This is a genomic window from Neobacillus sp. DY30, from assembly GCF_030123065.1.
In the GTDB taxonomy this organism is placed as follows: domain Bacteria; phylum Bacillota; class Bacilli; order Bacillales; family Cytobacillaceae; genus Neobacillus.
In genome coordinates, this window is the sequence record NZ_CP126093.1 from 1,182,401 (window position 1) to 1,643,773 (window position 461,373).

The 461,373-nt window shown below is 38.4% G+C and carries 476 protein-coding genes, 18 tRNA genes, 3 rRNA genes, 4 pseudogenes, 3 riboswitches and 1 other annotated feature (2 of these 505 only partly in view); of the genes and pseudogenes, 367 read left to right on the plus strand and 134 right to left on the minus strand.

All coding sequences use genetic code 11. The features are described 5' to 3' along the window. From QNH29_RS05585 to QNH29_RS05600, 4 genes are all read left to right on the plus strand, one after another. Window positions 1-911: the 3' portion of an ABC transporter ATP-binding protein gene (locus QNH29_RS05585; protein WP_283863852.1), read on the plus strand. It extends 829 nt beyond the left edge of the window; only the last 911 of its 1,740 coding nucleotides appear in the window; its start codon lies off the left edge, out of view; the stop codon is at window positions 909-911. Further along, window positions 908-2,698, plus strand: a complete 1,791-nt coding sequence (locus tag QNH29_RS05590) for an ABC transporter ATP-binding protein (protein ID WP_283863853.1) — start codon at window positions 908-910, stop codon at window positions 2,696-2,698. The genes QNH29_RS05585 and QNH29_RS05590 overlap by 4 nt, the downstream gene beginning before the upstream one ends. Window positions 2,699-2,846: 148 nt before the next feature. After that, on the plus strand, window positions 2,847-4,121 hold the full coding sequence (locus QNH29_RS05595) for an L-cysteine desulfidase family protein (protein WP_283863854.1): 1,275 nt from the start codon (window positions 2,847-2,849) through the stop codon (window positions 4,119-4,121). 90 nt (window positions 4,122-4,211) lie between these two features. Continuing rightward, window positions 4,212-4,385 (plus strand): hypothetical protein, encoded by a 174-nt coding sequence (locus QNH29_RS05600; RefSeq protein WP_179602618.1) that lies wholly within the window; start codon window positions 4,212-4,214, stop codon window positions 4,383-4,385. A gap of 43 nt (window positions 4,386-4,428) precedes the next feature. On the opposite strand, the gene QNH29_RS05605 is transcribed toward QNH29_RS05600, so the two are convergent. Further along, entirely contained in the window at window positions 4,429-6,102 is a 1,674-nt protein-coding gene (locus QNH29_RS05605; protein ID WP_349654891.1) for an ABC transporter substrate-binding protein, read from the minus strand. A gap of 73 nt (window positions 6,103-6,175) precedes the next feature. Between QNH29_RS05605 and QNH29_RS05610 the strand changes: the two genes are divergently transcribed. From QNH29_RS05610 to QNH29_RS05630, 5 genes are all read left to right on the plus strand, one after another. Then, window positions 6,176-7,420 carry an MDR family MFS transporter gene (locus tag QNH29_RS05610; protein WP_283863856.1) on the plus strand — a complete coding sequence of 415 codons (1,245 nt, stop codon included), beginning with the start codon at window positions 6,176-6,178 and terminating at the stop codon, window positions 7,418-7,420. Between the two features lie 13 nt (window positions 7,421-7,433). Beyond that, a complete protein-coding gene (locus tag QNH29_RS05615; RefSeq protein WP_283863857.1) occupies window positions 7,434-7,979 on the plus strand; it encodes a GNAT family N-acetyltransferase in 546 nt (181 codons plus the stop codon). 121 nt (window positions 7,980-8,100) lie between these two features. Then, on the plus strand, window positions 8,101-8,874 hold the full coding sequence (locus QNH29_RS05620; RefSeq protein WP_283863858.1) for an amino acid ABC transporter substrate-binding protein: 774 nt from the start codon (window positions 8,101-8,103) through the stop codon (window positions 8,872-8,874). Window positions 8,875-8,938: 64 nt separating this feature from the next. Next, on the plus strand, window positions 8,939-9,598 hold the full coding sequence (locus tag QNH29_RS05625) for an amino acid ABC transporter permease (protein WP_283863859.1): 660 nt from the start codon (window positions 8,939-8,941) through the stop codon (window positions 9,596-9,598). A gap of 15 nt (window positions 9,599-9,613) precedes the next feature. Next, the gene (locus tag QNH29_RS05630; protein WP_283863860.1) at window positions 9,614-10,360 is read left to right on the plus strand and encodes an amino acid ABC transporter ATP-binding protein; all 747 of its coding nucleotides are present in this window, start codon (window positions 9,614-9,616) and stop codon (window positions 10,358-10,360) included. 55 nt (window positions 10,361-10,415) lie between these two features. On the opposite strand, the gene QNH29_RS05635 is transcribed toward QNH29_RS05630, so the two are convergent. The 4 genes from QNH29_RS05635 to QNH29_RS05650 all read right to left on the minus strand — a co-directional run bounded on the left by QNH29_RS05635 (window position 10,416) and on the right by QNH29_RS05650 (window position 14,548). After that, on the minus strand, window positions 10,416-10,844 hold the full coding sequence (locus QNH29_RS05635; protein ID WP_283863861.1) for a VOC family protein: 429 nt from the start codon (window positions 10,842-10,844) through the stop codon (window positions 10,416-10,418). Between the two features lie 127 nt (window positions 10,845-10,971). Next, window positions 10,972-12,093, minus strand: a complete 1,122-nt coding sequence (locus tag QNH29_RS05640) for a Ger(x)C family spore germination protein (RefSeq protein ID WP_283863862.1) — start codon at window positions 12,091-12,093, stop codon at window positions 10,972-10,974. Beyond that, window positions 12,090-13,184, minus strand: coding sequence for a GerAB/ArcD/ProY family transporter (locus QNH29_RS05645; RefSeq protein ID WP_283863863.1), 1,095 nt, complete (start codon window positions 13,182-13,184; stop codon window positions 12,090-12,092). The genes QNH29_RS05640 and QNH29_RS05645 overlap by 4 nt, the downstream gene beginning before the upstream one ends. Continuing rightward, window positions 13,181-14,548 (minus strand): spore germination protein, encoded by a 1,368-nt coding sequence (locus QNH29_RS05650; protein ID WP_283863864.1) that lies wholly within the window; start codon window positions 14,546-14,548, stop codon window positions 13,181-13,183. Before QNH29_RS05650 ends, QNH29_RS05645 begins: the two co-directional genes overlap by 4 nt. A 92-nt stretch (window positions 14,549-14,640) precedes the next feature. Here QNH29_RS05650 and QNH29_RS05655 point away from each other — a divergent pair, with 92 nt between their 5' ends. The 11 genes from QNH29_RS05655 to QNH29_RS05705 all read left to right on the plus strand — a co-directional run bounded on the left by QNH29_RS05655 (window position 14,641) and on the right by QNH29_RS05705 (window position 21,511). Next, window positions 14,641-14,766, plus strand: coding sequence for a hypothetical protein (locus QNH29_RS05655; protein ID WP_283863865.1), 126 nt, complete (start codon window positions 14,641-14,643; stop codon window positions 14,764-14,766). A 27-nt stretch (window positions 14,767-14,793) separates the two neighbouring features. Beyond that, on the plus strand, window positions 14,794-15,297 hold the full coding sequence (hpt, locus tag QNH29_RS05660; protein WP_481858820.1) for a hypoxanthine phosphoribosyltransferase: 504 nt from the start codon (window positions 14,794-14,796) through the stop codon (window positions 15,295-15,297). A gap of 32 nt (window positions 15,298-15,329) precedes the next feature. Then, window positions 15,330-15,560 (plus strand): hypothetical protein, encoded by a 231-nt coding sequence (locus QNH29_RS05665; protein ID WP_283863867.1) that lies wholly within the window; start codon window positions 15,330-15,332, stop codon window positions 15,558-15,560. Between the two features lie 147 nt (window positions 15,561-15,707). Beyond that, entirely contained in the window at window positions 15,708-16,628 is a 921-nt protein-coding gene (gene cyoE / locus QNH29_RS05670; protein ID WP_283863868.1) for a heme o synthase, read from the plus strand. A gap of 173 nt (window positions 16,629-16,801) precedes the next feature. Beyond that, window positions 16,802-17,305 (plus strand): hypothetical protein, encoded by a 504-nt coding sequence (locus tag QNH29_RS05675; protein ID WP_283863869.1) that lies wholly within the window; start codon window positions 16,802-16,804, stop codon window positions 17,303-17,305. Next, a complete protein-coding gene (locus QNH29_RS05680; RefSeq protein ID WP_283863870.1) occupies window positions 17,287-17,436 on the plus strand; it encodes a hypothetical protein in 150 nt (49 codons plus the stop codon). Before QNH29_RS05675 ends, QNH29_RS05680 begins: the two co-directional genes overlap by 19 nt. A gap of 13 nt (window positions 17,437-17,449) precedes the next feature. Then, window positions 17,450-17,917 carry a cytochrome c oxidase subunit II gene (locus QNH29_RS05685; RefSeq protein WP_283865544.1) on the plus strand — a complete coding sequence of 156 codons (468 nt, stop codon included), beginning with the start codon at window positions 17,450-17,452 and terminating at the stop codon, window positions 17,915-17,917. 14 nt (window positions 17,918-17,931) lie between these two features. Then, window positions 17,932-19,608, plus strand: coding sequence for a cbb3-type cytochrome c oxidase subunit I (locus tag QNH29_RS05690; protein ID WP_283863871.1), 1,677 nt, complete (start codon window positions 17,932-17,934; stop codon window positions 19,606-19,608). A gap of 68 nt (window positions 19,609-19,676) precedes the next feature. Then, entirely contained in the window at window positions 19,677-20,309 is a 633-nt protein-coding gene (locus QNH29_RS05695; RefSeq protein WP_283863872.1) for an SCO family protein, read from the plus strand. Between the two features lie 3 nt (window positions 20,310-20,312). Further along, window positions 20,313-20,870, plus strand: a complete 558-nt coding sequence (locus QNH29_RS05700) for a hypothetical protein (protein ID WP_283863873.1) — start codon at window positions 20,313-20,315, stop codon at window positions 20,868-20,870. Window positions 20,871-20,902: 32 nt separating this feature from the next. Further along, on the plus strand, window positions 20,903-21,511 hold the full coding sequence (locus QNH29_RS05705; RefSeq protein WP_283863874.1) for a methyltransferase: 609 nt from the start codon (window positions 20,903-20,905) through the stop codon (window positions 21,509-21,511). 37 nt (window positions 21,512-21,548) lie between these two features. On the opposite strand, the gene QNH29_RS05710 is transcribed toward QNH29_RS05705, so the two are convergent. After that, window positions 21,549-22,667 (minus strand): GIY-YIG nuclease family protein, encoded by a 1,119-nt coding sequence (locus QNH29_RS05710; protein WP_283863875.1) that lies wholly within the window; start codon window positions 22,665-22,667, stop codon window positions 21,549-21,551. Between the two features lie 274 nt (window positions 22,668-22,941). On the opposite strand from QNH29_RS05710, the gene desA reads away from it, so the two are divergent. From desA to QNH29_RS05730, 4 genes are all read left to right on the plus strand, one after another. Then, the gene (desA, locus tag QNH29_RS05715; RefSeq protein ID WP_283863876.1) at window positions 22,942-23,973 is read left to right on the plus strand and encodes a Delta(5) desaturase DesA; all 1,032 of its coding nucleotides are present in this window, start codon (window positions 22,942-22,944) and stop codon (window positions 23,971-23,973) included. A gap of 146 nt (window positions 23,974-24,119) precedes the next feature. After that, entirely contained in the window at window positions 24,120-25,253 is a 1,134-nt protein-coding gene (locus QNH29_RS05720; RefSeq protein WP_283863877.1) for a sensor histidine kinase, read from the plus strand. Window positions 25,254-25,256: 3 nt separating this feature from the next. Next, window positions 25,257-25,856 carry a response regulator transcription factor gene (locus QNH29_RS05725; RefSeq protein WP_283863878.1) on the plus strand — a complete coding sequence of 200 codons (600 nt, stop codon included), beginning with the start codon at window positions 25,257-25,259 and terminating at the stop codon, window positions 25,854-25,856. Between the two features lie 291 nt (window positions 25,857-26,147). Next, complete coding sequence (locus QNH29_RS05730; RefSeq protein ID WP_283863879.1) at window positions 26,148-26,912, plus strand: MerR family transcriptional regulator; 765 nt, start codon at window positions 26,148-26,150, stop codon at window positions 26,910-26,912. Between the two features lie 109 nt (window positions 26,913-27,021). On the opposite strand, the gene QNH29_RS05735 is transcribed toward QNH29_RS05730, so the two are convergent. Next, complete coding sequence (locus QNH29_RS05735) at window positions 27,022-27,609, minus strand: YdcF family protein (protein ID WP_283863880.1); 588 nt, start codon at window positions 27,607-27,609, stop codon at window positions 27,022-27,024. Between the two features lie 273 nt (window positions 27,610-27,882). Here QNH29_RS05735 and argC point away from each other — a divergent pair, with 273 nt between their 5' ends. The 12 genes from argC (at window position 27,883) to QNH29_RS05795 (ending at window position 42,852) form a co-directional block, all read left to right on the plus strand. Then, complete coding sequence (gene argC, locus QNH29_RS05740; RefSeq protein WP_283863881.1) at window positions 27,883-28,920, plus strand: N-acetyl-gamma-glutamyl-phosphate reductase; 1,038 nt, start codon at window positions 27,883-27,885, stop codon at window positions 28,918-28,920. Window positions 28,921-28,983: 63 nt separating this feature from the next. Further along, window positions 28,984-30,210 (plus strand): bifunctional glutamate N-acetyltransferase/amino-acid acetyltransferase ArgJ, encoded by a 1,227-nt coding sequence (gene argJ / locus QNH29_RS05745; protein WP_283863882.1) that lies wholly within the window; start codon window positions 28,984-28,986, stop codon window positions 30,208-30,210. Between the two features lie 14 nt (window positions 30,211-30,224). Next, window positions 30,225-31,019, plus strand: coding sequence for an acetylglutamate kinase (argB, locus tag QNH29_RS05750; RefSeq protein ID WP_283863883.1), 795 nt, complete (start codon window positions 30,225-30,227; stop codon window positions 31,017-31,019). After that, window positions 31,019-32,218: an acetylornithine transaminase gene (locus tag QNH29_RS05755; protein WP_283863884.1), complete on the plus strand. Its 1,200-nt coding sequence runs from the start codon at window positions 31,019-31,021 to the stop codon at window positions 32,216-32,218. Before argB ends, QNH29_RS05755 begins: the two co-directional genes overlap by 1 nt. A gap of 5 nt (window positions 32,219-32,223) precedes the next feature. Next, window positions 32,224-33,300, plus strand: a complete 1,077-nt coding sequence (locus QNH29_RS05760) for a carbamoyl phosphate synthase small subunit (RefSeq protein ID WP_283863885.1) — start codon at window positions 32,224-32,226, stop codon at window positions 33,298-33,300. Beyond that, the gene (gene carB, locus QNH29_RS05765; protein ID WP_283863886.1) at window positions 33,287-36,523 is read left to right on the plus strand and encodes a carbamoyl-phosphate synthase (glutamine-hydrolyzing) large subunit; all 3,237 of its coding nucleotides are present in this window, start codon (window positions 33,287-33,289) and stop codon (window positions 36,521-36,523) included. The genes QNH29_RS05760 and carB overlap by 14 nt, the downstream gene beginning before the upstream one ends. Next, the gene (argF, locus tag QNH29_RS05770; RefSeq protein ID WP_283863887.1) at window positions 36,507-37,484 is read left to right on the plus strand and encodes an ornithine carbamoyltransferase; all 978 of its coding nucleotides are present in this window, start codon (window positions 36,507-36,509) and stop codon (window positions 37,482-37,484) included. The genes carB and argF overlap by 17 nt, the downstream gene beginning before the upstream one ends. A gap of 77 nt (window positions 37,485-37,561) precedes the next feature. Then, entirely contained in the window at window positions 37,562-38,773 is a 1,212-nt protein-coding gene (locus tag QNH29_RS05775) for an argininosuccinate synthase (protein ID WP_283863888.1), read from the plus strand. A 61-nt stretch (window positions 38,774-38,834) separates the two neighbouring features. Next, window positions 38,835-40,211 carry an argininosuccinate lyase gene (gene argH / locus QNH29_RS05780; RefSeq protein WP_283863889.1) on the plus strand — a complete coding sequence of 459 codons (1,377 nt, stop codon included), beginning with the start codon at window positions 38,835-38,837 and terminating at the stop codon, window positions 40,209-40,211. A 410-nt stretch (window positions 40,212-40,621) separates the two neighbouring features. Continuing rightward, on the plus strand, window positions 40,622-41,482 hold the full coding sequence (locus QNH29_RS05785) for a carbon-nitrogen hydrolase family protein (RefSeq protein WP_283863890.1): 861 nt from the start codon (window positions 40,622-40,624) through the stop codon (window positions 41,480-41,482). A 17-nt stretch (window positions 41,483-41,499) separates the two neighbouring features. Continuing rightward, window positions 41,500-42,168: a GNAT family N-acetyltransferase gene (locus tag QNH29_RS05790; RefSeq protein WP_283863891.1), complete on the plus strand. Its 669-nt coding sequence runs from the start codon at window positions 41,500-41,502 to the stop codon at window positions 42,166-42,168. 15 nt (window positions 42,169-42,183) lie between these two features. Beyond that, window positions 42,184-42,852 carry a GNAT family N-acetyltransferase gene (locus QNH29_RS05795; protein WP_283863892.1) on the plus strand — a complete coding sequence of 223 codons (669 nt, stop codon included), beginning with the start codon at window positions 42,184-42,186 and terminating at the stop codon, window positions 42,850-42,852. A gap of 312 nt (window positions 42,853-43,164) precedes the next feature. On the opposite strand, the gene QNH29_RS05800 is transcribed toward QNH29_RS05795, so the two are convergent. Beyond that, window positions 43,165-43,353 (minus strand): YfhD family protein, encoded by a 189-nt coding sequence (locus QNH29_RS05800; protein WP_063254529.1) that lies wholly within the window; start codon window positions 43,351-43,353, stop codon window positions 43,165-43,167. Between the two features lie 94 nt (window positions 43,354-43,447). After that, a complete protein-coding gene (locus tag QNH29_RS05805) occupies window positions 43,448-43,582 on the minus strand; it encodes a YfhE family protein (protein WP_082799616.1) in 135 nt (44 codons plus the stop codon). 142 nt (window positions 43,583-43,724) lie between these two features. Here QNH29_RS05805 and recX point away from each other — a divergent pair, with 142 nt between their 5' ends. Continuing rightward, entirely contained in the window at window positions 43,725-44,534 is an 810-nt protein-coding gene (recX, locus tag QNH29_RS05810; protein ID WP_283863893.1) for a recombination regulator RecX, read from the plus strand. A 9-nt stretch (window positions 44,535-44,543) separates the two neighbouring features. Here recX and QNH29_RS05815 read toward each other — a convergent pair whose 3' ends face one another. Continuing rightward, the gene (locus QNH29_RS05815; RefSeq protein WP_283863894.1) at window positions 44,544-45,218 is read right to left on the minus strand and encodes an SDR family NAD(P)-dependent oxidoreductase; all 675 of its coding nucleotides are present in this window, start codon (window positions 45,216-45,218) and stop codon (window positions 44,544-44,546) included. A gap of 83 nt (window positions 45,219-45,301) precedes the next feature. Here QNH29_RS05815 and QNH29_RS05820 point away from each other — a divergent pair, with 83 nt between their 5' ends. After that, the gene (locus QNH29_RS05820; RefSeq protein WP_283863895.1) at window positions 45,302-45,625 is read left to right on the plus strand and encodes a YfhH family protein; all 324 of its coding nucleotides are present in this window, start codon (window positions 45,302-45,304) and stop codon (window positions 45,623-45,625) included. A gap of 40 nt (window positions 45,626-45,665) precedes the next feature. Here the strand turns inward: QNH29_RS05820 and QNH29_RS05825 are convergent, their stop codons facing one another. Next, on the minus strand, window positions 45,666-45,845 hold the full coding sequence (locus QNH29_RS05825) for a small, acid-soluble spore protein K (protein WP_283863896.1): 180 nt from the start codon (window positions 45,843-45,845) through the stop codon (window positions 45,666-45,668). 136 nt (window positions 45,846-45,981) lie between these two features. On the opposite strand from QNH29_RS05825, the gene QNH29_RS05830 reads away from it, so the two are divergent. Next, complete coding sequence (locus QNH29_RS05830; RefSeq protein ID WP_283863897.1) at window positions 45,982-46,251, plus strand: YfhJ family protein; 270 nt, start codon at window positions 45,982-45,984, stop codon at window positions 46,249-46,251. Between the two features lie 15 nt (window positions 46,252-46,266). Here the strand turns inward: QNH29_RS05830 and QNH29_RS05835 are convergent, their stop codons facing one another. Next, window positions 46,267-46,614 (minus strand): hypothetical protein, encoded by a 348-nt coding sequence (locus tag QNH29_RS05835; RefSeq protein WP_283863898.1) that lies wholly within the window; start codon window positions 46,612-46,614, stop codon window positions 46,267-46,269. Between the two features lie 111 nt (window positions 46,615-46,725). Further along, entirely contained in the window at window positions 46,726-47,706 is a 981-nt protein-coding gene (locus tag QNH29_RS05840; RefSeq protein ID WP_283863899.1) for a metal-dependent hydrolase, read from the minus strand. Window positions 47,707-47,827: 121 nt separating this feature from the next. Here QNH29_RS05840 and mutY point away from each other — a divergent pair, with 121 nt between their 5' ends. Then, a complete protein-coding gene (mutY, locus tag QNH29_RS05845) occupies window positions 47,828-48,922 on the plus strand; it encodes an A/G-specific adenine glycosylase (RefSeq protein WP_283863900.1) in 1,095 nt (364 codons plus the stop codon). A gap of 35 nt (window positions 48,923-48,957) precedes the next feature. Here the strand turns inward: mutY and QNH29_RS05850 are convergent, their stop codons facing one another. Continuing rightward, complete coding sequence (locus tag QNH29_RS05850; protein WP_283863901.1) at window positions 48,958-49,182, minus strand: mother cell protein YfhS; 225 nt, start codon at window positions 49,180-49,182, stop codon at window positions 48,958-48,960. A gap of 112 nt (window positions 49,183-49,294) precedes the next feature. On the opposite strand from QNH29_RS05850, the gene fabL reads away from it, so the two are divergent. From fabL to QNH29_RS05875, 5 genes are all read left to right on the plus strand, one after another. Continuing rightward, window positions 49,295-50,044 (plus strand): enoyl-[acyl-carrier-protein] reductase FabL, encoded by a 750-nt coding sequence (fabL, locus tag QNH29_RS05855; RefSeq protein ID WP_283863902.1) that lies wholly within the window; start codon window positions 49,295-49,297, stop codon window positions 50,042-50,044. Between the two features lie 76 nt (window positions 50,045-50,120). After that, window positions 50,121-50,435, plus strand: coding sequence for a gamma-type small acid-soluble spore protein (locus QNH29_RS05860; RefSeq protein WP_063254539.1), 315 nt, complete (start codon window positions 50,121-50,123; stop codon window positions 50,433-50,435). Between the two features lie 176 nt (window positions 50,436-50,611). Then, on the plus strand, window positions 50,612-50,869 hold the full coding sequence (locus QNH29_RS05865; RefSeq protein WP_283863903.1) for a YgaB family protein: 258 nt from the start codon (window positions 50,612-50,614) through the stop codon (window positions 50,867-50,869). A gap of 193 nt (window positions 50,870-51,062) precedes the next feature. Continuing rightward, window positions 51,063-51,593 (plus strand): nucleoside tri-diphosphate phosphatase, encoded by a 531-nt coding sequence (gene ntdP, locus QNH29_RS05870; protein WP_179602571.1) that lies wholly within the window; start codon window positions 51,063-51,065, stop codon window positions 51,591-51,593. Window positions 51,594-51,705: 112 nt separating this feature from the next. Then, the gene (locus tag QNH29_RS05875) at window positions 51,706-53,481 is read left to right on the plus strand and encodes an ABC transporter ATP-binding protein (protein WP_283863904.1); all 1,776 of its coding nucleotides are present in this window, start codon (window positions 51,706-51,708) and stop codon (window positions 53,479-53,481) included. 82 nt (window positions 53,482-53,563) lie between these two features. Here QNH29_RS05875 and QNH29_RS05880 read toward each other — a convergent pair whose 3' ends face one another. The 3 genes from QNH29_RS05880 to QNH29_RS05890 form a co-directional block, all read right to left on the minus strand. Further along, window positions 53,564-54,637: an FUSC family protein gene (locus tag QNH29_RS05880; protein ID WP_283863905.1), complete on the minus strand. Its 1,074-nt coding sequence runs from the start codon at window positions 54,635-54,637 to the stop codon at window positions 53,564-53,566. Window positions 54,638-54,829: 192 nt separating this feature from the next. Continuing rightward, window positions 54,830-59,299, minus strand: a complete 4,470-nt coding sequence (locus tag QNH29_RS05885; protein ID WP_283863906.1) for a glutamate synthase-related protein — start codon at window positions 59,297-59,299, stop codon at window positions 54,830-54,832. Between the two features lie 298 nt (window positions 59,300-59,597). Beyond that, window positions 59,598-60,893 (minus strand): glutamate-1-semialdehyde 2,1-aminomutase, encoded by a 1,296-nt coding sequence (locus QNH29_RS05890; RefSeq protein ID WP_283863907.1) that lies wholly within the window; start codon window positions 60,891-60,893, stop codon window positions 59,598-59,600. Between the two features lie 174 nt (window positions 60,894-61,067). Between QNH29_RS05890 and QNH29_RS05895 the strand changes: the two genes are divergently transcribed. Continuing rightward, complete coding sequence (locus tag QNH29_RS05895) at window positions 61,068-61,472, plus strand: ion channel (RefSeq protein ID WP_349654892.1); 405 nt, start codon at window positions 61,068-61,070, stop codon at window positions 61,470-61,472. 65 nt (window positions 61,473-61,537) lie between these two features. Further along, the gene (gene bcp, locus QNH29_RS05900; protein WP_283863908.1) at window positions 61,538-62,008 is read left to right on the plus strand and encodes a thioredoxin-dependent thiol peroxidase; all 471 of its coding nucleotides are present in this window, start codon (window positions 61,538-61,540) and stop codon (window positions 62,006-62,008) included. A gap of 82 nt (window positions 62,009-62,090) precedes the next feature. On the opposite strand, the gene QNH29_RS05905 is transcribed toward bcp, so the two are convergent. After that, the gene (locus tag QNH29_RS05905; RefSeq protein ID WP_283863909.1) at window positions 62,091-62,852 is read right to left on the minus strand and encodes an IclR family transcriptional regulator; all 762 of its coding nucleotides are present in this window, start codon (window positions 62,850-62,852) and stop codon (window positions 62,091-62,093) included. Window positions 62,853-62,940: 88 nt separating this feature from the next. On the opposite strand from QNH29_RS05905, the gene QNH29_RS05910 reads away from it, so the two are divergent. Further along, the gene (locus QNH29_RS05910; protein WP_283863910.1) at window positions 62,941-63,798 is read left to right on the plus strand and encodes an MBL fold metallo-hydrolase; all 858 of its coding nucleotides are present in this window, start codon (window positions 62,941-62,943) and stop codon (window positions 63,796-63,798) included. 471 nt (window positions 63,799-64,269) lie between these two features. Next, on the plus strand, window positions 64,270-64,707 hold the full coding sequence (gene perR, locus QNH29_RS05915; RefSeq protein WP_179602546.1) for a peroxide-responsive transcriptional repressor PerR: 438 nt from the start codon (window positions 64,270-64,272) through the stop codon (window positions 64,705-64,707). 17 nt (window positions 64,708-64,724) lie between these two features. Here perR and QNH29_RS05920 read toward each other — a convergent pair whose 3' ends face one another. After that, window positions 64,725-65,090 carry a YgzB family protein gene (locus QNH29_RS05920; protein WP_283863911.1) on the minus strand — a complete coding sequence of 122 codons (366 nt, stop codon included), beginning with the start codon at window positions 65,088-65,090 and terminating at the stop codon, window positions 64,725-64,727. Window positions 65,091-65,238: 148 nt separating this feature from the next. Between QNH29_RS05920 and QNH29_RS05925 the strand changes: the two genes are divergently transcribed. The 20 genes from QNH29_RS05925 to QNH29_RS06020 all read left to right on the plus strand — a co-directional run bounded on the left by QNH29_RS05925 (window position 65,239) and on the right by QNH29_RS06020 (window position 73,103). After that, complete coding sequence (locus QNH29_RS05925) at window positions 65,239-66,114, plus strand: nucleotidyltransferase-like protein (protein WP_283863912.1); 876 nt, start codon at window positions 65,239-65,241, stop codon at window positions 66,112-66,114. Window positions 66,115-66,383: 269 nt separating this feature from the next. Beyond that, a 16S ribosomal RNA gene (locus QNH29_RS05930) occupies window positions 66,384-67,933 on the plus strand. Window positions 67,934-68,231: 298 nt separating this feature from the next. Further along, a 23S ribosomal RNA gene (locus tag QNH29_RS05935) occupies window positions 68,232-71,169 on the plus strand. 127 nt (window positions 71,170-71,296) lie between these two features. Further along, a 5S ribosomal RNA gene (rrf, locus tag QNH29_RS05940) occupies window positions 71,297-71,412 on the plus strand. Together the 16S, 23S and 5S rRNA genes with 16 tRNA genes alongside form the textbook arrangement of a ribosomal RNA operon. A 17-nt stretch (window positions 71,413-71,429) precedes the next feature. Next, window positions 71,430-71,504 (plus strand) — tRNA-Asn (locus tag QNH29_RS05945). A gap of 9 nt (window positions 71,505-71,513) precedes the next feature. Beyond that, window positions 71,514-71,605, plus strand: a tRNA-Ser gene (locus tag QNH29_RS05950). Window positions 71,606-71,630: 25 nt separating this feature from the next. Further along, a tRNA-Glu gene (locus QNH29_RS05955) sits at window positions 71,631-71,705 on the plus strand. Between the two features lie 38 nt (window positions 71,706-71,743). Continuing rightward, window positions 71,744-71,819 (plus strand) — tRNA-Val (locus QNH29_RS05960). Between the two features lie 155 nt (window positions 71,820-71,974). Next, window positions 71,975-72,048: transfer RNA gene (locus QNH29_RS05965), tRNA-Met, on the plus strand. A gap of 3 nt (window positions 72,049-72,051) precedes the next feature. Further along, window positions 72,052-72,128, plus strand: a tRNA-Asp gene (locus tag QNH29_RS05970). 29 nt (window positions 72,129-72,157) lie between these two features. Next, window positions 72,158-72,233 (plus strand) — tRNA-Phe (locus tag QNH29_RS05975). A gap of 25 nt (window positions 72,234-72,258) precedes the next feature. After that, window positions 72,259-72,334 (plus strand) — tRNA-Thr (locus QNH29_RS05980). A gap of 24 nt (window positions 72,335-72,358) precedes the next feature. Continuing rightward, a tRNA-Tyr gene (locus QNH29_RS05985) sits at window positions 72,359-72,443 on the plus strand. A gap of 5 nt (window positions 72,444-72,448) precedes the next feature. After that, a tRNA-Trp gene (locus tag QNH29_RS05990) sits at window positions 72,449-72,522 on the plus strand. A 15-nt stretch (window positions 72,523-72,537) separates the two neighbouring features. Next, window positions 72,538-72,610 (plus strand) — tRNA-His (locus QNH29_RS05995). Window positions 72,611-72,647: 37 nt separating this feature from the next. Continuing rightward, window positions 72,648-72,722: transfer RNA gene (locus QNH29_RS06000), tRNA-Gln, on the plus strand. Between the two features lie 4 nt (window positions 72,723-72,726). Further along, window positions 72,727-72,801, plus strand: a tRNA-Gly gene (locus QNH29_RS06005). 6 nt (window positions 72,802-72,807) lie between these two features. After that, window positions 72,808-72,878: transfer RNA gene (locus QNH29_RS06010), tRNA-Cys, on the plus strand. Between the two features lie 35 nt (window positions 72,879-72,913). After that, window positions 72,914-72,999: transfer RNA gene (locus tag QNH29_RS06015), tRNA-Leu, on the plus strand. A gap of 23 nt (window positions 73,000-73,022) precedes the next feature. Continuing rightward, window positions 73,023-73,103: transfer RNA gene (locus QNH29_RS06020), tRNA-Leu, on the plus strand. 283 nt (window positions 73,104-73,386) lie between these two features. On the opposite strand, the gene QNH29_RS06025 is transcribed toward QNH29_RS06020, so the two are convergent. Continuing rightward, the gene (locus QNH29_RS06025; protein ID WP_283863913.1) at window positions 73,387-74,070 is read right to left on the minus strand and encodes a TetR/AcrR family transcriptional regulator; all 684 of its coding nucleotides are present in this window, start codon (window positions 74,068-74,070) and stop codon (window positions 73,387-73,389) included. Between the two features lie 180 nt (window positions 74,071-74,250). On the opposite strand from QNH29_RS06025, the gene QNH29_RS06030 reads away from it, so the two are divergent. From QNH29_RS06030 to QNH29_RS06050, 5 genes are all read left to right on the plus strand, one after another. After that, window positions 74,251-75,789, plus strand: a complete 1,539-nt coding sequence (locus QNH29_RS06030; protein WP_283863914.1) for a BCCT family transporter — start codon at window positions 74,251-74,253, stop codon at window positions 75,787-75,789. 45 nt (window positions 75,790-75,834) lie between these two features. Next, window positions 75,835-77,883: a CocE/NonD family hydrolase gene (locus QNH29_RS06035; protein ID WP_283863915.1), complete on the plus strand. Its 2,049-nt coding sequence runs from the start codon at window positions 75,835-75,837 to the stop codon at window positions 77,881-77,883. A gap of 103 nt (window positions 77,884-77,986) precedes the next feature. Continuing rightward, on the plus strand, window positions 77,987-79,120 hold the full coding sequence (locus tag QNH29_RS06040) for a M24 family metallopeptidase (RefSeq protein WP_283863916.1): 1,134 nt from the start codon (window positions 77,987-77,989) through the stop codon (window positions 79,118-79,120). Window positions 79,121-79,148: 28 nt separating this feature from the next. Further along, window positions 79,149-79,685, plus strand: a complete 537-nt coding sequence (locus QNH29_RS06045) for a DUF2179 domain-containing protein (protein ID WP_283863917.1) — start codon at window positions 79,149-79,151, stop codon at window positions 79,683-79,685. Window positions 79,686-79,884: 199 nt separating this feature from the next. Further along, a riboswitch (glycine riboswitch) is annotated at window positions 79,885-79,965 on the plus strand. 155 nt (window positions 79,966-80,120) lie between these two features. After that, window positions 80,121-81,485 carry an amino acid permease gene (locus tag QNH29_RS06050; protein WP_283863918.1) on the plus strand — a complete coding sequence of 455 codons (1,365 nt, stop codon included), beginning with the start codon at window positions 80,121-80,123 and terminating at the stop codon, window positions 81,483-81,485. A gap of 109 nt (window positions 81,486-81,594) precedes the next feature. Here the strand turns inward: QNH29_RS06050 and QNH29_RS06055 are convergent, their stop codons facing one another. Continuing rightward, a complete protein-coding gene (locus tag QNH29_RS06055) occupies window positions 81,595-81,984 on the minus strand; it encodes a DUF5661 family protein (protein WP_283863919.1) in 390 nt (129 codons plus the stop codon). A gap of 205 nt (window positions 81,985-82,189) precedes the next feature. Here QNH29_RS06055 and QNH29_RS06060 point away from each other — a divergent pair, with 205 nt between their 5' ends. Together QNH29_RS06060 and QNH29_RS06065 are read left to right on the plus strand one after the other, a co-directional pair. Further along, complete coding sequence (locus QNH29_RS06060) at window positions 82,190-82,621, plus strand: MarR family winged helix-turn-helix transcriptional regulator (RefSeq protein WP_283863920.1); 432 nt, start codon at window positions 82,190-82,192, stop codon at window positions 82,619-82,621. After that, a complete protein-coding gene (locus QNH29_RS06065) occupies window positions 82,614-83,804 on the plus strand; it encodes an MFS transporter (RefSeq protein ID WP_283863921.1) in 1,191 nt (396 codons plus the stop codon). The genes QNH29_RS06060 and QNH29_RS06065 overlap by 8 nt, the downstream gene beginning before the upstream one ends. A 292-nt stretch (window positions 83,805-84,096) precedes the next feature. Here QNH29_RS06065 and ald read toward each other — a convergent pair whose 3' ends face one another. From ald to QNH29_RS06080, 3 genes are read right to left on the minus strand one after another with little or no spacing between them, the layout of a single operon-like run. Further along, a complete protein-coding gene (gene ald, locus QNH29_RS06070) occupies window positions 84,097-85,230 on the minus strand; it encodes an alanine dehydrogenase (RefSeq protein ID WP_283863922.1) in 1,134 nt (377 codons plus the stop codon). A gap of 43 nt (window positions 85,231-85,273) precedes the next feature. Next, entirely contained in the window at window positions 85,274-86,698 is a 1,425-nt protein-coding gene (locus tag QNH29_RS06075; protein ID WP_481858779.1) for an aldehyde dehydrogenase family protein, read from the minus strand. 14 nt (window positions 86,699-86,712) lie between these two features. Then, entirely contained in the window at window positions 86,713-88,032 is a 1,320-nt protein-coding gene (locus QNH29_RS06080; RefSeq protein ID WP_283865546.1) for an aminotransferase family protein, read from the minus strand. Between the two features lie 204 nt (window positions 88,033-88,236). Here QNH29_RS06080 and QNH29_RS06085 point away from each other — a divergent pair, with 204 nt between their 5' ends. Then, window positions 88,237-89,637 (plus strand): sigma-54 interaction domain-containing protein, encoded by a 1,401-nt coding sequence (locus QNH29_RS06085; RefSeq protein WP_283863924.1) that lies wholly within the window; start codon window positions 88,237-88,239, stop codon window positions 89,635-89,637. Between the two features lie 104 nt (window positions 89,638-89,741). Here QNH29_RS06085 and QNH29_RS06090 read toward each other — a convergent pair whose 3' ends face one another. Beyond that, window positions 89,742-90,191 carry a hypothetical protein gene (locus QNH29_RS06090; RefSeq protein ID WP_283863925.1) on the minus strand — a complete coding sequence of 150 codons (450 nt, stop codon included), beginning with the start codon at window positions 90,189-90,191 and terminating at the stop codon, window positions 89,742-89,744. Window positions 90,192-90,531: 340 nt separating this feature from the next. On the opposite strand from QNH29_RS06090, the pseudogene ltrA reads away from it, so the two are divergent. The 3 genes and pseudogenes from ltrA to QNH29_RS06105 all read left to right on the plus strand — a co-directional run bounded on the left by ltrA (window position 90,532) and on the right by QNH29_RS06105 (window position 94,347). Beyond that, a pseudogene (ltrA, locus tag QNH29_RS06095) lies at window positions 90,532-91,792 on the plus strand (group II intron reverse transcriptase/maturase). Window positions 91,793-91,980: 188 nt separating this feature from the next. Beyond that, window positions 91,981-94,059 carry a DUF4179 domain-containing protein gene (locus QNH29_RS06100; RefSeq protein ID WP_283863926.1) on the plus strand — a complete coding sequence of 693 codons (2,079 nt, stop codon included), beginning with the start codon at window positions 91,981-91,983 and terminating at the stop codon, window positions 94,057-94,059. A 214-nt stretch (window positions 94,060-94,273) separates the two neighbouring features. Beyond that, a tRNA-Gly gene (locus QNH29_RS06105) sits at window positions 94,274-94,347 on the plus strand. 88 nt (window positions 94,348-94,435) lie between these two features. Here the strand turns inward: QNH29_RS06105 and QNH29_RS06110 are convergent. Then, window positions 94,436-95,107 carry a B3/B4 domain-containing protein gene (locus QNH29_RS06110; RefSeq protein ID WP_283863927.1) on the minus strand — a complete coding sequence of 224 codons (672 nt, stop codon included), beginning with the start codon at window positions 95,105-95,107 and terminating at the stop codon, window positions 94,436-94,438. 105 nt (window positions 95,108-95,212) lie between these two features. Between QNH29_RS06110 and queG the strand changes: the two genes are divergently transcribed. From queG to yhbH, 6 genes are all read left to right on the plus strand, one after another. Continuing rightward, a complete protein-coding gene (gene queG, locus QNH29_RS06115) occupies window positions 95,213-96,346 on the plus strand; it encodes a tRNA epoxyqueuosine(34) reductase QueG (protein ID WP_283863928.1) in 1,134 nt (377 codons plus the stop codon). A gap of 87 nt (window positions 96,347-96,433) precedes the next feature. Then, entirely contained in the window at window positions 96,434-97,300 is an 867-nt protein-coding gene (locus tag QNH29_RS06120) for an amidase domain-containing protein (RefSeq protein ID WP_283863929.1), read from the plus strand. Window positions 97,301-97,365: 65 nt separating this feature from the next. After that, window positions 97,366-97,839, plus strand: a complete 474-nt coding sequence (trmL, locus tag QNH29_RS06125) for a tRNA (uridine(34)/cytosine(34)/5-carboxymethylaminomethyluridine(34)-2'-O)-methyltransferase TrmL (protein WP_283863930.1) — start codon at window positions 97,366-97,368, stop codon at window positions 97,837-97,839. Between the two features lie 56 nt (window positions 97,840-97,895). Further along, window positions 97,896-98,645 (plus strand): oxygen-insensitive NADPH nitroreductase, encoded by a 750-nt coding sequence (gene nfsA, locus QNH29_RS06130; RefSeq protein WP_283863931.1) that lies wholly within the window; start codon window positions 97,896-97,898, stop codon window positions 98,643-98,645. A gap of 484 nt (window positions 98,646-99,129) precedes the next feature. Next, window positions 99,130-101,025 carry a PrkA family serine protein kinase gene (locus tag QNH29_RS06135; protein WP_283863932.1) on the plus strand — a complete coding sequence of 632 codons (1,896 nt, stop codon included), beginning with the start codon at window positions 99,130-99,132 and terminating at the stop codon, window positions 101,023-101,025. A 298-nt stretch (window positions 101,026-101,323) separates the two neighbouring features. Further along, window positions 101,324-102,496: a sporulation protein YhbH gene (yhbH, locus tag QNH29_RS06140; protein WP_283863933.1), complete on the plus strand. Its 1,173-nt coding sequence runs from the start codon at window positions 101,324-101,326 to the stop codon at window positions 102,494-102,496. On the opposite strand, the gene QNH29_RS06145 is transcribed toward yhbH, so the two are convergent. Then, window positions 102,493-104,040, minus strand: a complete 1,548-nt coding sequence (locus QNH29_RS06145; RefSeq protein WP_283863934.1) for a recombinase family protein — start codon at window positions 104,038-104,040, stop codon at window positions 102,493-102,495. The two genes, yhbH and QNH29_RS06145, sit on opposite strands and share 4 nt — an antisense overlap. 97 nt (window positions 104,041-104,137) lie before the next feature. Here QNH29_RS06145 and QNH29_RS06150 point away from each other — a divergent pair, with 97 nt between their 5' ends. The 16 genes from QNH29_RS06150 to QNH29_RS06225 all read left to right on the plus strand — a co-directional run bounded on the left by QNH29_RS06150 (window position 104,138) and on the right by QNH29_RS06225 (window position 113,343). Beyond that, entirely contained in the window at window positions 104,138-104,305 is a 168-nt protein-coding gene (locus tag QNH29_RS06150) for a hypothetical protein (RefSeq protein ID WP_283863935.1), read from the plus strand. 129 nt (window positions 104,306-104,434) lie between these two features. Beyond that, a complete protein-coding gene (locus QNH29_RS06155; protein ID WP_283863936.1) occupies window positions 104,435-104,815 on the plus strand; it encodes a helix-turn-helix domain-containing protein in 381 nt (126 codons plus the stop codon). Window positions 104,816-104,981: 166 nt separating this feature from the next. Continuing rightward, the gene (locus tag QNH29_RS06160; protein ID WP_283863937.1) at window positions 104,982-105,758 is read left to right on the plus strand and encodes a hypothetical protein; all 777 of its coding nucleotides are present in this window, start codon (window positions 104,982-104,984) and stop codon (window positions 105,756-105,758) included. Further along, complete coding sequence (locus tag QNH29_RS06165) at window positions 105,759-106,328, plus strand: hypothetical protein (RefSeq protein WP_283863938.1); 570 nt, start codon at window positions 105,759-105,761, stop codon at window positions 106,326-106,328. Next, entirely contained in the window at window positions 106,329-106,607 is a 279-nt protein-coding gene (locus tag QNH29_RS06170) for a DUF2314 domain-containing protein (RefSeq protein WP_283863939.1), read from the plus strand. It begins immediately after the preceding gene. A 15-nt stretch (window positions 106,608-106,622) separates the two neighbouring features. After that, window positions 106,623-106,778: a hypothetical protein gene (locus QNH29_RS06175; protein ID WP_283863940.1), complete on the plus strand. Its 156-nt coding sequence runs from the start codon at window positions 106,623-106,625 to the stop codon at window positions 106,776-106,778. Further along, window positions 106,778-107,089, plus strand: coding sequence for a hypothetical protein (locus QNH29_RS06180; RefSeq protein ID WP_283863941.1), 312 nt, complete (start codon window positions 106,778-106,780; stop codon window positions 107,087-107,089). The genes QNH29_RS06175 and QNH29_RS06180 overlap by 1 nt, the downstream gene beginning before the upstream one ends. Continuing rightward, the gene (locus QNH29_RS06185; protein WP_283863942.1) at window positions 107,073-107,462 is read left to right on the plus strand and encodes a hypothetical protein; all 390 of its coding nucleotides are present in this window, start codon (window positions 107,073-107,075) and stop codon (window positions 107,460-107,462) included. Before QNH29_RS06180 ends, QNH29_RS06185 begins: the two co-directional genes overlap by 17 nt. A gap of 15 nt (window positions 107,463-107,477) precedes the next feature. Next, on the plus strand, window positions 107,478-108,236 hold the full coding sequence (locus tag QNH29_RS06190) for a P-loop NTPase family protein (protein WP_283863943.1): 759 nt from the start codon (window positions 107,478-107,480) through the stop codon (window positions 108,234-108,236). Window positions 108,237-108,240: 4 nt separating this feature from the next. Continuing rightward, window positions 108,241-109,173, plus strand: coding sequence for an HNH endonuclease (locus QNH29_RS06195; protein ID WP_283863944.1), 933 nt, complete (start codon window positions 108,241-108,243; stop codon window positions 109,171-109,173). Continuing rightward, entirely contained in the window at window positions 109,170-109,730 is a 561-nt protein-coding gene (locus QNH29_RS06200; protein WP_283863945.1) for a hypothetical protein, read from the plus strand. Before QNH29_RS06195 ends, QNH29_RS06200 begins: the two co-directional genes overlap by 4 nt. Before the next feature lie 66 nt (window positions 109,731-109,796). Beyond that, a complete protein-coding gene (locus QNH29_RS06205; RefSeq protein WP_283863946.1) occupies window positions 109,797-109,997 on the plus strand; it encodes a hypothetical protein in 201 nt (66 codons plus the stop codon). A gap of 32 nt (window positions 109,998-110,029) precedes the next feature. Continuing rightward, window positions 110,030-110,287 (plus strand): hypothetical protein, encoded by a 258-nt coding sequence (locus QNH29_RS06210; protein ID WP_283863947.1) that lies wholly within the window; start codon window positions 110,030-110,032, stop codon window positions 110,285-110,287. 122 nt (window positions 110,288-110,409) lie between these two features. After that, the gene (locus tag QNH29_RS06215; RefSeq protein WP_283863948.1) at window positions 110,410-111,762 is read left to right on the plus strand and encodes a DnaB-like helicase C-terminal domain-containing protein; all 1,353 of its coding nucleotides are present in this window, start codon (window positions 110,410-110,412) and stop codon (window positions 111,760-111,762) included. Between the two features lie 230 nt (window positions 111,763-111,992). Further along, a complete protein-coding gene (locus QNH29_RS06220) occupies window positions 111,993-112,952 on the plus strand; it encodes a toprim domain-containing protein (RefSeq protein WP_283863949.1) in 960 nt (319 codons plus the stop codon). A 187-nt stretch (window positions 112,953-113,139) separates the two neighbouring features. After that, a complete protein-coding gene (locus QNH29_RS06225; RefSeq protein ID WP_283863950.1) occupies window positions 113,140-113,343 on the plus strand; it encodes a hypothetical protein in 204 nt (67 codons plus the stop codon). A 174-nt stretch (window positions 113,344-113,517) separates the two neighbouring features. Here the strand turns inward: QNH29_RS06225 and QNH29_RS06230 are convergent, their stop codons facing one another. Then, window positions 113,518-113,778: a helix-turn-helix domain-containing protein gene (locus QNH29_RS06230; RefSeq protein ID WP_283863951.1), complete on the minus strand. Its 261-nt coding sequence runs from the start codon at window positions 113,776-113,778 to the stop codon at window positions 113,518-113,520. 113 nt (window positions 113,779-113,891) lie between these two features. Between QNH29_RS06230 and QNH29_RS06235 the strand changes: the two genes are divergently transcribed. The 32 genes from QNH29_RS06235 to QNH29_RS06385 all read left to right on the plus strand — a co-directional run bounded on the left by QNH29_RS06235 (window position 113,892) and on the right by QNH29_RS06385 (window position 133,338). Continuing rightward, the gene (locus QNH29_RS06235; RefSeq protein ID WP_283863952.1) at window positions 113,892-114,071 is read left to right on the plus strand and encodes a helix-turn-helix domain-containing protein; all 180 of its coding nucleotides are present in this window, start codon (window positions 113,892-113,894) and stop codon (window positions 114,069-114,071) included. Window positions 114,072-114,103: 32 nt separating this feature from the next. Next, a complete protein-coding gene (locus QNH29_RS06240; protein ID WP_283863953.1) occupies window positions 114,104-115,249 on the plus strand; it encodes an AimR family lysis-lysogeny pheromone receptor in 1,146 nt (381 codons plus the stop codon). Window positions 115,250-115,270: 21 nt separating this feature from the next. Further along, entirely contained in the window at window positions 115,271-115,396 is a 126-nt protein-coding gene (locus QNH29_RS06245) for a hypothetical protein (RefSeq protein WP_283863954.1), read from the plus strand. Between the two features lie 255 nt (window positions 115,397-115,651). Then, entirely contained in the window at window positions 115,652-116,287 is a 636-nt protein-coding gene (locus QNH29_RS06250) for a sigma-70 family RNA polymerase sigma factor (protein WP_283863955.1), read from the plus strand. 412 nt (window positions 116,288-116,699) lie between these two features. After that, window positions 116,700-116,822 (plus strand): hypothetical protein, encoded by a 123-nt coding sequence (locus QNH29_RS06255; protein ID WP_283863956.1) that lies wholly within the window; start codon window positions 116,700-116,702, stop codon window positions 116,820-116,822. Window positions 116,823-116,977: 155 nt separating this feature from the next. Then, complete coding sequence (locus QNH29_RS06260) at window positions 116,978-117,742, plus strand: hypothetical protein (protein ID WP_283863957.1); 765 nt, start codon at window positions 116,978-116,980, stop codon at window positions 117,740-117,742. An 11-nt stretch (window positions 117,743-117,753) separates the two neighbouring features. Continuing rightward, a complete protein-coding gene (locus QNH29_RS06265) occupies window positions 117,754-118,149 on the plus strand; it encodes a group I intron-associated PD-(D/E)XK endonuclease (RefSeq protein WP_283863958.1) in 396 nt (131 codons plus the stop codon). Window positions 118,150-118,324: 175 nt separating this feature from the next. Next, complete coding sequence (locus QNH29_RS06270) at window positions 118,325-120,097, plus strand: DNA polymerase (protein ID WP_283863959.1); 1,773 nt, start codon at window positions 118,325-118,327, stop codon at window positions 120,095-120,097. Beyond that, window positions 120,090-121,175, plus strand: coding sequence for a DNA polymerase (locus QNH29_RS06275; protein ID WP_283863960.1), 1,086 nt, complete (start codon window positions 120,090-120,092; stop codon window positions 121,173-121,175). Before QNH29_RS06270 ends, QNH29_RS06275 begins: the two co-directional genes overlap by 8 nt. After that, on the plus strand, window positions 121,159-121,431 hold the full coding sequence (locus tag QNH29_RS06280; protein WP_283863961.1) for a thioredoxin family protein: 273 nt from the start codon (window positions 121,159-121,161) through the stop codon (window positions 121,429-121,431). The genes QNH29_RS06275 and QNH29_RS06280 overlap by 17 nt, the downstream gene beginning before the upstream one ends. Continuing rightward, a complete protein-coding gene (locus QNH29_RS06285) occupies window positions 121,428-121,631 on the plus strand; it encodes a hypothetical protein (RefSeq protein ID WP_283863962.1) in 204 nt (67 codons plus the stop codon). Before QNH29_RS06280 ends, QNH29_RS06285 begins: the two co-directional genes overlap by 4 nt. A 53-nt stretch (window positions 121,632-121,684) precedes the next feature. Beyond that, window positions 121,685-122,599 (plus strand): hypothetical protein, encoded by a 915-nt coding sequence (locus QNH29_RS06290; protein ID WP_283863963.1) that lies wholly within the window; start codon window positions 121,685-121,687, stop codon window positions 122,597-122,599. Next, a complete protein-coding gene (locus QNH29_RS06295; protein ID WP_283863964.1) occupies window positions 122,596-123,090 on the plus strand; it encodes a crossover junction endodeoxyribonuclease RuvC in 495 nt (164 codons plus the stop codon). The genes QNH29_RS06290 and QNH29_RS06295 overlap by 4 nt, the downstream gene beginning before the upstream one ends. Beyond that, window positions 123,087-123,269, plus strand: a complete 183-nt coding sequence (locus QNH29_RS06300) for a hypothetical protein (protein WP_283863965.1) — start codon at window positions 123,087-123,089, stop codon at window positions 123,267-123,269. Before QNH29_RS06295 ends, QNH29_RS06300 begins: the two co-directional genes overlap by 4 nt. Next, window positions 123,270-125,768 carry a vitamin B12-dependent ribonucleotide reductase gene (locus QNH29_RS06305; RefSeq protein ID WP_283863966.1) on the plus strand — a complete coding sequence of 833 codons (2,499 nt, stop codon included), beginning with the start codon at window positions 123,270-123,272 and terminating at the stop codon, window positions 125,766-125,768. Between the two features lies 1 nt (window position 125,769). Then, on the plus strand, window positions 125,770-126,177 hold the full coding sequence (locus tag QNH29_RS06310; RefSeq protein WP_283863967.1) for a deoxycytidylate deaminase: 408 nt from the start codon (window positions 125,770-125,772) through the stop codon (window positions 126,175-126,177). Window positions 126,178-126,284: 107 nt separating this feature from the next. Continuing rightward, window positions 126,285-126,422, plus strand: a complete 138-nt coding sequence (locus tag QNH29_RS06315; protein ID WP_283863968.1) for a hypothetical protein — start codon at window positions 126,285-126,287, stop codon at window positions 126,420-126,422. 3 nt (window positions 126,423-126,425) lie between these two features. Continuing rightward, window positions 126,426-127,160 carry a PhoH family protein gene (locus QNH29_RS06320; protein WP_283863969.1) on the plus strand — a complete coding sequence of 245 codons (735 nt, stop codon included), beginning with the start codon at window positions 126,426-126,428 and terminating at the stop codon, window positions 127,158-127,160. Between the two features lie 283 nt (window positions 127,161-127,443). Next, on the plus strand, window positions 127,444-127,617 hold the full coding sequence (locus QNH29_RS06325) for a hypothetical protein (RefSeq protein ID WP_283863970.1): 174 nt from the start codon (window positions 127,444-127,446) through the stop codon (window positions 127,615-127,617). Continuing rightward, a complete protein-coding gene (locus tag QNH29_RS30385) occupies window positions 127,617-127,811 on the plus strand; it encodes a zinc ribbon domain-containing protein (RefSeq protein WP_481858780.1) in 195 nt (64 codons plus the stop codon). The genes QNH29_RS06325 and QNH29_RS30385 overlap by 1 nt, the downstream gene beginning before the upstream one ends. 14 nt (window positions 127,812-127,825) lie before the next feature. Further along, complete coding sequence (locus QNH29_RS06330) at window positions 127,826-128,413, plus strand: DUF4230 domain-containing protein (protein WP_283863971.1); 588 nt, start codon at window positions 127,826-127,828, stop codon at window positions 128,411-128,413. Between the two features lie 104 nt (window positions 128,414-128,517). Next, on the plus strand, window positions 128,518-128,958 hold the full coding sequence (gene dut / locus QNH29_RS06335; RefSeq protein ID WP_283863972.1) for a dUTP diphosphatase: 441 nt from the start codon (window positions 128,518-128,520) through the stop codon (window positions 128,956-128,958). Then, window positions 128,955-129,083, plus strand: a complete 129-nt coding sequence (locus tag QNH29_RS06340; protein ID WP_283863973.1) for a hypothetical protein — start codon at window positions 128,955-128,957, stop codon at window positions 129,081-129,083. Before dut ends, QNH29_RS06340 begins: the two co-directional genes overlap by 4 nt. Window positions 129,084-129,093: 10 nt before the next feature. Next, window positions 129,094-129,834 (plus strand): FAD-dependent thymidylate synthase, encoded by a 741-nt coding sequence (locus QNH29_RS06345; protein WP_283863974.1) that lies wholly within the window; start codon window positions 129,094-129,096, stop codon window positions 129,832-129,834. Between the two features lie 43 nt (window positions 129,835-129,877). Further along, window positions 129,878-130,084, plus strand: coding sequence for a hypothetical protein (locus QNH29_RS06350; protein WP_283863975.1), 207 nt, complete (start codon window positions 129,878-129,880; stop codon window positions 130,082-130,084). Between the two features lie 203 nt (window positions 130,085-130,287). Beyond that, a complete protein-coding gene (locus tag QNH29_RS06355) occupies window positions 130,288-130,473 on the plus strand; it encodes a hypothetical protein (protein WP_283863976.1) in 186 nt (61 codons plus the stop codon). Window positions 130,474-130,532: 59 nt separating this feature from the next. Beyond that, complete coding sequence (locus tag QNH29_RS06360) at window positions 130,533-130,838, plus strand: P-loop NTPase family protein (protein WP_283863977.1); 306 nt, start codon at window positions 130,533-130,535, stop codon at window positions 130,836-130,838. Window positions 130,839-130,925: 87 nt separating this feature from the next. Continuing rightward, window positions 130,926-131,333: a 3D domain-containing protein gene (locus QNH29_RS06365; protein ID WP_283863978.1), complete on the plus strand. Its 408-nt coding sequence runs from the start codon at window positions 130,926-130,928 to the stop codon at window positions 131,331-131,333. Further along, window positions 131,333-131,698, plus strand: a complete 366-nt coding sequence (locus QNH29_RS06370; protein WP_283863979.1) for an ImmA/IrrE family metallo-endopeptidase — start codon at window positions 131,333-131,335, stop codon at window positions 131,696-131,698. The genes QNH29_RS06365 and QNH29_RS06370 overlap by 1 nt, the downstream gene beginning before the upstream one ends. Next, window positions 131,698-132,153 carry a hypothetical protein gene (locus QNH29_RS06375; protein WP_283863980.1) on the plus strand — a complete coding sequence of 152 codons (456 nt, stop codon included), beginning with the start codon at window positions 131,698-131,700 and terminating at the stop codon, window positions 132,151-132,153. The genes QNH29_RS06370 and QNH29_RS06375 overlap by 1 nt, the downstream gene beginning before the upstream one ends. Beyond that, window positions 132,150-132,761 (plus strand): deoxynucleotide monophosphate kinase family protein, encoded by a 612-nt coding sequence (locus QNH29_RS06380; RefSeq protein ID WP_283863981.1) that lies wholly within the window; start codon window positions 132,150-132,152, stop codon window positions 132,759-132,761. The genes QNH29_RS06375 and QNH29_RS06380 overlap by 4 nt, the downstream gene beginning before the upstream one ends. After that, on the plus strand, window positions 132,745-133,338 hold the full coding sequence (locus QNH29_RS06385; RefSeq protein WP_283863982.1) for an NUMOD4 domain-containing protein: 594 nt from the start codon (window positions 132,745-132,747) through the stop codon (window positions 133,336-133,338). Before QNH29_RS06380 ends, QNH29_RS06385 begins: the two co-directional genes overlap by 17 nt. Window positions 133,339-133,356: 18 nt before the next feature. Here the strand turns inward: QNH29_RS06385 and QNH29_RS06390 are convergent, their stop codons facing one another. Continuing rightward, window positions 133,357-133,746, minus strand: coding sequence for a hypothetical protein (locus QNH29_RS06390; RefSeq protein WP_283863983.1), 390 nt, complete (start codon window positions 133,744-133,746; stop codon window positions 133,357-133,359). Window positions 133,747-133,841: 95 nt separating this feature from the next. Further along, the gene (locus tag QNH29_RS06395) at window positions 133,842-134,039 is read right to left on the minus strand and encodes a hypothetical protein (RefSeq protein ID WP_283863984.1); all 198 of its coding nucleotides are present in this window, start codon (window positions 134,037-134,039) and stop codon (window positions 133,842-133,844) included. Between the two features lie 122 nt (window positions 134,040-134,161). Here QNH29_RS06395 and dcm point away from each other — a divergent pair, with 122 nt between their 5' ends. The 33 genes and pseudogenes from dcm (at window position 134,162) to QNH29_RS06555 (ending at window position 160,197) form a co-directional block, all read left to right on the plus strand. Continuing rightward, window positions 134,162-135,103 (plus strand): DNA (cytosine-5-)-methyltransferase, encoded by a 942-nt coding sequence (gene dcm / locus QNH29_RS06400; protein WP_283863985.1) that lies wholly within the window; start codon window positions 134,162-134,164, stop codon window positions 135,101-135,103. A gap of 104 nt (window positions 135,104-135,207) precedes the next feature. After that, a complete protein-coding gene (locus QNH29_RS06405) occupies window positions 135,208-135,384 on the plus strand; it encodes a hypothetical protein (protein WP_283863986.1) in 177 nt (58 codons plus the stop codon). Further along, the gene (locus QNH29_RS06410) at window positions 135,384-135,800 is read left to right on the plus strand and encodes a sigma factor-like helix-turn-helix DNA-binding protein (protein ID WP_283863987.1); all 417 of its coding nucleotides are present in this window, start codon (window positions 135,384-135,386) and stop codon (window positions 135,798-135,800) included. The genes QNH29_RS06405 and QNH29_RS06410 overlap by 1 nt, the downstream gene beginning before the upstream one ends. Next, window positions 135,781-135,942 (plus strand): hypothetical protein, encoded by a 162-nt coding sequence (locus QNH29_RS06415; RefSeq protein WP_283863988.1) that lies wholly within the window; start codon window positions 135,781-135,783, stop codon window positions 135,940-135,942. The genes QNH29_RS06410 and QNH29_RS06415 overlap by 20 nt, the downstream gene beginning before the upstream one ends. Beyond that, window positions 135,939-136,508 carry a hypothetical protein gene (locus QNH29_RS06420; RefSeq protein ID WP_283863989.1) on the plus strand — a complete coding sequence of 190 codons (570 nt, stop codon included), beginning with the start codon at window positions 135,939-135,941 and terminating at the stop codon, window positions 136,506-136,508. The genes QNH29_RS06415 and QNH29_RS06420 overlap by 4 nt, the downstream gene beginning before the upstream one ends. Before the next feature lie 207 nt (window positions 136,509-136,715). After that, the gene (locus QNH29_RS06425; RefSeq protein ID WP_283863990.1) at window positions 136,716-137,741 is read left to right on the plus strand and encodes a DNA cytosine methyltransferase; all 1,026 of its coding nucleotides are present in this window, start codon (window positions 136,716-136,718) and stop codon (window positions 137,739-137,741) included. A 34-nt stretch (window positions 137,742-137,775) separates the two neighbouring features. Further along, entirely contained in the window at window positions 137,776-137,964 is a 189-nt protein-coding gene (locus tag QNH29_RS06430) for a hypothetical protein (RefSeq protein WP_283863991.1), read from the plus strand. 65 nt (window positions 137,965-138,029) lie between these two features. Then, window positions 138,030-138,911, plus strand: a complete 882-nt coding sequence (locus tag QNH29_RS06435; protein WP_283863992.1) for a hypothetical protein — start codon at window positions 138,030-138,032, stop codon at window positions 138,909-138,911. A 396-nt stretch (window positions 138,912-139,307) separates the two neighbouring features. Then, a complete protein-coding gene (locus QNH29_RS06440; RefSeq protein WP_283863993.1) occupies window positions 139,308-139,700 on the plus strand; it encodes a phBC6A51 family helix-turn-helix protein in 393 nt (130 codons plus the stop codon). 1,100 nt (window positions 139,701-140,800) lie between these two features. Beyond that, window positions 140,801-142,012 (plus strand): phage terminase large subunit, encoded by a 1,212-nt coding sequence (gene terL, locus QNH29_RS06445; RefSeq protein WP_283863994.1) that lies wholly within the window; start codon window positions 140,801-140,803, stop codon window positions 142,010-142,012. A 156-nt stretch (window positions 142,013-142,168) separates the two neighbouring features. Then, window positions 142,169-142,888 carry an LAGLIDADG family homing endonuclease gene (locus QNH29_RS06450; protein WP_283863995.1) on the plus strand — a complete coding sequence of 240 codons (720 nt, stop codon included), beginning with the start codon at window positions 142,169-142,171 and terminating at the stop codon, window positions 142,886-142,888. A 48-nt stretch (window positions 142,889-142,936) separates the two neighbouring features. Then, window positions 142,937-144,448, plus strand: a complete 1,512-nt coding sequence (locus QNH29_RS06455; protein ID WP_283863996.1) for a phage portal protein — start codon at window positions 142,937-142,939, stop codon at window positions 144,446-144,448. Between the two features lie 95 nt (window positions 144,449-144,543). Further along, complete coding sequence (locus tag QNH29_RS06460; RefSeq protein WP_283863997.1) at window positions 144,544-145,257, plus strand: phage scaffolding protein; 714 nt, start codon at window positions 144,544-144,546, stop codon at window positions 145,255-145,257. A gap of 65 nt (window positions 145,258-145,322) precedes the next feature. Next, complete coding sequence (locus tag QNH29_RS06465) at window positions 145,323-146,444, plus strand: SU10 major capsid protein (RefSeq protein ID WP_283863998.1); 1,122 nt, start codon at window positions 145,323-145,325, stop codon at window positions 146,442-146,444. Window positions 146,445-146,499: 55 nt separating this feature from the next. Further along, a complete protein-coding gene (locus tag QNH29_RS06470) occupies window positions 146,500-146,691 on the plus strand; it encodes a hypothetical protein (RefSeq protein WP_283863999.1) in 192 nt (63 codons plus the stop codon). 15 nt (window positions 146,692-146,706) lie between these two features. Continuing rightward, window positions 146,707-147,048 carry a hypothetical protein gene (locus QNH29_RS06475; protein ID WP_349654893.1) on the plus strand — a complete coding sequence of 114 codons (342 nt, stop codon included), beginning with the start codon at window positions 146,707-146,709 and terminating at the stop codon, window positions 147,046-147,048. After that, window positions 147,045-147,863, plus strand: coding sequence for a structural protein (locus tag QNH29_RS06480; protein WP_283864001.1), 819 nt, complete (start codon window positions 147,045-147,047; stop codon window positions 147,861-147,863). The genes QNH29_RS06475 and QNH29_RS06480 overlap by 4 nt, the downstream gene beginning before the upstream one ends. A 39-nt stretch (window positions 147,864-147,902) precedes the next feature. After that, on the plus strand, window positions 147,903-148,268 hold the full coding sequence (locus QNH29_RS06485; protein ID WP_283864002.1) for a hypothetical protein: 366 nt from the start codon (window positions 147,903-147,905) through the stop codon (window positions 148,266-148,268). Next, on the plus strand, window positions 148,265-148,618 hold the full coding sequence (locus QNH29_RS06490; protein WP_283864003.1) for a hypothetical protein: 354 nt from the start codon (window positions 148,265-148,267) through the stop codon (window positions 148,616-148,618). Before QNH29_RS06485 ends, QNH29_RS06490 begins: the two co-directional genes overlap by 4 nt. A gap of 2 nt (window positions 148,619-148,620) precedes the next feature. Continuing rightward, window positions 148,621-149,058, plus strand: a complete 438-nt coding sequence (locus QNH29_RS06495) for a hypothetical protein (protein ID WP_283864004.1) — start codon at window positions 148,621-148,623, stop codon at window positions 149,056-149,058. A gap of 13 nt (window positions 149,059-149,071) precedes the next feature. Beyond that, window positions 149,072-149,512: a phage major tail protein, TP901-1 family gene (locus QNH29_RS06500; protein ID WP_283864005.1), complete on the plus strand. Its 441-nt coding sequence runs from the start codon at window positions 149,072-149,074 to the stop codon at window positions 149,510-149,512. Window positions 149,513-149,579: 67 nt separating this feature from the next. Continuing rightward, a complete protein-coding gene (locus QNH29_RS06505) occupies window positions 149,580-149,945 on the plus strand; it encodes a tail assembly chaperone (RefSeq protein ID WP_283864006.1) in 366 nt (121 codons plus the stop codon). Between the two features lie 8 nt (window positions 149,946-149,953). After that, window positions 149,954-150,088: pseudogene (locus QNH29_RS30390) on the plus strand (phage tail assembly chaperone); the annotation flags it as partial. Further along, on the plus strand, window positions 150,089-150,244 hold the full coding sequence (locus QNH29_RS06510; RefSeq protein WP_283864007.1) for a hypothetical protein: 156 nt from the start codon (window positions 150,089-150,091) through the stop codon (window positions 150,242-150,244). Between the two features lie 20 nt (window positions 150,245-150,264). Continuing rightward, window positions 150,265-153,486, plus strand: coding sequence for a phage tail tape measure protein (locus QNH29_RS06515; protein WP_283864008.1), 3,222 nt, complete (start codon window positions 150,265-150,267; stop codon window positions 153,484-153,486). Beyond that, complete coding sequence (locus QNH29_RS06520) at window positions 153,483-154,286, plus strand: phage tail family protein (protein WP_283864009.1); 804 nt, start codon at window positions 153,483-153,485, stop codon at window positions 154,284-154,286. Before QNH29_RS06515 ends, QNH29_RS06520 begins: the two co-directional genes overlap by 4 nt. A 15-nt stretch (window positions 154,287-154,301) precedes the next feature. Beyond that, a complete protein-coding gene (locus QNH29_RS06525) occupies window positions 154,302-156,161 on the plus strand; it encodes a glycosyl hydrolase family 28-related protein (protein WP_283864010.1) in 1,860 nt (619 codons plus the stop codon). 112 nt (window positions 156,162-156,273) lie between these two features. Further along, complete coding sequence (locus tag QNH29_RS06530) at window positions 156,274-158,094, plus strand: phage tail protein (RefSeq protein WP_283864011.1); 1,821 nt, start codon at window positions 156,274-156,276, stop codon at window positions 158,092-158,094. Window position 158,095: 1 nt separating this feature from the next. Continuing rightward, entirely contained in the window at window positions 158,096-158,287 is a 192-nt protein-coding gene (locus tag QNH29_RS06535) for a hypothetical protein (protein WP_283864012.1), read from the plus strand. 36 nt (window positions 158,288-158,323) lie between these two features. Beyond that, window positions 158,324-158,620, plus strand: coding sequence for a holin (locus tag QNH29_RS06540; protein ID WP_283864013.1), 297 nt, complete (start codon window positions 158,324-158,326; stop codon window positions 158,618-158,620). 97 nt (window positions 158,621-158,717) lie between these two features. After that, entirely contained in the window at window positions 158,718-159,581 is an 864-nt protein-coding gene (locus QNH29_RS06545) for an N-acetylmuramoyl-L-alanine amidase (protein ID WP_283864014.1), read from the plus strand. After that, entirely contained in the window at window positions 159,581-159,772 is a 192-nt protein-coding gene (locus QNH29_RS06550; RefSeq protein ID WP_283864015.1) for a phage holin, read from the plus strand. The genes QNH29_RS06545 and QNH29_RS06550 overlap by 1 nt, the downstream gene beginning before the upstream one ends. Before the next feature lie 101 nt (window positions 159,773-159,873). After that, a complete protein-coding gene (locus QNH29_RS06555; protein WP_283864016.1) occupies window positions 159,874-160,197 on the plus strand; it encodes a hypothetical protein in 324 nt (107 codons plus the stop codon). A 36-nt stretch (window positions 160,198-160,233) separates the two neighbouring features. Here QNH29_RS06555 and QNH29_RS06560 read toward each other — a convergent pair whose 3' ends face one another. Next, window positions 160,234-160,458, minus strand: coding sequence for a helix-turn-helix domain-containing protein (locus tag QNH29_RS06560; protein WP_283864017.1), 225 nt, complete (start codon window positions 160,456-160,458; stop codon window positions 160,234-160,236). 179 nt (window positions 160,459-160,637) lie between these two features. On the opposite strand from QNH29_RS06560, the gene QNH29_RS06565 reads away from it, so the two are divergent. The 6 genes and pseudogenes from QNH29_RS06565 to QNH29_RS06590 all read left to right on the plus strand — a co-directional run. Next, window positions 160,638-160,850 carry a hypothetical protein gene (locus tag QNH29_RS06565; protein ID WP_283864018.1) on the plus strand — a complete coding sequence of 71 codons (213 nt, stop codon included), beginning with the start codon at window positions 160,638-160,640 and terminating at the stop codon, window positions 160,848-160,850. A 111-nt stretch (window positions 160,851-160,961) separates the two neighbouring features. Then, window positions 160,962-161,375: a hypothetical protein gene (locus QNH29_RS06570; RefSeq protein WP_283864019.1), complete on the plus strand. Its 414-nt coding sequence runs from the start codon at window positions 160,962-160,964 to the stop codon at window positions 161,373-161,375. Between the two features lie 28 nt (window positions 161,376-161,403). Then, complete coding sequence (locus QNH29_RS06575) at window positions 161,404-161,988, plus strand: M23 family metallopeptidase (protein ID WP_283865547.1); 585 nt, start codon at window positions 161,404-161,406, stop codon at window positions 161,986-161,988. Continuing rightward, on the plus strand, window positions 161,989-164,358 hold the full coding sequence (locus QNH29_RS06580) for a type IV secretory system conjugative DNA transfer family protein (protein ID WP_283864020.1): 2,370 nt from the start codon (window positions 161,989-161,991) through the stop codon (window positions 164,356-164,358). A gap of 58 nt (window positions 164,359-164,416) precedes the next feature. Further along, window positions 164,417-164,572 carry an LIM domain-containing protein gene (locus tag QNH29_RS06585; protein WP_283864021.1) on the plus strand — a complete coding sequence of 52 codons (156 nt, stop codon included), beginning with the start codon at window positions 164,417-164,419 and terminating at the stop codon, window positions 164,570-164,572. A 52-nt stretch (window positions 164,573-164,624) separates the two neighbouring features. Then, window positions 164,625-164,777: pseudogene (locus QNH29_RS06590) on the plus strand (sporulation protein YhbH); the annotation flags it as partial. A gap of 40 nt (window positions 164,778-164,817) precedes the next feature. On the opposite strand, the gene QNH29_RS06595 reads toward QNH29_RS06590, so the two are convergent. Then, window positions 164,818-166,080, minus strand: coding sequence for a sensor histidine kinase (locus tag QNH29_RS06595; protein ID WP_283864022.1), 1,263 nt, complete (start codon window positions 166,078-166,080; stop codon window positions 164,818-164,820). Window positions 166,081-166,240: 160 nt separating this feature from the next. Then, a complete protein-coding gene (locus QNH29_RS06600; protein ID WP_283864023.1) occupies window positions 166,241-167,392 on the minus strand; it encodes a GGDEF domain-containing protein in 1,152 nt (383 codons plus the stop codon). A gap of 148 nt (window positions 167,393-167,540) precedes the next feature. On the opposite strand from QNH29_RS06600, the gene QNH29_RS06605 reads away from it, so the two are divergent. Then, window positions 167,541-168,542: a DoxX family membrane protein gene (locus tag QNH29_RS06605; protein WP_283864024.1), complete on the plus strand. Its 1,002-nt coding sequence runs from the start codon at window positions 167,541-167,543 to the stop codon at window positions 168,540-168,542. Window positions 168,543-168,579: 37 nt separating this feature from the next. On the opposite strand, the gene QNH29_RS06610 is transcribed toward QNH29_RS06605, so the two are convergent. Further along, entirely contained in the window at window positions 168,580-169,242 is a 663-nt protein-coding gene (locus QNH29_RS06610) for an FMN-dependent NADH-azoreductase (protein WP_283864025.1), read from the minus strand. A gap of 222 nt (window positions 169,243-169,464) precedes the next feature. Here QNH29_RS06610 and QNH29_RS06615 point away from each other — a divergent pair, with 222 nt between their 5' ends. Continuing rightward, window positions 169,465-170,487: a GGDEF domain-containing protein gene (locus tag QNH29_RS06615; RefSeq protein ID WP_283864026.1), complete on the plus strand. Its 1,023-nt coding sequence runs from the start codon at window positions 169,465-169,467 to the stop codon at window positions 170,485-170,487. Window positions 170,488-170,529: 42 nt separating this feature from the next. Here QNH29_RS06615 and QNH29_RS06620 read toward each other — a convergent pair whose 3' ends face one another. Beyond that, on the minus strand, window positions 170,530-171,540 hold the full coding sequence (locus tag QNH29_RS06620) for a DUF1646 family protein (RefSeq protein WP_283864027.1): 1,011 nt from the start codon (window positions 171,538-171,540) through the stop codon (window positions 170,530-170,532). Between the two features lie 215 nt (window positions 171,541-171,755). On the opposite strand from QNH29_RS06620, the gene QNH29_RS06625 reads away from it, so the two are divergent. From QNH29_RS06625 to fabF (QNH29_RS06690), 14 genes and pseudogenes are all read left to right on the plus strand, one after another. Next, on the plus strand, window positions 171,756-173,057 hold the full coding sequence (locus tag QNH29_RS06625) for a Gfo/Idh/MocA family protein (RefSeq protein WP_283864028.1): 1,302 nt from the start codon (window positions 171,756-171,758) through the stop codon (window positions 173,055-173,057). A gap of 156 nt (window positions 173,058-173,213) precedes the next feature. Then, entirely contained in the window at window positions 173,214-174,551 is a 1,338-nt protein-coding gene (locus QNH29_RS06630) for an ABC transporter substrate-binding protein (protein WP_283864029.1), read from the plus strand. Window positions 174,552-174,702: 151 nt separating this feature from the next. Further along, window positions 174,703-175,644, plus strand: coding sequence for a carbohydrate ABC transporter permease (locus tag QNH29_RS06635; RefSeq protein ID WP_283864030.1), 942 nt, complete (start codon window positions 174,703-174,705; stop codon window positions 175,642-175,644). Window positions 175,645-175,652: 8 nt separating this feature from the next. Further along, window positions 175,653-176,489 carry a carbohydrate ABC transporter permease gene (locus QNH29_RS06640; RefSeq protein WP_283864031.1) on the plus strand — a complete coding sequence of 279 codons (837 nt, stop codon included), beginning with the start codon at window positions 175,653-175,655 and terminating at the stop codon, window positions 176,487-176,489. Between the two features lie 29 nt (window positions 176,490-176,518). Further along, entirely contained in the window at window positions 176,519-177,865 is a 1,347-nt protein-coding gene (locus QNH29_RS06645) for an ABC transporter substrate-binding protein (RefSeq protein ID WP_283864032.1), read from the plus strand. A 90-nt stretch (window positions 177,866-177,955) separates the two neighbouring features. After that, window positions 177,956-179,068: a glycoside hydrolase family 88/105 protein gene (locus QNH29_RS06650; RefSeq protein WP_481858781.1), complete on the plus strand. Its 1,113-nt coding sequence runs from the start codon at window positions 177,956-177,958 to the stop codon at window positions 179,066-179,068. Window positions 179,069-179,161: 93 nt separating this feature from the next. Beyond that, window positions 179,162-180,283, plus strand: coding sequence for a type I phosphomannose isomerase catalytic subunit (locus tag QNH29_RS06655; RefSeq protein WP_283864033.1), 1,122 nt, complete (start codon window positions 179,162-179,164; stop codon window positions 180,281-180,283). A gap of 142 nt (window positions 180,284-180,425) precedes the next feature. Beyond that, window positions 180,426-182,231: a sensor histidine kinase gene (locus QNH29_RS06660; RefSeq protein ID WP_283864034.1), complete on the plus strand. Its 1,806-nt coding sequence runs from the start codon at window positions 180,426-180,428 to the stop codon at window positions 182,229-182,231. After that, on the plus strand, window positions 182,224-183,786 hold the full coding sequence (locus QNH29_RS06665; RefSeq protein ID WP_283864035.1) for a response regulator: 1,563 nt from the start codon (window positions 182,224-182,226) through the stop codon (window positions 183,784-183,786). Before QNH29_RS06660 ends, QNH29_RS06665 begins: the two co-directional genes overlap by 8 nt. Window positions 183,787-183,961: 175 nt before the next feature. Beyond that, window positions 183,962-184,804: a sugar phosphate isomerase/epimerase family protein gene (locus QNH29_RS06670; RefSeq protein ID WP_283864036.1), complete on the plus strand. Its 843-nt coding sequence runs from the start codon at window positions 183,962-183,964 to the stop codon at window positions 184,802-184,804. A 39-nt stretch (window positions 184,805-184,843) separates the two neighbouring features. Continuing rightward, window positions 184,844-186,244 (plus strand): annotated as a pseudogene (uxaC, locus tag QNH29_RS06675) (glucuronate isomerase). Between the two features lie 27 nt (window positions 186,245-186,271). Then, window positions 186,272-187,741: a tagaturonate reductase gene (locus tag QNH29_RS06680; RefSeq protein WP_283864037.1), complete on the plus strand. Its 1,470-nt coding sequence runs from the start codon at window positions 186,272-186,274 to the stop codon at window positions 187,739-187,741. A gap of 16 nt (window positions 187,742-187,757) precedes the next feature. Continuing rightward, window positions 187,758-189,245 carry a UxaA family hydrolase gene (locus QNH29_RS06685; protein ID WP_283864038.1) on the plus strand — a complete coding sequence of 496 codons (1,488 nt, stop codon included), beginning with the start codon at window positions 187,758-187,760 and terminating at the stop codon, window positions 189,243-189,245. 159 nt (window positions 189,246-189,404) lie between these two features. Then, entirely contained in the window at window positions 189,405-190,646 is a 1,242-nt protein-coding gene (gene fabF / locus QNH29_RS06690; RefSeq protein WP_283864039.1) for a beta-ketoacyl-ACP synthase II, read from the plus strand. A 453-nt stretch (window positions 190,647-191,099) separates the two neighbouring features. On the opposite strand, the gene QNH29_RS06695 is transcribed toward fabF (QNH29_RS06690), so the two are convergent. Continuing rightward, window positions 191,100-192,221, minus strand: a complete 1,122-nt coding sequence (locus QNH29_RS06695) for a metallophosphoesterase (protein WP_283864040.1) — start codon at window positions 192,219-192,221, stop codon at window positions 191,100-191,102. A 201-nt stretch (window positions 192,222-192,422) separates the two neighbouring features. Between QNH29_RS06695 and QNH29_RS06700 the strand changes: the two genes are divergently transcribed. The 7 genes from QNH29_RS06700 to QNH29_RS06730 all read left to right on the plus strand — a co-directional run bounded on the left by QNH29_RS06700 (window position 192,423) and on the right by QNH29_RS06730 (window position 196,840). Then, window positions 192,423-192,743: a hypothetical protein gene (locus QNH29_RS06700; protein WP_283864041.1), complete on the plus strand. Its 321-nt coding sequence runs from the start codon at window positions 192,423-192,425 to the stop codon at window positions 192,741-192,743. A gap of 126 nt (window positions 192,744-192,869) precedes the next feature. Further along, entirely contained in the window at window positions 192,870-193,547 is a 678-nt protein-coding gene (locus QNH29_RS06705; RefSeq protein WP_283864042.1) for a hypothetical protein, read from the plus strand. Between the two features lie 11 nt (window positions 193,548-193,558). Next, window positions 193,559-193,789 (plus strand): 4Fe-4S binding protein, encoded by a 231-nt coding sequence (locus tag QNH29_RS06710; RefSeq protein ID WP_283864043.1) that lies wholly within the window; start codon window positions 193,559-193,561, stop codon window positions 193,787-193,789. 19 nt (window positions 193,790-193,808) lie between these two features. Continuing rightward, window positions 193,809-194,873 carry a 3-methyl-2-oxobutanoate dehydrogenase subunit VorB gene (locus QNH29_RS06715; RefSeq protein ID WP_283864044.1) on the plus strand — a complete coding sequence of 355 codons (1,065 nt, stop codon included), beginning with the start codon at window positions 193,809-193,811 and terminating at the stop codon, window positions 194,871-194,873. Then, window positions 194,870-195,622 (plus strand): thiamine pyrophosphate-dependent enzyme, encoded by a 753-nt coding sequence (locus tag QNH29_RS06720; RefSeq protein WP_283864045.1) that lies wholly within the window; start codon window positions 194,870-194,872, stop codon window positions 195,620-195,622. Before QNH29_RS06715 ends, QNH29_RS06720 begins: the two co-directional genes overlap by 4 nt. 1 nt (window position 195,623) lies before the next feature. After that, window positions 195,624-196,175 carry a 2-oxoacid:ferredoxin oxidoreductase subunit gamma family protein gene (locus QNH29_RS06725; protein ID WP_283864046.1) on the plus strand — a complete coding sequence of 184 codons (552 nt, stop codon included), beginning with the start codon at window positions 195,624-195,626 and terminating at the stop codon, window positions 196,173-196,175. A gap of 323 nt (window positions 196,176-196,498) precedes the next feature. Beyond that, entirely contained in the window at window positions 196,499-196,840 is a 342-nt protein-coding gene (locus tag QNH29_RS06730; RefSeq protein ID WP_283864047.1) for a cupin domain-containing protein, read from the plus strand. A 20-nt stretch (window positions 196,841-196,860) separates the two neighbouring features. On the opposite strand, the gene QNH29_RS06735 is transcribed toward QNH29_RS06730, so the two are convergent. Continuing rightward, window positions 196,861-199,035 (minus strand): MMPL family transporter, encoded by a 2,175-nt coding sequence (locus QNH29_RS06735; RefSeq protein ID WP_283864048.1) that lies wholly within the window; start codon window positions 199,033-199,035, stop codon window positions 196,861-196,863. Window positions 199,036-199,298: 263 nt separating this feature from the next. On the opposite strand from QNH29_RS06735, the gene QNH29_RS06740 reads away from it, so the two are divergent. The 14 genes from QNH29_RS06740 (at window position 199,299) to QNH29_RS06805 (ending at window position 213,942) form a co-directional block, all read left to right on the plus strand. Continuing rightward, complete coding sequence (locus QNH29_RS06740) at window positions 199,299-200,243, plus strand: DNA-binding transcriptional repressor DeoR (protein ID WP_283864049.1); 945 nt, start codon at window positions 199,299-199,301, stop codon at window positions 200,241-200,243. Between the two features lie 116 nt (window positions 200,244-200,359). Then, a complete protein-coding gene (deoC, locus tag QNH29_RS06745; RefSeq protein ID WP_283864050.1) occupies window positions 200,360-201,034 on the plus strand; it encodes a deoxyribose-phosphate aldolase in 675 nt (224 codons plus the stop codon). A 21-nt stretch (window positions 201,035-201,055) separates the two neighbouring features. Continuing rightward, on the plus strand, window positions 201,056-201,223 hold the full coding sequence (locus tag QNH29_RS06750) for a XapX domain-containing protein (RefSeq protein ID WP_283864051.1): 168 nt from the start codon (window positions 201,056-201,058) through the stop codon (window positions 201,221-201,223). A gap of 28 nt (window positions 201,224-201,251) precedes the next feature. After that, window positions 201,252-201,647, plus strand: coding sequence for a cytidine deaminase (locus QNH29_RS06755; RefSeq protein WP_283864052.1), 396 nt, complete (start codon window positions 201,252-201,254; stop codon window positions 201,645-201,647). A gap of 227 nt (window positions 201,648-201,874) precedes the next feature. Next, window positions 201,875-202,297 carry a response regulator transcription factor gene (locus QNH29_RS06760; protein ID WP_283864053.1) on the plus strand — a complete coding sequence of 141 codons (423 nt, stop codon included), beginning with the start codon at window positions 201,875-201,877 and terminating at the stop codon, window positions 202,295-202,297. Beyond that, window positions 202,294-203,331: a HEAT repeat domain-containing protein gene (locus QNH29_RS06765; RefSeq protein WP_283864054.1), complete on the plus strand. Its 1,038-nt coding sequence runs from the start codon at window positions 202,294-202,296 to the stop codon at window positions 203,329-203,331. Before QNH29_RS06760 ends, QNH29_RS06765 begins: the two co-directional genes overlap by 4 nt. Before the next feature lie 3 nt (window positions 203,332-203,334). Continuing rightward, the gene (locus tag QNH29_RS06770) at window positions 203,335-204,747 is read left to right on the plus strand and encodes a glycosyltransferase family 2 protein (protein ID WP_283864055.1); all 1,413 of its coding nucleotides are present in this window, start codon (window positions 203,335-203,337) and stop codon (window positions 204,745-204,747) included. Then, complete coding sequence (locus QNH29_RS06775) at window positions 204,744-207,989, plus strand: hypothetical protein (protein ID WP_283864056.1); 3,246 nt, start codon at window positions 204,744-204,746, stop codon at window positions 207,987-207,989. The genes QNH29_RS06770 and QNH29_RS06775 overlap by 4 nt, the downstream gene beginning before the upstream one ends. Before the next feature lie 15 nt (window positions 207,990-208,004). Then, on the plus strand, window positions 208,005-208,142 hold the full coding sequence (locus QNH29_RS06780; protein ID WP_283864057.1) for a hypothetical protein: 138 nt from the start codon (window positions 208,005-208,007) through the stop codon (window positions 208,140-208,142). Between the two features lie 368 nt (window positions 208,143-208,510). Beyond that, on the plus strand, window positions 208,511-209,800 hold the full coding sequence (locus tag QNH29_RS06785) for an extracellular solute-binding protein (RefSeq protein ID WP_283864058.1): 1,290 nt from the start codon (window positions 208,511-208,513) through the stop codon (window positions 209,798-209,800). Between the two features lie 132 nt (window positions 209,801-209,932). Continuing rightward, a complete protein-coding gene (locus tag QNH29_RS06790; RefSeq protein ID WP_283864059.1) occupies window positions 209,933-210,886 on the plus strand; it encodes a carbohydrate ABC transporter permease in 954 nt (317 codons plus the stop codon). A 10-nt stretch (window positions 210,887-210,896) separates the two neighbouring features. Continuing rightward, window positions 210,897-211,721 (plus strand): carbohydrate ABC transporter permease, encoded by an 825-nt coding sequence (locus tag QNH29_RS06795; protein WP_283864060.1) that lies wholly within the window; start codon window positions 210,897-210,899, stop codon window positions 211,719-211,721. A gap of 27 nt (window positions 211,722-211,748) precedes the next feature. Then, the gene (locus QNH29_RS06800) at window positions 211,749-212,909 is read left to right on the plus strand and encodes an enolase C-terminal domain-like protein (protein ID WP_283864061.1); all 1,161 of its coding nucleotides are present in this window, start codon (window positions 211,749-211,751) and stop codon (window positions 212,907-212,909) included. Window positions 212,910-213,021: 112 nt separating this feature from the next. Next, a complete protein-coding gene (locus QNH29_RS06805; protein WP_283864062.1) occupies window positions 213,022-213,942 on the plus strand; it encodes an ArsR/SmtB family transcription factor in 921 nt (306 codons plus the stop codon). Window positions 213,943-214,047: 105 nt separating this feature from the next. On the opposite strand, the gene QNH29_RS06810 is transcribed toward QNH29_RS06805, so the two are convergent. Beyond that, window positions 214,048-214,629, minus strand: coding sequence for a YitT family protein (locus tag QNH29_RS06810; protein WP_283865549.1), 582 nt, complete (start codon window positions 214,627-214,629; stop codon window positions 214,048-214,050). A 209-nt stretch (window positions 214,630-214,838) separates the two neighbouring features. Here QNH29_RS06810 and QNH29_RS06815 point away from each other — a divergent pair, with 209 nt between their 5' ends. Beyond that, a complete protein-coding gene (locus QNH29_RS06815; protein WP_283864063.1) occupies window positions 214,839-215,138 on the plus strand; it encodes a hypothetical protein in 300 nt (99 codons plus the stop codon). Between the two features lie 77 nt (window positions 215,139-215,215). Here the strand turns inward: QNH29_RS06815 and QNH29_RS06820 are convergent, their stop codons facing one another. Together QNH29_RS06820 and QNH29_RS06825 are read right to left on the minus strand one after the other, a co-directional pair. Continuing rightward, complete coding sequence (locus QNH29_RS06820; protein WP_283864064.1) at window positions 215,216-216,208, minus strand: inorganic phosphate transporter; 993 nt, start codon at window positions 216,206-216,208, stop codon at window positions 215,216-215,218. 11 nt (window positions 216,209-216,219) lie between these two features. Further along, on the minus strand, window positions 216,220-216,834 hold the full coding sequence (locus QNH29_RS06825) for a DUF47 domain-containing protein (protein ID WP_283864065.1): 615 nt from the start codon (window positions 216,832-216,834) through the stop codon (window positions 216,220-216,222). A gap of 320 nt (window positions 216,835-217,154) precedes the next feature. Here QNH29_RS06825 and QNH29_RS06830 point away from each other — a divergent pair, with 320 nt between their 5' ends. After that, window positions 217,155-217,409: a GlsB/YeaQ/YmgE family stress response membrane protein gene (locus QNH29_RS06830; protein ID WP_283864066.1), complete on the plus strand. Its 255-nt coding sequence runs from the start codon at window positions 217,155-217,157 to the stop codon at window positions 217,407-217,409. A 43-nt stretch (window positions 217,410-217,452) separates the two neighbouring features. Here QNH29_RS06830 and QNH29_RS06835 read toward each other — a convergent pair whose 3' ends face one another. After that, the gene (locus tag QNH29_RS06835) at window positions 217,453-218,370 is read right to left on the minus strand and encodes an RluA family pseudouridine synthase (protein ID WP_283864067.1); all 918 of its coding nucleotides are present in this window, start codon (window positions 218,368-218,370) and stop codon (window positions 217,453-217,455) included. A gap of 131 nt (window positions 218,371-218,501) precedes the next feature. On the opposite strand from QNH29_RS06835, the gene QNH29_RS06840 reads away from it, so the two are divergent. From QNH29_RS06840 to QNH29_RS06850, 3 genes are all read left to right on the plus strand, one after another. Further along, on the plus strand, window positions 218,502-218,888 hold the full coding sequence (locus QNH29_RS06840; RefSeq protein WP_283864068.1) for a YhcU family protein: 387 nt from the start codon (window positions 218,502-218,504) through the stop codon (window positions 218,886-218,888). A gap of 160 nt (window positions 218,889-219,048) precedes the next feature. Continuing rightward, on the plus strand, window positions 219,049-220,791 hold the full coding sequence (locus QNH29_RS06845; RefSeq protein ID WP_283864069.1) for a phospho-sugar mutase: 1,743 nt from the start codon (window positions 219,049-219,051) through the stop codon (window positions 220,789-220,791). 44 nt (window positions 220,792-220,835) lie between these two features. After that, window positions 220,836-221,558, plus strand: a complete 723-nt coding sequence (locus tag QNH29_RS06850; protein ID WP_283864070.1) for an SDR family oxidoreductase — start codon at window positions 220,836-220,838, stop codon at window positions 221,556-221,558. Between the two features lie 101 nt (window positions 221,559-221,659). Here the strand turns inward: QNH29_RS06850 and QNH29_RS06855 are convergent, their stop codons facing one another. Further along, window positions 221,660-221,911, minus strand: coding sequence for a YhdB family protein (locus QNH29_RS06855; protein ID WP_283864071.1), 252 nt, complete (start codon window positions 221,909-221,911; stop codon window positions 221,660-221,662). Between the two features lie 152 nt (window positions 221,912-222,063). On the opposite strand from QNH29_RS06855, the gene QNH29_RS06860 reads away from it, so the two are divergent. From QNH29_RS06860 to QNH29_RS06890, 7 genes are all read left to right on the plus strand, one after another. Next, window positions 222,064-223,044: a M14 family zinc carboxypeptidase gene (locus QNH29_RS06860; RefSeq protein ID WP_283864072.1), complete on the plus strand. Its 981-nt coding sequence runs from the start codon at window positions 222,064-222,066 to the stop codon at window positions 223,042-223,044. A 94-nt stretch (window positions 223,045-223,138) separates the two neighbouring features. Beyond that, a complete protein-coding gene (locus tag QNH29_RS06865; RefSeq protein WP_283864073.1) occupies window positions 223,139-224,548 on the plus strand; it encodes a SpoVR family protein in 1,410 nt (469 codons plus the stop codon). Window positions 224,549-224,932: 384 nt separating this feature from the next. Beyond that, on the plus strand, window positions 224,933-225,820 hold the full coding sequence (locus QNH29_RS06870) for an oxamate carbamoyltransferase subunit AllH family protein (RefSeq protein ID WP_283864074.1): 888 nt from the start codon (window positions 224,933-224,935) through the stop codon (window positions 225,818-225,820). Further along, window positions 225,814-227,361, plus strand: a complete 1,548-nt coding sequence (fdrA, locus tag QNH29_RS06875) for an acyl-CoA synthetase FdrA (protein ID WP_283864075.1) — start codon at window positions 225,814-225,816, stop codon at window positions 227,359-227,361. The genes QNH29_RS06870 and fdrA overlap by 7 nt, the downstream gene beginning before the upstream one ends. A gap of 2 nt (window positions 227,362-227,363) precedes the next feature. Further along, window positions 227,364-228,791 (plus strand): YlbE family protein, encoded by a 1,428-nt coding sequence (locus tag QNH29_RS06880; protein ID WP_283864076.1) that lies wholly within the window; start codon window positions 227,364-227,366, stop codon window positions 228,789-228,791. A 261-nt stretch (window positions 228,792-229,052) separates the two neighbouring features. Next, window positions 229,053-230,597, plus strand: a complete 1,545-nt coding sequence (locus tag QNH29_RS06885) for a xanthine permease (RefSeq protein WP_283864077.1) — start codon at window positions 229,053-229,055, stop codon at window positions 230,595-230,597. Between the two features lie 17 nt (window positions 230,598-230,614). Further along, window positions 230,615-231,064: a nucleoside deaminase gene (locus QNH29_RS06890; RefSeq protein ID WP_283864078.1), complete on the plus strand. Its 450-nt coding sequence runs from the start codon at window positions 230,615-230,617 to the stop codon at window positions 231,062-231,064. Between the two features lie 413 nt (window positions 231,065-231,477). Here QNH29_RS06890 and QNH29_RS06895 read toward each other — a convergent pair whose 3' ends face one another. From QNH29_RS06895 to QNH29_RS06925, 8 genes are all read right to left on the minus strand, one after another. Further along, complete coding sequence (locus QNH29_RS06895) at window positions 231,478-232,725, minus strand: DUF4153 domain-containing protein (RefSeq protein WP_283864079.1); 1,248 nt, start codon at window positions 232,723-232,725, stop codon at window positions 231,478-231,480. A gap of 48 nt (window positions 232,726-232,773) precedes the next feature. Then, window positions 232,774-232,989, minus strand: a complete 216-nt coding sequence (locus tag QNH29_RS06900; protein ID WP_017153334.1) for a helix-turn-helix domain-containing protein — start codon at window positions 232,987-232,989, stop codon at window positions 232,774-232,776. A gap of 11 nt (window positions 232,990-233,000) precedes the next feature. After that, window positions 233,001-233,483, minus strand: a complete 483-nt coding sequence (locus QNH29_RS06905) for a DUF2975 domain-containing protein (RefSeq protein ID WP_283864080.1) — start codon at window positions 233,481-233,483, stop codon at window positions 233,001-233,003. A 275-nt stretch (window positions 233,484-233,758) separates the two neighbouring features. Further along, entirely contained in the window at window positions 233,759-234,055 is a 297-nt protein-coding gene (locus QNH29_RS30395) for a TIGR04104 family putative zinc finger protein (RefSeq protein ID WP_481858782.1), read from the minus strand. Between the two features lie 118 nt (window positions 234,056-234,173). Further along, entirely contained in the window at window positions 234,174-234,425 is a 252-nt protein-coding gene (locus tag QNH29_RS06910) for a hypothetical protein (protein ID WP_283864081.1), read from the minus strand. Window positions 234,426-234,484: 59 nt separating this feature from the next. Then, window positions 234,485-234,958: a hypothetical protein gene (locus QNH29_RS06915; RefSeq protein ID WP_283864082.1), complete on the minus strand. Its 474-nt coding sequence runs from the start codon at window positions 234,956-234,958 to the stop codon at window positions 234,485-234,487. A gap of 610 nt (window positions 234,959-235,568) precedes the next feature. After that, window positions 235,569-236,864 carry an IS110 family RNA-guided transposase gene (locus QNH29_RS06920; RefSeq protein ID WP_283864083.1) on the minus strand — a complete coding sequence of 432 codons (1,296 nt, stop codon included), beginning with the start codon at window positions 236,862-236,864 and terminating at the stop codon, window positions 235,569-235,571. 381 nt (window positions 236,865-237,245) lie between these two features. Further along, window positions 237,246-238,115 (minus strand): alpha/beta hydrolase, encoded by an 870-nt coding sequence (locus tag QNH29_RS06925; protein ID WP_283864084.1) that lies wholly within the window; start codon window positions 238,113-238,115, stop codon window positions 237,246-237,248. Between the two features lie 404 nt (window positions 238,116-238,519). Here QNH29_RS06925 and QNH29_RS06930 point away from each other — a divergent pair, with 404 nt between their 5' ends. The 3 genes from QNH29_RS06930 to arcC all read left to right on the plus strand — a co-directional run bounded on the left by QNH29_RS06930 (window position 238,520) and on the right by arcC (window position 242,325). Next, a complete protein-coding gene (locus tag QNH29_RS06930; RefSeq protein ID WP_283864085.1) occupies window positions 238,520-240,067 on the plus strand; it encodes a xanthine permease in 1,548 nt (515 codons plus the stop codon). Between the two features lie 102 nt (window positions 240,068-240,169). Beyond that, the gene (locus QNH29_RS06935) at window positions 240,170-241,351 is read left to right on the plus strand and encodes an ankyrin repeat domain-containing protein (protein WP_283864086.1); all 1,182 of its coding nucleotides are present in this window, start codon (window positions 240,170-240,172) and stop codon (window positions 241,349-241,351) included. Then, the gene (gene arcC / locus QNH29_RS06940) at window positions 241,348-242,325 is read left to right on the plus strand and encodes a carbamate kinase (RefSeq protein WP_283864087.1); all 978 of its coding nucleotides are present in this window, start codon (window positions 241,348-241,350) and stop codon (window positions 242,323-242,325) included. Before QNH29_RS06935 ends, arcC begins: the two co-directional genes overlap by 4 nt. A 56-nt stretch (window positions 242,326-242,381) precedes the next feature. On the opposite strand, the gene QNH29_RS06945 is transcribed toward arcC, so the two are convergent. Continuing rightward, a complete protein-coding gene (locus tag QNH29_RS06945) occupies window positions 242,382-243,095 on the minus strand; it encodes a response regulator transcription factor (RefSeq protein WP_283864088.1) in 714 nt (237 codons plus the stop codon). A 215-nt stretch (window positions 243,096-243,310) separates the two neighbouring features. Between QNH29_RS06945 and QNH29_RS06950 the strand changes: the two genes are divergently transcribed. The 5 genes from QNH29_RS06950 (at window position 243,311) to QNH29_RS06970 (ending at window position 251,044) form a co-directional block, all read left to right on the plus strand. Continuing rightward, window positions 243,311-244,816 (plus strand): amidohydrolase family protein, encoded by a 1,506-nt coding sequence (locus QNH29_RS06950; protein WP_283864089.1) that lies wholly within the window; start codon window positions 243,311-243,313, stop codon window positions 244,814-244,816. A gap of 3 nt (window positions 244,817-244,819) precedes the next feature. Next, window positions 244,820-246,289, plus strand: coding sequence for an amidohydrolase family protein (locus tag QNH29_RS06955; protein WP_283864090.1), 1,470 nt, complete (start codon window positions 244,820-244,822; stop codon window positions 246,287-246,289). A 116-nt stretch (window positions 246,290-246,405) separates the two neighbouring features. Next, the gene (locus QNH29_RS06960; RefSeq protein WP_283864091.1) at window positions 246,406-247,965 is read left to right on the plus strand and encodes a glutathione ABC transporter substrate-binding protein; all 1,560 of its coding nucleotides are present in this window, start codon (window positions 246,406-246,408) and stop codon (window positions 247,963-247,965) included. A 75-nt stretch (window positions 247,966-248,040) separates the two neighbouring features. Further along, the gene (locus QNH29_RS06965) at window positions 248,041-249,264 is read left to right on the plus strand and encodes an amidohydrolase (protein ID WP_283864092.1); all 1,224 of its coding nucleotides are present in this window, start codon (window positions 248,041-248,043) and stop codon (window positions 249,262-249,264) included. A gap of 214 nt (window positions 249,265-249,478) precedes the next feature. Continuing rightward, complete coding sequence (locus tag QNH29_RS06970) at window positions 249,479-251,044, plus strand: glutathione ABC transporter substrate-binding protein (RefSeq protein ID WP_283864093.1); 1,566 nt, start codon at window positions 249,479-249,481, stop codon at window positions 251,042-251,044. Between the two features lie 69 nt (window positions 251,045-251,113). Here the strand turns inward: QNH29_RS06970 and ncs1 are convergent, their stop codons facing one another. The 8 genes from ncs1 to QNH29_RS07010 all read right to left on the minus strand — a co-directional run bounded on the left by ncs1 (window position 251,114) and on the right by QNH29_RS07010 (window position 259,251). After that, window positions 251,114-252,556 (minus strand): NCS1 family nucleobase:cation symporter, encoded by a 1,443-nt coding sequence (ncs1, locus tag QNH29_RS06975; RefSeq protein ID WP_283864094.1) that lies wholly within the window; start codon window positions 252,554-252,556, stop codon window positions 251,114-251,116. Window positions 252,557-252,568: 12 nt separating this feature from the next. Next, window positions 252,569-253,882, minus strand: coding sequence for a sodium:solute symporter family transporter (locus tag QNH29_RS06980; protein WP_283864095.1), 1,314 nt, complete (start codon window positions 253,880-253,882; stop codon window positions 252,569-252,571). Beyond that, a complete protein-coding gene (locus tag QNH29_RS06985) occupies window positions 253,879-254,571 on the minus strand; it encodes a response regulator transcription factor (protein ID WP_283864096.1) in 693 nt (230 codons plus the stop codon). The genes QNH29_RS06980 and QNH29_RS06985 overlap by 4 nt, the downstream gene beginning before the upstream one ends. An 18-nt stretch (window positions 254,572-254,589) precedes the next feature. Then, window positions 254,590-255,339: a sensor histidine kinase gene (locus QNH29_RS06990; RefSeq protein ID WP_283864097.1), complete on the minus strand. Its 750-nt coding sequence runs from the start codon at window positions 255,337-255,339 to the stop codon at window positions 254,590-254,592. 98 nt (window positions 255,340-255,437) lie between these two features. Continuing rightward, window positions 255,438-256,430 carry an ABC transporter ATP-binding protein gene (locus tag QNH29_RS06995; protein WP_283864098.1) on the minus strand — a complete coding sequence of 331 codons (993 nt, stop codon included), beginning with the start codon at window positions 256,428-256,430 and terminating at the stop codon, window positions 255,438-255,440. Further along, window positions 256,430-257,443 (minus strand): ABC transporter ATP-binding protein, encoded by a 1,014-nt coding sequence (locus QNH29_RS07000; RefSeq protein ID WP_283865550.1) that lies wholly within the window; start codon window positions 257,441-257,443, stop codon window positions 256,430-256,432. The genes QNH29_RS06995 and QNH29_RS07000 overlap by 1 nt, the downstream gene beginning before the upstream one ends. A 16-nt stretch (window positions 257,444-257,459) precedes the next feature. Further along, window positions 257,460-258,380 carry a nickel ABC transporter permease gene (nikB, locus tag QNH29_RS07005; RefSeq protein WP_283864099.1) on the minus strand — a complete coding sequence of 307 codons (921 nt, stop codon included), beginning with the start codon at window positions 258,378-258,380 and terminating at the stop codon, window positions 257,460-257,462. Between the two features lie 16 nt (window positions 258,381-258,396). Next, window positions 258,397-259,251 carry an ABC transporter permease gene (locus tag QNH29_RS07010; protein ID WP_283865551.1) on the minus strand — a complete coding sequence of 285 codons (855 nt, stop codon included), beginning with the start codon at window positions 259,249-259,251 and terminating at the stop codon, window positions 258,397-258,399. Window positions 259,252-259,590: 339 nt separating this feature from the next. Here QNH29_RS07010 and QNH29_RS07015 point away from each other — a divergent pair, with 339 nt between their 5' ends. The 3 genes from QNH29_RS07015 (at window position 259,591) to QNH29_RS07025 (ending at window position 263,708) form a co-directional block, all read left to right on the plus strand. After that, entirely contained in the window at window positions 259,591-261,168 is a 1,578-nt protein-coding gene (locus QNH29_RS07015) for a glutathione ABC transporter substrate-binding protein (protein WP_283864100.1), read from the plus strand. 66 nt (window positions 261,169-261,234) lie between these two features. After that, on the plus strand, window positions 261,235-262,473 hold the full coding sequence (locus QNH29_RS07020; RefSeq protein ID WP_283864101.1) for an amidohydrolase family protein: 1,239 nt from the start codon (window positions 261,235-261,237) through the stop codon (window positions 262,471-262,473). Window positions 262,474-262,487: 14 nt separating this feature from the next. Further along, the gene (locus QNH29_RS07025; RefSeq protein WP_283864102.1) at window positions 262,488-263,708 is read left to right on the plus strand and encodes an amidohydrolase; all 1,221 of its coding nucleotides are present in this window, start codon (window positions 262,488-262,490) and stop codon (window positions 263,706-263,708) included. A 40-nt stretch (window positions 263,709-263,748) separates the two neighbouring features. Here QNH29_RS07025 and QNH29_RS07030 read toward each other — a convergent pair whose 3' ends face one another. Then, window positions 263,749-265,455: a PucR family transcriptional regulator gene (locus QNH29_RS07030; RefSeq protein ID WP_283864103.1), complete on the minus strand. Its 1,707-nt coding sequence runs from the start codon at window positions 265,453-265,455 to the stop codon at window positions 263,749-263,751. A 448-nt stretch (window positions 265,456-265,903) separates the two neighbouring features. Here QNH29_RS07030 and QNH29_RS07035 point away from each other — a divergent pair, with 448 nt between their 5' ends. Continuing rightward, the gene (locus QNH29_RS07035; protein WP_283864104.1) at window positions 265,904-267,190 is read left to right on the plus strand and encodes a purine/pyrimidine permease; all 1,287 of its coding nucleotides are present in this window, start codon (window positions 265,904-265,906) and stop codon (window positions 267,188-267,190) included. Between the two features lie 75 nt (window positions 267,191-267,265). Here the strand turns inward: QNH29_RS07035 and QNH29_RS07040 are convergent, their stop codons facing one another. The 3 genes from QNH29_RS07040 to QNH29_RS07050 all read right to left on the minus strand — a co-directional run bounded on the left by QNH29_RS07040 (window position 267,266) and on the right by QNH29_RS07050 (window position 269,707). Further along, window positions 267,266-268,522: a DUF445 domain-containing protein gene (locus QNH29_RS07040; protein ID WP_283864105.1), complete on the minus strand. Its 1,257-nt coding sequence runs from the start codon at window positions 268,520-268,522 to the stop codon at window positions 267,266-267,268. Window positions 268,523-268,611: 89 nt separating this feature from the next. Beyond that, window positions 268,612-269,211, minus strand: a complete 600-nt coding sequence (locus tag QNH29_RS07045; protein WP_283864106.1) for a DUF3939 domain-containing protein — start codon at window positions 269,209-269,211, stop codon at window positions 268,612-268,614. A gap of 199 nt (window positions 269,212-269,410) precedes the next feature. Then, window positions 269,411-269,707, minus strand: a complete 297-nt coding sequence (locus QNH29_RS07050) for a HesB/YadR/YfhF family protein (RefSeq protein ID WP_283864107.1) — start codon at window positions 269,705-269,707, stop codon at window positions 269,411-269,413. A 307-nt stretch (window positions 269,708-270,014) separates the two neighbouring features. On the opposite strand from QNH29_RS07050, the gene QNH29_RS07055 reads away from it, so the two are divergent. After that, window positions 270,015-270,350 (plus strand): hypothetical protein, encoded by a 336-nt coding sequence (locus QNH29_RS07055; protein WP_283864108.1) that lies wholly within the window; start codon window positions 270,015-270,017, stop codon window positions 270,348-270,350. Between the two features lie 75 nt (window positions 270,351-270,425). Here QNH29_RS07055 and QNH29_RS07060 read toward each other — a convergent pair whose 3' ends face one another. From QNH29_RS07060 to QNH29_RS07075, 4 genes are all read right to left on the minus strand, one after another. Then, a complete protein-coding gene (locus tag QNH29_RS07060; RefSeq protein ID WP_283864109.1) occupies window positions 270,426-270,605 on the minus strand; it encodes a hypothetical protein in 180 nt (59 codons plus the stop codon). 123 nt (window positions 270,606-270,728) lie between these two features. Beyond that, on the minus strand, window positions 270,729-272,078 hold the full coding sequence (locus QNH29_RS07065) for a hemolysin family protein (RefSeq protein WP_283864110.1): 1,350 nt from the start codon (window positions 272,076-272,078) through the stop codon (window positions 270,729-270,731). Window positions 272,079-272,139: 61 nt separating this feature from the next. Next, entirely contained in the window at window positions 272,140-272,541 is a 402-nt protein-coding gene (locus QNH29_RS07070) for a MerR family transcriptional regulator (RefSeq protein ID WP_283865552.1), read from the minus strand. Between the two features lie 184 nt (window positions 272,542-272,725). Beyond that, window positions 272,726-273,859, minus strand: a complete 1,134-nt coding sequence (locus tag QNH29_RS07075) for a histidine kinase N-terminal domain-containing protein (RefSeq protein WP_283864111.1) — start codon at window positions 273,857-273,859, stop codon at window positions 272,726-272,728. A gap of 199 nt (window positions 273,860-274,058) precedes the next feature. Further along, a riboswitch (TPP riboswitch) is annotated at window positions 274,059-274,166 on the plus strand. Window positions 274,167-274,295: 129 nt separating this feature from the next. On the opposite strand from QNH29_RS07075, the gene thiT reads away from it, so the two are divergent. The 12 genes from thiT to fumC all read left to right on the plus strand — a co-directional run bounded on the left by thiT (window position 274,296) and on the right by fumC (window position 287,057). Further along, a complete protein-coding gene (gene thiT, locus QNH29_RS07080; protein ID WP_283864112.1) occupies window positions 274,296-274,871 on the plus strand; it encodes an energy-coupled thiamine transporter ThiT in 576 nt (191 codons plus the stop codon). Between the two features lie 139 nt (window positions 274,872-275,010). Next, on the plus strand, window positions 275,011-275,235 hold the full coding sequence (locus QNH29_RS07085; RefSeq protein WP_283864113.1) for a FeoA family protein: 225 nt from the start codon (window positions 275,011-275,013) through the stop codon (window positions 275,233-275,235). Beyond that, window positions 275,236-277,242 (plus strand): ferrous iron transport protein B, encoded by a 2,007-nt coding sequence (gene feoB / locus QNH29_RS07090; protein WP_283864114.1) that lies wholly within the window; start codon window positions 275,236-275,238, stop codon window positions 277,240-277,242. Between the two features lie 18 nt (window positions 277,243-277,260). Then, window positions 277,261-277,425, plus strand: a complete 165-nt coding sequence (locus QNH29_RS07095; protein WP_283864115.1) for a FeoB-associated Cys-rich membrane protein — start codon at window positions 277,261-277,263, stop codon at window positions 277,423-277,425. Between the two features lie 105 nt (window positions 277,426-277,530). Next, a complete protein-coding gene (locus QNH29_RS07100) occupies window positions 277,531-277,986 on the plus strand; it encodes a helix-turn-helix transcriptional regulator (protein WP_283864116.1) in 456 nt (151 codons plus the stop codon). Window positions 277,987-278,094: 108 nt separating this feature from the next. Continuing rightward, window positions 278,095-280,125: a transglycosylase domain-containing protein gene (locus QNH29_RS07105; RefSeq protein ID WP_283864117.1), complete on the plus strand. Its 2,031-nt coding sequence runs from the start codon at window positions 278,095-278,097 to the stop codon at window positions 280,123-280,125. 135 nt (window positions 280,126-280,260) lie between these two features. Further along, window positions 280,261-280,818 carry an RNA polymerase sigma factor SigY gene (gene sigY / locus QNH29_RS07110; protein ID WP_283864118.1) on the plus strand — a complete coding sequence of 186 codons (558 nt, stop codon included), beginning with the start codon at window positions 280,261-280,263 and terminating at the stop codon, window positions 280,816-280,818. Beyond that, window positions 280,772-281,122 (plus strand): YxlC family protein, encoded by a 351-nt coding sequence (locus tag QNH29_RS07115; RefSeq protein ID WP_283864119.1) that lies wholly within the window; start codon window positions 280,772-280,774, stop codon window positions 281,120-281,122. Before sigY ends, QNH29_RS07115 begins: the two co-directional genes overlap by 47 nt. Then, window positions 281,115-281,315 carry a sigma-Y antisigma factor component gene (locus QNH29_RS07120; RefSeq protein WP_283864120.1) on the plus strand — a complete coding sequence of 67 codons (201 nt, stop codon included), beginning with the start codon at window positions 281,115-281,117 and terminating at the stop codon, window positions 281,313-281,315. Before QNH29_RS07115 ends, QNH29_RS07120 begins: the two co-directional genes overlap by 8 nt. 319 nt (window positions 281,316-281,634) lie before the next feature. Next, on the plus strand, window positions 281,635-283,392 hold the full coding sequence (locus tag QNH29_RS07125; protein ID WP_283864121.1) for an ABC transporter ATP-binding protein: 1,758 nt from the start codon (window positions 281,635-281,637) through the stop codon (window positions 283,390-283,392). After that, on the plus strand, window positions 283,389-285,404 hold the full coding sequence (locus QNH29_RS07130) for an ABC transporter ATP-binding protein (protein ID WP_283864122.1): 2,016 nt from the start codon (window positions 283,389-283,391) through the stop codon (window positions 285,402-285,404). Before QNH29_RS07125 ends, QNH29_RS07130 begins: the two co-directional genes overlap by 4 nt. Before the next feature lie 273 nt (window positions 285,405-285,677). Beyond that, complete coding sequence (gene fumC, locus QNH29_RS07135) at window positions 285,678-287,057, plus strand: class II fumarate hydratase (protein WP_283864123.1); 1,380 nt, start codon at window positions 285,678-285,680, stop codon at window positions 287,055-287,057. 76 nt (window positions 287,058-287,133) lie between these two features. On the opposite strand, the gene QNH29_RS07140 is transcribed toward fumC, so the two are convergent. After that, the gene (locus QNH29_RS07140; protein WP_034675254.1) at window positions 287,134-287,337 is read right to left on the minus strand and encodes an alpha/beta-type small acid-soluble spore protein; all 204 of its coding nucleotides are present in this window, start codon (window positions 287,335-287,337) and stop codon (window positions 287,134-287,136) included. 374 nt (window positions 287,338-287,711) lie between these two features. Between QNH29_RS07140 and QNH29_RS07145 the strand changes: the two genes are divergently transcribed. Beyond that, window positions 287,712-287,954: a hypothetical protein gene (locus QNH29_RS07145; protein ID WP_283864124.1), complete on the plus strand. Its 243-nt coding sequence runs from the start codon at window positions 287,712-287,714 to the stop codon at window positions 287,952-287,954. 43 nt (window positions 287,955-287,997) lie between these two features. Here the strand turns inward: QNH29_RS07145 and QNH29_RS07150 are convergent, their stop codons facing one another. From QNH29_RS07150 to QNH29_RS07185, 8 genes are all read right to left on the minus strand, one after another. After that, window positions 287,998-289,107: an ABC transporter ATP-binding protein gene (locus QNH29_RS07150; RefSeq protein ID WP_283864125.1), complete on the minus strand. Its 1,110-nt coding sequence runs from the start codon at window positions 289,105-289,107 to the stop codon at window positions 287,998-288,000. 119 nt (window positions 289,108-289,226) lie between these two features. Beyond that, entirely contained in the window at window positions 289,227-290,129 is a 903-nt protein-coding gene (locus QNH29_RS07155; protein ID WP_283864126.1) for a PucR family transcriptional regulator, read from the minus strand. 107 nt (window positions 290,130-290,236) lie between these two features. Further along, window positions 290,237-290,440 carry a hypothetical protein gene (locus QNH29_RS07160; protein WP_283864127.1) on the minus strand — a complete coding sequence of 68 codons (204 nt, stop codon included), beginning with the start codon at window positions 290,438-290,440 and terminating at the stop codon, window positions 290,237-290,239. 58 nt (window positions 290,441-290,498) lie between these two features. Then, window positions 290,499-290,708, minus strand: a complete 210-nt coding sequence (locus tag QNH29_RS07165) for a YheE family protein (RefSeq protein ID WP_283864128.1) — start codon at window positions 290,706-290,708, stop codon at window positions 290,499-290,501. A gap of 75 nt (window positions 290,709-290,783) precedes the next feature. Continuing rightward, the gene (locus tag QNH29_RS07170) at window positions 290,784-291,848 is read right to left on the minus strand and encodes a YheC/YheD family endospore coat-associated protein (RefSeq protein WP_283864129.1); all 1,065 of its coding nucleotides are present in this window, start codon (window positions 291,846-291,848) and stop codon (window positions 290,784-290,786) included. Then, on the minus strand, window positions 291,839-293,209 hold the full coding sequence (locus tag QNH29_RS07175) for a YheC/YheD family endospore coat-associated protein (protein ID WP_283864130.1): 1,371 nt from the start codon (window positions 293,207-293,209) through the stop codon (window positions 291,839-291,841). Before QNH29_RS07175 ends, QNH29_RS07170 begins: the two co-directional genes overlap by 10 nt. Beyond that, window positions 293,187-294,290, minus strand: coding sequence for a YheC/YheD family endospore coat-associated protein (locus QNH29_RS07180; RefSeq protein ID WP_283864131.1), 1,104 nt, complete (start codon window positions 294,288-294,290; stop codon window positions 293,187-293,189). Before QNH29_RS07180 ends, QNH29_RS07175 begins: the two co-directional genes overlap by 23 nt. After that, complete coding sequence (locus QNH29_RS07185; protein WP_283864132.1) at window positions 294,291-295,613, minus strand: YheC/YheD family endospore coat-associated protein; 1,323 nt, start codon at window positions 295,611-295,613, stop codon at window positions 294,291-294,293. 215 nt (window positions 295,614-295,828) lie between these two features. Here QNH29_RS07185 and QNH29_RS07190 point away from each other — a divergent pair, with 215 nt between their 5' ends. The 5 genes from QNH29_RS07190 (at window position 295,829) to QNH29_RS07210 (ending at window position 301,486) form a co-directional block, all read left to right on the plus strand. Beyond that, the gene (locus tag QNH29_RS07190) at window positions 295,829-296,176 is read left to right on the plus strand and encodes a YlbF/YmcA family competence regulator (RefSeq protein WP_283864133.1); all 348 of its coding nucleotides are present in this window, start codon (window positions 295,829-295,831) and stop codon (window positions 296,174-296,176) included. 125 nt (window positions 296,177-296,301) lie between these two features. Continuing rightward, window positions 296,302-297,171, plus strand: coding sequence for a Cof-type HAD-IIB family hydrolase (locus QNH29_RS07195; protein WP_283864134.1), 870 nt, complete (start codon window positions 296,302-296,304; stop codon window positions 297,169-297,171). Window positions 297,172-297,294: 123 nt separating this feature from the next. Further along, a complete protein-coding gene (locus QNH29_RS07200) occupies window positions 297,295-298,806 on the plus strand; it encodes a coproporphyrinogen III oxidase (RefSeq protein WP_283864135.1) in 1,512 nt (503 codons plus the stop codon). Between the two features lie 123 nt (window positions 298,807-298,929). Next, window positions 298,930-300,546, plus strand: a complete 1,617-nt coding sequence (locus QNH29_RS07205; protein ID WP_283864136.1) for a long-chain fatty acid--CoA ligase — start codon at window positions 298,930-298,932, stop codon at window positions 300,544-300,546. A gap of 151 nt (window positions 300,547-300,697) precedes the next feature. Next, window positions 300,698-301,486, plus strand: a complete 789-nt coding sequence (locus QNH29_RS07210; protein ID WP_283864137.1) for an enoyl-CoA hydratase — start codon at window positions 300,698-300,700, stop codon at window positions 301,484-301,486. Between the two features lie 45 nt (window positions 301,487-301,531). Here the strand turns inward: QNH29_RS07210 and QNH29_RS07215 are convergent, their stop codons facing one another. Continuing rightward, the gene (locus QNH29_RS07215; protein WP_283864138.1) at window positions 301,532-301,717 is read right to left on the minus strand and encodes a YhzD family protein; all 186 of its coding nucleotides are present in this window, start codon (window positions 301,715-301,717) and stop codon (window positions 301,532-301,534) included. Window positions 301,718-301,832: 115 nt separating this feature from the next. Between QNH29_RS07215 and QNH29_RS07220 the strand changes: the two genes are divergently transcribed. From QNH29_RS07220 to QNH29_RS07245, 6 genes are all read left to right on the plus strand, one after another. After that, window positions 301,833-302,732, plus strand: coding sequence for an ABC transporter ATP-binding protein (locus tag QNH29_RS07220; RefSeq protein WP_283864139.1), 900 nt, complete (start codon window positions 301,833-301,835; stop codon window positions 302,730-302,732). Then, window positions 302,725-303,978, plus strand: coding sequence for an ABC transporter permease (locus tag QNH29_RS07225; RefSeq protein ID WP_283864140.1), 1,254 nt, complete (start codon window positions 302,725-302,727; stop codon window positions 303,976-303,978). The genes QNH29_RS07220 and QNH29_RS07225 overlap by 8 nt, the downstream gene beginning before the upstream one ends. A gap of 108 nt (window positions 303,979-304,086) precedes the next feature. After that, window positions 304,087-305,304 (plus strand): metallophosphoesterase, encoded by a 1,218-nt coding sequence (locus tag QNH29_RS07230; protein WP_283864141.1) that lies wholly within the window; start codon window positions 304,087-304,089, stop codon window positions 305,302-305,304. A gap of 16 nt (window positions 305,305-305,320) precedes the next feature. Next, entirely contained in the window at window positions 305,321-308,323 is a 3,003-nt protein-coding gene (locus QNH29_RS07235; protein WP_283864142.1) for an AAA family ATPase, read from the plus strand. Between the two features lie 39 nt (window positions 308,324-308,362). Continuing rightward, window positions 308,363-309,307: a 3'-5' exoribonuclease YhaM gene (gene yhaM / locus QNH29_RS07240; protein WP_283864143.1), complete on the plus strand. Its 945-nt coding sequence runs from the start codon at window positions 308,363-308,365 to the stop codon at window positions 309,305-309,307. 109 nt (window positions 309,308-309,416) lie between these two features. Then, window positions 309,417-309,605 (plus strand): sporulation YhaL family protein, encoded by a 189-nt coding sequence (locus tag QNH29_RS07245; RefSeq protein ID WP_283864144.1) that lies wholly within the window; start codon window positions 309,417-309,419, stop codon window positions 309,603-309,605. Between the two features lie 44 nt (window positions 309,606-309,649). Here the strand turns inward: QNH29_RS07245 and QNH29_RS07250 are convergent, their stop codons facing one another. Next, entirely contained in the window at window positions 309,650-310,510 is an 861-nt protein-coding gene (locus QNH29_RS07250; RefSeq protein ID WP_283864145.1) for a peptidylprolyl isomerase, read from the minus strand. A gap of 328 nt (window positions 310,511-310,838) precedes the next feature. Here QNH29_RS07250 and QNH29_RS07255 point away from each other — a divergent pair, with 328 nt between their 5' ends. Together QNH29_RS07255 and QNH29_RS07260 are read left to right on the plus strand one after the other, a co-directional pair. Continuing rightward, window positions 310,839-310,928 carry a YjcZ family sporulation protein gene (locus tag QNH29_RS07255; protein WP_179158254.1) on the plus strand — a complete coding sequence of 30 codons (90 nt, stop codon included), beginning with the start codon at window positions 310,839-310,841 and terminating at the stop codon, window positions 310,926-310,928. 61 nt (window positions 310,929-310,989) lie between these two features. Beyond that, window positions 310,990-311,082, plus strand: a complete 93-nt coding sequence (locus QNH29_RS07260; protein WP_283864146.1) for a YjcZ family sporulation protein — start codon at window positions 310,990-310,992, stop codon at window positions 311,080-311,082. A gap of 80 nt (window positions 311,083-311,162) precedes the next feature. On the opposite strand, the gene QNH29_RS07265 is transcribed toward QNH29_RS07260, so the two are convergent. Continuing rightward, window positions 311,163-311,342 carry a hypothetical protein gene (locus QNH29_RS07265; protein ID WP_283865553.1) on the minus strand — a complete coding sequence of 60 codons (180 nt, stop codon included), beginning with the start codon at window positions 311,340-311,342 and terminating at the stop codon, window positions 311,163-311,165. 216 nt (window positions 311,343-311,558) lie between these two features. Between QNH29_RS07265 and QNH29_RS07270 the strand changes: the two genes are divergently transcribed. Further along, window positions 311,559-311,897, plus strand: a complete 339-nt coding sequence (locus QNH29_RS07270) for a DUF1878 family protein (protein ID WP_283864147.1) — start codon at window positions 311,559-311,561, stop codon at window positions 311,895-311,897. On the opposite strand, the gene QNH29_RS07275 is transcribed toward QNH29_RS07270, so the two are convergent. Next, on the minus strand, window positions 311,894-312,469 hold the full coding sequence (locus QNH29_RS07275) for an HTH-type transcriptional regulator Hpr (protein ID WP_283864148.1): 576 nt from the start codon (window positions 312,467-312,469) through the stop codon (window positions 311,894-311,896). The genes QNH29_RS07270 and QNH29_RS07275 overlap by 4 nt on opposite strands. Window positions 312,470-312,747: 278 nt before the next feature. Between QNH29_RS07275 and yhzF the strand changes: the two genes are divergently transcribed. After that, window positions 312,748-312,936 (plus strand): membrane protein YhzF, encoded by a 189-nt coding sequence (gene yhzF / locus QNH29_RS07280; RefSeq protein WP_283864149.1) that lies wholly within the window; start codon window positions 312,748-312,750, stop codon window positions 312,934-312,936. Window positions 312,937-312,993: 57 nt separating this feature from the next. On the opposite strand, the gene QNH29_RS07285 is transcribed toward yhzF, so the two are convergent. Both QNH29_RS07285 and QNH29_RS07290 read right to left on the minus strand, forming a co-directional pair. Continuing rightward, window positions 312,994-313,518: a tryptophan transporter gene (locus QNH29_RS07285; protein ID WP_283864150.1), complete on the minus strand. Its 525-nt coding sequence runs from the start codon at window positions 313,516-313,518 to the stop codon at window positions 312,994-312,996. Window positions 313,519-313,658: 140 nt separating this feature from the next. Next, on the minus strand, window positions 313,659-314,078 hold the full coding sequence (locus tag QNH29_RS07290; RefSeq protein ID WP_283864151.1) for an HIT family protein: 420 nt from the start codon (window positions 314,076-314,078) through the stop codon (window positions 313,659-313,661). A gap of 581 nt (window positions 314,079-314,659) precedes the next feature. Between QNH29_RS07290 and QNH29_RS07295 the strand changes: the two genes are divergently transcribed. Genes QNH29_RS07295 through QNH29_RS07305 form a run of 3 tightly spaced genes read left to right on the plus strand, consistent with a single transcriptional unit; the run spans window position 314,660 to window position 317,375 of the window. Then, complete coding sequence (locus QNH29_RS07295) at window positions 314,660-315,400, plus strand: ABC transporter ATP-binding protein (protein WP_283864152.1); 741 nt, start codon at window positions 314,660-314,662, stop codon at window positions 315,398-315,400. After that, window positions 315,393-316,604, plus strand: coding sequence for an ABC transporter permease (locus tag QNH29_RS07300; protein ID WP_283864153.1), 1,212 nt, complete (start codon window positions 315,393-315,395; stop codon window positions 316,602-316,604). Before QNH29_RS07295 ends, QNH29_RS07300 begins: the two co-directional genes overlap by 8 nt. A gap of 48 nt (window positions 316,605-316,652) precedes the next feature. Continuing rightward, window positions 316,653-317,375, plus strand: coding sequence for an EcsC family protein (locus QNH29_RS07305; protein ID WP_283864154.1), 723 nt, complete (start codon window positions 316,653-316,655; stop codon window positions 317,373-317,375). Window positions 317,376-317,393: 18 nt separating this feature from the next. On the opposite strand, the gene QNH29_RS07310 is transcribed toward QNH29_RS07305, so the two are convergent. Next, complete coding sequence (locus QNH29_RS07310; RefSeq protein ID WP_283864155.1) at window positions 317,394-318,572, minus strand: M20 family metallopeptidase; 1,179 nt, start codon at window positions 318,570-318,572, stop codon at window positions 317,394-317,396. A gap of 132 nt (window positions 318,573-318,704) precedes the next feature. Here QNH29_RS07310 and QNH29_RS07315 point away from each other — a divergent pair, with 132 nt between their 5' ends. Then, the gene (locus QNH29_RS07315) at window positions 318,705-319,337 is read left to right on the plus strand and encodes a phosphatase PAP2 family protein (protein WP_283864156.1); all 633 of its coding nucleotides are present in this window, start codon (window positions 318,705-318,707) and stop codon (window positions 319,335-319,337) included. Window positions 319,338-319,365: 28 nt separating this feature from the next. Here the strand turns inward: QNH29_RS07315 and QNH29_RS07320 are convergent, their stop codons facing one another. Together QNH29_RS07320 and QNH29_RS07325 are read right to left on the minus strand one after the other, a co-directional pair. After that, complete coding sequence (locus QNH29_RS07320; RefSeq protein ID WP_283864157.1) at window positions 319,366-320,763, minus strand: hypothetical protein; 1,398 nt, start codon at window positions 320,761-320,763, stop codon at window positions 319,366-319,368. Window positions 320,764-320,984: 221 nt separating this feature from the next. Then, entirely contained in the window at window positions 320,985-321,476 is a 492-nt protein-coding gene (locus QNH29_RS07325; RefSeq protein WP_283864158.1) for an antibiotic biosynthesis monooxygenase family protein, read from the minus strand. Window positions 321,477-321,728: 252 nt separating this feature from the next. Here QNH29_RS07325 and hemE point away from each other — a divergent pair, with 252 nt between their 5' ends. The 14 genes from hemE to QNH29_RS07395 all read left to right on the plus strand — a co-directional run bounded on the left by hemE (window position 321,729) and on the right by QNH29_RS07395 (window position 338,937). Beyond that, window positions 321,729-322,775: a uroporphyrinogen decarboxylase gene (gene hemE / locus QNH29_RS07330; RefSeq protein ID WP_283864159.1), complete on the plus strand. Its 1,047-nt coding sequence runs from the start codon at window positions 321,729-321,731 to the stop codon at window positions 322,773-322,775. Window positions 322,776-322,952: 177 nt separating this feature from the next. Then, window positions 322,953-323,903 carry a ferrochelatase gene (hemH, locus tag QNH29_RS07335; protein WP_283864160.1) on the plus strand — a complete coding sequence of 317 codons (951 nt, stop codon included), beginning with the start codon at window positions 322,953-322,955 and terminating at the stop codon, window positions 323,901-323,903. Between the two features lie 16 nt (window positions 323,904-323,919). Next, window positions 323,920-325,341 (plus strand): protoporphyrinogen oxidase, encoded by a 1,422-nt coding sequence (gene hemY, locus QNH29_RS07340; protein ID WP_283864161.1) that lies wholly within the window; start codon window positions 323,920-323,922, stop codon window positions 325,339-325,341. A gap of 99 nt (window positions 325,342-325,440) precedes the next feature. Further along, window positions 325,441-326,175: an MBL fold metallo-hydrolase gene (locus tag QNH29_RS07345; RefSeq protein ID WP_283864162.1), complete on the plus strand. Its 735-nt coding sequence runs from the start codon at window positions 325,441-325,443 to the stop codon at window positions 326,173-326,175. A 15-nt stretch (window positions 326,176-326,190) separates the two neighbouring features. Further along, window positions 326,191-327,177 (plus strand): lipoate--protein ligase, encoded by a 987-nt coding sequence (gene lplA, locus QNH29_RS07350; protein WP_283864163.1) that lies wholly within the window; start codon window positions 326,191-326,193, stop codon window positions 327,175-327,177. A gap of 184 nt (window positions 327,178-327,361) precedes the next feature. Next, window positions 327,362-328,582 carry an ATP-grasp domain-containing protein gene (locus tag QNH29_RS07355; RefSeq protein WP_283864164.1) on the plus strand — a complete coding sequence of 407 codons (1,221 nt, stop codon included), beginning with the start codon at window positions 327,362-327,364 and terminating at the stop codon, window positions 328,580-328,582. 290 nt (window positions 328,583-328,872) lie between these two features. Beyond that, a complete protein-coding gene (locus QNH29_RS07360; protein ID WP_283864165.1) occupies window positions 328,873-329,607 on the plus strand; it encodes a YheC/YheD family protein in 735 nt (244 codons plus the stop codon). A gap of 42 nt (window positions 329,608-329,649) precedes the next feature. Beyond that, entirely contained in the window at window positions 329,650-332,025 is a 2,376-nt protein-coding gene (locus tag QNH29_RS07365; RefSeq protein WP_283864166.1) for a YheC/YheD family endospore coat-associated protein, read from the plus strand. 504 nt (window positions 332,026-332,529) lie between these two features. Beyond that, a complete protein-coding gene (locus QNH29_RS07370) occupies window positions 332,530-333,606 on the plus strand; it encodes a YheC/YheD family endospore coat-associated protein (RefSeq protein WP_283864167.1) in 1,077 nt (358 codons plus the stop codon). A gap of 19 nt (window positions 333,607-333,625) precedes the next feature. Beyond that, entirely contained in the window at window positions 333,626-334,645 is a 1,020-nt protein-coding gene (locus tag QNH29_RS07375) for a YheC/YheD family protein (RefSeq protein ID WP_283864168.1), read from the plus strand. A 242-nt stretch (window positions 334,646-334,887) separates the two neighbouring features. Beyond that, window positions 334,888-336,444, plus strand: coding sequence for a fatty acid--CoA ligase family protein (locus QNH29_RS07380; protein ID WP_283864169.1), 1,557 nt, complete (start codon window positions 334,888-334,890; stop codon window positions 336,442-336,444). A gap of 103 nt (window positions 336,445-336,547) precedes the next feature. Beyond that, a complete protein-coding gene (locus QNH29_RS07385; RefSeq protein WP_283864170.1) occupies window positions 336,548-337,279 on the plus strand; it encodes an AzlC family ABC transporter permease in 732 nt (243 codons plus the stop codon). Beyond that, the gene (locus QNH29_RS07390) at window positions 337,269-337,577 is read left to right on the plus strand and encodes an AzlD domain-containing protein (RefSeq protein ID WP_283864171.1); all 309 of its coding nucleotides are present in this window, start codon (window positions 337,269-337,271) and stop codon (window positions 337,575-337,577) included. The genes QNH29_RS07385 and QNH29_RS07390 overlap by 11 nt, the downstream gene beginning before the upstream one ends. 88 nt (window positions 337,578-337,665) lie before the next feature. Then, the gene (locus QNH29_RS07395; protein WP_283864172.1) at window positions 337,666-338,937 is read left to right on the plus strand and encodes a M48 family metallopeptidase; all 1,272 of its coding nucleotides are present in this window, start codon (window positions 337,666-337,668) and stop codon (window positions 338,935-338,937) included. A gap of 51 nt (window positions 338,938-338,988) precedes the next feature. Here the strand turns inward: QNH29_RS07395 and QNH29_RS07400 are convergent, their stop codons facing one another. Beyond that, window positions 338,989-339,222, minus strand: a complete 234-nt coding sequence (locus tag QNH29_RS07400; protein WP_283864173.1) for an IDEAL domain-containing protein — start codon at window positions 339,220-339,222, stop codon at window positions 338,989-338,991. Between the two features lie 187 nt (window positions 339,223-339,409). Between QNH29_RS07400 and QNH29_RS07405 the strand changes: the two genes are divergently transcribed. Beyond that, window positions 339,410-339,982 (plus strand): competence protein ComK, encoded by a 573-nt coding sequence (locus QNH29_RS07405; RefSeq protein WP_283864174.1) that lies wholly within the window; start codon window positions 339,410-339,412, stop codon window positions 339,980-339,982. A 4-nt stretch (window positions 339,983-339,986) separates the two neighbouring features. On the opposite strand, the gene QNH29_RS07410 is transcribed toward QNH29_RS07405, so the two are convergent. After that, a complete protein-coding gene (locus tag QNH29_RS07410; protein ID WP_283864175.1) occupies window positions 339,987-340,352 on the minus strand; it encodes a YhjD family protein in 366 nt (121 codons plus the stop codon). Window positions 340,353-340,585: 233 nt separating this feature from the next. Between QNH29_RS07410 and QNH29_RS07415 the strand changes: the two genes are divergently transcribed. The 5 genes from QNH29_RS07415 to addA all read left to right on the plus strand — a co-directional run bounded on the left by QNH29_RS07415 (window position 340,586) and on the right by addA (window position 350,235). Beyond that, the gene (locus QNH29_RS07415) at window positions 340,586-341,533 is read left to right on the plus strand and encodes an LCP family protein (protein WP_283864176.1); all 948 of its coding nucleotides are present in this window, start codon (window positions 340,586-340,588) and stop codon (window positions 341,531-341,533) included. Between the two features lie 44 nt (window positions 341,534-341,577). After that, window positions 341,578-342,231: a TVP38/TMEM64 family protein gene (locus QNH29_RS07420; RefSeq protein ID WP_283864177.1), complete on the plus strand. Its 654-nt coding sequence runs from the start codon at window positions 341,578-341,580 to the stop codon at window positions 342,229-342,231. A 2-nt stretch (window positions 342,232-342,233) separates the two neighbouring features. Continuing rightward, window positions 342,234-342,788: a signal peptidase I gene (gene lepB, locus QNH29_RS07425; RefSeq protein ID WP_283864178.1), complete on the plus strand. Its 555-nt coding sequence runs from the start codon at window positions 342,234-342,236 to the stop codon at window positions 342,786-342,788. Window positions 342,789-342,959: 171 nt separating this feature from the next. After that, window positions 342,960-346,454 carry a helicase-exonuclease AddAB subunit AddB gene (addB, locus tag QNH29_RS07430; RefSeq protein WP_283864179.1) on the plus strand — a complete coding sequence of 1,165 codons (3,495 nt, stop codon included), beginning with the start codon at window positions 342,960-342,962 and terminating at the stop codon, window positions 346,452-346,454. After that, window positions 346,447-350,235, plus strand: a complete 3,789-nt coding sequence (addA, locus tag QNH29_RS07435) for a helicase-exonuclease AddAB subunit AddA (protein WP_283864180.1) — start codon at window positions 346,447-346,449, stop codon at window positions 350,233-350,235. The genes addB and addA overlap by 8 nt, the downstream gene beginning before the upstream one ends. Before the next feature lie 42 nt (window positions 350,236-350,277). Here addA and QNH29_RS07440 read toward each other — a convergent pair whose 3' ends face one another. Genes QNH29_RS07440 through QNH29_RS07465 form a run of 6 tightly spaced genes read right to left on the minus strand, consistent with a single transcriptional unit; the run spans window position 350,278 to window position 352,214 of the window. Next, window positions 350,278-350,496, minus strand: coding sequence for a spore germination protein (locus tag QNH29_RS07440; RefSeq protein WP_283864181.1), 219 nt, complete (start codon window positions 350,494-350,496; stop codon window positions 350,278-350,280). A gap of 53 nt (window positions 350,497-350,549) precedes the next feature. Next, window positions 350,550-350,930, minus strand: coding sequence for a spore germination protein GerPE (locus tag QNH29_RS07445; protein ID WP_283864182.1), 381 nt, complete (start codon window positions 350,928-350,930; stop codon window positions 350,550-350,552). 13 nt (window positions 350,931-350,943) lie between these two features. Then, complete coding sequence (locus QNH29_RS07450) at window positions 350,944-351,114, minus strand: spore gernimation protein GerPD (RefSeq protein WP_283864183.1); 171 nt, start codon at window positions 351,112-351,114, stop codon at window positions 350,944-350,946. Continuing rightward, entirely contained in the window at window positions 351,104-351,724 is a 621-nt protein-coding gene (gene gerPC / locus QNH29_RS07455) for a spore germination protein GerPC (RefSeq protein ID WP_283864184.1), read from the minus strand. The genes QNH29_RS07450 and gerPC overlap by 11 nt, the downstream gene beginning before the upstream one ends. An 11-nt stretch (window positions 351,725-351,735) precedes the next feature. Further along, window positions 351,736-351,972 carry a spore germination protein GerPB gene (locus QNH29_RS07460; protein ID WP_283864185.1) on the minus strand — a complete coding sequence of 79 codons (237 nt, stop codon included), beginning with the start codon at window positions 351,970-351,972 and terminating at the stop codon, window positions 351,736-351,738. A 17-nt stretch (window positions 351,973-351,989) separates the two neighbouring features. Further along, window positions 351,990-352,214 carry a spore germination protein gene (locus QNH29_RS07465; protein ID WP_283864186.1) on the minus strand — a complete coding sequence of 75 codons (225 nt, stop codon included), beginning with the start codon at window positions 352,212-352,214 and terminating at the stop codon, window positions 351,990-351,992. Between the two features lie 229 nt (window positions 352,215-352,443). Continuing rightward, a riboswitch (cyclic di-GMP riboswitch) is annotated at window positions 352,444-352,530 on the plus strand. 207 nt (window positions 352,531-352,737) lie between these two features. Here QNH29_RS07465 and QNH29_RS07470 point away from each other — a divergent pair. The 4 genes from QNH29_RS07470 (at window position 352,738) to QNH29_RS07485 (ending at window position 354,451) form a co-directional block, all read left to right on the plus strand. Further along, entirely contained in the window at window positions 352,738-353,346 is a 609-nt protein-coding gene (locus QNH29_RS07470; protein ID WP_283864187.1) for an ATPase, T2SS/T4P/T4SS family, read from the plus strand. 83 nt (window positions 353,347-353,429) lie between these two features. Then, window positions 353,430-353,789, plus strand: coding sequence for a YisL family protein (locus tag QNH29_RS07475; RefSeq protein WP_283864188.1), 360 nt, complete (start codon window positions 353,430-353,432; stop codon window positions 353,787-353,789). A gap of 115 nt (window positions 353,790-353,904) precedes the next feature. Next, window positions 353,905-354,177: a ubiquitin-like small modifier protein 1 gene (locus QNH29_RS07480; protein WP_283864189.1), complete on the plus strand. Its 273-nt coding sequence runs from the start codon at window positions 353,905-353,907 to the stop codon at window positions 354,175-354,177. A gap of 1 nt (window position 354,178) precedes the next feature. Continuing rightward, window positions 354,179-354,451, plus strand: a complete 273-nt coding sequence (locus QNH29_RS07485) for a MoaD-like domain-containing protein (protein WP_283864190.1) — start codon at window positions 354,179-354,181, stop codon at window positions 354,449-354,451. 42 nt (window positions 354,452-354,493) lie between these two features. Here the strand turns inward: QNH29_RS07485 and QNH29_RS07490 are convergent, their stop codons facing one another. Next, window positions 354,494-356,323 carry an aldehyde ferredoxin oxidoreductase family protein gene (locus tag QNH29_RS07490; protein ID WP_283864191.1) on the minus strand — a complete coding sequence of 610 codons (1,830 nt, stop codon included), beginning with the start codon at window positions 356,321-356,323 and terminating at the stop codon, window positions 354,494-354,496. 219 nt (window positions 356,324-356,542) lie between these two features. Between QNH29_RS07490 and QNH29_RS07495 the strand changes: the two genes are divergently transcribed. After that, the gene (locus tag QNH29_RS07495) at window positions 356,543-357,571 is read left to right on the plus strand and encodes a ThiF family adenylyltransferase (RefSeq protein WP_283864192.1); all 1,029 of its coding nucleotides are present in this window, start codon (window positions 356,543-356,545) and stop codon (window positions 357,569-357,571) included. 45 nt (window positions 357,572-357,616) lie between these two features. Here QNH29_RS07495 and QNH29_RS07500 read toward each other — a convergent pair whose 3' ends face one another. Next, the gene (locus QNH29_RS07500) at window positions 357,617-358,180 is read right to left on the minus strand and encodes a DUF2777 domain-containing protein (RefSeq protein ID WP_283864193.1); all 564 of its coding nucleotides are present in this window, start codon (window positions 358,178-358,180) and stop codon (window positions 357,617-357,619) included. 165 nt (window positions 358,181-358,345) lie between these two features. Between QNH29_RS07500 and asnB the strand changes: the two genes are divergently transcribed. Together asnB and QNH29_RS07510 are read left to right on the plus strand one after the other, a co-directional pair. Further along, window positions 358,346-360,196 carry an asparagine synthase (glutamine-hydrolyzing) gene (gene asnB, locus QNH29_RS07505; RefSeq protein WP_283864194.1) on the plus strand — a complete coding sequence of 617 codons (1,851 nt, stop codon included), beginning with the start codon at window positions 358,346-358,348 and terminating at the stop codon, window positions 360,194-360,196. Between the two features lie 62 nt (window positions 360,197-360,258). Continuing rightward, window positions 360,259-361,767, plus strand: coding sequence for an alpha-amylase family glycosyl hydrolase (locus QNH29_RS07510; RefSeq protein ID WP_283864195.1), 1,509 nt, complete (start codon window positions 360,259-360,261; stop codon window positions 361,765-361,767). A gap of 51 nt (window positions 361,768-361,818) precedes the next feature. Here the strand turns inward: QNH29_RS07510 and QNH29_RS07515 are convergent, their stop codons facing one another. Together QNH29_RS07515 and QNH29_RS07520 are read right to left on the minus strand one after the other, a co-directional pair. Further along, on the minus strand, window positions 361,819-362,688 hold the full coding sequence (locus QNH29_RS07515; RefSeq protein ID WP_283864196.1) for an SDR family oxidoreductase: 870 nt from the start codon (window positions 362,686-362,688) through the stop codon (window positions 361,819-361,821). Window positions 362,689-362,798: 110 nt separating this feature from the next. Further along, entirely contained in the window at window positions 362,799-363,290 is a 492-nt protein-coding gene (locus tag QNH29_RS07520; RefSeq protein ID WP_283864197.1) for a YajQ family cyclic di-GMP-binding protein, read from the minus strand. 181 nt (window positions 363,291-363,471) lie between these two features. On the opposite strand from QNH29_RS07520, the gene QNH29_RS07525 reads away from it, so the two are divergent. Next, window positions 363,472-364,335 (plus strand): CvfB family protein, encoded by an 864-nt coding sequence (locus QNH29_RS07525; RefSeq protein WP_283864198.1) that lies wholly within the window; start codon window positions 363,472-363,474, stop codon window positions 364,333-364,335. 67 nt (window positions 364,336-364,402) lie between these two features. Beyond that, the gene (locus tag QNH29_RS07530; protein WP_081810752.1) at window positions 364,403-364,534 is read left to right on the plus strand and encodes a DUF3941 domain-containing protein; all 132 of its coding nucleotides are present in this window, start codon (window positions 364,403-364,405) and stop codon (window positions 364,532-364,534) included. Between the two features lie 28 nt (window positions 364,535-364,562). Here the strand turns inward: QNH29_RS07530 and QNH29_RS07535 are convergent, their stop codons facing one another. Then, window positions 364,563-365,423, minus strand: a complete 861-nt coding sequence (locus QNH29_RS07535) for a DegV family protein (protein WP_283864199.1) — start codon at window positions 365,421-365,423, stop codon at window positions 364,563-364,565. 80 nt (window positions 365,424-365,503) lie between these two features. Between QNH29_RS07535 and QNH29_RS07540 the strand changes: the two genes are divergently transcribed. After that, entirely contained in the window at window positions 365,504-366,379 is an 876-nt protein-coding gene (locus tag QNH29_RS07540) for a YitT family protein (RefSeq protein ID WP_481858783.1), read from the plus strand. Window positions 366,380-366,390: 11 nt separating this feature from the next. Beyond that, complete coding sequence (locus QNH29_RS07545; RefSeq protein ID WP_283864200.1) at window positions 366,391-366,852, plus strand: BsuPI-related putative proteinase inhibitor; 462 nt, start codon at window positions 366,391-366,393, stop codon at window positions 366,850-366,852. Between the two features lie 41 nt (window positions 366,853-366,893). On the opposite strand, the gene QNH29_RS07550 is transcribed toward QNH29_RS07545, so the two are convergent. The 3 genes from QNH29_RS07550 to QNH29_RS07560 form a co-directional block, all read right to left on the minus strand. Next, window positions 366,894-367,079, minus strand: coding sequence for a DUF3813 domain-containing protein (locus QNH29_RS07550; RefSeq protein WP_283864201.1), 186 nt, complete (start codon window positions 367,077-367,079; stop codon window positions 366,894-366,896). 2 nt (window positions 367,080-367,081) lie between these two features. Next, window positions 367,082-367,234 carry a hypothetical protein gene (locus tag QNH29_RS07555; protein ID WP_283864202.1) on the minus strand — a complete coding sequence of 51 codons (153 nt, stop codon included), beginning with the start codon at window positions 367,232-367,234 and terminating at the stop codon, window positions 367,082-367,084. A 107-nt stretch (window positions 367,235-367,341) separates the two neighbouring features. Further along, window positions 367,342-368,157 carry a Cof-type HAD-IIB family hydrolase gene (locus QNH29_RS07560; RefSeq protein ID WP_283864203.1) on the minus strand — a complete coding sequence of 272 codons (816 nt, stop codon included), beginning with the start codon at window positions 368,155-368,157 and terminating at the stop codon, window positions 367,342-367,344. A 213-nt stretch (window positions 368,158-368,370) separates the two neighbouring features. On the opposite strand from QNH29_RS07560, the gene QNH29_RS07565 reads away from it, so the two are divergent. From QNH29_RS07565 to QNH29_RS07575, 3 genes are all read left to right on the plus strand, one after another. Then, window positions 368,371-369,144 carry an alpha/beta fold hydrolase gene (locus QNH29_RS07565; RefSeq protein WP_283864204.1) on the plus strand — a complete coding sequence of 258 codons (774 nt, stop codon included), beginning with the start codon at window positions 368,371-368,373 and terminating at the stop codon, window positions 369,142-369,144. An 18-nt stretch (window positions 369,145-369,162) separates the two neighbouring features. After that, on the plus strand, window positions 369,163-369,471 hold the full coding sequence (locus QNH29_RS07570) for a metal-sulfur cluster assembly factor (RefSeq protein WP_283864205.1): 309 nt from the start codon (window positions 369,163-369,165) through the stop codon (window positions 369,469-369,471). Between the two features lie 219 nt (window positions 369,472-369,690). Then, window positions 369,691-370,818: a TIGR04053 family radical SAM/SPASM domain-containing protein gene (locus tag QNH29_RS07575; protein ID WP_283864206.1), complete on the plus strand. Its 1,128-nt coding sequence runs from the start codon at window positions 369,691-369,693 to the stop codon at window positions 370,816-370,818. A gap of 41 nt (window positions 370,819-370,859) precedes the next feature. Here QNH29_RS07575 and QNH29_RS07580 read toward each other — a convergent pair whose 3' ends face one another. Continuing rightward, on the minus strand, window positions 370,860-371,558 hold the full coding sequence (locus tag QNH29_RS07580) for a Crp/Fnr family transcriptional regulator (RefSeq protein ID WP_283864207.1): 699 nt from the start codon (window positions 371,556-371,558) through the stop codon (window positions 370,860-370,862). A gap of 251 nt (window positions 371,559-371,809) precedes the next feature. Here QNH29_RS07580 and moaA point away from each other — a divergent pair, with 251 nt between their 5' ends. After that, window positions 371,810-372,826 (plus strand): GTP 3',8-cyclase MoaA, encoded by a 1,017-nt coding sequence (gene moaA / locus QNH29_RS07585; protein ID WP_283864208.1) that lies wholly within the window; start codon window positions 371,810-371,812, stop codon window positions 372,824-372,826. A 67-nt stretch (window positions 372,827-372,893) separates the two neighbouring features. On the opposite strand, the gene ric is transcribed toward moaA, so the two are convergent. Continuing rightward, a complete protein-coding gene (ric, locus tag QNH29_RS07590) occupies window positions 372,894-373,592 on the minus strand; it encodes an iron-sulfur cluster repair di-iron protein (RefSeq protein WP_283864209.1) in 699 nt (232 codons plus the stop codon). 214 nt (window positions 373,593-373,806) lie between these two features. Between ric and QNH29_RS07595 the strand changes: the two genes are divergently transcribed. From QNH29_RS07595 to QNH29_RS07605, 3 genes are all read left to right on the plus strand, one after another. Continuing rightward, the gene (locus tag QNH29_RS07595) at window positions 373,807-375,072 is read left to right on the plus strand and encodes a molybdopterin molybdotransferase MoeA (RefSeq protein WP_283864210.1); all 1,266 of its coding nucleotides are present in this window, start codon (window positions 373,807-373,809) and stop codon (window positions 375,070-375,072) included. Further along, complete coding sequence (gene mobB, locus QNH29_RS07600) at window positions 375,060-375,608, plus strand: molybdopterin-guanine dinucleotide biosynthesis protein B (RefSeq protein ID WP_283864211.1); 549 nt, start codon at window positions 375,060-375,062, stop codon at window positions 375,606-375,608. Before QNH29_RS07595 ends, mobB begins: the two co-directional genes overlap by 13 nt. A 602-nt stretch (window positions 375,609-376,210) precedes the next feature. Continuing rightward, the gene (locus tag QNH29_RS07605) at window positions 376,211-376,936 is read left to right on the plus strand and encodes a YwiC-like family protein (protein WP_283864212.1); all 726 of its coding nucleotides are present in this window, start codon (window positions 376,211-376,213) and stop codon (window positions 376,934-376,936) included. A 27-nt stretch (window positions 376,937-376,963) separates the two neighbouring features. Here QNH29_RS07605 and QNH29_RS07610 read toward each other — a convergent pair whose 3' ends face one another. Next, window positions 376,964-377,656, minus strand: coding sequence for a Crp/Fnr family transcriptional regulator (locus tag QNH29_RS07610; protein WP_283864213.1), 693 nt, complete (start codon window positions 377,654-377,656; stop codon window positions 376,964-376,966). A gap of 257 nt (window positions 377,657-377,913) precedes the next feature. Between QNH29_RS07610 and QNH29_RS07615 the strand changes: the two genes are divergently transcribed. Both QNH29_RS07615 and clpB read left to right on the plus strand, forming a co-directional pair. Next, window positions 377,914-378,093 (plus strand): YjzC family protein, encoded by a 180-nt coding sequence (locus QNH29_RS07615; protein ID WP_283864214.1) that lies wholly within the window; start codon window positions 377,914-377,916, stop codon window positions 378,091-378,093. Between the two features lie 106 nt (window positions 378,094-378,199). Beyond that, window positions 378,200-380,794, plus strand: a complete 2,595-nt coding sequence (gene clpB, locus QNH29_RS07620; RefSeq protein WP_283864215.1) for an ATP-dependent chaperone ClpB — start codon at window positions 378,200-378,202, stop codon at window positions 380,792-380,794. A 47-nt stretch (window positions 380,795-380,841) separates the two neighbouring features. Here clpB and QNH29_RS07625 read toward each other — a convergent pair whose 3' ends face one another. Then, window positions 380,842-380,982 (minus strand): DUF2929 family protein, encoded by a 141-nt coding sequence (locus QNH29_RS07625; RefSeq protein WP_481858821.1) that lies wholly within the window; start codon window positions 380,980-380,982, stop codon window positions 380,842-380,844. Window positions 380,983-381,252: 270 nt separating this feature from the next. Between QNH29_RS07625 and QNH29_RS07630 the strand changes: the two genes are divergently transcribed. Together QNH29_RS07630 and QNH29_RS07635 are read left to right on the plus strand one after the other, a co-directional pair. After that, window positions 381,253-381,975: a lipase family protein gene (locus QNH29_RS07630; RefSeq protein ID WP_283864217.1), complete on the plus strand. Its 723-nt coding sequence runs from the start codon at window positions 381,253-381,255 to the stop codon at window positions 381,973-381,975. Window positions 381,976-382,058: 83 nt separating this feature from the next. Continuing rightward, complete coding sequence (locus QNH29_RS07635; RefSeq protein ID WP_283864218.1) at window positions 382,059-382,877, plus strand: hypothetical protein; 819 nt, start codon at window positions 382,059-382,061, stop codon at window positions 382,875-382,877. Window positions 382,878-382,902: 25 nt separating this feature from the next. Here the strand turns inward: QNH29_RS07635 and QNH29_RS07640 are convergent, their stop codons facing one another. Then, the gene (locus tag QNH29_RS07640; protein WP_283864219.1) at window positions 382,903-383,130 is read right to left on the minus strand and encodes a hypothetical protein; all 228 of its coding nucleotides are present in this window, start codon (window positions 383,128-383,130) and stop codon (window positions 382,903-382,905) included. Between the two features lie 180 nt (window positions 383,131-383,310). Here QNH29_RS07640 and QNH29_RS07645 point away from each other — a divergent pair, with 180 nt between their 5' ends. The 4 genes from QNH29_RS07645 to QNH29_RS07660 all read left to right on the plus strand — a co-directional run bounded on the left by QNH29_RS07645 (window position 383,311) and on the right by QNH29_RS07660 (window position 387,317). Further along, window positions 383,311-384,243 (plus strand): beta-ketoacyl-ACP synthase III, encoded by a 933-nt coding sequence (locus QNH29_RS07645; RefSeq protein WP_283864220.1) that lies wholly within the window; start codon window positions 383,311-383,313, stop codon window positions 384,241-384,243. A gap of 48 nt (window positions 384,244-384,291) precedes the next feature. Next, complete coding sequence (fabF, locus tag QNH29_RS07650) at window positions 384,292-385,533, plus strand: beta-ketoacyl-ACP synthase II (protein WP_283864221.1); 1,242 nt, start codon at window positions 384,292-384,294, stop codon at window positions 385,531-385,533. 118 nt (window positions 385,534-385,651) lie between these two features. After that, window positions 385,652-386,461 carry a DUF2268 domain-containing putative Zn-dependent protease gene (locus tag QNH29_RS07655; protein ID WP_283864222.1) on the plus strand — a complete coding sequence of 270 codons (810 nt, stop codon included), beginning with the start codon at window positions 385,652-385,654 and terminating at the stop codon, window positions 386,459-386,461. A 109-nt stretch (window positions 386,462-386,570) separates the two neighbouring features. Further along, window positions 386,571-387,317, plus strand: a complete 747-nt coding sequence (locus QNH29_RS07660; RefSeq protein ID WP_283864223.1) for a YjbA family protein — start codon at window positions 386,571-386,573, stop codon at window positions 387,315-387,317. Between the two features lie 41 nt (window positions 387,318-387,358). On the opposite strand, the gene trpS is transcribed toward QNH29_RS07660, so the two are convergent. Then, complete coding sequence (trpS, locus tag QNH29_RS07665; RefSeq protein ID WP_283864224.1) at window positions 387,359-388,348, minus strand: tryptophan--tRNA ligase; 990 nt, start codon at window positions 388,346-388,348, stop codon at window positions 387,359-387,361. 54 nt (window positions 388,349-388,402) lie between these two features. Further along, window positions 388,403-388,645, minus strand: a binding site (T-box leader). A 56-nt stretch (window positions 388,646-388,701) separates the two neighbouring features. Next, window positions 388,702-388,887 carry a hypothetical protein gene (locus tag QNH29_RS07670; RefSeq protein ID WP_283864225.1) on the minus strand — a complete coding sequence of 62 codons (186 nt, stop codon included), beginning with the start codon at window positions 388,885-388,887 and terminating at the stop codon, window positions 388,702-388,704. Window positions 388,888-389,295: 408 nt separating this feature from the next. Between QNH29_RS07670 and spxA the strand changes: the two genes are divergently transcribed. The 5 genes from spxA to pepF all read left to right on the plus strand — a co-directional run bounded on the left by spxA (window position 389,296) and on the right by pepF (window position 395,488). Further along, complete coding sequence (gene spxA / locus QNH29_RS07675; RefSeq protein WP_045519743.1) at window positions 389,296-389,691, plus strand: transcriptional regulator SpxA; 396 nt, start codon at window positions 389,296-389,298, stop codon at window positions 389,689-389,691. Between the two features lie 298 nt (window positions 389,692-389,989). Then, window positions 389,990-390,661: an adaptor protein MecA gene (gene mecA, locus QNH29_RS07680; protein ID WP_283864226.1), complete on the plus strand. Its 672-nt coding sequence runs from the start codon at window positions 389,990-389,992 to the stop codon at window positions 390,659-390,661. A gap of 70 nt (window positions 390,662-390,731) precedes the next feature. Next, window positions 390,732-392,243, plus strand: coding sequence for a cardiolipin synthase (gene cls, locus QNH29_RS07685; RefSeq protein WP_283865555.1), 1,512 nt, complete (start codon window positions 390,732-390,734; stop codon window positions 392,241-392,243). A gap of 98 nt (window positions 392,244-392,341) precedes the next feature. Beyond that, window positions 392,342-393,538 carry a competence protein CoiA gene (locus QNH29_RS07690; protein ID WP_283864227.1) on the plus strand — a complete coding sequence of 399 codons (1,197 nt, stop codon included), beginning with the start codon at window positions 392,342-392,344 and terminating at the stop codon, window positions 393,536-393,538. A gap of 132 nt (window positions 393,539-393,670) precedes the next feature. Then, window positions 393,671-395,488: an oligoendopeptidase F gene (gene pepF, locus QNH29_RS07695; protein WP_283864228.1), complete on the plus strand. Its 1,818-nt coding sequence runs from the start codon at window positions 393,671-393,673 to the stop codon at window positions 395,486-395,488. A gap of 485 nt (window positions 395,489-395,973) precedes the next feature. Here the strand turns inward: pepF and QNH29_RS07700 are convergent, their stop codons facing one another. From QNH29_RS07700 to QNH29_RS07710, 3 genes are all read right to left on the minus strand, one after another. Further along, window positions 395,974-396,840 (minus strand): ClpXP adapter SpxH family protein, encoded by an 867-nt coding sequence (locus QNH29_RS07700; protein WP_283864229.1) that lies wholly within the window; start codon window positions 396,838-396,840, stop codon window positions 395,974-395,976. After that, entirely contained in the window at window positions 396,837-397,244 is a 408-nt protein-coding gene (locus QNH29_RS07705) for a globin domain-containing protein (protein ID WP_283864230.1), read from the minus strand. The genes QNH29_RS07700 and QNH29_RS07705 overlap by 4 nt, the downstream gene beginning before the upstream one ends. Before the next feature lie 71 nt (window positions 397,245-397,315). Next, a complete protein-coding gene (locus tag QNH29_RS07710) occupies window positions 397,316-397,888 on the minus strand; it encodes a CYTH domain-containing protein (RefSeq protein WP_283864231.1) in 573 nt (190 codons plus the stop codon). 118 nt (window positions 397,889-398,006) lie between these two features. On the opposite strand from QNH29_RS07710, the gene QNH29_RS07715 reads away from it, so the two are divergent. The 4 genes from QNH29_RS07715 to QNH29_RS07730 are packed head-to-tail and all read left to right on the plus strand — an operon-like array spanning window position 398,007 to window position 400,798. Beyond that, window positions 398,007-398,366, plus strand: a complete 360-nt coding sequence (locus QNH29_RS07715) for a UPF0738 family protein (protein ID WP_283864232.1) — start codon at window positions 398,007-398,009, stop codon at window positions 398,364-398,366. Window positions 398,367-398,397: 31 nt separating this feature from the next. Further along, window positions 398,398-399,036 carry a GTP diphosphokinase gene (gene yjbM / locus QNH29_RS07720; RefSeq protein WP_283864233.1) on the plus strand — a complete coding sequence of 213 codons (639 nt, stop codon included), beginning with the start codon at window positions 398,398-398,400 and terminating at the stop codon, window positions 399,034-399,036. 40 nt (window positions 399,037-399,076) lie between these two features. Next, the gene (locus QNH29_RS07725; protein ID WP_283864234.1) at window positions 399,077-399,877 is read left to right on the plus strand and encodes an NAD kinase; all 801 of its coding nucleotides are present in this window, start codon (window positions 399,077-399,079) and stop codon (window positions 399,875-399,877) included. 21 nt (window positions 399,878-399,898) lie between these two features. Beyond that, a complete protein-coding gene (locus QNH29_RS07730) occupies window positions 399,899-400,798 on the plus strand; it encodes an RluA family pseudouridine synthase (protein ID WP_283864235.1) in 900 nt (299 codons plus the stop codon). A gap of 75 nt (window positions 400,799-400,873) precedes the next feature. Here the strand turns inward: QNH29_RS07730 and prpE are convergent, their stop codons facing one another. Next, window positions 400,874-401,614, minus strand: coding sequence for a bis(5'-nucleosyl)-tetraphosphatase PrpE (prpE, locus tag QNH29_RS07735; RefSeq protein WP_283864236.1), 741 nt, complete (start codon window positions 401,612-401,614; stop codon window positions 400,874-400,876). Between the two features lie 76 nt (window positions 401,615-401,690). On the opposite strand from prpE, the gene QNH29_RS07740 reads away from it, so the two are divergent. The 3 genes from QNH29_RS07740 to QNH29_RS07750 all read left to right on the plus strand — a co-directional run bounded on the left by QNH29_RS07740 (window position 401,691) and on the right by QNH29_RS07750 (window position 405,015). After that, a complete protein-coding gene (locus QNH29_RS07740) occupies window positions 401,691-403,538 on the plus strand; it encodes a monovalent cation:proton antiporter family protein (protein WP_283864237.1) in 1,848 nt (615 codons plus the stop codon). Window positions 403,539-403,643: 105 nt separating this feature from the next. Then, on the plus strand, window positions 403,644-404,414 hold the full coding sequence (fabI, locus tag QNH29_RS07745) for an enoyl-ACP reductase FabI (protein WP_283864238.1): 771 nt from the start codon (window positions 403,644-403,646) through the stop codon (window positions 404,412-404,414). 115 nt (window positions 404,415-404,529) lie between these two features. After that, window positions 404,530-405,015, plus strand: a complete 486-nt coding sequence (locus QNH29_RS07750; RefSeq protein WP_283864239.1) for a CotO family spore coat protein — start codon at window positions 404,530-404,532, stop codon at window positions 405,013-405,015. A gap of 50 nt (window positions 405,016-405,065) precedes the next feature. Here QNH29_RS07750 and QNH29_RS07755 read toward each other — a convergent pair whose 3' ends face one another. Continuing rightward, a complete protein-coding gene (locus QNH29_RS07755) occupies window positions 405,066-405,575 on the minus strand; it encodes a CotY/CotZ family spore coat protein (RefSeq protein ID WP_283864240.1) in 510 nt (169 codons plus the stop codon). Between the two features lie 126 nt (window positions 405,576-405,701). On the opposite strand from QNH29_RS07755, the gene QNH29_RS07760 reads away from it, so the two are divergent. The 8 genes from QNH29_RS07760 (at window position 405,702) to spoVIF (ending at window position 409,345) form a co-directional block, all read left to right on the plus strand. Then, complete coding sequence (locus QNH29_RS07760) at window positions 405,702-406,052, plus strand: DUF1360 domain-containing protein (protein WP_283864241.1); 351 nt, start codon at window positions 405,702-405,704, stop codon at window positions 406,050-406,052. After that, window positions 406,043-406,243, plus strand: a complete 201-nt coding sequence (locus tag QNH29_RS07765; RefSeq protein WP_283864242.1) for a hypothetical protein — start codon at window positions 406,043-406,045, stop codon at window positions 406,241-406,243. Before QNH29_RS07760 ends, QNH29_RS07765 begins: the two co-directional genes overlap by 10 nt. Before the next feature lie 151 nt (window positions 406,244-406,394). Then, window positions 406,395-406,862: a YhcN/YlaJ family sporulation lipoprotein gene (locus QNH29_RS07770; RefSeq protein ID WP_283864243.1), complete on the plus strand. Its 468-nt coding sequence runs from the start codon at window positions 406,395-406,397 to the stop codon at window positions 406,860-406,862. Between the two features lie 19 nt (window positions 406,863-406,881). Continuing rightward, entirely contained in the window at window positions 406,882-407,358 is a 477-nt protein-coding gene (spoVAC, locus tag QNH29_RS07775; protein WP_283864244.1) for a stage V sporulation protein AC, read from the plus strand. After that, window positions 407,359-408,384 (plus strand): stage V sporulation protein AD, encoded by a 1,026-nt coding sequence (gene spoVAD / locus QNH29_RS07780; RefSeq protein ID WP_283864245.1) that lies wholly within the window; start codon window positions 407,359-407,361, stop codon window positions 408,382-408,384. 5 nt (window positions 408,385-408,389) lie between these two features. Continuing rightward, complete coding sequence (spoVAE, locus tag QNH29_RS07785; protein WP_283864246.1) at window positions 408,390-408,746, plus strand: stage V sporulation protein AE; 357 nt, start codon at window positions 408,390-408,392, stop codon at window positions 408,744-408,746. Window positions 408,747-408,841: 95 nt separating this feature from the next. Continuing rightward, on the plus strand, window positions 408,842-408,958 hold the full coding sequence (locus QNH29_RS07790; protein ID WP_082799360.1) for a YjcZ family sporulation protein: 117 nt from the start codon (window positions 408,842-408,844) through the stop codon (window positions 408,956-408,958). A gap of 132 nt (window positions 408,959-409,090) precedes the next feature. After that, window positions 409,091-409,345: a sporulation-specific transcription regulator SpoVIF gene (spoVIF, locus tag QNH29_RS07795; protein ID WP_283864247.1), complete on the plus strand. Its 255-nt coding sequence runs from the start codon at window positions 409,091-409,093 to the stop codon at window positions 409,343-409,345. A gap of 40 nt (window positions 409,346-409,385) precedes the next feature. Here the strand turns inward: spoVIF and QNH29_RS07800 are convergent, their stop codons facing one another. The 5 genes from QNH29_RS07800 to QNH29_RS07820 form a co-directional block, all read right to left on the minus strand. Then, window positions 409,386-411,674, minus strand: coding sequence for a UvrD-helicase domain-containing protein (locus tag QNH29_RS07800; protein ID WP_283864248.1), 2,289 nt, complete (start codon window positions 411,672-411,674; stop codon window positions 409,386-409,388). 315 nt (window positions 411,675-411,989) lie between these two features. Then, the gene (locus QNH29_RS07805; protein ID WP_283864249.1) at window positions 411,990-412,412 is read right to left on the minus strand and encodes a GNAT family N-acetyltransferase; all 423 of its coding nucleotides are present in this window, start codon (window positions 412,410-412,412) and stop codon (window positions 411,990-411,992) included. A gap of 6 nt (window positions 412,413-412,418) precedes the next feature. Next, window positions 412,419-412,931 carry a YjcG family protein gene (locus tag QNH29_RS07810; RefSeq protein ID WP_283864250.1) on the minus strand — a complete coding sequence of 171 codons (513 nt, stop codon included), beginning with the start codon at window positions 412,929-412,931 and terminating at the stop codon, window positions 412,419-412,421. Window positions 412,932-413,034: 103 nt separating this feature from the next. Then, window positions 413,035-413,757 carry an alpha/beta hydrolase gene (locus QNH29_RS07815; RefSeq protein ID WP_283864251.1) on the minus strand — a complete coding sequence of 241 codons (723 nt, stop codon included), beginning with the start codon at window positions 413,755-413,757 and terminating at the stop codon, window positions 413,035-413,037. 94 nt (window positions 413,758-413,851) lie between these two features. Beyond that, a complete protein-coding gene (locus tag QNH29_RS07820; protein ID WP_283864252.1) occupies window positions 413,852-414,076 on the minus strand; it encodes a WYL domain-containing protein in 225 nt (74 codons plus the stop codon). A 146-nt stretch (window positions 414,077-414,222) separates the two neighbouring features. Here QNH29_RS07820 and QNH29_RS07825 point away from each other — a divergent pair. The 3 genes from QNH29_RS07825 to QNH29_RS07835 all read left to right on the plus strand — a co-directional run bounded on the left by QNH29_RS07825 (window position 414,223) and on the right by QNH29_RS07835 (window position 415,474). Then, window positions 414,223-414,294: transfer RNA gene (locus tag QNH29_RS07825), tRNA-Val, on the plus strand. Between the two features lie 180 nt (window positions 414,295-414,474). Next, entirely contained in the window at window positions 414,475-414,822 is a 348-nt protein-coding gene (locus QNH29_RS07830) for a lmo0954 family membrane protein (RefSeq protein WP_283864253.1), read from the plus strand. Between the two features lie 19 nt (window positions 414,823-414,841). Further along, the gene (locus tag QNH29_RS07835; protein ID WP_283864254.1) at window positions 414,842-415,474 is read left to right on the plus strand and encodes a PspA/IM30 family protein; all 633 of its coding nucleotides are present in this window, start codon (window positions 414,842-414,844) and stop codon (window positions 415,472-415,474) included. Window positions 415,475-415,521: 47 nt separating this feature from the next. On the opposite strand, the gene QNH29_RS07840 is transcribed toward QNH29_RS07835, so the two are convergent. Continuing rightward, window positions 415,522-416,067: an NADPH-dependent FMN reductase gene (locus QNH29_RS07840; RefSeq protein WP_283864255.1), complete on the minus strand. Its 546-nt coding sequence runs from the start codon at window positions 416,065-416,067 to the stop codon at window positions 415,522-415,524. 205 nt (window positions 416,068-416,272) lie between these two features. On the opposite strand from QNH29_RS07840, the gene trpB reads away from it, so the two are divergent. The 7 genes from trpB (at window position 416,273) to QNH29_RS07875 (ending at window position 423,082) form a co-directional block, all read left to right on the plus strand. After that, complete coding sequence (gene trpB / locus QNH29_RS07845; RefSeq protein WP_283864256.1) at window positions 416,273-417,442, plus strand: tryptophan synthase subunit beta; 1,170 nt, start codon at window positions 416,273-416,275, stop codon at window positions 417,440-417,442. Between the two features lie 145 nt (window positions 417,443-417,587). Next, a complete protein-coding gene (locus QNH29_RS07850; RefSeq protein ID WP_283864257.1) occupies window positions 417,588-419,270 on the plus strand; it encodes an ABC1 kinase family protein in 1,683 nt (560 codons plus the stop codon). Between the two features lie 133 nt (window positions 419,271-419,403). After that, entirely contained in the window at window positions 419,404-420,021 is a 618-nt protein-coding gene (locus QNH29_RS07855) for a YitT family protein (RefSeq protein WP_283864258.1), read from the plus strand. Window positions 420,022-420,338: 317 nt separating this feature from the next. After that, window positions 420,339-420,779: a hypothetical protein gene (locus tag QNH29_RS07860; protein ID WP_283864259.1), complete on the plus strand. Its 441-nt coding sequence runs from the start codon at window positions 420,339-420,341 to the stop codon at window positions 420,777-420,779. A 19-nt stretch (window positions 420,780-420,798) separates the two neighbouring features. Then, window positions 420,799-421,401: a hypothetical protein gene (locus QNH29_RS07865; protein WP_283864260.1), complete on the plus strand. Its 603-nt coding sequence runs from the start codon at window positions 420,799-420,801 to the stop codon at window positions 421,399-421,401. A 20-nt stretch (window positions 421,402-421,421) separates the two neighbouring features. Beyond that, entirely contained in the window at window positions 421,422-421,994 is a 573-nt protein-coding gene (locus QNH29_RS07870; RefSeq protein ID WP_283864261.1) for a polyhydroxyalkanoate biosynthesis repressor PhaR, read from the plus strand. A 14-nt stretch (window positions 421,995-422,008) separates the two neighbouring features. Further along, the gene (locus QNH29_RS07875) at window positions 422,009-423,082 is read left to right on the plus strand and encodes an alpha/beta fold hydrolase (protein ID WP_283864262.1); all 1,074 of its coding nucleotides are present in this window, start codon (window positions 422,009-422,011) and stop codon (window positions 423,080-423,082) included. A gap of 69 nt (window positions 423,083-423,151) precedes the next feature. Here QNH29_RS07875 and QNH29_RS07880 read toward each other — a convergent pair whose 3' ends face one another. From QNH29_RS07880 to QNH29_RS07900, 5 genes are all read right to left on the minus strand, one after another. Beyond that, window positions 423,152-423,946 carry an alpha/beta fold hydrolase gene (locus QNH29_RS07880; protein ID WP_283864263.1) on the minus strand — a complete coding sequence of 265 codons (795 nt, stop codon included), beginning with the start codon at window positions 423,944-423,946 and terminating at the stop codon, window positions 423,152-423,154. 187 nt (window positions 423,947-424,133) lie between these two features. Next, on the minus strand, window positions 424,134-424,667 hold the full coding sequence (locus QNH29_RS07885) for a PepSY domain-containing protein (protein WP_283864264.1): 534 nt from the start codon (window positions 424,665-424,667) through the stop codon (window positions 424,134-424,136). 122 nt (window positions 424,668-424,789) lie between these two features. Next, a complete protein-coding gene (locus QNH29_RS07890; protein ID WP_283864265.1) occupies window positions 424,790-425,542 on the minus strand; it encodes a PepSY domain-containing protein in 753 nt (250 codons plus the stop codon). Window positions 425,543-425,605: 63 nt separating this feature from the next. Beyond that, the gene (locus tag QNH29_RS07895; RefSeq protein WP_283864266.1) at window positions 425,606-426,970 is read right to left on the minus strand and encodes a sensor histidine kinase; all 1,365 of its coding nucleotides are present in this window, start codon (window positions 426,968-426,970) and stop codon (window positions 425,606-425,608) included. Further along, entirely contained in the window at window positions 426,967-427,680 is a 714-nt protein-coding gene (locus QNH29_RS07900; RefSeq protein WP_283864267.1) for a response regulator transcription factor, read from the minus strand. Before QNH29_RS07900 ends, QNH29_RS07895 begins: the two co-directional genes overlap by 4 nt. Before the next feature lie 174 nt (window positions 427,681-427,854). Between QNH29_RS07900 and QNH29_RS07905 the strand changes: the two genes are divergently transcribed. Then, entirely contained in the window at window positions 427,855-428,769 is a 915-nt protein-coding gene (locus QNH29_RS07905) for an ABC transporter ATP-binding protein (protein ID WP_283864268.1), read from the plus strand. Beyond that, window positions 428,762-429,604 carry an ABC transporter permease subunit gene (locus tag QNH29_RS07910; protein WP_283864269.1) on the plus strand — a complete coding sequence of 281 codons (843 nt, stop codon included), beginning with the start codon at window positions 428,762-428,764 and terminating at the stop codon, window positions 429,602-429,604. The genes QNH29_RS07905 and QNH29_RS07910 overlap by 8 nt, the downstream gene beginning before the upstream one ends. Window positions 429,605-429,691: 87 nt before the next feature. Here the strand turns inward: QNH29_RS07910 and QNH29_RS07915 are convergent, their stop codons facing one another. From QNH29_RS07915 to QNH29_RS07935, 5 genes are read right to left on the minus strand one after another with little or no spacing between them, the layout of a single operon-like run. After that, complete coding sequence (locus tag QNH29_RS07915; protein ID WP_283864270.1) at window positions 429,692-430,378, minus strand: response regulator transcription factor; 687 nt, start codon at window positions 430,376-430,378, stop codon at window positions 429,692-429,694. Beyond that, complete coding sequence (locus QNH29_RS07920; RefSeq protein ID WP_283864271.1) at window positions 430,375-431,847, minus strand: sensor histidine kinase; 1,473 nt, start codon at window positions 431,845-431,847, stop codon at window positions 430,375-430,377. The genes QNH29_RS07915 and QNH29_RS07920 overlap by 4 nt, the downstream gene beginning before the upstream one ends. 17 nt (window positions 431,848-431,864) lie before the next feature. Continuing rightward, window positions 431,865-432,602: an ABC transporter permease gene (locus QNH29_RS07925; RefSeq protein WP_283864272.1), complete on the minus strand. Its 738-nt coding sequence runs from the start codon at window positions 432,600-432,602 to the stop codon at window positions 431,865-431,867. Continuing rightward, window positions 432,599-433,303, minus strand: coding sequence for an ABC transporter ATP-binding protein (locus tag QNH29_RS07930; RefSeq protein WP_283864273.1), 705 nt, complete (start codon window positions 433,301-433,303; stop codon window positions 432,599-432,601). The genes QNH29_RS07925 and QNH29_RS07930 overlap by 4 nt, the downstream gene beginning before the upstream one ends. A 36-nt stretch (window positions 433,304-433,339) precedes the next feature. Next, window positions 433,340-434,185, minus strand: coding sequence for a hypothetical protein (locus QNH29_RS07935; RefSeq protein WP_283864274.1), 846 nt, complete (start codon window positions 434,183-434,185; stop codon window positions 433,340-433,342). A gap of 253 nt (window positions 434,186-434,438) precedes the next feature. Here QNH29_RS07935 and QNH29_RS07940 point away from each other — a divergent pair, with 253 nt between their 5' ends. Next, window positions 434,439-434,633, plus strand: coding sequence for an IDEAL domain-containing protein (locus QNH29_RS07940; protein ID WP_283864275.1), 195 nt, complete (start codon window positions 434,439-434,441; stop codon window positions 434,631-434,633). Between the two features lie 135 nt (window positions 434,634-434,768). Beyond that, window positions 434,769-435,353, plus strand: a complete 585-nt coding sequence (gene pabA, locus QNH29_RS07945; protein ID WP_283864276.1) for an aminodeoxychorismate/anthranilate synthase component II — start codon at window positions 434,769-434,771, stop codon at window positions 435,351-435,353. 53 nt (window positions 435,354-435,406) lie between these two features. On the opposite strand, the gene QNH29_RS07950 is transcribed toward pabA, so the two are convergent. After that, window positions 435,407-435,988, minus strand: a complete 582-nt coding sequence (locus QNH29_RS07950; protein WP_283864277.1) for a hemerythrin domain-containing protein — start codon at window positions 435,986-435,988, stop codon at window positions 435,407-435,409. A gap of 295 nt (window positions 435,989-436,283) precedes the next feature. Between QNH29_RS07950 and QNH29_RS07955 the strand changes: the two genes are divergently transcribed. Then, window positions 436,284-436,886 (plus strand): hypothetical protein, encoded by a 603-nt coding sequence (locus QNH29_RS07955; RefSeq protein ID WP_283864278.1) that lies wholly within the window; start codon window positions 436,284-436,286, stop codon window positions 436,884-436,886. Window positions 436,887-436,909: 23 nt separating this feature from the next. Here the strand turns inward: QNH29_RS07955 and QNH29_RS07960 are convergent, their stop codons facing one another. After that, window positions 436,910-437,554 carry a YczE/YyaS/YitT family protein gene (locus QNH29_RS07960; protein ID WP_283864279.1) on the minus strand — a complete coding sequence of 215 codons (645 nt, stop codon included), beginning with the start codon at window positions 437,552-437,554 and terminating at the stop codon, window positions 436,910-436,912. A gap of 173 nt (window positions 437,555-437,727) precedes the next feature. Here QNH29_RS07960 and QNH29_RS07965 point away from each other — a divergent pair, with 173 nt between their 5' ends. The 7 genes from QNH29_RS07965 (at window position 437,728) to QNH29_RS07995 (ending at window position 448,463) form a co-directional block, all read left to right on the plus strand. Then, complete coding sequence (locus QNH29_RS07965; protein WP_283864280.1) at window positions 437,728-438,903, plus strand: LL-diaminopimelate aminotransferase; 1,176 nt, start codon at window positions 437,728-437,730, stop codon at window positions 438,901-438,903. Between the two features lie 108 nt (window positions 438,904-439,011). Next, window positions 439,012-439,461 (plus strand): SRPBCC family protein, encoded by a 450-nt coding sequence (locus tag QNH29_RS07970; RefSeq protein WP_283864281.1) that lies wholly within the window; start codon window positions 439,012-439,014, stop codon window positions 439,459-439,461. Window positions 439,462-439,601: 140 nt separating this feature from the next. Further along, window positions 439,602-442,364: a phosphoenolpyruvate carboxylase gene (gene ppc, locus QNH29_RS07975; RefSeq protein WP_283864282.1), complete on the plus strand. Its 2,763-nt coding sequence runs from the start codon at window positions 439,602-439,604 to the stop codon at window positions 442,362-442,364. A gap of 245 nt (window positions 442,365-442,609) precedes the next feature. Further along, window positions 442,610-445,210, plus strand: coding sequence for a bifunctional acetaldehyde-CoA/alcohol dehydrogenase (gene adhE / locus QNH29_RS07980; RefSeq protein WP_283864283.1), 2,601 nt, complete (start codon window positions 442,610-442,612; stop codon window positions 445,208-445,210). A 215-nt stretch (window positions 445,211-445,425) separates the two neighbouring features. Beyond that, window positions 445,426-447,060, plus strand: coding sequence for a long-chain-fatty-acid--CoA ligase (locus QNH29_RS07985; RefSeq protein WP_283864284.1), 1,635 nt, complete (start codon window positions 445,426-445,428; stop codon window positions 447,058-447,060). A 125-nt stretch (window positions 447,061-447,185) separates the two neighbouring features. Next, window positions 447,186-447,869, plus strand: a complete 684-nt coding sequence (locus tag QNH29_RS07990; RefSeq protein ID WP_283864285.1) for a hypothetical protein — start codon at window positions 447,186-447,188, stop codon at window positions 447,867-447,869. An 18-nt stretch (window positions 447,870-447,887) separates the two neighbouring features. Next, window positions 447,888-448,463 carry a hypothetical protein gene (locus QNH29_RS07995; RefSeq protein WP_283864286.1) on the plus strand — a complete coding sequence of 192 codons (576 nt, stop codon included), beginning with the start codon at window positions 447,888-447,890 and terminating at the stop codon, window positions 448,461-448,463. 29 nt (window positions 448,464-448,492) lie between these two features. Here QNH29_RS07995 and QNH29_RS08000 read toward each other — a convergent pair whose 3' ends face one another. Continuing rightward, window positions 448,493-449,272 carry an alpha/beta fold hydrolase gene (locus QNH29_RS08000; protein WP_283864287.1) on the minus strand — a complete coding sequence of 260 codons (780 nt, stop codon included), beginning with the start codon at window positions 449,270-449,272 and terminating at the stop codon, window positions 448,493-448,495. 149 nt (window positions 449,273-449,421) lie between these two features. Here QNH29_RS08000 and phaQ point away from each other — a divergent pair, with 149 nt between their 5' ends. The 8 genes from phaQ (at window position 449,422) to QNH29_RS08040 (ending at window position 455,217) form a co-directional block, all read left to right on the plus strand. Next, window positions 449,422-449,859, plus strand: coding sequence for a poly-beta-hydroxybutyrate-responsive repressor (phaQ, locus tag QNH29_RS08005; RefSeq protein ID WP_283864288.1), 438 nt, complete (start codon window positions 449,422-449,424; stop codon window positions 449,857-449,859). Next, window positions 449,840-450,454, plus strand: a complete 615-nt coding sequence (locus tag QNH29_RS08010) for a hypothetical protein (RefSeq protein WP_283864289.1) — start codon at window positions 449,840-449,842, stop codon at window positions 450,452-450,454. Before phaQ ends, QNH29_RS08010 begins: the two co-directional genes overlap by 20 nt. Before the next feature lie 267 nt (window positions 450,455-450,721). Beyond that, entirely contained in the window at window positions 450,722-451,888 is a 1,167-nt protein-coding gene (locus QNH29_RS08015; protein WP_283864290.1) for a C40 family peptidase, read from the plus strand. A gap of 141 nt (window positions 451,889-452,029) precedes the next feature. Further along, window positions 452,030-452,863 (plus strand): undecaprenyl-diphosphate phosphatase, encoded by an 834-nt coding sequence (locus QNH29_RS08020; RefSeq protein ID WP_283864291.1) that lies wholly within the window; start codon window positions 452,030-452,032, stop codon window positions 452,861-452,863. A gap of 305 nt (window positions 452,864-453,168) precedes the next feature. Continuing rightward, window positions 453,169-454,386: an ATP-grasp domain-containing protein gene (locus QNH29_RS08025; RefSeq protein ID WP_283864292.1), complete on the plus strand. Its 1,218-nt coding sequence runs from the start codon at window positions 453,169-453,171 to the stop codon at window positions 454,384-454,386. A gap of 22 nt (window positions 454,387-454,408) precedes the next feature. After that, window positions 454,409-454,828, plus strand: a complete 420-nt coding sequence (locus QNH29_RS08030; protein ID WP_283864293.1) for a CotY/CotZ family spore coat protein — start codon at window positions 454,409-454,411, stop codon at window positions 454,826-454,828. Window positions 454,829-454,953: 125 nt separating this feature from the next. After that, window positions 454,954-455,058 (plus strand): YjcZ family sporulation protein, encoded by a 105-nt coding sequence (locus QNH29_RS08035; protein ID WP_283864294.1) that lies wholly within the window; start codon window positions 454,954-454,956, stop codon window positions 455,056-455,058. 21 nt (window positions 455,059-455,079) lie between these two features. Then, window positions 455,080-455,217 (plus strand): YjcZ family sporulation protein, encoded by a 138-nt coding sequence (locus QNH29_RS08040; RefSeq protein ID WP_283864295.1) that lies wholly within the window; start codon window positions 455,080-455,082, stop codon window positions 455,215-455,217. Window positions 455,218-455,247: 30 nt separating this feature from the next. On the opposite strand, the gene QNH29_RS08045 is transcribed toward QNH29_RS08040, so the two are convergent. Both QNH29_RS08045 and QNH29_RS08050 read right to left on the minus strand, forming a co-directional pair. Continuing rightward, window positions 455,248-455,670: a YkvA family protein gene (locus QNH29_RS08045; protein ID WP_283864296.1), complete on the minus strand. Its 423-nt coding sequence runs from the start codon at window positions 455,668-455,670 to the stop codon at window positions 455,248-455,250. 104 nt (window positions 455,671-455,774) lie between these two features. After that, on the minus strand, window positions 455,775-457,514 hold the full coding sequence (locus QNH29_RS08050) for an AAA family ATPase (protein WP_283864297.1): 1,740 nt from the start codon (window positions 457,512-457,514) through the stop codon (window positions 455,775-455,777). Window positions 457,515-457,697: 183 nt separating this feature from the next. Here QNH29_RS08050 and QNH29_RS08055 point away from each other — a divergent pair, with 183 nt between their 5' ends. The 4 genes from QNH29_RS08055 to sigI all read left to right on the plus strand — a co-directional run. Beyond that, window positions 457,698-459,278, plus strand: a complete 1,581-nt coding sequence (locus QNH29_RS08055) for a peptide chain release factor 3 (protein WP_283864298.1) — start codon at window positions 457,698-457,700, stop codon at window positions 459,276-459,278. A gap of 133 nt (window positions 459,279-459,411) precedes the next feature. Continuing rightward, complete coding sequence (locus QNH29_RS08060; RefSeq protein ID WP_283864299.1) at window positions 459,412-460,509, plus strand: SDR family oxidoreductase; 1,098 nt, start codon at window positions 459,412-459,414, stop codon at window positions 460,507-460,509. Window positions 460,510-460,619: 110 nt separating this feature from the next. Next, window positions 460,620-461,093, plus strand: a complete 474-nt coding sequence (locus QNH29_RS08065; RefSeq protein ID WP_283864300.1) for a hypothetical protein — start codon at window positions 460,620-460,622, stop codon at window positions 461,091-461,093. A 155-nt stretch (window positions 461,094-461,248) separates the two neighbouring features. Then, window positions 461,249-461,373 carry the beginning of an RNA polymerase sigma factor SigI gene (gene sigI / locus QNH29_RS08070; RefSeq protein ID WP_283864301.1) on the plus strand. It continues 622 nt past the right edge of the window, so the window shows 125 of its 747 coding nt (coding positions 1-125); the start codon lies at window positions 461,249-461,251; its stop codon lies beyond the right edge, outside the window.

Sequence of the window (461,373 nt, forward strand, 5' to 3'; positions counted from 1 at the left end):
CTTGTCTTAACTTTATTCCCATCATGTTTTTACCAGTTCGTTCGCTTGCTGAAAATGCACTAACCATTCAACAGGCAATCCCAGCATTACAAAGAATCTATGAATATTTTGATTTACCGGAAGAGCATAAAGAAAATCTGCCGTCTTTTGGTGCAGTGGAGGGTAATATAAACTTAGAAAATATCTGGTTCACTTATCCCAACAGCGAAAAACAAATTCTAAAAGGCGTGTCGCTCTCGATGGAACATGGGTCTCACATTGGTATTGTTGGTACAAGCGGCGGAGGAAAGAGTACACTTATTCAAATTCTTCTAGGTTTATATGAACCTGATAAAGGCTCAGTTCTTATAGACGGAAAGAACCTGTTTTCCTACAACCGAAATAGCTTTAGGCAGCAGGTTGGGGTGGTATCGCAGGAAACATTTCTCCTAAACAGTACATTGCGCAACAATCTTTTATATGGAAAAAAAGAAGCGACTCAAGAAGAATTAGATAAGGCAGTAGAAGCTGCGGGGTTAACTGAATTAATACAATCATTGGAAGATAAGTATGAAACGGTAGTCGGAGAACGGGGATTAAAGCTATCAGGCGGACAACGGCAAAGGGTAGCACTTGCAAGAGCGATTCTGCGCCAGCCGCCAGTTTTGATCTTTGATGAAGCGACTTCCTCCTTGGATGGGGAAACAGAGGAAAAAGTTCAGGAAGCACTAGAACAGTTAATTCCAGGCAGAACAACCATAACGATTGCCCACCGGCTTATCACAGTCAGGAATGCAGATAAAATCCTCCTTTTAGACCAGGGCATGGTGGCGGAAGAAGGCACACATGAAGAACTGCTGGCGTTAAGAGGGCAGTATTATGAATTATATAAAGCCCAATACAGCGAGTTAGAAAAGGAGATGATTGGATGAGTGTAAATACTGTCTCCGGGCAAAACAAGAATCGTGATGGCCGCAGAGTTCTGGCGTTTTTAAGACCCTATAAAAAGTGGGTAATTGCTGACTCAGTTGTTATTGCAATAAGTCAGGTTTTTTCAGCTTTAATCCCTACATTAGCGCTTAGCTGGCTTGTGGATACAATCATCCCAAATGAAAATCATTCTTGGCTTTGGGGCTTAATGTGGTTATTAATCTTTTCTGCCATCTTCGATTTAGTCATGATGGTTATTGATGAATATTTTTGCCACCAAACGGCAAAGACGGTAACCAATTGGCAAAAGCTGCGTCTGTTTAGTCATTTGCAGATTGTCCCTTATTCCTTTTATCATAACAACTCTTCTGGGGAGCTGCTGGCACGAGTCTCGGATGACCCTGATACTCTCCACAATTTTCTTGCTTGGGAAGGATCGACCTTCATGGCAAGTGTCCAGGGAGTATTTATTTACAGTCTGGTATTGCTTTGGATTCATCCTTATTTAATGATTACCAGTGTGGTTTTAGGTGTTATCTTTTATTGGACTTCTAATTATGTTGGGGTTAGGACCAGGGCTGCCTCTGCTAATGCGAGACAAGAGGCTTCTAGATACCTAGAGAGACTAAGAGAATCGGTTACGGGAATTCATTTATCACGAGTGATGGGAGTCTCTGAAAATGAGGTGGAAAGCGTGATTGCCATCCGAAACTCTTTCGTAAAGCATTCTATTAAGGAATTAAAGGCAAGAATGCAATCAGTTGTGGTTATTGCCAGCTATAATGGATTTGCTTTAGCTATTGTCTACTTGATTAGTACATTATTAATTTGGAACGATAGTTTGACTAGCGGACAAATGCTAACCGCAGGTGGGTTAGTAACGATTGCAGCCAACGAAATGCAGCGATTGCTCCGTAACTGGCTTTCTGTCAGAAGAACAGGGCCGGCGCTAGACCGTTCAGACATTCTCCTTTCGCACAAGCCAGCCGAAGCTGAAATAAAGAAAGGTATTCAAGGTGGAAGGGCAAGCGGAAGTATTAGCCTAAAAGAAGTAACGTTCGCCTATCCGGAAAAAGAAGAAAACGTGCTATCTGGTGTTACTTTTGATATCCAAGCTGGTCAAAAAGTTGCCTTAGTTGGACCAAGTGGTTCAGGAAAATCTACCATCGTAGATTTGCTATTTAGATTATATGAAACAAAAAATGGTCAAATTGAGGTGGATGGAAGAAATATAACTGAATGGGATACAGCTTGGCTGCGGTCACAAATAGCAATCGTAACTCAGGATGTTCAGTTACGGAACGGTTCCTTGGCGGATAACTTAAGAATTGGTAAGCCGGATGCCACGGACGAAGAATTACTAAAAGCCTTGCATGATAGCGGTCTGGATGAACTCATAGAAAGTCTGCCTGAAGGCTTAAATACAAAAGTCGGGGAACGGGGAAGTCTGCTTTCCGGAGGACAAAAGCAGCGTTTATCGCTCGCTAGAGCTATTATTAAAGATGCACCTATCCTTATACTTGACGAAGCGAGTTCTGCCCTTGATCCAATTACTGAAACGAAGATTAATGAGTCCGTTTTGAAAACGGGTAAGAAGCAAACCATTCTTATTATATCTCACCGTCTTTCCACGGTTCTCTCAGCAGATAAGATTATTGTGTTAGAAAATGGAAAAATTGCTGAACAAGGGGGGCACGCGGATTTGCTTGAAAATAGCAATGGTGTCTATGCTAGACTGTTTGGACGAGAAGCAGAAATCGGAGAAGAAACAATCAGCTATTCAATGTAATAAAGGCATAAAAAAGAGTCTTTCGTTCCCTAGAAAGACTCTTTTTTATACGATATGGACTATTTGGTAAAATTACCCCAAATTTATATCTGCTCTGTTATGGTAATATCTTAGATAAGGTACTTTAGAAAAGTAGGAGTGGAACATAATGAAGAAGCATAAAATAGAAGCCATTCTCGAAAAAGAATTAGTTATTGCACTCGGTTGTACGGAGCCTGTGGCGATTGCATTGGCCGCAGCAACGGCAAAAAGCTATGCCAGAGGGCAGATAGAAAAGATAAGTCTAAGAGCGAGCGGAAATATAATCAAGAATGCTAAATCTGTTGGGATTCCAGGAATGACTTCTAGTGGTCTCGATTTTGCTGCTGCTATTGGTGCCGCTGCGGGAAATCCAACGAAACAAATGGAAGTATTAGATGGACTTACTTTTGAAGATGAGCAGTCCGCCTTAAAACTAATAGAAGAAGGAAAAGTAACATCTTGTCAAGCCGATACACCAAAACGACTATATATTGAAGTCACCCTTACAACCAATCAGCATACTTCTAAAGTGGTTATTTCTGATAATCATAGCAATATTACGTTAATTGAAGTTGATGGTAAAGTTGTGTTTCAAGGTGGATGCGAAAATATTGGCATTCAGTCAGCTGAAGAGGAATTAATCTCACTTACAATCGATGAAATTGTTGAATGGGTTCAACAGCTTGATATACAAAGCTTATCTCTCGTAAAAAAGAGTATTGAACTGAATAGAGTAATTGGACAAGAAGGTCTTACGGGAGAGTATGGCTTAAAAGTAGGGAAGACCATAAGGGAAAATGTACAAAAGGGAATTCTATCCGATGATATAGCCACTGCAGCGATGTCTCTAGCTGCCGCTGGTTCTGATGCTAGAATGGCAGGTTCAACACTCCCTGTAATGGCGAACACCGGAAGCGGTAATCAAGGAATTGCCGTGACACTTCCAGTTGTGGCAGTCGCGGAGAAACTGCAGGTTTCAGAGGAAAAAATGATTAGAGCAGTGGCACTGAGCCATCTGATTACCATTCATATCAAATCAAAATTTGGGCGTCTTTCAGCATTATGTGGTGTAACTGCTGCGGGGATGGGTGCAAGTGGGGCAATTGTTTATTTACTTGATGGTCATCTAGATCAAATTAAAGCGGCAATTCAAAATACGATTGGTAATGTTTCAGGAATGATTTGTGATGGTGCAAAGGCAGGTTGTGCGATGAAAGTATCCACATGTTCAAATGTGGCTGTACAATCAGCTCTATTGGCACTTAACAATCAAGAAATTAAATCTACTGACGGATTTATCCATGATGATGTAGAAAAAAGTATTGAAAGCTTTTGTAAGCTAGGAAACGAAGGAACAAGGCATACGGACGAACTAATCTTAAAGCTGATGATGGAAAAATAACGAGATTCGACAGAGGCTTCAAGTAAAATTTCTAATATTTTTGGAATATGTGCAGATACTACTTCTGAAATAATGAAGGAGGTGCTACACATGCCAAAGGCTAAACAATACGTTGACCAAAGTATGTCATCGGTACAAAGTACGGTTGATACATTGCAACAAGCACTAAGTAATGCTGAAAAACCAGATAACAAAAACAAGATCCAACAAGCAATTAATTCTCTAAACGAAGTCCAGCAACAATTATCAGGATATCAAGATTAACTTACAACTGCCTGACATTTAGATGTCGGGCAGTTTTTTTGAACTAAAATTTGGGCTTCATCCATAGTTTTGATAAATCAACATAACCAAAATGCTTCAATTTGATGTTCATTAAATTAATGGAAAAAGGTATTTGCCTCTTTGAATAATAGAGCGGGATACAGAGAGAATTTGTTATTAAATAATTTTCTATTCTTAAATGCTGATCCATCCATTTTTCAAAGGGCAATTGATCATAGGCTTGGATACATTTCTGTAAAAAAAGATCAGATTGTGTTAATTTTCGTAATGGGGAGAAATTATTTTTCATGAAATTAAAATAGGAAAAGCTTTGGTTTAGCTCAAATATTTCTCCATGAATAAATATGTCCGCACTTCCTTTTAAATGATCATGATACACGGCATCATGAAACGAGACTTCCCCTAACTCCACTTTAATTCCGGCTCTTTTAAGGATGTTTTTTAGCCAAATGGACACATCCTTTGTATAGCCTGTGTACTTCATTTGTAATGGTTTTGAAAGCGATGGTTTTGCTATTCTGGGCATTGAATAAGGCTTGGAATAACCAATTAAACAACCAGAGTGATTTTCGGAAATAAGTGAATTAATTGTTGAAATTTGTGATCGATTTTCGTCTATCAACATATGAATGTAATCCCGTACTTCTTTTCTAGCAATATCGGAATGACGATAACTATTCATCACCACAATACCAAAACCCGAGTCACTTTCCACTTCAAAGGTTCCTACTTCCCTTGATTCATGGGCACCATAATATACATTTCCAAACTCTCTCGAAACTTGAATAAATTCAACAGTATCCAATAGCGGGCGCTCACCGTAATATTGTTTAAAGGCATGTAATACGGTTTTCTCTTCCGAATTCTCCCCCATATAAAAGCTGCCTGTTCCAATGACCTGCCCATTGGATTCTTTATAAATACTCGCAGTTATCATACTAAGAAGCGGCAAAATATAGGTACAGCCATTTGGGAATTCAATTTCTACTATAAGGGGTGCAGAAGAATATATCTTACTAATAGGTTTCCATAGTTCAGCATATATTTCATCTTGCTTCATCCGAAAAAAGGATTGGACAACGTCCTCCGCTTTGAGAATGGATCCATCATGGAAGGCTACATCTTTTCGCAGGTATAATGTTAACTTTTTATCCGTGACTTCCCATCTATGAGCAAGCTCGGGAATAATTGTATTATCTTCCTCTAATGCTACTACACGGTTATAAATGTTTGCTATTAAGTTTGCGCTATGTACGTCTGCGGCCTTTAATGGATGATAGGTTAAGAAACGGTAAAATCGGGGAATAATTAACCGGTCCTGCCCTTCTTGATGAAATCCAAACTTGGATTGAAACCTGGTCATCAATCGTTGCTTTGTTTCCGTAGACCATTGATATAATAATAATTTACTAACTTCCTGGATAGAGTATTTTTCTAGATGGGCTAAGAATTGCTGTTCATATGCTGATTCAACGTCTTTATTCCAAAGGAGTGTAGAATGATTTCCTCTCCCTCTTCCAGCTTCGAATGTCAGCCAGCCAGCAGCTTGCCATTGATTCAGTTTACGTCGGGTTTGCTTGGTGCTGAGAAATAATGTATCAGCCAGTTCTTTCACTTTTACCTCTCCTGAAGAGATTGAGTTCCATAAAGCTAGTAAATAGTGATCCATATGCTCATTCCTTTTAAAAGTAGACATATTTTTGAAAATTGGACATTTTTTTATTATTACGTCTAGTTTACTATAAATGGTATGAAAGGTGTTGGTAAATATGGCATGGAAAGACTATCCCCAAAATATTAAGGTTCGACTGATTACCTCGTTTTTTAACCGAGCGATTGCAAGCTCCGTAATGCCGTTTATGGCGCTATTCTTTGCACAGTATAAAGGAGCGGTTTGGGCAGGTATCTTCTTAGCAATTACGGTCATTATAAGCTTTTTTATTAACTTTATCGGCGGTTATATTTCAGACCGCTTCCCACGTAAAAAAATTATTATCTTAACATCGGCATCTAGTGCCCTTACGTTTGGTTTCATGACTATAAGCTTGCTGCCTGACCAAAAATGGATTTTCTTATTTGCGGTCAGCTATATAATTTTCACGATTACGAGCAGTCTCGGCCGTCCTGCCGTGCACGCGATTATTATTGACTCGACAACCCCGGAAAATCGGAAGAGTGTGTATGCCCTTGATTATTGGCTGGTAAATTTAGCGATGGCTATTGGGGCTGCATTAGGCGGACTATTATATGTGAATCATCAATTAGAACTATTTATCACACTGACGATTGTTTCGATCAGTTTGCCGGTTGCCTATGGAATATGGTTAAAGGATACTCGTGTTAAACTCTTGGAAAAAAAGCACCAGAATATTTTTATCGATCTTTTCCATAATTACAAAGTTGCGTTTCAGGATAAACCATTTGTCATGGTGGTTGCCGGGTCCATGTTTATTTTTGCAGCAGAATTCTCACTTAATAGTTATATTGGGGTTCGATTAGCGGATGAGTTCAAATCAATATTTATCGGAAATTTTGAAGTGGCCGGGGTCAGAATGCTAAGTTTTCTTAATATCGAAAATATGCTGATGGTCGTGGCATTGACCTTCTTTGTTTCAAAAATCACAGATAAATTCTCGCCGCGCAAAATGCTGCTCTTAGGACTGCTGCTGTATGGTGCAGGATATACCATCGTTACATCGGCAAATATATGGTATGTTCTGATATTATTTAACGCCATAGCGACTATAGGGGAGCTTATTTATTCGCCGATTGCTAATGCTGAAAAAGCCAATATGATGCCGGAGGATAAACGCGGCTCTTATTCTGCCTTTTCTAACTTAGGTTTTAATGGGGCAGATTTAATTGCTCGGGGTGCAATCGTACTAGGGGCATTTTTGGTGCCAACGATGATGTCTGTTTATTTTGGAATCATATTAATGGCGGGGACATTCCTTCTGTATAGTGGACTATTTGTGGTTAATAAAATACGCGTTCAAAAAAATATGTCAACGTAATTTGGAGGTTTAAGTGCTAAAAGTGGAGATTAGAAGACCTAGAATCGAAGATAAACAGGAATTGAACCAATTTTTTAGGACGGTTATCACCGATACCTTTAGAAGAGAAGGAATAGCCGATTTAATCGAAGATATCGAAGCTGAAATTGATAGTAAAAACAAGTATTTGAAAATGGATCTGGAGACTAGCGGAGAGAAAAGATATTTTTTAATAGCTTTGGCTGAAAAGAAAATTATTGGAACAATAGAATATGGTCCTGCTAGTAAACTAATTCATCATTGTACGAATGGGCTGCTGGGGAATCATGTTGAAGTAGGAACGGTATTTGTACATCCATACTATCAAAGACAAGGAATAGGAAATAGACTGCTGGGAGAAATGCTGCAAACCTTAAAGAGTCTAGGAATCGAAGAATTCTGTCTCGACAGCGGCTACAAAACTGCACAAACTATTTGGAAAAAGAAATTCGGTGAACCTGATTATTACCTGAGGGATTATTGGGGGCAAGGGCAGGATCATATGATTTGGAAAATATCAACAAGTGGGGTCTATTTTTAAAAAATAGGCTCCTTTTTATTATGTTGTTGTGTTTGATAATGTTATAGTGTTATAATGTGTTAGTATGATAATATGGTAACGTACTAAAGCGAAATTAATTTTATAAAAGGGGTTCGTACAAATGAAAAAGTTAGCTACTATGATTTTTATATTAACTGCCGTACTTGTAATTTTTACTGGGTGCTCAAAATCAGCTAGTAAAGAAGAAGATACGCTTGTCATTGGGATCGATGATAAATTTGCTCCAATGGGTTTCCGCGATGAAGATAACAATATCGTTGGGTTTGATATTGATTATGCAAAAGCAGCAGCAGAAAAAATGGGAACAGAAGTTAAGTTCCAGCCGATTGATTGGAAAACAAAAGAAGCAGAACTTAGCAGTGGAAGAATTGACCTTATTTGGAACGGATACACCATTACCGATGAACGTAAGGAAAAGGTCCTTTTCACAAAACCATATCTAAAAAATGCACAGGTAATCGTTACTCTAGCTGATACACAGCTTACAAAACTAGATGATTTAGAGGGGAAAGTAGTTGGCTTACAGTCACTTTCTTCAGCTTCTGATGCCCTAAACGCCTCACCGATTAAAGAAAAGGTTAAGACTGTAACTGAGTTTGCTGATAATGTACAGGCTCTAACTGACTTAAAGAGCGGTCGTTTGGACGCAGTAGTTATAGATGAAATTGTCATCAATTATTATATGACAAAAGAGGCAGAAACATTTAAAGTGCTTGAAGAGTCGCTTGCTCCTGAAGAATATGGAATCGGAGTTAAAAAAGGAAATGAAGAGTTACTTGAAAAGCTCCAGAAGTCACTAGATGAAATGAATGAAGATGGAACAGCTGCTAGTATTTCGGAAAAGTGGTTTGGAGAAGATAAAGTACTAAAGTAATATGAAAATAAGGTAAAACAGGATTTCCTTTGGGAACCCTGTTTTGTTTTTGGAGGAGTTTTCAATGACGTTAGACTATTTTACGTCTATTCTAGTACCAATGCTTGAAGGTGCACAGATGACCGTTCTGTTGTTTGTTATTGCAATTATCGTCTCTGTACCACTTGGCTTCCTGTTGACACTTGCCGTTAAAAGCAATTTAAAGCCTCTATCCTTACTGGCTCAGGGCTATATTTATGTTATGAGGGGGACTCCTCTTTTACTACAATTGTTGTTAATCTGCTTCGGGCTGCCGATGCTGCCTGTAGTCGGGGAATATTTAGTATTAGATCGCTTTGTGGCAGCATGTTTGGGATTTGTTTTAAACTATGCAGCCTATTTTGCAGAGATTTTCCGCGGCGGTCTTTTGGCGATTGATAAAGGACAATATGAGGCGTCACAGGTTCTTGGTTTAAGCAAATGGCAGACAACCACAAGGATTATTTTACCGCAAATGTTCCGTGTCACACTTCCGGCTATTGCAAATGAATCGGTAACACTTGTTAAGGATACGGCTTTACTCTATGCTGTGGCAGTTCCAGAGTTGCTGCACTACGCTCAAACTGCTGTAAACCGAGACTTTACCATCGTGCCATTTTTTATTGCTGGAATAATTTATCTCATTATGACACTCGTTCTAACCTTTATTTTTAAAGGAATTGAAAGAAGATACAAATTTGAATAAAAAGGATTGGTAAATGTGGCAATCATTGAAATATCCAACCTGAAAAAATCGTTTGGTAAGCTGGATGTTCTAAAACAGATTACCTTTGATGTTAATAAAAATGATGTAATAGCTGTAATCGGCCCATCTGGATCAGGAAAAAGTACAATGCTCCGCAGCTTGGTTCACTTGGAAGAAATAAATGGAGGGAGCATTACCATTGATGGTGATTCCTTCGTTAAAGATGGGGTCTACGCAAAACCGCAGGAAATCAAAAAGATTACTTCAAAAATGGGAATGGTCTTCCAGCATTTTAATCTATTTCCGCATTTGACGGTTAAAGAGAATCTAGAACTGCCTCCTAAATTAGTAAAGAATGAGCCGTTTGAAGTGATTCAGCAAAGAAGCAATGAATTATTGAGAAAAGTTGGTCTTACCGAAAGAGCCGATGCGTATCCTGCAAATCTATCAGGCGGTCAAAAACAACGGGTGGCTATCGCAAGAGCTTTAATGATGAACCCTGAAATCCTTTTATTTGATGAGCCAACTTCTGCGCTGGACCCTGAATTGACAGGGGAAGTTTTAGAGGTAATAAAGGCACTTGCCGAAGAGCAGATGACAATGTTGGTCGTTACACATGAAATGGGTTTTGCTAAGGAAGTAGCAAACCGGGTTATATTCATGGATAACGGCGAAATTATTGAAAGCGGCCACCCTTCAGAATTGTTTACAAACCCTCAGAATGAAAGGACAAAAGCCTTCTTAAGCAGAAGCTTGAAATAATATGAACACAAAAAGGATACAGTCATTAGAGGCTGTATCCTTTTATGTGTGAAAATTAACTTCCGTATTCTCCGCTATCATGGCTGATTTGCCAATGGATACCGAATTTATCTGTTACTTGACCATAGAGTTTTGCCCAGAAGGTTTCTTGGAGCTCCATCGTCACCTTTCCGCCTTCTTTTAATTGATCATACCATGATTGAATATCATCCAAATTTTTGCTTACGAGGGCAAGTGTTACATTATTACCTTCAATAAATGGTGACCCAGGGAAGTTATCAGAAAACATGACATTGCTGCCATCAATGTTAAGTCGTGTATGCATGACTAAATCTTTTACTTCCTCTGGCATTTGATAATCTGGATGTTGCGGTGAGTCACCAAAGGTCATGATATTTGGTGTGTCTGTCTTAAAAACCTTCGCATAAAATTCTACTGCTTGGCGCGTATTTCCATTAAAAACTAGATAAGCATTTACTGGCATTTACTTCACTCCTCTAAAATGGCTATGTACAAATTTCATTCTCTCCGTTTAATTCTATATTAGACTGTCTTTATCCTTTTTTGTACTCTAAGTTTGAGTAATTACTATCAATGGTTTGTAAATTTGATTATTCTATAATACCAGTACTCATAACCTCGACCTTAACATTCACATCAAAGGCCATTTCGGGATAAAGCTTTAGCCATTCTTTATAGGTATCCTTAGTATGAAGTCTGGTGGCTTTATATCGAACACCAAATCCTAAAGGATCCACTTCATTTTCCTGGAACTTTTTAAGGAGGGCTGTTATGTCTTTTTTTGCAACCTCACTCGCATGCTTACTAAAGGTACTAAGGTCTTTTATATTCATTCCCTGGTTCGATTCCTCAATAATCCCCTCCATCGTAACATCCATTTTTAAGACCGGTTTCTGTTTTGGTTTTGTAATTATTTTAAAATTTGTTTTTGCTGTATCGATGGAAACGGTATACTGAAGATCATCCCTTTTTACCGTTAAATCCGTCCTTTGAACGTTATTCAACAACAGATTGCATATTTTAGTCTCCATAGGGGTCAGTTTAAAAGGATCTTTATTTTTAGCAAGAAGGACTGAACTATTTACAATAATTTTCTTTTTGTCTTTGCTAGAAGTTAAAACTGGTAAAATTGGATCTATTCCCGTCTCTAGCATTCTCCGCCTAAGGTCAAAAAGAAAAGTAGTCACAATATAAGAACTTTCAACCCCATTTTGATCAAATAGATTAAATAAGGCATGGGAGCCAGCCATTTCGGACGAGGGCTCTGCCTTTAAAACACTTTCAGCATTTGGTGTCCCAACTGCTACCCAGGAGATTCTCTGAATGTCCCTTCTTCGGACAAAAATGTCCAACACCTCCGTTAAGTCATGGTGAAGAATTTCCTTTCCTAATACAATCACCTTTGCATGGCCAAAATCGATTTCTTTATCCACATGTGTCTTTAACAGGCGAATGGCTGCGGCGATGGATTCACTTTCCTTCGTCAGGTAAGTATATTCTGTTCCTGATTGTTTTAGAGAACCAGAGGGAACTGCAAGTTTAAGGATGATCTTGTAAGGTTTCTTTTCGTTATCCGTATGATCAATCCCAATGGACATAACGAAAATTCTTTTGTCGATGTCTTTAAATCCACATCCAGATTGAAGGATCAGCAATAGTGCAAGTAGGGTTGCGATAAAGGGTTTTCCTAAACGACTTACGATAATCTTCAAACCTTAGCCCTCCTTTTAATCATCCAAAAAAGGCCAAACATGAAAAAGAATGAACAGAGCAGGTAATTCAGAAAATAGCTTGAAAACTTTAGAAGTTGGTATTCCGTTAGATAGGTAACACTTTGCAAGCCTCCCAGCCAGAAAAGCCCAATAAAAAGAAAAGGAGTAAGGTTATGTTTGTGCATTGTCATTTTTTTGAACCAAATAATGCTTTTTAGCAGCTCTAAGGTAACATGCCAGTGTATCAGAACGCTGAGAAAAGAAATGGCCAAGTACAGGAGCAAGAAGATATAAAGCACCCGTTCCACAATAAAAAGTTCTAATCGAAGTGTATCACTGGTTGTAATCCATGGGTAAACCACGTGTTCGACCGCATTAAATCCGAGCATGCCAATTGGGATAAAATATGTAGTAACAAACGTTGCTCCCCCAATGAACGCTATAAAGAGCATGTTTTTCCAGTTAATTCGCTGATCTCTTTTAAAGAGGCGATTAAAGATGACGAGATTAAATCCACCTAATAATAAATAGATAGAAGCGGCGATTGCTGAAAAACTAGGGTAGTGATTGATATACATTAGCGATTCTTTGATAAAATCCAATTTCAACTCAGGGGCTGTGTATGCTTTGAGTGTAATAACAAAAATAAAAGGCAGACAGCATAACAGAACGGTCTCAATCGTAAAAAGGACACTCTTGCTTTTCATCAAGATGCCATAGGAGAGAAACGCCAAGAAGGTGGCTGAGATCCAGGGCAAAGGCATATCTGGGGTTAGAAACCTTTTTAATAAAAAGGAGAATGTCACTAATGTAATAAGGCCTGCGATATACCAAGTGCAGGAAGTGACAAATATAATCGTAAAAGATAACCACCGGGGTAGATACCTCTTAGTTAAGTCGGGAAGACCTTTGCCAGGGAATAAGTTAAAAAAACGGGTACAAAGATAGCAGAAAACCAATCCTAAAAAAAAGGAAATAATCATGGAATTGATTGCCCCCTCCGTCCTTTGTGATATAAGAATCTTTGGGACTGAGGCGACAACATTGGCTACCATATTAACAAAGACAAGGTAAAAAAAGTAACGGTTCATGTGGAAGTCCTCTCCGTTTCTGTTCGCTTGCTCTGAAGGTAGATTTTAAAATAGGGTTCTCCGAAGCTATTCAATTGCGATAAATACATTAGTAATCCTATTAGCCCAAATAACAAACCCGCCAGACCAGCAAAACTGGAGATAGCAAGGAGAATAAACCGAACCACTCGTATGGCAAAACTCATTTCGTTGATCGGTATGACAAAGGTTGATATCGCCACGGCGCCAACAATAATAATCATGATATTAGAAGCCAAGGCCGCTTCTGTTGCAGCCTGTCCCAAAATTAACCCTCCAACCGTTGTCGCTGTACCAGTGACGGCCTTAGGCAGGCGTATACTGGCCTCTGTTAAAAGTTCCATGAAAACCAGTAAAAAGAGAACCTCAATAAACGATGGGTATGGGACGCCAATCCGGCTGCCTGCTACGGACAGGGCAAGCTCCACTCGGAACACCTCGGGATTGTAGGAGGTAGCTGCAACGTATAATCCTGGCAGGGTTAGGCAGGCAAACAATCCAAAATAACGAAGTAGCTTTAAAAATTTCGTAATCCAATAAGATCCGTATTTATCATCCATTGAAGACATAAAATCAAAAAAGACGGCAGGTGCAAGGACGGTAGTGTGACTGCCATCCAGTAAAAGAATAACTTTGCCTCCTGCGAGATTATAAACGACACGGTCAGTGCGCTCTGTCATCATCATGATTGGCATTAAGGAGCGTTTTTTATCGTTTAATAAGCGGTTCAACTCCATTGTTGACTGGACAGTTTGGGGTTTAATGGAATTAAGTTTACTTTTAATGTTTTCTAAGACTTCATCTAGGACAACTTCTGCATCATATAGAATGGCCAAGGTTAGATGTGTCTTTTCGCCAATATCCATCGTCTCTATTTTAAGCGAGGACTTGTGGTAGCGTTGGCGAATCAGATTGATATTGGTTACAATATCCTCACTAAGAGATAATTGTGGTCCTTGAATTGTAGGCTCTATCAATGATTCTAAAACGGTATCTGAGTTAACTTTTTTTATATCCAATAAGAGGAGTTGATTCCGAATCGCAACGATCACACTTCCCTTGGTCAAATCAAGCAGAATTTGTTCTTTTGCTTTAATTTCTTGCAGGTTTGGCAGAGAGCTTAAATAAGCGGCTACATGCCGGTCATTTCCCAATTCAAAGAAAGGTTTAATGACTAGCTGCTGGAGTTGTGCTCCATCCACAACCGTTTTGATGTATAAAAGCTCTGTATGTTTTTCATCAATATGTAATGGTTTGTATACCAAATCAAAGGATGGCTTTAATTCCTCTGATAACCAGTCCAAGGTCTCCCGGATATTCCCCTTATTCTGTTTCTCAAAACTCATCAAATCTCACCTCCTAATCGGTTTATCCCTCAGTTATCAGCAATTTGCATGTTTTTGTAGAAGAAGGGAATTTTAGGTTTATCTTGTCCTCAATGGCAATCATCATACACATTACTAGCAGGTTGTTAGGGGCACATTTTTTTGTTATGGTGAAAACGTTAGTAGAAACAAAAGATAATAATAATGTTAAATCCGGAATGTTAAGAAAGAAGGAATGAGTAGTGACTTTTCAGGTGAAAGAAACGATGATTTCAGAATCAAAAATTAAACAAAGAGTAAAAGAATTAGCTGAGGAAATTGAAAGAGATTTTAACAATGAAGATATTATGTTAATCGTTGTACTTAAAGGGTCTTTTGTATTCGCAGCCGACTTGATTCGTGAAATGAAAGGGAATATCAACGTCGATTTCATTTCAGTTTCTAGCTACAGCAATCAAACAGAAACAACCGGAAAAGTGAAGCTATTAAAAGATCTTGATGAAGATATCACGAATAAAAATGTTGTTGTAGTTGAAGATATTATAGATAGCGGGTTGACACTACATTTTTTGAGAGATCATTTGAATATGCACAAACCAAAACGGATTAAAATATGTACACTCTTAGACAAGCCTGAAAGAAGAAGAGTGGATTTACCGGTCGACTATGTTGGCTTTGTCATCCCAGATGAATTCATCGTGGGTTATGGAATCGATTACGCACAAAAGTATAGAAATTTACCTTATATTGCCACGGTGGAAGAGGTTTAGTTTTCCTGCATCTAAAGAGGAGGTTTTCTATTTTGACTGCAAATATTTTTAAAGGAAAGAATGAAGAAGAAAAAAATAACCTTGAGGAAATTCTTGAACATTCGATTGAAGTAGAAGAAGATCTCATGAGGACCTACCTAATTACAGCGGAGCGGATTCACGATAATGATGAATTAAAGGAGCGCCTCGAAAACTTTGCAGAAGGAAATGCAAAAAGAACAAAACAGCTGATCGATGAATTGAAGGATAGTAAAGAGAAATAAAAAGAAGCTGTGGGAAATGAATATGCTCCCACAGTTTTTTGTTTTCCGCTGGATATTTGTTAAAAAACTAAAAGTGATTCAAATCATGTATGTTGCTTTAAAAGTGTGATTTAATGAAGGTAAAGGAATGGTTAGGAGGTATAGTCCATGGGTATAAACGAAATACCTTCTAGTGAAAAAGGGAATTCACCTTTTTTAAATACTTCTGCCTTGTTAAAAGATTTAAAAGCACTTTTTAAGGCTGGTGTATTATTTGCCAATGTTCTACCGGTATTTACAGGATTCTGGTTAGCTAATTATTTTACTGGGAATTCTTTTGTAGATAACTTGGGATTATTCCTCTTGACAATCATTGGCAGTACATTGGTAATGGCTGGAGCGCTTATCCTAAATAATTGGTACGATGTTGATATTGATACGATAATGGAACGAACAAAAAATCGACCAACCGTAACAGGAAATATTCCTCTTAAAATTGTGTTAAAAATGGGGATTTTCTTTACCATAATTGGGTTCATGATGTTACTATTTACCACCATCGAAGCCGCCATTTACGGTTTCATTGGTTGGTTCACGTATGTGTTTTTATATACGATGTGGTCAAAACGAAGATATACGTTTAATACAATTATCGGGAGTGTATCGGGTGCGGTAACACCGTTAATCGGTTGGGCAGCAATAGAATCCAGCTTGCACATCGTTCCCATCATATTATTTTTGATCTTATTTATTTTTCAAATGCCGCATACTTTTGCGATTGCGATGAGGAAATGTGAAGAATATAAGGCCGCTGGGGTTGCAATGCTTCCAGTGGTACGTGGATTTAAAATTACAAAAGTGCAAATTATCATTTATGTGGCCTGCCTGCTGCCATTCCCATTTTTTTTAACTTCACTCGGTTCCATGTTTATAGTGATTGCGACTATCTTGAATGTGGGGTGGTTAGCTGTAAGTATCGCTGGTTTTTTTTCCAAGAATGACCTTAAGTGGGCCTATGTAATATTTTTGTATTCCGTAAATTATATAATGGTACTATTTTTGTTAATGGTTATAGTTACTATTATTTAATAAAGAGAGAACTGCCCCTGAACTGCATTACATTTGCAGATCAGGGGCAGTTTTTTATTTTAGGCTAAAAGAAAATTACCATGGTTTATCTGGGTCAGATTGTGCCGGTAATTTGGGGAGGCATGATTTATCGGCACTATCCGGGTCAGATTGTGCCGGTAATTTGAGGAGGCATGATTTATCAGCACTATCCGGGTCAGATTGTGCCGGTAATTTGGGGAGGCATGATTTATCGGCACTATCCGGGTCAGATTGTGCCGGTAATTTGGGGAGGCATGATTTATCGGCACTATCCGGGTCAGATTGTGCCGGTAATTTGGGGAGGCATGATTTATCAGCACTATCCGGGTCAGATTGTGCCGGTAATTTGGGGAGGCATGATTTATCAGTACTATCTCGGTCTGATTGTTCCGTTAATCTGTGGAGCTATGATTTATCGGCACTATCCCGCCGTAATTGTTCCTGTAATTTGGGGGCCTTGGATTTTCGAGGAGCCATCGTGCCTTCCACGCAAATCAACAGAGTGCCAATATCAATATTTAGCTTTATCACAGCATATTTTTAAAAAAAATTATGTGCCCGTGATGCAGTTCACTACACTGAGAATCACTCGCAATTATGATAGAGATAAGAACAAATTAAGGGGGTTGAATTTCCAATGGGAGCTGCAAAAGTGAATCACAATAAAAAGGAAGCGAAAGAGTACGAAGCACCATTAAAAGGAACATGGATTTCCGTCACAGTGGTTGGCATTGTTATTGTTGCTACGTATCTAGTACTATATGGACTTTATATGGCGAGAATTTAAGGGGGGATAAATGATGAAAATGCATCTTGATGAAAAGATATGGCTTACGATCAGTTTTGGTATCATCATGGGATTCATGTTAATTACAGGATATCAAGCTTTTGCTTTAGAAATGGGACCGCCAAGTAATATGGAAACGATTGATCCTCAAAAAGTCGATCAAACTGTACCTTTTGATAAACCTGGATTGAAACAAATTGGCGACAATGAATATGAAGTGGTTATGACTTTACAAGCCTTTGGGTTTACTCCTAACAATATTGAAATACCTGCAGGAGCAAAGGTTACTTTTATCATGACCTCAAAAGACGTGGTTCATGGATTTGAAGTAGCAGGAACCAATATAAATGCGATGGTTATGCCAGGGCATATTCAAAAAATCACACAAACATTTGATAAACCAGGAAATTATTTAGTGATCTGTAACGAATATTGTGGTGCAGGTCACCAATTGATGAGTACAACTATTACGGTTAAGTAAGGGGGGAAGTTAAAATGGCAATTCCAAAAAGTATTATGGAAAAAACAAATAAAGCAATGGGAATTAGTTCAGAGGATGCTAAAATAACGAAATCATATATATTTACAGCATTTATGGCACTATTGATTGGTGGATTTTTAGGATTGATTCAAGGTTTAAACCGTGCAGGACTTTTAGAACTTCCATCATGGCTTAATTACTATCAAGTTCTAACAGCACATGGCTTATTATTAATTCTTGTGTTAACGGCTTTCTTTACGATTGGATACTTTTATGCTTCACTTTCTCATACTTTAGGAGGGCTTCTTCCAAAGGTTAGAAGGATTGCTTGGGTTGGTTTTTGGTTGAAAATGGTTGGGTTTGTACTGGCAGTCATTCCAATCTTGATGAATGAAGCTTCCGTTATGTATACATTTTATCCGCCAATGGCAGCTCATCCAGTATTTTATCTTGGCTTAGTGTTTATTGTATTAGGGGTATGGGCGTGCTGTATTGGCTCATTTATACAAGTGGCGAACTGGAGAAAGAACAATAAAGGTCAACACGTTCCAATTCTAGCTTACTTTGCAACAGGTGTATTTGTTCTATTGTTCTTCGCACTTATCCCAGTAGCAATCGAAGTTTTAGTTATGATTTTACCATGGTCCTTAGGCTGGGTTGAGACAATCAATGTTATGGTTGCCCGGACACTATTTTGGGCATTTGGACATACGTTGGTTAATATTTGGTATTTAACTGCTGTATCAGCGTGGTATGTAGTAGTACCAAAAATTATTGGCGGCAGACGCTGGAGTGACGTATTAACTCGTGTGGTTATTATAGCTCTAGTTGTTATGAACATTACTGGTGGTTTCCACCACCAAATTATTGATCCTGGTATCAATGAAGTTGTTAAATTTATGCACGTGTTTATGAGCCTAGCGATTGGCTTCCCATCGTTAATGACAGCTTTTGCCTTGTTTGCAGTATTTGAAAGAACAGCAAGAAGAAAAGGCGGAAAAGGACTTATTGGCTGGTGGAAGAAGATGCCGTGGGGCGATGTTCGTTTCCTAGCGCCATTTATTGCAATGGTTGCTTTCATACCAGCAGGTGCAGGCGGTATTGCACAAAGCACGAACCAGTTAGATCAGGTTGTTCACAATACCATGTGGATTGTTGGACATTTCCATTTAACATTAGGTATGTCAGTCGTAATGACATTCTTTGGAATCAGTTATTGGTTAGTTCCTTATATTTCAAAACGTGTATTAACTCCACAGATAAATAAATTAGGTGTTATCCAAACTTGGATTTGGACAGTAGGTATGATCTTTATGGCTGGTGCTATGCACTGGGTTGGATTACTGGGCTCACCAAGAAGAACTTCCTACACCACCTATGGTGACCATGCAACAGCTCTAGGCTGGGACCCATACTTAATGTGCTTAGCAGTAGGAGGAACACTTTTAATTATTGGGGTCATTCTTCAAGTGTATGCCGTTATTAATATGATGTTTTTTGCTCCAAAAGGAGAAACAGAATTTCCAATTGCGGAAGAAGAAGAAAATGCAACAAAAACACCATATTGGACTGAGCGCTGGGGCATTTGGATCGTAGTTATGCTGATTGTAGTTGCAATGGCATATGTAATACCACTAACAGAATTTATCGTAAATGCACCGCCAGGATCACCACCTTATAAAACTTGGTGATAAAAAGGAGAGAGATAGTTCCAATTCTTGGGCTATCTCTTTATTAAATAAGTTGGATGTGATCTATCATGATCAAAAATAAACATAACACCATTTCGTTAGTTTTAGTTCTCGTATTTGGATTCGTATTATTTTTCATAGGAACAGATGGATTCAGTGCCTATACTGCCGAAACCGCTCGAGTAAAGCAGTTGATCGATGATAAACCAAAATTCCCAGACGTTACGCTTGAAGATAGCAATGGCCGTAAATATTCAATATCTGAGTTTGAAGATAAATATGTATTTATTACATTTTTATATACTTCCTGTACAACGGTTTGTCCTGAATTAGAATATAACATGAAGCAAGTTTATGATAAGGTGCCAAATAAGTTTTTAGGGAAAGATATTGTTTTTTTAAGTATCAGCTTTGATCCCGAAAGAGATGATCCTGCGACCTTAAACAAATACAAAGACTTTTTTAAGAGTGATGGAGAAACGTGGAGGATGGCTAGAGTCCCAAATCAAGAGGAGTTAGACCAATTGTTGAAAGCATTTGGCGTTATCGTGATTCCTGATGAATATGGTAATTTCGCCCATAATTCCGCCTTCTATTTAGTTGATCCAAAAGGCAGTTTGGTAAATGTGATGGATTACAAGGAAATAAATGCAACAGCTAAAACAGTTGTTAATCTACTTGAGAATGGAACGGAGGAATAGTCTATGAATCAGTCATTTTATGGCTTACTGCTATTTATTTTCTTAGTTGTTCCTCCCGTTGCAACATTCATGGAATCGATCATGGTGATTCATATGCATATGCAAATGCCGATGCTAGTCATAGCAGGCTTCTTAATGGCTCGATTTTTTCAAAAAAGATTTCCGGGATTTTTTGAAAAGTGGAACAGTAATGGGGTACCAGGCATTCTTTTATTTGTGATTATCATGGTATACTGGATGTTACCCCGAACCATGGATGAAGCTTTGACGACACAAACAGTAGAAGTGTTTAAATTTATTAGTTTGCCATTTTTGGCTGGAGTTTCATTAAGAGATAGTTGGAAAAAACTAGGTGGATTTGGAAGGAATTCGACCATTATTAGTTTCACGATTATGTTTTTAGGATTAGGCTGGTTATATGTTTGGTCACCGGTACAATTATGTAATAACTATCTGTTAATCGAGCAAGTCACTCTGGGATGGGCATTTTTAACGACAGCAATTGGTTTGGTGGTCTACTTGGGGTACAATTTTTTTATCGACCCTTCAGCTTATGAATAAACAAGAGTTATGGGGCGGGCAGGAGTATAATCATGAAAGAACAGTATTATGATGAATTGTTGAATATCTCTACAGTGGGAGACCAAAAGGGCTACAATAAGTCTTACCATTATCACAGGTATGAGCCAACTCCCTATTGTGCACTAGGTTTATTATTTAAGCAGTATGAATTAAAAAGTACCGATCACATTGTTGATTTTGGATGCGGAAAAGGCAGATTAAATTTTTTTATTCATCACTTATTTCATGCCTCTGTTACAGGAATTGAAATGAATGAGACTTTATATAAAGAGGCAGTTGAAAACCAAAAGAATTACCTGAAACAGAATAAAAATGCTAAGGATAAAATTCAATTCCATTGCTGCTTGGCAGAAAAATATGAAATAGACCCGTTGGATAATCGATTTTACTTTTTTAACCCTTTTACGGTTCCGATTTTTTGGAAAATCATTAATAAAATATTAGCTTCAGTCGAAAAGTTCAAACGTGAAGTTGACGTGATTTTATATTATCCATCGGAGGATTATATCTATTTGTTAGAAAACGTCACCTTATTTGAGTTAAAGACAGAAGTCCAGCTTCCAGGTTTGTATGAAAACAATCAAAATGAGCGATTTTTAATCTATCGCCTGTCATACTAAAAATAGCCCTCGTTGCACCCGACATCCTGAGGGCTATTTAAGTGGTTTTCACTTTTATTTTATTGGAGATTAATTTATTAAGTGCCTTTTCAACATTTGCTTGATTTTGCTGGAGAATCCATTTTTTTGGTATGGTTATATAATGGCAGTGGCTGCTTTTAATAAAGTTATAAATGATTTGAGCTTCGTCGATTTCTTCTCTGTCTAATTCCTTAAAGGGTTGAGGTGAATCATTATTAAATTTAGTTAAAATCAGCATACTAAGATGCTCAACGGATGTTTGATCAATATCAAATTTCTTACTAAAGAGAATCTTGTTGCGTTTAATGAGAAATAGTTTGCAGGTTTCCTCGCCTAAGAATTCAAGAACAGCTACATTCTGCTGTTTCTCTGTGAATTCAATTACCTTTTCCTTCTTAATTAAAAAATTAATAGCCTCAATTCTATCCCTATACGTTGCTGCAGCTTCGAAATCGAAGCTTTCAGAAGCAAGAGCCATTCGCAGCTTCATTTCTTCCAGTATCGCCATGTCCTTGCCAGACAATAATCCAATGATATTGTCTACTATTTTATTATACTCTTGAATAACAGAATTACCGCGGCACATTCCAATACATAAACCGAGGGAATGGTTTAAGCATGGAGAATTGGTTATTTTATTGCTGCTGCAAAGTATTTTAAAGGTTTCCTTTATCCCAATTATAGCTTGTTCCACTCTAGTTTTACTTGGAAATGGACCAAAATAAAGCCTTCCATCCTGTTCTAGTTTTGTGTTTGTTATATCAATGGTGCGAAACACTTTATCCCTATTAATGACAATATACGAATAGGATTGCGGGCTTTTCATCATTTTATTAAATAATGGTTTTATTTCCCTAATTAATTTACATTCCAGCATAAATGCCTCAAATTCGGTATCAGTCAAAATAAACTCAAAATCCCTAATATTACTAACAAGTTTAATGATTTTTTGCGGATGAGCCTTTGAATGCTGAAAGTAGGATTGGACCCGTCGATTTAAATTCTTGGCTTTACCGACATAAATAATTGTACCGGTACTATCTTTCATTAGATAGACTCCGGGAGTTGCGGGAAGACTTTTTACCTTTTCTTTTAAAAAAATAATACCCATTCCCCCTCCATTTTTTTTTATCATAACATATTCAATCCCCCTTTATAGAACATTATGCCAAGGGGCAGGACAAACATTGATCTATTCTATTCATACAAAAAAATAATGGCATTGGAAGGATTAATAAAACAGTAATTGCAAAAAATAATCATGCCCAAAAGGGGAGGAGAAGCTCGTAGTTGAGCTTCTCCTCTCTTCGCGTAATGGGGGAATATGACATTTATCATGCTTGCGATATGACAGCTGTCTACAATGTGTGAATGATTCTTGATAACAAATGAAAGAAGGGAATAAAGATATGATGGAACAAAATCAAAGGAATTTACGGAAGCAAGTTGCCCCTTATGAAAAATCAAATCTTCGAGCTAGTATCTGGCAGATGCTCAACACCCTCGTACCATTCTTTTTATTGTGGATTCTTGCCTATCAAAGCCTCAAGTTTTCTTACATACTGACCTTGGGGATCTCTTTGCTGGCTGCAGGTTTTTTGGTGAGAACCTTCATTATCTTTCATGATTGCTGCCATCACTCCTTTTTTAAAAATCGGAAAGCGAACATGATTCTTGGTACTATTACGGGAATATTAACAGTTTTTCCATATTACCAATGGCAGCACGATCATTCTGTGCACCATGCTACGAGCAGCAACTTAGATAAGCGGGGAACGGGGGATATCTGGGTTCTGACAGTCGATGAATACTTAGCTGCATCAACGTGGGAAAGATTAAAATACCGGTTATATCGGAATCCGGTTGTAATGTTTGGGCTTGGCCCGATTTATGTATTCCTGCTTAAAAATCGTTTTAATAGAAAAGGTGCCCGCTTCAATGAACGTATGAATACCTATATGACTAATGCAGGAATTGCTGCTTTAATAACGATACTATGCTTATCAATTGGCTGGGAGTCATTCCTATTAGTACAAACTCCGATTTTCCTGCTGTCAGGTTCCTTAGGTATATGGCTTTTTTATGTGCAGCATACCTTTGAGGATTCATATTTTGAGGAAGATCAGCATTGGGAATATGTAAAAGCAGCTGTAGAGGGCAGTTCTTTTTATAAACTTCCAAAGATTTTACAGTGGCTGACGGGAAATATTGGCTACCACCATGTACACCATTTAAGTCCGAGAGTTCCTAATTATAAGCTGGAGGAGGCACATAATAATACACCGCCATTACAAAATGTGCCAACCATAACGTTAGCAACAAGTTTAAGTTCACTCAAATTCCGACTATGGGATGAACAGGGAAAAAGATTTGTTGGCTTCAAAGAGATTAAGGTCCTGGTAAAAAAACAGAAAGAGTTTCTTCAACCGGAAAAAGCTTAGAAACGGCAAGCCTCCTATAGGGGGCTTGTCGTTATTTCTGTTCTAAACGATGGTATTGGTCGAATAGATAGTAGTAAATGAAGATAAAGGTGAATTGTGGTAAGATTAGGTTAATTAACATTTTTAGCTGAAAATGAGGTTTTTTTATGTTAAAGAGGTATCTGACATTCCAGAAAAACAGCGGTATATCACCTTATATATGGACGATTCTATGCATTTTGCCTTTTTATTTTATTTTTCAAACAGCCTCACCTATTAAAATCGTTGTTGGAATTATCTTAACCATACTCTTTTTTGTATTCTACCGAATAGCATTTTTTGCTAAAGGGTGGCCAGTTTATCTCTGGACCTTCATCTTAATCGGTATTTCGATTACATCAACTAGTCTTTACAGTTATGTGTATTTCGCTTTTTTTCTCTCTTATTTTATCGGTAATATTAAGGATCGCGTAACGTTTTTAACTTTATATTTTATTCATTTAATTAGTACCTCTGCTTCTATTAACTTTAGCATTGTACAAATGGATGAACTTTTTCTTAAGCAATTACCTTTTGTTATTATCATTTGGATAAGTGTGATTTTGCTTCCTTTTAATATTCATAACAAGAAAGAAATGGGGCAGCTAGAAGAGAAATTAGAGGATGCAAATAAGCGGATTTCAGAACTTGTTAAGCTGGAGGAACGTCAACGAATTGCCCGAGACCTTCATGACACGCTTGGGCAAAAGCTATCACTCATTGGTTTAAAAAGTGATTTAGCGAGGAGATTAATTACAAAAGATCCGGATCAGGCACGTAATGAGTTAAAGGACGTACAGCAGACAGCGAGAACTGCCTTAAGTGAGGTAAGAAAAATGGTTTCTTCTATGCGGGGAATCCGATTAAAGGATGAAATGGTAAGTGTGAAACAAATCCTGAAGGCAGCCGAAATAAACTTAGAAGGTAAACATGACATTTCAATGAAAAATGTGCCGTTATTAACGGAGAACATCCTAAGCATGTGCTTGAAAGAGGCAGTAAATAATGTAGTCAAACATAGCGGCGCAAGTACCTGTTCGATTTCAGTCGAACAATCATGGAAGGAATTGGTGATGACAATCCATGATAATGGTGTGTTTAAAGACGAAGAAGATAAAGACACAAGGGGAAGCGGACTTTTAGGAATGAAAGAACGCCTTGAATTTATTAATGGCAGCTTAGACCTTCTAACAAAAGAAGGCACAACTTTAATAATCAGAGTGCCTAATGACGTAAAGCCGTCACTTAAAGAGGAGGCGTAAAATATGATTAGAATCGTTATAGCGGAAGACCAGCAAATGCTGTTGGGCGCCTTTGGGTCTCTTCTAAATTTAGAAGAGGACATGGAAGTGGTTGGCAAGGCTTCAAATGGGGAAGAAGCAGTAGCCTTAGTACGACAGCAACAGCCTGATGTATGCATTATGGACATTGAAATGCCAGGTAAAACAGGGCTTGAAGCAGCAGAAGAGCTGAAAGGGTTAAATTGTAAGGTTATTATCTTAACAACCTTTGCCAGAACAGGGTATTTTCAACGTGCGTTAAAAGCTGGGGTTCGAGGTTATTTATTGAAAGACAGTCCAAGTGAAGAGCTTGCCAGCTCCATCCGCCGCGTTATCGAGGGAAAAAGGATATACGCCCCTGAACTGATGGACGATGTCTACAGCGAGGAAAATCCGCTGACAGATCGTGAAAAGGAAGTATTAGAACTCGTCGCCGATGGCAAAAACACACAAGAAATTGCTGAACAACTCAGCATCAAAACAGGAACCGTCCGCAACTACATCTCAACCATCCTCGACAAACTAGACGTCAAAAACCGCATCGAAGCCATCAAACAATCCAAAGAAAAAGGATGGTTTAAATAGTGATTTGAGGAAATAAAAAAGGTGCCTGTCACCGCTGCTCTGCAGCGGCGACAGGCACCTTTTAGGTATCACTTTGGTGACAGGCACCACTCGTGGACACTTTCCACCCCATATGGACAATTCGGAAAATAATTGAAAAAGGATAATGGTACGGTTTCTTTTTTCTGTGACGGTCTTGTTATAATTTAATCAGTATGAGGCAGACTTAAACTTTTTTATAAAAATAGGCAAATTAGTGATTGACCTTGACGTAGCGTAAAGGTGTATCGTTTTATATGAGGGGATGATCACATGGAATATACCATCCAAAAACTAGCTAATCTCGCAGGTGTCAGCACCCGTACTCTCAGGTATTATGATGAAATTGGAATTCTTAAGCCGGCAAGAATCAATTCATCAGGATATCGGATTTATGGTCAAGCAGAAGTGAATACCCTTCAGCAAATCTTATTCTATAGAGAGCTGGGAGTTGGATTAGACAGCATCAAGGACATTGTAACGGCGCCGACCTTTGATGGTGCAAAAGCACTGCGGGAGCATCGTGAAAAACTTCTCGAGAAAAGAGAACAACTCGATTTATTAATCGCCAATGTGGATAAAACGATTGCACTTACAGAAGGGAGAATTACCATGTCAAATAAAGAAAAGTTTGAAGGGTTTAAGAAAAAGATGATTGAGGATAACGAGAAAAAATACGGAAAAGAAATTCGTGATAAATATGGCAACGATAAAGTAGAAGCCTCTAATGCAAAAGTCATGAACATGACAGAGGAACAGTATGAAGAAGTCACCGCACTAGCTGAGCAAATTCAAAGCACACTTGCTGAGGCATTTAAGTCAGGAGATCCCGCTGGTGAGTTAGCACAAAAAGCTGCAGATTTACACAAACAATGGCTCACTTATTATTGGAAAGAATACAGCAAAGAAGCCCATGCAGGTCTAGCACAAATGTATGTGGATGACGAAAGATTTACAGCTTATTATGATAAGGAACAACCTGGTACAGCAGAGTTCTTAAGAGATGCTATTCATATCTACACAGGTCAAAAAAACTAATAATTAAAGCTCACCCAATAATCGTTTTGGGTGGGATTTTTATATTTTTATAATAAAAAGTGTGGAAGTTTATAATGAAGAAACCGGCTAATAATAAATAAGCCGGTTTCTAATTTTTGAAAACTGTAACTAGATAATATTTTGTTATTGCCAGATACTCCCTTATGTATGATTTTGGAATGGCTACGGTCGGAGTTTCTGCAGGAATTCCCTTTAAACTCAAGCCTTGGTCCCTGGCAATGGACTTGGCTCTATAAAGATGAAAATCATTGGTTACAATTAATCCAGTTTTAAAATGTTTCGGTATGAGTTTCTTTGAAAAAGAGATATTTTCCACTGTGTCTGTTGATTTATCTTCTAGTAAAACTCTATGACTAGGGACTCCCTGTGCAACTAAGCCTCTTTTAATCGCCTCCGCTTCAGTAATATCTTCACCTGGCCCTTGTCCCCCCGAGGCGATTGCAATCGTTTCTTTATTTTTCTTCAAATAGTTAGCAGCAGCGTCGATTCGATATTGAAGGGCTAGAGAAGGTGTTTCACCTTTAACGCGTGCCCCAAGAATAATGATATAGTCAGCATCTTTAGGTACTTCAGTATCGGCGTGTTCTCGAATCTTAGCATGTAAAAAACCAAAGTATAGTAACAGAATGAGTATTAAAACTCCTAAACCAATAAGTAAGAACATCCTTTGTTTCATAACCTCAACTCAATTCCTCAATGTATATTCTATCTTCCTATTATTTTAACATAATCGCTTTACCATTTTATGTTCATGATTTTAGAAGGAGGATTGGTATGTATAGACCATGCATGAAATTTGTATATTCACACACGCTATAATGTAAGCGTTTCCAAAAATAACGGTAATAAAATTCTATAAAAACTGAAAATTGAGCTATTTTTATGTTGAATATTTATTACATTGTATGTATAATGATTCATTATAAAAGGAACGCAGGAGTTGAATGAAATGAAAGCAGCCATTATCGGTGGCACAGGGTACGGAGCAATTGAATTGATTCGTTTGATTCAAAACCATCCATATTTAGAAATTGGTACAGTTGTTTCAAACTCGCAATCAGGTACCAATTTTAGTGATAGTTATCCACATCTTTCAAATATTGTTAATCTATCTCTTGAAAAATTTAATGCTGAAGAACTTAGTAAGCAAAACGATATTGTCTTTCTTGCAACACCCTCTGGTGTTAGCAGCTCATTAGCTCCACAACTTGTAGATAAAGGAATAAAAGTAATCGATCTTTCAGGAGATTTTCGGCTAAGGTCGCAAAATGAATATGAGACCTGGTATAAGCATTCAGCTCCTGAGGAGAAATATTTGAGCCAGGCAGTTTATGGATTAAGTGAGATTTATACAGAAGAAATTAAAGGTGCAGCCTTAATTGCCAATCCGGGCTGCTACCCAACTGCAACAAGCCTCGGTTTGCTGCCAATTTTGAAAGCAAATCTTGCTGACTCACAATCTATTATTATTGACGCCAAATCTGGGGTTTCTGGTGCGGGAAGGGGTCTTTCATTAACATCGCACTATGCTGAGATAAATGAAAATCTTAAAGCATATAAGCTTGGTGCCCATCAGCATATACCGGAAATAGAACAGGTTCTAACGGATGAAACCGGTAATCCAATCACCGTCACATTTACAACACATTTAGTACCGATGTCGCGGGGTATTATGATTACTTCATACGTTAACCTAACGGAAAAGATTACAACTAATGAGGTTACTGATATATACAATAAATTTTATGAAAATCATCCTTTCGTAAGGGTTCGACAAGCAGGGACTTATCCTTCTACGAAAGAGGTAAGTGGCAGTAACTACTGCGATATCGGCTTACATGTTGACCCGCGAACAAATCGACTTACGGTTATTTCCGTTATCGATAATTTAGTTAAAGGTGCCGCAGGGCAGGCTATACAAAATGCAAACCTAATGAACAATTGGGATGTCAGGACGGGGCTTAATAGCATACCAATGTATCCATAATGATAACTTTTGAGTTAACGAGATTACAAATGAAGCAGGAATAGAAAAAAGGGGGAGTTAACAGTGCCAGCAATTTCAACTAAAGAAATCGTTGTACTAGAAGAAGGAAGTGTTACCCTGCCGAAGGGATTTACAGCAGGAGGTATGCATTGCGGAATAAAAAGGAAACGTCTTGATCTAGGTTATATTGTATCGGAAGTTCCGGCAGCAGTTGCTGGCGTTTATACAACGAATATTTTTCAAGCAGCACCCCTTTTACTTACTCAAGAGAGTATCGCAAAAGAAAATAAGATCCAAGCAGTTATTGTCAACTCTGGAAATGCCAATGCATGCACAGGGGAACAGGGATTATTAGACGCTATGGAAATGCAAAAAGGATTTGCTGACGAACTTGGTATTGCGGAGCACTTGGTTGCTGTAACTTCAACAGGTGTTATTGGAGAACTACTGCCGATGGATAAAGTGAAATCCGGCATTAACCAAATTCTTAGTAAAGAATATGAAGCTGAAGAAAACTTCAAGCAAGCGATTTTAACAACTGATACGTGTATTAAGCAATTTGCTGTTAAAGTGAAAATTGATGGCAAAACAGTTAGCATTGGCGGTGCGGCAAAAGGATCAGGGATGATACATCCAAATATGGCGACAATGCTTGGTTTTATCACAACAGACGCAAATATTGCCCATGAGGATTTGCATAGTGCATTGAAGGATATAACGAATCAAACCTTCAACATGATCACAGTTGATGGTGATACAAGTACGAATGATATGGTTTTAGTCATAGCGAACGGGTTAGCAGGTAATGACCAGCTAACAAAAGACCACCCAGATTGGGATTTATTCAAAGCTGGCTTAAAGCTTGTTAGTGAAGAACTTGCGAAGAAAATTGCCAGAGATGGCGAAGGGGCAACTAAGCTCATTGAAGTGCAAGTAAATGGAGCATACAGCCATGAAGCTGCCAGAGCAGTAGGAAAGTCAATTATTTCTTCTAATCTTGTAAAAACAGCTATTTATGGTACAGACCCGAACTGGGGAAGAATCGTTACAGCGATCGGATATTCAGAAATACCTGTTGAGCCAAATGCATTGAAGGTGGCAATTGGTCCTTACAAAGTGTTTGAAAATGGATTGCCATGTTCTTTTGTAGAAGAAGAAGTAAAAGAGTACTTAGAGTTGGAAACAGTTAAAATTTTTGTTGAATTAAATCAAGGTAATGAAAGTGCAACGGCATGGGGCTGCGATTTAACGTATGACTATGTAAAAATCAACGCTTCCTACCGCACGTAAGTGGAGGGAGAAAAATGAACTATATAGTCATTAAGTGTGGCGGAAGTGTGTTAGAAAATCTGCCAAAGACATTCTATGAAGATGTAATTTCCCTCCATCAAAAAGGAGAGTGGACACCGATTATTGTCCATGGCGGCGGCCCGTTGATTAATAAATTATTAAAAAATCTAAATGTAGAAACTACCTTTGTAAATGGTTTACGAGTAACCAATCACGAGGTATTAGATATAGTTGAAATGGTGTTAAGCGGAACGGTGAATAAACAAGTAGTACGGAACCTCATTGAAGCAGGCGGAAGTTCATTTGGTGTTAGTGGTGTTGATGGTTCTTTGTTAAAAGCCATTCCAAATGCAGATGAAAGTTTAGGTTTTGTTGGCGAAGTGGTTGAAGTGAATACCGCTGTCATTAAAAGTATTGTATCTCAAGGACATATACCCGTCGTTTCACCAATAGGGATTGGTGCAGATGGGCAGCGGTACAATATTAATGGAGATGTTGCAGCAAGTGCTGTTGCCAAGGCACTGGGGGCAAACCTTTGTTTTATCAGTGATATCCCTGGAATCTTAGTTGAAAAAAATGGTAAGAAATCCAAATTAGATAAGGTTACTAAAGCAAGGGTGGAAGAACTCATTGAAGATAAAACCATCTACGGCGGGATGATTCCAAAGGTCAAAGCAGCGATTGATGGATTAGTCCATAAAATACCGATGGTCGGTATCATAGATGGATTTGAAAAAAATAGCTTAGTAGAATACGTGAACGGCAAAAATATTGGAACAAAAATTGTTTTAGATGAGGAGATTGCCTAATGACCATTAACACTTCTGTTTCCCCAATTTCGCCGGTAATGGCAACCTATAGCCGCTTTCCCATTACATTGGTAAAGGGGAAAGGAAGCTATGTATGGGATGATCAAGGGAAAAAATATTTAGATTTTACTTCAGGTATTGCCACATGTAATTTAGGGCACGTGCCTGATGTTGTTAAAGAAAAGCTTGAAGAGCAGCTTCAAAATCTTTGGCACTGTTCAAACCTGTATCATATTCCAAATCAGCAGGAGCTGGCATCACTACTAACAGCTAATAGCTGTGGAGATCAAGTTTTCTTTTGCAACAGCGGAGCAGAAGCAAATGAGGCAGCCATCAAGCTGGCAAGAAGATATGCTCAAAAGGTTAAAGGAACAGACTCCTTTGAAGTCATTACCTTTCAACAATCCTTTCATGGAAGAACGTTAGCAACATTATCGGCAACAGGGCAGGAAAAAATCCAACATGGTTTTGCTCCATTGGTTAAAGGATTTAGTTATCTGTCATTTAATGATATCGAAGCACTTGACCAGCTAAAAACACTTGAGCCAGCAGCCATTTTACTAGAGCTTGTCCAAGGTGAAGGCGGAGTTATTCCAGCAAATCACGAATGGGTAAAGAAAATCGCAGAAATATGTGAAGAAAAAGACATCCTTTTAATGGTAGATGAAATTCAAACAGGAATCGGCCGGACCGGCACATTGTTTGCCTATGAGCAATACGGTATAGAACCGGATGTTATTAGTATTGCAAAAGGCCTTGGATCAGGCTTTCCGATTGGAGCCATCATTGCAAAAGAAAAGGCAGCGAAGGCATTCGAACCTGGTACACATGGAAGTACGTTTGGCGGTAATCCATTAGCAACTGCAGCCGGGGTAGCAACGATATCCCATATCATTGAAAGTAAATTACTAAAGCATGTTAATGAAATCTCAGTGTACTTTGATGAACTGTTAACTAAATTTAAAGAAAAGTACACTTTTATAGAAGATATAAGAGGAAAAGGCCTATTAAAGGGGATCGTTGTCGGAGATAAGGCTCCTCAAATTGTTCAAAAAGCAATTGAAAATGAACTATTGATATTAACGGCGGGACCAAATGTTGTAAGACTTCTTCCGCCATTAACCGTAACGAAAGAAGAAATCGACGAATTCATCAAAGTATTGGAAAAAACTTTCCAAAGTATAGAGAAAGGCGAGTGAGTGTTATGGAATTAGGATATCTTACTTTGGAAACTGGAGAGGTTTTTGAAGGAGTACTAATAGGGGCTAATAAGGATTCAATCGGAGAAGTTGTATTTAATACTAGTATGACTGGCTATCAGGAGATCATTACCGATCCTTCTTATGCAGGGCAACTCATTACTTTCTGCTATCCGATCATTGGAAACTATGGAATTAACGCAATGGATGATGAATGCATTTCACCTTCCTTAGCTGGAGTAGTGATTGGTGATTTATGTGAAACGCCAAGTCATTACCAATCCATTAATAAGTTTTCTGAAAAATTAATGCAGGCTGGCGTTCCAGGAATTGCAGGAGTGGATACAAGATTACTTGTAAAAACGATTCGCAGCCGAGGAACTGTCAAGGGATATTTAAGTAAAACTAAACAAGCATCTTTTTCAGAAAGCACAGCAACCCCTCTATGGGTAGAGAAGGTTTCAACAAAAAATATTCAATATTTCAATAATGAAGGACCTCATGTTGTCTTAATTGATTTTGGCTATAAAAAATCAATATTAAATGCACTCTTGGACGAAAAATGTTCCGTTACCATTGTTCCATTTAATACATCTTTCGAACAAATTAAAGCCTTAAAGCCGGACGGTGTGTTATTAAGCAACGGCCCTGGAGATCCAATGGCGCTAAAACAATGGTTTCCAGAAATCAAAAAGATTACACAGCACTATCCAACGCTGGGGATTTGCCTGGGTCATCAGTTAATTGCTCTTGCTTATGGAGCGAAAACGGAAAAACTTGCTTACGGACATCGCGGCGGCAATCACCCTGTTAAAGAATTAGCAACAGGTAAAGTAAAAATTACAGCTCAAAACCATGGATATGTTGTGGTAGATGAGAGTATCGATACCCAGGTTTTCCAGATTACGTACCGAAATGTTAATGATAAATCGATTGAAGGATTAAAGCATCGCCGTTATCCGATTCAAACTGTGCAATTTCACCCGGAAGCACATCCAGGACCAAGTGACACCCAATACATTCTTGAAAATTTTGTATACCAGATAAATTCCGTGGGAGATAAACGTTATGCCATTAAATAAAAACCTAAAAAAAGTATTAGTAATTGGATCAGGTCCGATTGTAATCGGTCAGGCTGCTGAATTTGATTATGCCGGAACACAAGCATGTATCGCTCTTAAAGAAGAGGGAATACAAGTGGTATTAATCAATAACAACCCAGCCACGATTATGACCGACGAAACTGTTGCCGATAAAGTATATATTGAACCTCTAAATGTTGAAACCATTGAAAAAATCATCATTAAAGAAAAGCCTGATGGAATTATTGGAACTTTAGGCGGTCAAACGGGTTTAAATCTAACCGTTGAACTCTATGAAAAAGGTATACTTCGAAAGCACAATGTAGAGCTGTTAGGAACTTCTGTAGAATCGATTAAAAACGGTGAGGACCGTGATCGTTTCCGAAGTTTAATGATAAAAATTGACGAACCAATTCCTGAATCAGCGATTATCCACACCTATGAAGAAGGTGTAGAGTTCGTCTCCCAAATTGGTTTTCCTGTAATCATCCGACCGGCATACACACTGGGGGGACATGGAGGCGGCTTTGCCCATAATCCGGAAGAACTTGAAAATGTTCTGAAGAAGGGATTAGCAGCCAGCCCAATTCATCAGGTCCTTGTTGAGAGAAGTATTAAAGGCTGGAAGGAAATTGAATATGAGGTTATAAGAGACGCCAATGACACCTGTATTATAGTTTGTAATATGGAAAACATGGACCCTGTCGGCGTTCATACAGGTGATTCCATTGTTGTTGCTCCATCACAAACATTGACAGATGTGCAATACCAAATGCTTCGGAACTCTTCATTAAAAGTAATACGAGAATTAAAGATTATCGGCGGCTGCAACATCCAATTTGCTCTTAATCCAGAATCTAACCAATATTGTATTATCGAAGTAAATCCAAGGGTAAGCCGTTCTTCCGCATTAGCGTCAAAAGCAACAGGTTATCCGATTGCAAGGATGGCAGCTAAATGTGCAGTTGGTTATCATTTAGATGAGATTGTGAACCCTATAACAGGTAACACCTTTGCTTCTTTTGAACCAGCGATTGATTATATTGTTGTGAAGCTCCCGCGCTTCCCATTTGATAAATTTCCTGAAGCAGACCGAACATTAGGAACACAAATGAAAGCAACTGGGGAAGTAATGGCAATTGACCGTACGTTTGAAGGGGCACTAAATAAGGCAATTCGCTCAATGGAGTTAAATATATATGGACTTTGTTTGGAATCCAACCAAAGTGTAGAAACTGATGTTTTATTTGAAAAACTTGAAACACCTAATGACCAAAGACTATTTATGATTGCAGAAGCATTCAGAAGAGGTATTTCTCTTGAACAAATTAAGCAGATAACGGAAATTGATTCGTGGTTTTTATATAAAATCAATACCATCGTTGCTTTAGAAGCGGAATTAGCCTCTTATACATGGAACGATGTACCTCTTTCTCTATTAAAAACAGCGAAGCGTCATAATATCTCTGATAAGCTGCTTTCACAAATATACAGCATCGAGGAAAAACAAATTAGAAGTAAATGGAAAGAACTTAACTGGAAACCTGGCTACAAGATGGTTGATACGTGTTCTGCAGAATTTGATGCCGTTACTCCTTATTACTATTCCACTTGGCTCGGAGCTGATGAGGTAGAGGTAACAAACGGTAAAAAAATACTTGTTCTTGGCTCAGGACCAATCCGAATTGGCCAAGGGATCGAATTTGATTACTGCTCAGTTCATGCCGCAATAGCGGTAAAAAAGATGGGCTATGAGGCAGTAGTCATTAATAATAATCCTGAGACAGTGAGTACAGATTATTCTGTAGCTGACAGCCTTTATTTTGAACCATTAACGGCTGAAGATGTTCTTACCGTTATTGAAAAAGAAAATATTGAAGGCGTATTAATCCAGTTTGGCGGCCAAACAGCCATTAATTTAGCACATGCTCTTCAAGAAGAAGGGGTAAAAATTCTTGGCACCACGGTTGAAAATGTAGATCGCTTTGAGGATCGGAAAGAATTTTATGAACTGCTTGAAGACTTAGACATTCCACATATTGTCGGAGAGACTGTATTTCATAAAAATGAATTACTAGAAGCAGCTGCAAAAATCGGCTATCCCGTCCTCGTTCGCCCATCTTATGTAATTGGCGGCCAATCGATGTTTACTATTTTTAATGAAGAAGAATTAAACTACTATATTCAGCAGCTAGAGGAAAACTCATCTCAAGAAAAAATGTGGCCGTTATTAGTAGATTGCTATATGCCTGGCTTAGAGTGTGAAGTCGATGTGATTAGTGATGGAAAGCATGTAATTGTACCAGGAATCTTTGAACATATTGAAAGAGCGGGAGTACATTCTGGAGACAGTATTAGTGTTTTTCCACCAATCTCATTAGCGAAGGAGATCAAAGAAACTTTAATTGATTATGCTGAAAAAATCGCCAAATCAGCACCAATCGTCGGCATAATGAATATTCAATTTGTTATCTATCAGGATCAAGTCCTTGTTTTAGAAGTAAATCCACGTTCTTCACGTACGGTTCCAATAATGAGCAAAGTTACAGGCGTTCCAATGATTGAATGGGCAGTAATGGCACAGTTAGGAGTATCCTTGGATTCGCTTTCGAATGAAACGGGTTTACTAACAGAACCAAATTATTATTCGGTTAAGGCACCTATATTTTCAAGAAGCAAATTAAAGGGAGTCGATCACGTTCTAGGACCGGAAATGAAATCAACAGGTGAAGTGTTAGGTTTAGGAGCAACCTTCCATGAAGCGCTCGAAAAGGCTTTTCCTGCAGCGAGCGATGAAACAGAGAACTATTTATTCTGCTCGATATCCGATCGTGAAAAACAAGCCAGCCTTCCAATCCTACAGAAGTTTACAGCTGAAAATTACAAGCTGATTGCAACGGAAGGAACAGCAAAATTCTTGCAAGAAAATGACCTTATCATTGAAAAGGTTATTAAGAACAACGAAGATGTTAATGAACTATTCAAAAACAATACCATTCAAGCAGTCATTAATATACCGAACCAAGGAAGAAATAAAATAAAATTTGGTTTTTATATTCGTGAACAAGCGACCCGCTACAATGTACCGGTATTTACTCATTTAGATACAGTTGAAGCAATGGTCAGCCTTCAAGCTAAAACGATTGACCAATCAGAGGTACGTACAGTAACGGAATATTACAATATCGAAGAGAGCGGTGTGGAACATGTCAAATGTGATTAACTGGAACGCAAAGGGTGTGTCACAGCAGCCACAATTAAAAGGCAAGGATTTTTTATCCTTGTCCGATTTTCATACAGATGAGATTCTTTACCTTTTAGAGGAAGCAAAGGAACTAAAAAGCCTTCAAAAACAAGGAAAACCACATCCTTATTTGAGCGGGAAGGTTCTAGGGATGATATTTGAAAAATCTTCAACTCGTACTAGGGTTTCCTTTGAGGTAGGGATGCTCCAATTAGGCGGGCATGCGATCTTCTTAAGTTCGAAGGACATTCAGCTCGGCAGGGGAGAAAGTATTTCAGATACAGCAAAAGTTTTATCTCGTTATATCGATTGCATGATGATTAGAACGTTCTCACACGACTCTGTTAAGGAACTGGCAGAGCATGCAACCGTTCCGGTAATCAATGGTTTAACAGATTTACATCATCCAACTCAGGTGATGGCGGACTTATTAACGATTCAAGAACACAAAGGTAAGCTGGCCGGATTAAAGATGTGCTATTTAGGAGACGGAAATAATAATATGGCTCATTCATTAATGGAAGGAGCAGCAAAGGTTGGAATGCATATCAGCATTGCAAGCCCACCAGGCTATTTACCTGATGGAAACATCACTGAAAAAGCGATCGCAACAGGAAAGCTAACAGGCAGTAAAATTCTAATTACACATAACCCAGTAGAAGCGGTTAAAGACGCGGACATCGTTGTCACAGATGTTTGGACCAGTATGGGGCAAGAGGCAGAAACTGAAAAAAGACTAAAAGATCTAGCAGACTTCCAAGTAAATGCAGAATTATGTCAACACGCTAAACAAGATTATATCTTTTTACATTGCTTACCAGCTCACCGCGGAGAAGAAGTAACAGCTGAAATCATTGATGGACCACATTCAGTCGTGTTTGATGAAGCAGAGAATCGACTTCATGCTCAAAAAGCAATATTAAAACTTTTACTAGAATAGTAGATTTTTTTTAATTTTGGTGTATAATAATTCTATTGATTGAATATTAATTCACGTACATGCGAGGAGAATATAAAATGGCTAAGGAAAAAATTGTTTTAGCGTATTCAGGCGGATTAGATACTTCAGTTTCAGTTAAATGGATACAAGAAAAATATGGTTATGATGTTATTGCTCTAGGTTTAGATGTTGGTGAAGGTAAAGATCTAGAAGCAATTAAGCAAAAAGCATTGAATGTAGGTGCTGTAAAAGCATACATGATTGATGCTAAGGAATTGTTGGCAAAAGAATATATTTTACCAGCTTTAAAGGCTAATTGTTTATATGAAGGGAAATACCCGCTGTCATCTGCACTTTCCCGCCCGTTAATTTCAAAATTACTAGTTGAAGTAGCGGAAAAAGAAGGAGCTACCGCAGTAGCACATGGCTGTACAGGAAAAGGGAATGACCAAGTGCGTTTCGAAGTTTCTATTCAAGCGTTAAACCCAAGTTTAAAGGTTGTAGCACCTGTTCGTGAATGGGGCATGACGCGTGATGAAGAAATTGAGTATGCTGCGGAACACGGTATTCCAATTCCAGTAGATTTAGACAATCCTTTCTCGATTGATGCGAATATTTGGGGACGTGCTTGTGAAGCTGGTGTCTTAGAAGATCCATGGGCAGAGGCGCCTGAGGCTGCTTTTGATTGGACTGCACCAATTGAATTAACACCAGACAAAGCTGAATATATTGAAATTGAATTCGAGCAAGGTGTTCCTGTTGCATTGAATGGTGAGAAGCTGCCATTAGTGCAATTAATCGAAACTTTGAATGAGCTTGGCGGCAAGCATGGCGTTGGCCGAATTGATCATATCGAAAATCGTCTCGTTGGAATTAAATCTAGAGAAGTCTATGAAAATCCAGCGGCATTAATTTTAATTAATGCTCATAAAGAGTTAGAATTCCTAACCCTAACACGTGAAGTAACTCAGTTTAAAACTCAAGTTGAACAGCAAATGGCAAAAATCATCTATGAAGGACTTTGGTATTCACCAATTAAGCCAGCGCTTGATGCCTTTATTGATGAAACACAAAAGGTAGTTACAGGTACGATCCGTGTGAAACTCCATAAAGGAAACCATACTGTTGTAGGCCGTAAGTCGCCAAACAGTCTTTATAACGAAGAATTGGCTACTTATTCAAAAGGAGATGCCTTTGACCACAATGCAGCTGTTGGATTCATCAAAATTTGGGGACTGCCTACAAAGGTAAATGCTGAGGTAAATAATAAAGAAAAGATAATGAAATAATAATCGGGTGCCCTCGAAACCTTTCGAGGGCAAACTTGTTAGTTTTCGAGGAGGGGCAACAATGTCCAAATTATGGGGCGGACGTTTTACAAAAGAAACCAATAAGTTAGTTGAAGAATTTACAGCTTCGATTTCCTTTGATCAAAAGCTTGCCAAAGAGGATATTGCCGGCAGCATGGCTCATGTTCAGATGCTGGGTGAATGCGGCATTATTCCTGCGGAGGATGCAGAAAAAATAAAAGCTGGCCTTCTTGAAATTAAAAAGATGGTCGATCAAAATGAAGTTGAGTTCTTAGTTGAAGATGAAGATATTCATATGAATATTGAGAAATTATTAATTGAAAAAATTGGTCCAGTAGGCGGAAAGCTGCATACTGGCCGCAGTCGAAATGACCAAGTTGCAACAGATATGCACCTTTACTTACGAACAAAAACAACTGAACTTATAAAACTGCTTGAGGATGTCCAAGGTTCACTGCTTGTTCAGGCAAAGGAGAATATTCATACCTTAATTCCAGGATATACTCACCTGCAGCGTGCTCAACCGGTCTCATTTGCGCACCATTTAATGGCATACTTCTGGATGTTTGAACGTGATAAAGAGAGACTGATTGATAGCTTAAAGCGTGTTAATTGGCTGCCACTTGGTTCTGGCGCCCTAGCTGGAACTACTTTTCCAATCAATCGTGAACGTGTTGCTGAGCTGCTAGGCTTTGAAACAATTTATCCGAATAGTATGGACGCAGTCAGCGATCGCGATTTTATATTAGAATTTCTCTCGATTGGTTCAATCATCATGACTCATATTTCAAGACTGTCTGAGGAACTTGTGATTTGGTCAAGCCAAGAGTTTCAATTTGTTGAACTCGATGACTCTTTTTGTACAGGGTCCAGCATTATGCCGCAAAAGAAGAACCCAGACGTTCCTGAGCTGTTAAGAGGAAAGACTGGCCGTACTTTTGGTAATTTGATTGGTTTACTGACAGTTCTAAAGGGATTGCCATTAGCTTACAATAAGGATTTACAAGAAGACAAAGAGGGCATGTTCGATACTGTTGAAACACTAGAAGGTTCACTAATGCTTTTAGCACCAATGATTGAGACCATGACAGTAAATAAAGATATTATGAGAAAAGCAATAAATAATGATTTCTCTAATGCTACCGATATTGCTGACTATCTAGTAAGAAAAGGTCTTCCATTTAGAGAAGCACATGAAGTCATCGGGAAAATCGTTTTATATGCGATTCAACAGCAAAAATTCTTACTTGATTTAAGTTTTGAAGAATATAAAGAGTTTAGTTCCTTATTTGAAGAGGATATTTATGAAGTTTTATCACCAGAGCATGTTGTTGCCGTTAGAAATAGCTTCGGAGGAACGTCACCAGAACAAGTGAGTAAACAAATCGCGCTTGGTGAAGAAAAACTAGGGAAATAAGTGAAAACCACCAAAGGGTGGTTTTTTATTTTCATTCTTTTTTGAGACTTCAGTAACATTAGAGCTCTTATAGTGACCGTGGGACTAATTATAAGGGGGTTACGGTAACTATAGAGCTCTTATAGTGACCGTGGGACTAATTATAAGGGGGTTACGGTAACTATAGAGCTCTTATAGTGACCGTGGCACATACTTTTTTGGGGTCTCGGTCACTATAGTACTCACATAGAGGTCGTCTATGTTCCATCTAAAAGAAAATGTCGAAAAATTCGTATGGAGTTGTCAGAGAATAAAGAAAATTCTAGAAGAACTATAAAAGGAAAACTACCTAATGGTGGTTTTTTATTTGTATTAATATCCAAAATAGTAGATAATTTCCTCATATGATTTTTTTAAGAGGAGGAAGAACGATGAAATTACGTGTCTCAGTTGTACAATATCACTTACATACCATTCATTCCTTTGAAGAATTTGCCGCACAATGCGAGCATTACATAAAAACGGCTGAAGAATTTGGTGCGGAGTTTGTTCTTTTCCCTGAGTTCTTCACTACACAGCTACTATCGATAGGAAATGGCACGGGTCAGAGTCTTACAATCAATGACCTGCCTGGCTTCACAGAGCAATACAAAGAATTATTTAAGAATTTTGCCAAACAAACAAACATGCACATCATTGCGGGTACACATGTTATCGAAAAGGGCGGCAAGCTTTATAATACGGCTCATTTATTTTATCCAGATGGAAGGATTGGCGAGCAGGCAAAACTTCATATTACCCCTACTGAAGTACATGAGTGGAACATGGAAAAAGGTGATGGCTTCCAAATTTTTGAAACAGATAAAGGGAAAATAGCCCTGCTGACCTGTTATGACATTGAGTTCCCTGAAATCGTCCGTATCGCAAAAGCCAAAGGGGCAGATGTGATCTTTTGTCCTTCTTGTACCGATGACCGCCATGGTTTCCATCGTGTACGCTATACAAGTCACGCACGTGCTGTTGAAAACCAGGTTTATGTGGTTTTAACAGGCACTGTAGGTTCACTGCCAACGGTAGATTTCATGCGAGCTAATTTTGGTCAGGGAGCTATTATTACACCAAACGATATTCCGTTCCCCCCAAAAGGGATTCTAGTGGAAGGCGAAATGAACAACGATATGGTTGTTACAGCCGACCTTGATTTAGAGTTATTATACGAAGTTAGAGAACGAGGATCTGTTACTACCTGGCGTGACCGCAGAACGGACTTATATACAGATTGGGAAGAATAGTGGAAGGTGGAATGGCCATGTATCGGAGTGAATTCTACGTATTTGACCAAGATAAGCCAGTTCCTGTGATCATTCGAAATTACACGGAAGCCGATTTTGACCAACTTATTCAGATTCAGTCTGAATGCTTCCCGCCTCCATTTCCTTCAGACCTATGGTGGAATAAAGAACAATTATCGAACCATGTGGGGAGGTTTCCGGAGGGAGCTATATGTATTGAAGTAAATGGTGTATTAGCCGGTTCCCTTACAGGGCTTTGTGTCGAATTTGATCCAAACCACATGGAGCATACATGGGAAGAAATCACGGACCGTGGATACATTACAAATCATAACCCAAGTGGTGATACTCTCTATATTGTAGATATTAGTGTTCGTCCCAAGTATCGAAAATTAGGACTAGGTAAACTGATGATGCATGCTATGTATCATGTTGTTATACAGAACAAGCTTGTCCGTTTACTTGGCGGAGGCAGAATGCCTGGGTATCATAGAGTAGCAGCAACGATGAAACCAGATGAATATTTAAAGGAAGTAATTACTGGACAATTAAAGGACCCCGTCATTAGTTTCTTGCTTCGTTGTGGAAGAGTGCCGATTGGTATCGTAGAAAATTACCTCGATGATGAAGAATCATGTAACTACGCAGCATTAATGGAATGGAAAAATCCATTTAATCCAATATAGGGAGAGTGTTAAATAATGAAATATAAACGAATTACTAGTATTGAGGATCCAAACTTTAAAAAACTTCATGATTTAATGGGAGAAATTTTTCCGCCAGAAGAAGTCTTAGAGTATGACTTGTGGAAAGAGCCCTTAGAGGATCCGGGTATACGTGTATTTGTTGCTGTTAACGGTGAGGAGGTTGTAGGGGCTACCGAATATCGTTATTATCCAGATTGGAATATTGCGATGACAGATTTCACGATTATTAGTAGGCCAGGTCTCAGCCTAGGACGATTTTTAGCACAAAACCGCTTAAAGGATTTACAAAAGCTAGCTGCTGATAATGGTAAAGAGCTTTTCGGTATGTTTGCCGAAATTTATGATCCATATCGGGTAGGTCACGAGTTTGGCGGTGTGAAGGTAATGGACCCATATGTACGCCGTGAGGTTCTTTCCCATTTAGGTTATAAACGAATTGATTTAGATTATGTACATCCGTCATGGGAGAATAATGGGGAGGCTGTTAAAGGACTCGATTTTTGCTTCATGCCAATGAACGATGAGCTAGAATCTATTCCTGCATCCCTTGTGGCTGACTTCTTAACCACTTATTACTCCATTCTTTCAAATAAACCGCAAGAATGGCTCGATATGATCGCACAGTTAAGAACGAAGGAATCCATTTCCTTATTGCCGCTTTAAAGGGTTTCTAATATAGACACCTTGTAAAAGTTCACATACTATTCATATTTCTAACTTTATTATGTTAAAAAAGTGTGAAGGCTGTTGTTATTGATGAGCGGCGAGAGTATAGTGAAGATGTAAAGGGGATCGTGATTCGATTCACAATCACCTAGTATGAGTTATACCGGGTCCTATTGCCTGACAATGGCGCTAATCTCTCTATAGGACACGCTGATTTAACATTTTTCCCCCTTATTAATTTTTAAGAAGCAGGAAATTCCTGCTTCTATTTTTTTTGCAGCAATTTTGGCTGCCATTTTCTTAAAAGGGTTACTTGTTTTTTCTACGCTTCACGCGCTGGTTGGCCGCATTTGCTCGTGCCATTGCTTCAAGGTCTGCATGATCAGCAAATTCAGCGGAATACTCCACATCATAACCATCTGATTTCATGTTTTTAGGAACCTGTGGAAGTGATGCTTTGTTTTTATCACGAGTTTTATGTCCCTGCGCACGACCCATTAGAAAAACCCCTTTCAATGTTGGCTATTTAGGAACCTAAGAAGTTCCCTCTATTATCATTTACCAACCGAAAGGGGTCCATTAATGGAAAATATTAAAGTTTTGTTTTGCTGTCGTTAAACCCGCCAGCACGATCTGCTAATTTAAAGTCACGCTGATATAGTACCTCTTGTGTACTCGTTAAACTGTATTTACCTCTGCCCATATCCTTCTTCTTTTTTCCTGCCATTTTGCTCATTCCCTTCAACATTTTTGTTAATCGTTATAAAGCTTTTGGAAAAAATTAAGCACATTCACCATTTTTACCTTTTAGGAATGGAATGATACTCAATTGGTAAAAAAATATGGTAAAGTAAGGTGAGGTGACTGATATGGCTGTAATTACAAAAATCACCACTCAGCAGAAAAATAAGGATCGTTTTAATATTTTTATGGATTATGGTAAAGGCGAGGAATATGCCTTTAGTGTTGATAGTGATGTACTCGTAAGGTTTCATTTAAAAAAAGGGCTTGAGATTGATGAATTTTCGATCCAGGAAATACAGTATCAAGATGACATACGAAAGGCTTATAATCTAGCTGTTAATTATTTAGCCAGGAGAATGAGGTCTGAAAAAGAAATAAAGGACTATCTTATACAAAAAGAAGTTGAAGAACCTATCATCAATGAAGTTCTACATAAATTGGCTTCTCAAAAATATATTAATGATGAGGAATATGCATTCTCCTTTGTAAGAACTCAAATCAATACGACAGATAAAGGCCCGGACTTAATCTCTATGGAGTTGAAAGAAAGAGGTATCAATGAGGCTTTTATAAAACAAGCGATAGCCGAATACCCTAAAGAGGATCAGGTTGAAAAAGCGATTAAGGTATCTGAAAAATTATTTAAAAAAAGCACAAAGGAATCGGAGCGGATTGTTAAGCAAAAAGCGGAACAATTGCTATTAAGGAAGGGCTACCCGTTTGAAGTCATTCATATTGCACTAGATGAAGCGGCAATGGACAAAGAACTAGATGAAGAAATGGAAGCCATTAAGTACCAGGGCGAAAAGGCTCATCGGAAGTATAGTAAATATAGTGGTTTTGAGTACGAACAAAAAATGAAACAAGCCTTATATCGTAAAGGCTTTTCAATGGAATTGATTGAAAAATTTCTCGGTGAAATTGAAAAATCATGACGTTAATGGTCATGATTTTTTACTTTCAATAATGATTTCATTTTGGTCGAATTGCTCGATAATGATTTTCGCTACTTCTTTAGCTGAACGAAACCGTGAAGTGTCATCTATATGATTGCTTCCTTCCCAAAAAGGTGTATCCATTCCGCCCATATAAACGGCCTTAATGTTAATCGAACTGTTTTCATATTCCTTTTGCAGACTTTCAGTAAAACCTCTGACTGCAAATTTACTTGCCGCATAAACTGCTTCGTTAACCTTCCCTCTTAGTCCTGCAGTTGAAATAATATTCATCAGCAGGCCTTCTTCCTGCTGAAGTAAAGGCAATACGGCTTTTGTCATTAAAATGGTACCAAGAACATTCGTGTGAAGCATTTCGATAATTTCTTCTTCCTTTATATTAACAAAAGGACCGAAATGTCCGACACCAGCATTATTTACTAACCCAAAAACTTTGTGTTTTTTGCTTATTTGTTCAACACCTTTTAGGATATCGGATTCCTTTTGAACATTAAGCACAACGTAATCGGCTGCACCGCCTGCTTCTTCAATTTCTACCTTAACTGCTGAAAGCTTATCAAGGGATCTTCCTATCAATATGACATGATATCCTTGCTGCGATAATAATAAGGATAATTCCTTCCCCAATCCCGAACCAGCGCCTGTTATAATGATGGTTTTCATTGAAATCTCTCCTTCATCCTTTATTAATTCAATAAAAATAACTATACTAAAATTAAAGAGAAAACGAAAATGGGAGTGAAAAAATGCAACAGGAGAGACGATACAGCACCATGACCGAGCAAGAATTAAAGCAGGAAATCGCACAGCTGTTAGAGAAAGCGAGAAAAGCAGAGCAAATGGGTATGGTGAGTGAATTTGCTGTGCTCGAGAGAAAGGCAGTTATGGCAAGAGCATATCTATTAGACCCAGCCGATTTCAAGCCAGGAGAAATTTACGAACTTGAAGGTGACCCAGGGGAATATTTTAAGTTAGATTATTTAAACGGTGTATTTGCTTGGGGATACCGCTTAAAAGGTGATGGAAAAGAAGAGGCATTACCAATTTCAATGTTAAAACAACTCAAATAAATAAACAAACCAGAGAATAAGTCTCTGGTTTGCTCGCAGTTTAGGGTTGCAAAAACTCTGGTGTATCTTTTTCGCGCTGACCAGAAGCACGCATCCGCTCCTGAGGGTGTGTATTGATTGTGCCATCGGCTCTTCTAGAAGCATATTCTGCTTTTGCTCTTGGCTCTCCCTCTAGTTTGTTGTTATTTTGGTTAGGGAAATTGGTTACTTTATTTCTCATGCTGTACCTCCATTATGGGAATGAATGAGAAACCGCGAAAAGCAAAGTGTCGTCACACCAGTGCTTACCACGTGTTAATAGTATTCGAATTTTAGGAGCAGGTTATGTTATAAGAAATTGGCAATGAGGTGAATGTATGAACGATTATCATGAAAGATTAGCAAAACTTTTATTAGAAAGAAACGAATTGCTTTCCTATCATCAAGCAAGAACATGGGTTGAGTTAATGTGGGAGGACTTCGAAACCACCGCTGCGAAGGCAGGCAGGGATTATCTGGGAAGCGAAATGACTGAAAGAATTGTTAGACAATGGATAGAAAATTATGGCGACAGACTCCATGACTTTGTGGCCAAAAACCCAAAATATAAAGAATACCTCAAACCAGACAAAACGTCGTTGAACTAATGAACACATTACAGATCAGGTTAGTACCGATAAACCAAGGCTCTCCGAAATTAGACCGGGATAGTGCCGATAAACTAAGGCTCTCCAAATTATCGTAACAATCAGACCAGGATAGTGTCGATAAACTAAGGCTCTCCGAATTATCGTAACAATCAGACCGGGATAGTGCCGATAAACCAAGGCTCTCCGAATTATCGTAACAATCAGACCGGGATAGTGCCGATAAACCAATGCCGCCAAAATTATCGTAACATTCAACTCGGGATAGTATCGATAAACCAAGGCTCCCCCGCCTGGCCACAGATAGCGTAGTGCCTCGTGACAGGCAGAACCTGTCACTGCGATGATTATTCTAAGAAGCATTCCTAGTGGAGTGGCAATCAAAGGGCAAATTACAGCCTTTAATATACTGTGTAGATATATTTTAAAAAGCACAAAAAGAAGCGAAATCTATTCTGATTTCGCTTCTTTTTTTCAACTCGGTATGATGTTAAGCTTTTTCCGTAATTTCTTCTCACTGAATACCCAGCCTGTATATGAGCTTATTGGATTTAACTCAAGGTCCAGCTGCACAACTGCAACGAATGGATAATGCCCATTGCTGCGGTACCTTAAATCAATAAATCGAACTTCGTAATGGTCATCGTACTCATCTAATTCCCAACGGTACACAGGTGAGAAGGATAAAAATGCAGCAAGATTACTATCTTTTTTTGCTGCTTCAAGGACAGGAGTTTCAGGCACAGGCACCCGCTTGAAACGATCGTATATCACTATATTGGTTCCCATTGCTCTGCCAACAAAGAACTCCTCTTCATTCATAGCAGCGATTCTCCAGTAGTTAAACTTCATGGTTGGTGAAGTGATAATATCCGTAGCATCTGGAATTATTTTTCTAACGGCGGCTCGCACTTTTGCTTGGGCATAAAAACGAAGTAAATAATACCCAATTAAAACCACAAACATGCCTAAAAAAGTATAACCAGGATCCGCACCAATTACCCAAATAACAATGGCGGCAACGTGAATTCCAAAGATGATTGGATCAAAGGTATTAATTACCCCCAGCGCCACCCATTTAGACGTAAAAGGTCTTAGAGCTTGTGTCCCATAAGCATTAAAAATATCTACAAAAACATGGATGAAAACCGCTGCAAATGTCCAGCCCCATAGATGTAGAAGATTTGCCCCTGGAAAAAATGGATAAATCAAAGCTAATAGTATAAGGGGCCATAAAAGTACAGCCGGTATTGAGTGGGTGAGACCACGATGGTTACGAATGTAAATGGCATTATTCCTTAATTTTAAAACCGTATCAATATCAGGTATTTGTGATCCAGCGATCGTAGCAATTAAGACACTCGTGGCAGTTGCCGAGTTACTAGCTACCACTGGGTCAAGAGTCGCAAGACCGCCTAGCGCAATTCCCATTACAACATGAGTTCCAGTATCCAAAAGGAAAAATCCTCCTTTATTAAATTCTTGTCAAAATCACCAAATTGGCTTATCGTTAAAAAATGCTTATTATTATATTCCCTTATTTCGTTTTGTTTAACAGGCTGGAGGAATTTTCATAATGATAAATGAGTTAAAAAATATAGAAAATATCTCAATAGAAAAGTTTCAGGAAGATTTATTATCTTGGTTTAAAGCCGAACAACGTGACTTGCCGTGGAGAAAAGATCAGGACCCGTATAAAGTATGGGTATCTGAAATTATGTTACAGCAAACAAGAGTTGATACGGTTATTCCTTATTTTAATCGATTTATCGAATGGTTTCCAACAATAGAAGACCTCGCTAACGCAAATGAAGAAAAAGTTCTAAAAGCGTGGGAAGGACTAGGTTATTATTCGCGTGTAAGAAATTTACATTCAGCGGTCAAGGAAGTAAACGCCAAATACGACGGTAAGGTGCCGAATACTCCAAAGGAGATTTCAAACCTTAAGGGAGTTGGTCCCTACACAGCAGGTGCAATCTTAAGTATTGCCTATGGTATTCCTGAACCTGCGGTAGATGGTAACGTAATGAGAGTTTTATCAAGAATCCTTTCGATTTGGGAGGATATCGCGAAACCATCAACAAGGAAGGTTTTCGAAAATGCTGTTAGGCAGGTTATTTCCCATGAGGACCCCTCTGCCTTTAATCAGGCATTGATGGAGCTTGGTGCCTTAATCTGTACCCCCACATCTCCTTCATGTTTACTATGCCCTGTAAGGGATCATTGCCAAGGGTTCCATGCGGGAGTCGAGACCGAACTTCCTATCAAAACGAAGAAGAACGCACAAAGAAGTGTTGACCTAGCTGCAATAATTGTGAAGAATGAAAGTGGAAAAATATTAATTCATAAACGACCTGAAAATGGGCTGCTTGCGAATTTATGGGAATTTCCAAACGTTGAACTTCATCAACCAATTGTGATGGAACGTGCTGGAGTTGCCGGCATCTTCAGAGAATTATTTGATATGAGTATTAAGTTAGAGAGGAATATTGGTCAAATCGAACACGTTTTTTCCCACCTAGTTTGGAATATCCGTATCTATATAGGTACAATTGGTGAGGATTTTTCAGAAAATAGTGATTGGAAATTTATCACCCTTGATGAAATCGAAGAACATGCGTTTCCAGTTTCCTTCCATAAAATACTTAAGTTGTTTAAAGAGTATAGTTAAAAAAGAACGCCTACTTTGAAGGCGTTCTTTTTAGATTAATCATAACTAACTTTCGTTCCATGTGTATAGTCGGCTTCTTGCCGTTTTATGCCGCCGCGATTTTCAATTTCTTGAATGATTTCACGATGAATCGTTACGCCTTCGCTATTTAAGTAGGGTGCTATTTGTTGTAATGAATGGTGAAAGAAGGCTAGCTCGCTGTCCCTCCATTCGGCTTTAGAGACCATAGAAAGTTCTGTCATATCCCGTCCTACATACATAATCTTCTTCCTTTCTCGCATTTAATAGCATTAGGTTTTGTAATCAATTGTCATCTATACATTAAAACGATAAAATGAATACAAAACTTGTTTATGAAGGGAAACAGAGAAAATGACACAAAAAGTAGCACTAATAACAGGAAGCAGCAGAGGAATTGGTAAGGCCACAGCCCTAAGGCTGGCTCAAGAGGGGTATGACATCGTCATCAATTATGCTAGAAGTAAAAGTTCTGCACTTAAAGTAGCAGAAGAAATCGAAGCTTTAGGCAGAAAAGTATTAGTAGTAAAAGCAAATGTTGGTGATGTAAGTAAAATTAAGGCGATGTTCCAACAGATAGAGGAAGAATTCGGAAGGCTGGATATTTTCGTTAATAATGCGGCCTCAGGAGTTCAACGTCCGATTATGGAACTGGAAGAGAATCACTGGGATTGGACATTAAATATTAACAGTAAAGCTTTATTATTCTGTGCCCAAGAAGCAGCCAAATTAATGGAGAAAAATGGCGGCGGGAAGATTGTCAGCATTAGTTCTTTAGGATCTATTCGTTATTTAGAAAATTACACGGTAGTAGGGGTATCTAAAGCAGCCTTAGAAGCCTTAACAAGATATTTAGCAGTAGAATTAGCTTCTAAAAATATCGTTGTTAATGCAGTCTCTGGCGGGGCTGTCGATACAGAAGCATTAACACATTTTCCAAATCGTGAGGAACTTCTCCAAGAAGCAAGGGAGAAAACGCCGGCAGGACGAATGGTAGAAATTGAGGATATGGTAAATTGTGTTATGTTCCTTTTATCAGAGGATTCCAGTATGATTCGGGGGCAAACGATTATTGTCGATGGTGGTATATCGTTATTAGTGTAACGATAAATTCTTTTGAAATTTTTTGGGATAGTCTCTTCATCTCCGGGGTATCTTAATTTTTGTGGAGGTGATTAAAATGGCAAACAACTTCAACCAACAACCAAACAAAACTTCTGCTGGAACTAACATCCAAGAAGTTAGACAACAGAATGCACAATCTCAAGGTTCAGCTGGTCAATTCGGAACTGAATTCGCTAGCCAAACAGATGCTGCTGAAGTAAGAAGACAAAATCAGCAATCTCAACAAGGTTCTGCTGGAGCTGCTGGTTCAGCTGGTCAATTCGGAACTGAATTCGCTAGCCAAACAGATGCTGCTGAAGTAAGAAGACAAAACCAGCAATCTCAAGCTAACAAAGGCCAAGGTAATTCTGGTCAATTTGGTCAAAGCTAATAAATTTGTAAGCAGAAGGCACTCGAAATCGAAGAGTGCCTTCTTTACGTGTGTAAGCGGCTTCCACTATTAGTGCAAATCGACAAAAGTTCTGTTAAGTCTACATAAGTAGTCAAAGGATATAACTGTTAATTAAAGAATACATATTAGATAGAAAAAATAAGGCGGTGTGGTAAATGGATCATTTTAACCGTTTAGTATCCGAGCAGATGATGACAATGGAAAAGTTACTATACCTTCAGGGAGAACTTGAACGTTGTCAAGAAATCGAGCAGCAGCTACAGACTATACAAAACGAAACAGAGTTAGAAAGTGTTCAATTTGATATCAATCAGATGAAGAAAGAGCTGAAAGAAATTCAGGAAGTCTTTGAAAAACAAACAGAGGAAGTAATTCAATCCTATCGCGAAAGTGACTTAGAACCATCTATATAGGTCAAAAATGTAGAAAATGATTGAAAAATATGCAATTTTTTTCAAAGAGTCATTGAAATCAATGGCTCTTTTGTTTTAAATTCTTTATTCAACCGTTATAATAATAAGAAATAGTAAATGATTTGTTACCATTTGTCGTTTAAGTTCAGGAATAAAGGTTACAAAGCGTTTAGGAAGGAAGAAGGGGAGAATCATGGGCGTACCCATCGAAGGAGAACCAATACAAATACATAGCTATAAACACAATGGGCACATCCATCGCGTCTGGGAAGAAACGACCGTTTTAAAAGGATCCCAAAATTTAGTGATTGGCGGGAATGATCGCACAATAGTAACGGAATCAGATGGAAGAACATGGATTACAAGAGAACCAGCGATTTGTTATTTTCATTCACAATACTGGTTTAATATTATTGGAATGATTCGTGAAGATGGTATTTACTACTATTGTAATCTCAGCTCACCATTTATCTTCGATGGCGAAGCAGTTAAATATATTGATTATGACCTCGATATCAAGGTATTCCCTGATATGACGTTTAATTTGTTAGACGAAGATGAATATGAACGTCACCGTCGTGAAATGAAATATCCCGAAGTGATTGATCAAATTCTGAAAAGGAATGTTGAGAAGCTCATTCACTGGATCCGGCAGCGCAAAGGACCATTTGCACCAGATTTTATTGATATCTGGTATGAGCGTTACTTAACTTACAGACGTTGATGGAAAATGCTTCAACGCCATGGAAAGATGATGAAGGCACCTACACAGAATAGTAGCTGCCTTCATCATTTTTCCATGTTCTTATTATTGTGATCAGGAAGGGGGGGCAATCTTGAGCAGTGTTCGCAGATATCTAGAATTTGTTAAGCCATATCGCCTTCAAATTATTGGGACAATTATTATCGGGGTTATAAAATTTGCTATCCCGCTAATTATACCTATGCTTATTAAGTATGTCGTGGATGATATCATTGGTAAAGCAGGTTTAACCACTGATGAAAAAATAGAAAAATTACTTCTTATAATGGCGGTAATGATTGTTGTTTTTGTATTTTTAAGGCCGCCAATTGAATATTATCGCCAATATTATGCCCAATGGACATCGAGTAAAATTTTATACGATATCCGCGACCGTATGTACACCCATATCCAGAAACTTAGTTTTAAGTATTATGCCAATACTCGGTCAGGAGAAGTCATTTCACGCGTTATTAATGATGTTGAGCAGACGAAAACATTTGTAATCACTGGTTTAATGAATCTGTGGCTTGATATTGCAACAATTGTAATCGCAATTATTATTATGTTTTATATGAATGTCAGGCTAACGTTGGTTTCGATTTTGTTATTTCCGCTCTATGCGATTTCAATTAAATACTTTTTTGGTAATCTTCGAAAACTCACGAAGTCTCGCTCGCAAGCACTTGCTGAGGTTCAGAGCTACCTCCATGAACGTGTGCAAGGAATGCCTGTAATAAAAAGTTTTGCAATTGAAGAGTTTGAGCAGACACAGTTTGATAAACAAAATAAAAACTTTTTAGAGAAGGCGTTAGAGCATACCAGTTGGAATGCAAAGGCGTTTTCAGCAGTTAACACCATTACCGATATTGCACCGTTACTTGTTATCGGCTACTCTGCCTACCTTGTTATCCATGGAGACCTATCGCTGGGAACAATGGTTGCATTTTTTGCTTATATTGATAAATTGTACAATCCGTTAAGAAGACTTGTGAACTCATCCACAACCTTGACACAGTCATTCGCTTCGATGGACAGGGTGTTTGAATTCATGGATGAAAAATATGATATTGTCGACGCTTCCAATGCTGTCATGTGCAAGGATGTAAAGGGAGACATTACGTTTGACCATGTTCAATTTACCTATAATCAGTCAGAAGAAATGATCCTAAAAAACATCAACCTTGAGGTGAAAAAAGGGGAGACGATTGCTCTTGTTGGGATGAGTGGAGGAGGCAAGTCGACACTTGTCAGCCTGATTCCTCGTTTCTACGATGTAACAAAAGGAAAAGTTCTCTTAGATGGAATAGATATCCGCGACTTCCAGGTCCAATCCTTACGAGATAAAATTGGCGTTGTTTTTCAGGACAATATTTTATTTAGTGACTCGGTTAAGAACAATATCTTATTAGGAAAACCCGGCTCCACGGATGAAGAAGTTTATCAAGCTGCCAAAGCTGCCAATGCGCACGATTTTATCATGAGTCTTGCAAATGGGTATGATACGAAGGTCGGAGAAAGAGGGGTAAAACTTTCGGGTGGTCAGAAGCAAAGAGTAGCAATTGCCCGCGTCTTTTTACGAAACCCGCCGATTTTGATTCTAGATGAGGCAACTTCAGCTCTTGATTTAGAAAGTGAACACCTTATCCAAGAAGCACTTGATAAACTGGCGAAGGACCGAACTACCTTTGTCGTAGCCCACCGTTTATCAACCATCACTCATGCTGATCGAATTGTCTTAATCGAACATGGTCAGATTGTAGAAGTAGGCAGCCATGATGAATTAATGACGAAACAGGGCAATTATTATAAATTATTTCAAGTGCAGCAGCTGGAACAGCATAAAGAAAATACGCCGTTGCAAGCATAGAAGAGAACAAAAAAAAATGACGTAATCACATACGTCATTTTTTTTGTTCCTCCTGCATCACTTATACGCTGAGTTTTTATTGTTATTCAATTTCCTTCTGTTCAATCGATACCTCATTATGATGAAAGGCTTGAAAGCTAGTTATTAATGTGTCTAGATGTTCAACCTGTTCCCCATAATCAATGATTGAAGAAACTATCTGCATGGTATGGTATAAATGCAGGTCGTCTTGATCGCTATAGAGCTTGTGGTGAATCAAGAATAATTCGAATAATTCCTTATTATTAATACAGGAATTTGTTTCATTGTCCAAAGGTGCTGGAACTTTGCCGATAAACCGCAGCATTAATTGCTCATGGTGATAAATGACACTGTCGAGCTGCTCTTGTATCGACTGTTGAAAGTTTTCCGGCAAATGAAGAATTTCATTTTCAAATCGATGAAGTTTTTTTAATGTATCCAATGCCTTTTTGGCAGTGGAACTCATTTGCCTAAAGACCACTAGTTTTCTAGATTTTTCTAAACTAATCTTTTTAAAATAACTTCTTTCTTCTTTATACATTAAATAAAATTGTTCTATCTTTATTAAATTGTCTTTTAATTTTTCAATATCGGCCTTTAGCATATTGTGGTCAAAATCATGCCGAGTACTTAATCGTATCCAGCGAATAATTTCCTCTGTCGTCCCTGTGATTTTAAAATACAGCTTATTTTCATACTTAGGCGGCAGGAACACAAGGTTTACCACAAAGGCAGAAAAGACTCCAATCATGATGGTTGAGAAACGGATTCCGGCAAACGGTATAAAATCGGTGCCAGGGGTTTCCATAATTGAAACTAGTGTTACTAGAGATAGTCCAATTGTATTTTCAATTTTTAATTTAAGGTTGATAATAATAACAATAACAGCGGCTAAACCGATAATGATAATATGATTTCCTAGCAGCAGGACAAAAATCACTGCAAGAATCGCACCAATTAAATTCCCTTGTATTTGTTCAACAATTGTTAAATAGGAACGATAAATCGTTGGCTGGATTGCAAAAATTGCAGCAATCCCTGCCAATACGGGGGAGGGCGAGTGCAGCAGCTGTGCTAAGTAAAGGGATAAGACGATTGCAATTCCCGTTTTAAAGATGCGGGCACCTAACTTCATTACAAATGGTTTCCTTTCAAATTTAAGTGATTTGTAGATAGTTTACTTCATTAATGAACAATTACGTACTATACATGGATTAAACCATTTTATCAAGAGATATTATATGAATTTTCTTTAGCAATAGTTAAAGATATTTGTTTAATAACAAAAAAAGAACGTCCACTTTATAAGGCGGACGTTTCTTTTAAATCATTCTGTAGAAACAGCTGGGTCAGCTTGTTCTTTGACTGGTACAATTTGAATAAAGTGATCTTCTGGGTTAGAGAGTAATGCGCGAAGCAGATTTGCTTCCTCTGTCTGCCCATCGTTTTCTAGTATTTCCGTATATTTACCTAGAAGTTCATTCACATCTTTTTTGCCATTTTCGCTTAAGCTCATGACTGAAACTTTAGCGCCTTTTGCAATCCTTCTCATTATTGCTTCAGCAGTTAACCCAACTTCAGGCTGCTGGCGAACATAAACAACCCCACCGGTCATACCAGCACAAATCCATGGACCTGGGTCACCTAATACTAATCCTCGACCGTTCGTCATGTATTCAAAGGCGAATCCTTTAATGTTCGCATTGGCACCGATATTTCCTGTCTCTTTCTTAGGTATAGGCTGCTTCACAAAGCCGCCGATGATTAGGTCAGCACCAGAAAGGCGAATTCCTGCACGGGCATCTGCATTCCCTTGAGCAACAAGGAGACCTTTTTGTGCGCCATATCCGAAACCTTTACCAACAGAACCATTATAGTAGTTCCCATCTTTTCCCTTGGACTTTAGGATATAGATATTTCCGCCAAAAGAAGTTTTACCAACTCCATCTTGACCGCCGCCGTTAACAGTAATTTCAATTCCTCCACTATTATAAGCCCCTAATCCATTACCAGGAATCGAGCCGTTTTTATACTTAAGCTGTACAGGAGGAAGCTGCTGGTATGACCCATCCAATCGTCCACGGACGCGGTGACAAGAAACTCTGCTTGCCAAGACACGCTGTTCGGAAGTGACACTATCAAATTCGCGAGAAGAATGTAATTGATCTACGCTGGCATCTAAATACTCAGCACCCACAGCTACTTGCATTTGGACCTCTTGCAGTGCCTTGGTTTCTTCTGATTTTGTAAATTGGCTAATTTCTAATGGTTTTAATAAATATGAAAGGCTAAGCTGATCTTTTCCTTTTACCTGTTCCAGTAAATCAGAACGTCCAACCGCATCCTGTAAATTAGTTATACCGATTGAAGCAGCCAGAGCTTTTAATTCATTTCCAAAAGATGAAAATAAATTCATAATTCCATTAACAGCCAAGTCAAACTGACGTGGTACAAAGCGGCGAAGTCCATGTTCCTTCGCTTGAACTTCAGACTCAATTTGTGTAGCAATCCCAACATGACAGGTATCTAAATGACATCCACGGCATGTTGTACAGCCGATCGCAAGCATAGATAATGTGCCAAAGCCAACGCGATTTGCACCGAGAAGCATAACTTTCATAACATCCAAGGCACTCTTCATTCCACCATCTGCCCAAATTTCTACTTGATTGCGGAGTCCGCTTTCAAGTAGGGCATTATGTGCCGCTTTTACACCAATTTCGACTGGAAGTCCGACGTGCTGAAGGGCATGGATTCTGGCCGCACCTGTACCGCCATCAAAACCGCTTAATGTTATAATATCTGCGCCGGCTTTAGCGATACCAACAGCGATTGTGCCAATGTTCGGTACAACAGGTACCTTTACAGCAATTTTCGCTTGGTCATTACCTGTTTTTAACTCAAGGATCATTTGCGCTAGATCCTCAATGGAATAAATATCATGGTTATTTGATGGTGAAATTAAGTCAGAACCAAGTGTAGCATTACGGGCAGCAGCAACCTTGGCGGTTACCTTTGAACCAGGTAAGTGACCGCCTTCGCCAGGTTTTGCACCTTGACCGATTTTTATTTCTAATAGATTAGATGAGTTTAAAAGCTCAGCGTTTACGCCAAAACGTCCAGAAGCAATTTGCTGTCCTCTTGTTTTTGGATATTTACCAAGCATATCCTTAATTTCGCCGCCTTCACCATTAAGACTGATCATATTTAGGCGGTCCGCACCTTCAGCGTATGCTCTAAAGGCAATCTCATTCTGTGAACCAAACGACATGGAAGAAATAATAAATGGTAAATCATGTTCACCAACTGCAATGTTAACATTTTCTGGTGAGATTGCTTGATTACCTTGCTTTAATTGAAGTAAATGACGAATGGTCGTTGGATTCTGCTCTTCTTGTTCACTGATTTTTTCCCTGTAAGCACTATAGTCACCAGTAGCAGCAACTTCACCAATAGCCTTCCAAATACGAGGGAACAGGCTGAAGGTCTTACCGACTCTTTCTTTTTCATTTTTATAATCTTCTGCTCTTTGGATAGCATCCTTTTTCATTGCTTCAAAATCATTCTGTATATCTTTTGAACCAAAGAAGTTAACGACCTTTAACACGTTTGCTATATCTTCGTGTAAACCAATGCTGGAGAAAAGTCTTCCATACCCGCGTAATTCATGAATACCAATTGTTGATATTACTTTTTCAAGACCTTTTGATAAAGCGCTATAAAGGTTTTCTAATGGTTTGTTGGATTCATCAAGGACTGTCATGAACATATAATACGGGCTGATTAAATCGGCCCCTAGACCAAAAACAGTTACGATGTCATGCAGTGAACGAATGGAAGCTGAACGCAGCACTAATGAACAATTTCTTCTTAACTCCGCTTTCACCAACGCTTGATCGACGGCTGATGTAACTAAATGTGGATCAATCCAGTAAAAATCCTCAGAATGTGCATTTGCATCATCAAGGACAAGCAGGCTCTTTCCTGAAGTAACCGCTTGGACAGCTTCATCTGATATTCTTGTTAGAGCTGCATCAATGTTCTCATTTTTCCTAAAGGTTGTTGAAATAAACGCAACAAGTTTTTGCTTTTGGAAATGCTGAACAACTTGATCAAAGCTTGGCTGCCCAATCGTTTCTGAACATCTATAACCAGCTTTGCCTTCTAAAAGAAGGGGAGTGGTCAGCTCAAGGATTGTTTCTGTTATTTCATTTTTGAATAATCCAGGACGTTTGCCAATAATCACTCTTGTTGAAAAGTGTTCCGTTTCACGATCTCGGTCTATGGCTGGATTTGTAACAACTGCTACGCTTTCTTTAATATAATCGGCAATATTTTTGCGCTCAGGATTAAGTGCAGCTAATGGGGCATCATGTCCAAGGGAGCGAATAGGCTCGACACCTTTTTCAGCCATTTGCTCGATATATTGGATGTGCTCTCTTTCCCAACCAAATGCTTTATATTGTCCATTATGAATCTTGTCGGGATAATTCATGGTAATCGTTTTTTCTAACGTTGGTACTTGTAAACGTAATCGAGAATCTTCAAGATTTAAGCGTTTGGAAAAACGGCTATAAACCTCTTTTTGAAAGCGTTCCTGTTCGTAAACCTCTAATTTATTATTATTCCACTTAAAGCCGACCTTTTCTCCTGGAGCTAGAGGCTTTGGTTCATTTACATACTCACTCGATGGAATGATTCCTGGCTCTGATGAAAATAAATAAGAACTATCAATTTCCAGCATCCAAAGTGGGCGCAGACCTAATGCATCGACACTAAATACAGCTTCATCCCCATATCTAGAAATAATGCCAGCCGGACCTTGTGCAAAGTGACCCCAAGCTTCACGAATATAAGTATATAAATCTTGTAAATCTTCAGAGTAGGCTTTAATTTCATTTATAATTGGAGGGAATAACAGATCCATTACCTCGAATAAGGTGTACCCTTCACGGCAAATTAACGTTTCCATAGTCCGGCTTAGATCTTGTGAGTCACTGCCATCCTTTACGAGTGGAACACCAATCATTTTTGCTTCGTCACGAAGTTTTGCAATCGTGTTAATTTCCCCATTGTGGCCAAGTACACTAAAAGGCTGCACCCGGAAAAAACTAGATAGGGTATTGGTAGAGTAACGGTTATGACCGAGAGTAATTGTTGATGCAACAATTGGACTAGCTAAATCTTGATAGTAACGAGGGAGGATATCTCCGGCACCCATGACTTTATAGACAGCATGGTTTTGGCTTAGAGATGCAACATGTACATAATAGTTGGTTTCAAAATCAATGATGGCTTCGAATAAAACTTTTGTTAATTCTTGCCCTGTTTTTTCAGAAAGGCAGGCGAATTGCCAGAAAACAGGATTTTCCTGAATCGCAATGGGACCTAAAGCGTTTGAATCGGTCACTTGGTTTGTTTCAAAAATCACGTCTAACCCATAGTTATGCAGTTTCTGAAGTAATTCTTGTTTAGTAGATGACCAGTCGGCTTTTTGGCTGATAAAAACATGACCAACAGCAAAGCTCGCATTTTCTGTGTGAGACGGGTCTACACCGGCACTTTGTAATTTTTCCTTCCAAAGTGCTTTTGGGATATCAACATGAATTCCAACACCATCACCTTCACCGTTAATGAAGCCAGCACGATGATTCATGGTAACTAAGGCGTCTATACAATCAAAAATGTTTTTTCTTGTAGGGATCTTGTTTTTTTCAAGGCAAGCGACAATTCCGCAGGCATCATGTTCTTGCTTATGGAAATCTTTAAAAAGAGAAGGAGTCCATCTTTCTGTCATATAAATTTGGCTTCAGCGGATGTCCATCTAAAGCCGATTCACCTCCTATATAGATAAATAGTGTAAGATTTGTTGCCATAAAAAGCCGAGAATAATAGTAGTTGTTAGAAAAATAATAATTTTATATTATCATATGAATTTTCAGAAATCAAATAAATATACAAAAAAATGGATAGAAAATGCAGGAAAATATAAAGAAGAAAAAATGTCAAAAAGTTGTATTGTAAACGTTTTCATAGAGTATTTAAAAATATAGAGAGTGGTTTCCACTCTCTATACGTGAATAAAAAATGTATATTTATTCGCATTTTAGTAAAGAAAATGCATTGTTGACAGCATGAAGTGTAGCCTCTATATCTTCTTCTGTATGAGCAATAGTTAAGAACCAGGCCTCATATTTAGAAGGTGCAAGGTTTATGCCTTGCTGCAGCATTAGCTTGAAAAATCTTCCGAACATTTCACCGTCTGTTTTTTCTGCCTGCTCATAGTTTTCAATTTTTTCCTTAGTAAAATATACAGTAAGTGCACCCTTCAAACGATTGATGGTGATTTGAATATCATGTTCTTTCGCTGCTTCTAAAATTCCTTGTTCAAGCATGGCACCTAAACGATCAAGGTAGTCATAAACTCCATCTTGCTTTAGGACCTCGAGACAGGCAATTCCTGAAAGGATGGAGGCTGGATTACCAGCCATCGTTCCTGCTTGATAGGCGGGCCCCAGCGGTGCAACTTCTTCCATAATTTCTTTGCGTCCGCCATATGCACCAATTGGAAGACCGCCGCCAATTATTTTTCCTAAAGCTGTTAAATCAGGCTGAATCCCTAATAAATCTTGTGCTCCGCCATACATAAAGCGGAAAGCAGTAATGACTTCATCATAGATAACAAGCGCACCTGCAGCATGAGTAAGATCATTTACCTGTTGTAAGAATCCTGGTTTTGGTTCAACAATTCCAAAGTTCCCGACAATCGGTTCCACTAGAACTGCAGCAATTTGATCGCCCCACTTTTCTAACGCTTCCTTAAATGGCTCAATATCATTAAAAGGTACGGTAATCACTTCTTGGGCGATACTCTTAGGAACTCCTGCAGAATCAGGGGTTCCTAGAGTAGATGGACCTGACCCAGCAGCGACAAGAACAAGGTCAGAGTGACCATGGTAACAACCAGCAAACTTAATAATCTTATCTCTTCCAGTATAGGCACGGGCTACACGGATTGTTGTCATTACTGCTTCCGTACCTGAATTCACAAAACGAACCTTTTCTAAAAAGGGCATCGCTTCCTTCAGCATTTTTGCAAACTTTACCTCATGGGGGGTAGGTGTTCCAAAAAGAACACCAGTCTCAGCTGCCTTTTTAATTGCTTCCGTTATATGGGGATGTGCATGACCTGTGATAATCGGACCGTAAGCAGCTAGATAATCAATATACTGATTTCCGTCCACATCATAGAAATAAGCTCCTTGCGCACGCTCCATTACCACTGGGGCACCGCCACCGACTGCCTTGTAAGAACGGGAGGGGCTGTTTACACCGCCAACAATATGTTCTAAAGCTTCATTATGTATTCGTTCAGAATTTGTAAATTGCATTCCTTTTCCTCCTTGAAATGGATTCCTTCCTATAATAGCACTTTTTTAATCGACTTTTATTTGTTTTACTTTTGAAAAATTTCATGCTCCTGCCACTTTAGCAAGGATTATAGATATTTTATTGTCCAAGCTGGCATAGAATGGGACTAACTGACTCTATAGAGGTGTCCGCTGATGTTTTATTTTTTATTACCAATCGTAATTTTTTGTATTTTTATGAGTATCAGAACATTGTTTATTCCAAACACGATAAAAGGAAAGTTTGTTTCTATTGAAAACGCACTTTTTTTGGGTTCTATCTATCTAACTGTAATTCTCGGATTTGGGCTCATCTATTTATTATTTGAATTAAAGGGGATCTCGTTACTTGTTGAGGTAAATGGTGAAAACAACTATAACTTGTTCGAAACGAGCTTTTATTTTAGCGCAATGACATTATTTTCTGTTGGCAATGGAGATGTTATTCCACATGGCTTGGGGAGGATGGTAGCAGTGGTCGAAGCATTAATTGGATATACACTGCCTGCAGCCTTTGTAGCTCGAGCATTGATGGACCGTGAAGTGAAAGATATTAAATAGTTGTATTGTTCATCATGTTTGGTTAGGCTTATGGAAGAGTATATTTTCCATGAGGTGATTAAGTTATGACAATTGAGTTAGGCAAACAAGCTCCTGATTTTGAATTGTTAGCTAGTAATGGTGAAAAAGTAAAATTATCAGATTTTAAGGGCAAAAATGTGGTATTGTATTTTTATCCCAAGGATATGACACCAGGTTGTACGACCCAAGCGTGTGATTTCAGGGATTATCACGGTGACTTTTCAGATTTAAATTCTGTCATTATTGGAGTCAGCCCAGACCCTATAGAAAAACATGAAAAATTTATAGATAAGTACAACTTGCCTTTTTTACTTTTATTTGATGAAAACACAAGAGTTTCTGAATTGTATGAGGTTTGGAAATTAAAGAAGAATTTCGGCAAAGAGTATATGGGAATTGAAAGATCTACATTTGTCATTGATAAAGATGGTAAATTGGTGAAAGAATGGCGGAAAGTTAAAGTAAAAGGACATGTCGAAGAAGCTTTACAGTATATAAAAGAGAATCTAGCATAAAGAATCATAGGCTGACATCAGAGCTTTTCTTCACTGAGAAGTAAGGCTCTTTGGGTGAAAAAATAAGCGGGGAGATACCCGCTTATTTCTTATAGCCAAAACTAGACGATATTTCTTTGCTAATAGACAGTAAGAATTGGGACAGTTCATTGTTTTCATCTTGTGGGATAGATTCAGAAAAGCCTACAACGGTAACGCTTCCTAGGAGTTTTCTGTCATAATTTAAAACCGGGATGGATACCGAAGATACGGATGGTACCAGCGGTTCCCTTGCAAAGGCAATTTCTTTCTCACGTATGATTCCACATTCTGCTTCAAGCTGACTTAGCTTTTCTGGAGGTATTTGCGTATATTCTTTCTCTTTCCATTCACGAATCATTTCCTCTTCCATAAACGCCATAAATACTTTGCCTGAAGCAGATCGAATAGGAAGTATGGTTCCTATTTGAGCACCAATATTTATTCCTCGATTTTTATTATAATCTTTAATAATCATTGGACCACTATGTGTCCAACTTGAGAATAGAACGGTACTCGAAAATATCTCGTTTATTTCATGAAGATAAGGAGAAATACGGTCGATAACATTTTCTTGATCTGCAGCGGCCATTCCGTATTCAATTAACTTACTCCCTAATACATATTCTCCTGTATCCTTGTAACGAAAGAGAAGACCTAATTGTGTAAAGGTATTTAAGTATTTATAAAGATTACTTTTGGTAATCTGTGTTAATTCTTGAATTTCAGAAAATTTTAACGGCCTGCCATGTTTGGCAATTGAATCCACAATGCCCATCCCTACTTCTAATGATTGAATGGTAGTTCCTTTTTTTATGACTTCCATATTGAACCTCCTAAAGACCCTAATCCCTATATTATCATAGCTAGTGTTGTAAACAATATAGTGAAATTCTTGAAAAATGGAAAAATTTATGGATATAGTAATAGTAAGACCTGTGATGAAGGAGTTTTACTATAAAAATGGATACAAAATTACAGATAATCGAGACTTCGACACCGCTATTCCAACAGAACAATATAAAGATAAATTTTTCTTAGTCGACAGCGGAGAAAATACAACGAGTACACTATTAAAGATTGGTCTGCCTGCAGAAAAAATTACAAATATGTTGTTTACACATCAGCATGTTGACCATAAAGGAGGCTTTTGGAATTTTTTCATTGATGGCTGGCAGGGACCTACAGGAAGACGTTCCTTAAACCTAGTCGGACCTCAAGTCCAAGAACTATATAATACGACAGTTAATTTCTTTAAGACAGATTTAGAGTATCGTTCTAGTTTAGGCTGGCCAAAGGATGGAATTTTTACAAATGTAACGATTCAAGATTTTAAAGAGGATAAATATAAGTTCGAGCTCGATGGTGTAAAGATTACATCCATCCCTGTCCCGCATACTGTTCCAACCTATGCGTATCGTTTTGATGCCAACGGAAAAAGTGTAGTGGTATCAGGTGATTTAACCTATTCTGAGGAATTTGCAAAGTTTGCAAAGAAAGCCGATATTTTAGTAATAGATGGAATGTTAGCGAGTGATTTTTCCTTTGTACCTGAACAGCCACGGGAAAATTTAAAGCAAGGTTTAATGCAATTACATGCTGATCTAGAAGACCTTGCCAAAATGGCTGCGGAATCAAAGGCTAAAAAACTTGTTCTAACCCATATTGGTCTAGGTAAGGTAGACATACCAAGTATTTCAAAAGTATTTTCAGAATCAGGTTATAAAGGGGAAATTATAGCGGCTGAGGATGGACTTGTGATTAATCCCTAAGTCAAAAAAATGAAAAGTTTTTTTTCTAAAAAACTAGCCTATTTTCTATAGAAGAGGCATTTGTCCAATGCAAAAGACTGTAATATGAATATCATTTTATTAGGGCATACCTCCTCAGATAAAACTTGTTGGGTCGATAATCGACCCTTTTTTTATGGATTGATTATCACCGCTGGCTGTGAAAAACAAATTCAATGAAAAAGGCTGGCATTAAGTTATTTAATAGATGAATCTTTTCAAAAGATAGAATTAATAAAGAATATGTATCATAAAATACAAACAAATCTTTTGCACGTTGGTGCGGAGCTAGCAACCCTTAATGGAAAAGAAGTAAAGTGGAAGTAGAAGTTATACAATCAAAAATAATCACAATTGCCTAATAATGATATTACAATATTGACAAAAGTATTAATTTCTTAGTAAACTAATTATAACAATTATAATGTAAGAATATTTTTGGAATAGAGGTGCATGGCGATGAATCAGTTAAAAGAAGCATTGGAAACTTTAAAAGAAACTGGAGTACGAATAACTCCACAACGTCATGCGATACTTGAATATTTAATAAACTCGATGTCACATCCTACAGCAGATGATATTTATAAAGCCCTTGAAGGAAAATTTCCTAATATGAGTGTGGCGACAGTTTACAATAATTTACGAGTATTTCGTGAGGTAGGTTTAGTAAAAGAATTAACATATGGTGATGCTTCTAGTCGATTCGATTTTGTAACATCACACCATTACCACGTAATTTGTGAGAACTGCGGAAAAATCGTTGATTTCCATTATCCTGGGTTAGATGAAGTGGAACAACTTGCTTCTCATGTTACCGGATTTAAAGTGAATAATCATCGTATGGAAATTTACGGGACATGTCCTGAGTGCACAAGTAAAGAAGTGCATTAAAAATGCGAAAAAGCCGATTAAGATATCGGCTTTTTATTTTTTGACTTTTTATTATAGGACTCATCAAATTCTTTGCCTTCAAGGTTCGGGTCAAGTGTTAATGGTTCACGGCAGTACATACACATATCCACTTTCCCTAGCATTTTTGTGTGTTTACCACAACTTGGACATTTAACTTGTATGGTTTTGGTTGATAACATACCAATCCAAAAATACACCACTGTACTTGCAATGATAAATAATAGTCCGAAAAGCATAAAGATGGTCATAATAAGTGGAGAGTTACGAAAGTATATTCCACCATACATTACAATAAAGCCGATAAATATTAAGGATAATGCAAAGCTGCGGATTTTATTTATTTTACTTGAATATTTAGCCATATTTCTCCCTCCTAGACAAACTATACCATATTTACATCTTCTGAAAAAATGTTATGTTAAAGAATGTCGAAATTTGTCTTGTGTATAAGAAGGAGATTCTTTATTACTGTCGAACATATAGTTATCGAGAAAAATGGAGGAATGATGGATGAAAGACATTCTTCGGCCCATTTATCAGGAACGGGCTAGTCAATCCAATACACTTGGGGTATTGATGATAGAAAAGAGACATAAATCAAGTCATACTACTGACACCTTTGATGTAATCCTTTTAATTATTGTAAAAGAGGGAGAGCAGCCGTTATCAATAAAGCATTATACTTATAATGACAGCAAGGCAGCGATGCATATTATTACGGAGGCTCAATTAAAAGATTGGCTTCTATTAGGTACAAATCGAAAAATTTTTGAATGGCTGCATACTGCAAAAGTATTATTTGATCGCAATGAATATATTGAAAACCTTAAAACGGAGCTCCGTGAATTCCCGTTTAATGGACGGAAGATTAAAATGGGGTTAGAATTTGCGAAGTTAATAAGAAGGTATGTAGATGGAAAGGCTCTCTTCGAAAATAAACAACACCTTGACGCCTATAATTATGTTGTTCATTCTCTTCACCACTTAGCACGACTAGCTGTAATAGAAAATGGGCTTCATCCAGAATTAACGGTTTGGCAGCAGGTTAAACAAATTGAACCTGAAATAGTAAAATTATATGAAGAGCTTGTAAACAGTGAGGAGCCTATTGAAAAAAGACTGGAGTTATTATTTTTAGCTAGTGAGTTTATGATACATTCTCGTACGAAAGTGGGTTGTGCCCATCTCCTGGAAGTATTAAGTATGAAAGAATACTGGTCCTTTAATGAAATACAGAATGAAAAAGAATTGATTCCATATTCTGTTGATTTGGCCGTACTTATTGAGTATTTAATTGAAAAAGGACTAATTGATGTTGTTAGTTTAGAAACAAAGGGACATGGTATTTATCATCGATGTTATCAGGTCAGTAAAAAATTATTGTAAAAAATAATAAAAGCTATTGACCTTTTTTGAGATACTTGATATATTAATAACCGTCGCTGCGACAAATGATTTAAGTTATCGCAGATGACGGTTTTATTTTTTTGAAAATAATATTGACACTATAAAATAAATTGTGTTATATTATAAAAGTCGCTTACGAGCGAAAGTGATTATTGTTCTTTGAAAACTAAACAAACAAGAACGTCAACAAAAATTATTAGTTTCTTCTATAGAAACTAGCCAACGTAACAAAATGAGCTATATCAACTTTCTTGGAGAGTTTGATCCTGGCTCAGGACGAACGCTGGCGGCGTGCCTAATACATGCAAGTCGAGCGAACCAAGAGGTGCTTGCACCTCTTGGTTAGCGGCGGACGGGTGAGTAACACGTGGGCAACCTGCCTGTAAGACTGGGATAACTTCGGGAAACCGGAGCTAATACCGGATAATCCTTTTCCTCTCATGAGGAAAAGCTGAAAGTCGGTTTCGGCTGACACTTACAGATGGGCCCGCGGCGCATTAGCTAGTTGGTGAGGTAACGGCTCACCAAGGCGACGATGCGTAGCCGACCTGAGAGGGTGATCGGCCACACTGGGACTGAGACACGGCCCAGACTCCTACGGGAGGCAGCAGTAGGGAATCTTCCGCAATGGACGAAAGTCTGACGGAGCAACGCCGCGTGAGCGATGAAGGCCTTCGGGTCGTAAAGCTCTGTTGTTAGGGAAGAACAAGTACCGGAGTAACTGCCGGTACCTTGACGGTACCTAACCAGAAAGCCACGGCTAACTACGTGCCAGCAGCCGCGGTAATACGTAGGTGGCAAGCGTTGTCCGGAATTATTGGGCGTAAAGCGCGCGCAGGCGGTCCTTTAAGTCTGATGTGAAAGCCCACGGCTCAACCGTGGAGGGTCATTGGAAACTGGGGGACTTGAGTACAGAAGAGGAAAGCGGAATTCCACGTGTAGCGGTGAAATGCGTAGAGATGTGGAGGAACACCAGTGGCGAAGGCGGCTTTCTGGTCTGTAACTGACGCTGAGGCGCGAAAGCGTGGGGAGCAAACAGGATTAGATACCCTGGTAGTCCACGCCGTAAACGATGAGTGCTAAGTGTTAGAGGGTTTCCGCCCTTTAGTGCTGCAGCTAACGCATTAAGCACTCCGCCTGGGGAGTACGGCCGCAAGGCTGAAACTCAAAGGAATTGACGGGGGCCCGCACAAGCGGTGGAGCATGTGGTTTAATTCGAAGCAACGCGAAGAACCTTACCAGGTCTTGACATCCTCTGACACTCCTAGAGATAGGACTTTCCCCTTCGGGGGACAGAGTGACAGGTGGTGCATGGTTGTCGTCAGCTCGTGTCGTGAGATGTTGGGTTAAGTCCCGCAACGAGCGCAACCCTTGATCTTAGTTGCCAGCATTCAGTTGGGCACTCTAAGGTGACTGCCGGTGACAAACCGGAGGAAGGTGGGGATGACGTCAAATCATCATGCCCCTTATGACCTGGGCTACACACGTGCTACAATGGATGGTACAAAGGGCTGCAAGACCGCGAGGTTTAGCCAATCCCATAAAACCATTCTCAGTTCGGATTGCAGGCTGCAACTCGCCTGCATGAAGCCGGAATCGCTAGTAATCGCGGATCAGCATGCCGCGGTGAATACGTTCCCGGGCCTTGTACACACCGCCCGTCACACCACGAGAGTTTGTAACACCCGAAGTCGGTGGGGTAACCGCAAGGAGCCAGCCGCCTAAGGTGGGACAGATGATTGGGGTGAAGTCGTAACAAGGTAGCCGTATCGGAAGGTGCGGCTGGATCACCTCCTTTCTAAGGATAATGCAGTCCTTGTGGACTGATAAGAAGTTGACTGTTACTTGTTTGTTTAGTTTTGAGAGTGCAATTCTCTCTCAAAACATTTGCTCCTGCGCCGCAGTAGCTCGAGGAAGTAGTCCCTCAGCTCGTCGCAAGGCAGCATGATGTAAAGCTCTGAAGTTTAATCACGATGTGATTGAAATCAGTAGCCTCGTTCCTTGAAAACTAGATAATCGTAAGAAGAAGTCAAAGTAAAACCGAGAATCGCCATTTTAGTTTTTCTCTCTTATTCATTTAAGAGTATAACCATTTAGGTTAAGTTAGAAAGGGCGCACGGTGGATGCCTTGGCACTAGGAGCCGATGAAGGACGGGACTAACACCGATATGCTTCGGGGAGCTGTAAGTAAGCTTTGATCCGGAGATTTCCGAATGGGGGAACCCACTGCTCGTAATGGAGCAGTATCTTTACCTGAATACATAGGGTATTGAAGGCAGACCCGGGGAACTGAAACATCTAAGTACCCGGAGGAAGAGAAAGCAAACGCGATTCCCTGAGTAGCGGCGAGCGAAACGGGACATAGCCCAAACCAAGAGGCTTGCCTCTTGGGGTTGTAGGACACTCAACATGGAGTTACAAAGGAACGGGGTAGATGAAGCGATCTGGAAAGGTCCGTCATAGAAGGTAAAAACCCTGTAGTTGAAACTTCGTTCCCTCCTGAGTGGATCCTGAGTACGGCCGGACACGTGAAATCCGGTCGGAAGCTGGGAGGACCATCTCCCAAGGCTAAATACTCCCTAGTGACCGATAGTGAACCAGTACCGTGAGGGAAAGGTGAAAAGCACCCCGGAAGGGGAGTGAAAGAGATCCTGAAACCGTGTGCCTACAAGTAGTCAGAGCCCGTTCATGGGTGATGGCGTGCCTTTTGTAGAATGAACCGGCGAGTTACGATCCCATGCAAGGTTAAGTTGAAGAGACGGAGCCGCAGCGAAAGCGAGTCTGAATAGGGCGAATGAGTATGTGGTCGTAGACCCGAAACCAGGTGATCTACCCATGTCCAGGGTGAAGTCCAGGTAACACTGGATGGAGGCCCGAACCCACGCACGTTGAAAAGTGCGGGGATGAGGTGTGGGTAGCGGAGAAATTCCAATCGAACTTGGAGATAGCTGGTTCTCTCCGAAATAGCTTTAGGGCTAGCCTCACGTTGTAAGAGTCTTGGAGGTAGAGCACTGTTTGGACTAGGGGCCCTCATCGGGTTACCGAATTCAGACAAACTCCGAATGCCAAAGACTTATCCGTGGGAGTCAGACTGCGAGTGATAAGATCCGTAGTCAAAAGGGAAACAGCCCAGACCACCAGCTAAGGTCCCAAAGTTTACGTTAAGTGGAAAAGGATGTGGAGTTGCTTAGACAACCAGGATGTTGGCTTAGAAGCAGCCACCATTTAAAGAGTGCGTAATAGCTCACTGGTCGAGTGACTCTGCGCCGAAAATGTACCGGGGCTAAACGTAACACCGAAGCTGTGGATTGACACCATATGGTGTCAGTGGTAGGAGAGCGTTCTAAGGGCGTTGAAGCTAGACCGTAAGGACTGGTGGAGCGCTTAGAAGTGAGAATGCCGGTATGAGTAGCGAAAGATGGGTGAGAATCCCATCCACCGTATGCCTAAGGTTTCCTGAGGAAGGCTCGTCCTCTCAGGGTTAGTCGGGACCTAAGCCGAGGCCGAAAGGCGTAGGCGATGGACAACAGGTTGATATTCCTGTACCACCTCTTTATCGTTTGAGTGATGGGGGGACGCAGGAGGATAGGGTAAGCGCACTGCTGGATATGTGCGTGTAAGCAGTTAGGCTGGTGAATAGGAAAATCCGTTCACCTTAAGGCTGAGCTGTGATGCCGAGGGAAATATAGTACCGAAGTTCCTGATTCCACACTGCCAAGAAAAGCCTCTAGCGAGATAAAAGGTGCCCGTACCGCAAACCGACACAGGTAGGCGAGGAGAGAATCCTAAGGTGAGCGAGAGAACTCTCGTTAAGGAACTCGGCAAAATGACCCCGTAACTTCGGGAGAAGGGGTGCTTTTTGAGGTGAATAGCCTCGAAGAGCCGCAGTGAATAGGCCCAGGCGACTGTTTAGCAAAAACACAGGTCTCTGCGAAGCCGCAAGGCGAAGTATAGGGGCTGACGCCTGCCCGGTGCTGGAAGGTTAAGAGGAGGGGTTAGCTGCTAAGCGAAGCTCTGAATCGAAGCCCCAGTAAACGGCGGCCGTAACTATAACGGTCCTAAGGTAGCGAAATTCCTTGTCGGGTAAGTTCCGACCCGCACGAAAGGCGTAACGATCTGGGCACTGTCTCAACGAGAGACTCGGTGAAATTATAGTACCTGTGAAGATGCAGGTTACCCGCGACAGGACGGAAAGACCCCGTGGAGCTTTACTGTAGCCTGATATTGAATTTTGGTACAGCTTGTACAGGATAGGTAGGAGCCTGAGAAACCGGAGCGCCAGCTTCGGTGGAGGCGTCGGTGGGATACTACCCTGGCTGTATTGAAATTCTAACCCACACCCCTCATCGGGGTGGGAGACAGTGTCAGGTGGGCAGTTTGACTGGGGCGGTCGCCTCCTAAAGAGTAACGGAGGCGCCCAAAGGTTCCCTCAGAATGGTTGGAAATCATTCGCAGAGTGTAAAGGCACAAGGGAGCTTGACTGCGAGACCTACAAGTCGAGCAGGGACGAAAGTCGGGCTTAGTGATCCGGTGGTTCCGCATGGAAGGGCCATCGCTCAACGGATAAAAGCTACCCCGGGGATAACAGGCTTATCTCCCCCAAGAGTCCACATCGACGGGGAGGTTTGGCACCTCGATGTCGGCTCATCGCATCCTGGGGCTGTAGTCGGTCCCAAGGGTTGGGCTGTTCGCCCATTAAAGCGGTACGCGAGCTGGGTTCAGAACGTCGTGAGACAGTTCGGTCCCTATCCGTCGTGGGCGCAGGAAATTTGAGAGGAGCTGTCCTTAGTACGAGAGGACCGGGATGGACGCACCGCTGGTGTACCAGTTGTCTTGCCAAAGGCATCGCTGGGTAGCTATGTGCGGACGGGATAAGTGCTGAAAGCATCTAAGCATGAAGCCCCCCTCAAGATGAGATTTCCCATAGCGTCAAGCTAGTAAGAACCCTGAAAGATGATCAGGTTGATAGGTCAGAGGTGGAAGCGCGGTAACGTGTGGAGCTGACTGATACTAATCGTTCGAGGACTTAACCAATTTAAGGTGAACTCGTTTTACAAACTTCTTCTGAATTATCTAGTTTTGAGGGAATGAATTTTTTTAAAAAACCTCTTGAAAAATCTCAAAAAGACAGTATAATAAAGATTGTCTTTGAGAAAAGTAGTCTGGTAATAATGGCGAGAAGGTCACACCCGTTCCCATACCGAACACGGAAGTTAAGCTTCTCAGCGCCGATGGTAGTTGGGACTTTGTCCCTGTGAGAGTAGGACGTTGCCAGACTGCATTACTATTATTATTCCGCAGTAGCTCAGTGGTAGAGCTATCGGCTGTTAACCGATCGGTCGTAGGTTCGAGTCCTACCTGCGGAGCCATTCTTTTATGGAGAGCTGTCCGAGTGGCCGAAGGAGCACGATTGGAAATCGTGTAGGCGGGTAACCCTGTCTCAAGGGTTCAAATCCCTTGCTCTCCGCCATAAAACACTATCTATAACTTGTAACGGCCCCTTGGTCAAGCGGTTAAGACACCGCCCTTTCACGGCGGTAACACGGGTTCGAATCCCGTAGGGGTCACCAACGTTTTTCTGAAGCAACGAAAATAACCTTTAATATATGGAGGATTAGCTCAGCTGGGAGAGCATCTGCCTTACAAGCAGAGGGTCGGCGGTTCGATCCCGTCATCCTCCACCATAGTATTTCTATTGTCGCGGAGTGGAGCAACGAGCGTTACTTCACAGAATTAACTGCGAGTTGTATCAATCGAACTGCTGCTTGAATTGGCTTTCTGAGATTGATACAGTCCATACAAAGTATGGGCATGGAGTAATTGTAATAATTCTTATTGTCGCGGGGTGGAGCAGTCCGGTAGCTCGTCGGGCTCATAACCCGAAGGTCGCAGGTTCAAATCCTGTCCCCGCAATTCGGTCTGGTAGTTCAGTTGGTTAGAATGCCTGCCTGTCACGCAGGAGGTCGCGGGTTCGAGTCCCGTCCAGACCGCCATTTTCATTTAGGAAAAGGCTATATAATGTGGCTCAGTAGCTCAGTCGGTAGAGCAAAGGACTGAAAATCCTTGTGTCGGCGGTTCGATTCCGTCCTGAGCCACCATTTTTATTCTATTGATTATATGCTTGCCGGTTTAGCTCAATTGGTAGAGCAACTGACTTGTAATCAGTAGGTTGGGGGTTCAAGTCCTCTAGCCGGCACCATTTGGTGGAAATTTCATATTATGTGGAGGGGTAGCGAAGTGGCTAAACGCGGCGGACTGTAAATCCGCTCCCTCAGGGTTCGGCGGTTCGAATCCGTCCCCCTCCACCATTTATAGGGGTATAGTTTAAAGGTAGAACGAAGGTCTCCAAAACCTTTGGTGTGGGTTCAATTCCTACTACCCCTGCCAATCAATTTTATTATGGCGATTGTGGCGAAGTGGTTAACGCATCGGATTGTGGTTCCGACATTCGTGGGTTCGATTCCCATCAGTCGCCCCTTAAGACCACTTTAGTTGAAGATGAAAATTATCATTGGGCTATAGCCAAGCGGTAAGGCATCGCACTTTGACTGCGACATGCGTTGGTTCAAATCCAGCTAGCCCAGCCAATTTGCGGAAGTAGTTCAGTGGTAGAACACCACCTTGCCAAGGTGGGGGTCGCGGGTTCGAATCCCGTCTTCCGCTCCATAATATGGCGGCATAGCCAAGTGGTAAGGCAGAGGTCTGCAAAACCTTTACCACCGGTTCGAATCCGGTTGCCGCCTTAATTTTTCTTAGAATTAATAGCGCATTCTATTGCGCCGGGGTGGCGGAACTGGCAGACGCACAGGACTTAAAATCCTGCGGTAGGTGACTACCGTACCGGTTCGATTCCGGTCCTCGGCATTACTTTTAAAAAATAATATAATGCCGGTGTGGCGGAATTGGCAGACGCGCACGACTCAAAATCGTGTTCCTCTGGAGTGTCGGTTCGACCCCGACCACCGGTATCTAAAAAACACTCACAAATGTTGTTAAATCAACGTTTGTGGGTGTTTTTTGTTTGTTCAAAGGCTATTCTCATAAAATGCTTTTGTTTTTACATAATGCATGTATTCTTACTTCCTGCTCCTTACAAGTAATGATCTATAATCACGAATGAAGATGTTTGGTGCGAATTCTTTTTCTATCATTGATAACCCAATAATAAACCAGTCATAATACAAACAAAACCGGCTCTCATCTTGGAGGCCAGTTTTGTTATGAGCGATAAAAAAGGTGCTTACAAACAAATTACATTTCAAAATTGGATTTTTGAAATGTAAATAGTTGATGATTTCGGACGACTTCATTTATATAGTTCATAGTTATCTTTTCTGCTTCTTCGAGATTGTAGTGTGTCCGGTTATTTAGGATATTTGATAACATTCCTTGCCAAATTAGGTTTGTCAGTTCATTGATTCCATCGATATTTTCTACTTTTATCTGGCCTTCGCTTGCAGCTGCCTGTAATAGCCCCAAGCCCCTTTTGTCCATATTTCGCTCAAAGAGAATGGGTTTTAATTCTTCTGGGATGTTAATTAAGTCGTTTGGATAAAGTTTATAGTATTCTTCTAGTAGATCTTCTGGATGTTCCCCTAAGTCCATAATAAAAATAGCATGAAAGATTTGTGGGGCTTTGAATGAATGCTTACAAAAACATTGCCAAGCCAATAGGTATTTTTCTATTGGAGTGTTCCCCTTTTCCATATAGATAGCGACTTCTTCCGTATAGGTTTTCAAAAACTTCATTGAGGCAAAAAAGACTAAATGGGAAAGTTCGGAAAAGTAGTTATAAATCGTTGCGCTATTATAGCCCGCACGTTCTGCCACCTTCCTGATGGTAATCTTATCAATTCCCTCCTCCTCGATAATTTCAGCGGTTGCATCAACAAAATACGTCCACATTCGGCTCATTTGAATTTCCTTTTTTTTCATATCGTAACCCTCTTCACAGAAAATTTTTATATAGTGAATTTTTAGAAAATTTATATTGTCAGAAAATAACCGCTATGATAATATAACCATAGTTATAAAATAATCATGATTACTAAATTAATCATAACACAAGAAAGGGGAAAGTTGGAAAATATTTTTTACTAAAAAGGGGTTGAGGTAATGGAGAAGGTAAAAATTGATCCTGTCGTTTTTTGGTCATCTTTAATTGTGATTGTTGCAGCCACATTATTGTTGGTTGTCAACCGTGAATCAGCAGAACCGGTGTTAAGCAATATGATGTCAGATATCACCTTTAAATTGGATTGGGCTTTTCAATTATTAACGGTAGGCTTATTTATTGTCCTGATTTGGCTGATTTTTGGCCGCTACGGAAAAATTAAACTTGGTGAGGGAAAACCTGAATTTTCTTCCTTTAGCTGGGGAGCAATGCTGTTTTGTGCTGGGATGGGGACTAGTATCATGTTCTGGTCAATTATGGAACCAATCTACTATTATATTGGTCCTCCATTTGGAATTGAAGCGAATAGTAATGAAGCAGCCGAGTGGGCAGTTACATACGGGTTATTCCATTGGGGTATATCGGCATGGTCGCTTTACGCCTTGCCAACGGTTACCATTGCATACTCCTTTTTTGTAAAAAAGCAATCATCGTTAAAAATCAGTACTGCATGCCGCGGGGCACTTGGTAAATATGCGGATGGCTGGGTTGGGAAAATCATTGATATCCTAGTGATCTGGAGCCTAGTTGGCGGACTCGGTACTTCTTTAGGGTTAGGCGTACCGATGATTTCTGCCGTTATTGGAGAAATTTTAGGAATGGAGCAATCTCTCGGTTTAAGTATTATCATCATACTAATCTGGACGGTGATTTACTGTTCCAGCGCATATCTTGGACTATATAAAGGGATTAGAAAACTAAGCGACATTAACGTTTACCTTGCATTAGCACTAGCTTTATTTGTTCTAATCGCTGGTCCAACGCTATTCATTTTATCTTATTTTACAAACAGTTTAGGCTTAATGCTTCAAAATATTGTCCAAATGAGCTTCTATACGGATCCAATCAATAAAGGCGGCTTCCCGCAAGCATGGACGGTTTTTTATTGGGCTTGGTTTGCAGCGACAGCACCATTTATGGGTTTATTCGTTGCTCGTATTTCAAAAGGCAGAACAATTCGAGAATTAATCAGTTCCGTTCTCTTATGGGGTTCATTAGGAAGCTGGCTCTATTTTGCTGTCTTCGGCGGTTATTCTATGCACCTGCAATTAAATGATATTCTGCCAATTACACAAATACTAGACGCCAAGGGTGGTCCAGCTGTTGTAGTTGAGGTATTAAAAACGCTTCCTATTAGTACGGTCGTATTGATATTCTTTGTAACTTTAGGTTTTATTTTTCTGGCAACTTCCTTGGATTCTGCGACTTACATTTTATCAGCCATTGCGACCAAGGAGTTAAAGGATGGGCAAGAACCAGCCCGCTGGCACCGCTTGTTATGGGGAGCCATTTTAGCGGTAATGGCAATAGCCTTACTTATGATTGGCGGATTAAATGTCATTCAAACCTCATCGGTTATCGTATCCGTACCGGTAATTATCATCTATATTTTATTAACAGTGTCATTATTAAGATGGTTAAAGCAAGACCACAAGAAGAACTCTTCAGCTGAATCGGACCTAGAAGAAAAGGCAGGATGAAACCAGCTGATTGAGAGAGTGTGACAAAAGTCTGGAGGTAATACCATGGTTTTTAATGTACGTGATTCTTTCCTAACAATTAAGACTGAGTTCCCGCGGAAGGTTCGTGAGATCGAGCATGTTTGGATTCCAATGTCAGATGGGACCAGGCTTGCAGCGCGAATTTGGCTCCCGGAGGATGCAGAACAGAATCCCGTGCCCGCAATTCTAGAATATCTTCCCTACCGTAAAAATGACTTTACGGCCTTAAGAGACTCAATCCGTCATCCATATTTTGCAGGTCATGGATATGCCAGCATTCGTGTGGATATGCGGGGGTCTGGTGATTCAGATGGAATTTTGTACGATGAATACTTGCCGCAGGAGCAGGATGATGCTTTGGATGTGTTGAGTTGGATTGAGTCACAGCCTTGGTCTACAGGTTCTGTTGGAATGATTGGAAAGTCTTGGGGCGGCTTTAATGGACTGCAGGTGGCGGCACGCCGTCACCCTGCCTTAAAGGCGATTATCACGCTTTGTTCCACAGATGATCGCTACGCGGACGATGTCCACTATATGGGCGGCTGCCTTCTTGCCTCTGATATGCAGTGGTGGGCGTCAACTATGCTTGTCTACAATGGCCGGCCTGCTGACCCTAATGTTGTTGGTGAAGAGTGGCGCACCACATGGCTGGAACGGCTTGAGAAAACACCGCCGTTTGTTGAGGAATGGGTGAAGCATCAGCGTCGGGACGACTACTGGAAACACGGTTCAGTATGTGAAAACTATTCCGATATCAATATTCCTGTTTTTGCTGTCGGCGGCTGGGCAGATGGCTATACCAATGCAATCTTAAGGCTGCTCGGCGGGCTGACGGGTCCGCGCAAAGGATTAATTGGACCATGGGCACATGAGTATCCGGAGGTCGCAGTGCCAGGTCCAGCAATCGGTTTCCTTCAGGAATGCTTACGCTGGTGGGATCAGTGGCTAAAAGAAGTAGATACCGGGATTATGGAGGAACCGATGCTCCGGGCGTGGATGCAGGATAGTGTCCCGCCACAGGTCGATTACCCAGAGCGCACAGGCCGCTGGGTGGCAGAAAATGAATGGCCGTCACCGAATATTGTTCCGGCAGAATTCTGGTTAAACGGTCAGCAGTTAATTGAAAAACCATCTGAAGAGAAGGAGATTATTGTACCAAGCGTGCAAACCCATGGACTTTATGCTGGCGTTTGGTGTCCTTTTGGACAGCCTGGTGATTTAGCGTCCGATCAGCGCCTTGAAAATGGGCAGTCTGTGTACTTTACATCAGAACCACTAGAATCACCAATGGAGATTCTCGGGTTCCCAGAGATTCAGGTGGAGCTAGCGTCTGACAAGCCGAATGCTCTTCTTGCGGTACGCCTATGCGATGTTGCTCCGGACGGGGCAGTAACCTTGGTCAGCTGGGGGATGTTGAATCTCACCCATCGTGAGAGCCATGAACATCCAACTCCTTTGATACCTGGGGAACGCTACACAGTTAAAGTTTGTCTTAATGCAATCGGTCATGTACTTCCAGCTGGACACCGCTGGCAGGTTGCATTATCGCCCAACTACTGGCCGCATGCGTGGCCATCGCCTGAACCTGTCACGTTAACCGTAATCAGTAGTAACCAAACCCGCCTGACATTGCCGGTTCGACCGCCGCAAGAAAGGGATTATGAACTGCCCGATTTTGGTGCACCAGAGACAGCATGTGTAGCAGAACGGGAAATTTTAAGAGAAGAAAGCCGAACCCGAAAGGTTCACCACGATCTTATTAAGGGAGTATGGTTACTTGAAGACTTTTCCGATGAAGGCGCACGTCGTCTCTTGAGCAATGGGATCGAATATGGCAGCACCAACCGAAATACCTATACGATTTCTGAGGGTGATCCGTTATCTGCAGAGGTATGCTGTGAGTGGACATTGGATGTAGGTCGAGGTGAGTGGCAGACCCGACTCGAAAGTGTTAGTACGATGAAGTCAGATGCGGAGCGGTTTTTTATAACGAATGAACTTAAGGCTTTTGAGGGTGAGAAACAGGTTTTTAAGAAAAATTGGAATTCTGAGATCCCACGTGACTTAGTTTAATCGTTTAATAGAATGATAGCTTTTGAGATGTCCTCTGTAAAACTCTAGGTTTTTTTTCAGGGGGCTTTTCTCTGTACAAAAAAGTGAAAAGGAGGTTTTTTCGTTGAGCATCAAAAAACGACTTGAAACATTTCGAAACTATATGTCTGAAAAAGAAATTGAGTTAAGCCTTATTTGGGAGCCGGACAATCAGTATTATCTAAGCGGTTTTCGGGCGATATCGTATTCTCGTCCAATTGTTACACTCATCAGTCACGACCAAACAGAGCTTATTGTTCCCGGGCTGGAAGAGGTTCATGCAGCTGAAAAAGCGAATGTCGATAAACTTTATGTCTATTTTGAACAAATTGATATGAGACATCGAGAGGTTTCATACCTTGACCATTTATCAAAATTGTTAAAGACATACCCTTTCGGAACGAAGCTAGGGGTTGAAGTGGAAGTCCTTCCTTCAAGTGTTTATCTGTTCCTGAAACAATTAGGATTCGAGTTAGTAGATATCGGTCAGAAGGTTGTGAATATGCGAGCAATCAAAGATGAGTATGAAATTGAAAGGCTTAAAGTGGCCGGTAAGCTCTCTGATTATGCATTGGATGAATCTTTAAGACACGCAAGGGTTGGAATCAGCGAGTTAGAATTTGACTCTTGTGGTGATCGATTATTGTTGGGGATTGCCTCAAAGGACTACCCAGAGGAGATCGTTGGCTATGAAGACTGGACGTGTTCAGGAGTAAAACGCAGTGAAAAGCCTCATTTGTATTCAAGTACGAGAAAATTTGAAGATGGTGATGTGGTCATCCATAGCCGCCAGGTATGGTTCAATGGCTATAGGGCTGAAAATGAGCGGACATTTTTTGTCGGCCAGCCTTCTGAAAAACAAAAGGATCTTTTAAAGTTAGCAGTCGAAGCACAGCAGGTAGGAATGGACATGATTCGTCCTGGAATCACAGCGAAGGAAGTGGATCTAGCTTCTTATGAAGTTTTTAATAAGGCTGGTTACGGTGAGTATGTAAACCATCGGGTCGGACATGGATTGGGATTGTCTGAACATGAAGAACCATATCTCCGTTTTGATAATGAGTTGGTTTTACAAGAAGGGATGGTCTATACGATTGAACCGGGGATTTATGTTCCGGGACTAGGAGGTTATCGGCATTCCGATACGGTTATTTTAACGAAAAGCGGAAGTTATTCTATAACCCATTATCCTAGAGGCATTGACTCTCTCATTTTTTAATCTAATTACCATTTTTGGAGGCGGAGATATGCCATCGATTATCCTCGTTATTATTGGGATTAATATTGTTTATGTTTCTTTATTTACATTACGTGTCATTCTTGTCATTAAAGGCTTCAAGGTGCTAGCCTCTATCCTATCTATGGGTGAAGTATTTGTTTATCTGATGGGGTTGACGATTGTTCTCGATAATCTAGATAAACCTCTAAATATCGCGGCCTACTGTTTTGGCTGGGGGCTTGGTGTGTATATTGGCAGTAAAATTGAATCCTATCTAGCACTTGGTTACACGGTTTTGGAGGTGATCGTCGATTCCGTGGACTTTAATCTACCAGATAAAATCAGGGAGGAAGGGTATGGGGTAACCTCGTGGCTTGCTGATGGAAAAGATGGGAAACGCTTAGCCATGAAAGTTTTAACGAAAAGAAACAATGAGCAAAAACTAAGAAAACAGGTCTTAACCTTTGCTCCTAAAGCTTTTATGATATCCTATGAACCGACACATTTTGATGGCGGTTTTTTACTAAAAAGAATAAATTCCAATCATATAAAAAGAGTCATGTAATGCTGTATATGTCGAAGGAGGGACCGACGGATTAAACCCAGCGATCCTTTTTATATCGTTATTTCTTCATAATTTCAAAATAATAGAAGGGAAAAGGTGTTGACAAAATATTTAACTAATATTAATATTTAAAAATAACTTTCACTATTAAAAATTTAATAGTTTAGCAGCTATGAATGCTATGGATCACACTATAGCAGGAGCAGCTTCTGGAGAGACCGCTGGAATACCGCGGCGCCGAAGGGTTCACAATCTCAGGCAAACGGACAGAAGAGTACTGAATATTTATTTGTTATGCTGATAAACAATCAGCATGACAGTTTGTATTTGCTATTCTTATGACCTAAGAGATTGGAAACTTCCAATCTCTTTTTTAATGGGTAAATTTATTGCTCATCGTTTCACATTAAAGAATGGTTATAGGAGGAATTTTGTATGGAACATCAAGAATTAAAGAGGGATTTAAAAAATCGGCATGTTCAACTAATTGCTATCGGCGGCACCATTGGTACTGGATTATTTTTAGGATCCGGTAAAGCAATTCAACTTGCAGGTCCATCGATTATCTTTGCATATTTAATCGTGGGTATGGCCGTTTTTTTCGTTATGAGGGCGCTTGGAGAACTTCTGTTATCGAAAGCAGGTTACCAATCATTTACTGACATTGCCGAAGACTATCTTGGACCTCGGGCAGCGTTCGTAACAGGATGGACATATTGGTTTTGTTGGATTATGGTGGCTATGGCAGATGTAATTGCAGTTGGTGTCTATGTACAGTATTGGTTTGATATCCCGCAATGGATACCTGCTATCATCTGCTTAATCATTTTATTAGGGTTCAATCTATTAACGGTAAAGCTTTTCGGAGAATTAGAGTTTTGGTTTGCATTAATAAAAGTAGTAACGATTCTTGTTTTAATTGGTATTGGGGTTATTTTGCTAGTGATGGGATTCAAAACCGATACAGGAACCGTCTCAATTCAAAATCTTTGGGAACATCAAGGCCTATTTCCAAACGGCGTTACCGGTTTCTTACTTTCGTTTCAAATGGTTGTGTTCGCCTATGTCGGTGTGGAATTAGTAGGGGTATCAGCAGCGGAAACATCTAATCCCCAAAAAAATATCCCATCAGCCATTAATAAAATCCCATTGAGGATTCTCTTTTTCTACGTGGGTGCATTAATTGTCCTATTATGTGTGAACCCATGGACAGAATTAAATGCAGCAGAAAGTCCGTTTGTTAAAACATTTAGTTTAGTAGGGATTCCGATTGCTGCGGGCATTATTAATTTTGTCGTATTAACATCAGCTGCATCTGCTTGTAACAGCGGAATGTTCTCAACAAGCCGGATACTATTTAATTTAAGTAAAAATGACCAGGCACCATCCAGCCTGGCAAAACTAAATAAAAATCATGTACCGAGTAATGCGCTATTTACATCCACGCTTGTTGTATCAGTGGGAGCGCTTTTGAGCAAACTGATTCCGGAACAAGCCTTTGGAATTGTGACAACGATTAGTGCGATTTGTTTTATTTGGGTCTGGGGTGTCATTCTTGTTTGCCATATTAGATACAAGAAAACACAGCCGGAATTACATGCAAAATCAACATTTAAAGCACCATTCACACCATTTATCAATTATGCTGTGCTAACGTTGTTTGCTATAGTTCTCATCATTATGCTGGTTGCGAAAGAAACACGTCCTGCTTTATTGTTAACACCCCTATGGTTTATTCTATTATCTATTCTGTATTCGCAGAGAAGAAATAAAGAAAAAAATCTAAAGTTATCGGCATAAGGAAAAGTAAAAAAGATTTAATCTTATCATTAACAAGCCCAACGGACTTCCTGAATTTCGTTGGGCTTTTTTATTTTTTATCACTTCTAGTTGCTAAGGTCCAATTAAACTATTTTTGCCAATAAGCCTTTGCTTCATCTTCAAGTACTTTTAATCTTTTGTAGTAATCAGGAAACTCATTAAGATGAGCAAGTGCAATTTTCCCAGTCATAATAGGATCATCGCCTGTAACATTAGTTTGACTGGATATACTCCCATGTTCAAGCTCTGTATTCACTCCCATCCAAAACTCATCTAAATCAAATTTGCTTTGATTAAAATCAATGCCTAAAAGTAAAGCAATTGCTGCAGCTTCCTCTTTAGAAAAAGCTTTAAGTCTAGTTGCAGAATAATTATGCCTATACCAGTTGCGACTTCCAGTGGCTGGATATAGATATTGCGTCCCATAGTGGTAACCGTTAAAGAAATGGTTCAAATGCGAACTATTATAGTAGTACAAAAAACATCTCTCCTTAAAAGATAATTATCAACAATATACGTTCTTTACCAATTTATGAGCATGTCTCTTAATATTGGTATCTCAAGTGATTAAATCAAGGCTTCGTTTAGGATGTTCCCATTGACATCTTTTTCAAAAAACTTTATGGTTATCTAAGGTAACAGTTATTCAAGGTAACTATTACAAGTTGGAGGGGGCGTATGAATTGGAAGGTTTTTTTCAGCGTTATTTAAGTCTGTATAGACCACTTATAACCAGATTAAATGAACTAATGAGTACTTTTGATCTTTCTTATTCTTTATGGCAAGTTATTTTCTATATAAAACACAATGGCCCATCGACGCTTATTGATATTGCAAATCAATATAATGTAGAAAAACCAACGATTACCAGGAGAGTTCAACGTTTGGAAGAACTACATATGGTGATACAAATTCCTGGTATTGATAAGCGAGAAAAAGTCATTCAGTTGACAGAATTGGGAGAAGAAATTTACCAAGCATGTAGAAAAAAAATTACCGATTTAGAAAATAGTGTGATGGATGGTGTAGATAAAGATAATCAACTGATTATGTTTAAAACTATTCCTAAAATAAAGGAAAATATTATCAAAGGCGAGGGAAGCAAAAGTGAATAAACCTAAGTTATGGACTAAGGATTTTATCATTGTTTCCAGCGTCAACTTTTTGTTAACATTAGTCTTTTATTTATTAATCGTGATTATCGGTGTTTATGCTGTAGATGAATATCATGCTTCTACAAGCCAGGCCGGGCTTGTTACCGGAATCTTTATTGTTGGGACATTAATGGGTCGTCTGCTAATTGGTCGTAGTATTGATTCTATTGGCCGTAAAAGAACGTTGTTCATTGGGCTGATTCTTTATGTTCTAACAACATCATTATATTTTATCCATTTGGGTATCATCTTCTTACTAATTACCCGTTTATTACATGGTATTACTCTAGGTATCGCGAGCACAGCCACAGGAACGATCGTGGCGCAGATTATCCCGAAAAGACGAAAAGGAGAAGGTATAGGTTATTACAGTATGAGTTCGACATTGTCTACAGCAATCGGACCTTTCATTGGACTTTATATGAGTCAACATACTAGTACTCCACACATTTTTAGTCTCTGTCTAGTTTTAGGAATCTTAAGTTTGATTACGGCATTTTTTGTAAATGTGCCGCCAGTGGAAGAAACCACAAAAGCAACGGAAATAAAGGGAGTCAAACTCTCTCAACTTATTGAACCAAAGGCAGTTCCCATTGCATTCATTACTTTAATAATAGGTTTCTGTTACTCTAGTGTTCTTTCTTTTATTAATTTCTATGCAATTGAAATTGACCTGGTTAGTGCGGCAAGTTTCTTCTTTCTTGTTTATTCAATAGCCGTTTTGATTTCACGTCCATTTACTGGCAGGTTAATGGATGTGAAAGGGGCAAACTATGTGATGTATCCTGCCTTTGTTCTTTTTGCGGCTGGAATGATTCTTTTAGGTTCAGCACATAGCGGCCTCACTTTGTTACTAGCGGGTATCCTTATTGGACTTGGATTTGGAAATATGCAGTCATGCACTCAGGCGATTGCTGTTAAGATGACTCCTCCTCATCGTATGGGACTCGCAACGTCGACTTTTTTTATATTTCTTGACGCAGGGCTGGGATTCGGGCCTTATATGCTTGGGTTCTTCCTTCCATTTTCAAGTTATAGTACTCTTTATATGGTCCTAGGATTTGTCGTGTTGGTATCTTCTGGTCTTTACTATCTACTTCATGGAAAGAAAGAAAGGGGTATTATCAATACTTTAGCTGGATAATAAATTAGAAGGGACATCTTGTATAAGAGATGTTCCTTTTTGTATGAATTTAATAAGTTTTTCAATGAATCTATTGTTAAAACAGTGAAGGAAATCGAGTTAATGGGTATAATGTAATGAAGTTTTGGATGAAGTTGTAAGGATTTCGTTGAAATGACAGTAAATAGAAGAGGAGCAGCTTTAATGCTACTCCTTTTTGCATTAGAATGAAGTGTATTTGTTTTAAAATCCTTCCTCTTGGTGTTGGACATAGCTGCTCTTTCTTTTATAGTTGCAGGCAAAAAGTAAGCAATTAATGTATGGCCTTTACTTTTTGTAAAGCTTCTATTGGTGGAGAATAATTGTAACCAAGATCATTTGCTACAGCATAATAAGTAACCGAACCATTGGCTGTGTTTAATCCTTGTTCTAATGCTGGATTTTCTGTAATTGCTTTTGTGATACCTTTATTTGCAATCTGTAATGCATATGGAACGGTTACATTGGTCAAAGCGATTGTAGATGTTCTTGGTACAGCACCTGGCATGTTTGCCACTGCGTAATGGATCACACCATGCTTTGTATACGTTGGGTTGTCGTGTGTGGTAATATGATCGGCAGTTTCGATAATTCCACCTTGATCAATCGCAACGTCAACAACAACTGATCCGGGGTTCATTGACTGAATCATTTCCTCTGTCACAAGTTTTGGTGCTTTTGCACCTGGTATGAGAACAGCACCAATTACTAAATCTGATTCTGCAACGGCTTCTGCTATATTGAATGGGTTTGATATTAAGGTTTGTATTTGATTACCAAATATATCATCAAGCTGACGAAGACGATCAGGCATCAAATCAATAATTGTTACATCAGCACCAAGTCCCATCGCGACCTTAGCAGCATTTGTTCCTACAACTCCGCCGCCAATTACAGTTACCTTTCCGCGCTTAACTCCTGGCACACCTGCTAGAAGAATCCCTTTTCCGCCCTTAGTTTTTTCAAGAAGCTGTGCTCCAATTTGAGCTGACATTCGGCCGGCAACTTCACTCATAGGTGTCAATAAAGGTAATGTTTGACCGACTTGGACTGTTTCATAAGCAATAGCTGTCACTTCTTTTTCTACGAGTGCTTTTGCAAGCTCAGGTTCTGCAGCTAAATGAAGGTATGTGAACAAAATTAACCCTTTTCGGAAATAGGTATATTCACTTGCTAGTGGTTCTTTCACCTTCATAATCATTTCTGCATTTGCCCAAACCTTTGCTGCAACAGCTTCAATAACAGCACCGACAGTAAGATATGAGTCGTCTTCAAATCCACTTCCTAGGCCCGCCCCTGCCTCAACAATGACTTGATGTCCTGCTGAAATGAGGCTGAACGCACCAGCAGGTGTAAGTGCAACACGATTTTCATTATTTTTAATTTCCTTTGGAATTCCGATAATCATAAAAAAACCTCCTCTTTGTTTTACTTGAATAGATAAAGAATCATCAATTATTATTAAAGATTACCAGTTTTTGTTCTGTCATCTCTTTGATGGCGTATTTTATACCTTCTCGCCCAATTCCACTTTCTTTGACCCCGCCATATGGCATATGGTCAACACGGAAGGTAGGAATGTCATTTACCAAGACTCCGCCAACTTGCAGCTTTTTTGAAGCATGAATGGCTGTATGAATATTTTCTGTATAGATTCCAGCCTGAAGTCCATAGCGAGAGTCATTGACCAATTCAATTGCTTCGTCAACAGTATCCACTTTGTTAATTAACACAATTGGTGCAAATACCTCTTGGCATGAAACCTTTGACAAAGGAGAGACCCCTAATAAAACGGTTGGTTTTAAAATATTTCCTTCATTTACACCACCTGTTGCGACGACAGCACCCTTTTGCTTTGCTTCCTCAATCCATGCAAGAGTTCGCTCAATTTCCTTCGGATGAATTAACGCAGACACATCTGTACGTGGATCTAAAGGATTCCCAATAGTAAGGTTCCCCGTTTCTTTAACAAAGCTTTCTACGAAGAAATCATATAAATCTTTATGAACATAAATCCTTTGTAGAGATATACAAACTTGTCCTTGGGAGCTGAATGCTCCAGTCACACAGCGTCGGATAATTTTTTCAATATCAATATTTTTATCTACGATAAGCGCAGCATTTGATCCTAATTCAAGTGTTACATGCTTTAAGCCTACTTTATTTTTGATTCCAATTCCCACTTCTGGACTACCTGTAAATGAAATCTTTTTCACACGTTCATCTTTGACAAGCTTTTCACCAACAACAGAACCACTTCCTGTCACGACATTAAAGGCACCTGATGGTAATCCTGCCTCTTGAATGAGCTCTGCAAGAAAATAGGCAGAAAGAGGTGTTTGTCCCGCAGGCTTTAAAACGACGGTATTCCCAGATGCAATCGCTGGCCCAACCTTATGAGCAACTAGATTCATGGGGAAATTAAAAGGTGTAATGGCCCCAACTACTCCAAGTGGTTCTCTGACTGTATACGCAATTTTTCCTTCACCCCCAGGAGCTGCATCCATTGGTATTGTTTCTCCACCGATACGTTTAGCCTCTTCAGCAGCAAACTTATACGTTTGGATTGTCCGGGTGACCTCACCTCTTGCATCCTTTAGAGGCTTTGACGATTCCGTTGAAATAATGACGGCGGCCTCTTCAGCACGCTGTTCCAATAAGTGAGCCAGGTTTTCTAGAATTTTGGCACGTTGGTGACTAGGCATATCGGCCATGATTTGTCTCGTTTGGTACGCTGCCTCGATAGCTAACTCTACCTCTTCAACCGTTGCACTAGGTACTTCAGCAATGACCTCTCTATCATATGGAGAGAGAAGATTCGTATATCGTTTTGCTTTGGTCCATTCACCATTGATAAATAGATGCTTTTTTATCATTACAAAAACCTCCATTATAAGCCTTGTTCAATTGAGCAGATTGATTTATTAAGAGTTTCAATCAAAAGATCTATTTCCTGTTTGTTAATCGAAAGTGGAGGAGCAAAAACAAGAATATCCATATCATCAAATACAACAGAGCGACAGATTAATCCCTGTCTAGCTGCCTCGGCTACAATTCTAGGAGATAGTGGACCTTGGCCCATTGGTTTGCTATTGATCTCAACAGCTCCCATAAGGCCAAGCGCTCTAACATGCCCTACAATGTTTCTTTCGCCTTGAATCCATTTAAAGCCCCTCAGCATTTCGTCGCCCATCTTTTTAGCGTTTTCTATTAAATTCTCATTTTCAATGATTTCAATATTCTTCAAGGCAACTGCACATGCCATCGGGTGGCCGCTATAGGTATAACCATGAAGAAGTGTTCCCGTTGAAAGCTCCTTAAAGTCTTCAAAAATAGACTCGGAAAGCATAACGCCGCCTAGTTGTGCATACCCGCTTGTGACACCCTTAGCAAAACACATCATATCAGGCACAACCCCGTAGTGTTCGATTCCAAAGTATTTTCCAGTACGGCCAAAGCCTGTAATTACCTCATCTGTAATAAACAAAATATTGTAGTCATCACAAATTTCCCGAACTTCCTTAAAATAGTTGTCAGGGGCAATATGGACACCACCAGCACCTTGAACTGGCTCCGCTATAAAGGCAGCAATTGTCTCGGGGCCTTCCGTTTCAATTGTTTCTCGTAAGGCCTTAGCGGAAAGATTCTCTGTATAATAAAAATCAGGTGCTAATGAATTTGTAAAATCACGAAATGGCTTAAGACCTGTTGCACTTGTAGCACCCATTGCTACACCGTGATAGGATTTTTTTCGGGAGATAATTTTCTTCTTCTCAGGCATGTAACGTAATATCCAATAATGGCGAGCTAATTTATATGCTGTATCATTGGCTTCCGATCCACCGGATGTAAAAAAGGTTGTCGATAGATTCCCAGGTGATATCTCAGCAAGTTTAGCTGCTAAACGAATAGCGGGTTCATTACTAAATGTTGCAAAACATGAGCTAAACGCTAATTGATTCATTTGTTCCTGTGCTGCCTGTCCCAACTCTTTTCGACCGTGTCCGATGTTCACGTTCCAAAGAGAGGACATGCCATCCATCACACGGTTCCCTTTCACATCCTCTAGAAAAACCCCTTCCCCTTTTTTAAAAATAAAAGCTGGGCCTTGTTCCTGCTGCTGCTGGACTGGGGAAGTAGGGTGTAGAAAATGTTTTTTATCTAACTCGGCCAGTTCAATTTCCTTACAAACAATAACTTTCTCACTCATCATGTTTCACCCCTAGTTTGATATGCCATTCTTTAATATTAATTAGTGCAAGAAGTGTGCCAATTTTTTCGATGCAATCAGAATAACAACTCCCTGTTATTTAATTCAGTTTTGAATTAAAGAGAAAAAATTTAATTTATTTTTTGATTTTTTACTGTATTTTGATTTATATTTGAATCAAATATAAAATAGAGGAGATAGGAAATGAACGATTCAATCTTAGAACAACTCCTAACAAAAATGGTTGAAACATCAAACAATAATATTACGATTACAGATGAAAATGGCTTAATCCTTGATTCGAATCCGAACCATTGGACCATTTACGGCTTAGAGTCAAGTCGGAATATCGGTGTATCTGTTTTCGAGTTAGAGGAGAAAGGAATCTTAGAACCGTCCATTACCGCCGCTGTTATAAAAGAAAGAAAGCCTATTCAAATCCTGCAGCAAACAAAGACAGGCAGAATCGTAATGTCAACAGGCTACCCGATTTTTGATGTAGATGGACAGATTATCCGTGTACTAAGCTATGCGCAGGATCAGACGGAAATTAAAAATCTACAGTTTCAATATGAACAATTACAACGAAAAATTAAGGGGTACCAAACAGAAGTAGAAGAACTTAGAGAAAAAGGGAGTCCTAACTTAATTTTTAGAAGTAAGGAAATGCAACATATTACAAAAACAATTTCCCGAGTCGCTAAAACAGATGCCACCATTTTATTTTTAGGTGAATCAGGTGTCGGAAAAAGTCTATTAGCGAGATCTATACATTCACAGAGCGATCGCCTAAAGGAACCTTTCATAGAGGTGAACTGCAGTACCATTCCTGAAAGTTTATTTGAGTCGGAAATGTTTGGCTATGAACCTGGGGCCTTTACGGGAGCGTTGAAACAAGGAAAACAGGGATTAATAGAGCAGGCAGATGGAGGGACGTTATTCTTAGACGAAATAGGGGAACTTCCACTTGGGATTCAGGTAAAACTTTTAAAAGTTTTACAGGAAAAAAGAATAATGCGGGTAGGTGGAAAAAAAGAAAGGCAAATTGATTTTCGCTTAGTTGCTGCAACAAATCAAAATTTAGAGGAAATGGTGAATAAGGGAACTTTCCGGTTAGATTTATATTACCGTTTAAATGTTATTCCACTTCATATTCCGGCATTACGGGAGCGAAGGGAAGATATTACTATTCTAATTCAGCATTATGTGCATCAAGTAAATGAGAAATATAATTTTCAAAAATCCTTACATCCGTCGACCTATGAAGCCTTAATTCAATACAGATGGCCTGGAAATGTGCGAGAATTGGAAAATTTGGTAGAACGTATGATGTTAATTGCAGAAGAAACTACTATCTATCCTGATGAGTTACCTAATTCTATCCAGGGTATCAATGGGGAAAATATGAGAAATAATGGGGCTAGTTTAGAATCTCTTATGATAAAGGAAAAAAATCTAAAAAAGAATATAGAACAAGTAGAGCGAAGGTTATTGCAACAAGCAGCGGAGGCTTGTCGTACAACCTATGATATGGCCGAATATCTGGGAATTAGTCAACCATCTGTAATAAGAAAATTAAAAAAATATGGAATTAGCATTAAATAGAAAAAAGCTGAGTTCGATTTGATCTCAGCTTCTTTATTTTCAGGATATTTTTTGTTCGAAGGTCCAGGATAAATTCAAATGATTTCCGCATTCTTAAAAATGTCCTAATCTCTTTTTAACATCGTCTCTATTTTCTTTAACTCCGTCTCAATATATGATTTACTGTGGTCAAACCCAATAATAGCTAACACTTTTCCATTATGATCCATTAAAGGAGCAAAGCTCGTTTTCCATTCTCCATAAATGTCTTCATAGAAAGGGGATACTCCTGCTTTTCCCCTCATAGCTTCAAATGCTACTTTGATCATTTCAGGTGGACCTTCATATAAACCACCAGGCGGAATGATGAAATCTTCATTACCCACAATATTCCTGATTGTATTATTATCACAAACTTTAAAAATATAGACCCACTCAATGATTCCTTCTTGATCACGAATCTGGGTTAGTTTTTTCTGAACCTTTTTAAAAGTAGGGTGAGACGGTGAAACATCATCATTTAGTAATTCAGAGATATCTTCTGGAAGAATGGCAACAGATGTAACAATAGCCATTGACCGCAATTGTTTATCTAAATGTCCCTCCAGTACTTTCCTTTTGTTTGAAGGAGAGAGAGCTTCATGTTGAAGTTTCTCGCGTATTTTTTTATATTTTCTACTCATGGTAGGCTGACTAAGATCCGAGGTCATAGTACCTTACCTACTCGAGATGGTAAGGGAAGGACTGAACAATTAGGAAGAACGAGAACTAGGCATACAATTCCTGTGTTGAAACAGACAATCCGAAAGGACTTATATGAAGGAGGAAATGGTGAATCCAACAGGGGACTTCATGAGGGTGGAGCAGGAATAACATAAATAGATTTCTACGTTCACGTCGAAAGGGAATTTCAAAATGTTAATGGATACAATTGTGTCACGGGAAAACTTAATAGAAGCACTTAAACGTGTCGAGAAGAACAAAGGCAGTCACGGCATAGATGGAATGTCCGTAAAAACCCTGCGAAGGCATCTCTATGAAAACTGGGATTCTCTTTGTGATTCTTTAAGGAATGGAACCTATCAACCGAATCCAGTCCGTCGAGTCGAAATCCCGAAACCAAACGGAGGAGTAAGATTATTAGGTATACCTACCGTGACCAGACAGTTTCATTCAACAAGCTATTGCTCAAGTGCTAACCCCGCTATTTGACCCAACCTTTTCAGAACAAAGTTATGGATTCAGACCAAATCGGAGAGGACATGACGCAGTTCGAAAAGCGAAAGAATATATAAGTGGAGGTTACAGATGGGTTATAGATATGGATTTAGAGAAATTCTTTGACAAAGTTAATCATGATAAGTTAATGGGGATATTGGCTAACAGAATCCAAGACCGATTGGTCTTGAAGTTAATTAGAAAATACCTCCAAGCAGGAGTCATGATTAATGGTGTAACCTATGATTCTGAGGAAGGAACCCCACAGGGTGGTCCACTAAGTCCTCTTCTTTCTAATATCCTGTTAGATAAACTAGATAAAGAGTTAGAAAGAAGGGGTCATAAGTTCGTCCGCTACGCTGATGATTGTAATATCTACATGAAGTCAAAGAAAGCAGGCGAAAGGGTAATGAACTCTATTACAAACTTTATAGAAGTGAAACTGAAACTTAAAGTAAATAGAGAGAAATCCGCAGTCGATCGCCCGTGGAAACGGAAGTTTCTAGGTTTTAGTTTTACTATTAACAAGGAACCGAAGGTTCGAATATCTAAGGAAAGTATCAAAAGACTAAGGTCAAAAATACGTGAAATAACTTCACGTTCAAAACCCATCCCAATGGAAATAAGAATTGAGAAACTAAATCAATACTTAACAGGTTGGTGTGGGTACTTTGCTTTAGCGGATACACCAAGTGTGTTTAAAGAATTCGATAAGTGGATAAGAAGAAGACTACGTATGATTGAATGGAAACAATGGAAAACACCTAAAACAAGAGTAAGAAAACTCAAAGCCTTAGGAGTTCCACCATTCAAGGCCTACGAATGGGGAAACTCTAGAAAGAAATACTGGAGAATAGCTAACAGTCCGATTCTACACAAAACCCTCGGTAACTCTTATTGGAGTAACCGAGGGCTAAAAAGTCTATATCAGAGATATGAATTTCTACGTCAAACTTAGTTGAACCGCCGTATACCGAACGGTACGTACGGTGGTGTGAGAGGTCGGGGGTTAGTCACCCCCTCCTACTTTATTTAAAAAACTTTTAAGAGGAAATATAAGTAAATTGTCGAATAGTGCTTATAGGAAACTTATATGAAGAGACGATAAAAAAGTTTAAAGAGAATATAAAGGGGGGGAACACGTTTATGATTCCGGCAAAAATGGATTCCACATTAACCACCACGATAAGTGAAAAAAGCGTGGAATCCATCATCGATTGGTTCGATCTACATAAACAATCGTTCTATACACTGGGTTGGGCCTATCTTGGCAATCATCAACAAATGGAAGAGCTTTTTTACCATGCTATTATAAAAGTCCATAAGGAATTGGTTCGATTTAAAGGTGAATCATTATTCGAAACATGGGTCACATCCATCTTCATAGATATCTGCCGGGAGCTTTCCGCTGATAGGAGTTTAATAACTAGAGTGGAAACTAAAACTCGTCAAGATATATTTAAGGCACTTGATCAATTAAAAGAGTATGAGAAAGATGCGCTGCTCCTTACATATGTAAAGGGAATCTCTAAGGAAGAAGGTGCACAGCTTCTCCAAGTTTCAGTGGATAAGATGAAAGAGTTTTTGTTTTCCGGAATTCGGTCACTTAGAAATGAAATCGGAGAAGGATCTCTTTATATAGGCTGTAAAGAGTATCAAAAGGATTACATCGATTATTTAGAAAGAACCTTGGATCGTCCGAAAAAGATTGATTTAGAGAAACATATTTATCATTGCCCTGACTGTCAGGCAGATTTAGCTACCTTTCAGGATGTCATCCTAACCATGTTGAATCTTGCTATTAGGTTAGAAGATTTACATGTGCCTTCCGGTTTCTTGGAGAACGTCAAAGATAGACTGGCAGAAAAGGAAAGGCGTAGACAACAGAAGAATAAGAAACATATAAGAAAAGGACTAATTCTTGCAGGTGTATTCGCATTATTAATAGCTTTGGAAATTTTTAAAGGCGTAATTTCTAACCCATACTATGCATGGACAGAAGATGATCAGGAATTGCGTGCCTTTCTGCAGCAGAATTTGGGTGAAAGGCTGAGCCTGGAAGATGAGAGTGACGGGGTGAAAATTAAGATAAAGGCTGCGATAACCGATGAGGTTCAGACGCTAGTTTTTTATGAAATCGAAGATACAAAAAAAGACAATCGATATGTGATCAATAATTTTGAAGGTGTTTTTGTGGAGAACCAACATGAAATTATGGATGGAGAAGGATACCAAGGGTACTATCCTCCTGACCTGGAAGCGGATATGAATAAAGAGGAAAAGAATGTGTATCACGGAAAAATTAGTCTGCAGCCAATTAATAGGGATAACGGGACAATCAAACTGCAGATCTCCAAGCTTCAGAAAATAATTCGTGATTCCGCTAACCAGAATGGTGGGTTGGGATTCCAAATCATGGGAGAGAAAACAGGGGAGTGGACCTTCGAAATCCCTGTCACCAAAAAGCCTTCAGTCAAATATGTATTGAAAGGTGAAACAGAAGTAGAGGGTATTCCAGTTCGATTTGACAAACTAACCATTGCACCCACAGCAACCATTTTGCACTATGGCATTAATATGAACCAACCAAACAAGCGGATTGATGATCTGAATTTTGATTATCTACAAGTGAATGATAAAAAATTAAACGCAGATATGAATAGCAGGTTCTTATTCGATACACAATACGACGAAAATTGGATCTCTTTTCAAAGACACTTCGCCCCTCTTTTTGGAGAGAAGCCAAAGCATGTTAATGTTCAACTCGAATCTGCTCAATTAACATTTGATGAGCATAAAATTATTGAACTGGATGCTTCTAAAAATTATCCTCAAACCTTTGAATACGCTGGCAGTACCATCTCCATTGATATGGTAGAAGCTGGGCAGCCAGCTAACGTAATCATAAGCAATCATGAAGTTAAGAATCGTGTATATGACGCTTTACACTTCCAGATCTTTGGTGAGGATGAGAACGCAATGAATTCCATGGAGTTCAATACAGAGGGAGTGCTCATGGATAAAAATGGGGTAGTTTACGACTATAATAAAACCCCTGTCAATTTTGAAGAAATTGAACAGCCACGCAATTTAGTTACCGTGTTTAACATGAAGTTACAAAATGAAAGCGCTGGGGAAAAGGTAAACCCAAAAAGGCTCGAGATTTATGGATATTATGCGATGAAATATTTGGATAATATAGTCAAGATTTCAGTGGAGGAATAAGTGAGGGTTGATTTATAAAATTAGCGAAAAAATTTTAACAAATGGTACTTATATTGATAAAATGGCATATCATTAAACAAAAGAGTCTTAGGATTTTTTTGTTTAATGATTTTTTTCGACAAAAAATGCAATATCCTCTTGACGATGCCAAAAAAACTTTGTATTATAATAACTGTGTTTAAGTTCTTCGCTTTTTGTTCATAATTAAATACATGCGGGTGTAGTTTAATGGTAAAACCTCAGCCTTCCAAGCTGATGTCGTGAGTTCGATTCTCATCACCCGCTCCATACATATTACCAAACGCAGTGTACCGTTTCCAAGAGAACGATGCATTGCGTTTTTTTATTTTTGGTGTTTTCTTTTCCATAGGCTATGCTAATCGTTTCCTATTATATAGAAGCTTGCATCACCGCCGTGTATCTGTGTGAACATATTCATTAATGACTCTGTCAGTTTTTCAGCACTATTCATTGTTGTTGAAGGCTGTAAATAAATAATCTGTAGAGCATTTTTGCTAGCTTCTGTTACTGGAGCTCGATTGGAATCAACAAAAGGGCTGCCGAATGGTCCAAGCTCGTCTGATGAGACAATTAGGTTCTCTAAGGAATTCATACGTCCATTCAGTCCTAAATACTCTTCTCCTGCCTTACCTACCTTGATTATGATAGGTCCCTTTAATTGAGCAGTGTCATATATACCAATTGGCACTTGATATTGCAACGAGAAAAAATTATTGATATCAATCGCGCTTTGGACACTGTTTAGATAATTCTGTTTCTGGATTCTGCGGTATAGAGCCTCTGCTGAATGGCGATAACGGTTAGGGTCTTTGCCAAACGTTTTAAAAATACTGCGCCATTCTTGAATACCTGGCAGGTCTGTTAGATTTTTATCCTCTAAATCAAAGTAAATCGATTCTTGAAACAGCTGCAATCTACCTTTTACCATTTGTGGGGAATCGCCTACACTAATATCTTTATACTCAATGATTCCAAGCTTAAAATTAGGAATCTTGCTGATTATTTCTGAAGAAAGCTGAATTTCCAATGATTCCACCTCCAAAATTTAATAAAAATAGTTTATCATAATGAGATGAATAACGAAAAATTATCGGCTTACTATAGATTATTTTAGGAGAAAGGAGGTTTCCGAATGAATATAGAACAATTAAAGGAGGAAGTTATTGCGTATAGTAAAACCATTGGAATTAATAAAATTGGTTTTACCACAGCTGAACCTTTTATGGAGCTGAAAAATAGACTGATACGCCAGCAGGAGCTTGGGTATCAGTCAGGTTTCGAAGAGCCTGATATTGAAAAAAGGGTGACACCAGCCTTACTTCTTCCAGAACCTAGATCAATTATATCGATAGCTTTAGCATATCCTTCAAAAATGAAGGTTCGTGTTGAAGGGAAAAAGGGCGGGCGTAGAGGCTTTTTTTCACGGGCTTCATGGGGATTGGATTATCATCATATTTTACGGGATCGGTTAAAAAAGCTGGAAGAGTTTATTTTAACAAAAGTACCAGAGGCTCGTTTAAAATCAATGGTTGATACAGGTGAGCTTTCGGATCGTGCGGTTGCGATTAGGGCTGGGATTGGATGGAATGGTAAAAACTGTGCGGTCATGACGCCGGAGTTTGGCTCATACGTTTATCTAGGCGAAATGATAACCAGCATTCCTTTTGCTCCTGACTCCCCGATGGAGGATCAATGTGGCTCCTGTACAGCGTGTATAGACGCATGCCCGACAGGAGCGTTGGTACAAGGCGGACAAATTAATGCTCAGCGCTGTATTGCCTTTTTAACTCAGACAAAAGCTGTCATTCCTGAAGAGTTCAGGGATAAGATTGGAAACAGGGTTTATGGCTGTGATTCCTGCCAAACGTCGTGCCCAGTCAATAAAGGGAAGGATTTTCACTTCCATAAGGAAATGGAGGCTGACCCCGAGATAGCCAAGCCATTGCTGAGACCGATGTTAAAAATGAGCAATCGTGAATTTAAGAACAAATTTGGAACGGTAGCGGGATCGTGGAGAGGCAAAAAGCCGATTCAACGCAATGCCATTATTGCACTTGCCCATTTCAAGGATGAAAGTGCTATCCCTGATTTACTGGCTGTATTAGAAAATGAAACGAGTACGGTTCTAAAGGAAACAGCTGCATGGGCTCTTGGTAAAATTGGCAGTCCAGAAGCAGTAGCAGCACTGGAAAAGGCAGCAGTAAAAGAAGAAAATACTGAAGTGAAGAGTGAGATTGAAAAAAGCTTACTAAAACTAAAGAACTAAATGAGCATTGGACATTCTGTCTGTGCTCATTTTTTTGATTAAATTTCTGTTCTGTACATATGTATGAAACAGAAGGGGGAGATGAAGGTGGATCAATCACTCCAAGAATTGTTTGAAGGACGTGTCGAACAATTTGTTTCAAAAAGTAAGAGGCAGTCTGGGAATTACGAAAAGGCAGAACAAAAGCTTGAGTCTTTTGCAAACCGTTCCGCAGACATCGTAAAGGTGAAGGCACGGGGGGACATTCTTACGCAATCAGTGGATGGAGATTTTCAAACAACAATCTACCAGGTTCATTACCAATACCTGATCAAACAAAAGGGAACGTTGTATCAAGAAGAAGAGGTAGAAGTACGAATGTGCAAGTTTTTTAAAAATGATTTAATTATGGATAAAGAAATAAATCCATACACGAAGCAGTCTGAGTTGGAAATTACAGTAGAGGATGAAAAGGATGAACGGATTAGTTACCAATATAACCGTTTAAAAGCAGTTCAATATGCAGAACGCTGGTGGAATAGTTACAATCCAGCCTACAAAACATTTGAAAATAACTGCACAAATTATATCTCGCAATGTCTTCACGCAGGCGGTGCCCCGATGAGAGGATATCCGAATAGGGGAACTGGATGGTGGCTTCAAAATAACAATTGGAGTTACAGCTGGACTGTTGCCAATTCTTTACGATTGTATTTAGGAAATTCTAAGAGCGGCTTACGGGCTAGGGAAGTCAGCAGCCCAGATCAGTTACTCTTGGGGGATGTTATCTGCTACGATTTTGAAGGAGATGGCCGTTATAATCATAACACAATTGTAACAGGTAAGGATGCCTATGGAATGCCGCTCGTCAATGCTAATACTTACAATAGCCGTATGCGGTACTGGGCCTATGAAGATTCATCCGCCTACACTCCAAATATTAAATATAAATTCTTCACAATCTTGGATGGTTAAGAAAATTTGTTTGGCTGGTCGATAATGGTATAATGGTAGGAGAGTTTTTTAAAGAGGTGAGATTCTTGGCAATACATGTAGTACTATATCAGCCGCAAATACCTTCAAACACAGGAAACATTGCGAGAACCTGTGCTGGAACCGATACCTCCTTACATTTAATTCGTCCATTAGGGTTTTCTACTGATGATAAAATGTTAAAGCGTGCAGGATTGGATTATTGGGAGTTTGTAAACATATTTTATTATGATTCTCTTGATGATTTTTATCAGAAAAATGAAGGCGGAGAGTTTTTTTACATCACAAAATTCGGTGAGAAGGCTTATAGTTCCTTTGACTATAGCAATCGCAATAAGGATTATTTTTTCATATTTGGCCGTGAAACGACGGGACTTCCAAAAGACGTGATTGAAAATAATAAGGATGTCAGCTTAAGAATTCCCATGAATGATAATATTCGTTCTTTGAATTTATCGAATACAGCTTCGATTCTAATTTATGAAGCGCTGCGCCAGCAAGATTATGGTCATTTAAAATAAGACGTAAGAGGCCAATTATAAGGCCTCTTTTTCGTAATTAGAAAGGGAGTATTTCAATGAATGAAACAATTTCTACTATATTAAATCATCGATCTATCCGAGATTTTAAGGACAAGCAGTTAAGTGATGAACAAATAAAAACAATTGTTTCCTGTGCACAGGCAGCCTCCACCTCGAGTTTTATCCAGGCATACTCCATTATAGGAATCAAAGATATGGAAAAAAAGCGTAAGCTAGCTGTGTTAGCAGGCAACCAAGAATATGTGGCCCAAAATGGTCATCTCTTCGTATTTTGTGCTGATTTAAATCGGCATGAACTTATTGGGGAAATGGAAGGAAAAGACGTACTAGCTTCCATTGAAAGTACAGAGAAATTTATGGTGGCGCTAATTGATGCGGCGTTAGCAGCCCAAAATGCCGCAATCGCTGCGGAATCAATGGGGCTTGGCATTTGTTACATAGGCGGAATTCGGAATAATTTAGAGGCAGTCAAAGAATTACTTAAAACACCAGAGAGAGTGATTCCTCTTTTCGGTATGACTGTCGGTTATCCGGAACGAATGAACGATCTAAAGCCAAGACTGCCGTTAGAGAATGTCTATCATGAAGAAGAATACGAACAAGATAAAGAGATATATTTACGCCAGCTTCAAGATTATGATGGTATCATTTCTACCTATTATGAACAGCGCACAAATGGAAAGAGAAAAGATCGCTGGACAGAGCAAATGGCAAAAATGCTTGAAAAACAAACAAGAATGTATATGAAGGAATTTGTTCAAAAAAATAAAATGGACTTGAGATAGGAGAGTCTGTTTTTCAAAAAGTGTACAGGTTCTTCAAAGAAGTGTACAGTTTCAACAAAGAAGTGAACAGGTCCTGCAAAGAAGTATACAGTTTCAACAAAAAAGCGTACAGTTTCTACAAAACTATCCGGTTTCACAAAAAATAAAGGCTGCCCAGATGGCAGCCTATTTTCATAATTATTTATTTGAACCTGGCTTATCATTATAACCCGCAGTAAAGATAGCTGCTAGAAACGCCACCATAACTAAAACAATTAGAAATGTTCCCATTCTTATGTAAAGCCTCCTTAATTTTAAGATATTTCTTTAATTAGACACATATACTTTTATTATAGCCTATCTTAAAGAAATGAAAAGCACAATATTCCATTCTTTTCTTAAAACAAAAAAGATAGGCAGGAATCATTCATCGATACGCATGTTCAAGTGACCAAGTGCATAGAGTATATTAATCGTCTCTGATAACGCTACAGGGGAGGGCCTTATGGATATCCTAAAAAAAATTGAGATGTTCCGAGAAGAAGAAGAAAAGCTCCGTTGGGAAGGGTCATTTGCTGATTATTTACAGTTGTTAAAAGAGAAGCCATGGGTAGCACAATCTGCACATTCACGCGTATACAATATGATCAAAGACTCTGGAATTGAGGAAGTAAAAGGAACAAAGCATTACAATTTCTTTAGTAATCAATTATTTGGGTTAGAAGAGTCGCTTGAAAGACTTGTTGAGGAATACTTCCATCCTGCAGCTAAACGACTGGATGTAAGAAAGAGGATTTTATTATTGATGGGTCCAGTAAGCGGTGGGAAATCTACTCTTGTTACCATGCTAAAACGGGGGTTAGAGGGCTATTCCCATACGGATAGAGGCTCGGTATTTGCCATTAAAGGCTGCCCAATGCATGAAGACCCGCTTCATTTAATCCCGCATCATCTGCGCTCGGATTTTTACGAAGAGTATGGAATCCGAATTGATGGGAACCTTTCTCCATTAAACATGATGCGCTTGGAACAGGAATATGGTGGAAGGATTGAAGATGTTTTAGTAGAAAGAATCTTCTTCTCAGAAGATAAGCGAACTGGAATTGGAACCTTTAGTCCATCCGATCCGAAATCACAGGATATAGCCGATTTAACAGGGAGCATTGACTTTTCAACGATAGCTGAATTTGGTTCCGAATCAGACCCGCGTGCCTACCGGTTTGATGGAGAACTGAATAAGGCAAACCGTGGAATGATGGAATTCCAAGAGATGTTGAAATGTGATGAAAAATTCTTATGGCATTTGCTTTCATTAACACAAGAAGGAAACTTTAAAGCAGGAAGGTTTGCGTTGATTTCAGCTGATGAGTTGATAGTTGCTCATACAAACGAAACGGAATATCGCTCATTTATCTCCAACAAGAAAAATGAGGCACTACATTCTAGGATTATCGTCATGCCGATTCCGTATAATTTAAAAGTTTCACAGGAAGAGAGAATTTATGAAAAGATGATTCGTGAAAGTGATGTATCTGATGTGCACATTGCACCACATACATTACGCGTAGCGGCGATGTTTACGATTCTAACTCGTCTAAAAGAACCTAAAAAAGGTGATATTGACTTAGTAAAGAAGATGCGTCTGTATGACGGTGAAAACGTGGAAGGCTTTAATGCTGTTGATGTAAGTGAGCTAAAGAAGGAGTACCCAGATGAAGGTATGAGCGGAATTGATCCACGTTATGTCATTAATCGTATTTCCTCTACGATCATACGGAAAGAAGTTCCATCTATTAATGCTTTGGATGTCTTAAGATCATTAAAAGATGGTTTGGATCAACATCCTTCAATCACAGCTGAACTTCGTGAGCGATATATGAATTATATTTCGGTTGCGCGGAAAGAGTATGATAATATTGCCAAGAATGAAGTTCAAAAAGCCTTTGTTTATTCCTATGAAGAGTCGGCTAAAACGTTAATGGACAATTATCTTGATAATGTTGAGGCATATTGCAATAAAGCAAAGCTTCGTGATCCTTTAACAGGTGAGGAAATCAATCCAGATGAAAAACTAATGCGTTCGATTGAAGAACAAATTGGTATTTCTGAAAACGCCAAAAAAGCATTTAGGGAAGAAATCCTAATTCGAATCTCTGCCTTTGCAAGAAAAGGGAAACGATTCGACTACAACTCACATGATAGGCTGAGGGAAGCGATTCAAAAGAAATTATTTGCTGACCTTAAGGATGTTGTAAAGATTACCACTTCCTCCAAAACACCTGATGAACAGCAATTAAAGAAAATAAACGATGTTGTTGCTAGATTAATTGACGAACACGGCTATAATTCAACATCCGCAAACGAACTCCTTCGATATGTTGGCAGCTTATTAAATCGTTAATTAGGAATTTTCCTAGAAAAATAGCATGGACTGGCGGAACGATCTGCCAGTCTGTTTTTTTCAATATGAACCGATAGCGAAAATGAAGTGCCTTGAGCTTATTTCACAAAACAGACAACAATGCTCGTCCATTTTTAAAAGCACAAGCCTAATTGTCAAAATAATTTGTAAATTATTTGCGGCTTCTGCATAGGATAAAGTAATCAACATTATATGTATTTTGACACTCGGGTTATTTTATGACATTTGAAAAAAAATGTGACTCAAGAACAAAAAAATTCATAAGGAGGGGTTTACATTGTCTGACAATAACCATCAATTTGTGATTTCAAGAGAAGATTGGTCCCTCCACCGTAAAGGCCACGATGACCAGCAAAGGCATCAAGAAAAGGTCCAGGAGGCAATTCGAAACAATCTTCCTGACTTAATTACAGAAGAAAGCATCATTATGTCCAATGGACGCGATGTAGTGAAAATTCCTATTCGTTCACTCGACGAATACAAAATCCGCTACAATTATGACAAAAACAAACACGTGGGCCAAGGTGACGGTGAAAGCCAAGTAGGTGACGTAATTGCTCGGGACGGATCAAGTCAGCAAAAAGGTCCGGGAAAAGGGCAAGGCGCAGGAGATCAGGCCGGTGAAGATTACTTTGAAGCTGAAGTTTCGTTAATGGAATTAGAGGAAGCATTGTTTAAACAACTAGAGCTGCCAAATCTAAAAAGAAAAGAAGAACAGGAACATTTAGTAGAAAACATTGAATTCAATGATATACGTAAAACAGGACTAATGGGTAATATTGATAAAAAGCGTACCATGATGTCGGCATTTAAAAGAAATGCAATGACAGGGAAACCTGCATTCCATCCTATTTATAAAGAAGATTTAAAATTTAAAACCTGGAATGAAGTCATTAAACCAGACTCCAAAGCAGTCGTGATTGCCATGATGGATACGAGTGGATCCATGGGTATATGGGAGAAGTATATGGCGAGAAGTTTCTTCTTCTGGATGACTCGTTTCTTACGGACTAAATATGAAACTGTTGAAATAGAATTCATTGCTCATCATACAGAAGCTAAGGTTGTTTCCGAGGAGGATTTCTTCTCCAAGGGTGAAAGCGGCGGAACCATCTGCTCTTCTGCATACCGAAAAGCCTTAGAAATTATTGACGCCAAATACAACCCGCGCAAATTCAACATTTATCCATTCCACTTTTCTGATGGCGATAATCTAACATCTGATAATGCTCGCTGCGTCAAGCTGGTTGAAGAACTAATGAAAGTTTCAAACATGTTTGGTTACGGAGAGGTAAATCAGTATAACCGTAGACGCTCTACACTCTTTTCCGGCCTAGAGCGGATTGATAACGAGAAGTTCCGTTATTATATCTTAACAGAAAAGTCGGACATCATCCGTGCGCTTCAGACGTTTTTTCCAAAAGAAAAAGAAGGCGCTCGACCTTCTTAAATTAGCGGATATAATTGCAATACAAATTCGTCGGGCTTCTTCCATTCCTTTTTGCGAAGGTATGTCGCTTTAGCCAGCACGCTTTTTAATAACGCATTCTTCCGTTCAATGTCCGCATCTTCATACGCTTCGAGGACCGATTTTAAGTGCGGCAGGAAATCGTCGGTACTATTCTTGCGCAATTCCTCTTTTTGAATCTCGTCTTGAATGTTGCGGACTTCTCCTTGTAGTTCATCGATCCGTTGCGATACATTCTGCTGGCGCTCAAGGAACGTATCAATGTCGTAAACTCCTCGTTCTAGTAAATCGTGTAACTTACTTTTCTGCGCAACGAGCTCCTTGATATCGCCTTGTTTTTTGTCGATTAGTAAATGTTTATATGGCGCGTCGGTGCTGTCGTTCGGTTCATCGTTACTAATACTTTCCTCTATTTTCTTCGCTATTGCTGCGAGTCCTTCTAATAAGCGGTGCTCAACGGTACTGAACGCGGCTCCTTTTTGAATCCCTTTACACGACGGCTGGATGCATCGGATGGCATCGTTAGGCCGGGTTGGTCGCGGCTGGAATAGCATGGAATAACCGCATACTTCGCATTTTAGAATTCCGGCAAGTGGGTTCGATAATCCCTTCGAAATATTATGCGATGGACGAAAGCGGCCCGTATGCGCTCGATTAGCTGCCTCGAAAAGTTCTGGCGATACTAGCGGTTCGTGTGCGTTCTCTTTAATCGTCCATTTAGTGCGCGGCTGTTTTATTTTCTTGTACTTTCCGTTTCGCTTAACGTGCTTAACTTGCCCCCATACGATATTTCCGATATATGCCTCGTTTTTAACAATTGCGGTAATCGAGCTCGGCGACCATGTGTCGCGCTTTTTATTAGGCGGCTTTATTCCGAGCCTGTCCAATTCTTGCGCAACAGCCTGGCGCCCATGGCCTGCGCTCATCATTTCGAATATTTTCTTAACGACCCACGCGGTCTCGATGTCCGGCTCAAGTTTTAGGTCCGCGTTTCGAATGTAGCCATACGGCGGCACTTTTGTAATCGACTTGCCTTCGCCTGCTGAAGCTACACGTCCGCGCTGCATACGCCGGGTAATTGCTTTAAGTTCCTCACGAGCGACTAGCGACTTGATCCCAAAAACGAGTTCCCATGTTTCTGATTCCGGATCATAGACTTCGCTCGGCGTAATGATTTTCGTGCCTGAATACCGGAAAGCACGGTCGAGTAAACCTTGATCGAGCATATCACCGCGTCCAAGTCGGTCTAAGTCCATAACGAGAACTGCGTCGGCTGCTCCGGCTTCCATATCACGAATCATCTTCTGGACTTCGGGGCGTTCTGATACCGACTCACCCGAAACGACTTCTTCATATATATGGACTATGTTATGACGTTCCTTTTTCGCGACTGCAAATAGGTTGTTACGATGGCGTTCGAGTGTGTCGTAAGTTTCTCCGAGTTCGCTCGCTTTCTTTTCTTCCTCGAGGTCTTTTCGACTTTTACGTAAATAAATATAAATACTAAGGTCGCTAGGACGGCTCATTTAATCACCTCTATACGAATTATAACCGACTATACACGCTAATGTAAATGTCCGATTTCCGATTATCCTGCGACATTATAAGTAGGGAGTGATTGACGTGAAAGAATACAAATTCGGAAACTCAACGGTCATAGTACATTCAGCGATATGGAGTATGTCCGAAGAAGAACAGACGGACTGGGTAAAAAAGGAAACGGAGAAAGGCAACGCAACATTAAAGCGAATTAGAGATGCGATAAAAGATTGCTATAGAAATCACGACTAAATGACGGTGCAGATAATTGCAACGTTATTTTTTTTTGTTCGAAAAATGTCCGAAAAGAAAAAGTCGCGCGACATATATAGTGTAAGGCGCTTTTGAAGGGGCGTCATCAAATGGAAAGGAGGCGTAAGGGTGAACGAAAAGAATTACGGAGTTCTCGATTTACGTGATAAGAAATTTACGCAAGTTACCAACGTCGTGCTTCAAGATAGAGTACACCTCGATAAAACAGCAGACAAATTGGTTTACGTAATGCTATGTATGCATGCGGACAATACAACGAAGAAGTCGTATCCATCGGTAAAGACATTGGCGAAGGAATGTAGCTGCTCGGAGAACACGGTAAGAAATGCGTTAAAGAAACTGAAGGAATTGCGATTGATCGATATTAAAGAGCGCAAAAGCAATGAGAGCGGTCAGCTTTCGAATCTGTACGTCTTGCTTAATCCTTCTGCAGAATATGAGGCGAAAGTTAAAGTGACCTCAGCGGATGAATCCGGGGGTTCAAACTGATACCCTCACCCGGTACCAAAATAGATAGACGAACTATACTCATTTAACTATACGCAATTACTATACTAAACATTGCGCTAGATAGAAAAACACTATCTATCGCTACGACGATAAGATTAAAAGATTATGCGAAAAAGGAATATGCGATATATAAGGAGGAAGAAAAATGAGCGAAACATTGAAAGGCGGTGATTCCGTTCAATTTAGATACGAAATGTTAGACGGCTCAACTGCGGAGTTCCTTCGTAAGAAAGAATCGAATATGCGTGAGATTGTCGGCAAGGCATATACGGAATTAGGGCGCGAACTAAAGGAAGCTCAGGAACGGCTTTCGAAGAATGGATACGGCTGTTTTGAAAAGTGGTGTGAGTCAATCGGATTTAATAAAATGCAGGCTAATAGGTTGATTCAGCGCTATACGTTGGTAACAAATTGTTACGAACAAAAATACTTGCTCGAGGACCTCCCCGTTTCCCTAACGTATGAAATCGCCAAGCCTTCCGCTGAATCAACGGAGGAGAAACGCCAAGCCAAGCAAGCGGTATTAAACGGTGACATTAAAACATTAAAGGAATATCGCGAATTGGAGCAACGTTTAAGAGACGAACAAGAACGACGCAAACGAGCCGAACAAGATTACGAAAGCATTAGGCAAGCCTTCGTAAATACACAAGAAGAACAAACACAAGAGGGTATTCATCGCATAGATACAAGTACAGAAATTAACGGAACGGCATTGGAATTTTCCACGACTGTTCGAAGATTACTTCAGAGTTACGCATATTTGCAGAATTACAAAACGACATTTGCGAGCATGAACGAAATATCGCGCGATGAGTACGAAAAAAGTTTTGACGCTTTAATTAGTTTCGCGACACAAGTACGAAAAGAATTACAGTTTACCCGTCAAGGTGACGTAATAATCGAAATGGAGGGAATGTAGATGACAAATCAATTGGCAGTGAAAAATGAAAGTTTCACTATAAAAAATGTTAAAAACGGAAAAATGGCGTTAGTAGGTGATAAAGAATTCATTATGGGCATTGTCGCACAGCAGTCCGGTGTATCAGAATTAGTAAGCGGCTTGGCGAATGTGGTCGGTGCTTCAAATGAACGCCTAAATGTTTTAGAGGAGAAGTTGAACTTCGTAATCGATACATTAAAGAACAGTTTAAGCAGTCCTGCTGCGAGTAATGAGAAATTATCTCCTCTAGAAGAAAAAGTCGCGTCACTCGAACGTCTTCCTATCGAAACCCTAAGGAAGCATAATCGTTCTATTATGACTAAAATCGCTCGCGCAAACGGTCGAAGAAAAACGAGTTTTCAAGATTACCTTCCTCTATACGATCAGTTATTTCAATTAACCGGCTTTGATGTTGAAGCGCATGAAAAAGAATTTCTGGAAGGTTTCAAAAAATATTACTCTATTTCGTGGGTAAATACGCTATTCAATCGAGGGTACGGACCGATGCTCACCGCACTAGCGGAAATCCAGTACGAGGAGGCGAACTAAATGTATAAATTAATGAATGCAAGATTACAAAACAGGAAGTATCCCGAAACATTTGAAATTCCGTCAAGAGCCGAAATCAAAACGCTAAAACCGGGTGATTTGGTAAAACTCTGCTTCGAGGAAGACGGACTTTATTCCGAAAGAATGTGGGTAAACATAATCAGCACTAAAGGCGATGAATTTCGTGGAATATTGGACAATCAGCCATTCGGACTAAGTACTGTTAAGTACAGAGATATCGTAAAGTTTAATTCGAAGCATATTCTCAGCATAATGTGAAAGGAGGCGAAACGCATGACCGAACTCTCACCGGCCCTTATCGCAACCATAACGAAGTATCTACGCTATCTATCCGAAAGCGAGCCCGATGAATACACGCTCGGAACCATCGACGGCGTCAAGGAAACGCTGAAACTACTCGGAATCAAAATTGAAGGAGTGAACGCATAATGCGATTAACTGACGAACATTTAACAGAAATTCGCAAGCGAGTGGAGGCGGCTGAACGCGATGGGCTTGGAAGTCATAGCGACTCAGTGATGCGATTCCACGCTCGCAAAGACGTGCCGAAATTGCTTGCGGAGATTGAGCGGTTAAAGAAAGTTGCTAACGATATTCTCGAAGAGTACGACAGTTCTGAGCGCAGAGTAATTAACGAAGTTTCTACGGATATAAAGTTTGCGTTATACATGCACGAAGCTTATCTGCGGGATTGCAAAAACGAAATAAATGGAGTTGATGAGAATGATGGCAACCTATAACGAAAAGCCCGTCGCAAATTGGACTACCAATGACTTTATCGCATATCTTTGCGACAGGCACAGCGCCACATATGGCACGGAATACACACCGCCAGGACGTAACTGGCAAGTCGAGCGCGGACTGATTGGTACGCTGATTGGAACGAAAGGAAAGAACGCCAAGCCTCGCAAGTATGAGCCTGAAGTAGTCAAAGCGTTTATTGACGAATGTCTCCGGATTCATCGCTGTACTCCGCAATGGCCGACCGTTAGCTTTACATGGTTTTGGAAATGGAAGACGGATGTATGGGCGAGGGTCCTGGCGGAGAGCAAGCGGAAGCAGTACGTTAAGCAGGCGGTCGAGGAAACGGAAGGGATTGACGATTGGTTATAAGGAAGGAGGAATCGAATGACACACGCAAATAATTGTATTTTATCATCGCGGTGCAAACTCGCAGGCAGCGCGGAATGTAACCGATCATGCGGACATTTTATCGCAATGCACGGCTACAGCGGAAAAGGCGGTCGAGTCGCCAACGCGAATACACCGGCCGACTATCGCCTGCTAACATTAGCAACATCGCCAGCTCGCGAAAGTCAAGCGAAGATTTACGGAACACTCGAAAAATACGTGGCGACATTCGACCGACAGTTTGAACCGGACGGCGACAGGATTAAAAGTTTGTTTTTATTTTCGGAAAGTCCTGGAACAGGCAAGACCACTACGGCAATAGCGGTCCTAAACGAATGGCTTATCGCTCATTACTTGGGGTCATTGCGTAGGAATAGGCAACCTTCGCAAGTACCAGTGTACTTTTTAGACGTAAATGAATGGCAGACATTGTTTAACGAATTTAACCGTAGCAACATTCCGAAAGAAGTTGCTGAGCCAGCTAGTCGCGAATACTATCGTCGAATGCACTTGGCAAAGACGGCACCTTTCGTTGTCTGCGATGATTTGGGAGTACGCGACGCAACGACTGCGTTTAGGGCTGACCTTCATTCGGTTATAAACGCAAGGACGACGAATGCTCTTCCGGCAATTTTTACTAGCAACTTACCCATAGAAGAAATGGCGACCGTCTTTGACCAACGTTTATATGACCGTGTTAGGGATCAATGCGCTGTGCTCGCGTTCAGTGGTTCGTCAAAACGAGGAAGGAGGTAGTCAGATGCCGGCACGACGCACGTATGCGGAAGTTCTAAAGGAGTTTACGGATAGAAATTATATTCTTTTAGACGGTGAGTATAAAAACAATAAACAAAAACTACGGTACAAATGCAAGATTCATAACGATGCTGAACAAGGAATTAGGTTCAACGATTTGATTACAGGACATGGTTGCAAATTTTGCGGAGAAGAAAGAAAGTTCGAAAATTTAAAGAAAATGGCTTTCGAGCAGAGAACGCCGGAAACGGAAGTAGTGAAAGAGTTTGAAAACCGGGGATATAAATTACTGAGTCACTATATAAACGCTCACGAACCGTTGAAGTATGTGTGCCTTATACATCCAGAGCACCCACTAAAAATAAGAATCTCTGATCTAAAAGCCGGTGGTGGGTGTAAATATTGTGCTGCTGATAAAACAAGGCTAGGAATTGAAACCGCAAGACAAATATTCCACGATCGTGGGTACGAATTAGCCGAGTTAGTTTACGTAAACTCAAATATTCCAATGAGGTATATTTGCCCAAAACACCCTGAGAAAGAGACACGAATAACAATTAGTAGTTTAAAAGGTGGACACAGGTGTTCGTATTGTGCGATTGAAAATAGTCGAGGTAAATTAAGCGTTCATTATAACCACGACCTTTCTGACGAAACACGAGCGAAGGATAGACGATATGATGCAGAAATTCACGCGTGGAGAAAAGCGGTATATGAACGTGATAATTATACGTGTGTGAAGTGCGGAGATGATCGCGGAGGAAATTTAAACGCTCATCATAAAGACGGTTTTGCTTGGTGCGTTGAACGTCGTTATGACGTCAGTAACGGCGCTACACTGTGCGAAACTTGTCATAGAAAATTCCACTCGCGCTATAGCAATAAGGACAATACAGAATCTCAGTTTGTGGAATGGTTAAAGGAGGCGTCCGAATGAGAGAAGGCGAAGAATTCGAGTTTGAGATACCTGCAGACCATGGCGACCTAGTGACCGTCGATGGCTACGATGGGCGATTCTTTATGGTAATCGGTTACCAGTTAATCCGGAATTGCCTGCCGGAAGAGGCGTATAACGAAGTGGTCTATGAAGTCCTGGACGCCGTGACTGGCGAGTTTTTGGAGGCTGACGGAGAGGATGTCGAGTTTGTGACTGATGCGGACCATGCGAGCGCTTATTTGGCGGAGAATCCACCGGAATATAACGAGCCATTGCCGGCGGTAGATTTAAGCGATTGGATGATTGATATTTCAAATTATACCGGAGGTGTGACGAATATGGCGAAATCAGAACGCAAGCCGACACCGAGGGAGTTAAGCGCGAAAGAGGCGGAGGAGCGCAAGGCGGCACGCAATGAACGAGAAGCGCAGATTAATAACTTGCTAGAGATTGCGCAGTGGAATCGTAAGATGCTCGATAAGACTAATGATGAGAGCTACGGTGACCGTTTGTTTGCGGTAGAGGCGGAGTTAATGAAACTTGTTGACAACGATTAGTAAGTCGGAGTAGAACGGAAGCGAGAACAGCATAAAAAATATTTAATTCAATAAGGAGAAGTGAAAATGGAAATTTTACAAGCATTTCTAAACGGCTTATTCGGTTCACTCTTTATAGGAACGATTTTTAACATATTACTATCGTTATACTTTTTCATAAGTAATAAGAGGGAATTTAACGAATGGACCTGGAGCTCATTTGTGGTTCCTGCTTGGATGCTTTTGGGTACTTCTGTTTTAGGTGTCGGTGTATACTTCATTAACTAAGGATGGGCTACGTAAAGAAAGGGGATATGTTAATGGAACATACAGAGGAAGTTAAGTATCAATTAAATCAGCTTCTTGAAAAGGAAAAAGAAAGAGAACTATTAAAGGCAGATAATGAATTATTAAAATCAAAGTGGGAAGCACAAGGGTTAATGATTCAGAAGTTGCACAAGGAGTGTGCATTATTAAAGGAGACATTAAAAGAAATAGCAGAAGTTGGAGAAATCAATTCCTACGAGCATGCAATATTAGTAGCAAAGGAAACCTTAGAAAGTTTAGGTAATAAGTGAATCTGTTAGTTCGATATACGGATAAATTGCGAAATAAAACGGTGAAAGCGTAATCTAAGGGAATTCCCCTATTATTTACCATACGAAACTGTGCTAATATAAAAATTTACGGAGGTGAGCGAATGCACCATGCGCAACTACTATTCTCAAAAGTGATTGACGCGAACGACGTTGCAGTCCTTACGCGCTACGGCATAACCGCGAAGGATTTACCGACGGAAGGCGATAGGCACGTCTTCCGTTTTGTAACCGAGTACGCCGATAAGAATCGTGGGCAAGCGCCGAGTTACGCTGAAGTAACGGCGCAGTGTCCCGACTTCAATTACACGCCGCAAGTAGGCGACAGCTACGAATATCTGGCGAAAGAAATCAAGAAGCACTCGGCAAAAGTGCAATTTGCGGAACTGGTAAACGGCAAGCTCGGCAAACAATTCGAAACAGTCGGACAAAAAGATATATTTAAGTTGTTCGAATGGTTGCAATCTGAGGTCGAAAGTATTAAGATTAATACGAACACTAGTTCGAAAATAGGAACGGACATCAAGAAGGACGCCGAGTCTTTCCTCGAAGAATACCGCAAGCGCAAGGCTGGCGAGTCGTTTAAGATTTGGAAGTCCAAGTTCGCCGGCATTAACGAACAAATAGGCGGATACCTCAGCGGGAATATGTACACTTGGCACGGACGATCAGGTCGCGGTAAATCCGTCTTTACGATGGAGGAAGCAATCGAAGCGGCGGCACAAGGCGCAAACGTTTTAGTCTGGGCGATGGAAATGTCGCGATTCGAATGGATGGCACGGGCATACTCGTCAATCAGCGCCAGGGCGGGCATCGTCAACGCCAATATTGACGGAGTGGATTACGAGGCAGGTTTCGAAAATAAAGCGTTGTTAACCGGCAAGTTATCGGACGAATTTGAGGCTGGCTTCGAAGTGTTCCTATTGCAAATGGCGGAGGGCGAACACTTGCCCGGCAATATTACCGTCCGAGCTGCGGACGATGTCGACTTCTTCAATCGCGATATCAAGCAGTTGGAGGCGGACATTCTCGCGACAAAGGCTGACGTCGTTGTCGTTGATCCCATCTACCTTATGGACTACGAGGCGAACACGTCGAAAGTCGCTGGTGGGGACGTTGCAAATACGAGCAAAAGAATACGTCGTTTAGCGGGTCTGACGGGCGCAGTGATTCACGTTATTACGCAGGCGGATGAAGTTAAGGATGACCGCGACGATGAGGGGAATCGCGAGCTCAGACCGCCAAAGCGTGCCGAAATTAAGAAGACGAAAGCAGTGCTCGAGGACGCGGCGAATGTATTCGGTATTGATACGTTGGATGGCGCCGGTATTATCGAGATTGGCAAAGGGAGGAATGGCGGCGAGGGTACGCAGGTCGAGGTGCTATATCTTCCTAACTTTGGAATTGTTCGCGAGGTGGCGACTGGCGAAGAAGTTGCAAAACAATTCGACTTTTAGTCGCAATCCGACACGATTCGACACTTTATGCCCCTATACACATTTCACAAACAATATTACAATTAGATTAATTTAATTAGTTTAATCTCTTAATTAAAAAGGTTTCGGTACTAAAGTCACGATTGTGAATTTTGTGAACGTGCTAATTTTCACAATTTCGCCTCAATGAGACATATTACGACATATTTGTCAAACAATCCGTAGTATAAATATTATAAAGGAGGAACAACATGGATATCGACATTCGCGCGGAACTCGAAAAGTACTCGTGGATTAAACCTCGCTGGTCGACCGATAAACTAATCGCAGCCAGTCCGTTCCGTTACGATCACTCGCCATCCTTTTTCGTGCGCCTCGAGCAATACGGCGACTATCCAGCAGGCACATGGTCGGATTCCGGAGCGTATGACGATGAATGGCGAAGCGGCAACTTTGTCAAATTGCTTTCGTTTTTGCGAAATGAAACGTATGAGGAAACGGAAGAGTATCTGCGGTGCGAGTACGGATGGCAAGACGAACAGTCAGAAACGGTGGTCATCCGACCGGTCAGTCTACGCATTCAGCGAGTTAGGCAGTCGTTGAATACGGACATCTTAGCGAAGTACACCGAAGATTATTCTTATATGAAGAAACGCGGTATCAGCGAGCGCGTCCAGCGGCAAATGGGCGTGCTTTACGATACGCAACAAAAGGCGGCGGTTATACCTTGGCGCCTGGCAAACGTAGTCCTGGCAAACGTGAAATATCGCAAAACGTACGGCAAGACGTTTTGGTATGCAAAGGACGCGTGGCCAATACGCCAACTGGTATACGGGATTGAAAAGGCGCAGGCCACGACCGTTATCTGCGAGGCGGAGATTGACGCGATGAGCTGGATGGAAGTGGGCTATGCGGCGGTGGCGGTTGGCGGCGCAAGTTTTAACAATTGGAAACGCGATATACTTTTGCGATCGAAGATTTCGGAATTAATCGTATGTTGTGATAACGACAAGGCAGGCGGCAAACTGCGAAAGGAAATCGAGACGGCAATGAGGGGACATGTACGGATTAGGCAGGCGTATATAAGAGCGGATTGTAAGGACGCGAATGAGGCGTTGGTGAAATACGGAGTTGATTCGTTGAGGGAAAGCGTCGAGAAGTCGGAAGGCGTTTCGTTCATGTACGTGAATTTACGTAATAGAAAGGATTAGATATAGAATGTTAAAGGACGTAGAAACTAGTCTAGCAAAACATCTCAGCATGGCACGGAAATCAATTACCGACGCTGGTGCGAATAAATCGCAGGTCCGCATAATGGGCGACGTGATTACATGTAAGCTGTACGCAAAGTACAACGAACTTGAAAAAATGCTCTTCCGGTTCATCAACCACGACCCAGTGATAGAATTGAAGTTTTACGAAATGATTTATGATGATGTGTATGTACGCTTCCAGCCCGTTATAGGCATGTATCACCCTGAACTACGGATAACGAGAATTGAACACAGGGTAGAGCATGATCTGGGGTATTCACTCAGTGTCATATACCTTAACCATGATTTAGAAAAACTGATAGCTAAAGGACAAGTCACGATTTCCTAACACGGTTTGCAGTGAATGTCCAACGTACAGAGGTTTACTTGCACAGGGTTTTCATGCGCTGTCTCGAAGCCAACGTAAAAATTTGCGGCCACACAAGGTCTCATTTTTTCGCGTTGGCTTTTTTGTATTACGTTAATTAACGTACACTTGGCCGGGGTAAGGCTTACGATTTGATTATCGCTTGCTCTTACCTTTCGCTTCTTGAACAGGTATCCATTCGTATAGGTCGTCAATAGAGCAGTTCAACGCGGAAGCAATCGTCTTGGCGCTATCAATCCACATGCCGTGTTGACCGCGTTTATTGCGAGCTTTATCGTTGATATACTGCTTACTCATACCAGTTTTGTTGGCGAGTTCTTGTTGAGTCATACCTTTTGCGTCAAGAAGCTCCTGTATACGGCATCTTCCGACCTTGTACGTGTTAAACACCTCCATAGTGGGATGCTAGAATATATTAACTTATTTTTGATTAATTGGCAATTTTTTCTTTACATTTGTCACGGTAACGTGATATCCTAGTCTTAACTAAAGGACGAGGCGGGATAAACATGAACTTAAATGATAAAAATATCATGAGTACAAAAGAGGCGGCAGAACGTTGGGGCTTTAAGGATGACTCTACTATAAGAAAGCGTGTGAAAGATTTTCCAGAAGGGACTATACGCAAGTTTGGGAAGCAGTATGTTGTAACTAAAGAAGGAATGGAAGCAGTGTTCAATAAACGCTAATGTACATAGTAGGAGAAGAGGAGTGGTATTGTATGCCAATATTGACATCAATCGAAGAAATTATGGATACTAAAGAAAAGAAAATTTGTTGGACTGAAATAGCAAACGCTGCTGGTGTAACTAAGGCTGCAATAACGGGGTTTAGAAACGGGTCAGAGTTAAAGTTTCACTCGCTCCTTAAGATCGCGCAATTTCTACTTAACAACAATTACATGAAAGTATTTAAAAACTGGTGCATAAACCTTCAGGGACCAAAAAACATACGCCATGCCTTAGAATATCTGGCTATTAATAGGCAAATTGACGAGTTGGAAGAGTTGATTGCGAAAATCCGCAACGAGTATACCGATACAAAGCTTTTAGACTGGGCCGACGGATATGAACTATTAGCACAGTATTTAAAGGCCAATAACTACCAAGAAATTATGTGTAACATCCGAGCTTTTCGACCAAAAACACATGAAATGGAAATACTTGCAGCAATTGTGGAGGTTTGGTGTAGATATAAATTACACGATTTTAAGATCATGTCTTCGTTAATTGTTGGCTTAGAGGCTTCGATAGATAAAATAAAAGAAAGTTTCATCAAGGATTCTTACTTAATGCGTTTAAAAGAAGCACTAGCATATGTTAATCTATATAAGTATGACAATAGAGACCTAGCGCGAAGATACGCCGAAGAAATTATTTCTTCAAAAATCAGTCCGACTTTTACTGCTGGCGCGACATACTTATTGGGGATGTCGTACTTGTTTGACGACTACGACAAGTGCTTGGGGAACATCTTAAGGCATAGGGAATTGCTCGAAGAGGCAGGAAGGGATAAGGAGATCGAAATTATAGATAATAACGATATTCCTTTCGTTAAGAACATATGGCGAAAATACACCGAGCAACCTCAAACAAACGACATCTCCGAAAAAGCTCATTACGAAGCAACAATGGGCAATAAGGAGTTAGCGCAAGAGTTAGTTAACGAAGCAATTGAGAAGTACGGACTAAGTGGATTCAGGGCTTATTACCAGGCGTTAGCAACAGGAGAAGTATCCCATTTTATGAATTCTTTGATTGTCTTCATCAACAAGAAGGGCGACAAATTCTACGCTAACCTCCCTTACGCACATTTAAAGAACGATCCGGTCTATGGACCAATGGCCGACTTACTTTTAAATGAATAATTTCAAAGGGGATGTTATGTAGTGAAGAAGTTTATTGGAGCTATCTTAGTTTTAGGATTACTAATCGGCGGTGTATATACAATTAATAACAATAACAACGAAGTCCACACAGCATCGGTAAAAGATCCAGGTGGCGGCGGTCACTAAAATTTAATAAATCCCCAAGCACACTAAGAGAGCTTAGCCGCTCTCTTTTCTTTTTGTCTTTTTCAAACTGAGTTAAGTTTTTTCTGAAGTCAAAAAATTACTAAACTTTCCAAGGATTTCTAAAAATGGGTGCTAGTATTAAGACAAGGAGGTACTTGAACTAACGTACCGAAAAGAAATTTAAAAAAGTTTCCGGCGAAATGTCCGAAATCAAAACCTCCTGCGACATACATATTACAAGGAGATGATAAACGAATGAACGAATTAAAAAAATCGCATATCAATCATTTAGTAGCACAGTACAATGAAGGGAAGGACGAAGCGCAGCTCGGACCAATCTACCGAAGCCTTCTCGCCGAGTACCAATCGAAACTAGACTACTGGGCGTCAACGACACTAATGGCCGGCAGCCATGAAATCCAAGAGTTGTTTGACGATGTATTTATGAAATCACTCGAAGTTATCGGCAATAACGGAGGGGATTTCGTAAAACTCTTTCACCTATCACTCGGCAATCGATACAAAGACCTTTTGCGAAAGCTCATTACGCGAAGGAAATACGAACTGTATGAAACGGATAACGGCGACGACGACTCGGCAAAAGTCGAAATCGCTTCGGAATTCAATCTTGAAGAACACGTAAGTCAGAAATTAACCGCAAAACAAAAAGACGACCAGCGGCAACTGATCGACTTCTTGGTTCGCGGCGAGAACGAGAGAACGACGGCAATCGTTCAATCATTTCTCAATCACCCGAAACCTACAGCGACGGCAATCGCGAAGGAATTAGGATTAGACCACAAACAAGTATCACGCGCTCTAAAAAGCCTGGCGGGCAAATTTAGTACCAAACAATTCGGCGATTATACCGACTATTTGATTGCGCTGTAGTTTTGAAGAGGTAGTAAGGCTCATAGGCATCGAGTCCTACTCCTCGAGTTCATTTTATCACGATGTTCACAAAATGTATACACACCGTATTGCAATGTAATACATCTGTAACCCGTTATTATAATACGCGTTTTCACCACAAAACGCAACCAAATCGGAGGTAACTGTGATGAAACTACCACGTAAGCAACGCCTTAATAGATATTATGACCTATATACGGATAAAAATACTTCATTTGAACGACAATTATTGCGCAAACTATGCGACCCAAACCGAATCTATGACGCGAAGCCGGTCAAACTGACGAGCGTAAAGGCGGTGCGTATATGCTAAGCGCTTGGATACTTATTGAATCGATTAGTGTTGTCGGTCTTATTATGTTTGTCGTATGGCACACGAAGGATGAACGCCATGACTCGTAGACGCGAAGCGAAGGTTGTGAGTTTAGCGGAAATCAAGCAGCGCAAGATGATCGCACAGTATATCGCATTTTACGGCACAACTTACGAAAACACACGCAAGGCGACGAAGTAGTCGCCCGTCCGCCGGAGAGTACGAAGACAATCGTTAAGTAAAACGGTCGCTAGGACGCAGCTTAATAGCCGTTCTAGTATCGATTGTAGAGATTCGTGCTTTGCGACGGGTATGGGCGAAGCCGGTACTCGAAATTAAAATCGGAGGTTGATAAAATGGCACAATTTCAAAGCGGAGCTGACGCTCTAAACTCATTAAACGCAACAAACGAAGGAGGTAACGGGAGCAAAGCGGAATTCGCTTCGTTCAAGTCAGGCACATCGTACAAGGTTCGCGTGCTGGGAACGGCTGATTTAATTAAGTTTTATTGTTATTCCGTGTTTAAGAAGGTAAACAGTTTCACCGCAAAGAATCCGTCAGTCAAGAATGCGAAAGGATTTGCGGAATCAAACTTCACGCCTTGGGATCTCGCCAGCAACTATTACTCCGACTTAAAACGCAAAGCAGAGGACGCAGGCCAAACTGCGAAAGTCGAGGAGTATAAAGCGGAGGCCGGCAAGTATCGCGCGAAAGAACGTTATGCACTCGGATTCATCGACCTAGAGACGGGCGAACCAATTATCGTCGACTTATCGAAAAAGCAAGCGCAAGGCGTTCACGCAATTATCAAGAAGTACGAAAAGAAACTCGGTAAGCTGGCGTTCGAACTAGCGAAGACCGGAAGCAGCACGTCGACAGTCGTGAGTTTATCGCCGATTATCGATATGGACGATGATCTGACGGACAAAGAGCGTGAGAACTTCGCTAAGCTTGACGGTAAAGAGTTCGATATGAGCCTGTTTGACGGACTGCTTTACGAGGCGGACGACAAGGAGCAAATAGAAAACTTAGTGGCGGCTGGCTTCGATATTACCTTAATCGGCTTGAGCATTGGCGGCGCTGACCACGTAGAGATTCCGGAAGATAAATTCGAATTTTAGGAGGCGGTTAAATGGCACATGAGACGACAGTAAAAGGCCGCCATTCGGAGTTGCTCGCACAATCTGCGCTACTTGCTAACGGTTGGAACGTTTCGGAGCCCATCGCTCCTGAGGCGTTCGACCTTGTAGCAAGGGCGCCAGGTTCATCAGTGTGGCAACGAATTCAAATCAAAAGCGCCCGTGTTCGCGAGGACCGCGACGGTTCAATCGTCTGCTATGCTCGCAAGAATAACGGCGAGACATACAATGAATCGGATTGCGACTTATTTATCGCAGTACTGAATGGCGACGTGTACCTTTTCCAGAATCGGAATATCTCCGAATACTGGGTAACGCCGGACAATATTGCGGATAAATGGACGAAGTTGGAAATCGGAATCGAAACGCTCAAGGAGGCGAGCGCATGAGTTGCGGAAATTGCGACATCGAGATTCGAGAAGGCAAGTCGCTCTTATACGATGAGCATTCCGAGCAGCACTTCTGCGATAGTCAATGCTTTCGTGAATGGGCGGACGATAAGGGATCGGAAGAGGTGCTCGCCTTTTATCGGACAATGAACGTAAGTGAAGAGGAGGCGGTAAATTGACGCCGAAATTAACGCTTAACATTAAGACGGACAGAGGGGCGACCGAGCGATTGGCCGACGCAGTAAAAAAGAAGAAGGCAGCAACGGAAACTGCAGAAGAGGCATTCAAACGGATTGGCAGTCTGAAACTTAGCGATAAGGAACGCGAGCTATTCGAGATAGCAAAACACACTTACTTCTCCGGTAAAATAGGCAGATTATCGGAGGGTAAGTGGAATAAAGCGGAAGTTATCGAAATCGGACGACGGATCGTAGAGGGACGCGAAAAAGAGCTGCGGCAACAGCGTATTCGAGAAACCCTCGCGTCTAAGCCCAGTAACTACTTCATTTTAACTAGCGACAATGAATTACCGAAGTTTATCGCAAGAGTACGAGAGGAAGTCGCGTTTCAGCGTAAAGAATGGGCGAATAGATTCGCTAGGCTTGGCGCTGAGTCTATGACTGCGGGAGACTTCGAGGGAACGGGAATAGACGCTTACATTGACTTATCAATCGGTTTTTCTATATGGCTTCCACTATTAAACGAAGGTTACTATCTTCCTTATGGGCACGTAGTGGTTGATGGAATCGAGTACGGATTTAAAAACGGTGATCCACAATTAACGCGGTCCAAAGTGCTCGCGGCGATAGCGCCTTATCTATCACATCCAACGCACGGCAAGACTTTTCATATGGGCTCAGCCCGTTATGACTTGCATATCGCGCTGAACGACGGTTATCGGATTCGCGGATGTGTATGGGATACGCTTGATGCTATGCACTTAATGAACGAACACGAAGACGCTTACGGTTTGAAACCGTTGACGCAAAAGTACGGCAAGGCTTTCGGAGTAACTGGTACGGTTTACACTTTCGAAGATTTATTCGGAAACAGGTCGCCAGCTCCTTTCGATACGGAGTTGGTCGGAATCTACGCCATAAACGACGTTAAATACGGTTGGAAATTATTCGAGTGGCAATTCGAAGTAATGCAAAAGACAAACAACCTTTTCGCTTGTTATTGCGATGTCGACTCGGGATTACCGGAAACTGACGTATTCATGGAACGATGCGGATTTATTATCGACTTGGAAAGAGTTAGCCAGCTTGAAGCGGAATTTGAGCCGAAGATTGAAGAAGCGAAAGACAACGTGTTTTCAACTTACAAGATTGACGCTAAATTCATTCGTAAAATGGACCGAACAATTAATGCGAAGAAAATACAAAAGTGGATTACGGACCAAAAGAAACGTATTACGAAAGCGCTGGAGAGAGTCGCAGCAAAACAGGCCAAGATTGCGGAGATAGAATTGAATAACAAAACGCATACAAAAATGTACGAGCAAGAGAAGGAGCTACTAGCAAAGTATGAGCGCGAGTTAAACGAATTACCTGAGCCTAAAATCGAAAACGCACCGCAAGAGATTACCGAATTTAGCATGACAAATGGAAATCACTTAGCGTACTTAATTTACGATCATCTCGGAATCAAAGACAAAACTTATTTAGTGGATAGAAGCAAGAAACGCTCGACTGCAGCGCCAGTACTCGAAATGTACTACGCAGATGAGCCCTCTCTTGAACCGTTGGCAACTGTTGCAGAGTACGAAAAGTTGCTCAGCACGTATATTCGCCCGTTACTTGGAAGTGGTGACGCTAATTCCGTAATGGAAATTGACGGACGACTACATTCGAATTTCAAAGCAGGAGGAACAGCAACAGGACGGTACTCATCGAGCTCATACAACGCTAGACCAATTGACATTTTACGGAGGTGGTCCGGTGATTAACGTAACCGACGAAAATTACCACGAAATAGTCAAGACGCTTATTGCTGACGACCGCAAAGTAAAGAAAGGCGTAAACCTTCAAAATATCGCTTCAAAAGGCGATGGAAAACGCGTTCGTAACTGCTTCGTGCCTCGCGACGGCTGGTTCTTTATCGGAAGTGACCTCGGACAAATCGAGCCGAGAATCCAGGCGCACATTATGTACGAAAGATATGGCGATAACTCTATGCGACAAATCTTCCTTGACGGTGTGGACTTGTATACGACAATGGCGATGATGACTTTTGGACTTGAAAAAGAACATTGCGTCGATAAGGCGTATGATCCGACAGGTACATTCCAGCCAAGGAAGTTAATGAAAACTGGAGTTCTTGCGGTGTCTTACGACCAAAAGCCAGCCAGTTTCGCGCAGAAAATGAGCGTAACCAAAGAAGTAGCTGAAATGTTCTTTGCAAACTTTAACGAGCAGTTTCCGTCGTTTAGTCAAATGGTTGCGGACATTCGCGAAGGTATGAAAAAGAACGGCTACGTCGAAACGTTATTCGGCCGTAAACGCAGATTTCCTGACTATAAAAAAGTTGCGGCAGAAGTTGCGAAAAGTGAACAGAGGTTAATTCGCCTTTATACCGAGCGAAAACAAATACGCAATAAAAAGGCGCAAACACCTCGCGATATTGAAAGATTAGCGCAACTACAAACCGAGATTGATATTCTCGCAGATAAACGTGGTTTAGTCGGTTATTGGGAACGTGCGGCATTTAACGCGGTAATTCAAGGGACTGGCGCAGATATTCTGAAAATGAACGGAAATAGAATCGCCCGAATCTGTATGGAGCGCGGTTGGGAGTTTAATGCGAGCATACACGATGAAATAAAAATAAGCGTACCTGCTACGGATTTAACTCCGGAAACAATAACGCTAGTAAAGGACGCAATGACTAACACGGTTAAACTAACCGTTCCACTCATAACTGATACCGTTATCGAGCCGGTATGGATGGAGGAGTATAGTCCCGAAGATTGGGACTTCGTATTACAGAAACCGAAGGAGGAAATTTATAATGATTATTACAATTAAAAAATTCAGCAAACCCGGATGCCGCCCATGCGCAGCACTCGCGAACTATATCGGCGATATCGACCTATTTAACGCAGGCGCAACGCTAGTCAACATCGACATTAGCGAACAACCGGAAGTCATCGATCAATACGGATTAACATCGGTCCCCGTCCTAGTGTTTGAGCGCAACGGACTCGAAGTTCACCGCATAACCGGCTTACGTCCGACTGAGGAAATCATTGACGCCATTGAATTCGCAAAGGTAACGAAATGATAGTCGTTAATTTTCTGCTGGTCATGGCGACTGTTTACTTCGCAGTTCCGGTCGCCTTGCCTGGCGCTGACCTAACGATTGCACAGAGCGCTGCGATTACGTTGCTTGCGTTTGTGTGGCGGACATTACTGTCGCCTGAGCCACCGGAAGTGTATTTAGTTAACGGACAATTAACCGAGGAGGATGATGACCTATCGTAAATATAAACGAAATCGCACGCCAATTCACGCAAGAACTTGATCGCTGGTATTCAATGCCGGAGCAATATGATAACGAACTTGATACGCAAATCCACCGTTGGTATAGCAACCCTCCGCAAGTATGGCCAAAGAGACCGTATTTTTCGCCGAGCAACTCGAAAGCATGCCCACGCGAACTTTACGTAAAGGCTAAGCGCGCCAAGAAAGACTCGTTTCCGAAGCCGCCGTATCAGGGGCGCTGGCAAGAAATCGGAACAGCTATCGGTGATGTTATTCAGCGGACTGTGCTCGCAATGGAGCGTAAGTTGCCCGGCTGCCCATTCCGATTTGAGCGCAACGAAGATGGCACGCCAGTTTTCGAAGACTTTGCGAAAAAGAATCACGAAGTTATTCATAACGGGCAGAAGTTTTATCTATACGGAACATGTGACGGAATTATGCAGTATATCAACGAAGATGGCGAAATTATCCGTGTAGGGCTCGAAATTAAATCTAAGCAATCAACGCCAGCCAAGACGTCGCTTTACTCCTTCAAGGAAGCGGAAGAAGGGCACCGTAAGCAATGCGTAGCCTATTCGATTATGTATAACGTTGACTACTACATCATTCTCTACGTCAACACTGCGAAAAAGGCGTGGGTGATGAGCGACGAGGAATACGAAGCGACTCCGGACATCCGAGCGTTTGGCTTCGAGATTACCGATGAGGAGCGTAAAGAACTGCTCGACAACTTTGCGGAAATAACTCGCTGTATTAACAACGACACACCGCCAGCAATCGACTTGTCTCGTTGGACATTCAACAACTTCAAGACGGCATGTGCGCAGAGTTTAACTGACGAAGAGTTTGCGATATTGAAGGCGCAGGTTAAGCGAATGCAGCGCTCAGGACTTCCGCAATGGAAGAAGGATCAATACGTTGACGCGTTTATGTTTATCGAAGAGGCACGCGAAAAGGTGTCCGAATGAGAGTCCTCGGATTAGACCTCTCGCTTACCTCTCCGGGGTTTGCGATTATCGAGGTCAAAAAAGGAAAGCCTCGCCTAATCAAAACGGCAAACTTTACGACTGATTCAGGCACGACGCAGGCACTCCGCTATGAGGAAATCGAGGCGTTTACGCTGTTATTCATTCGCGATAATAAACCGTTTGACGTGATAACCCGTGAAGTATGGCCGCCGGCTCGCAACTACGTTCAGAACAACAAGATACATGGCGCATGGAGTGCAGTCGAGCGGGCGTTGTCGCGATATGGCTACGAAGTTACCGAACACCTAACGCCAAGTAACGTTAAGAAGACAGTGACGGGCAATGGCGCGGCCAAGAAGCCGGAAGTTGCGGAACATGTGCGAAGGATACTCGGTTTGCCTGCGGAGCATAAGTTTGATAGCGATGACCATAGCGACGCGGCGGCGATAGGACTGGCGTACCTGATTCGCGAAGGACTGATTAAGACATGAAGACGGAAAATGTTTACGCAAAGTTAAAAGAGGGTATACGGCGCCAACTCGACGAGAATCAGCGTGACTTGCGGAGGACTGCAGATAAGTACGATGAGCTGATCGTTGAGCGGCGCAAGTTGCTCGCTGGATTATACGGAATTGAAAACGAATTAAAACAGATAAAGGGAGCGGAATAGATGACAGTTTATACTAACGAATTAAAAGCGAAATTAAACGAAGATATTACACAATTCAAGCAGGTGTTTCCGGTTACTGACGATATGGAAAAAGCGTTTAGCGGCGTTTCACGATTAATCATGCTCGACCGTTATACGTTTAAGGATACCGAAAAGAAAACGTTAAAAGTCGGAGACTTCGTAGTATTAACTGTTAAAACTGATCCGAAGTTTCCTGCGCGTGGTTACGGCTATATTACCGACATTGATTGGAATGAGCGTAAAGCGAGCGTTAAATTGGACGAATCGTTTGTCGGTGTACTTGAAGACGCGGAAGAGATTGCGACCGGTATCGTAAACCGTCCATTGGACATTATCGACAAGCCTCTCGAAATCTATTACGAGCAAATCGCGAAAAGGAATGCGCGCGGCATTGCTTCGGTTGAAACAGACGAAGAAAAGCGAGAGCAAGCGTTCAAGGATTTCTACGAGATTTTAGTTTCGCTTGATTTCGTGCCTGGTGGCCGTGTTATTTACGGAGCTGGCTCGGATACTGACGTAACATACTTTAACTGCTACGTCATGCCTTATCCGGCTGACAGTCGCGAAGGAATCGGTGAGCACCGTAATAAAGTAATGGAAATTATGTCGCGAGGCGGTGGCGTAGGAACTAACGGATCGACACTTCGTCCACGTAACGCCATTGCAAAAGGAGTAAACGGCAAGTCGTCCGGTTCTGTTTCGTGGCTCGATGATATTGCGAAATTAACGCACTTAGTAGAACAAGGAGGTTCGCGCAGAGGGGCGCAAATGATTATGCTCGCCGACTGGCACCCGGATATTATCGAGTTTATTATTTCAAAAATGCAAAATCCGAAGATTCTCCGATTCCTTATCGAGAATACAGGCGATGATGAGATTCGTAGATTAGCGCAAGCAAAACTTAAATTCACACCGTTAACACCTGACGAAAGGGCAATGTACGAAACTGCTGCAATGTACTTACCTGACGGCTCAGCCCGTAAACAAGCGCAACAAAAACTAGCAGACGGCGGTAACTACGGTGTTAATAACGAAGAATTCCTAACAGGCGCAAACATTTCTGTTGCTATAACTAAGGACTTTATGGAAGCGGTCGAAAACGATACTGAATACGAGCTACGCTTTCCTGACATCGAAAATTATAGCGAATACGACAAGGCGCTTTATAACGATACATGGCACCATTACGGAGATGTTCGCCAGTGGGAAGATTTAGGATTCGGAATTAAAACATACCGAACGATCAAAGCGAAGGAACTATGGAATCTGATTAATATTTGCGCAACATACAGCGCTGAGCCGGGTATTTTCTTTATCGATAATGCAAACGAAGCGACAAACGCAACAGCTTACGGTCAGCAAGTAGTTTGTACTAACCCATGTGGAGAGCAGCCTCTTGCACCGTATTCTGTATGTAACTTGGCCGCTGTTAACCTCGCAAACATGGCGGATAAAGAAACGAAAACAGTCGATTATGACCGCCTAAAGCGGACTGTGGAAATTGGTACTCGTTTTATGGATAACGTAATCAGCGCGACTCCTTACTTCATGGAAGAAAATACGACTCAAGCGCTAGGCGAACGTCGTTTAGGAATGGGCGTTATGGGCTTACACGATCTATTGATTTACTGCGAGGCTGAATACGGAAGTGAACGAGGAAATGAAATTGTCGATAAAGTATTCGAAGTAATGGCGACAACAGGTTATCGTGCTTCTATAGAATTATCAAAGGAAAAAGGACAGTTCCCATTCTTAGGAAAATTAGAAGATGGACGCCAGCGCTTTGTTAATTCCGGATATATGAAGAAAATGCCGAAAGATATTCGTCAAGGAGTGTTAGAGCACGGTATTAGAAACTCACATGTTTTAACAGTTGCTCCGACTGGTAGTACCGGTAGCATGGTCGGATGTTCGACCGGACTTGAGCCATATTTCTCTTTTAAATACTATCGCAGTGGTCGACTCGGTAAGTTTATGGAAGTCGTGGCGGACATCGTGCAGGAATATCTTGACGCCAATCCTGACACTGATCCGAACAACTTGCCGTCATGGTTCGTCAGCTCAATGCAACTAACACCGGAACAGCATGTCGACGTTCAGTGTATCATTCAGCGTTGGGTAGACAGTTCGTTAAGCAAGACGGTCAATGCTCCGAAAGGTTATTCCGTTAAACAAGTAGAGGCAGTTTACGAACGCTTATATAAAGGCGGTGCGAAGGGTGGTACGGTTTATGTTGACGGCTCACGCGACGCTCAAGTGCTTTCATTGACTGCCGAAGAGAATACGTTTGAGGAAACGGAAGTTGAAGCGCCGAAAGTCGTCCTAGTCGATACGATTAATGAAATTCGCTCTACTGACGTAACTTACGGAAACGAGGTCGGAGAAACATGCCCGATTTGCCGAAAAGGTGAAATTATCGACGCTGGCGGATGTAATACGTGCAGTAATTGCGGCGCTCAGTTGAAGTGCGGGTTGTAGTATGCGTAAATCATGGGACGAATACTTCATGGATATTGCGTTCATGGTAGCGGAAAGGTCGACGTGTAGTAAGTTGCACGTCGGCTGTGTCCTCGTGAAAGATAATCGGATTATCTCAACGGGCTATAACGGCTCAATACGAGGACATGAACATTGTACGGACGTCGGCTGTCTGCTTAACGAAGAAGGACGCTGCATACGCACCATACATGCAGAACAAAACGCAATCTTGCTGGCGCTAACTTCATCGGAGGGATCGACGGCTTATGTAACGCATGAACCTTGCGAAAATTGTACGAAACTACTAAATCAAGCGGGTGTTAAGCGCGTCGTTTACGCTAATTCGTATAAGAACGCAAGGAATAGCGAGTTTATGCTCGGAATAAACTCCGAATTATTTACGCGATGAATGTCCGAAAAAGAAACCTAACGCGACATTATAAGTAAGATGGCGGTAGCCAAACGCTTCGCGTAAGCGACGGTTATCGCCCGCCAATTAAACCGGAGGTGTTATCGTTGAGATCATTATCGTATATCGTAGCCGGATTTATCACTACATTAGCAATTTCGCAGAGCATAGGCGTTCCTTCCGCAGCCCTTTTCCTCATTGCGGTAGCTGGAATCGTAGTAACTAACGAAAGCGAGGCGAAGTAATTAATGGGATTCTTCGGAATAAACGCAAAGAACGAAGAGCAAAAAGCAGCAATGCAGGCGCTAATCAATAAAAAGCCTTTCACGTTTTTAACAGGTCCGGCAGGCAGCGGTAAGACACTTGTAGCTCAGGCGGTTGGGCTCGAACGAACAATTGACCGCCCAAAATATCGCAAAATGATTTACACACGTTTGCAAACGCAAGTCGGAATGGATATCGGTGCATTACCTGGTGACTTAAACGAAAAGACTTATCCGTTTATCGCACCGTTCATGGATAACCTCGAAGTGATGAGCGAAAAGGCGAACGAGATAAAGCGGTTTTTAACGGAAGGTGACGAAGATAGACGAAAAGTTTTCTTTGACTCAATACAAACTATCCGCGGGCGATCACTTAATTTTACCTACGTAATGTTTGACGAAATTCAGAACGTCGATATTCATACTATCTCAGCGCTTGCAACACGACCGGGGATGGACGCAAAGTTTGTGTTTCTCGGAAACTTTTCGCAGATAGATAATCCGAGGTTACGTTCTACTCAAAATAACGGGTTATACAAGTTACTTAACGGTCTTTATGAGAAAGGCGCTCATCAATATTTCGATCATATTAACTTAAGGGAAACACAGCGTCACCCAGTAGTCGAGGTAGTCGAGGATATACTTCGGAACAATGAAATGCCGAAGGAATTCGCAGAGTTGGAAGCACGCGGTAACATCGCAGGGCCGTTAGAATGGTAATCGCGTTCCTATTCGGAGGTCTTTGCGGGGCGTTGGTGATGGCGATAGTGGCGGCGGACTCTTATCGAAAGGGCTACGAGGATGGCAAGTACCGCCATTCTTGAAACATATTGCGACGATAAAAGGAGATAGAAATTAAATGAAAGTAATAAAAGTAGATGTACTTAAAATCAAAGTGGTAGAAGGAAAAATGACATCCGATGAACCATTTAAAGTATTTTGGATTGCAGGATTATAACGTCATCTTACGAATCATTATCCGACAATAAAAGGAGGTATTACGATGAGCCAGCCTTTTGAATATTCGCAGATATTTTATAACGAAGTCATCTACTACTTGGAAACGAAATGGCAGCGCAGACTAACCGATCACGAAAAGCACGTATTAATCGAAGGTTACCGCTTTGGACGCCTGACCGAAGCAGAAAATGAGATACGCATACTGGAGGCGAAATAATGCCGTTCTATACTTTCAATTGTACGCAATGTGACACGCAAAAAGACGAACTGGTCCCGATGGGAACAGAATCTACAACCTGCACCACTTGCGGAGAGCCAACGGTCAAGCAGCCGAGCTACCGATTCAGCGCAACGGGCCTACCTAACGGTTTTTCTATGACTCGAAGTCAATCACGTAATAACACGAAGTGAAAGGAATGATACGCATGAAAAAGAAGGCGGTCGCAGTCGTCACAGCCGTCGCACTGGCCGGAGGTATCTACGCCGGAAGCTATTTGACGAAACCAAACGAAACTGTCACGCCAGTTCAACACGAAGCGAAAGCGGTCTACGTCGACAAGCAAGCGGTCATTAACGCACTGTCCACCAAGGCGCAAATCGTCGGCCTGACCGGCAAGGTTTCGAAAACGATCACGTATAAAGACAACGCTTGGTATGGCGACAAAACGTATAAGCTGGCGGCAACCGGCACGTTTAAGCTCGGAGTTGATACTAGCGACATCATTATCACAACGCATGGCAACACGGTCAACGTCAAGTTTCCGCAGCCGAAGATTATCAGCGTTGACATTCCGTTTGACAAGGCGGAACTAAGTAAAGACGTCAGCTGGACGCGGAAGGACATAAGCGAGGCGGAGCTCCAGGCGATGTTCGGCAAAGCACGTACGGGAGCAGTCGACGATATCAAGCGCAATAGGCAGGCGTTTGAGAAGGCGGGCGATAGTGTAGAGCGGACGATTGAGGCGTTGATTGAGTCGGTGGAAGGCGTAGAGGACGTGGAGTTCGAACGATGAGTTATCTCATGATTCACACGATCCGCCGCCTAATGTGCGACAAGTTTTCGGTTCTATGTACGATTGAAGAATTAAACGCGAAACAAGAACGGGAGGACGAACGAATGAAAGTAAACGTTAGAATTAAAAAAGCAGCACCCGACGTCAACCTACCGAAATACCAGTCGGACATGGCAGCAGGCTTCGATATTGAGGCATACATCAGCACACCAGTTGTCATTCCGATAGGCGAGCGCAGATTAATCGGAACGGGCTTGCATTTCCAACTACCGCCGGACTTCGAATTACAATTACGGCCACGCTCGGGATTAGCGCTTAAACACGGAATAACTTTAACGAATGCTCCTGCGACTATCGATGCGGACTTCACTGGCGAAGTAAAGGTGATCGTAGAGAATCGCGGTAATGCACCGTTTGTCGTCGAAAATGGCATGCGTATATGTCAGGGCGTAATCAACAAAGTCGAGAAGGCGCAATTTAGCATCGTCGAGGAATTATCGGAAACAACGCGAGGAGCCGGTGGGTTTGGGTCGACTAGCGTATGACAATGGACGAATGCAAGCAGGCGATTAAGGCGTGTATCGACGCAGAACTTGCGAAAGGTACACGCAAAGCTAACATCGAAATCGAGTTGATTCACTTTATTAAGCGTGAGTTATACAAGGACTAGGAGGACGAATATGTACGATTTAAGCAAATTACCGCAACGAGATTGGAACAAAACGTTAGAACATGAGGAAGTTTATCGCGGAAAGACATTACGCATTTATTCCGTCGCACCTCAAGCGCATATCATAGGTGTAACCCAGCCGGTCGGAATGCTCGAAGGATACTCGGCTGACGCAATTCTAGTTAAGGCTTTCGAAAAGAATTATAAAACTCCGTCAAAACCTGGCGTTGTTGATAAGTATGGATTCGAGCAAATGCACGGTGAGCCACTCGAATTAGTTTCGTTTCAATACGAATGTATCTTTGATCGCGCAACTGAGGCGGAAATGAACCGGTACCGTCACAACTCAAAAAACTACGAATCTAGTCGTTATGTTGACCCGTTCAAGCACGGACTGACTGTCGTATTCCCCGACGATTGTGTAACGGATGAGCAGAAATTCGATTTTATGCACGATGTTGTTCTAGAAGCTTTCTTTAGGTATACCGACGCCATTCTCGATAACGGCGCAAAGAAGCAGGCAGCGCGGCGCAGGCTAGGAACCTATCAAGCAGTCGAATCAGTATTCTCGATTAACCTACGCTCTCTTTGGCACATGGCTCGCCAACGTTCTGCGGAGCTATCTCCAAATGGAAAAGAAGCCGAACCACAAATCGGGGATGTAATGACGCAAGCAGTTTACGCAATCGAGCCGTACTTACCTAGATTCTACGGTACGCTACTCGAGCAAATCGGAAAGGGCTATCGTTAATGAAACGTTGAACGAAAATATGACATAAATAGGAGATGCTAAAATGCCTAGAAAGAAACGAAATATGAAAGATATGTTTGAAGAATTTGACCAAATTAGTTCAAATGTCAAAGCGTTAAGTGGAATAGTACAAAATCAAGGTACAACTGTATCCGATGAATATTTGATGGAATGGATTGATTCGGTAAATGGTCAGATTAACCAGCTAAATTCACTGAAGGAAGATGTTGTTAGGTTCTATCAAGATTAACGTCGCAATACGGTGAAATTGCGACGTAAAGGAGTGAACATTATGTACAAAGAAGTTAAATGTCCTGCTTGTAAAGGCAAAGGGTTTTTCTTCAATGATAGCAAAGGTTACGAAGAAGAGTGTCTTACTTGTAATGGGACAGGAAAAGAGTATTCTACAATGTGTTGAACCAAATTGTGACGTATAGGAAGGGAGAATTAACCTTGAAAAAGTACAGAATTGAGATTAGTCAAAATGGATGGGAATACACAGGTTACGCACTTGTTAAATGCAACGAATTAAAGAAAATTGCTAATAAAAAAGTAGTGGCAGATGGTATTGAAATTGAGTTTGACGAAGAAGTAGGAGATATAAAAGAAGTCGAAATGAAAGAAAACTTTGATTGGTAATTATGTCGCATTACGATGCTATGTTGAACCAAAAGACGACATAACAAGGCGGTGAAAAAATGAAGGTTGTTCCAAGACGTTTTGCTTGTAAAAATTGCGGAAGAAAAACTTATAACTGGTATGAAAAGTGTTTAGATTGTAAAACTGAAAATTCTATCGGCGTGGTCGAAACAACTGATGAAATAAGGAAACAAGCTAGGCAATTCCTAGAGTCTTTGCCGAAAACAGAACTAATCGCTTTACTGGAAGAAGCAGGATTTGAAGTGGTTGAAGGTACTGGAAAAGTTATTTTTACAGATAAAGTAATTAAATCTAAACCTAAATATATCGGTACAATAGAAGGCACTTTCGAAGATAAAAGATAGTCACATTTCGAATTAATAGCTTAGCACAAAACACAACGAGGTGATAACATCGGGGTTTTAACAACTACGTTAACAGCATTCGCAATCATGACGCAATTACTAACGCAAGCAAACGCACCACACGAAATGCCGGTCGTACTCGCACCGGAGCCCGTCGTAGTCGAAGCGCCGGCACCGGAATGGCATACGTTCGAGGCAACGGCTTATGTCGCTCTCTGTGACACGGGCTGCACCGGAATCACTAAGACCGGCATTGACGTCCGCAATACTACTACGCATAAAGGCAAGCGAGTTATCGCCGTTGATCCTTCGGTTATTCCGTTAGGCTCATCGGTCGAGATTCGGCTGGCAGACGGCTCAACTTTCGAAGCAACAGCGCAAGATACCGGAGGGAACATTCGCAATAATCGCATAGACTTACTGGTATCAACGGAAGACGAGGCGTGGCAATTCGGAAGGCAAACGGTTGAAATACGAATAATGGAGGCGGAATAATGACGAGAACATTTCACGGCAAGCAGTTAAAGATAGGCGGCGCCATCTACACGGTAAACGAGGTTGACGGACTGCTCCGCAAGCTAAGCATGTACGGCAACGTAGATTTCAGCGATTGCATTATCCAGATTGACGCCGACATGTCCGAAGAGCGCAAGGAGCAGACGATCATTCACGAAATGTTACATGCGACTCATTTCGAGGCGGGCTACAGTCCGGAAGAGCAGGACGAGGACATGATTAACCGTGTGGCCAACGTATTACACCAGGTCATCGTAGATAATATCGATATTCTTGCGACACCGGACGAAGAGGAAGCGATTGAAGGCGACCCAATTAAGAAAGCATTGGAGGAGTTGTACTGATGAGCAAGACGCATGTAATTGACGGAGTGACTTACGCTGAGGTCGATGGGCAAGCGGAAGTCGGGGATTACGTAATTATAAAGTCAAACGGCGTAATAACAAAGGTAATCGACCGTGGGGACTTCGGCATATTTTACAGCGAAGGTAAGCCCGGTATTTTAGACCACGGATATAAAGTACTTGAACCACTAACGAGTAATCCAGACATCCACGACCTTCTCGCAAATCTAGCCCGCCGAGTCGAGTACCTCGAAAGAAAAGCGTCGTCACTCGAGCAACAACTCCGCGACACACAAGGTAATTGCGAAAAGTTAGCGGAGGAACTGGCGACGGTTAAGCATCAAAGCGCGCCGAAGGAAGTCGAAGTCGTCACATTCGAAAAGTTTCTCGATTCGATTGCGGACAAAGTTGCGGAAAGGCTGGTCGGGCAAGCCCGAAAGGAGGGCGTCCGATGAAGCACACGATCACAGTTAATCGCGAAGTGTCCGTCGTCAAAATCGCCCTAACCGGCAAAATGCGTTCTGGCAAGGACACCGTCGCCCAGCACTTGTATATCAAATACGGATTCAGCACGGTAGCATTCGGAGACGCGCTAAAAAAGAATGCACACGCCACCTTTCCGTGGGTCAGCGAATTCAGCAAGCCGCGAGCGCTGTATCAGACTTACGGGCAACTTATGCGCGAGATCGAGCCGGACGTATGGATTAAGCACGCAGAGCGAGCGGTCAAAGGTGCGATTGACTTCCGTGCGGGTATCGGCGACGAGCAGGTCGGCGTTGTGATTACCGACGTCCGCCAGCAAAACGAGGTAGATTGGTGTCGCAAAAATGGCTTTACTTTGATTCGTGTGGTAGCACCCGATGACGTAAGAATCGGTCGAGCGATTGCTGCCAACGACGATTTCAGCGCTCATGATTTAAGTCACGAGACAGAGTTAGCTATAGATTCGTTTGACGTTGATTTCACAGTCATTAACGAAGGAAGTATCGATGAACTAAAATGCCAAATAGACGAGATTCTATTAAATATCAAGGGGGTAGATACTTTTGGAAAGCTGGCTTAGTCTTAAAGGCGTTGTCCCTGAAGGCGGTCGTTACGAGGTTTCAGACCAAGGAAGAGTAAGGAATCTCGAAACAGGTAGGATTCTAAAACCGGCTAAAGGAAGTCATGGGTACCACATGGTCAGTTTGTGTAGCAATGAGTCCAAAAATAAGTATCTAGTCCATCGGCTGATAATGCTTGCATTTGTACCGCAGCCAGAAGGTAAAACGGTAGTGAATCATTTTGACGGGGATAAATTGAACAACTCAATTTCGAACTTAGAGTGGGTTGATTACACAGAAAATAATAAACACGCTTGGACTACTGGGTTAATGGATCGAGAAATCCATAGAAAGGCAGTCTCTCAAAACGGGAAAATCACCGGACCAATGACAATAAAATACGCACAAGAAGCGAACAAAAAACCTGTAACTCAGTTTGATTTAGACGGGAATGTACTGAATATGTTCAGTTGTGCTAGAGAAGCCCAAGTAGTTACTGGCGTTCCGCACCAGACGATATCTAGGCAATGTGTAAGTGACGCGTGTAAAAAATTAAGGTTCTATAATTTCTATTTTAGATTTACTCACAAAAAATAAACGGAGTGAAATAGGCAATCACTCCGCTATTGGACCGAAATAGTCCTTCGACTCCATTTCGAATCCGCGCCACCTGACGCCGTTCTGATCCTCCCAGCCAATGTCGGCAAACTTGGCCGGAAGGTCGGCGCCAGTCAACGCCAACTTAGCAACGATTTCCTTGCCCGCCTTTGTGCCGAGATATCCGCGCTTGTCTATCTTAACGGCGCTAGCGTTCGGCACCTTGGCGAGCTCCTGTTTCGCAAGCCCTATCCGCTTATTTTCGACGTCTACGCTAATCACGACGTACTGATATGCGCTGAGCTTTAATTCGGTCATAGCGGCGCGAGAGACACGTAAACGGCGCTGTACGTCGATGGTCAGCGATGAGCCTCCGTGTTTGGCGAGTTTTAAGGGTTCAAACGGCATATTAACACGCCCAATCTTCGAATGTTTTAACGATATTATAACGCAACAAATACGAAACATGCAAATACAACCTAAAAAACGCCCTTTAGGACGCTTTAAATTTCTTCAACTCGATCGACTCGTTTTATGAATTCGATTGCGTTTTCTAAAATTGAGAAATCGATTTTCTGTACTTCATCTGAATTTTGGTAGTAATAAACAGCAAGCTCTTTTAGTTCTTTTTCATTAATGACACATTCGCTGTCTATAGTTTCCCAATTATCGTAAGACGAAGTTACTTTAAATTTTCTCATTACAATCACTCCTGTTTTGTTTTTGTACCTTTATTATAACCGTTTTGAAAAACGAAAGTCAATCGAAAAGTTAAACGAAAATAATAACGCAAAATGAACGAAAAAATCAGGGAGGTTAGCAAATGAACGTATTAAGTCTTTTTGACGGGATGAGCTGCGGACAGGTTGCGTTAGAGCGCGCCGGTATTAAAGTAGATAAGTATTTTGCTAGCGAGATAGAGCCTAGCGCTATTGCCGTTACACAAAAGAATCACCCTAGCACAGTCCAACTAGGCGACGTTAAGGGGATTAAAGCGTCTGATTTACCGAAAATCGATTTGTTAATCGGTGGCAGTCCTTGTCAGGGGTTCAGCAGGGCGGGGAAGCAACTTAATTTTGACGATCCCAGAAGTAAATTGTTCTTTGAATACGTAAGACTTCTCAATGAAATCCGAATAGTAAATCCAGATGTAATGTTTTTACTCGAAAATGTGAAAATGCGAAATGAGTGGAAGGAAGTTATTACTGAGTATTTAGGCGTTCAACCCATCGAAATTAATAGCAAACTGGTAAGCGGACAGAACAGGCCTAGGCTTTACTGGACGAATATACCTGGAGTTAGCCTACCGCAGGATAAAAAGGTAATGCTTTCAGATGTTTTAGATAGTGAAAGTGCTGCTGTTCTCGACTATGACGAACTTAACGATATTTACTTCGATAAAACTATATCCGAAAAATCAAAGAGCCTGGTCAGCAGAGTGGACGGTGAAATTAGGATAAATCAGACAACAATTCTAGGCTATATCGTAGCAGAAGACGGTGACGGAGTTAACCTTTCATTCCCGACAAGTAAAAGTCGTAGAGGTCGCGTTATTAAAGGAAAATCTTCTACGCTAGATCGTGTTTGTAATATCTGCGTGTTGCAGGGAAATGTTATCCGCCGACTTTCTATTTCGGAATTAGAAAAGCTGCAATGCTTACCTGTAGGTTATACGGAAGGAATTAAAGAAAAGGATCGGATGGGAGCTATCGGTAACGGCTGGACTGTAGATGTAATCGCGCATATTTTCAGAGGGCTGAGGTAATCGGTCGAGCGGAGCAAGATTCCGCAAGAGTTATGCGAACATATTGTAATGATTTCGACTATTTAATCGAATTACAACGAAATTAGACGAAAGGGGCGAATTTGATGAGCGAGCGACACTTGGCCGAATTGGAACGTTATAAAAAAGCGTTGGAATTTTACGCCGATAAACAGAATTACATGAGAGAGTATGGAGTTGATGGTCTTCCTTACCTAGATAAACCGACGCCAATACAAAAAGACGGCGGAAAGACGGCGCGAAATGTATTGGAGGCGAACTAATGGGCGCAGTTAAAATCGACACACAGGCAAAAGAACGGTCACTCGAAGCGAAATATCCAGCGCTCGACTCACCGGCCAACCTACGCATCCTCCTATCGGACTACCACGCGCTGATAAATAGGCAATATCAGGGCGACTATGACGCGGTGGTTCTGCTCGCTGACCTATCGACGGCAATCGAAATGGCGCAGCTAACCGGCCGCCAACGGCAAGCACTACGCCTGGTCTACGAGGAAGACTTGACGCAGGAAGAGGCGGGCAAGCGGCTCGGGATTGGTCGACGAGCGGTCGGCTATCACGTTGAGGACGCGATCAATGCAATTTCGGAGGTTTACTGGTATTGGAGTCGGCACGGCGAAGGATATACGGTAAATACGATAAAGGAGGACGTAGTTTATGAGAATAACGCTATATGAGGACGAAATTAAGGACGCAATAATTCGGGAACTCTACGATAAGGTCGGAAAACTGAGTATTAGCCGAGAAGATATTCGCCTTCAAGACGCAGGTATCGGCCAACTTAAATTAATCGCAGAAATTGACGTGGAGGCGGAATGATGACGAATAAACTAACGCAACTTGAGAACGAAGTAAGGCACGACTTTAAAAACGGAGGTCCACTCGTTTGGACTTCCGCTAAAGAACAACCGAAGCAATCGGACTTGGTGTACGTTGACGGCGGTATCTTTAATTATAAGACGGACAAACACGGAGACATTCCGCCGGAACAAATACTCGTAGTTACTTCTGAAGATAGAAAGAGGAGAGTAAACGAAATAATAGCCGAAAATCCTAGCGTAGATATTAATCGATTGGCTGACGTGTTGCTGTACGACAAACTATATAATCCCAGCTTAACGAAAATGCAAGACGAGGAGTATCCGATTATGAGTGAGCGCCAGTTTGATCGGCGAGAAAGTCGCGAGGTAAAATCCACGAATGGTATGGACGGGAATGCTGCGGATGGGAAGGACCACGGAAGACCGACGAGAAGAGAGCGTAGTGGATACGAAAATAGATTCGTAGATAAGAAAGCCAGGATACGTAACAAGGAGCGAAAGAAAGAGTATCACGAATTTACAAAGGTCCAGCCTGTGATAAAGACGCGATATTTTTCGAGTTAGTACGGACTATATTGCGAAGGGATACGATATTTTAAGCGGTTTTGTGTACTTACGTATAGAGGGGCTAATACGATACTTTTGCCGCTCAGTTGTCCTTATTAGTGAAGGGATCTTTTTAACAGTGGGCGCTTCGGCGCTTGCTGACGAAAGGGGAACGAATTAATTGACGAAGAAATTAGCGGTAAATCTCGAATAGGAGGAATAATCATGGTTCGTGAAATTGTTGGTTGGGTAAATCGTGAGGATAGGTTGTTTGCTAAACAGATTACAAATGGGGTTGCAGGAACTGCAGGCGAGCATGTGTATTTCAAGCCACAAGGAGTGGCGGATGCGGTTATGGCTACAAGGGTAAGTAAATGTATTTTACCTATCGATTTTAAATCCGAGTTTAAAGATACCTGGACAATGGATGCACCGAACGGTAAGAAAGTAAATAGTTTTTTCTGTGGAGCAGGTGGTTTTGATTTAGGCTTTATTCGTGCTGGATACGATGTAGCTGGGGCATGGGATTTCGATGAATACGCTGTACAATCTTACCGCCACAACATCGGAGATCACGTTCAGAAAGCGGATGTATCCAAAATGAAAGGCGAGGATATTCCAAAGACAAATGGATGGTTATTTGGATTTCCTTGTCAAGATATCTCGAGTGCCGGCAGACAGTCCGGGATGATTAAAGGTGTAACTCGTTCAGGACTGTTTTATGAGGTCATGCGGCTACTGGGCGAGGTCGAAGAAAAACCTGAGTGGATTTTAGCAGAAAATGTAAAGGGGGTTAGCAAGTTAAGTTCAATAATCCAAGAAGAATACAGCAAAGTCGGGTACACATTAGTTTCACCTCAATTATATAATACTAAATTTTGGAGGCTGCCGCAAAAAAGAGAAAGATATTTCCTATTGGGCATTAGGAAAGATGTGCGTAAATCGTTTAATTTTCCGGAACAATCTACAGAATTTATCCCTGAATTAGGTAGTGTCTTAGAAACGGAGGTAGATAAAAAATATCATATCAATGCTCAGAAATCGGCGGAGATTATTGGTCATGCTGATGGATGTGATTTAACGAAATACTATGTCCGTAAGCTAACACCAAGGGAATTTGCTAGATTACAAGGTTTTCCAGAGTCATACGAGCAAGTCGTTTCAGATAGTCAATTTTATAAGCAAATGGGCAACGCCGTAAGTGTTAATGTCGCGTACGCCATAGCAAAAGCGATAGATGATCAGTTATAAAAATAGAAAATCGTAAATAAGTGAGGAGATTCTTATGAAGCATAATATCGTATTCGAAAGCTGGTACAACTCAGAGGACTACGGTATAAGGGTACTTGTTAACGGTAAAGCAGTGTCAGAGGATATCACAGTGCTTCCCGAAGAGACTGTAGGCGATGTACTTCGCGAGCTAGGTATTGACTTTGAAATGTCATTTCGTGACGAAGAAGATTACCACAAGTAACAATACAATTCAACGAAACTATCACGCTCGCTTCGGCGGGCTTTTTATTATGAGGAGGAATATTAATGAGTAACGCAATCCAAAAGTATTACGATCCAGAAACAGGCAAAACGATTGTTTACGCCGACATCGAAGAAGTGTCCGTTGTTCCCCGCGACGAACTCGAACAGTGGCGCGAAGCAAAGAAACGGAAAGAAGCATCAGAACGCGGCCCTATCCGATATTATGTCAATTGCTACCACGATAAGGTAGCGGAATTAAACGACCTGCTCGACGTTAATGAACTAGGCGCCTTAATGAAGTTATTGCCGTATTTACGCATGAATACTGGCGGACAGCTTTATAGCGGTAAAGAACGCATGACTACGAAACTCGCTGCGAAGGCAATCGGAAAGAGTGAGCGCCAAACTATCCGGCTTATTAATAGGATGGTCGAAGTCGGTGTCATGTCAAAAGAGCGCGAAGGTCGCACCGTCGTCTACTGCGTTAACGAGGAATATCATTCGATAGGCAAGTACGTTCGCGACACGTTCTATACGAAATTATACCAGGTTAAAACACGCACGGACATCGCAAAGATTTCGATTCAGACGGCCGGAATCCTTTACAAAATGCTGCCGTTCTTTAATTACGCGCACTATTACCTCAGCATTAATCCGGAGGAAACGGACGAAATGAAGATTACGCATATGTCGCACCGTCAATTTGCGGACCTGGTAAACGTCGATCGTGACCTCGTAAACAAAGCGATGAAGGAGTTAATATCGCACGGATTTATTATGTCGCTGCAGTCATATGGCGGACAGTTGTATCGAATTAATCCCGACGTGATGTTCCGCAAAAAGGTCGATTATGACGAGTTGACCGAGTTTGTGCGTATGCAATTCGAGCAAGCTAAGCGAGGCGTTAGTCAGACGCAGGTGGATATCGAAGACCTTCCGTTTTAGGAGTGGCGGTAATATGTCATTCTAACGGCGATTTTGGCGGTAATATGTCATAGTTCAGAAGTGCCTTCAGCCCTACGGAGAGTAAGCGCGAAGGCACTTTTTGACGTCTAAAGCCTCTTTTCTTATAGGAACCTGCGCCTCACTAAGTACGTTCGGCGCCACGACTATCTATTCTTTTAAGGATATGCGATAAAGGATATTGCAATGTAGTAGGACGGCGCCAGCCGGACTACAACGCTTTTAAGAAGTCGTAAGACTTCACGCCTATGAATGCGGAATGTTATCGCTAAATACTTCCATTTTACGCATTAGTACGGTCTATAGTATGAACGGAAGAAATCGGAAGTCACATATTATGGGCTTATCACGCCCACCAAACGAAAGGAGGACGGAATCATGGCGAAGAAACTATCGGAACTACAAATCGCAGCCGTCGAATTCCTGGCGCTACCCAAACGCGGAGGCCTAACGTATGAGCAAATCGCCGAGAAAGTCGGAGTGACTGACCGTACATTGCGTGATTGGCGCAAGGACGACGCATTTAACGAAGAGCTAAAACGCCAAGTAGTGCGGAATACACTCGACAGATTGCCGGAAATCATGGCGTCTACAGCGGATCATATTATTAATGACGGTAACGCTGCGATGTTCAGAACGCTACTGCAGGCGCATGGAATGTTAACGGATAAGGTCGAAATTGATTCGAAGGGTAACGGAAGTGCGGCCGACATTGATACGATGAAGGCGGAGATTGAGCGTATGAGGGCGAACAGGAAAGACGATAAGTAATCGGAAGCACTCCGTATATTGCGTTTACTTATATAAGAAGAAACTCGGTAATTATTGCGGATAAGGATTCCGAATGGTTCCGATAGAGGCTCCGTTTAGCTATCGCTTGCGACCAGCACAGCCCGTTCTGCGCGCGACCCTCTCATCGCTTTGTCGAATAAGCGCCGATCAACCGAACATGAGCCGTAGTTCACTTATGCAGTAATTACGGGCAATAATCGGAGCTGCTGGCGTATAAATGGCGGTATATCAACGATGTATAAAGGATTGCATATCGATATTATTTACGCAGCGTATAAACGTTGGTATGGCGCGGTTGTGATATTAGTTAATTGCGTATAATCGTTATTTTACGCAGTTTTGTTGCGTATTTATGCAGACGTATACAGCGCGATATTCGACGCGGATATGTCGAAATAGGGGGGGGCGGAGGTCAAAGCGCCAGCTCGGCTCCAAGCCGTTTTAAAATCCGCATATCAAAAAATCACTTTGGCCTGCCGTATGCCTAGCGGTGGGCCATTCGCATTTTATTCGAAAGGAGGGCGGCCATCATCGCATGGGTTAATAATCGCTGGCTTAATCGCAAAGAACGTAAGGAATTAATCGATATATTCACGGACTATTTAAGCGCACTGGACGACCGTTACGGCGACGACCTGCCCTCCGATGTGATTGCGGACTACTTCGAGAAATCAACGGAGCTCGAGCGCCTAAATCGCATTCATCGTTGCGAGGGAAATCTGCTCGAATTCTCCATCGAATACTTTTCGGAAGCGCGCAATCCGGAAAATGACGGAAACTGGGACGGCTTTGACATAGCTTGCGTAGAGGAAGCGCCGACATTCCATCGCGAAATTACGGACATTATGAACGTGGTTTCGACCGAGCAAGTTAACGCAAAGATAGCGGCAGCTGCACCCCGAAGCCACGCAAAAAGCACATACTTATCGAAGGCTTTCCCGGTCAGCGAAATCGTTTACCGCAAACGCCGTTACACGATTATCATATCGGAAACGCCGGCAGTTTCGAAGGCCAACATGGAATGGATTCGCAATCAATTGAAATATAACGCCAAGCTTCGCGAGGACTTTGGCCCGTTATTGTCGCCGAAAGATCAGGCGAATATTACCGACAACTCCGAAGCATTTATCGCATGGTATCAAGACGGCGAAAGTCGCAGACAGATAGCGCTAGTCGAAGCGGCGTCGACCGGTCAGGCGCTCCGTGGACGTAACTGGAACGGAACGCGGCCGGACTTAATCGTCTGTGATGACTTGGAGGACGCAAGGCCAGGCGGTAACGCAAGTACGCCGGAGCAACGGTCGAAATTACGCGATTGGTTTAGCCAGACGGTAATGCCGTTAGGTGATCCGAAGGGCAAGCGGACGGCTTTCGTAATAATGGGCACCACAGTGCATATATCGAGCCTTCTTATGCACGTTCTTACTGAGCGGTCTGACTTCAGTACCAAGATATATCGCGCCATTATTACCAATCCTGAACGCGGAGACTTATGGGAAAAATGCCGTTTGATTTATATTGAACGCGAAAACAAGAACCGAAAACAAGACGCCGAAAAATTTTATAAAGATAACGAAGAAGAAATGCTTAGAGGATGTGCGGTTCTTTGGCCACAGGTACAACCGATACTTAAATTAATGATGTGGAAATGGGATAACGGATCGAAGGCATTTAATACGGAATATCAAAATAACCCTATTGACGAAGACTCGATGATTTATAATCCCGAGACTTTCACTTATTGGAATGTTCTTAATATAAATCCAGCCGATTATTTTATCTCGCTGGGTGTCGATTTCGCTTTCGGGAAACAAAATGGTGACTTTTCAGCAATATCAGTTATTGCAAGACACAAAGAAACTGGAATCATTTATGTGGTTGATTCGTATGTACAACGTATAGTAATTGATAAGTTTTTTGATGTTATTGTCGAAAAAGTATTACACTGGCAACCGGATGTAGTGGCGGCGGACTCAAACGCTGCACAGGAATTTATGGCAAAGCACTTAAGTAAGCGTCTGATAACTGAGGGATATCCAGCAACCACAAGACTGAAAGAAATAAAGAACAGAACGCGAAAAGAGTTACGAATTGAAGCGATGAAACCAGATATAGAAAACGGAACAATTCGTTTTAACAGAAAGTTCGCGGAAATGATCGACCAATTTGAAAGATACGACGGCAGAGGCGGTTATTTCGATGATGCACTAGATTCCTTGCAAATGTCGATTGCTGTAGCCGTGAAAGCAGATAAACGAAAAGCAGGAAACGCGGGCTCATATCGATATTAACACACTTGACCATCTAGGGTAGCTCCCGAAAAGCGAACTCCTACGCCTGGTGGTCAATCTTTACAAGGAGAAAACAATCAAAAGGGGACGGTTGTTATTAAAGAGTGGAGAGCAATAACAAAAAACACTTTGGAACAGCTTTATATATGCGAGAAAATGACGTTACAAGAAATCGCCGACATATACGGTTTAAAAAGCAAATCTTCTGTTGGAGTAAAACTTAAGAAACTCGGTATAGTACCCAGAAAAGGGTCAGAGACAAAGCCCGTGAATATTGACGTTAATTTCTTCCGTGAAATGTCGGACGATTTAGCTTACACCCTTGGATTGTGGGCGACTGATGGTTATGTAAAGACAGAAGGAATTATCGGGATAAAATTAATTGACAAAGACGTTATCGATTGGTTAGTTCATAAAATTAGCTATAAAAATAAAGTTGGCACGGGCGTTACACAAGCAGGCAATCTTTATTACGAGTTGTGGTTTAGGAACGATGAAGTTCAAACCATACTTAGCCATTACGGAATAGTGCCGCAGAAAACCCATACATTAGAATTTAAAAATATACCAAAGAAGTACATTCCACATTTCACGCGCGGTCTTATAGATGGAGACGGCGCTATTTTTATGTCCGGAAAATATTATCACTTCTCTTTCGCGTGCGCCTCATTAGAATTCATCTCGGATTTTAAACGCTTCGTTGAGGAGGCAATTGGAGGAGACAGGAATCTAACAAAACACACGACTAAAGATGTTTACTACTATCGCATATCGTGTCTAGAGGATTTAAAAAAGTTAGGCTCGTGGGCTTGTTATGATACTTCTTTCGGGATGGAGCGGAAAAAAGCGAGTTTTAACAAATTACTAGTTTCGTAAAGAGAAAGAAAGGAGGCGGGCACCATAGTTCAAGTAGATAGAAACTTAATGAATCCGTTTGTATTTGAGCAACCACTCGAAGTAGCACTTGGTTTTACTGAGTACCAACGCATACAAGACGAATTGAAGTTGTATAGACGCTACGAAGGTTCACAAAACGTATGGACAAATTACACAAAGCCACCGGAACTCGACTATAAACCTACTACGCTGGCAATGAACTACCCGCGTAAGTTAGTCGACACCATTGCGGCATGGCAATTCGAGAAAGAACCTAAGGTAAGTGTACCACCGGACATCCTCGATGACCCTGCGTTAATGGTAAATCCGGGCTACTCGCCATCTAATGAACAACAGGCGGAGAACAGTCGTGCTAAAGCAAAAGAACGTTTATTACAGTGGGTATGGGACGATAATCGCATGCATGAAAAGCTGCTTGCTGCGGCAAAAGACAGAGCTATTTCGCGAACGGGCGTTTATGCTCGCCTGCACTACGATAAAAGGCGAGGCCAACTTCGGATTTTATGGCACCCTTCTTACGAAGTTATTCCGGTTTATAACGAATGGGATACTGATCAACTCGACGCCATTCACTTTTCGGCGTGGTTGGACGAAGAAGGTACGCGCCTTTGGAAACTGTCGTATTACCTCATTTGGAAAGGCGACGAAGATTCAGGATATTATGACTGCGAAATTGAAGAAGCGGTTTATGACGCAGAGTTGACGGTTATTGAAAGTCGAGTCGAGCGACAATCGATGGGGCTCGACTTCATTCCGGTTGTACAGATACCGACTGAGAAGTTGTCCGGAGACTTCCACGGATTCTCTGAGCTCGAAAAGATGGTCGAGGTTGCGGACGAGATAGACCGTAAGTTAAGCGATTATTCCGACGCGCTCCGATTCGAGATGTTTGCCATAACACTCTTAACTAACGTCGAGGAAGACCCTAAAAATCCGTTGAAAATTAGTCCGAGCGCAAAGTGGAATCTCGGTGACGGCGGTGAAGACGGTACGCCTGAAGCCAAAAAGCTTGAAAGCGGCTTTAAGTTTAAGGAAGCGATCGAAGGGTATCTCGACCGAATGTACGAAGCCCTACACGAAATAAGCGAAGTTCCAATCGTAAACACGTCTGACATGAAAACTGGCGGAATAAACGACGTTGCACTGAAGTTATTGTTTTCGTCCATCATTTCGAAAACTCAACGTTCATGGATTATCTGGCAATCTAGGTTACAAACGCTAAACGAATATATTTTGCGGTATATGAAAGCACGTCAAGATCATCCGAGATTTAAGTACGACAAGGAATGGCTCGCACAAGTTGACGAGTATTACTACAGTGAAATTGTGTTCGGATTACCTTTACCGCAAGACCAGGCGGCACTTGTGACACAATTAGGCGAAGAGATAGCAACACAAATTGAATCGATTAAGGGCGCGATTACTCGTAGCGGTAAGGAAAATGCCGAAGCGAAATTAATGGAGATTATCGCCGAGCGTAATCTTATGCGACAGACTCAAGACCCGTATAACGAAAACACTACGCAAGTAACGGAATAATAACGAAACTTGTCCTACGATATGACGCGATAAACTGTCGGTTGTTATTATCCGTAATTTAACAGTCTACGCGACTATAAAGCGGGAGGTATACGATGTTTAAACGATTTTTATTACCGTTAAATCTACAGCAGTTTGCAGAGGATGACAATACTCCTCCAGAAACAAAAGTCGACGATAAAACACCGGCTGATAACGGGAAGGTCCCGGAAAAAACCTTTACACAAGCCGAAATCGACGAAATGATTCAAAAGCGTCTGAAACGCGAAAAGGAAAAGCAAGCAGAACTAGACGCAAAGCTTAAACGCCTAGAAGAGTTTGAGAAGGCAGAAGAGGAACGCAAGACAGCGGCTATGTCCGAAACGGAACGCTTGAAAGCCGAGAAAGAAGAGGCGGCTAAGAAAGCGGAGGAAGCAGCGGAGAAAGCCAAGAAGGCGCAGGAGTCGGCTAATCAACGCATTATGAACACGGAAATTAAAAGTATTGCCCGTTCCTTAAACGCAAATGACCCAGCGGACGTACTTGCTTTACTTGATAAGGCAAACTTAGAGATTGACGAAGAAGGTAACGTAAAAGGCGTTGAAGAGGCGGTCAGAGCGCTAAAGGAGGCGAAACCGTGGATGTTTAAGCAAGCGATTGGTGCGGACGCGTCGGGCGGTAGTAATCCGGCGAAAAATCCTAGCGTTAATGAGTTAAGTGCAAAAGAGAAGGAACTTGCGGACATAAAGGCGCAAGCAATTAAAAATCCAAGACTGCTTGGTAAGGTTACTAAATTATATAACGAAATATTGGAGTTACGTAATAAATAGTCGCCAAAAATTTAGGCGGCTTTTTTAATTTTAAAACTAAAAAAAACAATTAGGGGGATTTACAAATGGTACAAACTTCATATTCATTCCAGCAACAAGTTCGTCAAATGCAGGCGAACGTCGATCTAATCTTAGCGAAAGCACCGGTTCTTTTCGGTCTTATCGGAACAGGCGAAGCGTTAACGCAAACTAAGTTCGAGTGGCAGAACGATTACTTGAACAGTGATACGGCAGTCGCTTCAGCAGCTAAATTAGCATCTGACACAGTTATCGCACTACAGCCAGGAGACGCAAGAAAGTTCGCAGTTAATGCTTTAGTTCAAAAAGGACTTGAAGTTATGCGTGTTACTGCGGTTGACGAAGGCGCGCACACAATCACAGTTCAGCGTGGATTTGACGCTACTACTGCGGAAGCAATTGCAAATAACGACGAGTTGAAAATCATTGCTAGACCACGCCCAGAAGGCGAAGACACATTCCGTAAGAACGAAATTAATGACCGTCTAGTGTCATTTAACTACTCTCAAATTTTCTCTCGTTATGCTGCGGTATCTCGTACGCAACAACAAATCAACACTTACGGTGTCGAAGACGAGTTAGATTACCAAGTTAACCTTCGTTTGCAAGAAATGGTTCGCGAACAAAACAACTCATTAATCTACGGACGTAAGTACGTTGGGTCTGGCGCACAACCACGTACTACAGGCGGACTTTTCGCTTTCGCTAACGAACAAGGATCTTTCAACAAAGACTTTGCTAATGCCGAAATTGCTGCTAAAGGACTAAATGACGCTGTTGAAGCTGTATTCACTCGCGGTGGATCAGTCAACACAATTCTTTGTTCTCCAAACGTAGCACGTCAAATCACAAAACTTGCAGGTAACACTATCCAAACAAATCGTGGAGAAACTCAAACAGGTCACCAAATCTTGAGCTTCGTATCCGACCTACCTGGCGGAGCCATCTCAAGCGTAGTTGTTGACCAAAACATGCCTAAAGACCGCGCCCTATTACTTGATGTCGATAAGATCAAAGCGCGTTATTTAACACCAGTCTATGACCAAGACGCTACACTTCCTGGTGGAGACTACTTCTCTCGTGTTATTCGTGGCGAATTAGGTTTCGAAATCAAGAACGCTAAAGAGTCTATCGCTGTTCTTTCTGGTATTTCTAAAACTATTTCATAATTAACGGCGAGCTTCGGCTCGCTTTTTCTTTGTGAATCGAAAGGAGGACGACAACTTGGCGAAATATAGGACATTGCCTAATTACGAGTTACTTCGTCCGGAGTTGCACGTTCAGTTTAATTCCGAAGGGATTTTTGAAACAACCAACGATTTAGAGATTGAATTTCTAGATGGTTGCGCGCCATTCATTGAACGTTTGGATACGCCGGAAGAAAAACCAAAAGCACCTACAAAGCCTAAAAAATAACGGAGGTGACGCCCCATGGCAGTGTCAGATAGATTGCAGACGCGTTTAGCGAAAGTACCCGGCGTTACTCCATACGATGTTGCTATGTGGGCCGAAGAATCCGAAACTGAATCGGGCTTAACTGAAAGTGAAAACGAAAATGCAGTCTTTTACCTAGCTCTTGCAATCGCTTATGAAACAATTGCGGCTAACGCGGCACAGTTTTTTAAATACACGGACGGCGAAGAGTCAGTGGACAAAACGAATATTCACGCCAATTATGTGAAACTAGCGACAGCAGCAAGGAAAAATTATCGAAAATATCTCCGAGGGCGTGGCGCTAGTCAATCACATACTGGGCGAGCTGATGAACGATGACAAAACATGCGGAGCTCGACGCAGCTCTCGAAAAGCTGGCGGGCGATTATCAGAAACTAAACGACAAGCAAATTAATTTCGCAATCAAAGAAATCGCGAGGGTTCGCGGTGATATCTCCGACATCCTTTCAGACTTTGCGGACAAAGACGGCATTATCAAACGCGAAAGATTGGCCCGTTTATTGCGTGAGCTAAACGAGGTCGAGTTGTTAATTCGGGAATATGGTACTGCTGCTATGGACGCGATTATCAAAGAAACATCGGCGTTCACCACTGCCGGAGCAAACGCGGCCATACTCGGCGCTGTCGGATCTGGTGCGCTTGTCACTGCGCAAATGGAGCGACTTAATCGAGACGTATTCGAATACGTTGTAAAGCGGTTTGGAGAAGATGGGCTTATTTTGAGCGACCGTGTTTGGCGACTTAGCGGAGATATGCGCGACGAACTATCGAAAGTATTGCGCGCCGATATACTTCGCGGGGAGTCGGTAAGTACGATGATCGCAAACATTCGTCAAGTTCACGAAAACGAAACTTGGAAAATAAAGCGGCTGGTCGTGACGGAAGGCAATACGGCATACCGGGCGGCTACGGCAATGAACGCTGAAAGAAGCGATATCGTGCAGTGGGTAAAAATCAATGAAAGCGGACGAAGGCACCGTCATCACCCTTCTCACCGTTGCTATAAGTTAGCGCGCGAGGACAATTACGGAGTGGGTTCCGGAATCTTTAAGCCAAGCGACAGTCAGATTTATATGCCACACCCGAACTGCTCGTCATTCATTACCTACGTCATTGACGAAGACTATCTCTAGGAGGTGATTACGTTGTTATCAAAGGAAGATATTGAATTTATGCGCAAAACTCGCGCTGAAGTCGTAGCAAATCGCCAGTCATCTATCACACTGATATACGAGGACGGAGGCGAAGTTGATCCGATAACAGACGAGGTTATTGGCGGAGATGAAAAACCGAAACCAACGGTCGGCGTAGTCACTGAGATATCGTCGCAGGTAAAGATTGACCGGTACTTGGAGAACGGCATTGAAGTCGAAAAAGGCGACATTTGGTTTAGCGTTGCTATTGGTGAGGTTGCGGACATCTACGAAAATATTAAGTCAGTGGAATACGACGGTAAATCCTACGAAGTTATTTCTAAGGATAAAAAAGGCATTGGCGAACGTAATCGTGCCGAGTTTGTCGGGAGGCTGATAACATGAGTCGTACATTTACCGTTAATGTGGCCGGATTGAACGACGTATTGCGCACGCTAGACGCCGGACCGTTAAAAACTGACCTTGATAGGATAACCGAAGCGTACACTCGTAAAATGGCGAACGAAACGGCGCAAGCGGCTCCGGTTGATACAGGCAGACTAAAAAACTCGTTTCCTCCTAGTGTGCGAAAAGAGGCGGACGTGTCCTGGTCATACGGCTCCGATGTCCCTTATGCAAAGCGCCAGGAATACGAACACCGCACGAAAAAGGGCTTCGTCCGTAAAACGGTTTGGAATAATCGCGAGCCTTACCGAAACAAAATAAACGAACGCCTCGGCGAAATGGGGTCGTGAGTATGCAGTATAATTTACAACATTCTTTGCTTACACACATCGAAGTTAAAACGGGCATTAAAGTCGTGTGGATATACGACGGAGTTAAACTGCCGAAAACAAAACCGTTTATCACGATTGAACAAATGCAAAACAACACGACAATTCTATCGAAACGGCGAGAGGCTGTACGTACTATTTATCGTTTTCAAATCGGTTTATTTGCTAGTAGCGCAACGGATCGGGCACTTAAGCAGGACGAATTGAAACGAGTATTGTTATTCGATGAAATAGAATTACTGGACGCAACCACACCGGGGAGATACTCGCTCGGGTTTTTTAATGCAAGCATAACGGCTGAGGTTCCGATGCCTGCTGAGGATGTTAGTGACGAAACGAAAAAACATCGCATTTACTTCGACGTCGAAGTTGATGTGACATTCAATAAAAACACGCTATAGGAGGCGGTTATAAATGGCAATCGAATTTCGCGGTGAAGAACTTTTATTCGCAGTAGCAATTCCACCAGAAACTACAGGATCAGACACAATTGTTCGCCCGTTTAACCAAACTGGAGGAACTAAAACGATCACTGCTGACGCTATCGATTTAGATACAAAAGATAAGACGGGCTCGGATTATGGGAAGGTGACGGAAGAAGTTTCCTTAGAAGGCGTTCTTTCTGAAGGCGATCCGTTCATCGACTTTATTAAAGGCGCAATCAGAAACAAAGAACTAGTTAAAATTTACGAGATTAACACACGTACAAAAGAAGCAGAGCATGGCATGTATATGATTTCATCCTTCGAGAAGTCATTCGGAAATGGCGATTTCGCAACCTATTCTCTAAGCGGTACACTCAACGGATCAGTAACGGAAGAGACACTAGTAACTATTCCGACAGGAGCAGTTTAATCAAACACGGCGGGCCTATTTGGCTCGTCTTTTATTTTTGAAAATTAACCAAAAGGGGTTTTTATAGATGGCAAGGTTCGAAGTTAACGGCAAGGAATACGAATTAAAATTAACATTCGCAAGTGTTAAGCATTTAGACGGTTTGTTCGAAGGCGGTTCGCTAGGCTTAATCGGTAAAGCAATCGCGGGCGAATTAGATACATTTACGCATATTGTTCACGCAGGGCTATTCCATACTGGCGAAAATATTGCGTACAAAGACGTTGAAAAGGCTATCGAAGAGGCGTTCGAGGCGGAAAAGCTCGACATGGAATACGTACTTAAAACATCTAACGAGGTTGTTTCGGAAAGTTTTTTCTACAAGAAGATAGTAGCGAAACTAGTGGCGAAGAATCCGGAAGCAATGGCGCAAATGCAGGAACTTCTCAAGTAGACAAAGCGCTGTCGGACGGCTGGCGCTATCTCGGACTCAGGCCTGCGGAAGTCTATGCGTTAACTCATCGCGAGTTTACTATCTTACTTAATGCGCAACGTGAGCGTCAGTATGACGAGTTTGAACGTGAAGCTATGTTCGCTATGATGCGCGAGTCAGCACACCGGGCCAAGCGTCCGAAGGCTAGTGACTTATTTAAACGACCTAAGAATGGCGAAAAGGATGAACGCAAACTTGAGGCGATGGTAAAACAAGCGGAGCATGCCTCCGAATGGTTATCGCAATTTGATTTTAAGTAATACGGGAAAGGAGGGAGAATATGGCGGATCAAAATATTCTCGTCCAGGTAGGTGCGGACATATCGAACCTTACGAGTGGGTTAAACCAGGCGAGCCGGCAAGTTTCGGGATTTGTTCGCGATACGCAAAAAGGGTTCCAGGCGCTAGGTGATCTCGGGAAAGTTGTAACGGGTTTCGGGCTAGCAGTTGCAGCGGGGCTAGGCGGTGCTGTTAAGACAGCGGCGGACTTTGATACGGCCATTCGTAAAGCTGGCGCTATTGCCGGCGCAAGTGCGAAAGAATTAGACGACATGAAGGACGCGGCACTTGACCTCGGAGCAACTACGTCCAAAAGTGCGAAGGAAGTCGCAAATGCTATGACGGAATTAGCGGCAAAAGGATTCGACGCAAATCAAACAATTGCGGCCATGCCCGGCATTATTAAAGCGGCGGAGGCATCCGGCGAAGACCTAGCGCTAGTATCTGACACGATCACGTCAGCACTCAACGCGTTTCGAATGGAAGCGAGCGAGGCGAATAAGGTAGCGGACGTTATGGCGATGACTGCGAATAAATCTGCTGCGGGTATTGCCGACATGCAGTACGCGTTCAAATATGCGGCGCCAGCGGCGGCACAACTCGGCATTTCGATGGAAGAACTTGCGGCTGCTACCGGTATTATGGCAAATGCTGGAATTAAGGGGGAGACGGCTGGTACAACGCTCCGAATGGCGATGTTACGACTCGTTAAGCCTCCGAAACAGGCGCAGAAAGCACTCGACAAGCTAGGTATTGCGGTACAGGATCAAAACGGAAAGTTTAAATCCTTGCAGACGCTGATTGGCGAATTGCAGGTCGGAATGGACGGTATGACCGAGTCGCAGAAAATGGCGGCAATCGGCGCAATATTCGGGGCTGAAGCAATGTCCGGTATGATGACGCTAATCGGAAACGGACCGGCGGCACTCGGTGAATTTACGAAGGCACTCGAAGAAAGTGGCGGAATGGCGGCGGAGACAGCCGAGCAGATGAAGGCCGGTATCGGCGGTGCGCTCGAGCGGTTAAAGGGTGCTATCGAATCACTCGTTATTTCAATCGGCGACCAACTCGTGCCTTACGTCATTGCAGTAGCTGATTTTCTCGGTAAAGTAGTTAATAAGTTTAACTCGCTCAGCGACGCAACCAAGAAATTCCTCGTCGTAGGAGCGGCACTCACGGCAATCTTAGCTTTATTTGTCGGACCTATGTTAATTATTATTGGATTTATCCCGTCCATTGTCGCAGGCTTTGGGGCTATCGCAACCATGTTCGGACTTAGTTCGATGGCTTTGCTAAAGCTCGTTGGTATTATTGGTGGAGCGATTGCGGCGATTGTGCTAATTGGTTCGGCGTTATATATCGCATATAACGAGATAGAATGGTTCCGAAACGGAGTTAACGCGGCTTGGGCGTGGATTATTGAAACGACTAAGAAAGTAGCGACGGCAACGAAGGAAGCTTTTGCGGTTATGGTAAAGGCGACAGCCGAAGGAACGAGAGCGTTCGTTGCGGGTATTATTCCGGCTCTAGAATCGTTCAGAGATAAAGCCGTCAACGCATTCGAAAAAGTTTCGGCATTGGTGGCGCCAATCATCGGGGGTATCATCGAAAAACTAACCAACTTCGGCAATGCGGCAAAAGAAGCGTTCGGCAAAGCGATGAACCTCGATTTTAGCGGTGTGATGGAGTTGGCTGCGAAATTTCTTCCGTCTCTTATCGGTTATCTGCTTGGCGGAATTCCTCGCCTAATTATTATTGGTGTAAATATCGTAAAGGCAATCGCCGACGGAATGGGTCTGACAGTGCCGGAATTAATGACGAAAGTCGTCGATTCCATTACCGGAATGATCGATACATTCGTGGCGAATCTGCCGATATTTCTTGAAGCGGGTGTGCAATTAATTACGAGCATATTGGGCGGAATACTTTCGCAAATTCCAACGCTCATCGGGTTTATTACGGAACTCGTAAATACATTTGCAGAGACGATAACAACGGTACTACCTAAACTGACGACAGCAGGTACGCAAATCTTGACGACGTTAGTCCTCGGAATTGCCTTGGCATTGCCTCAATTAATCACGGCGGCAATCGATGTTTTTACTACGTTACTAAACGCAATCATTTCGGCACTACCTTTAATTATTAACGCTGGAATTGAGGTATTAATGGCGTTAATTACCGGAATTATCCAAGCGCTGCCTTTGATTATTGACGCAGGCTTTAAGTTAGTTACATCGCTTATTGACGGAATAATCTCTATGATTCCGAGTCTAATTGAGGTTGCGTTGTTGCTCATTATGTCGGTAGTCCAGCTATTAATCGAAAACTTACCGGCGATTATCGACGCTGGTGTTCAGATTCTAATGGCGTTGATTGGTGGATTGATTAAGATATTGCCGATGCTGATTGATACTGCGATTATGTTAGTTTTCGCAATTGTTGGCGCACTAATAGCGAACTTACCGGCGATTCTTAACGCAGGAGTAAAGTTGGTTATGGCGCTTATCCAGGGACTGATTAAAATAATACCGATGTTAATTCAGACTGCTATAAAATTAGCCATATCGATAATTAAGGCCATTATCCAGCATTTACCGCAAATTCTTAGCGCAGGTGCTCAGCTTGTACTCGCGTTAATCAAGGGCTTAGTTTCTATCATCGGTCAACTCATAAGTGCGGCGTTTAGTATCGGAAGCACAATCGTCAAGGAGATAAGCAAAGTCGACTTACTACAGGTAGGGAAAAACATCATCAGCGGATTAATCCGAGGGATAAGTTCGATGGCGTCAGCCGTATGGAATAAAGCAAAGGAAATTGCGGCCGGTGTTGGAAACACGATTAAAAAGGCGCTAAACATCCATTCACCTTCGCGAGTAATGATGGAGCTCGGCGTATACACAGGCGAAGGCTTCGCAAAGGGTATCGAGTCGATGGTCCGTAAGGTACAAGGAGTAACTTCGGACATGGCTAACGCAGCATTGCCGGAAACATCTACGCTATCCTTAGCGTACGAAACTCCGAGCATGGGCGCATTGGCGGTACAGTCGGCCGGAAGTCTTGAAGTAATTCAGCAGTCCGCAGACAATAACCGTCCAATTTATATTACGAATGTCGTTGAGATGGACGGAGTAGAAGTAGCGAGAATCACCGAACCATATCTCGACACTATGCAATCAGATAAATTTAATCTTCGCGCAAGGATGGGAGGTTTGAAGCGATGAACACGATAATTGAGCGGTTAGATGGAACGGTTTACGACCTTGAGGAACTCGGAATTACAACGCGTGACTTTGTAGTTTCATCGCTGACGCCTCGCCATTCTTTCGAAATTGTCCAGGGAAGGCACGGCACAGTAGACATGGGAACGGAATACGATCCGAGAAATATCACCGTTTCCTTTTACGCTAAAGCGGTCGACCAGGAAGATTACGCTAGGCTACGACATGAGGTATTTCGGATGTTTCAGACGGCAGAAGCGTTCTACGTCACGGAGTCGAGACATCCGGATAAGCGATGGCTCGTAAAGGTGGCGGCGCCTTTTAGTCCGGAACAACAGCAGTTATACGGATTTTTCGTAGTAGAACTAGTCACCGTTGAACAGCCGTTTGCAGAGTCCGTCCTAACTACGTTAGACCCAAATACGGCGGCTGCGCAAATTACCGGCACCGGTAGTCGTGAAATTAATTACCGACATTCGGCGAGCTCGTTCGAAATCTATAACGAAGGTGATGTCGCGGTTAATCCTCGCGAAATGCCGTTAGTCATAACGTTTAAGGGCGCGTCCACTAACTTAAAAATAACGAACTTAACTACCGGAGACGTGTGGCAGTATACCGGAACAACTGCCGTATCAGACACGGTTAAACTTGACGGAATACGTGCGACAAAGAACGGTCTTTCTATTTTTCGGAATACGAACCGTAAATTAATTAGACTTGCCGAAGGTTGGAATGACTTTCAAATAACGGGAGCGACAGGTGCGTATGAGATTACGTTCGACTTCCGTTTTTACACTATTTAGTAAGGAGGGCAAGTAATGACGATACAACTTAAACGTAACGATACCAAAGACGTTATCGGATATACGATGACCAATGCGGACGGTACTCCGGTTAACTTAACGGGTGCCACTGTCCGTTTTATTATGGGCAAAGGAAACACGTTAATTACGAATGCAGCGGCAACGATTGTCAATGCGGCTGCCGGTACCGTTGAGTATACACTTACGGAAACAGATACGTTAGCAGCGGGCGTGTTTCAAGCCGAGTTTGAGGTAACGTTTTCGAACGGTAAAGTTAAAACGTTTCCGAATAACGGATATATTAAACTGCACATCCAGTCTAATATCGACAGTAACCAATCGACATATATTGAGGATCAGATAGCCTATCGTGTGTCCGATATTCAGATATTGAAAAATTCAATTCAAGCACAGCTCAATCAGTTTGCAGTCGGTGCTACAAATGCAGAAACTTCTCAAGCAAGGGTGGAAGCTGACGGCACAACTAACGCAACTTTAAAGGCAAGACTCGATAAAAAAGAGACTAAATTTGCGAATGACATTGCTTCTCTAACGACGTCTGTGGCACAAAATATGAAGAAAACGTTTGTGAGTGTTACGGATTACGGGGCAAAAGGTGACGGTGTAACCGATGATACAATAGCCATACAGAATGCTATAAACACTGGAAAATACGTATTCTTTCCATCAGGAACTTATTTATTAAATGGTTCTATAGCAAGCGCAAACCTTTATTTGTTTGGTAGTGGATACGAAGAAGTAGAGATTATAACGTCTGCACCAACTGTATTCACTAATGCAACAAAAGGAACAATCAAGGGTTTAAAATTCAAGTCAAACACACCATTAACAGGAACTTTATTCACAAATAGTGTAAGTAATTTTAGTAGTCACGTTAAAAACTGTTATTTTCAAGACTACGAATACGCTTTTTACTTCCCTACTTATGGAAATGGTGTAAGACTAGAAGAATGTTATTTCCGACACGGGAAAGTTGGGTTACATTTAAACTTGGCTCATGCAACCTCAATAATTAACTGTAGGTTTTGGCAACAATCACAAAACAGTTTTATTATCGAAAGAGCAACAGGAGGTTATGTGAAAGGGTGCGATTTTGTCGGAACACAAGGAAGACCAGCAACGGCAAAATTTTATTCTTCGTCGTTTTCGTTTGAGGATAACTATATGGAAGGCTATCCAAGTACAGGCGCATCAAACGAGGCTTTTGTATTAGTGGATTACAACAAGGATTCCAATATGCCTTCGTTTTATGACAATTTAATTAACTGTAAAGCCATTTATACAAATGGAATTAAGTTTACAAATATAGCGCCAACACAGACAGAAATGAACAATTCTTTCTTTGCTCTGCAAAAAAATATAATTCTTGACGTTGCTACTCCTATATCCATTACTTTAAACAAGTTTTCTAAGATAAGAAGTATTGGAAATTCAGGTTTAAGCACATTTCAAGAAAAAAGGTATTATTCAAGTATTGTGGATTATTACACACCTGCAATCGGAACAGTTGTTGTTCCTATAGACGGTGGGATAGTAAATGATGCTTTCGGATTAGCTAATGGAGATAATACAATCAAGGCTCATGCTACGGGCATAAGATATATGGTAGAGGTAAAAGGTAGTATTGTAACATCTGTTGCTAATTCGGGTGTCGATATAAAACTTAGAGATGTTAACGGGACTACGTTAAAAACATTTAGGGTTGTCACGCCTAACATCGGAGAAACTCCATTCAACTGCTATATAGTGGATACGTCAGAATCGAATAGTTCCTATCGAGTGGATACTACCAGTATATCAGGAACTACACTCCCTGATTCTGTAAAGTTTTTCGTAGAACTCAAAGAGCTTTAATTCGTTCTTGGAAGAATTAACGACGATAATTAGTTTCGAAAAGACAGTGTAAATTTACACAACGGAGGGCTCATCGCGAGTCCTCTTTTTTATTTGTAAAGGCGGTGAAATATTGCTTACTATAACGGACATTGCCGGAAACACCGAAGCTCTATCCGGCTATCGAAACTTAAAACGATATCGGAACGTCAGCGGAGAAAAAACGCTGGCCTTTTTTGTTTTACCGACGAAGCAAAATGCGCACTCCTTCCCGATGGTTGCCGAAGAGTCAATCGTTGAGTTTGGCGGAGAGTCTTACCGAATTAAACAACTCGCCGAAAAGTCGCAAGGCACTACGTTTTATAAAGAGGTCGTCGCAGTCCATACGTTTTTCGATTTAATCGACAATCACGTTTATAACTTACACAACGGATCAATGACGTTTCAAAACGCGCTTCAATTCGTGCTAGGTGGCACCGGCTACACATGGGCGATTGTAGACCAATTCTACGCGCAAGATTTCGAAAACTTTGGCGATGATAATTGCTTGGCGTTATTTCAGGAATTACTCAAGCGATACCGAGCGGAGTTTACGCTAAATGGTACGCACCTAACTTTCCGACAAAAAATCGGCAACGCGACCGATTTCCAATTCCGGTACAGCTACAACGTTAAAACGATTTCTCGCGATGTCAAAACGAACAACCTATCGACATATATTAAGGGTTACGGAAAAAAGAACGAGGACGGCACGTACGTGGTGGAGTCGGAGTATACGTCACCAAACGCAGCCATATTCGGAATACGCCACGCAAAGCCCGTTCGTGATGAGCGTTATACAACGTTAGAAGGATTAGACGCGCGCTTAGTCGCCGAACTAAATGACGAGCCAGAAGTTTCGATTACGATTGATTTCGCTGACTTACGGAGGGCCGGCTATCCTTACGATGTGCCAGGCGAAGGCGATGACGTGTTCTTGATCTACGAGCCGATGGGTATTGACGTGGAAACACGCTTAACTGAGGTCGAGGAAGAGTACGACGAGTCTAGCGAATACCCATATAAAACACACGTTACTCTTGCGAATATTCGCGGCAGTTTTATCGACCAAATTATCGACTCTCAGAAGCAGATAGGAGATATCATCGGGTCTGACGGCAAAATCGTGTATGACGTTTTGGACGCGGCGGTAAAACGTGCTACGGAAGCACTTCAGAGTGCGCAGACAGAGCTCGAGTTTAATAACGGCATTATCGCACGTTCGAAAGACAATCCGAATCACCTCGTACTGCTAAATAGCGCGGGGGTCGGAATTAGTACCGACGGGGGAGCGACTTTTAACGAGGCCATAACGTACCTTGGCGTAAATACAAGCCTACTGACAGCCGGTCAGATTGACGCGAATAACATCACAGTGCGAGGCGGAACTGAAACCGCGTATACTAATATCGACTCTAATGGGTTGTATGTAAAAGGTGGGGCTGTGCAAATCGAACGTCCCGACGGTTACGTTTCTATGCAAGACGGTATCATGCGTAATAGCTTTGCGATACAAGGATCTGAGCCAGCATTCCAGACTTTGGCGGTCGAAAAGGTAGGGCAGTTTTACCGAACCAATTCGAACGACCGTTTTGAAAATATTCAGCGTTTTGTATTTAAGCATGATAGCAGATATGTGCGTGTAATTTGCATGCTTTACGCCGACGGCGGTGTACAATACGGAAATATTGCTAATGCAGCGTTTGACGTATTTACCGAAGACGAAACCACATCGATAGCTTCGGCCGTTGTGACAGAATCTAGGCACTCTACAAATCAAGGATATCGCAAAGACATTCTGATTGATTTAGGCGTGCCAACAGGAAGATTGTATGTGATGTACTGGCGTATGTGGTCATCAGTCAATCCTTATCACACGTATGGTTCCGTGCGATATGTAGTACAGGAGGGATAATATGTGTCTATTGTTTTGTGATGTTGACGATGACGGCAAGATAGTCGATAGTCTGCTAGGAGATCGTGTTATCCCTATGCGCCAGTATCAGTACTTCTTTTACCTACAGGAAGACGTTGAAATCGTAATACAGAATATACCAAACTACAAGGTACTTAACGGGCAATTAACGTTATCTTACGCGCCAATCTAGGGCGTTATTTATATGCAAAGAGGGGAGGGCGTAAGTATGACGGAACCGAATAACCGAGAACTTAACGATAAGATATCCGACATTCGCGAATGGCTGGTGCGGATTGACACGAAAGTAGACTTCTTTAATGACGTTAAATATACGGCGGAACGTGCGGAAAAGAAAGCAGACGAAGCACTGCTAAAGTCGGAAGATAACACAGAGGATATCGAAAAATTATCGAAGACTGTAGACGAAGGATTTGCGGGCATAAAAAAAGTCGCAATGTGGGCCATTGGACTTGCGGTAACAATTGCGATTGGCTTAGCGGGATTAATTATAAGTCTTTTTTAAGTGGGAGTCGGCTCACCGTGCTTTACGCCTTGACAATCGAATAACACGGCGCCGACCTTGTCTTTAGTATAGCACGAAATAAAAGGAGTGACAATTTATGACGATAAAAGTATCAGTCGACGCAGGTCATGCCGGATTTGGAGTGACGCCAGGTAAGCGAGCGCTCGACGGCTCCATGTACGAATGGGAATTTAACGACGGATGTGTACGGCACTTCATGGACGAATTATCGAAGTATGAAGCGGTCGAGCAGTTGCGGGTCGATGATCCGACTGGCAAGCGCGATGTTCCTCTTTCGGAGAGAGCGCAAAAGGCGAATGCTTGGGGCGCAAACCTGCACGTCTCTTTTCATGGCAACGCAGGACCAACGACGGCAAGCGGTGTAGAAACGTTTGTATATCCGAGCACTACGGCACACAACCGTCAAGTCGCGCTATGTATTCACAATCACATCATTAACGCAACGGGACGCAAAAACCGAGGACTTAAAACGGCTGACTTTCAAATCTTACGCACGACGAAGATGGAGTCGCTTTTGATTGAGGGCGGATTTATGACGAATGCCGAAGAGCTTGCGCTAATGAAAACGGACGCCTATCGTTCCAAAGTAGGGCGGGCAGCGGCGGCAGGTATCGCAGAGAGTTACGGACTAAAACGAAAAGTCGAACCGAAGCCAGTTGCGCCAGTACAGGCGGCACAAACGCAAGCAGCACCGACAATCCGCTACATGTATACCGGTGGATATGCTTACGACAGCCTGCAGAAAGTCCACACGTTCTTATTTAAAGGCGCGCATGGCTACGATGTGAAACGCGGTCCTGACGGCTCTATCATATTCCTAATTGGACCTTTCGATACAAGTGCGCAGAACTTCCGTGATTGCATGGCGGAGTTAAGCAAATTCGATAGTAATATCAGGCTGTTAACTCGCGAGGAAGCTGCGAAATGGAGGGATAAGTAATGAATCGATTTAAGAATTACGCATTATGGATTGCGATTGCTTCGCTAGGCTTAATCGTAGCTCAGGCGTTTGGGATCGAGATTGCGGAGGATAAGTACAACGAAATCGTTAACGGAGTACTGACTGTACTCGTATTAGCGGGCGTTATCAATAACCCGACGAGCGGAACTGGTTTCAAAGACGGAAAATAGACGCAAAGTAACGGCAAGCGACGAATATTTACGCTTGCCCTTGCATACATATGAAATATGAGGTAAAATTAACCAAAGAGATTCTACGAGGAGGAACCGAAATGGAAGCGCAGGTAGTCGGCCAAGAAAAGTTAATGATTGATGTTAAACGAAAGAAGGACGGAATGGCGCGTGGCTTAGGTAAGGTAATCGGCTATACTGTCGGCATAATCGGAATCATTATTTCGTGCTTACTATTCGCAACCATTATCGGCATCTTTCCAGGTATTACGTTGTTCTTCGGATCGCTCGGCATTATTTATTTATCATCCGGCAAGCAACAAGTAAAATGTCCGCATTGCCAGAAGCGCCAGCCGGTCGTTAAAGGCGTGGAGAATTTTAAATGTTCGAAGTGTCAAAACTTAACGGTAGTTAATTGGAAATAAAACAGCCTCGCTATTGCAGCGGGGCTTTTTCTTCGTTTAAATATCGAAAAACTTATCACGATCCACTTCGTAGCCCATCGATTTGAGCGCGCGCTGTATCTTCACCCACGTCGAAATCCTCGGCTGGTGGTCCTTATCGTTACACAACCTCGTCAATGTCATCTCACTAACTTTCGCTCTTTCTGCGACTTCCTTCTGCTCAATACCTTTGCTGTCCAAAAATCTACCGAATTTACTGCGCGGCTTTCCTAATCCGAACATGCTGCGTCCACCTCAACGTTTTTAACAACAGCATGTACAAAAATAACTTTTTTTATACGGACGCAAAATTTGTGGTATCACGGACGACCAGTCGCCCATACAGTAGTATTACAAACGTAACACCAAACGGATTCGCCGAAGGTATTACGGATGTATCACACGTTTAGGAGGCGGTATTTATGCGCAAAGTTCAGCCAGTTTCGTTCAGCCTAACGGACCCATTCGAGAGCCAGTTATACAAGTACGCAATGGATAACGGAGCATTTTCGAAGTATATTAAGCGGCTTATCCAGCGCGATATGGAGCGTGGAAGTCGCGTCGTATCAACGAAAAAAGCGCCAGCCCATAAGATGAGCATGACGCAATTATCCGGTATCATTATCGAGCCGTAGGGCGCCCAAGGACGCTGACTCTTTCTTAAGTCAGCTTATGCGGGTAGTGGCGGAAATATGCGTGTCCAGGCGGTATTACAATGAATTTATTTTAAGCGGAGGGATGTCCGGATGAAGGTACAGACGGTCGGATCAATAAGCGAGTTTTTGCGGAAGCAAGAGGCGGAACCGTTCAGCGCAAAAGTTGAACGACATTTTAAGAAATACGGAATGGTTTATAAAGTCGCAGGCATTACGATTATCTTGTTGGCTAGCGGAGGGTCTGCGTTAGCGAGCAGCGGAATCGAGGCCGGCGCAGAACAGTTATATTCGAAGTTGTTAAGTATTGGCAAGTGGGTCATTATTTTCAAGGGAGGCTTCGATATTATTAAGAACATGGCGAGCGGAGATTTCGACTCGGCGAAAAAAGGTTTCATTTCGTATCTAATCGTCTATGTTTTCTTGTTCGGTCTGCCGTGGGCGATGAATGAAGTCGATTCGATATTTAGGGAGTTGAATACGAATGAAATTTCGACTAACGGGTAAATTCGGAGAGCTGTCGCCGGTACGCAATATGCAACCACACTCCGGAATCGACCTCGCCATGCCAGAAGGAACAACGCTTCGCTCCGTTGCTGACGGCGTAGTCGACCGAGTTTACGACGGAACGGGCTTAATAGGCAAAGGCCTGTCGGTGAAAATGCCGGACGGCACGCGTGCTATATACGGCCATATGAACGAAGTCAAAGCACATGTTGGCGATAAAGTAAACGCAGGCGATATCGTTGGGCTTAGCGGTAATACCGGCAACTCGACAGGTCCGCATTTACATTTCGGATTAAAGGACGCAAGTGGCAACGTAGTCGACCCGACACCTTACGCAGATAAATTAGCGAGTATCAGCGGAGACCATCTAGGACCACTCGGAAAAGTAATCGCAATAGGCACGGAGTCCGTTCGCGAAAAGGCTGCCGACATGACGGTCGAGATCGCTCTCGGCATATTTGACGCCTTGAAAGACTTCCTGCTAGGCGCTACACTAATCGGGTCGGCCGTTCTTATTATATTAAAAGTCGCAGGCTGGCGCGATGGTGGGCGATGGGCTGGCGTGCTAATCGTAGTAAATATTCTGCTGAAGTTTCTATTCGGAGGGGTTTAAATGAAACGCATTAAATTTTCGGATTATATCAACGTGGTAAAGCCTTCATACGTATATCTGCGCCTCACTCCTAACAACTCTATCCGCAATCAATCCACTCACAAAATCGCCAAGTCTATCGCATCCCTTTATCGCAACATCACGCAAAACATTCGCAAGGAAGAGGCAAAGGTAATTAAGGCGCTCGGTCGCGAGTTTATGTTCGGAACCAAATACTCCGTCGATATGAACGCCAAAGTCGCTTACTACGTTTATATCGAAAAGAAGAAGGTCGAGTTTTATTTCGTCATACCACGCAACTACTTAACGCTAATCAAAGAAAAAATCAGCGACTCGTGGAGTAATATAACGGCAAAAGTCGTCGCTGACATGCCTAGTTTTTCCGAGTCTGCTACGAAATATTCGCTGACATATGCGAAAGAGGACGCGCTCAGCCTGGCGACCGATCGTCGCAATGATGACCTACTTCGCTCCAAGCTAAACGTCGTAGATGTCATGGAAGAAGGCGACAAGGTCGGCGTATTTTATAACTTTATGCCAACGTCACAATTTAGCTGGCGGAGCGCTTACGAGGCAACTATCCGCAAGGTGAAACGTGGCTTGCCGACTGACCGTAATAAGGTTGGAGTATCCTACGCATTAAAGACGGCAGTAGGCGTGATTTCAGCGCTATTTGACGACCTAGCAGACGCATTAAACGGCGGTGAAGGTAAGCGGAAGGGTAACGAATACAACGCCTTAGAGGGGCTAATAGAACGCTTAAACGGCGGCAAGCAAATCAGCGAATCAACGCGTAAGAAGGCGACTGCAACCGTCCTCAATACGCAGGTTGTCGTAATGAGCGAAAGCAAGGACCGGCTAAGGCAACGGAATAATGCCAGGAGTTTAACTCAGGCATTCGAAACGATTACGGAGGATAATCGGCTGGTGCCGAAGCCTTTGCGGAAACCGTTCAAGTTTACGGATTACTCGATAGCTGGCGCGGAGGTAAATAAGATTGGCGACGAGGAGGCGCAGAACTTTATTGCGATGGCTGGGCGCGACATTCTCGAACGCTATAACTTTATCGAAAAGGTAGAAACGCAAGAGACGCAGGTGCCGGAGGACTTGCGGGAAGGCGTCATGTGTATAGGCGAGAGCACGTATCGAGGCGCCAAGCAAAAAGCGTACCTCAGCAACTACGAGCATTATCGCAATCTGCTAACGTTGCTAATCGGACCGACTCGCGCGGGCAAATCGAACTTAATCGGCAACCTTAGTATCGACGCTATTGAAAACGGCGAGTGCGTAATTATCTTTGACTTTATCGAAAACTGCGAGCTCAGCGACGAGATATCGGCATTGTTTCCGAAGTCTAAAGTGCTGAATATCGATAACAGTGATCCGGAATTATTGCAAGGGCTCGGCTATAACGAAGTCGGTCATACCGACGATGTATTCCAACGATATGAGAACGCCAAGAGGCAGACGGCAAATTTGCTCGCACTGATTAACGCAATTAACGTAGACGAAAGCCGACTGTCTCCGAAAATGGAGCGATATCTTGAGGCGGCGTCCTTGGTTGTGTTTATTAATACCGGCAGTATTCGCGATGTGTTCCGAGTCTTGCAGAGTCACCACGAGCGCTACGAGTTTTTGCGCCAAGTACCGAAAACTCAATACGAGTTAATGGAGGAATACATGGCGTCGCTAATGGAGCTTGACGAAAAGAAGGACGGAGTGATTATCGGAACTAAGCTAAATTTAATCGCCGGCATTATCGATAGGCTGTCCGTCCTAAAACGGAATACGCAAATGGAAATGATGTTGAAACGCGACATTGATAATAACGTCGATTTGGTCGAGGAAATGCAAAAGAATCAAGTGATTTGTATCCGCATGCCTGAATCGAAGTTTCCGACGCAAGGCGAGCGAGATATTGCGACGACCTACTGGATTACGAAAATATGGCTCGCGCTTCAGATTCGCGCAGATAGATTCCGTGATAAAAAGGATCGACGCAAAGTAAACATCGTGATTGACGAAATTTACCAAGTGGAGAACACCGAAAAGTTTATGACGTCAAAGCTTTCGCAAATAGCGAAGTTCATCTGCAAGCCGATCATAAGCTGTCACTATATTAATCAGCTCGACTATATGCGAAAAGAACTACGCTCGGCTAATACGTCCTATATGTTAATCGCCGGCTGTGATAAGGATAACTATAAGGAACTTAAGGATGAATTATACCCGTTCACTGCGGAGGACTTGGCGAACATGAAGCCATATCACGCAATGAATTACGTTAAGTGTCGCGAAGGGTATTCGAGATTTATTACGAAGTTGCCGGGCAAAGTCGATGAACGTATAAAGCAGAAAGCGAAGGCATAATCGAAACGGCATCGGAATAGACATTAACAGAAGAAATTCAGCGGAGAGGGGAACTAACATGAGCGATTACAACACGGGAAACTCGGCGTCAGTTTACGATTATGATGGACGTGACTCTTACGAATGTTATGATTGCCGTCAAAAATTGAGAGATGCGGAAACCTACGAAGCAGGCGGACGGATTTATTGCGGTACTTGCTATCAAGGAAAGTAAAGGCGCCTAGTCAGGCGTTTTTATTTTGGGCTACCGTGTATAGCGTTAACGTTTAAATCAGTATAACCGTCATTCCACATTAATGTCAGCCTACAAAAATATCAAAGATGAGCAGTTCCGCTATTATATTCTCAAACAAAAAGCGGATGTATTCCATGCGATGAAGAGCTTTTTCCAAAAAGAAGAAAATAAAATGTATGCCTAAAAAAATCGACAGGTACTATGCCTGTCGATTTCTTTTTTAGTTAATTTTCAATTTTTTTGATAGAGGTAATGGTTGGAAATTTAATAAAGAATGTCGTGCCAGACCCGAGTTCGCTTTCCACCCGGATGAACCCATGCATTGCGCGTACAATACTATAAACCACCATCATACCAAGCCCTGTACCGTTCTTCCCTTTTGTTGAATAATAGGGTTCACCGAGTCGTTCAAGTTGTTCGGAGGTCATTCCTATTCCCGTATCCTTAATCTTAATTGTTACATAATCTTGACTAAAATGAGTTTCAATATATAGCTGCCCTCCATTTGGCATTGCCTCAACAGCATTTTTGAGAATATTAATAAAGCATTGGCGGAAGCGTTGTCTATCACCTTTTATAAAGCCAATCACTGAAAAATTAGTGATAATTTCAACGGAATTTTGGTTTGCCACTGGAGTTAGAATACTAATAATTTGCTTTAGTTCACTTTTGACATTTAGTTCTTCGATTGAAGCTAAGGATGGCTTGGCAAAGGTTAAATAATCTTGAATGACTCTTTCAGCAGAATTAAGCTCGTCTTTTACAATGGAGAGATACTCCCGGCGTTTATGTCGTGGAAGATAATCATCGCTAAGTAATTGGACAAATCCGCTTGCAGCCGTCAGTGGATTCCGAATTTCATGGGAGATGGCCGCACCCATTTGTTCAACAGCCTTTAGTTTCTCTACTTTGATTAATTCAGACTTTAGCTCCACACTTTTTTTGATATATTCAATCGAATAGGCAATCAGACCAATACCCAGCGGGGGGATAACAAAATAGGCAATCAAAACATCATACCAAGGGCTGCCTGTATATTTAAACAATTCTCCCCCAGTGGTTAGGATCCCTAATATGATTCCTAAACTTATAGCAACCGTGATTCGGCGATTAGAAGATTGTTTCCAAAACCAAGGCGTTAATCGAAAAAATGCAATAGCAAGTGGAACGTATAGAACGATTGTTGAAAGTAGACCCGTATCTAAGCCATAAAAACTTCGAATGATAATCATTGCCATCACAGTAATTAGTCCGATACCAAGATATAACCCGCCAATGACAATTGGAATAATTCTTAAATCATATCGTGCATAAGGAACGGGATTATAGGAGAACTGAATACAAATCCATAAGACTAAGACAGAAATGATAATCACAGTCGTTTTTGATAACGTAAATTTTGTACTTCGATCAAGCCAAATTAAGCAAAAGAGGAGCAATATTATTAAAATGGAAAGATTTAAGAAAAGGTGTTTCGTAATTTCCATCTATACCTCACCGTCCCAAGGGCTTATAAGAAAAATTTTACATTTAACTTCGACCTATTACAACTAAATTTACTAATTATTTCGAATAAATACATGAAAAGAAGTGGGAAATGTAGAATTATGTAAAATAGGAAGGATTTATAATCCTTCCGTTTTCTATTTATATTGTTGAGATCCTATTCCTTCCGTTTATTTTCGAAGTATACAAGCAAGTATCCGCTATATGGATTAAATCATTTGGCTGTGTTTTGGAGCTGGGGAAGATCGAGGCAATACCTATACTAATTGTAACAATATCAGCTATTTCCGAGCTGCTATGGGCTATATCTAGTGCTTGAACCTTTTTTTGAATCAATTCGGCCATAGCAATGCCCTTATCCAACTTCGTCTTAGTAAAGATAATGGCAAATTCCTCACCGCCATAACGACAAAATGTACTATAAGGGTTATTAGCAAGAAGGTCTCGTATTGCGGAAGTAATAATTTGCAAGCATTGGTCCCCTGCAAGGTGTCCGTATGTATCGTTATATTTTTTAAAGTAATCAATATCAAACATTAAAAGAGTTATGGGTGAATTGGTTAAAAGCAGGCTAGACCATTGCTTGTTCAGAACTTCATCAAAATGCCTTCTATTTCCGATACCGGTAAGACCATCTAAATAAGAAAGACGATTTAAAAATTCATTTGCTTTATTTAGCTTCTGTTCACTTTGCTGTAATTTTATTAGGCTAAGATTTAGTTCTCTTACTGCTTTATTTGAGTTTGCTATGTAAATGGATAAGTGATAGGCGAAAAATCCACCGATTAAAGAAATAAGATAATGTGAAAATAAAACATTTAAAAGCGTGTTTATATTTTTAATATAAAGGGCAAACACAATAGAAATAAAAAATAAACCAATTAGGTTCATAAAAAATGCTTTTAAGGTTGGCTGAATCTTTAATTTAGAAAAACCGCCACATACAATTCCTGTTAGGAACGCGCTGATTGCTGCTACAAAGGCAGTGTCAGTAAAGCCAAAAAGAAATATTCTTCCTATCGCAATTAATCCAGAAGCAATGATGGATGGAACCCATCCGCCAAAAGCTGCAGCCACTACTATTGCAAGGTGACGAAGGTCTGCAATGGTGGTGGGATTAATTTGAAAACTAAATAGCATTAATATATTTCCTAAAATACCATAACAGACCCCCCAATAAAGTTTTGTACTCATTGATGAGGAATGATGTAATGGCCGGTTTTTAAAAATTTGGCCCATTACTGTAAAGGAAGCTATTAGTATGGTTGTATTTGAAAAAAATTCTTTTATCATTCATGTTCTCCTAATTATTTTCTTCCTTCACTTATTATAGAAGAAAAACATTCTACTGTGAATGAACGAGTGCAGATTATTTATTAAATAGAATATTTACGTTAACATCCGAAAACGATATAGATGAGTATGTTAGTGGGAGGTTCTAATGAAAAATAGTGCTAAAATCTTCATAATCTTGATTCTTGTTATCATTTGTTCACCTTTATTGGCTGAAGCACATGTAAAGTGGTTTACAGAAGTTACACCGGAAAAAGAAGAGATTGAAAACATCCTATCGCCAATGTTTATGATGATTACCGTGTTAGTGGCAGCATTGCTAGCTGTATTGACTCAGCTTTTACCTGTGCTCGATAAAGTACCAATCACAAAAAAAATTGACACTTTACTGGACAAATACCGGAAATCTTCAAGATACATTCTAAAATATGGTACGGCGATCGCTTTAATTATTCAGGTTTTGGCCGGGACTATTTTTGCTCCGGAATTTGCTATCACGAACAAAATGGTACAAATTTTAATGTGGATAACAATTATCTTGTTATTAATTCCTTTTCATTATGCGACAAAAGCTGGTGCTCTTATCTTGTTGGGTTTATTTTTCTATCAATTAGCCCATTCCGGTTTATTCCATATGCTTGACTATGGCTTTTATCTAGCCATTATTGGTGTATTATTAGTAGGAAAAACGAAACTCGAAGATTGGGGATTTCCTTTTTTATACTTAGGGACAGGATTGTCATTATGCTGGGTGGCGGTTGAGAAATGGGTCTATCCTGCCATGAGTATGGATATTATTCATCAGCACGGTGTTCCAACATTTGGTTTTTCTCCAGCTACATTTATAGTACTTGCTGCTTTTATCGAATTTGTTGTAGGTTATTTGCTGATTGTGGGTATTCTAAATCGTCTATTAGCTTTTGTGCTGACGTTGATTTTTATTTCAACGACCATGTTGTTTGGTGTAACAGAGATTATCGGACACCTGATGATTCATATCGTCTTAATTATTTTTATCATAGAGGGAGTATCGTTTTATGATCCGCCAATTAACATCCATAGAACAAAAATTTCTCAAATGGTATTTGTATTTTTAAATTTTGTTTTTACCTTGGCAACCTTCCTTCTCATTTATTATCGTTTTGCATAGAGAAAAAAGCTTCCTTATTTTAAGGAAGCTTTTCAGGCTATGAAAGTAAAATAGGGGACGTTATCATTTCTTTTGCTGCAACAATGGCTTCTTTTTTCGCTTTTTCTACAATTTCAGGGACCTTTTGAGGATAGAGATCTAATGCTTCTGCAATGATTGTATCCATTACCTCAATGCCAAGGAAATTAAGTGCAATTCTTAAATATCGGTCACCACATTCTAACTCTTTCATGGGTGTTCCTGTATATAGGCCGCCGCGGGTATTGATGTGAATAGCTTTTTTACCAGATAAAAGACCCTTCGGACCATTCGCTGTATGTGCAAATGTTTTACCAGCAATAAACAAGTTATCTAAGTATGCTTTTAACACCGCTGGTGAGCTTAAATTCCAAATCGGCGATACAAAGACATAGTAGTTGAAAGAAAGAAATTCATCAGCAAGTGCATGCATTTTTAAGATTTTCTCTCTCTCACCGTCGGTTAATTGATCTAGTGTATAACCATAACCCGCTAGTTTACCTCTAGCAGACACTAACTCGGCATCCATATGAGCAATATCTAAAGAGAATAAGTCAATCGTTTTTATTTCCGTTTCAGGGGATAATTCTTTGATGGTATTGATAAAAGCTTCACCGATTTTCAGACCTTTTGATTTTTCCGGCCCTTTAGGATTGGCTGTAATATATAATAATTTTCCCACTTAAACACATCCCATCTGATTAATAACCACTTACTATCATTATAAAAGAAAAATCACGCCCAATTTTGTACAATAGGTGAAGTTCGTGAACATTAAGTGAAGATTGTATCATCTATTATTTCATTAAATTGTTAGAATTCATTAGGAAAACTAAACAGTAATTGCAATATGATAAAGTTAAAAGTATTAGAAGATTTTAATAATTAAAAGGCGGAATTACTCATGAACCTAAATTCCAACAATACCGATGAAAGTGAAGTAGAGAGGTTACGAAGAAGAGTTGAAGAATTAGAGTATAGAGAAAAACAGCTCTTAAAGAGCCTCCGCATGAATAAATCCCTCCATTCGAAGATTCTTGATGCCCTGCCAATAAATATTTTCTTAGAGGATCCTGAAGGTAAAACGATATTTGTAAATGAACAAGCCTGTAAAGCGCATGGTGTAGATGGGGAACAACTTGTTGGGAAAACAGTGTTTGACTTTTTTCCTAAAATCATTGCTGTGAAACAGCGTGAAATTGACTTGGAAGTATGGGAGAAGCGTACCCTTCAAACCAATGAGGTAGTCATGGAATTTCAGGGAAAAGAAGGTTATATGCTTACTGGAAAAACCATTATCCATCTGGAAGAATCAAATCAGGACTTTTTACTCGGCTTTGGATTGGATATCACCGATTTAAAAAAAGCCGAAGAGAAGATTTCACATATGGCTTACCACGATGCTTTAACAGGATTACCAAATCGCTGGTTTATAAAAAATTACCTGAAAAATTGCCATTCGAGTAATAGTATACAACAGATAAAGGGTGTTCTTTTGCTAGATTTAGATTATTTTAAAGTAATTAATGATAGTCTGGGACATGAAGCTGGAGACCAATTGTTACAGGCTGTTGCGAACAGGTTAAGAGGCGTCATCTCAGCTGATAATGTTTTGGCAAGATTTGGCGGGGATGAGTTTGTAATCCTGATGCCACAAATTATGTCAGTAGATGAGACATTTGAAACATGTGAAGAAATATTAAGAGTAATGAAAGAACCATTTTCTATTTATGGACATATGTTTATCGTGTCGCCAAGTATAGGTATCAGTTTGCATCCCTTACATGGTGAAGATATGGAAGATTTAATTAAAAACGCGGACCTAGCCATGTATCATTCGAAAGAGCAGGGAAGAAACTGTTATTCCTTGTTTACTCCGTTAATGAAGGAAAAGGCCATTTTGCGAATGAATATGCTGACAAAATAAAAAAGAATCGGTACCACTTTATGTGGCATCGATTCTTTTTTTCTAAAAAACGAACAATACAACAAAGTAAACTGCCATGGTAATAATTCCAACCGGAACCCCAAAACTTGCCCATTCTTTACTAGTAATGTTGAGTTTTCCAGCTGCGATGATATTAGGGATATTTCCAGGGATTAGCATTCCACCACTAATGATGAGCCCCATTAAAACAGCTTGGATGGTTGTTTGGTCCATTGTTGGGCTAATTTCTGCTGCCGCAAGGGTAGCATTATCTAAAATAGCGGAGATCATATTAATCCAATATAACAGTATCGGGTGGAGTCCGAGGATATATTCATTTATTAAGGGTTCAAACCCATGCCCAAGAAAGGTTAATCCCATGACAAACAAGTAAATTTTAGCAGATCGAAGCAGTATTTCTTTATAGCTTTCGACTTTTTGTTTTGTTGTTAAACCGTAAGTACTTTCTCGAGGTTTAACTAAAAGCATTGTTAATATCCCAAAGGTAATAACAGCTGAAAATACCTCCGGACCAATTAAATTGAGTAAATAAAAAAAGTCTTCGTTTAACTTACTAATCGTAATGGTTGCTAAAGGCTCGCCAATGGGAGTGAGGGCAGCACCAAGTCCAATTGAAAAACATGCTAAAACAGTAAAGCGAATTTCCGATTTACGGTCAAGTGGAAGGACGTTAATGATAATCACAAGTACAATTGCTGCAATGATAGCCGTAATAATGCTTGAGGCTAGTCCTAAAATAATGACGGTTAGTCCGAAGAAAATCCTAGGTGACAGTACCCGGTTCATCCATAGTATATATTTTTCCAGCTGAACCTGCCCCCATTTACATACTAATCCTGCAATAAAGACTGCTAGAGTAATAGTAATAGGGTCGATCAAGGCCTTTTCGATTAAATGGTGATTCATCATCCCGCTAATCCAAGCTGCTGCAATACCCATTACAAACAAAAAGATTTCTAAATTGTGTTCAACCTTTTTTACCGAAAAAGGTAAAAATAAAACCAGAATTAAAATAATTACTAATCCAATCATTCATACCAGATCCCTTATCAAGATTGTTTTACTTATAGATCTTAAGAACTTCTACTTTTAATACCATGATATCTATAAATATATGGAAGATTGTCCATTAATATTATCTTAAATATTTATACAAAAGTCTAAAGATTCTCTATTAAGGTGGAAACCGTTTTCATATAAAATGAGGGCAAGTAAATATGCCTTTATTAAAAATTGGAGGACATGTGATGAAAAAGTATGTAATCTGCGGGGTCAGCAATCGAGCATTAGAAATGTTTATTAAACCACTATTGAATGAGTTTTCAAAAGATAATAAAATTGTAGGTTTATTAGATTCTGACCCGCTTCGGTTTACGATTTGCAAAGAAAAGTATCCTCAGTTAAACCAGATTCCTGTCTTTAATCCTGAACAATTTGAAGCTATGATAGATACAACGAACCCAGATTATGTCATTGTTACAGGTAGAGACGATACACACGTTGACTATATTTTAAGAGCATTACATAAGCAGGTGAATGTGATAACAGAAAAGCCGATGGTGACCAGCGCAGCAGATGCTTTCAGAGTAATGCAGGCTGAAGCAGACAGCAAAGGTAAAGTCATTGTTACATTTAACTATCGGTACAGTACGTTTCATCGGAAAATTAAGGAAATGATTCTGGAAGGAAAAGTGGGGAGAATCACTTCTATAGACCTAAATTGGTATATTGATACGTATCATGGTTCAAGTTACTTTAAAAGATGGAATCGGAGTCGTCAAAATTCCGGCGGCCTATCCATTCATAAATCTACCCATCATTTTGATCTTATCAATTGGTGGTTAGATCAAAAACCAGAAGAAGTATTCGCATACGGCGCTTTGAATTACTTTGGAAAAGATGGTGAAATGAACCCAAGGAAAGAGTCAGGCCGGTTTTGCGGGACGTGTAATGTTAGGAATGACTGCAGTTATTTTAGACGGTGGAATCCCCGAATTGGATCCACAACGGTGCGAGATGACCACCTTTTAGCAGGTGTATATGAAAAGGATGTGCCGTATACAAATTATCGTCCTGATGCATGTATTTTTGATGAAGAAATTTCCATTGAGGATACGTATGTAGCTGCAGTTAAATATGACGGTGGGAGCATGCTAAGTTACTCGATTAATTTTTCAGCACCATATGAAGGATATCGCTTGGCTATTAACGGAACGAAGGGAAGAATTGAAACAACTGAGTACCACGAACCTTCTAGGATTCCGTTTGAGTACCCTGAACAAAAGATAGATTATTACCCACTTTTCGGAGGAAAAGAAACGATTGAACTCATCAAAGATCCTGGAGGGCATGGCGGGGGAGACCCTATCCTTTTAGCTGATTTATTCCTCGGTCCGGACCCAGCCCAGAAGTATGAAATTTTGGCAGGAGCTCAGGCAGGTGCCTACTCCATAGCGGTCGGTGAAGGGGTATGGCGTTCTGTTGTAGAAAAGAAACCCATTAACATAAATGAGATCCTATTTCATCCGGATCATCAACTAATTAAGTGATATAAGATATTTAAGTAAAACATACTATTAGTTAAATTTAAACTACCTGGTATGTTTTTTCTTTTTTTCAATGAAATTATCTTTGCACGCGGCTGCAAAATGAGTAGAATGATTTTATACTTTTAGGAAGCGGCTATTCAAAGAGGAGATTAAAACATGTTTAGGAAGAAACTTACAACTTCTGTGATGGCCCTGACCATGATCATGGGATTGGTACTTACGGGCTGCAAGAGTGAGGACTTATTGTTCCATAAATCAACCTCAAAAAAAGATAACGTGATTAAAATCGTTTTTTGGGATGATAATACAGGACCGCAGCGGAAGCCAATTTGGGAGAAATTGATTACAAAGTTTGAAGAAGAAAATCCAACTATTGATGTCGAATACATCGGATTACCAAAGGACTCAGCAAAAGCGATGTTTGACGCTGCTATTGCTTCAGGGGAAACGCCTGATGTGGCTAGTGTTTATACGAGCTGGCTGCCAGAATTTTCGGTGCGCGACGCTTTGTTGCCTTTAGATTCTTATTTTTCAAAATGGAGTGAAAAGGACAAAATTAACAAAGGTGCGATAGATTTTAATAAACGTATGGTTAGTAATCAAAATTTATACGGGATCCCATATACACAAAACCTCGATATCCTTTGGGTCAGGTCTGATTGGTTTAAAGAGGTCAATTTGAATATTCCTGAGACATGGGACGAGTTCTTTACTGCGGTTGAACTGTTAACGAATAAATCGGATAATCGTTATGGGTACTCAATCCGTGGGGGCGCAGGGGGTTCTTTTCAATTACAACGGATGATGTATGCATATTCAGGCATTGAAACATTCTTCAAAGATGGGAAAAGTACAATCAATGATCCGAAGCATGTAGAATTTTTAAAGAAATATTTTGGATTGTACCAAAACTATACGCCTATTAGCGATATCACAAACGATTATAAGGCGATGATTGCAGGATTTGATTCAGGGAAGATCGCGATGTTACAGCATAACATTGGGTCTTTTGCAGAACATAATGAATCGTTGGATTCCGGACAATTTCAAGCGATTCCTTTGCCAAAATCGGTTAAAGGCAATTTTGTTGCAGAAGACGGCAACACCATTGGGATAAGTATTTTTAAAGGGACCAGGTTTCCAGAGGAATCATGGAAATTTATTGAATTTATTAATTCGAAAGAGGCACAAAGCTTTTGGAATCAGAGTGTTGGTCAAATTCCCACTAATTTAGATGTACTTAATGAGGACTGGATTAGGACTTCACCGCATATTCAGACAGCTCAGGAAGTCTATAATGACCCAGCTACCATTCTTTTTGAGCCGCCATTTTATCTTTCGGAATATCGTACAATTCTAAATACAATTGTCGACACAGGTACTCAATCAGTGCTAAGTGGAAAAATGACCGTGGAAGAGTTTCTAAACAAATGGGCAGAAGCAATGGAAGAGGCGCAAAAACAATATGATGAAGGACTCGGGAAACCAATATAAGTTTAGGCATTCGTTGATGTGCAGCGAATGCCTTTTTTTATTTTTATCTATTTTTAGAAATATCTTAAAATTTTAATCAATCATCTTAAAATCTTTAATTATGTAAGAAACCGTTTTCATTTATTATAAAAAACAGAGAGGAGGAAACTAGATGAGTTTATCACAAGGTGTTACTGAAACGGTTATTAACAGCAAAAAGACGGTGAAACAGAAGAAAGTCAAAAAGGATAGATGGGTTCCCTACCTTTTTATTCTACCCTCATTCCTTATTATCTTAGGTTTTCTTTTTTATCCGATAGCAACTGTATTCTATTACAGTGTTCAACACTATGATGTGTCGGCACCATATTATAATGGATTTGCTGGTTTAGAGAACTTTAAACAAATATTTACGAATGACAAGATGTTCATACCAAGTTTAATAAATAGTTTGAAATGGGTTGTAACTGAAGTAGGTTTACAATTAGTGTTTGGTATGATCCTCGCTTTACTATTGAACCAAACCTTTAAGTTTAGAGGTTTAGTACGTGCTGTGGCTTTTATCCCTTGGGCGATTTCAGGGGTGTTGGCGTCCACTATGTGGTCATTAATGTTTAACGAGCATATGGGTGTACTCAATGACTTACTAATGAAGATAGGAATTATCAATGAACCACAGGCATTCTTAGCAAGCACGTCAACAGCTTTTACATCGGTGATTATTGCTGAATTGTGGAGAGGTATTCCGTTCTTTGCCATCACTTTACTAGCGTCCTTATCAAGTATACCGAATGAACTATATGAAGCAGCAAGGGTAGATGGTGCAAGTAGATGGAAGTCGTTTATATATGTAACATTACCACAATTAAAAAATACGATTGTCTTAACTACTTTACTAAGAGTTGTTTGGGAGTTTAATAACGTCGATCTATTGTTTAACTTAACGGGTGGTGGACCTGCTCATTCAACCACAACACTTACTATGTATATTGCAGATTTAGCGGTACATGGAAGTAATTTTGGATACGGATCAGCATTAACGGTTGTTTCATTTGGAATCTTACTAGTTTTCGCCATCCTTTATCTGAAACTTTCACGTTATGAAAAGGAGTGATTTGAAGGATGTTTACAGCCAATAAAAAAGTCGACAAAATTTTAACTCTATACCTACCTTTAACAATGTTATTGAGTTTTACCATCTTTCCAATCTACTGGACAATAAATACAGCCTTCAAACCTGAAGGGGATATTGTAAAACGCCCCCTGCAGTATTTGCCAGTAAACCCGACAACTGAAAACTTTGTCACTGCTTGGACTAACGTTGGTTTTGCTACTTTCTTTAAAAATAGTTTAATAGTTGGCGTTTCTACAGTTTTGGTTGTGCTTGTCTGTTCTACTTTATCCGGTTATGCATTGAGCAGATATCAGTTCAAGGGAAAACGCAGTTTTATGATTATGCTGCTATGTACTCAATTCATCCCAAGAGCCATGATGATTATTCCTTTGTTCGTCATTTTCAAAAATCTAGGGTTAATCAGTAATCCACTTTCACTGATTATTACCTATACAGCTATCGAAATTCCGTTTACCACGATCTTGATGAGTGGATTTATCTCAAATGTTCCAAAGGAGTTAGAAGAAGCAGCGATGATTGACGGCTGCTCGAAACTACAATCACTGCGTCATGTCGTATTTCCATTATTGCTGCCTGGAATTGTAGCAACAGGGGTATTTACCTTCATTTACACTTGGAATGAATTTTTAATCGCGCTAATGCTGACCAATCAACAATCCAAGTTTACACTCCCTGTTGGATTAAGTACGATGCTGGGAGAATTCAGTATCAATTATGGAGCTTTGGCAGCTGGAAGTGTAATCGCTTTAATTCCTGCAGTGATATTATTTGCCTATGCACAGAAGCACCTAGTAAACGGTATGGGTGGGGCTGTAAAAGGCTAATTATAAAAAATATTTAAGGGGGCATTATCATGATGAAGAAAAAATTCTCAACCACTGTTCTTGCACTAACAATGGCAACAGGCATGTTGCTTGCGGGCTGCGGCGGTAAAGAAGAAGCTGCAACTAAACCAACTAAAAAAGATGCAACAAAATCAGATGAACCTGTAACACTCCAATTTTGGGATGAAAACGCAGGTCCAGCTCGAACTCCTGTTTGGGAAGAAGTCATTAAACGATTTGAAGAAAAGAACCCTAATATTGATATTGAGTATGTTGGTATTCCAAATAGTTCAGCTAAGTCCAAATATGACGCGGCTATTGCAGCGGATGATACACCGGATATTGGTTCTATGCAAACAACTTGGCTGCCAGAGTTCTCCATTCGTGAAGCTTTGCTGCCACTTGATTCATACTTCAAGAAGTCTGAAATCAGCAAGAAAATTAACCCAAGTGCAACTGGTGTAAATAAGAAAATAACTCAAGATGGGAAGCTTTATGGTATTCCATATGCACAGAATTTAGATGCATTATGGATTCGTACAGACTGGTTTGAACAAGCTGGTGTACAAGAGCCTAAAACGTGGGATGAATTCTTTACCGTTATTGAAAAAATGAGAGATGAAGCCAATAATCGTTATGGATTTACAATCCGTGGTGGTGCAGGTGCATCCTTCACCATTCAAAGAGCGATGTTTGCTTATAGTGGTTTAGACTTTTTTGATAAGAATGGCAAGACCAATATCAATGATCCTAAACACGTAGAATTTGTTGAAAAGTATTTTTCTTACTATGATAAATTAACGCCAAAGAGTGATATCACAAATGGCTATAAGGAAATGATTGCCGGCTTTGATACAGGTGTTGTAGCAATGGTACACCACAATCCGGGCTCTTATGGAGAGCACAAAAAAGCATTACCAGATGGTTCTTACAAGTTAATTCCACTGCCAACAACTGAAAAAGATGGTAAATATGTTGCAGAAGGTGGTAATGCAGTTAATCTTGGTATCTTCAAATCTACTGAACATGCTGATGAAGCATGGAAATTCGTAGAATTTGTTAACTCAGAAGAAGCACAAAGTTATTGGAATCAACAAACTGGTCAAATTCCTACAAACTCTGATGTGTTAGATGATGAATGGGTACAAGAGGCACAGCATATCAAAACAGCATTTGAAGTTTACAATGATCCTGATACAAAACTATATGAACCGCCATTCTATCTGCCAGATTATCGTGCAATCCTAGATGGAGTCGTAGACCCAGGGGTACAAGCGGTTATGAGTGGAAAAATGTCGGCAAAAGACTTCCTTGATGAGTGGGCAAAAGCAATTGAAGATTCTAAAGCAAAATATGACCAAACTTTTAAAAAATAAATTAAATCTTCATTCTGGGTGTTGATTCTATTAACACCCAGTTTTCCTATATGGAACATCGAATGAGATAAAAAAGAAGGAGATAGGATTATGGGAAATACAACAGATAAAATTAGAACAGAAACTCCGTTAGCGATGGCGGAAAAAGCATGCCAAGCATTAATGAATACCTTCCGTGCTGAGGATTTACCTCCAGTAAATTGGTTCCATTATCACCAAGGTGTTTTCCTATATGGAATGTATAGAGTTTGGGAAGAAACAGGCAATGAAGAGTACTTCAATTATATCAAAGGATACTTTGATCACTTAATAGATGAAGAAGGAAATGTCGTTTTTGAAAGAGATCAGTTAGACTCTATCATGCCGGGGATTCTATTGTTTCCTTTATATGAAAAGACGAAGAATCCTAAATATATGATTGCGGCAAAGAAATTAAGAAGTGCTTTAGATACAATCAATAGAACGACTGAAAACGGTTTCTGGCATAAGGAAAAATACCCTTATCAAATGTGGTTAGATGGACTATTTATGGGTGGACCATTCATGCTTATGTACAGCAAGCATTTTCAAGAAGAAGAATTGGTTCAGCTTGTATTGCTTCAAGAAAAGCTAATGAGAAAACATATGACAGACTCTAAAACTGGTTTGCTTTTCCACGCTTGGGATGAGAAGAAAGTACAGCCGTGGGCTGATTCAGAAACAGGCTGTTCTCCGGACTTCTGGGGACGTTCAGTGGGCTGGTACGGTGCCGCACTGATTGATTTGTTAGAAGTATTGGGAGAAAAGAAACGTGGTCAGGAAGAGTGGATTAAATCCCTGCAAAATTTCATCCCTGCTATTGTGAAATTCCAAAATGAACAGTCCGGCCTTTGGTACAATGTGGTCGATAAAGGGGACCGTCCAGATAATTGGCTAGAATCCTCATGTTCTGCTCTGTTCTTATATTTTATTGCAAAGGCTGTTAAGCTAGGCATTGTTGATGAATCTTACCGTGAGGTTTGTGATAAAGCCTATGCAGGATTATTAGAGCACATGGTAGAAAGTGATGATTCTTCTTTTACTCTAAAAGGAATAGTGGTCGGAACTTCCGCAGGAACATACGATTACTATGTTTCACGTCCTACATCTGAAAATGATCTTCATGGAATGGGTGCATTTATCTTAGGCAGCATGGCGTTACATGATCTATATAAAAAAAATTAACATTATTATAAAATACCATACAATAGAAGCTTCCATTGTAAAATGGGAGCTTTCTAACTCTATTAACTAATTACATTTAGGAGGTTTATCCTCATGCAAGTTAGTACAATAAAGATTGATGGTTCTCAGCCAATTAAGTTATTACCTACAAGGTCTTGGAGGACTTATTTAGGTGGAAAGCTCTTAGATGAACTTCATGGAATCAGTGATCCCAAGGATAGTCGTTACCCTGAAGAATGGATGATGTCGATTATTTCTACCAATAGAAATGTGGACCGGCAACATCTAATTGATGAGGGATTAAGCAAGTTAGACCTGCCCGATAGGGACAGCTCCTTGAAAGACTTAGTGGATCATAATCCTGTAGAGTTCTTAGGGGAAAAACATGTTAAGAAGTACGGTAAACAAACTGGAGTACTAGTTAAGTTGATTGATACCGCTGAGCGTTTGATTATACAAACCCACCCAGATAGGAAGCAAGCACAGGACCTATTTAATTCCTTGTATGGAAAAACAGAATGCTGGCATTTTGTGGGCGGAAGGGAAATCGACGGAGAACTCCCTCATGTATATATGGGCTTTAAACCCGGTGTAACAAGAGAACAATGGAAAGCTTTGTTTGTCGAACAAAATGTTAAAGGTATGCTTGATTGTTTACATAAATACTATGTTCAGCCCGGAGATACGTTCTTAGTTGAAGCAGGGATTCCACATGCCATTGGTTCTGGCTGTTTATTGGTCGAAATTCAAGAGCCTTCAGACATTACCGTCCGCATGGAAAAAACTTCACCTTCAGGATTACAAATTGATGATTTCTTAATTCATCAAGGACTAGGATTTGAAAAGATGTTTGATGTTTTTAAGTACGACACTTTTACTAGACAAGAGACTCTAGAAAACTGGAAAGTAGCTCCAGAAATTGTCACAGAATTAAATGGCAGTATAGAAATTGAACTCATAGGTTATAATCGAACACCATATTTCAGAATGACTCAATTGGAAGTCCAAACTGAAACTGAAGTGCAGGGGCACGGAGTATTTTCAGGATTATATATACTATCTGGTGAGGGCGCCATCATAACAGGTAAAGATCGCCTGTCAGTAAAAAAAGGTGAGCAATTGTTTATTCCTGCCACAGATTCTAGTTTTACAATCATTAATAATAGCAATGAGGCTGTTAAAGCATTAAGGTTATTCGGTCCAGATGTAAAATAGACTGCGGCGGCTAGATTTTTTATCTAGCTGCTGTTTTTTTATCCAATTGACTGATAATTTCGTATTATGATAAAATGCGGAAAACGGTTACAATGAAATAAGAGAATAGTAAGTATTTATTTACTAACAGGGAGTTCCTTCTATGACAGCTGTAAAGATAAAAAACTTTATTCGTAAACATTTTTTCTATTCTTTTAAATCCACGATTAATACTCTCTATTTACCTATCATTATTCTTTTCATATTAATTACAGGATGGGTTTCATCATTGTTAGCAACCGCACAAATAGAAGAAAATGCCTATAAAAATGTGAATGATACAATTTTCCAAACAAAGAATTATCTTGATAATATACTTACAGATGTTTTTCAGCAGCTAGTCTCCTTATCAAATGATCCTAGAATTTTGTCTTTGGCGGATAAAGAAGTATCTGAAATAAAGCCGGAATCTTATGTAGAGATTGATAATAACTTAAAGCTTATTTATTCACGATACAATGTCATCCTTGAATCCGTTGTCGTTAATCATAAGCAAAATGGCTTTTTATTATATCATACGAACTATAACTCAAATCCAACGATAAATTATGACGAGTATTTTACAAAATTCAGTGGAAACAAAGAGGGGTTTTATTGGAGGAACATTCATGAAGACCACGAATTTAATAAAAACAATAAGGTCATGTCAATATTTAGATTAATTGAAAAGAATCAATCAACTTCAAAAGGAATCGTTCTATTTAATTTAAGGGTAGAATTTTTTGAACAGGTATTAAATAAATCATTAATCGGAGATAATGGCTACCTGACACTTATTAGTCCGGATGGAATCTATGAATCTAAAAATGTAAAAAAGGATTACAAGTTGGATAAACCAACTCTTCACTCGCTGCAAAATCTTAATGACGAAGCAGGGAAGTTCACTTATGAAAATAGTGCAGGGGAAGATATGATTGTAATTTACGATACATTAAGTTCGAATAAATGGAAAATAGCAGCTGTTATCCCACAAGATGAAATCTTAAAAAAGGTTAATTACATTAAAGATTTCACTATTCTATTAGTGGTTTTAATGATTTTAAGCGCGATTAGTATTACTAATATCGTAGGAAAATATATCACCCATCCGTTTAAAAAAATGGCCAATCAAATGGGGATGATAAATAAAAAAAATCTGGACTTTGATGTTGAAATGTCGGGTCCTGAAGAAATGAAAATCCTGCATACTGGCTTTAAAGAATTAATAATCCGAATTAATACCTTAATGGACCAAATCCGATTAGAACAAGAAGAGAAACGACAATTGGAATTTGCAATCATGCACGCCCAAATTAATCCTCACTTTCTTTATAACACCATGTATTCAATAAAAGGATTGTGTGATATGGGTCTGAATAAAGATGCCAGCCAAATGATTAGTGCACTAACAAGTTTTTTCAGGATCGGAATTAGTAAAGGAAGAGAAATCATTTCCATCCAGGAAGAAATGGAACATATTCAACATTATTTGTTTATTCAGGAAATGCGCTATGGCGATGATTTTTCCTATGAAATTGACATCGAAAAAGAAATCCTTTCCTATAATATTATTAAACTTTCATTGCAGCCTCTCATTGAAAATGCGATCTACCATGGGGTAAAGCAAAAACGAGGCCAAGGTATCATAACGATTCGAGGATATCAAGTTAGAGAAACCATCCATTTAGAGGTTAGTGATAATGGGAATGGAATACAACCACAAAAATTAAAGGATATTATTCTAGAAATTGAGGCTTCTTATCAGGAGAAAAAGAAGTATCTTGGTATTGGTCTGCAAAGTGTAAATGAACGAATTAAAATTCACTTTGGCAACGAATACGGTTTAACCATTGCAAGTGAACCTGGTAATGGGACAATGGTTACCATTATAATTCCCAAAACAAAAGGGGAGATTAACGATTATGCATAAAGTAATTGTTGTAGAAGATGATAGAATTATTCGTCGAGGTATATGCCAGGCAATCCCGTGGACAGAGCATGGATTTGTTATAGCTGGCGAAGCAGGAGACGGTGAGGTGGCATTAGAGTTAATTGAAAAGGAACAGCCCCAAGTGGTTGTTTCCGATATCAATATGCCTTTTATGAGCGGCTTAGAAATGGCGAAACAGATTAAAGAAAGAAGCCCTGAGACAAGAATTATTTTTCTAACAGGCTATGAAGATTTCAAGTATGCACAGGAAGCCATTAAATTAAAAGCGTTTGACTATTTGTTAAAGCCAGTTGATTCTGAATACTTGCTCAAAAAAGCCAAAGAGGCAGCGGTTGATTGGGAAAAAGAAACAGTGAAAGAAAAAAGAATCATAGAGTCCTTGCCTTTACTGCAGCAGAAATTTTTTCAAAAATTGATTCGAGAGGGAGACTGCCGGGTTGATGTCGAGAAAGAGCTATTTGGGCTTGATGTTCAAATGGAGGGTCCTTTCTTTGCGGTTATTCTTGTTAAGAATACAATTGAGCTTGACCTTGAAGGCAATTTTTTAAAAGAAAAAGTTACTAGTTTCATTTCTTCCTATTTTCGTGAATTAAGTTGTTTGGTGATGAATGCGGATGTCGGTGAAAATGCAATTCTTTTATCGCTTGAAAGTGATCATGATTCAAAGAAAGGGGAGTTAGCGCAAGCGTTGTTTAATTATCTAGGCAAAGAGATAGATGATACCATTACCATTACACATGGACGAGCATATCCTAATCTATTTGAAGTAGGTAAGTCTTTTCTTGAAGCCAGGGTAGCCATGGATATGAGACATATTATGGGTACAGGCAGGGTAATTTCTTTGGATGAAACGGTATCAAAGTGTGATAAAAAAGAAAATCTTGTTCACGATTTAGAAATGAAATTAGAAACACATATCAAGGCTGGTTTACCAGAAAAGGTAAAAGAAACACTGGCAGATTTAAGTGCGGCCATAATAGATAGAAAAACGGTTGCTTTATCAGATTTGAAAGTTCTTGGTGTCAAATTTAGTACGATGTTATTTTTTGAAATTGAAAAATGGAAAAAGGAAGATACTTCAAACAGCTTTAATTCCTCCGATGTATATAAGAATATTATGGAGTTAACAACTCTATCAGAAATGACAGATATCTTATACAAGTTAATAGAACAATGGTCTACAGCCATGTTTAAAAAGAAGGAAAAAAATTATTATAGCCACGTTGACGAGGCTATCAAGTATATGCAGGGAAATTTCCAAGACAGTAGTCTAACACTTCAAAAGGTGGCCGAGTTAATTCACGTTAGTACCCCCTATTTGAGTAACCTATTTAAAATGGAGAAAGGGTTTAATTTTGGGGATTATTTGTTAGAGTTACGAATGAAAAAGGCGATGGAACTATTGGGCGAGGGAAATATTAAAACCTATGAAGTTTGTGAACAAGTTGGTTATAGTAACCCACAATATTTTGGAATATGTTTTAAGAAATACACTGGTTTTACACCAGCTGAATTTAAGAAAAAGTTTAAATAACTAGAGCGTATATATCCGAGTGGAAGATTCCATTCGGATTTTTTTTAATATTGTTAAAATTTTAAGATAATCATCTAAGATTTTAAGGACTTTGCCAGGATGAATTGTAACCCCTTTCATAGATTAATATAATCAATCTGTAAGTTAATGAACGGTAAATGACTGGAGGATGGATATGGCTGCCAATATAGGAATCCGGGCACACGATATTGAAGACCCATCGATTTTGAATGTAGCTACTATAATAGCAAATAAAGGGCTAAGCTCTGTTCAGTTAGCATTAGGGAAATCCTTAAAGAATATTAATTCTCAATTAGGGAGTTTAAGCCCCGGCTTTGCACAGAAGATAGGAAGTGTTTTTGGCAAGCAGGATATACAAATAGCTGTTCTTGGGTGCTATTTCAACATGATTCATCCTGACCACACGGAAAGAAGAAAAGGGATGGAGCGATTTAAGGAGCATCTTCGGTTTGCAAGAGATTTTGGCTGCAGTATTGTCGGAACGGAGACTGGAAATGTTCAGGCTGAAATCATTTATACAGAAGAGAACTTTACAGAACAGCCGTTTCTTGAAGTAGTCGAGAGTGTCAAAGAGCTCGTAGAAGAAGCAGAAAAATTTGGAGTAATTGTAGGCATCGAGGGAGGAATCAACCATCCAATTCATTCACCTGAGCGGATGAAGAGATTACTTGATTCTGTTCCATCTAACAATCTACAGGTGATTTATGACCCTGCTAACTTCATCTCCATTGATAATTTTCTTAATCAAGAAGCAGTTATCCAAGAAGCTTTTGAATTGTTTGGAGACAGAATAGTGATTATGCATGCCAAGGATTTTGTTATTGAGGATGAACAAGTCAAAATAGTTCCAGTCGGGCAAGGATTGTTAAATTATAATTTTCTATTTAGCTTATTAAAAAAGAAAAAACCATTTATCAATATATTAATGGAAAGCACACGGGAACCATATATAGATGGGAGTCTAGCTTTCTTAATCGATAAATACGAAAGTGCATAGTTAGAAATAAAACAATAACAAAGAAAGAAGGGTGCCGCGATGCGAAGCTTCATGGATGATAATTTCTTACTAAATAATGAAACATCGGTTACTTTATATCACGAATATGCAAAGGATATGCCAATCATTGACTACCATTGCCATTTAAGTCCGAAGGAAATTTATGAAAATAAAAAGTACAAAAACATTACTGATATTTGGTTATCTGGAGACCACTACAAATGGCGGCTAATGCGCAGTAACGGGATTGATGAAGAGTTCATTACCGGAAGTGCTAGTGATTATGATAAGTTTCTAGCTTGGGCAAGGACGGTTCCAATGACAATTGGAAATCCACTGTTTAATTGGACTCATTTAGAGTTACAACGATACTTTGGGATAGACCAGCTATTGAATGAAGAGAGTGCTCCGGTTGTTTGGGAGAAAGTGAATACCTTACTCAAAAGTGAAGGTTTTGGTGCGAGGGATTTTATCAAAAAATCGAATGTACAAGTGGTTTGTACCACGGATGACCCTGTAGATAGTCTTGAATATCATCAACGATTAAAAGAAGAGTCCGATTTTGATGTAAAGGTTCTTCCAAGCTTCAGGCCGGATAAAGGACTGGAAATTAATAGAGATGGATATCTCGATTGGGTAAATAAGCTGCAAGAGGTTTCTGGTATTACCTTCGATACGTATGAGGGCTTTTTACAAGCGCTTGAATCAAGAGTCCGTTTTTTTCATTCGGTTGGAGGAAGAGTTTCAGACCATGCGATTGATGTCATGATGTATGCTGATACAACAAAAGAAGAAGCAGCAAAGATTTTTAAAGATGCCTTAGAGGGTAAGAAAATATCAATGGAAGATGAAAAGAAATATTAAAGTTACACGTTAACTTTCCTCGGTAAAATATATTCCGAATTAGGCTGGGCCATGCAGTTCCATATTAATGCTTTAAGAAATAATAATTCAAGAATGTTTAACAAATTAGGACCAGACACAGGCTATGATTCTATTAATGATGAGGAAATTGCAAAGCCATTGGCTAAATTATTAAATGCGATGGAAGAGGACAATGCGCTTCCTAAAACGATTATTTATTCGTTAAATCCGAATGACAATACTATTATTGCAGCAATGATTGGTAATTTTCAAGGTGGAGGCATACCAGGCAAAATTCAATTTGGAACGGCATGGTGGTTTAACGATAATAAAACAGGAATGCTTGACCAAATGCAGGCATTAGCCAATGTCGGGTTAATTACCCGTTTTATTGGAATGCTGACAGATTCCAGAAGCTTTCTGTCCTACACAAGACATGAATATTTTAGACGGTTATTCTGCTATCTCATCGGTGAATGGGTGGAAAATGGCGAAGTACCTAATGATACAGAATTTTTAGGGGAAATTGTTCAAGGAGTCTCGTATGACAATGCAAAAGAGTATTTTCAATTTTAAATGCCCCAATTATGAGGAGGAGCATTCATGGAAGTTTTAAATAATAGCTTAGTAAAGGATCGCCAAAAATACCCTGAGAAAGTATTGCAATTTGGTGAGGGGAATTTTTTACGAGGATTTGTTGACTGGCAAATTGATGTCATGAATAAGCAGGGGATTTTTAACGGCAGTGTTGTCGTTGTCCAACCGCGCGGACAAGAAAAAATTGATAAATTAAATGCACAGGATGGTCTGTATACACTCTACTTACAGGGGATGAAGGAAGGTAAAGCGGTTCAGGAGCATTCTATTATTTCCAGTATTAGCAGAGGTATCAATCTTTTTAACGAGTATGGTCAGTATCTGCAACTAGCAGCGAATCCGGAGTTAAGGTTTATTTTTTCAAATACCACAGAAGCTGGAATTGCCTTTGACGAAAATGACCGTTTAGAAGATCGCCCGCAAAGAAGTTTTCCTGGAAAATTAACTGCTTTTTTATATGAGCGTTACAATGCTTTTCAAGGTGATAAGAACAAGGGCTTGATTATCATCCCGTGTGAACTGATTGATCGAAATGGTGAAAAGTTAAAGGAAATCGTCCTAAAATATGCAGAACTTTGGTATCTGGGGGATGAATTTGCTGCATGGATACATGAGGGAAATACATTCTGCAATAGTCTTGTCGATCGAATTGTACCCGGCTACCCAAGAGATAGGATTGAGGAAATTACAGAAGAGCTTGGATATAAAGATAATCTGCTAGTGGTCGGTGAACATTATCATTTATGGGTAATCGAAGGACCGCAGTCAATTAAAAAAGAGTTTCCAGCACATTTGGCGGGACTAAATACTTTGGTGGTTGATGACTTAACACCTTATCGAACGATAAAGGTCCGGATATTAAATGGTGCCCATACGGCGATGACACCCGTTTCCTATTTATATGGGATTAATACTGTCGCCCAAGCTATTAAGGAAGAAGTGACAGGGCAATTTGTCAAAGAACTTATTAATGATGAAATTATACCGACGCTGGATTTGCCAATGGAAGAATTACATTCATTTGCAGAGGCTGTGTTAGACCGATTTAGGAATCCATATATGGATCATTTCCTATTAAGCATTTCACTTAATTCGGTCTCTAAGTTTAAGACAAGAGATTTACCTACCTTATTAGAATATTACAATCGAAAGCGTGAATTACCAAAAAAACTTGTTTTCTCTTTAGCTGCTCTTATCTCTTTTTATAAAGGAAAAAGAGGGGAAGAAGAGATTCCTTTAGCAGATGATCAGGATGTACTAGATTTATTCAACGTACAATGGAGTCACTACAATAAAACAATCGACAGCTTGAAGGGCATCGTTTCAAATGTACTAGAATACGAGAAAATTTGGGAGATGGATTTAAACCAAATACCTGGACTAACTGCTGCAATTACGAATCATCTCTTCAATATTGAAACAATGGGAATGAAAAAGTCCATTGAGTTAGTTTTAGGACAAAAAGCAGCCAACTAGAGGGGGGAGAATTCTAATGTTGGAAATCATCCAGATTCATAATCAAGACAATGTCGTGGTTGCCTTAAAGGACTTAAAAGCTGGTCAAACTTTTACTGTAGAGGGTGAAACGATCACGCTAAAGGAAGCTGTACCAAGAGGACATAAGGTTGCCATTAAAAACATTGCGTTAAATGAACATATCGTTAAATACGGCTATCCGATTGGGCATGCCATAAAAGAAATTTTTGTTGGAGAACATATTCACACCCACAATACGAAAACGAACTTAGACGGTATTCAGGAATACCAATATAATCAAAAGCTAAACACCACACAATATGAAAAAGAGTACCTAACATTCAATGGATTCAAAAGAAAAAATGGTAATGTTGGAATTAGAAATGAGCTGTGGGTCGTTCCGACAGTAGGTTGTGTAAATGGCGTCGCCGAAAGAATGATTAAGCTGTTTGAAAAAGAAGTAGGCGATATTACTCCTTTCGAAAATGTTCTTGTATTAAAGCACAATTACGGCTGCTCACAATTAGGTGACGATCATGAAAATACAAAGAAAATACTAAGGGATGCTGTGCTGCACCCCAATGCCGGCGGAGTGTTAGTCCTTGGTCTTGGCTGCGAAAACAACAATTTATATGAATTCAAAGAAAGCTTGGGAGACTATGATGAAAATCGAGTAAAGTTTTTAGTCTCCCAAGAAGTTACAGATGAAATTGAAGCTGGTGTTGCGTTACTAAAAGAAATCTACGAAAACTCTAAAAATGATAAGCGAGAAGCTGTCCCTTTATCTGAACTAAAGGTTGGTTTAAAATGCGGCGGTTCGGATGGACTCTCAGGTATTACGGCTAATCCGCTGCTGGGAAAATTCTCAGATTTCTTAGTGTCTCAAGGTGGAACGACGGTGTTGACGGAAGTACCTGAAATGTTTGGTGCGGAAACGATACTGATGGAACGGGCCGCAGACGATGAAGTATTTAATAAAACGGTTGAATTAATTAATGAATTTAAGGAATATTTCCTTCAAAATAAACAACCAGTCTATGAAAACCCATCACCAGGAAATAAGGCAGGCGGTATTACCACACTTGAAGATAAATCATTGGGTTGCACGCAAAAAGCAGGTACATCCGTTGTAAATGATGTCCTTAAATACGGAGAAATCATTAAACAAAAAGGTCTAAACCTTTTAAGTGCTCCAGGAAATGACCTTGTAGCATCTTCTGCTTTAGCTGCAGCAGGATGCCAATTGGTTTTATTTACAACCGGCCGCGGTACACCATTTGGAGCTTTTATTCCAACAGTTAAAATTTCAACCAATACACCAATCTATGAAGCGAAGCCGCATTGGATTGATTTTAATGCAGGCGTACTCTTAGAAAAAGAATCAGATGTGGTGTTGCGAGAATTTATTACTTACATTATCCAGGTTGCAAGCGGTGAATGGGTGAACAATGAAAAAAATGATTTTAGAGAGATTGCTATTTTTAAAACGGGAGTTACTTTATAGGTGATAGAGAAAAAACGGTAGGTAACCTATCGTTTTTTGCTGTATTTCGTAATGTTTAGTGCAATACCGGAGTAATTTAATTTGTCCGCTCTCTCTGAATTCGTTAAACTGGAGAAAGAGAGTAGAAATCATTTAAAAATATTTAGGAGTGAGCATTGAATGAATAAAAGAGTAGTGATTACAGGTGTTGGAGCAGTCACTCCTTTGGGAAATGATGCTCATACATCATGGGAACAGATTAAAAATGGTGTTTCCGGTATTGGCCATGCAACCCTTTTTGATGTAGAAAAGGTTGACATCAAGATTGCAGCAGAAGTTAAAGGCTTTGCGCCAGAGGAGTTTATGGATAAAAAAGAAGCAAGAAGGATGGGGCGTTACAGCCAGTTTGCTATTGCAGCAAGTCAAATGGCTGTTAAGGATGCAGGTATCAACATTGGAGTAGATATTCAACCGGAACGGGTCGGCGTTTGGATTGGATCAGGAATTGGCGGATTAGCTGAATTCGAGGAACAGCATCGGAAGTTTATTGAAAAAGGCCAAAGAAGGGTCAACCCGTTTACGATACCGATGTTTATTCCCGATATGGCAGCAGGACAAGTATCCATTTCACTTGGAGCGAAAGGAATCAACAATTGTTCGGTTACAGCATGTGCGTCTGGAGCCAATTCAATTGGAGATGCATTCCGGGTGATTCAAAAAGGGGATGTGGATGTGATGATTGCCGGCGGAACGGAAGCAACCATCACTGGGATGACTGTCGCGGGATTTTCAAATATGACCGCTCTTTCAAAAAATCCGGACCCGAACACCGCTAGCAGACCGTTTGATAAGAATCGTGACGGATTTGTCATAGGGGAAGGCGCGGGTATCGTAGTATTAGAAGAATTAGAACACGCATTAGCTCGTGGTGCTGCGATATATGGAGAATTAGCTGGGTATGGAGCTACAGGTGATGCCCACCATATTACGACTCCCGCACCTGAAGGAGAAGGGGCAGGAAGAGCAATGAAATTAGCATTAGCTGACGCCGGAATGACTACTGAACAAGTGGACTATATCAACGCTCATGGTACGTCCACCTATTATAATGATTTATATGAAACATTAGCCATCAAAGAAGTTTTCAAAGAACATGCCTATAAACTATCTGTCAGTTCGACGAAATCAATGACCGGACACTTGTTGGGAGCAACCGGGGCAATAGAGGCGATTTTTTCACTTTTGGCAATCAAGGATGGAATCATCCCCCCAACAATCAATTATGAAACTCCTGATGAAGAACTGGATTTAGATTATGTCCCTAACGTGGCAAAGGAAAAGGATATCGATGTAGTTTTATCCAATTCTTTAGGATTTGGCGGTCATAATGCCACTTTAATATTTAAAAAATTTGCTGAGTAAAAAAACTCTATAGTGACCGAAACCCAAAAAAGGTAAGAGGTACGGTCACTATAAGAGCTCTATAGTGCCCGAAACCCAAAAAAGGTAAGAGGTACGGTCACTATAAAGCTCTATAGTGACCGAAACCCAAAAAAGGTAAGAGCTAAGGTCACTATAAAAGCTCTATAGTGACCGAAACCCAAAAAAGGTAAGAGCTAAGGTCACTATAAGAGCTCTATAGTGACCGAAACCCAAAAAAGGTAAGAGCTAAGGTCACTATAAAAGCTCTATAGTGACCGAAACCGCAAAAAGGTAAGAGGTACGGTCACTATAAGAGCTCTATTGTGACCGAAACCCAAAAAAGGTAAGAGCTATGGTCACTATAAAAGCTTGATAGCGACCGAAACCCAAAAAAGTAAGAGCTACGGTCACTATAAGGATCCAACTGGATTTCTCAACGATTAATTAATATTTCTATATACCAAGCTTTTTTAAGAAATCGACTGTTTCCTGGTGCTCAGGTTTAATCAGTTTGAATAACTTTTTATCCGTTTTTACAAGAGGTTCCCCATATTCATCTGCAATCGGTCTTGTAAATGATCTGCTGTTTAACACTTTCCACGTTCCATCCTTGACCTCAAGCTGAAGGTCAATTATCCCAAGGCGGCTTCCAAAGGCAGCTGCCATTACAACTGGTTTTCCTTTAATTTTTCCTTCGTTAATGTTTGCCAAAGGTAAATTTTTAAAGGTAGGGCCAGGAAATACGCTATGAGAGTGTCCTGCTAAAATTGCATCAATCTCAGGAATGTCACTAAGGTAATAAACTGCGTTTTCCGTTTCGGGGTGATAGGGTTCACTGTCTATTCCTGTATGGGCAAGTGCGATAATAATATCAGCACCCTCTGCCTTCATGATAGGTACAAATTCCTTAGCACTCTCCACGATTGGCCGTGCTATTACTTTTCCTTCTAGATTTGCCTTGTCCCATCTCATAATCTGCGGAGGCATAAATCCTATGACACCAATATTCAATTGATGTTCCTTCCCTTGCTTGTCAACAACACTTCTTTTTAAAATAACATAAGGTTTAAAATAGGGTTTATTCTTTTTAACGGAGTAAACATTTGCATTTACAATCGGCATCTTTAATCCCTTAAGGACAGTAGTTAAAAACTTCAAGCCATAATTAAATTCGTGATTTCCAATTGTAATAGCATCATATTTTAAATAATTAAAAGCACGGTAAACAGGATGTATTCTTCCTTTTTGAATCCCCCGTATTCTTACTAAGTATTCACCCAGCGGATTTCCTTTTAAATGGTCCCCATTGTCAAACAACAAGGAGTTGACAGCTTCGCTTCTTGCCTGATGAATAAGACTTGCTGTTTTTACAAGCCCTATTGTATTGTCTGTTTTAGTTTGATAATAATCATAATTCACTAAAGCTGCATGGAGGTCTGTTGTCTCAAGTATTCGCAAATCAATAATTCCATTGTTGTTGACTGTACTGCTTTCTTCAGCAAACAAACTAGACGGGAAGCAGAAGCAAAAAATCGTGCTAATGAAGAGTAAAGGGAAAAACTTTTTGTTGTTCATAAATATGTCAGCCTCCTCTAAACTTCTTATCAGGTGTTATTATTTGGCATTTTGCATTTGTTGATACATTGTTAAAAATTTCTCAAGTATGACAAAAAATTGTCAAAAACATATGAATAAATAGTGAAAAAAGAGTGTTTCAAAAAAATCCTTTGAGGAGATTACTTATAATAGAAGAGACAAAAGGTGGAGGTTTGAGATATGAATATCACAACAATCATTGAGTTAGAAAATATGGAAGTAGAGAAGATTGCCGGGGCGAAATTGGTGTTTGCAGAGGAGCAGATTTCTGAAAATATTATTGAAACTTGTGTAGAGTGCTTCCAGGTAGAGGGATCCAATGAAACCCTATCAACAGAGGATGGAATGCAGCTAGTGTTCTCGCAATTAAAGTCTGAAGGTATTATCCCTTCAAAAGTAGAAGATTTCTCATTTGAAATGCCTTCCTGTGGACGACTAAAAACAAATCATGATGATGAGATTGAAGTACCGCAAAAAGTTATCATATCTTATATGTCATAAAGAAGTTCATTGAACTTCTTTTTTTTCTGTGATATTGGTCAATGCAGCTGTATGATAGGTTGCTTTATAATAAAAAAAATACATGTAATGTTAGCGCTTACAAAAGTCAAGGGGTTGTTTATACACATGCAATTTAATAAAAGGATTACCATCCTGACCGGTCATTTTGGAAGTGGAAAAACCGAAATTGCGATAAATATGACCTTGAATGAGAAAAAGATACATACCAGAACAGCTATTAATGACTTAGACATTATTAACCCTTACTTTCGAGCAAGAGATGTTTCGGATATTTTCACACAGCAGGATATAGAACTAATAGCCCCTGCCAACCGATTGGCAACCTCAGATTTACCCATAGTTTCCGGAGAAATCTATCGTATTTTACATGATCATCGCTATCGGGTGATTATCGATGCCGGTGGTGATAAAGACGGAGCAAGGGCATTAGGGCAGTATTATCATGAATGGAAGGAATTAAAACCTGAACTGCTATTTGTCCTAAACGTAAACCGTCCATATGTCAGTACCTTCGAAGGAGCAAGTGATACGATTAAGCAGATTGAAAAAGCATCCCGTCTAAAGGTAACGGGAATCATTAACAATTCCAATATTGGCAGTGAAACGGCCATGGCTGACATCCTTAACGGTTACGAATTAAGCTCAAAGATATCCAGCCAGCTTTCAATCCCCCTTTTAAATACAACCATTTCTGTAGATTTAAAAAACGAGGCTATTAATTTTGCCAGAAATCATCAGGTAATGTTTATCAAACGCTATATGAAATTACCTTGGGAAGGATAGGAGGAAAAATAGTGGAAAAGAGAGTTGTTTTTAATGAGAATGGTTGTAAATCCTGCGGGCTTTGTGTTCAGGTTTGTCCAGCAAATGTTATTTTTCTAGCAGACTACTTAAATGGCAAAGGTTATCGCCCGGCAGCTGTAACCAAGCAGGAAAAATGCATTAGCTGTGGGAAGTGTGCTCAACTATGTCCAGATTCTGTGATATCGGTGTACAGACCAGTAAAGGTGATGCAACCTGTTTAATAGGAAAGGAGTGTTAGGTATGGGGAAAGTTTTAATGAAAGGAAATGAAGTAATAGCAGAAGCAGCAGTCCAAGCGGGTTGTAAGTACTTTTTTGGCTACCCTATTACACCACAGAGTGAGCTAGTAGCATATATGGCAAGGAGACTTCCTGAAGTTGGAGGGTTATTCCTACAGGCCGAAAGTGAAATTGCTGCGATTCATATGGTTTATGGTGCTTCTGGAACAGGAGTAAGGGTAATGACTTCATCCTCAAGCCCTGGATTCAGTTTAAAACAAGAGGGTATTTCCTATTTAGTAGGTTCAGAGCTTCCAGCAGTGGTAGTTAACATTGTGCGTGGAGGTCCAGGATTAGGGAATATCCAGCCTGCGCAGTCAGACTACTTCCAAGTGACAAAAGGCGGCGGTCATGGGGACTATAATATCCCCGTGTTAGCACCAGCCTCTTTACAAGAAATAGTTGAATTGACTAGAGAAGCATTTAACATTGCCGACCGCTATCGGACGCCTGTTATTCTTATGGGGGATGGGATGCTTGGGCAAATGATGGAGCCAGTTGAGTTTAAAGAGCGGAATGAATCTGCACTTCCTGAGAAGAGTTGGGCAACTACTGGTACACGTGGAGATGGAGCTCCTAAAATTATTACATCTCTTGAACTTAATGCTGAGGCACTCGAAGAGCGTAACCATAAACTGCAGCAGAAATTTGCAAGAATAAAAGAAAATGAAGTGCGCTATGAAACTTATGAACTAGATGATGCTGAATATATACTGGTTGCTTTCGGTACAGTAGCTCGAATTACGATAAATGCTATTAATAAGGCAAGGCAGGAAGGATTAAAGGCAGGACTAATCCGTCCGATTTCACTGTGGCCATTCCCTGAAAAACCGTTTTTAGAAACGAGAGATCGAGTAAAGGGATATATATCTGTAGAAATGAGTGCCGGACAGATGGTTGAGGATGTAAGGTTGGCTGTTAACGGACATGCTGCGGTGGACTTCTTTGGCCGGACGGGTGGAGTGGTACCGACACAGGAAGAAATTTATCAAAAGATACTATCAGTATCTGGGGGGATTTCGGTATGACTATGAAGACTGTTTTTACTAAAACAATCGGGTTGACCGAAAACCCTACGCACTACTGCCCTGGCTGTACGCACGGCATTATTCACCGGCTAGTCGGAGAGGTTTTGGAAGAAATGGGTATTTTAGAGGATACCATTGGGGTTGCCTCTGTAGGGTGTTCAGTATTATCCTATGAATATTTTAATTGTGATATGACCCAGGCGGCTCACGGCCGTGCCCCCGCTGTTGCTACAGGTGTGAAAAGGGTGCTTCCTGATCGCTTTGTATTTACGTATCAAGGTGATGGCGATCTTGCATCAATCGGCATAAGCGAAGTTATTCACGCCGCTGCTAGAGGAGAAAAGATTACAGTTATCTTTGTAAACAATGCAATTTATGGTATGACTGGCGGACAAATGGCACCGACTACCCTGATCGGACAAAAGACAGCTACAACACCTTTTGGACGAGATGAAAGTGTTCAGGGCTCGCCAATTAAAGTATGTGAGATGCTCGCAACCTTAGATGGAACTGCCTATATTGAACGAGTTTCAACACATGATGTGAACCATATCCAAAAGGCAAAACGTGCGATTCGGAAGGCATTTGAAGTACAAAAGAATGGGCTTGGCTTTTCTATGGTAGAGCTATTGTCAACCTGTCCCACCAACTGGGGAATTGACCCATATGAATCTCTTGTATGGATAAAAAACAATATGATACCTGTATATCCTCTTGGGGTTTACAAAAATAAACAGGAGGGCAAGTAACATGATGGAGGAAATCATTATTGCAGGATTTGGCGGACAGGGTATCATGTCAATGGGGCAACTAATAGCATACGCTGGTATGCTTGAGGGGAAAGGGGTTTCATGGCTTCCATCCTACGGTCCAGAACAACGCGGCGGCACGGCAAATTGTGCTGTGGTTGTTTCAGATGAACCAGTCGGTTCCCCGCTCGTTACAAATCCTTCGACCGCGATTGTTCTAAATAACCCTTCTTTTGAAAAGTTCGAAAACCGTGTGCAGCCGGGTGGATTATTAATTATCGATTCATCATTGGTGACAAGAGTTTCAAAACGCTGTGATATCGAAATCATTGAAATACCAGCAGCCGGTATGGCTGCTGAAATGGGGAATACACGGGTCGCTAACATGATACTGTTAGGTGTCTTTAGCGAATTTACAAAGGTGGTTGTGTTTGAATCCATTATCGAATCATTGAAAAAAGTTTTGCCTGAAGAAAAACACCATTTAATTGAGATTAACAAACAAGCCCTTAATAAAGGGGCATCCATGATTTCTGTAATAAGACAATCTTGATGAATCATATCCTTAGGAAAAATATAATGGGTGTGATAGGTAAGTATGAAAAAACAAAATCAAGTTGTTTTTTATACAATTAAAGGATCAACGATTAAAAAGTTTTTAATACTAGATTGTCTTACTGGCACAGGTATTTTTTATGCATTAAAAATCATTTCTTCAAGTATTATAGTTGGATTTTTAGGAAGTCTAGTTTGTACCGAGGGGATAAAAAGATTACCTAGTATCGTACATAAAAGGTAAGTAAGTGATGTGCTTCACTTAACTGAAAATGACTTTCAGTTAGAATTTAAGAATAAGAACGATTGGAGGAATTTAACGTGGAAAAAAGCACCCTTAAAGCTTACCAAGAGTATAGTGAAGAAAGATTCACCAAAAGAATCATTTATAAAAAAGGCGAAACGACAGCATTTGTTTTAAATTTTTCACCTGGACAACAGCTTCCAGTCCATAAGCATCCAGGAACAGAAGTATATCTTTATGTAGTAACCGGAAGTGGTGTATTCATTATTGATGGTCTAGAAACTGAAGTATCTGAAGCGGATATAATACATGTAGGCGGGGAAGAAGAGCTTGCCTTTACTAATACAGGCAATGAACCTGTAAGCTTATATGTTATTTTAAGTAAAGTGCCGAGCGAACAATATGCTCAAAATATATAGAATAGGGAAGCCAGCCTAGGTTAGGCTGGCTTCTTTTTGTGCCTTGTTAAGCTTTTATTCTGATACCCAAAGAACCACCAATTCCAATCTCCAAATAATTTCATTAGAGCAGGAACAAGAACCATCCTGACAATAGTAGCGTCAATAAAAATTGCAATGGCTATACCGACTCCTAGTTGTTTAATCGGCATGACACCCGTAAAGGCAAATGCTCCAGTAACAACAATCATAATCGCAGCCGCGGAGGTAATAATTTTACTCGTATACGTTAAGCCGGATATTGTAGCTTCAGTATTATCACCAGTTTTTAAATAAAACTCCTGAATTCTCGAAATCAAAAACACTTCGTAATCCATTGAAAGTCCAAATACGAGAGTGAATACAAAAACAGGTAAAATCAGGGCAATATCGGTAGGTTCTACTCCTAAATGCCCCTGTTGGAAAATCCAGACAACAATTCCGAACGTGCAGCTTAAGCTTAATATATTCATTAATATAGCCTTTAAGGGAATTAGGATTGACCGAAAGGCGGCCATAAGAATGAAGAAGGTTGAGATAACAATTAATAATAATCCTATAGGAGCTTTTTCATAAATTTCATCAAAGATTTCCTGCTCAAACTTTATCGCTCCGCCAAAATGGGCAGTTATGCCCAACTCCCTGGTGGACCAATCACGAATCCATTCTCTAGCTTTTGGGGAATGGTCATTGGTGTTTAAAAAAACTTCAATCAACATTTTATTGCCTTGAACAAAATAGTCCAGAATGGGTGCAGTCTGTTCTCTTTGTCCAAAAAGAAGCAGTTGGGACAGCATTTCTACATCCTGGATGCCAGTCACAGAAAAAGGAGAATCTACGGAATCAACCAGTTTATCTTTTGAAAGCTCATCGAGAAAGCTGCTTACCTTCTCGAGGTTGTTGGTTTCTAAAACATTTCCTTTTGTTTCAAGCACCACAGAAACTTTCTTTTCATTTCGTTTATCTTCTGGGATAAAGTTCTCCTCAAAGGCTTCAAAAGCTGCTCTTGATGGATACTTTGCCGGAAGTGATTCTGTCCCTGGGATCGACATCGTCATCTGAGCAACAGGGATAAGACCTGCAAGCAGTATCGCTAGAGCTGCCGCTGCCATAAGAACCGGGCGCCTCATTACAAACTTTGCAAATCTATGCCATATACTCGTTTTATTATCGTTTATTCGAAGGACACTGAATTTATTAATTTTAGCTCCAAGAACAGCTAGTATGGCAGGGAGAAAGGTTAAGGCGCAGAAGGCAGAAATGAATACTACTGCCATCCCTCCAAGAGCAACATTTTGAAAGATATCGATTTGAATAAACCATAAGGCAGATAAACCAATAAAAACACATAGACCAGAAAAAATAATAGACCGTCCCGCGGTTGCTACGCTAATTTTAATGGAATCTTCAATGGACTTGGTATGTAACTCCTCTTTATAACGGTTTATTAATAACAGGGCAAAATCGATACTTAAAGCGAGTCCTATCATTGGGACAATATTTAAAATAAAAATAGTCAAATCTGTACCATAACTAAAAAAGTAAACAGCACCCATTGTCGTTAAAATTGATACTACCCCGATGACAATGGGAATAGAGGCAGCGATTAAGCCGCCAAAGGCAAGGACTAAAACAATCATTGCAATCGGCAGTCCAATCATTTCAGCTTTTGCTAAATCTTCTTGGCTGGCGATATTAAGGTCTTGAACGATAATAGGCTCACCTGTCATCGTAACCTTTAATCCCTTTTTATTTTTCAGAATCTTGTTCAATTGTTGTATTTCATCACTTAAGCCTTCCGCACCTTTATTAAAAGATATAAGGCCATAAGCATACTCCTCTGCTATCATTCCATCTCGATCATAAGGGGTAGTAATACTTTTAGCCCCATCAAATTTTTTCAGGTTCTCGAAGGTCTCTTTGATAAATTGATTCCAATTATCGTCACTTACGCTGCTTTCTCTTTGAAAAACAAGAATAATGGAAGATTTCGCATGACCAAAATCTTTTTCAAGCAGTTTTCTTGTTTCATTGTATTCCCCTTTATACTCAAATCCGTTGCCGCTGAGTACAGAAGGTAATTTTATTGCGAACACTCCTGATATTCCAATTATCAATATCCAAAGCGCCAGTACCCATTTGCGATAACGGTATATGATGCTGCCGAGGGTCTCCATTTTACTGCCTCCTTTTTTTGGAAATCATCCCTTACCATAGTATAGCAGAACTCATAAAGAGTTATGGTTTACTATTTCGTGGCGAATGAAATGGATTAAATATGATAAGAATGATTCCCTCAATGAATAACGAAAATACAAAAATAAGTGAATAACATTAATCTGAAATAATGTTCACTATATATTTTATAAATGTAAAAAGATATGGATTTAACATGTGTCTTGTTATAATAATAAAAAAGCCAGGAAAGAAGGTGTAAACAATGGAGCAAGAAAAGCTTGGTAAAGTAATAGAAGCAGCAAAGTTATATTATTTATTGGATCATAATCAAAACGAAATTGCCAAGATATTAGGTGTTTCACGTCCTACAGTTTCCCGCTTATTGCAGCTTGCAAAAGAGAAGGGAATTGTCCAAATAAATATCATCGACCCAACGGAAGATGTTGAAAATTTAGCTGCAAAGCTAGAAAATAAGTTCAATTTAAAAAGAGCAATTGTTACGCCTATTCCGCAATTCGAAAATCATATTATCAAAAATTATCTGGGAGAAAAAGCTGCATTATTTCTAGATGAAATTGTAAAGGATCAGGACATTATTGGTGTTACATGGGGAACGACACTATACCATATCGCGGTGGAGCTAAAACAGAAATTTGTCAAAGATGTAAAGGTAGTTCAGCTAAAAGGCGGGGTCAGTCACGCAGAAACCAACAATTACGCGTCAGAGATCTTGTATCTATTTGGAAAGGCGTACAACACAACACCTTTAAATCTCCCTTTGCCTGCGATTGTTGACCATGTTGTTGTAAAACAGGCTATGGAAGCAGACCGTCATATTAATAAAATTCTTGAATTGGGTAAAATGGCGAATATCGCACTATTTACCATCGGTTCAATCAAGAAAGATTCGTTACTATTTCAAATGGGATATTTTACTGATAGTGACCAAAAGGTATTAAATGAAAAAGCAGTAGGGGACATTTGTTCACGATTCTTTGATAAAAATGGCGAAATATGTGATGACGGCCTTAATGGAAGAACATTAGGTGTGAAACTTGAGGATCTGCGAAAAAAGGAATATTCCATTCTAGTTGCAGGCGGTCCTAATAAAATTGATGGAATCTACGGTGCATTAAAAGGCCAATATGCCAATGTACTAATAACAGATCAATTCACAGCAAAATATTTACTTGATAAAAACTCATAGGTACATAATTTTACATTCGTTCATTTATGTGTTTACAAATGTTCAATGTGTTGATATAGTTAGAGTGTCATAAAAATTGGAATATATAGCTTTGTAAAACAGGGAGGATAAGCAAGATGACTCAAAATGTTACAAGAATGATTGATCATACATTATTAAAAGCAAATGCAACAAAAGATGAAATCGTGAAGTTAGTAGAAGAAGCTAAGAAATATTCTTTCGCTTCCGTATGTGTTAATCCGACTTGGGTTAAAATATCAGCAGATATGCTTAAAGATACTCCAGAAGTAAAAGTATGTACCGTAATTGGTTTTCCTCTAGGTGCTTCAACACCAGAAACGAAAGCTTTTGAAACGAAAAATGCGATTGAAAATGGTGCAGCTGAAATTGATATGGTAATTAACATCGGCGCCCTTAAGGATAAGCAGGATGATTTAGTTGAGAGGGATATTAAAGCTGTTGTTGAGGCTGCGAAGGGTAAAGCGTTAACAAAAGTTATTATCGAGACATGTCTTTTAACGGATGAAGAGAAAGTAAGAGCATGTCAACTTTCTGTTAAGGCTGGAGCTGATTTTGTAAAAACCTCTACAGGGTTCTCTACAGGCGGGGCTACAGTTGAAGATATCCGAATAATGAGAGAAACCGTTGGACCAGATATTGGTGTAAAAGCTTCTGGCGGCGTCCGCAGCCGTGAGGATGCACTTGCTATGATTGAAGCAGGCGCTACGCGTATCGGTGCAAGTTCAGGAGTTTCTATTAGTAAAGGTGAAATTTCTCAAAGCAATTATTAACTAACGATTTGAGGGAAAAGGATGAAAGAAGTAGTATTAGCTTTAGTTGCTGGATTAATCGTTGGAATCATATTTAAATTTATGAGGCTGCCATTACCTGCTCCACCCGTATTTTCCGCAGTTGTTGGGGTTTTCGGTGTTTATTTTGGAGGCGTTATTGCCAGTTGGATGGTCAAATTTTTCCAATAAATAAAGTTGTGTGCGGAGTGTGAAAAGGATGGATGAAAAACGACTTTTGGAAGAAGCATTAAAGGCACGCGGGTATGCATATGTGCCGTATTCTAAATTTCAAGTGGGTGCAGCACTTTTAGCAAAAGATGGGAAAGTATTTCGTGGGTGTAATATTGAAAATGCTTCATATGGAATGACAAACTGCGCAGAAAGAACAGCTTTATTTAAGGCATACTCTGAAGGTGTTACTCAATTCGAGTCACTTGTAGTTGTAGCCGATACTGATGGACCAGTTTCTCCTTGTGGGGCCTGCCGGCAGGTAATTTCTGAGCTTTGTGATTCCGAAATGGAGGTTATCCTTACGAATTTAAAAGGGGATATTCAAAGAATCACTGTGAAAGACCTTCTTCCAGGTGCATTTTCTCCAGATGATTTAAAATAAAACGAGAGGCAGGATAAGAATCCTGCTTCTTTTTTTATTTGAAGTATCCTTTAATCGACAAAATTATTCAATTTTCATCATTTTTTGATATTATTTATTGTACCCTTGTTTAAATACGATTAGAATCTAAATATATCTTTTTCATGCTTTTCAATGAAAAGGGCATAATTAAAAGAATAAAAACAGAAAATTTATCAATGGAAAGAAAATGAAAGAGGAAGAAAAGAGTGGATAATATTAAGCTAGAAAACAAAAAGAAACTGTCAATTTCAATTATCGATAATGATGTCATGATTCAATCCATGCTGGTGAGAATCCTTAATTTGATGAATATTGAACGGTTTGAGTTAGATATAAAAACATATAAAGATGGTATTCAATTTTTTGAATCAAAACGCATAGAAGAAACAGATGAACATTTATTAATTCTTGACGGCATTATGCCAGGAATGGATGGTATTGAGATTTTACAAAAAGTAAAAAGTGACTTGAGCAGGCATGTTTATGTATTAATGCTTTCAGGAAGAAAAAGTCCGGCTGAAATTAACAAAGCATTAAAACTAGGTGCGGATGATTATGTAACCAAACCTTTTAGTATCAAGGAGCTCCAGACAAGAGTACAACAAATTATTCAAAGGATGAAGCAATGATCAATCAAGAGATTATGTTTCTATCTATAATTACATTGTCACTGACGTGCATACTATCATTATTATTACTTTATTTGATAATTCGGAAGGTACGAGATATTAAAAAAAGAAGAGAAATTGAAGACTATAAAAATAAAGTAAACACACAAATTTTTTCGATAATAGCAGAAGGTCAATCTTTCAGGGGAATACGGTGTGAAACAGCAATACAACAAAAGGCAATGGAAGAATTATTAAGCAAATATGTGAAGATTCTAGAAGGTAAGGAAGAGAAAGAAAGATTATCAAATCTAGCTTCTCTTTCTTTAGAGGGATACTATCGAAAGCGGCTTAAAAGCAAGAGATGGAGCCACCGTATGAATGCACTTTATCATATTGAAGATTTTCATATGACAAACCTTAAAAATGAAGTCGTTCTTTTAAGTAAAAAGAAAAACATTACACATCAAGAAACAATTCATATCCTTAGAATCTTAGCCTCGTTCCAATTTAGCGGTTTAAAGGACATGCTTCCTAAACACTATAATGATTTATCGGAGTATGAGTACCGAAGTATCTTAATGAAGTTAACTCATAGTTTATTTGATCAATTTGTGTTAGATTTTCACAAAAGCACCCCCGCACTTCAATATGCCATACTTGATGTTATCTCACTAAAAAAAGCGTTAGAGTACCGATCTTTTACAGAGAATATTTTTATTTCCTATAAAGGGGAAGTTAGGCTAAGGGCTTTGAAGGCTTTAGCCGAATTAGGATTTGTAAGCAATATAGAACCATACCTGCAATTATTACACTCTGCCAGCTGGCAAGAGAGGATGGTAGCGGCAAAACTTATAGGTTCTATAAAAGCTGAAAAAGGAATTCCAAGGTTAATTGAACTGCTCCATGATCAGAATTGGTGGGTCCGTTCACAGGCAGGCCAATCTATTAGTCAGTTCCCAGATGGTAAGGCAATTTTGCAATCCGTTTTAGAAACCTCCGAGGATGCTTTTGCAAGAGACATGGCTTGGGATTGGCTTCATAAAGGAGTATAGAACATGCTAAATTTACATTGGCTGGATATTGTATCTGTTTTTGGCTGGTTTATTGCTGTATACATGGTGATTGTTATTGTTTTCTATTCTGTTATTCTAATGATCTCAATGTTTCAGCTTCGCAAAGAATATCAATTAGACCGAATACAGGCCTTTGAGGATTATATGGATGAATTTTACACAAGACCAGTCTCGATTATTGTTCCCGCCTATAATGAGGAAGCGGGAATTATTCAAAGCGTACGATCACTATTGAGCGTAAATTATCCTACTTTTGAAATCATTGTTGTCAATGATGGTTCAACGGATGAAACATTGAAAAAAATGATTGAACAATACGAGATGAAAGAAATCAGCAGAGTTGTTCGTAAACAAATTAATACCAAACCGATTAAGACTATCTATCAATCCACTATTCTTTCTAATCTTTTCTTAGTTGATAAGGAGAATGGCGGGAAAGCAGATGCATTGAATGTTGGCCTTAATTTTTCCCACTACCCTTACTTTTGCTCCCTGGATGGTGATTCTGTATTGGAGCCAGATGCCTTTCTTAAGGTCATGAAGCCCATCATTGATTCTAATGAAGAGGTAATTGCCTCTGGTGGCAGTGTTCGTATTGCTAACGGCTGTGAAATTAAAAATGGACATATATTGAAGATAGGTCTCTCTGATAATCCCTTAGTCATCATGCAAATTATAGAATATCTCCGTGCCTTTCTCATGGGAAGAATAGGTTTAAGCAGACATAATCTGTTGTTAATTATTTCTGGTGCTTTTGGTGTTTTTTCGAAGCATTGGACAATTGAGGCTGGCGGCTATAAGACAGATACCGTGGGGGAGGACATGGAGTTAGTTGTCAGGATTCATCGTTTGTTAAAAGAAAAGCGGGTAAACAAAAAGATTGTTTATGTTCCCGATCCGGTTTGTTGGACTGAAGTCCCTGAAGACATGACCATATTGAGAAGGCAAAGACGGCGCTGGCACCGAGGACTATTTGAAAGCTTATGGACACATCGAAGGCTGACTTTTAACCCTAAATATGGTTCCATTGGGATTATTTCATTTCCCTATTTTTGGGTTGTTGAGTTTTTGGGACCAATTATAGAGTTTCTAGGATACATATTTATGGTTCTCTGTCTGTTTTTGGGCGGTGTTTATATCGAATTTGCAATATTATTATTTCTCCTTTCCTGCCTTTATGGGTCACTTTTTTCAATGGCAGCAGTGTTATTAGAAGAGTGGAGTTTAACAAAATACCCAAAAGTAACGGATATTATAAAGCTTTTTCTATATTCATTAACGGAAACCATTTGGTATCGTCCTATAACGGTATTTTGGAGATGCGAAGGAGTATGGCAAATGCTGATAGGGGATACGAGCTGGGGAGAAATGAAAAGAAAAGGTGTTTCAAAATGACAAGACAAACCTCCTTAATTGTGTATGCAATTTTATTTATTATTATCCTGTTAAGTCCTTACTGGTTTTGGCTGTTACAGCCTTCTAAAGAGTTAAATGTACTCATCTATGATAAGACTGTGCCGGATCAAACTTATAGAGAACACAAAGGACTCGTATGGATATTAAATAATGCTAAGTACGTAAAGGAAAATAAAAAACCTTATGACATAAATGAAGATTATAAAGGTTTTATCCCAAAAGATGGACAACAATATACTATTACATCTTTACCTGAGAATTTAAAAAATTATGACGTTTATTATTTAACCGATCAATATGGAGTGTACGAAGAAGATTTTATTGGTGAAAACGAAACTGGTGAGAGATCTTCCATCATATACGGAGGCTTGGAGTCATCGGATGTAGATCGAATAGAACAAGCCTTACTTTCCTCCAAAGGCAAAACATTGATTGCAGAATTTAATACATTTGCCAGTCCGACTCCTGCTGCCGTCCGTGATAAAATTGCAAACCTTTTAAATCTAGAATGGACAGGGTGGATTGGCAGATATTTTCCTGACCTAAACAACAAGGAAGTGCCGGTTTGGGTGAGAGAACAATACAAGGCAAATGGAGGACAGTGGGCTTATAAAGGAGAAGGCTTTGTTTTCGTAAGTAAAAATAATGAAATTGTAGTGGTCGATGAAAAGAATATATCAGAAAGCGGCGCCTTATTTAAACTAACAAAAAAAGGAGAGAACTTCTTTAATCGGGAACTTCAAGGTGAATATCAATATTGGTTTGATATTAATTCTGCTGGAAACAAAGATGAAGTACTAGCAGAATATCATCTTCCAATCACAGCAAAGAAGAAGGAAGAGTTGCTCGGACTGGGAATACCCGCTGATTTCCCTGCAATCATCCATCATCAAAATGCAAGATATAATTCCTATTACTTTTCTGGGGATTATGCCGATGAGGCAGAGGTTCCGGCTATCTATCAAACCAAAGGAATTGATCTTTGGAAGCAGCGTTTTGGAACACAAGATTCGTTCTATTGGGAAGTATATGTTCCTATGATGAAATCATTATTAGATACTGGTCTAAATAAAACCCTCAAACAAGAAGAAGTTGAAGTTGTAGAAGTTAACAAGATTAAGACCAATAGCAAAACAGGAGATTCTTATATACAAGTACAAAAAAATGGCGAATGGAACGATTTCTTAATAAAAGGTGTCAACATGGGAATTGGCAAACCCGGCTATTTTCCAGGAGAGACTTCCATAACGAAGGAAGAATATTCACGTTGGTTTAGAAAAATTGGTGAAATGAACGCCAATGCGATTAGAATTTATACGCTGCATCCTCCGGAGTTTTACGAAGCTTTCTACGAATATAATTTGGCTGCAGATAAACCGTTATTTCTATTTCATGGCTCCTGGGTGAATGAAGAAAAACTGATTCAACACCAAGATGCATTCGCTCCAGAAGTTATAGAGGACGCACAAACGGAAATTAAGCATTTAGTGGATGTTATTCATGGTCAGGCTGAGCTGCCTGTACGGCCCGGACATGCCTCTGGTATTTACAAATATGATATTTCAAAATATGTTCTTGGGATTATCGTAGGGACAGAATGGGATCCATATATGGTGACTAGCACTAATCTAAAGCATATGGATATAAAAGAATTTGATGGGGTATATTTTAAAACAACTAATGCAAGTGCATTCGAAATTTGGTTAGCGCAATTGATGGAATATACAGCCGCTTATGAAACTACACAATACAATTGGCAGCATAGTATCAGTTTTACCAACTGGGTGACGACCGACCTGTTAGCGCATCCCTCAGAGCCTTTAGAAAATGAAGATCTAGTTTCGATAAATCCGAATCATATTCTTTCAGCTGATCGTTTTTTTGCCGGTTTATTTGCTTCTTATCATATTTATCCGTACTATCCTGATTTTTTAAATTACGAGAAAAAATACTTAGACTATGTAGATTCAACAGGTAAAAAGAATAATTATGCAGGATACTTAAATGATTTAATTGCATCACATAAAATGCCGGTGCTGGTAGCTGAATTTGGCGTACCATCTTCAAGAGGATTAACGCACAAAAATGCCTATGGAATGAACCAGGGTTTTCATTCTGAAGAAGAACAAGGAAAGATAAATCAGAGATTATTTAAATCCATTGTTTCAGAGGGATACGCAGGAGGACTGATCTTCACTTGGCAGGATGAATGGTTTAAACGGACTTGGAATACGATGGATTTTGATAATCCTGACAGGAGACCGTACTGGAACAATCAGCAAACAAACGAACAGCATTTCGGACTGCTTTCTTTTGAACCAGGGGAAAAAGATACAGCGATTTTAGTAGACGGTAACCCAATTGATTGGAAAGATACCAATAGTAAAACCATTTTTAAGTCAAGTGAAACGAAGGAAGTTATAAATGATGTTAAAATATCCTCTGATAGTGGATATCTATATTTTTTACTTTCATCAGCAAAACCAATTAACTTTGCTGAACAATCAATTTATTTACTCCTTGATACCATTGGCGAACAGGGGCAAAACACGATTCATTTTTCAAAGGAAGCTGAATTACAAACGGATTTGGGTGTAGACTTTTTAATCAGTCTAACTGGGGAAAAAAGTTCAAGAGTTATGGTAGACAGTTATTATGATACTTACTACTACCTATATGCTCATATGCTGAATATGGAAAAAAGAGAACCTTATCCAAATCAAAAAAATAATGGCGTATTTCATCCTATTCGGTTAGCACTTAATAAAGAATTGACCATCCCATCAACAAACATCTTAGTACCGTTTGAGGGATATGAAACAGGTGTATTACAGTTTGGTAATGCTAACCCGGAACATGAACAGTTTAACTCACTGACTGATGTTAGTATGAGCAGCGATAAAAAAATCATTGAAATAAGGATCCCTTGGCAGCTCGTAAATGTTAAGGATCCAAGCTTAAAAGAAGCAATGGGGGACGTATGGAAGAACGGTTTAGCCGCGAGTGAAACGATTGAGAGAATTCGGATTGCTGCAGCAGCAATCGAACAAGGTAAACTTGTCCAGACGATTCCTAAACAATCCAATAATAACCAGCTCCTGCAAAAAGATGTATTTCTCTATTCATGGAATAAGTGGGAACAGCCATTATTTTATGAAAGACTAAAGAAATCTTATGGTATTATAAAGGAAACATACGAAGAAACGAGGTTAGAAAAGTAAAAGAAGGTGCAGTTTTTGAATAAAAAAATTGGTTTTATCGGTGCTGGGGACCTGACCAGCATTCCTTGGTTAGTAATGGAGAGCTGTACCCAAAAAAGTGAAGACATTAAAAGAACCTGCGACTTTGTTGCAGGTTCTTTTAATGTTGGTTAAATGTTTGAATACTAATAATGATGATTTGTGTTGACACAAGAAATGAAAATGGTTACAATGAAAAGGAATAATTATTCTGAATTTTCAAAACGTTTTGAAGCTAATTCAAAGGGGTGATTAGAAAATACTATTATGTATTGGAGATTCCGGTAAAGAGTATATCATGTCTTTTTTTTTGAAACTTATTACAATAAAACATAATACGAGTTAAGTTTACTGAAAGTAAGATTCATTGTTCATTACTTACCCTTAAAAAAGGGGAAGAATGTTTCAATATGCTTCTTATTACATTAAAAGTTGTTATGTGTTAATTTTTGTTGTTTATAGTTTGTTGAATTTTCTTAATAATATAATGGGGGGAATGTAAGATGAAAATGAATTCTATTAAAATGTTTCTTCTACTAATTAGCATAATACTCGTTATAGCAGGATGCAGTTCAAATAGTACTCAAGGAGAGAGTGACTCTACATCGTCTGATTCTCCAACAAAAGTTGTTTTCTGGGATTTATTTAGTGGAAACGATGGGACGGTAATGACTGAGATGGTCAACGAATTTAACAAAGAACATCCATCCATTAAGGTTGAAAAGATTACACAAGAGTGGGGAGAATATTACACAAAATTAACTACTTCAGTTTTAGGAAATAAAGCTCCAGATCTTGGAATATCTCATGCAACTAGAGTCATGCAATTAGAACATGAGGGAGTTATCCAACCGATGGGTGAAATTGCGGAGGCCAATGGAATCAATTTTGATGACTTATCTGAAAATGCAGTGAACTCTACTATTATTGATGGAACAAATTATGCTGTTCCACTAGACTATCATGCATTCTTGCTCTTCTATAATAAAAAGCTTTTAGGTGATTTGAATTTGTTAAATGCTGAAGGACAACCTGAGTTTAATAATTACGAGGAATTTATTAGTCTTTTGGAAAAAGTGAAAGAAGAAAATCCGGATATTACACCTTTAGCACTTCGAGGACAGGGTACTCATCCACTTCGTTTATGGTACACATTTTATAAACAATTAGGTGGGGGAGATATATATAGTTCAAAAGATGCTAAAGCGACAATTGATAAAGAGATTGGAAAAAATTCATTAAAGGCAGTTTATGATTTATATAATACTTACAAAGTTGTGCCTCCTAAAATTGAGAATATTGATGAAATGTTTCAATCTGGAAAAGCCGCATTTATGATCAATGTCACTGGCGCTGTTGATAATACGTATAAAGTTTTGGGTGACGACTTAGGTGTTTTAAAGTTCCCTACTTTATTTGACAAGCCAAGTGTATATGCTGACTCCCATACATTTATTTTGCCAACTAATCCTAATAGAGACGAAAAGACAACAAAAGCAGCCATGACATTTGTTAAATGGGTCACCGATAACGGATGGAAATGGTCTAAAGCTGGGCATTTGCCAGTTTCTAAAAATGCATTAGGGTCAAAGGAACTAAAGGACCAGCCATTCCGTTCCGAATATGAATCGGAATCGGAATATATGGAATATTTACCACCGAATGAAAAAGTATGGTTCGCAAATTCTTCAGAACTCATGGATGTGCTTGATAGTATTTGGATTAAGAACGTTTCAGTAGAAGAAGGATTGAAAAAAGTAGAACAGGTAATAAACGATCAACTGCAAGATTAATAACTTAATTAACAAGGAATGACCGAAAACAGGGTGTCAGACACCCCCTACAATATCAAGGTGGTCTGTGGTGGGGTGTCAGGTATTATTGTTCACACACTTGTATTCAAAATTGGAAAGGAGGAAAAAAGGATGGAACAATTTCCCGAAGTAACGAGTAAACAGGCTAAAGTAAGAATAGATAATGAGGTAATTTATTTTTCAATAAAAGAGTCTAGGTGGAAATTGATCAAGAAAAATGTTAATTCTTATATTCTTCTATTACCTTTTTTGTTGATTTACTCTATTTTTACTTTATATCCTGTTGCGAAGGGTTTTTTTGTAAGTTTTTATGATTGGAAAATTCTCGGTGATAAAACCTTTATTGGTTTACAAAATTATATAAAAGTCTTAACTGACCCGATATTTTTCAGCTCATTATGGCATACGCTATTATTCGTGGTTCTTTCAACGCCAGTGATTGTACTAGTAGGATTTATCCTTGCCTTAATTGTACACCAACCACTAAAAGGTCAAGTTATTTTTAGATTAATCTTCTTTATGCCCATGGTGTTAGCGGTCTCTGTAGTTGCAAGTGTTTGGGAAGCCGTTCTAGATAACTACAGTGGAATGGTAAACTCACTTTTAAAAGTAATAGGAGTCAAAAATGATATTTTATGGTTAGGAGACCCTGTTCTAGCATGGATTTCAATCATTGGTATTACGTTATGGTGGACAGTTGGATTTAATATGGTTATCTATCTAGCAGGGCTCCAAGATATTTCAGATGAACTATATGAAGCTGCTAAAATTGACGGCGCCAGTCCATGGGATCGATTAAAACATATCACAATTCCATCCTTAAAACGGGTAACACTTTTAGTAGTTTTCCTACAAATAATTGCTTCGTTTAAAATCTTTTCACAGGTTTATCTGGTAACACAAGGGGGACCTGCAGGCTCTACTCGGACTATTATTCAATACATTTATGAGGAAGGGTTTCAAAAATATCAATTTGGGACAGCGTCAGCGATGTCTTATCTTTTTTTTCTTGTTCTATTAATATGGTCCTTTATTCAATTTAGGCTACAAAATAAAGAAGATTAGGGGGATGAAAATGGGAGATTTTATCGAAAAAAATGGAATCAAAATAACGTATACTTTTGCATTCATTCTAGCCTTGTTATGGATAATCCCACTGATCTGGGTTTTGCTTGTTTCTTTTAAAGCATCAGGTAGTCTTCTATCAGTTATCAATTGGTTAAAGCCACCTTTTTCAATAGAAAACTATGTACATGTATTTAGTAATGCACCAGTTCTTTTGTGGCTCTGGAACAGTTTTCTAATTTCAACTATTACAACAGTCTTTGTTCTTATCTTATCAGGATTAGCCGCTTTTCCTTTTTCCTTAAACCGCTTTCCAGGAAGTCGTATTCTATTTTGGATTATTTTAGCAGGACTAATGGTTCCAGGGGAGGCAATTCTAGTTCCTTTATATATTTTATTTAGGGATATGAATCTATTGGATACATATAGTTCTTTAATTCTACCAGTGATAGCCGTTCCATTTGGAATGATTTTTTTAAAGCAATTCTTTGATGGGTTACCAAAAGAACTATATGAAGCTGCAAAAATAGATGGGTGTGGAATGTATCGAATGTTATATCTAATCACATTACCTCTTTCACGATCTGCTATAGCTGCACTTGGTATATTCACTTTTCTAAGTACATGGAAAGAATTTTTGTGGCCTTTCATTAGCATAACCTCAGCAGATAAAATGACGATACCCGTTGGAATCCCTTTCTTTAATTCAGGGTTCGTTGTAGATTATACCATTCCGATGGCGGCAAATGTCATTGTATCTATTCCGGTACTCATTGTGTTCCTTATTTTCCAAAAACAGATAATAAAAGGGATTTCATTTACTGGTATTAAATAAATCAAATTCAAAAGGGGAGAGAATCAAATGAAAAATATAAATAAAAATTGGAAGGTAGAAAAAATTGAATGGGCAAGGTTAACCGGAATACGTCCTCGTCCTGCAGGATGTAATGCTAGACTAGGCGTTCATGGATGTGAAGTACCTATAGATATTGTACGAATTACAATTGATGGGATACAAGGTTTTGGGTGGTCTCGAATTACAAAGGAGAGTGCAGAGAAATTAATCGGTCTAACCGTAGGGGATTTGTTTACTGACGGGGGCAGAGTCAAAGAAAACTATTACTCAGTAGAGTTCCCGTTGTTGGATTGGATCGGGCAGGCTACAACAATGCCTGTTTATGAAATAATATCAGGTTTAAAAACATCAAACTATTCTGTACCTTGCTATGATACATCTTTATACTTTGATGATCTTCATCTAGAAAGTGATCAAGATGCAGTTAAGTTAATACAGTCACAAGCGTTAGAAGGGCTTAGAAAGGGTCATCGCCATTTTAAGATAAAAGTAGGAAGAGGTGCCATGCATATGCCTCTCGAAGAAGGTAAAAATCGTGATATTTCCATTATTAAAGGTGTTCGAGAAGTAGTGGGTCCTGATTCAAAAATCATGATTGACGCTAATAATGGATATAATCTTAACTTGACCAAAGAAGTCCTTGCTGCAACAGCTGATGCTAAGTTAACCTGGATAGAAGAGCCATTTCATGAAGACCCTGAATACTTAAAGGACTTAAAATTATGGTTAGATAAACAAAACTTAAATATCATGGTTGTTGATGGCGAAGGAGATGCCTCTCTAAACCTAGTAGGCTGGGCTAAGGAAGGACTAATCGACGCCATTCAGTATGATATTCGGTCTTATGGTTTTCATAAATGGCTGGAACTTGGAGCAGAATTAGATCAAGTAAATATTAAAACAGCACCACATAACTATGGTGGTTCATACGGGAATTTTGTACTCGGACATTTAGCACCAAATATAAATGGATTTTTATTAATTGAGTGGGATGAAATGAACATCCATGGAATAGATGATACAGCTTATAGGATTAATGCAGGGAAAGTTTCCATTCCTAATTTACCTGGGTTTGGTTTAAAATTAGATGATTCCTATTTTTTAAAGGTTGTTGAATCTAATGGGTGGTCTGTTAAAATGAATACAAAGGAGACCCTGCCAAAGTGAACTTAAATATCCTATTTCTGTTTTTTTAGGCCGGCAGATAGAAATAAAATAAAAAGGATTGAAGCACTGCTCTAGTAGTAACCTTCATTCCTTTTTTAGAAAGGAGCCATATATGAGAGACTTAAAAGTTTCTATAGATGATGAGGGACTGAAAATTTTTAAGGCTTTATCAAATGAACAACGATTAAATATTCTACGTGCTTTGAATCACGGACCTTTAAATGTAAACGAAATTTCTGAAAAACTACAACTTCCCTTTTCAACTACTGCTGTCAATATTCAAAAATTACAGGATTCAGGGATTATAACAACTGAAATAATACCTGGACATGGAAACCAAAAGGTTAGTTCAAAAAAATACGACAATATCATAGTGAATTTAAGCCCAGTGGATCTGACAAATCAGGAAGACCATTATATCATTGATTTACCAATAGGCGACTATGTAGATTGTCAGGTTGAACCCACATGCGGATTGGCAGATGAAAATGGTTATATAGGCCCCTTAGATAATCCTCGGATTTTTTTTGAGCCTAATAAAAGACATGCTCAATTGTTATGGTTTCGTAAAGGGTACATAGAATATCGATTTCCAAACCGATTACCTTTAAACGCGGTAATTAAAGAATTAGTCATTTCAACTGAAGCTTGCTCCGAAGCACCCTATCATCGAGAGGATTGGCCATCGGATATCACGATTTGGGTGAACAACATTGAAATTGGTACTTGGACATGCCTTAGTGACTTTGGAGGAGAAAGAGGTTTATATACTCCAATTTGGAGAAAGACATCGAGCACCCAATACGGCGAATTGAAGTATTGGAAAGTAGGACAAAACGGGTCCTATCTTGATAATAAGAGAATATCTAACATTACTTTAAAAGATTTGTCATTAGAATCCTTACCATATTTCCCTGTTCGAATAGGTGTAAAAGAAGATGCCAAAAATGCTGGTGGGTTAAATTTATTTGGACAAAGATTCGGAAACTATAAGCAAGGGTTAGTTATGAAAATTAGCTATCATAAAAAATAAAGCATGGTTTTTGAAGACGCTGTAATTCTTAAACAGAATGACATAATCGGATTCCACCGCGAGTTTCAATCTCGTCTCCTAATGAGACGGGATTTTTTGCTTACATTAATAAGTTTCTGGTCTTTTTATTACTGTTAAGGAAGTCATTAATCCTACGAAAATAATGGTAACTAATGAATAAAAGAATTTTTCTAATCCAACGACTTGAATTCCGCTTGTAATGACGAGACCATCAATCAAAAATATAATAATCCCTATATTAACCGATGTAAACTTGGTAATAATTTGAGCTAATAAATCAGTCCCGCCTGTACTAGTATCATAACGGAGCATTAAACCAATTCCAACTCCTACTAGGATACCCCCTATGATTGTGCTGGGAAAAATTCCAATCTGTATTTTTCCATTGATAAAAGACAGTAAGTCAATGCAAAATGATGAGATAATAAGCCCATGCAGACTATAGTAAAAATACCGCCTTTCAAAAAACCATGCCAAAATATAGAGAGGAAGACTTAATACAATCATTGTAAGTCCTGTAGGCCATCCATAAAAATAATGAAAGATTAACCCTAACCCGATCACCCCGCCATCGAGCAGATGATATGGAACGAGAAACCCGTTTACTCCAAGGCTTAAAAGTAAGCTGCCAACCAGCATGGCGATAATTTTTTGTTTCAATGTCATCACCCCAAACTTGTCCCTACATAAAAAGTATGAATATGATTTCCATTTAGAAGTGTTAGAAATAAAAAAAGAGGATTGTTTAACAGCGCCTTCTATTTTGAAGAAATAGTATGCCGTCATAGAATAAGGAGAATACTTAACTTATGGTATAATACGGTAAGGCAGAATTTTTATTAAAAGTTTTTTGCGAAAAATCAGGAGGAATAAGGATGCTTCAAGAAGAATATGAGTTATTGCTAAAAAGAACGGTTGAGGTTGCTCCAGATTGGCTAGTAAGCGACATAGAAGATATTTTGACTAAAGAAGGGAGACATACTGGGGTAAGTTATGTCATTTCCCAACTTCACGACAGATACAGTTTTAGCTTTAGACACATTTTGTCAGCCATTAACTTTTCAGATGAATGGACAACCGTTTCAAGAGAACGGTTAAGTTTTATTGATAATAATATTGATGTTATTGTTGCTTTGTATAATTTAAATAAAAAGAAAATAGCGAAAAAATTATAAAAAAACGCAAACTAATTCGTATCTGAATTGGTTTGCGCTTTTTTTATTGGCTGTGTTAAATGGGCCAGTTGATTATATTAAAAGAAAAGGTTCAAGATAAAATAAGAAATGGCTGCAATACCTGCTGAAATCGGGAGCGTAATCACCCAAGTGATCAGCATTCTTTGGGCCGTATCCCATTTTACTCCTTTTAATCGGTGCGAAGCACCAACCCCTAAAATACCAGAAGAAATAACGTGGGTGGTACTAACAGGAACATGTAAGAAAGTAGCTCCAAATATAACAGCTGCACCAGTTAAATCCGCAGCTACCCCGTTAATCGGTCTAATTTTCATAATCTTACCACCAACGGTCTTGATAATCTTCCAGCCTCCGACTGATGTACCTAATCCCATCGCCAGCGCACAGGAGAATTGTACCCAAAATGGAACTTCGGCGTTCTGCCCTAGATAACCGTTCGCAATGAGAGCCATCGTGATAATCCCCATCGCCTTTTGGGCATCGTTTGTTCCATGTGAATAAGATTGTAGTGCTGCAGTGGCAATTTGCATATATCGGAAATTACGGTTGGTTTTTGCTAAATTAGCATTTTTAAATACCACTTTGAAAATACTGTAAACAATATAACCCACAGCAAAAGCTAAAATAGGAGAAAGAATCAGTGCTTGTAAAATCTTTAAAAAGCCCCCATAATTAAGTGCGCCAAAACCTGCTGATGCCAATGCTGCTCCTGCAATGGATCCAATGATTGCATGGGAAGAACTGCTTGGAATTCCGTAATACCATGTTAATAAGTTCCAAAAAATGGCTGCAATTAATGCGGCTAAAATAACCACAGACCCGTTTTCAAGCGTAAAAGGGTCGACAATATCCTTAGAAATGGATTTTGCGACACCTGTAAACGTCATAGCTCCAACAAAGTTCATAATCGCGGCTAACATAATCGCTTGCCGTGGTCTTAGAGCTTTCGTAGAAACAGAGGTTGCAATTGAGTTTGCCGTATCATGGAACCCATTAATAAAGTCAAATGCAAGGGCACCAATGACAACTAAGATTATTAAAATTTCCATTTTTATGCTCCTTATGCATTTTTCATAATAATTGTTTCAAGGGTATTCGCAACAGATTGACAGCTATCAGCAATATCCTCAAGATTTTCATAAATTTCCTTGTACTGAATAATTCTAATTGGATCTTTTTCTACCGTAAATAAATGTTTAATGGACTGACGGAGAATATTATCACATTTAGATTCATAATCCTTAGTTTTAATTGCATGTTCTCTCATTTGAGGAAGTTTCTTATTTGCTAACAATTCAATGGCCTTATCAATTTCATGAACACTAGCTTTAATGGCTGCAACAAATTGAAGCATAAAATCATCTGCTTGGGTAATGGAATACATTTCAAACAATGCAGCTGTTGCTTCTAGGCCGTCTAGAACGTCATCCATGCTGTTCGCTAGGTGAAGAATATCTTCGCGTTCAATAGGAGTAATAAATGCATCATTTAATTGCTTTATTACCTCATGAACAAAGGAATCGCCCTTCGTTTCAATTTCCTTCATTTTTTCTGAGAAAATTTTTAAATCGCTTATATTTTTTAATTTATAATCAGCAAAGTAATTCGCGCCTTCCTTTAAATTTGAGGAGATATTACTTAATAGTGCTGAAAATTTATCAACCTTTTTTGCCATTTGAAAATCCTCCTAATTAATATGTAAAAAGTTTTTAGACCAACGGACAACATTTTACCGAAAACAAACAAAAAAATCATAAAAAGTTAACGTAATTTACAAAAACTTAACAAAAGAATTTTCTGAAAATATTTTTTTAGAACCGCTTTTTTGTTTTTTTTAATGTCCCCATGGGAAAATAGAATATGTATGCAAAGCGGACTGGGTTCTCACTTGTATGAATTTCAATAAACTGGGTACTTTAATCGTACACGGAAGCAAATTTTAACCGTTAAATAACCGTGCTATAAATTGAATCTTCACAAAAAGGAGTGTTCACAATGAGTTTTCTATGGACATTAATTGTTGGCGGCGTTATTGGCTGGTTAGCTGGTCTTATTGTAGGTAGAGATGTTCCGGGAGGTATTATCGGTAATATAATTGCTGGGTTTGTAGGTGCATGGCTTGGTACTTTACTATTAGGTGATTGGGGACCGAATGTAGCCGATTTTGCGATTATCCCTGCCATCATTGGTTCTGTTGCCTTGGTTTTCCTACTGTCACTTGTTATGAGGGGCTTTAGAAAGGCAGACTAATAAACAAGAGAGGCCTCCGATATAGGTGGCCTCTTATTTTAATTCATAATGTATAAACATCAATGCCTGTAAAGACAGGAGGATGATCAAGAAATGGAGCGTAACAAATAATGTTTTCTCCCGATATAGGATGTGTAAATTCTAGTTTAGCTGCGTGTAATGCCTGTCTCTTGAAGAGCGGCTTCCCGCCGTATAATGTATCGCCCAATAATGGATGTCCGATATGACTAAAATGAACACGTATTTGGTGCGTTCTCCCTGTTTCAAGCCAGCATTTGATATAGGAATGACCTTTTCCTTCTTTAATAAATTGATAATGTGTCACAGCAGGCTGCCCAGTGGGAGAAACTCGTCTTCGCGTAGCGTGGTGCCTGTCGCGTCCAATGGGTTCACTGATGGTCCCTTTTTTCTTTTTTAAATGACCATCCACTATGGCAACATAGGTTCTTTTTATTTCATGTCTTTCAAGCATTCTGTCTAAGATGGCACCGGATAATGCATGTTTTGCAAAAATGATCGCACCTGTAGTATTCTTGTCAAGCCGGTGTACTTGACGTATCTTCGCCTTTTCACCGTTTGATTGTACATAAAATTGTGCTGCATGTAAAAGTGTTCTTCTATCATTTCCATCATTAGGATGTGTACTCATAAAGGGTGGTTTATTAAAAACAACTACATGGTCGTCTTCGTAAAGGACTTGTATATCATAGATAAAGTCCAGATTAATTGGAGGTTCCACTTCTTCAAATAATTTAATTAGGACTTTATCTCCCATAATTAGTGAAGTAGTCCAATTGGCTTTACTGCCATTTACTAAAACGTTTTGTTCCATCCGAAATTGATGTGTAAGCTTCTTAGGCACCTCCCATTCTTTACGAAAGATATCTTCAATCGATTTTCCTTCCAAGTCTTTTGGAATAATTAGTTCCAGCCAATTGCCTTTTCGCGTTGTTTTTAGCATTTTTACTCCTTTTTTGGTTAAATATCTCCATTTTATAGGTTATAATTACCACCGAACATTCATCAACAAATATGCTATTCTTATGTATATATATTACGATAGATTGTGGCTATCGCAAAGGTGGGTTACAAGTGAAAATTGTCTTTGCCTCGACACCGGGTCAGGAAGAAGAAATTTGTGGACTAGTGAGGTATATCTATTCAACTGTTTTTCCACTCTACTTTACGGATAAGGAAATAAGTGAGTTTGAACAATTAAAAGTATTGCATACGCCAGATGACTTTAATACATTAAAGGATGCCTTTCAAGTAATGGCTAGTATGCAGACAGTCATATCCATACTTGAGTCTCCAACTCTAGATGACCAATATGAAGTATTATTTAATAAAAATGTTGCTAACCTACAAGAATTTGGTCTTTTCTTTCCGTTTGAGTTTGAACAATTCGTTGAAGCAAAAAATATGAAAAACAGTGTTTTTAGTATTTATACCAAAGCAGCAAATGAGCTACTTGTTTAATATCGAGAAAAAATGCCTCGCGTAAGCGGGGCATTTTTTTATGCAAAGTTACTAATTAACCCTAGGAAATAACAGAGATACGATATAAAATAAAAAGCAGGTGTAAGTTTATTGGGAATTTCAAACAATATGATAATGGAACAACAGGGAGGATTTAGTCATGGATTGGAAAGAAAATGCAAACAGATGGTTAGAATTCGCTAATTTGAATGAAGAGTTGAGGCAGCAGCTTGAGCTAATTAAGAACGATGAAAAACAACTTGAGGAAGTTTTTTATAAAAATCTTGAGTTTGGTACTGGGGGAATGCGAGGAGAGATTGGCGCAGGGACCAATCGTATGAATCTATACACTGTCCGTAAGGCTTCTGCAGGATTAGCTGCATACATAGAAGAACAAGGGATTGAGGCAAAACAAAAAGGTGTGGTCATTGCCTACGATTCACGACATAAATCTCCAGAGTTTTGTATGGAGGCAGCCAGAACACTTGCAACAAAAGGAATCAAAACCTATATATTTGATGAATTAAGACCTACACCTGAATTATCCTTTGCCTTAAGGTATTTAAATGCCTTTTCTGGAATTGTCATTACAGCAAGTCATAACCCGCCAGAATACAATGGCTACAAAGTATATGGCTCTGATGGCGGTCAGCTTCCCCCAGATGCCGCTGATCAGGTCATTGCAAGAGTTAATGAAATTGAAAATGAGTTGTTGATAGAGGTAGATTCTGAAGAAAATCTCAGAGCTCTGGGGTTAATTAATACGATTGGTGAAGAAATTGATAGAGCTTACATAGAAAAATTAAAAACGATTTCTGAAAATCCATCTATTTCAAATGATACAGAAGTAAAAATTGTGTTTACACCATTACATGGCACAGCCAATAAGCCAGTTCGCCAAGCCTTGGCTGCGTTAGGGTATACAAACGTAACGGTAGTCAAGGAGCAAGAGCTGCCAGATCCTGAGTTTTCAACTGTGAAAAGTCCAAATCCAGAGGAACATGCCGCATTTGAATTAGCGATAAGGGAAGGTAAAAAAGCAGGTGCTGATTTGTTAATTGCAACAGATCCTGATGCAGACCGATTAGGAATTGCTGTTCTAAACCCTGAAGGAGAGTATGTTGTATTAACCGGGAACCAAACTGGAGCATTATTGCTGGATTACATCCTTTCACAAAAGCAAGGTAAAGGTACTCTTCCTGCTAATGGAGTAGTACTAAAAACGATTGTTACATCAGAAATAGGCAGAAAAATTGCCCAAGACTATAAATTAGAAACCATTGATGTACTTACTGGTTTTAAATTTATTGCTGAGAAGATTAATGAGTATGAGTCTACAGGAGAGCATACTTTCTTATTTGGCTATGAAGAAAGCTATGGCTACTTGATAGGGGATTTTGCCCGTGATAAAGATGCGGTTCAAGCTGCGCTGTTAGCGGTAGAAGTATGTGCTTATTATAAAAAACAGGGAATGTCACTTTATGAAGGGTTAATGCAGGTTTTTGAAAAATATGGTTACTATCAAGAAGGACTAAGATCGTTAACCTTAAAGGGTAAAGAAGGTGCCGAACAAATTCAAAGCATTTTAGCATCTTTCAGGTCAGAACCAATAAAACAACTTGGTGACTTAACCATTTCTATGTCAGAAGATTACCTAACCGGTGTTCGTCAAACATTGAATGGTGAAGAGAAAATTGATTTACCAAAATCAAATGTTTTAAAATATACCTTTACAGACGGCTCATGGGTATGCTTAAGACCATCAGGTACTGAACCAAAGGTAAAATTCTATTTTGGTGTGAATAGTACGAGCCTAGAAGAAAGTAAAAATAAGTTACTTGAAATTGAAAAGAACTTTATGGGATTAGTGGATGAAAAAGTAAAAATGGTAACAGGAAACTAGTTTTGATCTTGACATCTTAGAATTACATGAAAGGAAGAAAAGACATGCTAAAGGACCAAATTGCTATTGTAACTGGGGCTTCAAGGGGAATTGGCAAAGAAATTGCTGTAAAACTTGCACAGCAAGGAATGAAATTGGCGATAATAGGCAGTTCCGCGCAAATTTCGGAGACGGCCGATGAAATAAAGAGAAAAGGATTTTCGCATATCCTGCCCATTCAAGCTGATGTTTCAAAAGAAGAAGACCTACAGCAAGTAGTAAAAAAAACCATCGAAGAATATGGGCAAGTAGACCTGCTGGTCAATAATGCCGGCATTGGATTCTTTAAATTAACAGAAGAGGTAACACTTGAAGAATGGAAAAAGGTTTTTGAAGTGAATGTACAAGGTGTGTTCCTAGCGACAAAAGCAATCCTTCCACATATGAAGGAGCGGAAGTCAGGGACTATTATCACCATTGCATCTGATGTAGCTAGATATACTATTCCGAACGGTGCTGCCTATACCGCGTCAAAATATGCGGTACAAGGGTTTTCCGGCTCCGTCGCACAAGAAGTTCGTGAATTTGGCATTCGGGTAGGAACCATCAATCCAGGAATGGTTGATACTTACTTTGCTGAATCGAAGCAAGGATTGCCGGAAAAACATGATTGGCTTAAAGTTAGTGATATAGCTGATGCGGTTGTGTATATGGCTTCAGCACCTAAATATATGTTAATTGATGAGATTGTCCTTCATCCTCTTGTACAACAATATCCAATTGCATAAAAGAACAACTTTTAAAACGGCTTCCCAGGAGGAAGCCGTTTTTTGGTGGAATTCTTTAGTCCGGTTTGGTAAATATTTCTCAATAGTATCCACTTGTTTTTTCAGGAAAGACTATACATCGGTAACTCATTATCAGGTTCAACGGTTTCGTTAGCATGGTCGATGTAACGAAGCAGGGAATATAATTTGTTTTCAATAATTGAGTAGTCACGTTCAAAGTGGTAGGCATGCAGGAATTGCTCTATCCGCTTTGATAAAAATTGGTCCTTTGTTCGTACCATGAGTATCAGCAAATTATCCCATTCAGATCGATGTGTATAATACAAGGCTCGATCATAATCCATTTTATTCATTTGTATTGTCTCCTCCTTACTAGGAGTTGAGATTATTTTATGACATTTTGACGATAACTTTCACAGAAAATGTTGGACAACCCGATATAACGGTGTTTTCAACTTTTACCTGTATAACAAGGAGAGATATTGGTTTTTGATAAGGAGGTTATATGAAGAAATTAGTAGTCGTTTTGTTGTTTTTAGTATTACAATTTGAATTTACTTCTAAGGCGCAGGCAGTCGAGACCAACCTTCCATACTCGTACGATATACTCGAGCAAGATATTGCGAAGATTCATCATACGTATAAAGAGGTTGATGTAAAAGCTATTGGTAAGTCACATTTTGGAAGAACGATTTATGGCATGAAACTTGGTAAAGGGAAGCACAGTATTGTTCTCATAGGGGCACATCATGGCCGTGAATGGATGACAAGCATGCTTTTAATGAAGAAACTTGAAAGATACGCTAAAGCGTATAAAAATCATACTAATTTTGGACACTTGTCCACCCATATTTTAGACGAAGTTTCCATTTGGTTTATTCCTATGCTCAACCCCGATGGCGTTACAATCCAACAAAATAGGCTAGATAAATTTCCGCATGATTACCATAAACAGCTGTTAGCCATGAACGAAGGGATAGAAAATTTTCAGCGGTGGAAAGCAAACGGGCTGGGGGTGGATTTGAATAGGCAATATCCTGCTGGATGGAGGAAATTAAGTAAGCAGCCTGATTTTCCTTCTTACCAATTTTATAAAGGCAGGAAGCCTGTAGAAGCAAAAGAAGTAAAGACATTAACACAATTCATTGCTGAAATTAATCCTGTGATTGCTGTGGCCTACCATTCATCAGGTGAAGAGGTGTTTTGGAATTATCATAATGGCAAACACCTCATTCGTGATAAAAAGATTGCAAAAAAAGTGTCTAAACTGACCGGATATAAGCTTGCAAAACCATCGAAACAGGCTACGGGAGGCGGGTTCACCGATTGGTTTATTACACATTATCACCGCCCGGCTTTAACAATAGAAATTTGCCCGCTTGTTGGAGAGACATCCCCGCCGCTGACTTTATTTGAGACTGTATGGGATAGAAATAAATATGTGGGACTAACTCTGGCAGAAGAAGCGAAGCGCTTAAAAAAGTGAAATTCAGCAGGTAGACTTGTTGTTTTTTATATCTTGTTTCATCTTTCCCAGATTCTCTTCATACATTGTGGTAAGAGGAAAAGGGGGAATGGCGATGAATGGGGAAGATCGCAAAGCTCTTGAATATGCAATTAGTGAAATTACGGAAATTGCACGAGGCTTTGGTTTAGATTTTTATCCGATGCGATATGAAATTTGCCCGGCAGAAATCATTTACACTTTTGGCGCCTACGGAATGCCAACCAGATTTTCACACTGGAGCTTTGGGAAGCAGTTCCATAAAATGAAGCTTCATTATGATTTAGGTTTAAGTAAAATTTATGAACTCGTTATCAACTCAAATCCTTGTTATGCCTTCTTATTAGATTCTAATTCACTTATCCAAAATAAATTAATCGTTGCACACGTACTTGCTCATTGTGATTTTTTCAAAAATAATATCCGTTTTCAAAATACCAAACGCGATATGGTCGAAAGCATGGCAGCTACAGCAGAGAGGATACGCCGTTATGAAATTCAATTTGGTAAAAGGGAAGTTGAGACTTTTCTAGATGCCGTTCTCGCCATTGATGAACATATTGACCCTTCACTGATGAGACCTAAACTTGCCTGGTCACTAGAAGATGATGTAGAAGAAGAAATTCAACAAACAGTGACCCCATACGATGATTTATGGAAGTTAGATGATAAAGACAAAAAACAAACGGTGCAGCCTAGAAAGAAGCAATTTCCCCCAAGACCGGAAAAAGATTTATTATTGTTTATTGAAACCTACAGCAGAGAGCTAACCGATTGGCAGCGGGATATCTTAACGATGATGCGTGAAGAAATGCTTTACTTTTGGCCGCAGCTTGAAACAAAAATTATGAATGAAGGATGGGCCTCTTATTGGCACCAACGAATCATTAGAGAGATGGATTTAACTAGTGGTGAAGCGATTGAGTTTGCAAAATTAAATGCCGGTGTTGTGCAGCCATCTAAAACAGGAATTAACCCATACTATCTAGGTATTAAGATATTTGAGGATATTGAAGAACGTTATAATAATCCAACGGAAGATATGATAAGAAGAGGGGTTACCCCAGGTTCCGGACGCGAAAAGATGTTTGAAGTTCGCGAGGTCGAATCAGATATATCGTTTTTACGTAATTATTTAAACAAAGACCTTGTAATGAGGGAAGATATGTATCTTTTCCAAAAACAGGGAAGGGACTATAAAATCGTTGATAAACAATGGGAACATGTACGGGACCAGTTGGTTAATATGCGTGTAAATGGAGGATTCCCTTATATTACGGTTAATGATGGTGACTATTTGAAGAATGGGGAACTGTATTTAAAGCATTGGTATGAAGGTGTAGAATTAGATGTTAAATACCTTGAAAAAGTTTTACCATATATTCAACAATTATGGGGAAGACCTGTTCACATTGAAACGATGATTGAAGAGCGGAGAATGTTGTTTTCTTATGATGGAAAAGGGGTACATCGGAAATATTTATAAAATCGCTGGGCAGCTATGACGATAGCTGCCCTTTTTGATTCCCTATGAGTTTAAGGACGATGTGAAGTAATTCAAACCCCTTAACTCACTAATTGGAGTGTAGATGCAGGAGGGACTCTACCTCTTCTTTTTATGGGGATGTACCGTTTTGGAATTAAACATGACTACTTGGAGCCATCCCTTAGACATAATTTAAACACAATCCATTGTACGATTTGCACAATTGAATGTATAGCTTTTTGGATTTTTTAAACGATGACGCTGTTATGCATATTATCTAAAATAAACATGTAAGCCAGATAGCTTATTTCTTTTTAAAAGGAGGATCGATCTGCTTAAAAAGTTTATAGGACTGACTGATTCTTGACTTTTGGGGTGTTACTTATGATTAATGCAATTTCTGGTGATTTAGATTTTATAAAGGAAATTAATAACTCAAAATTCACTGGTTCAGTGCATAGTACATTCAATCGAACTTTCAATATTAAATGTTTCGAGAATGGTGATTTATTTACCATTGCTTGCAGGAAACTTGATAACGGCCCTAATACTTTAATCGTTAATGCTGATAATATGAAGTCCCGGAAAATTGAAGTAAATGACCCGGTACGTGTTATGAAGGATCTCATGTTTATTGGGGAGAAGCTGGCTATTTCAATTGATAAAGTCGATATATGGGAAAGTGTTTTACCAGCCTACCCATCTAATGAAGAAATCCTGAAACGAAATGTAATCAAAATGAAGGAATATCTTAACCTCCATGGTGTAGACGGGGGAATGAAAAAAAACGTAGTAACACAAAATCCTTTCGAAGCAGAAGTCTCAAATATGCTTGAGAAACGAACTAATTTACTCTTAAACGAATTAATAAATGATCGAATTTCAACTGCTTTGCCACATGCGATTTCGCTAGTAGGTCTTGGAGCAGGGTTAACACCTTCTGGAGATGATTTTTTAACTGGGTTATTTACCGTCTTTAACATGAAAAACAGCCTTTTTTATCCTTACCGATCATTTTGTGAAGATGTTTTAAAGAAAGCAAAAACCTTAACGAACGAAATTAGTTACATGGCTTTGAAAAAAGCAGCCAATGGAAAAGTGAGAGAGTCTATTATTTCTTTACTAAATTCATTATTAGTTGAGGATGATCAGAACTTAATTCTCTCTTTAAATAAATTATTAAACATAGGTTCTACATCCGGGACAGATATTGCTTATGGCATTGTTTTCGGAATGGAGTCCACTATTAGAGCAGGAGGAAAAGTATGTTAGTACAAGCTTTGATTAAGCCAAACACATATTTCGATTCAGTATCTTTAATGTCGCTTTCCACTAAGGCGAATCAAATCGAGGAAGTGGAACAGGCAATTATAGCAATGGGTACAGAAATGAATAAAGAGGTAATGAAAAATGTCGGTTTAATGACACCTGAAGTAGAGACAGCTGGGGCAAGTGATTTAATTATTGTTGTAAAAGCAGCAACTGACGAATTTTGCGAAACCGCTTTCGAAAAAATCAACGACTTATTTACAAAGAAGAATTCAGGTAAAAAAGGAAAAAATGACATTAAATATTCTACTATTTCCTCTGCTGCAGGAAGTAACCCAGAAGCAAATTTAGCCATTATTGCAGTTAATGGTGCTTATGCGGCTAGAGAGGCGAAAAAGGCACTTGAAAATGATTTACATGTCATGATGTTTAGCGACAATGTAAGCATTGAAGATGAAATTGAATTAAAAAAATTAGCTCATGAAAAAGGCTTATTTATGATGGGGCCGGACTGTGGAACAGCGATTATCGGCAATACAGCCCTTTGCTTCGCAAACGCAGTAAGAAAAGGGAATATTGGGATTGTTGGTGCTTCAGGAACTGGCAGCCAAGAGGTAAGCGTGCGCATTCACGAATTTGGTTATGGAATTTCTCAATTGATAGGAACAGGCGGTAGAGATTTAAAAGAAGAAGTTGGCGGGATTATGATGCTTGACGGAATTCAAGCACTTGAAGATGATGAAGAGACAAAAGTCATTGTCGTTGTTTCTAAACCACCTGCACCAAGTGTCGAAGAAAAAGTATTAGCGAAAATTAAAACATGTAAAAAACCAGTTGTCGTTTGGTTTATTGGAGGAAATGAAGAAAAAATTACTGAAGCTGGTGCACATTTTGCCAAAATGTCTAAAGAGGCAGCACTTAAAGCAGTGCTATTAGCTGGGGCAGACGAAGGCAAGTTAAATAAACGTGCATTAAACATTCCACTTATTGAAGAGGTTCGAACAAAGTTAACTTCAGAACAAAAATATATTCGTGGACTTTTCAGCGGCGGAACACTAGCGGATGAAGCGATGCATGCAGCAATGGAGAAATTCGATAATGTATACAGCAATATTCAAAGAAATCCGGAGTATCGTTTAAAAGACCGTTATACAAGCAAAGAACATACATTCATCGATTTTGGTGATGATGAATACACACAAGGGAAACCACACCCAATGATTGATCCATCTACACGTCTTGAAAGATTTATTCAGGAGGCAAAAGATCCATCGGTAGGTGTTATTGTGATGGACTTTGTCATAGGTTATGGAGCACATGAAGATCCAGTTGGTGCTTTCCTTCCTGCAATCATCGAAGCAAAACAACAGGCTGAACAAGAAGGAAGACATTTGGAGATAATCGGGTATGTACTCGGGACAGAATTAGATCCACAGGATTATGAAGAACAGATTAATAAATTATTAGCTGCTGAAGTAACACATGCAAGCAGTATGCAAAATGCAGGTTTATTGGCGAGAGAATTCGTTGTGAAGGGAGAATAGGCATGAGTAGAATTAGCGATTTATTTAAAAGTAAACCTCATGTTATTAACGTAGGAATTGAGTCATTTAAAGATGATTTATTACAACAGGGTGCTGAAGTCATTCATTTAGAATGGACACCTCCTGGCAGAGGGAATCCAGCCTTAATTGCTGCACTTGACAAGTTTGAAAATCCTGCAATCATGGAAAAAATTGAGGAAGCTAACAAATTAGCGGTAGAAAGAATTATTAATTCTCACCCAGTCTTAATTGGATATGATCAAGCTATTAATTGTGTACCAGGTATGACAAAAACGACGATTCTTCATGCTGGACCGCCAATTACGTGGGATAAAATGAATGGTCCTATGAAAGGTGCAGTTACTGGCGCCATCGTATTTGAAGGGTTAGCGAAGGATGTGGAAGAAGCAGCTAAACTAGCAGCATCTGGCGAAATCACCTTTTCACCATGTCACGAACACAACTGTGTAGGATCAATGGCAGGTGTTACATCTGCATCCATGTTCATGCATATTGTTGAAAACAAAACATATGGCAATATAGCTTATACAAATTTAAGTGAACAATTAGCAAAAATCCTTCGCATGGGAGCAAATGACCAAAGTGTTATTGATCGTTTAATTTGGATGCGTGATGTTTTTGGTCCTATTTTACGTGATGCGATGAAATTAAATCCTGATGGAATTGACTTGCGCTTAATGCTTGCACAAGCACTTCATATGGGAGACGAGTGTCATAACCGAAATGTTGCGGGTACAACATTATTAATTCAAGCATTAACTCCATATATTTTACAAACTGATTACACAATTGAACAGAAGAAAGAAGTATTTGATTTCGTTGCAAGCAGCGATTACTTTTCTGGCCCTACTTGGATGGCAATGGCGAAATGTGCCCTCGATGCTGCACATGGCATTGAAAACAGTACTGTAGTTACAACCATGGCACGGAATGGTGTGGAATTCGGTATCCGGGTGAGCGGAATGCCAGGAAACACATGGTTTACTGGTCCAGCACAGAAAGTTATTGGTCCAATGTTTGCAGGTTACAAGCCAGAGGACTCTGGACTTGATATCGGAGACAGCGCGATTACTGAAACTTATGGTTTCGGTGGATTTGCGATGGCAACAGCTCCAGCAATCGTTGCATTAGTAGGTGGAACAGTAGAGGATGCTATTGGTTATTCAACTAGAATGAAGGAAATTACTACAACAGAAAATCCTAACATCACCATTCCATTACTTGATTTCATGGGAATTCCAACAGGAATTGATGTTCGAAAGGTTATTCAAACAGGTATTATGCCCGTTATTAATACTGCGATTGCTCATAAAGACGCTGGTATCGGAATGATAGGTGCAGGAATTACTTATCCTCCAGTTGAAGCCTTTGAAAAAGCAATGTTAGCTTTAAGTGATAACATTCAATAATATTCAAATTTAGGTTAAAAAGCCCAGCTTAACACGCTGGGCCTTTTTTATGCGAAATGGGTTTTCAAAATTAAATTTTCAACTCTTATCATGGACATATTTTTGGCAAAAATTATTGTTTAACTTGCCTAAATGAATACCTTTCTTTTTGGTTTAGTTAGACAATGACCAACAATGAATTTAAATATAAAATTCATTATGTAACCGCTTACTTAAACGTATTAACCCTAGAAACTAATCCATATTTAGAGGTGAAATGAAATGGGTCGAAAAATCCAATTTTGGAAAAAAGGGGACTTTGCTGCTTCCTTCGGTTTATTCGTTAATGTTTTAACAGACTTCCTGGTGATGATTTCATTATTAATCGGAGTAGTTGGTATGCCAAAAGAGTTTGTTTTTAAACAAATTGTTCCTGGCTTTGGATTTGCTGTATTGATATCTGGCACTATATTTGCTTATTTTGCTTATAAATTAGCTAAGAAAACAGGTAGAATGGATGTTACCGCACTCCCATCAGGTTCAAGTTCACCTGGTATTTTTCTTATCGTGTTTGTGATTATGCTTCCTCTATATCAACAAACACAGGACGCTGCTTTTACAACCACAGTCGCAGTAATTTGGGGATTTATTGAGGCTGCCATATTATTTTTAGGAGCATTTCTGGGTGAAACAATTAGAAAGATTGTCCCAAGAACGGTATTGCTGGCAGCCTTGGCAGGTTTGGCATTTGTATTCTTGGGTATGAACCCAATGCTGCAATCCTTTGAAATGCCTATAGTGGCATTTGTTGCTTTAATTATCATCTTCATGAACTGGTTAAGTAAACATCCAATATTAAAGAAAATACCAACCGGTTTATTATTGATCGTAGTTGGAACAGCCATTGCTTGGATAGCTGGATATCAAAATCCTGCTGATGTTACGGAAGCTCTAAAATCATTCGGCTTTAATCCTCCAATGTTGCATTTAAATGGGTTTGCCGACAGTTTTAACGCTGCTTTGCCATATTTATTAACTGCTGTACCTTTAGGATTAGCAAACTACATTTTTAACTTGGAAAATGTAGAAGCTGCTGCTGTTAGTGGAGATGAATACAAAACTCGAGATGTTATGCTTGCAAACGGTTTTTCTACATTAATAGGTGGCCTTTGTGGTAACCCATTCCCAGTAACCGTATATGTAGGTCATGCGGGTTGGAAAGAAGTTGGAGCAGGTTTAGGCTATTCCATTGCTAGCTCGGTTGCCATTTTCTTATTATCTGTTTTCAGTCTTATGGGACTTTTGCTAGCTGTTGTACCAATTGCGGCGATCGTTCCGATGCTCGTGTTTATTGCGATTGTAACAGGGCATCAAGTTGTCAAAGAAAGTCCGAAATTTGAAGCACCAGCAATCTTTGTTTGTTTCTTCCCATGGGTTGCGAACTGGGCACTTGTTGCTGTTAATAATGCACTTTCAGCTGCTGGTATGTCCGTGGGGGCAGCTGACAATCAAGTATCTTCACTAGCTCTGCATAATGCTGGACTTTTCTACGATGGCTTGGTTGCTCTAGGTAATGGTGCTCCTATTTCGAGTGTTCTTTGGGGTTGTATAGCTGTATTTACTATTCGTAACACGCCTATTGGAGGTATTATAGCTGCAGTACTTGCATCTGCTTTAACTTTTATTGGTGCCATTCATACAAGCACTATCGGACTAGCACAAGCAACTGCTATGCCTTTCGTTTGGGGATATCTGCTGATTGCTGTATTCCTTGCGTATAAACTCTATGTAAATAAGAAACATAATATTGGTCCTGTAACGGAGTAAAAGAGGAGGATTTTGATATGGATTATATGAAATTAGCTGCAGATGCAACACTTGTTGGGATGGCCAATAAAGTTGGGGGACCATTCGGTGCCACAATCGTACGCGGTGATGAAATTATCGCTGTGGTAAGTAACACAATGATGAGAGATATTGACCCATCAGCTCATGCTGAAATGGTTGCCATTCGTGAAGCTTGTAAAAAGTTAGGAACAATGGATTTATCTGATTGTGTGATTTATGCAACTTGTGAGCCTTGTCCAATGTGTGTATCCGCAATTATATGGACAGGAATTAAAGAAGTTTATTACTGTAATACGAGCGAAGATGCAGATAAACATGGATTCTCTGATATGCATTTACGCAAGTACTTAACCGGTGAAGATAAAAGTGTTCTTAAAATGGTTAAAGTAGAACAAAGAGATGATTGTGATCAGTTGTTTGAGTTTTTCGATAAATCTAATAGATAACAATATATTTCACCCATTTAATAGATTCAAACATAAATTAAAAGCCCAGCTAAGATTTTTAATAAAGGGTTCCGTTTTGAGGTGCATATCATATAAATGGCAATGAAAATGGCTTGCAAACTGACATCAGTCTGCAAGCCATTTTTCGGGTTTATGGAGTTTATTGATACCGTTTAGCTTATCAAATACGTTTCATGAAGTCCTTTTTCGTTAGGCACATGAAACTGGACATATTTTAAAGAATCCAGTTGCAACAATATATTATTTCTTCTAGTTTGAATACCCTCTTTTTAACTTTAGTAATAAAAATAAGCCAAAACTATGCAACTCTGTATAAAAAGCTGCATAATATCGACTCTAAGGATTTTATACGTTATAGAAGAATAGCTTTTCGTTACATTAACAGAGCCTTTCTAATTAAAAATTATAGGAAAAGTAAATGTAACGATAGCTGCCCAAAGTCCGTAGACCGGCAAATACTTAGTAACGGCATCTTGGATAGTTGAAGGTCCGGATTTGTTTTGTAGAAAACGTATATAGGAGAGCATAATCCAAATTAGATTTGCCCAGATAAGTATGTTTACTCCTAAAACAGCAAGTCTATTAGGCGTAATCCCATAAGAAGAAAGTCTGAACACGATGGCTGACAAAGCCACACTGTCAATGATAAGCGCAAGAACAATTAAGGCAAAATTTATATAATCTGAAATGTTCTTTTTCTCGTCTGAGCCGCTCTCGATAATGGAAAATATGGTAACGGCCAATACACCAAGGAGTATTCCGTTGAAGGCTATCAGGAAATTGCGGTCCAAGAATGGATTTTTTCCGACCCATATAACCGTTATAAGATAGACCAACAATGTGACCAGGACAAGAGGACTAAAAATTTTAGCTATATACGGTGTAATATTCTTAGCAAGTTTAAGATTCATTGATACCAGGTATGCAGCCACAATAGCGAGAGCGGCAGCACCAAATAAAACGACATTACTAAAATAAAAGTCTTCTATATCCAAGCCAACAAAGCTAAATAACTGCATGGTTAATGCTGCTAGTACCATTCCGCTAACTGCCATGCTGGCGTAGAGAATACAATATTCCAAATTAAATTTAATATAGGCTAATCTTGTACTGCCTTTTGAATATTCATTTCCTGTAAATGCAAGCCCTACCAATACCCATAAGAATATGGGAAGGTGTAAATAAGCAAGGATAATACTGTCTTTATAATTTAATGGCAGCATATTAAGATAAAACCCAGAAATTAGGAACAACGCTGCAAGGGAAAAAATAACACTTTTCTTCGGAGTATTATTGTAAACAAAATAGGCAGCAATAAAGGGAATTATACCAAAAGCCAGGTTAATCGGAGCAATTGCTTCCTGTTCGACAAAATGGAAAATGATCCTGGTGCTTATCCCGGCCAGAATGGCTAATATGCCCATGAATAAGAAATCTTTTTGAAGCAAGGAAGATTTTTCTGTATTTGCCGTCTCCTTGAAATGCAATCTTTCATACCAAACACCAAGAACCTGAGAATCAGGATTTTGTTCCCATGCGTGTGAGAATGACTTTTTAAAAGCTTTCGGGTCTTTTCTATACATTCTCTCCAGCTCATGAGGGTTAGCAATATTTTCAATAATCAAATTGTTAATGTCCATAGTTATACCTCCCCTAATAATTGTTATATTAAGTTTCCTCCACAAAGTTTAACTGTCTTCGTCACTTTTGTATTCTAAAATATCTCCAGGCTGACATTCTAAAGCCTTACAAATTGCCTCTAAAGTGGATAATCGAATCGCTTTTGCCTTTCCATTTTTCAATATAGAAAGGTTCGCCATTGTTATTCCAACCTTCTCCGAAAGTTCTGTTACGCTCATTTTCCTTTTTGCTAACATCACATCAATATTGATTATAATTGCCATTGTTTCTCACCTCAGATCGTTAAATCATTTTCTGATTTGATATTAATTGCTTCTTGTAAAAGTTTTTGGAGAACAGCCGCAAAGACTGCGATAACCATCGAAGCAAAAGGAACAACCAACCCGACAAAGATAACTCCTGGTGCGTCGTCTACTTCCGCAAAGATATAGAAGAGCGGCCAAACTAGCACATGCAAAATACTGATTGTGATGGCACAGTATTTGATTTTCTTTAAAGCTTTTACAGATAAATCGGAGAAAGCTTTATTTTTGTCAATATAGCGTAAGAGTTTGAAAGCCTGATACAAAGCAAAGTAAAAAGGTATCGCCGATGCATCAAAAGCGATGAAAACGAGATATTTAATAAAAGCAAACTCTGGAAGCAATTTTGCTGCAAGATTCGCCATCTCAGGCACCAAAAAGATGCACAGAGCAAGAACTGGGACACCTAAAAGAATAACAGCCATTTTTAAAAACAATGTTGTTACTTTTTCCATAAAAAGCACCTCACTTATTTATTCTGATTTTGATTTTAATATACACTTTATTGTTTTACAATAAATTTTTATTAATTTAAATAACATTTTTATTGTATGTTTTTGTTTTAAGCAAAAATAAAAAGCATTCTTCATTCAAAGAAATGCTCTATAACTTTAAACCATTAAATTTATAACTTGTACAGCTAACCTGCTTCATTTGCTCAATAAGAAAGAAGGTGCAGCAGCTACCTCCATTGTTAAACTCAAGCACCCGTTTGTTTAAGTGTATTATTTCACAATCTTTCTTTATATTTCACTAAAAATGGTGTGAACAAAGAGCCGAAAAGTAATATGGCGAGTCCTACAACAATAGTCACCAATATATTTTTGAAAGGTGAAAGGAAATTACTAAAAATCAACGCTGGTAAAATAGTTAGAGAAACAAATGTGAACCTTCCAGGAACGGTAATCTTGTGTTCCGTACCACATTTGTCACATACAATCGGTTTATATGCCCAAACAGATTTATAGATTTTACTCCAACTAAATTGCGTCTTACATTTTTCACATTTTTGCAAAAAAAACACCACATTTCAATAAATTAACAACCTAAACTTAAATGCCTTGTTATTCAGTTTTCCCATCCGCTTTTCTTGTTAAGCAATCGCACCCGTTTGTTTAAGTAAAACGGTTCACAATGTTAGTGCATCATTTCCTTTTTCCCCACTTGAACAACTCTTTAAAATCATTGTAACAATCAGGACATACCCAATAATATTCATCATCTGTCGCATAAGCTTCATTAATAATATCTGGGTGGTTTTCATCCATAATCTTCTGCCAACAAAATTCACAGTGTTCGTGGTCCGTTTTTGTGGGGATAAATTTCTTTAGGCTAAGAGTTTTACCAAACAAATATTTTTCTTGGTTAGTAAGTCTCCAATCATTTTTAACCATCATATTAACCCCTCTTCCTAAACAAAAGCACCCGTTAGCTTAACAAAGAACAAAGACAAACATTATTTATTGGTGCTTAATTCAGGTCCCCAAGGAGTTGGTGCTATGAAATCTTCTTTGATATTTTGTCTCTTTAGACCTATTTTTTTAGCATAATAATCAATCGTTTCAAAAACAGTAAAACGATGAAAACTGCCGTTAAGAAATTGCGGTTCATTTCGTCTGTTAGGGTCAATCTGCCGAAGAGGAATTGAAACTCTTCCTGTATTATCGTTAAATTCATTGATCGGGACACTGAAGTTGATATGTTCATTATAGCCATTTGCAACTGCTATGATGGTAACCTCTCCCATATTCTTCATTGGAAATCTAGGGTCTTTAGGAACTGTAACAGGTATTTTTACTTCCCCTTTGGAATTTGTTAATTCTGTTGCTATTATCTTCCCTAATGAATTTATTACAACTAACCGAGCGTTGTTTATTGGAGTACCTTGTTCTTCCGACGGGTTAATAGTTGTCATCACTTTAGCAGTCAATATTGCGGACAATGTGTTTTTACTTGTCTCCGCAAATACTGATATGGAAGGATTTAAACAAAGCATAGTTAAAAATATAAAAAAACTCTTTTTGACCAAGGATACCACAACCTTCTTTTCTTGTTTTATCCTTAGTATTTTTTGATTTTTATTCTAGATAAATACACTTGATGCTTGTTAAACTAAACTCCCTCAATAAACAAAGTGAAAACTCGCGTTTTCTCCAGTATTCTCAGTATTTTATAGGATGTTAATTATAGAGTTACTGCTCGCTACTATGGTTGGATTTATCTCCTAAGGATAAATTTGGGCTTTTAAAGCAAAAAGACTGATAGCTCATTAGCCACACACTTACAAAAAATGGTGGATGAGTTAAATTATGACCGCACTAGTGGATGTCCACATTTCTCATGGAGGTCAACCCTCCCATGCCTCACAGAGTCTTCGCTCTCAAATTCCTTCGTCCAACCTTTCCATGAGGTGGATGTCAGTCATGCTGCTCCACAGGGTCCCTGCCCGAAGTTTAGTTGCTTTGCTGACTAATCCGTGCTTCAAATGTACGAGACTCATAACACTAAATATCCTTTTCTACTCTACTTTTATTACTAAATTAAGCTGCTTTTTCAACTTCTATGATTGCTCTCATATGAGGGATATCCTTTAACATTCTCTCTTCACTAAACTCAAATTGTTTCTTTCCAATCGCAAAGAATATGCGTATTAGTTTATTACACAAGGCAATCAGAGACTGCATTTTCTTTAGAGGATTGTCCGGACGCTGCGTGTAATAGGCATGCAGCGCTTTAAAGGCCGAGTTCTTCGCTACCATAATCATACACACCCTGAAGAGGAGAGCTCTTAGCTTCTTCCTCCCTCTTTTTGTGATCTTCGTTTGCCCTTTATGCTTTCCAGAAGTGTTCTCTTTCAAGCTCAATCCAGCTAACTTTATGATCTGTCTAGGGTGCGAGTACTCTTGAAGATCTCCCACTTCTGCAAAGAAGCCGGCAACAGTATCTCTTCCCACTCCCTTAATGGCTAACATTTGCTGGACACCAGGGATTTGTTCAATTAAATTATCTATCTTCTCATCTAGTTCTTCGAACTTCTCTTGTATCAAGTCATATTTATCAAGCAGAGTGGCCAGCTCTAATTTGGCCATATTAGAACCTTGACACAGTCCGATGGACTCTCTAGCTGCTTGTTTCAACTCTACTATTTTGTTTAGTCCTACACTTCGACTAACTGCTTTTCGTAAATGATCCAATAAGTACTGATCAGTGAAATGAATCAGTTCATGTGGTAAGGCTCCTAGCTTTAAAAATTGCAAGGCTGCTTTTCCTTCCCAACTCTTAAAGACGGTTAAAAACTCAGGAAAATACCGATCTAGCCAGTTGTGAATCTGGCCTTGCACCGTTTGAAGATCATCAGTTAGGAGATCACGTATTTTTTTCGCCACACGGAGTTCTGCATAAACACCTTGTGGAATCGTTGGTTCAGCATATCTCCCGTCCTTGACCAACTGGGCAATGACTTTAGCGTCTTTCACATCGTTTTTAGTTGGTGAGTTATCATCGAGTTCCTTACTTCTCTTAACGTGTAAAGGATTTACTGCGACAAACTTTATATTATTTTCTTTTAATATATGAGCTAGATTTAGCCAATAGTGGCCCGTAGGCTCCATACCTACTATTACTTTTTCCATTACTTGTTCTTTCTTTAATTGAAAGATCCACACGAGAAACAGTTGAAATCCTTGCTTGGTATTCTCAAAATAACAAGGTGGTCCGAATTCTATTCCTCTGTAGTCCTGTGCTCGTGCGACATGCTTGAATTTCGCAATATCCACGCCTATAATAAGAGTCTGAGAAGTAATTTGAGCAATCTTTTCATTTTGGTTATAATTCATTTTAAGACCTCCTGGTATTGGGGATTGTCCATTTTTGCTGGCCAGCTTTAGGACTCTCTCATTCTACCAAGAGGTTCTTTTTTTATTCAAACCTCATTTTCATTCATTACAGGAATGCTGCTCCGTTAGTTCAATAAAGCATATGTATTTTCATTTTTACCCGAAATGGCAGTCAAATTGACAGCTCAATTGACAACAGATTTTAAGCGTACAACAATCGTTGTCATTTAAATTTTTTATGTCATTTCTACTGTCAATTCTCCACAAAATGCTGAAAAACCATAATTAAACACTGCCAATTTAAGTGTCAATTCCTTTGTCAATTATGAACAATGCACCTTAAAACGGAACCCTTTAGATTTTTAATCTGCTGGGCTATTTTTAATTAAGGTGAGTTTTTAAGAAATCAATGACATCTTTAAGTGCATGTTGAACAATCGGATCTTGGAAGTTTTTATCAAATACATGCTCGCCATTTGGAATCGTAATAAGTTTTGCCTCAACCGATTGTTTAATAAGGGCACCCCTCATAAATACTGACTGCTCGTATGGAACGTCCTTATCTTTCGTTCCATGTAATAATAAAGTTGGTGGAAAATCACTTGTAACATTACGATTCGGGCAATATTGATAGATTGCTTCTTTATTGTTTAAAAGATTTTCACCTGTAATTTCTTCAATCCAGACCCCATTCTGTCTCACATAAACGTAAAATAGAAACCGCTCTTCTACAGATGCCTCCGTTACTATTTTATCTGTTATAAGTTGGTAAGCAATTTCCTTAGAAACAATATCCTTTTGACAATAATATTTACTTGGACTTGTTGCCCAGCTCCCAACAAGATCCCCGTATCCGTAAAAGGAAACAATTGCAGATGGCTTATTTGTGAAAGTTCCAGTATTAAGTGCTAAAAAGCCACCGGCAGAACTACCTACAACTGCAATTTTTTTCGGATTTATGGAAAATTGTTTTGGTCCTTGTTTTTGAATCCAAAGGATTGCGTCTTCAATATCTTTAAGAATTTCTGGCAGTTTTGTGGAAGGAGCCAGCCTATAGTCAATTGAAAAAAGTGAGAAACCATTGTTGGTATAAAGTTGGACCATTTCTTCACTTATTTCTTCTCTTGTTCCCCAAATTAACCCGCCGCCATGGATATAAATGATGACAGGAGCATTTCCTTGGTTAGTCCCATAAAAATCTGCCTTTATTGAGAAATTTACATCTTCTTTATAAATTACCGTTTTCTTCACTTTTATTTACACGTCCTGTCTATTGATTGTTTCAATTAATACTAAAAAAAATAGTCATATAATGCAATTGTAGATTGTGCAAACATAACAAATTATAGCGTTTTTTTAAAGTTTTTCTAGTCTAAAATCTAGGACATATTTTGTACATACATTATTGTATAACTTGCCTAAATGAACAGCTTTCTTTTTGGTTTTGGTAGCCAATGACCTAGAAGGCTTTACCTACTAAAATGAAGGATGTAAGGGGTTACGAAATGATGTTATTTCTCTTTTAGATTTATAAAATCTCCAGAGAAAATAAGATTCACTGCTACAAAGGAGGCAAATTTAAATAAAAGAGTATGGAATAATGTGAACAAATTTTTTACATCCAACAAACTAATTCATATTAGAGGTGAAAGGTAATGGATCAAACAATTAAATTTTGGAAAAAAGGAGATTTAGCTGCTTATTTCGGGCTACTCGCTAATAACTTAACCAATCTTCTAACCATGATGTCATTATTAATTTTTGTCGTGGGTATTCCATCAGCAGTGGTTTACGGAAAAATAGCTCCGGCTTTTGGGATGGGGATATTTATTGCAAGTTGTGCGTATGGCTTTTTTGCTTATCGACTAGCTAAAAAAACAGGCAGGACTGATGTAACAGCATTGCCTTCGGGACCAAGTGCACCCTCCATATTCACGGTAACTTTTCTAGTAATATTGCCAGTCTATACCCAAACAAAAGATTATGAATTTGCCATTGGAATTGCTCTAGTTTGGTGTTTCGTGGAAGCAATGATTCTAGTGGTAGGTTCACTATTAGGTGATACGATTAGAAGAATCATTCCTAGAACAGTATTATTATCATGTTTATCTGGTCTTGGACTTTTATTATTAGCCATGAATCCAATGTTACAAGCGTTTGAAGCACCGATGATCGCTTTTGCCGTGTTAATCATTATCTTCATTAACTGGTTCGGTAAATCACCGGTCTTTGCAAAAATTCCAACAGGATTTTTATTACTTGCAGTGGGTACAGGGATTGCCTGGGCTTTAGGTGTGATGGAGCCTGGTGCAATTTCACAATCTTTATCATCTTTCGGATTCAATCCCCCATCATTAAATATTGATGGTTTTATGCAAGGGTTGCCACATGCACTTCCATATTTGGCTTCAGCTATACCGCTTGGTCTTTCTAACTATGTATTTGACTTAGAGAATATTGAAAGTGCAAGTACTGCAGGGGATGAATATGAAACAAGACAAGTTATGTTAACAAATGGTCTTGCATCTTGTATTGGTGCTGCATTTGGTAATCCATATCCAGTAACTGTATATGTTGGACACCCAGGATGGAAATCAATGGGCGCTGGTATTGGTTATACAGTGGCAACGGGTATATCGATGTTAATTCTTTCTCTATTCGGTATTGGGGCATTCTTATTAGCAATCATTCCTGTCTATGCCATCGCTCCTATCCTTGTTTATATAGGAGTTGTAACAGCCAACCAAGTTGTTCGTGAAACTCCGAAACTTGAGGTACCGGTTATCTTTATTGCATTATTCCCATGGATTGCAAACTGGGCTCTAACTCTTGCGAATAATGTACTTGGTGCAGCAGGTACTGCTGCTGGAACTGTTGGAATTGATAAGCTTGCTAGTAAAGGGGTTTATTATGAAGGATTGTCTCATTTAGGAAATGGTGCACCGATTGCCAGTCTCTTATGGGGATGTATAGCAATATTCGCTATTAATGATAAGCCGTTACGTGGTGCTGCCGCTGCAGCAGTAGCAGCCGTATTGTCCATCGTAGGATTTATTCACTCTCCAACAGTAGCATTTGCTAAAGGTGCTTCGGTAGAATTTTTCTTCGGCTACCTCATGATTGCAGCTATATTTGTTATCAAATACGTGATGGATCGCAGTAAGGCTCAGCCAAAACCTGAAAGCGGAAAAACTGCAGCATAATTAAATGTTTCGAAATCACCTTCGATAGGTAAAGCTCTTCAGGCTCTCGAAGGTGAAAATTATTTATCACGAAAGAATGGATAAAAGGGGAGAATGTTTATAATGGATCAAAACATGGAGCTAATCCAATCAAGTGAACGTGGAGATATAGAATCTGTAAAACAATTATTAAATAACGGGGTTGACGTTACTTTTAAAGACGCCGATGGCCGTACAGCATTGATGGCTGCTACTCAAAAAAATCAACTTTTAATCGTGAACCTGTTATTAGAAGCTGGCAGTGATGTAAATACAAGAGATATTACACAATTAACCCCATTTATTTGTGCAGGTGCAAATGGATTTCATGAAATTTTAAGTGCCATGCTCCATTACGGAGCAGATTTAAACAGCGTAAACCGATTTGGAGGTACTGCATTATTGCCATCCAGCGAAAAAGGCTATCTTAAAACTGTACAAAGATGTTTAGATGCTGGTATTCCTGTCAACCATGCCAACAACTTAGGTTGGAGCGGTTTATTAGAGGCAGTCATTTTAGGTAATGGCGGACGCTTATATTCTATGATAATTGAATTACTTGTTAAAGCCGGAGCAGATATAAATATGCCTGACAGGGATGGGAAGTCAGCTCTTCAGCATGCTAAAGCTATGAAACAGGAAAAAGTAGTAAAGATTCTCACTAATGACTATGTGGAACTAAATGAATCTATAAAAAGAGCAAAAGCTTTTTACTTGGATGATAAGTACGAAGAAGCTATTTCCGAAATGAATCAAGCACTCGAGAAGGATCCCAATAATCTCGATTTTTATTTCTATAAAGGCTATTCACTGCAAGAACTAAAGCGTTATGATGAAGCACTCCAAGAATATAAAAAGGCGTTAGCAATTAATCCGCAAGATCTTGATTTTTATTTCTATACAGCTAATTGCTTAAGATTGATGAAGAAAACAGAAGAATCGCTTGCTGAATATGTTAAAGCATGTGAATTAAATCCTGCTGAAACCTTTTACCGTTATCATAAATCAAATTACTTGAGAGAATTAGGGCGGCATGAGGAAGCTGTAATGGAAATGGATAATCTATTAACTCTACAACCAAATAGATATGATTTTTCTTTCCATAAGGCAAACAGTTTAAGATCACTTGGAAAGCATGAAGCGGCGATTGAGGCAATTGAAAATGCAATTAAGAACGACCCAACCAATACTTTGTATCAATTGCATAAGAACCAATCACTCGAATTGTTAAAAAAACAACTAGAATCACAGGGGGTTAAGAAATGAGTAAATTAGTAATTGTTGCGATTGGCGGGAACTCCCTGGTACGGGATAATGGCCGCGACTCTGTTCAAGATCAATATGAAGCCGTTCAAGAAACAGCAGTAAATATCGCAGATATGGTTCAAGAAGGATTCAGTGTAGTTGTGACACATGGAAATGGACCACAGGTAGGCTTTGGACTTAGAAGGTCTGAAATTGCAAATGAGATTGCAGGTATGCCAGATATGCCGCTTGTCAATTGTGTTGCAGATACACAGGGTGGTATAGGTTACCAAATTCAACAAGCATTAACTAACGAATTTACTAAAAGAGGGATAAATAAAAAAGTTGCAACGGTCATCACCCAAGTTGAGGTTGATATTAATGATCCGAATTTTCAAAATCCAACAAAACCTGTTGGTTCATTCTTTACTTTAGAACAAGCGGAAGAAATGAAAAAGGAACATCCTGATTGGATTTTTGTAGAAGATTCTGGACGTGGTTACCGAAGAGTGGTCCCTTCACCTAAACCAATTGATATTGTTGAAAAAGAGGCGATTAAATCATTGGTAAATGGTGGTTACGTAGTAATTGCAGTTGGCGGCGGCGGCATTCCAGTGGTAAAAACTAGAGATAATTCATATTTAGGTGTTGATGCAGTAATTGATAAAGACTTTGCTACAAGTCTTTTAGCGGAACAAGTCAATGCAGAGACATTAATTATCACAACCGGTGTTCCAAGAGTATGCATTAATTTTGGAAAGCCAAATCAATTACCCCTAGAAAAAATTTCCGTAGAAGAAACAAAACAATATGTTGGTGAGAACCACTTTCCAGCAGGCAGCATGCTGCCAAAAATTGAGGCTAGCCTAAGTTTCCTGGAAAAGGGCGGAAAGAGAGTAATTATTACTAACCCAGAAAGTTTAAAAGATGCGATTAACGAAAAACAAGGTACTCACATTGTCAAACAACAAAATTCAACTCCTTGTATGAAATAATGTAAAAATAAAAACAAAGTCCGGCACCAAGTAAAAAAAGTGACGGACTTTGTTTTTTAATACAGCTTATTATTTTTTTCTTTCTCTCGGAATTCCGTGGGTGAAATACCCTCTATTTTTCGAAATAATGTACTAAAATAGTTTTGACTGTTAAATCCTGTGTTTACTGCTACTTCAGATATAGTCCAGTTTTGGTGACTAATTAGAATCCGTTTCGCCGCGTGGATACGATATTGAATTAAATACTCCGAAAAAGCAGCACCTACTTCTTCATGAAATTTTCGACTTAAGTAGGTAGGGTTAGCATGAACCTCATTTGCGATATCTGAAAGTGAGATTTTTTCAGCGAACCTCTCGTGAATGACCTTAAGAGAGCATTGTATTAAGCTGGAATAATTACGAGGAGAGTGGTTTTCTTTATATTTTGATAGAATTGTTAATAACTCCCTCTCGATAACAGGCTTCGTTAAATAGTCAACAACCCCAATTCTAATGGATTGTTGAGCATAGCTGAAATCCTGGCAGGCAGTAACCATGATTATTTCCACATCTTTATTGCTCTGTCGTAGTTCCTCCCCAAATTCAAGTCCGGATTTTCCTGGAAGATTGATATCTAAGAAAGCCAAATTAATTTCATGATTTTGATTAATTGAATTTGCTTGACTTGCATTAGCAGCTTTGTAAAGTTTCCATCTAGGAAATTCAGATAGCAACATGTATTCTAGTTGTTCTAACTCTAATGGTTCGTCATCAAGTAATAAGACATTCATTTTCATGCAGCCCCTCTGTAAAATTTCCTTTGTAGTTTCTTCATTTAATCTAAACAAAAGCATATTTGAAGTAAATATAATCCAGATAAAAAGTAGAAAAAGTTAAAAAAAGAGTAATAATTCCGAAAATAAATTCATGTTCGTTTTTCTATAATTAATTTAACAATCAAAAAGTGTAGAAACGACACCTGTATTGGTGGATTGGGAGGGTAAAAATGATTGATTTACTGTTAATTCACGGTACTGTTATCACAATGGATGCCAACAGGCGGATTCTTCAAGATGGTGCTGTTGCAATCAATGATGGCAGGCTTTTAGATATTGGCTTAACAGAAGTTCTAGCATTAAAATATGAGGCGAAAAAAGTGATTGATTGCAGTCGTCAGTGTATTCTGCCAGGATTAATCGATGTTCACGGACATGGGGGTCATTCTATGTTTAAGACCATTGCAATGGATAGTGACTTTTGGATGCCAATTATGACCAACACGTATAAGCATTTTGTGACCGATGATTTTTGGTTTTACGAAGGAAAACTCTCTGCACTCGAGCGGTTAAAAGCTGGGATAACAACAGGTGTATCTGTTATAGGATCTATGCCGCGTTCTGATGACCCAATCTTCGCGATCAATCATGCAAAAGCGTACGCTGAAGTTGGAATAAGAGAGGTTGTTTGTACAGGCCCTTGTAATCCGCCATGGCCACACTTATTCAGCCGCTGGGTGGATGGTAAACGGATAACGAAAGAAGTAACGTATGAAGAAGTGCTGCTAGGTGCAGAAGCGGTTATTGAAGCATTGAATCACGCTCATGAAGATCGGACACGTGCCTTTATTACCCCTTTTGTCATGGTTACCTCTGTTGAACCCTCAGGTCCAACATCACCAGGAAGGCTTTATGGATTAACAGAACATGATCTATATCAAGCCAAGAGAATACGTGAGATTGCTAGAAAGTATCAAACAAGGATTCATTCTGATGCCTTTGGAGGGATGATTCATCTGGCTGTTCAGGATTGGGAGAACGCCTTGTTAGGACCAGAAGTTCACCTGCAGCACTGCCGTGGAATTTCATTGGATGAGGCACGAATTTTAGCGGATACAGGTACAAATGTGAGTGCCTCTCCTAGTATAACCCAGGTTAGTGCGAGAACTCCGGTACCTGAATTAATTGAATTGGGTGTAACGGTTGCTATCTCAACTGATGGTACATCACCAAGTACGAGTTTTGATATGTTTCAAGCAATGAGAAAAACGCAGTTCGTTCATCAAGCAGCCCTAAGAGATGAATTCTATTTACCTCCTGGAAAACTATTAGAAATGGTAACAATTGATGCAGCGAAATGCATTGGCTGGGATGACGAACTTGGCTCACTTGAAATTGGTAAAAAAGCCGACATCATAACCGTGAATCTTAATCAACCCCACTTAACTCCCGAGTTTATGCATGTACATCGTTTAGTATATCAAGCAGTTGCTAATGATGTAGACCATGTGATTGTCGATGGAAAGGTAGTAATGGAAGGTCGAAAGGTTCAAACCGTTGATGAAAAAACAGTATTATATGAGGCAAATGAAGAGGCCTATTCAACAATCGAGCGGGCAGGACTTAGGAGGTATATGGAACCTTCTAAATATTTTTGGGGACATGCACGAGGTTATGTCGATGAAAAGAGATACAACGAAGAAGATTATAGTTTTACTAGATTGAAAGGAGAATAATAAATGCTAACAAAACTTAAGGGAAAATATGTAATTGGTTTTGATGGGGATGATCATGTTATTTTAGAGGATTCAGAGGTTGTATATAGTAACGATACAATTATTTATGTAGGTAAAAATTACGCAGGTGAAGTGGATGAAGTTATTGATACTGGAAATTCCGTCATTAGTCCGGGATTTATCGATTTAAATGCACTGGGTGATATTGATCATGATATCCTGCATTTCGAAGCAGCTAACGAGAAACAGAAAAACCTGCTTTGGTCAAAGAGTTATGTTGAAAATGGTCATCATGAACTGATGACAGCTGAGGAAGAAGCATTTAAATCATTGTATGCCTATTCTCAGTTGATTCTTCATGGGGTAACTACTGCGATGCCGATTACATCTGTTTTTTATAAAAAATGGGCAGAGACATATGAGGAATTAGAACAAGCAGCCAATCATGCCGGCAGTTTAGGATTAAGAATTTACTTAGGTCCAAGCTATCAATCCGGGATTAGAGTAGTGGAGCCAGATGGAACCATTAAGCTTTTTTGGGATGAAGATGCAGGGAGAGCAGGGCTCGAGCGTGCTGTAAGGTTTGTTAAAGAATTTGATGGTGCCTATGATGGGTTGGTTAAAGGAATGTTGGCACCAGAACGAATTGAGAGTCAAACAGAAGAAAGTTTGAAATTGACTAAGTATTATAGTGAAAAGTTAAATGTTCCTATCAAACTTCATGCAGCACAAGGAAGCTTTGAATATCACACGATTTTAGAAAAACACGGGGTAACCCCAATTCGTTATTTGTATAACCTAGGCTTTTTAGGCCCAAAAACTGGAATTCCACACGCTCATTTTATTGCTGGTTATAGTGAAGTGCAATCACAAGAGGGCGATGATATAGCGCTGTTAACAGAAAGCAATACAACCGTTATCCATTGTCCTTTAATCATCGGAAGGCATAGTTCTGCTTTAGAATCATTTGCAAAATACAAAAGGGCAGGTATCAATTTAGCACTGGGTACGGATACCTTTCCACCAGATATGTTTCAAAATATCCGTACAGGCAGTATGCTATCCAGGCTAATCGAAAAAGATGTAAAGGATTCATCCTATGCTGATTTATTTAGAGCTGCAACAATTGGGGGAGCCAATTTTCTTGGAAGGGAGGACCTTGGCAGAATTACCGCAGGTGCAAAGGCAGATATCATAGTAATAGACTTGGATGGCTTCCATATGGGAGTGATAGATGACCCAATTCGTACAATGATAGCAAGCGGGTCAGGCAGAGACGTGAAATTATCAATCATTAATGGCAGGGTAGTCATGAAAGATAGAGTTATTCCTAATTTGGATTTAGAAGAATTGAAAACAAAGGGGCAAAAGTATTTTAATAAAATGAGAAAAGGATATTTGGAAAGAGACTACCAACAGCTTCCTGAGAATGAACTTCTACCTTCATCTTACAAGATAGTGGATTTTATTTAATTTTTTCAAGTAGTAAAGATATTGAAAAATAAAGTAAATATTTCAAAAACAAATAGTCTGAATATTTTTTATAATAAAATAACAGTAAATAAAAAATATTCAGGGGGTTGGAGTTCATGAAATGGAGACTTGTAAATTTTATACTAGTTTTGTTAATTGCAATCGTTATTACAGGGTGTTCGACTAAAAAGGATGTAAGCTCAGAGGATAAAAAAAGCGATACTGTAACAAAAGATGGAGGTACACTAGTTATTGCCCGCTTATCAGATGCTGAGAACCTAGATCATCATTTCATGTCGACGATTAACGCGGCAAGTGTTACCCACAGCAAAATATATGAGGGGCTTGTAGGGCGTGATAAAAATGCCGAAATTAAGCCTTTACTTTCAGAAGAATGGAAACAGATTGATGATTTAACTTGGGAATTTCACCTTAGAAAAGATGTGAATTTCCATGATGGAACTGCCTTTAATGCCGAGGCTGTAAAAGCGACATTTGATAGACTGCTAGATCCAAATGTTGGTTCACCAAGAGCAGTTGTATTTAAAATGGTAAAAGAAGTAAAGGTAGTAGATGAATTTACGGTTCAATTTATCCTATCCGAACCATTCTCACCATTACTATCTATTCTAGCAAGCCATGAAGGAGGTATTATCAGTCCAAAAGCAATTGAAAAGTTTGGTAAAAAATCTATCAATGAACCGAATGGTACTGGCCCCTTTGTTTTTGAATCTTGGACCCCTGGACAAGAAATTGTCTTTACTAAGAATAAGCAATACTGGGGAACAAAGGCTAATGTAGATAAAGTCGTATTTAAAGTAGTACCTGAAGAAACAACAAGAGTTTCAATGCTCGAAACTGGAGAGGCCCATATTGCTGAACCACTCTCAGTACCGATGATGTCTACTGTTGAAGCTTCGTCAAAAGTAGAGGTTTACCGTAGTGAAGGATTTGGAACCGAATATATTGGCTTTAACGTTCAAAAAGAACCATTTAATGATGTCCGTGTTCGTAAAGCAATCTCTCATGCAGTTGAAATGGATTCGATTATAAAGGGTGTATACAACAATGTCGGTAAAAAGGCGAATTCATTATTAGGCTCAAAAGTCTTTGGCTACCATGCTGATATGAAAGCTTATGAATATAACCTTAATGAAGCAAAGAAATTGCTGGCTGAGGCTGGCTATCCAGATGGCTTCGAAACGACGCTAAAAACAATGGATAGCAAAGAAAGAATCAATATGGCGGAGGTCCTTCAATCACAGTTAAAAGGTATCGGTGTAAAAGTTAATATCGAAGTCTTGGAGTATGGTACGTTCGTTGAGCAGGCAAACAACGGGGATTCTGAGATGTTTATTCTAAGTTGGAGAAACGCAACTGGTGATGCCGATTATAATCAATACAACCTTTTCCATACCAATTCTCAAGGAGCATCTGGAAATACCTTCTTCTATAGTAATAAAGAGGTAGATAGCTTAATTGAAGCTGCCCGTAAAGAAAAAGACCCTAATAAACGTATTGAACTATATGCTCAGTCACAAGAATTAGAAATGGAAGAAGCCGTCTATATTCCAGTAAGGGTGATTGAAAATCTCGCTGCTATCACGAAAGATATAAAAGGCTTTTCAATCAGCCCTTCTGGTTATTTAGAAATCAATGAAACTTCAATCAAATAGGTAATAGGATAAGAGGGATATCCAAGTGGATACACCCTTTTATCTTGTTAGAGTAATAGAAAGGGATGTTTTAATATGAGCCGTACTTTTTGGTTAACAAATGCCCGATTAGAAACGGGATATATTGTTGAAAATGATAGAGTAGCAGGAACAAAAACAGAGTTGTTTCACTTATTAATAGAGGATGGTAAAATCAAAAAAATAATAAAAGGACCAGTGCCTTTTGGAGATGAACATCCCATTACGGATGCAGATGGGCTGCTCCTCCTTCCCTCATTTATTGAAAAGCATGTACATCTTGATAAGACCTACATGGGTGAGGACTTTAGGGCTTGTATCCCGGCGTCAGGTGTTATTGAACGATGTGAAATAGAAAAAAACATTCTAGCATGCATTCCTTCCAGCACTCAGCAACGTGCAGAGGCTTTGCTAGAAATATTATTGTCTAATGGATCAACCCATGTAAGAACGCACGTGGATATCTATCCAGAAGCAGGATTAGACAATTTGGAAGGTGTCCAGCGTGCACTAAAAACATATTCAAATAGGCTGAGTGCTGAAATTGTTGCCTTTGCCCAGCATGGCTTGCTGCGTCCTGGTACTGTTCAACTAATAAGAGAAGCAGTAAGAAACGGTGCAGGGATTGTAGGGGCGGTTGACCCGGCAACGGTGGATCATAATATCGAAGCGTCATTAGTACAATTGATGGATTTGGCTGTCGAAGGGAATGCAGATATCGACTTGCATTTACATGACCCTGGACACTTAGGAACTTTCACTATGAAACGACTTGCTTATTTAACCAAGCAAGCAGGATGGGAAGGAAGGGTAGCAGTCAGTCATGCATTCGGATTGGGAGATGTCTCCAAAGAAGAAGCAATAGAAATGGCAGGGATTTTAAGAGAAGCTGGAATCTCCATTGTAACCAGTCTTCCAATTGGTCGGAATATTCCACCTGTAAATCTTTTAAATGAATATGGAGTAGATGTAGCCGTAGGGAACGATAATATCTATGATTCTTGGTGGCCTACAGGAAATGGTGATGTACTAGAAAGGGCTGGTCGTCTGATTGAACGATTCAGATGGACAGATGAGGTTTCACTTGGTCAAGCTTTAAAGTATATCACAGGGGGAAAAACTCTATTAGATAAGGATGGGAAGCAGTTATGGCCAAAGGCTGGTGATGCTGCGAATATCGTCCTTGTAGAAGCCAGCTGTGCGGCTGAAGCAGTTGCTAGACGATCAAAACGTAAAGCAGTTATCTATAAAGGTAACGTAGTTTATGGTACCTTGCATTAAAATCATTATTCATGTAGCAGTAATTCAATCATAAAGGGGATGGATTTTTACATCCTCTTTTTGATATTGTTTTTAGTAGATTTTTAGGACCACAAGAGACCACTAAAAGTAGTAAAGATAACGAAAATAGTAGTAAAGATTTTCGATAAAAATATTCCGAATATTTTCTATAATTAAATTAGATAGAAAATAAGCAGAAACAAGGGGGAGAGTCATGAAACAAAAATTAAATATCGGAAAATTTTTTCTGGTACTACTAATCATTATGGCGATTTCTGGTTGTTCGACAAATGATAATGCTGGGACAACTGGAAATGAAAAGGGAGATAAAGTGAATAATGGCGGTACCTTGGTAATTGTTCGTTTATCAGACGCAGAGAACTTAGATCATCATTTTATGAATACGATCAATGCAGCTAGTATAACCCATGGGAAAGTTTATGAGGGCTTGGTAGGAAGAGATAAAGATTCTCAAATTCAGCCTTTATTGGCAAAATCATGGAAACAGGTGGATGATAAAACCTGGGAATTTAAATTAAGAGATGATGTGAAATTTCATGATGGAACACTTTTTAATGCAAGCGCTGTCAAAATGAATTTTGACAGGCTTTTAGATCCGAATGTAAATGCACCTAGGGCCGGTGTATTTAAGATGGTTAGTGAAGTGAAAGTCATCGATGAATTTACAGTTCAATTTATCTTAGATGAATCGTTTGCACCTTTACTCTCCATCCTGGCCAGTCATGAGGGAGGAATTATAAGTCCTAATGCGATTGAGAAGTTTGGCAAGAACATCATCAATGAACCAAATGGAACCGGGCCTTTTTCATTTGAATCTTGGAAACCAGGCCAAGAAATAGTATTAGCTAAAAATGAGCAATATTTTGGAGATAAAGCAAAGGTGGATAAAGTTATTTTTAAAATTGTTCCCGAGGAAACAACCAGAACCTCAATGATTGAGACAGGTGAAGCACATATAGCAGAGCCGCTTTCTGTAACGATGATGGATACAGTAGATGCTTCATCAGCAATGGAAGTCTATCGGAGTGAAGGTTTTGGTACGGAATATATTGGTTTTAACACGGAGAAAAAACCATTTAATGATATCCGTGTCCGAAAAGCGATTGCACATGCCATTGAAATGGATTCTATTATCAAGGGTGTATTTAATAACGTAGGAAAAAAAGCGAATTCTCTATTAGGATCTCAAGTATTTGGATATCATGAAAGTTTGAAAGCTTATGAATTTAACGTAAATGAAGCTAAGAGATTATTGGCAGAAGCAGGATATCCTAATGGTTTAAAAACAATCTTGTCAACCAATGATGTAAAGGAAAGAATAAGTCTTGCAGAAGTTGTTCAATCACAGTTAAAAGGGATTGGTGTTGACGTAGAAATACAGGTATTTGAAGCTGGAACTTTTATTGAGAAAAGAAATAGAGGAGAATCACAAATGTTTATTAATAGCTGGAGAAATGCAACTGGTGACGCCGATTACAATCAATTCAATCTTTTCCACTCGTCTTCAAAGGGACCTGCTGGTAATGTCTTCTTTTATAGTAATGAAAGGGTTGATCAGTTAGTTAATGCTGGACGAATAGAGAGTGATCCAGAAAAACGCATACAGATTTATGCGGAGGCACAAGAATTAGAAATGCAGGATGCTGTATATGTACCTGTACGTGTCATTGAAAACGTAGCTGCTGTTTCGAAAAATGTTGATGGTTTTAGAATCAGTGCGGCTGGGTATTTAGAACTTAATGATGTCTCAATTAAATAACGAATTAATAGCAGGAGAGGCTGGTTCTAATGGTTGGTAAGTGACAACCATTTAGAGACAGCCTCTTTTTTATTCCTTTATTACACTTAAACCAAATTGTTTACTAAAATAATACAATGATAGATATAAAGGAATGGCTAGAAATATCCCTGTAAACCAAGAAATACTAGTTAACGGACCAAGTAGGGGTACAAAATTACCTATTAGGCTTATTATGCCTGCAAAGATGGTTGCAATCATAGCAGGAAGATTAATCCCGTTAGAATATCGATTGTGATTAGTAGAATATAATTCTTGTAAATTAATTTCTTTTTTACAAATTAGGAAATAATTTGTTAGCGTTACACCAATGACGGGACTTAACAATCCTCCTACAATATTTAAAAAGGCAAATATACTCGTTGGGTTCTCCATTAACTTCCAAGGCATAATAAGTATACCAATAATGGTCGCAGCTAGAGCTCCTGTTCTAAAATTCAATTTTTTTGGAAATAGAGAAGCAAGTTGATAGCCAGCTGGTATGATATTCCCAACAATATTAACTGATAATGTAGATAAGCAAATCGTTAGAAGTGAAAGGGTAATAGCAAATCTACTATCGAATCGCTCGACCACTTCAAGTACATTCCAAATCGGAACACCAAAAGCAATCTCTGAACCCACAATGATTGAAATGCTTGCTACAGCAAATAATAAATACGTAATAAACAATCCAGAAATCTGTCCCATTGACTGATCTTTATTGGAACGAGAAAACCTAGTAATATCAGAAACACTTAGAATTTGTGCAACCCAGGTTGCCATAATTGCTGAAACACAACTTATGAAAACGAAAATACTATTTCCTTCGACCCCGCTTGAACTATAGTTTAGTATAGGTTCAAATCCACCTGCCAATTTTATGGACCAGAAAGCCATTCCGCCAAAAACCACAAAAATTAATGGGGATACCATTTTTGTTAACTTCCCTAATCGATCGATACCGGCAAAAATGAATAAAACATTAATGATCCAGAAGAGTAGAAAGGAAAGGAGACCAGGAAGGGTTAATCCAAAAAAGTTAAAACTTCCTCCCAAAGATAAATACTCTGGCCAAAATTCCCCTATTAAGATACTAATGGCTAGACTGCCTGCATAGGTTTGAAGACCGAACCACATAATTGCGGCAATAACGCCTCGTAGAACACCCGGAAAGAGAGCACCCTTTTTTCCATAGCTTGCACGAAGCAGAATAGAAAATGGAATTCCATATTTGCTGCCGGCATGCCCATTCAATACCATCATGACTGATAGTAATATAGAAGAAATGATAATGATAAAGAATACCTGCCAAATCGATAAGCCTAATGCAAAGAATCCGCCAATTGTTACATACGAAGGCACGTTATGAACAGAGCCCATCCAGATGGAAAAAAATTGACCTTTCCTCCATGTTCTAGCCTCAGATGGAGTTGGTAATAAATCGGGGCTATAATGGGCTTGATTTTCAATTCGTGCATAATTTTGTCCCAAACAACCCGCCTCCTATGATACCTTACTATTATTTCTTGTTATTGTTTTATAGATTAAGACAAGAAGACATAGAACTGTTGAAATCATAAAGCTAAGCCATATTCCTTTAAAGTCATCAGTCATAGAAACAAAAATATAGCCTCCAATAGCTCCAATAAAGGATGAAAAGGGGACCATGAAAGGAAGGATACCTTTACTAAGGATAATATAAATAATTGGGCTAATTATCGCCGCATAAATATTCCCAGTAAAAAATAAAAGCTTGAGCGGACTGGGAGTAAGAATACTTACGATAACAAGCAAACAGACACATACTGACCCTGAAAAAATATAAGTGTATTTCCATTTTTCATCGTTTGTCAGACTAATAAACATTTCCACTATATTTTTTACAAAAAGGGTAGTTGTTGCGTGCAATTCTGCACTTAGGGCCGAAGCTATTGAACTAAAAATAAAGACAACAAATAGGACGATTAGTATGGATGATTGGATTCTGTTGACTAATTCAGAGAACAAGGAATATATATTTTCAAAACTTCTTCCAAAAATTGTAATCATTAATAAAGAGGATAAAGCCAGTGGGATGGTTGCCCAAATTAATCCTGTTAAGGTAAAGGTTATTTGAACCTTTTCTTTTTGAATAATAAACATTCTTTGCCATGAAGCACGGTCTATCAAAACTTGACCAAAAAAGACAAAGATTGCTGTAAAAATAAACCAAAAAGCATCCGTGTTCTTTATATACAATAAATAAGGATGATATAGCTTAATCCCATCATAAACAGGATAAACCCCGTCTTGAATATAAAAGTAGACCGGGATAATAATGACCGCTGCAAAAATAAGGGTGACATTAACAGCAGCCATTTGGTGAAGGCGTTGCATGCCTCCGGCTCCTCCGATAAAAAAACAGAAAGTTAAAAAAAGCAATAACCCAATAAAATGAGGAATCGGAAAAATCATATGGATAAGAATTCCTGCACCCATCCCTTGGACAAATAAGGAATGAAAGCTAGTTAGGAGCATAACTGTTAACATTATCCAATATCCGCTTGGTGTTAATTTTTCTTTTAAAACATCTCCAATTGTGTCGTGACCAAGATAATTCTCCCGGATTTTACTTGCCAAAAAACCAAATAAAATATAGGATAACGCCCCAACTAGGGAGTATCCAATTCCACCGATAATTCCGTATTTGAGTAAGGTTTCCGGAGAGGAAAGTATTGTGTTTCCTGTTACCCATCGAGCCAGTAAACTTACAACTCCAAAGCTTACCCCGAGCTTTATAGCACCACTGATATATAACTGATAATCATTATTTCTCAATGAAATGTCTCCCTTAAGCGATAATCCCTAGGTGATTGACCTGTCATTTTTCGGAAAATTTGGCTGAAATAATGCTGGCTGTTAAAACCGCATCTTTCAGAAATCGTACTAATACTTAGATCAGGATACTCAACAAGCATTCTTTGAGCTTCCTTTAAGCGAAACTCATTTAAATACTCGGAAAAGCCCATCCCAACTTCCTCATGAAATTTTCTACTTAAATAAGCGGGATTAATATGAATTTTTGAAGCTAAATAATTTAACGTTAATTTCTCACTATATTCCGCATGAATAATGCTAATTGCATTTACAATTTGCTCTGAGTATCGCCCTATTCTTTCATACTTGCTTAATACGACCATTAATTCATCTTCAATAATGGGTTTGGTTATGTAATCAACTACCCCAATTCTTATCGAAGTTTGAGCATATTCAAAATTTTGAAAAGCAGTAACCATTATAATGTCAATCGTATACGTTTGTGTTAATTCTTTAGCTAAATCTAATCCATTTTTACCGGGAATCTGAATATCTAGAAATGCAAGAAAGATGTCATGTTGCTTAACGATTTGGAGTGCTATGGAAGCATCTTGAGCTTTGAAAATTTTCCAATTTGGAAATTTTTTATGGATTAAATACTCAAGCTGCTCTAATTCTAGCGGTTCATCATCAACGAGCAGGATATTCATTCGTAATGTTCACCTTCCTTAAATTTCAGATTTTTGTATGAATGGAAAAATAGCTAAAACACTTGTTCCATTGTCTGAGTTGATTAATTGCACAGATGTTTTACTATCTGGGAATAATAACTCCAGCCTTTTCTTAATGTTTTCTAAACCAAGTCCTCTATCTGGTGACAGTTGCTCAGATCCTTCAATCGTATTGTTCCATACCGTGATATGAATGTCTTTTTCTCGTTTTTCAATGGTTGTTTTTAAAAAGGCTTCACCAACATATCTCTCAAAAGAATGTTTAAAAGCATTTTCGATGAAGGTTTGAATAATAAAAGGGATGGTAATGGCTTGGTATACATTAGGATCAATCGTAAATTCATAATACAGCCTGTCTCGAAAACGTATTTTTTGTATTTCTAGATAATAATTGACATAGGTGATTTCCTGATCGATTGTAATAAATGTGTTATTCGTTTGATACTTAAATTTAAGAAGTTTTGATAGTGTTTCAATCGATCGAATTAATTCTGTTTTTCGATCCAGCCTTGCTAGGCTTAGTATCGAATTTAATGTATTAAAAAAGAAATGAGGCTGTATTTCTTGATTCAATTGGTTATAGAGGGCAGTTTGCAGCTCTCTTTCAAGAGTAATTTCCCGTGTTTTTTTTTCCAGCAGGTCAATTCGCTTTTCAAAAATAAATAAGAAAAGCAAGGTAAAGGCCCCTAGTAAAGGAGCTAGAGCGGCAATCATAATATTTAGGGAGAAAGCTTCAACTGTTAACATAACCGGAATTCTCCTTTATATATGAAAAAGGGAGGCTATTGCTTCTCCCTTTTTTAATATAATATTTTACCTTATTTGCGTATTATTAGAAAATAATCTTATAAAAACTTTTCTGCGTAATGACAGCTGACCATATGATTTGTATCTAATTCTCTTAAAGCTGGTTCTTCTGTTTTACATTTCTCCGTTGCAAATGGACATCGGGTATGGAAGCGGCAGCCGTTTGGCGGATTAATAGGGGAGGGAACGTCTCCTTTTAAAACCAACCGTTCACGTTTTAATTCCGGATTTGGTACAGGTATTGATGATAGCAAAGCCCTTGTATATGGATGCAGCGGTGTATCAAATAAATCTTTTTTATCTGCAATCTCAACAACTTTCCCTAGATACATAACCATAACCCGATCGGAGATATGTCTTACTACACTAAGATCGTGAGAAATAAATAAAAAGGTTAGTCCAAACTGCTTTTGCAGATTCTTTAATAGATTTAGGATTTGTGCCTGAATTGATACATCTAAGGCAGAAACAGCTTCGTCGCAGATAATTAATTTTGGATTTACTGCAAGGGCTCTGGCAATCCCAATCCTCTGACGTTGTCCGCCGCTGAATTCATGAGGATAGCGGTCAAGAGCCTCTGGCGGAAGACCAACATATCCGAGTAATTCAAGCATTCGATCGACTCTTTTTGATTTATCTACTACATCTTGGATAGCCATCGCTTCATTTAAAATTTGCTTTACAGTTTGCCTTGGGTTAAGAGAAGCAAAAGGATCTTGAAATATTACCTGTAAATCACCTCGAAGTTTTCTCATTTCTTTCTTATTTAAACCTAAGATGTCTTTCCCAGAATAATAGACCTTTCCGTCTGTAGGTTCATCAAGTCTTAAAATCGCACGGCCAGTTGTTGATTTTCCGCAGCCTGATTCACCTACAATACTTAACGTCTCCCCTTCGAATAAATGGAAGGAGACGTCGTCTACTGCCTTTACATATGATTTTGGCTTGAAGATAGAGTCTGTTTTTACAGGGAAATATTGTTTTAACTGGTCTACTTGTAATAATACTTTCTTATCTGCTGCAACCTGCATTATTTTACAGCCTCCTCTTTCGCTCCAGTCCATTGATCAGTATATATCCAGCAACGAACCTTTACACCATCATTCTGCTCGATAAGCTCTGGCTGCTGTTGATGACATAGTGGCTGCTGATGCGGACATCTTGAAGCAAACCTGCAGCCAACGGGCATATTGTAGGGACTAGGAACACTCCCTTCAATCGTTTGTAATTCTTTCTGGTCTTCATGAATTTTTGGCAATGAATCTAGTAAACCTTGTGTGTAAGGATGTCTTGGATTACCGAAAATTTTCTTTGTTGGGGCATGTTCAATAATATTACCTGCATACATGACGGCGACTGTATCACATGTTTCAGCAACTACACCTAAATCATGGGTAATCATAATGACGCCCATGCCAAGCTTATTTTGCAAGTCTTTGATCAATTCTAGTATTTGGGCCTGAATGGTTACATCCAATGCTGTTGTTGGTTCGTCTGCAATTAATACCTCAGGGGTGCATGCAAGTGCCATTGCAATCATGACACGTTGACGCATTCCGCCGCTTAATTGGAAAGGTTCTTGTTTTGCTCTTTTTTCCGGAGAAGGAATACCGACTAGCTTTAACATTTCGACTGCTTTTTCCCATGCGACCTTACGTCCCATTTTTTGGTGCAGCCGTAACGCTTCAGCAATTTGTTCACCAACTGGTAAAACAGGATTCAATGATGTCATCGGTTCTTGAAAAATCATTGAAATCTCATTACCACGGACTTTCCTCATCTCATCTTCTGACATGGTCACTAAATCTTTTCCTTTAAAAAGGATTTGTCCGCCAGCAATTTTACCAGGAGGGGAGGGGATTAAACGCAGAATAGAAAGAGAAGTAATACTTTTCCCACAGCCGGATTCACCGACAATTCCTAAAGTTTCCCCTTTTTTTAAACTGAAATCGATGCCATCAACTGCCTTACTTACGCCCCGTTTGGTAAAGAAATGTGTTTTTAACCCTTTAACTTCTAAAATTGGTTTGTTATTCTCCGTCATCATTTTTCACCACCTGTTAATTTAATTCAATCCGTTTGTTAAAGAAACGATAAAGGACATCCACCATCAAATTCACGATAACGAAAACCAAAGAGGCAACTAAGACCCCGCCTTGAACCATTGGTAAATCCCGCATCCGAATGGAGTCAACAATCATTCTTCCTAGGCCGTTAATAGCAAATATGGATTCCACTAGAACCGTCCCGCCAAGCAACGCACCAAATTGTAAACCTACTACTGTAATAACTGGAATTAATGCATTACGTAATCCGTGTTTATAAATAATCACACTTTCACGTACCCCTTTAGCACGAGCTGTTCGAATATAATCCTGACGAATAACTTCGAGCATGCTTGACCTTGTCATACGGGCTACAATGGCCGCTCCGCCCGCACCTAATGTTAATGCAGGCAAGATAACATGAAGAATACTATCCCAACCGGCAACTGGCAGGATTTGCAGTTTTACTGAGAAGAAGTACATCAACATTAATCCAAACCAAAAGCTCGGTAATGAAATACCTAGTAACGCTACGACCATCACCGTTGTATCTTTTAAGGAATAAGGTTTAATCGCAGAAATAATACCAGCGGCCATTCCTAAAACGATTGTTATAAGAATACTAAAAAAGGCAAGCTCAATAGTTATAGGCAATCTCACTAAAATTTCATCTAAGACAGGCTGACTATTCTTAAGTGATACTCCAAAATCTCCACGAAAAACACTCATTAAGTAATCGAAATATTGTACCAATAACGGTCTATTTAAACCTAATTGCTCCCTTATGCCTTCAATCGTTTCCTTTGAAGCTCCTTCACCAGCGAGCAATACTGCCGGATCCCCAGGAACTAGCTGCATAATAAAGAATACGACAAACGTTACCCCTATAACGACCGGGATTGTTTGCATTAATCGGCGTAATATAAACATCAACATCTTAATTAACCCTCCTCTATTTCTTCATTCTTGGATCAAAGGCATCACGTAATCCATCTCCAAAAATATTAAAGCCTAAAACTAGTATAGAAATAGCAAGCCCTGGAAAAATAGCGATATAAGGTGCAGAGAATAAGAAATCCCTGCCACTGCTTAACATCGTTCCCCATTCGGGAGAAGGGGGCTGGGCACCAAGACCGAGGAAAGATAAACCAGCTGCTGAAAGAATAACAGTAGCAAGTCTTAGTGTCCCTTGCACAATAATAGGTGATAGTATATTTGGCAAAATATGTTTAAAGATAATGGTTACGTCATTCGCTCCAAGTGAGCGGACAGCGTCAATATACTCGAGTCTTTTCACTTCTAAAGTAGAGCCGCGGACAATACGAGCAAATAATGGAATAGAATATGCGCCGACAGCTATCGTTACATTAATTAACCCAGGACCAAGGGCACTAATGATGGCTAAAGCAAGTAAGATCCCTGGGAATGCCAAAAGGATATCCATGATTCTCATAATGGTTGAATCAATCCATTTCCCATAATAGCCTGCGATGAGTCCCAAAATTATTCCAAAAAAGGCACCAAAGATTACTGCAGTTATTCCAATTCCCATCGAAAGTCTAGAACCATAAAGGATACGACTTAAGATATCTCTTCCTTTATCATCTGTACCCATCCAGTGATCTGCTGAGGGAGGTATTAATTTGTTTTCTAAATTAATTTCGTAAGGATCATAGGGAGCAAGTAATGGTGCGAAAAGTGCGATAAACACATAGAAAAGAATAATGATCGCACCGACCATTGCCGCTTTATTCATTGTTAAGATAGATAAGAAATCTCTTAGTTTAGATTCTTTTGGTTGATTCATTGTTTGCTTAATTACAACTGGTGAATCTGTTTTTGCTTCAAGTGTCACGTAAACCCCTCCTTAATATTTGGATTTGAAAGAATGATGTCGATTCTTGCTGTTATATTCCTCCTTTCAGAAACTTTCATTTTTTCGAGATATGTACAAATTATCAAAATTAACAGGAAAGTAAATGTTTTTTAAATTGTTTGTCAAAATAGTTAAAATACTTGTAAATATTCTGTAAATATTCCAGCGAATCATCTTCTATAATGCAGATAAGGATTTAAAAGGAATTGTGAAAAATTTTATTCCTATTAAATTCAGAATCTTATAAAAATCATCGAAGGAGAGACGAAAATGGAGGGAAACAAAAGAGTTTTAAGAAAAGCAATACTATTAGTATTAATAGGATTAATGCTATTGATTGCTCAAGCATGTTCAACAAAATCAACTTCATCTAATGAAGGAGAAAGTAAAAAAGAAGGGGAAAAACAAGGCGGCACCTTAACAGTTGTTCGACTTTCGGATGCAACCAAGCTAGACCCGCATTTTATTACGGATATTCCATCAGCCAATATTATCTACCAAAAAGTTTATCAGGGTCTTGTAGTTCCGGATAAGGACTTTAAAATTCAACCACTATTGGCGAAAGAATGGAAAGTAGTAAATGATACAACTTGGGAATTTAAATTAAGAGATGATGTAACTTTCCATGATGGAACCCCATTTAACGCAGAGGCAGTAAAAGTAACGTTTAATCGATTATTAGATCCAGCTACAGGTTCACCTCAACGTACGAAATTTGAAATGATCACAGAAGTAAAAGTAATAGATGATTACACTGTTCAATTAATGCTTGCCTACCCATATGCACCTTTGTTATCAATTTTGGCAAGCCAGGAAGGTAGCATCATCAGTCCAAAAGCTTTAGCTGAAAATCCTGAAAAACTAGCTGAACATCCAGTAGGAACAGGACCATTTGTATTTGATGCTTGGAAAAGCGGGCAGGAAATCTCATTAACGAAAAATGAAAATTACTGGGGCAAGAAGCCAAATATTGATCGTGTAGTATATAAGGTAGTACCTGAGGATGCAACCCGTCTTGCGATGATTGAAACGGGAGAAGCACACATTAATGACCAAGTACCGGTGACTGAAATTGAACGTATTGAGGCATCCGATACAATGGGGCTTTATCGTACAGAAGGACTAGCTGTTGAATTCCTTGGATTTAATACAAAGAAAAAACCGTTTGATGATGTGAAGGTTCGTAGAGCCATCAGCCATGCAATTGAAAGAGAAGCTATTATTAAAGGTGTATATAATAATGTAGGAACACTCGCAAATGCGGCGATGAGCCCTAAAGTTTTAGGTTATAGCGACAAGATTCAGCCTTATGATTATGATTTGAATGAAGCAAAGCAATTGTTAAAAGAAGCTGGTTATGAGAATGGTTTAGAAATTAAATTATTGACAAGTGACCGAAAAGAAAGAATCAACATGGCAGAAGTAATTCAATCCCAATTAAAAGGAATCGGCGTAAATGTTGAAATACAAGTAATGGAATACGGTGCATTTATTGAAATGCTTAATAATGGTGAACATGAAATGGTTATTAACGGTTGGGGAAATGCAACTGGTGACGGAGATTACAATCAGTATAATTTATTCCACTCTGCATCACAGGGTCCAGCGGGTAACCATTTTTACTACAGTAATCCAGAAGCAGACCAAAAGATTGAGGCAGCACGTAAAGAAACAGATGAAGCAAAGCGTTTAGCACTATATGAAGAAGTGATGCAAATCGAAATGGATGATGCTGTATATATCCCAATTCGTAACTATGAGCATATAGCAGCCCACAGCAAAAACGTAAGCGGTTTTTGGCTGAATGCAGCGAACTACCTTATGATTGATGATGTAGTAGTTAAGTAAAGGAAACAAATGAAAAGTACTTTTGTAAAAAAGTACTTTTCCTACTTTTTAATAGGAGGATTAAAAATGAATATATTTTGGCTGACGAATGTACGTTTAGAAAAAGGCTTCATAAAGGGAAATGAACGTATCTCAGGTACTGAAACAGAAATATGCCACTTGAAAATTGAAGATGGAAAAATTACCGAGATCACAAATGTTTTTCCTAATGATGAAGAGCGACAGGTTGATGCGTGCAGTCAACTCCTTCTTCCGACGTTACGAGATATGCATATTCACATTGATAAAACCTATTATGGCGGACCTTGGAAAGCTTGTACTCCACTTACAAAAGGTATTTTTACTCGATTAGAAGAAGAAAAAGAACTGCTGCCAAAGTTGCTGCCAACTGCCCAGGAGCGAGCAGAGAAAATGATTGAAATGTACTTAAAAAATGGTCACACCCATATTAGGACTCATTGTAATGTAGATCCTGTGATTGGTCTCAAAAATTTAGAGGCAACAGTGAACGCATTGAAAAAATACGAGGATGTTCTCACATATGAAATCGTAGCGTTTCCGCAACATGGGTTGTTAAAGAGTGAATCTGTTCAATTAGTTCGCAGTGCGATGAAGAATGGTGCAACATTAGTTGGGGGTGTTGACCCTGCTACTGTTGATCGAAATATTGAAAAATCCTTAAATACAATTTTTGAAATTGCTGTAGAAAACAATAAAGGGGTAGATATTCATTTACATGATCCCAACACTTTGGGAGCATTTACCTTTGAAAGAATGGCATATTATACGAAAGAAGCAGGTCTGAAAGGGAGGGCCACAATCAGCCACGCCATTGCACTAGGTGATTTACATGGGGAGGCACTTACAGAAATAGCTGCGGTATTAAAAGATCAAGAAATTGATATTACTTCAACAGTTCCGGTAAATCGACCTACAATTCCAATTCCAACTTTAGACAAATTTGGTATTCAAGTTTCTGTGGGACATGACAGTATTACGGACCACTGGTCACCATTTGGAACAGGGAATACGATTCAAAAGCTTGGGATTCTTGCGGAACGGTTCCGACTATCTGACGAATACTCATTGTCAAGAACCTTGAAATTTGGAACTGGAGGAGTTACACCGCTGAATGAAAAAGGCGATCGTGTTTGGCCAAAAGTTGGCGATGACGCAACCATGATGCTCGTAAACGCAACCTGTTCTGCTGAAGCAGTCGCTAGGAGGGCTGCTGTAGAAGCGTTATTTTTTAAAGGAAAAAAGGTTGAAAGTAAGTTAACACAATCAAATCCGGTACAGGTATAAAGGAGGAAATAGAATTGACCACTCCATATTGGATAAAAAACGTAAGATTAGAGACTGGGTATATCAAGGATGAAAAAGGTGTATACGAAACAAAAACGGAGCTTTTTAATTTAAAAATTGTAGAAGGAAGAATTGTAGAAAAACAGAATAATAGCTTTGTTATTCCACAAGGTGAAAGCATAAAAGATGCAAAAGGGTTATTAGCATTACCATCTTTTAAAGAAATGCACAATCATCTAGATAAAACTTATCTTTCACTTGAGTGGAAGTCACCGATACCAGCTAAAAATTTAGAAGAACGGCTACGATTAGAAGCGGCGGAACTAGAGGAATTAATGCCAACAACCAAACAGCGTGCTAGTGCTATGATTGAATTGCTTCTATCACATGGTTCGACACATATTCGAACACATGTAAATATCGATCCCTATATCGGTTTAAAGAACCTTGAGGGTGTTAAAGCTGCGCTCGAAGATTATTCAGGCAGACTTACTTATGAGATTGTAGCTTTTCCGCAACATGGGTTATTAAGAGAAAATGTTATCCCAATGATGAAAGAAGCGATGAGAACTGGAGCAAACCTTGTCGGCGGGTTAGACCCTGCAGGGATTGACCGAAATATTGAAAAATCACTCTATGAAGTAATGAATCTTGCGACACAATTTGATGCAGATATTGATATACATTTACATGATAGTGGACATGTTGGCTATTATACAGTTGACAAACTAGCTGAAATGGTAGAACAGGCAAAATGGCACAACCGTACAGCCGTCAGCCACGCTTTTAGCTTGGGGGAAGTACCATTGCCTCAGCAGGAAGAAATGGCAGAAAAGCTGAGCGGGCTGGGAATGTCTATTATGTCTACCATTCCTATTACAAGAACCCTTCCTCCAATTGATCTTTTAGATCATAAGGGGGTTAACGTTTACTTAGGCTGCGATGGATTTTATGATTCCTGGGGACCATTCGGCACAGGTGATGTGTTAGAAAAGGTAACGCGTTATGGCGAGCTATATCGTAAGAGTGATGAACGTTCATTAGCACAGTCGCTAAAATGGGCGACGGGAGGGCCTACACCATTAACGCAGGAGGGCGAGGTTGCCTGGCCGCTTCCTGGGGATGAGGCAAATCTAGTTCTTGTCCATGCATCCTGTTCAGCAGAAGCAGTAGCGAGAACACCAAAGCGTGAAGCTGTAATTTTTAGAGGAAAAGTAGTATCAGGACAATTGTAAATGAAAAGCCCCGTTATATTGGTAACGGGGCTCAGCTTTATCAATCTAGGCGAAGTTTCTTATTTAACAATCTAAAGATTTTTAATGCTAATTGGATTTGAAGGAGTTCCTCAGAATTCTTTAAATCAGAATTTAATATTTCTTTAATTTTCTCAATTCTATAGATCAGTGTGTTCCGATGCAAGAACATCGCTTTTGCTGTTTCACTGATATTTAAGTTATTTTGAAAATAATTTTCTAATGTAATGATGTAGCTGGTTCCATGTAATTGATCGTGTTCATAAATTTTTCCGAGCTGCTTCATAAAAAACTCTTCTAGGTCAGGGGCCTTAATATTTGAATCTAAAAAGTGGTAGATAGAATGATCTTCAAAATGGGATACTCCGCCACTGTTTTCAAATTTTTGCATTAATCTTATCGATTCATTTGCTTCCGAAAAGCTTTTATGTAGAGAATGAATGGTTTCATACTGTCTGCCAATGCCGATTAAGAAGTTGGAATTGCTAATTTGCTTATTCAAGATACTATATAGGTTATTAGTGTATTGTTTTGCTTCATTAACAGAAACTGCCGGTCGGTTTTCATGCTGTCCGATTAAGATGATGATGCGATTGTTTCGATGAATGCATGTAACTTCTCCATCTGCTTTATTAGCGTAATCATATATTAGCTCTACACATTTTCGGGCTTTATTTTCCAAGCTGACCCTTCTAGCCACCATATCCTCATACTTCTCTAACTCCTCTGATTGTATATTAATCACAATACAGTAATACATATAATTTGAATGGAGTCCATGCATTTCACTTAGCGTATGGATGGTTTCACTAGAGGTTATTTTTCCAGTAAGCAAATCATCAAAAAAGTCCTGTCGGATCTTTAATTTCACTTCTTCTATTTCCTTGGCTTTTATTCTTTCAAGCGCAATGTTCGTCGATGCCTGTTCTAAAATGATGAAGTCAAATTCAGTTAGTTCACTTACTGTTTGCCATACAATTATATATCCATAAATATAGCTTGCTGCGGCAACAGGCAAGATTCTACAATTTACTTCGATGTCTTCTAAATAATAAATACGTTGAATGGTCTTTTTCATTTCACTTACATTTTTAGGAATAGAGTCAACGAATTCCTTTGGAAAAGCAGGTCTATTTTTCACCAAATCTAAACAGTATGAAAGCGGAACTTTATTATTCATATGTTCTGTAAAGTCCACTAGTTTCCAATCTTCATTTACAAATATAATTGGATTATTAATGGTCTCAGATAACATTGATAAAATTCTATCTATTCCTCCGCCTTCAAGTGTAATTCTAAAAAATAAATTATGTATGTCTAGAGTTTTTCTATTTAATAAATCATATCTTCCCGATGCTTTTTCATTAATAATCGAAATAACCCTTGATAAGGTATATTCAAATGGTAATTCTAATAATGGTAATCCAAGCCTGTTTGCTTCGTCAATCATGTTCTGTGGGAGTTTATCAAAGTATCTTTTCATTTTGACAATTAGTCCGGCACAGTTTATTTGGGAAAGCTCTTGAATGATTCGATTCTGTAACTCTTCATTGTCCTTGAAAATATATCCTGTTGATAAAAGTAATTCATTTGGTGATAACCAATCGAATACCTCAGGATTTTCAATAATATTTACAATCGCTATCTCATTATTAATTCCTTTTTCCCCAGCTACTATTTTTAATCCATCAATCGCTTTAATTTCAAAAAGGTCCTTAACGGTTAACAATCTTTACACATCCTAAAATATCATTTCCACCCACTTTCATTGTACAACATGCTCAAATGAAATCAAGTTTTTATGGTTCAGGTAAACAATGACTTTCTTAGGTATTAGAACTAAAATGTTTTTAGGACCAAGTATGATTCAAAAGAGACTTCTTAGAGAATAATGGATTAATAGTGATTATCTATAATTCTGGCAGCTTAACATAAGGTATCGTTTAAAGAAGAGAAAGATTAGTTTGAAGAAGTGTTTGTGACAATTTTAACACAACTCATTATGCATGGTGCCTAAAAACTTAAGATTATTTTAGGCAAGGTAACCAATAAAATTTTAGACTCTTACATAAGCTTAACAATTAATTATATTTTGTTATAATTGAGAATGTCTGTTGCTGTCCCTTATTGGAACAGGATTTTGACATTTTTTAATCTGAAAGGTTAATAAACAATCAATGAATATAAAAAACAATTACTTAAGTGTGTTTCAATGGTTTATCTATTTACTTGCTAATTCTATTGCGCTTCCAATTGTAATTGGAAATGTATTTCATTTATCTGCGGCAGAAATATCCGCTTTAATGCAGCGGACGTTTTTTATCGTAGGATTGAGCTCTTTTATTCAAGGGAAATTTGGTCACAGATATCCAATAGTAGATGGGCCAGCTGGCTCTTGGGTTAGTATTTTTGTTATCTTTGCTAATATTGGAACGCAGCAAGGTTTGTCATTGATGGAGACTATACGAACCCTTGAGGCGGGATTGATTGTTGCTGGAGTAATATTATTCCTGTTAGGGATAACAAAGTGGGTCCAACATTTATTGATTCTCTTTTCACCAATTGTTACTGGCACATTTCTGTTTATATTAGCTATACAATTAAGTGGTGTCTTTTTAAAGGGAATGGTAACAATGGATAGCAGTACGGGTCAGCTTGATGTGAGGAGCTTTCTATTAGCTATTTTTACATTTACCTTTATTATTGTACTTTCATCTAAAGCTAAAGGATGGTTAAAAAACTATGCAATCTTATTAGGAATTTTAGCAGGGTGGATTGCATTTTTAATTTTAGGAGAAGGTCGTCAAAGCAATTCAGTAGTATCAACTGATATCATCAAGCTGCCAGAAATTTTTCCATGGGGTTTCCCTGTAATAACGGGGAGTGTATTGATTACAACTATCTTATTTACTTTTTTACTCATTTCTAATACATTAGCCGCCATCACCGCTGCTGAGGAATCAATCCCAAATAATAAAGGGCAATTCCGTGTTAGGCTTAATCGAGGAACCTCGATAGGAGGAGTTTCCCATCTATTATCTGCTGTATTTTCAACAATTGGTGTGGTGCCTTTACCAGCTACAGCAGGCTTTGTTAGATTAACAAAACAATACCGTATAATTCCTTTTCTGTTTGCATGTGGGATTATGATATTGATTTCATTGTTTCCGAGTATTGTTGGCTTCTTGGCTTCCTTACCATTACCCGTAGCCAGTGCTGCTTTATTAAGCACACTAATCGAGATGCTCGGGATAGCAATTCGCTCACTGACAAAACAGCCATTAAACGACAGGAATATAACAATTATCGGGTTATCCTTATTATTTGGAATTGGAATCATGTTTTTACCAGATGATATCTTTAACGGTCTTCCATATATCATTCAAAATATAGGTAAAAATGGTTTATTAGTAGGAACATTACTAGCAATAATTCTTGAACAACTTTGGAAATCCAAAAATTAAGCTGCAGAGACAAATGTCCTGCAGCTTAATTTTTATAAATATACAATTGGCCATCCATCTGGTGTAAATAAACTTTTAAAAAATTAATTTTAAGCCCACCAAAATGAGACCGATGAGAAAGCCGCAGACTGCCCCGTTTACCCGGATCCATTGCAAGTCCTTTCCCACATTGTTTTCGATCATATTAATAAGAGTTTTATTATCCAATTTTTCTAAGTTTTCTTCGACAAGTTTTCCAATTTTCGAATGATTATTATCAACAAAAATGGAAATTTGCTGCTGGATCCAAGATTCAATTGCATTTATTTTTTCATCATCTGTTTTCAAACTTTCAAGTGCCCTTGATAACTGAGGAAGAAGATGAGCCTCATAAAAATTTGGTGACTCGAGAAGGGTAATTGCCTTATCTTTAAGCTGTTCAATAAAATCGGTAATTTTATCTTCTAAGTGCCATTGTGACAGCAGTTGTTCTTTTATATTATTTATTTCCAAAGCTAGGTTTTCATCTGTTTTAATATCTTGCAGTTTTGTCCCGATATGGAATAAAAGGGTTTGCCTATTTGGATTAAATGGATCCCTAAAGCTGTGTACACCCTTTTGAATAAGCCCCTGAATAATGTTTCCTAATTTTTCCTCATTCACAATATTCGTAAAGGATTTTAAAGCAAATTGCATAAAACCATCCGCTTTAATATTTTCGAGAGCATCAACTGCCATCCTGCCGAGTTTTTCCTTTGTACTTTCTTTCTTAGACCAATCATCAATTTCCTTTAGGACAAAATCAAGTGCCTTTTCATCATATTTCCTTTTAAGTAGTTGGTCAATAATAACTGGAAGATACTTACTTGCATCTAAATCTTTTAACTTTAACTTCATTTCGCTTTCAATAATAGGGGCTAATTTTTTACTATCAACTGAATGAAGTAAATGCTGGATTAGCTTAATCGTAATATTTCTTACATGCTGTCCTGTAATTGCTTGTTCTACAAAGTTAAAGATTTTTTCGGTAAAGGGAATGCTTGATATTTTTTTTCGAATACTTTCTTTTGTCAGCCAATCATTTTCAAGCATTGAAATAATGGCAACAATTATCCTCTTACGGTTCTTTGGTAAAAGTGCTGTATGTGGTATAGGTATACCTAGTGGGTGGCGAAATAATGCGGTGACTGCGAACCAATCTGCAAGACCACCAACCAAGCCGGCTTCAAAGCCTCCCTGAAGAATTGTTCCCCAAAGAGAATCTTGAAAAGGGATTGTTACAATAAAACCTGCTCCCATGACAGCTAGAGAAATCGTCGCTAAATGCTGCGATTTATTCTTTTTCTTCGACATCTGTGTATCCCTCATTTTTACAAAAATATGGTTGTTTATTGATATTATCTCAATACGACGGAAAAAAGCAAAAAAAAACTCTTCTAGCGTCAATGAGAAGAGTCTTGTGCTTTCCTTTTTTCAGGCCTAATATGAGTAATGAGACCATCTAATTCAGTAATATAGAACTGTGTTTCAGGAGTAGATTTTAAATATTTTTCTTGAATTAATTGATAATAATTTACTCTTCGCTGCGGATCAAATTGAAGCATAGGAAATTCTTTACGTTCCTTAACATATAGGTCTACTGCCTTTTGGACCATGTCCATTTCAACAGGTATTTTCTTTTCATTTTCTTCAAAAAGATCATAGGTTTCCTTTGACATGTAAAACTTCTTTGACGGGATTCCGTTTAAAATATGGGCTAGATGTTTAAAATCGATACTGTTATCGTCTTCGACAATATACGTACGATAAACACCATTAGGAAGTTTATCAGAAAATTGCCTTACAGCTTTCCGAACCTGGTCAATGCTTACATCAATGATTGGATAGTTTTGTGCTTCTTTCAGATTTAATTGTGAGTCATTTATAAGCTCAGTAGTTTTATTTACAGGTTTTTTATAATATTTTTGTATTATTACGTAGCCTGTAAATCCTCCAATCCCAGTTCCAAGGAAAGTAAAAATAATTGTAACCCAATCTTCCATTTTGTCCAATCCCTTCTCGTAGGTTAGGAGCGATATGCTCACACATATTATTATATAGGAGCATACATTTATTCCAATACAGATCTCATTTTATTCGTAACTTAAATAAATGTAATTTAAGTATACAAATAAAATAGGAAATAGGAAATAGGGCAGCCATTTATGATGGTTGCCCTAGAGAAATTATATTGGTGAAGAATTAGTTAATTGCAAATGTTTCTTTAAAGCTTATTTGAATTTCTTTCATTTCGTCGTTATAGGATAAGCATGTTTCAATATCCTCGAAAAACCATACATCATTTCCTTCTACATAGAAGAATATACCATTTATCTCTTTCGCATAGCCAATATTTGATGGTGACTCTGCAGAAAATGCCAGGCTGAAACCTTTGTGTTTTTCGCCAAAACCATCATATTGTGGAAACATTCTTACTGTATTAATCTCAAATTCATTCGTAAACCACTTTGCCGCTTTTTCATCAATAGATAGTAACATATAAATGCACCAACCTTTTCAAAATGGTAATATTCATATTAGATTGAAAACTGTTATTAAAAGAAATGTTAATCATTTCTTATGTAATTAGATTAAGGTTTTTCATTTAGTTTGCATGTGACATTTTTCACAAGGAATTCTGTTTTTGAGATTATTAAAAAAAATGTTCATATTTCCGTAATAATCGCCATGAAAAGCGGATACTAACTACTACAAAGAACCTTTTAGTATTGTTTTAGAATTTGTAACATATTCAGAGTGTGAAAGGTGATAAAATGTATTTAATTCGAAAAGGGAGATAGTAACTATGGAGCACAAACTCGATAAATTAAATGAGAATATTTCTGATATTAAAACACTAATAGATACGTTTAATAAGACGTTAGAAAACATCGAACATAGACTTTCTCGATTGGAGCAAATGGACAGTATTGAGCATCGAGTGGAGGTTAATCAAATTGACTTATCAGATATAAAAGAATCTCTGCAGCGTATTGAAGACGTTCAAGGCAATGTAGTAAAACACTTAGAGGAAAACTTAGGAAATGGTGAGGAAATTAAGCACATTAATCGTCGGCTGGATTCACACTTAATTAAATTAGCTAAAGCAGAGGAAGAAATTATTATATTAAGAAATAGATAACCAGATAGGAAAAAAGATCAGATATGATAACCTGATCTTTTTTGTGTATTGAAGAATGGTGCAAGCGCTTACGATTTATTTACCAAATAGCGCTTTGAGCGCCTTATAGATAAAGGCTAAAGAAAAAATACTCATTGCTAATGAGCCAACGATATCAAAAATTGGACCTAAGAAGCTTAAAAATGATACCAGTTCTACACTCATTAAAACAAATCCAGAAAGTATTGCCGCTAAAAATAAGAAAATTAATTCCATCGAAATTCTCCCCCCTTTAATTTTAGAATATGATTACAAGAGGGAGGATGATTGGGATTTTAATAAAATATTACAATTTTATTACAAAAAAACAGACCAAGCTGGTCTGTTTAAAAATCATATTTAAGAAAGTACTTCTGTTTGTGGCAAGGCTATTTTATTCGTAATTTGTTCATCATTTGCAACCTTAGTTACCTCGATATATTTAATATGGTGATCTTCCATATCGAGTATTTTAAAGATGTAGGATTCGTGATGAATAGAGTCTCCTTCTTTTGCCTCATAGTTCTCAGTTAAAATCCATCCGCCAATGGTGTCAATATCTTCATCATCAATCTCGACTCCCAGCAAATCGTTTACCTCAGTAACTAAAACCTTAGAATCAATAATATAATGGTTTTCTTTAATTTTACGAATCATTGGAATCTCATCAGAATCAAATTCGTCGCGGATTTCCCCGACAATCTCCTCAAGGATATCTTCAACTGTTACGAGACCTGATGTACCGCCATATTCATCCATTAAAATAGCCATGTGCATCCGATCCTTCTGCATTTTTACAAGCAAATCGTGGATCGGTATCGTTTCAATAACTCTAATAATCGGACGAGTATAATGTTCAAGTGTTTTAGTTGAGATTGTTTCTTTACTGATTAGGTCAGTAACCATTTCTTTAATATTTACTAGACCAATAATATGGTCTTTATCACCGTCAATAATGGGATACCTTGTATATTTTTCCTCACGAATAATTTCGAGAAAAGTATCTAGTGTATCATCTTTGGATAATGAAACAATTTCAGTCCTTGGAACCATAATTTCTTTGGCAATACGGTTATCAAATTCAAAAATTTTATTTACATACTTAAACTCAGATTGGTTAATTTCGCCACTTTTATAGCTTTCTGAGAGGATAATACGAAGTTCTTCCTCGGTATGTGCCATTTCGCTTTCAGAGACCGGCTTAAGACCAAAGATACTCGTTACAATTCGTGCAGACCCATTTAATAACCAAATAAACGGGTACATCACTTTATAAAAGAAGATTAACGGCCGCGACATGATTAGAGTAATCAATTCAGCTTTCTGAATAGCCAGTGTTTTAGGTGCCAGTTCCCCTACGACAACATGTAAAAATGTAATAGTTGCAAAAGCAATCCCAATGGATAAAACATGGGAAACACCTTCAGGAATTTCTAGTCCATTGAAAAGGGGAGTGAGTAAATGCTCAATGGTTGATTCTCCAATCCAGCCTAAAGCAAGGGCCGTAATTGTAATTCCTAACTGACAAGCTGAAAGATATTCATCTAAGTTTGAAATGACTTTTTTCGCTGGAATAGCACTCGAATTACCTTCCTCAATTAACTGATCAATTCTCGAACTGCGAATTTTAACAATAGCAAACTCTGAAGTTACAAAAAAAGCAGTTAACGCAATTAAAATGGCTATTAAAACCAAGTTAAATATGTCCAAATAAGTTCCCTTAGCTCGTTATATACGAGTTAAGGAGTCACCTCCTAGTAATTTAAAAAAATTAACTCGTTTCATTCAAAAGGGAGTTAGTCAGCAATGATTTTAGCATCATTAGATTCGATGTAAGTTTTTCTTTTTGAAGATCATCCAATTTTTCAATGAATGGAATTAAGTCAAATAAATCATTTTGAAGCTGCTGCATTTGCTGTGTAACTGTGTTTACATGTTTTTCCACTTCTGAATCACGAATTGTTTTGTCCTTCTTCATATCTAGTTTTCTTTTAATCTCTTCGAGCGGGTAGTGTAAACTCTTACATTCTTCAATAAATTTTAAATCCTTTAAGGATTCATCAGAGTATATTCGGTAATTAGATTTGGATCGTTCTGCACTTAACAAACCAATTGATGTGTAATAATCAATCGTCCGTTTAGAGACCATTGCAATTTCTGCTAATTCACCGATACGATAAACAGCCCCATCAAATCACCTCATATTTCTAAATTTAAAAATAATTATAGTAAATTCCAACTGTACAGTCAAACGTTCTGGTTTGTATAATTAGATGGTATAAACATTTTATGAAAAAAGTCTTGTTTTATGAATCAGAAAATAATAAATTTTAGAAACAAAATAAAAAAAACGTCTTCTACAAAGAAGGCGCTTCAAGAGGTAATTTAATTGTAAATACTGTTAGTTCTGGACTTGACATACAGTGTAATGTACCTTTATGTTTTTCAATGATTTCCTTACAAACAAAAAGACCAAGGCCGGTACCTAGTTTTTTTGTTGTGAAAAAAGGCTCAAAAATGGTTTTACTCAACTCTGCAGGAATCATTGGTCCATTATTAGATATAGATAAAACCACATGTGAATTATTTTCTATGCAGCATTTTATTTCAATCGTTGGGTTTGGTATTCTATGATGGTTTAAAACGTCAATGGCATTAAAAATAATATTAATGAAAACTTGTCTCATTTCATCTGCATATCCATAAAGATTGATATCGTCCACAATATCCTTTTTTATTTTTACCTTACCATCTAAAATACTTGGATATAAGAAATTTAACACTTCATCAATTAATTTATTTTGATTGAATTGTTCTTTTTCTTTACCTATTAGTTCTTTTTTAGATAATAATAAAAATTGTGAAATACGGAAATTAAGCTGATCCAGTTCACTTGAAATAATATCGAGATATTTCATTTCTGGGTGATCTGCTTTGAGAAGCTGGATAAACCCTTGTATAGAAGTAAGTGGGTTTCTAAATTCATGAATAAAACTTGATGTCATTTGTCCAAGAAGGGTTAAACGATCTTGATGAGTTGAATCAATAAACATTGTTTTTTCTTCAATAATTTTGTTTTTAGCTTCTGTATAATGAGTAACTGCGTAATATAGAAATTTATCAAAACAAAAATTTATGTTATTTATAGATTCTTGAAGATCCTCCCACTCTAGACCAGTCTTACTTAAATAGCTATATAAAACCGTTCTGCCAAGGTTAACATTATAAACAAAGTCTCCAATGTTAATATTTGCCAAGGCTCGTTCTTCAGAAATTTCTATCGCATACTTTTCAATAGAATCTAAGAGTTCCTTTTCACTCATGGTATGCATGTTTAACACGATATTAAAAATGGCTATGCCATTTTGACTGATCTTATCTTTATAGGGATCTCCATTAGAAATAACAATGGAATTCTCCCACTCATGAAGCAATTGCTCTTTATTCTTTTCAAAAAAAGCTATTAAATCGATTCTTACTTCTGATAACATCACAGTTTCCTCCTAAGACATTGCCGAACTGATTAAATTTAATTCGTGATTATAGCTGGAAATCCCTTTAAATAATAATAGGTAAATTTTATCAATTTCTATCTGTGATTTTATAAGTATTTTAATTATATCATGAATGGATGTTTTAACCTTGTAAAACTCCTATAAAAATAGTATATTCTTTAATGAAATAATTAAATATTTCCACAAGGGGAGCTGCTTTTTAGTGGCTGAGAGTGAACGTTCGAGTTCTGACCCTATGAACCTGTTAGGTAACACTAGCGTAGGGATGTGGTTTGCCGAAAATTAATGCAAGCAATGCAGACTTTCCTTATATGTCCTGCATTGCTTTTTTGTTTATATGGCGCCATATGCATCTTTCAGTAATAACTATCGAACGTTCTCCCAAGATACAAATAAAATAGGGGGAACATGTATGGAGAAAAAACGTAGTAACACATTATTTTTAGTAGAAGTAGCAGTATTTTCAGCATTAGCTTATTTATTGGATTTGGTTTCAGGATTGCTGTCACTAAAAATATGGCCGCAGGGAGGGTCCATTTCCATTGCGATGATTCCCATTTTCCTAATGTCATTTCGTTGGGGTGTAAAGGGTGGTATCTTGTCTGGCTTTTTACTAGGATTACTTCAATTTATCCTCGGTTTTTCACAAATCTACACGCTTCTCCAAGGGATTATTGATTATGGTATTGCCTTTTCAGTAGTTGGTTTAGCAGGTATTTTTGCTTCTCAAGTGAAAGACTCTCTTTCTAAAAATAATAGGAGAAAATGGGTCACATTTGTGTTGTTAGGGACATTTTTAGGCAGTGCACTACGATATGCAGCCCATGTAATATCGGGAATTGTGTTTTTTGGTGAATATGCACCTGAAGGTCAGCCAGCAGCTGTATATTCCCTGCTATACAATGGAACCTATATGCTTCCAAGCTTTATCGTATGTGCGATTATTGTTATCCTAATCATAAATTCCGCACCGAAAAAAATGATATAGTTGTTGAAAAATAGAAAAGTCTGTGACTTTTCTATTTTTTTTTCGAACATTTGTCACAAATTCAGCCATTTTTCAATGGTAAAATAATCATATAAATAAAGATAATCATTCTCAATTAACCTATGTAAGGGTGATAGCGATGTTCGGTTCGTTTAGAGTAGGAGATAAAGGGAAAATCATAGATATTTCGAAAGTTGGACATATGGTACAAAGACGGCTGCTGGACCTGGGAATAACAGAAGGTTCAGAAGTTTGTGTAAAATGTGTCATGCCTTTTGGGGGCCCAGTGATGATTGAATCCTGTGGACAATGTGTGGGTCTCCGCCGTAAAGAAGCGCGCTTAATAGAAGTGGAGAGAGTCTAAATGGAAATCGCACTGATTGGAAACCCTAATACTGGAAAAACTTCATTGTTTAATAATCTAACAGGGTCCTATGAGTATGTTGGGAACTGGAGCGGTGTTACAGTTGAAAAGAAGGTCGGAGTTTTCAAGAATAATATTGGAAGATTAATTGATTTGCCAGGGGTTTATTCACTTAATCCATTATCAAAGGATGAAGGGGTAGTTACTGCCTATTTCTTAGAGGAACCAGTAGACAGGCTGCTTAATATTTTGGATGCTTCGCAATTAGAGCGTAACTTACATTTAACATTACAATTGCTTGAATATGAAAAGCCTGCACTAATTGGTTTGAATATGGTGGATGTCGCTGTCAATCGAGGCATACAAATCGATACGGAAAAACTTTCCCAGATTTTAGGAGTACCAGTTGTTCCTGTTGTCGCAAGAAATGGTAAAGGCTGTGATCGATTAATAGAGGTCATTTCAACTAGTTCAAATCATTCTAAGGTGAAAAAACATGTTTATTATGGACATGCAGTTGAAGACACGATTACCAAACTAAGCATTGAACTTAGAGGTAAAACCGATCACTCCCCTAGATGGCTGGCACTTCAATTATTTGAGGGGAATCAGTATGTATTAAAGTACCTTTCTGACATTATAGAAACTACTAAACTTGAGTCATACATTTCTCATCTAGAGTCTCTATTAATTCAAAAAAATGATACTGTAAAATCACTGTCAAACTATATTTACTTAAAAAGAAAAGAAGTTATTGAAAGTATTCTTAAAACCTCTGTTCGAAAAGTAAACTCCGTTGTACCACTTTCAGAGAAAATTGACGCTATTGTCACGAATCGTTATTTAGGAATGCCGATTTTTTTAATATGTATGTATTTGATGTTTATGTTGACCTTTGATTGGCTGGGAACTCCATTATCAGACGGTCTGGATGTAATCCTAACTGGACCAGTGACATTAGGTATCGAAAAATTCCTCGGGGTTATTCATGCCTCAGACTTCATACATGCTTTGATTATTGAAGGCCTGATTGCCGGCGTCGGTGGAGTACTTGTGTTTGTGCCGCAGATTTTTATTCTATTCTTTTTTATATCTTTATTAGAGGATTCTGGTTACATGGCGAGGGTTGCGCTTGTAATGGACAGAATTATGGAGTCCGCAGGGCTGAACGGAAAGGCATTTATTCCGATGATGATTGGATTTGGATGTAATGTACCAGGGATTATGGCGGCTAGAACTATTGAAACACCTCGTGAGAGATTTATGACGATACTGTTAACTCCACTAATGTCATGTTCTGCACGATTACCAGTATACGCATTATTTGTTGGGGCATTTTTTGTCGGTCATAAAGCAATGGTGGTATTAAGTCTGTATGTTCTAGGCATCGTTGTCGCTCTTGTTTTAGCAAAAATATTTACTAAAACACTCTTAAAATCAGAGACATCACTATTTGTCATTGAGCTGCCGCCTTATCGTCTTCCCCAAGTTCAATCGCTTTGGAGAAGCACCTGGGATAAGGGAAAGGGATTTATTAGAAAAGCCGGAACGTTCATCTTTGCTGGTTCCGTTTTCATTTGGCTTTTATCGTATTCTGGACCGAGTGGATTAAAAGTAAATATGGATGAAAGCTTTTTAGCGGCGATAGGAAATTTGTTTGCCCCGCTTTTAGAGCCAATTGGGTTCGGTACGTGGCAGGCAGCGGCTTCTTTAATAACGGGTTTCCTGGCAAAAGAAGCAATAATCTCAACGATGAATATTATTTACTTTGTTCCTGAGAATGCAAGTTTGCAAGGTTTATTGAGTGATTTTTACACACCGCTTGCCGCCTATAGTTTTATGGTTTTTATTTTATTATATATTCCTTGTTTAGCAACTGCAGCTACTATTTATAAAGAAACAGGCTCAAAGAAATGGACTGCATTTTCCATTCTTTACTCACTATTTATTGCATATATTTTGTGCTTAGTTATTTATCAGGGTGGTAAACTTTTGGGACTGGCTTAAGAATGGAGGGTGCGGGGGATGTTAGCGAATTTAGGAAGTATCATAATTGGCACTGCAATTTTTGGGTACGCTGCTTGGGCATTAGTGAAGTTCATTAATAAATCAAAAAAAGGGAAATGTGCTGCTTGTGAACTTGAAAAGACCTGTTCTAGTCAAAGTTCATGCGGGCCTTCACCAAAATAAATCCTTCAAACTGCTATACATTTATTGATAGCAGTTTTTTTCTTTTCATTATGATAGAACTTGTATAAAATTACACTAATAGGCGTTTCGAAGGAAGGGTTTTAATTGAATAGGGATGAAATTATTAGGCTGGTTTCTGATAAACTACGATTAATTCGCACAGAAGCAGGATATACGCAGGATAAGATGGCGGAAATCATTGGTGTTTCAAAAAAAACCTTGGTTCAAATTGAAAAAGGAAGAGTGCTGGCAGGCTGGTCTACCGTTGTCACCATTTGTGCTTTATTTAGAGAAGCAGAGACCGTCCAATTTTTATTCGGAAATGAGCCACTCGAAGTATTGGAAACTGTAGCACGCGAAGGAATCGATTATCGAAGGATGAAAACCTTCGGAGGTAAAATTTGGTGGCGTGAAGTCTTAAGAAAGAACGGCTTTATCCTCCAGCAGAATATTCTTAGTAAACATTTCCGAATATTAGATGATAAACACTATCGGGTATACAGCAGCTTTGACGAAAAACAGGCAAAAATTCGCTTTAAAGAATTAATCAAGAACGAATAAAGAAAAGCATTCGAATTTGAGTGCTTTTCTTTTTTTATTGGTTAATTTTTCCCCTTTTTGGGAAAAAGAAAATGATGTCCTTCATCTCATATCTTTTAAGGAGGAATTATGAAAAAGGTAGTGAACAACTGGAAGCGATGGCATATGAATCAGGTGATGGTTCTCTCGTTTTCTCTTTTAATTTTGGGCTTCCTAGGGATTGTGTATGCTTATTCCATGGATGCGGATATTTCTTCACTTAAGAATGAACTTCCCCAGGCAACCGTATTTTATGATTTAAATGGCGAGGTTGCGAGTAAAGTATCAGCGAATAAGAATGAAGGTATTTCAATTGAACAGGTACCAGAATCATTGAAAAATGCTGTGATTGCAATAGAGGACCGTCGGTTTTATGAGCACCATGGTGTCGATTATATTGGTATTACGAGAGCACTTATTCGGGACATAAAAGCTGGTGGAATGGTAGAAGGCGGCAGTACGATTACCCAGCAATTAACAAAAAACACGTTACTCACCTCTCAAAAAACCCTAAAGAGAAAAATTGACGAAGTGTTTTTAGCAATGGAAATTGAGAAACAATACAGCAAAGCAGAAATCCTTCAAATGTACCTAAATCAAATCTATTTTGGTGATGGTGCATGGGGAATTAAGCATGCAGCAAGCAATTATTTTGGCAAAGAGGTCAAGGACCTTACTATTAGTGAATCTGCGTTACTAGCAGGTCTAATAAAAGCACCCTCTTCTCTAAATCCCTATCAGCACTTAGATCGTGCAACTAAGAGGAGAAATCTTGTACTCGCTCAAATGAAGAACCAAGGCTATATAACATCACAGCAATATGTTCAGGCGTTAGATGAGAGGGTCATTCTTAAGAATAAGGGCGGAGACCCATTTCGAGGAAAGTATCCACACTATGTGGATCAAGTTTTTGAAGAAGCTATTAATGTCTATCATTTATCACAGGATGAATTACTAACAGGAGGTTATCAAATATACACAGAACTCGATCCTGCTATGCAAAATGCAATGGAAAAAACGTATCAAAGAGATGATTTATTTCCAAGAGGATCAGACCGGCTCGTACAAAGCGGCGGGATATTACTTGATCCAAAAACAGGCGGAATCCGCGCAATTGTTGGCGGACGAGGGGAGCATACTTTTAGGGGTTATAATCGTGCTACGCAATTAAAGGCACAGCCAGGTTCTTCTATTAAACCGATTGCTGTCTTTACACCTGCACTCGAAGCTGGTTGGAAAATAACAGATCTGTTAAAGGATGAACCTATGAACTTTGGTGAATATGAGCCAAAAAATTATAATCATGAATATGCTGGGGAAGTGCCGATGTATGAAGCAGTCAAAGATTCAAAAAATGTTCCAGCAGTCTGGTTATTAAATGAAATAGGAATAGAAAAGGGAGTGGATTCAACTAGACGTTTTGGAATACCATTACAAAAAGGTGATCGTAATCTATCACTAGCACTCGGCGGCTTAGAACAAGGTGTATCGCCGCTTGTAATGGCTGAGGCATATTCCGTCTTCCCTAACAATGGAGTTAGAATAAAAGCTCATGTAATAAAGAAAATAGTCGATGCCGAGGGTGACGTAGTTGCTGAATGGAAGGAAAAAAAGGAAAAAGTCACGACAAAATCTATAACTAATCGTATTAACACCATGCTTCTCGGAGTGGTTGAGCATGGATCTGGAAAAAGCGCACAAATCTCGGGAAGGGAAATTGCCGGGAAGACAGGCTCGACGCAAGTACCACTTGAAGGGGTCACAGGGGTCAAGGACCAGTGGTTTGTTGGCTATTCCCCACAACTAGTTGGAGCAGTGTGGGTGGGATACGATAAAACAGATGAAAATCACTACTTGAACACTACAAGCGGTGCGGGAGCAGCTATTCTTTTTAGAGAAGTAATGAAAGAAGCATTAAAAGGTACACCTTCTAGCAGTTTTGGCGTCCCGCACATTGACACTTTGATTAAAAAGAAGGAAGAGGCAGAGGCAGAACAGAACCGAAAATCACTTGAAGAGCATTTTAGAAAGAGTTCAAGTAAATGGGAAGAAAGGTGGAGAAAACAAAAAGAAAAGTGGGAAAAGCGTTGGAAAAAATTTGGTCCGGACATAAATCATTAAAAGGAAGGCACGAAGAGATATTCGTGCCTTTTGTGTTAGAATTAAATTTATTTACCAAAATAATGAACGAAATACTTACTTGCACGTCTTATACATAGAAAAAAGGGTAGATGGGGGAAAGAGAGGACAAGTGTGATGGATCCGTTAATAAAAAGTGCACAAGAAGGGGATCATCTAGCATTTGCCATGTTGTTTAAAGAAAACTATCCGTTCCTTGTAAAGTATTTAATGAAAATAACCATGAATCCAGATGTGGCAGAGGAACTAGCTCAAGAAACAATGGCAAAATGTATTCAAAAAATTCATCTCTATAATGGTCAAAGTAAATTTTCGACTTGGCTGATTTCCATTGCCACTAATACTTATATTGACCAATGTAGAAGGCAAAAGAGAGAAAACAAATGGAAAGGACAAGAAGAAGTATTTCGAAAACTAAAATGGCATTTTGAAAGCCGGAATGAGGAATGGAACGATGCACTAGAGGCATTAGGTAAATTACCAGTAGACGTTCGGGTTCCCATTGTACTGAAGCATTACTATGGATACTCATATGATGAAATTGGTGCATGGATGAAAATTTCCTCAGGAACGGTGAAATCTAGAGTTCATAATGGAATTTTGGCAGTAAGAAGGGAGCTGAAACTAGGTGAAGAAACAGAAGGTCGTTATACTAGACAACGAACAACAAAATAATCATGACTTGGATGCTATTCACAAACTGCAGGATGGGTTAAGCAAGGTTGATCAATTCCCTGTCTATACTCCGGATCTACAATGGTTTGAAAATATGGTAATAACCGAGAAGGAAAATAGCAGAAAAAACTTGAGAAAAGAATTATCCTTATTTCTCATGATTGCATTATTCATTTTAAGTGGAATCATAGTCTCTTTTTATCAAATGCCAATTGTTTTTCTCTTCATACAAATAATCACTTCGGTTTTTATTGCATTCTACACAATTACCGGATTTCGTAAGAAGGTGAATATCAATGAGTAATGAATTATCACCAACTGTGATCATTTTCGTTGCTGCTGTCCTTTTAGTGCAAAGTATCTTTTTATTTTTAGATGCAAGGAAACGCAATCACAACTATTGGTTATGGGGAATCGTCGGTCTTATTCAAGCTCCAATGCCAACACTTTTTTACTTAATATTTGTTCGTAAGATTTTTCGAAAAAGGGCTGATTAATCATCTGGAAAAATTCTGAAAAATAGGAATTGACATATAAATAAACTGGTGATAATCTAACAAAGGATGTAAAAAAAGGAAAAGGAGGGTTACAAAATGATTGTTTTATACAGTAATTTATCAGCAACTGAATATCCGAATGTAACCTGCTCCCAGACGACCTTTTTTTAGTTAGTCTATTTTAATCATTGATATTAAAACACAGGTTGCGTTCTTTTAGGTACGTAACGTGTGTTTTTTTGTCTCTTTTTTAGTTTCGAGGCATGCTGCACTCTTTTGCGGTATGTCTCTTTCTTTTTTTTTACAAGGGGGTAATAGGATGTTTTCGGTTTTACAGAAATTGGGTTGGTTTTTCAAAGAATATTGGAAGCGGTATCTTATCGCGATATCATTATTAATTCTAGTTGGGATTCTAGATGTTGTTCCGCCTAAATTAATTGGGATGGCAATCGATGATATTCATCTTGGAGTTATGGATAATGGAAAAATCATAAAATATCTATGCTATCTTATCTTAATAATGATTTTCTCATACGGAATCACCTATGTTTGGATGTATAAACTATTCGGCGGAGCTTTTCTGGTTGAAAGAAAGTTAAGATCCCGTTTTATGAAGCACTTGTTAAGCATGTCACCAACATTTTATGAAAAAAATCGAACTGGCGACCTAATGGCAAGGGCCACAAATGATTTAAAGGCAATCTCTATAACCGCAGGGTTTGGGATATTGACTCTTGTCGATTCAAGTGTTTGGATGCTTACTCTCATTATAACCATGGGGATTTTAATCAGCTGGAAATTAACCATTGCAGCAATCCTTCCATTGCCCATTATGGCTTATATCATGCAAATTTATGGAAATAGGATTCATAAGCGTTTTATGGAAGCACAGGATGCATTTGGGGAGTTAAACGATCGGGTATTAGAATCTGTTGCGGGTGTAAGGGTTATCCGTGCATATGTTCAGGAAGAGGCAGATCGCAGAAGGTTTCATCAACTTACAGAGGATGTCTTTGAAAAGAATATTAAAGTAGCATGGATTGATTCGTTATTCGATCCCACAGTAAAAATACTGGTAGGAATAAGCTATATGATTGGACTAGGGTATGGTGCATTCTTAGTTTTCAATCAGGCAATTACCTTAGGCGACCTTGTTTCTTTTAATGTTTATCTAGGAATGTTAATCTGGCCAATGTTTGCGATTGGTGAATTAATTAATATTATGCAACGAGGTAATGCATCACTTGACAGGGTAAATGAAACATTGTCCTTTAAGGAAACCGTTGAGAATCCTTTAATGCCAGTTACAATTGAAACAGCGGACCGTATTGAATTTAAAGAGGTAACGTTTCGCTATCCATCTTCAAAGGGGGATAATTTAACGAAGGTTTCTGTTGAATTGCTTCAAGGGCAAACGTTGGGAATTGTCGGTAAAACAGGCAGCGGAAAAACAACAATGATTAAACAATTATTACGACAATATCCTCTTGGAACTGGTGAACTGTCTATCTCAGGTGTACCTCTTCAAGAGCAGACACTAAATCAAGTTCGTCAATGGATTGGCTATGTGCCCCAAGATCATGTTCTTTTTTCAAAAAGTGTTAAAGAAAATATACTTTTTGGGAATTCGGAAGCAACAGATGAAGAATTGGAGAAAGCGATTGATTTAGCTGCATTCAAAAAGGATTTAGAAATGCTCCCGGATGGATTAGAAACACTGGTTGGCGAAAAAGGTGTAGCATTGTCTGGCGGTCAAAAACAAAGAATATCGATTGCTCGAGCGTTAATAAAAAAACCTGACATTTTAATCCTGGACGATTCCTTGTCAGCCGTTGACGCCAAAACAGAAAAGAGAATTATTGATAATATTCGTGAGATTAGAAAGGACAAAACCACAATTATTACAACGCATCGAATGTCAGCTGTTGAGCATGCAGACCAAATCCTCGTTCTCGATGATGGAAAAATAATTGAAGCAGGGACTCATGAACAACTGCTTTCTAATGATGGATGGTATAAAGAACAATTTTTAAGACAGCAAGTGGAAAATAATTTAGAAGAAGAGGTGACAGCATGAATACTGGCCGGCGATTAACGCAGTATGCATTAAACTACAAAAAAATTATTTTAGCGGCATTATTTATGCTGACCATTTCCGTTGTTACTGATTTAGCAGGTCCATTCATTGCGAAAAATATTATTGACCAACATATTTTAGGTATTGAATCTGTTTGGTATGAAACATCAAGTGGAAAAAACACAACAGAATATAACGGGAAGTTTTATAAAAAAGAAAAGAATTTCTCAAACGGTGAACAAAAGGGGAAACAAATAAGAATTTTGCAGGTTGGGGCCAGGTTTGTCATCGTTGAAGAGGATCTAGAATTTGATGGGAAAAGAACCTTCAAAGAAGGTGTTTTAACGGTTCAAAAGGGCACGGAAAAGGCGGAATATGACGCACAGTTCCTTACAACGAAAGAGCTAATGGCGTTTTATGAGTTGGAGATTCCAGGGATTATTACGCTGCTGGTTATTTATTTTATACTATTAGTAATCTCTGCAATTTTCCAATATGGTCAGCGCTTTTTACTTCAGAAGTCAGCAAATCGAATCATTCAAAAAATGCGGGAGGATGTATTTGGCCAGATCCAACGGCTTCCAATTCAATATTTTGATAACCTTCCAGCTGGGAAGGTGGTTGCAAGGATTACCAATGACACAGAAGCAATACGCGAACTATATGTAACTGTCCTAGCCCAATTTTTTACCAGTGCCATTTATATTACAGGAATATATGTTGCCCTTTTTATTCTAGATGTAAAGCTTGCAGCCATTTGTTTATTACTATTGCCAATCCTATATGGATGGATGTTATTATATCGAAAGTTCGCTTCAAAATATAATCATGTTATTCGTTCACGAATTAGCGATATTAATGCGACTATCAATGAATCGATCGGCGGCATGAGTATAATTCAAGCATTTGGGAGAGAAAAAGAAACAGAAAAGGAATTTGAAAAACTTAATCATGAACATTTTACGTACCAAAATAAATTACTGAGTTTAAATTCCTTAACTTCTCATAATTTAGTAGGAGTTCTAAGAAATCTCGTCTTTGTTGCATTTATTTGGTATTTTGGCGGGCAAGCGTTAAATCCTGCTTCGGTTATTTCTCTTGGTGTGCTCTATGCATTTGTAGATTACATTAATCGTCTTTTTAATCCGGTTCAGGGGATTGTCAACCAATTTGCCAATTTGGAATCGGCTTTAGTGGCTGGTGAAAGAGTGTTTAAACTCATGGATGAATCAGGCGAGGATGTAAGTTCACAAAGAATGGATCGATTTGAGGGTAATGTTACATTTGACCATGTGTCGTTTGGATACAAAGATGGCGAGTATGTATTGAAAGATATTGATTTTGAGGTTAAACAAGGGCAGACCGTCGCACTTGTAGGGCACACTGGATCTGGAAAAAGCTCGATCATGAATTTGCTCTTCCGTTTCTATGACTGTCAAAAGGGGAAAATTCTTATTGATGGTAAGGATATTGTCAGCATTCCACGTCAAACCATTCGTAATCATATGGGTATCGTCTTACAGGATCCATATTTGTTTACGGGTACGATTGCCTCCAATGTGAGTCTTAATGATCCATCGATAACAAGAGGAATGGTTGAAAAAGCGTTAAAGGATGTTGGGGCAGATAAGGTTTTTAAAAACCTGGAAAATGGTTATGATGAACCTGTAATCGAAAAAGGAAGTACTTTATCCAGCGGTCAGCGCCAGTTAATCTCCTTTGCTAGAGCCCTTGCTTTTAATCCAGCTATCTTAATTTTAGATGAAGCCACATCAAGCATTGATACTGAAACAGAAACTGTTATCCAAGAAGCCATGGATGTTCTTAAAAAAGGGAGAACGACGTTTATTATTGCACACAGGTTATCAACGATTCGGAATGCTGATCAAATACTTGTTTTAGACCGTGGTAAGATTGTCGAACGCGGCTCACATGATGAATTGATGGTGCTAGGAGGCAAATACTATCAGATGTATGAACTCCAAAAAGGCAGCGCCGGACTTGCAGGGTGATGTTCATAAAGTGTTCAATTTTATGTTAATAAACTGTTATTTTTATCACAGGTAAAAACCCCTTATTATGATAATTTATATATGTTTAAGCTCTTTCATAAATAAAAGGGGGTGGAATATTGATGACAGACTTTTCAATTGTAAATGTAATTGGCAGTTTCTTAATTCTTTCGTACTTTATTGGTTATATGATTGTAAAACATTAAACTGCAGACAAATGTCTGTAGTTTTTTTTTGTTTTTTGGGTATATATGGTAGTGAGGTGAATGATTCATGGAAAATGTTAGAATAGAGAAAGATACACTCGGTGAGGTAAAGGTTCCGGCTGATAAATTTTGGGGTGCACAAACACAGAGGAGTCTTAACAACTTCGATATTGGCATAGAAAAAATGCCGATTGAAGTCGTCCATGCGTTGGCTGCCATAAAAAAAGCCGCCGCTATTGTCAATCATCATTTAGGAAAACTGACTGAGAGTAAAATGACGGCTATTGTTTCGGTTTGTGACTCAGTCCTTTCAGGAAATTATGACGAGCATTTTCCACTAGCAGTCTGGCAAACAGGGAGCGGTACACAAACGAATATGAATGTAAATGAGGTGATTGCCAACCGGGCAAATGAATGGCTCATAAATCAAGGAAGTATTGAACGAGTTCATCCAAATGATGACGTAAATATGTCACAGAGTTCGAATGATACATTTCCGACGGCCATGCATATCGCTGCCTACATAAATATAGAAGAGTATTTACTTCCTGCCATTCGTGAGCTTAAGGCCACTTTTTTTGAAAAGGAAAAGGCATTTATGCAAATAGTAAAGATTGGCAGAACTCATTTGCAGGATGCGACGCCCTTGACTTTCGGCCAAGAAATAAGCGGCTGGAGGGCTATGCTCGAAAAGGATGAAAAGATGGTGGCCGAATCCTGTCAATACTTACTGGATCTTGCTATTGGCGGCACCGCGGTTGGCACTGGAATAAACGCACATAGAAAATTTGGAGAAAAAATGGCGGAACAGCTGTCAACATTGACTGGTTACCCTTTTAAGACTTCAGCAAATAAATTTCACTCCTTAACAAGTCATGATGAAATGGTTTTTGCGCACGGTGCATTAAAAGCTCTGGCAGCTGATTTAATGAAAATTGCCAATGATGTCAGATGGCTGGCAAGCGGGCCTCGAAGCGGGATAGGTGAATTAATCATACCTGCCAACGAGCCGGGAAGTTCGATTATGCCTGGAAAGGTAAACCCCACTCAAAGTGAAGCGTTAACAATGGTTGCCTGCCAAATATTCGGGAATGATGCGACAATCGGATTTGCGGCAAGCCAAGGTAATTTTGAATTAAATGTTTTTAAGCCGGTCATTATTTATAATTTCATTCAATCGCTATCCCTCTTAACAGACAGCATTCGTTCTTTTAATGAAAAATGTGCGGTTGGAATTGAAATAAATGAAGAAGTAGTTGAAAAGCATGTGGAGCGATCATTAATGCTTGTTACGGCGTTAAATCCCTATATTGGATATGAAAAGGCTGCAGAGATTGCCAAGCTTGCCTATAAGGAAAATAGTACGCTAAAGGAAGCAGCGGTAAAAACGGGATATGTGTCCTCACAACAATTCGATGATTGGGTTAAACCAGAAAATATGATCTAAGACCATAGAAAGCCCCCTCCGATAGTGGAGGGGGCTTAAGCCATATTATTTATTTTTTACTGTGTTTTGCTTAAGATTAGCGTTGGAATCCGCCAAGTTGTTGCTCAGCCATTGCTACAAGACGCTTAGTGATTTCTCCTCCAACAGAACCGTTAGCACGTGAAGTTGTATCTGCTCCAAGGTTAACACCAAATTCTGAAGCGATTTCATACTTCATTTGATCAAGTGCTTGTTGAACGCCTGGTACTAAAAGTTGATTAGAGTTGTTGTTACTAGCCATAGTTGAATAACACTCCTCTTAATAATTTTGGGGTCAGTATGGAATTGAACCATTATGGTTATGCTAACCATTGCCACCATGGCCTAACCCATCTTATAAAGTTATTAGGTATTGGAGCTGCTTCATACTTTCATTTGGTGTGGCTGGGTTAGCCGGACTTGCACCGGCTTTAGACCCTGTTGGTGAAAAAGAGATATTCTTTTCACTTGGTAACCCATTGATATAAGTTGTTGCTTGCTTTGTAATATTTATTATGATTAAAATTGGACTACTTATTCGATTCTTTATTTGGTAATTTATTCCTCTACATAGTCGGGGTATAGTAACGTAAACTACCCTTATACTCATATATTAAAATTAAAGGGTGAGTGGAAATGTCAATATGCCCAATATGTAATGGTTTACGTGAATTGTATCAATTGTGCACACATTGCGGGGAACAAATGGTGGATAGCGGCAGATTAATTGATTTTTTTGATGATTACAGTCCGTACATGGAGATTGACTTAATGAAAATGGAGGATGGTTTCCCAGATACCAATTCAGGGCAAAAATGCCCGCACCTATATACATGTCCGGCCTGTCATAACGATGATGTCATCTTTATTAAAGAATAATCATGCTAAAAAGGTCCCGCAAATGCGGGACCTCAATTACTTATTATTCATTAGTCGCACGAATGCGGGACTCAGTTTCAGCGTCAAAGAAGTGACCTTTGTTTAAATCAAATGCTAGTTCTAATTTATCTCCTGGGTGAATATCAGCTCTTGAATCTAAGCGGGCAACGAAGTCTTGGCCATCGATACTGGAGTAAACCATTAATTCTGCACCAGTTAATTCAGCTACATCAACATTTGCGGTAATTTTTGTACCAGCAGATGCTTCGATAAATACAGGCTCATCATGGATATCTTCTGGACGAACGCCAAGGATGATCTCTTTTCCAACATAACCTTGTTCACGAAGAACTTTCATCTTTCCTTCAGGAACGGCAATAGAAGTTTTTCCAGCTACAAACTTACCATCTTCGAGTCTGCCTTTGAAGAAGTTCATTGCAGGTGAACCGATAAATCCGCCAACGAATACATTTTCTGGCTTTTCGTATACTTCTTTTGGTGTACCCACTTGTTGGATAATTCCATCCTTCATAACTACAAGTCTAGAAGCCATTGTCATTGCTTCTGTTTGGTCATGCGTTACATAAATAGTGGTTGTATTTAAACGACGGTGAAGCTTAGCAATTTCAGCACGCATGGCTACACGAAGTTTTGCATCAAGGTTTGAAAGAGGCTCGTCCATTAGGAATACCTTTGCGTCACGGACAATCGCACGGCCTAGCGCAACACGCTGACGTTGACCACCTGATAATGCTTTTGGCTTTCTCTTTAAGTAAGCTTCTAATCCTAGAATTTTTGCTGCTTCATTTACTCGGCGATCAATTTCATCCTTCGGGAATTTACGAAGTTTAAGACCGAAAGCCATATTATCATAAACTGTCATATGCGGGTATAGTGCATAGTTTTGGAATACCATTGCGATATCACGATCTTTAGGAGCTACATCATTAACTCGTTTTCCATCGATATAAAAGTCACCTTTTGAAATTTCTTCAAGACCAGCGACCATACGTAGTGTTGTTGATTTACCACAGCCAGACGGACCTACAAATACGATAAACTCCTTATCTTGGATATGTAGATTGAAGTCTGTAACCGCTGTTACTTTATTGTCATAAATTTTATAAATATGATCTAATTTTAATTCAGCCATTGTGTAAACCCTCCCTGTTTTGATTAACTTAAGTGTACATGAAAAGGTTTACAAACAGTATGGACACAATGCACAAAGTTCTTAAAGGAAATTTTGTGCATTGTGTCCTATCGCCTTTTCTATTTTCTTTGTTCGTAAAGCAGACATGCTAAAAAAACAGTAAAAGCTCCGTAAAAGTCTTTCAATTGTACGCCTGTTTTATCAATAAATTTATCAATCCGATACTGCAATGTATTTCGATGGATATATAACTTTTTAGCCGTTAAACTAGCATTTAGATTATTTTCAAGGAAAATTTTTATAGTCGTATATAATTCAGGATCTTCAGAAAACACAGAGGAAAGCTCCATTTTAATTTTTTCTTTCATGTATTCAGGGAGATTGAATGCCACAAAAGCTGGAAATACTTTTTCAAAGGTAAGTATATTAGTACCTTCAAGTTTTTCTTTAGCAAACTCAAAATACTCTTTTTCCTGTTGAAAATGGCTACGTAAATAACTAGAGGAAAGGTACACTTTGCCAAAATAAAAAGATATTTTAACATAAAAATCACTTTCAAGCGTATCTGCAATGGAAGTTAGTTCACTTTCGGTAAGGGACATATGTTTTGTTTCTTCAATGACGATGCCATTATGATCATCTTCCCAAATAATTTGTACTTCATCTGAAAAAAACCCTTTTATTGCGGGCTCCATTTCTGTTGGGTCAACTCCACGGCCTTGAATGTGAAATTGAATGAATCGAAAATTACTGTCTTCATTAAGTGAGGGCATTGATCCATTTAATAATAAAAAATCATGCCATTTTTTTGATAATGTCGTTAGTGGCTTCGCCGGAATTTTTACTTGTTCGTATAGTGTTTGAAGAAGAGTGACCTCTTTTTCTGTTAGACTTGATTTCGGAATGGCGAGCCATTGTTTTTGAGATACGTCAAAAAATATGTAAAATTGATCAGATGTATGCTGCGGTTGTTCAGTATATAAAATTGAATTTGCGTATAAAGACATGAGATTTTTTAACAAGATTAACTTCTCCATTTGAAAAATTTTAAAATAATGCAATAATTATAACATGAATTCTGTTCGATCGAATGATAAAAGGCTGACTTGTGTGTCAGCCTTTTTCTGCTTTACTCATTTATGTTAGATGGCGGTTCTTCTTCTGTCAGATTTCTTGCTTCTTCAATATTAGTTGTGTCGTGGCGTGAATGGACTGAACCACCTGATAAACCTTCATTTATTATTCTGTCAATATCTAAATACACCATGTCTTTGCCTTCATACTGCAAATCTGTCTTTGCTTGAACATTTTTTCCTTCCTTCACAATCACCATTCCCTTTCCTGTTTTCTAATAGTTTGCGGAAAGGGGAATATTTCATGCAGTTTAATGATTATTCGTAAACATGGAATAGCATTAATTCATGAATTTGCCTGGATAACGATTCTATATCATCCTGCTCAGGAGTATTCGCAGTCCATTCAATTTTTCCAGTTTGATGATAGATACCTGAGTATCTTTGCTTTTTATAGTAAAACGAAAAATTCCAGCCTGGAATTTTTTCATTTTCAAATAAAGGCTTATATTGAAAATGTGTCAGCAACGGTAACATCTCCCTTTAATACTAGTGATTATTACTAGCTTACGGGAAATAATGAATACAATCCAGCAAAACTTTTCAGACGGTCTTATAACCAGTCAGCTGCAGGAATAGCTGGCATAAATGTTCAATTTTTCTTTCCTCTATGTGTGTTTCATCAAAACTCATCGGTTTTGAGTTTACCTCATAAATATAGTAATGTCCTGATTGGCTGATCCCGGCGTCAATGGAGAATTCACCGAAAAAGCCAAACCTTTCCGTTAGTGACGCCCCAATATGCTCGACAAGTGTTCCAATAATAAGGTCGTGTTCCTTGTTTTGTAATAGCTCATATGGCAAAAGTTGCCCGCCTGCAGGAATATGAGTGGTGATATCCTGTTTTTGGGATTGTCTGATTCCAATTCCGGTAACCTTATAATGATTATAATCAGCATGTGCCAGGATACGAAAATCAAATCTCTTTCCTTCATAAAGCATCGATTTTATTTCTTCTTGAGCCAAGTAGTCTTTCTCTAATAGTTTATTTTCCCATTCTTCCCAAAAGGAATCGAATGAGCCAAAATTATAACTATCTTTCAATCCTATTAGATGGATTTCTTTCTGGTTAACTATTTCTAATTTGAAAATTCCATTCCCTCTAGCTGAATGAGACGGTTTTAAGTATATGGATTGATATTGAGATAAAAATGCAAAAAGCTTTTGTTTATGTCTGACAGGTATCGTTGCTGGTAAAAAGGTCTGAAGAAAGGGATGGTTTTTAAAGAGGTGATACAGCTTAGCTTTATCAATAAAACCAGGATTAAAAAAGGGAATATTTTTTTCCTTCAAGCTGGCAAAGAACATACTGATTTTTAAGTCTTTCTCTGACCTTCGAAAGGGAATTCGATTGTAAACGAGATCGGGAAAAGGGGAGGTGATTCTTTCCCATCCATTTTTTTCAGGATTATATATAAATCCGTCAATGGATTCCTGATGAACTCCTTCCAAGGTAAAGATAAAGCTTACTCCATTAAGTGAAATAAGCTTTTTTTGCAGTTCCATGAAAAGGTTACCGTTTCCAGCAATCGACCCATCTTTTTTTCGTGCAGTCAATATTCCAATAATGGGTGCTGTACTTTTGCTCCATGAATTATTCACTGCCATTTGATAACTTCCTCGGGATGCAGAATGGATTGTTCAGTCAAAAAAACTGCAAACGCCAACGATAATTTACAGGTGAGTTGGTCGAAATCCTTTAAATCCGGATGACTAAATATCGATCTCCCTGGCTTAGAATTTGCTTCAAATAACCAAACATCTCCGTGTTTGTCAATTCCTAAATCAAAACCTATCTCTGCAATAATACCTTCCATATTGTTTGCTATTGCTTTACTTAACAATAGTGCAGCATTTACAAGCTTTTCTTTAAAAAGATTACAGTCTGCCGGTTTGAAGATTTCCGCTAGTGTTTTGATCTCCCCGCCACTTCTGGCGTGAGTAGTTACACTGCCATGCCCTGCTATTTTTGCTGCCAATGCTGTGACATGCCAAACCCCTTTTTCATCCTTGTTTGTGTGAATACGAAAATCAATTGGACGTTGTTCATGCCGCAATAAATGAATGCCTTGCTGCACAATCATTTTGTCTAAATTACGGTAAGCAAGAACAGTTTTAAACAATCCTTCTAGGGACGAGAACTTCCGTAAACGATTCACACCCTCACGATCTTGATAACGACAGTAATATTCGTCTTGAATTTTATCAAACAGAATTTGATGTACACCTAATCCCAAGCTTCCATTTACGGGCTTTAAATAAATATGACCATATTTAGAAAGCATTTCCTCGATCATTGAGAAGGAAGTAAATGCGTGTGTCTCTGGAAGATATTTAGTGACTGAATGTTCCTGCTGCAATCTCTCATAAATATCGAGTTTACTAAAAAAGCCGGGATTATACCATGGAATAAGATAGTCTCTTTGTAAAATTTCTTTCACCTTCACTAGTTTAGGATTTCTTTCACTTTTACGGTTCGGCAGGCGGTCATAAATAACGTGTGGAAAGGGCACCTCAATACTTTGCCAATTTTGATCATGGTAAAAATAGCCGCTAATTGTCCCTATATCCCAGTTGATATGCTGTTCTCCAAAAACAAATGGGATCGCTCCGACCTTTGTTTTAACCGATAATAATTTAGAAAAAAAGTTCGTTCTGTCACCTAATGGGCGGTGGGGGAATGGTGTGAAGCCTGCCGTAAATATTCCAACTAACGGTCCCATATTGAGAACATGATCATCGACAAATACATGTAATTTTATTAAAAAATCGGGAAATAGTAATTGTTTTTTTACCATCTCGCTGATCACAATAGAGTTGTTTTTCTTAGGGTTCATTCTAAAGTCAACTTCAATTGCTTTTGATCCAAATGCAATTTTGTTAATATCCTTATCCCGTAAGAGCTCTTGAGGACAATATACTACTAATCCGCTGTGATCAGCTATTTCAATGGTATAGCGTTTTCTCATAGGAGCTCTTCCTTTCTTTACTTTCTGTTCGAATAAGGTATTCTCCATATAATAGTGGAGCCTGGTATAATGTTTCTTTTAACTCTGGCTCCGTTTTTAAGATTACTTTTCTCCCTGGCTTTGAATTTACGTCGAGAATCCAAAGAGCACCATTCTTTGCCACCCCTATATCAATGCCAATTTCGAATAGTGGTGAAATTTCTCTTTCGAGAATTTCTGGGAGATTGGTGGTTATAAAATTTAACTCTGAACAAATATATTCTTTGTGAATTTGCGACAAGGTGGAGGACCAAGTAGTAAAGTCTACCACTGAACCGCCGGCGCTTAAGTTTGAAAGAATACCCCCTGTATTTCCTATTCGGATTCCCTTCCCGCGTTCGACCCAGACACCCTGCTCATCCTTTTGTAGAAGAATTCTAATATCGAAAGGCTTTGATACGGTATTTGATAATTCAAGATAGGGCTGGATAAGATAGGGACGAAAGTTGATCAGGGGCTGCAGCCATTGAAACAGTTTTGATTCATTTGGGAAAATTCTAGAGATAATTTTCTTATTCTTTTCAGTTTTTACATGGATGGTTTTATCGTTTTTCTTTAAATAATAAATTCCGTAACCTTGAGATCCATTAATGGGTTTTATAATTGCTTTTTTTTGTTTGGTTAAGGCGGATATCACTTCTGAACAATCCTTAACGGCTTGTGAATGAGGTAAATAGGGCGCCAACCGAGAGTCAGATAATATTTTATATAATTCAAGTTTATTAGGCAGTCCAAATCCTAAAAAAGTAATTTCCTCTCTGCTTTTTAGCCAAGTAACAATCGGAATACATTGCTTTGAATGTACATCATCTCCATAAAAACAGCGATCATAAATGAGCGAAGGAATTGGAAATTCTTCATCTGTCCAATTCTGTTCTAATGCACAGTAGCGTCTTCCTTGGACTAGTTGTGTATGTGGATTAATAGCAGAGGGAAGAAAGTGAAAACACTCCATACCGCAGGAATGGCTCCGTGCAGCTATTTCATTAATATACGAAGCTTCACTTTCTACGTTTAAGGTCATAATTCCAAAGGTGTTCATCTATGAATCCTCCAATTCTGAGGTTGTATCTATTGCAAGCTTTGTACAAAACTGAATAATTGCTTTGGCAGACGGTCTTAGTTTCATTTGACCATCTTCAAAGTTTTTTGATGGTTTCGAATTCACTTCAATAATCCATGGTTTTCCTTCCTGATCAATTCCAATGTCAATCCCGAGCTCTCCTGTAATTCCGGCAGTTTTTCTTCCAATAATCATGGCCGTTTCAATGGCTAGATCTTTCATTTGAGTTATAACTACTTTGGCATCGCTGACACTCATGCTTTCTCTTAAAGCATTTAGTGGAGTCATGATTTCTCCGCCCCTGGCAATATTCGAAACAAACTCATTTTCTGCTGATATACGAGCAACCACTGAGGTAACATTCCAGCTGTTTTGATGATTTTTATGACATAATACTCTATAATCCATTCCTCTAGATTGATAGGTAAGAAGGGGGATTCCCTGTTGGATAATATAGATTCGATTGTTCAGCCAAGGTTTTAATAGGCAATAAATTTCCTCAAAGGAAAGATTCGTAAACTTGTTTTCTGCAGCAGATGTGACGGAAGATTCTAACGAATAAAGGTTGTTTTCTTTGTACATTTTAAAAATATTTCTACCTTGACTTCCATGCACAGGTTTAATAAAAAGTGTTTCATATTTTTCTGCAAAAGCAGTAAGATTATCTTTTGTGAAAATATTTGTATCTGGTATATAAGAATGAAGATGGTTTTCATGGATTAAGTGCTCATGAACCTCCCATTTTGATAGGAAGCGATCATTAAAAAGTGGAATACATAGCTCTGCAAGCTTTTGGCGAAATAATTGATACTCCTTTCCAAATTCCATTCTCCGGGAGTGGATACGATTATAAATAACATCCGGCAGAGGGAGTTCTGCTGGCTTCCATATCCCAGCGTCAAAATAATATCCTTGAACAGAAAAATTCAGATAGGAAAATATATATAGAAATCCACCCTTTTCGGTTATCCCATGATGAAGTTCTTCACAAAAGTTATGAATCGATCCAAAATGTGGTTGATCATTTTTGTTATTTTTAAAGTCTGTAACCAAACCAATGATTGGGCCTAAAAAAAGGGAATTTATTTCTTTTTTATAAATAGCATGGAATTTATATGGTTGAATCGGTAAACAAAAATGTTGAAACAGATTTTCAGGGAAGTGAATCTCGGCTGCTGACATCTCGACAGTTCGTATATTTACTTTCACCATTTTCTTTCCTATAGTAATCTTTACTTGATGTTTTTCAAGCCTCAGTAATGTGAACAGTTGTGAGGACATCTGAGCAAAAATATCGCTCATGTTTCCGGCTTCTATAGGAACAATTGTGATAGGGGGCATAGTCACTCCTCATTTATAGGGGATTATATGTTAAAAATAGGCAATCGTAGATATGGTATCCTATGTTACCGCCCAATGGTTGGTGATACTTAATTGCGTACAGTTGAACATCCTCGCATTTACCAACATAGTTTGTTATAGTTAGTAGGATTATTTTCTTAAGAGGAGTGGAACGAATGTCCGTTAATTTATACGATGCAGCTTATGCATTAGAAAAAGCGATTCGTCAAAGCGATGAATATAAACAATTACAGCAGATGTACCATGAAGTAAATGCAGACCCAACAGCAAAGAATATGTTTGACCAATTCCGTCAAATTCAAATGAATTTACAGCAAAAACAAATGATGGGGCAAGAGATATCAGAGCAGGAAGTCCAGCAGGCACAATCAACGGTAGCTGTTGTACAACAAAATGAAAAAATAGCCAGACTCATGCAGGCAGAACAGCGGATGAGCATGATTATAGGGGAGCTAAACCAACTAATTATGAAGCCTTTAGAGGAACTATACGGAAATTTTTAATAACGTAACAAAAAGCTTTCGGTTTTCCGAAAGTTTTTTCTTTTCTATTGCACTTGTTCTATCCTTGTGTGAAAAATCATAAAAGTGTTATAAGGGTAACTTCACCAAGAACAGGGGGCAGCGTAATGATTTATCGTTTGCTTGCATTAAATATTGATGGAACTCTATTACAAAGTAACGGGAAAATTCATAAGTCAACAAAGGAAGCCATCGAGTATGTTCAGCAAAAGGGAATTTATGTAACTCTTATGACATCGAGAAGTCTTCCCTCAGCCAAGAAGGTTGCAAGGGCATTAAAAATAAAAAATCCGCTAATTACACATCAAGGTGCGGTTATTGCAAATATCCAGGATAAACAACATTACATCGAAAGAATTAACGAGAATATTACTTATGACACCGTACGTTTCCTAGAAGGTATGCCGTGTCAAATCAGGCTGGTGCATGAACAATTTTCCTTAGCAAATCGGCTGAAATTAAATAATAATTTGCTAGTTAAAACTGTCTTTACATCAGGAGACCCAGTTTTTTATTCTCAGCAATTTGTTTCCTCATTAAGTGAGTATTTACATGACCAACAGGTAACTCCACCAAAAATTGAGGTTTATTTTGAAGAGGAAAGTGATCTTCAGGATGCGAAACAGGCAATTGAAAAGATGTTTACAGAAATTGAGGCCATCCAATTAGATCGATTACGATTAGATATTGTCCCAGCAGGTGTTTCAAAGTTAAAAGGTTTAGCTTTTCTTGGCAGCCATCTAGGTATCCAGCTAAAGGAAATGGTTGTCATTGGCGAAGGGCTGGATGATATCCCAGCGATTGAGGCTGCAGGTTTAGGAGTGGCCATGTGGAATGCTGATTTTGAAGTAAAAAGAGCTGCAGACTGGGTGACAAGATCGAAAAATGAGAACGGTGTCGCCTATATGGTTAAAGAACACTTCAGAAAACAACAGCCAATTGAGTTTTTAAGGAAAATGAATATCATTAAAAAATAAATTAGCAGACATCATCGTCACATACGGTGATGTCTTTTTCGTTTGTGAATGATTTCCACTATATTGACCTTATTTTGGGGATTATGTACACTTAAAGGAGTATATTTTGAAAGAGTGAGTCTAATGAGAATTTCAGTTATCGGGTTGGAGGATGCAAGATTTGATCGTCAATTAACGCTGATTGCCAATTTGTTTTTTGAAGAAACAGAGATAGTCAAAGTGATAGATGATAAGGCTGATCTAACTATAAAATTTATTATAAATGAAGATGACTACATTCAGGTTTCAGCTGAATTACTTGATACACAGGGAAAATCCTTTTTAACGGATTATCAAAAAGAGGTACAGCCCTTTCAATCGCATAAGGAATATTTTAAGCAGGTCAAAAATGCCGTTGCCCATGTGTATTTGACCCTTCTGCAGAATTGGACAGGAATTATTCAAAAGTGGGGCATTCTTACCGGGGTTAGACCGACAAAGCTTTTACATCGAAAAGTCCAAGAGGGTGTCCCTCAAGAAATTGCCCATCAGCAACTAAAAAATGATTATCTGATTTCAGATGAAAAAATAAAGCTCATGCAGCATATTGTCGACAGACAGCTGGCCATTGTCCCTGATCTTTATGATTTACAAAAGGAAGTCAGTATTTATATTGGGATTCCGTTTTGTCCAACAAAATGTGCCTACTGTACATTTCCTGCCTATGCAATCAACGGCAGACAAGGATCTGTTGATTCCTTCTTAGGTGGTCTGCACTACGAGATTAGGGAAATTGGAGAATGGCTCAAGGAAAAAGATGTGCGAATCACAACGGTTTACTATGGAGGCGGTACTCCAACAAGTATTACGGCAGAAGAAATGGATATGCTCTATGAAGAAATGTATGAGTCATTCCCAGACGTTGAGAAAATACGTGAGATTACTGTCGAGGCTGGCCGTCCGGATACCATTACTCCTGATAAGTTAGAGGTATTAAAGAAATGGAAAATAGATAGGATTAGTATTAATCCTCAATCATATACACAAGAAACATTAAAGGCAATCGGACGCCATCACACCGTTAACGAAACCATTGATAAGTATCATTTAGCGAGACAAATGGGAATGAACAATATCAATATGGATCTAATTATAGGATTGCCAGGTGAGGGGATGACTGAATTTACACATTCACTTGCTGAAACAGAAAAGCTCATGCCTGAATCCCTAACCGTTCATACACTATCGTTTAAACGTGCCTCAGAAATGACGAAAAACAAGAATAAATATAAAGTTGCAGGTCGTGATGAAGTAGAACAAATGATGAATCTTGCAACAGAGTGGACAGGAAACCACGGCTATGTTCCCTATTATCTCTATCGTCAAAAAAATATTCTTGGCAATCTTGAGAATGTTGGATATGCGTTCCCCAATCAAGAAAGCATCTATAATATTATGATTATGGAAGAGCAGCAGACGATTATCGGGCTTGGCTGCGGGGCTTCCAGCAAATTTATCGACCCGCAAACGGGAAAAATTACTCAGTTTGCTAATCCAAAAGACCCTAAAACCTATAACGAAAGTTTTGAAGCGTATACGGAAGAAAAAATTAAAATTTTAAATCAATTATTTTCTGAAAAAGGATCTCCTGCTTAAAATGCAGGAGATTTTTTTAATTCTTATAGAGGAATTGTAAAAAACATCACGAATATTTTATAGGGCAACAGTCATAGAATGTTATACTTTGAAAACGCTTTCAATTATAGGAGGGATTTAGCAATGATGCAAACGCCATTAACAATGACACAGATGATTGAGAGAGCAGAAAAGTATTTTCCGAAGAAACAGGTTGTTTCCAGAACATCGAGTGGCATTCACCGTTTTACGTATAAACAAATCGGTGAAAGAACGAGAAGACTCGCAGATAGTCTAAATAGACTAGGTGTAAAAAAAGGAGATAGGGTAGGAACACTAGCATGGAACCATCATCGTCATTTAGAAGCCTATTTTGCTATTCCGTGTATAGGTGCTGTCCTACATACCATTAACATTCGACTCTCTCCGCAGCATATTTCCTATATTATCAATCATGCAGAAGATAGTGTCCTCTTAGTAGATCCAGACTTAATTCCACTATTAGAAAAATGTGCACATGAGTTAAGAAGTGTTAAGGCTTATGTGATTATGACAGACGACAAGGTACTTCCTAAAACCACACTTTCACCCATCTATGATTATGAAACCTTATTATCGGAAGCCAATTCTAATTTTCAATATCCAGAAGATATAGAAGAAAACGATCCTGCGGGTATGTGCTATACCTCTGCAACTACAGGAAATCCAAAAGGAGTTGTTTACTCACATAGAGGGATTTTTCTTCATAGTATGGCGTTAGGGCTCGCAGATAGTGCCGCAATGAGTGAGAAAGACATAGCATTGCCAGTTGTGCCGATGTTTCATGCCAATGCATGGGGTATGCCATTTGCAGCAGTTTGGTTTGGGACATCCTTGGTGCTGCCAGGACCATATTTTACCCCAAAACTGCTGGCAGAGCTAATTGAAAGGGAAGGAGTTACAATCACTGCTGGTGTTCCAACCATATGGCTTGGTTTGTTAAAAGAACTTGATGAGGGCACTTATGATTTAAGTAGTTTAAGAGGAGTTCTTTGCGGTGGTTCAGCTGCTCCTAAAGGGATGATAAAGTCCTTTGAACAACGGCATAACATACCATTCCTACATGCTTATGGAATGACTGAAACCAGCCCGCTTGTAGTCATTTCAACATTAAAAAGCTATCAAGAAAATTTAGATTATGAGGAAAGACTAGAAATAAGAGCAAAGCAAGGAGTTCTTGTTCCTGGCTTAAGTATAAAAGTCGTGGGCCAGGATGGCGAAGTGGCTTGGGATGGTAAAGAGATGGGAGAATTATGCATTAAGGGTCCGTGGATTGCCTCTGAATATTATAAGGATGAAAGAACACTTGATGCTTTCCGTGACGGCTGGCTCCACACTGGAGATGTAGTAACGATTGACGAAGAAGGCTTTGTAAAAATAGTCGATCGCACTAAGGATTTAATTAAGAGCGGCGGTGAGTGGATATCTTCCGTTGAATTAGAAAATGCATTAATGGCGCATGAATCAGTGTTTGAAGCGGCGGTTGTTGCGGTCCCGCATGAGCAATGGCAGGAAAGACCTGTTGCTTGTGTGGTATTAAAAGATTCATATAAAGATAAGGTGAGAAAGGAAGAATTAATTGAATTTTTAACACCTCAATTTGCAAAATGGTGGCTCCCTGATGAAATTTTGTTCTTAGAGGAAATCCCTAAAACCTCGGTAGGGAAATTTTTAAAGATGACTCTTCGTGAGCAGGTCCAAAAGACAGTATTAGGAAAGTAAGTCGAAGGGGACAAAGAGGCTGCTCTTTGTCCTTTTGTCGTTTTAGGGAGTAGCGGCATTGAAAATTCCATAAATTATGAAAATTTATTCTTTATCCCGGCAAATCAAGCTATAATAGAGTTGAAAATAAAGTTTTTGGGAGGCGTTTGGGGTGACGATTAATTTTGTAACGGATAAAGTAAAAGTGAAGGTAAACGGCCGGGTTGCAACAGTGGAAATGAATAGACCAGAAGCATTAAATGCACTTGATGTAGACATGATAAAGGGGTTAGTCTCTAAACTGAAAGAAATATCTGAATCCGATGATATTGATGTAGTGGTATTAACAGGTAACGGCAGAGCATTTTCGGCAGGCGGCGATATAAAAACAATGCTATCTGAATTGGATGAAAGCGAATTCTTCCCTGTAATGGATTGCATTAGTGAATTAATCATAACTCTTTATAGTATTCCCAAAATAACGATTAGCGCTGTTAATGGTGCTGCGGCAGGGCTGGGTTTTAGTTTAGCCTTGGCGACCGACCACATCATAGCTGACAAAACGAGTAAACTCGCAATGAATTTTATCGGGATTGGTTTAATACCAGATGGGGGTTCTCACTTCTTTTTAGAAAAAAGATTAGGAGAAATCAAAGCAAAACAAGTTATATGGGATGGTAAAATGATGAGCGCACAAGAAGCCATGGAAATCGGATTAGTACAAGAAGTTGCAGATGATTTACAAGAAACTTTAGATGAAAGAATATCGGATTGGCTGAAACGTCCAATTCAGGCTATGATCAAAACGAAAAAGATACTAGCCGATATGAACAGACCGCACTTACTTAAGATTTTAGAATTAGAAAAACATGGCCAGCTAAACATGCGCCGTACATTCGATCACCAAGAAGGAATCCGAGCCTTTATAGAAAAAAGACCAGCAAAATTTATCGGGAAATAAAGTAAGACAGAAAAGAAGCAGCTATTGCTTCTTTTTCTGTTTAGACTAAGAATGAAACAGTAAAAGTTTCCCGCTTGGTGATGTAAAACGATGAGTCTTCTCTAGTAAATTCTTTTCTGCTAATAATTTTTCAGCTAATTCTTTTGCTGCTTCATCATGTTCTGCTTGAATGGCCTCATCTACTATTTTTTCCCCATTTGCTTCAAAGGCAGTTAATTTGTAAGTCTTCATTCTCTAGCCTCCCTTTTTTATATTAGTATTATAATATTCGCATAATTCTTGATATTTTGCAAAAGTGAAACTTTTCCATAAAATTTCCGTATAGTAATTTTGAGGGGGAATTTGTATGGTATTAAAACTAGAACATGTAACAAAACGATTTGGTGCGTTTACAGCTGTTAAGGATCTTTCCATCACCATACCTGAAAAAGAAATGTTTGGTTTTTTAGGGGCAAACGGGGCTGGTAAGACGACCACTTTTCGGATGATTTTAGGGCTGCTAGATTCAAGTGAAGGAAAGATTACTTGGGACGGAAAGCTGATTAATTATTCTACAAGTCATTTAGTGGGTTATCTCCCTGAAGAAAGAGGTTTATACCCCAAATTAAAGGTTAGCGATCAGATTGTCTACCTTGCAAGATTAAGAGGGATGCCGAAAAATGCGGCAGTTTCTCAATTAAAATATTGGTTAGAGAAATTTAAAGTACCAGAATATGAACATAAAAAGGTTGAAGAACTATCAAAAGGAAACCAACAAAAAATTCAATTCATTGCCGCAGTTATACATAACCCCAGATTATTGATTCTTGACGAGCCATTCAGCGGTTTGGATCCTGTAAACGTCGAAATGCTTAAAGAGGCAGTTCTCTCATTAAAGGAAAAGGGAACGACAATTGTATTTTCAAGCCATCAAATGCACCATGTTGAAGAGATGTGCGAGCATCTTTGTATTATGCATAAAGGAGCTCCGGTTGTACATGGTTCATTAAAAGAAATTAAACGTGCCTTTGGTAAAAAAAACCTTGTTATTCATGCTGATTTTCCATTGGAATTTCTGAGAGAGTATCCTGGAGTTGTTAAAGCTAAATCTACAACAGAGGGAATCCATCTGCAAATTGATGGAGAACATGTGGCTGAGAAAATACTTAAAGAGATCGTAAACAAAGGATTTATCAGGAAATTCGACCTTGAAGAGCCTTCTCTAAATGATATCTTTATCGAGAAAGTTGGTGATTCCTATGAATAAATTTTGGATTATTCTATTACATACTTATTTAAATAAATTAAAAACAAAATCCTTTTTGGTCACAACTCTGTTGACAGTAGTCATAACTTTAGGGCTAACAAACATGAGCAATATCATTGAAATTTTTGATAAAGGCGGCGATAAAGAACAGATTGCTGTATTGGACACTACAGGACAGCTATATGAACCCCTGAAAGAACAAATGAGCACCTTAAATAAAAATCTGCGGCTGATAGAGTTTGATGGCACGGAAAAAGAGGCCGAAAAGGCAGTAGAAAAAGGAGAGTATACAGGATTTGTCCAGCTTCGGTATGACCAAGAGCATTTACCTGAAGCGACGTATAAAGCGATGAGTGTTGCTGAGTCACCAATATTTACTGATCTTCAGGCGGGACTTCAACAAATGAAAACCATGCTTGCAGCTTCAAAAATTAATTTAACACCAGAGCAGCTCCAGCAGCTTTATGAACCTGTTTCGTTTGAGAAAATTGCTCTTGAAGAGAATGCGAAAACAGAAGAAGAATTGAATCAGGCTAGAGATCTTGTTTATGTTCTCCTATTTGTTATCTATTTTGCTGTTATTATGTACGCCAGTATGATTGCAATGGAAGTAGCTACTGAAAAATCTTCAAGAGTGATGGAAATTTTAATCTCCAGTGTATCACCTATCAACCAGATGTTTGCAAAAATACTTGGTATTGGTTTGTTAAGCTTAACTCAGCTTGCCGTACTCCTTTCTGTTGGGTATTTCTCAATTAAAAGGAATTTGTCCTCGCTAGAGGGTGGCTTTTTTGACGCATTTGGATTTGGAAATATATCGTTATCAACCATTTCCTATGCTGTTATTTTCTTTATCTTAGGTTACTTCCTCTATGCGACCCTTGCCGCTTTTTTAGGTTCTTTGGTAAGCAGGATTGAAGATGTTCAACAAATGATTACACCAATGACATTACTTGTTGTAGCAGGATTTATGATTGCAATGTTTGGTCTAGGTAAGCCGGATTCACCATTTATCGTCATAACCTCCTATATACCTTTCTTCACCCCAATGATTATGTTTTTACGGGTTGGAATGCTAAATATTCCAGTTTGGGAATCTACATTAGGGATTGCGATATTGTTGGGGACGATTGCCTTCCTAGCAGTATTTGGTGCCCGTGTTTACCGTGGGGGGGTCCTTATGTACGGAAAATCGAATTCTTTTAAGGATATAAAAAAGGCTTTGCAATTAACAAAAAAAGAATAAAATGCTACGGCTTTGCCAATAAAGGCAAAGCTTTTTTAATTCAGAACGTGCATTCGGTTTTTGTGGGTGTTACAATAAAATAAAACTGACTCCAAAGGAGCTCTATATATGAAGCAGATATCATTCATACACGCAGCTGACCTGCATTTGGACAGTCCTATGGTCGGCTTAAAGCAATTACCAGCAAATATCCTTTTAAGAGTAAGGGAGAGTACGTTCACAGCGTTACGAAAGCTTACAGCGGCTGCAATTGATCATAACGTTGATTTTGTCATTTTAGCCGGAGATTTATTTGATGGTGAAGATAGAAGCTTACGTGCACAATCACGCTTCCGTAACGAAATGCAAAAGCTTTCACAAAAGGATATTCCTGTTTATGTTATTCATGGAAACCATGATCATATAAGCGGGTCATGGGTTAACCTAGATATGCCATCGAACGTTCATGTTTTTGGCAGTGAAGTTGAAATGAAGGTATTCCATTCAAAACGTGGAGATACCGTGCATTTATACGGCTTTAGTTATTTGCAAAGGCATATTTTTGATAAAAGAATCGATGACTACCAAAAACAGGATCCTGCTGATTTTCATATTGGCATTCTTCATGGGAATGAAGGGGGAGGAACTGAACATGATAATTACGCTCCTTTTTCCATCAAGGACCTATTAGAGAAAGAATTTGACTATTGGGCTCTAGGGCATATTCATAAACAGACAATATTATCAGAAACGCCGCCGATTATCTATCCTGGAAACCTTCAAGGGCGTAATAAGAAGGAAATTGGTGTAAAAGGATGTTATCTCATTACGTTGGATGAATTTAAAACGAATAAGGAATTTATAGAAACTTCGGATGTGTTGTGGGAAGAAGTTACAGTGGATGTTTCTTCGGCACAAAGCTTTCAAGAAATCTTTCAAATATGTCAGCTGACAATTGAACGGTTACGTAAAGCTGGAACAGGGATTCTGCTTACCTTAAACCTAAAGAGGGTTCATTTAGATGATATCCAAGAGAAAAAGATACTAGACACAGAACTTCTCGAGCTGCTGGTAGACTACGAGAATGATGAGGAATCGTTTGTTTGGATCGTGGATTTAAACCTAGAGGATAACCAACAATTCGATAGAAACAATTTACTGAACGAAGCAGACTTTTATGCCGAGCTGTTTGCCGCCATCGATAACTTTGATAATCCTGAGGAGGCCATTGCACCATTATATCAGCATCAGTTGGGAAGAAAATATTTAACTAGTATAACTGAAAGCGAAGAAAAAGAATTATTACAAAGGGCGGAAAAACTATTAATTGGGTTATTGTATCAATAGTAAAGGAGATGATTGATTGAAAATCCAGGAGATACATATATACGGATTTGGTCAATTAACGAATACGGTGATAAAGGACCTATCTGAAATTCAAGTGTTTTATGGTGAAAATGAGGCTGGAAAATCAACAATTATGGCATTTATTCATGGAATACTATTTGGGTTCCCAACGAAGCAATCATCAGAACTTCGCTATGTACCAAAAAACGGCTCAAATTATGGCGGCAAGCTTAGAATATTCTTTGATGAGGTTGGATTAGCTACGATAGAACGGATTAGAGGCAAGGCTTCTGGGGCCGTTACTGTTACACTGGAGGACGGAACAACAGGTGAAGAAGAACTGCTCAAGCAGCTGCTTGGAAAAATGGATAAAGGACTTTTCCAAGCAATTTTTTCTTTTAATTTACATGGGCTGCAAAATATCCACCAAATGAAAGGGGATGAATTGGGCAGGTTCCTATTCTCTGCTGGTACACTCGGAACAGAAAGACTAGCGAAAACAGAGGCAGAACTTCAGAAGGAATTAGAAGCTCGTTTTAAACCAAGCGGGAAGAAGCCGGTGGTAAATGAAAAACTCAAGGCCCTTCATGAACTTAGTAGTGACCTTAAAAAGGCAGCAGCAAAAAATCAAGGTTACGAAGTATTGATCTTAGATAAAGATAGAATTTCTAAGGAAATAGAAGACATTAAGCATGCACTGCAGGATGTAAAAAATGAAGTAGAAAGGTTAAATGAATGGCAAAAAATTCATTTACTCGTCAAAGAAGAAAGATGGATACATACAGAAATTAAGTTACTTGGGGAAAAACAATTCCCTGCCAGAGGTATTGAACGAATAGAAAAATTAAATCAGCTTATCTATCCTTACAATGCCCGGATTTCAAGTATATTGGAAAGAATCACTCAATTAAAAAGGGAATTGACCTCTATTCAGCCGGAGGAGCAATTACTTGAGGGTGAATCACAAGTACTTGCTGGATTAGACCAAATACCTGTTTATGAGCAGTTGACTCTGGAAAAGCAACAGTACGAATTGGAATTAGCAAATTTAGAAGAAAAAATCTCCATTATAAAGGAAAAACTTCACTTACCGTTAAGCGAAGAAGATGTTCAAACGATAAACACCAATATTTATATGAAAAATCAAGTAGAGCAGGCAGCGAGCAGAAAGAAAAAGCTTATTGAAGTAAAACAGGACCTTGAAGAGAAATTTCAAGAAGAAAAAAACACTCTAGAAGAGCTAGAAAGAAAAGTTAGCTTTGCACAAACACATATGATTCCCGCTCATGAGAGAACTCGGCTTGAAATGTTAGTCAGTGAAGAAGGTGAAAAAAGAACAGTCGAATATGAATTAAAGACAGTTCAAGAGAAAATAGAGTATTATCGGAATACTCATGAACAGGATAAGAAAAGACTTGCTGTGATAAACAAACAGAAACAAATTCAGTTTTTAGCCATTGGCGCAATATTACTGATCCTTTCTTTTTATGGTTTATATACCAAGCAGTGGATTCTATTGGTTTTTGGGGTATTAGGAACCTTACTAATTGGGTTATTTCTAAGTAAAAACCAACCTCAAAAAAATGATACCAATATGAATCAAACTCTAAGTCGGTTACTTGAAGATGAAAAAAGAATTCTTCAAAAACTAGAGGCCTATAAAAAAAGCAACATCCCAGCCCTTCAAGAAAAATTGAAGCAGGATAATTACTGGAGAGAGCAGCATCAGCTATTAAAAATTAAGCTCGACCAGCAGCAATCTCATTATGAAAAAGTTATCAGGAAATTTGAGGAATGGGAGACAGAAGCAGCAGGTAATAAAAAAATAATACTGAAACTGAGTAGTGAACTTCATATTCCTGAATATATAGCAGATTCTTTTTTCCTTGAAGCATTTCAGCTAATTGAACAATATAAGTTACTAATAAGAGATAAAAAGAATTTACAAGCAAGGATGGAACATATTAACCTCGAACAGGCTAACATTTCTGAAGGACTCACCTCATACGCAAAACAATATCTAGCAGAATACGGTAGTGATTTTGCTAAAATTGGGTATTTATTAAGGAATAAACTAAAAGAAGAACATGGAAAGGCAGTAAAAATCCAAGAAAAGCAGGGAAAGTTAGATGACCTTGAGGCGGACCTTCATCAAATGAAACTTGAACAAGCACATTTAATCTCGGAGAAAAATAAGCTCCTTGAAGAAGCAAATGTGGAGGAAGAAGAGGCTTTCTATGAGCTTGGAAAAAAATATGAAATAAAGTTAAAGCTCATTGAAAGGCTGGACGATATTAGTAAGCAGGTCCAATACTCTTTTCTAAAGGAAGACGAGATAGAAAGGTTGTTACAAGTTCATAATCTAGAAGAACTTTTAATCCACTATCATGAGGAGATCGAAAAGTTATCGTCTAGACTAATTGAACTGCAGGAAGAGCAAGCAGCAGTAAACTACCAAATACAAATTCTTGAAGAAGGAGGATCATATTCGGAGTTACTACACTACTATAAGCAGCAGAAGTTTGAATTAGAAGAAGCTGCAAAAGAATGGTCAGTTTACTGTTTAGCACAAAACATACTGGCAAAAACGGTTGAAAAGTACAAAAACATTCATCTGCCAAGAATGCTTGCAAAAGCAGAGGAATACCTATACTTCCTAACAGGGGCGCAATATGAACGTATACACCTGCAACAGTCCGGAACAGGTTTTCTTATTGAAAGAAACGATCACACTTTATTTGAGGCAAATGAGTTAAGTCAAGCTACTACAGAGCAAGTATACGTTTCTCTAAGACTGGCGCTAGCCACCACCCTTTATGAAAAGTATCGCTTTCCAATTATTATAGATGATAGTTTTGTGAATTTTGACGCAAACCGTACCAGTAAGGTAATGGAGCTATTAACTACGCTCGGGACTAATCAAATTTTATTTTTTACTTGTCACAGGCATTTGCTTCCATATTTTTTACCAGAAAATGTCCATTATCTAAATAAAGGTAATGTCGAGGTAATTTCATAGAGAATGTTATACTTGTACTATAGGGAAGGAGAGAGAAAGATGACTAAAGGAGTACTAGATTATGATTTTGGTGTACAGGTTGATCTTTATTTACTTATTAAAAGCGCCACTAAAGGGATTGCCAGTAATGGAAAGCCATTCTTAACACTTATCCTCCAAGATCAAAGTGGTGAGATAGAAGCGAAACTTTGGGACGCTAATGAAGAGGATGAAAAGAATTACACTGCACAAAAAATTGTTAAAATTATCGGGGATATCCATAATTACCGCGGAAAAAGCCAGCTCAAAATCCGACAGATTCGAAGAACGGGTCCAAGTGACACAGTAAAATTGGAGGATTTTTTAGAGACCGCACCATTAAGTCAAGAAGAGATGACTAGTAAACTGACACAATATATTTTCGATATGAAAAATCCAAATATCCAAAGAATTACCCGCCATTTATTGAAAAAACATCAGAAGGCTTTTTTAGAGTATCCTGCAGCAACAAAGAATCATCATGAGTTTGTATCAGGACTTGTCTATCATGTTGTGAGTATGCTCGACCTGGCCAAATCGATTGCTGCGCTTTATCCAAGTCTTGATAAGGACTTGCTCTATGCTGGAGTGATATTACATGATATGGGTAAAGTAGTTGAATTATCAGGACCAATCTCAACCACATATACAGTGGAAGGGAACTTATTGGGGCATATTACCATTATGGTAAATGAAATCGGCAAAGCAGCGGAGGAACTCGGGATAACTGGTGAGGAAGTGTTAATCCTAAAGCACCTGGTATTAAGTCATCACGGAAAGGCTGAATGGGGAAGTCCGAAACCGCCATTAATTAAAGAAGCGGAAATACTCCATTATATTGATAATCTCGATGCGAAAATGAACATGCTCGACCGTGCCTTAGAGAGAGTAAAACCTGGAGAATTTACTGAACGTGTATTTGCTTTAGATAACCGATCCTTCTACAAGCCCATTTTTCATAAATAAGATAACCCATCATCTGGGTTATTTTTTTTGTACCCGTATGAATATTTATTGATAAATCGAATATGTTGTATAAAAAAGTGGACAACCACTAACGAAAGGAGCAATAAAAATGACTATTCCTATTTGGGTATATGCAGTCGTGGTTGGTATTGTAATAAGCGCCTTAATGGCAATCAAAACAGGCAGAGAAGAACGTATGTTAGAAATGGAGAATATTGAAAAAGAGGGAGAAATTTATTTAACACGCCTCGAACAAGAAAAAGAACGCCGTGAGGGAGAAAGAGCCACAGCCGAATAAAATAAAAAAGAAGGAACTCGATGAGTGCCTTCTTTTTTGCCTTATTATTTTGCTGCAGCAGCTGGATCAAGTGCACCTTTTAAATCTTTGTCACTGATTTTAACTTTTGCGTCTTTAATTTCCTTTTGCATCACTTCGTTAATTTTTTCATTTGTTAATTTTGAAGATTTTAATTCTTTTTCCATTTGATCTTTCATTTCTTCATAGGACTTCTTTTCTTTTTTGTCCGTTAATTGGATAATATGATAACCGAATGAACTCTTTACTGGTCCACTGATTTCATCTTTTTTGAGAGCATATGCTGCCGCTTCAAAATCTGGATCCATTGCTCCAGCACCAAACCAGCCTAAATCCCCGCCAGCTTGTTTTGCTGCTTCATCAGTAGAATACGTATTGCTTACATCTTCAAATTTTTCACCAGCATCAAGTTTTTGCTTAACTTCTAATGCCGTTTTTTCATCCGCAACGAGAATATGACGAGCCTTGATTTCAGGCTTATAGTTATCGTAGTATTCCTTTACTTCCTTATCAGTTACTTTTATAGATTTCATGGCAGCCTTTTCCTGCATCATACCAAGTTTCATCGTTTCTTTAAAATCTTCTTCATTTGCGTAGCCGTATTGTGCTAGTGCCGCTTCGAAATTGTCCCCAAGCTGCTCCTTTAATTCATCTACTTTTGCATCTAATTCTTTGTCTGTTACTTCGTACTTCTCAGATAGGACCTTTTCATAAACAAGCTGTTGTAATGCTTGTGCACCCACCTTTTCCTTCATAGCTTCATACAGTTCATCCTGAGTAATATCTCCAGCAGAGCTTTCTGCAACAGTATTACCACCGCTTTGATTACATGCGCTTAAGGCAATAACCCCGCCAGCTAGTGTAAGGGCTAACATCCATTTTTTCATGAGGAACCTCTCCTAAACAGTAAATTCTTGTGGGTTTGTCCACAAATTATACTATAACATAAATGGTAACCACTGCAAAAATATTTCCTGTAATTGTTTTCTGAATTTTGGGCATTTACCCATTGCGAATTAAAAATTCGTACATACGATAACATGTAACAAAAATGAGAACTATTCAGCTGCCTAGCGGCTAAGACGTATTTTTTCTATAGGTTAACACCCAATTAGAAACAGGTGGACTTTTTCCTAAGAAAATAAGGTAAGCGCCTAGTCGAAATGAATACAGCTTGAATAGTATATCGTAGTAAACAAAAAAGGAGGTATTACGATGAGTGGTGGACACGGATACGGAGCAGGATTTGCATTGATTGTAGTCCTATTCATTCTATTGATTATTGTTGGAGCATCTTGGTTTTAATTTAACGCTTACCGCATGATGCAGACAACAGCTTTTACCATCCATGAAAGGGGAGAATCGTGTGTCTGGTTCACATGGTGTCTACGGTGGAGGATTTGCGTTAATCGTAGTCCTATTCATCCTATTAATAATTATTGGAGCATCTTGGTGTTAATTAAAAACATTGTAAAAGCGATGAGAATTTTTTCTCATCGCTTTTATTTTTTCTAACTTAAAACATTACATAAAGTAAACCTATGTATACAAAATTTCCACATAGGATGAAATCAATAAAATTGTGACAAGTACATTTATGGTACGAAATACTTTATGCTGACGCTCTTCCGGAATATCCTTTTGGATACAAAGGGAATTGGTCATTTTGTTAACGAAATATAAAATAAAAATGGCCAAAACAATAAAAATGGAGATCATCATCGATTCCCTCCTTGATGTTCATGATATGTTAATACATTATCAAAAATTTACAAAAAAAGATAGTTAAAAGGAATGGTAGAAAAGTAGGAAATAAATTGAAATAAATATTGAATACACTTAATTATGAGATTTAACTGGAATAGGTTTATATCGACTTAAAAAAGGTTAATAATGAACGTAGGAATGTAAAGCAATGCCCGGAGGTCGAAGTCAATGGACAATTACATTGAATTACAAGCCCGTGTAAGTATTCTCGAATACCATCAAAAGTTACTTTTAAAATTGCTGACAGACCCAAATCTTGAATTCTATAGATTGGTAATTGAGAATGGGATATCAGAACATGAGGTAGAGGCATTCAAACTGCTATGTGAGAATTTGAACATAAAAATGGCAAAACAAAAAGCGGAAGGGTTTATAAATTTTCATCCGCTTTTTAATGAGTTTCTATATCTTATACCTGAAAAACTTAACGCTAAGGAAGTTGTTTATGCTTGTTTAAAACAGCAACTATTTGAACCTCTGTTTAAGGAGTTTACTAAATGTATTTAAGAGAGTTCCTTTTCTGTTTTTTCTGACTTCTTAAGCTTTCCTTCATCCTCGTTAAATTCTGTTTCAATATTATGGAATGAACGTTCAAAGATTTCCATAAAATCTTCACCATAAATATTACGAACAATGGCCATCATTTCAATAATATCGGGAAACTTTCCATACAAATCTCTTAATGGAAGAGCACCAACGAATGCAGCATTGCCACTAGGGTGATAGGATTCCATTAAACGAAGAAAGATGTCTTCGCCTTCAGGTGTGAGCTGAATATACGTATTTCGTTTATCATTTTCTTTCTTTGAAAATGTAAGCAATCCTCTTTCTTCTAACTTTTTTGAAAAATTGAATGCTGTTGAGACATGCATAACACCAAACTTTGCCACATCTGAAATAGACGCCCCATTTAAGTGGTATGCAATCCAAAGGATATGATGTTCATTAATATTTAGATCAAATGGTTTTAACCATTGCTGCCAATCCTTCTCAATTGATTTCCACAGGGCTTTACTTAATTGTGCAATCCTTTGGCTAAATAGCATCGCTTCTTTCATTGAATACTGTTTCTCCGACATCCCCAATTTCACCTACTTTTTTATTTCTCTATTAACATTATGCCAATAAAATAAAAATTAATAAAGATGTAAATTCACAAAATTTTTAGAAATTACCTATTTTTCTGCTTGAAATTTATTATTTTTTTATTTTTAGTACAAATCTGAAAAATTAGTTCTTCTATATTTTACGTTTTTTCTTTTAATAATGCCAACCTTTTGAATATTCTACATAGGGAAGGACAGTAAATCATATTAATGATAGTACAACTATTTGTGTTATCAATAGGGGGTAGTACATGAAAAGCCTGATTTCAGTTCTTTTTTTACTAAGTATATCGTTATTTGTCGGTGCGATTTGGAATGCTCTGGCTTTAAAAAGACCAGGTTTTTATCCACCTAAACAAATTCTAAAAAAACGGGCGGCAGCTTTGGCAGGCGGTGGAATTATAATTTTGTTAGTCACGATTGTTTTATCAAGCTTTTGATCTTTATTTGATGTTTATAGAAAGAAAAGAACCTTTCTAGGGTTCTTTTCTTTTGTGTTATTTTGAAATGACCATTGAGGATGTCTTTGTTCTTTTTACAACTGAAAGAGCAACTGGATACAAAATAACCATAATAATTGTGTTCAGTGCAATTGCAGGTAAAACACCAGCAGCAAATAAAGCTGTGAAAGAACTTGGTAAGCCTACAATGTAATATGCGGCTCCCAAAAAGACAGATCCCGAAACTAATGTCCCAATTGCAGTTAAGACGGCAACACTGATAATGGAGTTTTGGTATTGCTTTAACGCCAAAAACAAACCAAAAAAGACTAAGGCAGTTATGGGCTTATCAATGATATTTGGGAGTTGACCTCCAGGAAAACCTGTTGTGAGTGCAGACAGTCCTCCAGTCACAATGGATAATAACATAACACTTTTAATTTCTGGAATAAGAATAATTCCCAAAAACATCATTGCCAGCATCATATCTGGTTTAATGGTAAGGAAGGCAGGCATTACCGTATGCAAAACTACCCCTATTCCCGCCAAAAGTGATAGGACTACTAGATTCTTTGTATTCATTTCTCATCTCTCCTCTGCTTATCTAAGCTATTTGTTCCTCCTGCAGTGCCCTAATTGCCTGCAGCGAAAAACTTGTAATCATTATATCACAGGAATATAAGAATAATAAAGATATAATTTTCAGACAATTTTATAATTCGTTAGAAACGCTTAGCGATATTCGCTGCCATCTCCTGTAGTGTCTGTTGGGTATAATCGCTAGTATTGGATTTCCAAACAGCTCCAAATCCGTCACCTTTACCATAGCGCGGAATTAAATGGATATGAAAATGGAAAACTGTTTGCCCTGCATGTTCTCCGTTATTATTAACAAGGTTTAATCCAAGCGGGTTAAATTCCGTTTTTAGCGCATTTGCAATTTCAGGTACAGATTCAAATAGGTTTTTAGCGATTTCAGGAGTCAGTTCAAATAAATTTTCTTTATGTACTTTAGGGATTACTAATGTATGTCCTTTTGTTACCTGACTGATATCAAGAAAGGCTAAAACATGTTCATTTTCATATACTTTTGCTGCTGGGATGTCACCATTAATAATTTTACAAAAGATACAATCACTCATTTAATACACAGCCCCTTTTAGGTTTATATCCGTATTTTACCATACGTTTTAGCAATAAAAAAAGAAAGAGGCAGGATCCGCATGGAATCCTGCCCTCTCGAAGGGGAATTGCTTCATCTTATACGTTCATTCAGGAATTACGTTTGATAAACACCTCATTTGGCAATTTAGTGTTTTTTATAAACAGTAATTATTGTTCAAGCTGACCATCCCCTATGTTTTATAGTTTTATCAACTTATAAAAACGGATGATAATCTGCCGTAAACACCTCATTTATTTTTTGATAAATAGCTGGTGTTAATTGAACTCTAAATGGTTACTAGGCATTGTGTGCAAAACAACCATCCCCTTATTTGAAACGTTTAGAAGCTGCGTGTTTGAAAAGTTAAATGTCTTTGACAGACACCTCATTTCAAATTTTGATGAATCACTTCATCGAGTAGGTGTTTCCCCTTCAAATATTATGATGTCCGTTTTGATTTGAAATATACAAATGAAAATCAAAAATTTGAATTTCTATTTTTATCAATAATGATTTGGTAAAATGTAAGGTAATCATGCAATAGGAAGGACGGAGCATATGTCTTTATTATCAATTGAAAACCTTACGGGAGGATATACAAGGAATCCAGTCCTAAAAGATGTTACTTTTGAAGTAAAAGAAAAAGAATTGGTTGGATTAATCGGTCTAAATGGTGCCGGGAAGAGTACAACGATTAAACACATTATCGGCTTAATGGAGCCTCATAGCGGGGCAGTCAAAATTAATGGACGTTCCATTACAGAAGATAAGGATACTTATCGGAAGATGTTCACTTTTGTTCCGGAAACCCCCGTACTATACGAAGAACTTACCCTGGAAGAACATTTACGATTAACGGCTATGGCATACGGATTAGATGAGTCTACATATAAACAAAGAATTGGGAAGTTATTAACTGAATTTCGAATGGAAAAAAGACTGAAATGGTTTCCAGCTCATTTTTCTAAAGGAATGAAACAAAAGGTAATGATTATGTGCGCTTTTTTGGTGCAGCCTTCCCTCTATATTGTTGATGAGCCATTCGTCGGTCTTGACCCACTTGGTATTCAATCACTTCTTGATTTAATGAAGAAGATGAAAGAAAACGGGGCGGGCATATTAATGTCGACCCATATTCTTGCCACTGCCGAGAAGTACTGTGACAGATTCGTCATACTCCATGAAGGAAAGGTTCGAGCAAAAGGTACTCTTTCCGAATTGAGAGAACAGTTCTCGATGCCTGTGGCTTCCTTAGATGATTTATATATTCAATTAACAAAGGAAGAAAATTATGTTTGATGAGAAAAAGCTATGGAAAGATAGATCTGTCCATCGTTTAAAAGAATTTGGTGTGTATCTTCGATATATCCTTAATGGTCACCTAGTAGTTGTCCTTCTATTCTTAATAGGAACGGCAGCCTTTTATTATCAAAATTGGATAAGCTCATTGTCACCGGAGTTTCCAGCGGCGTTAATTATTGCGGTTATTTTAGGTGTATTTTTAACGCGCAGCCCTGTATATACTTTTTTACTTGAGGCTGATCAAGTGTTTTTAATTCCGCTTGAAACGCGTTTAAAAGGTTACTTTTTGCGTTCTGGGTTACTCAGCTTAGTTTTTCAGGGATATATATTACTAATGGTTTTAGCTGTAGTTATGCCAATGTATGCACATGTCAGCGCAAACGGGTTTCAATCATTTTTTATTTTCTTACTAATACTGCTGGTCATTAAAAGCTGGAATATTGCTGTAAACTGGAAAATTCACTATTATGTACAGCCATCCGTATATACTTGGGACATGTTTGTCCGTTATTTCATTAATGTCTTATTTACCTTTTTGCTATTTAGCAACGCACATATCCTTTTTTTATTGATATTTGCTTTGATTATGGCATCTTATTACCGTTCTTTTTATGTCAGGACGAAAAAAATGGGCTTGAAATGGGATTTACTTATTGCTCAAGAAGAAAAGCGTATGGCGTCTTTTTACCGGCTAGCCAATTTATTCACAGATGTACCGAAATTAAAAGATACTGTAAAAAGAAGAAAATGGCTGGATTGGCTTATTAATCGGATTTCCTATTCGCAAGATAAAACCTTTGATTATTTATTCGCAAGAACATTCCTGAGATCATCCGATTATTTAGGTCTTTTTATACGATTAACTGTAATAGGTGCATTAGCATTGTATTTTATTTCATTTGGGGCCGGGCAAATCGTGCTTTCACTCTTATTTATCTATTTAACAGGATTCCAGCTGCTGCCATTATGGAATCATCACCAAAACAAGCTTTGGATTGATTTGTATCCAGTGTCCCATAACTATAAAACAACTGCTTTTCAATCCCTTCTAATGAGGATTCTGATTATTCAATCCTCTATATTTACAGTCGTTATTTTGTTTAAAGGAGATTGGGTGTTTTCATTATTCATCCTCTTGTCAGGACTGCTATTTAGTTACTTATTTGTAAATGTTTATAGTAAGAAAAGACTAAAAGCATGAATGGATTGGAAACAAACCTAATATCTTTTTGCTGAGGGGAGTGGAAGCATGAATGAATATGAGTTGAAAGTATATAGTGATGTGGTTGAATGGAAAAGAAAATTAACCAGACGATCAGGGATGATGAATCGAATTTCAAGAAAAGCACAAGGAAAAATTAATGAAATGATTCCTGAAAAGGTGCATGAGGTGATGACAGAAAGCATAAAGGGAATGGTTAAAACCACCTTATTTGGTTCGCAGCTTACGACCAACAAAAACCAAGCATCTGGCCTGACGCTGGAAGAACGTGATGAATTAATGAGGAAAAAGACTGCAATTTTCCAAAAAACAGCGTTGGTCGAAGGAGCAGGGACAGGTGCTGGGGGCATTCTTCTCGGGCTGGCCGATTTTCCTTTGCTCTTGTCGATAAAAATGAAATTTCTTTTTGAAGCCGCAGCTATTTATGGGTTTAATACGAAAGAGTTCGAAGAGCGGTTGTTTATTCTTCACATCTTTCAGCTTGCGTTTTCAAGTGACGATATCCGCCGTGAAACATTATCTGAAATTGAAAACTGGGAATCTAGAAAGCAAGAGCTCGTTGAGATGGATTGGCGTAAATTTCAACAAGAATATAGAGATTATATTGATCTTGTTAAGATGTTCCAGTTAGTACCAGGAATTGGTGCGTTTGTAGGTGCGTATGCAAATAATAGTCTGCTCAAACACTTGGGAGAAACGGCGATGAACGCATATAGATTAAGGATCCTAACAAAAGCCCCTGAATTTTAAACAATTCAGGGGCTTAGCTTATTTTAAATTGTGTATTTTTATTGCTGCTGTCCCGAGCGTCTTCGCAGCTATTAACATGGCTTTCTCATCAATATCAAACTTTGGATGGTGGTGTGGATAACCTGGATTTGCACCAGGGGGCTTTGCGCCTGTGAAAAAGAAGGTACCTGGTACTTCCTTCAAGTAATAAGAAAAGTCTTCTCCACCCATTTGCAACTCAGATTCTTCAATCATTGTTACCTCGGGAACATCCTTAGCCGCAGCAACCAAAAACTCTGTTTCTTTTGAATGGTTGACGACTGCTGGATAACCTCTCTCATATAAAAATTTATAGGTGCTGCCAGACATTAGGCAGGTGCCTTGAATAATTCTCTCCATTTCGTCTTCGATGTATTGGCGAACATCATCATTAAAGGTGCGGACAGTCCCGATAAGCTTTGCTTTATCTGCAATTACGTTAAATGCATTTTCAGCGGTAAATGAACTAACTGTGACAACTGCAGACTCAACTGGATTTACTTTCCTGCTGACAATTTGCTGCAGATTTAAAACTAACTGTGAAGCAGTGACAATGGCATCCTTTGTCTTATGCGGCTGTGCACCATGACCGCCTTTCCCCTGAATATCAATCTCAAAACGATCAGCTGCCGCCATAATCGGGCCGATTCGATATTGGATGGTCCCGGTCGGTTCGCTGGCCCATAAATGAGTTCCAAATATGACATCAACACCATCTAAGCAGCCGTCCTCAATCATGCTGATGGCTCCACCTGGTGCATATTCCTCAGCATGCTGATGGATAAAGACATAGTTTCCTTCAAGGTCAGCCTTCAATTCATTAAGTACTTTTGCAAGGATAAGAAGAGTGGCAGTATGTCCATCATGTCCGCAGGCATGCATGACACCGGGAACTAAGGATCTATAGGGTACATCCTTTTCATCCTGAATAGGCAAAGCATCAAAATCAGCTCTTAATGCAACAGTTTTCCCTGGTTTGCTGCCATATACTTTTGCTACAACTCCATTTCCTCCAATATTTCCTGTTACTTCTATTCCCAACTTTTCATAGAATTCCTTTATAAATAGAGCTGTATTATATTCTTGAAAGGATAATTCTGGATGTTGGTGCATAAACCTGCGTATCTTGACCATATCTTCATAGTAAGCTTCTAATTTTGAAAACAATTCCTTTAACATAAGAAACCTCCGAACACCAAGTTTTTAATCTCATTTTCAAACTATTTTAACACTTTTACACTATTATGTAGATTTAAAAGTAAGTTTTCTTTATAATTTTATAGAATTTAGATAGAAAGGATAATGAAACAAATGCTAAAAAGGGATTTTTCTACATACTTAGTTTTAGGCTTTGCAATCGTAATAGCACTCTATACTTCTATTAAAGTAGCTGCTAAACATACTTTTTGGTTAGATGATAAACTAGCGGACTTATTTGCTTATGTACCGGATACGCTTAACCCGTTTTTCCTTATTATAACTGAATTAGGGGATAAGAAGGGGATTGGCATTGTTGCCTTGATTGTTTTAGGCTGGTTATTGCTAATAAAACGAAATCTATTAGGTGCTGCTGCGATTGCTTTGAGTGTTGCTCTAGGAAATGAAGTCAATAAACTTCTCAAGGACCTGATTTCACGCCCAAGACCAGAGCTTGACCATCTGGCACATGTGGATAGCTTAAGTTTTCCAAGCGGACACGCAATGGTGGGATTGATTTTCTATTATTTTATTGCCTATCTTGCGCTGGAGGGGATGAAATCCGCAACTGCGAGAAGAATGGTTATTATCCTAGCCGTACTATTGCTATTATTAATTGGAGCAAGTCGAATCATTCTTCAAGTCCATTACCCAACAGATGTCATTGGAGGGTTTGCTTTTGGCTATATTTGGGTGACCGCTTCCATATTTATTTATAATTTCTTTAAGAGGAGATTGAAAAAATAACCACAAAAAAGAGGCTGCTGCCTCTTTCTTATATTATAAACATTGCGACAATCGTAGTAACTGCGAGACCGATTACTACTGGAAGTAAATTTCGCCTTGCTAACTCAAATGGGTCAACGTTACAAATAGCGGCTGCAGGGATTAACGCCCAAGGTACTAATGTTCCGCCCCCTACCCAAATAGCTGCAATTTGACCAAGTGCAGTTAGAGTAGCTACACCTTTACCAATGGCAGCTGCAAACAAGCCCGCGACTGAACCTGCAAGTGATATTCCTGAAAACCCAGATCCATCCAGCCCCGTAATTGCTCCTACAGTAGTAAGTGTTACTGCTCCAACCACTTTACTCAAAGGAACGATATTTGCTAACGCAATTCCAAGGTCGTTTACAATACCTTGAGAAGCATCTGGTAAAAAGTCACCGATTATTTTACCAAAACCCGCGTCACCTAAATAGAAGAATGCCGCAATTGGGATGACTGGACCAAAAACCTTGAAACCAAATGTGAACCCTTCAATCAAATAGCTTGTAGTTTTTTCAAGACCTTTATTTTTATGGCTGACCATGGTGATTAGGAGGAGGATAAAAATAGATGTACCGCCGATTAATGCAGTAGCATCACCGCCAGTCAGATCAAGGATAAACATACCGGCTACGTCAATGGCGAATAATATCGGAATCAGAATGGCAAAGAATCGCTTTTGAAAAATGGTGAGGAGATTTTTCTCGTAAGTGGTTTCATTTGATGAATCTACAGGTACATAAGGGGTTGGCTGCAGGACACCATTTTTCATATCTCTTCTTAGGAAATAGAAGGCAGCGACAGTGGTCACAATCCCCATTACAAACACTAGAGGGATACTCGCATGGATGATATCACTGATTGGAATTCCGGCTGCATCAGAGGTTAATTTGGGCGCAGCCTGGATGACAAAGTCTCCTGATAAGGCTATACCGTGACCAAACAAGTTCATCGCCATGGCAACACCCAAAGCTGGCAATCCTGCACGCAAGGCGACAGGAAGCAGAACGGCTCCTAATAGTGCCACAGCTGGGGACGGCCAAAAGAACCAGGAAATGACCATCATTAATATACCAATGGTCCAATATGCAAGCGCAGGGTTACGAATTAATTTTGTAAATGGTGAAATCATCACATCGTTTATTCCGGTAGAAGTTAGGGTTTTGCTCATTGCCACAATAATGGAAATAACTAAGATGGTTGATAACAATTCAGTAATCGCATAAATAAAACTGTTGAAGATGCTGCTAACTGAACTGCTTAAGGAGCCCGTTGCAGTAATAGCAATAAGGAATATACCGAGGATGCAAATTAGGGTGGTATCTCTTCGTTTGACCATAAATCCGATAATAAGAGCAATAAAGACAACATATATCCAATGAAGAGCGGAAAGCTCGACAAGCATAAAATGACCTCCTTTCATCATCATCTAAGGACGAAAATAGGTATTCGCCCTTGGATGTAATACAGAATATGAAAAAAGTTTTAGGTGGTGAGTGGTATTTATAATAATTCATTCATCAAGTGTGACCAAGAGAGAGTGATTACAAGGCGTTGTTTATGAGGCGAAACAGGCGGGGATTTTCATAAAAATGGTCACAAGAGGATACTTGTGACCAACCATTACTATTCAGCAGATATAGTATATTTACTGACATATGGTGCGCTTGTAAATATGTTTGAGTAATTAACATTTTCATAACTTTTTTTTATGCTAGAATCTAAAAGAGTTTTACTGTTTTCAAAGGTGAGTGCACTTTCCCAAGCCGTTAAGATTATATAAGTATTAGAGGATAACGGGCGAAAAATTCGGATTGCGTTTAGTCCCATCTCTTTCTCAATCAGGTTCGGGAGATCCTTAAGCCGGTATTCAAATAGGGGCCTGCTTTCTTCTGGTACTGGAATGTTGTAAATGACAACATAGCCCTTCTTCTCAATTAACCCAGATGACGCTAGTACCTCATATTTACTTGGTTCCTTAAAATGAGACGGTTTAGTGGTTTCATGTATCAGGAGGGCACTATCTTCGTTAACCATTGTCACCATTGATTCAGCAGGATAACTCATTTCAATCCCCTTCAAGTATTCAAATGTTCCTGTGGTTATATATGCATTCATTTTTATTACCTCATTCGTTTCATTTTCCTTACAAGGGTATGTTCCCTAACTTAAATAAATTCATTCCTCATTTTCCAACATTCCTTTTACATAAAAACGACTTTTTTTTGACACTTTCCATCGTAACCTGTACACAAATAGGAATAATCGATATAGTGAAATCAATGCTATGGACTCTATAAAGTTTTTAATTTTATGCCACATATATTAAAATATAACGAGACATGTCTTTTGAAAGGTGGATTTATTTACATGACGAAGCAAATCAACGATACATTTTTAAAAGCAGCAAGAGGAGAAAAGACTGATCACGTGCCAGTTTGGTACATGCGTCAAGCAGGACGCTCACAGCCGGAGTATAGAGAAATTAAAGAAAAGTACTCATTGTTTGAAATTACTCACCAGCCTGAGCTATGTGCGTATGTAACCCGCCTTCCAGTAGAGCAGTACAATGTTGATGCAGCTATTCTTTATAAAGATATCATGACACCGCTGCCAGCAATTGGTATGCAGGTGGAAATAAAATCTGGGATTGGTCCTGTCATTGACAATCCAATCACATCTTTAGCAGATGTTGAAAAACTAGGTGAGCTTCATCCCGAAGATGACGTTCCTTACGTATTAGATACCATTAAATTATTAACCCAAGAACAATTGTCAGTTCCTTTAATTGGGTTTTCTGGGGCGCCTTTCACACTCGCTAGTTATATGATTGAAGGGGGGCCTTCGAAAAACTATAATAAGACAAAAGCATTTATGTACTCGGAACCAAAGGCGTGGTTCGCTCTAATGGAAAAACTTGCGGACATGATTATTACATATGTAAAATCACAGATTAAGGCAGGAGCTAAAGCTATTCAAATCTTTGATTCCTGGGTTGGAGCGTTAAATGTTGAGGACTACCGTTACTTTATAAAGCCTGTCATGAATAGAATTTTTACAGAGCTGAGAGAAGAGAATGTGCCGCTAATTATGTTTGGAGTAGGTGCGAGTCATCTTGCTTTAGAGTGGAATGACCTCCCGCTTGATGTAGTTGGTTTGGACTGGCGTTTGCCTATCCAGCAAGCAAGAGGAATGGGTATTCATAAAACTGTTCAGGGTAATCTTGATCCAGCCATCCTGTTATCACCTTGGGAAGTAATTGAAGAAAGAGCTAAGGCGATTCTAGACCAAGGGATGGCTCAGGGCGGCTATATCTTTAACCTTGGACATGGTGTATTCCCATCGGTCAACCCGGCCACACTGAAAAAATTAACCTCATTTGTCCATGAGTATTCTGCATCAAAACTAAGCAGATAAATACTTCTTCGAGTGTTTATATTGGTAAGATAAGTGTCTTTTTGGCACAATATAATATGCATGAAAAGAGAGGGCCCTAAACAATTAGCGGCCCTTTAAATCCTGATATAAGCCTGTGATAGACAAAATCCCTATCAAAGGCTGAAAGCGGCCAGATATTAAAATGAGGTGCGGAAAATGACGAAAAAGAAAATGGGATTACTCGTAATGGCATACGGAACCCCCTATCATTTAGATGACTTGGAACGTTACTATACACATATACGGCATGGCAGAAAGCCTACCCCAGAAATGATTGAAGAATTAAGGAATCGGTATGAGGCCATAGGAGGTATTTCACCATTAGCTAAAATTACTATGGAGCAGGCGAAAAAACTCGAAGAGCATATTAATCAGGTTCAAGATGAAATACAGTTCAAAATGTATCTTGGCTTAAAGCATATTGAACCTTTTATCGAGGATGCGGTTAAGGAAATGCATTCAGATGGAATTAAAGAGGCTGTTAGTATTGTTTTGGCGCCTCATTATTCAACTTTCAGTATTAAGTCCTATAATAACCGGGCAAATGAAGAAGCTGAAAAGCTCGGAGGCATTACGATTATATCCGTTGACAGCTGGTATAATGAACCAAAATTTATTCACTACTGGGCAGGTAAGATTAAGGAAATATATGACCAAATGCCTCAAGAAGAAAAAGATGAGGCTATGATGATTGTTTCTGCCCATAGTCTGCCGGAGAAAATCTTACAGTTTGGTGATCCTTATCCAAGCCAGCTTCAGGAAACCGCTGATCTGATTGCAAAACAAGCTGGTATCACTAAATATACGATTGGCTGGCAAAGTGCAGGGAACACACCTGATCCATGGTTAGGGCCAGATGTGCAAGATTTAACGAGGAACTTAGCAAAAGAACATCCATACAAAGCATTTGTTTACGCGCCAGTTGGATTTGTGTCTGAACACTTGGAAGTCCTTTATGATAACGATTACGAGTGTAGAATAGCAGCCGAGGAAGTAGGAGCGAAATACTATCGTCCTGAAATGCCGAACGCACATGCCGATTTAATAGATGCCATGACAACAGTTATTTTAGAAAAATTAGCAAACCGAAGCAATCAGACTAAATGAAAGAAGGTTGACATCCGTGACGGAAGAAAAAAAGAAGGTAGCCATTATTGGGGGCGGAATAGCGGGCCTAACTGCAGCATTCTACCTTCAAAAAATCGTTAATGATAAAAAGCTGCCTCTTGAAATCAAACTGATCGAAGCTTCACAACGTCTCGGAGGTAAAATGCAGACCGTTAAAAGAGACGGTTTCATCATTGAAAGAGGTCCGGATTCCTTCTTAGCTAGAAAAACCAGCATGATTAAACTTGCTAAGGAAGTAGGGATGGAGGAGCAGCTAGTATCTAATTCGACAGGGAAATCTTATGTGCTGGTAAATGACAAACTCTATTCGATGCCCGGTGGCTCGATTATGGGAATCCCGACTGAAATAGGGCCATTTATCACGACCGGTTTGTTTTCAGTACCAGGTAAACTAAGAGCAGCTGCCGATTTTATTTTACCAAGATCGGCAAGAAATAGTGATCAGTCTTTAGGTGAATTTTTTCGAAGAAGGCTGGGCGATGAGGTAGTTGAAAATTTGATAGAACCATTATTGTCGGGGATTTATGCCGGTGATATTGATCAAATGAGTTTAATGTCAACTTTTCCACAATTCTATGAGGTTGAACAAAAATATCGCAGTCTCATTCTGGGAATGAAAAAAAACACACCAGCAAAACCGAAGACGCAACAACCTGCCGAAAGGAATAAAGGTGCTTTTTTAACGTTTAAATCGGGTCTTCAGTCCTTTGCAGAAGGTATTGAAGCGAAACTTGATCCGAATTCCTTATTAAAAGGGCACCGAGTCGATAGTATTACTAAGTCAGATAATCAATATGAGATTTATTTAAATAACGGTGAAACATTAAATGCTGATTGTATTATTGCTGCAACACCTCATAAAATAACACAATCCATGTTCTCGGCCTATCGATTTTTTGACCCTTTCAAGTCAGTACCATCTACATCTGTTGCAACGGTGGCACTGGCATTTCCTGAGGAGGCCATAACAAATGAGATTGATGGAACGGGTTTTGTTGTCTCTAGAAATGGTGATTATTCTATAACAGCTTGTACATGGACCCATAAAAAATGGGCACATTCAACTCCAAAAGGCAAGGTGCTGCTGCGCTGCTATGTAGGGAGAGCCGGGGATGAAACGATTGTTGACCTTTCTGATGATAGAATTATTCAAATCGTTCTAGATGATTTAAGCAAGACAATGAATATTGGTATGCAGCCTGATTTTGCTGTTGTTTCACGCTGGAAGGATTCTATGCCGCAGTATACAGTGGGACACAAACAGCGGCTAGAGACCATTAGACAGCATATAAAATCGGAGCTGCCAGGTGTCTTTTTAGCCAGTGCCTCTTTCGGCGGAGTAGGACTTCCTGATTGTATTGACCAAGGTGAAGAAGCTGTAAAAGGGGTATTAGAGTATCTCAATGTCAAAGAATAAAAGTGAAGCTGTTTTCTAAATAGCTTCTTTTTTGTCTAGTACTAGCAGCCTAAACTATGCGGTTCCGCTTTTCTATTTAATAAAGAGGGGGAATTTTAGTTGAAGTTAACAACAATTGGTTTTTGGGGTGGATATCCAAAACAAAATGGTGCAAGCTCTGGATATATACTTGAGCATGATGAATTTAAACTGTTGATTGACTGTGGCAGTGGTGTCCTCGCGAAAATGCAAAATATCATTCAGCCGGAAGAGCTGGATGCTGTTTTAATTTCTCACTACCACCCAGACCATATTGCGGATATAGGGGTTCTGCAGCATGCACGGTTGATTCAGGGCTTTTTAGGAAAGAGTTTTCCTACATTACCTATCTATGGACATTCATTGGACCAAGTGGAATTTGCAAAATTAACCTATAAAGAAATTACGAAGGGAATTGCATATTCACCTAATGATGTACTTACTGTTGGACCCTTCCAGGTAACATTCTTAAAAACTGATCATCCAGTGTCTTGCTATGCAATGAGGATTGACGTGAACGGAAAGTCAATCGTTTACACAGCAGATAGTTCCTTTAAAGAAGAATTTATTGATTTTACTAAAGGCGCTGACCTATTATTATGTGAATGTAATTTCTATCAACATCAAAATGGGAAGTCTGCAGGTCATATGAATAGCACTGATGCAGGAAGATTTGCTTCCAGAGCAGGTGTTAAACAATTAATCTTAACTCATCTCCCGCATTACGGAGATTTATCAAAGCTTATTAGTGAAGCGGGTGAAGAATATACTGGTATAATAAGACTAGCAGGAGAATTTCAAACCATCTCACTATAAGAAGGGGAAAATAATATGTTATTTATTGATAATAAAGGGATTACCGATCCAAGAGTAAATCTTGCAATTGAAGAGTACGCCTTAAAAAATCTCGATATCAATGAAACCTATTTATTATTCTACATAAATGAGCCATCGATTATTATTGGAAAAAACCAAAATTCGGTAGAAGAAATTAATACGGAATATGTTGAGCGAAATGGTATCCATGTGGTCCGCAGATTGTCTGGCGGAGGAGCCGTCTATCACGATCTGGGCAATCTTAATTATAGCTTCATCACAAAAGATGATGGTGATAGCTTTCATAATTTCCGTAAATTTACAGAACCGGTCATTGCAGCACTGAAACAGATGGGAGTTAATGCAGAATTGAGTGGAAGAAATGATATTTTAGCTGAAGGCAGGAAAATATCAGGCAATGCTCAATTCTCAACAAAGGGGCGTATGTTCACCCATGGAACGCTTCTTTTTAAATCGGAAATGGATCACATTGTCTCGGCATTAAGAGTGAAAAAGGATAAAATTGAATCCAAGGGAATTAAGTCCGTTCGGAGTCGAGTGGCTAATATTTCAGAATTTTTGACTGAAGAATGGACAATAGAAGAGTTTCGTGCAGCGTTGCTGAAGTCTATTTTTCAAGGGGAAGAAGTAACAGAATACGTGCTAACCGAAGATGATTGGGAGAAAATCCATCAACTTTCCAAGGAGCGCTACCAAAATTGGGATTGGAATTATGGTAAATCACCGAAATTTAATCTCCAACATTCCCATCGTTTCCCAGTGGGACAAATTGATGTCCGCTTAGATGTTGAAAAAGGAATTATTGAAAACTGTAAAATCTATGGTGACTTTTTTGGTGTTGGCGATGTTAGTGATGTTGAAAATAAACTAAAGCATGTTCGCTACGGAAAGAACGATATAGAAGCAGCACTTAAAGATGTCGACACAACTTATTATTTTGGAAATGTATTAAAAGAAGATTTTATCAACTTAATTTATTAAAGTTTAGCACGGTGAAACAGTCACCGTGTTTTTCTTTTTGGTAGGTATACAGAGACAAGGTATAAATCCTTTTCGCAAAAGACGACTAATTTCGTGATATGTGTAAAAATGTCATACAAAACTCAAATTCCTTCATAACATATAGGGCGTTCATCTTTGTCAGGGGAAAATAGGAGTGAGGATAATGAGGACGATCATATTTATTGGTTTAAATAAATCCGGTTCAAGCAGAGAAGCAGTAAAAGCGGCAAATGAATTAGGATATTATACAGTTGTTTTTACCAATCAGGAAAAGCAAATTCAGCAAAGAAGTGAATATAAGGATGTTCATCAACTGACTTTAGTGGACCTTTACAATATCGAAGAGATAAAAGAACAAATTGATATTTTACTGGATCGTGGAAATGAAATAAAAATTATTACCAGTTTTGTTGCAAAATACGTTCAGACAGCATCAATGTTGGCTGACGAATACTGCGAAAACTATTTATCAACGGAAGCTCTTGCTATTATGGAAAATAAGGAAAAAACTAGAACCTTTTTCGCTAATCAATCATTTACTCCCGGATTTAAGTTAATAACAAATGATATACCAATGCCTTTTGTTCTCAATTACCAGAATTTAAAGTTCCCGTTGGTAGTGAAGTGTGCTTCTTCAACTGGCTCAAAGGACGTCATCTTTGCAGAAGATATGAAGAAACTAGAAAAAAACGTAAATAAGCTGCGTTCCAAAGATCCAAGTGAAACCATCATCATTGAAGAATATGTGGATGGAGACCAATATTTAGTGGAGGTTCTGGTCAGCAACTGGAAGGTTCTTATTGGTGCTGTTATTAAGCAAGAAATTACAAAGGGGAAACGTTTTATTGTAACGGGATACGGGGTGTTAGTAGAAGTACCGCGACATCTAGAAGACAGTTTACTGGATGTTATTGAAACAATTGTGTCCTCTTTAGAATTTCAAAATGGTGCCTTTCATTTGGAACTAAGATTGACAGAGGATGGCTGGAAACTAATCGAAATAAATCCTAGAATCTCCGGCGGGGCAATGAACAAGATGATTCAAGCTGCTTTTGGTTATTGCTTAGTGGAAGAAACACTAAAGTTGTTAATAGGAGAGACTCCTTCTTTAGTAAAGTCTACAAACCATTATGTCTTTACACAGTATATCATCCTTGAAAATAAAGGCATTTTAAATAAGGTAACAGGCAAGGAAAGGGCAGCGGCTACACCAGGTGTGGTGGAAGTATACGTCAAGCCGAGGAGGGGAACATATGTAACACCTCCGTTATCAATGGGTCATCGCTATGCGTATGTAATTGCCAAAGGAGATACGCTCGAAGAAGCAGAATATATTGCAAAGCAAGCTGCGAATGAGATTGCCTTTCACCTCAGAAGAGAGTAAAACGATCCCCATTCTGTGTTTAACTGCCTTTCGTATTGATTAATTGAAGCTATATTTAATTAATACAAAAAGGTTGTCTCTTATGAGGCAATCTTTTTATGTATAGATTTTTACATAGTAACAATTCATTTAGTGGACTAGTTTTTTGCCTTATTTTATTTTAAATATGCTATTAATGGAAATGGTAGTTAAACATCCAATTTAGAAATTGATACAGGCATTTATATTTTTTCAAAATAGACTATAAATGAGGCTAAAGGTAGTACAAAAAATATAAAAGGGGAAGTAAAATGGGTGTTTCGTTTGGGAAATGGACAAAACATAAATTGATGTCAAAGGATGAAAGGCTTTCTTCCTATTTGCCTGATACTCAATACTTAACTAAAAGTTCATTAAATATAATGTTAGAGAAATATAATCAAATAATGGTAAAGCCGTGCTTTGGTTTTCAGGGGAGAGGAATTATCCAACTCTCTTCATTATCAGATGAAGTATTTGTACTTCATATTGAACGCAGTAAAACATTCATAAACGTCAAGGAGAACATATACGACTACTTAAAAGAGAATCACTTTCCAAGAAAACGACAGCGGTATATTGTTCAGCAATTCATTCCACTTGCAACCATAAATAATAATCCATTTGATGTTCGGGTAATGGTACAAAGAAAAAAAGATTCATTGGAGTGGGTAGTAACTGGAAAACTTGCAAAAGTGGCGGCAAATAACTTTGTGGTGACTAATGTAGCAAAAGCTTTATTACCTGTGGAGGTTGCAATTGAAAAATCACTGGTAAACAACGAAAAAATTAAAGATATTGTAGCAGAATTAGAGGAAGTTTCCTTGTTAATTGCTCAACAGCTAACAAAATCCTATACCAATAAACGTGTATATGGAATAGATCTTGGTATTGATACTGAAGGGAAGGTCTGGATTATAGAAGCAAACCTAAGACCTGCTGTTTCAATGTTCAAATTATTAAATGATGGCTCTTATGAAACAATTAAATCTTATAAAAAAGGATAAAAGTGGATAAGTCTAACATCTGCCTATACTTTTTAGTGAGCAATGAATATAAATTATTGTAAAGGTACTAATTACCTGTTTATGTTAGGAGGTGGAGGCATGAGTATGGAAAACGTTGGGGTACTACTTTCTAAAAGGGAATGGAGTAGGCTATTTAGTAAAAAATACAAAAAAGACGAAATATGGCATATGTATGCTAGGAAAGGAAAAGAGTTAAACCTAAAAATTCAATTCTTTAGACTTAATGATATTTCGCTTGAAAGTTTAAAAACTCGTGCAATTGAAATTCAGAATAATTCAATCATAATAAAGGATACAATTGACATCCCTTCAATTATTTATAACACAACAATGTTTTATAAAAAAAAGAATATTCAAAAATTGAAGGAACTTTCTAACCACCCCGAATTTCAAGTCCTGAATGAGCACCATATAATAAAGAAAAAAGAATTATGTGCACTAGTAGATTCATATTCTGATATAAGTATAGATTTTGACGAAGAAATAGACGATAACAATACTTTATATACTTTATACGTATTAGGTCAAAAAAACTTAAATAATAAATGGCAATCCACGCTTATGTACGCAAAAGATTCTAACCAAAAAATATACTATTTAGAAGATGCTGCAATGGATGAATTATGGGAGTGTAGCCAAAAGGTTTTAAATATCATCCACTTTTATTACCCTGGAATTTTCGAAATTGGGATTGTATTTTCATTAAATAGGAATGGTTTCTATTCTTTAAGTTCAACCTGTCCGATCAGTACCATTATTAAAGACATTTTTGGATGGAACACTAAGATTTGTGGGAAAATATGTAAATTTCCGTTAAAGGTTGCTAAGGAAATACTACAACAAAAGAATTCTCACGATGAAATCAGAAATGAATATAGCCTTGCGTATCCAACACAATCAACAGAGCTGTTACCAAGTCCGGAATCTAAAGATAAACTGATCATGCTTTCAAATGAGGAAAGTATTAATCTCTGGATCAAATTAAAGGAGTTTCAGGATGAGGAAATGTGCCTGAAATTACCAATGCTTCAGTCAAAATTAATCACCAGTGACCAAATCTCCATCCAGTTTGGAATTAAGGAACAAACATGTAAAATTGACATCCTTGAAAGGGATTTTCGTTTAAACGAAAATTCATTTACCAATCCCGCAGAAGTAATTATCTCTAGTTCTCTTTTAAAGAAGCTGCATATACCTTTGGACTTGATATATCAGTTAAAAATATCAAACAATAAAGTAATAATTGGTCCATCCATTGGATTGTTGTTAGGGGAAAACAATCATCTGTACAATCCAACCTATATGGAAAAGTACTCTGACCGTTTAATGGAATATGAGAAATTTGGAGGAGTAGTTTTTGCCTTTTCCACGCGTTCCATCGATTGGAATGAAGAGATTGCCTATGGGATGCTGTATGATCCAACTCTTAAAAAGTGGAGATATGATTCTGTACCAATTCCAGCTGCCTTGTACCGTAGAAATTTTCATCAAAATCATGATAGGATTAACCAACTAATAGAAATGACAAATAAGAATTTATTCAATTCCCATTACTTTAAGAAATCCGATCTAATTTTATTAAAAGATGAAAAGGAAATTCGTAACCATGTTCCAGCCACACATCTGTTGAAAAATAGCGATGATTTAATTCAATTTATTCAGGATACGGAAAAAGTTATATTGAAGCCTATCAGCCTTTCAAGAGGGAGAGGTATTCTTATACTGGAAAAAAATCAAGACCATGATGATGGCTATATCTTATACGACCATCAAAATGAGTTAATACTCCGGCATCTGATTCCTGATAACAAGGGATTAGAAGAAATGATAAAGAAGTTAAATATTTTAAATAAGCAATATTTGTATCAAACTTACATTCCGCTTCTGAAAATAAACAACCGCCCTTTGGATGTGCGAGTAGTGATGCAAAAATATGATAAAAAAAGCTGGAAATGCACTGGTATTGAATGCAGGGTTGCCGGTGAAAATGAGGTGTTAACCAATATTGCAAGAGGCGGAGAAGCAATGACCTTGGAGGAAGTAGTAATTGGATCAGGAATAAATCAATCATACGATAATATTTATGAGAGTATTATAAATCTTTGTCAGAAGTTCTGTTCTTTAATAGATAGAAAAGACCAACACTATGCAGAATTTGGTTTAGATATCGGTCTTGACCAAGAGGGGTTTCCATGGATTATTGAGGCAAATATTTTTCCGAGTTTTAAAGGCTTTAAAGAAATGGACTATGAATTGTACTTAAAAATACGCACTCAGCCTATCTTTTATGCTGTTCATTTACAAGGATTTAACATAAGTGAAAATGAGGTGGGGAGTTCCAATGAAACAGGTAATATAAAAATTGTCACTCCTACCCAACAAAATTACTTCCTTTAAGCATTTTAGAATTTGGCTAAGACGAGCTAAAAGCGTTTAAATAATATCAAGAATTATAAAAGGCCTCCGTGTGTGAACTGCCCCGTAAATATTAGGCACTCTAATTTTGCATTTATGGGGTGTTTTTATGGCTAACTTTAGCAGAAAAGCAATTAGAAGTTGTCCTAAAATACGAAATAATGAGGTTGCGAAGCGGAAACCGATACAGAAGGATAGGTACGTTTAATCCGCTAAAAAGAAACCTAATAAGTTTTACTTATTATTACATGCAATTAGAAATCCATTGTCACGGCAGTTTTCCTAAAATCATTTTGAGTAATGGTTAAAAGCATTTTCAGGGTAAATGCTAATTCACCAAAAAATATCTTCTGGTTCGAATAAATGTACGGCTATGATTGCCTTAGCAAAAGTGAAGAAGTATAACTTAAGGAGACTTTTATTTGTTACACCTCTTCGTTATTCGAAAGCTTTAGCATGATTTTAGATAAAAAGGAGATTAGGAATATGAAAACTCCAACCGTTGGAATATTAGTAGGTGGGTTGACATATAGTCGGATTAAGAAAAAAAGGTCTTCTTTTGAGCCTATTCGTTTTTATGAAGAAGCCTGTATACAATATGGACTGTTTCCTTGCTTTTTTCGATTAAAAGATATAATGCCTGAGACAAATGAAATTAATGCGTTAGTAAAAGGTGATAAGGGAAAATATGAATTGAAAGTTATCACCATACCTAAAATTATTCATAATCGAGGACTTTTTTTTGGCAATCAATCAAAGTTAAAGATAAAGAATATTCAAAAAACCGGGGTCATTATTTTTAATGATAGGAATCGTTTTGGAAAATGGACTGTTCATGAAATGTTAATGAAAAATGAAGAATTGCAGCCCCATTTGCCTGAAACGAAACGAGCAAGTTCAGTGAATTTAATTGAAATGATGGAGAAGTATAAAGAACTAATCATTAAGCCTAGTAATGGAAGTTTAGGCAGCGGGGTCGTTATGGTAGAAAAAAAAGCTAGTAATCTTTGGGAAGTTAGATACCGCGAGAAGAGAGAGGCTTTTGCTAACGAATGGCCAGAAATCATTCGTAAAAAGGTCTTAAATAAAAACTACATCATTCAGGAACGAATTCCTCTTGCAGAGTATCAAGGCAGCCCTTTCGATTTACGTGTTTCCGTCCAAAAAAATGGAATAGGGGAATGGCAGGTAACAGGTATGGTTGGGAAGGTTGCTAAAATAGGAAATTATGTAACCAATGTTGCAAAAGGTGGTACCTGTAAAACGCTTAAGCAATTATTAAACGATTTTTCTGACTTGGACGTTAACGAAGTCTACCAATCTATTGAGGACTTTTCAATTAAAGCTGTAACTGAATTAAATAAGTATTTTCCTAGCCTAGCAGATGTTGGGCTGGATATTGGTTTAACTGCTGAAGGTTTTCCCATGTTTATTGAATGTAATGGCCGCGATCTAAGATACTCATTTAAAAATGCCCAAATGGAAGCAGTATGGAAAGCAACATATACAACACCAATCAGTTATGCACGGTATCTTTTTGATTCCAAGATTGAAAAGGAGTAATTTTATTGAGACTCGGGATGTGATTTATTTGCAAGGTATCGGTATGCTCCACTTCCGGCAAAATCCTGCAGATGTAAAAAAGGCCTATCCCTATGCAGCCGTTGCAAAAATGGAGGGAATTCACTTTTTTTACTTTTCATTTAATAATGTGGATTTTGACAACATGAAGATTGATGGCTGGATGTATGAGGATGGGAAGTGGATTCAAAAACAGGTAGATTTTCCTGCTGTTGTAATAAACAGCTGTAACCCAAAAACGGAGAACCAGTCTAATATACTTAGGAAGTTAAAACAATATGCCAACTTAACAAGCTTTCCTGTAGGGAACAAAATGAAAGTATACAAAAAAGTGAAAAAAGCAAAAGAGTTCGCCTCTTATCTAATTCCTTCCACAACTCTAAACATGCCTGAAGAACTTATTTCATTTCTAAAAAATCAACCGAGAGCTGTAATAAAACCTTTATCTGGAAATCATGGGAAAAAGGTGTTTTTTATTGAAAAAACGCAGCAACAGTATAAAGTAACAGAAGAATTCAACACAATCTATATGAATGAAAAAGAACTTAACAAATACTTTCAGCCAATTATTACCGGAAAAAAGTTTCTGATGCAGCCATTCATTGAGTGTAAAACAAAAAATGGTCTTACGTATGATTTTAGATTACATGTCCAAAAAAATGGTGATGGGAAGTGGGAAATCAACTTGATTTATCCCAGGATAAGTGGGAATGCAAAAATGATTAGTAATATAAGCAGTGGCGGCTACCGCGGAGAATTAGCCTCGTTTTTAAAAGATGAATTTGGTGACGATTCGAAAAAGGTAAAGGAAAGCCTTGAGGTTTTTGCTTTAACCTTTTCTGCTCATTTTGATACTTTATATGAACATTCCTTTGATGAGCTTGGTATAGATGTTGGTATCGATGTAAACCAAAGACTATGGATGTTTGAAGTGAATTGGAGACCAGGGTCCAAGAACAGGGAATTTGAAGTTGCCAGACGTCTTATTCCTTACTGTAAATATCTAATAAATAAAAATTGAATACTTCAAAATCAAGCAAAAGTATGCAGTATCCTTTTTAAGGTCATACAAATCCCCATTCTTATTACAGACTGATAAATGGTGGTAGGAAGGGGATTTTGTTATGGATAGTTGTAGCGGTGGTAATTTGATAAATCTCTTAAAAGTTTTACTTGAATACTTAAATTTCTTTAAATATAATATATTTAGAAAATTTTTACGATTTAGTGAATGAGTATTCATTCACAAAAGGGAGGGAAATTATGAATATATCATCTAGACTTCAGGAAACTGCTAAAAACGCAGCAAGCAAAACTGCCTTTTATTTTATGGGACAAGGTACTAGCTATGCTGAATTGGATAGTGCCATTACAAGATTCGCTTCTGGGCTTGAAAAGTTAGGAGTTAAACGAGGAGATCATGTTGCTTTGTTACTTGGGAACTCACCTCATTTCGTCATTAGTTTATACGGGGCATTGAGGCTGGGAGCAACTGTTATTCCGGTTAATCCAATTTATACAGCAGATGAAATTGGTTACATATTGAATAACGGTGATGTAAAAGTTGTCGTTGCGCTGGATATGGCCATTCCATTAGCTGAAAAAGTCCATGCTGTCCTGCCTAAGGTAGAGAAATTTGTATTCTGTGAAACTAGTGAAAATGGTATCTCTCGGCATAATAGTGAATCACTCACACTTTACCCTAAAATGAAATCGTTTACAGATGTTGTTGCCTCTGGAGATCTTTCCTTTAAAGGACCGGAACTGAAGGATGATGACACAGCAATTATTCTTTATACTTCTGGTACCACCGGGAAACCCAAAGGGGCGATGTTAACCCACAAAAATTTATATAGCAATGCTAGTGATGTTGGATCTTATTTAAGGATGAATGATCAAGACCGTGTCATCACTACCTTGCCTATGTTTCATGTTTTCTGCTTAACAGTTGCTTTGAATGCACCATTATTAAGTGGAGCGACCTTGTTGATTGCCCCAAAATTTAGTCCAAAAGAAATTTTTGAATTAGCAAAAGAGTATCAAGCAACTGTTTTTGCTGGGGTACCAACTATGTATAATTTCTTATTTCAATACCCAGAAGGCAACCCAGAAGATTTTAAATCTCTAAGATTATGTATATCTGGCGGTGCTTCATTACCAGTTGCCCTGCTGAATAATTTTGAAAAGAAATTTACTGTCCGTGTCTCTGAAGGCTACGGTTTGTCTGAGGCTTCACCGGTTACCTGCTTCAATCCTCTGGACCGCCCGCGTAAAGCTGGTTCAATCGGAACCTCTATCCTCCATGTTCAGAACAAAATTGTCAATGAACTTGGAGAGGAACTTCCCGCTGGAGCAGTGGGAGAATTAATTGTTTCCGGTCCGAATGTCATGAAAGGCTATTACAAAATGCCTGAAGAAACAGCTGCAGCGATACGTGACGGCTGGTTATATACAGGTGATCTAGCAAAAATGGATGCAGAGGGCTATTTTTACATAGTCGATAGAAAGAAAGATTTGATTATTGTCGGCGGGTTTAATGTTTATCCTCGTGAGGTGGAAGAAGTTCTATATAATCATCCAGATGTTGTAGAAGCAGCAGTACTTGGGGTACCAGATTCAAATCTTGGAGAAGCAGTAAAATGCTATGTTGTGTGCAAAGATCCGAATACTACGGAAGAGCAATTACTTGAGTATTGCAGAGAACATTTAGCTAAGTATAAAGTTCCTTCTTCAATAGATTTTTTAGAAGAACTCCCTAAAAATACAACTGGAAAAATCTTAAGAAGGGCTTTAAAAGCCCAAATTACCCAGACCGTTTAAAAAAGGAAAACATGGCGGATTCCCTGCCATGTTTTTTTATTTCATTATTTTCGAAAGTTTGATAAAATTTACCTTTGATTCAAGGATGAAAGAGGGGATAAGGTTGTCTGATTTTGCAATAGGAAAAGAATCTACTGAATTTAAAAAGGGATTACAGGCAGGGATCAGCATTGGTATAGGGTATTTTCCAATTGCATTGACATTTGGTCTTCTAGCAAAAACATCAGGACTTTCTATTTATGAATCCGTATTAATGAGCATGATTGTATTTGCTGGAGCCTCACAGTATATTTCCTTAAGCTTAATTGCCTATGGGACAGGAATAGTTGAAATTATATTAACGACTTTCATTGTAAACATTCGTCATTTTTTAATGTCGACTTCTTTAACAGAAAAGTGTGAAGATGACCGTCTTGGCAATAAAATGCTTTATTCATTTGGAATTACAGATGAGACCTTTTCAGTGGCGGCAACGAGAGAAGAGACCTTGACTACTGGTTTTATGTTTGGAGTTAATTTGTTGGCATATTCAAGTTGGGTAATATTCACTGGGATTGGTCATTTGATAGGGGCAAGTCTTCCACAAACACTACAAGAAAGTATGGGCGTGGCGCTTTATGCAATGTTTATAGGTCTCCTAGTTCCGTCTCTGAAAAAGAGTGTAAAGGTGTTATTTCTAGCCTCCCTTGCGGCGATATTCAATACGATATTTACTATGGGCGGCATTATGGCTCAAGGATGGGCAATTGTTATCTCTACCATATTATCGGCTGTTATGATTGAACTGATTGAAGTTATAAAAGCAAGGCATTGGGGTGTAAAGCATGAAAAGTGAAATTGTATGGATGATTATTGGAATGGGTATAGTTACATACATACCAAGGATGCTTCCGTTTGTATTGTTTAAAGGTAAGGAGCTGCCGTCATTTATCCAAGGTGTACTCAAAAATGTTCCATATGCAACCCTTGGTGCATTAATATTCCCAGCGATTTTATTTCTTCAAAAAGATGATATTTGGTATGGAATTGCAGGTGCTGCCGCTGCTTTTGGTGCTGCTTTTTTAGGGGCCAATGTTATCATTGTAGTTCTAGGCTCAATTACAGTCCTCGCTCTATATTCTTATTTTCTCTAAGCCGGTATTGCCCGGCTTTTTTTAGTTCTAAATATGAAGTTTATAACTAAACTAAGTATAGAGGTTTGTACAAAAAGGGGGACAAAACATGGTTAGAAAAATGGGAGTCTATGCAGTTTTGGCCTATGTGATATATGGGTTGTTTTTTTATTGGTACTTGTTTTATTTTGCAGACTCGAATTTACCCTTTGAATATCAAGGAACGAAAGCTGATCCAGCTACTTTTTTAAATGGCAGGGAATTAATGCTGAGTGAAGAGTATTCAAAAATAAGAAATTTGTTATTTTTCCTATCTACACCGTTTGAATGGCTTTTTTATTTTCTGATTTTATTATTTGGCCTATCAAAAGCGTTCAAATCATGGGCTGAAAATTCGTCCAAGTATAAGCTGCTCCAAACTGCTATATACCTTATTTGGCTTTCATTTTTTGCTTTTTTGGCTACATTGCCTCTAAGCTATATCAGTTACACCTTGTCAAAAACCTATAACATTTCTACACAAACCTTTGCCTCTTGGATGAAGGAAGAATTAATCGATTTTTGGATTAATTACGGGACTTTACTGATTATTGTTCCAGTTCTATATTGGCTCATGACAAAAAGTGTTAAACGCTGGTGGCTCTATGCTTGGTTATTGTCTATACCGTTTACCTTGTTTTTGATGTTTTTACAGCCTGTAGTCATTGCCCCGTTATATAACGATTTTTATCCTTTGAAAAATAAAGAGTTGGAAACGAAGATTTTAGCATTAGCAGATAAGGCCCAAATTCCCACTGAACATGTTTTTGAAGTGAATATGTCAAAGGAGACAAATTCCTTAAATGCTTATGTTTCAGGGATTGGCTCCAACGCAAGGATTGTACTATGGGACACTACTCTAAACAAATTATCAGATGATCAAATTTTATTTATCATGGCTCATGAAATTTGCCATTATGTAGAAAAACATATTTATATCGGAATTGCTATATATTTATTGTTCTCGTTGTTTGGTTTGTATTTGACGTATCGAATAATGAATTGGGCGGTTGCGCGATATGGGAAAGAACTTAAAATACCTGACGTCAAAGATATTCGTTCCTTACCGCTTTTTTTCATGATCTTATCAATGCTGCTATTTGCATCTAGTCCGTTCTCTAATCTAATTTCTCGATATCAGGAAACAAGGGCTGACAGATATGCGATTAATATGACTGAGAATCCTGAAGCTGCTATAACGTCTTTCCAGGAATTAACCCGCTCAGGTTTAAGTCAAGTTAATCCGCCTTTATTAGTAAAGATATTCCGGTACAGTCACCCCTCTATGCTCGAACGTATTTCAATGCTAGAAGAATTTGAAATAAAACAACGTAAACAATAAAAACGGGAAAGGAGAGATTCTCCTTTCCCGTTTTTATTATAAAAAAGTAACTTACGTTCCGAACCGTTTGTTTATTTCAACTAATTGTTTTGATAAATGGTAAAAGTTCTGCTTATCGCGATGATCAATCGCACTGTCAATTTTCTTAAGCAGTTTTTCTCTTTCGACACTTAACTGAATTTCAGATAAAAGCATATCAATGTATAAATCTTGGACAAAATTCTCTTTCCGTTGTCGTTTCATGGCACCAATTTTCATTAATTCCGTGTATGATTTCTCATTCATCAAAATCACCTCTGATGCTTTTTAATATTATATGGTTTTTTTTTGATAATATCAACGAATATTTATAATTTTCAGTTTTAATTTTTCGCCATAACTTTGTGAATAAATTCGCAACAATTCAGATAAATGAAAAATATATAAATTAAACATGATATGATGGATAAAATTGTTAATGGAGTTGAAAATATTGAAGCTAAAACAAATTGAAGAATATGAGGTTAATCCATTTACGATGTTCATTAAACCCATCGCGTATGGCAGTAAAATTTATTCGGAGATTTTTGAAGTTGAGGACGAATTTTTATCCCCCTTTAAGCCGCTCGATATTATAAGAAATAGCTGCGAATACTATGGCAGTGATTATAATGGCCGCAGGCATGGCACCAAACAGCTAGTTGGTTATGCACATAAGATTCCCATTGCAATTGATCCTACAAACCGTATTTTTTTCTTTCCTACCACATCACCAAACAGTCAAGAATGTATTTGGATTTCCCATGAACATGTTAAAGATTATAATCGGGTTAGTCCCCAAGAAACACAAATCCTTTTTAATAATAATCAGACTTATAAATTCCCTATTTCTTGCAGTTCAATCATTTCTCAACTAGAGAGAACAGCTTACCTGAGAACGAAGTTAATGCAAAGAATTGAATATAATGAAAAAAAATCTTTTTATTTATTACAACGGCCGAAGGCGATGGAGGCATCTGAAGATTCTTATCAGTATGGAAAACAGAGAGTTAAGAATAAACTTTAACATCTTAACGGGACAGGTACTGTTTTAGAAAATAGAACTCCATTAATTCTTGTACTTTATTTCGTATTCTTGGGTTAAAGTAATTATGAGCTTCTTCATACCCTTTATATAAGAACAGATACATGGTAAAGGCATCGTCCCGTTTTGTTTCCATTACTTTCAGGTTATTCTTTTTCATATATCGTTTCACTTCAGCTAATTCCTTTTGAATACTTTTCATGGTTTCTTCAATTAGTTCTAAATAAGGTTTTTTTAATTTAAAAGGACTGTTTTCTACAACAGTTAAATCACGATTTAAGACAATTAATACCATCGGTAAATAGATGGCTTTTTCCATTATATTTCGATCCTCTTCTGGAATTCTTGTCATCCCATCATCGTCCCCTTTTATAGAATGTTTTTTCAGAACACACGTTCCTATTTATCATACAAAAGTCTATTGGAAAACGCAATGCTTTAAAAATTGCGTTTTTTTGTTTGCAAAATTTGGTACTAGTATGAGAAAGTTTTTGATAGAAGGATATTTTCTCGGGGAAAATGAATTATATATAGACACAATAAAAACTTGTCCTAAAAAATATGTCATAGATGGGTGAATTCAGTATGAGATACGAAAAACACAAAAAAAGAAAAAAAAGAAAATCGGCCTCAATCGTAATGGTGCTGCTCGTACTATTTGGGGCAACTGCAGGTTATGCATATTATCAGTATAAACAAGGAGTTAATCAATCATTAGAGAAAATTAATAATCAGGAAAATAATGTTAACGAAGAAGTGTACACTTTCGAAGGTAAAAAGGACCAATATGGGGCCACCAATATCCTCCTGTTGGGGAGTGATGCCAGAGCAGGTGAGAAAGCATCTCGAGCTGATACGATAATGATTGCGCATTATAATGAAGACCAAGGTACTTATAAGCTAACTTCTATCATGAGAGATATTTATGTAAATATCCCTGGTGAGGGTAAGCACAAAATTAATTCGGCCTTTATGCGCGGCGGTCCTGAATTAATAAGGAAAACAATCAAGGAAAACTTTGATATTGATTTACAGTATTATGCAATTGTCGACTTTGAAGGTTTTGTACAATTGATTGATGAGGCTTTTCCGAATGGCGTAGAAATTAACGTTGAGAAGAAAATGTCAGCATATGTGGAAGTTCCACTAGAACCGGGATTGCAAAGACTTAATGGGGAACAAATGCTTAGCTTTGTACGTTTTCGACATGATGCGATAGGTGACTTTGGCCGGGTTCAACGTCAGCAGCAGGCACTTCAGGCTATAAGTGATCAGCTGTCAGGTATTCAAACGATTCCCAAACTCCCTAAACTAATTGGTGTGGTCACACCCTATATCAACTCAAACATGGATACCGGAGATATATTGTTTATGGCAAAGGATTTCTTTGCAAAAGATAGAGGTGATATTCAAACCTTTAGAATACCTATTGAGAATGGATATGAAGATGCAAGAATCAAAGGGGAAGGTTCTGTTTTGGATTTAGATTTAGAGATGAATAAGGAGGCTTTTCACCAATTTTTAACTCAATAATCTAACCAATCTGCTTTCAATGCAATAAGGTAAGGAGCAATCATATGGATTTTGAAGCAATCAAGGCTTGGTTCACACTAGAAAATATAATGGACATAATTCAAGAGTATCGGTCCTTTGGACCATTACCCGGTGTAGTGCTGCCCATAATCGAAGCATTTTTACCGTTTCTGCCATTGTTTATATTTGTTATGGCTAATGCTAGTGCGTTTGGGTTGTGGATGGGATTTTTATATTCATGGATAGGCTCTTGCTTGGGGGCGCTGCTGCTTTTTTTGCTCATTAGGAAGTACGGACAAAAGCGGGTTTTTTCTTTTCTATCAAAACGCCCAAAGGTTCAAAAGCTGATGGACTGGGTAGATCGACATGGTTTTGGCCCGCTCTTTTTGCTCTTATGTTTCCCATTTACACCATCTGTTGTGGTGAATGTTGTAGCTGCTCTTTCAAAAATTAGTACTTATCAATACATGCTTGCGGTAGCAATCGGTAAAATGGTGATGATTTTTACCATCAGTTTTGTTGGTTATGATCTTCATTCACTGATTACTCGTCCTTACCGAACTGCCATCGTTTTTCTAGTTATTTTTATTCTTTGGTATGTTGGAAAAAGAATTGAAGTAAGATTGAATAAGAGCGTGGAAAATGACCATAATGAGGAGATAAATAGAGGTAAAGAGTTGAAGAAAAGGAGGAGTTAAAAGTGAATATTGAATGGAAAAAAGAGGGGATTGAATGGATTAAAGCTTTTGCAATAGGTATTATCATTTTTGCTTTCATACGAACTTTTTTCTTTTCTAATTATGTGGTGGAGGGAGAGTCGATGATGCCTACCCTCCAGGATGGAAACAAATTAGTAGTCAATAAACTGGGCTACCAAATTAGTGATTTGAGCCGTTTTGATGTCATAGTGTTCCATGCAAACGAGAAAGAGGATTTTGTCAAACGAGTAATCGGGCTTCCAGGCGATAAAATTGAGTTTAAAGATGATGAATTATATATCAATGGACAAAAGTACAGAGAACCTTTTTTATCTGTGTATAAGCAAGAAACTCCCGGTGTCAAACTGACCGGTGATTTTAGTTTGAAGGAAATTACCGGAGAAAGTACTGTGCCTGAAGGAAAACTATTTGTACTAGGAGATAATCGCTTAGGCAGCTGGGACAGCAGACATTTTGGATTCATCTCTGTCAGTCAGGTTGTAGGAAAAGTCGACCTCCGTTACTGGCCGCTAAATGAAGTGGATGTTCAATTCTAATAACAATATCTTAAAAACTAGGAGTCCGATATTAATATCGGCTCTTTTTTGTTTAAAAATTACCATTACTGGTTTAAATCTGTAGCATGTGTTCCAAACGTTTGTACTCTTTTTGTGATAAAATGAGAGTATTACGTTTATAAAATGGTAATCGGAAAGCGAGGAAGAAACATGTCTTTAAGAATGGTTACCGGAAGGTCGGGAAGCGGTAAAACACAGATGTGTATGAATGAAATCGAAGACCGGCTGCTGGAAAATCCAGAGGGAGCACCGATTATTTATATTGTTCCAGAACAGATGACCTTTTCAACAGAATACCGCTTGGCGACCAATCCAAAACTCGGTGGAATGATTCGTGCCCAAGTGTACAGTTTCTCACGGTTAGCTTGGAGAATATTGCAGGAGACTGGAGGCATTAGCAGGTATCATCTAAGCAGTGTTGGAATAAGCATGCTCATTCGAAAAATTATAGATGATAAAAAGGAAGAGTTAAAATTGTTTCAGCGTGCTGCTGATAAAAATGGCTTTGTTCAGCAAGTTGAACAGATGATTACTGAATTTAAGCGGTATTGCATTACACCAGAAGAGCTAATACAAAAGTCGGAAATGAGCAGTGAAAATAGTGAAAATACTTCTAGAGTCTTGCAGGATAAAATAAATGATTTAGAGATTATATATAGACAATTTGAAGATGAGGTCTTTGGGAAGTATATTGATTCCGAAGACTATTTTCGTTTGCTTTCTGAAAAGATTTCCCAATCAATCTACTTAAAAGAGGCAGAAATCTTCATAGATGGGTTTTCTAGTTTTACACCACAAGAATACTTGGTCATAAAAGAGTTAATGAGGCACTGTCAGCGAGTTACGATTACCATGACGACTGACACAACTTCCTTTGAAACTCTTCCGGATGAATTGGACTTATTTCGATTGTCTACTGATGCCTGCTGTACTTTATATGATTTGGCAAAAGCGGAAGGCATCGAAATGGAGCCTCCAATTTTTCTGTCTGAGCAGCAGAAATGGAATCAGACTGACTTAGAACATTTAGAAAGTCATTTTGAGAGCAGACCAGCAGCCACCTATTTTGGAAAAACAGACATCCATATAGGTCAAGCGGTTAATCGCAGAGCGGAGATAGAGGGAATCGCACGAGAAATTCTTCGGTTGGTTCGGACAAAGAATTATCGTTATAAAGACATAGCACTGTTGATAAGAAATGGCAGTGATTATCATGAAATTGTAGAGCCTGTTTTCTCGGATTATCAAATTCCATATTTCATTGACCAAAAAAGGACGATGCTCAATCACCCATTGATTGAATTGATCCGTTCAACCTTGGAAGTAATACAGTCGTTTTGGCGTTATGAACCTGTATTTAGAGTAATTAAAACTGAATTGATATACCCGCTTCAGGAAAATCCAGACCGTATGCGGGAAAAAATGGATAGACTAGAAAACTATATACTTGCTTATGGAATTAAAGGAAGTAAATGGACTGGTAAAGATAGATGGACGTACCGCCGTTTCAAGGGCCTTGAAATCGAAGCAAATGTACAGACAGATGCTGAAAAAGAAATAGAACAGCAGCTGAATGAATTAAAGCTTATGGTAACAGCTCCTATACTACGATTATCTAGAAGGCTTAAAAAGGCAGATACGGGACGGAAACTTTGTGAAGCAATCTATTTATATTTAGAAGAATTAGATATTCCATCAAAACTAGAAAATTGGAAAATGGATGCCGAACAAAAAGGTAATCTTGTAAAAATGCGTGAACATGATCAGGTTTGGAATGCTTGTATAGATCTCCTTGACCAATATGTGGAGATACTAGGAGATGAAGCCGTTCCATTGAAGTCGTTCTCCTCTATCTTGGAGGCAGGCTTTGAGTCGCTTTATTTTTCACTAATACCCCCAGCACTGGATCAGGTGATTATCGGGGATTTAGAAAAATCTCGGCTGTCAGACATAAAAGTAGCCTTTATTGTTGGTGTTAATGAGGGGGTATTACCAGCTAAAATTGCGGATGATGGGATATTATCGGATGAAGAGCGTGAAGTGTTAATAGCTGCTCATTTAGCAGTTGCCCCCAGCAGCAGAACTCGTTTATTAGACGAAAATTTCATTGCCTATAAAGCTCTAACTACGCCTTCAGAGTCTCTTTATGTCAGCTATCCGCTTGCTAATGATGAGGGAAAAGCATTAATAGCTTCTTCATACATTAAGAGATTGAAAGATATGTTTCCAAATGTAATAGAACATTTTTATGGGACAGATCCTGCTGAGCTAACAGAAGAAGAACAGTTAAACTTTGTTACTAATCACCAAACAACTCTTTCTTATTTGACCTCACAGCTTCAGCTAAAAAAGCGGAATTATCCTATTTCTGAGTTATGGTGGGATGTATATAACTTTTATATCAGCGGGGAGTGGAAGCAAGCAGCAGAAAAAGTATTTTCCAGTCTCTTCTATACCAACAAGACGGTACAGATTTCAAAGGAAACAGCAGACGAGTTGTATGGGGATACGATACAGGCAAGTGTTTCACGAATGGAATTGTATAATGGCTGTGCCTTTTCGCATTTTGCACAGCATGGGTTAAAGCTTCGTGAACGGCAAGTCTTTCGTTTGGAAGCTCCTGACATTGGTGAATTATTTCATGCTGCCTTAAAGCATATCTCTGATTTTGTAAATGAGCAAAAACTCAGCTGGGCAACTCTTACAAAAAAACAGTGTGAAGAATTATCCAAGGAGGCAGTGAATGCTTTAGCCCCTAAGCTCCAAAATGAAATTCTTTTAAGCTCAGAACGTCACCACTATATTAAACGAAAATTAGAACAAATTATTACCCGGGCCTCTCAAGTATTAAGCGAACATGCAAAAGTAAGTGGCTTCTCACCAATTGGATTAGAATTGAGCTTCGGACGGAATGGCAAACTCCCGCCATTATCGTTTTCATTAAAAAATGGAAAACGAATGGAATTAGCTGGCCGTATCGATAGAGTTGATCAAGCGAAGGGTGAAAATGATAGTACTTACTTACGCGTCATTGATTATAAATCGAGTGAAAAGGATGTTAATCTTAACGAGGTATACTATGGACTAGCCTTGCAAATGTTAACCTACTTAGACATCGTCATTACACATTCTGACGAATTGGTAGAAATGAAAGCAAGCCCCGCAGGAGTACTATATTTCCATGTCCATAACCCGTTAATAAGCACAACTAAATTAATGACGATTGATGAAATCGAAAAGGAAATCATGAAAAAATTCAAGATGAACGGTCTAATGGTTGGTGACCAAAATGTTCTTAAACTGATGGACCAAACACTTGAATCAGGGGATTCGCAAATTATTTCGGCGGGAATAAAGAAAGATGGTAATCTGACGAAGAAATCAAAAGTCGCAAGTCTAAATGAATTTGATGATTTAAGGAAATATGTTCGAAAGCTCTATCAAACTACCGGAGAGGCTATAGTGGATGGCCAAGTTGATATTGCCCCTTATAAAATGAAGGACAAAACACCATGTACATTTTGTGCCTATAAATCTGTTTGTCAATTTGACGAGTCAATAGAAAACCATTACCGAGTTCTTACTCCTCAACCCAAGGAAACAATTTTTGAGCTGATTCGAAAGGAGGCTGCGGCAAATGAGTAGTTTTGAAATACCTCCTAAACCTGAGGGGGCAACCTGGACGGAAGACCAATGGAAAGCGATTATGGGGAAAAATAAAGATATTCTTGTTGCAGCAGCAGCCGGTTCTGGTAAAACCGCTGTGTTGGTTGAACGCATTATTCAAAAGCTTCTATCAGCAGAAGACCCTATAGATGTTGATGAGTTATTGGTCGTAACTTTTACGAATGCTTCGGCAGCGGAAATGCGTCACCGTATCGGGGAAGCATTGGAAAAAGCAATCAATAAAGACCCAGGCTCCAGACATTTACGAAAGCAGCTGAGCTTATTAAATAAAGCATCAATTTCAACATTGCATTCCTTTTGCATGGAGGTTATCCGGAAATACTATTACCTTATTGATGTTGACCCTGGGTTTAGGATTGTAGATGAAACAGAGGCACAAATAATTCGAGATGAAGTCATGGACGAGTTATTTGAAGAGGAGTATGGAAAAAAGGATAACGAGCCATTTTTTCGGTTAGTAGACTCCTTTACGAGTGACCGGAGTGATAATGCCTTAATGGATATCGTCAGGGATATTTATGATTTTGCACGCTCTAACCCTTTACCTAGTCATTATTTACAGTCAATGATGGATATGTATGATGTTTCTGGTATATCAAAGCTAGAAGAATTACCATTCATTCAAGCACTTGTTTTTGACATTGAACTTCAATTAGAAGGTGCAAAGGAATTGTTAGAGCGAGGCTTAGAAGTGACTAAGCTTCCAGGCGGTCCGGCACCAAGGGCAGAAAATTTTCTTGATGATATAAATGTAATCAATACTCTAATCCAGGCGAACCGTGACTCATGGTCAGTCCTTTATCAGGCCATGCAGACATGGTCATTTACAAGAGCAAAACAGGTAAAAGGGGATCATTTCGATAAAGAACTGACGGAAAGAGCTCAAAAGCTTCGAGATAAGGCTAAAAAGAAGGTTCAAGATATCAAAGAAGAGTTGTTTTTACGAAAACCAGAAGGCTTCTTACGAGATATGGAAGAAATGCGCCCGCTAATTGAAACTCTTGTCCATTTAGTCACTGTTTTCTCAGAGCGCTTTGAGAAAGCGAAGCGTGAAAAAGGTCTGGTAGATTATGCCGATCTAGAACATTATTGCCTAGCAATATTAACAGGAGAAATCAGTGTTCAAGGAGAGTTTCTTCCATCAGAAGCTGCATTAGCCTACCGCCATCATTTTCATGAGGTATTCGTGGATGAATACCAGGATGTGAATTTGGTTCAGGAAACCATTTTAAAGCTGGTCGCAAAAGAAGACGAGCCAAATGGTAATCTGTTCATGGTCGGGGACGTCAAACAATCTATATATCGGTTTCGATTAGCAGAGCCGAATTTATTTTTAGGAAAATATAATCGTTTCAGACAGGACGGTAATGGTACAGGCTTACGAATTGATCTTGCGCGTAATTTTAGAAGCAGGAAAGAAGTGCTTGAAGGGACAAACTATTTATTTAAACAGATTATGGGTGTAAAGGTTGGAGAAATTGAATATGATGAAGCTGCGGAACTAAGGCCTGGTGCATCGTATCCTGAAGATAAACCATTTCCAATTGAGTTATTACTAATCAATCAAAATAATGATAGTAAAGAAGTACCTTCAGACGCGGCCGAAACCGAACCAGAAGTGATAGCTTCTGAATTTGACGAAGTTGATTTAGAAAAATCTCAGCTTGAAGCAAGAGTGATGGCTTCTAAAATTAAGCAATTAATTGCAGGTGAAACGCAGGTTTATAATCCCAAAACAAGTTCTTACCGTCCAATTATGTATCGAGATATAGTAATCCTGCTACGCTCCATGACCTGGGCGCCACAAATCATTGAGGAATTTAAGCAACAAGGGATTCCCATTTATGCAAACCTTTCCTCTGGTTATTTTGAAGCAACAGAAGTAGCCATTATGATGTCGTTGTTAAGGGTGATTGATAATCCATTTCAAGATATACCATTGGCTTCTGTCTTACGGTCGCCTATTGTTGGATTGAACGAAGAGGAGCTTGCACAAATCCGGCTTTACCACAAAGGTACTTTCTGGGAGTCTGTTAAAAAGTTCTGTAATAGCAGCCCGACAGAAAAGACGGAATTTTTATACGAAAAGGTCCGCCGTTTTTATGACAATTTGGAACAATGGCGTTCCATGGCCCGCCAGGGGTCACTATCAGAATTAATCTGGCAGCTCTACCGGGATACACAATTTTATGACTTTGCAGGCGGTTTGCCTGGAGGTAAACAGCGGCAGGCAAATTTACGAGCTTTGTATGATCGGGCAAGGCAATATGAGCAAACTTCATTTCGAGGATTATTCCGCTTTCTTCGTTTTGTAGAAAGAATGATTGAAAGAGGAGACGACCTTGGAGCAGCTCGTGCACTTGGAGAGCAGGAAGACGTTATACGGATTATGACCATTCACAGCAGTAAAGGTCTTGAATTTCCAGTCGTTTTTATTGCAGGATTGTCGCGAAACTTTAATATGTCTGATATTCGAAAACCATATATGCTTGACAAAGAGTACGGCTTTGCAGCTAAGTATGTAAATGTTGAAAAACGAATTTCGTACCCATCTCTGCCCCAAATTGCTTTTAAGCGCAGAAAGAAGATGGAAATGCTCGCGGAAGAAATGCGGGTTCTTTATGTCGCATTGACCAGAGCCAAGGAAAAACTATATTTGACAGGAACGTTAAAGGATGCAGATAAAAAAATAGAACAGTGGACTGAGGTATCTGCCAACACAAACTGGCTGCTCAAGGATTATGAAAGGGCAGGGGCAGGCTGTTATATGGATTGGGTAGGTCCAGCGCTGATTCGGCACCAGGATAGTATAGGAATAAGGAAGAACGATATTCAAAACCCTCTTATGCCTGTTGAGATTACCAGTCATCCTTCTGCATGGAAAATTACTTTCATGAATGCTGAAGAAATTAAAAATCAGGAAATAATGAAGAGCATAGAAGAGGACACCTTTTTAGAAAAGGTGGAGAATAGGGAAAAGATACCGGTAACATCTCCATTTAAAGAGGAAATTGAGTCTCGAATGACATGGGGATATTCCTTTACCAGCGCCTCAACCCACCGCTCGAAGCAGTCGGTATCTGAAATGAAGCGGCAGCGTGAAATGTCCGATGAGCATAGTGGTACTGAATTGTTAAGCAGATTTAAAAGATCCATTACAAAACGTCCTAAGTTTATGCAGGAAAAGATGCTTAGCCCTGCTGAAAGAGGAACGGCCCTTCATATGGTGATGCAGCATGTGGATTTAACAAGACCTGTTACGAAAGAATCTCTAGAGACACAAATCGAGTCGATGGTTCATAATGAATTGCTAACCATCGAACAGGCTGAGGTCATTGATGCTCAACTTGTTGGGAAATTTTTTGAGTCAGAGTTAGGCAGGCGGATTCTAAATGCAAAGGCAGTGAGCCGCGAAATTCCTTTTACCCTTTCCTTGCCTGCATCAGAAGTCTATCCAACATGGAAAGGCCAAGATGAATCTGTTTTTGTTCAGGGTATTATCGACTGTGTGTTTGAAGATGAAGATGGACTTGTTCTTATTGACTTTAAATCCGACGGGATAAGTGACCGGTATAAAGGTGGTTTCGAGCAGGCTAAACCAATACTCGAACAACGATACAGGATGCAAATCAGTCTATATACGAAAGCATTGGAGAAAATTTGGAAGAGAAGAGTCAATGAAAGATATTTATTCTTCTTTGATGGTGCTCATATTTTAAAGCTAGAAGAAAATGAATGAAAAAAATAAAAGACATAAGCCCATTGTGGTTTATGTCTTTTATTAATTATTCCCGCCTATTGGCTGGTCAATTAAATCTGCGTCTAGAACATTAGTACCGCTTAATCCGTTGGCTGTAAATATAATTCCTCCGGTATTAAAACCACCAGATCCTGCATTGGTCTTTGACGCACTTTTTGGAGAGATATACACTGTATCCCCGAATTGAACAATCCCGCCACTTACATTCACGATCTGTACTGGACCCATTATAGCTGGCATTAAAAACATCCTTCTTATTGTATAATCCTTAATATCTTATGCCTAATATCTTGTTATTGTTCATCTTCAGCACGGAACAGCTGCCTGATATGTTTCACCCTAGCTTCCAGAGAGACGTTTTCACTGTTTCCAACGTGCAGGATGGCAGAAGATGACATAGCCAGAATAGAGATATTATTAACCTTAATTAAGGGGAGGCAATTATGAGTCAATAGGGATACCCTTTCAGTAATGGGTAATAATGGTATGGGTTCTGAAAAAGTACGATAGTTCAAAAAATTTCCTTCCTTGGCAAAAAATACATCTGCTTCCCTCTGAACGGCTAATGCTCGTGAAAATCCATTTATCACACGGGAATCTCCAAGCTGGATGATGGAGGAAAAGGAAGCCGAATTTACTTTAACGGTTTTTACGACAGAAGATCTCTGAAACATAAGTTAAGCCTGCCTAAAAAAGTGGCACAAATGGCCCAATGATGAGTGATTCAGCGGGTGTGTCGAAAGTAGCTGCCAATTGAATACTCTGTGTGTCGCCAACCATTACGAGTGAAGAACTTGCAACGCCTAGAATTCTAATCGTATCTACATGTAGGTCCCGATTATATACTTCAAAGTTCATTTTGTGTATTCATTCCTTTCACGTTCTCCGGCAAATGATTAATAAATATTAAAATACCTTTCTTGATTTCCTGTTTGAGTAATTCAATAATGCTCTCCTCTGTACTTTGTCCGCCTTCACGTTTATTATCTGCCGTATTTTGTACATGGTAATCAATCCTAGCTGGAAGCTGTTTCATAATATCTTGTTTGATAAAATCTAAATAGGAATCATCTAACTGAACATTTAATTGATTTTGGGTTTCCTTAAACACGATAGGTAAGTCGGTTTCTAAATAACTGTAAATAGATTCTTCTATCTTCATAGATCGCTGCATTTGTGCCTTTGGATGGATAGGTGTATTTATGGATTGATTCTGTACAGCAAAATCTTCAATATTGGCCAAATCTGATGGGTTTAGCCCAATGTTTAATGTTCCATCAAGTGTTTCGACTTTCAATTGATCAAACTTATATTCAATTTTTTCAACCTGAATGCTAGGCTTATCCTTTAATTGTTTCAATTGTTCCTGTAGATTTTGAATGGTCTTTTCCAGAGCAGCAATTCTGTTTTCTTGTGACTGTAAAGTTATTTGGACCCATTGAAGAAGTTGTGAATAATCCTGATACATACCATCTCACCTCACTGTGTTTCTTCTTCTCTCCCAGCCCCTGCCAAAGGCACTGCAACACTAGATTGAACATTTGTTGTTTGAGTGCCTCCTGCCATTGGTGCCGGTTTAGTAAAACCTCCAGTATTATATAAATATGATGCGGGTTTAATAATTCCGGCACTGCCAATTTGCAGGACAGAAGAATTCGTAATACTGCTAATTTTTATAAAGTTAATTTGAATTGTTTGCTGAATATAAAAATTCACTTAAAATCAACCTTTCCTTAGGCATTAAGGAAAATTCCTTGATCAACACCATCGGCATCGTATGTGTTTGTATTACTTAAATTATTATTATGAACAATTAAACTTTCACCCGTATTAAAGGACCCAGCACCGGAGAAAGTTTTAGCGGAAGTGAACGGCATGATTTTATAGACATCTCCAATATGAAAAACAGAACTGCTGCCAAGTGATATGACTTGTGCAACGCCTACAATCGCTGGCATAAACAACACCCTTTACCTTTTTTCTCTTAATATCGTATGTATGGGTTGGTGTAATGTGATTCATTCGCCCAAATAAAGTAAATCTAATCTTAGCTAGTTGGGAAAATTATAAATTAAGGTAATATTACCTATATATTTTTAAAAAATGATAAAATAGTAGGATATGAGAGAAAGGCAAAAGGACTTATGATAGATTTAAGAGATCAGTCGGATAAGTAAAAACACTGATTCTCGATAAAGGCAAAACTGGTGAAAATCAGTGACGCAAAGCTAAAGGGGCTAAGGTGCATTTGCACTACGCCAGCCAGTTACCGAAAGAACAGGGTGTTTTTCGTAGATAACAGCAATGTTTACATAGGACTTTCTATGTGCATTGTTGTACTTCATTTGTTAACCCCCCTTTCGGTAGAGGCGGGGTTATTTTATTCTGTTTCATCGACCCTTGCCTAACCGTTCATATCTTCTTTATGTTTTGTGAGCAAGATGGTTTTCAATAAAAACAAAAATGAGGCGGGTGGAATCTATGGGGCTATTAAAACAAATCGAACAAAATAATCAGGGACAAGGTATAGACCACAAATTATACAAGTCAGCAAGGATCTCGATTAAAAGGAATCTATGGAAACCTTTAGAGTTGCAGGATTTAATTCGTAATGGGACCATGTCAAAAGAAATGGCTCACTTCCTCTGTACCTGTGTGAAAGCTAGGTTAAATATTGTAGTGAGCGGAGGAACAGGGGCAGGCAAATCGACACTTGTCAATGCTCTTTCCACTTACATTCCACAAGAGGAAAGGAATATAATTGGAGATGTTCGTGGTAAAAATGTACGTGAAATACTTTGGAACGAAAATAAAAAAATTCAGGGTTTCCTTGCAACAGGACATTCCAGCAGTCCAAGTAATATGATTGATCGTTTGGAAATTATATCCTATCTCGAAGGGGTGAATTTGGCTATTATGGCAATTAGGGAAAAGATTGCTGATACCATTGACATCATAGTTCACCTCTCACGTTCAAGTAATGGATTAAGAAAAATAACAAAGATTACAGAGGTTCAGGGAATCAAAGGGGAAAATATTGTGCTTAGGGATATTTTTACTATTAATACTTTAGAAGGTTCTTATTATTAAACTCCGACTTTTTTTAGGATTTTGGGAATGCCTATGGTATGATAGTGTTGCTATAAGCTATTGATACATAGGAGGAATATTAAATGATTCATGGTCACGTTACAGCTTGGGTTCTAGCCCTAATTTTATTTATTGTCGCTATATTTTTACTAAAGGGCGGAAAAGAAAAGGGCGCTAAAATTGTCCGTATGATTTTACGTGTGCTTTATTTACTAATTATCGCAACTGGTGTGGGACTAATCTTCATGGTGTCCAATATTGATTTGTTGTATATACTTAAAGCAGTAGTAGGAATATGGGTAATTGGTTTATTTGAAGTGATCCTTAGCAAGACTGCACAAAATAGAAAGACATCAGTATTATGGATACAGTTTGTTATCGCGTTCTTACTTGTATTATACTTAGGATTCGATAAATTACCGATGTCCATTTTTTATGTATAAGATTAGTTTGTTAGAAAGAGCTGTCGGTTTACCGGCTGCTCTTTTTTCGTTTAAAAAATGATGACAAGAAGTGCAAATAGTTTTACTATTTATGTAAGGGGAGGGGAGAGTATAAATGCTAGTTAGGGTGTTTGCTAATCTCCGGCAAATTTGCGGCGGAGTTGGAGTAGAGGTTAACCCGGAAGGACAACGGGTCATTGATGTACTTGATAAGATGATTGAAATGTTTCCTGATTTGAAGGATGAAATATTTACTCCTGAAAAAGTTCTGCTTCCATTTGTTCATGTGTTTATAAATGGAAGAAATATCATACATTTGGATGGTCTTGAAACCATTGTGAAAGAAACCGATCAATTTGCCCTATTTCCTCCTGTTGCCGGGGGTTAATATGCTGCAGCAGGAATTGGAGTTTCGTGGAATAAAACGAGAGCACCTTGGAATGTATTTTGAAGAGTTAGGCGGTAAACAGATTACAGAACAATTCCCTTACATATATAAATCTGACTATTGGTATGGAGAAATACTAAGGGAAGAGGAGCTTTCAATCACTTCTACATTTAAAGTAAATAGTGTCCATATCAGGTTTCATGCCAAAGATGACATGACCCTGAAAGAGCTGATCAAAAACTATCGTGTGAAAACAAGAAGGATAGGCGGGTAAACAAAAGGCTTCTGCAAAATATGCAGAAGCCTTTAATTTTTATTATACTAATTGATTTTCTGAACCAATAATTCCTAACTCGCGAAGCTTTGCTTCAGTAACCTTTCCAGCCTCCCAGCCACGGACCTGGTAGTACTCTTTAAGCATGATATCCATACGGCTGACCTCACCTGCACTATTACCAGAGGCAGGCTCTTCTGTGAATCGTTTAGGCAGATAGTCATCTTCCTCTTTATCAAATCCAGCTAGGTTATTATAATAACGCTCTAGATTATAAATTCTTTCCCCAGCCTTCATTACGTCATCCGCTGTCATCGGAATACCCGTCATTGCACTATATTGTTCTGCATAATGCTCCGCATTTTCTGAGAAGGATGAGAACTTACAAATATTCATAGAATCAGAGAACGCAAGCATATCTTGGAATATTTTTAATAACTCACCTTTTCCTTCAGGCTTAAGGCGATCTGTTGGTTCTGGAATACCAGCAATTTCACTTGCAACCGTATACCCGCGTAAATGACAGGCTCCTCGGTTACTAGTTGCATAACCGAGACCAATCCCTTGAATACCACGTGGATCATACGCTGGTATAGACTGACCCTTTACAGACATAGAAAGTTCAGATGCACCCCAAGAAGCAGCTGCTTTTGCAGGACCTTCAGCAAGGAGGCCTCCAAAGCCTTCACGGTATGCAATTTTCTTCGTTAAGTCTATCATAGTGTCTGCATCGCCCCAGATAAGCTCTTCTGTAATCAAACCCTTTTCATAGGCTTCCATTGTAACAGAGAAGCAGTGACCTAGTTCAATGGTATCTAAACCATACTCATTACAGCGGTCAATTAAATATGAAATGGCCTCGGCATCACTCAATAAGCAGTTCGAGCCAAGTGACCAAGCAGATTCAAACTCAATACTTTCAACTCTAGTTTTATATTTTCCATCTTTTACTTCAACTTCGATTTTGCAGCCTACAGGACATGCGTGGCAAGTATTATTTTTAACGAGTAAATGTTCGTTGACATATTCACCACTGTGCTTTTCCGCTTCATCCCAATGAGTGAACTGAGAGTTCTTTGTTGGAAGCGCCCCAACCTCATTGATAATGTTGGTTAATACGTTTGTACCGTAAACGGAAAGACCACCTTTATTTGGTGCCGTTAATCCGCCGTCAAGAATAGCCTTTACAGCCTTTTTGTTTGCCTCTTTATATTCAGTTTCTAACTTAGGCTGCGGCATATTCCCTTTTTGAGGTGCTTTAATTACAACCGCTTTCAATTTTTTGTAGCCTGCAACCGCGGCAGTTCCGCCACGTCCAGCTGCGCGATCATGCTCGTTGATAAAGGATGCAAACCTAACTGTGTTTTCCCCTGCTTGACCAATGGTCATGACACTAAGATCTTGTTCGCCATATCTTGCCTGCAGCGTTTTAACTGTTTCTCTTGTTCCTTTTCCCCAAAGTTCTGAAGCATCACGCAGTTCAGCTTTTCCGTCCTCAATATAAAGATAAACTGGTTTGTCACTTTTCCCTGTTAGGATGATGTTATCGACACCTGCCCATTTTAAGCGAGCAGCAGTCCATCCACCCATATGTGAGTCTGTAACCGTTCCTGTTAACGGAGATTTTGTTACAACACAAAGACGTCCACTCATAGAAGAACGTGAGCCAGTTACAGGGCCTGTCATGATGCAAAGAATGTTCTCAGGAGATAATGGCTCTACTTCAGGACCGTTATCTAGTACATATTTTACGCCTAGACCGCGGCCGCCAATGTACTTTTTTGCATCCTCTTCGTTAATAGATCTGTAATTGACTGCACCTGCTGTTAAATCAACCAACACTTCTTTGTTCAAAAAACCACCTAAATTCAAAGTTTCTCCCTCTCTTTCATTAATAAATTAAAGATAATCTCCCATTTATATTGAAAATATTAATAGGATATTACTCTCAAAATTAGTAAATAAACCTAATTACTATTATACAATTATTTTTATATATTTAATATTTAAACTTTTCTAAAACTCATTTAAAATATATGTAGATTACCTATCTCATGTCAATGTACTACTAATCTAGAAAAGAGGATCATTATGAACGATTTAGGGCGCTATTCAAGACAAATTCTTTTTTCAGGGATAGGAGAAAATGGGCAGTTGAAATTGCTGAAAAGCAAGGTCGCTATTGTCGGCGTTGGCGCACTCGGAACGGTATGTGCCAATCATTTGGTCCGATCAGGGGTTGGATACATTAGGTTAATTGATAGAGATGTAGTTGACCTCTCCAATCTACAGCGTCAAACACTTTTTAATGAACAAGATGTTTCCCTAAATCTTCCCAAAGCAGTTGCTGCTAAAAACAGACTGAACTCGATTAACTCAACTGTTAAAATTGATGCTGCTGTTACGGATTTAAATCTTGATAATGCTGAGGAATTATTAGCAGGCTTTGATGTCATTATTGATGGCACTGATAATTTTATGACGAGATACTTAATCAATGATGTTAGTATTAAGTATGGAATTCCTTGGGTTCATGGGGCTGCAGTAAGCTCACGAGGCATGTTTACAGTAATAAAACCTGGAATAACACCGTGTTATCGCTGTCTATTTCCACACGTACCGGCTGGCAGGGGAGAAACCTGTGATACTATTGGTGTATTGTCGCCGATTACAGATATTATAGGTTCCTTTCAAGCAATGGAAGCAATTAAATTACTGTTAGGACACGTAACAAGTACGAATCTTGAGCAAATAGATATTTGGGATACTTCCTTTTTTTCAATGGATACAAAGGAGGGGAAAAATCCACAATGTCCTGCATGTGTAAAATTTCAGTTTGACTTTCTCGATCGTTTGTCTACCGTTCAGGAAACCTATAGTACTCTATGCGGACGAGATACCGTGCAGATATATTTTCGAGAGAAACGTGAACGAAATTTACAAAGGCTTAGTGAACGCCTGAAACAGAACGGAAAAGTCACCGGGAACCAATATTTGCTTCGGTTTGCACCTGATAATGAAATATCCATAGTTGTGTTCAAGGATGGCCGTGTTCTAGTCCATGGTACAGATGATATTATAAAAGCAAAATCCCTTTTTTCAAAATATATAGGCAACTAAAAGAGGTGTGGTTTTCTTATATAAGAAAATACACACCTTTTGTTCTTAAGATATCATCTTTTCTATAACCAATCGTTTCCCTGTATTTAGGGTGAATTCAAAACGGTCATTGACCTTTTCAAAATAGCAAAAATGATGCTGCACATTACAAATCTGCTCCTGGTTATCGAAGACAATAAAATTCACTCCATCTTTTCGGTTATCATCGGAAAGGAATGATAAGTGATTATAGCAATAGATACAATCATAAATAGAAAAGTCCAGCGAATTTAATGTCGTGACAAATTGAAAAAAGGCATCATCATTCATTCCTTCTAAAAGTCTTTCTAATGAGTAAATTAAATGTTTTCTGATTCTAACCTTGTCATGATCACGAAGCATTATAACCTCATTTCCACTGCGTATCTTACCAGATTCGAGTAAGATCCCTTTTCTCCAGCGATTTACACGAAATATTTCAATCTCCTGCTGAAGGAAGTCATCGAGCATCGCCGCTTCTTCCGTTTCTTCATCAAAAAAAATCCATTGATCACTTATTTGTTCAACTGCTCCTTCGTTATAGGCCCTCAGTTGAAAATCTAATAGTTTGATTCTTTGTTGTCGATTCATGTTTAACCTCCGTGCCTAATGCTTTCTTTTTCTTTGTAGACATCTTTGTGAGATTTTATAACTTGTTTATCTTTTAAAATGGACAATTTACCAAATAAATTGGGCTGAATAGAATAAAAGCATGTAATGATATCCAGTGTTAGTTACTGGAGAGAGGAGAGTTTTATGTGCGGAGTTTCAGGATGGGTTGATTTTACTAAAGACTTAAGAAATGAAAAAGATACAATTGAAAAGATGACAAGAACTCTTGCTAAAAGAGGACCAGATGAAACGAACCTCTGGGTTCAAACACATGCCGGATTTGGTCATAAGCGCCTGATTGTTGTAGATCCAGAAGGCGGCAGACAGCCAATGTCAAAACAAAAGGAAGGTAAAGAGTACACCATTTGTTACAATGGTGAACTGTATAATACCGAAGATATCCGCAAAATTCTCCTTACTAAAGGATATTCTTTTAGAGGTCATTCTGATACAGAAGTTCTGTTAACTGCCTATATAGAATGGGCGGAAGAGTGCGTAAATTATCTAAACGGGATATATGCCTTTGCCATTTGGGATCAAGAGAGAGAACAATTGTTTATTGGCCGCGATCGTTTGGGAGTTAAACCCTTGTTTTATACGGAATTAGGTAACGGAATTGTATTTGCTTCGGAAATCAAGGCTATACTTGCAAACCCTGGAATGAAAACAGAACTCGAATATGAAGGACTTGCAGAAATTTTCGGTTTAGGACCTTCGAGAACTCCTGGTTCTGGTATTTTTAAGGGGATTAACGAGTTAAGGCCGGCACACGCCATGACTTTTTCAAAAAATGGCTTAAAGATTTGGCGCTATTGGAATGTTAAGAGCGATGTGCATAAGGACAGTGTGGAAGAAACAGCTGAAAAGGTACGCTATTTGGTAACAGATGCTGTTACAAGACAGCTTGTATCAGATGTGCCGCTTTCAACCTTCTTATCAGGAGGACTTGATTCCAGTATTATTACTGCGATTGCTGCTCAAGGATTTAAAGACCAAGGTAAAGGTCAGCTTCATACCTATTCTATCGACTATGAAGGTAACGACCAATTTTTCAAAGCAAATGAATTCCAGCCGAATGCGGATGAGAAATGGATTAACATTGTAACTAATGAGTTTAATACAAAGCACCATTTCAAAACCATTTCTCAACAGCAATTAGTGAAGGACTTAACAGAAGCGGTTCATGTACGCGATTTTCCTGGTATGGCTGACATAGATTCTTCCTTACTTTGGTTTTGTAAGGAAATAAAACAAGATTTTGTTGTGAGTCTTTCTGGAGAGTGTGCCGATGAGATTTTTGGAGGCTATCCATGGTTTCATCGTAAAGAAGATCTCGAGAGACCTAGTTTCCCATGGATGCGTTCGGTAAACGAAAGAAATAACTTGTTAAGAGCAGATTGGCAGCAAAAATTGAACTTAGGGAATTATGTGATTGAGAAGTATAATCAAGCGATTCAGGAAACACCTAGATTGGATGGAGAAAGCCCAAAAGAAGCAAAACGCAGAGAGCTTTTCTATATTAATATGACACACTTTATGACAACACTTCTTGATCGAAAAGATCGAATGAGTATGGGAGCGAGCCTTGAGGTCCGCGTGCCATTTGCGGACCACCGTCTTGTTGAATACGTCTGGAATATCCCATGGGAAATAAAAATGGTTCATGGCAGAGAAAAGGGGATTTTAAGAAAAGCGTTTGAAGGAATTCTTCCAGAGGAAGTACTTTATCGAAAGAAAAGTCCCTATCCAAAAACCCATAATCCAGAATATACGTTAGCAGTTCAACAACAATTAAGGGAGATATTAACTGATAAGTCATCGGTCCTATACGAACTATTTAATCGAGATTTACTCAATCAACTCGTTGAATCTGGAGGTAATTCATTCAAAGAGCCTTGGTTTGGTCAGTTGATGTCTGGCCCGCAGCTATTAGCTTACTTTATTCAGTTAGATATTTGGTTTAAAGATTACAATATTAATATAGTAAATGGATAAACGTTTTTAGTTGGATTCACATCTTTATTAGATTAAAATGAGTGTATGGAAGGGGATTGAACATGAAAAAGACCTTAATTACACTTATTTTAATCTGTTTTTTTGTTATAACAACACTGCCAGTACATGCAGAAATAAAGAAAGAAGATCGGCAATGGCAGGATGAAACCATTTATTCTATCATGGTTGATCGTTTCTTTAATGCGAATACAAACAATGACAAGGACGTTAATACCCTTGATCCGTTAGCCTATAATGGCGGTGATTTTCAGGGAGTCATCGATAAATTGGATTATCTGAAAGAAATGGGCTTTACTACAATCCGACTGACATCGATATTCGACAATACTGCGGGTGGATACCATGGCTATTGGGTAAATGACTTTTATAAACCAGACGAACATTTTGGCTCAATGAAGACGTTTAAAAAACTTGTACAGGAAGCACATAAACGAGATATGAAGGTTGTAATTGACTTTGTAACCAATAATGTCTCTGCAGAACACCCATGGTTGATGGATTCCACAAAGAAAAATTGGTTTCATGAGAAGCATGAAATCAGCAGCATGAAAGACCAGGATGAAATGGAAAATGGCTGGGTGAACAATTTGCCTGATCTTAATCAGGACAACCCTGAGGTAAGAGATTACTTACTGGAGGCTGCTAAGTGGTGGATTAACAATACTGATATAGACGGTTATAGCCTCCCAGAGGTAAATCATGTACCTGTGTCTTTTTGGAGTGATTTTTCCAAAGAAGTAAAAAGCGAAAAGGAAAATTTTTTTCTGTTAGGGATAACCTCCCCAAACAGTACAGAAGACTTTAAAAAATATGAAAATGCTGGAATTGACAGTCTTACTGATTATCAGCTTAGTAAAGAATTAAGAAATGTCTTCGCAGCTACTAATCAATCTTTTAGCCTTTTAAAGGAAAGTAAGGTTCAAACGCCAGAATTAAAGCCGCAATTTTTCGATAATGAAAGTACATCTAGGTTTACACAAGATATTGTTACAAATAAACATTTTCCAGGGGCACGATGGAAAACCGCACTAACTTATATTTATTCAACTCCGGGTATACCAGTTGTTTTTTATGGTAGTGAAATTGCATTAAATGGCGGAGAGGTTCCAGATAATCACCAGCCGATGAATTTTCGAGCAGAAAAGGAGCTTATTGATTTTATTACAAAGCTTGGTGAATTAAGAAATCAGCTTCCATCATTGACCCGAGGAAGTATGGAAATGCTGTACGAAAAAAATGGGATGGCCATTTACAAACGAGTCTACCAAAATGAAACAGCGATTATCGCCATTAATAATACAAGTGAGTCTCAATACATTACCTTGAACAATGAACATATTGAAGCTGATAAAGAATTACGAGGATTACTAAACGGTGATCTAGTTCGGAGCAATGATAATCAATATGACCTTATCATTGACCGTGATGAGTCAGAAATATATGTATTAACAGAAAAAAGCGGCATCAATCTGCCTTTAGTAGGATCATTAGTCGTTGTGTACATCTTGTTCATGATTTTCATCTTAAAGATTAGGAAAAGAAATAAGTAAAAAGAACTAAGTGCGATACTGCCAAAAGAGTATCGCACTTTCTTTATAGTGCTATCCATTAACGATTTCTCCACCGTTGACATGGAGAATTTGACCGCTTACATAAGAAGAATCATCAGAAGCGAGGTATACGTAGCTTGGGCCAAGTTCAAATGGCTGACCCGCTCTGCCCATTGGTGTAGTGGAACCAAAGCTTGCCACTTGGTCTTCGTCGAAGGTAGACGGAATCAGAGGCGTCCAAATGGGACCTGGTGCGACGCCATTTACTCTTATACCTTGCGGTGCCAGCGATTTTGCCAGAGAACGTGTAAAGGTCACGATAGCACCTTTTGTAGCAGAGTAATCTAATAATTGCTCATTTCCTGCATAAGCAGTGACGGAAGCTGTATTGATAATGGTCGCACCTTGTTTCAGGTGAGGCAGGACCATTTTAGACATATAAAAATAGGAGAAAATATTGGTCCGAAACGTTTGTTCAAGCTGTCCTGAGGTAATATCTAACAGACTTTTCTGCGGGTGCTGCTCTGCCGCATTGTTTACCAAAATATCAATTTTTCCAAATTGATCAATGGTTTTACTAACGGTATCCTTACAAAATTCCTCGTTGCCTGCATCACCGGAAAATAGCACACATTTACGTCCTTCTGCTTCAACAAGTCCTTTTGTTTCTTCCGCATCTTGATGCTCATTCAAATAGATAATCGCGACATCCGCACCTTCTTTAGCAAAATAAATGGCTACGGATTTACCAATACCGCTATCCCCGCCAGTAATAATCGCTGTTTTTCCAGCTAATTTCCCAGCACTTTTATAGTTTTGGTCAACAGAAACTGGACGGGGGTTCATTTCACTTTCAATGCCAGGCTGATGATTTTGATGCTGTGGCGGAAAAACCTTTTTTTGTTTTTGGTTATTGGACATTCATTTTACCTCCAAGTTTATTTACCATGTTAGTTTGAGGAAAATGAACAAAAATATTAGAAAATAAAAAAGGCGAAAGAAATTTTCCTTTCACCTAGTTAATCTGCATTTTAGCGATAGTTAATAAATTGAACATCGACGGTAAGGTCTGCTTCACGTACCAACGCGATAATTTTTTGTAAATCATCACGGCTTTTGCCGCTGACTCTGACCTGGTCATCCTGAACCTGGCTTTTCACCTTAAGTCCGCTATTCTTAATAATCGTGTTTATTTTCTTAGCATTATCTTTATCGATGCCTTGTACAAGCTTAGCTCGTTGGCGGACGGTTCCTCCAGAGGCTTTTTCCATTTTCCCATAATCGAGATTTTTAATAGGGACACCTCTTTTAATCAATCTACCCAGCAAAACGTCTTTTAGCTGATCCATCTTATATTCATCATCTGAAATTAAAACAAGCTCCTCTTTATCAAGTGAAACTTCACTTTTACTGCCTTTAAAATCATAACGTGTTTTTATTTCTTTCATTGTTGCTGTAATCGCATTTGTAACTTCAGTTAAATCCACCTTGGATACAATATCAAATGATTCATCTTTGGCCATATTAATAATACCTCCAGTATATTTTAATTACGATATGTAGTATTCATTTTCTGCTAATGTTTCCCTTTATGGGTACATTATAGTAAAATATAGCAGTTCAATCAAGAAAAGCGGAAGCGACTGGCCCCTAGTCGCTGGAGCTGGACAATTATCGAAAAAAGTAAAGAAAAGGTGAGTTAGGATGTCTTTACAAGAGCTTATTGGTCAAACAGTTACCTTAACGGTGGCACGAAAAGCAGAGTTCGGCTATTTTTTAACAGATGGTAATGAAGATGTTTTGTTGCATATAAATGAAGCAGACCGAGAATATGAAGTAGATGAAACTGTCGAAGTGTTTCTTTATGTTGATTCCGAAGGCAGAACATCTGCCTCTACCACTATACCTGAAATAGCGATTGGCAAGTATGCGTGGCTTAAGGTGGTAGATACCAACCCTAATATCGGTGTGTTTTTAGATATTGGTATTAAAAAGGACTTATTATTAGGAATTGATGATCTTCCAGTCCATAAGTCTGTTTGGCCGAAGCCTGGCGATTTGGTCTATGCAACCTTAAGAGTAAATAACAATTATCTGCTATATGCAAGGCTTGCAACAGACCCTGTCATTGAATCAATTTCCACAAAGGCAACTAGGAAGGATTTTAACAAAAATATACAAGGGCATATTTATCGTACTGCAAAGGTAGGAAGCTGGGTCTACACAATAGAGGGCTATAAAGGATTCATTCATGAATCACAAAGACAGGTAGAGCCAAGATTAGGACAGAAGGTTGAAGGACGGATAATAGACGTTAAGGATGATGGGACAGTAAATATTTCTCTGCTTGCAAGAAAACAGGAATCTCAAGATACCGATGCTGAACGTATTTTTCAGTATTTAATGAGTCGAAATGGTGCGATGCCATTTAATGATAAGAGTATGCCTGAAGATATCCAAGAACGTTTTCAGTTAAGTAAAGGAGCCTTTAAGCGTGCTTTAGGAAAACTTATGAAAGACGGCAGGGTTTATCAAGAAGGAAGCTGGACATATCTAAAGAAAGATTAACTTTTTCACATACTCTTTTTCAAAATGATAACACTAATGTTGAAAGCATTTTGAAGGGGGTATGATGATGCCGCATACATCAGATAATGATAAAAAAGCACAAGACAATAATGCGCTGAGACACGAAAAAAATATGATGCGTGAGAAGAATCGTCAGGCAGGAAAAAATCAATATTCAAAGAAAACAGACCATAAATAAAAAAAGCGGGGAACCTTCCCTGCTTTTTTTATGATGGCAGCTCATTAAGAAAGAAAATAGCGATGGCACCTGGGCCTGTGTGGGCTCCAACTGCCGATCCGATATTCGTAACATAAATATTTCTTGGTTTTAACTCTGATTCGATTAATGCTTTGACCTCTTCTAGAGTATCTGCAGTATCAGCGTGGCTGAGTCCGATAACCTGATGACTAAAATTTTCTCCACGTTCCTTCATAAGTTCTACCAAACGTCGGTATACCTTCTTTTTTCCTCGTATTTTCTCAATCGGAACAAGTTTACCATCCTCGACATTCAAAATCGGCTTGATATTTAGTAATCCACCCAAGAAGGCTGAAGCTTTTGATACACGACCGCCCTTCGCTAAATAATCTAAGTCTTCTACTGTAAATAGCTGTTCCATATGCTGGCTTCGGAATAATACATCTGCAAGTATTTCTTCCTTTGAAACATTTTCTGCAGCTAGCCTAGCTGCTTCCTTTACGACTAATCCAAAACCAAGTGAGGCACACTTAGTATCAACAATAGTTAAATGAAAGTTTGGATATTTTTCCTTCACTTGGTTAAGAATCATAACAGATGTCTGATATGTACCAGATAATTCGGAAGAGAATGCAATATATATTCCATCTTCATTATTTTCAGCCATTTTAGTAAAGACTTCCTCAAATAATAAAGGAGACACTTGAGATGTTTTTGGAATATCACCACCGCGAATGGCATCATAAACAGTTTTAGGATCAATTGTTTTGACATCCTCATATTCCTGTCCGTTAACCTGAACCTTTAGTGGAAATAATGTAACATTATGCTCAGAATAAAAATCTTTTGGTAAATCGCATGCGCTGTCAGCTAGTATTTTTACCGGCATGAAGCTCACCTGCTTTCAAGCTAATATAGTTAATTTCAGTTTATCGGTTTCAGTTTAAAAATACAATTATCTGGTTAGAGATGGTACTTCAAAAATTGAAGGAGATGGTGCTTTTGTTATGGCAGCAAACAAAAAAAACACTCATTGTTATTATTGGTGCTTTCTTAAATGCGCTGGCAATTAATTTATTTTTAATTCCAGCAAATGTGTATTCTAGCGGATTTACTGGAGTTGCACAATTATTATCAAAAGTATTAAGTGAACAAACGCCTTTAAATATATCAATGGGATTTTTATTGCTCTTACTTAATATTCCTGTGGCAATCTTAGGATGGTTGAAGGTAGGGAGATCCTTTACCATTTATAGTTTTTTAAGTGTGGCTTTATCATCGCTTTTCTTAGAATTAATACCAATCATACAGGTTTCAAAAGATATTCTCCTTAATTCAGTATTTGGTGGCGTTATTTTAGCCGTAGGGGTCGGAATTACCTTAAAATGGGGGGCTTCTACAGGCGGCGTAGATATTATTGCAATGGTTTTATCGAGGATGAAGGATAAACCGATTGGCAGTTATATGTTTATTATGAATGCAGTTATTATCATTACTGCCGGCTTTTTATATGGATGGGAAAAGGCCCTCTATACGATTGTTTCTTTATATGCTTCGACAAGAGTAGTGGATGCCATTCATACTAGACATGCAAAGCTTACTGCGATGATTGTTACCAAAAAAGCCGATGAGTTAAAGAAAGCGATTCACTCTCAATTAGTAAGAGGTATTACTATGATTCCAGCAAAGGGCGCTTTTTCTAATGAAGCAAGGGACATGCTGATGATTGTGATTACCCGCTATGAATTATATGATTTGGAACGGATTATCTCTGAGGTTGACCCAAATGCATTCACAAACATTGTTCAGACAACAGGAATATATGGCTTCTTTAGGCGAGAATAAGGAGGGTAAGCATGAGAATTATTTTATGCCTCATATTGTTTTTATTTCCTTTTAATATAAAAGGGGAAGCAAGTTATGGTGAGCAAAATCAGCAATTTCAATTTTCTGTATTTCCTATTGTTGGTAATGAAAAGGTGAATTTTGAGCTCACTATCAAAAATAATCAGCAACTGCCACTGTCTTTTGAATTTCCTTCGTCACAATTTTATGAGATCACCGTTTCGGATGCATCTGGACATGAAGTATATCGATATTCAAAAGGACGATTTTTTTTACAGGCGCTTCAAACCCTTACTATTGAACCAAATCAAACCTATAGAAAAGTTGAAAATTGGGATTACAAAGTAAATGGAAAAAGAGTTCCAACAGGGAAGTATACTGTTACCGCTACTCTTTTACCAAGGAAACTAAATGACAAACCATTAAGTAACAAACAAACACTAGTAAGCAAAACAGAAATTCATCTTCCATAATAGAAAAGCTGGCACGTGTTGTCACGTGCCAGCTTTTCTTATTATTTTAATTGATCAAGCTCATTTTGCATTTCTTGGAGCTGACTTTGTTCCGCGATGGTTGAATTGGCATATGCGGAACTTAATGCATTCTTTGCCTTTGAAATCACAGAATCGCGGTCAGCAGGGTCGGCAGATTTCGCCATCTCAACAAATCTTCTTGCTTCCTGGAACAACTGATTTCCCATCGTTATATTCCTCCAAGCGAGGATTCACGCACATTGGCCATTTTCTGGGCTTCCGCTTCAGCGTAGGTCATGTGGTAAGGAATACGTTCGTCATGTTTACTAACGGTATCCACTCCTTGCTGGACAAAGCGTTTTGATTTGTTTCGTTTACCCATTGTAATCCCTCCAATTTGGTGAGCTTGGTGTAAGGCACTTTGTGCCTTACAAAAATAGTATGCTCCAATCGGCTTTTTTCATTTAGGTAAACAATGGTGAAACATTATCAATATTTTAAGTTTAACAAATCTGATAAATAAATCCCAATTCCGTCTTCCTCATTGGTAAGGGTCACTTCGTTTGCAATGGTTTTGACTTTATCAATTGCATTACCCATCGCAATTCCACGTCCTGCATATTCAAGCATTTCTAAATCATTATCTTCATCACCAAAAGCAATAATTCTTTCCGGCGGAATATTGAAGTATTGTGAGGCCTTTTTTAAACCAACAGCCTTACTTATACCTATCTTTATAATCTCAATAACATGCCATGGCGCAGCCCAGCTTCGATGATCAATCACTTCTGCATGAACATCAGATAAGTGCTTGCGTATATTTTTTAATTCATCCTCCTCTGTATGTATTAACAAACTAGTAGGAGAATCGTTTAAATAATTAAGTAAATCGCCTGTTGTTACATTTGGATTACCCATACTAAAAATATCTAACAGCTTTTCATCATGATAGTGGAAATAAACATCATCGATTACTTCAGCAATAATATTATGAAAATGAAAAGAACGACAAGCCTCTACAATGTCTTTGGCAACTTTAACATCAAGAGGGTCATGAAAAAATCCCCAGCTGCTATCAAGCGGATGATGCATGAAGGCACCATTGAAGTTAACAATTGGTGTGTCGAGCTCAAGTTCGCGATAATAGGGTTCACTTGAACGATAGGGTCTCCCGGTTGCAATCATGACTATATGTCCTTGTTCTCTCGCTTGCCTTAACACTTTTTTTGTTTTCTCGGAAATTGTTTTATCATCTTTTAATAAAGTTCCATCTAAGTCTAATGCTATTAAATGTTTTTCTGCCATATTGACTCCTTTTGAATAGTTTCTTAAATAATAAGTCGAAGCTTTAGATTAATGGTTAATGAAATGTTACACTACAACTAGGCTTTTCTTTTTTGATGGAAAGTCATACCATTATAATTACTATGTTAACAATTTTATACCTTACATGTAAAAAAATTCACTTCTTTAGATTTTGCTTTCAGATATAATTATTTTACCCAGGAGGATTTATACGTGATTATCGTTGAAAAAAGTTGGCTGAATAATAATCCCTTCCTACATATAGTTAAAAAAAGTGTTCAACAAGAGAAACTTCCGTTTATTATTTTTACCCATGGTTTTACTAGTGCAAAGGAGAATAATCTACATTATGCCTATTTATTAGCAGAAAAGGGTTTTCGAGTCATCCTTCCAGAAGCTGTTTACCATGGTGAAAGGGAACAAGGTTTAACCGAAAGAGATCTATACGGTCATTTTTGGGAAATTGTTATTAAGACCATCCATGAATTAAATGATTATAAGGAATACTATGTAGAAGAAGGATTAGCAGACCCGGAACAAATAGGACTAGCTGGGACCTCGATGGGTGGGATGGTGACTTTGGGTGCTTTGACCAAGTATAAGTGGGTCAAGGCTGCAGTGAGTTTAATGGGGATGCCAGCATATGAGGAATATCTGCATTGGCAATTAGAACAAATGAGAAACCTGGGTATTACCCTTTCTTTTACTGATGAGCAAATTACAGAGCAATTATCAGTCTTACGTCAATATGATTTGAGCCTGCAGCCAAATAAGCTTGCAAATAGACCGTTGTTATTTTGGCATGGAAAAAAGGATCCTATTGTACCTCATGAGTTAACATACCGTTTTTATCAAACTGTAAAGGGCAGCTATAAAACAAATCCAGAAAATATTCACTTTGTTACGGATGAAAATGCTGACCATAAGGTAAGCAGAGAAGGATTAAACGCAATGGTTGAATGGTTTGAGAAACATCTACTACAATAAGTATAAGGAGTGTTATAGATGAATGAAGAGTTAAAAGAAAATATTATGGGTGCGTTAGAGCTTGTAATAGACCCTGAATTGGGTGTAGATATTGTTAATTTAGGTTTAGTTTACGATACGGAAATGGATGATGAAGGCAATGTTACGATTACAATGACGTTAACTTCTATGGGCTGCCCGCTTGCTGGCACAATTGTTGACCAAGTAAAGAGAGCGTTAGCAGATATCCCTGAAGTAAAAGAGGTCGAGGTTAATATCGTGTTTAATCCGCCATGGAACAAGGACATGATGTCACGTTATGCAAAAATTGCATTAGGTATTCGGTAAGGAAAAAACAGCAGAAATTCTGCTGTTTTTTTTTCGGCTTGTAACTAAATCCGCATATCCGCAACTAATGCTATCCTGCCATATTTGCACTTCACAAAGTGGACATATTATTTTACAGGTTTTGTGAGGTAGTTCACTTATCCGTAGTGGAATCCCCTATATAATAACAGGTAATAAGGCTGTTTGGTTTTGAAGCGGCCGTTTTAGGAGGCGTTTCATATGGCTTTTGGCCGAGATTTTAATAAGGATCCATTTATCGTTATATGGGAACTCACACGTGCGTGCCAGCTTGCTTGTTTACACTGCCGTGCAGAAGCTCAATTAAGAAGAGACCCGCGTGAACTATCCTTTGAAGAAGGTAAGAACCTAATTGACCAGATATATGAAATGAACAATCCAATGCTTGTCTTTACTGGCGGAGACCCGTTAATGAGACAAGATGTTTTTGATATTGCAAAATATGCAGTAGAAAAAGGTGTTAGAGTGTCGATGACACCAAGTGCTACACCGAATGTGACAAAAGAGGCCATTGAAAAGGCTAAGGATGTAGGCCTATCCCGTTGGGCTTTTAGTATTGATGGACCTACTGCTGCCGTACATGATCACTTTCGTGGAACTGCAGGTTCTTTTGATCTCACAATGGAGAGAATTAACTATCTTCACCAACTTGAAATTCCAATTCAGATAAATACAGTAATCTCTAGATACAACATAGAATACCTTGATGAAATGGCGAAAATGGTAGAGGACTTAGGCTGCGTACTTTGGAGTGTATTTTTTCTAGTGCCAACGGGAAGAGGTCAAGAGTCTGACATGATTTCACCAGTGGAACACGAAAAGGTATTCAGGTGGCTTTATGACTTAAGTAAGCGTGTTTCCTTCGATATTAAAACAACGGCTGCCCAGCATTATCGACGTGTGGTAATTCAACAAAAAATGCGTGAAGCAAAAAATCAAACAGATGAAATAAACTACTTAAGTGCTTTAACAGAACAAGGATTAACAGGTTCAATTGATGGACTTGGACGAGCACCAAAAGGTGTGAATGATGGAAATGGATTTGTTTTCATCTCACATATAGGAGACGTCTACCCAAGCGGCCTACTGCCTGTCAAAGCAGGGAATGTCAGAGAAACACCGCTGGCTGAAATTTATCGTGAGTCACCTATATTTAAATCACTGAGAAATCCTGACCTCTATAAAGGAAAATGTGGTGTTTGTGAATTTCGCCATGTCTGCGGCGGATCAAGGTCTAGAGCGTATGCAATGACTGGAGATTACCTGGAAAGTGAACCATTCTGTGTTTATATACCAAAAGCGATGAGAGAAAAACAGGTACAATCATAATAAAAAAATGGAAGCAATCATTCATGATTGCTTCCAGGCTATTATTCAATACTACAATACACAGCTGGACAATTTTCACAGCCGATTTCGTCTTTTAAATATTGAAGATCTAAAATAGATATTTTTCCTTTTTTAATACTGATTTTTTTATCCTTTTTCAATTCACTGAGAATACGATTTGTACTCTCTCTTGAGGTTCCGCAAAAGTTTGCAAGCTCCTGATTTGTTAACGGCAAATCAATTAATATTTCATTTTCTTTATGAATACCATAGCTATTAGACATCCGAATTAACGTAGAAAAAAGTGCTCCTCGTTTTCCGTTTAAAACAAGGTCCCGAAATTTTGTCTGAGTTTTACGGAAATGATCACTCATCCATTTCATAAACTCAAAAGCAAGCTTACTATTTTGGAAAATTTCACTCTCGATTACATCTTTTTTGATAGCAACTATTTCTCCTTCCTCTAGAACTCTGGCACTTAGTAAATACCTTGGATTATCTGTGAAAAGCGTTAATTCTCCACAAATATCATTTTCTCCACATATTCTTAAGGAGAGTTCACGTCCATCGGATGTAATTTTACTGATTTGAACTTTACCAGAGACAATTATATAAAGCTCTTCTGCGAGCATACCTTCTTGAAATAAGTAGGTACCTCTTTCACTTTTAATTTTCCGATCGGCAAATCTAAGTAATTCTTTTATCTCAATTGAATGGGTTGGTTTTATTTTAGTCAACATGGAATACCACCTCAAAGGTTTTGTTGGTTTTAAACTTTCCAGCTATTTTCATTATCCTTATTTTAACGCAGGTTTTTAGGTTATTTATGATTAAACAATGACAATATAGTGAAAACTCATATAATTACATGAAACACGTTAAAAAAATGTAAAAGAAATGTTATTATAGTGAATAAAGTAACAGTATTTTTTATCCATAGTTGGTACACTTGCCTTAGATTAATCGCTTTTAAAATAATGGAGTTGATAAAATGGAAAAGACCATTATTAAAGATAAAATAGATCGTCCATTACGTGATTTAAGAATTTCAGTAATTGATCGGTGTAATTTCCGATGTCAATATTGCATGCCTGCAGATCAATTTGGTGACGATTTCGAATTTCTACCCAAAACAGCGCTCCTTACTTATGAGGAAATTGAAAGAGTAGCAAAAGCTTTTGTAAGTCTTGGTGTAGAGAAAATTCGTTTAACCGGAGGGGAACCACTGCTCCGCAGGGATCTTCCTATTTTGGTGAAAAATTTATCAGAGATTGATGGCTTAAAAGACATTGCTTTAACGACAAACGGAGTGCTGCTTCCTAAACTGGCGAATAAATTAAAAGATGCAGGGCTAAAAAGAGTAAATATAAGTCTCGACACTTTAAATGATGAGCTGTTTGGGATTATAAATGGACGAGGAGTCAGCACTCAGCCCGTGTTAGATGGCATTGAAGCAGCTAAAAAAGCTGGTCTAAGAGTTAAGATCAATATGGTGGTTAAGAAAGGCCTCAATGATTCAGAAATTATCCCAATGGCAGACTTTTGCTTGAATAATGGATTAGAGCTCCGCTTTATTGAATATATGGATGTAGGTTCATCTAATGGCTGGAAAATGGATGATGTAATAACAAAGAAACAGATTTACAACATACTTAAAGAGCATTACCAGTTAGAATCTCTTGACCCAGCCTATTTTGGCGAAGTTGCAAAACTATATAATTATACGAACACAGACGTTAATGTTGGCTTTATCTCCTCTGTCTCAGAGTCTTTCTGCAGCAGCTGCACGCGCTCGAGGCTTTCCGCAAATGGACAAATTTTTACTTGTTTATTCAATGGGAATGGTCATGATATCCGTAACTTTATGAGAAACGGCGCAACAGATGATGAGCTTCGTAACCGAATAACGGACATTTGGAATGGTAGAAACGATAGATATTCAGATGAACGAACAGAAGAGACTGCAAAAAATCGTAAGAAAATAGAAATGTCTTATATTGGCGGCTAGGCCTCTCTATTTTAATAGAGAGGTTTTTCACAAAATTAAAGAGGCTGTGAAGCCAGCCTCTTTAATTTTAGAAATATCTAGGGAATAAGATGTTATTTTCAAGATGAACATGCATAAATGTGAGTCCTTCTAGGTCTTCTAGCCGCTTATATACTAAACGGTATGTTCCACATGCGTCAGCTGGAAGCGTATAGTCAGATGTAATGGCACGAATCTGTCTAAGAATCTCACCTGCATGATCATGTTCTTTTTCTAACTCAATAATCATATTAATCGCTTCTTCACGATTTTCAATCGTTCCGTCCTCAAGCTGCTTAATTATCGGAAAGACCACTGTTTCTTCTTTTGCCATATGCTCTATTAATTCTCTCTTAAATTCATAAAAAAGCTCGTAAACCTTTAATAACTCTGGGTGACTGTCACCATGAACACGAGAAACCTTTGTTACGTATGGACTAAGCAGTGATAATTCTTCTTCGGATGTACGGTGATAATGATTGATGACATGATCAATAATGGTATTAGAGTCGGATTTTGTCCAAACTTCTAAATCCGTTTCTGCCGAACTATTTTTTTCAAATACTAATCTAAGTTCCGCCATTATATCTTCTTCATTTATTCCATTAGCTGCGATTGCTTCAGATAATGGAATATTTCCTCCACAGCAAAAGTCGATTCTGAATTTCTTAAACACGTCACTCGTTTTTGGCAGTTCATTAACGATATCTCTAACCAATGTATTTGTAGAAATAGGGAAAGTAATCATATTTTCCTCCTAATGTTTTTGTTAGTTTCTAGTTTAAGAATAAGATATTCCTCAAAAAAAATAGGTGACCTGAATCACACATCTGTATCGATTGAATAATTTTTTTATCATGTTGTGATGTTTGCTATATTTGTAACTTTTCGATAGGCTTATAATGAGATGTAAATAAACGAATTTATCTAATATGATTTGTTTCCTGCAGGAGTTGAGATAATTGGTAGAGAGAAGAAAACCGATCCCAATCGGGGATGCCGTTAAAAGAATAATGGAATATCAATTAAATGGAATAACCGAATATGTACCAATCGATAATAGCTATGGCCGTTTTTTATCAGAAGACTTAACTGCAACGAGTGATGTGCCTCATTTCGATCGTGCACCTTATGACGGTTTCGCTGTCAGGTCGATAGATACGAAAGAAGCCTCATTAAATAATCCAGTTGAATTTAAAGTGGTCGACCATATCGGCGCGGGTATGACGTCCTCTAAGACCATTAATGAATATGAAGCAGTACGCATTATGACCGGAGCAATGATGCCTGAAGGAACTGACGCAGTTGTCATGTTTGAAGTCGCAAAAGCGTTTGAGAAAAATGGGGCACCCTTTATGTCCATCAAACGCAGCTTTAATAAAGGTGATAATGTTTCCTATCGAGGTGAAGATGCCAAGGAGGGTGAAGTTTTAGTAAAAAAGGGTACATTGATTAACCCTGGTATACAAGCAATGCTGGCAACTTTTGGCTATCATCAAGTTCCTGTTGCTAAAAAACCGATTATTGGTTTATTTGCCACTGGAACAGAATTGCTAGAAGTGGATGAGCAATTAGTACCTGGTAAAATCCGAAATAGTAATTCACATATGATCGCTGCCCAAATACAAAGAACTGGGGCGATGGTTCAATATTATGGGAAGCTACCTGATGTATTTGAAACATGTTTTACAGCAGTAAAAAATGCTTTAGAAAAAGTTGATATACTGATTACAACGGGCGGAGTTTCTGTTGGTGATTTTGATTATTTGCCTGCCATATATGAAAAATTGGGCGCAGAGGTTTTATTTAACAAAGTGGCAATGAGGCCAGGCAGTGTCACGACGGTTGCACAATTTCAAGGTAAGCTTCTATTTGGGTTATCAGGTAACCCTTCTGCCTGCTATGTGGGTTTTGAGTTGTTTGCACGGCCAATTATTCGCAAAATGCTGTTTTCCACTACACCACATCTTCGAAAGGAAAAAGCAGTCCTAGAGGTTGATTTTCCAAAAGCTAACCCATTCACAAGATTTGTCCGCAGTGCATTTTCGATAAAAGACGGAAAATTAAGAGCAACACCAAGTGGATTAGACAAATCGAATATTATTATGAGTCTTTCTGGAGCTAATTCGTTGATGATTCTTCCTGGGGGGACTAGAAGTTTTAGAGCAGGTGATGAGGTTGATATTTTATTGCTTGAAGATCAAGCAGGTAGTGAATGGCCTTGGTAAAGCCGATAGTTTTTCAAATCGTAGGATATCAAAACAGCGGTAAAACAACGACCATATTGAAGCTTATTGAAATTTTAAAAGATGAAGGGATTAAGAGTGTTACCATCAAGCATCATGGGCATGGCGGGAAACCAGATATTATTTCACAAAAGGACTCAGCTAAGCACATAAACGCTGGAGCCGTTGCTTCATTGGTTGAAGGTGAGGGCAGATTATGCCTCCAGGCAGATGATACGGCTTTAACATTAGAAGAACAAATTAATTTTGTTACATTCTTTAACCCAGATATTATCATAATAGAGGGCCATAAAAAGAAAACATATCCCAAATTATTGATTCTTAGAGATGAAAATGATCTTTCACTAATTTACGATGTATGTAACATTCAGAACGTTATTGTTTGGAAAAAAGAATTATTAGACGGTGTTAAAGAGCTTTTGAAGGTTCCTGTGTTTCATATTGAAGAGGAAATGGCAATAAGCGAAATCTCAAAAAAATTAATAAATCTTGTTCATAATATTGATGAAAAAAATTAATAAAATCGTCAAAAACGTTACTTTTATCACTGTGGAAGATACATATTTAAGCTAAAATACAATTGGGGATTATATGTTTGTTAAGTATAAAGTGAGTATTTCAGAAAAGCTCTAGTTATTCATTATGATCAATGAATAACTGGGGCTTTTCGGTTTTTTAAAATTAGGCTGTGTTAAACTGGGCTGTTGATTTGCGCTCCAATAAGGAATGCTTCTTGAATATCATCGCAGGGACAGGCGTTTTTTGCCTGTCGCGAGGCGCTACGCTTTCCGCGGGCTCGCCCGTGAGCCTCCTCGGTCGTTCCGACCTGCGGGGTCTTACTCAGCTCGTTCATCCCGCAGGACTTTGAATTTACTCCCTCGAATAATCACCGCACGAAGAAAATGCGATAGCATTTTCGAGGATCGAGCGCCTTCCGCTCCAATCAACAGGTTCTAAAAGCAATAGTATACTTTAACACAGCCTAAAATTAAAAGTGACAAAATTGTTAGAAGGTGCAATGGTTTCCTTGATATTTTCACTATATGTGATGTCTTTCACTTTTTAATTCTTATTACTGCTATATAGTGAAGGCAAGCAGAGGATTGAAGGAGTGGAAACTATGAAGGTATTCTTACCGAAACAACATGGTGCGTGGGCAATGACAATTATCCCTTTCTGGCTTGGAGTAGTAAATGGAGGGTTTGTTTGGCAGCATATTCCGTTTTTTGCAGGATGGATATTTTTATACTTAGCTACCTATCCAATGCTCCTTTTATTTAAAAAGAAAAAAATCCAGTTTTATAAAAAATGGACCATCATTTATATGATACCAGCGTTATTCTTGCTGCTCTTTCCGCTTTTAAAAATACCTTTTATTATTATGTTTGGATTGCTAATGATTCCGTTTTTTATTATTAATGCATACTATACTTCCATAAATAAAGACCGCTCATTAATGAATGATTTTAGTGCTATTTTTGCATTTTCTATCGCTGGACTAGCAAGCAGCTATCTTGCAAAGGGACAGATCACATTTGTAACAATAATCGTTTTTATCACTTCAGTGTTATTTTTTGTTGGTTGTACTTTTTATGTCAAAACGATGATTCGAGAAAGTAAGAATATTTTATTTAAATGGCTCTCATGGGGATATCACGCTTTATTGCTGATTATCTCGTTAGCTTCGGGGTATTGGATTATAGCAATTGCATTCCTTCCAAGTTTTATAAGAGCTGTAATTCTTTATGGAAAACTACTAACACCAATGAAAATTGGCATATATGAAATCATTAATTCAGCCATCTTCTTTACAGTTATGATTATCCAAATCCTATTGCTTAAATAAAAAAATCGGTCAAGCGACCGATTTTTTTTAATCAATTTTACAGATTTCTGGAGAGCAGTCTTCACAATCAATTTCATTCTTTAGATAATCCAAGTCATGAATCGTAATAGAGCCTTTTTCAATGGAGATAATTCCTGCTTTTCTTAAATCACTAAGAAGCCGATTCACTACTTCACGTGATGTTCCGCAAAAATTAGCAAGTTCTTGATTTGTTAACGGTAATTCAATATGAATTCCTTGATGGGTCTTTACACCGTAGCTGTTTGTAATTCGAATAAGGGTGGAATATAATGCACCTTTTTTACCATGAAGAACCAAGTCTCGAAACTTAGTTTGAGTTTTCCGAAACTGCTGACTCATCCATTTCATGAATTCAAGTGACAGTTCATGGTTCTTTCCAAGCTTCTCCTCAAGAACATCCTTCATAATAACTGCTACTTCACCGCTTTCGGCAACACGTGCACTTAATAAATACTTAGACGCAGGAGAAAATAAATCAAGTTCTCCAATAAAGTCCCCTTTAGAACACATTCTCAATGTAAGTTCACGGCCATCTGGAATGATCTTGCTTATTTGAATGATTCCGCTTTGGACAATGTATAATTCATTTGCAGTTGAACCTTCCTGGAACAGAAAAGTGCCTTTTTCTATTTTTTTCGTATGATGAACAGTGTTAAACAGTTGTATTAATTTTACCGGGATTTCTTTAATTGACTGCATAAGAATAACCACCTTTAAAGGGGCGATATAAATCGCTAATTTGCTTTCCTAAATAAATGACAGTCAAGGTTTCATTTACTAGATAATACTATAATTATATTGTTAACAAAGCTTATATATCAATAATTGTGTCATAAATTCATACAATCGTCAAAATATCATCTAAGGCAGCGAAAGGATTTATTTCATAATAATTCCTTTAATGTCCTTAGATGAAATGGAAATAATAAAACTGTACAGTAAAAGGAGGGACAGAAATGGGCCAAAGCCATCAGTTTAGAGCTGGACAAAAAGCGCCAAATAATGGGGTATATATAGAAATTGGTGATACAGAGTCAAATGTAAATAATCCTAAAAAGATTAAGCTAAAAGCAGGAGACAGGTTCCCTGAAAACTCAAATGACGAACGTGTTTGGACTTACCAGCGTAAACCATAAATCATTCTAAAAAAGTCATCCAGAGGATGGCTTTTATTTTATATTGATTACATATTCGTATATAATAAAAATAAATAGGTCAAGAATGGTCAAAGAGGTGAAAAAGATGGATTTAAGTCGTATGACTGAAAGGCTGCAAAAGGGAATTTTTGATGGTCAATCTTTAGCAGTAAAAAACAATCATCAAGAGGTAGATGAACCGCATCTATTCTTAACATTACTTCGACAAGAAGATAGCTTATTAAGAGCAATTTTAGAGAAAGCAGACATACGAACGGAAAACGTAGAAAAAGCGTTACAGGCTATCCTTGATAAAAAACCACAAGTTACAGGAACCGGTGCTGAAACAGGAAAATTATTCATCACTTCAAAGCTTCAACGACTGTTTGTGAGTGCTGAGGAGTTTGCTGCCAAGTTTACCGATGACTTTATATCGATTGAACATATTTTATTAGCCGCTAGTTATGCAAATGACTCGGAAATGAAGAAAATAGTAAAATCTAATGAAAAAACTCCGGAAAATATCTTAACGGCAATTAAGGAAATAAGGGGGAACCAAAGAGTGACATCACAAAATCCAGAAGCAGTTTACGATGCACTTAATAAATACGGAAGAGACCTTGTAGCTGAAGTGAAAGCAGGTAAACTTGACCCTGTTATTGGAAGAGATGCAGAAATTCGTCATGTTATTAGGATACTTTCTAGAAAGACCAAAAATAATCCTGTTTTAATTGGTGAACCAGGAGTCGGGAAAACGGCGATTGTGGAGGGACTTGCTCAGCGCATTGTCAGAAAGGACGTTCCTGAGGGGCTAAAAGATAAAACGATTTTCTCGCTAGACATGAGTGCATTGATAGCAGGGGCAAAGTTTAGAGGAGAATTTGAGGAAAGATTAAAAGCTGTATTGAATGAAGTGAAAAAAAGTGAAGGACAAATTTTATTATTCATTGATGAGCTGCACACCATTGTCGGGGCAGGAAAAACAGATGGTGCTATGGACGCGGGGAATATGTTGAAACCGATGCTTGCTCGCGGGGAGCTTCACTGCATTGGGGCAACGACTCTTGATGAACATCGAAAATATATTGAAAAGGACCCTGCCCTTGAACGAAGATTTCAGCAAGTACTTGTTCAAGAGCCTAATGTGGAGGACACGATTTCTATTTTACGTGGTTTAAAAGAAAGATTTGAGGTCCACCATGGAGTTAAAATCCATGATCATGCACTCGTTGCTGCAGCAACCTTATCAGACAGATATATTACAGATCGCTTTCTTCCGGACAAAGCCATTGATCTAGTGGATGAGGCATGTGCGCTTATTCGAACTGAAATTGATTCAATGCCTACAGAACTAGATGAAGTAACGCGAAGAGTCATGCAGTTGGAAATAGAAGAAGCGGCCTTGAGAAAAGAGCAGGATGACGCGAGTAAAAAAAGGTTAGAGACATTATTAAAGGAGCTTGCTGAATTAAAAGATCATGCTAACCGCATGAAAGCTCAATGGCTTCATGAAAAACAAGGGATACAAAAATTGCAGGAAAAGAGAGAACAACTTGAAAAACTCCGAAAAGAATTGCAGCAGGCTGAAGATAAATATGATTTAAACCGTGCAGCAGAACTTCATCATGGTCAAATTCCTTTGGCTGAAAAAGAATTAAAAGAACTGGAAACAGCAACAGCGAATAATGAAAGACTGCTCCGCGAGGAAGTTACTGGTGAAGAGATATCGAATATTGTTTCAAGATGGACAGGAATACCCCTTTCTAAGTTAGTCGAAGGTGAAAGGGAGAAACTGTTGAGATTAGAATCAATCTTACATGAGCGAGTTATAGGGCAAAACGAAGCGGTTCAATTAGTAGCAGATGCAGTTTTGAGGGCACGTGCTGGAATCAAGGATCCAAACAGACCAATCGGTTCTTTCCTCTTCCTGGGTCCAACAGGTGTTGGTAAGACAGAACTTGCTAAAGCGCTGGCAGAGGCACTGTTTGATAGTGAAGAACAAATGATTCGTATTGACATGTCGGAATATATGGAAAAACACGCCGTTTCAAGGCTGATTGGTGCTCCTCCTGGGTATGTGGGTTACGAAGAAGGCGGGCAACTAACGGAGGCTGTACGAAGAAGACCGTATTCCGTTATTTTGATGGATGAAATAGAAAAAGCGCATCCAGAAGTATTTAATATTCTTCTGCAGGCACTTGATGATGGCAGAATTACAGATTCGCAAGGAAGAATAGTCGATTTTAAAAATACAGTCATTATCATGACATCTAATATTGGTTCTCATTTCTTATTGGAACGAAATGAAAATGAAATTGAAATTTCCGAAACAACAAGGGAAAAGGTACTAGGACAACTAAAGAGTCATTTCCGGCCGGAATTCTTAAATAGAGTGGACGAAACCATTCTATTTAAACCATTATCTTTAAATGAAATAAAAGATATTGTAGTAAAAATGATGAAGGAACTGCAGAGCAGATTGAAGGAACAGAATATTGAAATCACTATTACTGATAATGCAAAAGAATTCATTGCGGTAAATGGCTTCGACCCTATATACGGTGCCAGACCATTAAAGAGGTTTATTCAACGTAATATCGAGACAAAAATTGCAAGGGCTATTATTGCAGGTAATGTTCACGACCACTCCGTCGTCCGGATTACAACTGACAGTGGGGAATTAACCATCTCTATTGATTAAGGAAATCAAAAAGGTCATCCGTTATTGGATGACCTTTCTTACACAATTTAATGTTTTTCAACAGGATCATTAGGAAGTACTGCCGTTGCAATAACAACCAAAATGAAAATGCCAATAGAAACCATGGCCCCAGATTGGAAGTCGAATACTCCTCCTTCTGTCATTGAACTAACTACATATGAAAGCATTTGCACTAAAACAAACACCCAAAAAAAAGTCCAAAAATATCGCACTGTCTTTCACCTCTACCCTATTTTTCATCTCTAATAATATTACCATATGCTGCTGAAATAATAAAAGCAAAAGTTGAAATACACTGCCGCGAAGGATGAAGGAGATGACTGGACATCACCCTAGTTCTAACAATAAAAACCCAGTCCAATTAGGCTATATTCCCTTTCAACTCTTGTGAAATCACATACAATATTTTGAGGAAATATGTAAAAGGAGATTTAGCGATGGAGAACCGGAATTTTCAGATGGATACCCAGTGGAATATCATCCATTACCCTGAAAAGCCCACAGGTTTTGGAATTTTAATAATTGGAGATGAAAGGCATTTTGTTGACGAAAGCAAATGCTTTTGGACTCAGAATGAAGGTAGACTGTCCATAATTAACCAGTTGAAAGAATCAGGATATACTATTTTTTCCTCAAATTTGTATGGGCGAAACTGGGGAAGTGACCATGCTGTAGAGCTTGCGCAAAGGCTGTATCAGCAAGTAATTAGAAGTGAAATTCTTAATAATAAAGTTCATCTAATAGCTGAAGGCATGGGGGCGCTAGTGGCTGTTAAGCTAATGGAGAAAATGCAGGGGCAATTAAGGTCAGTTGTTTTATTAAATCCGATAATTTCTCTTAAAAAACATATCGAACTTGAAAAAGAACACAAGTTTTTCTATAAAAAGCTAATAAGAGAAATCACAGCTGCCCATAAAATGGACCAAGTCACGCTGGAACAAGAACTTCAGGGTATGGAAGATGAGAATTTATTAAATAGGGATATTCCAATTAAGATTATCCATGTAATGTCCAGTGGTAAAACCTATAATCAATCAAAACAACTGCAAAAATTACTCGCGAATACGGATATTAGTCCCACATACATTGTTCCGGAAAAGAAACAACAGCTTGGTAATATGATGAAAAAGTTTTTTAATCAGTTTGAAAAGGTGTTATAAAAACCTTCCTCCCCTTGAGAGATATAATTTTGCACAGTACCGCATAGGATTCACTAATGAAGCTTGGGGAGGCAGGAATAGTAATGGACAAGGTCGTTATTATTGGCGTATTTGACTTTGTGAATTTTCATCTATGCAAAGCATTACTTGATAAAGGTATTGACGTAAGCGGAGTACCACTTGAGGATGAAGAATACGAGGATATGGTAAATGAAAAAAGATTAGAAATTGGGAGAAACGCTAACTTTACTGAGGTTTCATTAGAGGAACTTTTAAATCATTCTTCTGAATATGAGACAATTGTACTCTCGGTTTATGACCTTTATATGAGACATAAGGAAGATTACTTACTAATAGACCATTTGATGAGCAAACTAATCAGCACGAACAACTGGGAAAATATCGTGATACTAGTTCCGAGTCAATTGTTAAAAACTGAAATTGATTTGAAGGCAAAGGTTGCAATTGAGAATTTCTTTAATAGGGCTTTTGCTCAGAATAAGAATTGTAATTTACTTTATCTACCAACAGTCTTTGGACCTTGGCAGCCAGAAACCTTTATATTTCAATCCTCAATTCTAACGGAAATGAATAAAGGTAAGCCTTTTAAAGGATTGCGTGAGGAAACAAGTGATGCACTATTTGTTGAGGATACGGTGAAATCAATTATAGAAATCATTGAAAACAAGGAGCCTGGAAGATATCTTCTACAAAGTGGAAGGAGCAAACAATGGGATTTATGTGCAGCTCTCCTTCAAATAAACGAACATGGTTTAAGCAATCGTATACTAGAAATAAAGGAAGAGGATTTAACCAAAGTAATTGTTAATAGCACCGTTCCATTATCTGTGGCGTTGACAAGGCAAATAGAACATACCCACCGCTTAAATGATGATAAATAAAGAAGCTGCCGTATACCACGGCAGCTTACTTTTTCTTCAAAAATCCTTGTACAAATGGGTAAACCATTTCAAATATTGGTTTTAAATTTTGGGAGGATTCCCTTAATTTACTTACATTTTCTATTATTGATTCAATATCTAGAGAAGAAGGATTCAGCTGTGGACCATTATCCCGATTACCCTGTAAACTACCTCTTCTATCACCAAACATCATTCTTGAAAAGCGGTCATCCCGATAATTTTCTTTTCCCATTTTTCTGCCCCTCCGTATAGTATGATTCTCCTTTAGAGTATGTATTTTATGAACAAATGGTATGGACATCAGCGGGGGAGGTTTATTTAATTGTTGCTTAAATAACCTTTTATTTGATAAAATTAGTACCAAGTCATAATAATTGATAATAATAGATTAATCATATAAGGGGATGATTCCTTGAACGCTGGAATTGTTGGAATTGGAAGGTATTTACCAGAAAAAGTCGTTACAAATGCAGATTTAGAAAAAATAATGGATACATCAGATGAATGGATTCGTACACGCACAGGCATTGAAGAACGCCGTATTGCAGATGATAATACTAATACTTCTGATATGGGGTTTGCTGCGGCTCAAAAAGCAATTCAAGATGCAGGTATTAGTCCCGAAGATATCGATTTAATTTTGGTCGCTACCGTAACACCGGATCAACCATTCCCTTCCGTTGCTTGTATGCTGCAAGAACGATTAGGTGCTAAAAAAGCTGCTGCGATGGATGTCAGCGCAGCTTGTGCGGGTTTTATGTATGGTATTATTACGGCAAAGCAATTTGTTGAATCAGGCGCTTATAAACATGTTTTGGTGGTTGGTGTAGAAAAACTCTCAAATATAACCGACTGGAATGACCGTAACACTGCAGTGCTATTTGGTGACGGCGCAGGTGCAGTAATCGTTGGAGAAGTTTCTGAAAATAGAGGGATTCTTTCCTTTGAATTAGGTGCAGATGGCACGGGTGCAAAGCATTTATATCAAGATGAGTATATTATTATGAACGGACGGGAAGTCTTTAAGTTTGCTGTGCGACAGATGGGTGAAAGCTGTATCAACGTTCTCGAAAAAGCTGGGCTGACAAAAGAGGATGTAGACTTCCTTATCCCTCACCAAGCCAATATTCGTATTATGGAGGCTTCGAGGCAAAGACTTGAGCTTCCGGTAGAAAAAATGTCAAAGACGGTGCATAAATACGGGAATACTTCAGCTGCTTCTATTCCGATTTCCATTGTTGAGGAAATTGAGGCAGGAAGAATTAAAGACGATGACCTCATTGTTATGGTCGGCTTTGGCGGCGGACTAACGTGGGGTGCCATTGCCATTAGATGGGGTAAATAAAGGGAATAGTTAAATATATAATGAAGTGTATTAAAGGAGATGTCTTATATGGATAAGCGCAGGGTTGTGGTTACAGGTTTAGGAGCGGTTACCCCGCTTGGTATCGATGTTGAAACAACATGGAAAGGGATTATTGAAGGAAGGTCTGGGATTGGCCCTTTAACACGAGTGAATGCAGATGAGTATCCTGCAAAAGTGGCTGCACAGATTAACGACTTTAATCCTGAATCCTTTATGGATAGAAAAGATGCTAGAAAAATGGACCGCTTTACTCAGTATGCTGTTGCTTCAGCACAGATGGCAGTTGAAGATGCAAAATTAACGATTACGGATGAAAATGCGCATCGTATTGGTGTGTGGATTGGTTCCGGTATTGGTGGAATGGAAACATTTGAAGAACAATATGAAATCTTTCAAAAAAGAGGTTACCGCAGGGTAAGTCCCTTCTTTGTACCGATGTTGATCCCTGATATGGCAACTGGTCAGGTTTCAATAACACTTGGAGCAAAGGGCTTTAATTCTTGTACCGTAACCGCATGTGCAACAGGAACGAATTCAATTGGTGACGCGTTTAAAGTCATTCAGCGTGGCGATGCGGACGCGATGATTACCGGTGGAGCAGAAGCGCCAATTACAAAAATGTCAGTAGCCGGCTTTTGTGCGAATACCGCTCTTTCTACAAACCCTGATCCAAAGACTGCCAGCAGACCATTTGATAAAAACCGTGATGGCTTTGTTATCGGTGAAGGTGCAGGTATTATTGTTCTAGAAGAATTAGAACACGCATTAGCACGCGGTGCAAAAATTTATGCGGAAATCGTTGGTTATGGTGCGACAGGTGATGCGTATCATATAACAGCCCCAGCCCCTGGTGGTGAAGGCGGTGCCCGTGCAATGAAAATGGCCATTGAAGACGCTGGACTAAATATTGAAGAAATTGATTATATTAATGCTCATGGAACTAGTACTGAGTATAACGACAAATTTGAGACGCTTGCTGTGAAAGAAGTTTTTGGGGTCCATGCATACAAGCTGGCAATGAGTTCCACAAAATCAATGACCGGTCATCTTCTTGGGGCAGCGGGTGGTGTTGAAGCAATCTTTACTGTCCTTGCGATGAAAGATAGCATTCTCCCTCCGACCATTAATTATGAAACGGCAGACCCAGAATGTGACTTAGATTATGTCCCAAATAAAGCTCGTCAAAAAGAAATAAAAGCAGCCATGAGTAACTCTTTAGGCTTCGGCGGACATAACGCAACAATCGTCTTCAAAAAATACGAAAAATAAGCGGGCTGACCAGGATAATACACCTGGTCGGCTTTTTTCTTTTAGTAGGACAACCAACTCGAACCACTTTTCATATCATTCATAATATGTAAAAAATGATATGGTATGGAGTGAGGGTATGGGCATCATTCGAACAGATAAGTGGCTGGAGGAGGATTTTGATTCTCCGATAAAAATATGCGAAAAGCTGCTCCCTGTTTTCAAGGGTCAAAGTGCTTCAAAAGTCTATAATCAATTAACTAATTACGGGATGTACCGAGCCTCCCAAAGAACCAAGGAAATTTTCAAAACTATGAAGGAAAAAAGGATTTGGGAAGAAGTGGATGGTGTTTTTCAGGAATATAAGAGGAAATGGGAGGGTCCTGATATTCCTATCTATCTGTTTCCTATTGGACAAAATAGAAGTTTCTTTTTCAGACAAGAGGAAAAGGTGAAAGGCGGGGTTTCTTATCCCGATAAAATGTTTTTGTTTCTTTCCGACAGCTTAACACTACAAGAGTTAGAGGCGTTATTTGTTCATGAATATCATCACATCTGCAGGTTAAATAAACAAACTAAGAGATTTGACGATTATACATTGCTGGATTCAATCATTATCGAAGGGCTCGCCGAATACTCTGTTTTGGTTCATTGCGGCAGAAACTATTTAGCGGATTGGTGTACGATGTATTCAGGAGCAGAACTAGATGATTTGTGGAGAAGATTTTTAGAGGACAGCTTAGACATAAAAAAAAGTGATAGGAAACATGATGACCTGTTGTATGGGTCGGGCAGGATTCCTAAATTACTTGGATATGCTGCAGGTTTTAAAATTGTTGAAGAGTATTATCGCCAAAATCATTATTCTACAAAACTATCCTTTACAATGCCTGCAAAAAAGTATTTAATGACGGATGATAACCATACTAAAAGAGGCCGAAAAAAGTAGGCTTTTTTTTTGTGTACTTCACAAAGAGTATTTGGTTCTTAAGGAATAAATTAACTTATGTCTGCCCATACTGATTGACAAACAGTTTCTTGAAGTGAGGGGTTGTACAATGTTGTATCTTCATGATGTTTGGGTAAATTGGTTTGAAGGTGAAGAAAACGGATATAATGTGTGCCACTTTCATGAATGGCGCAAAGATGACGGTGTAGAGTTGTTAGACCAAGCTCCTTTGTTAAAAGTAGAACCGATTCTCTTTAACTATATTGAGAACGATCTCTCAGAATTACCTCAACAGCTTCTAGATGATATTTTTCAAAAGGCATATTTAAGGAAAAACCATGAAAGAGTTCAACTTGAATATTGTTTTGTGGTTACAGATGGGGTTGGAATCTTAGCAGTTGATACAATAGGATATTCCATACCGATTAGGAAGAGCAGGCTCATACCGAGGCAAGAGCAGCTTGTCTACGAAATGATTGCCAATCATGATGCAAAAAAATATCATTTTCAACAGAATTCAGTGGATAAGGATTTTCATATATTATCACCTGAGCCAGAATTAATGACGGGATTAACGCGAAAAGAGCGTCAGCTAAAACAGCTGTTATTTATGGCACTTGATCAATTACATACATCTAAGAACGAAGCAGAAGTGCGCTATTGGTTCACTGAATGGTGTCCAGAGCGTTATTCGGCAATTCAGGAATTGAATTTTGAGAAAGCATGGGAGCAGTTGTTTGAGGAGACGAAATACGGTTGGTCTAAAAAACATGAAACATTTTGTGAGAATTTAATAAAAGGTCAGCCATTTTTTGAAAAGCTATGGGAAATGGAGCACGGCCCAAAAGTAAATTAAAAACAGGTCACGGAAGTTCATAACTTCCGTGACCTGTTTTGTTACCTTCTTTTTCTGCCTAATCCCATGGCGTTTTCCATTTTCTTGAGGGTTTTGCTGGCTACTTGGTTTGCTTTTTCAGCGCCTTCGTCCAGGATTCTGTCAAGTTCTGTTGATTCCATTAGGTGATTATATTTTTCTTGAATCGGCTCAAATACATTTAAGACTACTTGGGCTAAATCGCCTTTGAAATCGCCATATCCTTTGCCTTGATACATTTCTTCAAGTTCTGAAATCGTTTTATTACCGAGAATGGAATAAATCGATAGCAAGTTAGAGATTCCCGGCTTGTTGATTTTATCAAACTTAACAATTCCCTCAGAATCTGTAACTGCACTTTTAATTTTTTTCACAATTTGTTTTGGATCGTCTAAAGGTGTGATAAAAGCTTTATTATTTGGGTCAGATTTGCTCATTTTCTTAGTAGGTTCCTGTAATGACATAATCCTTGCACCGACTTCAGGAATGCGAATATCGGGGATGGTTAAAACATCTCCGTATTTTTTATTAAAGCGTTCAGCTAAATCTCTCGTTAATTCCATGTGCTGCTTCTGATCTTCGCCAACTGGAACAAGATCAGTATTGTATAAAAGAATATCAGCAGCCATTAATGGCGGGTAAGTTAGTAAACTTGCTGAAACCGCGTCTTTACCAGATGATTTATCCTTAAATTGAGTCATTCTTTCCAACTCACCTATATAAGAAATACATTGCATCATCCATCCTGCTTGAGCGTGGGCAGGAACCTCCGACTGGATAAACAGGGTTGCTTTCTCTGGGTCGATCCCGACTGCTAGGTAAAGGGCCGCTAGGCTGCGGATGTTTTTTCGAAGCTCTAAGCGATCCTGCGGAACCGTTATCGCATGTTGGTCGACGATGCAAAAGTAGCAATTGTAATCATTTTGCAGTTCAACAAATTGCAACATTGCTCCAATATAGTTTCCAAGTGTAATCGTACCACTTGGCTGAATACCTGAAAAAATTGTTTTCATGACCGAAATCCTCCTAATTATATATAAATAAAAAAACCATTCATCCCAATAAACGATAGGGACGAATGGTTCGCGGTACCACCCTAAATTACTCAAAAGAGTCACTCAATCCAGAACGATCTAAAATCGAAAGTCTGGTTCCTCTTAACGCAAGGTATACGTCTTTTCCTACTATTCCTTAAGAAGTTCAGAAAGAAGCTCAAAAGTCCATTCAGTATTTTTCCGTGTTTGTTTCCACCAGCCACAAACTCTCTGAATCGGTTCAAAATACTTACTACTCTTTGTCATCGCTAAACAAATTTATTTAATACTATTATAAATAATTGTATATTGGGAATCAAGTCAACCAAAACTTACTTCTTCTTCCCGCCAACGGTTTTCCATCCTGTTTGGAATCTTGCGCTTTGGTCAACGAATTCAGAGCGTTTTTTTCCGCCAAAAACTTTTTCACCGAAGCCATTCGTCACTACACCCATAAATGCAGTTATCCCGATAATTAAAATCGCAACCATCGATAAATCAGCTATGTATCCAACCATGAAAATACCTCCATAATCAAATCAAAAGTTATAATCAACTGTTTGTTTATTTCCCCTAATTTATATTTTATAAGAACTTGAGCGGTATTAAAAGAGGTAAAACAATAAAAACATTAAAACTCGCACAAAAATGAAGGCGTTTTCAATAATTGAGGTTTAATTGAGAATCTTTCCGGGTATAAAATGGATGAAACTTTTTTGCTATTTATTCGTCTAATATAATGAAAAATAAAATAGGCTAAAAGTTTGACATTTAATAAATTTTGAAAAAAGGATACCTTTTTTAGAAACAGTGGTGTATAATTAATGATATAAATTACTTATTTATAATAATTTTAAACAAGAATAATTACTTTGATAGATTTACTATAGATTTGGATAGTAATTAAAAGAGGAGTGTGGAGACAAATGGTAACATTATACACTTCACCAAGTTGTACATCATGCCGGAAAGCAAAATCATGGTTAGAAGAACATGAAATTCCATATACTGAAAGAAATATTTTTTCTGAGCCGCTATCAATCGAAGAAATTAAAGAAATCCTTCGCATGACTGAGGATGGTACAGATGAAATTATCTCTACAAGATCAAAGACTTTTCAAAAGTTAGATGTAAACTTAGATACAATGCCGCTGCAGGATCTATTCGAATTAATCAAGGCAAATCCTGGATTGTTACGCCGTCCAATTATTATTGATGAAAAGCGTCTGCAGGTTGGGTATAATGAGGATGAAATTCGACGGTTCCTCCCAAGAAGAGTACGTACTTTCCAATTAAGAGAAGCACAGCGTATGGTTAATTAAACAAATAAGATTAAGCCTTCAAACTGAAGGCTTTTTTGCACCCCTTTTGATTTGAGATTTCTGTGTCATTTTGTTACAATGTAAGGAATATCTAATTAATAGGCAAATTAATGGTTTTTGCAATTACAGGTAAATTTATTTCCCAAATTAATACTTTTGTCATAAAATGAAAAGTACAAGGATTATATTCTTTTTACAATACAATAATAGATCCTTTCTACTTGGGTAATTGCTAAAAAGTATTGTCTGCCGGGGGTATTTTGTCCCTTCAATAAGGAAACGGAAGGGAGAGTTAACGATGGAAATCGAACGAATTAATGAGAATACAGTAAAGTTTTATATTTCTTATGGTGATATAGAAGAACGCGGCTTTGACCGTGAAGAAATTTGGTACAATCGGGAGCGAAGTGAGGAACTCTTCTGGGAAATGATGGATGAAGTACATCAAGAGGAAGAGTTTGTTGTCGAAGGTCCGCTGTGGATTCAAGTGCAGGCGTTAGAGAAAGGTTTAGAAATACTGGTAACAAAAGCACAGGTATCGAAAGATGGACAAAAGTTTGAGCTGCCAATACCAAATGATAAGTTAAAGGATTTACCTGTTGATGGTAATATTGAAGGTATCTTGGATCAGCATTTCACTCCTGGACAACACGATGACGATGACCTTTTACTTGAAGAAGAGTCTTTAGAGTTCTTAATTGCTTTTAAAGATTTTGAAGATGTTATTATGTTGTCAAATCGTGGTGGACTCGATGATCTAATCACTGTATTGTACAATTTCGATAATAAATATTATATATATACTGAGTTTCCTGAAGATTTGTTTGAAGAGGACGAAATAGATGATATCCTAAGTATTTTGCTGGAATACGGTTATGAAACACAATTAACCATCCATCGAATTCAGGAGTATGGTAAGAAGATAATTGCTGAGAATGTTTTTGGCGAAATAAGAAAACATTTTAAATAAACGTACCGATTTCGATTATTGAAATCGGTATTTTTTACATAGGTTTAAAATCTTTTTGAGGGTGATGAAACTGAAAAACACAGTAAGGGTTGTATTGTTTGTCCTGGTTCTATCCATACTTATGTTTTTCTTTAAGGTGTACTTACAGGTTGGAATATTTGGTTTTTTGAGCCTTTTAATAACGCTGTCTGTTATTTTTATAGGATTCGTAATATTTTTAGAGAATCGACATCCGACACAAACAATTACTTGGCTTGTTGTTTTAGGAAGCTTTCCGCTAGTGGGTTTCTTTTTCTATCTACTTTTCGGGAGGAATTACCGTAAGAAGAAAATGTATCGTAAAAAATACTTTCTTGATAAACAAGCATTCTTGACCGTAGAGGGTGAAAATGACCCGCGAAGTGAAGAAAAATTGGAATTAATGGCCGAGCACCAAGCAAGGCTATTTACTTTGGCGCAAAAATTGGGTAACAGTCCGATTTCCTTTGATACAGCCACGAAGGTATTAACGAACGGGGAGGAAACTTTTCGTCACATTCTTGAGCAATTGAATAGAGCCAAACATCATATACATATGGAATATTATATTGTTAGAGATGATGAAATTGGACAAGAAATAAAGAAAATTCTTATAGAAAAAGCTGCACAGGGGGTAAAGGTACGATTCTTATATGATGCAGTAGGTTCTTGGAGATTATCAAAAAAATATATTAATGATCTTAAGAATGCAGGGATAGAGATAGTTGGTTTCGGACCAGTTAAGCTGCCATTTTTAAATAATAAATTTAATTTCAGAAATCACAGGAAAATTATTGTCATTGATGGAATGATTGGGTTTGTAGGCGGGCTAAATATTGGAGATGAATACCTTGGAAGGAGTGACACTTATGGTTTTTGGCGGGACACCCACTTAATGCTGCGTGGGGAAGCTGTAAGGTCACTGCAGTTAATCTTTTTACAAGATTGGTATTACATGACCAACCACAGCTTCTTAACAGCAGAATATTTGTCACCACAAATCGATGAAGAAAATCATGGAGGCGTTCAATTAATTGCCGGCGGTCCCGATAATGAATGGAGTGTTATTAAGAATATCTTTTTTTCCATGATTACTTCTGCAAAGGAATCTGTCTGGATTGCCTCACCATACTTTATCCCTGATGAAGATATATTCTCAGCGATTAAAGTGGCTGCTCTTAGCGGAATCGATGTAAGATTGCTTGTTCCTAACCGTCCAGATAAACGGATTGTCTTTCATGCTTCAAGATCCTACTTCCCTGAGCTGTTGGAAGCTGGTGTTAAGGTCTATGAATATGAACGCGGGTTCATGCATAGTAAAATCGTGATTGTTGATCATGAGCTTGCTTCCATTGGAACCTCTAATATGGATATGCGTAGTTTTCATTTGAATTTTGAGGTAAATGCCTTTTTATTTCGAACAAAAAGTACTCAAAAACTAGTTGCAGAGTATATTAATGATCTAGAATATGCGAACCAGCTAGAATTAACATCTTTTGGAAAGAGACATATAGGGCTAAGATTAATTGAGTCGACAGCAAGGCTGCTATCACCGCTGCTTTAAGTTCACAAACTCGTCATAATGGCGGGTTTTCTTTTTATTTTAAAAAGGATTTCTTTATGGATAACACGAATCTAGATAGAAAAGGAGGTAGATAACCATTGCTTACAGCACAAACAAAATCAGGTACGATTTTAAACTTAGGTAAGGAATATAACAAGGAGAATCTTGCGGACATTCGCAGTAAAGAGGTATTTTTCTGTCCAGCATGTGGAGAGCGTGTCTCTCTTAAATTGGGGACACAGAGAATTAACCACTTTGCCCATAGAAGTGGAACGGTTTGCAGGGATTTTTATGAAAATGAAACGATATATCATATGAAAGGAAAACTTCAACTTTATCAGTGGCTCGTCTGGCAAGGAATTCCTGCAGAATTGGAATTTTATGATCCTATTATTAAACAGCGCCCTGATATCGTTTTCCGATATGGTGAAGAAAAATACGCATTGGAATACCAGTGTTCGCCTATTTCAGAAGAAATATTTATCAAGCGAACAGAGGTCTATTACCAACAGAATTATAATCCTCTCTGGATCATAGGGAGTAAACATATAAAAGCAAAAAGGAATAACATCTTCTCTTTGTCAAACTTTGTTTATTCTTTTTTGAGAAAAACCAAGGACAATCAATTGATGCTTCCTTCATACTGCCCCGAAGAAAAGCAATTTAAAATCCTCAGTTCTGTCCGTCCTTATTCCACAAAAAATGCAACCGCAAATATCACCCATCATTTAATCGATAAAACTGAAATTGAAGAACTGCTAGCACCGCAAATAATCCATTATTTTAACTTTTTTAAATGGTCTTTGGAAATGGAGAAATTTATGCTGAACTGGTCGCTCCATCCCAATCCAGAGCTAAATCGATTTCTTCGCGAGATTTATGTGAATAACCTCAACTTATATTTACTCCCTCCAGAAATCGGTATACCTAGCCGGCGATCCTTATTCATTCAAACACCTGCGTTTATATGGCAAACCTATTTTTACTTAGATGTTTTACAGAATAAAATCCCTAAAGAACTTATTGATTTGAAGGAAGTTGAAAGACATTTCAACAAGAGAATATTGAAAAACGAAATTATCATAAGGAGGGTCCCCCAACTTAAGAATGAAAAATCTTTTCATGCAGTGAAGGAATATTTGTTTCAATTAGAGAAACTTGGAATCGTTATAAAAAGAAGTGAGACAGTTTTTCAGCTTCGGAGTAGAATCTCCATCCCAAAATCAAATCGGGAAAAGGAAGAACGCAGGAAAGAATTTTACCAAAAATATGGGTCCCTCCTTGAGAAAATATAAATGAAAAATAACTTTAGGGCATAATATAATGGGTAAAACTAAAAAAAATAAAGGAATAATAATAAAAAAGGAGAATATTAACAGGGTAAAATTTTTTCGTAGTCCGAATAATTTTTGAATGGAGGATGAAATATGGCAAACGAAGCTGCGGTAAAGGCGTTGCCTTCTAGAAGTGAAGTACCTGTTGAAGATACATGGAGATTGGAAGATATCTTTGCTGACGATAAAGAGTGGGAAAATGAATTTCAAGAAGTAAAGAGCCAAATATCGGGGATTAAAGAGTTTGAAGGGAAACTGGGAGAGAGTGCTGATACTCTTTATAATGCTCTCCAATTTCAAGATAAGCTGCTCGAAAGAATTGGAAAGCTTTATACATATGCCCATATGCGTTATGACCAGGACACAACCAATTCCTTTTATCAGGGATTAGATGACAGGATGAAAAATTTGTATTCACAAGCGGGCAGTCAATTAGCCTTTATAGTTCCTGAAATTTTATCACTTGATGAAAATAAGGTAAATGGATTTATCAATGAAAAACCGGAACTAAAACTTTATGAGCATGCGATTGAGGAAATTAATCTTCAGCGGCCGCACGTTTTGTCAGCAGAGATGGAAGCGATGTTAGCGGAAGCTGGTGAAGTAATGGATGCTTCTAGTAACACTTTCGGAATGTTAAATAATGCAGATTTAAAGTTCCCATCCGTAAAAGATGAAAGTGGTCAGGAGGTAGAAATTACCCATGGCCGTTATATCCGTTTTCTAGAAAGTGCCGACCAAAGAGTACGCCATGATGCCTTTAAAGCTGTTTACGACACTTATGGAAAGTTCCGTAATACCTTCGCAAGTACAATTAGCGGGAATGTGAAAAAGGATAATTTTAATGCGAGAATTAGAAAATATGATTCTGCCAGGCATGCGGCACTTTCGGCCAATAATATTCCTGAAAGCGTGTATGACAATTTAGTCAACACGGTAAACGATCATTTACACTTATTGCACCGTTACGTTAAACTTAGAAAAAAAGTTTTAGGGGTAGACGAACTGCATATGTATGATCTCTACACTCCTCTTGTAAAAGATGTAAAAATGGAAATTCCTTATAAACAAGCAGAGGAGCTTGTGATAAAAGGGCTTGCTCCATTGGGGGAGGAATATTCACAAATTCTAAAAGAGGGATTTGAAAACCGCTGGGTAGATGTTCACGAAAATAAAGGAAAGCGAAGTGGCGCTTATTCTTCAGGAGCATATGGAACAAATCCTTATATTCTTATGAATTGGCAGGATAATGTGAATAACTTATTTACCTTGGCTCATGAGTTTGGCCATTCTGTCCATAGCTACTATACTAGAAAGAACCAGCCATATCCTTACGGAAACTATTCTATTTTTGTTGCAGAGGTGGCTTCAACCTGTAACGAAGCCTTATTAAATGATTATTTACTAAAAACAATTGATGATGAGCAAAAACGAATCTATTTATTAAATCATTATTTAGAAGGTTTTAGAGGCACTGTATTTCGTCAAACGATGTTTGCTGAATATGAGCATTTAATTCACCAGAAGGCTCAAAATAATGAGGCCTTAACAGCAGATTCATTAACCGCTGAATATTATGCTTTGAATAAGAAGTATTTCGGTGAAGAGGATATAGTAATTGATGAGGAAATCGGCTTAGAATGGGCGAGAATTCCACATTTCTATTACAATTATTACGTATATCAATATGCTACTGGCTTTAGTGCAGCAACAGCATTAAGCAAGCAGATTCTAGATGAAGGAGAGCCAGCGGTTAAACGTTATATTGATTTCTTAAGCGCAGGAAGCTCTGACTACCCAATTGAAGTACTAAAGAAAGCAGGAGTAGACATGACAAGCGCCGACCCAATCAGAGACGCATGTAAAGTCTTCGAAGAAAAATTAAATGAATTAGAACAGTTATTATCATAACAAGCTAAGGGAGAGTACAATGGGTACCCTCCCTTTAAAATCCTTTAAATCTTTTTCTATCATTCAGGTAAAAAAGAAACATAAAAATTCCAATAAAAAAAATTGGAATACTAATAATCAAAGGAAAGATCTTCATTAACGCAAGAATATGGAGAGAAAATCCGAAAAAAATAAAAAGAACCATCAAAATAACGGGTAAATTCTTCATTCGTCATGCCACCTTTTATTTGAGGTTACTGTAATCCGCTAGTTATAGTGTATTGTCCGAAAAAGAATAATATGATATTTTGACAATTATGTGAAATAAAGCACAATCGCATTGTCAACGGGTCCAGTCACATGGTATATTCTATACGTGAAGTTAATCACAACAAACATATACCCCTTTGTTTGACCGTGAAAAATTTCTCCCATCCCCTTTGTTCGTATTAATAGAAAAAGACCTTGCAGTGAAAACTGCAAGGTCTTTTCATTTTTTTTTATGCCTAATCTTCTACATACCGCCAAAAAGTCCCATATTTAGCTGGCATTTGTTCAACCTTTTGAAGTAAAAGCAGTTTTTTCATTTCTCGTTCAACCTGAGAAATAGACATGTTGTAAACGACGGCGATTTCCTTGGAAGCCACAAACTTAAAATACTTCAAAAATGACTCTAATGGCGGCGGCTGATTTTTTACTGGCTGCTCAGAAAGCATTTCTTCAAGAATTTGAACATAGACTTCATACGGGTAAGAACCAGTAATTTTAATTCCTTCATCTTCGGCATTCTCATTAAAAAATACAAGGGTGGGGATTTCTTGTACCTCCATTTCGGCAGTGATTTTTAAATCACACTGAAATGCTTTTGCCGCACTTTCGGAATGGAAATCAGAAATGAATTCCTCGACATCCAATCCTGCACTCGTTGCGCAGGATTTTAGAACCTCAAAATGGGAGATGTTTTGTTTATCAATAAAAAGTTTTTCTTGTACCTTGCGAAGAAACCGTATGCCTGCTCGTCTGCCTTGCAGTTCTGCTGCCTTTATTGCAACAGAAGCAATATACGGGGAAGCTACCGGATCTTCTAGCCAAAGGCTCCCATCACAGGACATTCCTGATCTGCTTGCTGTCTTTTCCCATAATTCTGCAATCACTTCGTAATTTTTCTTTTTGCTAACATTTAAGTTTGCAATATTTCCACTTAGAACATGTTTAATGGAAAAGTAGCGTCCATATTCAATGTGCAGCTTTTTTAGGATCGGCTCGAGTGCCCAACACTCTGGGCATAAAGGATCAATGAACATATATATTTCGAGTGGCTTCTTGTCATAATTGTAGACTTGCTGCTTTGACGTGAACCAAGGGTTACTCACGAATTTTCACCTGTTATCTCATAGTCATCTGGCTTATTTATCATGTGTTGAGCAGTAAGATAGAGCCTTGAATAAAATTCATCCCTTATCGGACCCTTTAATCCAGTCTTGTCCATCGCTAGTTTCATACACGATAACCAAGCTTTTGCACGGATAGGAGTTATGGGAAAAGGCAAATGTCGTGCACGCATCATCGGATGACCATGCTCTTCAGTATACAACGGTGGTCCCCCCAAATATTGTGTTAAGAATTGCTTTTGTTTACGGGCAATTTCGGAAAATTCATTCGGAAAGATTGGTGCAAGATCAGGATGTTGTGCAACTAGACCATAGAAAGTATTCACTAGGCGTTGTAAGGCTTCTTCGCCAATGGCTTCATATGGAGTAGGCTTTTTCTCATTCATGTTGACAACTCCTTTAAATATGTTTGTATTATTATTTTATCAATGCATTTTTATTATCTCAAATAAACCGCTTATATTTTTTGCTGGTAAAACCGAGCGATTTTATTGGGGGTTATTCGTAAAGGTATACTATATTGATTGAGCAGCTCCTTGAAAGCAGCTTGACCAAGTTGATAATCGTCCACTTCGTATTCTACCTCGTAGTCTTCAGTATTTAGATATGTGCTGTGATCTAATACTAACAGTCCATTCTTATAAGGGAATTCAGCCCTATCTGTTGAAAGAGAGCCGAAATATACAATATCGGTAAATGATATATTGAGTTGTTCCAAACGCTTATGAATGAGCCCCTTAGGAAGTATTCCATTTTTGATCGCATCCAGGAATTCATTATTAGTTATATACTGTGTCGTTTCTAACAGACCAACGGCAGCTGGCTGCTTTAATGTCATTTCATACTGCCCACTTTTTTCCCTGATCCTTAAAGCTGAACCTAACTCCTTTAATGAAAAACTGGGTGTATCAAAATAATGATTTGTTTGGCTGATGATTTGGTCTTCCTTTACTTTAAATTCCTTAAGCAGGTTTTCATACTCCACTTTTGTGAGTAGATTTTTAAATTCAATTTCAATAGTCTCTGACATCGTTAGTCCATCCCTTTCCTTTCATCCCCTTATTTTATCTTAGCATTTGACCGAACCGCAATTCTTGGGTGAAATGGATAGATTATGCTAAAATAGTAGGCAGGTGGAGGTAAAAATTATGAATAAAAGAATATTAATTAGCAAGGCGAACATATCAAATAATAAATTACTATTACAAGCAAATGAGGCTATTACAGGATTAACACAAGCAGAACAAATTCTTGTTGATTCAAAGCAATTTTCCTTTGTTTACTTAATGGAGAATCAAGATGGGTATACATATATCGAGATTCCTGAATCAATTTGGCCATTATTAAAAGAGACATTAACAAAACAATTACCGGTATGGCTTCACTTCGGTGAGGAAGAATTAGAGTTAACTAATTTTAATGAGGAATTAGTTGAAGTTATCAACAACATAAGAGGAAATAGCAACTATGGTGAAGAGATGGTCACAAAGGTAGAAGGGATATTTTAAACATATAATAGTTTTTTATTGAGGTGGAATCATGAAGCATTGGGACCAATTCTTAGCTCCATATAAACAAGCAGTTTCAGAGCTTAAAATAAAATTAAAGGGTATGAGAGGACAATTTGAGTTAGACTCCAGCCATTCGCCTATTGAATTTGTGACTGGACGAGTCAAGCCAATTGCAAGTATTCTTGATAAGGCTAATCAAAAAGGGATTCCACTAGATAAATTGGAAGAGGAATTGCAGGACATTGCCGGTATGCGTATCATGTGTCAATTCGTGGATGATATTCACCATGTCGTAGGCTTATTAAGGAATAGAAATGACCTAGAAATTGTTGAGGAAAGGGATTATATTTCACATAAAAAAACGAGCGGATATCGTTCTTACCATGTTGTGATACGTTATCCGGTACAAACAATCCACGGGGAAAAGAAAATACTAGCTGAAATTCAAATCAGGACATTAGCAATGAACTTCTGGGCCACAATAGAACACACGCTAAATTATAAATATAAAGGTATATTTCCAGCTGATATTAAAATGCGGCTGCAAAGTGCTGCAGAGGCAGCGTTTCGACTTGATGAGGAAATGTCCTTGATTCGTGGTGAAATTCAAGAGGCGCAAGCATTTTTTACAAGAAATAAGGAGTTCAAACAAGAAGAGAAAAGCTGATATAGCATTGTAAGTATTTCATTACAAGGAGAAGACATTTATGAAATTTGCGATTACATCTAAGGGAGATCAAAAATCGAATATCTTGATGCATAAAATGCGTACTTATTTACTCGATTTTGATCTTATCTACGATGAGGATCAACCGGATATTGTCGTTTCGATTGGTGGAGATGGAACACTTTTATATGCTTTTCACCGATACAGCAGCCGCTTGGATAAAACAGCCTTTGTCGGAATACATACTGGCCATCTTGGCTTTTATGCGGACTGGACACCTGATGAAATTGAAAAACTTGTAATTGCAATTGCCAAAACTCCATATCAGGTGGTCGAATATCCCTTAATAGAAGTAATCATTCGGTATCAGCATGCTGGAAAGGAATCTCGATATTTAGCCCTAAATGAATCTACTGTCAAAAGTATTGAGGGGACATTGGTTATGGATGTAGAAATTCGCGGACAGCACTTTGAACGCTTTCGGGGTGATGGTCTATGTGTTTCCACGCCATCTGGCAGTACGGCATACAATAAAGCACTTGGCGGGGCAATTATCCATCCTTCTATATCAGCTTTGCAGGTTGCTGAAATGGCTTCGATTAATAACCGGGTTTTCCGTACAGTTGGCTCACCGCTAATTCTGCCATCACATCATACCTGTATGTTAAAACCGGTTAATCGTCCAGATTTTCAAGTAACCGTTGATCATCTTACTTTGCTTCATAAGGATGTAAAATCCATTCAATTCAGGGTTCCAGATGAAAAAATTCGCTTTGCCCGATTCCGTCCATTTCCTTTCTGGAAGAGGGTCCATGACTCCTTTATATCAGATTCGGATTAATCGTCACGCTGGAGGAGCAACATGAAACCAAATTTTGAATTACAGTGGGTTATTACTGAACATTATGAAGGTCTATCGATCAAAGAATTCCTAAAAGAAAAAGAAATATCTCGAATTGCACTAACCGATATAAAATTTAAAGGTGGCAAAATTCTAGTTAATAACACGGAGGTTACCGTCCGTTATGTTTTAAAAAAGGATGATACCATTAAGGTTGTTTTTCCGCCTGAAAACCCCAGTGAAGGTGTAATAGGAGAGCAAATAAAATTGGACATTCTTTTTGAAGATCCGTTTATATTGGTTGTTAATAAACCAGCGGGGATGAGTACCATACCATCTAGGGAGCATCCAAAAGGTAGTTTGGCAAATGCCTTGGTTGGGTACTATGAAAAAATTGGCATTAGAGCTACCTCCCATATTGTAACCCGTTTAGACCGAGATACCTCAGGGATTGTATTAATTGCAAAACATCGGCATGTACATCATTTATTTAGTAAGCAGCAGCAAAATGGTCATGTTAAAAGAACTTATGAAGCATTTGCTGAGGGAAGTTTAAAACTAGAATTCGGCTTTATTGAAGAACCAATTGGCAGGAGGCCTGACAGTATAATAGAACGAGAAGTACGAAATGATGGGCAATATGCATGTACAGCGTATAAAGTATTGAACAGGTATAAAGAGTTTACTCATGTTGAATTAGAGCTTAAGACTGGCCGAACTCATCAAATACGGGTTCATATGTCTTTTATAGGTCACCCGTTACTGGGTGATGATTTATATGGTGGAAATATTCTCCTAATTAAGCGACAGGCATTACATTGTAAAAAAATACATTTCTTACACCCTTTTACCGGCATGGAAATGAATTTCACTGCACCACTTCCTTTGGATATGAAGGAAATAGTAAAGGCTGCCCTATAAAATGGTCAGCCTTTTGCGTTTTATGGTGATTTCCTAGGAAATTTGTCGATGCATCTAGGATTATTTTCCCTATTTTCATTCAAATTCTTTAAACTTCTCTTTAATGTATGGCATAGTAGAATCTACAGAAACGATTTCCAACTCAGGATATCGAAGCGCCGTTAACTTGCCGCCAAAAACGGCCCCAGTATCAATATTATATGTATTATTGATTACTCTTGGTTCTTTTACTGGGGTATGACCGTATACGATTATTACGTTACCCGTATATTGTTTCGCCCAATCTCTTCTAACAGGAGAACCATCAGGGTGTTTCTCACCGGTTATATCTCCATAAAGAACAAACGTCTTAACCTTAGAGTTTGTTTTTCCGATAAATTCTTCTTTTATTCCAGCGTGCGCGATAACTAACTTATTTTGGTCTAATACTAAGTGAAGCGGTGATTTTTCATAAAGGTCGATGAATTTATCTCGAATTGACCGCTGATCTTTTTTAGGTAGCGACTTATATTCTGCAACAGTAGTTTCAAGTCCATGTGTTTCCTGGACCTTATTACCAAGTAAGTAACGATAAAGCTTATTACAGTGGTTCCCTGGTGTATAAAATGCTTGTTTCTCTTCGATAACAAGCCGCCAGACTATTTCAGCAACTTTTAAGGAAGATGGACCACGGTCCGTTAAATCCCCAACAAAGGCTAAACGCCTGTTTTCTGGGTGTATGGGAATTCCATCTTTCCATTGATAACCGCACTTTTTGGTTAAGGCTTCAAACTCTGGTAAACATCCATGTATATCACCGATAATATCAAGTTTCATTGAAATGATTCCCCCCTTATCTATATTTTTTGTTGTTTTAGTAATTTTTATAAAAAGAAACGAAGGAGGACGACTTATGGAACAGCACGCTTCTGTTATCTCTTTATTAGTTGTTGTCACAGTTGCTTTTGTAACGCCAATCCTACTCCATAGGTTAAAATTAAATTTTATCCCTGTTGTGGTTGCAGAAATCATTATGGGGCTTGTGATTGGAAAAAGCGGTTTTAATGTGGTCCATGAGGATATGTGGTTATCGACTCTATCTACACTGGGATTTATTTTCTTGATGTTTCTAAGCGGGTTGGAAATCGATTTTACTGCCTTCACAGGAAACAAGAAACCTGTCACACTTCCAAGCGGTAAAAAAGAACCGAACACTTTCATGGTCTCAACTTTGATTTTTACAGGAATATTTATCTTTTCATTAGCTTTATCCTATTTGTTTGTGTTTGCTGGTTTTATTGAAAATGCCTTTTTAATGACTCTCATCATATCAACAATTTCGTTAGGGGTCGTCGTTCCCACCTTAAAAGAAGCGCACCTAATGAAGACCAATATTGGCCAAATTATATTATTGGTTGCTGTTGTAGCCGATTTAGTGACCATGATCCTTTTGGCTGTCTTTGTGTCTATTTCTGACCCAGGACAGGGGAATATTTGGCTGTTGCTGATTTTGTTTGCAGCTGGATTAGTTTTATATTTTGTTGGTAAAAAGTTTAAAAATCGGCCCTTACTAGAAACGTTGTCAAAAGGGACCGTACAAATTGGGACACGTGCTGTTTTTATGCTCATTATCGTATTAGTAGGTCTTTCAGAAACAGTAGGGGCAGAAAATATACTAGGAGCATTCCTGGCAGGAGTATTAGTTTCTCTTCTTTCACCAAACCAAGAACTGGTCCATAAACTAGATTCCTTCGGATATGGTTTTTTAATTCCAATCTTTTTTGTAATGATTGGTGTTGAACTAGATATTTGGTCGCTTTTTGCAGATAAGAAGTTATTGTTATTAATCCCATTATTATTAGTAGGACTTTTACTTTCAAAGCTTATCCCGGTTTATTTATTGAAAATTTGGTACGATACAAAGACTGTCCTAGCTTCAGGTTTCTTACTTACATCTACACTTTCCTTAGTAATTGCAGCTGCTACCATTGGAGAGCGTATGGAGGTTATTACTCCAGAGATGAGTGGGACACTAATATTAGTAGCTGTCATCACGTCTATTTTTACACCGATTGCTTTTAAAAAATTATTTCCAATAGAAGTGGCTGTACTTCCAAAAATAAGAATTGCATTTTTAGGGGCAAATCAAGTAACACTGCCTGTTTCAAGGGAACTTAAGTCTGGACTTTACGAACCGGTCTTATATCATACAAAAATGGAAAAATCCGATAAAATGGGTTCAACATCATTATTTGATATAGTTGAGATCGAAGATTATTCATTGGAAACAATTGAAGAAAATAAAATTTTTCAAAATGAGATTATTGTTATTTCTACCGGTCATGAACAGACTAATGCAGATTTAGCTTTTAAGGCTAAGGAAATGGGAGTATCCAGGGTAATAGTTCGCATCGAAGGTCCCGAACTCGAGCAGAGCCTTAGAGAGAAGGAAGTTGAGGTTTTCTCATCCTTCATGTCAACGAAAACATTGCTTCGTGCCTTAATTGAAACACCGAGTGTTATTAACATTTTAACAAACCAAGAAACATCATTACATGAAATAAGAATGCAAAATGAACAGTTTGATGGAATGACATTAAGAAGGTTTCCATTCACAGGAGATGTTATTTTTGTGCGGATTTTCCGTGGAAGGGATTCTATAGTCCCTCATGGTGACACTGAACTGCTGTTAAATGATCGTTTGATTGTTACTGGTACGAAGGAATATGTCGATGAATTGAAAAGGGAACTCGAGTACTAGGTGCTCTTAAGTACTGCTGCTTTTCATTTTTTCTTAAATAGTGTAATATTAGTACCAAGTACTAATAACTAATATAAATTTTTAAAGCAGGGGGACTATTTCTATATGAATCTTTCTTTGGCAGGAAAAACATATGTTGTAATGGGTGTTGCAAATAAACGAAGTATTGCATGGGGAATTGCCCGGTCGCTGAATAATGCAGGAGCCCGATTAATTTTCACTTATGCAGGAGAAAGACTTGAAAGCAGTGTTAGAGAATTGGCGGAATCATTAGAAGCAGAAGGTACTCTTGTTCTTCCATGTGATGTAACACAGGATGAGGAAGTGGCTAAGTGTTTTGCTGAAATTAAGGATGCTGTAGGTACCATTCATGGTATTGCACACTGTATTGCATTTGCAAATAGAGAAGAATTAAGCGGTGAATATTTAAACACGACAAGAGAAGGCTTCTTGTTGGCACATAATATTAGTTCTTACTCACTAACCGCTGTAGCAAAAGAGGCAAGAGGGCTAATGACAGAAGGTGGAAGTATTGTCACCCTTACCTATTTAGGTGGAGAACGCGTCATTCAGAATTATAATGTTATGGGTGTTGCAAAGGCTTCTTTAGACGCAAGCGTTCGTTATTTGGCTGAAGACCTAGGTAAAGATGGGATTCGTGTCAACTCAATCTCTGCCGGTCCTATAAGAACTCTATCAGCGAAAGGTATTGGCGATTTTAATTCTATTACTAAAGTGATTGAAGAAAAAGCACCGTTACGCAGAACGACAACACCAGAAGAGGTCGGTGATACTGCACTGTTCCTATTCAGTGATCTGTCTCGGGGTATCACGGGTGAGAATATTCACGTTGATTCAGGATTCCATATTAAATAAATGATTATGCCCGCTAATTTAATTAGCGGGCTTTTCTATGCCAAATTTTTAAGAACTAGTATAGGCAATTTGCATACATATAGAGTGTAGGGCTAGGTAAATGGAGGTGAATTGGATGGAGAAAAAGACAAAACGAGGTCCGTTACTTTATGTTTCACAGACCTTTTTGGATACGCCTGTAAAAAACATGCAGGAAGTTTTTACAAACAGGCAGGAGGTTCAACTGCCGATTGAGGAACCACAGCTTGAGGAGGAGAGCAGCAAGAAAGTCCCCGAGGTCTCACTGGCTAAGACTGAGCACAAAGTAAAAGAAGTGAAGCAGGAAGAAAAATCTAAAAGCAATAACGAAAAAAAACGTACATTTAATCGGGTTAAAGGCTTTAAGGAAATGAATCTTATGGAGCGGTTAGAATATCTGAGCAATTTCCCTAAAGCATTACCACCTGTTCCGTGTGTGTTTTATACTGATGAAAAGAACTACCAGGGCTATTTAGCCGAGTACAGCGAACAAGATATAACCATTCGATTTCCAGATCAAACAATTGAAACGATTCCGTTCAAGAGTTTAAATGATGTCCTGATGATTGGAATAAAGCGATAAACAAAAAAAGCCAGCCGGGTTAATCGACTGGCTCATTTTATTAACAAGTATTAGTCACAAAGACCAAGATCTACATCGGCAATACACTGTATTGCACAGAAACAATTTAAATCAACTGTAATGCAGTCATTGCTTGCTCTGAAGCGATTAACCTGACAGACTCTTTCAAGGTTAATACAGCATCTGTCTCCGCCTGCAACAAGATTTACCGGCACAAAGCCTCCATTATCGCTGCGTCCTGGAATTAGCACGCGAAGTGTTGCACAACAGTTATCAAATACATCTTCAACGCGGAAGAAGATTGATACGCAAGCATTATTTTCTCCACTAAAGAACGCATGGAATGGCGAGCCATCAGCGTTTTTTAATACAAATACACGAGTATCAGCACGATCTCTTCTAGCTGGTGAAACTAATGAACCAAGCGGTTCCAAGAAACAACTGGGGCAATCTACACACTCATCATCTACCGCATTATCCTGGATGTCTTTAATTGCACGTACTACATCGCAGACACAGCCGTTATGACTGCGAGAGTCGCTATTTCTGCCACAACCCATTAATTACTCCTCCTGTCCGTAATATATATCTTACATTACTAACATATTTCAGCAGCGGCAATTGGGTAACGGACAATCGCCTTCTTAATAAAAATTAGGCTAACTACAAGAAAGGACAAGGGTTTAATGAACATTGATTACTTAGAGTTTATAATAGTAACATTGGCCTGCTTTCGCTTAACTAGGCTAATTGTTTTTGATAAAATCACCGAGTTTCTCCGTAATCCGTTTTTTGATGAGATGGAAGAAGAAAATGAAGAGGGAACACTTGAGGTCTATTACGTTCCAAAGGGTACACCGATAAAAAAATTCATAGGGGAGCTGCTTAGCTGTTATTGGTGTACAGGAGTTTGGGTTTCGGCTGCAGTGGTAATAGGATACCTGCTTTTACCTGCTGTATTCATACCGTTCATCCTCGTATTTGCTGTGGCAGGTTTGGCAGCAATAATAGAAGCTATCGTTCAGCTTTGGATTTAAATAATTCAGCTAAAATAGTTGTCCGCCCGAGACAAGTCCTTGATTTATTTCATACCATATTAGTAGGACTAAGTATGGGAGTGGTGAAAGTGATTCGAGAAAATAAAAAAACACAAACAACAAAAAAAACTCAAACAAAGAAATCTACAAGAAAAAAAGGCTGTGGCTGCGGCAAAAAAACTCAAAAATAACTCTTTAAACTGCCCGATATATGACGGCAGTTTTTTTTTAGCAATTAAATCATTTACAAAAGTTATCCTAACCTTGTCATAATTTACGGCAATCTCGAAAAAACTACTCTGTAGTGATAGTTCTATACTAAAGATAAGGGAAGGGAACGAAATGGTCTACATAATTCGAGTAATCTTAAGTGTATGCATAACATTATTGGTTTCCTGCAGCCAGGGACAAACAGAGAAAGACAGCCAATTGGCTCTCATAAAAACGACCAATCCTAACCCGATTGTTACCGAAAAAAATAACGGCCAGGAAAAAGTTGAGAGTATTGAGAGGGAAGTTGAGAGTATTGATGAAATTTATGATGTGGCTGTAGTGAAGGGGAAAAATGATGTACTTGTGGTATATAAAGTGAAGCATATGCAGCGTTTTAGAATGAAGCAAATTGAAAAGGACTTAACCAAAAGATTGGAAAAGAAATACCCAAAGGAACAATTCACAGTTTCAAGTGACTATAAAATATTTCTTGAGGCAGTACGGCTTGTTGAAAGAAAAAATAATGGAAGCCTTTCTGATAAACAGGCTGAAAAACGGTTAAACGAAATCGTAAAAATGACATCTGATATGAAGTAAGGAAAGGGATGGACAGCAAATGGCGAGTAAGCAGAAAAAAATGACGCCCCATCAGCAAAAGTATCAACAGCTTCAACAGAAGCATGAATTAAAACGACCTGTAATAAAGAATTGTATTAAGGCGTTTTGGGTAGGAGGACTGATTTGTACAATTGGTCAAGCAATAAGTTATTTTTATATATATTTTTTCCACTTTACTGAACAAAATGTCGGCAATCCAACGGTTGCAACCATGGTGTTTTTATCAATGCTGCTAACAGGTTTCGGTGTTTATGACCGTCTTGGACAGTTTGCAGGTGCAGGAAGTGCTGTTCCTGTAACAGGTTTTGGAAATGCTGTGATATCTGCAGCTATCGAACACAGGACTGAAGGATTCGTGTTAGGTGTTGGAGGAAATATGTTTAAACTTGCAGGTTCGGTTATTCTTTTCGGGGTGTTTTCTGCTTTTGTTGTTGCGCTTATAAAAACGTTACTTGGAATGTGGGGGGTTTTGTAATTGTTAAAAGGGCAGCAAACCTGGATCTTTCAAAACAGACCAATGATCATGGCAACTGGTGTCTCCGGCGGACCCTTCGAGGCAAATGGCAACTTAGCAGATGACTTTGATATTTTGCATGAAGATTTATGGATGGGACAGGATTCATACGAAAAAGCACAAAAAGTTTTACTTGAAGGGGCTATAACGACTACTTTAGAAAAAGCAAGGATGAAGAAGGAACAAATTGAATTTTTATTTGCAGGGGACTTGATTAACCAAATTACTCCATCTAGCTTTGCAGCGAGAACTGTGCAAATACCATATTTCGGACTGTTTGGTGCTTGCTCAACATCTATGGAAGGATTGGCATTAGCGTCTTTTGTGGTTAATTACAAAGGGGCACGCAATGTGTTAACTGGGGCTTCTAGTCATAATGCTGCAACTGAAAAACAATTCCGCTATCCAACGGAGTATGGAGGACAAAAACCTCCTACCGCACAATGGACGGTTACAGGTGCAGGGGTAGGCCTGGTTACTGAGAATGTCCCTGGCCAACAGTACCCCGTTACCACATCGGCTACAATAGGAAAAGTTATAGACATGGGATTGTCTGATCCTTTTAATATGGGCGGGGCTATGGCACCTGCAGCTGTCGATACCATTATGGCACATTTTAGAGATTTGGAATTAGATCCTTCCTATTACGATTTAATTATTACCGGTGACTTAGGGAGAATCGGACACGACACGGCCTTTGAACTTATTAATAAAAACGGGCTTAATTTAGAGCGAAAACAATTCCGAGATTGTGGACTATTAATTTATAAGGATGATCAGCCTGTTCAAGCAGGAGCGAGTGGTGCAGGATGTTCAGCAACGGTTTTATATGGTCATCTATTAAATCAGATGAAACAGGGAGTCTATAAGCGAATATTAGTGGTCGCAACTGGAGCATTGCTATCGCCGCTTAGTTTTCAGCAGAAAGAATCAATTCCTTGTATAGCACATGCGGTTAGCATAGAAATGAATGAAGTGGGAGGGTAATTCTTATGATAGCAATGTTTTTTTGGGCATTTGTGGTGGGTGGAATCATTTGTGTGATCGGACAACTTTTATTTGATGTCGCTAAGCTCACACCCGGTCATACCCTGAGCTTACTAGTAGTGGCAGGAGCCGTCTTAGATGGTTTTGGTCTCTATGAGCCGTTAGTTGACTTTGCTGGTGCAGGAGCAACGATTCCAATTACTAGCTTTGGCAACTCTTTAGTGCACGGTGCTATGCAGGATGCAGAGAAGCATGGTTTAATCGGAGTTTTGACTGGCATGTTCCAAGTCACCAGTTCTGGAATATCTGCTGCGATTATTTTTGGTTTTATCGGTGCATTATTCTTTAAACCAAAGGGGTAAAAAATTTCATAGGTTGTCTATAGAGTGGCGCCTAGTACACTTTGAAGCTATATCTCATATGTTATTAATGAGACTACAAAGTGAGGTGACATTCTATGTTCTGTGGATATGGCGGCTATGGCTACGGCGGTGGATATGGCGGCGGTTCAACATTTGTTTTAATCGTCGTATTATTTATTCTTTTAATCATTGTCGGTGCAAGCTTTTATTAAGAACTGCATAATTCAGACAAAGAAGGGGTTGGCCATATCATCTGGCCAGCCTTTTCTTTTATCCTTTTCTTTCACGTTTTTTCCCTTCCTTCATACACTATCAGTAGCCTATGAAGGAGCGTGATTTTTACCATGGATAATGGTTTTTTTAAAAATGTTGAAAAGAAAACTGGAGTTAATATGAAAGATATTTTTGATTTAGCGAACTCCCTACAAAATGCAAACTTTAAAGATGAAAAAACTGTTCGTAATGTGATTCGCCGTGTTTCACAAATTGCCAACAAACCGGTAGATAAGGCAACGGAAGATAAAATTGTGCAGTCTATTATTAACGATGGAAAACAGCTTGATTTTAATACGATTTCAAAAATGATTAATAAGAAATAACTAAAAAAGACCTTTTTCCTTATGGAAATAGGTCTTTTTGTTATTTTTTCTTTATTTTGATCAAAGGGGATAAGAAACGAGACGGGTGAGCTTTTTTGCCTCTGCGATGCTGGGGAACTGAGATTAGAAGCTCATTTTTTGCACGTGTCATAGCTACATAAAAAAGTCTTCGTTCTTCTTCAAGTGCGGCAAAATCACCATTTCTAGAACTGTCTAGTGCGTAATCATGCGGCAGACTGCCATCTACTGTTCCAATGATATATACATTTTTATATTCTAATCCCTTTGCCCGGTGGATGGTACTTAGACTAATGGTCTCGGGAAAATGCTTGCTAAGATTTTTAATTTCCTTATTCATAGCAGACATATGTTCAGCATGAGACAAGAGTGCTTGATTACTGGTAAAGCTTTTAGCTGCAACTTTTAGATCCTTTAAATCATCAGAACCTTTTTCTTGCTGATTTGATTCAGTGCCTCGTTTTTTCAAAAAGTCAAGAAAACCCAAATCTTTTTCAATACTTTCAATTGATTTTAAAGGGGAGGAAAATTTCAATGAGCGAATCAGCTGAACTGCCTTTTTTACTTTCTTTTCTTGAAAAGTATGTTTAGTTTTTAAATGGGATAGGGCCTCTAGGCAGGTACAATCTTTTAGTATGCTTTCTGCCTTTATATCCTTAAGTACTGTTTGACTCAAAAATAATATAGGTAAAATATCCGATAATGCCTGAATATCCTCTTCATCCAAACTGATTTTTAGAAAGGAAAGAACGCTTTTTACAATTCTACGCTCATAAAAAGACTCTGAATCCAAATCTATCTTAAAAGGCAGGTTCGAACTTGCCAAACGTTCAAATACTGCCCGAGAACCTGCATTTGTCCGAAATAAAATCGCAAAATCAGAGGGCTTTGCTCCCTGGACAATTTTCTCTTGGATGTCGGTAACAATCATTGTGGCCTCTTCTTCTTCATCATAAGGGAAAAAGAGGATTGGAGACGTCCCCGATTCATATTGTGCTTTCATTCTCTTAATTCTTCTAACCTTATTTTTTGAAATCATTTCATTGGCTGCAGAGACGATTTCATGAGAGGAGCGGTAGTTTTGTTCAAGCGAAACCAATTTTGCATTTGGAAAGTCTTTTTCAAATGCTAACAGATAACTAGGGTCACTTCCTCTAAAGGAATAGATGGCCTGATCATCATCCCCAACCGCACAAACATTTTTATATTTGTCTGATAGCAGCTTTATCAATTCATATTGAACCTTATTTATATCTTGGAATTCATCAATTAGAAAATACTGAAAGCGATTTTGGTAAAGCTCAAGCAGGGATGGGGTGCTGCTCAGCAGCTGATAACAGCCAATCAGCATGTCATCAAAATCAAATAAACCCTTTTGCGTTTTATACTCTTCATATCTTTTATATAGGTAGGCCGTCTTTTCTTCCCAATCACTCTCTGGCTTCACTTGATGGGGGAATAAAAGCGAATTCTTCCAAAATCCAATCTGTTGAAGGGCCAAATCATAAGCAAATTCCTTCTCAGATAAATCGATTTCTCTGCCTGCTTCTTTCAAAATCTTATCGCGCTGCCATTCTTTCTTCAATAAACGCTCTGAAGACCAATTGTTTCCTTCATGGAACATCAGAATCCGATAAAAAATACTGTGGAAGGTGCCTGTCACCAACTTGCTTATTTGTTCCTTTTTCATCTGAGGATAGGAAAGTAAACGAGTCTTCATTTCTCCCGCAGCTTTTGAGGTAAAGGTGACGAGCATAATAGTACGCGGATCAATTTTCTTAACATCCAGCATATAAGCAGTACGTGCTGTAAGTACTCTTGTTTTACCGCTGCCGGCCCCAGCAAGGACGAGTAATGCTCCTTCAGTTTCCATGACTGCTGTTGCTTGGCTTTTATCAAGGATGACTCCATTTGCTGATAAGTCCTTCAAATAAGAGTCATGTTCCAGATGTTGTAAGCCTTCATTTTTTTTTAATGGAATGGAGCATTCTATTGCTTTGGCTGGACGGAATAAGCCTGTGTTTTTTGTTGTTTCAATAATCGTTCTCCCTTGAGGGATACGAAATCCATTCCGCTCCACAATAACCGGTTCTGGATTTTCCTTAATAATAGGTTCAGGGCATTTTTGTTCCGGAGATTTTATATGATAAAAATAGGGTTCTTCGTGGATGCCGAGAAATAACCTAACTTTTTCATTACAAACAGGACAGTATAATTCTCCATTTTTCCCATGTATATATAGAAGTTGGAATTGTTCTCTAGCTATCTGTTCAAGAACAACCCTTTGGTTTTGGTGCATAGCAGTTTTCATTTTTTAGCCTCTTTTTTAAGGCTCTTTTCTTATACTATGTTGCTTTTTGGGTCAAAATTTAAAAATTGTGGCTAAGTTTCAGCAGAAAAATCACATATATTTTATAAGAAAAGAGCCAGCATACTAAATTCAAAAGTGCAAAATAACTATTTCCACGTTAAAATCGGCTTTAAGATTTTAACAACAATATTTACGAAAACAGTCTTTTTCAAAATACGACAAACTCTATGATAGCAAAACCTGATGATATCGAAAAGTGCCCAAGTATACGGAAAATCAAAAAAGCACTTGCCTCCCAAGGGCAAGTGCTAGAAACTAAATTTTTTTTATCATTGTCTTATGTGGGATACCTGCATCTAAAAATTCCTCTGATACTGCCTCATATCCAAGGTTAGCGTAGAATGGGATCGCATGTGTCTGAGCATTTAATTTTAATTTATGTAGACCATTTTTTTGTGCATAAGCTTCAATTTCTTTCATTATGGCTTTCCCGGAACCGGTATTTCTAGCTTCCCTTAATACACAAATTCGTTCTACCTTTCCATAACCATCTACAACACGAAAGCGGCCAGCTGCAATTGGTGCACCTTCCAGATAAGATACGAAATGGACAGCTTCTTCCTCAAACTGATCGATTTCTTCTTCTTCAGGTACATTCTGTTCATCAATAAAAACGATTCTTCTAACGGAGAAAGCATCTTGTAGTTCTTTTTCATTTTCAACAACTTTTACATTCACAGTTGATTATTCCTTTCCTAGGCGAAATGTTTCATAAACTGTCCAAGATCCATTTTCTAGTTGATATAGTAAATGGAAGCGGTCAATTGTTTCTTCAAGGTCAAACCTTTTCATCCTTAATGAGCCATAAACATCTGAATGTTCATCATTCGATAGTTTTTGACCAATCGTAATATGCGGAACAAAAGCATATTCTAAGTTCTGATCACTAAATTCTTGATTGATTTCATGATGTAAATGGTTTAACTCTTCGGTTGGCTCAACTTTAAAATAAATCACATTATTGACTGGCTGGAAAGAGCTGATTTTCATTGTTTTTAAGGTAAATGCATTGGTATTACGTGCAATTTTCCGTAATTTATCTGCAAACAGTACTACTTCTTGTTCTGTTGCTTCAAATGCATTTTTCAATGTCAAATGCGGAGTGATTAGTGAATAATGCGGGTCATATCGCTTTCGGTATGAATTGGCTAAATCCTGTAGTTTTTTTGATGGAAAAATAACAACCCCAATTTTCATATGTCTAACCTCCAAATAACAAGATTCTTTCGGTATTAATATTCGGTTTAGTTTTTGACCTTCTTAATATTATATCAAATATTCCAAAAATATGAAATCACCCTTAAAACATCATCTTAAGGGCTCTTTTTAGATCAGGCTGCCAATGTGTCCAAGTATGGTCGCCATTGAATTCATCGTAGAAATATGTAAATGTCTTTTCGGTAAGGGCAGACGAGAGCCTGCGATTGGGACTAAGGAAATCGCTTATTTTACCGTTAGTAGTTTGGACCGCTGTTTCTTGGTTACCAACGATGTGATATATTTCTAAATGCTCCGTTTCTGTGAAGCTTTTGACCATTTCCATTACCTGTTCATCAACATATGGAGATTGTAGAAGCACTTTACCAAAAGTGTGCGGGTAGTGGAGAGCGGTCATTAACGATACGGTTGCAGCTAGTGAATCACCGATTAGCGCCCTAGTAGAGCCCATATGATAGGTTGGAAACTCTTGGTCTAGGAATGGAACTAATTCATGTGCCAAGAAACGAATATACTGTTGATGCTGGTCACCGTCAGGGTGGTATTTCCTGCGGCGATCTTCTACATCTTTATAGGGTATCCCAATAATGATTAAATTTTCAATTTCTCGTTCAAAAAGGTACTCATCTGCTAATCGTCCAATTTTGCCAAGTTGAAAATAATCTCTGCCATCCTGGGCAATTAACAGTGAGTACTTATATAATGGTGAGAAATTTGCAGGTAAATAGATGAGAAGAAGGACTTCTTCTCCCAGCTCTTTACTTTTAATCGTATGTTCTTTTATCGTGCCTTTTGGTATCTCCATGCGACAATTCCCCCAATGTTCGATAGATACAACTGCATTTTATCATAACTATGGTGGAAATGCTCAAGTGGAAAGAAGAGATAAGGGTGTTGGATTAGTGTAGGAAGGTATTGTTGGAGCGTGTATTTGGCATTATGGATAAGATATTTTCGCGGCGAAAGGTTCGAATCTGTTTACGAAGCAGACAGTAGGCGCGAATGTAGTCATCATTTACTTCTTTCACGAGTAATTTACGTTGTGAAATTTGTTGGTCTTTTGAAAGATAAATCATCTCTAACGGAATATTTTCCTCTACAGAACGTAACAGTAATCCATCCATGTCTATCCCTCCTTTCTGATATTTTATACTATTAGTATACCCGAACATTCGTTCTTTATTCAATAAAAAATAGAACAGATGTTCTTTTTAAAAACTGTTGACTTTTTGTGAGTTTTTACTATAATTATATTTGTAGCTAAATAAGAGATCTGATAGTTCAGTGGGAGAATACATCCTTGACAGGGATGGGGTCGGGGGTTCGAATCCCTCTCAGATCATATTCAAAATCCTAACATCTTATTGATGTTAGGATTTTTTCTGTTCAAAGGGTCAGTCTCACTATGGGGCTGACCCTTTCTACATCTCTAGCCCTAATTGAAAATCAAGCTGAGGCTCAATTATGTGAAACCCTGAAAAAAGGTAAGATGATATCAAGAAAACAAAAGGAGGAAAACAATATGAAAAAATTTGGTTTAGTCTTAGCGGGAGGATTGGCAGCCATCATCTTACTGTCAACTCTAGGTCCGATGTTGGGGTTATTAATAAGTCTCGCGATTTTATATTTTATCTACAAACAATTCTTAAAAGCAGAATCCACAGGATGGAAAATTACTTTGGGAATTATCGGGGTTATTTTCCTAATGGCTTCTATCTCTAACGCACCAGCTATTATCGGACTTGTGGCAGCTTACATTCTTTATCTTGTTGTTAAAAACTGGAATGCCAGCAAACAAGCTGTCATCAAGGAAGAATCAGATCCATTTGTAAATTTTGAAAAGCAATGGAATGAACTTAAAAACTATTAATCAAAGGAGAGAAAATAACATGACAAATCTTTTCACAAGAATCAAAAATACAATTACGGCAGATTTAAACGAGGCGCTAGATAAAAAAGAGAAACAAAATCCTATTTCCTTACTGAATCAATACCTCCGCGAATGCGAACAGGAAACCGAAAAAGTTGCAAAGTTCTTGGAACGTCAAACCACACTTAAGGATGAATTCACAAAGGAGTTGTACACGGCAGAGCAGTTAGCTGAAAAAAGAAAATATCAGGCTGAAGTCGCTTCAAAAGCGGGAGAAACTGAGCTTTATCAATTTGCCTTTGAGGAGCAGCAATTATATTCTAATCGTGCAGAGCGAGTAAGAGCAGCGCTTGAGCAAGTAAAAGGCCAGCTAGTTGAACTAGAAAGAAAGCATGGAGATATGAAAAATAAACTAAAAGATATGCATCTTCGTAGATTGGAGCTAATGGGACGTGAAAACGTAACAAGAGCAAATCATCGAATCAACCAAGTATTAGAATCTAACACATATTCTACTAAATCGATCTCACGATTCGAAGAAATTGAAAATTATATTAATACTCTCGAGAACCAAGTCCATCGTTCATATAATCAAACAACGATTGACACACGGATTGAACAGTTAGAAAAAGAAATGAATCACTCACATTAGGATTAAGTACTAAGAAACGCATGGATAAAGGTCCATGCGTTCAGTATTTAAAGGCTTTGTTTTTTAATCCACTTTATGTAATTGTCCATCACTGTATCAACGAACTGAACTGTTGGCTCATGAACTAGATTTCCAGATTCGTCCAGCTTTTCATGAACCGCCCCAATAAATACCTCATTTCCCGGCAATGTTAATGCGGAAATGCCAGGAGAATTTAATATCTGTCGCAGGTGCATTTGTGCACGTGCAGTTCCTAATACTCCAGGGGAACTGCCAACGATCATGACAGGTTTGTTCACCATGACTTTATCAACACGAGAAAACCAATCAATTGCATTTTTTAAAAAAGCAGGAATAGAGTGGTTGTACTCAGGTGTGACGAAAAGAACACCATCACTTTGGGCGACCTTTTGCTTTATCTCTGTTACGATTTCCGGTGGTGTTAATTCATCATCTTGATTATACATGGGAAGTTTTTCAATCGGCAGAATTTCTAATTCTGCAGCTGCTTGATAGCGTCTTTGCATAAATACCGCTATTTTTTTGTTTAACGATTCCTTACGGTTACTGCCGACAAGTACTGCGATTTTCATCTATATCTCTCCTTTCAATTCAATATTTTACCACTAGGTTGAAAGTAAAACACATGAAAGAGGGTCTAAATAATTATCGAATTTAGTAAGAGTTTTTTCCTATAATAATATCGTAATTGTTATTTGAATATTCTGTTAAATTAATATATAATAGTTAAAACCAAATTTTAAATTAAATAATAGTTTTAAAGGAGTCGAGTTGAGAATGGAAAAAGTTAGTGTAGAGAGCAGAGGTTATTTTGGTGAATTTGGAGGAAGTTTCGTTCCAGAGGAGCTTCAATTAGTACTTAATGAAATGGAAGCACAGTTCTTAAAATATAAAGATGACCCAGATTTTATAGAGGAGTTAAACTATTACCTCAAGGAATATGTCGGACGTGAAAACCCGCTGACCTATGCGGAGAATTTAACGAAACAAATTGGTGGAGCAAAACTCTATTTAAAAAGGGAAGATTTAAACCATACCGGAGCTCACAAAATAAATAATGCAATCGGTCAAATATTATTAGCGAAACGAATGGGTGCGAAACGAATTATTGCTGAAACGGGTGCTGGTCAACATGGTGTAGCAACGGCTACCGCATGCGCGATGTTTGGTATGGAATGCATTATTTACATGGGAAAACTAGATACCGAGCGTCAGGCGTTAAACGTTTTTAGGATGGAATTATTGGGGGCAAAGGTTATCCGAGTTGAGAAAGGGCAGGGCCGATTAAAGGATGCGGTGGATGAAGCCTTAGCGGACCTCGTTCAAAACTATCAAAATACCTTTTATTTATTAGGATCAGCAGTAGGTCCGCATCCATACCCGTCCATGGTTAAATACTTCCAAGCGATTATAAGTGAAGAATCAAAGCGTCAAATTATCGAGAAAGAAGGCAGGCTGCCAACGGCAGTTATTGCCTGTGCAGGCGGAGGAAGTAATGCAATTGGTGCTTTTGCACACTATATCAATGAAAAATATGTACGTTTAATTGGCGTAGAGCCACAAGAAGCGCCAACCTTAACAAAAGGCATTCCAGCCATCATTCACGGCTTTAAATGTTTAACGCTTTTAGATGAACATGGCAATCCTCAGCCTACCTATTCGATTGCTGCCGGTTTAGATTATCCAGGTGTTGGACCGGAGCATAGCCATTTGAAAACAAGTGGAAGAGCGGAATACGTTACGGTTACTGGGCAAGAAGCCTTAGAGGCATTTCTACTGCTTAGTAAAACCGAGGGGATTATTCCTGCATTAGAGAGCTCCCACGCGGTTGCCTATGCTATAAAACTTGCAAAAGATTTACCAAATGAAGATGTGCTGGTTGTAAATCTGTCAGGTCGTGGTGACAAAGATGTAGAGCAGGTATTTAATATGTTAAAAAAGAAATAGTTGTGACTAGACGTATCGAATAACGATGCGTCTTTTTGTTATTTAAGCGAACATTGTTAGAATGACCTTGTATATCGAAGAAAAAAATGAGAATCTTGATTCGAGGATAAGTTTTATTAAAATACTCCCAACAGGAGTGGAGCAGATGATTAAGAAAAAAATTCGCCATCTTCAACGCTATCGTGACATTGTATATGCTTTTACCAAGTATGGATTTGGTTTTGTTATGAAAGAGTTAGGCCTCCTAGATTTGTTAGCGGTACCGAAGAGAGTGTTTGTGGAAGGAAATAAAACATTAGATACGAGAACAACAGGTGAAAGAATAAGAATGTTTCTTGAGGAGCTCGGTCCAACCTTCGTGAAAATTGGTCAAATTGCCAGCACCAGACCAGATGTTATTCCTGCTGAAATCCTTCATGAGCTGGTCAAACTTCAAGATCGTGTATCTCTTTTTTCTTTTGATGAAGTGAAAAGAATAGTAGAAGAAGAATTGTCTGATTCGCTTGAAAGTTCATTTGCAGAATTTTGTGAAACCCCTTTAGCTGCTGCCTCCATTGGACAAGTTCATTCTGCCGTTTTGCTTACAGGTGAACGTGTTGCTGTAAAGATTCAAAGGCCGAATATTATGAGTGTTATTGAAACGGATTTGGAAATTTTACAGGACCTCGTAAGATTAGCAGAAAGCAGAATCGAGTGGGTAGATAGATACCAAATTCGTACGATTGTAGATGAATTATCAAGATCACTTCGAGAAGAATTAGATTATGAAAATGAAGGCAGAAACGCCGAGAAGATTGCTAAACAATTCCATAGTGATCCAAAAGTTCACATACCAGAGGTTTATTGGGAATATACAACCAAAAAGATATTGACAATGGAATTTATCGATGGAGTTAAACTAAATGAAATTGAAAAGCTGCATTTAGAAGGATACGATACAAAGGTTTTAGGAGAAAAGGTAGTTAATGCTATTTTTCATCAAATTCTAATCGATGGTTTTTTCCATGGGGATCCTCATCCGGGAAATATTGTTGCACTTCCAAATGGAGTAATTTCCTTTATGGATTTCGGTATGGTGGGGCGGATCACTCCGGAGATGAGAGCTCATATTGCCTCCTTTGTCATTGCATTAATGCGAAAAAACACAGCGGAAGTAGTGAAGACGATAACAAGTATGGGGCTTGTACCTGAAGATGTAAATGTAAAACAACTACATGCAGATGTTGATAAGCTTCGAGAAAAGTATCTTGATGTTCCTTTTAGCCAGATGAGTGTTGGAACTGCGGTGAATGAACTTTTTTCCGTTGCCTATCGCCATAAAATTTTGATCCCTGCTGATTTAACAATATTAGGAAAAACATTATTGACACTGGAGGGGACTGTTGAAAAGCTAAACCACGAAATCAGTATCTTAGCAGTAGCTGAACCTTTTGGAAGACAGCTGCTTCTGGATCGCTTTAAACCGAAAAACGTGGCTGAGTTTGCATGGTCAAACTTTACCGAATACGGGGATATCCTTCAAGAATTCCCCAAAACGATCAAAGATTTTACATCTGTGATGAAAAAAGGCAAAATGCAGATTGAAATAACAACACCGGAAATTGATCCAGTATTAAAGAAACTTAACAAAATAAGCAATAGGCTATCGTTTAGCATTGTACTGCTTTCCTTTAGTATTATTTTGGCAGGAATCCTTATTGGTGCTTCATTATCAGGACAAACTTCCGTTTTGTTACAAAGTCTGCCAGTCATCGAGATCGGTTTTGGTATTGGTGCGGCAATGTTTATCTTATTATTATACTCCATTTTTAAATCAGGGAGATTTTGAAATAAATAATACATATAAACAGAATTAGCATATGAAAAGTTCGCCTCTGCCTGACCTCATGGTTGGGCATGTTTCATATTAAGGTGAATATAATGAGCTATACCATCCTAATAAATAAACAAAGGGGCTTAATATGTATAAGGAGAGAATTAAGTATTATTATGTAATAAATAAAAGAACAGACAATATATCTTTTCCAAAAAGATTATTATTCATTTTCTGTGGTGCTTTGCTCGTAGCTATGGCATTACAGTTATTTTTGATGAAGAATAATGTAATTGATGGCGGCATTGTTGGAGTCAGTATTATTCTCTCCCGTATGACAAGTATTGAAGTTGGTTTCTTTCTTTTAGTATTAAATACTCCATTTTTTTTATTAGGCTATTCTTATTTAGGTAAAAGGTTTATTTTATTAAGTCTATTTGCGATATTAATTCTATCATTCGGTACACATCTTCTAGAACCATATCCCTCCTTAACAAAAAATCCGTTAGTCGTTATTTTTTTTGGTGGAGGATTATTGGGTTTAGGTGTAGGGATGGTGATTCGTTTCGGAGGATCTTTAGATGGTACAGAAGTCTTGGCAATTTTGTTTAGCCAACGAACCTCCTTATCAATAGGTCAAATTGTAATGTTTTTAAATTGCTTTATTTTCAGTAGCTCTATTTTGATATTTGGCTTGAAGCAGGCGGTGTTTTCGTTAGTAACTTTTTTCATAGCCTATAAAACGATTGATTTTTCAATAAAATAATAAATAAATTTCCCAGGAGCCCAGATTATAGAGGCTTCTTTTTTTTGTTTCTTAACATTTTTGTGAATGTTGATAAATATCCTATTTTAATAATTTGAAATGTATTAAGATTCTAATAGGATATATATGGAAAGGTAAATACAGAAAAACTGTGTTGTAAATCGTTACTATAACAGAATGATGAAATTTGTCGAACGACGAAGGTTTACAAATGTACAATTTATCTTAATAATTTGAATTATAGTAACATTCATATTAGATTGACCGAAATCATTTTTTCTGAATACATACTAACCAGTTAGATAAAGAGGGCAATTATGGAATCAAAACAACAAGACCCTGTGGAATATTATAAAAGCTTGGAAAAAGGATTGAACAAAATAATCCATTCAACTGCCAATACTCTAACCTTCACACATGCTTTTGGAAAAGCAATTGAACATCATCTAGACCATGTGGTGATTCAACAAAAGGTAATTAATAACTGGTTAACTGTATGTGATATTGCTAAGAAAGAAGATTTCGCTGAAGTCGCCAGAAAAAAAGTAGAATGTGAGGATAAACTGGACGATCTCGACGAAACACTTTATATGCTAAACATTGTCCTTAAAAACGATCATTCACAGTTAAAAAAACTCAATAATTCTTTACGTGGAATGCTTTGTTTACTTGAAAATGAAGTGAAGGATTTAAAGGAAATTAAAATAAAGTCGTTGAAGGATGAACTCGAAGAATTAAAAAGGTTATTTGACGACTAACCAAATGGAGGAGAATACAATGGCTAATAAAAATGAATCACAAATTGAGAATCAAGAAATCAAGGAAAAGCAGCTTTCAAGTTTTGAATTAATCTGGAGAGCTGCTTATGAGGAAGTAGATGAATGGGCAGGGCGATTAAACCATCATGATGAAGTATTCTTAAATGCTACTAAAAAATTTGTTGAGAGTATCAAAAGAAATCAAGAAAATACTCAAGTCATTACAGAGCAGTTTAAGAAAGAGCTCCTTGAATGGGAGAAATATGCTCGTGAAGAATTACTCATGACCACAACTACCATCCAGCATTTTTTCCCTGTAAAGTCTTTTGAGGAAATCAACCAAGTAGTTGATGATATTCAAAATAAAACAACATCTTTATTAACGACACCAATTCGTACTTTAACCACAGGACAAGCACTAGACAAATACCTGGAAAGCGTAGAACAATATCTCTCTTTTAGAAAGAGGAGCAGAGATAAGTATATCGAAGCAGTAAAAAGTACAACAAATATTTTATATGAAAATCAAAAAATATTTGTGGATCTTTTTGAAAAACAAGTAAAATCTGTACTTTTACCATTTCAGCAATATATGAAGAATGCTTCGGAGTCAAAATCATAACTGTACCTGAGGTGAACTAAATGTCGACCAAAAGTCCGTTTGAACCATATGATTCTTTCAAAAAATATAGTGAAACTTGGGAAAAACAAATAAATGATTTTATATTTCTCTTATCTAATAACAATGAATTTGTCAAAATGGCGAAGGCAGGGACTGACGCGCAAACAAAGTACCTTGAAACTTTTAAAAAAAATCAAGAGACACTTGCAGGTGTGCTCAATATTCCAACCAAAAATGACTTGGCAAATGTTACTTCTTTAACAATTCAAACAGAAGAAAAAATTGAATCTCTGGAAGAACAAATTTGGAATCTGCAAGATTCATTGAAATCACAAAGCAAAGATATTGAAATTATTGTAGAGGTATCAAAAGAAATTATTAAACTAACGAAACAATTAAAAACAGAATTAGGTAAAACGAAAAAGGAACTAGCCAATTCAAAAGATATACAAAGTGAGCTGCAGGAGATTAAGTTTGAGCTGAATAGATTAACTAATCTTAAAGAAGATATAGAGTTACTAAAAAGTCACATGAAAAACGACGAACATCTAGAACAGGTATTAACAGTTTCTGGGTCAACAAATGATGAATGAAGGGGGCTTAGGAAGTGGCGGTAGATTTACCTTTTAAGGATATAATTCCTCCGCTAGAGTTAGATTATGAAAAAGAAATGAAACGCTGGAAGCATTTATTTCAAGTACTGAATGAGCCAGAACCCAAAATTGGACATACACCTAGGACTGAGGTTTGGAGAAAAAATAAATCAGTATTATGGTATTACCCAGCAAAACAAAAAAAATATGGCATTCCATTATTTTTCGTCTATTCTTTATTTAATAAACCATATATTCTTGACATTGCTCCGAAGGCAAGCGTAATTGAGGGGCTTACCAACCGTGGATACGACGTATATTTATTGGATTGGGGTACTCCCGGGTACGAAGATAAAAATATCGGACTGGATACCTACATTGAAAAATATTTGAAAACAGCCGTAAGGCGTGCCATTCGTCATTCTAATTCTGATGAGATTACAATAGTAGGGTATTGTTTGGGAGGTACCATTGCTTCTATCTATGCCTCGATTGCGGAAGAACCCATTAAAAACTTGATTGTTGCAACTGTACCTATTGATTTTACACAATATGTTGGTCCAGATAAATGGACAGAGGGTTTTAGAAATGGTGATATAAATGTTGATCGTATCATTGATGTTTATGGAAATCTCCCGTCAGCCTATGTGGAAGCAATGTTTCGAGCAGTATCGGCTCCGGTTTATTTTAGTCATTATACGACGCTGCTGCACCGAGCCCATGACGCTGGATATGTGGATAAATGGCGCCGAATGAATAAATGGACAACTGATCAGGTTCCATTTGCAGGTGAGGCTTTTAGACAATTAGCGAATGACCTTTTTAAGGAGAACAAGCTTGTTAAAGGTGAATTAATGATTGGCAATAAACATGCAGATTTAAAAAATATTAAGACGAATTTGTTTGTTATCTCCTCTTCTAATGATAATTTAGTGTTAGAATCACAAAGCTTGCCGATGATGGATTTAGTTTCTAGTGAGGATAAGACTTACAAGCTAGTTGAAGCCGGTCATGTTTCCTTAGCATTAACCGGATTGTTCGCGGTGGTGGTGGATGAATGGGCTTCCACTCGTTCGAACACACTTTAAATTGTAGTAATAAAGGTGAGTACAAGATTATATAATGGTTAAGGGAAGAAGGGGAAGGAGTTCCTTCCCTTAACCTGCTTTTTTATGTTTGTTTAAAAAGTTTCGCAGTACCTCGTTAAATGCCTCTTTTGCCTCAAGCTTTGCAACATGTCCTGTATTTCTAAAAATAACAAATTCAGAATGTCTAATTTGTTTATGCATGAGTAATTGTATCCAGGCAGGGGTAACAGAATCGTACTGACCGCCAATTATTAAAGTCGGAACTTTTATCTTTGGCAGCAGGCATAGATTATTCACCTCAAGGCATGCCTTTATTGAAGGAAGATAATAGTCACGATTAGGCTGATAGAATTTATAGAAATTCTCAAAGTTTTCCTCAGTCCAGGAATACAGGCAAACACGCGCAGCCATATTTTTTTGCTCCTCGAGGGAAAGTGATTCGGATCTAAACGTCCGGAATTTTAAAAATAGCTGTCCAAAATGTTTTGGTGCATAATGAAATGTACTTACGAGCATAAGGGAACGGCACATTTCTGGCGCTTGCCGATAGATTTCTTGTGCAACCATTCCGCCCATCGATAACCCGCAAATGTGGGCGCTTTCAATTCCAATACCTTTTAACAACTTTATAATATCTAATGCAAAGTTTCTAATTGAAATTTTTTCATCCGTAATATACTCACCGTGTCCACGTAAATCTGGGATAATCAGGTCATACTGTTGTGCAAAATCAAACTGATTGGACCAGCCTTCCTTTATTTCTCCAAGCCCATGAATAAAAACTAGAGGTTCTCCAGCACCCATTCGTAAATAAGGGATTCCGAAAAAATTTTTTAAAAATTTTTCAGATAAAAACTTACCCAATTCAACTACCTCCTATGGTTGATTATAGTAACCTTTGTAGCCATAATTCGGATAGTGTAAACAGGTATAATGTTGTAATTAACATATTATATATACATTTTTGATTTAATATTACTAATAGGTGTAAATTACATATATAGGACAAAAAGAGAGAACAATCTATTTAACGATTATTCTCTCCTTATTATTATCCATCAATCCCGTTGTCATCACTGCCTCTGCCCCTGTCATCATCGTCGTCGTCATCATTTCGATCCCTGTTGTCATCATCAAATTTTACTCGTGTAACTTTTCCTGTTTCTGCATCCACTCGAACATCAACTTCACCTTGATCTGACTGTATTTCAAATTTATATTCGAGTCTGCCATGTTCCATTTCCTTTTCAACCTTGGTAATCGTTCCGTTTACCTCTTTCACAGCGATTTTTGATGCTTCTTCAACGGATATAGATGAGGTATTTGATGGAGAAGCAGTTGAACTGCCGCCGTCATCATCACTTTCAATTTTGTAAAATGACTGACCGTGCTCTGTTTCTAGCTCAATTTCTTGTCCTTCTTTGATTTCAGGGAAGCTTTGTGTATTAAGATCTATTACCGAGGATTTGTCATCTAGATGAATGGAATCATCTGGGCGAGTATCATTTTTTGAAGCGCCTGCTGCAATAGCTCCTCCCAAAATGAGTAACGATGACACTACACCAATCAAAACCTTATTTTTCATTATCATTTCCTCCTTTTTTATAACCTTTCTACAATTTCAGTATATCCACTAAATATGAGAGTAAAAGGATAGAAACATTAGAAATTAATGAGAAATGCTTGTTTATAATAGTAGTTTATTAACTAGTCATCATCATTATTGTCGTTTTCTTTTTGTTCACTTGTATGATCATCCCAAGAGACTGACAATACGTCCCCGGTGATGGCATGAATCTGGACAGTTGCTTCACGATCATCATTTGTTTCAATTTTAACGAGATAAAAGGTTTGATTCCCTTCCGTAGCCAGCCAAATATCATCTAACTCTCCCTGAACCTGAGATTTCGCAATCGTAACAGCCTCATTTTCTGTTAATCGCTTAGGTGGTTCATTGATTAAAGTTGATGTTGTAGAGAGGATAGCACCTGAAGAGGCATCCACAATTATCGTTGTTTGTTTGTCCGCTTCATTGACAATTGCTTTATAAGAAGAATGTTGATTTGTAACAATTTTCTCAAAAGATACAAGTGAACCGTTTACAGTATTAAGTACAATTTGTTTTAATTCTTCTTCAGGAAGCTCTCCTTTGAGAGGAGAATCGGGAGTAGGTGTTGTTGATTCAGATCTTTCGTCAAAAGATAATATTTTTCCACTTTTTGCATCTAGTTTGATGACATAAAGCTTAGTTTGTTTTTGGAGTTCTACTTGATATTGCTGGTCAGCTAGTTTTAATAATGTGACCTTACCTTGGTAACGATCTTGAACAAGTTCCTCCGCTTCTTTTTTGGTTAACATGTCAGCAGACGGAGAAAGTTTTCCGAACTGCTGCCAGCTGACAAATACAATAACAACAATGATTGTGCACATCGTTACCCAAAACCAAGATAATTTTTTCACGGTTCTTCACCACCTTATTACATTTATTTTCTACTATTAAAATGAGAAAGTGATGAGAAAATGCTATAATTTTTTAACTTTTTTGCTCAGAATTGTGATAGTAGTCCCAGTACCTGCAACACTATCTAAATGTATTAAAACACCAATTGCATCGGCAATTTCCTTTGCTATAGACAACCCAAGACCAGATCCGCCCTGTTTTCTGCTTCTTGCTTTGTCTACCCGGTAGAACCTGTCAAAAACTTTTGGAAGGTCACTTTCATGAATACCAATTCCTTGGTCAATAATTTTAATGTAAACTTCATCTTGGTCATGTCCTAATTCGATAAAAATGGTTCCATCACTATATTTCCTGGCATTATCTAAAAAAATAAACAGGAGCTGCTTGAGCTTTTTCTCATCGGTTTCAATGAATAGGGGAGTATGATTTTTTTGGACAAATTCAATATCACGATTATATGCATTTTTAAATGCTTTGACGGTTTGTGTTATTAACTGGCTAATGTTTAACTCGTTAAGCTCAATTTTCCATTGTTCATGGTGCCTTGCTAACATCAACAGTTGTTCTGTCATTTCCTTCATACGGATTGCCTCGGAGTGGATAGCTTCTATTGATTCAAGAAAAAGCTTCGGTTCTTTTAAACCTCTTCTTTTTAAAAGGCTCGCGTAACTTTCTATAATCGTTAATGGGGTTTTAAGTTCATGTGACGCATTGGAAACAAATTGTTTCTGCTTATCAAAATTGACTTCTAATAAATCAATCATATGGTTGAAGGTTTGACCCATTTGAAAGAGTTCGTCTTTCGAGCTGCCCTCAAGCTTAAGGCGCTTAAAAGCTCCACTTTCCCTTATATCTGTCATGGTTCTAATCATAGATGTAACGGGCTTTGTAATTAGATCGCTGAGAATCCGGCTGGAAATCAAAACAGGAATTAGCGCAAGAAGAGTTACCATGATCAAGACAAGGCGAAGGATAGATAAAATATTGGTTGCCGTTTCCATGCTCTTTGTTATCTGCAGGTTGGCAATGCTTCCGTCTTGCAAGATGATTGGCATAGATTCAAAGCTAAATAGCCGGTCCTGGTATTCTATTGCTTTACTAACTTCATTACTATAAAATACTGATTCTCTCTTGCTTAAGTCATGTGCACCAGGGCTAGTATACGGTGAGGAGTCATTTTTATCTTTTGTAACAATTTGGATCATCCCATTGACTGGGACGTAGGACCGTAAAAGAATATCTTCAGATATAGTTCCAAGTGATTTTCCGATATTCCCAGATATTTTTTTCATTTCATTATGCGCAGTGTTAAGTTCGCTGTCGAGAGTTAATTTGCTGAAAGAATAATAAACTGTAATGTTTATGATAAGCAACAATATCGCAAATAAAAAAGCTGTATAAAGATTAATTTTATTTCTAAGTTTCATTTTGAATCCTTCATGACATAACCAACGCCGCGAACTGTATGAATTAACGAGGGCAGATGCGGCAGGTCAATTTTTTTTCTAACATAACGGATATAGACATCTACAACATTTGTATCACCGAAAAAATCATACCCCCAAACAGCCTCAAGTATTTGCTCCCTGCTTAACACCTGTCGTTTATTCATCATTAGATAGACTAGTAAGTCATATTCTCGTGGAGTCAAATCAATGGACTCCCTATTGCCTCGAATAACTTCTCTAGATTTTTGATTTATAGACAAATCAGCAAATCGCAGCAGGTCATCGTTATTATTCTGTGGTTGTTGTTCTTCAGCACGTTTAATTCTTAAGGCGGCTCGGATTCTTGCTAACAGTTCTTCAATTTGAAAAGGCTTTGTAATATAATCATTGGCACCAAGGTCAAGACCTGATACTTTGTCTTCTACAGAGCTTTTTGCTGTTAATAGAATGACAGGTGTTTGGAGATCATTTTTTCTAATTCGCCGTAAAAGTTCAATTCCGCTTAATCCTGGAAGCATGACATCCAATAATATTAAATCCCAATTCCCGGTACGATAGGCTTCAAGTGCTTCAAGGCCATCGATTACTTTCGTCACTTCATATCCCTCATATTCAAGTTCAAGTTCCAATATTCTTGCAATCTTTTCTTCATCCTCAACGACCAGAATACTCCCTTTTTTTGTTGACATCTCAATTCTCCTCAATTTTTATTTCTACATTGTATTCGGCAACATAAATACAAAAACCTCTTGAATTTACCGTTATTCTTTTTAAAAAAGATTATCAAAAAAATTATAAATTTTTATGAACGTTTTCCCATCTTTAATCGTTATACAAAAGGATGAAGGTTTGGGGGGAGAAATTTGACAAATATTATTGAGGTTGAAAAAGTCAGCAAGCAGTATAATCAACGTGAAATATTAAAGGATGTTTCTTTTACAATAAAAGCAGGAAGTATTAATGGGCTGCTTGGTCCAAACGGAGCTGGGAAAACAACAATTATTCGTTTATTAAATGGAGTAATTGAAGCGACTGCAGGGACAATGAAGGTAATGAGTTTTGACCCAAAGTTACACGGTGATGAAATTAGAAAAAGGGCTGGAATTGTTACAGAAAGTGCAAGTCTTTATCATGATATGACGGCCTGGGATAATCTTGTCTTCTTTTCAAATATATATGGTCATTCTGATACGAAACGAATTACACATTTACTTGAACAGTTCGATATGCTTAGCTTTAAGGATGAATTAGTAGGCAGCTTTTCTACAGGAATGAAGAAAAGAATCGCACTAGCAAAAGCCTTACTGCATAGTCCAACCCTTCTATTTCTAGACGAACCGACGAATGGGCTAGATCCTGAAGGAATCAATGAGGTCATCCATTATTTACGTAAAGTGAATCAAGAAGATGGGGTAACAATCCTAATTTGTTCTCATGTTTTACATCAGCTCGAAACCATCTGTGATTCTTATCTGTTTTTAATAGATGGCAGAATCGTAGAAACTGGAACGCTGTTGGAATTAGAGAATAAATACTTAAAAGAAATTAAGTTATTAGTAGAAACTGGTCTTAAACCTCTGAAGAGCCAAACTTACAAGGAGTATAGATTCAGTAGAAAGGGATCAAATCAATTGGAATTCTTACTGTCTAATAAAGATGATATTACTCCATTATTAGCTAATATTCTTAATGAAACATGGGTTCATAATTGTGAAATAACCAACAGAAGCCTCGAGGCGATTTATTTTTCTATTAAGGAGGGAAGAGGGGGTGAATAAGCAGACAATTTTAACAATAACAAGGAAAGATATTAAAGCTACTTTTTCATCTAAAAAGGTTTGGGTACCAATGATAATCTTAGCACTAATCCTATGTGTTGTAGTTCCACCTTGTGTGGCCTACATCGGAATTCACTTTGATTTAGTTAGTACATCTTCAAAAGATATTGAAAAACCGCTTAATTCTTTTGTTGAAAATTTCCCCGATGAGGAAATGAGAAATACTCTTAATGGATTGCCAACTTTAGGATATAAATTTGTTTATTTTTTCTTAACCTTTATGATGATTCCGTTTTTCTTGATGGTAGCCATAATTAACTCAATGGTTACTTCATCAAACAGTTTTGTAGGAGAGAAGGAAAGAAATACGTTAGAAACATTATTGTTTGCTCCTATTTCAATAAAAGACTTGTTTCTTGGTAAGGTATTAGCCTCATTAATTCCTACCTTAGCTATTTCGTTTGCTGCCTTTATCATTAGTTCTATTATTGTTAATGTCATCACGTATCCTCATTTTAAAGTGATTTTGTATTTTAACTCTACCTGGATGATTCTAATGTTTTGGGTAATCCCAATATTAGTCCTATTTAATATCATCTTAAATGTCTTAATCTCAGCCAAGGTCAAAACATTCCAAGAAGCCCAGCAGTTTGGCGGAATACTTGTTCTGCCAATCGTTGGAATTATTATAAGCCAAGCAAGTGGAATGTTCTTCTTAAGCTCATTAACATTATTCCTAATTGGAGCTTTTTTACTGATCGGCAACCTATTCCTAATAAAACTGGTCACTAAATTTAACAACCGAAACACACTATTCCAAAGTCAGATACACTAATACACAAAAGACAGTGTCCACCTCAGGTGGACACTGTCTTTTTGTGGTGCCTGTCACCCAGGTGACACCTTTTAGGTGTTCACCAAGTTAATGAAAACGGTAGCCTGAACCCCAAACGGTTTCGATGTATTCAGGGTTGGAGGGGTCGATTTCGATTTTTTCTCTTATTTTACGGATGTGGACGGTGACAGTTGAGACGTCCCCAGTACTGTCAAAGCCCCAGATTCTTTCAAATAAATGGTCCTTACTGAACACTTGCTCCGGGTTTAACGCTAGGAAGGTCAGAACATCAAATTCCTTTGTTGTTAAAGTAATTTCTTTGTTATTCACAAACACACGGCGAGAAGAGCGGTCGATGAATAAGCCGCGGATGTAAATTCCTTGCGATTCAGGAGGGTGCTTCATAGATAATCGCTCATACCTGGATAAATGTGCCTTGACTCTCGCAACCATTTCATTGGGACTGAACGGCTTCACTAAATAATCATCTGCACCCAGCCCAAGACCTCTAATCTTATCGATTTCTTCTTTTTTAGCCGTCACCATAATTATTGGAATATCCTTGGTGCTTCTAATTTTCTTACAGATTTCAAAACCGTCAATGTTTGGCAGCATGACGTCAAGCAAAATTAAATCATAATCCTGTGTAAGTGCCTTCTGTAGACCGACATCCCCTGTATGGACCATTTCTGTATGAAATCCGTTAATTTCTAAATAATCCTGTTCTAATTCCGCAATGCTTTTTTCATCTTCTATGATTAAGATTTTTTTCATGATGGAATCTCCTCAAAGCAAATATCGTGCGGCAAACATATGATGATTTTTGTTCCTACCGTTAAAGTACTCTCCAAGTTTATCACACCGTTATGTTCTTCAATAATCATTTTTGCGATGGAAAGTCCTAAACCGCTGCCGCCGGTTACTTTATTCCTCGATTGCTCGGCACGATAAAACTGATTAAAGATAAAAGGGATAGACTCTTCTGGGATACCTGGTCCATTATCAGCAATGGAAATCTCAACGTTGTTGTTAGTAGACCGCATGGATATGATTAATTCCTTTTTATCCTTATCCATGTACTTCAAGCTATTGTTAATAATATTTGCAAGAACACGTTTAAACTTTTCCCGGTCCGCTAAGACATGATAATGGCCTTGAGGGGCAAATTGAAAATGTAAATCTACATTCTGTTTTCTAAGATCAAAACTCAATTCCTCGAAATAATCCGTTAAATAATCTTTGATGTCAACCCTTTCAAAATCAAACGGGATTTTACCTAAGTCCAGCTTAGAGAATAAGAATAATTCATCGATTAAATGATCCATATCCACTGCCTTTGTATAGATGGTTTGGATATAGCGGGCTTTCTTTTCAGGTGTGTCTGCTACTCCGTCACGAATGCCTTCAATATAGCCTTTAATCGAGGTTATCGGTGTTTTTAAATCATGTGATATATGAGCAATTAATTCCTTTCGGTTATCCTCATATTGTTTTTGAATCTCGTGTGATTCCTTTAATTGGATTCTCATTTCTTCAAAGGCTTGTGTTAATTGTCCAATCTCATCATGCCTTGTTATTGTAATGGAATGCTCAAGGTTCCCACTTTTTATAAAATGAGCTGCCTTCTTTAATTGATTAATTGGTTTGATAATACTTTTGGATACAAAATAGGCTAAGAGTCCATTTGTTGCAATTAATATCAATAAACATAAACCAAATAGAATAGGGAAGAAGGTTCGTACAAACTGGTTCCATGGACTTGCGTCTCTCATTAATAATAATGAGACTTCACTGCCGTCCGGCAAGTAAAAATCATGCTGCTTCATGGCAAACGTCTGATCACCAATCTCTTCAAGGCTCCGGAAGCTTTTTTCTGTTCCAAAAGCCGGCAGCTCCTCTGTACGGATATTTTCAAGCTCTTTCGTAGTATAGTAAATCACATCATTTTTACGGATTATTAACCCGGACTTTATTTCACTAAGTTTATTGTTTAGTGATGCTAAATACTCCTTACTCATCAATTCAACAGGATTTACAGCAGATTTTTCTTTTAGTTCGAGGAAGAAAATGGTATCTTGTTGTTTCGTTTTATGGTAATTGTGGCTTTCGGGCAGAAAGTTAGCCATCTCACGGATATCGCCGAGAAATACTATGATTAAAAGCAAAGAGGTAATCATAAACAAAATAATTGGTACTGTAATCATCGCTATATTTGAAAGTATGAGCCGAAGTTTAATAGACATTGATTTACACCCTTCAGTTAGGCTTCTTTTCTATTAAACATATAATAGCCTACTGAAAAAAACAATGCGAAAGAAGAGCACAAATACGTGACAGTTTGGATCACCCACCTGATTGATACGTCGCTCAGCCACTGCATGTACCAATCTAAATAGGCGGATGGCAATAAATATAAGGAATTTGGCAGTACATATGGAATAAACATCATGATTAAGTAAAGGACAATCATTCCAGAAATAGCAAGAATACTAGAATGGACGAAGAGTGCCAACATAACAGCAAATGATGACAGAACGATAATGGGAAACCAGGACACGATAAAGGCACCTAGACTTGAAGGAATAACTGTTATGTCAAAAGCTTTATCAAAAACAGCGCTGCTAATCATCACAGCCAACCATTCCAATAGAAGTATAAAAAGGCTAAAAACACTAATAGCAATTACTTTGGACAAGAAAAGCTCCATTCGGCTGATTGGTCTTACTTGTAGTAAAGTTCCACGTTCGCCTTCCCCAGTAAATAAATCCGTTGCCGCGATAAAAATAAATAAAGGGATTAAGAGGGTCACAAATAAATCCAACAAGCTGAAATTAATATTTTCGGTCGGTAATGCCATCCAATCTGTCAAAAACAGATTATTTACAAGAAGTTTAGTCAGCACAGGAATAAGCACCGCAGCGAGAACAAATAGCTTGGTACCCTTTTTTGTCAGAAGCTTTTGCAATTCATTGAAAGTACTTGCTCTGATTGTTTTCATCTTCCTGCCACCTCAACCTTCCTGACATAAACATCCTCTAATGGTTCGTTACCTGCTTCAAATAATGAGACTGCCCCATTGATGAGAAAACAGAAGCGATTACATAATTTTTCTAGTTCTGATATATGGTGACTGGAAATAACAAAGGTTGCACCGGTTTGGCATGATATTTCCAATATGGTTTTTCTCAACAAAAGCAAACCATCAATATCTAAGCCGTTCGTAGGTTCATCCAAAACAATCAGGCGAGGTTTGGAAAGAAGTGCTGAGGCAATTCCAAAACGCTGCTTCATGCCCATCGAAAAGGAGGATATTTTATCGTCTTTATAAGGAATTAAACCAGTCTGCTGCAATACCAATTCAATATCTGTATCGGTAATACCAGAATATAGGCGAGAAATCATTTTTAGATTTTTATAGGATGACATTTTTTCATAAGCAGCTGCAGGTCCAATTAAAGCCCCAACGGGAGCTATTGCTTTCTTGTAATTATTTTGAAGGTCTACACCAAATAGCTCAATTTTTCCTCGGTCAAGAGAAGCAAGACCGGTCATGCATTTTAATAGGGTAGTTTTGCCAGCCCCATTTGGACCAAGGATCCCGACTATTTCCCCTGCGTTTATCGTTAAATCGATATTCTTTATACCTCTGCCACTTGAGTATTGTTTAGTCATGCCCGTAATAACCACTGCTTTTTCCAAAATTGTCACCCTCTATATGTTACTAAATTCAGAAAACTATCTACCGTGCTTAAATTCGACTACTTTAACAACAGGTATCTCAACAGGAGTTAAGGTAGTCTGATTGTAATCAGTTGCATTTAAATTAATATAAAATATTAATTCATGGCTGGCACCCTGTTTATCTTTGCCTGTTACGATTACCTTGACAGTCTGCTGTTCAATAAAATTTTCATTATTTACTTGTGCAGTTAGTTTGACTTGCTTAACCGTTATTTCGTGATCCAATTTAGGGAGTTCTGCCTTAATGTGAAAATCTGATTTTTCAGTTTCGTTATTGTCTTGAATCATGACTGCATGTTTAATCATTAATGTACTCAAAGCATTTGCAGAAAGAGGAATTTCTTTACCTGTTAGATTTAGCTCAATCACGTGATTGCCGTTTTTCTTTTCTGCCACTGTAATTTGCTGTTGAAGATTTTTTGTTATCACATCGATGAGGTTCTCTACATCATCCTTTAGTTCAGCTGTATCACTGTGATGTGGGTTTTTTGAAGTATCCATTTTGTAAACCGTATCAAGTCCGTCCTTCATCACAAACCAATTACCACCCTGTTTGTACAGGTTCATATTGCTAACTTCAGATTCATTGGCTAAACGAGTAGTAATGTAATTTACTTGATTAATTGAATCAGATTGAAAAGTTGACTGAGATGATAAAATTGTCTTTTTGTTATCCTCAATTTTAAGGTTTACATTCAGCGTCGCGCTTTCAGCCGAATGAGTTTTCTTTAACGCCTCCTTATAAAGTTCGTATCCAGATGTATTTGCTGAAATCGAATAGACACTGCCTAACATAAGCGTTCCACTAATCCCGATAACCGCTAAAAGCTTCTTATTCATATACATTTCCTCCAATCATTATTTCGTTACATGCTCAGTGTAATTGGAAGTTATAAAAGCAATCTAAATAAACTATTAAATTTTTCTTAAATTAAGGCAATTTGGCATTCTGTTGTTGGAGGAGAAATCAACAGACACCATTAAACGCGGTAAATATGGTAGGAAAAAATTTCTTTTGATAATAATGAACAAAGTGTTTGAATTTTTAGATAATTAACAGTATAATTAAAAAAAGCTCAAGGAGTTGATTTCCATGGAAAAGAGATTATTAAATTCACCACAACAAACTGATGAGAACAACGATTCTGTGATTGCTGAGATGTTTTTAAACCACGCCTTGATTGAATTTAGAAGAGAAGTGCTCCGTAAGGAAATCGACCTCTCCCTAAAAGAGAGAAATAAAGAAGCTTTCCTCAAGTTATCTGAGGAATTAAAGAAAATCTCATAGCAAAAGTTACCTTACAGACTTCAACATATTGGAAGCCCTTTTCATATTAGAAAGGGCTTCTTTTGTTTTTGATATTCATGTATGATAAATACGAATAAGAAAATGATAGGTTTGAAGGGAAATAGGTGAACGGCAATGATTTTCATGGTCGATAATTATGATTCTTTTACATTTAACTTAGTTCAATACCTACAAGAGCTGGGGGAGGACTTAATAGTACAGCGGAACGACCAAACGACCATAGATGATATTAGGACGCTGGATCCTGAATTTATTATGGTTTCCCCAGGTCCAGGTAATCCAAGTGAAGCTGGAATAAGCTTAGACATTATAAAGACATTTTCAGGAGATATTCCCATTTTGGGAGTTTGTCTTGGTCACCAAACAATTGCTCAAGCATATCAAGGTGATGTTGTTCCTGCTGCACAATTAATGCATGGAAAAACCTCAGATATATACCATGACGGAAAAACGATATTTAAAGGACTGCCGAACCCATTTCCGGCAACCAGGTATCACTCATTAATTGTTAAAAGGGAAACACTTCCATCCTGTTTTGAGATATCCGCATGGACGCAAAACGGAGAAATTATGGCGATACGGCATAAAGAACTTCCTCTTGAAGGTGTTCAGTTTCACCCTGAATCCATATTAACCTCATGTGGGAAAGAGATACTAAAAAACTTTGTCCATTACTATGGAAAAGTTGAAGCGATCTAGATAGAAAAATAGCATAGCTGAAAAAATGGTGCCATTGTTTTATGGCACCGAGTCTATTTCTGCTTTTCTCCTTTTTTATTGTTCATTAAATAAAAAGTTATCGGCTGGTCTGAACCTGTCATTAAATTATAAACATATGAAGAAGTAATTTTGTAACCTTCATCGATTTTTTCAGCAAGATAATTAGTTCGTTCAAAAAGAATGGAACGAATATGATTTAATTGCCGGGAGATTTTTTCTGTCAATGCTTCTTGCTGGTCCAGCCGAACTAAAACCCCAGTTTGAAACTCTTCTTGTTTACTGATTTTTTCGGATAATTGTTTTTGCAGCTCTTCTTGTGTTTTTAACAGATCCATAATCACTTCTTCATACTGTATATGCTTTTGGTTACTTCTACGTATTTCTTTTAATTGATTCTCAATTTTATCCCAATTATTTGCTTGTACTACCTCTTGATTCAGAAACTGATGTTTCATTTCACTGATGGCGTTAATCAGTGAAACATTAGCCTGGTGCTGCTCGTCTATAACTTCTGAAAGATAATCTCTTCTCACAAACTTTTGGTTTGGTTCATTTATTTTCTTCTTACTTTTATAAACTGTAGGATGTTTGCCATTGTTAATATATAATCCCATTTTTTACACCCCTTACATCATGAATGTATTATTTTATGCTTGAATGTTAAAAATGGGAAAATTTTATAAAAAAACAGGAAAAATGTGTTTCTATGAGGAATTTATTTTAGTAAATATATAATATATGAACATATAAGAAATCCCCGTTACCGGTAAGTCTTAAGTCTTAGTTTAAAATAATCCTGGAGATTGTGTGAGCCATAAGGAATACACGTTAAAATAAAATAAATGATCAAATCGTTAAGGGATACATGAGTGAAATCCCTTCCTATGAAAAATGAAGGGGGAATATAGGATGAGGAAGGTTTACGTACTTCTTACAGACACCGGGACGGTATTAACAAAAATTATTAAATTATATACGAAGAAGCCGCATAATCATGCTTCCATAGCATTAGATGACCAATTATGGGATGTCTATAGTTTTGGAAGAAAAAAACCCCGTAATCCTTTCCTAGCTGGTTTTGTCAGAGAAAATATTCGCGGCGGCATTTTTCGCAATGCTGATTGTGCAATTTATTGTTGTACAATATCTGAAAAACAGTATGATGCGATTTGTCAAAAAATTGAAGAAATTGAAAAAAATAAGGGCGATTATCGCTATAACCTTTTAGGGCTATTCGCCGTTATGTTCAATTTGGAGTTGGTGCGGAAAAATGCATTTTTTTGTTCCCATTTTGTTGCCGCTCTTCTGGAGGAATCAGGAGTAAAAATAAATAAACAGAAGCCGCTTTCATTGGTTACTCCAGATGACATAAAAGAATCCAATTCTTTAGAATTAATCTATGAGGGTAAATTATCAGCTTATTTTGCAGCCTCAAGCGAACATAATATAAACGATTTATCACATCAAAAATATTATGGTGAGTTCAGTAATGATAGAGTGGAAGTGATTTAGTTAAAATGAGAGAAGACGTGTGTTTAAAAATACACATCTTCTCTCATTTGTTTATTCTTATTTTTAAAAGCTTCGATTACGCTGTTAAAAAGGCTTAAAGACCTCTGGAATACTGGACTTTGAATAAATGTATAGAGGAAGGTTGCAATGAATACAGGACCTCCCAAGATAAAACCAATTATCAGCACAAAACTTTCAACAAGAATACGTGCTTGACTGACTGATAATTTCGTTTTATTTGAAATTGAAAGCATAAAACCATCACGTGGTCCGGCTCCAAGTCCAGCGGCAACATACATCCCTCCGCCAATACCAGCAATGACAATGGCGCAAAATAAAATAAGATAATCGACCCAAGAATGAGTTGGCGCGGGTAAAAAATCTAACCATAGAAAAAAGTCCATAATTGGACCAATTAAAAGGGCATTTAGGAAAGTACCGATTCTAATATACTTTCTTGCTGTAAAAAAAGAGACAAAAACCAGTAATAGCCCGCAAATTACTCCCCAAGACCCAATTGTAAGTCCAAAATGTTGATATAATGCAACGTTTAAGACTTCCCAGGGATGTAAACCAACATGTTTCACCTTTACCGCTATCGCATTACCTAAACCAAAAAAGGTTAATCCCAATAAAAAGATTACATACTGAATTCCTTTCACCTGCAAGTTACCTCCGTAAAATATACTGTCAATTTCATTATCTTAAAAGATAATGATTTGATAATTAATGTTAATAGAATTATAAAATTAAAAGAATTTTATTAATAGATAAAATTTTGCTAAAATGTATCAATAAACTAAACATATTGGGTTATGTAAATGATAAAGGGGTACAATCTATGAATCTTGTTGCTTCAACTAAAGTTCAAAAATTATCAGCAAGTATATTTCAAGAAGTAGCCGATCTTAAGCGGCAAGCAATAGACAGGGGTCAGGATTTTATAGATCTCAGTGTAGGGAGTCCAGATTTACCGCCGCCTGCCTTTGTTGTAGAAGAGCTTATAAAATCTGCAAGTAACCCAGCTAATTACGGATATACACTAAAGGGTATACCGGAATTTCATAACGCAGTTTCTTTCTTTTATAAACAGCGTTACGCAGCTGAGATTGATCCAGAAAAAGAGGTACTCCAATTAATGGGATCACAGGATGGTCTTGCGCATCTTGCAACCGCAATCATTAATCCAGGTGATTATGTATTAGTACCGGATCCTGGTTATCCTATTTACGAAGCTAGTGTTACCATTGCCGGCGGTGTGCTGTACCCTATGCCGTTAACAGCAGAAAATAACTTTTTGCCTGTTTTGGATGATATTCCTCTGAATGTCTTGGAAAATGCCAAAATGATGATCCTTAGTTATCCGGGTAATCCTGTAACAGCATTGGCCAATAGAAGCTTTTTCGAAAAGGTGATTGATTTTGCGAAGTGTCACAATATTTTAGTTGTTCATGATTTTGCTTACTCTGAATTAATCTATGATAATCACCCGCAAATAAGTTTTATGTCGGTTCCGGGGGCAAAGGAGGTTGGGATTGAATTTAATTCCTTATCCAAGACCTTTAATTTGGCTGGCTGCCGGATTGGATATGCAGTTGGCAATGAACAAGCAATAAATATCCTCGGAACCTTTAAGTCACAAATTGATTATGGTGTGTTTTATCCTATCCAAAAAGCAGCTGTCGCTGCGCTTACATCTGATTTCACGCTATTGCAAGAGCAGGTGAAAGAGTACGAATTTCGTAGAAATACCCTTATAGACAGACTAGAAAAAAGCGGATGGCAGTTAGCCAAGTCCCCTGCAACGATGTTTCTTTGGGCCAAAATCCCTTCCGGATGGAAATCAAGACAATTTGCCTTTGATTTAATCAATCATGCCGGGGTAGCTGTAATCCCTGGTGACGCGTTCGGAAAACAAGGCGAAGGATATGTCCGGATTGCATTAGTACAGCCCCCAGAGAGACTGTCAGAAGCAGCAGCACGTATACATGAATTCTTGGTTGAATACGCTCACTAAGATATCAGCAAATTCAATCTTCTATAAAGACACTAGAAATCATATATATTAGAAAAAGACCTTCATCTTTGAAGGTCTTTTACATTTTAAATGAAAGAGGGATATCAAATGCCTAGCGAAAAGCAACAAATAGAATTAGCTATCCCGATAAATGTGATTTGGGATTTCATAAGGGATGCGAACAATTGGGCACCACTTGTGCCAGGATATATTAAACATGAGCAAATTACTGACAATATAATAACATGGGAATTTAAAAGTGACCTTGGCATAATGAAAAAAAAGGTAAGTTTAGTTATTGATATTAAAGAATGGAATGAGCCAAATAGGGTAAGCTTTGAGTTAAGACGTACCAATGAAAAATATATTGGTGAAGGTTATTTTGAAGCACATGCAGTGAATCAGAATAAAACATTGTTGACTGGGTTCCTCGAAATAAATGCAAGTGGTGCATTAGGTTCTCTGGCAAATTCACTTTTTAAAAATGCGATTCCGAAATCATCGGAAGAAGCGGCAGCAGCCATTTCCTCTAAGTTGGAAGAATTTAACCAAAAATAAAGGTAAAGTCCAGCAATCCGATGATCCATTCGGATTGTTTTTTTTAATAATTAAAAAATTTTTTAACATGAGGCACAAAGTTATGTTATATTAATAAATAAAAAATTTAGTAAATTTACTAGTACAGGGAGGGTGAAAGCATGAGTACAGATTTAAAGGTGAATGATAGCAGTCTTCCACTTCGCCGCGATGTAAAATTACTAGGTCAAATTCTTGGAGAGATCCTAGTCAGCCATGGCGGGAATGAGCTATTCGATAAAGTTGAAAAAATTAGACTGATGTGTAAAACACTTAGAACTCATTTTGATAACGAAATCTATTCCGAATTAAAGGAAGAAATTACAAACCTTAGCAGCCCAATGAGAAAGCAGGTAATTCGTGCATTCTCAATGTATTTTCACTTGATAAATATAGCTGAACAAAATCACCGTATTCGCAGGAGACGACAATATCAACTAGAGGATGATTCAATTGTTCAGCCGGATTCGATTGAAAGTGCGATTCTCTCTTTAAAGGAAAATAATATAAATGAAGAAATGATTCAAGAGGTATTAAACAAATTATCTCTTGAGCTGGTCATTACAGCACATCCGACAGAGGCAGCGAAGCGTTCAATATTAGAAATACAACAGCGTATCGCGGTAATCTTGAAGAAACTGGACTACCCTTTAATAACAAAAAGAGAGCGCAGCAAGCTTGAAGAGAGTCTGTTTAATGAAGTAGCAATTCTCTGGCAGACAGATGAACTGCGCCACAATAAGCCAACGGTACTGGATGAAGTAAGGAACGGGCTGTATTATTTTGATCAGACACTATTTGAAGTCCTTCCAGAAATCCATCGTGAAGTAGAGCTTTGCTTAGAAAAGAACTACTCCGATACAAAATGGGATGTCCCGAATTTCCTTAGATTCGGTTCATGGATAGGTGGAGACCGGGATGGCAACCCAAACGTAACTCCGGAGGTTACATGGGAGACGTTACATAAGCAGCGAAAGCTTGTCTTAAAGAAATACAAAAATGTCTTAGTTGATCTTATGAAACGTTATAGCCATTCCACTACCCGAGTAGAAGTCAGTGATGAATTAGTCCAATCCTTAGAGGTGGAAGAGGACAAGTATCTTACTGATGATAAGAAATGGCCTGTTGAAGGGGAAGTATACCGCCGAAAATTTGCTATTATTATCGAACGATTGAAACAAGTGGGTAAATCAGATTTAGGTTATCATTCTTCTGAAGAATTACTAGAAGATTTATATGTAGTGAAAAGAAGTTTAAATAACCATCATCCTGTAGCACATGAATTAAAAACAATCCAAAAGCTAATCCGTCAAGTACAACTCTTCGGTTTCCATTTAGCCACACTTGACATTCGTAATCATAGTGGCGAGCATGAGGCAGCTATTTCAGAGATTTTACGAAAAGTGCAAATTACCGATAATTATGCTCAGCTTTCAGAGGATGAAAAAGTAAAAATTCTCGAAAATATTCTAATGGACCCTCGACCGCTTCTATTATTAAACGAAGATTATACACCGGAAACACAGCAAATGATACAGGTGTTTCAGATGATTAAAAATGCCCATAAAGAATATGGAAAACGTTCAATATCTGTTTACCTTGTAAGTATGACAAGATCAGCGAGTGACTTACTTGAAGTGCTGGTTCTGGCAAAAGAAGCTGGAATTTATAGACTCCATACAGATGGGACAGTTGAAAGCCAATTAAATGTTGCCCCGCTGCTAGAAACGATAGATGATTTAACTGCAGGTCCTAAAATTATGGAAACATTGTTCCAAATGCCTGTCTATCGCAATCACTTAAAAGTAATGAATGACCAGCAGGAGATCATGCTCGGATATTCAGACGGCAGTAAAGACGGCGGTACTTTAACAGCTAACTGGAAGCTCTATAAAGCTCAGCTTGAAATTCATGAAATGGCAAACAAATATCATATTGGATTAAAGTTTTTCCATGGCCGAGGCGGATCGCTTGGGCGAGGAGGCGGCCCGTTAAACAAAAGCCTGCTTTCACAGCCTGCCGAAACGATTGGTGATGGAGTGAAAATTACTGAGCAGGGTGAAGTCCTATCTTCCCGCTATTTGCTTGAAGACATTGCTTATAGAAGTTTAGAACAAGCCACTTCAACACTATTGCTCGCAACAGCTCATGTTTCTAAAGAGGCAGAACCTGGGGATTTGAGAGATGAATGTTGGGAATCTGCCATTGAAGAGATTTCAGACGCAGCACTTAAAAAATATCAATCGCTTGTCTTTGGAGACGCAGACTTTTTAACCTACTTTAATGAAGCAACACCATTAAGGGAACTTGGTGACTTAAACATCGGTTCAAGACCGATGAGCAGAAAAAATCGCGGTCGTTTCGAAGATTTAAGAGCTATTCCATGGGTGTTTGCCTGGACACAAAGCAGGCAGCTCCTACCAGCTTGGTATGCTGCAGGAACTGGATTAGAGAGTTATGCATTAAAAGGTGAACAAAATTTACAACAATTACAGAAAATGTACGAAAATTGGCCATTTTTCCGATCCACAATTGATAATCTTCAAATGGCTTTGATGAAAGCAGATATCACAACAGCCAAAGAATATTTATTATTAGTTGAAGATCAAAAAATTGCTGAGCGGATATTCACTAATATTCTTGAAGAATATGAAAGAACAAAAGCAATTCTTCTCAAAATTACAGGGGATAAAGAATTACTTGATCATACCCCAAACATTAAAGACTCAGTCTACCGTCGGAATCCATATGTCGATCCATTAAACTTCTTACAAGTAGAATTAATTAAGGAATTAAGAAGTCAAAATGAACCATCTGAAGAATTATTAACTGAGGTACTACTAACGATTAGTGGAATCTCAGCAGGGTTACGTAATACTGGTTGATATGTCTAAAAGCTCCTCTCCCATCCTGGTGAGGAGCCTTTTTTGTTTTTTGGGGTGAAAGGAGGTTTGAACATTCTGTGAAATATTAAAAAATGAATGAATATTCATTCGTTTTTTGGCGTAATTCGACAAATTCCGCATCGTTCAACATGATATATTTTAGCCAGAAAAGATAAAAGAATTAATGGCTGAATTAAAAAAGAAAAGACAATCCTGCTTGAAAAGATTGATTTGGAGGGATCGATATGGCGGTGGAAGAAAAAGTTGTACAAGAAAAACAAAATGTAATGGCAATGATCGATATTTTGGCTAAAAATGCTTCTAAGGCATTAGCAGAATTTCGCTGTTACAATCAAGAAATGGTGGACGAAATCGTTAAGCAAATGGCTTATAAAGCACTGAATCATCATAAAGACTTGGCAAAACTGGCAGTGGAAGAAACAAGAAGGGGAGTTTATGAAGACAAAGTTTTCAAAAATATGTTTGCGACCGAGTTTATCTACAACAATATACGAGATTTAAAAACAGTTGGAGTAATTAGTGAAAACGTGAATGAAGGCATGGTAGAGATCGCCGAGCCAGTGGGAGTCATAGCTGGAGTTATACCTATAACGAATCCAACATCAACTGTGATTTTTAAATCATTAATATCACTAAAAACAAGGAACCCAATTATCTTTGCCTTTCCAAAATATGCCCAGAGGTGCTGTGTCGAAAGTGCAAAAATTCTTAGGGAAGCTGCTATTAAGGCTGGTGCACCTGAGAATTGTATACAATGGATTGATATTCCTTCTCATGAAGCTTTTCAACTATTAATGAAGCATCCAAAGATTGCTCTGATTTTAGCTACAGGGGGGCCAAGTTTAGTTAAAGCAGCTTATAGCTCAGGAAAACCTGCGCTTGGTGTTGGGGCGGGCAATGTTCCTTGTTATATTGAGAAGACTGCCAATATTAAACGTGCTGTAAACGACATTATTTTATCAAAAACTTTTGACAACGGAATGATTTGTGCTTCTGAACAGGCACTTATCATCGACCATGAGGTCTATGAAGAAGTAAAAAGGGAAATGATCGAAAATCATTGTTATTTCTTAAATAATGAAGAAAAACAATTGCTTGAAAAAGCAGTAATAGATGGAAAAAGTTCTTCATTAAATCCGATGATTGTCGGATTGCCTGCCTATATGAATGCAAAGATGGCAGGTTTTAATGTCCCTGCGAATACGAAAATATTAATTGCTGAATTAAAAGGTGTTGGTCCAAAATTTCCTCTATCTTGTGAAAAATTGAGTCCTATTCTAGCATGCTATAAGGTAAATAGTTTTGCAGAAGGGCTAATTATTGCTGAGGAAACACTTGAATACGGTGGGCTGGGACACTCTGCGGCCATTCATTCAGCCAATCAGAATGTGATTGATACCTTTGCCCTTCGTATGAAGGCAGGAAGAATAATTGTTAACACACCGTCAACCCATGGTGCGATTGGTGATATCTATAACACATCATTACCGTCCTTAACGATTGGGTGCGGTACATATGGAGGAAACTCTGTGTCTCAAAACGTAGGAGCAGCAAATTTAATTAATATTAAGAAGGTTGCAAAAAGGAGAAATATGACACAGTGGTTTAAAATTCCATCACAAGTATTTTTTGAAAGGAATTCGATTCAGGTGCTTGCTGGCATTCCCGGTATCTCAAAAGTGTTTATTGTAACAAGTAAAAGTCAAATGAATAATGGCTCGATTGAAAAAGTGCTTTATCAATTAAAAAAACATCCAAGTAATATTCAATATGAAGTTTTATATGATATTGAAGCAGAGCCAGATATTGAAAGTGTTAAGAATGGTGCTGAAAGGATGCAGAAATTCCAGCCTGATTGTCTCATTGCACTAGGAGGCGGCTCCGTAATGGATGCAGCAAAAGCAATGTGGCTTTTCTATGAACATCCAGAAGCAGATTTTAATAGCTTAAAGCAAAAATTCTTTGATCCTAGTAAAAGAGTGGTTAAATTTCCTGCGCTTCGTGGCAAAGCAATCTTTGTTGCCATTCCGACCACATCTGGAACAGGTTCTGAAGTCACTTCCTTTTCAGTGATTTCAGATAAAAAGTCAAATATTAAATATCCGTTGGCTGATTTTCAATTAACACCAGATTTAGCAATTGTTGATCCACAGTTTGTCATGACCGTCCCAAAACATGTAACCGCAGATACTGGGATGGATGTTTTAACACATGCCATAGAAGCATATGTTTCCGTGTTAGCCAATGATTTTACCGATGGGTTAGCATTGAAAGCAATCCAGTTAGTCTTTGCATATTTACCAAGGGTTTACCGAGACGGTAATGATGAACTGGCAAGGGAAAAAATGCATAATGCCTCAACAATTGCAGGAATGGCTTTTGCTAACTCATTTTTGGGAATTAATCATAGCTTGGCACATGCACTAGGTGCTGAATTCAACATTCCTCATGGTCGTGCCAATGCCATTTTATTACCTCATGTCATTCGTTACAATGCAGCGAAGCCAAATAAATTCATGACATACCCTAAATATGAACACTTTATTGCTGACCAGCGTTATGCAGAGATTGCCAGAATGTTAGGTTTAGCTGCAGACACAACTGAAGCTGGTGTTGAGAGTTTAATATACGCAATTAGAGGTTTAATGAAGGAATTGGAATTGCCGATTAGCATTGAAGAAATAGGGATTAGTGAGAAAGAATTGGAAAAAAAAATAAATATCCTTGCGGAACATGCCTTCGACGATCAGGATACGATTGCAAATCCAAAACAGCCGCTTGTAACAGAGCTGGCGAATATTTATCGACAGGCGTACAAAGCTTAGTAGATTTCGAATTTTATGTGAACAAGAATGAGACTTTCGACAAAAACCCTCAATCTTCTCAAGATATCCTACCACTATCAAGGTTTAGACACTGTAACTATTAGTAATAAATTGAAAAAATGTGGAATATTGTCGATTTGGCAACGTTTACAAAAAACTCTTTTAAACCAATAATTTAAGTGGATGAAAACTTGATAGGAAATGGAGGAGATTGTATGGTTTATTCGCAAAAGCCATGGTTAAAGTTTTACGATCCAAGGATTAGTAAGGATGTTTCAGTAGACTACGATTCTTTATACGATCTTTTGAAGCAGGCGGCAATCATCCATGGTGACAAACCAGCTCTTACTTTTTATAAACGAGCTTGGAGTTACAAAGAAACAAGAGCAATTTCAGACTTCCTGGCTGTGTCCCTGTACCGAATTGGATTTCAAAAGGGAGATAGGATGGGGATAATGCTGCCTAACTGCCCGCATTATATCTTCAGTTTATTTGCAGTATTCAGGTTGGGAGGTATTGCGGTTCAAGTAAACCCCATGTACGTAGAAAGGGAAATTGAATATGCCCTAAATGATTCTGAAGCTGGCTATATGGTAGTTTTTGAAGCATTCTATCAAAGAGTAAAAGAAGTTCAACTAAGAACTTCATTGAAAAAAATTATAGTCGTAGGATTTGGTGGAAGCAGGATTAATCTTGCAGAAGGTGATATTTACTTTGATGACTTTCTTACTCATGATAACGTAATTCCTGAAATCCCGATTAACATCGAAGAAGATGTCGCTATTTTGCAATATACAGGTGGAACCACAGGTGTTTCTAAAGGTGTTATGCTTACCCACCAGAACTTGCTGGCTAATATTATACAAGTCTGTGATTTTACTTATAATGCAGTTGATGAGAAACCAGAAAATTTTAAGATTATCAGCGTCCTTCCAATGTTTCATGTCTATGGTTTGTCATGCAACGCACTTTCAGGTATCCGAATTGGGTGTAATCAATTGATTCTCCCTCGTTTCGATGTGAATGAACTACTTGAGTTAATCAATCGGGAAAAGCCATTCCAGCTGACCGCGGTTCCTACTATGATATTTGCACTAAATAGTCACCCCCTCTTAGAAGATAGCTCAATTAAAGACATATATTATCTTAGCAGCGGCGGTGCTCCACTGCCAGTTGAACAAGTAAAGATTTTAGAAAAACGTGTAGGTATAAGACTTGCTGATGGCTATGGACTGTCAGAAACAGCTCCGTCCGCTATTTCTACACCACCATTTCTTCCACGTAAATTAGGCAGTGTAGGCATTCCTTTACCAGGTACTGAAGCAAGAATCGTGAAGGAGACAGAAGATGGATATGTAAATGTTCCGGTTGGTGAAGCAGGTGAATTAATACTTCGCGGTCCTCAGGTTATGAAGGGCTACTGGAAGCGTCCAAGTGAAACACAAATGGTCATAAAAAACGGATGGCTCTTTACTGGAGATATCGCCAAGATGGATGAGGATGGTTATTTTTTTATCTTAGACCGGAAAAAAGACATGATTATTGCAAGCGGATACAATGTGTACCCTCGCGAAATCGAGGAAATTATTTATCAGCATGAAGCGGTCGAGGAAGTAATAGTCGTTGGAAAACATGATTCTTATAGAGGAGAAACAGTAAAGGCTTATGTAAAATTAAAAAGTGGTGCAGCTATTACACCACAGGAATTAATAGAATACTCCATGCAATTTTTAGCTCCATTTAAAGTGCCGAAAGAAATTGAAATTCTATCTGAACTTCCTAAATCATCTGTTGGAAAGCTGTTAAGAAGAATGCTGCGGCAGGATGAAAATCAAAAGGTTCATTCATAAGAAATCCTCTATTTATATACTTCTTAGAACACATCGAGAATCCTTCCAAGAACTTATCAAGAAATCTTTCTTAATAAATAACATAGTTTCAACCGACAAAAAGAAGAAAAGGAGTAATGATTGAAATGACTGAAAAAAAAGAGGAGTCACAAAAGACGACTAAAAGAAAACGAAATACTGTTGAAAATAATACAGGTGAAAATAATGGTAATGAGGCAGTAACAAATGAAGGTATAGAAACAAAGGAACAAGAACAGTTTTCAAGCTTGGACATTTTTTGGAAGCAAGCATTTAGTGAGTTAGATCAGTGGGCTAAGCACGCTGATTTTCGTGATGATGTGTTTTTGAAGGAGGCTAAGTATTTTGCAGAATGCCTTAAACGAAATCAAGAAAATATTAATTCTGTCAGGGAACAGTTCAAAAAAGAATTTCAAAATTGGGAGAGAACTGCGAGAGAGGAAATTTTAATGTCTACGACGGTCATTCAGCATATTTTCCCTAAAAAATCGTATGAGGAGATTAATGAGCAAATTGATCAAATTCAAAAAAGAACGGCTTCCGTTTTAAGTACCCCGCTGCAAATGGCTTTAAATAATGAAACAATGGTTCAATACTTTGACATGATTGAACAATATATTGCTGTTCGGAAGAATGGAAGGAAACTTTATATTAAAACATTAAAACAAGCAGCAAGCTTAATTTATGAGAGCCAAAAAGGGTTTGTTAATCTTTTTACGAATCCATTTAAATCGGTCATGTTCCCTTTAAATAAATATCTTGAGAAAGCAGAAGAGGTCACAAAATCATAACTTTGAGGATGATGAAAAATGGCAAAAGAAAAAATCTATGATCCATTCGAAGGCTTTAAACAATTTAGCGAAATATGGACTGGTATAATGAATATTCCAACCAAAAGGGATATTGCAAATGTTGCAAACCTATCCATTCAATCAGAAGGAAAAATCGATAATTTAGAAGAACTTATTTGGAAGTTCCAGGAAAATATTGGCTCATTAAATAAAGAGAACCTAGAATTATTTCAAGAAATGGTTAAGATGGTTAAACAAATGCAGCTTGAGTTTAAAAATACTGTCCACGAAGTAACCGAATTGAAAAAAATGAAAGATGATTTCGATGAGTTACGGAAAGCCCTTGTTGACATAAAAATTATCCAAGTCAATCTTCGGGATATAAGGGAGGAACTTGAGGATATAAAAGAATCACAAAATAAAATGAAGCACCTTGATGAGCAGAAAACCATTCTCTCTGATTTACAGGAAGTTAAACTTGGATTAAGTCAATTAGTGGAAATAAAAAATGAAATAGCTTCCTTAAAGGGGCTTGTGGGAAAAGAAAGCGCGAAAGGAAAGAGGATAGAAAAGGATTTAATTACAACTGTTTAAGCCAATATATGTTATAGCGGGAAGGATTCCTATCCTCCCGCTATACGGTTTAAGAATTTCCTAATAAGAAGATTAAACCGTGATGTTGCTTCTAATTTTGCTAAATGTCCCGAGTTTCTTAAAATTATAAAATTTGAATGAGGAATCATCTTATGCATACAGTATTGAATCCATACAGGTAAGACGGAGTCATACTGACAACCGATAATAAGCGTTGGTACTTTAATCGTTGGTAACAAAGAAATATTATTAACTTGGAAACAAGCATTTAAAGATTTTAAAAAGATGTCGCGCTTCGGCTGAAAATAACGTTTAAAATGATTGAGATTTTCCTCTGACCAGGAATATAGGCTCATATGTGCAGCTGTTTCTTTTATGGCGTCATCTGTTGCTGCGACACTCAGCCTGAGCTTCTTAAATTCGAATAACGGTGTTCTAATGATTTTAGGGAAAAAGTGGAATGTACTTATCAACATGAGAGAACGAACTAGATGGGGGGCTTGACGGTATATTTCTTGGGCAACTGCCCCGCCCATTGACAAGCCTAGAATGTGAGCGTTTTCAATTTTTAACTCGTTTAATAATGCAATAATATCTGAAGCGAAATTTGGAATGGTTATTCCTTCCGTTTTGGTACATTGACCATGTCCACGTAAATCAGGAATAATTAATTCACACTGATCAGCTAATTCAAATTGGGACTGCCATCCTTCCTTCACTTCGCCTAATCCATGAATCAAAACTAATGGATTGCCATTACCAAAATGTAGATAGGGCATCCCCAACATACTCACTTTTGATTGTTTCAAATTGACACCACCTTCAATTTATTAATTACTTTATTTCTAAGTTACGAAAATTGTAAACGTGATGTTACACCATATAATAACATGTATTTGTCAAGTTGACAAAATATTACTGATAGGTGTAAAATACATATAGGTGAGGTGATATAGAAATGGTAAATCAAGACAATCAGTCTGTCAATCCTTCAAAAAATTTTGTTCTGCCATTTATTCTATTACTTCTTAGCAGGATGTCTCTTCACGGATATGAGCTAAGCCAGAAATTACAAGCTTTTGGTTTTAAAACGATTGACCAGGGTAATCTCTACAGACTGTTAAGACAGCTCGAAAAGGAAGAACTAGTATCGTCCGAATGGGATACAAATGGCAGCGGTCCTGCCAAAAGAAGATATTCCATTACCACAGCTGGTATTACATACTTAAAAGGCTATGCCCATCAACTAGAATCGTACCAATCGATGCTAGACCAATTCTTCAAAATGTATTCAAGTTTCCTTGAGCTCTATATTCCTTCATTTTCAAAGAGGGATCCGATAGAGAAAGTAAACAGTAAAAAGAGGAGGAAGGACGATGGCACAGAAAAAGAGTGAAAATATTCAAGCTATTGAAGAAAAGATGATTTCAGCAGCAGAAGAACTTAAAAGTGAAGGTTTATTTGTAAATACATTCTGGAATCAGTATGAGCAATCACTTGAGCGGGCTAGACAGCTACGGGAAAACCGTGAAGATGCTTATGTTAATGCACTTAGAGAAGTCATCAAGTTTAACAAACAATATAGGAAATCTATAGCTAATCTTTTCGAACAGACTAAAAAAACTAACAAAGAAGTTGTTTTTGGTTTCATGCAGCAAATGAATACTCGCAGAGAACAACTTATGAAAGACGAACAAAGAATCGAAGCAGAAATGATGAATGAAAGGGAGGAGCTAAAAGAGCAGCTTAAAGAGGTATCTCAACAATTGGAAAACCTTGCGCTTACTCCCATCAAATCTGTTTTCCATATTATTGACCAATTAGAGGATAATTTCGAAAAGAGCACAGAAGCTAATATTGCTTATGGCCGCGAACGCCGTAATGCTTGGCAGCAAGTTACAAACGAGTATGTTAAATTGGCTAGAAATACACATCATGAAATTGTAAATCGAGGAAAAAATAGTGTCAAAGAGCTTTTAAAAGTACAGTAATAATAGAAAAACATTAGCAGACCAATTCTCCCTCTGATTGGCCTGCTTTTTCATGTTAATCAATGAACATTAAATATTGAAATATAAACTTAATATTACTATTATTGAATTGACACCATTTGATGCTATACTTCTACATGCAATTGAATAGGATAAAAATGGGTATAAAGGATTACCTATGGTAATTTGCTTAACTGCTAAATTGCCAATTACATAGAAAGACCAAAAACGGTGTCTATTGGAGATTGAGGGAAGCAGGGGAATAAATTGAAAAAGAAGATTATGGCATTTTGTACAATAATCACGTTCGGAAGCCCAACTGTATTACTTCAAGTAGAAGCAGAAGAAATTAATAACAAGCAAATAATTGACGAGCAGCGTTCAAAAATTCAATTAGAAATTTTAAAAGGAAATGTGGAGCTTAACCAAGTAAAAGATGAAATTGAAAAAATTAATGAACAAATCAGGCGAATAGAGCAAGCGATAAATGATAATAATCTAATAATTCTTGAAACGGAGAAAAAAATTAGCGATTCTCAATTAGAGATACAGAGACTAGAAGAAGAAATTGTCATGCTAAATGAAAAAGTAGGCAAGCGTAATGAAATCTTAAAAAAGCGTGCACTTACATTTCAAGAAAATGGAGGCCAAGTAAACTATCTTGATGTTCTGCTAGGTTCCTCAAGTTTTAAGGACTTTGTGGATCGAGTGGGAGCCGTAGCCTCATTTGTCGAGGCAGACCAAAATATTATTAAACAACACGAAGCTGATAAAGAGGAGATAGAAACAAAGCAAGCCCAAGTAAAAGATAAATTAGTAGAGCTTCAGAGTTTGAAAGTGGAATTAGAAGGAATGCAATCGCTAATTCTAGAACAAAAGCAACAAAACGAAAGATTAAGAGCAGAGGCAAAGATAAAAGAGCAGGTTACACTTTCTGAACAGGCAGGTTTAATGCAGCAGGATTATGCACTTTCATCTATGTATGATTTAAGTGAAATAGATACAAATCAAATCATGAATGACTCGTTATTGTTAACAAACGATACCGTAAAAAACCTAATTACCCATGGTTTAAAATATATAGGAAATTCGGTTTATGTATTTGGCGGCGGGCGAAATGATTATGATATTGTAAATGGAAGATTTGATTGTTCAGCTTTTGTCAGCTGGGCATTTAATCAGGTTGATATCAAGATAGGGGCAAGTACAGAAGTTTTGAAAAATACAGGAACTCCTGTCAGTGTGGAAGAAATGCTGCCTGGAGACCTTGTCTTTTTTGACACCTATAAGAAAGATGGCCATGTGGGCATTTATTTAGGTGGAGGGAAATTCTTAGGTTCACAAAGTTCAACAGGTGTGGCAATAGCTGATATGACAAATGGTTATTGGTTAGAGAAATTCAATGGACGTGTTAATCGCATCATTTCACAATAAGGCAGCGAGGCTGCATAGCCTCGCTGCCTTATTGTGAAAAAATATTTGCTTATGGCAATAGTAATTGAGTACAATTAATAAGTTATTCCATATCCTTAATATTTAAAACATAAGACAAACGTTAGGAGTAGTTAAATAACCATGGATTTATTATTGATTATTAAAGCTATCATTTTAGGATTAGTAGAAGGTCTTACTGAATTTGCCCCGGTATCATCAACGGGTCATATGATCATTGTGGATGATATGTGGCTCCGATCTGAAGAATTTTTGGGGAAATATAGTGCAAATACATTTAAAGTAGTCATTCAGCTTGGTTCTATTTTAGCTGTTGTCGTAACCTTCAAAGACCGGTTTATTGACCTTTTAGGAATGGGACGAATAAAAAATAAGCTATCTGGACACAGCGGCGGCCGTTTAAAGTTAACGCAAGTAATCGTTGGATTAATTCCTGCTGGAATCTTTGGCGTTCTTTTTGAAGACTATATTGATGAGCATTTGTTTTCAACTGAAACGGTCTTAATTGGTTTAGTTATTGGTGCTGTCTTCATGATTATCGCAGATCGCTTTGGCCCAAAAATTCCTAGGGTCGAGACAGTCGACCAAATAACATATAAACAAGCCATTACTATCGGTCTAATTCAATGTTTTTCATTGTGGCCAGGGTTTTCTCGTTCAGGCTCAACCATCTCAGGCGGTGTTTTAATAGGATTGAGTCACCGGGCTGCTGCTGATTTTACGTTTATTATGGCAGTACCTATTATGGCGGGTGCCAGCTTTCTTTCGTTACTGAAGAATTGGGAGTATATTACAATGGACGCACTTCCATTTTTTATTGCAGGATTTATTAGTGCCTTTGTTTTTGCTTTAATTTCAATCCGCTTCTTCCTAAAACTAATCGATAAAATAAAACTTGTACCATTTGCTATTTATCGAATTCTGTTAGCGTTAATCATTTTTCTTGTTTATTTTTAAATTAACCACTTTTGCTCACGAAAAACCAACAATGAAAATTTGTTGGTTTTTTTCTTGAATAATCTGTTTTCAGCCATTAGTAATGTTACGGTCATACCCTTATTGGTGTAAACCTTTAAGGTATTGCCTTTTCTAAACACTTGTCCATAAATTTTTTAACAGGCAACTGTCACACTTTAAAAATATTGGTCAAATAACTGTTCGTACATAATGAACATGCCTACACCAACTTATGGAAAACGAATATTTTATTGTAACAGGAAAACTAGCACAAAAAGGTGTGGACATTTTGGCGGGTGCAAGAGATGAATTCAATTGTTTTCTTAGGTACAAATAAAACAGGATCGAGCTATGAAGGAATAAAGGCGGCAAAAAGACTAGGCTACGAGACAATTTTGTTAACGAATCGCACCATATTTACTGAAAAAAAGGAGGATTATCAAGAAATAGATGATGTACGTCTAGTAAATATGTCTGAAACAGATAATATACTTTCAGCGATCACTGACCTTATTGAAGAGGGAAAAAAGGTTGTTTGTTATATAAGTTTTTTAGATGAGTATGTTTATTTAGCTGCGCTGCTAACTAAAACCCTTTGCAATATCCCTCTCACATATGAACCGTTGAACTTTATGACGGATAAAATTTTAACCAGAAGGTATTTAAGTGACAAGGATTATACCCCGTTTTATAAGGTTCTAAGTTCTGCTGTAAGTGATGATGAGCTGAAAGAGTTAAAAGACCAATTTCCTCTAATTATCAAATCTCCTCAATCCAATGGTTCAAAGGATGTATTACTAGTCGAAAATGTATGGGAATTTACAAAAGGTGTAAAGCAACTTCTTCGTAGAAACTCTGAATCTCCTATATTAGTAGAGGAATATTTGGAGGGACCACAATATTTGATTGAAGTCGTTGTCTTTAATTCCATAATCACTATTGCAGCAATTGTAGAGCAGGAAATAACAAAGGGTGAACGTTTTATCATTACAGGATATTCAGTCAGTCCTGAGTTAAGCTTAGAACAACTCCCTGGCCTAGAAGAAACTGTTATTTCAATCATTGAGGACTTTCAGTTAAGAAATGGTACTTGCCACTTAGAAATCAAATTAACAAAAAAAGGCTGGAAGCTAATTGAGATCAATCCGAGGATGGCTGGGGGAGCTATGAATCGGATGATTGAAGAAGCGTTTGGTTATAACCTTGCAGAACAGACAATTAAAGTGTATTTAGGGCTAGAACCAGATTTAAGAAAAAAGCACGATAAGGCAATTTATACCCATTATATAATTGTTCACACAGTTGGGAAGGTACTTAAAGTATCTGGTTGTGAGTCTGCAAAAGAACAAACTGGTGTTTTAGAGGTGTACACGAAGGCTGAATATGGTCAACTTGTTACACCGCCCCGCTCAATGGGGCAACGGTATGGATATGTATTAGCTGCAGCTGATTCAAAAGAACGTGCAAGAGAATGTGCCATGAAAGGCGCACAGCAAATTCAATTTTACCTGCAGCCTGTTTAAAAATAAGAAAGGAGGTTTGGTTATGGGGGAAGAACAAAAGAATGTGTGTATATGTCAAGAACTGCAGCAACTATTAGAAGAACAAAAAAAGTTATCCTTTGATGATTTTCGTTTTGTATGCGAGGATTTTGGATATGATACAATTCCATTTATCCTTTCAACAGGAAATTGTCAATTCGAGGCCTTTGGCTGGGCAAATAATGGTGACTTTTTTACCACAAATGTATTTAGAGTAGAAGCAGTAGATGTTAGGAGATGTTGCGCAACAATATCGCTACTTGAGCCTGTAGATATAGATGGCTACCCAGTAGATTTATGCGAAGTTTTTTCATTAAGAACAACTTCGAATTGCTTGGTTGTCGATCTCAGTTGTTTTAAATCACTTCAACCGCTGTCACCTAGCTTAGTAGACCGGCTCCTCCCTATAGTGGAACCTAAATGATTGATAAGCCCAATAAGATTGGGCTTATTCTTTTTTTTGAAAAGTGGATAATTTGGATATGTGTCTATCGCACATTTTTATCGTTATGAATAGGATATATGGAATTAAAAAGGGAGGTAATGTAAATGTCTGGTTCACATGGCGGGTACGGCGCAGGCTTTGCCCTACTAGTTGTATTGTTCATTTTGTTAATTATTATCGGGGCTTCTTGGGGCCGAGGATACTATTAATTTAAAAAGGGGGTTATACTGATGCCATTTGGTTATGGATACGGTGGATGTGGCTTTGGAGGTTATGGTTACGGAGGCTGCGGATTTGGAGGCGGCTTTGCGTTAATCGTCGTTTTATTTATCCTATTGATTATCGTAGGTGCAGCTTGCTTTAGATAAAAATTTGATGATGATAAAAGGCCCTCTTGACTAGTCAAGAGGGCTTTTTATCAGTGAGGCAAATGAGTCATTTTGTTTCCACTTTTTAAATTCAGTGATCTCTTCCGATAATTTCTTTAGCGTAAAGCTGATAAGTGCGGCGTCATCAAGGATTCCTAAACCGACAAGAAAGTCAGGGACTACGTCCAAAGGAGAAACGAAATAAAGAATTGCTCCAATAATCGTTAAGATAGTAGCGGGAGCAACGTTTCGATACTCGCCTTTTGAATAGGTTTGGACTAGATCAAAAAACAATTGAAGCTTCTCCCACGCGTGGCCTAAAGTGCCTTTATTATTTCTCGCTTTGAGGATTGCTTTTTTTAGTAAGCCATCCGTTTTTTTAGGATTGTTGAGGTAACCTTTTGCGCTTTCTTGATGTTTCTTTGCTTCAAAGTCTATTTTAAAATCAAGCATACAAATACACTTCCTCTAAGTGATTACATATGAATAGTTTGCCTAAAAAATTAATTTAAATTAAATAAAAAATTACCGGGTGCTATTTTACACCCGGTTGGAGTTTATGCAGAAACAAATTCATTAGTCTGATCCTCAAGTTTTCTCCATACAATTTCTTCGACCTCATAACCTTCGAGTGTTTCTTTCTTTAATAAGCGATCGACTAATTGTTCATACTGAGGTTGATGACTATTTATTAGACTTTCCGCTCTTTCGATAGCCTTTTCAAACAGTTCTTGCATCTTTTCTTCTTTGTCCTGTTTGTTAAAGGTGAGGGTAAAACCACCTTGAAGCATACCTGTATCTACCATTTGTTCAATAATTTGCTTTGCTTGCTGGACATCTCCACTGACACCTATGCTATGTTCGCCAAGCAGCATCCTTTCGGCAACACCGCCGGCTAATACCATAGCGACGCGATCTAGTAAATCACTCGTCGTTGATAAATGTAGCTCTTTAGGAATCGGTGCCACATATCCCAGTGCCTCACCACGTGGGATAATGGTCGCTTTTCTTACAGACCCTGGCTTCGTTAACGAAGCCACCATTGCATGCCCTGCTTCATGAATGGCCACTCGTCGCTTCGTATCAAGATCCTGTAAAGACCGTGAAGTACTTCCTAATATTGTCCGATCAAGAGCATAATCAAGATCACTTTTTGTTAAGACATCCTGTCCATTACGTACTGCCCGCCTGCTGGCTGTTTCAAATAAGGATTGCAGCTCCGCTCCTGAAAAGCCAGATGTACTTTCAGCTAACTCGTCTAATGAGGCTGCGACATCTTCACTAAGTGCTTTCCCTTTTGAATGGATTTCAATAATTTCTCTTCTTCCTTTTGTATCTGGAAGTGGAACATTGAACGTGAAGTCAATTCTACCAGGTCGGAGGAAAGCTTCATCAAGCATATCTTTTCTGTTCGTTGCGGCAATAAACAATATTCCATCGTTGGAATGTCCCCCATCGAGCTGAACGAGAAGCTCGGTTAATGTTTTTTCTGCTTCTTCACCGCCATGTGCTTTTCTTCTGCCAGCTAAGGCGTCTACTTCATCAATAAAGATTACTGCAGGACCTTGTTTTCTTGCAGTCTGGAATAAAGAGCGAACCCTGCTGGCCCCAACTCCTACAAATAACTCATTAAAGGCGGATCCGCTGGCGGAAAAGAAAGATGCATTTAATTCACGGGCAATTGCCTGTGCTAATAATGTTTTTCCCGTACCAGGCGGTCCATAAAATAGGATTCCTTTAGGCGGCTTAATCCCCATTTTAATGGCTCTTTCCGGTTCTTTTAATGTTGAAAGTGTCTGGAGAATTTCTTCCTTCATTTCTTCACCAATTCCACCAACATCACTTAAACTAATGGATGGGAGTGGTCGTGCTTGAGAAACACTGTTCTTCATTGAATTCGAGATCCCAATTCCACCTTTTGTTTTTTGAAGTACAAGAGCCGTTCCTACAAGTGTTAATATCACACCAGCCAAAATCCACTTTCCAAAACGGCTGCTATTAGAGAAGGAATAATCAATATTATATTTTTCAATAAGTTTGTCGATCATTTGACTATTCGGAGGAACGTGTGATTCGTATTTAAGCCCATCAACTTTGAGTTCGATGCTGCCGTCAGAGTGTTCTGTTAGCACAACTGGTCTCCCATTTTGACTTTGTATGATCTCTTCAACTGAGGAGTATGGAATTTCAATTTTTTCATTGGTTTTCAGGACAAACCAAACTGTCCCTCCTAGTATTAATAGTAACGCTGCGATGAGCGGAATAATCTTCGAAACTAGTTTTTTACTTTGATTCAAATATAGTCATCTCCTTAAAAAGAGTCTTATTCTATTATAAATGGAAAATGATAAAAGTGGATGAGGAAATGGGTGGAAAAGGATTTCCAGGAGATGCATTAAAGGATTGCAAATTTAACCGCGAGACTATAAGATTAAGGGTACGAGAAAAATTTTTGATTGCTAAAAAGAGAGGATTTTGAAATGGGTAACAATTTTAAAGAAGAAGTATTATCGCGAAGAACCTTTGCGATTATTTCTCACCCGGACGCCGGGAAAACAACACTTACAGAAAAATTACTGTTATTTGGCGGAGCGATTCGTGACGCTGGTACGGTAAAAGCTAAAAAAACAGGAAAGTTTGCAACCAGTGACTGGATGGAAATTGAAAAACAACGGGGAATCTCTGTTACGTCCAGCGTTATGCAATTTGATTATAATGATTTTCGTGTCAATATTTTGGATACTCCTGGACATCAGGATTTCAGTGAAGATACGTACCGTACTTTAATGGCTGTTGATAGTGCTGTTATGATTATCGATTCTGCTAAAGGGATTGAGGAACAAACATTAAAACTTTTCAAGGTTTGCAGAATGCGTGGAATTCCTATTTTCACTTTTATCAATAAACTGGATCGTCAAGGTAAAGCTCCTCTTGAGTTGCTTGCGGAATTAGAAGAGGTCCTTGGAATTGAATCATATCCTATGAACTGGCCAATTGGGATGGGAAAAGAGTTTCTAGGTATTTATGATCGATATTACAATCGAATTGAACAATTTAGAGTAAATGAAGATGATCGTTTCATTCCATTGAATGATGATGGAGAAATAGAAGGAGACCATCCTTTAAAGGCTTCTGGACTATATGACCAAACACTAGAAGAGATTATGCTGTTAAACGAAGCAGGTAATGATTTCTCAGCGGAAAAAGTAGCCGATGGAAAAATCACTCCGGTATTTTTTGGCAGCGCGTTAACCACTTTCGGGGTCCAAACTTTCCTAGAAACGTATCTCCAATTTGCTCCAGCACCAATGGCACGAAATTCATCAATAGGAGAAATCAATCCACTTGGTGAGCAGTTTTCAGGATTTGTTTTTAAAATTCAAGCAAACATGAATCCAGCCCATCGAGACCGAATTGCTTTTGTTCGAATTTGTTCTGGTAAATTTGAAAGAGGAATGACTGTAAATATTCCCCGCCTAGGTAAACAAATAAAACTTTCCCAGTCTACTTCTTTTATGGCTGAGGAAAGAAATACTGTTGATGAGGCGGTTAGCGGGGACATAATTGGTCTCTATGATACAGGCACTTACCAAATCGGTGATACGATTACTTCCGGGAAAGAGAACTTTCAATTTGAAAGACTGCCGCAATTTACACCGGAGCTTTTTGTCAGGGTTTCTGCGAAGAATGTAATGAAACAAAAATCATTTTATAAAGGAATCCAGCAACTTGTCCAAGAGGGTGCAATCCAGCTCTATAAAACAGTAAAAACAGATGATTACTTATTGGGCGCAGTGGGGCAATTACAATTTGAGGTTTTTGAGCATCGGATGAAAAATGAATACAATGCTGAGGTACTGATGGAACGTATCGGTTCTAAAATTGGAAGATGGATTGAAGGGGATATCGTGGACGAAAATCTTTCAAGTTCTAGAAGTCTGCTTGTAAAGGATCGTTTTGATCATTACGTATTCTTATTTGAAAATGATTTTGCGCTTCGTTGGTTCCAAGAAAAAAATCCAGACGTGAAACTTTATAACCCTATGGACCAGCATGAGTAAGAAGACGGGTATTTTCCCGTCTTTTTTTATATATAAAGATACAGAAAATTCAGATAAATACATTGACTATTACTTTCTCAACAACATACAATTAGTACAAATATCTACTTACCATATTTAAGGAGGGATTAAAATGGAATATAACCACTTTTTTACGGGATTTCCGGGTTTTATATGTAACCAGTTGATTCGGGAAGTTTTGAAAAGGAATGAATGGAAAGGAACTATTTACGTACTAGTTCTTCAAAGTATGATGGATAAAGCAAGGAAGGAACGACATGCTATTATTAAAGAATTAGGTCTTAATGAAGATGCATTTATCCTGATAGAAGGCGATATCACCCAACCATCACTTTTGATTTCTGAAGGTAACCTTGAATTACTAAACAATAGGATAACCCATGTTTATCATCTTGCAGCTATTTATGATTTGGCTGTACCAAGGGAAATTGCTTTTAGAATTAATGTGAATGGCACAAGCAATGTGAATAAGTGGGTACGAACGCTGACTCAATTAAAACGTTACGTCTATTTTAGTACAGCATATGTTGTGGGAAAACGTGAGGGAACCCTTTATGAGACTGAGCTAATTCGCCCTGTAAGTTTTAAAAATCATTATGAAGAAACAAAATATGAGGCTGAGGTTTTGGTTGAAAAACTAAAAGAAGAAATCCCAATTACGATTATTCGTCCCGGGATTGTTAAAGGTCATTCGCAAACAGGTGAAACGATAAAATTTGATGGCCCATACTTTATGATGAACTTTTTGGAAAAATTAAAATTTCTTCCTATACTCCCAAAACTAGGAAAAGGTGAGGCATATGTTAATTTGGTCCCAATCGATTATATCATTCAAGCCGTAGCATATCTCAGTTTTTTAGAAAAAGGTGTCGGAAAGACCTATCATTTAACAGATCCCCGTCCCTACCGTGCTTCGGAAATATACACTTTTATGATGGGTGAATTACTAAACAAGAAACCAATTGGCACCCTACCTTTAACAGTTGGCAAATGGTTCCTTTCTATAAAGATGTTGAGAAAGTACCTGGGGGTAGAAAAAGAAGCACTGGATTATTTTACGTGGATGGGTGATTTTGATTGTACACTTGCAGCCAATGATTTAAAGGGATCTGGAATTGAATGCCCCGATTTTAGGGACGGTATAAAGGCAATGACTGCTTTTTACTTAAAACAAAAGGATAATCCAAACTATCAAATACCTATTTTATGAGTTTAACACAAAATTACTGTTCAAAAATATTTCTTATATACCTCGTTTATTCGAACGTTTACTGGTAAAACTAATTTGGAAGTAACTTACAGCAGAAACGAGATAGAGAAATGAAAAAAATGAGCAAATTAGAAGCAGTATTATGGAGTATAGCCTTTCCCGGTTTTAGTCAGCTATTAAGTGGTAAGTACATCAAAGGTATTTTCTTTGTAATTCTTGAATTTATGATAAATGTCAACAGTAATTTTAATAGTGCCATTATGTACAGTTTCTTAGGTGAGATAAGAAAAGCTGAATTAGTACTTAATTATCAGTGGCTAATGTTTTATCCATGCGTTTATATGTTTGCAATGTGGGATGGGTACCGTTCAGCTATGCCGGCTGAGGAAAAATACTCGTATTTACCTTTTGTATTTTCCGCTTATTTTGTAACCGTAGGATTAATGATTTCACCTAAGGTCACGGTTTTTAATGTTCATCCAGGTCCAGTTTTCTTACCTATGTCATTTGTTATTCCGGGGATATTAGTTGGTTTTTTGATAAAATGGATACTACAATTGCGGGAAAAAAAGCTTCAAATCTGACACAGATTTGGAGTTTTTTTTCGGTAAAAATTTTTTGTGCCCCCAGAAAGGATGTTGATGATTCGTAATTCTTTATTGGAAGTAATCTTGTCAGAACCTTCAAAGTCCAATCTATTATTCTTATGGTATAATTGGTTGAACAGAGAGGTGAGGCAATGCTAGGTTTATTGTTTTTAACCAAGAATAAAAAACGTACTTTAGAAGAGTCGGTACGGCTAATTCAACAAGGTGACTGCTCTTTACTAAATGAAATTATAGAGGATTACAAACCATTTATTGC

Bases quoted from the DNA above. Each gene is read 5' to 3' on its own strand.
- QNH29_RS07725 (WP_283864234.1), top strand. From the start codon at position 399,077: ATGAAATTTGCGATTACATCTAAGGGAGATCAAAAATCGAATATCTTG.
- QNH29_RS06210 (WP_283863947.1), top strand. From the start codon at position 110,030: ATGGAACATACAGAGGAAGTTAAGTATCAATTAAATCAGCTTCTTGAA.
- QNH29_RS05730 (WP_283863879.1), top strand. From the start codon at position 26,148: ATGGAATATACCATCCAAAAACTAGCTAATCTCGCAGGTGTCAGCACC.
- QNH29_RS07195 (WP_283864134.1), top strand. From the start codon at position 296,302: ATGATTTATCGTTTGCTTGCATTAAATATTGATGGAACTCTATTACAA.
- QNH29_RS06880 (WP_283864076.1), top strand. From the start codon at position 227,364: ATGAGTAGAATTAGCGATTTATTTAAAAGTAAACCTCATGTTATTAAC.
- QNH29_RS05680 (WP_283863870.1), top strand. From the start codon at position 17,287: ATGGGAGCTGCAAAAGTGAATCACAATAAAAAGGAAGCGAAAGAGTAC.
- QNH29_RS07170 (WP_283864129.1), bottom strand. From the start codon at position 291,848: ATGGCAGTGAATAATTCATGGAGCAAAAGTACAGCACCCATTATTGGA.
- QNH29_RS07045 (WP_283864106.1), bottom strand. From the start codon at position 269,211: ATGGAAGATTGGGTTACAATTATTTTTACTTTCCTTGGAACTGGGATT.
- QNH29_RS06190 (WP_283863943.1), top strand. From the start codon at position 107,478: ATGACACACGCAAATAATTGTATTTTATCATCGCGGTGCAAACTCGCA.
- QNH29_RS06330 (WP_283863971.1), top strand. From the start codon at position 127,826: ATGAAAAAGAAGGCGGTCGCAGTCGTCACAGCCGTCGCACTGGCCGGA.
- yhaM (WP_283864143.1), top strand. From the start codon at position 308,363: ATGACTAAAGGAGTACTAGATTATGATTTTGGTGTACAGGTTGATCTT.
- QNH29_RS06655 (WP_283864033.1), top strand. From the start codon at position 179,162: ATGCAAGTTAGTACAATAAAGATTGATGGTTCTCAGCCAATTAAGTTA.
- QNH29_RS07175 (WP_283864130.1), bottom strand. From the start codon at position 293,209: ATGAGAAAACGCTATACCATTGAAATAGCTGATCACAGCGGATTAGTA.
- QNH29_RS07855 (WP_283864258.1), top strand. From the start codon at position 419,404: ATGTATAAGGAGAGAATTAAGTATTATTATGTAATAAATAAAAGAACA.
- argF (WP_283863887.1), top strand. From the start codon at position 36,507: ATGTCAAATGTGATTAACTGGAACGCAAAGGGTGTGTCACAGCAGCCA.
- QNH29_RS08025 (WP_283864292.1), top strand. From the start codon at position 453,169: ATGAATTCAATTGTTTTCTTAGGTACAAATAAAACAGGATCGAGCTAT.
- QNH29_RS07830 (WP_283864253.1), top strand. From the start codon at position 414,475: ATGAAAAAATTTGGTTTAGTCTTAGCGGGAGGATTGGCAGCCATCATC.
- QNH29_RS06325 (WP_283863970.1), top strand. From the start codon at position 127,444: ATGAGCCAGCCTTTTGAATATTCGCAGATATTTTATAACGAAGTCATC.
- QNH29_RS05595 (WP_283863854.1), top strand. From the start codon at position 2,847: ATGAAGAAGCATAAAATAGAAGCCATTCTCGAAAAAGAATTAGTTATT.
- trpS (WP_283864224.1), bottom strand. From the start codon at position 388,348: ATGAAAACAATTTTTTCAGGTATTCAGCCAAGTGGTACGATTACACTT.
- QNH29_RS06465 (WP_283863998.1), top strand. From the start codon at position 145,323: ATGGTACAAACTTCATATTCATTCCAGCAACAAGTTCGTCAAATGCAG.
- QNH29_RS06475 (WP_349654893.1), top strand. From the start codon at position 146,707: ATGGCAGTGTCAGATAGATTGCAGACGCGTTTAGCGAAAGTACCCGGC.
- asnB (WP_283864194.1), top strand. From the start codon at position 358,346: ATGTGCGGAGTTTCAGGATGGGTTGATTTTACTAAAGACTTAAGAAAT.
- QNH29_RS07950 (WP_283864277.1), bottom strand. From the start codon at position 435,988: ATGGGATTATATATTAACAATGGCAAACATCCTACAGTTTATAAAAGT.
- spoVAC (WP_283864244.1), top strand. From the start codon at position 406,882: ATGGCGAGTAAGCAGAAAAAAATGACGCCCCATCAGCAAAAGTATCAA.
- QNH29_RS06415 (WP_283863988.1), top strand. From the start codon at position 135,781: ATGAGAATAACGCTATATGAGGACGAAATTAAGGACGCAATAATTCGG.
- QNH29_RS07995 (WP_283864286.1), top strand. From the start codon at position 447,888: ATGGCAAAAGAAAAAATCTATGATCCATTCGAAGGCTTTAAACAATTT.
- QNH29_RS06905 (WP_283864080.1), bottom strand. From the start codon at position 233,483: ATGGAAAAAGTAACAACATTGTTTTTAAAAATGGCTGTTATTCTTTTA.
- QNH29_RS08065 (WP_283864300.1), top strand. From the start codon at position 460,620: ATGAAAAAAATGAGCAAATTAGAAGCAGTATTATGGAGTATAGCCTTT.
- QNH29_RS05705 (WP_283863874.1), top strand. From the start codon at position 20,903: ATGAAAGAACAGTATTATGATGAATTGTTGAATATCTCTACAGTGGGA.
- QNH29_RS06250 (WP_283863955.1), top strand. From the start codon at position 115,652: ATGAACGAATTAAAAAAATCGCATATCAATCATTTAGTAGCACAGTAC.
- QNH29_RS05800 (WP_063254529.1), bottom strand. From the start codon at position 43,353: ATGGGTCGTGCGCAGGGACATAAAACTCGTGATAAAAACAAAGCATCA.
- yjbM (WP_283864233.1), top strand. From the start codon at position 398,398: ATGAAGCATTGGGACCAATTCTTAGCTCCATATAAACAAGCAGTTTCA.
- QNH29_RS07220 (WP_283864139.1), top strand. From the start codon at position 301,833: ATGGTATTAAAACTAGAACATGTAACAAAACGATTTGGTGCGTTTACA.
- QNH29_RS06200 (WP_283863945.1), top strand. From the start codon at position 109,170: ATGAGAGAAGGCGAAGAATTCGAGTTTGAGATACCTGCAGACCATGGC.
- QNH29_RS05720 (WP_283863877.1), top strand. From the start codon at position 24,120: ATGTTAAAGAGGTATCTGACATTCCAGAAAAACAGCGGTATATCACCT.
- QNH29_RS06790 (WP_283864059.1), top strand. From the start codon at position 209,933: ATGGAACAATTTCCCGAAGTAACGAGTAAACAGGCTAAAGTAAGAATA.
- QNH29_RS07605 (WP_283864212.1), top strand. From the start codon at position 376,211: ATGAAGGTATTCTTACCGAAACAACATGGTGCGTGGGCAATGACAATT.
- QNH29_RS07915 (WP_283864270.1), bottom strand. From the start codon at position 430,378: ATGAAAAAAATCTTAATCATAGAAGATGAAAAAAGCATTGCGGAATTA.
- QNH29_RS05905 (WP_283863909.1), bottom strand. From the start codon at position 62,852: ATGGAAGTCATAAAAAAAGGAACTACCATTCAATCATTAGAAGTAGGG.
- QNH29_RS06405 (WP_283863986.1), top strand. From the start codon at position 135,208: ATGAGCGAGCGACACTTGGCCGAATTGGAACGTTATAAAAAAGCGTTG.
- QNH29_RS07250 (WP_283864145.1), bottom strand. From the start codon at position 310,510: ATGAAAAAATGGATGTTAGCCCTTACACTAGCTGGCGGGGTTATTGCC.
- QNH29_RS07265 (WP_283865553.1), bottom strand. From the start codon at position 311,342: ATGATCTCCATTTTTATTGTTTTGGCCATTTTTATTTTATATTTCGTT.
- arcC (WP_283864087.1), top strand. From the start codon at position 241,348: ATGAGTAAATTAGTAATTGTTGCGATTGGCGGGAACTCCCTGGTACGG.
- ald (WP_283863922.1), bottom strand. From the start codon at position 85,230: ATGATTATCGGAATTCCAAAGGAAATTAAAAATAATGAAAATCGTGTT.
- QNH29_RS06440 (WP_283863993.1), top strand. From the start codon at position 139,308: ATGGCGAAGAAACTATCGGAACTACAAATCGCAGCCGTCGAATTCCTG.
- QNH29_RS06305 (WP_283863966.1), top strand. From the start codon at position 123,270: ATGACAGTTTATACTAACGAATTAAAAGCGAAATTAAACGAAGATATT.
- QNH29_RS05895 (WP_349654892.1), top strand. From the start codon at position 61,068: ATGTTTTATTTTTTATTACCAATCGTAATTTTTTGTATTTTTATGAGT.
- spxA (WP_045519743.1), top strand. From the start codon at position 389,296: ATGGTAACATTATACACTTCACCAAGTTGTACATCATGCCGGAAAGCA.
- QNH29_RS07820 (WP_283864252.1), bottom strand. From the start codon at position 414,076: ATGGATGGATTACTGTTACGTTCTGTAGAGGAAAATATTCCGTTAGAG.
- QNH29_RS07465 (WP_283864186.1), bottom strand. From the start codon at position 352,214: ATGCCAGCGATTGTAGGCGTTGCACAAGTCATATCACTTGGCAGCAGT.
- fabF (WP_283864039.1), top strand. From the start codon at position 189,405: ATGAATAAAAGAGTAGTGATTACAGGTGTTGGAGCAGTCACTCCTTTG.
- QNH29_RS06545 (WP_283864014.1), top strand. From the start codon at position 158,718: ATGACGATAAAAGTATCAGTCGACGCAGGTCATGCCGGATTTGGAGTG.
- QNH29_RS06085 (WP_283863924.1), top strand. From the start codon at position 88,237: ATGAACGATTCAATCTTAGAACAACTCCTAACAAAAATGGTTGAAACA.
- QNH29_RS07935 (WP_283864274.1), bottom strand. From the start codon at position 434,185: ATGAATAAGAAGCTTTTAGCGGTTATCGGGATTAGTGGAACGCTTATG.
- QNH29_RS05785 (WP_283863890.1), top strand. From the start codon at position 40,622: ATGAAATTACGTGTCTCAGTTGTACAATATCACTTACATACCATTCAT.
- QNH29_RS05860 (WP_063254539.1), top strand. From the start codon at position 50,121: ATGGCAAACAACTTCAACCAACAACCAAACAAAACTTCTGCTGGAACT.
- QNH29_RS06030 (WP_283863914.1), top strand. From the start codon at position 74,251: ATGGAGAAGGTAAAAATTGATCCTGTCGTTTTTTGGTCATCTTTAATT.
- QNH29_RS06185 (WP_283863942.1), top strand. From the start codon at position 107,073: ATGATGGCAACCTATAACGAAAAGCCCGTCGCAAATTGGACTACCAAT.
- QNH29_RS05605 (WP_349654891.1), bottom strand. From the start codon at position 6,102: ATGTCTACTTTTAAAAGGAATGAGCATATGGATCACTATTTACTAGCT.
- QNH29_RS05925 (WP_283863912.1), top strand. From the start codon at position 65,239: ATGAAAGACATTCTTCGGCCCATTTATCAGGAACGGGCTAGTCAATCC.
- QNH29_RS07940 (WP_283864275.1), top strand. From the start codon at position 434,439: ATGGAAAAGAGATTATTAAATTCACCACAACAAACTGATGAGAACAAC.
- QNH29_RS07510 (WP_283864195.1), top strand. From the start codon at position 360,259: ATGAAAAAGACCTTAATTACACTTATTTTAATCTGTTTTTTTGTTATA.
- QNH29_RS06630 (WP_283864029.1), top strand. From the start codon at position 173,214: ATGTTTAGGAAGAAACTTACAACTTCTGTGATGGCCCTGACCATGATC.
- QNH29_RS05815 (WP_283863894.1), bottom strand. From the start codon at position 45,218: ATGAAAACCATCATTATAACAGGCGCTGGTTCGGGATTGGGGAAGGAA.
- QNH29_RS06735 (WP_283864048.1), bottom strand. From the start codon at position 199,035: ATGGAGACCCTCGGCAGCATCATATACCGTTATCGCAAATGGGTACTG.
- carB (WP_283863886.1), top strand. From the start codon at position 33,287: ATGCCATTAAATAAAAACCTAAAAAAAGTATTAGTAATTGGATCAGGT.
- QNH29_RS06280 (WP_283863961.1), top strand. From the start codon at position 121,159: ATGATTATTACAATTAAAAAATTCAGCAAACCCGGATGCCGCCCATGC.
- QNH29_RS07810 (WP_283864250.1), bottom strand. From the start codon at position 412,931: ATGAAAATTGGGGTTGTTATTTTTCCATCAAAAAAACTACAGGATTTA.
- QNH29_RS07670 (WP_283864225.1), bottom strand. From the start codon at position 388,887: ATGGTTGGATACATAGCTGATTTATCGATGGTTGCGATTTTAATTATC.
- QNH29_RS06455 (WP_283863996.1), top strand. From the start codon at position 142,937: ATGAATCCGTTTGTATTTGAGCAACCACTCGAAGTAGCACTTGGTTTT.
- QNH29_RS06515 (WP_283864008.1), top strand. From the start codon at position 150,265: ATGGCGGATCAAAATATTCTCGTCCAGGTAGGTGCGGACATATCGAAC.
- mobB (WP_283864211.1), top strand. From the start codon at position 375,060: ATGGCCTTGGTAAAGCCGATAGTTTTTCAAATCGTAGGATATCAAAAC.
- QNH29_RS05695 (WP_283863872.1), top strand. From the start codon at position 19,677: ATGATCAAAAATAAACATAACACCATTTCGTTAGTTTTAGTTCTCGTA.
- QNH29_RS07380 (WP_283864169.1), top strand. From the start codon at position 334,888: ATGAATATATCATCTAGACTTCAGGAAACTGCTAAAAACGCAGCAAGC.
- QNH29_RS07635 (WP_283864218.1), top strand. From the start codon at position 382,059: ATGGACAAGGTCGTTATTATTGGCGTATTTGACTTTGTGAATTTTCAT.
- fabI (WP_283864238.1), top strand. From the start codon at position 403,644: ATGAATCTTTCTTTGGCAGGAAAAACATATGTTGTAATGGGTGTTGCA.
- QNH29_RS07470 (WP_283864187.1), top strand. From the start codon at position 352,738: ATGGGGCTATTAAAACAAATCGAACAAAATAATCAGGGACAAGGTATA.
- QNH29_RS06380 (WP_283863981.1), top strand. From the start codon at position 132,150: ATGAAGCACACGATCACAGTTAATCGCGAAGTGTCCGTCGTCAAAATC.
- deoC (WP_283864050.1), top strand. From the start codon at position 200,360: ATGACTCAAAATGTTACAAGAATGATTGATCATACATTATTAAAAGCA.
- QNH29_RS07185 (WP_283864132.1), bottom strand. From the start codon at position 295,613: ATGAGCGATATTTTTGCTCAGATGTCCTCACAACTGTTCACATTACTG.
- QNH29_RS06650 (WP_481858781.1), top strand. From the start codon at position 177,956: ATGGGAAATACAACAGATAAAATTAGAACAGAAACTCCGTTAGCGATG.
- QNH29_RS05920 (WP_283863911.1), bottom strand. From the start codon at position 65,090: ATGGCTAAATATTCAAGTAAAATAAATAAAATCCGCAGCTTTGCATTA.
- addA (WP_283864180.1), top strand. From the start codon at position 346,447: ATGAGTAGTTTTGAAATACCTCCTAAACCTGAGGGGGCAACCTGGACG.
- QNH29_RS07730 (WP_283864235.1), top strand. From the start codon at position 399,899: ATGAAACCAAATTTTGAATTACAGTGGGTTATTACTGAACATTATGAA.
- QNH29_RS06585 (WP_283864021.1), top strand. From the start codon at position 164,417: ATGAGCGATTACAACACGGGAAACTCGGCGTCAGTTTACGATTATGAT.
- QNH29_RS07410 (WP_283864175.1), bottom strand. From the start codon at position 340,352: ATGACAAGAATTCCAGAAGAGGATCGAAATATAATGGAAAAAGCCATC.
- QNH29_RS06360 (WP_283863977.1), top strand. From the start codon at position 130,533: ATGAAGGTTGTTCCAAGACGTTTTGCTTGTAAAAATTGCGGAAGAAAA.
- QNH29_RS06135 (WP_283863932.1), top strand. From the start codon at position 99,130: ATGGATATCCTAAAAAAAATTGAGATGTTCCGAGAAGAAGAAGAAAAG.
- QNH29_RS07920 (WP_283864271.1), bottom strand. From the start codon at position 431,847: ATGTCTATTAAACTTCGGCTCATACTTTCAAATATAGCGATGATTACA.
- QNH29_RS06485 (WP_283864002.1), top strand. From the start codon at position 147,903: ATGCGCAAAACTCGCGCTGAAGTCGTAGCAAATCGCCAGTCATCTATC.
- QNH29_RS06640 (WP_283864031.1), top strand. From the start codon at position 175,653: ATGTTTACAGCCAATAAAAAAGTCGACAAAATTTTAACTCTATACCTA.
- QNH29_RS06800 (WP_283864061.1), top strand. From the start codon at position 211,749: ATGAAAAATATAAATAAAAATTGGAAGGTAGAAAAAATTGAATGGGCA.
- QNH29_RS06230 (WP_283863951.1), bottom strand. From the start codon at position 113,778: ATGGAGGTGTTTAACACGTACAAGGTCGGAAGATGCCGTATACAGGAG.
- QNH29_RS06865 (WP_283864073.1), top strand. From the start codon at position 223,139: ATGAATGGGGAAGATCGCAAAGCTCTTGAATATGCAATTAGTGAAATT.
- QNH29_RS07285 (WP_283864150.1), bottom strand. From the start codon at position 313,518: ATGAATACAAAGAATCTAGTAGTCCTATCACTTTTGGCGGGAATAGGG.
- QNH29_RS07740 (WP_283864237.1), top strand. From the start codon at position 401,691: ATGGAACAGCACGCTTCTGTTATCTCTTTATTAGTTGTTGTCACAGTT.
- QNH29_RS07290 (WP_283864151.1), bottom strand. From the start codon at position 314,078: ATGAGTGATTGTATCTTTTGTAAAATTATTAATGGTGACATCCCAGCA.
- QNH29_RS05685 (WP_283865544.1), top strand. From the start codon at position 17,450: ATGAAAATGCATCTTGATGAAAAGATATGGCTTACGATCAGTTTTGGT.
- QNH29_RS06850 (WP_283864070.1), top strand. From the start codon at position 220,836: ATGCTAAAGGACCAAATTGCTATTGTAACTGGGGCTTCAAGGGGAATT.
- QNH29_RS05650 (WP_283863864.1), bottom strand. From the start codon at position 14,548: ATGAGTTTTGAGAAACAGAATAAGGGGAATATCCGGGAGACCTTGGAC.
- QNH29_RS05645 (WP_283863863.1), bottom strand. From the start codon at position 13,184: ATGAACCGTTACTTTTTTTACCTTGTCTTTGTTAATATGGTAGCCAAT.
- QNH29_RS06570 (WP_283864019.1), top strand. From the start codon at position 160,962: ATGAAGGTACAGACGGTCGGATCAATAAGCGAGTTTTTGCGGAAGCAA.
- QNH29_RS06420 (WP_283863989.1), top strand. From the start codon at position 135,939: ATGATGACGAATAAACTAACGCAACTTGAGAACGAAGTAAGGCACGAC.
- QNH29_RS07275 (WP_283864148.1), bottom strand. From the start codon at position 312,469: ATGTCGGAGAAACAGTATTCAATGAAAGAAGCGATGCTATTTAGCCAA.
- QNH29_RS06990 (WP_283864097.1), bottom strand. From the start codon at position 255,339: ATGTTAACAGTTGAAGCTTTCTCCCTAAATATTATGATTGCCGCTCTA.
- QNH29_RS07750 (WP_283864239.1), top strand. From the start codon at position 404,530: ATGGAGAAAAAGACAAAACGAGGTCCGTTACTTTATGTTTCACAGACC.
- QNH29_RS05635 (WP_283863861.1), bottom strand. From the start codon at position 10,844: ATGCCAGTAAATGCTTATCTAGTTTTTAATGGAAATACGCGCCAAGCA.
- QNH29_RS06195 (WP_283863944.1), top strand. From the start codon at position 108,241: ATGCCGGCACGACGCACGTATGCGGAAGTTCTAAAGGAGTTTACGGAT.
- hemE (WP_283864159.1), top strand. From the start codon at position 321,729: ATGACGAAGCAAATCAACGATACATTTTTAAAAGCAGCAAGAGGAGAA.
- QNH29_RS07140 (WP_034675254.1), bottom strand. From the start codon at position 287,337: ATGGCTAGTAACAACAACTCTAATCAACTTTTAGTACCAGGCGTTCAA.
- QNH29_RS07485 (WP_283864190.1), top strand. From the start codon at position 354,179: ATGCTGCAGCAGGAATTGGAGTTTCGTGGAATAAAACGAGAGCACCTT.
- QNH29_RS07710 (WP_283864231.1), bottom strand. From the start codon at position 397,888: ATGTCAGAGACTATTGAAATTGAATTTAAAAATCTACTCACAAAAGTG.
- QNH29_RS07515 (WP_283864196.1), bottom strand. From the start codon at position 362,688: ATGTCCAATAACCAAAAACAAAAAAAGGTTTTTCCGCCACAGCATCAA.
- QNH29_RS08010 (WP_283864289.1), top strand. From the start codon at position 449,840: ATGGCACAGAAAAAGAGTGAAAATATTCAAGCTATTGAAGAAAAGATG.
- QNH29_RS07125 (WP_283864121.1), top strand. From the start codon at position 281,635: ATGTTTTCGGTTTTACAGAAATTGGGTTGGTTTTTCAAAGAATATTGG.
- QNH29_RS06080 (WP_283865546.1), bottom strand. From the start codon at position 88,032: ATGAGTGAGAAAGTTATTGTTTGTAAGGAAATTGAACTGGCCGAGTTA.
- moaA (WP_283864208.1), top strand. From the start codon at position 371,810: ATGGAAAAGACCATTATTAAAGATAAAATAGATCGTCCATTACGTGAT.
- QNH29_RS06425 (WP_283863990.1), top strand. From the start codon at position 136,716: ATGGTTCGTGAAATTGTTGGTTGGGTAAATCGTGAGGATAGGTTGTTT.
- fabL (WP_283863902.1), top strand. From the start codon at position 49,295: ATGACACAAAAAGTAGCACTAATAACAGGAAGCAGCAGAGGAATTGGT.
- bcp (WP_283863908.1), top strand. From the start codon at position 61,538: ATGACAATTGAGTTAGGCAAACAAGCTCCTGATTTTGAATTGTTAGCT.
- QNH29_RS07815 (WP_283864251.1), bottom strand. From the start codon at position 413,757: ATGGAGATACCAAAAGGCACGATAAAAGAACATACGATTAAAAGTAAA.
- QNH29_RS07255 (WP_179158254.1), top strand. From the start codon at position 310,839: ATGAGTGGTGGACACGGATACGGAGCAGGATTTGCATTGATTGTAGTC.
- QNH29_RS06300 (WP_283863965.1), top strand. From the start codon at position 123,087: ATGAAGACGGAAAATGTTTACGCAAAGTTAAAAGAGGGTATACGGCGC.
- QNH29_RS07120 (WP_283864120.1), top strand. From the start codon at position 281,115: ATGAGTAATGAATTATCACCAACTGTGATCATTTTCGTTGCTGCTGTC.
- QNH29_RS07835 (WP_283864254.1), top strand. From the start codon at position 414,842: ATGACAAATCTTTTCACAAGAATCAAAAATACAATTACGGCAGATTTA.
- QNH29_RS05620 (WP_283863858.1), top strand. From the start codon at position 8,101: ATGAAAAAGTTAGCTACTATGATTTTTATATTAACTGCCGTACTTGTA.
- ppc (WP_283864282.1), top strand. From the start codon at position 439,602: ATGAGTACAGATTTAAAGGTGAATGATAGCAGTCTTCCACTTCGCCGC.
- clpB (WP_283864215.1), top strand. From the start codon at position 378,200: ATGGATTTAAGTCGTATGACTGAAAGGCTGCAAAAGGGAATTTTTGAT.
- QNH29_RS06560 (WP_283864017.1), bottom strand. From the start codon at position 160,458: ATGTTCGGATTAGGAAAGCCGCGCAGTAAATTCGGTAGATTTTTGGAC.
- QNH29_RS07555 (WP_283864202.1), bottom strand. From the start codon at position 367,234: ATGGGTAAACGAAACAAATCAAAACGCTTTGTCCAGCAAGGAGTGGAT.
- QNH29_RS07530 (WP_081810752.1), top strand. From the start codon at position 364,403: ATGCCGCATACATCAGATAATGATAAAAAAGCACAAGACAATAATGCG.
- QNH29_RS07390 (WP_283864171.1), top strand. From the start codon at position 337,269: ATGAAAAGTGAAATTGTATGGATGATTATTGGAATGGGTATAGTTACA.
- QNH29_RS06575 (WP_283865547.1), top strand. From the start codon at position 161,404: ATGCAACCACACTCCGGAATCGACCTCGCCATGCCAGAAGGAACAACG.
- QNH29_RS05710 (WP_283863875.1), bottom strand. From the start codon at position 22,667: ATGATAAAAAAAAATGGAGGGGGAATGGGTATTATTTTTTTAAAAGAA.
- QNH29_RS07035 (WP_283864104.1), top strand. From the start codon at position 265,904: ATGAATATAAAAAACAATTACTTAAGTGTGTTTCAATGGTTTATCTAT.
- QNH29_RS06750 (WP_283864051.1), top strand. From the start codon at position 201,056: ATGAAAGAAGTAGTATTAGCTTTAGTTGCTGGATTAATCGTTGGAATC.
- QNH29_RS08030 (WP_283864293.1), top strand. From the start codon at position 454,409: ATGGGGGAAGAACAAAAGAATGTGTGTATATGTCAAGAACTGCAGCAA.
- QNH29_RS07160 (WP_283864127.1), bottom strand. From the start codon at position 290,440: ATGGTGATTGTGAAGGAAGGAAAAAATGTTCAAGCAAAGACAGATTTG.
- QNH29_RS06565 (WP_283864018.1), top strand. From the start codon at position 160,638: ATGCGCAAAGTTCAGCCAGTTTCGTTCAGCCTAACGGACCCATTCGAG.
- QNH29_RS07840 (WP_283864255.1), bottom strand. From the start codon at position 416,067: ATGAAAATCGCAGTACTTGTCGGCAGTAACCGTAAGGAATCGTTAAAC.
- QNH29_RS06510 (WP_283864007.1), top strand. From the start codon at position 150,089: ATGATGCGCGAGTCAGCACACCGGGCCAAGCGTCCGAAGGCTAGTGAC.
- QNH29_RS07000 (WP_283865550.1), bottom strand. From the start codon at position 257,443: ATGACGGAGAATAACAAACCAATTTTAGAAGTTAAAGGGTTAAAAACA.
- QNH29_RS07535 (WP_283864199.1), bottom strand. From the start codon at position 365,423: ATGCCGGTAAAAATACTAGCTGACAGCGCATGCGATTTACCAAAAGAT.
- argB (WP_283863883.1), top strand. From the start codon at position 30,225: ATGAACTATATAGTCATTAAGTGTGGCGGAAGTGTGTTAGAAAATCTG.
- sigY (WP_283864118.1), top strand. From the start codon at position 280,261: ATGGATCCGTTAATAAAAAGTGCACAAGAAGGGGATCATCTAGCATTT.
- pepF (WP_283864228.1), top strand. From the start codon at position 393,671: ATGGCAAACGAAGCTGCGGTAAAGGCGTTGCCTTCTAGAAGTGAAGTA.
- QNH29_RS05820 (WP_283863895.1), top strand. From the start codon at position 45,302: ATGCAACAGGAGAGACGATACAGCACCATGACCGAGCAAGAATTAAAG.
- thiT (WP_283864112.1), top strand. From the start codon at position 274,296: ATGGAGAAAAAACGTAGTAACACATTATTTTTAGTAGAAGTAGCAGTA.
- QNH29_RS06770 (WP_283864055.1), top strand. From the start codon at position 203,335: ATGCTAAATTTACATTGGCTGGATATTGTATCTGTTTTTGGCTGGTTT.
- QNH29_RS07660 (WP_283864223.1), top strand. From the start codon at position 386,571: ATGTTGTATCTTCATGATGTTTGGGTAAATTGGTTTGAAGGTGAAGAA.
- QNH29_RS06235 (WP_283863952.1), top strand. From the start codon at position 113,892: ATGAACTTAAATGATAAAAATATCATGAGTACAAAAGAGGCGGCAGAA.
- QNH29_RS06260 (WP_283863957.1), top strand. From the start codon at position 116,978: ATGGCACAATTTCAAAGCGGAGCTGACGCTCTAAACTCATTAAACGCA.
- hpt (WP_481858820.1), top strand. From the start codon at position 14,794: ATGATTTCAGAATCAAAAATTAAACAAAGAGTAAAAGAATTAGCTGAG.
- QNH29_RS07495 (WP_283864192.1), top strand. From the start codon at position 356,543: ATGAACGATTTAGGGCGCTATTCAAGACAAATTCTTTTTTCAGGGATA.
- mecA (WP_283864226.1), top strand. From the start codon at position 389,990: ATGGAAATCGAACGAATTAATGAGAATACAGTAAAGTTTTATATTTCT.
- QNH29_RS06215 (WP_283863948.1), top strand. From the start codon at position 110,410: ATGCACCATGCGCAACTACTATTCTCAAAAGTGATTGACGCGAACGAC.
- lplA (WP_283864163.1), top strand. From the start codon at position 326,191: ATGTTATTTATTGATAATAAAGGGATTACCGATCCAAGAGTAAATCTT.
- QNH29_RS06805 (WP_283864062.1), top strand. From the start codon at position 213,022: ATGAGAGACTTAAAAGTTTCTATAGATGATGAGGGACTGAAAATTTTT.
- QNH29_RS07085 (WP_283864113.1), top strand. From the start codon at position 275,011: ATGTTCGGTTCGTTTAGAGTAGGAGATAAAGGGAAAATCATAGATATT.
- QNH29_RS06765 (WP_283864054.1), top strand. From the start codon at position 202,294: ATGATCAATCAAGAGATTATGTTTCTATCTATAATTACATTGTCACTG.
- QNH29_RS06835 (WP_283864067.1), bottom strand. From the start codon at position 218,370: ATGCTAAAAACAACGCGAAAAGGCAATTGGCTGGAACTAATTATTCCA.
- QNH29_RS06255 (WP_283863956.1), top strand. From the start codon at position 116,700: ATGACTCGTAGACGCGAAGCGAAGGTTGTGAGTTTAGCGGAAATCAAG.
- QNH29_RS05790 (WP_283863891.1), top strand. From the start codon at position 41,500: ATGTATCGGAGTGAATTCTACGTATTTGACCAAGATAAGCCAGTTCCT.
- QNH29_RS06390 (WP_283863983.1), bottom strand. From the start codon at position 133,746: ATGCCGTTTGAACCCTTAAAACTCGCCAAACACGGAGGCTCATCGCTG.
- QNH29_RS07400 (WP_283864173.1), bottom strand. From the start codon at position 339,222: ATGAATGAGAAATCATACACGGAATTAATGAAAATTGGTGCCATGAAA.
- QNH29_RS05725 (WP_283863878.1), top strand. From the start codon at position 25,257: ATGATTAGAATCGTTATAGCGGAAGACCAGCAAATGCTGTTGGGCGCC.
- QNH29_RS05700 (WP_283863873.1), top strand. From the start codon at position 20,313: ATGAATCAGTCATTTTATGGCTTACTGCTATTTATTTTCTTAGTTGTT.
- QNH29_RS07355 (WP_283864164.1), top strand. From the start codon at position 327,362: ATGAGGACGATCATATTTATTGGTTTAAATAAATCCGGTTCAAGCAGA.
- QNH29_RS07625 (WP_481858821.1), bottom strand. From the start codon at position 380,982: ATGCTTTCATATGTAGTTAGTTCAATGACAGAAGGAGGAGTATTCGAC.
- QNH29_RS07860 (WP_283864259.1), top strand. From the start codon at position 420,339: ATGGAATCAAAACAACAAGACCCTGTGGAATATTATAAAAGCTTGGAA.
- QNH29_RS07525 (WP_283864198.1), top strand. From the start codon at position 363,472: ATGTCTTTACAAGAGCTTATTGGTCAAACAGTTACCTTAACGGTGGCA.
- QNH29_RS06960 (WP_283864091.1), top strand. From the start codon at position 246,406: ATGAAATGGAGACTTGTAAATTTTATACTAGTTTTGTTAATTGCAATC.
- QNH29_RS06755 (WP_283864052.1), top strand. From the start codon at position 201,252: ATGGATGAAAAACGACTTTTGGAAGAAGCATTAAAGGCACGCGGGTAT.
- spoVIF (WP_283864247.1), top strand. From the start codon at position 409,091: ATGGATAATGGTTTTTTTAAAAATGTTGAAAAGAAAACTGGAGTTAAT.
- QNH29_RS07970 (WP_283864281.1), top strand. From the start codon at position 439,012: ATGCCTAGCGAAAAGCAACAAATAGAATTAGCTATCCCGATAAATGTG.
- QNH29_RS06665 (WP_283864035.1), top strand. From the start codon at position 182,224: ATGCATAAAGTAATTGTTGTAGAAGATGATAGAATTATTCGTCGAGGT.
- QNH29_RS05880 (WP_283863905.1), bottom strand. From the start codon at position 54,637: ATGAAGTTAGGTGCCCGCATCTTTAAAACGGGAATTGCAATCGTCTTA.
- QNH29_RS06830 (WP_283864066.1), top strand. From the start codon at position 217,155: ATGAGTTTTCTATGGACATTAATTGTTGGCGGCGTTATTGGCTGGTTA.
- QNH29_RS06945 (WP_283864088.1), bottom strand. From the start codon at position 243,095: ATGAATGTCTTATTACTTGATGACGAACCATTAGAGTTAGAACAACTA.
- mutY (WP_283863900.1), top strand. From the start codon at position 47,828: ATGATAAATGAGTTAAAAAATATAGAAAATATCTCAATAGAAAAGTTT.
- addB (WP_283864179.1), top strand. From the start codon at position 342,960: ATGTCTTTAAGAATGGTTACCGGAAGGTCGGGAAGCGGTAAAACACAG.
- QNH29_RS06165 (WP_283863938.1), top strand. From the start codon at position 105,759: ATGACAAATCAATTGGCAGTGAAAAATGAAAGTTTCACTATAAAAAAT.
- hemH (WP_283864160.1), top strand. From the start codon at position 322,953: ATGACGAAAAAGAAAATGGGATTACTCGTAATGGCATACGGAACCCCC.
- QNH29_RS06845 (WP_283864069.1), top strand. From the start codon at position 219,049: ATGGATTGGAAAGAAAATGCAAACAGATGGTTAGAATTCGCTAATTTG.
- fabF (WP_283864221.1), top strand. From the start codon at position 384,292: ATGGATAAGCGCAGGGTTGTGGTTACAGGTTTAGGAGCGGTTACCCCG.
- QNH29_RS07300 (WP_283864153.1), top strand. From the start codon at position 315,393: ATGTTTGATGAGAAAAAGCTATGGAAAGATAGATCTGTCCATCGTTTA.
- QNH29_RS06670 (WP_283864036.1), top strand. From the start codon at position 183,962: ATGGCTGCCAATATAGGAATCCGGGCACACGATATTGAAGACCCATCG.
- QNH29_RS07570 (WP_283864205.1), top strand. From the start codon at position 369,163: ATGAATGAAGAGTTAAAAGAAAATATTATGGGTGCGTTAGAGCTTGTA.
- QNH29_RS06635 (WP_283864030.1), top strand. From the start codon at position 174,703: ATGAGTTTATCACAAGGTGTTACTGAAACGGTTATTAACAGCAAAAAG.
- QNH29_RS07180 (WP_283864131.1), bottom strand. From the start codon at position 294,290: ATGAACACCTTTGGAATTATGACCTTAAACGTAGAAAGTGAAGCTTCG.
- QNH29_RS07885 (WP_283864264.1), bottom strand. From the start codon at position 424,667: ATGAAAAATAAGGTTTTGATTGGTGTAGTGTCATCGTTACTCATTTTG.
- adhE (WP_283864283.1), top strand. From the start codon at position 442,610: ATGGCGGTGGAAGAAAAAGTTGTACAAGAAAAACAAAATGTAATGGCA.
- QNH29_RS07205 (WP_283864136.1), top strand. From the start codon at position 298,930: ATGATGCAAACGCCATTAACAATGACACAGATGATTGAGAGAGCAGAA.
- QNH29_RS06460 (WP_283863997.1), top strand. From the start codon at position 144,544: ATGTTTAAACGATTTTTATTACCGTTAAATCTACAGCAGTTTGCAGAG.
- nfsA (WP_283863931.1), top strand. From the start codon at position 97,896: ATGAATGAAACAATTTCTACTATATTAAATCATCGATCTATCCGAGAT.
- QNH29_RS07575 (WP_283864206.1), top strand. From the start codon at position 369,691: ATGGCTTTTGGCCGAGATTTTAATAAGGATCCATTTATCGTTATATGG.
- QNH29_RS06740 (WP_283864049.1), top strand. From the start codon at position 199,299: ATGGAGCAAGAAAAGCTTGGTAAAGTAATAGAAGCAGCAAAGTTATAT.
- QNH29_RS07985 (WP_283864284.1), top strand. From the start codon at position 445,426: ATGGTTTATTCGCAAAAGCCATGGTTAAAGTTTTACGATCCAAGGATT.
- QNH29_RS06480 (WP_283864001.1), top strand. From the start codon at position 147,045: ATGACAAAACATGCGGAGCTCGACGCAGCTCTCGAAAAGCTGGCGGGC.
- QNH29_RS07990 (WP_283864285.1), top strand. From the start codon at position 447,186: ATGACTGAAAAAAAAGAGGAGTCACAAAAGACGACTAAAAGAAAACGA.
- QNH29_RS06180 (WP_283863941.1), top strand. From the start codon at position 106,778: ATGCGATTAACTGACGAACATTTAACAGAAATTCGCAAGCGAGTGGAG.
- QNH29_RS06620 (WP_283864027.1), bottom strand. From the start codon at position 171,540: ATGATTGGATTAGTAATTATTTTAATTCTGGTTTTATTTTTACCTTTT.
- QNH29_RS06490 (WP_283864003.1), top strand. From the start codon at position 148,265: ATGAGTCGTACATTTACCGTTAATGTGGCCGGATTGAACGACGTATTG.
- spoVAE (WP_283864246.1), top strand. From the start codon at position 408,390: ATGATAGCAATGTTTTTTTGGGCATTTGTGGTGGGTGGAATCATTTGT.
- QNH29_RS06025 (WP_283863913.1), bottom strand. From the start codon at position 74,070: ATGAAAAAAAAGGAAATTCAAATGAGCCGAATGTGGACGTATTTTGTT.
- QNH29_RS06320 (WP_283863969.1), top strand. From the start codon at position 126,426: ATGGGATTCTTCGGAATAAACGCAAAGAACGAAGAGCAAAAAGCAGCA.
- QNH29_RS06075 (WP_481858779.1), bottom strand. From the start codon at position 86,698: ATGATAAAAAAGCATCTATTTATCAATGGTGAATGGACCAAAGCAAAA.
- QNH29_RS06160 (WP_283863937.1), top strand. From the start codon at position 104,982: ATGAGCGAAACATTGAAAGGCGGTGATTCCGTTCAATTTAGATACGAA.
- QNH29_RS06555 (WP_283864016.1), top strand. From the start codon at position 159,874: ATGGAAGCGCAGGTAGTCGGCCAAGAAAAGTTAATGATTGATGTTAAA.
- perR (WP_179602546.1), top strand. From the start codon at position 64,270: ATGGCGATGAATCAGTTAAAAGAAGCATTGGAAACTTTAAAAGAAACT.
- QNH29_RS06965 (WP_283864092.1), top strand. From the start codon at position 248,041: ATGAGCCGTACTTTTTGGTTAACAAATGCCCGATTAGAAACGGGATAT.
- QNH29_RS06985 (WP_283864096.1), bottom strand. From the start codon at position 254,571: ATGAATATCCTGCTCGTTGATGATGAACCGCTAGAATTAGAGCAGCTT.
- QNH29_RS07965 (WP_283864280.1), top strand. From the start codon at position 437,728: ATGAATCTTGTTGCTTCAACTAAAGTTCAAAAATTATCAGCAAGTATA.
- QNH29_RS07770 (WP_283864243.1), top strand. From the start codon at position 406,395: ATGGTCTACATAATTCGAGTAATCTTAAGTGTATGCATAACATTATTG.
- QNH29_RS07225 (WP_283864140.1), top strand. From the start codon at position 302,725: ATGAATAAATTTTGGATTATTCTATTACATACTTATTTAAATAAATTA.
- QNH29_RS06815 (WP_283864063.1), top strand. From the start codon at position 214,839: ATGCTTCAAGAAGAATATGAGTTATTGCTAAAAAGAACGGTTGAGGTT.
- QNH29_RS06785 (WP_283864058.1), top strand. From the start codon at position 208,511: ATGAAAATGAATTCTATTAAAATGTTTCTTCTACTAATTAGCATAATA.
- QNH29_RS05755 (WP_283863884.1), top strand. From the start codon at position 31,019: ATGACCATTAACACTTCTGTTTCCCCAATTTCGCCGGTAATGGCAACC.
- QNH29_RS06550 (WP_283864015.1), top strand. From the start codon at position 159,581: ATGAATCGATTTAAGAATTACGCATTATGGATTGCGATTGCTTCGCTA.
- QNH29_RS07895 (WP_283864266.1), bottom strand. From the start codon at position 426,970: ATGAAACTTAGAAATAAAATTAATCTTTATACAGCTTTTTTATTTGCG.
- QNH29_RS05610 (WP_283863856.1), top strand. From the start codon at position 6,176: ATGGCATGGAAAGACTATCCCCAAAATATTAAGGTTCGACTGATTACC.
- QNH29_RS06795 (WP_283864060.1), top strand. From the start codon at position 210,897: ATGGGAGATTTTATCGAAAAAAATGGAATCAAAATAACGTATACTTTT.
- QNH29_RS06220 (WP_283863949.1), top strand. From the start codon at position 111,993: ATGGATATCGACATTCGCGCGGAACTCGAAAAGTACTCGTGGATTAAA.
- QNH29_RS07415 (WP_283864176.1), top strand. From the start codon at position 340,586: ATGAGATACGAAAAACACAAAAAAAGAAAAAAAAGAAAATCGGCCTCA.
- QNH29_RS07560 (WP_283864203.1), bottom strand. From the start codon at position 368,157: ATGGCAGAAAAACATTTAATAGCATTAGACTTAGATGGAACTTTATTA.
- QNH29_RS06680 (WP_283864037.1), top strand. From the start codon at position 186,272: ATGGAAGTTTTAAATAATAGCTTAGTAAAGGATCGCCAAAAATACCCT.
- QNH29_RS06350 (WP_283863975.1), top strand. From the start codon at position 129,878: ATGCCTAGAAAGAAACGAAATATGAAAGATATGTTTGAAGAATTTGAC.
- QNH29_RS07230 (WP_283864141.1), top strand. From the start codon at position 304,087: ATGAAGCAGATATCATTCATACACGCAGCTGACCTGCATTTGGACAGT.
- QNH29_RS05805 (WP_082799616.1), bottom strand. From the start codon at position 43,582: ATGGCAGGAAAAAAGAAGAAGGATATGGGCAGAGGTAAATACAGTTTA.
- QNH29_RS08020 (WP_283864291.1), top strand. From the start codon at position 452,030: ATGGATTTATTATTGATTATTAAAGCTATCATTTTAGGATTAGTAGAA.
- QNH29_RS06145 (WP_283863934.1), bottom strand. From the start codon at position 104,040: ATGAGCCGTCCTAGCGACCTTAGTATTTATATTTATTTACGTAAAAGT.
- cyoE (WP_283863868.1), top strand. From the start codon at position 15,708: ATGGGTATAAACGAAATACCTTCTAGTGAAAAAGGGAATTCACCTTTT.
- pabA (WP_283864276.1), top strand. From the start codon at position 434,769: ATGATTTTCATGGTCGATAATTATGATTCTTTTACATTTAACTTAGTT.
- QNH29_RS07760 (WP_283864241.1), top strand. From the start codon at position 405,702: ATGAACATTGATTACTTAGAGTTTATAATAGTAACATTGGCCTGCTTT.
- QNH29_RS05735 (WP_283863880.1), bottom strand. From the start codon at position 27,609: ATGAAACAAAGGATGTTCTTACTTATTGGTTTAGGAGTTTTAATACTC.
- QNH29_RS06700 (WP_283864041.1), top strand. From the start codon at position 192,423: ATGAATATCACAACAATCATTGAGTTAGAAAATATGGAAGTAGAGAAG.
- QNH29_RS06685 (WP_283864038.1), top strand. From the start codon at position 187,758: ATGTTGGAAATCATCCAGATTCATAATCAAGACAATGTCGTGGTTGCC.
- QNH29_RS06290 (WP_283863963.1), top strand. From the start codon at position 121,685: ATGCCGGAGCAATATGATAACGAACTTGATACGCAAATCCACCGTTGG.
- QNH29_RS06725 (WP_283864046.1), top strand. From the start codon at position 195,624: ATGATGGAGGAAATCATTATTGCAGGATTTGGCGGACAGGGTATCATG.
- QNH29_RS06540 (WP_283864013.1), top strand. From the start codon at position 158,324: ATGACGGAACCGAATAACCGAGAACTTAACGATAAGATATCCGACATT.
- QNH29_RS06205 (WP_283863946.1), top strand. From the start codon at position 109,797: ATGGAAATTTTACAAGCATTTCTAAACGGCTTATTCGGTTCACTCTTT.
- QNH29_RS06885 (WP_283864077.1), top strand. From the start codon at position 229,053: ATGGGTCGAAAAATCCAATTTTGGAAAAAAGGGGACTTTGCTGCTTCC.
- QNH29_RS06955 (WP_283864090.1), top strand. From the start codon at position 244,820: ATGCTAACAAAACTTAAGGGAAAATATGTAATTGGTTTTGATGGGGAT.
- QNH29_RS06170 (WP_283863939.1), top strand. From the start codon at position 106,329: ATGTATAAATTAATGAATGCAAGATTACAAAACAGGAAGTATCCCGAA.
- QNH29_RS06395 (WP_283863984.1), bottom strand. From the start codon at position 134,039: ATGAGAAAATTTAAAGTAACTTCGTCTTACGATAATTGGGAAACTATA.
- QNH29_RS07800 (WP_283864248.1), bottom strand. From the start codon at position 411,674: ATGAAAACTGCTATGCACCAAAACCAAAGGGTTGTTCTTGAACAGATA.
- QNH29_RS07010 (WP_283865551.1), bottom strand. From the start codon at position 259,251: ATGAATCAACCAAAAGAATCTAAACTAAGAGATTTCTTATCTATCTTA.
- dcm (WP_283863985.1), top strand. From the start codon at position 134,162: ATGAACGTATTAAGTCTTTTTGACGGGATGAGCTGCGGACAGGTTGCG.
- QNH29_RS07015 (WP_283864100.1), top strand. From the start codon at position 259,591: ATGGAGGGAAACAAAAGAGTTTTAAGAAAAGCAATACTATTAGTATTA.
- QNH29_RS06625 (WP_283864028.1), top strand. From the start codon at position 171,756: ATGAAAAAGTATGTAATCTGCGGGGTCAGCAATCGAGCATTAGAAATG.
- QNH29_RS05675 (WP_283863869.1), top strand. From the start codon at position 16,802: ATGATTTATCAGCACTATCCGGGTCAGATTGTGCCGGTAATTTGGGGA.
- QNH29_RS07130 (WP_283864122.1), top strand. From the start codon at position 283,389: ATGAATACTGGCCGGCGATTAACGCAGTATGCATTAAACTACAAAAAA.
- QNH29_RS06695 (WP_283864040.1), bottom strand. From the start codon at position 192,221: ATGAACAACAAAAAGTTTTTCCCTTTACTCTTCATTAGCACGATTTTT.
- QNH29_RS06605 (WP_283864024.1), top strand. From the start codon at position 167,541: ATGAAAAATAGTGCTAAAATCTTCATAATCTTGATTCTTGTTATCATT.
- QNH29_RS06970 (WP_283864093.1), top strand. From the start codon at position 249,479: ATGAAACAAAAATTAAATATCGGAAAATTTTTTCTGGTACTACTAATC.
- QNH29_RS06820 (WP_283864064.1), bottom strand. From the start codon at position 216,208: ATGGAAATTTTAATAATCTTAGTTGTCATTGGTGCCCTTGCATTTGAC.
- QNH29_RS05850 (WP_283863901.1), bottom strand. From the start codon at position 49,182: ATGTATGTAGGACGGGATATGACAGAACTTTCTATGGTCTCTAAAGCC.
- QNH29_RS07320 (WP_283864157.1), bottom strand. From the start codon at position 320,763: ATGCTTGTCGAGCTTTCCGCTCTTCATTGGATATATGTTGTCTTTATT.
- QNH29_RS05885 (WP_283863906.1), bottom strand. From the start codon at position 59,299: ATGACAGAAAGATGGACTCCTTCTCTTTTTAAAGATTTCCATAAGCAA.
- QNH29_RS07360 (WP_283864165.1), top strand. From the start codon at position 328,873: ATGGGTGTTTCGTTTGGGAAATGGACAAAACATAAATTGATGTCAAAG.
- QNH29_RS07055 (WP_283864108.1), top strand. From the start codon at position 270,015: ATGGAGCACAAACTCGATAAATTAAATGAGAATATTTCTGATATTAAA.
- QNH29_RS06720 (WP_283864045.1), top strand. From the start codon at position 194,870: ATGACTATGAAGACTGTTTTTACTAAAACAATCGGGTTGACCGAAAAC.
- QNH29_RS06580 (WP_283864020.1), top strand. From the start codon at position 161,989: ATGAAACGCATTAAATTTTCGGATTATATCAACGTGGTAAAGCCTTCA.
- QNH29_RS07545 (WP_283864200.1), top strand. From the start codon at position 366,391: ATGAGAATTATTTTATGCCTCATATTGTTTTTATTTCCTTTTAATATA.
- QNH29_RS06035 (WP_283863915.1), top strand. From the start codon at position 75,835: ATGGTTTTTAATGTACGTGATTCTTTCCTAACAATTAAGACTGAGTTC.
- QNH29_RS07850 (WP_283864257.1), top strand. From the start codon at position 417,588: ATGATTAAGAAAAAAATTCGCCATCTTCAACGCTATCGTGACATTGTA.
- QNH29_RS08040 (WP_283864295.1), top strand. From the start codon at position 455,080: ATGCCATTTGGTTATGGATACGGTGGATGTGGCTTTGGAGGTTATGGT.
- QNH29_RS07440 (WP_283864181.1), bottom strand. From the start codon at position 350,496: ATGCCAGCTATAATGGGTCCAGTACAGATCGTGAATGTAAGTGGCGGG.
- gerPC (WP_283864184.1), bottom strand. From the start codon at position 351,724: ATGTATCAGGATTATTCACAACTTCTTCAATGGGTCCAAATAACTTTA.
- QNH29_RS05625 (WP_283863859.1), top strand. From the start codon at position 8,939: ATGACGTTAGACTATTTTACGTCTATTCTAGTACCAATGCTTGAAGGT.
- QNH29_RS05890 (WP_283863907.1), bottom strand. From the start codon at position 60,893: ATGCAATTTACAAATTCTGAACGAATACATAATGAAGCTTTAGAACAT.
- QNH29_RS07215 (WP_283864138.1), bottom strand. From the start codon at position 301,717: ATGAAGACTTACAAATTAACTGCCTTTGAAGCAAATGGGGAAAAAATA.
- QNH29_RS06450 (WP_283863995.1), top strand. From the start codon at position 142,169: ATGACGTTACAAGAAATCGCCGACATATACGGTTTAAAAAGCAAATCT.
- QNH29_RS06935 (WP_283864086.1), top strand. From the start codon at position 240,170: ATGGATCAAAACATGGAGCTAATCCAATCAAGTGAACGTGGAGATATA.
- QNH29_RS06410 (WP_283863987.1), top strand. From the start codon at position 135,384: ATGGGCGCAGTTAAAATCGACACACAGGCAAAAGAACGGTCACTCGAA.
- QNH29_RS05825 (WP_283863896.1), bottom strand. From the start codon at position 45,845: ATGAGAAATAAAGTAACCAATTTCCCTAACCAAAATAACAACAAACTA.
- QNH29_RS07040 (WP_283864105.1), bottom strand. From the start codon at position 268,522: ATGTCGAAGAAAAAGAATAAATCGCAGCATTTAGCGACGATTTCTCTA.
- QNH29_RS06090 (WP_283863925.1), bottom strand. From the start codon at position 90,191: ATGGCTATTGTTACATCTGTTGCCATTCTTCCAGAAGATATCTCTGAA.
- QNH29_RS07075 (WP_283864111.1), bottom strand. From the start codon at position 273,859: ATGTTATCAGAAGTAAGAATCGATTTAATAGCTTTTTTTGAAAAGAAT.
- QNH29_RS05835 (WP_283863898.1), bottom strand. From the start codon at position 46,614: ATGCTTCTTAGAATAATCATCGCAGTGACAGGTTCTGCCTGTCACGAG.
- QNH29_RS07610 (WP_283864213.1), bottom strand. From the start codon at position 377,656: ATGCAGTCAATTAAAGAAATCCCGGTAAAATTAATACAACTGTTTAAC.
- QNH29_RS07325 (WP_283864158.1), bottom strand. From the start codon at position 321,476: ATGAATGCATATATAACCACAGGAACATTTGAATACTTGAAGGGGATT.
- QNH29_RS06375 (WP_283863980.1), top strand. From the start codon at position 131,698: ATGAGCAAGACGCATGTAATTGACGGAGTGACTTACGCTGAGGTCGAT.
- QNH29_RS07475 (WP_283864188.1), top strand. From the start codon at position 353,430: ATGATTCATGGTCACGTTACAGCTTGGGTTCTAGCCCTAATTTTATTT.
- QNH29_RS07200 (WP_283864135.1), top strand. From the start codon at position 297,295: ATGAGAATTTCAGTTATCGGGTTGGAGGATGCAAGATTTGATCGTCAA.
- QNH29_RS06285 (WP_283863962.1), top strand. From the start codon at position 121,428: ATGATAGTCGTTAATTTTCTGCTGGTCATGGCGACTGTTTACTTCGCA.
- QNH29_RS07370 (WP_283864167.1), top strand. From the start codon at position 332,530: ATGAAAACTCCAACCGTTGGAATATTAGTAGGTGGGTTGACATATAGT.
- QNH29_RS06930 (WP_283864085.1), top strand. From the start codon at position 238,520: ATGGATCAAACAATTAAATTTTGGAAAAAAGGAGATTTAGCTGCTTAT.
- QNH29_RS05795 (WP_283863892.1), top strand. From the start codon at position 42,184: ATGAAATATAAACGAATTACTAGTATTGAGGATCCAAACTTTAAAAAA.
- QNH29_RS07245 (WP_283864144.1), top strand. From the start codon at position 309,417: ATGACTATTCCTATTTGGGTATATGCAGTCGTGGTTGGTATTGTAATA.
- QNH29_RS07655 (WP_283864222.1), top strand. From the start codon at position 385,652: ATGGGCATCATTCGAACAGATAAGTGGCTGGAGGAGGATTTTGATTCT.
- QNH29_RS07500 (WP_283864193.1), bottom strand. From the start codon at position 358,180: ATGAATCGACAACAAAGAATCAAACTATTAGATTTTCAACTGAGGGCC.
- QNH29_RS06295 (WP_283863964.1), top strand. From the start codon at position 122,596: ATGAGAGTCCTCGGATTAGACCTCTCGCTTACCTCTCCGGGGTTTGCG.
- QNH29_RS06240 (WP_283863953.1), top strand. From the start codon at position 114,104: ATGCCAATATTGACATCAATCGAAGAAATTATGGATACTAAAGAAAAG.
- QNH29_RS06100 (WP_283863926.1), top strand. From the start codon at position 91,981: ATGATTCCGGCAAAAATGGATTCCACATTAACCACCACGATAAGTGAA.
- QNH29_RS06525 (WP_283864010.1), top strand. From the start codon at position 154,302: ATGACGATACAACTTAAACGTAACGATACCAAAGACGTTATCGGATAT.
- QNH29_RS07310 (WP_283864155.1), bottom strand. From the start codon at position 318,572: ATGTTAAAGGAATTGTTTTCAAAATTAGAAGCTTACTATGAAGATATG.
- QNH29_RS07450 (WP_283864183.1), bottom strand. From the start codon at position 351,114: ATGAACTTTGAAGTATATAATCGGGACCTACATGTAGATACGATTAGA.
- QNH29_RS08035 (WP_283864294.1), top strand. From the start codon at position 454,954: ATGTCTGGTTCACATGGCGGGTACGGCGCAGGCTTTGCCCTACTAGTT.
- nikB (WP_283864099.1), bottom strand. From the start codon at position 258,380: ATGTTGATGTTTATATTACGCCGATTAATGCAAACAATCCCGGTCGTT.
- QNH29_RS07755 (WP_283864240.1), bottom strand. From the start codon at position 405,575: ATGGGTTGTGGCAGAAATAGCGACTCTCGCAGTCATAACGGCTGTGTC.
- QNH29_RS06595 (WP_283864022.1), bottom strand. From the start codon at position 166,080: ATGGAAATTACGAAACACCTTTTCTTAAATCTTTCCATTTTAATAATA.
- QNH29_RS06715 (WP_283864044.1), top strand. From the start codon at position 193,809: ATGGGGAAAGTTTTAATGAAAGGAAATGAAGTAATAGCAGAAGCAGCA.
- QNH29_RS07145 (WP_283864124.1), top strand. From the start codon at position 287,712: ATGTCAATATGCCCAATATGTAATGGTTTACGTGAATTGTATCAATTG.
- QNH29_RS06495 (WP_283864004.1), top strand. From the start codon at position 148,621: ATGCAGTATAATTTACAACATTCTTTGCTTACACACATCGAAGTTAAA.
- queG (WP_283863928.1), top strand. From the start codon at position 95,213: ATGAATATAGAACAATTAAAGGAGGAAGTTATTGCGTATAGTAAAACC.
- QNH29_RS08055 (WP_283864298.1), top strand. From the start codon at position 457,698: ATGGGTAACAATTTTAAAGAAGAAGTATTATCGCGAAGAACCTTTGCG.
- QNH29_RS07520 (WP_283864197.1), bottom strand. From the start codon at position 363,290: ATGGCCAAAGATGAATCATTTGATATTGTATCCAAGGTGGATTTAACT.
- QNH29_RS07640 (WP_283864219.1), bottom strand. From the start codon at position 383,130: ATGGGAAAAGAAAATTATCGGGATGACCGCTTTTCAAGAATGATGTTT.
- QNH29_RS07480 (WP_283864189.1), top strand. From the start codon at position 353,905: ATGCTAGTTAGGGTGTTTGCTAATCTCCGGCAAATTTGCGGCGGAGTT.
- QNH29_RS06430 (WP_283863991.1), top strand. From the start codon at position 137,776: ATGAAGCATAATATCGTATTCGAAAGCTGGTACAACTCAGAGGACTAC.
- QNH29_RS07550 (WP_283864201.1), bottom strand. From the start codon at position 367,079: ATGGGAAATCAGTTGTTCCAGGAAGCAAGAAGATTTGTTGAGATGGCG.
- QNH29_RS07095 (WP_283864115.1), top strand. From the start codon at position 277,261: ATGTTAGCGAATTTAGGAAGTATCATAATTGGCACTGCAATTTTTGGG.
- QNH29_RS06045 (WP_283863917.1), top strand. From the start codon at position 79,149: ATGCCATCGATTATCCTCGTTATTATTGGGATTAATATTGTTTATGTT.
- QNH29_RS06920 (WP_283864083.1), bottom strand. From the start codon at position 236,864: ATGAATTATAACCAAAATGAAAAGATTGCTCAAATTACTTCTCAGACT.
- QNH29_RS06855 (WP_283864071.1), bottom strand. From the start codon at position 221,911: ATGAATAAAATGGATTATGATCGAGCCTTGTATTATACACATCGATCT.
- QNH29_RS06860 (WP_283864072.1), top strand. From the start codon at position 222,064: ATGAAGAAATTAGTAGTCGTTTTGTTGTTTTTAGTATTACAATTTGAA.
- QNH29_RS07420 (WP_283864177.1), top strand. From the start codon at position 341,578: ATGGATTTTGAAGCAATCAAGGCTTGGTTCACACTAGAAAATATAATG.
- fumC (WP_283864123.1), top strand. From the start codon at position 285,678: ATGGAAAATGTTAGAATAGAGAAAGATACACTCGGTGAGGTAAAGGTT.
- QNH29_RS06435 (WP_283863992.1), top strand. From the start codon at position 138,030: ATGAGTAACGCAATCCAAAAGTATTACGATCCAGAAACAGGCAAAACG.
- QNH29_RS06520 (WP_283864009.1), top strand. From the start codon at position 153,483: ATGAACACGATAATTGAGCGGTTAGATGGAACGGTTTACGACCTTGAG.
- QNH29_RS07925 (WP_283864272.1), bottom strand. From the start codon at position 432,602: ATGAAAACAATCAGAGCAAGTACTTTCAATGAATTGCAAAAGCTTCTG.
- QNH29_RS07900 (WP_283864267.1), bottom strand. From the start codon at position 427,680: ATGTCAACAAAAAAAGGGAGTATTCTGGTCGTTGAGGATGAAGAAAAG.
- QNH29_RS06370 (WP_283863979.1), top strand. From the start codon at position 131,333: ATGACGAGAACATTTCACGGCAAGCAGTTAAAGATAGGCGGCGCCATC.
- ntdP (WP_179602571.1), top strand. From the start codon at position 51,063: ATGGGCGTACCCATCGAAGGAGAACCAATACAAATACATAGCTATAAA.
- QNH29_RS06645 (WP_283864032.1), top strand. From the start codon at position 176,519: ATGATGAAGAAAAAATTCTCAACCACTGTTCTTGCACTAACAATGGCA.
- QNH29_RS07630 (WP_283864217.1), top strand. From the start codon at position 381,253: ATGGAGAACCGGAATTTTCAGATGGATACCCAGTGGAATATCATCCAT.
- phaQ (WP_283864288.1), top strand. From the start codon at position 449,422: ATGGTAAATCAAGACAATCAGTCTGTCAATCCTTCAAAAAATTTTGTT.
- desA (WP_283863876.1), top strand. From the start codon at position 22,942: ATGATGGAACAAAATCAAAGGAATTTACGGAAGCAAGTTGCCCCTTAT.
- QNH29_RS06505 (WP_283864006.1), top strand. From the start codon at position 149,580: ATGGCAAGGTTCGAAGTTAACGGCAAGGAATACGAATTAAAATTAACA.
- QNH29_RS06910 (WP_283864081.1), bottom strand. From the start codon at position 234,425: ATGATGGTTAAAAATGATTGGAGACTTACTAACCAAGAAAAATATTTG.
- prpE (WP_283864236.1), bottom strand. From the start codon at position 401,614: ATGAAACTTGATATTATCGGTGATATACATGGATGTTTACCAGAGTTT.
- QNH29_RS06500 (WP_283864005.1), top strand. From the start codon at position 149,072: ATGGCAATCGAATTTCGCGGTGAAGAACTTTTATTCGCAGTAGCAATT.
- QNH29_RS05600 (WP_179602618.1), top strand. From the start codon at position 4,212: ATGCCAAAGGCTAAACAATACGTTGACCAAAGTATGTCATCGGTACAA.
- yhzF (WP_283864149.1), top strand. From the start codon at position 312,748: ATGAAAAGCCTGATTTCAGTTCTTTTTTTACTAAGTATATCGTTATTT.
- QNH29_RS05775 (WP_283863888.1), top strand. From the start codon at position 37,562: ATGGCTAAGGAAAAAATTGTTTTAGCGTATTCAGGCGGATTAGATACT.
- QNH29_RS07540 (WP_481858783.1), top strand. From the start codon at position 365,504: ATGGTACTTCAAAAATTGAAGGAGATGGTGCTTTTGTTATGGCAGCAA.
- QNH29_RS07790 (WP_082799360.1), top strand. From the start codon at position 408,842: ATGTTCTGTGGATATGGCGGCTATGGCTACGGCGGTGGATATGGCGGC.
- ric (WP_283864209.1), bottom strand. From the start codon at position 373,592: ATGATTACTTTCCCTATTTCTACAAATACATTGGTTAGAGATATCGTT.
- QNH29_RS05760 (WP_283863885.1), top strand. From the start codon at position 32,224: ATGGAATTAGGATATCTTACTTTGGAAACTGGAGAGGTTTTTGAAGGA.
- QNH29_RS07365 (WP_283864166.1), top strand. From the start codon at position 329,650: ATGAATATAAATTATTGTAAAGGTACTAATTACCTGTTTATGTTAGGA.
- QNH29_RS06340 (WP_283863973.1), top strand. From the start codon at position 128,955: ATGACAATGGACGAATGCAAGCAGGCGATTAAGGCGTGTATCGACGCA.
- QNH29_RS07105 (WP_283864117.1), top strand. From the start codon at position 278,095: ATGAAAAAGGTAGTGAACAACTGGAAGCGATGGCATATGAATCAGGTG.
- QNH29_RS30385 (WP_481858780.1), top strand. From the start codon at position 127,617: ATGCCGTTCTATACTTTCAATTGTACGCAATGTGACACGCAAAAAGAC.
- QNH29_RS07150 (WP_283864125.1), bottom strand. From the start codon at position 289,107: ATGGCTGAATTAAAATTAGATCATATTTATAAAATTTATGACAATAAA.
- QNH29_RS07715 (WP_283864232.1), top strand. From the start codon at position 398,007: ATGAATAAAAGAATATTAATTAGCAAGGCGAACATATCAAATAATAAA.
- QNH29_RS08060 (WP_283864299.1), top strand. From the start codon at position 459,412: ATGGAATATAACCACTTTTTTACGGGATTTCCGGGTTTTATATGTAAC.
- QNH29_RS05590 (WP_283863853.1), top strand. From the start codon at position 908: ATGAGTGTAAATACTGTCTCCGGGCAAAACAAGAATCGTGATGGCCGC.
- QNH29_RS06895 (WP_283864079.1), bottom strand. From the start codon at position 232,725: ATGGACATTAACAATTTGATTATTGAAAATATTGCTAACCCTCATGAG.
- QNH29_RS06870 (WP_283864074.1), top strand. From the start codon at position 224,933: ATGATTAATGCAATTTCTGGTGATTTAGATTTTATAAAGGAAATTAAT.
- QNH29_RS06310 (WP_283863967.1), top strand. From the start codon at position 125,770: ATGCGTAAATCATGGGACGAATACTTCATGGATATTGCGTTCATGGTA.
- dut (WP_283863972.1), top strand. From the start codon at position 128,518: ATGAAAGTAAACGTTAGAATTAAAAAAGCAGCACCCGACGTCAACCTA.
- QNH29_RS06775 (WP_283864056.1), top strand. From the start codon at position 204,744: ATGACAAGACAAACCTCCTTAATTGTGTATGCAATTTTATTTATTATT.
- QNH29_RS07955 (WP_283864278.1), top strand. From the start codon at position 436,284: ATGAGGAAGGTTTACGTACTTCTTACAGACACCGGGACGGTATTAACA.
- QNH29_RS05830 (WP_283863897.1), top strand. From the start codon at position 45,982: ATGAACGATTATCATGAAAGATTAGCAAAACTTTTATTAGAAAGAAAC.
- QNH29_RS06660 (WP_283864034.1), top strand. From the start codon at position 180,426: ATGACAGCTGTAAAGATAAAAAACTTTATTCGTAAACATTTTTTCTAT.
- argC (WP_283863881.1), top strand. From the start codon at position 27,883: ATGAAAGCAGCCATTATCGGTGGCACAGGGTACGGAGCAATTGAATTG.
- QNH29_RS06900 (WP_017153334.1), bottom strand. From the start codon at position 232,989: ATGGCAATTATAATCAATATTGATGTGATGTTAGCAAAAAGGAAAATG.
- QNH29_RS06365 (WP_283863978.1), top strand. From the start codon at position 130,926: ATGACGCAATTACTAACGCAAGCAAACGCACCACACGAAATGCCGGTC.
- QNH29_RS07060 (WP_283864109.1), bottom strand. From the start codon at position 270,605: ATGGAATTAATTTTCTTATTTTTAGCGGCAATACTTTCTGGATTTGTT.
- QNH29_RS07395 (WP_283864172.1), top strand. From the start codon at position 337,666: ATGGTTAGAAAAATGGGAGTCTATGCAGTTTTGGCCTATGTGATATAT.
- QNH29_RS05910 (WP_283863910.1), top strand. From the start codon at position 62,941: ATGGATATAGTAATAGTAAGACCTGTGATGAAGGAGTTTTACTATAAA.
- QNH29_RS07445 (WP_283864182.1), bottom strand. From the start codon at position 350,930: ATGTTTCAGAGATCTTCTGTCGTAAAAACCGTTAAAGTAAATTCGGCT.
- QNH29_RS07295 (WP_283864152.1), top strand. From the start codon at position 314,660: ATGTCTTTATTATCAATTGAAAACCTTACGGGAGGATATACAAGGAAT.
- QNH29_RS08045 (WP_283864296.1), bottom strand. From the start codon at position 455,670: ATGCTTGATTTTAAAATAGACTTTGAAGCAAAGAAACATCAAGAAAGC.
- QNH29_RS06810 (WP_283865549.1), bottom strand. From the start codon at position 214,629: ATGACATTGAAACAAAAAATTATCGCCATGCTGGTTGGCAGCTTACTT.
- QNH29_RS07190 (WP_283864133.1), top strand. From the start codon at position 295,829: ATGTCCGTTAATTTATACGATGCAGCTTATGCATTAGAAAAAGCGATT.
- QNH29_RS05655 (WP_283863865.1), top strand. From the start codon at position 14,641: ATGGCAATCATCATACACATTACTAGCAGGTTGTTAGGGGCACATTTT.
- QNH29_RS07615 (WP_283864214.1), top strand. From the start codon at position 377,914: ATGGGCCAAAGCCATCAGTTTAGAGCTGGACAAAAAGCGCCAAATAAT.
- QNH29_RS07865 (WP_283864260.1), top strand. From the start codon at position 420,799: ATGGCTAATAAAAATGAATCACAAATTGAGAATCAAGAAATCAAGGAA.
- QNH29_RS07020 (WP_283864101.1), top strand. From the start codon at position 261,235: ATGAATATATTTTGGCTGACGAATGTACGTTTAGAAAAAGGCTTCATA.
- QNH29_RS07305 (WP_283864154.1), top strand. From the start codon at position 316,653: ATGAATGAATATGAGTTGAAAGTATATAGTGATGTGGTTGAATGGAAA.
- QNH29_RS06890 (WP_283864078.1), top strand. From the start codon at position 230,615: ATGGATTATATGAAATTAGCTGCAGATGCAACACTTGTTGGGATGGCC.
- argH (WP_283863889.1), top strand. From the start codon at position 38,835: ATGTCCAAATTATGGGGCGGACGTTTTACAAAAGAAACCAATAAGTTA.
- QNH29_RS07705 (WP_283864230.1), bottom strand. From the start codon at position 397,244: ATGAATGAGAAAAAGCCTACTCCATATGAAGCCATTGGCGAAGAAGCC.
- feoB (WP_283864114.1), top strand. From the start codon at position 275,236: ATGGAAATCGCACTGATTGGAAACCCTAATACTGGAAAAACTTCATTG.
- QNH29_RS06995 (WP_283864098.1), bottom strand. From the start codon at position 256,430: ATGCAGGTTGCAGCAGATAAGAAAGTATTATTACAAGTAGACCAGTTA.
- QNH29_RS06175 (WP_283863940.1), top strand. From the start codon at position 106,623: ATGACCGAACTCTCACCGGCCCTTATCGCAACCATAACGAAGTATCTA.
- QNH29_RS06600 (WP_283864023.1), bottom strand. From the start codon at position 167,392: ATGATAAAAGAATTTTTTTCAAATACAACCATACTAATAGCTTCCTTT.
- QNH29_RS05865 (WP_283863903.1), top strand. From the start codon at position 50,612: ATGGATCATTTTAACCGTTTAGTATCCGAGCAGATGATGACAATGGAA.
- QNH29_RS07270 (WP_283864147.1), top strand. From the start codon at position 311,559: ATGGACAATTACATTGAATTACAAGCCCGTGTAAGTATTCTCGAATAC.
- recX (WP_283863893.1), top strand. From the start codon at position 43,725: ATGGCTGTAATTACAAAAATCACCACTCAGCAGAAAAATAAGGATCGT.
- QNH29_RS06345 (WP_283863974.1), top strand. From the start codon at position 129,094: ATGTACGATTTAAGCAAATTACCGCAACGAGATTGGAACAAAACGTTA.
- QNH29_RS06535 (WP_283864012.1), top strand. From the start codon at position 158,096: ATGTGTCTATTGTTTTGTGATGTTGACGATGACGGCAAGATAGTCGAT.
- QNH29_RS07050 (WP_283864107.1), bottom strand. From the start codon at position 269,707: ATGTTACTATCTATTGATGAAAAAGCGGCAAAGTGGTTTACGAATGAA.
- QNH29_RS06705 (WP_283864042.1), top strand. From the start codon at position 192,870: ATGCAATTTAATAAAAGGATTACCATCCTGACCGGTCATTTTGGAAGT.
- QNH29_RS06050 (WP_283863918.1), top strand. From the start codon at position 80,121: ATGGAACATCAAGAATTAAAGAGGGATTTAAAAAATCGGCATGTTCAA.
- QNH29_RS07315 (WP_283864156.1), top strand. From the start codon at position 318,705: ATGCTAAAAAGGGATTTTTCTACATACTTAGTTTTAGGCTTTGCAATC.
- QNH29_RS06950 (WP_283864089.1), top strand. From the start codon at position 243,311: ATGATTGATTTACTGTTAATTCACGGTACTGTTATCACAATGGATGCC.
- QNH29_RS07580 (WP_283864207.1), bottom strand. From the start codon at position 371,558: ATGTTGACTAAAATAAAACCAACCCATTCAATTGAGATAAAAGAATTA.
- trpB (WP_283864256.1), top strand. From the start codon at position 416,273: ATGGAAAAAGTTAGTGTAGAGAGCAGAGGTTATTTTGGTGAATTTGGA.
- QNH29_RS07870 (WP_283864261.1), top strand. From the start codon at position 421,422: ATGTCGACCAAAAGTCCGTTTGAACCATATGATTCTTTCAAAAAATAT.
- QNH29_RS06825 (WP_283864065.1), bottom strand. From the start codon at position 216,834: ATGGCAAAAAAGGTTGATAAATTTTCAGCACTATTAAGTAATATCTCC.
- fdrA (WP_283864075.1), top strand. From the start codon at position 225,814: ATGTTAGTACAAGCTTTGATTAAGCCAAACACATATTTCGATTCAGTA.
- QNH29_RS05690 (WP_283863871.1), top strand. From the start codon at position 17,932: ATGGCAATTCCAAAAAGTATTATGGAAAAAACAAATAAAGCAATGGGA.
- QNH29_RS06265 (WP_283863958.1), top strand. From the start codon at position 117,754: ATGGCACATGAGACGACAGTAAAAGGCCGCCATTCGGAGTTGCTCGCA.
- QNH29_RS06615 (WP_283864026.1), top strand. From the start codon at position 169,465: ATGAACCTAAATTCCAACAATACCGATGAAAGTGAAGTAGAGAGGTTA.